Source organism: Streptomyces sp. NPDC031111 (genome assembly GCF_055570675.1).
The window spans coordinates 481216-814403 of sequence record NZ_JBVIGS010000001.1 but is presented as its reverse complement, the minus strand read 5'-3'; the positions used below and the strand labels follow the sequence as shown (position 1 = coordinate 814403).

287 protein-coding genes and 7 tRNA genes (1 of these 294 running past the window's edge) are annotated in these 333188 nt (G+C 71.4%); 121 read left to right on the top strand and 173 right to left on the bottom strand.

From position 1 onward, the window contains the following. Window positions 1-156: 156 nt before the first annotated feature. From ACZ470_RS03615 to ACZ470_RS03600, 4 genes are all read right to left on the bottom strand, one after another. Window positions 157-732 (bottom strand): TerD family protein, encoded by a 576-nt coding sequence (locus ACZ470_RS03615; protein WP_468424014.1) that lies wholly within the window; start codon window positions 730-732, stop codon window positions 157-159. A 121-nt stretch (window positions 733-853) separates the two neighbouring features. After that, window positions 854-1429, bottom strand: coding sequence for a calcium homeostasis/redox stress adaptation protein (locus tag ACZ470_RS03610; protein ID WP_030859518.1), 576 nt, complete (start codon window positions 1427-1429; stop codon window positions 854-856). A 133-nt stretch (window positions 1430-1562) separates the two neighbouring features. Then, entirely contained in the window at window positions 1563-2021 is a 459-nt protein-coding gene (locus tag ACZ470_RS03605) for a peroxiredoxin (RefSeq protein WP_468424063.1), read from the bottom strand. Window positions 2022-2130: 109 nt separating this feature from the next. After that, window positions 2131-2568 (bottom strand): DUF3052 domain-containing protein, encoded by a 438-nt coding sequence (locus ACZ470_RS03600; protein ID WP_167530103.1) that lies wholly within the window; start codon window positions 2566-2568, stop codon window positions 2131-2133. Window positions 2569-2972: 404 nt separating this feature from the next. On the opposite strand from ACZ470_RS03600, the gene aceE reads away from it, so the two are divergent. Next, a complete protein-coding gene (gene aceE, locus ACZ470_RS03595) occupies window positions 2973-5720 on the top strand; it encodes a pyruvate dehydrogenase (acetyl-transferring), homodimeric type (RefSeq protein WP_468424011.1) in 2748 nt (915 codons plus the stop codon). Window positions 5721-5791: 71 nt separating this feature from the next. After that, window positions 5792-6538 carry a potassium channel family protein gene (locus tag ACZ470_RS03590; RefSeq protein ID WP_468424009.1) on the top strand — a complete coding sequence of 249 codons (747 nt, stop codon included), beginning with the start codon at window positions 5792-5794 and terminating at the stop codon, window positions 6536-6538. A gap of 52 nt (window positions 6539-6590) precedes the next feature. Here the strand turns inward: ACZ470_RS03590 and ACZ470_RS03585 are convergent, their stop codons facing one another. Then, window positions 6591-6899 (bottom strand): small hydrophobic protein, encoded by a 309-nt coding sequence (locus ACZ470_RS03585; RefSeq protein WP_468424007.1) that lies wholly within the window; start codon window positions 6897-6899, stop codon window positions 6591-6593. A 100-nt stretch (window positions 6900-6999) separates the two neighbouring features. Continuing rightward, window positions 7000-8619 (bottom strand): MFS transporter, encoded by a 1620-nt coding sequence (locus ACZ470_RS03580; RefSeq protein ID WP_468424005.1) that lies wholly within the window; start codon window positions 8617-8619, stop codon window positions 7000-7002. A 111-nt stretch (window positions 8620-8730) separates the two neighbouring features. Here ACZ470_RS03580 and ACZ470_RS03575 point away from each other — a divergent pair, with 111 nt between their 5' ends. The 3 genes from ACZ470_RS03575 to ACZ470_RS03565 all read left to right on the top strand — a co-directional run bounded on the left by ACZ470_RS03575 (window position 8731) and on the right by ACZ470_RS03565 (window position 11607). Next, entirely contained in the window at window positions 8731-9393 is a 663-nt protein-coding gene (locus ACZ470_RS03575) for a TetR family transcriptional regulator (protein ID WP_468424003.1), read from the top strand. Window positions 9394-9474: 81 nt separating this feature from the next. Continuing rightward, the gene (locus ACZ470_RS03570) at window positions 9475-10692 is read left to right on the top strand and encodes an alpha/beta hydrolase (RefSeq protein WP_468424002.1); all 1218 of its coding nucleotides are present in this window, start codon (window positions 9475-9477) and stop codon (window positions 10690-10692) included. A gap of 66 nt (window positions 10693-10758) precedes the next feature. Next, window positions 10759-11607 carry a DUF4429 domain-containing protein gene (locus ACZ470_RS03565; protein WP_468424000.1) on the top strand — a complete coding sequence of 283 codons (849 nt, stop codon included), beginning with the start codon at window positions 10759-10761 and terminating at the stop codon, window positions 11605-11607. A gap of 82 nt (window positions 11608-11689) precedes the next feature. On the opposite strand, the gene ACZ470_RS03560 is transcribed toward ACZ470_RS03565, so the two are convergent. Beyond that, on the bottom strand, window positions 11690-12715 hold the full coding sequence (locus tag ACZ470_RS03560) for an aldo/keto reductase (protein WP_468423998.1): 1026 nt from the start codon (window positions 12713-12715) through the stop codon (window positions 11690-11692). Beyond that, window positions 12712-13176, bottom strand: a complete 465-nt coding sequence (locus tag ACZ470_RS03555) for a MerR family transcriptional regulator (protein ID WP_468424061.1) — start codon at window positions 13174-13176, stop codon at window positions 12712-12714. Before ACZ470_RS03555 ends, ACZ470_RS03560 begins: the two co-directional genes overlap by 4 nt. Window positions 13177-13277: 101 nt before the next feature. Here ACZ470_RS03555 and ACZ470_RS03550 point away from each other — a divergent pair, with 101 nt between their 5' ends. Both ACZ470_RS03550 and ACZ470_RS03545 read left to right on the top strand, forming a co-directional pair. Further along, window positions 13278-13748, top strand: coding sequence for a GNAT family N-acetyltransferase (locus tag ACZ470_RS03550; RefSeq protein WP_468423996.1), 471 nt, complete (start codon window positions 13278-13280; stop codon window positions 13746-13748). A gap of 18 nt (window positions 13749-13766) precedes the next feature. Further along, window positions 13767-14588, top strand: a complete 822-nt coding sequence (locus ACZ470_RS03545) for a serine hydrolase domain-containing protein (protein WP_468423995.1) — start codon at window positions 13767-13769, stop codon at window positions 14586-14588. Window positions 14589-14753: 165 nt separating this feature from the next. Here ACZ470_RS03545 and ACZ470_RS03540 read toward each other — a convergent pair whose 3' ends face one another. Next, window positions 14754-15413: a pirin family protein gene (locus ACZ470_RS03540; RefSeq protein WP_468424060.1), complete on the bottom strand. Its 660-nt coding sequence runs from the start codon at window positions 15411-15413 to the stop codon at window positions 14754-14756. Window positions 15414-15474: 61 nt separating this feature from the next. Here ACZ470_RS03540 and fasR point away from each other — a divergent pair, with 61 nt between their 5' ends. The 5 genes from fasR to fabF all read left to right on the top strand — a co-directional run bounded on the left by fasR (window position 15475) and on the right by fabF (window position 20419). Then, a complete protein-coding gene (gene fasR, locus ACZ470_RS03535; RefSeq protein WP_468423993.1) occupies window positions 15475-16680 on the top strand; it encodes a fatty acid biosynthesis transcriptional regulator FasR in 1206 nt (401 codons plus the stop codon). Window positions 16681-16768: 88 nt separating this feature from the next. Continuing rightward, window positions 16769-17683: an ACP S-malonyltransferase gene (locus ACZ470_RS03530; protein WP_468423992.1), complete on the top strand. Its 915-nt coding sequence runs from the start codon at window positions 16769-16771 to the stop codon at window positions 17681-17683. 22 nt (window positions 17684-17705) lie between these two features. After that, a complete protein-coding gene (locus ACZ470_RS03525; RefSeq protein WP_468423991.1) occupies window positions 17706-18707 on the top strand; it encodes a beta-ketoacyl-ACP synthase 3 in 1002 nt (333 codons plus the stop codon). A 79-nt stretch (window positions 18708-18786) separates the two neighbouring features. Then, window positions 18787-19035: an acyl carrier protein gene (locus tag ACZ470_RS03520; RefSeq protein WP_004931691.1), complete on the top strand. Its 249-nt coding sequence runs from the start codon at window positions 18787-18789 to the stop codon at window positions 19033-19035. Between the two features lie 112 nt (window positions 19036-19147). Then, window positions 19148-20419, top strand: coding sequence for a beta-ketoacyl-ACP synthase II (gene fabF / locus ACZ470_RS03515; RefSeq protein ID WP_468423990.1), 1272 nt, complete (start codon window positions 19148-19150; stop codon window positions 20417-20419). Between the two features lie 195 nt (window positions 20420-20614). On the opposite strand, the gene ACZ470_RS03510 is transcribed toward fabF, so the two are convergent. Further along, window positions 20615-21109, bottom strand: a complete 495-nt coding sequence (locus tag ACZ470_RS03510) for a DUF3145 domain-containing protein (RefSeq protein WP_468423988.1) — start codon at window positions 21107-21109, stop codon at window positions 20615-20617. Between the two features lie 322 nt (window positions 21110-21431). Here ACZ470_RS03510 and ACZ470_RS03505 point away from each other — a divergent pair, with 322 nt between their 5' ends. From ACZ470_RS03505 to ACZ470_RS03495, 3 genes are all read left to right on the top strand, one after another. Then, the gene (locus ACZ470_RS03505) at window positions 21432-22292 is read left to right on the top strand and encodes an SGNH/GDSL hydrolase family protein (protein WP_468423987.1); all 861 of its coding nucleotides are present in this window, start codon (window positions 21432-21434) and stop codon (window positions 22290-22292) included. Window positions 22293-22307: 15 nt separating this feature from the next. After that, complete coding sequence (locus tag ACZ470_RS03500) at window positions 22308-23279, top strand: aldose epimerase family protein (protein ID WP_468423986.1); 972 nt, start codon at window positions 22308-22310, stop codon at window positions 23277-23279. A 532-nt stretch (window positions 23280-23811) separates the two neighbouring features. Beyond that, the gene (locus tag ACZ470_RS03495; RefSeq protein ID WP_468423984.1) at window positions 23812-25056 is read left to right on the top strand and encodes a pyroglutamyl-peptidase I; all 1245 of its coding nucleotides are present in this window, start codon (window positions 23812-23814) and stop codon (window positions 25054-25056) included. Here the strand turns inward: ACZ470_RS03495 and ACZ470_RS03490 are convergent. Continuing rightward, window positions 25028-25642, bottom strand: coding sequence for a LysE family transporter (locus ACZ470_RS03490; protein ID WP_468423982.1), 615 nt, complete (start codon window positions 25640-25642; stop codon window positions 25028-25030). The genes ACZ470_RS03495 and ACZ470_RS03490 overlap by 29 nt on opposite strands. Beyond that, on the bottom strand, window positions 25639-26433 hold the full coding sequence (locus tag ACZ470_RS03485; protein WP_468423980.1) for an EI24 domain-containing protein: 795 nt from the start codon (window positions 26431-26433) through the stop codon (window positions 25639-25641). Before ACZ470_RS03485 ends, ACZ470_RS03490 begins: the two co-directional genes overlap by 4 nt. A 63-nt stretch (window positions 26434-26496) precedes the next feature. On the opposite strand from ACZ470_RS03485, the gene ACZ470_RS03480 reads away from it, so the two are divergent. Then, complete coding sequence (locus ACZ470_RS03480; protein WP_468423978.1) at window positions 26497-27090, top strand: hypothetical protein; 594 nt, start codon at window positions 26497-26499, stop codon at window positions 27088-27090. A 98-nt stretch (window positions 27091-27188) separates the two neighbouring features. Here ACZ470_RS03480 and ACZ470_RS03475 read toward each other — a convergent pair whose 3' ends face one another. Further along, window positions 27189-28211, bottom strand: coding sequence for an NADP-dependent oxidoreductase (locus ACZ470_RS03475; protein WP_468423976.1), 1023 nt, complete (start codon window positions 28209-28211; stop codon window positions 27189-27191). A gap of 92 nt (window positions 28212-28303) precedes the next feature. Here ACZ470_RS03475 and ACZ470_RS03470 point away from each other — a divergent pair, with 92 nt between their 5' ends. Beyond that, entirely contained in the window at window positions 28304-28747 is a 444-nt protein-coding gene (locus tag ACZ470_RS03470; RefSeq protein ID WP_468423974.1) for a MarR family winged helix-turn-helix transcriptional regulator, read from the top strand. 236 nt (window positions 28748-28983) lie between these two features. Here ACZ470_RS03470 and ACZ470_RS03465 read toward each other — a convergent pair whose 3' ends face one another. Continuing rightward, complete coding sequence (locus ACZ470_RS03465; RefSeq protein ID WP_468423973.1) at window positions 28984-29682, bottom strand: SCO2400 family protein; 699 nt, start codon at window positions 29680-29682, stop codon at window positions 28984-28986. 201 nt (window positions 29683-29883) lie between these two features. Between ACZ470_RS03465 and ACZ470_RS03460 the strand changes: the two genes are divergently transcribed. The 8 genes from ACZ470_RS03460 (at window position 29884) to ACZ470_RS03425 (ending at window position 40214) form a co-directional block, all read left to right on the top strand. Then, window positions 29884-31047 (top strand): mandelate racemase/muconate lactonizing enzyme family protein, encoded by a 1164-nt coding sequence (locus ACZ470_RS03460; protein WP_468423971.1) that lies wholly within the window; start codon window positions 29884-29886, stop codon window positions 31045-31047. Further along, window positions 31044-32051 carry a zinc-dependent alcohol dehydrogenase gene (locus ACZ470_RS03455; RefSeq protein WP_468423969.1) on the top strand — a complete coding sequence of 336 codons (1008 nt, stop codon included), beginning with the start codon at window positions 31044-31046 and terminating at the stop codon, window positions 32049-32051. Before ACZ470_RS03460 ends, ACZ470_RS03455 begins: the two co-directional genes overlap by 4 nt. 139 nt (window positions 32052-32190) lie before the next feature. Continuing rightward, window positions 32191-33159, top strand: coding sequence for a glycosyltransferase family protein (locus tag ACZ470_RS03450; RefSeq protein ID WP_468423967.1), 969 nt, complete (start codon window positions 32191-32193; stop codon window positions 33157-33159). A gap of 139 nt (window positions 33160-33298) precedes the next feature. Continuing rightward, complete coding sequence (gene chvE, locus ACZ470_RS03445) at window positions 33299-34411, top strand: multiple monosaccharide ABC transporter substrate-binding protein (RefSeq protein ID WP_468423965.1); 1113 nt, start codon at window positions 33299-33301, stop codon at window positions 34409-34411. A 32-nt stretch (window positions 34412-34443) separates the two neighbouring features. After that, on the top strand, window positions 34444-35994 hold the full coding sequence (gene mmsA, locus ACZ470_RS03440) for a multiple monosaccharide ABC transporter ATP-binding protein (protein ID WP_468423963.1): 1551 nt from the start codon (window positions 34444-34446) through the stop codon (window positions 35992-35994). Next, window positions 35991-37238, top strand: a complete 1248-nt coding sequence (gene mmsB, locus ACZ470_RS03435; protein WP_468423961.1) for a multiple monosaccharide ABC transporter permease — start codon at window positions 35991-35993, stop codon at window positions 37236-37238. Before mmsA ends, mmsB begins: the two co-directional genes overlap by 4 nt. A 55-nt stretch (window positions 37239-37293) precedes the next feature. Beyond that, window positions 37294-38448: an aldose epimerase family protein gene (locus ACZ470_RS03430; RefSeq protein ID WP_468423959.1), complete on the top strand. Its 1155-nt coding sequence runs from the start codon at window positions 37294-37296 to the stop codon at window positions 38446-38448. 158 nt (window positions 38449-38606) lie between these two features. After that, window positions 38607-40214, top strand: coding sequence for a pyridoxal phosphate-dependent aminotransferase (locus ACZ470_RS03425; protein WP_468423957.1), 1608 nt, complete (start codon window positions 38607-38609; stop codon window positions 40212-40214). Between the two features lie 12 nt (window positions 40215-40226). On the opposite strand, the gene ACZ470_RS03420 is transcribed toward ACZ470_RS03425, so the two are convergent. The 16 genes from ACZ470_RS03420 to ACZ470_RS03345 form a co-directional block, all read right to left on the bottom strand. Next, window positions 40227-41660: a family 43 glycosylhydrolase gene (locus ACZ470_RS03420; protein ID WP_468423956.1), complete on the bottom strand. Its 1434-nt coding sequence runs from the start codon at window positions 41658-41660 to the stop codon at window positions 40227-40229. After that, a complete protein-coding gene (locus tag ACZ470_RS03415; RefSeq protein ID WP_468423954.1) occupies window positions 41642-42619 on the bottom strand; it encodes an arabinan endo-1,5-alpha-L-arabinosidase in 978 nt (325 codons plus the stop codon). The genes ACZ470_RS03420 and ACZ470_RS03415 overlap by 19 nt, the downstream gene beginning before the upstream one ends. A 149-nt stretch (window positions 42620-42768) precedes the next feature. Continuing rightward, complete coding sequence (locus tag ACZ470_RS03410; RefSeq protein WP_468423952.1) at window positions 42769-44022, bottom strand: lytic transglycosylase domain-containing protein; 1254 nt, start codon at window positions 44020-44022, stop codon at window positions 42769-42771. 65 nt (window positions 44023-44087) lie between these two features. Further along, window positions 44088-44834, bottom strand: a complete 747-nt coding sequence (locus ACZ470_RS03405) for a hypothetical protein (protein ID WP_468423951.1) — start codon at window positions 44832-44834, stop codon at window positions 44088-44090. Window positions 44835-44879: 45 nt separating this feature from the next. Further along, the gene (locus ACZ470_RS03400) at window positions 44880-45419 is read right to left on the bottom strand and encodes a nuclear transport factor 2 family protein (protein WP_468423949.1); all 540 of its coding nucleotides are present in this window, start codon (window positions 45417-45419) and stop codon (window positions 44880-44882) included. 27 nt (window positions 45420-45446) lie between these two features. Beyond that, on the bottom strand, window positions 45447-46079 hold the full coding sequence (locus ACZ470_RS03395; protein ID WP_468423947.1) for a hypothetical protein: 633 nt from the start codon (window positions 46077-46079) through the stop codon (window positions 45447-45449). Continuing rightward, complete coding sequence (locus ACZ470_RS03390; protein ID WP_468423946.1) at window positions 46076-46591, bottom strand: hypothetical protein; 516 nt, start codon at window positions 46589-46591, stop codon at window positions 46076-46078. Before ACZ470_RS03390 ends, ACZ470_RS03395 begins: the two co-directional genes overlap by 4 nt. Continuing rightward, a complete protein-coding gene (locus tag ACZ470_RS03385; RefSeq protein ID WP_468423945.1) occupies window positions 46588-47865 on the bottom strand; it encodes an MCE family protein in 1278 nt (425 codons plus the stop codon). The genes ACZ470_RS03390 and ACZ470_RS03385 overlap by 4 nt, the downstream gene beginning before the upstream one ends. Further along, on the bottom strand, window positions 47862-49085 hold the full coding sequence (locus ACZ470_RS03380) for an MCE family protein (RefSeq protein ID WP_468423944.1): 1224 nt from the start codon (window positions 49083-49085) through the stop codon (window positions 47862-47864). The genes ACZ470_RS03385 and ACZ470_RS03380 overlap by 4 nt, the downstream gene beginning before the upstream one ends. Continuing rightward, on the bottom strand, window positions 49082-50101 hold the full coding sequence (locus ACZ470_RS03375; protein WP_468423942.1) for an MCE family protein: 1020 nt from the start codon (window positions 50099-50101) through the stop codon (window positions 49082-49084). Before ACZ470_RS03375 ends, ACZ470_RS03380 begins: the two co-directional genes overlap by 4 nt. Beyond that, window positions 50098-51174: an MCE family protein gene (locus ACZ470_RS03370; RefSeq protein WP_468423940.1), complete on the bottom strand. Its 1077-nt coding sequence runs from the start codon at window positions 51172-51174 to the stop codon at window positions 50098-50100. The genes ACZ470_RS03375 and ACZ470_RS03370 overlap by 4 nt, the downstream gene beginning before the upstream one ends. After that, window positions 51171-52229 (bottom strand): MCE family protein, encoded by a 1059-nt coding sequence (locus ACZ470_RS03365; protein ID WP_468423938.1) that lies wholly within the window; start codon window positions 52227-52229, stop codon window positions 51171-51173. Before ACZ470_RS03365 ends, ACZ470_RS03370 begins: the two co-directional genes overlap by 4 nt. Further along, entirely contained in the window at window positions 52226-53479 is a 1254-nt protein-coding gene (locus ACZ470_RS03360; RefSeq protein WP_468423936.1) for an MCE family protein, read from the bottom strand. Before ACZ470_RS03360 ends, ACZ470_RS03365 begins: the two co-directional genes overlap by 4 nt. Window position 53480: 1 nt before the next feature. Beyond that, window positions 53481-54287 carry an MlaE family ABC transporter permease gene (locus ACZ470_RS03355; protein WP_468423934.1) on the bottom strand — a complete coding sequence of 269 codons (807 nt, stop codon included), beginning with the start codon at window positions 54285-54287 and terminating at the stop codon, window positions 53481-53483. Window positions 54288-54293: 6 nt separating this feature from the next. After that, on the bottom strand, window positions 54294-55058 hold the full coding sequence (locus tag ACZ470_RS03350) for an MlaE family ABC transporter permease (protein ID WP_468423932.1): 765 nt from the start codon (window positions 55056-55058) through the stop codon (window positions 54294-54296). Continuing rightward, window positions 55055-56065, bottom strand: a complete 1011-nt coding sequence (locus ACZ470_RS03345; RefSeq protein ID WP_468423930.1) for an ABC transporter ATP-binding protein — start codon at window positions 56063-56065, stop codon at window positions 55055-55057. Before ACZ470_RS03345 ends, ACZ470_RS03350 begins: the two co-directional genes overlap by 4 nt. A 634-nt stretch (window positions 56066-56699) precedes the next feature. Here ACZ470_RS03345 and ACZ470_RS03340 point away from each other — a divergent pair. The 4 genes from ACZ470_RS03340 (at window position 56700) to ACZ470_RS03325 (ending at window position 61437) form a co-directional block, all read left to right on the top strand. After that, window positions 56700-57335, top strand: coding sequence for a hypothetical protein (locus tag ACZ470_RS03340; protein ID WP_468423929.1), 636 nt, complete (start codon window positions 56700-56702; stop codon window positions 57333-57335). A gap of 135 nt (window positions 57336-57470) precedes the next feature. After that, complete coding sequence (locus ACZ470_RS03335) at window positions 57471-59033, top strand: DUF6801 domain-containing protein (RefSeq protein WP_468423927.1); 1563 nt, start codon at window positions 57471-57473, stop codon at window positions 59031-59033. Window positions 59034-59069: 36 nt separating this feature from the next. Further along, window positions 59070-60011 carry a hypothetical protein gene (locus tag ACZ470_RS03330; protein WP_468423925.1) on the top strand — a complete coding sequence of 314 codons (942 nt, stop codon included), beginning with the start codon at window positions 59070-59072 and terminating at the stop codon, window positions 60009-60011. A 214-nt stretch (window positions 60012-60225) separates the two neighbouring features. Then, window positions 60226-61437, top strand: coding sequence for a PucR-like N-terminal domain-containing protein (locus tag ACZ470_RS03325; protein WP_468423924.1), 1212 nt, complete (start codon window positions 60226-60228; stop codon window positions 61435-61437). A gap of 52 nt (window positions 61438-61489) precedes the next feature. Here ACZ470_RS03325 and ACZ470_RS03320 read toward each other — a convergent pair whose 3' ends face one another. Beyond that, window positions 61490-62140: a DUF4360 domain-containing protein gene (locus ACZ470_RS03320; RefSeq protein ID WP_468423923.1), complete on the bottom strand. Its 651-nt coding sequence runs from the start codon at window positions 62138-62140 to the stop codon at window positions 61490-61492. Window positions 62141-62434: 294 nt separating this feature from the next. Here ACZ470_RS03320 and ACZ470_RS03315 point away from each other — a divergent pair, with 294 nt between their 5' ends. Next, a complete protein-coding gene (locus ACZ470_RS03315) occupies window positions 62435-65275 on the top strand; it encodes a glycoside hydrolase family 35 protein (protein WP_468423922.1) in 2841 nt (946 codons plus the stop codon). A gap of 18 nt (window positions 65276-65293) precedes the next feature. Here ACZ470_RS03315 and arfA read toward each other — a convergent pair whose 3' ends face one another. From arfA to ACZ470_RS03290, 5 genes are all read right to left on the bottom strand, one after another. Continuing rightward, complete coding sequence (gene arfA / locus ACZ470_RS03310; RefSeq protein ID WP_468423921.1) at window positions 65294-66799, bottom strand: arabinosylfuranosidase ArfA; 1506 nt, start codon at window positions 66797-66799, stop codon at window positions 65294-65296. Between the two features lie 79 nt (window positions 66800-66878). Next, window positions 66879-67847 (bottom strand): arabinan endo-1,5-alpha-L-arabinosidase, encoded by a 969-nt coding sequence (locus tag ACZ470_RS03305; protein WP_468423919.1) that lies wholly within the window; start codon window positions 67845-67847, stop codon window positions 66879-66881. Window positions 67848-67864: 17 nt separating this feature from the next. Further along, window positions 67865-68722 carry a carbohydrate ABC transporter permease gene (locus ACZ470_RS03300; RefSeq protein WP_468423918.1) on the bottom strand — a complete coding sequence of 286 codons (858 nt, stop codon included), beginning with the start codon at window positions 68720-68722 and terminating at the stop codon, window positions 67865-67867. Beyond that, window positions 68719-69657, bottom strand: coding sequence for a carbohydrate ABC transporter permease (locus tag ACZ470_RS03295; RefSeq protein ID WP_468423916.1), 939 nt, complete (start codon window positions 69655-69657; stop codon window positions 68719-68721). The genes ACZ470_RS03300 and ACZ470_RS03295 overlap by 4 nt, the downstream gene beginning before the upstream one ends. Further along, window positions 69654-71003, bottom strand: coding sequence for an extracellular solute-binding protein (locus tag ACZ470_RS03290; protein WP_468423915.1), 1350 nt, complete (start codon window positions 71001-71003; stop codon window positions 69654-69656). The genes ACZ470_RS03295 and ACZ470_RS03290 overlap by 4 nt, the downstream gene beginning before the upstream one ends. 227 nt (window positions 71004-71230) lie before the next feature. Between ACZ470_RS03290 and ACZ470_RS03285 the strand changes: the two genes are divergently transcribed. The 5 genes from ACZ470_RS03285 (at window position 71231) to ACZ470_RS03265 (ending at window position 76881) form a co-directional block, all read left to right on the top strand. Beyond that, window positions 71231-72457, top strand: a complete 1227-nt coding sequence (locus ACZ470_RS03285) for an MAB_1171c family putative transporter (RefSeq protein ID WP_468423914.1) — start codon at window positions 71231-71233, stop codon at window positions 72455-72457. Window positions 72458-72548: 91 nt separating this feature from the next. Continuing rightward, window positions 72549-73073: a toxin gene (locus ACZ470_RS03280; protein ID WP_468423912.1), complete on the top strand. Its 525-nt coding sequence runs from the start codon at window positions 72549-72551 to the stop codon at window positions 73071-73073. Continuing rightward, on the top strand, window positions 73070-74254 hold the full coding sequence (locus ACZ470_RS03275) for an MAB_1171c family putative transporter (RefSeq protein WP_468423911.1): 1185 nt from the start codon (window positions 73070-73072) through the stop codon (window positions 74252-74254). The genes ACZ470_RS03280 and ACZ470_RS03275 overlap by 4 nt, the downstream gene beginning before the upstream one ends. A gap of 31 nt (window positions 74255-74285) precedes the next feature. After that, on the top strand, window positions 74286-75491 hold the full coding sequence (locus ACZ470_RS03270; protein ID WP_468423909.1) for an MAB_1171c family putative transporter: 1206 nt from the start codon (window positions 74286-74288) through the stop codon (window positions 75489-75491). Next, window positions 75481-76881 carry an NAD(P)/FAD-dependent oxidoreductase gene (locus tag ACZ470_RS03265; RefSeq protein ID WP_468423907.1) on the top strand — a complete coding sequence of 467 codons (1401 nt, stop codon included), beginning with the start codon at window positions 75481-75483 and terminating at the stop codon, window positions 76879-76881. The genes ACZ470_RS03270 and ACZ470_RS03265 overlap by 11 nt, the downstream gene beginning before the upstream one ends. A 56-nt stretch (window positions 76882-76937) precedes the next feature. On the opposite strand, the gene ACZ470_RS03260 is transcribed toward ACZ470_RS03265, so the two are convergent. Further along, the gene (locus tag ACZ470_RS03260) at window positions 76938-77819 is read right to left on the bottom strand and encodes an NAD(P)-dependent oxidoreductase (RefSeq protein ID WP_468423905.1); all 882 of its coding nucleotides are present in this window, start codon (window positions 77817-77819) and stop codon (window positions 76938-76940) included. Between the two features lie 96 nt (window positions 77820-77915). Here ACZ470_RS03260 and ACZ470_RS03255 point away from each other — a divergent pair, with 96 nt between their 5' ends. Next, a complete protein-coding gene (locus ACZ470_RS03255; RefSeq protein WP_468423904.1) occupies window positions 77916-78278 on the top strand; it encodes a winged helix-turn-helix transcriptional regulator in 363 nt (120 codons plus the stop codon). 197 nt (window positions 78279-78475) lie between these two features. Here the strand turns inward: ACZ470_RS03255 and ACZ470_RS03250 are convergent, their stop codons facing one another. The 4 genes from ACZ470_RS03250 to ACZ470_RS03235 form a co-directional block, all read right to left on the bottom strand. Next, on the bottom strand, window positions 78476-79330 hold the full coding sequence (locus ACZ470_RS03250) for an SMP-30/gluconolactonase/LRE family protein (protein WP_468423902.1): 855 nt from the start codon (window positions 79328-79330) through the stop codon (window positions 78476-78478). Continuing rightward, window positions 79327-80100, bottom strand: a complete 774-nt coding sequence (locus tag ACZ470_RS03245; protein WP_468423900.1) for an IclR family transcriptional regulator — start codon at window positions 80098-80100, stop codon at window positions 79327-79329. Before ACZ470_RS03245 ends, ACZ470_RS03250 begins: the two co-directional genes overlap by 4 nt. Window positions 80101-80265: 165 nt before the next feature. Continuing rightward, window positions 80266-81492: a PucR-like N-terminal domain-containing protein gene (locus tag ACZ470_RS03240; RefSeq protein WP_468424059.1), complete on the bottom strand. Its 1227-nt coding sequence runs from the start codon at window positions 81490-81492 to the stop codon at window positions 80266-80268. A 24-nt stretch (window positions 81493-81516) separates the two neighbouring features. Next, entirely contained in the window at window positions 81517-81669 is a 153-nt protein-coding gene (locus ACZ470_RS03235) for a hypothetical protein (protein WP_468423898.1), read from the bottom strand. A gap of 227 nt (window positions 81670-81896) precedes the next feature. On the opposite strand from ACZ470_RS03235, the gene pgfA reads away from it, so the two are divergent. The 10 genes from pgfA (at window position 81897) to ACZ470_RS03185 (ending at window position 93920) form a co-directional block, all read left to right on the top strand. After that, window positions 81897-82883, top strand: coding sequence for a cell envelope lipid trafficking protein PgfA (pgfA, locus tag ACZ470_RS03230; RefSeq protein ID WP_468423896.1), 987 nt, complete (start codon window positions 81897-81899; stop codon window positions 82881-82883). Window positions 82884-83092: 209 nt separating this feature from the next. Then, the gene (locus ACZ470_RS03225; RefSeq protein WP_468423894.1) at window positions 83093-84232 is read left to right on the top strand and encodes a glycosyltransferase family 4 protein; all 1140 of its coding nucleotides are present in this window, start codon (window positions 83093-83095) and stop codon (window positions 84230-84232) included. 119 nt (window positions 84233-84351) lie between these two features. Next, on the top strand, window positions 84352-85062 hold the full coding sequence (locus ACZ470_RS03220) for a class I SAM-dependent methyltransferase (RefSeq protein ID WP_468424058.1): 711 nt from the start codon (window positions 84352-84354) through the stop codon (window positions 85060-85062). Continuing rightward, window positions 85059-89348: an alpha-(1->3)-arabinofuranosyltransferase domain-containing protein gene (locus tag ACZ470_RS03215; protein ID WP_468423893.1), complete on the top strand. Its 4290-nt coding sequence runs from the start codon at window positions 85059-85061 to the stop codon at window positions 89346-89348. The genes ACZ470_RS03220 and ACZ470_RS03215 overlap by 4 nt, the downstream gene beginning before the upstream one ends. After that, the gene (locus tag ACZ470_RS03210) at window positions 89345-90601 is read left to right on the top strand and encodes a condensation protein (RefSeq protein WP_468423891.1); all 1257 of its coding nucleotides are present in this window, start codon (window positions 89345-89347) and stop codon (window positions 90599-90601) included. The genes ACZ470_RS03215 and ACZ470_RS03210 overlap by 4 nt, the downstream gene beginning before the upstream one ends. Continuing rightward, on the top strand, window positions 90598-91335 hold the full coding sequence (locus ACZ470_RS03205; protein ID WP_468423889.1) for a class I SAM-dependent methyltransferase: 738 nt from the start codon (window positions 90598-90600) through the stop codon (window positions 91333-91335). Before ACZ470_RS03210 ends, ACZ470_RS03205 begins: the two co-directional genes overlap by 4 nt. A gap of 24 nt (window positions 91336-91359) precedes the next feature. Beyond that, window positions 91360-92274 (top strand): hypothetical protein, encoded by a 915-nt coding sequence (locus ACZ470_RS03200; RefSeq protein WP_468424056.1) that lies wholly within the window; start codon window positions 91360-91362, stop codon window positions 92272-92274. Further along, on the top strand, window positions 92271-92510 hold the full coding sequence (locus tag ACZ470_RS03195) for a Trm112 family protein (RefSeq protein ID WP_468423887.1): 240 nt from the start codon (window positions 92271-92273) through the stop codon (window positions 92508-92510). The genes ACZ470_RS03200 and ACZ470_RS03195 overlap by 4 nt, the downstream gene beginning before the upstream one ends. After that, window positions 92507-93343, top strand: coding sequence for an FkbM family methyltransferase (locus ACZ470_RS03190; RefSeq protein WP_468423885.1), 837 nt, complete (start codon window positions 92507-92509; stop codon window positions 93341-93343). The genes ACZ470_RS03195 and ACZ470_RS03190 overlap by 4 nt, the downstream gene beginning before the upstream one ends. Continuing rightward, window positions 93309-93920, top strand: coding sequence for a hypothetical protein (locus ACZ470_RS03185; RefSeq protein ID WP_468423883.1), 612 nt, complete (start codon window positions 93309-93311; stop codon window positions 93918-93920). The genes ACZ470_RS03190 and ACZ470_RS03185 overlap by 35 nt, the downstream gene beginning before the upstream one ends. Here the strand turns inward: ACZ470_RS03185 and ACZ470_RS03180 are convergent. Beyond that, window positions 93901-94773 carry an ATP-grasp domain-containing protein gene (locus tag ACZ470_RS03180; RefSeq protein ID WP_468423881.1) on the bottom strand — a complete coding sequence of 291 codons (873 nt, stop codon included), beginning with the start codon at window positions 94771-94773 and terminating at the stop codon, window positions 93901-93903. The genes ACZ470_RS03185 and ACZ470_RS03180 overlap by 20 nt on opposite strands. 136 nt (window positions 94774-94909) lie before the next feature. Between ACZ470_RS03180 and ACZ470_RS03175 the strand changes: the two genes are divergently transcribed. Next, window positions 94910-95983 carry a MerR family transcriptional regulator gene (locus ACZ470_RS03175; RefSeq protein ID WP_468423879.1) on the top strand — a complete coding sequence of 358 codons (1074 nt, stop codon included), beginning with the start codon at window positions 94910-94912 and terminating at the stop codon, window positions 95981-95983. Between the two features lie 119 nt (window positions 95984-96102). Here the strand turns inward: ACZ470_RS03175 and ACZ470_RS03170 are convergent, their stop codons facing one another. Next, on the bottom strand, window positions 96103-96810 hold the full coding sequence (locus tag ACZ470_RS03170) for a FadR/GntR family transcriptional regulator (protein ID WP_468423877.1): 708 nt from the start codon (window positions 96808-96810) through the stop codon (window positions 96103-96105). 189 nt (window positions 96811-96999) lie between these two features. Between ACZ470_RS03170 and ACZ470_RS03165 the strand changes: the two genes are divergently transcribed. From ACZ470_RS03165 to ACZ470_RS03150, 4 genes are all read left to right on the top strand, one after another. Further along, entirely contained in the window at window positions 97000-98358 is a 1359-nt protein-coding gene (locus tag ACZ470_RS03165; RefSeq protein WP_468423875.1) for an SLC13 family permease, read from the top strand. Between the two features lie 67 nt (window positions 98359-98425). Beyond that, on the top strand, window positions 98426-99889 hold the full coding sequence (locus ACZ470_RS03160) for an acyl-CoA synthetase (protein WP_468423873.1): 1464 nt from the start codon (window positions 98426-98428) through the stop codon (window positions 99887-99889). Further along, entirely contained in the window at window positions 99882-101240 is a 1359-nt protein-coding gene (locus ACZ470_RS03155) for a carboxyl transferase domain-containing protein (RefSeq protein ID WP_468423872.1), read from the top strand. Before ACZ470_RS03160 ends, ACZ470_RS03155 begins: the two co-directional genes overlap by 8 nt. Window positions 101241-101407: 167 nt before the next feature. Continuing rightward, entirely contained in the window at window positions 101408-102445 is a 1038-nt protein-coding gene (locus tag ACZ470_RS03150; protein WP_468423870.1) for a rod shape-determining protein, read from the top strand. Between the two features lie 24 nt (window positions 102446-102469). Here ACZ470_RS03150 and ACZ470_RS03145 read toward each other — a convergent pair whose 3' ends face one another. Together ACZ470_RS03145 and ACZ470_RS03140 are read right to left on the bottom strand one after the other, a co-directional pair. Continuing rightward, a complete protein-coding gene (locus ACZ470_RS03145) occupies window positions 102470-103423 on the bottom strand; it encodes an anti-sigma factor RsbA family regulatory protein (protein ID WP_468423869.1) in 954 nt (317 codons plus the stop codon). Continuing rightward, complete coding sequence (locus ACZ470_RS03140) at window positions 103423-103773, bottom strand: STAS domain-containing protein (RefSeq protein ID WP_468423867.1); 351 nt, start codon at window positions 103771-103773, stop codon at window positions 103423-103425. The genes ACZ470_RS03145 and ACZ470_RS03140 overlap by 1 nt, the downstream gene beginning before the upstream one ends. A gap of 189 nt (window positions 103774-103962) precedes the next feature. Here ACZ470_RS03140 and ACZ470_RS03135 point away from each other — a divergent pair, with 189 nt between their 5' ends. Further along, on the top strand, window positions 103963-104643 hold the full coding sequence (locus ACZ470_RS03135) for an ANTAR domain-containing response regulator (protein WP_468423866.1): 681 nt from the start codon (window positions 103963-103965) through the stop codon (window positions 104641-104643). A gap of 56 nt (window positions 104644-104699) precedes the next feature. Beyond that, complete coding sequence (locus ACZ470_RS03130) at window positions 104700-104852, top strand: hypothetical protein (RefSeq protein ID WP_468423864.1); 153 nt, start codon at window positions 104700-104702, stop codon at window positions 104850-104852. Window positions 104853-104893: 41 nt separating this feature from the next. On the opposite strand, the gene ACZ470_RS03125 is transcribed toward ACZ470_RS03130, so the two are convergent. The 3 genes from ACZ470_RS03125 to ACZ470_RS03115 form a co-directional block, all read right to left on the bottom strand. Beyond that, window positions 104894-104970, bottom strand: a tRNA-Ile gene (locus ACZ470_RS03125). 177 nt (window positions 104971-105147) lie between these two features. Further along, window positions 105148-105220: transfer RNA gene (locus ACZ470_RS03120), tRNA-Asn, on the bottom strand. Between the two features lie 5 nt (window positions 105221-105225). After that, window positions 105226-105298: transfer RNA gene (locus ACZ470_RS03115), tRNA-Asn, on the bottom strand. Window positions 105299-105467: 169 nt separating this feature from the next. Between ACZ470_RS03115 and ACZ470_RS03110 the strand changes: the two genes are divergently transcribed. The 7 genes from ACZ470_RS03110 to dnaG all read left to right on the top strand — a co-directional run bounded on the left by ACZ470_RS03110 (window position 105468) and on the right by dnaG (window position 116012). Further along, the gene (locus tag ACZ470_RS03110; RefSeq protein WP_468423862.1) at window positions 105468-105773 is read left to right on the top strand and encodes a YtxH domain-containing protein; all 306 of its coding nucleotides are present in this window, start codon (window positions 105468-105470) and stop codon (window positions 105771-105773) included. 176 nt (window positions 105774-105949) lie between these two features. Next, complete coding sequence (locus ACZ470_RS03105; protein ID WP_468423860.1) at window positions 105950-107407, top strand: FGGY family carbohydrate kinase; 1458 nt, start codon at window positions 105950-105952, stop codon at window positions 107405-107407. A 103-nt stretch (window positions 107408-107510) separates the two neighbouring features. Beyond that, the gene (locus ACZ470_RS03100) at window positions 107511-109244 is read left to right on the top strand and encodes an ABC transporter ATP-binding protein (RefSeq protein ID WP_468423859.1); all 1734 of its coding nucleotides are present in this window, start codon (window positions 107511-107513) and stop codon (window positions 109242-109244) included. Next, entirely contained in the window at window positions 109244-111172 is a 1929-nt protein-coding gene (locus ACZ470_RS03095) for an ABC transporter ATP-binding protein (protein ID WP_468423858.1), read from the top strand. The genes ACZ470_RS03100 and ACZ470_RS03095 overlap by 1 nt, the downstream gene beginning before the upstream one ends. A gap of 166 nt (window positions 111173-111338) precedes the next feature. Next, window positions 111339-112607, top strand: coding sequence for a deoxyguanosinetriphosphate triphosphohydrolase (locus tag ACZ470_RS03090; protein ID WP_468423856.1), 1269 nt, complete (start codon window positions 111339-111341; stop codon window positions 112605-112607). A 92-nt stretch (window positions 112608-112699) separates the two neighbouring features. After that, entirely contained in the window at window positions 112700-113965 is a 1266-nt protein-coding gene (locus tag ACZ470_RS03085) for an NAD(P)/FAD-dependent oxidoreductase (protein WP_468423854.1), read from the top strand. Window positions 113966-114089: 124 nt separating this feature from the next. Further along, window positions 114090-116012: a DNA primase gene (dnaG, locus tag ACZ470_RS03080; RefSeq protein ID WP_468423852.1), complete on the top strand. Its 1923-nt coding sequence runs from the start codon at window positions 114090-114092 to the stop codon at window positions 116010-116012. A 10-nt stretch (window positions 116013-116022) separates the two neighbouring features. Here dnaG and ACZ470_RS03075 read toward each other — a convergent pair whose 3' ends face one another. Together ACZ470_RS03075 and ACZ470_RS03070 are read right to left on the bottom strand one after the other, a co-directional pair. Next, complete coding sequence (locus tag ACZ470_RS03075; RefSeq protein WP_468423850.1) at window positions 116023-117015, bottom strand: nucleotidyl transferase AbiEii/AbiGii toxin family protein; 993 nt, start codon at window positions 117013-117015, stop codon at window positions 116023-116025. Beyond that, window positions 117012-117686: a hypothetical protein gene (locus ACZ470_RS03070; protein ID WP_468423849.1), complete on the bottom strand. Its 675-nt coding sequence runs from the start codon at window positions 117684-117686 to the stop codon at window positions 117012-117014. Before ACZ470_RS03070 ends, ACZ470_RS03075 begins: the two co-directional genes overlap by 4 nt. Window positions 117687-117798: 112 nt before the next feature. On the opposite strand from ACZ470_RS03070, the gene ACZ470_RS03065 reads away from it, so the two are divergent. After that, complete coding sequence (locus ACZ470_RS03065) at window positions 117799-119067, top strand: RNA polymerase sigma factor (RefSeq protein ID WP_468423847.1); 1269 nt, start codon at window positions 117799-117801, stop codon at window positions 119065-119067. A gap of 99 nt (window positions 119068-119166) precedes the next feature. Here ACZ470_RS03065 and ACZ470_RS03060 read toward each other — a convergent pair whose 3' ends face one another. Then, on the bottom strand, window positions 119167-119934 hold the full coding sequence (locus ACZ470_RS03060; protein ID WP_468423845.1) for a sirohydrochlorin chelatase: 768 nt from the start codon (window positions 119932-119934) through the stop codon (window positions 119167-119169). A 174-nt stretch (window positions 119935-120108) separates the two neighbouring features. Between ACZ470_RS03060 and ACZ470_RS03055 the strand changes: the two genes are divergently transcribed. Both ACZ470_RS03055 and ACZ470_RS03050 read left to right on the top strand, forming a co-directional pair. Next, window positions 120109-120810: a SanA/YdcF family protein gene (locus tag ACZ470_RS03055; RefSeq protein ID WP_468424054.1), complete on the top strand. Its 702-nt coding sequence runs from the start codon at window positions 120109-120111 to the stop codon at window positions 120808-120810. A gap of 99 nt (window positions 120811-120909) precedes the next feature. After that, the gene (locus ACZ470_RS03050; RefSeq protein WP_468423843.1) at window positions 120910-123033 is read left to right on the top strand and encodes a molybdopterin oxidoreductase family protein; all 2124 of its coding nucleotides are present in this window, start codon (window positions 120910-120912) and stop codon (window positions 123031-123033) included. Window positions 123034-123064: 31 nt separating this feature from the next. Here the strand turns inward: ACZ470_RS03050 and ACZ470_RS03045 are convergent, their stop codons facing one another. Both ACZ470_RS03045 and ACZ470_RS03040 read right to left on the bottom strand, forming a co-directional pair. Further along, the gene (locus ACZ470_RS03045) at window positions 123065-124711 is read right to left on the bottom strand and encodes a M4 family metallopeptidase (protein ID WP_468423841.1); all 1647 of its coding nucleotides are present in this window, start codon (window positions 124709-124711) and stop codon (window positions 123065-123067) included. Between the two features lie 415 nt (window positions 124712-125126). Then, window positions 125127-125507 (bottom strand): hypothetical protein, encoded by a 381-nt coding sequence (locus ACZ470_RS03040; RefSeq protein ID WP_468423840.1) that lies wholly within the window; start codon window positions 125505-125507, stop codon window positions 125127-125129. Between the two features lie 314 nt (window positions 125508-125821). Between ACZ470_RS03040 and ACZ470_RS03035 the strand changes: the two genes are divergently transcribed. Together ACZ470_RS03035 and ACZ470_RS03030 are read left to right on the top strand one after the other, a co-directional pair. Beyond that, a complete protein-coding gene (locus ACZ470_RS03035) occupies window positions 125822-126367 on the top strand; it encodes a hypothetical protein (RefSeq protein WP_468423839.1) in 546 nt (181 codons plus the stop codon). Window positions 126368-126483: 116 nt separating this feature from the next. Beyond that, window positions 126484-127134: a class F sortase gene (locus ACZ470_RS03030; protein ID WP_468424052.1), complete on the top strand. Its 651-nt coding sequence runs from the start codon at window positions 126484-126486 to the stop codon at window positions 127132-127134. Between the two features lie 17 nt (window positions 127135-127151). Here the strand turns inward: ACZ470_RS03030 and ACZ470_RS03025 are convergent, their stop codons facing one another. Continuing rightward, window positions 127152-127934, bottom strand: a complete 783-nt coding sequence (locus tag ACZ470_RS03025) for a sulfite exporter TauE/SafE family protein (protein WP_217127402.1) — start codon at window positions 127932-127934, stop codon at window positions 127152-127154. A gap of 174 nt (window positions 127935-128108) precedes the next feature. On the opposite strand from ACZ470_RS03025, the gene ACZ470_RS03020 reads away from it, so the two are divergent. The 4 genes from ACZ470_RS03020 (at window position 128109) to ACZ470_RS03005 (ending at window position 133444) form a co-directional block, all read left to right on the top strand. Beyond that, the gene (locus ACZ470_RS03020) at window positions 128109-129326 is read left to right on the top strand and encodes an NAD(P)/FAD-dependent oxidoreductase (protein WP_468423837.1); all 1218 of its coding nucleotides are present in this window, start codon (window positions 128109-128111) and stop codon (window positions 129324-129326) included. Then, entirely contained in the window at window positions 129326-131932 is a 2607-nt protein-coding gene (gene nirB, locus ACZ470_RS03015) for a nitrite reductase large subunit NirB (RefSeq protein ID WP_468423835.1), read from the top strand. The genes ACZ470_RS03020 and nirB overlap by 1 nt, the downstream gene beginning before the upstream one ends. After that, a complete protein-coding gene (gene nirD, locus ACZ470_RS03010) occupies window positions 131929-132279 on the top strand; it encodes a nitrite reductase small subunit NirD (protein WP_468423833.1) in 351 nt (116 codons plus the stop codon). The genes nirB and nirD overlap by 4 nt, the downstream gene beginning before the upstream one ends. 217 nt (window positions 132280-132496) lie before the next feature. Beyond that, complete coding sequence (locus tag ACZ470_RS03005; RefSeq protein ID WP_468423831.1) at window positions 132497-133444, top strand: SMP-30/gluconolactonase/LRE family protein; 948 nt, start codon at window positions 132497-132499, stop codon at window positions 133442-133444. On the opposite strand, the gene ACZ470_RS03000 is transcribed toward ACZ470_RS03005, so the two are convergent. Continuing rightward, window positions 133419-135125 (bottom strand): SulP family inorganic anion transporter, encoded by a 1707-nt coding sequence (locus ACZ470_RS03000; protein WP_468423829.1) that lies wholly within the window; start codon window positions 135123-135125, stop codon window positions 133419-133421. The two genes, ACZ470_RS03005 and ACZ470_RS03000, sit on opposite strands and share 26 nt — an antisense overlap. Next, complete coding sequence (locus tag ACZ470_RS02995) at window positions 135122-135727, bottom strand: carbonic anhydrase (RefSeq protein WP_468423827.1); 606 nt, start codon at window positions 135725-135727, stop codon at window positions 135122-135124. Before ACZ470_RS02995 ends, ACZ470_RS03000 begins: the two co-directional genes overlap by 4 nt. Window positions 135728-135952: 225 nt before the next feature. On the opposite strand from ACZ470_RS02995, the gene ACZ470_RS02990 reads away from it, so the two are divergent. The 4 genes from ACZ470_RS02990 (at window position 135953) to ACZ470_RS02975 (ending at window position 140055) form a co-directional block, all read left to right on the top strand. Further along, complete coding sequence (locus tag ACZ470_RS02990) at window positions 135953-136717, top strand: response regulator transcription factor (RefSeq protein WP_468423825.1); 765 nt, start codon at window positions 135953-135955, stop codon at window positions 136715-136717. Continuing rightward, window positions 136714-138192, top strand: coding sequence for a sensor histidine kinase (locus ACZ470_RS02985; protein ID WP_468423823.1), 1479 nt, complete (start codon window positions 136714-136716; stop codon window positions 138190-138192). The genes ACZ470_RS02990 and ACZ470_RS02985 overlap by 4 nt, the downstream gene beginning before the upstream one ends. 138 nt (window positions 138193-138330) lie before the next feature. Continuing rightward, window positions 138331-139488, top strand: coding sequence for an alkaline phosphatase PhoX (locus ACZ470_RS02980; RefSeq protein WP_468423821.1), 1158 nt, complete (start codon window positions 138331-138333; stop codon window positions 139486-139488). 150 nt (window positions 139489-139638) lie between these two features. Continuing rightward, entirely contained in the window at window positions 139639-140055 is a 417-nt protein-coding gene (locus tag ACZ470_RS02975) for an LAETG motif-containing sortase-dependent surface protein (RefSeq protein ID WP_468423819.1), read from the top strand. A 31-nt stretch (window positions 140056-140086) separates the two neighbouring features. Here the strand turns inward: ACZ470_RS02975 and ACZ470_RS02970 are convergent, their stop codons facing one another. Together ACZ470_RS02970 and ppdK are read right to left on the bottom strand one after the other, a co-directional pair. Continuing rightward, window positions 140087-140755 carry a hypothetical protein gene (locus ACZ470_RS02970; protein WP_468423817.1) on the bottom strand — a complete coding sequence of 223 codons (669 nt, stop codon included), beginning with the start codon at window positions 140753-140755 and terminating at the stop codon, window positions 140087-140089. Window positions 140756-140940: 185 nt separating this feature from the next. Continuing rightward, complete coding sequence (ppdK, locus tag ACZ470_RS02965) at window positions 140941-143661, bottom strand: pyruvate, phosphate dikinase (protein WP_468423816.1); 2721 nt, start codon at window positions 143659-143661, stop codon at window positions 140941-140943. A 409-nt stretch (window positions 143662-144070) separates the two neighbouring features. Here ppdK and ACZ470_RS02960 point away from each other — a divergent pair, with 409 nt between their 5' ends. Continuing rightward, the gene (locus tag ACZ470_RS02960; RefSeq protein ID WP_468423814.1) at window positions 144071-145876 is read left to right on the top strand and encodes an alkaline phosphatase family protein; all 1806 of its coding nucleotides are present in this window, start codon (window positions 144071-144073) and stop codon (window positions 145874-145876) included. A gap of 17 nt (window positions 145877-145893) precedes the next feature. On the opposite strand, the gene dusB is transcribed toward ACZ470_RS02960, so the two are convergent. Next, the gene (gene dusB, locus ACZ470_RS02955; protein WP_468423812.1) at window positions 145894-147084 is read right to left on the bottom strand and encodes a tRNA dihydrouridine synthase DusB; all 1191 of its coding nucleotides are present in this window, start codon (window positions 147082-147084) and stop codon (window positions 145894-145896) included. 107 nt (window positions 147085-147191) lie between these two features. Between dusB and ACZ470_RS02950 the strand changes: the two genes are divergently transcribed. Further along, window positions 147192-148643, top strand: coding sequence for an MFS transporter (locus tag ACZ470_RS02950; protein ID WP_468423810.1), 1452 nt, complete (start codon window positions 147192-147194; stop codon window positions 148641-148643). Window positions 148644-149010: 367 nt separating this feature from the next. Continuing rightward, on the top strand, window positions 149011-149217 hold the full coding sequence (locus ACZ470_RS02945) for a hypothetical protein (protein ID WP_468423809.1): 207 nt from the start codon (window positions 149011-149013) through the stop codon (window positions 149215-149217). A gap of 4 nt (window positions 149218-149221) precedes the next feature. Here ACZ470_RS02945 and ACZ470_RS02940 read toward each other — a convergent pair whose 3' ends face one another. From ACZ470_RS02940 to ACZ470_RS02930, 3 genes are all read right to left on the bottom strand, one after another. Next, window positions 149222-149809 carry a TetR/AcrR family transcriptional regulator gene (locus ACZ470_RS02940; RefSeq protein WP_468423808.1) on the bottom strand — a complete coding sequence of 196 codons (588 nt, stop codon included), beginning with the start codon at window positions 149807-149809 and terminating at the stop codon, window positions 149222-149224. A 25-nt stretch (window positions 149810-149834) separates the two neighbouring features. Continuing rightward, complete coding sequence (locus ACZ470_RS02935) at window positions 149835-150845, bottom strand: aldo/keto reductase (RefSeq protein ID WP_468423806.1); 1011 nt, start codon at window positions 150843-150845, stop codon at window positions 149835-149837. Between the two features lie 197 nt (window positions 150846-151042). Beyond that, the gene (locus ACZ470_RS02930; RefSeq protein ID WP_468423804.1) at window positions 151043-152425 is read right to left on the bottom strand and encodes a glycine--tRNA ligase; all 1383 of its coding nucleotides are present in this window, start codon (window positions 152423-152425) and stop codon (window positions 151043-151045) included. A 161-nt stretch (window positions 152426-152586) separates the two neighbouring features. Between ACZ470_RS02930 and ACZ470_RS02925 the strand changes: the two genes are divergently transcribed. The 4 genes from ACZ470_RS02925 (at window position 152587) to ACZ470_RS02910 (ending at window position 155753) form a co-directional block, all read left to right on the top strand. Continuing rightward, complete coding sequence (locus ACZ470_RS02925) at window positions 152587-153585, top strand: metal ABC transporter substrate-binding protein (protein ID WP_468423803.1); 999 nt, start codon at window positions 152587-152589, stop codon at window positions 153583-153585. A gap of 23 nt (window positions 153586-153608) precedes the next feature. Then, on the top strand, window positions 153609-154376 hold the full coding sequence (locus ACZ470_RS02920) for a metal ABC transporter ATP-binding protein (RefSeq protein ID WP_468424050.1): 768 nt from the start codon (window positions 153609-153611) through the stop codon (window positions 154374-154376). Continuing rightward, window positions 154376-155278: a metal ABC transporter permease gene (locus tag ACZ470_RS02915; protein ID WP_468423802.1), complete on the top strand. Its 903-nt coding sequence runs from the start codon at window positions 154376-154378 to the stop codon at window positions 155276-155278. The genes ACZ470_RS02920 and ACZ470_RS02915 overlap by 1 nt, the downstream gene beginning before the upstream one ends. Before the next feature lie 61 nt (window positions 155279-155339). Continuing rightward, window positions 155340-155753: a Fur family transcriptional regulator gene (locus tag ACZ470_RS02910; RefSeq protein ID WP_468423800.1), complete on the top strand. Its 414-nt coding sequence runs from the start codon at window positions 155340-155342 to the stop codon at window positions 155751-155753. Between the two features lie 22 nt (window positions 155754-155775). On the opposite strand, the gene ACZ470_RS02905 is transcribed toward ACZ470_RS02910, so the two are convergent. The 5 genes from ACZ470_RS02905 to ACZ470_RS02885 are packed head-to-tail and all read right to left on the bottom strand — an operon-like array spanning window position 155776 to window position 158254. Then, on the bottom strand, window positions 155776-156171 hold the full coding sequence (locus ACZ470_RS02905; protein WP_468423798.1) for a hypothetical protein: 396 nt from the start codon (window positions 156169-156171) through the stop codon (window positions 155776-155778). Window positions 156172-156203: 32 nt separating this feature from the next. Continuing rightward, on the bottom strand, window positions 156204-157043 hold the full coding sequence (locus ACZ470_RS02900; RefSeq protein ID WP_468423796.1) for an isoprenyl transferase: 840 nt from the start codon (window positions 157041-157043) through the stop codon (window positions 156204-156206). Window positions 157044-157064: 21 nt separating this feature from the next. Further along, window positions 157065-157811: a DNA repair protein RecO gene (recO, locus tag ACZ470_RS02895; RefSeq protein WP_125506598.1), complete on the bottom strand. Its 747-nt coding sequence runs from the start codon at window positions 157809-157811 to the stop codon at window positions 157065-157067. Between the two features lie 21 nt (window positions 157812-157832). After that, entirely contained in the window at window positions 157833-158048 is a 216-nt protein-coding gene (locus ACZ470_RS02890) for a hypothetical protein (RefSeq protein ID WP_468423794.1), read from the bottom strand. Further along, window positions 158045-158254 (bottom strand): hypothetical protein, encoded by a 210-nt coding sequence (locus ACZ470_RS02885; RefSeq protein WP_468423792.1) that lies wholly within the window; start codon window positions 158252-158254, stop codon window positions 158045-158047. Before ACZ470_RS02885 ends, ACZ470_RS02890 begins: the two co-directional genes overlap by 4 nt. Before the next feature lie 116 nt (window positions 158255-158370). On the opposite strand from ACZ470_RS02885, the gene ACZ470_RS02880 reads away from it, so the two are divergent. After that, window positions 158371-159204 carry a helix-turn-helix domain-containing protein gene (locus ACZ470_RS02880; RefSeq protein ID WP_468423791.1) on the top strand — a complete coding sequence of 278 codons (834 nt, stop codon included), beginning with the start codon at window positions 158371-158373 and terminating at the stop codon, window positions 159202-159204. After that, complete coding sequence (locus tag ACZ470_RS02875) at window positions 159186-159470, top strand: DUF397 domain-containing protein (RefSeq protein WP_468423789.1); 285 nt, start codon at window positions 159186-159188, stop codon at window positions 159468-159470. Before ACZ470_RS02880 ends, ACZ470_RS02875 begins: the two co-directional genes overlap by 19 nt. Here the strand turns inward: ACZ470_RS02875 and ACZ470_RS02870 are convergent. Beyond that, window positions 159439-159699 carry a hypothetical protein gene (locus tag ACZ470_RS02870; protein WP_468423787.1) on the bottom strand — a complete coding sequence of 87 codons (261 nt, stop codon included), beginning with the start codon at window positions 159697-159699 and terminating at the stop codon, window positions 159439-159441. The genes ACZ470_RS02875 and ACZ470_RS02870 overlap by 32 nt on opposite strands. Before the next feature lie 207 nt (window positions 159700-159906). On the opposite strand from ACZ470_RS02870, the gene ACZ470_RS02865 reads away from it, so the two are divergent. From ACZ470_RS02865 to ACZ470_RS02855, 3 genes are all read left to right on the top strand, one after another. Beyond that, on the top strand, window positions 159907-160383 hold the full coding sequence (locus ACZ470_RS02865) for a cupin domain-containing protein (RefSeq protein WP_468423786.1): 477 nt from the start codon (window positions 159907-159909) through the stop codon (window positions 160381-160383). A 94-nt stretch (window positions 160384-160477) separates the two neighbouring features. Beyond that, a complete protein-coding gene (locus ACZ470_RS02860; protein ID WP_468423784.1) occupies window positions 160478-161971 on the top strand; it encodes an alpha/beta hydrolase in 1494 nt (497 codons plus the stop codon). A gap of 142 nt (window positions 161972-162113) precedes the next feature. Next, the gene (locus tag ACZ470_RS02855) at window positions 162114-162434 is read left to right on the top strand and encodes a hypothetical protein (RefSeq protein ID WP_468423783.1); all 321 of its coding nucleotides are present in this window, start codon (window positions 162114-162116) and stop codon (window positions 162432-162434) included. 10 nt (window positions 162435-162444) lie between these two features. On the opposite strand, the gene ACZ470_RS02850 is transcribed toward ACZ470_RS02855, so the two are convergent. The 11 genes from ACZ470_RS02850 to ACZ470_RS02800 all read right to left on the bottom strand — a co-directional run bounded on the left by ACZ470_RS02850 (window position 162445) and on the right by ACZ470_RS02800 (window position 178791). Beyond that, complete coding sequence (locus ACZ470_RS02850) at window positions 162445-163107, bottom strand: response regulator (RefSeq protein ID WP_468423781.1); 663 nt, start codon at window positions 163105-163107, stop codon at window positions 162445-162447. Then, complete coding sequence (locus ACZ470_RS02845; protein ID WP_468423779.1) at window positions 163104-164366, bottom strand: sensor histidine kinase; 1263 nt, start codon at window positions 164364-164366, stop codon at window positions 163104-163106. The genes ACZ470_RS02850 and ACZ470_RS02845 overlap by 4 nt, the downstream gene beginning before the upstream one ends. A gap of 61 nt (window positions 164367-164427) precedes the next feature. Next, window positions 164428-166509, bottom strand: coding sequence for an MMPL family transporter (locus ACZ470_RS02840; RefSeq protein ID WP_468423777.1), 2082 nt, complete (start codon window positions 166507-166509; stop codon window positions 164428-164430). A 157-nt stretch (window positions 166510-166666) separates the two neighbouring features. After that, entirely contained in the window at window positions 166667-167875 is a 1209-nt protein-coding gene (locus ACZ470_RS02835; RefSeq protein WP_468423775.1) for a hypothetical protein, read from the bottom strand. Between the two features lie 106 nt (window positions 167876-167981). Next, a complete protein-coding gene (locus ACZ470_RS02830; protein WP_468423773.1) occupies window positions 167982-168986 on the bottom strand; it encodes an SCO2521 family protein in 1005 nt (334 codons plus the stop codon). Between the two features lies 1 nt (window position 168987). Further along, complete coding sequence (locus tag ACZ470_RS02825) at window positions 168988-169953, bottom strand: SCO2522 family protein (RefSeq protein ID WP_468423772.1); 966 nt, start codon at window positions 169951-169953, stop codon at window positions 168988-168990. After that, window positions 169950-170867, bottom strand: a complete 918-nt coding sequence (locus tag ACZ470_RS02820) for an SCO2523 family variant P-loop protein (RefSeq protein ID WP_468423770.1) — start codon at window positions 170865-170867, stop codon at window positions 169950-169952. The genes ACZ470_RS02825 and ACZ470_RS02820 overlap by 4 nt, the downstream gene beginning before the upstream one ends. Window positions 170868-170870: 3 nt before the next feature. Next, a complete protein-coding gene (locus ACZ470_RS02815; protein ID WP_468423769.1) occupies window positions 170871-172715 on the bottom strand; it encodes an SCO2524 family protein in 1845 nt (614 codons plus the stop codon). 71 nt (window positions 172716-172786) lie between these two features. Next, window positions 172787-173521 carry an SCO2525 family SAM-dependent methyltransferase gene (locus tag ACZ470_RS02810; RefSeq protein WP_468424048.1) on the bottom strand — a complete coding sequence of 245 codons (735 nt, stop codon included), beginning with the start codon at window positions 173519-173521 and terminating at the stop codon, window positions 172787-172789. Between the two features lie 130 nt (window positions 173522-173651). After that, complete coding sequence (locus ACZ470_RS02805) at window positions 173652-174515, bottom strand: lipase family protein (protein ID WP_468423767.1); 864 nt, start codon at window positions 174513-174515, stop codon at window positions 173652-173654. A 28-nt stretch (window positions 174516-174543) separates the two neighbouring features. Next, window positions 174544-178791 (bottom strand): caspase family protein, encoded by a 4248-nt coding sequence (locus tag ACZ470_RS02800; RefSeq protein ID WP_468423765.1) that lies wholly within the window; start codon window positions 178789-178791, stop codon window positions 174544-174546. A gap of 406 nt (window positions 178792-179197) precedes the next feature. On the opposite strand from ACZ470_RS02800, the gene ACZ470_RS02795 reads away from it, so the two are divergent. Further along, window positions 179198-179722, top strand: coding sequence for a GNAT family N-acetyltransferase (locus ACZ470_RS02795; protein ID WP_468423763.1), 525 nt, complete (start codon window positions 179198-179200; stop codon window positions 179720-179722). Between the two features lie 69 nt (window positions 179723-179791). On the opposite strand, the gene ACZ470_RS02790 is transcribed toward ACZ470_RS02795, so the two are convergent. After that, window positions 179792-180493: a TerB family tellurite resistance protein gene (locus ACZ470_RS02790; protein WP_468423761.1), complete on the bottom strand. Its 702-nt coding sequence runs from the start codon at window positions 180491-180493 to the stop codon at window positions 179792-179794. A gap of 185 nt (window positions 180494-180678) precedes the next feature. Beyond that, entirely contained in the window at window positions 180679-182400 is a 1722-nt protein-coding gene (gene leuA, locus ACZ470_RS02785; protein WP_468423760.1) for a 2-isopropylmalate synthase, read from the bottom strand. A gap of 332 nt (window positions 182401-182732) precedes the next feature. On the opposite strand from leuA, the gene ACZ470_RS02780 reads away from it, so the two are divergent. Genes ACZ470_RS02780 through ACZ470_RS02770 form a run of 3 tightly spaced genes read left to right on the top strand, consistent with a single transcriptional unit; the run spans window position 182733 to window position 185460 of the window. Beyond that, window positions 182733-183803 carry a M4 family metallopeptidase gene (locus ACZ470_RS02780; protein WP_468423758.1) on the top strand — a complete coding sequence of 357 codons (1071 nt, stop codon included), beginning with the start codon at window positions 182733-182735 and terminating at the stop codon, window positions 183801-183803. A 21-nt stretch (window positions 183804-183824) separates the two neighbouring features. Continuing rightward, window positions 183825-184091, top strand: coding sequence for a protealysin inhibitor emfourin (locus ACZ470_RS02775; RefSeq protein WP_468423756.1), 267 nt, complete (start codon window positions 183825-183827; stop codon window positions 184089-184091). 58 nt (window positions 184092-184149) lie between these two features. Next, the gene (locus tag ACZ470_RS02770) at window positions 184150-185460 is read left to right on the top strand and encodes a GH1 family beta-glucosidase (RefSeq protein WP_468423754.1); all 1311 of its coding nucleotides are present in this window, start codon (window positions 184150-184152) and stop codon (window positions 185458-185460) included. Here the strand turns inward: ACZ470_RS02770 and era are convergent, their stop codons facing one another. Further along, window positions 185461-186414, bottom strand: coding sequence for a GTPase Era (gene era / locus ACZ470_RS02765; RefSeq protein WP_468423752.1), 954 nt, complete (start codon window positions 186412-186414; stop codon window positions 185461-185463). Window positions 186415-186702: 288 nt separating this feature from the next. Between era and ACZ470_RS02760 the strand changes: the two genes are divergently transcribed. Further along, entirely contained in the window at window positions 186703-187740 is a 1038-nt protein-coding gene (locus ACZ470_RS02760) for a glycoside hydrolase family 11 protein (RefSeq protein WP_468423751.1), read from the top strand. A 68-nt stretch (window positions 187741-187808) separates the two neighbouring features. On the opposite strand, the gene ACZ470_RS02755 is transcribed toward ACZ470_RS02760, so the two are convergent. The 9 genes from ACZ470_RS02755 to ACZ470_RS02715 form a co-directional block, all read right to left on the bottom strand. Beyond that, complete coding sequence (locus ACZ470_RS02755; protein ID WP_468423750.1) at window positions 187809-188288, bottom strand: hypothetical protein; 480 nt, start codon at window positions 188286-188288, stop codon at window positions 187809-187811. A 124-nt stretch (window positions 188289-188412) separates the two neighbouring features. Continuing rightward, window positions 188413-188766 carry a cytidine deaminase gene (locus ACZ470_RS02750; protein WP_468423748.1) on the bottom strand — a complete coding sequence of 118 codons (354 nt, stop codon included), beginning with the start codon at window positions 188764-188766 and terminating at the stop codon, window positions 188413-188415. Between the two features lie 20 nt (window positions 188767-188786). Next, complete coding sequence (locus ACZ470_RS02745) at window positions 188787-189146, bottom strand: MmcQ/YjbR family DNA-binding protein (RefSeq protein ID WP_468423747.1); 360 nt, start codon at window positions 189144-189146, stop codon at window positions 188787-188789. Further along, a complete protein-coding gene (locus ACZ470_RS02740; RefSeq protein WP_468423746.1) occupies window positions 189143-190450 on the bottom strand; it encodes a hemolysin family protein in 1308 nt (435 codons plus the stop codon). The genes ACZ470_RS02745 and ACZ470_RS02740 overlap by 4 nt, the downstream gene beginning before the upstream one ends. Next, complete coding sequence (ybeY, locus tag ACZ470_RS02735) at window positions 190447-190944, bottom strand: rRNA maturation RNase YbeY (protein ID WP_024888363.1); 498 nt, start codon at window positions 190942-190944, stop codon at window positions 190447-190449. The genes ACZ470_RS02740 and ybeY overlap by 4 nt, the downstream gene beginning before the upstream one ends. 12 nt (window positions 190945-190956) lie before the next feature. Beyond that, the gene (locus ACZ470_RS02730) at window positions 190957-192027 is read right to left on the bottom strand and encodes a PhoH family protein (RefSeq protein WP_468423745.1); all 1071 of its coding nucleotides are present in this window, start codon (window positions 192025-192027) and stop codon (window positions 190957-190959) included. A 322-nt stretch (window positions 192028-192349) separates the two neighbouring features. Then, complete coding sequence (locus ACZ470_RS02725) at window positions 192350-193471, bottom strand: carbohydrate kinase family protein (protein WP_468423744.1); 1122 nt, start codon at window positions 193469-193471, stop codon at window positions 192350-192352. Window positions 193472-193575: 104 nt separating this feature from the next. After that, window positions 193576-194883 (bottom strand): glucarate dehydratase family protein, encoded by a 1308-nt coding sequence (locus ACZ470_RS02720; RefSeq protein ID WP_468423742.1) that lies wholly within the window; start codon window positions 194881-194883, stop codon window positions 193576-193578. Continuing rightward, on the bottom strand, window positions 194880-195842 hold the full coding sequence (locus tag ACZ470_RS02715) for a 5-dehydro-4-deoxyglucarate dehydratase (RefSeq protein WP_468423741.1): 963 nt from the start codon (window positions 195840-195842) through the stop codon (window positions 194880-194882). Before ACZ470_RS02715 ends, ACZ470_RS02720 begins: the two co-directional genes overlap by 4 nt. A 111-nt stretch (window positions 195843-195953) precedes the next feature. On the opposite strand from ACZ470_RS02715, the gene ACZ470_RS02710 reads away from it, so the two are divergent. Further along, window positions 195954-196736: an IclR family transcriptional regulator gene (locus tag ACZ470_RS02710; RefSeq protein ID WP_468423740.1), complete on the top strand. Its 783-nt coding sequence runs from the start codon at window positions 195954-195956 to the stop codon at window positions 196734-196736. A 187-nt stretch (window positions 196737-196923) separates the two neighbouring features. After that, window positions 196924-198267, top strand: coding sequence for an MFS transporter (locus tag ACZ470_RS02705; protein ID WP_468423738.1), 1344 nt, complete (start codon window positions 196924-196926; stop codon window positions 198265-198267). A gap of 373 nt (window positions 198268-198640) precedes the next feature. Here the strand turns inward: ACZ470_RS02705 and ACZ470_RS02700 are convergent, their stop codons facing one another. The 9 genes from ACZ470_RS02700 to hrcA all read right to left on the bottom strand — a co-directional run bounded on the left by ACZ470_RS02700 (window position 198641) and on the right by hrcA (window position 209242). Beyond that, the gene (locus ACZ470_RS02700) at window positions 198641-199633 is read right to left on the bottom strand and encodes an adenosine deaminase (RefSeq protein WP_468423737.1); all 993 of its coding nucleotides are present in this window, start codon (window positions 199631-199633) and stop codon (window positions 198641-198643) included. Window positions 199634-199653: 20 nt separating this feature from the next. Next, window positions 199654-200559, bottom strand: a complete 906-nt coding sequence (locus ACZ470_RS02695) for a ribonuclease Z (RefSeq protein WP_468423736.1) — start codon at window positions 200557-200559, stop codon at window positions 199654-199656. Between the two features lie 6 nt (window positions 200560-200565). Next, window positions 200566-200919: a histidine triad nucleotide-binding protein gene (locus ACZ470_RS02690; protein WP_468423735.1), complete on the bottom strand. Its 354-nt coding sequence runs from the start codon at window positions 200917-200919 to the stop codon at window positions 200566-200568. Between the two features lie 138 nt (window positions 200920-201057). Continuing rightward, window positions 201058-204264: a S41 family peptidase gene (locus ACZ470_RS02685; protein ID WP_468423734.1), complete on the bottom strand. Its 3207-nt coding sequence runs from the start codon at window positions 204262-204264 to the stop codon at window positions 201058-201060. Between the two features lie 45 nt (window positions 204265-204309). Then, window positions 204310-204816 carry a hypothetical protein gene (locus ACZ470_RS02680; RefSeq protein ID WP_468423732.1) on the bottom strand — a complete coding sequence of 169 codons (507 nt, stop codon included), beginning with the start codon at window positions 204814-204816 and terminating at the stop codon, window positions 204310-204312. Between the two features lie 257 nt (window positions 204817-205073). Then, window positions 205074-205814, bottom strand: coding sequence for a 16S rRNA (uracil(1498)-N(3))-methyltransferase (locus ACZ470_RS02675; RefSeq protein ID WP_468423730.1), 741 nt, complete (start codon window positions 205812-205814; stop codon window positions 205074-205076). Beyond that, the gene (locus ACZ470_RS02670; protein ID WP_468423728.1) at window positions 205811-206884 is read right to left on the bottom strand and encodes a nitronate monooxygenase; all 1074 of its coding nucleotides are present in this window, start codon (window positions 206882-206884) and stop codon (window positions 205811-205813) included. Before ACZ470_RS02670 ends, ACZ470_RS02675 begins: the two co-directional genes overlap by 4 nt. A gap of 202 nt (window positions 206885-207086) precedes the next feature. Continuing rightward, window positions 207087-208226: a molecular chaperone DnaJ gene (dnaJ, locus tag ACZ470_RS02665; RefSeq protein ID WP_468423726.1), complete on the bottom strand. Its 1140-nt coding sequence runs from the start codon at window positions 208224-208226 to the stop codon at window positions 207087-207089. Beyond that, a complete protein-coding gene (hrcA, locus tag ACZ470_RS02660; RefSeq protein ID WP_468423725.1) occupies window positions 208226-209242 on the bottom strand; it encodes a heat-inducible transcriptional repressor HrcA in 1017 nt (338 codons plus the stop codon). Before hrcA ends, dnaJ begins: the two co-directional genes overlap by 1 nt. A 162-nt stretch (window positions 209243-209404) precedes the next feature. On the opposite strand from hrcA, the gene ACZ470_RS02655 reads away from it, so the two are divergent. Continuing rightward, window positions 209405-210139: an MBL fold metallo-hydrolase gene (locus ACZ470_RS02655; RefSeq protein ID WP_468423724.1), complete on the top strand. Its 735-nt coding sequence runs from the start codon at window positions 209405-209407 to the stop codon at window positions 210137-210139. 34 nt (window positions 210140-210173) lie between these two features. Next, window positions 210174-210974 (top strand): DUF3097 domain-containing protein, encoded by an 801-nt coding sequence (locus ACZ470_RS02650; RefSeq protein ID WP_468423722.1) that lies wholly within the window; start codon window positions 210174-210176, stop codon window positions 210972-210974. 200 nt (window positions 210975-211174) lie between these two features. On the opposite strand, the gene hemW is transcribed toward ACZ470_RS02650, so the two are convergent. The 4 genes from hemW to lepA form a co-directional block, all read right to left on the bottom strand. Continuing rightward, a complete protein-coding gene (hemW, locus tag ACZ470_RS02645) occupies window positions 211175-212407 on the bottom strand; it encodes a radical SAM family heme chaperone HemW (protein ID WP_468423720.1) in 1233 nt (410 codons plus the stop codon). A 51-nt stretch (window positions 212408-212458) separates the two neighbouring features. Beyond that, a complete protein-coding gene (locus ACZ470_RS02640) occupies window positions 212459-214516 on the bottom strand; it encodes a SpoIIE family protein phosphatase (protein WP_468423718.1) in 2058 nt (685 codons plus the stop codon). A 262-nt stretch (window positions 214517-214778) separates the two neighbouring features. Then, window positions 214779-216653, bottom strand: a complete 1875-nt coding sequence (locus ACZ470_RS02635) for an AMP-dependent synthetase/ligase (protein ID WP_468423717.1) — start codon at window positions 216651-216653, stop codon at window positions 214779-214781. A gap of 245 nt (window positions 216654-216898) precedes the next feature. Beyond that, window positions 216899-218767, bottom strand: a complete 1869-nt coding sequence (gene lepA / locus ACZ470_RS02630) for a translation elongation factor 4 (RefSeq protein WP_468423716.1) — start codon at window positions 218765-218767, stop codon at window positions 216899-216901. Between the two features lie 244 nt (window positions 218768-219011). On the opposite strand from lepA, the gene rpsT reads away from it, so the two are divergent. Beyond that, a complete protein-coding gene (gene rpsT, locus ACZ470_RS02625; protein ID WP_030858234.1) occupies window positions 219012-219278 on the top strand; it encodes a 30S ribosomal protein S20 in 267 nt (88 codons plus the stop codon). Window positions 219279-219476: 198 nt separating this feature from the next. On the opposite strand, the gene ACZ470_RS02620 is transcribed toward rpsT, so the two are convergent. The 9 genes from ACZ470_RS02620 to leuS form a co-directional block, all read right to left on the bottom strand. Continuing rightward, window positions 219477-219872: a nuclear transport factor 2 family protein gene (locus ACZ470_RS02620; RefSeq protein ID WP_468423715.1), complete on the bottom strand. Its 396-nt coding sequence runs from the start codon at window positions 219870-219872 to the stop codon at window positions 219477-219479. 122 nt (window positions 219873-219994) lie between these two features. Next, entirely contained in the window at window positions 219995-220984 is a 990-nt protein-coding gene (holA, locus tag ACZ470_RS02615; protein ID WP_468423713.1) for a DNA polymerase III subunit delta, read from the bottom strand. A 58-nt stretch (window positions 220985-221042) separates the two neighbouring features. Next, window positions 221043-221288, bottom strand: coding sequence for a hypothetical protein (locus ACZ470_RS02610; RefSeq protein WP_468423711.1), 246 nt, complete (start codon window positions 221286-221288; stop codon window positions 221043-221045). A 54-nt stretch (window positions 221289-221342) separates the two neighbouring features. Continuing rightward, complete coding sequence (locus ACZ470_RS02605) at window positions 221343-222182, bottom strand: arylamine N-acetyltransferase family protein (RefSeq protein ID WP_468424046.1); 840 nt, start codon at window positions 222180-222182, stop codon at window positions 221343-221345. Window positions 222183-222210: 28 nt separating this feature from the next. Then, window positions 222211-224766: a ComEC/Rec2 family competence protein gene (locus tag ACZ470_RS02600; protein WP_468423710.1), complete on the bottom strand. Its 2556-nt coding sequence runs from the start codon at window positions 224764-224766 to the stop codon at window positions 222211-222213. Next, a complete protein-coding gene (locus ACZ470_RS02595) occupies window positions 224763-225764 on the bottom strand; it encodes a helix-hairpin-helix domain-containing protein (RefSeq protein ID WP_468423708.1) in 1002 nt (333 codons plus the stop codon). The genes ACZ470_RS02600 and ACZ470_RS02595 overlap by 4 nt, the downstream gene beginning before the upstream one ends. 744 nt (window positions 225765-226508) lie before the next feature. After that, window positions 226509-227354, bottom strand: coding sequence for a DegV family protein (locus ACZ470_RS02590; RefSeq protein WP_468423706.1), 846 nt, complete (start codon window positions 227352-227354; stop codon window positions 226509-226511). A gap of 83 nt (window positions 227355-227437) precedes the next feature. Beyond that, a complete protein-coding gene (locus ACZ470_RS02585) occupies window positions 227438-228184 on the bottom strand; it encodes a hypothetical protein (RefSeq protein ID WP_468423704.1) in 747 nt (248 codons plus the stop codon). Between the two features lie 142 nt (window positions 228185-228326). Beyond that, a complete protein-coding gene (gene leuS, locus ACZ470_RS02580) occupies window positions 228327-231209 on the bottom strand; it encodes a leucine--tRNA ligase (RefSeq protein WP_468423702.1) in 2883 nt (960 codons plus the stop codon). Window positions 231210-231691: 482 nt separating this feature from the next. Here leuS and ACZ470_RS02575 point away from each other — a divergent pair, with 482 nt between their 5' ends. Then, window positions 231692-232945, top strand: coding sequence for a ferric reductase-like transmembrane domain-containing protein (locus ACZ470_RS02575; RefSeq protein ID WP_468423700.1), 1254 nt, complete (start codon window positions 231692-231694; stop codon window positions 232943-232945). After that, a complete protein-coding gene (locus tag ACZ470_RS02570) occupies window positions 232942-234552 on the top strand; it encodes an NADH-ubiquinone oxidoreductase-F iron-sulfur binding region domain-containing protein (RefSeq protein ID WP_468423698.1) in 1611 nt (536 codons plus the stop codon). The genes ACZ470_RS02575 and ACZ470_RS02570 overlap by 4 nt, the downstream gene beginning before the upstream one ends. Window positions 234553-234688: 136 nt before the next feature. Here the strand turns inward: ACZ470_RS02570 and ACZ470_RS02565 are convergent. The 9 genes from ACZ470_RS02565 to ACZ470_RS02525 form a co-directional block, all read right to left on the bottom strand. Further along, window positions 234689-234761: transfer RNA gene (locus tag ACZ470_RS02565), tRNA-Ala, on the bottom strand. 113 nt (window positions 234762-234874) lie between these two features. Continuing rightward, window positions 234875-235108, bottom strand: a complete 234-nt coding sequence (locus ACZ470_RS02560; RefSeq protein WP_006136074.1) for a hypothetical protein — start codon at window positions 235106-235108, stop codon at window positions 234875-234877. Between the two features lie 3 nt (window positions 235109-235111). Beyond that, window positions 235112-235285, bottom strand: a complete 174-nt coding sequence (locus ACZ470_RS02555) for a hypothetical protein (RefSeq protein WP_468423696.1) — start codon at window positions 235283-235285, stop codon at window positions 235112-235114. 202 nt (window positions 235286-235487) lie between these two features. Further along, window positions 235488-235560: transfer RNA gene (locus ACZ470_RS02550), tRNA-Ala, on the bottom strand. A 132-nt stretch (window positions 235561-235692) separates the two neighbouring features. Then, the gene (locus ACZ470_RS02545) at window positions 235693-236361 is read right to left on the bottom strand and encodes a histidine phosphatase family protein (RefSeq protein ID WP_468423694.1); all 669 of its coding nucleotides are present in this window, start codon (window positions 236359-236361) and stop codon (window positions 235693-235695) included. Beyond that, window positions 236358-236804, bottom strand: a complete 447-nt coding sequence (gene rsfS, locus ACZ470_RS02540; protein ID WP_468423692.1) for a ribosome silencing factor — start codon at window positions 236802-236804, stop codon at window positions 236358-236360. The genes ACZ470_RS02545 and rsfS overlap by 4 nt, the downstream gene beginning before the upstream one ends. Window positions 236805-236897: 93 nt before the next feature. Then, window positions 236898-238598 (bottom strand): LytR C-terminal domain-containing protein, encoded by a 1701-nt coding sequence (locus tag ACZ470_RS02535; protein ID WP_468423690.1) that lies wholly within the window; start codon window positions 238596-238598, stop codon window positions 236898-236900. Between the two features lie 16 nt (window positions 238599-238614). Continuing rightward, window positions 238615-239253: a nicotinate-nucleotide adenylyltransferase gene (nadD, locus tag ACZ470_RS02530; RefSeq protein ID WP_468423688.1), complete on the bottom strand. Its 639-nt coding sequence runs from the start codon at window positions 239251-239253 to the stop codon at window positions 238615-238617. 61 nt (window positions 239254-239314) lie between these two features. After that, window positions 239315-239479: a hypothetical protein gene (locus ACZ470_RS02525; RefSeq protein WP_468423686.1), complete on the bottom strand. Its 165-nt coding sequence runs from the start codon at window positions 239477-239479 to the stop codon at window positions 239315-239317. A gap of 296 nt (window positions 239480-239775) precedes the next feature. On the opposite strand from ACZ470_RS02525, the gene ACZ470_RS02520 reads away from it, so the two are divergent. Then, the gene (locus tag ACZ470_RS02520) at window positions 239776-240891 is read left to right on the top strand and encodes a M48 family metallopeptidase (protein WP_468423685.1); all 1116 of its coding nucleotides are present in this window, start codon (window positions 239776-239778) and stop codon (window positions 240889-240891) included. Window positions 240892-241084: 193 nt separating this feature from the next. Here the strand turns inward: ACZ470_RS02520 and ACZ470_RS02515 are convergent, their stop codons facing one another. The 5 genes from ACZ470_RS02515 to proB all read right to left on the bottom strand — a co-directional run bounded on the left by ACZ470_RS02515 (window position 241085) and on the right by proB (window position 245970). Beyond that, window positions 241085-242158, bottom strand: a complete 1074-nt coding sequence (locus ACZ470_RS02515; RefSeq protein WP_468423683.1) for an SCO2583 family membrane protein — start codon at window positions 242156-242158, stop codon at window positions 241085-241087. Between the two features lie 88 nt (window positions 242159-242246). Beyond that, the gene (locus tag ACZ470_RS02510) at window positions 242247-242810 is read right to left on the bottom strand and encodes an SCO2584 family spore wall biosynthesis protein (protein ID WP_468423681.1); all 564 of its coding nucleotides are present in this window, start codon (window positions 242808-242810) and stop codon (window positions 242247-242249) included. 99 nt (window positions 242811-242909) lie between these two features. Continuing rightward, window positions 242910-244196 carry a glutamate-5-semialdehyde dehydrogenase gene (locus ACZ470_RS02505; RefSeq protein WP_468423679.1) on the bottom strand — a complete coding sequence of 429 codons (1287 nt, stop codon included), beginning with the start codon at window positions 244194-244196 and terminating at the stop codon, window positions 242910-242912. Window positions 244197-244259: 63 nt separating this feature from the next. Further along, window positions 244260-244730, bottom strand: coding sequence for a hypothetical protein (locus ACZ470_RS02500; protein WP_468423677.1), 471 nt, complete (start codon window positions 244728-244730; stop codon window positions 244260-244262). A gap of 133 nt (window positions 244731-244863) precedes the next feature. After that, window positions 244864-245970, bottom strand: coding sequence for a glutamate 5-kinase (gene proB, locus ACZ470_RS02495; RefSeq protein WP_468424045.1), 1107 nt, complete (start codon window positions 245968-245970; stop codon window positions 244864-244866). 215 nt (window positions 245971-246185) lie between these two features. On the opposite strand from proB, the gene ACZ470_RS02490 reads away from it, so the two are divergent. Both ACZ470_RS02490 and ACZ470_RS02485 read left to right on the top strand, forming a co-directional pair. Further along, entirely contained in the window at window positions 246186-247601 is a 1416-nt protein-coding gene (locus ACZ470_RS02490) for a polysaccharide pyruvyl transferase family protein (RefSeq protein ID WP_468423675.1), read from the top strand. Between the two features lie 119 nt (window positions 247602-247720). Next, the gene (locus ACZ470_RS02485) at window positions 247721-249841 is read left to right on the top strand and encodes a hypothetical protein (protein ID WP_468423673.1); all 2121 of its coding nucleotides are present in this window, start codon (window positions 247721-247723) and stop codon (window positions 249839-249841) included. A gap of 107 nt (window positions 249842-249948) precedes the next feature. Here ACZ470_RS02485 and ACZ470_RS02480 read toward each other — a convergent pair whose 3' ends face one another. From ACZ470_RS02480 to ACZ470_RS02405, 16 genes are all read right to left on the bottom strand, one after another. Continuing rightward, window positions 249949-251139, bottom strand: a complete 1191-nt coding sequence (locus ACZ470_RS02480; protein WP_468424043.1) for a glycosyltransferase family 2 protein — start codon at window positions 251137-251139, stop codon at window positions 249949-249951. Between the two features lie 182 nt (window positions 251140-251321). Continuing rightward, on the bottom strand, window positions 251322-253397 hold the full coding sequence (locus ACZ470_RS02475; RefSeq protein ID WP_468424042.1) for a hypothetical protein: 2076 nt from the start codon (window positions 253395-253397) through the stop codon (window positions 251322-251324). 180 nt (window positions 253398-253577) lie between these two features. Beyond that, window positions 253578-255074: a D-ribitol-5-phosphate cytidylyltransferase gene (locus ACZ470_RS02470; RefSeq protein WP_468423671.1), complete on the bottom strand. Its 1497-nt coding sequence runs from the start codon at window positions 255072-255074 to the stop codon at window positions 253578-253580. A gap of 528 nt (window positions 255075-255602) precedes the next feature. Beyond that, window positions 255603-257153, bottom strand: a complete 1551-nt coding sequence (locus ACZ470_RS02465) for an alkaline phosphatase D family protein (RefSeq protein ID WP_468423669.1) — start codon at window positions 257151-257153, stop codon at window positions 255603-255605. A 197-nt stretch (window positions 257154-257350) separates the two neighbouring features. Next, window positions 257351-258874, bottom strand: coding sequence for an FG-GAP-like repeat-containing protein (locus tag ACZ470_RS02460; RefSeq protein ID WP_468423668.1), 1524 nt, complete (start codon window positions 258872-258874; stop codon window positions 257351-257353). A gap of 97 nt (window positions 258875-258971) precedes the next feature. After that, window positions 258972-260426, bottom strand: coding sequence for a GTPase ObgE (obgE, locus tag ACZ470_RS02455; RefSeq protein WP_468423666.1), 1455 nt, complete (start codon window positions 260424-260426; stop codon window positions 258972-258974). A gap of 105 nt (window positions 260427-260531) precedes the next feature. After that, complete coding sequence (gene rpmA, locus ACZ470_RS02450) at window positions 260532-260786, bottom strand: 50S ribosomal protein L27 (protein ID WP_057615924.1); 255 nt, start codon at window positions 260784-260786, stop codon at window positions 260532-260534. Between the two features lie 14 nt (window positions 260787-260800). Then, complete coding sequence (gene rplU / locus ACZ470_RS02445) at window positions 260801-261121, bottom strand: 50S ribosomal protein L21 (RefSeq protein WP_004931419.1); 321 nt, start codon at window positions 261119-261121, stop codon at window positions 260801-260803. Window positions 261122-261321: 200 nt separating this feature from the next. Further along, window positions 261322-261915 carry a dTDP-4-dehydrorhamnose 3,5-epimerase gene (rfbC, locus tag ACZ470_RS02440; RefSeq protein ID WP_468423663.1) on the bottom strand — a complete coding sequence of 198 codons (594 nt, stop codon included), beginning with the start codon at window positions 261913-261915 and terminating at the stop codon, window positions 261322-261324. Window positions 261916-261926: 11 nt separating this feature from the next. After that, complete coding sequence (locus ACZ470_RS02435; RefSeq protein WP_468423661.1) at window positions 261927-263921, bottom strand: glycosyltransferase family 2 protein; 1995 nt, start codon at window positions 263919-263921, stop codon at window positions 261927-261929. After that, complete coding sequence (gene rfbD, locus ACZ470_RS02430; protein ID WP_468423660.1) at window positions 263918-264841, bottom strand: dTDP-4-dehydrorhamnose reductase; 924 nt, start codon at window positions 264839-264841, stop codon at window positions 263918-263920. The genes ACZ470_RS02435 and rfbD overlap by 4 nt, the downstream gene beginning before the upstream one ends. A 107-nt stretch (window positions 264842-264948) precedes the next feature. Further along, entirely contained in the window at window positions 264949-265938 is a 990-nt protein-coding gene (rfbB, locus tag ACZ470_RS02425; protein WP_468423658.1) for a dTDP-glucose 4,6-dehydratase, read from the bottom strand. Further along, window positions 265935-267002 carry a glucose-1-phosphate thymidylyltransferase gene (locus ACZ470_RS02420; protein ID WP_468423656.1) on the bottom strand — a complete coding sequence of 356 codons (1068 nt, stop codon included), beginning with the start codon at window positions 267000-267002 and terminating at the stop codon, window positions 265935-265937. Before ACZ470_RS02420 ends, rfbB begins: the two co-directional genes overlap by 4 nt. A 212-nt stretch (window positions 267003-267214) precedes the next feature. Next, entirely contained in the window at window positions 267215-271228 is a 4014-nt protein-coding gene (locus ACZ470_RS02415; RefSeq protein ID WP_468423654.1) for an Rne/Rng family ribonuclease, read from the bottom strand. Between the two features lie 261 nt (window positions 271229-271489). Further along, window positions 271490-272275: a TIGR03936 family radical SAM-associated protein gene (locus ACZ470_RS02410; RefSeq protein WP_468423652.1), complete on the bottom strand. Its 786-nt coding sequence runs from the start codon at window positions 272273-272275 to the stop codon at window positions 271490-271492. Window positions 272276-272323: 48 nt separating this feature from the next. Next, window positions 272324-273391 (bottom strand): hypothetical protein, encoded by a 1068-nt coding sequence (locus ACZ470_RS02405; protein ID WP_468423651.1) that lies wholly within the window; start codon window positions 273389-273391, stop codon window positions 272324-272326. 272 nt (window positions 273392-273663) lie between these two features. On the opposite strand from ACZ470_RS02405, the gene ACZ470_RS02400 reads away from it, so the two are divergent. Beyond that, on the top strand, window positions 273664-274380 hold the full coding sequence (locus tag ACZ470_RS02400; protein ID WP_468423649.1) for a hypothetical protein: 717 nt from the start codon (window positions 273664-273666) through the stop codon (window positions 274378-274380). A 59-nt stretch (window positions 274381-274439) separates the two neighbouring features. Here the strand turns inward: ACZ470_RS02400 and ACZ470_RS02395 are convergent, their stop codons facing one another. The 12 genes from ACZ470_RS02395 to ACZ470_RS02340 all read right to left on the bottom strand — a co-directional run bounded on the left by ACZ470_RS02395 (window position 274440) and on the right by ACZ470_RS02340 (window position 291002). Further along, complete coding sequence (locus ACZ470_RS02395; RefSeq protein WP_468423647.1) at window positions 274440-276389, bottom strand: TIGR03960 family B12-binding radical SAM protein; 1950 nt, start codon at window positions 276387-276389, stop codon at window positions 274440-274442. A 92-nt stretch (window positions 276390-276481) separates the two neighbouring features. After that, complete coding sequence (locus ACZ470_RS02390) at window positions 276482-277984, bottom strand: CYTH and CHAD domain-containing protein (protein ID WP_468423645.1); 1503 nt, start codon at window positions 277982-277984, stop codon at window positions 276482-276484. A gap of 58 nt (window positions 277985-278042) precedes the next feature. Next, on the bottom strand, window positions 278043-279245 hold the full coding sequence (gene rodA, locus ACZ470_RS02385; RefSeq protein WP_468423643.1) for a rod shape-determining protein RodA: 1203 nt from the start codon (window positions 279243-279245) through the stop codon (window positions 278043-278045). Next, a complete protein-coding gene (mrdA, locus tag ACZ470_RS02380) occupies window positions 279242-281536 on the bottom strand; it encodes a penicillin-binding protein 2 (RefSeq protein WP_468423641.1) in 2295 nt (764 codons plus the stop codon). Before mrdA ends, rodA begins: the two co-directional genes overlap by 4 nt. A 115-nt stretch (window positions 281537-281651) precedes the next feature. Beyond that, entirely contained in the window at window positions 281652-282320 is a 669-nt protein-coding gene (gene mreD, locus ACZ470_RS02375) for a rod shape-determining protein MreD (RefSeq protein ID WP_468423639.1), read from the bottom strand. A 12-nt stretch (window positions 282321-282332) separates the two neighbouring features. Continuing rightward, a complete protein-coding gene (gene mreC / locus ACZ470_RS02370) occupies window positions 282333-283274 on the bottom strand; it encodes a rod shape-determining protein MreC (RefSeq protein WP_468423637.1) in 942 nt (313 codons plus the stop codon). 174 nt (window positions 283275-283448) lie between these two features. Next, complete coding sequence (locus ACZ470_RS02365; protein ID WP_004001297.1) at window positions 283449-284468, bottom strand: rod shape-determining protein; 1020 nt, start codon at window positions 284466-284468, stop codon at window positions 283449-283451. 305 nt (window positions 284469-284773) lie between these two features. Then, complete coding sequence (ndk, locus tag ACZ470_RS02360; protein ID WP_142195371.1) at window positions 284774-285187, bottom strand: nucleoside-diphosphate kinase; 414 nt, start codon at window positions 285185-285187, stop codon at window positions 284774-284776. Between the two features lie 63 nt (window positions 285188-285250). Further along, window positions 285251-285601, bottom strand: coding sequence for a DUF4233 domain-containing protein (locus ACZ470_RS02355; RefSeq protein WP_468423634.1), 351 nt, complete (start codon window positions 285599-285601; stop codon window positions 285251-285253). 6 nt (window positions 285602-285607) lie between these two features. Continuing rightward, on the bottom strand, window positions 285608-287119 hold the full coding sequence (folC, locus tag ACZ470_RS02350) for a bifunctional tetrahydrofolate synthase/dihydrofolate synthase (RefSeq protein WP_468423632.1): 1512 nt from the start codon (window positions 287117-287119) through the stop codon (window positions 285608-285610). A 55-nt stretch (window positions 287120-287174) separates the two neighbouring features. Then, a complete protein-coding gene (locus tag ACZ470_RS02345) occupies window positions 287175-288230 on the bottom strand; it encodes an acyltransferase family protein (protein WP_468423630.1) in 1056 nt (351 codons plus the stop codon). Between the two features lie 147 nt (window positions 288231-288377). After that, window positions 288378-291002: a valine--tRNA ligase gene (locus tag ACZ470_RS02340; RefSeq protein WP_468423628.1), complete on the bottom strand. Its 2625-nt coding sequence runs from the start codon at window positions 291000-291002 to the stop codon at window positions 288378-288380. A gap of 137 nt (window positions 291003-291139) precedes the next feature. On the opposite strand from ACZ470_RS02340, the gene ACZ470_RS02335 reads away from it, so the two are divergent. Beyond that, the gene (locus ACZ470_RS02335) at window positions 291140-292114 is read left to right on the top strand and encodes a hypothetical protein (RefSeq protein ID WP_468423626.1); all 975 of its coding nucleotides are present in this window, start codon (window positions 291140-291142) and stop codon (window positions 292112-292114) included. Window positions 292115-292178: 64 nt separating this feature from the next. Here ACZ470_RS02335 and clpX read toward each other — a convergent pair whose 3' ends face one another. The 5 genes from clpX to ACZ470_RS02310 form a co-directional block, all read right to left on the bottom strand. Continuing rightward, the gene (clpX, locus tag ACZ470_RS02330) at window positions 292179-293465 is read right to left on the bottom strand and encodes an ATP-dependent Clp protease ATP-binding subunit ClpX (protein WP_381221854.1); all 1287 of its coding nucleotides are present in this window, start codon (window positions 293463-293465) and stop codon (window positions 292179-292181) included. A 181-nt stretch (window positions 293466-293646) separates the two neighbouring features. Beyond that, window positions 293647-294360 (bottom strand): ATP-dependent Clp protease proteolytic subunit, encoded by a 714-nt coding sequence (locus ACZ470_RS02325; RefSeq protein ID WP_468423624.1) that lies wholly within the window; start codon window positions 294358-294360, stop codon window positions 293647-293649. A gap of 49 nt (window positions 294361-294409) precedes the next feature. Continuing rightward, window positions 294410-295015 (bottom strand): ATP-dependent Clp protease proteolytic subunit, encoded by a 606-nt coding sequence (locus ACZ470_RS02320; RefSeq protein WP_081239159.1) that lies wholly within the window; start codon window positions 295013-295015, stop codon window positions 294410-294412. Window positions 295016-295405: 390 nt separating this feature from the next. Continuing rightward, window positions 295406-296797, bottom strand: coding sequence for a trigger factor (gene tig, locus ACZ470_RS02315; RefSeq protein ID WP_468423622.1), 1392 nt, complete (start codon window positions 296795-296797; stop codon window positions 295406-295408). 164 nt (window positions 296798-296961) lie between these two features. Beyond that, a tRNA-Pro gene (locus ACZ470_RS02310) sits at window positions 296962-297038 on the bottom strand. Between the two features lie 164 nt (window positions 297039-297202). Between ACZ470_RS02310 and ACZ470_RS02305 the strand changes: the two genes are divergently transcribed. Then, window positions 297203-297273, top strand: a tRNA-Gly gene (locus ACZ470_RS02305). 57 nt (window positions 297274-297330) lie between these two features. Here ACZ470_RS02305 and ACZ470_RS02300 read toward each other — a convergent pair. Both ACZ470_RS02300 and ACZ470_RS02295 read right to left on the bottom strand, forming a co-directional pair. Continuing rightward, window positions 297331-297762 (bottom strand): hypothetical protein, encoded by a 432-nt coding sequence (locus ACZ470_RS02300; protein ID WP_468423620.1) that lies wholly within the window; start codon window positions 297760-297762, stop codon window positions 297331-297333. A 202-nt stretch (window positions 297763-297964) separates the two neighbouring features. Beyond that, entirely contained in the window at window positions 297965-298159 is a 195-nt protein-coding gene (locus tag ACZ470_RS02295) for a hypothetical protein (RefSeq protein WP_006133597.1), read from the bottom strand. 624 nt (window positions 298160-298783) lie between these two features. On the opposite strand from ACZ470_RS02295, the gene ACZ470_RS02290 reads away from it, so the two are divergent. Next, window positions 298784-299971 (top strand): acyltransferase family protein, encoded by a 1188-nt coding sequence (locus tag ACZ470_RS02290; RefSeq protein ID WP_468423617.1) that lies wholly within the window; start codon window positions 298784-298786, stop codon window positions 299969-299971. 25 nt (window positions 299972-299996) lie between these two features. Here ACZ470_RS02290 and ACZ470_RS02285 read toward each other — a convergent pair whose 3' ends face one another. Both ACZ470_RS02285 and ACZ470_RS02280 read right to left on the bottom strand, forming a co-directional pair. Further along, window positions 299997-300431, bottom strand: a complete 435-nt coding sequence (locus ACZ470_RS02285) for an HD domain-containing protein (protein ID WP_468424041.1) — start codon at window positions 300429-300431, stop codon at window positions 299997-299999. A gap of 45 nt (window positions 300432-300476) precedes the next feature. Further along, complete coding sequence (locus ACZ470_RS02280; RefSeq protein WP_468423615.1) at window positions 300477-301655, bottom strand: SpoIIE family protein phosphatase; 1179 nt, start codon at window positions 301653-301655, stop codon at window positions 300477-300479. A gap of 162 nt (window positions 301656-301817) precedes the next feature. On the opposite strand from ACZ470_RS02280, the gene ACZ470_RS02275 reads away from it, so the two are divergent. Further along, complete coding sequence (locus ACZ470_RS02275) at window positions 301818-303068, top strand: GNAT family N-acetyltransferase (RefSeq protein ID WP_468423613.1); 1251 nt, start codon at window positions 301818-301820, stop codon at window positions 303066-303068. A gap of 3 nt (window positions 303069-303071) precedes the next feature. Here ACZ470_RS02275 and ACZ470_RS02270 read toward each other — a convergent pair whose 3' ends face one another. Further along, the gene (locus ACZ470_RS02270) at window positions 303072-303893 is read right to left on the bottom strand and encodes an Fpg/Nei family DNA glycosylase (protein ID WP_468423611.1); all 822 of its coding nucleotides are present in this window, start codon (window positions 303891-303893) and stop codon (window positions 303072-303074) included. A gap of 59 nt (window positions 303894-303952) precedes the next feature. Beyond that, window positions 303953-304438 carry a ribose-5-phosphate isomerase gene (locus tag ACZ470_RS02265; protein ID WP_468423609.1) on the bottom strand — a complete coding sequence of 162 codons (486 nt, stop codon included), beginning with the start codon at window positions 304436-304438 and terminating at the stop codon, window positions 303953-303955. Between the two features lie 203 nt (window positions 304439-304641). Between ACZ470_RS02265 and ACZ470_RS02260 the strand changes: the two genes are divergently transcribed. Continuing rightward, a complete protein-coding gene (locus tag ACZ470_RS02260; RefSeq protein ID WP_468423607.1) occupies window positions 304642-306126 on the top strand; it encodes an amino acid permease in 1485 nt (494 codons plus the stop codon). An 82-nt stretch (window positions 306127-306208) separates the two neighbouring features. Here ACZ470_RS02260 and ACZ470_RS02255 read toward each other — a convergent pair whose 3' ends face one another. Next, entirely contained in the window at window positions 306209-306793 is a 585-nt protein-coding gene (locus ACZ470_RS02255) for a biotin transporter BioY (RefSeq protein WP_468423606.1), read from the bottom strand. 301 nt (window positions 306794-307094) lie between these two features. Between ACZ470_RS02255 and ACZ470_RS02250 the strand changes: the two genes are divergently transcribed. The 9 genes from ACZ470_RS02250 to ACZ470_RS02210 all read left to right on the top strand — a co-directional run bounded on the left by ACZ470_RS02250 (window position 307095) and on the right by ACZ470_RS02210 (window position 315637). Beyond that, window positions 307095-307178 (top strand): putative leader peptide, encoded by an 84-nt coding sequence (locus ACZ470_RS02250; RefSeq protein ID WP_468424040.1) that lies wholly within the window; start codon window positions 307095-307097, stop codon window positions 307176-307178. An 81-nt stretch (window positions 307179-307259) separates the two neighbouring features. Further along, entirely contained in the window at window positions 307260-308468 is a 1209-nt protein-coding gene (locus ACZ470_RS02245; protein WP_468423605.1) for an ROK family protein, read from the top strand. A gap of 221 nt (window positions 308469-308689) precedes the next feature. After that, on the top strand, window positions 308690-309754 hold the full coding sequence (locus ACZ470_RS02240) for an ABC transporter substrate-binding protein (RefSeq protein ID WP_468423603.1): 1065 nt from the start codon (window positions 308690-308692) through the stop codon (window positions 309752-309754). Further along, window positions 309751-310599 (top strand): ABC transporter permease, encoded by an 849-nt coding sequence (locus ACZ470_RS02235; RefSeq protein WP_468423601.1) that lies wholly within the window; start codon window positions 309751-309753, stop codon window positions 310597-310599. Before ACZ470_RS02240 ends, ACZ470_RS02235 begins: the two co-directional genes overlap by 4 nt. After that, window positions 310575-311294 (top strand): ABC transporter ATP-binding protein, encoded by a 720-nt coding sequence (locus ACZ470_RS02230; RefSeq protein WP_468423599.1) that lies wholly within the window; start codon window positions 310575-310577, stop codon window positions 311292-311294. The genes ACZ470_RS02235 and ACZ470_RS02230 overlap by 25 nt, the downstream gene beginning before the upstream one ends. A 102-nt stretch (window positions 311295-311396) precedes the next feature. Beyond that, entirely contained in the window at window positions 311397-312743 is a 1347-nt protein-coding gene (locus ACZ470_RS02225; protein WP_468423597.1) for an LLM class flavin-dependent oxidoreductase, read from the top strand. Between the two features lie 23 nt (window positions 312744-312766). After that, window positions 312767-313663 carry a TauD/TfdA dioxygenase family protein gene (locus tag ACZ470_RS02220; protein ID WP_468423595.1) on the top strand — a complete coding sequence of 299 codons (897 nt, stop codon included), beginning with the start codon at window positions 312767-312769 and terminating at the stop codon, window positions 313661-313663. 120 nt (window positions 313664-313783) lie between these two features. Beyond that, a complete protein-coding gene (locus ACZ470_RS02215; protein ID WP_468423593.1) occupies window positions 313784-315163 on the top strand; it encodes an amino acid permease in 1380 nt (459 codons plus the stop codon). A gap of 231 nt (window positions 315164-315394) precedes the next feature. Next, on the top strand, window positions 315395-315637 hold the full coding sequence (locus tag ACZ470_RS02210) for a hypothetical protein (RefSeq protein WP_468423592.1): 243 nt from the start codon (window positions 315395-315397) through the stop codon (window positions 315635-315637). A gap of 3 nt (window positions 315638-315640) precedes the next feature. Here the strand turns inward: ACZ470_RS02210 and ACZ470_RS02205 are convergent, their stop codons facing one another. Beyond that, window positions 315641-316288, bottom strand: a complete 648-nt coding sequence (locus ACZ470_RS02205; RefSeq protein ID WP_468423591.1) for a mycothiol-dependent nitroreductase Rv2466c family protein — start codon at window positions 316286-316288, stop codon at window positions 315641-315643. 137 nt (window positions 316289-316425) lie between these two features. On the opposite strand from ACZ470_RS02205, the gene pepN (ACZ470_RS02200) reads away from it, so the two are divergent. Both pepN (ACZ470_RS02200) and ACZ470_RS02195 read left to right on the top strand, forming a co-directional pair. Beyond that, window positions 316426-318996: an aminopeptidase N gene (pepN, locus tag ACZ470_RS02200; RefSeq protein WP_468423590.1), complete on the top strand. Its 2571-nt coding sequence runs from the start codon at window positions 316426-316428 to the stop codon at window positions 318994-318996. A gap of 203 nt (window positions 318997-319199) precedes the next feature. Continuing rightward, window positions 319200-320249 carry a hypothetical protein gene (locus ACZ470_RS02195; protein ID WP_468423588.1) on the top strand — a complete coding sequence of 350 codons (1050 nt, stop codon included), beginning with the start codon at window positions 319200-319202 and terminating at the stop codon, window positions 320247-320249. A 37-nt stretch (window positions 320250-320286) separates the two neighbouring features. Here the strand turns inward: ACZ470_RS02195 and ACZ470_RS02190 are convergent, their stop codons facing one another. Both ACZ470_RS02190 and ACZ470_RS02185 read right to left on the bottom strand, forming a co-directional pair. Further along, on the bottom strand, window positions 320287-322050 hold the full coding sequence (locus ACZ470_RS02190; RefSeq protein WP_468423586.1) for a TIGR03767 family metallophosphoesterase: 1764 nt from the start codon (window positions 322048-322050) through the stop codon (window positions 320287-320289). 246 nt (window positions 322051-322296) lie between these two features. Continuing rightward, the gene (locus tag ACZ470_RS02185; RefSeq protein WP_468423584.1) at window positions 322297-322749 is read right to left on the bottom strand and encodes an NUDIX hydrolase; all 453 of its coding nucleotides are present in this window, start codon (window positions 322747-322749) and stop codon (window positions 322297-322299) included. A 252-nt stretch (window positions 322750-323001) separates the two neighbouring features. On the opposite strand from ACZ470_RS02185, the gene ACZ470_RS02180 reads away from it, so the two are divergent. Next, the gene (locus ACZ470_RS02180) at window positions 323002-326307 is read left to right on the top strand and encodes a S8 family serine peptidase (RefSeq protein WP_468423582.1); all 3306 of its coding nucleotides are present in this window, start codon (window positions 323002-323004) and stop codon (window positions 326305-326307) included. A gap of 71 nt (window positions 326308-326378) precedes the next feature. Here ACZ470_RS02180 and ACZ470_RS02175 read toward each other — a convergent pair whose 3' ends face one another. Next, a complete protein-coding gene (locus ACZ470_RS02175) occupies window positions 326379-327548 on the bottom strand; it encodes a hypothetical protein (RefSeq protein ID WP_468423580.1) in 1170 nt (389 codons plus the stop codon). 1 nt (window position 327549) lies between these two features. Then, window positions 327550-328089: an RNA polymerase sigma factor gene (locus ACZ470_RS02170; protein WP_468423578.1), complete on the bottom strand. Its 540-nt coding sequence runs from the start codon at window positions 328087-328089 to the stop codon at window positions 327550-327552. 334 nt (window positions 328090-328423) lie between these two features. On the opposite strand from ACZ470_RS02170, the gene ACZ470_RS02165 reads away from it, so the two are divergent. Then, window positions 328424-329440: an aspartate-semialdehyde dehydrogenase gene (locus ACZ470_RS02165; RefSeq protein WP_468423576.1), complete on the top strand. Its 1017-nt coding sequence runs from the start codon at window positions 328424-328426 to the stop codon at window positions 329438-329440. Between the two features lie 86 nt (window positions 329441-329526). On the opposite strand, the gene ACZ470_RS02160 is transcribed toward ACZ470_RS02165, so the two are convergent. Next, entirely contained in the window at window positions 329527-330018 is a 492-nt protein-coding gene (locus ACZ470_RS02160) for a DUF1203 domain-containing protein (RefSeq protein WP_468423574.1), read from the bottom strand. A gap of 174 nt (window positions 330019-330192) precedes the next feature. Between ACZ470_RS02160 and pepN (ACZ470_RS02155) the strand changes: the two genes are divergently transcribed. After that, entirely contained in the window at window positions 330193-332775 is a 2583-nt protein-coding gene (gene pepN / locus ACZ470_RS02155; RefSeq protein WP_468423572.1) for an aminopeptidase N, read from the top strand. Window positions 332776-332896: 121 nt separating this feature from the next. After that, window positions 332897-333188, top strand: partial view of a bleomycin resistance protein gene (locus ACZ470_RS02150; protein ID WP_468423570.1) — the start only. The gene runs 410 nt beyond the window's last position; only the first 292 of its 702 coding nucleotides appear in the window; the start codon lies at window positions 332897-332899; its stop codon lies beyond the right edge, outside the window.

Sequence of the window (333188 nt, the reverse complement as noted above, 5' to 3'; positions counted from 1 at the left end):
GAGAGGATCGCCACGATGCCGAAGGCGGTCCACCCCCCGAAGAGGACCGCTGCGACCAGGCCGAGCGCGGTGACCGCGAACGACCAGCCGAAGGTTTTCAGAACCACTGGCTACCCCAGGTGTGTGTACGGGTCTCCCCCGCTGCCGTAGTCGGCTTTACGAAACGTTGACTCCGAAGTCTAGAGCGATGCCGCGCAGCCCCGACGCGTACCCCTGCCCCACGGCACGGAACTTCCACTCGCCCTGGTAGCGGTAGAGCTCACCGAAGATCATCGCGGTCTCGGTGGAGGCGTCCTCGCTCAGGTCGTAGCGGGCGAGTTCCTGGCCGTCCGCCTGGTTCACCACACGGATGAAGGCGTTGCTGACCTGGCCGAACGTCTGGCCGCGCTCGTCGGCCATATGGATGGAGACCGGAAAGACGATCTTGTCGCACTGGGCCGGCACCGCGGAGAGGTCGACCAGCAGGGACTCGTCGTCGCCGTCGCCCTCGCCGGTGAGGTTGTCACCGGTGTGCTCCACCGAGCCGTCCGGGCTCTTGAGCTGGTTGTAGAAGACGAACCACTCGTCCCCCATGACCCGGCCGCCGTTGCACATCAGCGCGCTGGCGTCGAGGTCGAAGTCGGCTCCGGTCGTGGAGCGCGCGTCCCAGCCGAGCCCGACCATCACCTTGGTGAGGTTCGGTGCGGCCTTGGACAGGGAGACGTTTCCCCCTTTGGCAAGCGTGACGCCCATGATGCTGGTCCCCCTCCGGGTGATGTTTCTCAGGTGGTCCTGCGCGTCCGGCGCCGCACGTAAACCGTGCGGCGCCGGAGAGTGCGGCCGTGCGAGGCGGCCGGGCTCGGGTGTGACCGTCTCAGACGTTCACACCGAAGTCCTGCGCGATGCCGCGCAGGCCCGAGGCGTAGCCCTGGCCGATGGCGCGGAACTTCCACTCCGCGCCGTGCCGGTACAGCTCACCGAAGACCATGGCGGTCTCGGTGGAGGCGTCCTCGCTCAGGTCGTAACGGGCGATCTCGGCCTCACCGGCCTGGTTGACGACGCGGATGAACGCGTTGCGCACCTGGCCGAAGGACTGCTGGCGGTTCTCGGCGTCGTAGATGGAGACCGGGAAGACGATCTTCTCGATGTCGGCGGGGACTCCGGCGAGGTTGATCTTGATCTGCTCGTCGTCGCCCTCGCCCTCACCGGTGAGGTTGTCGCCGGTGTGCTCCACCGAGCCGTCCGGGCTCTTCAGGTTGTTGAAGAAGATGAAGTGCGCGTCACTGGCGACCTTGCCGCTGCTGTTCAGGAGCAGCGCGCTGGCGTCGAGGTCGAAGTCGGTTCCGGTCGTGGTGCGGATGTCCCACCCCAGACCGACGATGACCGCGGTCAGGCCCGGCGCCTCCTTGGTCAGCGATACGTTGCCGCCCTTGCTGAGGCTGACTCCCACGAGTCCTCCATTGGTGTCCAGGGGCGGGAAGCCCCGTAGTGCGTTGGATGTCGGATCAACGACTCGATCCTAGTGACGGGTTCCCGACGGCCGCAGGCCCCGCGGCCGAAGAATCACAGGGTGTCGGGCCGGATCACAGGGTGTCGAGCGCTTTGACGTACTCGTTCAGGTCACGGGCGTCCGGCAGACCGTTGACGACGGTCCAGCGCACGACGCCCTCCTTGTCCATGATGAACGTCCCGCGCACGGCGCACCCCTTGTCCTCGTCGAAGACGCCGTAGGCGCGCGAGACGTTGCCGTGCGGCCAGAAGTCGCTGAGCAGCGGGTACTCCAGGCCCTCCTGCTCGGCGAAGACGCGCAGGGTGTGGATGGAGTCGTTGGAGACGGCGAGGACCTGGGTGTCGCGGTCGGAGAACCGCGGCAGGTTGTCCCGGACCTCGCAGAGCTCGCCGGTGCACACTCCGGTGAAGGCGAACGGGTAGAAGAGCAGCACCACGTTCTTCCGCCCGCGGAAGTCGGACAGCTTCACGGTGGCGCCGTGGTTGTCCTTGAGTTCGAAGTCGGGGGCCTTGTCGCCGACCTGGATCGCCATCGTCGTGTTCATCCCTTCGGGGTGGATCGCTCCGACCACCCTACGCAGGGAGTACGACAGGCCGACGGACGGGCCGACGCGCTGCGCGGCCGGCCCGTCCGCGGGTGGGTCACCGCTTGGACTTCGCCGCCTTCGGGGTCGCCAGCCGGCTGCCGCTCCAGTCCTTGCCGACGCTGACGCTCTTGGACGCCGTCAGGCCGGCCGTGGTGGCGGCTTCCGAGATGTCGCTCGGCTCCACATACCCCGAACGGCCGGTCTTCGGCGTCAGCAGCAGGATCGCGCCGCCCTCTTCGATGTACGTGGTGGCATCCACCAGCGCATCCGTCAGGTCGCCGTCGTCGTCGCGGAACCACAGCACAACGGCGTCGGCCACGTCGTCGTAGTCCTCATCGACGAGGTCGCTCTCGATGACGCCCTCAATGGCCTCGCGGAGCTCCTGGTCGACGTCGTCGTCGTAGCCGATCTCCTGGACCACCTGCCCGGGCTGGAACCCCAGCCTGGCGGCAGGGTTCGTCCGCTCCTCCGCGTGGTCCGCGGTCGCGCTCACGGGTTGCCTCCTGATCATGTCTTGGGAATAACTCAGCCACGCGCGTGCGCGAAGCATTGGCCGTAGTCCACACGGGCGGGACGGATCGCGCAAGTACCCGGCCGTGGAGACCGCCGAAACGGTGACGATCCTGGCCGGGTCACCGCAACTCCAGGCACACCATCATGGCCTGAAGTGACGCACACCACACCTTTCTGCCCCGTTTGGCCCTTTGGGAACCGTCTGTATGTGCGAAGACTCGAATGGACGAGCCCCGTGCACACCGTACTGGCCGCGACCGCGGATTACCTCCCGGTAGAGATGACGCCGACGGCCCCGAGGTGGACCATGGGGATCGGCGCAATCCGGGCCGTACCGGCAGAACAGCGGCCCGTCTCACGGCCCTCTGACAGGTAAGGAACAGCGTGGCTTCCGCATCCGATCGCAATCCGATCATCATTGGCGGCCTCCCGAGTCAGGTTCCTGACTTCGACCCCGAGGAGACGCAGGAGTGGCTCGACTCCCTCGACGCCGCGGTCGACGAGCGCGGCCGGGAGCGGGCCCGCTATCTGATGCTGCGACTGATCGAACGTGCCCGCGAGAAGCGCGTGGCCGTGCCCGAGATGCGCAGCACGGACTACGTCAACACGATCCCGACCCGTGCCGAGCCGTTCTTCCCGGGCAACGAGGAGATCGAGCGCAAGATCCTCAACGCCACCCGGTGGAACGCCGCGGTGATGGTCTCCCGCGCCCAGCGCCCGGGCATCGGTGTCGGCGGCCACATCGCCACGTTCGCCTCCTCGGCGTCGCTGTACGACGTGGGCTTCAACCACTTCTTCCGCGGCAAGGACGAGGGCGACGGCGGCGACCAGGTCTTCTTCCAGGGCCACGCCTCCCCCGGCATCTACGCCCGCGCGTATCTGCTGGACCGGCTGAGCGAGCGGCACCTCGACGGCTTCCGCCAGGAGAAGTCGAAGGCGCCGTACGCGCTGTCGTCGTATCCGCACCCGCGGCTGATGCCGGACTTCTGGGAGTTCCCGACCGTGTCGATGGGGCTGGGCCCGATCGGCGCGATCTACCAGGCGCGGATGAACCGCTACATGCACGCGCGTGAGATCGCGGACACGTCGAAGTCGCACGTGTGGGCGTTCCTCGGCGACGGCGAGATGGACGAGCCGGAGTCGCTGGGCCAGCTGACGCTCGCGGCGCGCGAGGGCCTGGACAACCTGACCTTCGTCGTCAACTGCAACCTCCAGCGGCTGGACGGCCCGGTGCGCGGCAACGGCAAGATCATCCAGGAGCTGGAGTCGGTCTTCCGGGGCGCCGGCTGGAACGTGATCAAGCTGATCTGGGACCGCACCTGGGACCCGCTGCTGGCCCAGGACCGCGACGGTGTCCTGGTCAACAAGATGAACATCACACCGGACGGCCAGTTCCAGACGTACGCCACCGAGTCCGGCACGTACATCCGCGACCACTTCTTCGGCGACGACCACCGGCTGCGCGCGATGGTCGAGGGCATGACCGACGACCAGATCCTGCACCTGGGGCGCGGCGGTCACGACCACCGCAAGATCTACGCGGCGTACAAGGCGGCCCTCGAGCACAAGGGCCAGCCGACGGTGATCCTCGCGAAGACGATCAAGGGCTGGACGCTGGGCCCGAACTTCGAGGGCCGCAACGCCACGCACCAGATGAAGAAGCTGACGGTCGACGACCTCAAGCACTTCCGGGACCGGCTGCACCTGCCGATCTCCGACAAGGACCTCGAGTCCGGTCCGCCGCCCTACTACCACCCGGGGCCGGACACGGAGGAGATGCAGTACATGCACGACCGCCGCAAGTCGCTCGGCGGGTACGTGCCGACGCGGGTGGTGCGGTCGAAGCCCCTGCGGCTGCCCGACGACAAGACGTACGCGACCGTGAAGAAGGGCTCCGGGCAGCAGTCGATCGCGACGACCATGGCCTTCGTCCGGCTGCTCAAGGACCTCATGCGGGACAAGGAGATCGGCAGGCGTTTCGTGCTGATCGCGCCGGACGAGTACCGCACGTTCGGCATGGACTCGTTCTTCCCGAGCGCGAAGATCTACAACCCGCTCGGTCAGCAGTACGAGGCCGTGGACCGGGAGCTGCTGCTCGCCTACAAGGAGGCGCCGAACGGCCAGATGCTGCACGACGGCATCTCCGAGGCCGGCTGCACGGCCTCGCTGATCGCCGCCGGATCGGCCTACGCCACCCACGGCGAGCCGCTCATCCCGGTGTACGTCTTCTACTCGATGTTCGGTTTCCAGCGCACCGGTGACCAGTTCTGGCAGATGGCCGACCAGATGGCGCGCGGTTTCGTCCTGGGCGCGACGGCCGGGCGTACGACGCTGACCGGCGAGGGCCTCCAGCACGCGGACGGCCACTCACAGCTGCTGGCCTCCACGAACCCGGCGTGCGTCGCGTACGACCCGGCGTTCGGCTTCGAGATCGCGCACATCGTGCAGGACGGGCTGCGCCGGATGTACGGCGGCGACGAGGAGCACCCGCACGGCGAGGACGTCTTCTACTACCTGACCGTGTACAACGAGCCGATCCAGCACCCCGCCGAGCCGGAGAACGTCGACGCGGAGGGCATCGTCAAGGGCCTCTACCGCTTCAGCGAGGGCACGGCGGGCTCGCTCCCGGCGCAGATCCTGGCGTCCGGGGTCGCGCTGCCGTGGGCCATCGAGGCGCAGAAGATCCTCGCCGAGGAGTGGAACGTCAAGGCGGACGTCTGGTCGGCGACCTCCTGGAACGAGCTGCGGCGCGAGGCTGTGGACTGCGAGCGGCACAATCTGCTGCACCCGGAGGAGGAGCAGCGGACGCCGTACGTGACGCGGAAGCTGGCCGCGGCGCAGGGACCGGTGGTGGCGGTGTCCGACTGGATGCGGTCGGTGCCGGACCAGATCGCGCGGTGGGTGCCGGGGACGTACCAGTCGCTGGGCGCGGACGGGTTCGGGTTCGCGGACACGCGGGGGGCGGCCCGGCGGTTCTTCCACATCGACGCGCAGTCGATCGTGGTGGCGGTGCTGACGGAGCTGGCGCGCGAGGGGCACCTCGACCGGTCGGTACTGAAGCAGGCGATCGACCGGTACCAGCTGCTGGACGTGGCCGCGGCCGATCCGGGCGTGGCGGGCGGCGACGCGTAGGGATCACGCCACGGCGTGGACGCCGGACGGCGGCCCACGGGTCGTCGTCCGGCGTTCTTTACCATTCCCCCATGTCCGAACCGACTGCACGGGACCGCTGGGAGCGGCGCACCCAAGCGCCCTTGATGGCGCTGGCCGTCCTCTTCGCCATCGCCTACGCCCTCCCGATCGTGTCCCCGGACGCCCCGCGGTCCGTGCTGACCACCTGCCACGCCGTGAACTGGGGGGTGTGGGCCGCGTTCACCGTCGACTACCTGGTCCGGCTGTGGCTGAGCGAGGACCGGATGCGTTTCGTGCGCGGCAACCCGCTGGCGCTGCTCGCGGTCGTCCTGCCGCTGATCCAGCCGCTGCGGCTGCTCCGGCTGGTGTCGCTGTTGCTGCTCGCCGGGCAGCGGGCACGTCTGGCCTCGCAGATCCGGGTCACCACGTATGTCGCGGGCTGCTGTCTGGGGCTGCTGGTCTTCGGCGCGCTGGCCGTGCTGGAGGTGGAGCGGGGCAAGCCGGGGGCGTCCATCCACTCACTGGGGGACGCCGTGTGGTGGGCGTTCACGACGATGACCACCGTCGGGTACGGCGACATGGCACCGACCACCGGGCTGGGCCGGATACTGGCCATCGGGCTGATGCTCTCCGGGATCGCGCTGCTCGGTGTCGTCACCGCGAACATCGCGGCCTGGTTCATCGCGCGGTTCGAGATGGACGACGCGGAGGAGCGTCGGCAGACGGCGGCCATCGAGACGCTGACGGAGGAGGTCCGCGCCCTGCGGGCGGAGGTAGCGGCGCTGCGGGCGCCGGCGCCGGTCGAGGAGCGGCGGTGACACGGGTGAGCCCCCGGTATCGCGCCGGGGGCCCGTTCCGTGGTGCTCCGGGTCAGAACATGCCGTAACCCGAAGTGCTCGCTCCGGCCAGCCAGATGACGGCCAGGAGCGTGTCGATGGCGCCCAGGACCAGGGCGACCACGGCCGGTACCGGGCGGGGGCCCGCCCAGCGACCGCCCATGGCGAGCCAGCCGCAGACGATCGCCACCGGGCCGAGAACGATCCCCAGCACGAAGAAGCCGGCGACCGCGCAGATGACTCCGACGATTCCGAGCGTCGCGCGATCCTGCCCGGTCCGTGACCACGTCCGGCCACGTGAGCGGGGGTGCCTGCGCGTTCCGTGTCCGAAGCTCGCCATCATCAACTCCCTGATGGGTTGGTTGACATGGCGGGTACCCCAGCTTACGCGGTGAATTCACGCCGTACGGACGGCCGTGGTGGCCGTCCGTGGCGACGGTCCGTCAGATGTGGCCGACGCCCGCGCCCGCCTCCGCGTTCTCACCGCGCTTGGTGAGGAAGGCGACCAGCACCGCCACGGCGGCCACTCCGGCGGCGACCAGGGACGCCAGGCTCATGCCGGAGATGAAGGTGTCGTGGGCGACGTCGGTGATCTTCGTGGCGATGGCCTCGGGCGTGCCCTTCTCGACCGGCGCCACACCGACCTGCACGGCCTCGGAGGCCTGACCGGCCTGTTCCGGGGTGAGCGGCGGGAGTCCGGCCTTCGCCCAGTTGCCCTCGAGATCGCTGTCCACCTTGGAGGCCATCACGGCACCCAGCACGGCCGTACCGAGGCTGCCGCCGATCTGCATCGCGGCCTGCTGGAGACCACCGGCGACACCGGAGAGCTCCATCGGCGCGTTGCCGACGATGACCTCGGTGGCGCCGACCATGACCGGCGCGAGACCGAGACCGAGCAGCGCGAACCAGAGCGACATCACACCGCTGCCGGTGTCCGTCTCCAGCGTCGACATCCCGTACATGGCGAGCGCGGTGCACACCATGCCGCCGGCCAGCGGGATGCGCGGACCGACCTTGGTGATCATCGCGCCCGCGAGCGGGGAGCCGACGATCATCATGCCGGTGAGCGGGAGCAGGTGCAGACCGGCGTCGACCGGGCTCATGCCGTGCACGTTCTGAAGGTAGAAGGTGACGAAGAACAGGCCGCCCATGAAGGCGATGGCCATCAGGACCATCAGCACGACACCCGCGGACAGCGGGACGGAACGGAAGAGCCCCAGCGGGATCAGCGGCTCCTTGACCTTCGTCTCCCAGAACGCGAACAGCAGGAAGCCGATCACCGAGACGGCTATGAAGCCCCAGGTCTTGCCGTCGCCCCAGCCCCATTCCGGGGCCTTGATCAGGGCCCACACGAGGCAGAACATCGCGGCCGACAGCAGGGCGATGCCGAGCACGTCGAAGGAGCGCGGGGCGTTCTCCGCGCGGTGGTCGAGCAGGATCCACGCGCCGAGCGCGACGGCGAGGACGCCGACCGGCACGTTGATGAAGAACACCGACTGCCAGTTGACGTGCTCGACGAGGACACCGCCGAGGATCGGGCCGCCCGCGGTGGAGGCACCGATGACCATGCCCCAGATGCCGATCGCCATGTTGAGCTTCTCGGCGGGGAACGTGGCCCGCAGCAGCCCGAGCGCGGCCGGCATCAGCAGCGCGCCGAACAGGCCCTGGAACACGCGGAAGGTGATGACCAGCGCGATGCTGTCGGACAGACCGATGGCGCCCGAGGCCGCGGCGAAGCCGACGACGCCGATGAGGAAGGTCTGCCGGTGCCCGAAGCGGTCACCGAGCTTGCCCGCGGTGATCAGGGAGACCGCGAGGGCGAGGAAGTACGCGTTGGTGATCCACTGGACCTCGGCGAAGGTGGCGCCCAGGTCGCTGGCGATGGCCGGGTTCGCGATGGCCACGATGGTGCCGTCCAGGGCCACCATCATGACGCCCACGGCAACAGTGATGAGGGTGAACCAGGGGTGCCCGCGCAACCCCTTGTCCGGGGTCCCGTCCGACGGGGCGGCCGGCGTGCCGTCCCCCGGCCCCGTCTTGTCGATGGTGGTCTGACTAGTCATGCGTTCGAGGCTAGTGACAGCCACTGACAGTTGACAAACCAATTCACTAGTCGGTAACTGACACGACATACGCCTATAGCCTGAACTGGGGAAACAGTTCGAGGAGGAGCAATGGAGACGGCCGGGACCGTCGTGGGTGCGTCGCCGCGGCCGGGCCTGCGGGAGCGCAAGAAGCAGCGCACCCGGGACGCGCTGCTCCGGGCCGCGCTGGAGCTGATCGCCACGCGCGGGTACGAGGGGACGACCGTCGACGACATCGTGGCGGCCGTCGACGTCTCGCAGCGCACCTTCTTCCGCTACTTCGCCAGCAAGGAGGAGGTGGCCTTCTTCGTCCCCCGGCTCGCGGAGTCGTACGTCGTCGAGGCCGCACGGGCCCGGCCGCCGGACGAGGCACCGCTGGACGCGCTGCGCCGGGCCGTCCTGGACAGCTGGGACGAGATCAACGAGGCCGTCGAGCAGCTCGTCCCGCTGGAGCTGCACATGCGCGTTTACCGGGTGATCGAGTCGACGCCCGCCCTGCTCGCTGCCCATCTGCGCCGGGCGACGGAGCTGGAGGAGGAGCTGGCGCGGATCATCGCCGAGCGCGAGGGGCTCGACATGGACGCCGATCCCCGGCCGAGGATCCTGGTGGCCGCGTTCGGCGGGGTGATCCGCGTGGCGGAGCGGCTCTGGTCGGCCGGGGACGACCTCGGCGTCACCGCCATGCGGGACCTGATGACGACCTGCCTGGACCATGTGGGACCGGCGCTGGTGGGGAACTGGCGTACGGATTGATCCCCGAACCGACACCACGAAACGTGATCCCGGTCACTTGATTCACGCGAGACACTCCCGTTCTCCTAGTGTGTCCTTCCAGTGACTTCCTTCGACACCTCCCCGCAACTGAACGTCTGGCGCGCGCTGCTCGCGCTCGCCGTCGTCTTCGTGATGCTGGCGACCACCGGCTGGACGGCGCTGCGGCACCAGCGCCACCCCGCTCCGCTCCAGGCATCGCTCAGCGCCTGGGAGCAGGGCCGGATAGCGGGCCACCGGCTGCCTGACCCGCAGTCGGCGCCCGCGCGGCTGGCCCGGTTCTTCGCCTCCCTCACCGAGGGGCAGCGTGCGAGTCTCGCCCGCCGCTATCCGCTGGCGGTCGGCAACATGAACGGCGCGCCGGTCCAGCTGCGCTACCGCGCCAACCGCATCGCGCTGGGGCAGGCCCGTGAGGTCGAGATCAAACGCCTGCACGACAAACGGCTCACCGCCTCGGGCCAGCATCAGGCCGGCCGCCGGATGAACCGCCTCGAGGCGCTGATGCAACCCGGCCGCAAGATCCTCGCCTTCGACCCGGCGGGCTCCGGCCGGGTCGCCGAGGTCTTCGGCGATCTGCGCGGGGCCGAGCGGGTCTCGGTCGTCGTCCCCGGCGTCGACACCGATCTGCTCACCTTCCAGCGCACGCGGCGCGAGTTCTCGGCCCCCGTCGGCATGGCGAAGGCCCTGTACGCGGCCGAGCGCGAGACTGCTCCCTCGACCCGTACGGCGGTGATCGCGTGGGCCGACTACACCGCGCCCAGCGGGCTCGGCATGGACGCGGCCACGGCGATGCGCGCCGAGGAGGGTGCGCTGCGGCTGGACGCGATGCTGCGCGGGCTGCCCGGCAGGGCCCCGGTCTCGCTGTTCTGCCACAGCTACGGCTCCGTGGTGTGCGGGGTCGCCGCGCACTCGCTGCCGGACCGGGTGGCCGACATCGCGGTGGCCGGCAGCCCCGGCATGCGGGTCGAGAAGGCCGCCCATCTGCACACCACCGCCCGGGTCTGGGCGATGCGGGACGCCGACGACTGGATCCAGGACGTGCCGTACCTGGAGCTCGGCGGTCTGGGTCACGGCGCCGATCCGGTGGCGGCGGGATTCGGGGCGCGGGTGCTGTCGGCGCGGGAGGCGAAGGGGCACGCCGGATACTTCCAACCGGGTACGGACAGTCTGCGGAACTTCGCCGAGATCGGTGTTGGCGCATACCGCGCGGTCTCCTGTGCGGACGAGGACGACGTCTGCCGTGCGGGTTTGTCCGGTACGACCACTACCGGACGCGCGTAGAGGCGGAGATACTGCGGTATGCGTGGGGAGGGGACGAAGAAGCTCGTGCCGCATACGATGAGCCGCATGGGTGACGTACTGGCCGGATTTCATGCCGCCTGGGAGTTCGAGTCCGACTCCGTGCTCATCCGTTACGAACGGGGGATTCGAACACCCAAGCTGTTCCAGGCGCTCGGCGAACGGCGCGTTCCGCTGGAGGCGGTGGAGGGGATCACCCTCACGCCCGGCAAGCGCGGGACCGTGGTCCTGCGGGCCGAGCTGCGCCCCGGCGCCGATCCGCTGATGGAGGCGGCCGCCGGGCAGTTGAAGGAGAGCAGCGACCCCTACCGGCTGGTGCTGCCCGCCGAACGGGAGACGCTCGCCGAGTACTACGCCGACGAACTGCGCGCACAGCTCACCGAGTCGGGGCCCGCCGAACGCCATCTGGTCGCGCCTCCGGAGGCGCCGCTCCAGTTCAAGGCGTACGACGGGAAGGCGACCTTCGACGGTACGGCGGTGTCCTTCCGGTGGTTCTGGACGGGCGCCTCGTCGGCGAAGTGGAAGGCCGGCGACCAGCGTTTCCCGGTGGGTGAGTTGAGCGGGGTGGAGTGGCGGTCACCGGAGGTGTTCGAGGGGCATCTGCGGCTGCACCGGCGGGACGCCGGGGCGCCCGCCGGTCAGGCCGACCAGGATCCGGCGGCGGTGGTGTTCGGGCTGGGGTACGGGCCCGTGCACGAGTCGCTGCCGTTCGCTGCGGCGGTGCTGGCGGCGGTGCGGAACTGTGCGCCGGTGGCGGCGGTGTCCACGGCGCGGGCGCGCCGTGACCCCGCGGATATCGCCGAGCGGATCCGGCACTTGGGGGAGCTTCATCAGGCCGGTCTTGTGACCGATGAGGAGTTCTCCTCCAAGAAGGCGGAGTTGCTTTCGGAGCTTTAGGGGGTGCCGGGGGCGGTTGTGTTTCGGCTCAAGGCCGTCCTGGGTTGCTCGCGCAGTTCCCCGCGCCCCTTCGGGGCGCGTTTCACTCCCGGCCTGCGGACGTGAACGTCATGTCCCTGTAGCGGGGGCCCGCGACCTTTTCGGCGATGGGTTCCAGCAGGGACAGTTCGGCGTCGGTGAGGGTGATGTGCGTCGCCTTGGTGTTCTCCTCCACCCTCGTCGGCTTGCGGGTGCCGGGGATCGGGACGACCGGGAGGTTGTGGACCGCCGCCTGTTGGTGGACCCAGGCCAGGGCGATCTGGCCGAGGGAGGCGTCGTGGGCCTCGGCCACCGTGCGGACCGGCTCCAGCAGGGCCGCGTTGGCCGTCGCGTTGGTGCCCGTGAAGCGGGGCATCTGGCGGCGGAAGTCGTCGGCGGTGAGATCCTGGTCGGCGTTGGCGAAGGAGCCGGTCAGGAAGCCTCGTCCCAGCGGCGAGTACGGGACGAGGGTCACGCCCAGTTCGCGCGCGGCCGGTACGACCCTCGCCTCGATGTCCCGGCTGAACAGCGACCACTCCGACTGGACGGCGGCGATCGGGTGCACACCGTGCGCGGCCCGCAGTTCGTCGGCCGTGACCTCGCTGAGGCCCAGCTGCTTGACCTTGCCCTCGCGCACCAGCTCGGCCATGACGCCGACGGTCTCCTCGATCGGCACGTTCACATCGCGCCGGTGCATGTAGTAGAGGTCGATCACGTCGACGTCGAGGCGCTTCAGGCTCGCCTCGACGGCCTCGCGGATGTACGGCGCGTCGTTGCGGATGATCCGCCGGGTCGGGTCGTCCGGCGGGATCGACAGGGCGAACTTGGTGGCGATGACCACCTCGTCCCGGTGCGCCTTGAAGAAGGGGGCGAGGAAACGCTCGTTGTCCCCCGCGCCGTACGCGTCCGCCGTGTCGTAGAGCGTGACGCCGAGTTCCAGGGCCCGCTCCAGGGTCGCCCGGGAGGCGTCCGCGTCCACGGGGCCGTAGGCGAAGCTCATGCCCATGCAGCCGAGGCCCTGCACGCCCACCAGGGGTCCGCCCTCGCCCAGCGCCGCCGTACCGATGCGGCCGTCCTTACCGTTGGTCATCGTGTCCTCTCCGAGGCCAGGGCGCGCCCGGCGTCCGCGTAGAAACTGATCTTCCGGTCGAGCACGGCGAGCGTGCCCTGGAGTTCGGCGATCCGGGACAGTACGTCCTCGCGGGTCTGCTGGAGCAGTTCGAAACGCTCCGTGTACGTGTGGTCGCCCGCACGGACCAGCTCCGCGTACCGCACCATGTCCGCGACCGGCATCCCGGTCAGACGGAGCTTGCCGACGAGGGCGAGCCAGTCGAGGTCGCGGTTGCTGTAGCGGCGCTGGCCGGTGTGGGACCGGTCGATGTGCGGCATCAGCCCGATGCGCTCGTACCAGCGCAGGGTGTGCGCCGTCAGCCCGGTGAGGGCGACGACCTCGCTGATCGTGTACTTGTCCTCGCCGTCCGGCCGGCGGTTCCCCTGCGGCGGTCCGGCGCAGGTGTCGGCGCTGGTCCCTGTGGTCTCCGTCTCCGTCACCGTCATGGCCTCCACGCTAGAACGCTGGAGTGCACTCCAAGCAAGCGACAACGGTGAGAAATGGGTGGGACGCGCGGCCGTTGGCTCATTAGCGTGCGGTCATGACCTTCGTACGCCGTGCGACGCCCAGGGACGCGGAGGAAGTGCTGCGTCTGCGTCAGGTGATGATCGATTCGATGGCCCGGTCCGACCCGTCCACCGCGTGGCACGCCGAGTCCCTGCCCGTGCTGCGCGGCAGGCTGTCCGAGCCGGAGGGCACGTTCGCGGCGTTCGTCGTGGACCATCCGGAGCGGCCGGGCGCGCTGGCGGCGCTGGTGGCGGGCACGCTCGACTACCGCATCGGCGGTGCCCACAACCCGTACGGCGTCGACGGCTACGTCTTCAGCGTCGCCACCGACCCGGACGCGCGGCGGCGCGGGTACGCGCGTGCCTGTGTGGAGGCGCTGCTGGAGTGGTTCCGGGAGCGCGGCGCCCGGCGGGTCCGCCTCACCGCGTCCGCGCAGGCCGAACCGCTGTACGTGGCGCTGGGCTTCCGGCCGAAGCCGGACCCGTTGCTGGAGCTGAGGCTCTGAGCGCTTAGGCTCGACGGCATGTCGCTGAAGAGCCTCGCACTGATCGAGAACTGGCCGGTTCCCACCGCCGCGGCGGGTGTCGTCCGGGCGGACGGCACCGTCCTGGGCACCCACGGCCCGGCCGGCCACCGCTTCCCGCTGGCCTCGGTCACCAAGCCGCTGGCGGCGTACGCGGTGCTCGTGGCGTACGAGGAGGGCGCGATCGAGCTGGACGAGCCGGCGGGCCCGGAGGGCTCGACGGTCCGGCACCTGCTCGCCCACACCTCGGGGCTCGCCTTCGACGAGCACAGGGTGACCTCGGCACCGGGTGAGCGGCGGCTGTACTCCAACGCCGGTTTCGAGCAGCTGGGCGACCATGTCGCGAAGGCGACGGAGATCCCGTTCGGCGAGTATCTGCGCCAGGCGGTGCTGGAGCCGCTGGGCATGACCGGGACCTCCCTGGAGGGCTCCCCCGCGAAGGACGGCGTCTCCACGGTGGACGACCTCCTGCGCTTCGCCGCCGAGGTGCTGGCGCCGCGCCTGCTGGACCCGCGCACGGTCGCCGAGGCGATGACGGTCCAGTACCCGGGCACCAAGGGCGTCCTGCCGGGCTACGGCCACCAGAACCCCAACGACTGGGGTCTCGGCTTCGAGATCCGCAACTCCAAGTCCCCGCATTGGACCGGCACTTCGTCCTCCCCGCGCACCTTCGGCCACTTCGGCCAGTCGGGCACGTTCCTCTGGATGGACCCGGACGCGGGCGTAGCCTGCACATCCCTCACCGACCGCGCCTTCGGCCCCTGGGCGATCGAGGCCTGGCCCCCGTTCACGGACGCGGTCCTGACAGAACTGCGCGGCTGACCCCGACCCCGAACCACACCGTCCTGCCCCGTCCGTCGGGGCGGACGACGACACCCCACCGGTCGGTCACCGCGTCCACGATCACCAGCCCACGCCCACCTTCACCGAGCCCGTCGCTGACCGCCCGCACGGGCAACTCGGGGCAGCCGTCGGTGGCGCCGTCGGCTAGAAGCCCCGCATCTCCCACAGCAGCAGTTCCGCCGGTGTGTTCGCGGCGAGTGCCTCGATGTCCTTCGCGTCCGTGATGCGGGCCGCGTCGCCCGGTGCCAGTTCCTCGTCGTCCAGGCGGATGTGGCCCCGTACCACATGGGCGTACACGTACGCGGCGTCCGGTACGGCGGTCCGCTCCCCCGCCGCCAGGCGGCGTACGTGGAGCATCGCGCCCGCCTCCGGGAGGGCGTACGGGGTGGAGTCCGCTATGCCGCGGACGATCTCGTAGGACGGCTCGCCGCCGGGCTCCAGGGGGGCCAGCCACATCTGGAGGAAGGTCAGGGGGGCGGGGCCGGCGTTGCGCTCCACGTGGCGGACGCCGGACGCGGCGCTCAGGCGCTGTACGTCGCCGGGGCGGACCACGCTCTCGTGGCCCGCCGAGTCGCGGTGGGTCAGCTCGCCCTCGACCACCCACGTCACGATCTCGGTGTGGCTGTGCGGGTGCTCGTCGAAGCCGGCACCGGGTGCCAGCCGCTCCTCGTTGCAGGCGATCACCGCGCCGAAGCGCAGGTTGTCCGGGTCGTAGTGGGGGCCGAAGGAGAAGGCGTGCCGCGTCTCGATTCCGGCCGCCGGATCGCCGCCCTGATAGCGCTCGTGCGCGCGCCGTACGTCCATCACGTCGTCCACCGTAGACCCGCCGACACGCGCGGCCGTCCCGATAAGGCAGTCTTGTCCCGTGCCCGAACCCGAAACCAGCACCAACCAAGCCGCCGCACGCCCCGCCCATCCGCACTCCGCGACGCTGAAGCGACTGGAGAAGTCGTCCGGCAGCCTCGCCGCGCAGGCGATCGCGCGGATGGACGAGACGCTGCCCTGGTACCGGGCCATGCCCCCAGAGAATCGTTCCTGGATCGGCCTGGTCGCCCAGGCGGGCATCGCCGCCTTCACCGAGTGGTTCCGGCACCCGGACGCGCCGCAGGCCATCTCCACCGATGTCTTCGGCACCGCGCCGCGCGAGCTGACCAGGGCGATCACGCTGCGGCAGACCGTGGAGATGGTGCGCACCACCATCGAGGTCATGGAGTCCGCCATCGACGAGGTGGCGGCGCCCGGCGACGAGAGCGTGCTGCGCGAGGCGCTCCTCGTGTACGCCCGTGAGATCGCCTTCGCCACCGCCCAGGTGTACGCCCAGGCCGCCGAGGCACGGGGTGCCTGGGACGCGCGTCTGGAGTCCCTGGTGGTGAACGCGGTGCTCAGCGGAGAGGCCGACGAGGGGGCGGTGTCGCGGGCCGCCGCACTGGGATGGAACTCCCCCGAACATGTGTGCGTGGTGCTGGGCACCGCGCCCGACGGGGACTCGGAGCTGACCGTGGAGGCCATCCGGCGGGCCGCCCGGCACGCCAAGCTCCAGGTGCTGACCGGGGTGCTCGGCGACCGGCTCGTGGTGATCGCGGGCGGCAGCGACAACCCGCTCGGGGTCGCCAAGTCGCTGATCGGACCGTATGCGGCGGGCCCGGTGGTGGCGGGCCCGGTGGTGCCGGACCTGCTGGCCGCGACCCGGTCCGCGCAGGCCGCCGCGGCGGGCCTGAAGGCCTGTTCCGCCTGGCAGGACGCGCCGCGCCCGGTGCTCGCGGACGATCTGCTTCCGGAGCGGGCGATCGCCGGCGACCCCTCCGCCCGGGAGCAGTTGGTGGAGGAGATCTACAGACCGCTGGAGGAGGCCGGGGCGGCGCTGCTGGAGACGCTCAGTGTCTATCTCGAGCAGGCGAGCAGCCTCGAGGGCGCGGCGCGGATGCTGTTCGTTCACCCCAATACCGTCCGCTACCGGCTCCGACGTGTGACTGACGTCACCGGATGGTCACCTTCCGATGTACGCTCCGCTTTCACGCTGCGGATCGCGCTGATCCTGGGACGTCTGGCCGACGGCGATCTTCAGCCCTAGCGTTTGTCGGGGCCCCACAAAACCCCCTGCTGTTCTTCGTCCTTGTCCCCACGGGCGGCCGTGGCCGTCCCCAAGAGAGAGTGTGAGAGTGCTCGTACTCGTCGCTCCCGGCCAGGGCGCCCAGACGCCCGGCTTCCTGACTGAATGGCTCGACCTCCCCGGTGCCGCGGACCGCGTCGCCGCGTGGTCCGACGCCATCGGACTCGACCTCGCCCACTACGGCACCAAGGCCGACGCGGACGCGATCCGCGACACGGCCGTCGCCCAGCCGCTGCTGGTCGCGGCCGGTCTGCTGTCCGCCTCGGCACTGGGTGCCGTCACGCCGGGCGCGGTCGCCGGTCACAGCGTCGGTGAGATCACCGCCGCCGCCCTCGCGGGTGTCCTCGACGACACCGCCGCGCTCTCCCTGGTCCGCAAGCGGGGTCTGGCCATGGCCGACGCCGCCGCGATCACCGAGACCGGCATGGCGGCGCTGCTCGGCGGCGACCCCGAAGTGACGGTTCCGCACCTGGAGAAGCTGGGCCTGACCCCGGCGAACATCAACGGGGCGGGCCAGATCGTCGCAGCCGGCACCAAGGAGCAGCTCGCCGCGCTGGAGTCGGACAAGCCCGAGGGCGTGCGCCGGGTCGTGATGCTCCAGGTCGCGGGCGCCTTCCACACGCACCACATGGGCCCCGCGGTCGACACCCTGGCGAAGGCCGCCGAGGCCCTGACGCCGGGCGACCCGAAGGTCACCTATGTGTCGAACAAGGACGGCAAGGCGGTCGCGACCGGTGCCGAGGTGCTTCAGCGCCTGGTCGGCCAGGTCGCCAACCCGGTCCGCTGGGACCTGTGCATGGAGACCTTCAAGGAGCTCGGCGTCACCGCCCTCCTCGAGGTCTGCCCCGGCGGCACCCTGACCGGCCTCGCCAAGCGCGCCCTGCCCGGCGTCCCCACGCTGGCCCTGAAGACCCCCGCCGACCTCGAAGCGGCCCGCGAGCTCATCGCGGAGCACACCGCCTGATCGCCTTAAGGAGCCCACCCGCATGGCGAAGATCAAGCCCAGCAAGGGCGCCCCGTACGCGCGCATCCTAGGCGTGGGCGGTTACCGTCCCACCCGGGTCGTGCCGAACGAGGTGATCCTCGAGACGATCGACTCGTCCGACGAGTGGATCCGCTCCCGCTCCGGCATCGAGACCCGGCACTGGGCGTCGCCCGAGGAGACCGTCGCCGCGATGTCGATCGAGGCGTCCGGCAAGGCGATCGCGGACGCGGGGATCGACGCCTCGCAGATCGGTGCCGTCGTCGTCTCGACCGTCTCGCACTTCAGCCAGACCCCGGCCATCGCGACCGAGATCGCCGACCGGCTGGGCACGGACAGGGCCGCCGCCTTCGACATCTCCGCGGGCTGCGCCGGCTTCGGCTACGCCCTCACCCTCGCCAAGGGCATGGTCGTCGAGGGTTCGGCGGAGTACGTCCTGGTCATCGGCGTGGAACGGCTGAGCGACCTCACCGACCTGGAGGACCGGGCCACGGCCTTCCTGTTCGGCGACGGCGCGGGCGCGGTGGTCGTGGGCCCGTCCCAGGAGCCCGCGATCGGCCCGACCGTGTGGGGCTCGGAGGGCGACAAGTCCGAGACCATCAAGCAGACCGTGCCGTGGACGGACTACCGCGACGGAACCGTCGAGAAGTTCCCCGCGATCACGCAGGAGGGCCAGGCGGTGTTCCGCTGGGCCGTGTTCGAGATGGCGAAGGTCGCCCAGCAGGCGCTGGACGCGGCCGGGATCACCGCGGACGAACTGGACGTCTTCATCCCGCACCAGGCCAATGTGCGGATCATCGACTCGATGGTGAAGACGCTGAAACTGCCGGAGCACGTCACGGTCGCCCGTGACATCCGCACCACCGGCAACACCTCGGCCGCCTCGATTCCGCTCGCGATGGAGCGGCTTCTGGCGACCGGCGAGGCGAAGAGCGGCGACACCGCGCTCGTCATCGGCTTCGGGGCGGGTCTCGTCTACGCCGCTACGGTCGTTACCCTCCCCTAGGCACTCCGTGCCGGATCATCGGGTCCGGTACGACAGGCAAACGCCACATCCGCTGGAATCACAAAGAAGGAGCTCCATCATGGCCGCCACTCAGGAAGAGATCGTCGCCGGTCTCGCGGAGATCGTGAACGAGATCGCCGGCATCCCGGTTGAGGACGTCCAGCTGGACAAGTCCTTCACCGACGACCTGGACGTCGACTCGCTGTCCATGGTCGAGGTCGTCGTCGCCGCCGAAGAGCGCTTCGACGTCAAGATCCCGGACGACGACGTCAAGAACCTCAAGACCGTCGGCGACGCGACCGACTACATCCTCAAGCACCAGGCCTGAGCCCCCGCCGGGCCTTCCGTCAGGGAGGCCCGGAGGAGCCGGGAGCCCCGGCCCCGCCACCCGGCGGTGGCGCCGTACGAATCCTCGTAAATCCGTTGGAGAAAGAATTCCGATGAGCCCGACCAATCGCACCGTGGTCGTCACCGGTATCGGCGCAACCACACCGCTGGGTGGCGACGCGGCCTCTACCTGGGAGGGCCTGGTCGCCGGACGTTCCGGCGTCAAGCCCCTGGAGCAGGAGTGGGCCGCCGAGCAGGCGGTCCGTATCGCGGCCCCGGTGGCCGTGGAGCCCACCGAGGTCATCCCCCGGCCGCAGGCCCGCCGCCTGGACCGCTCGGCGCAGTTCGCGCTGATCGCGGCCAAGGAGGCGTGGGCCGACGCCGGGTTCGAAGCCAGGGCCGGCGAGGACCCGAAGGTCGACCCGGACCGGCTCGGCGCGGTCATCGCCTCCGGCATCGGCGGCGTGACGACCCTGCTGGACCAGTACGACGTGCTGAAGGAGAAGGGCGTACGCCGCGTCTCCCCGCACACCGTCCCCATGCTGATGCCGAACGGCCCCTCGGCGAACGTGGGCCTGGCCGTGGGCGCCCGCGCGGGCGTGCACACCCCGGTCTCGGCCTGCGCCTCGGGCGCGGAGGCCATCGGCTACGCCATCGAGATGATCCGTACGGGCCGCGCCGACGTCGTCGTCGCGGGTGGCACGGAGGCGGCGATCCACCCGCTGCCGATCGCCGCGTTCGGCAACATGATGGCGATGTCCAAGAACAACGACGACCCGCAGGGCGCCTCGCGCCCCTACGACGTGGCCCGTGACGGCTTCGTCATGGGCGAGGGCGCGGGCGTGATCGTCCTGGAGTCCGCCGAGCACGCCGCCGCGCGCGGCGCCCGCGTCTACGCGGAGGCTGTCGGCCAGGGCATCTCGGCCGACGCGCACGACATCGTGCAGCCGGAGCCGGAGGGGCGTGGCATCTCGCACGCCCTGCAGAACCTGCTGGACCGCACGGATCTGGACCCGGCGGAGATCGTGCACGTCAACGCGCACGCGACCTCGACGCCGGCGGGTGACATCGCCGAGCTGAAGGCGCTGCGGAAGGTGTTCGGTGACGACGCGGACCACATGGCGGTCTCCGCGACGAAGTCGATGACGGGTCATCTGCTCGGTGGCGCGGGTGGTGTGGAGTCCGTCGCGACGGTGCTGGCGCTGTACCACCGGCTGGCGCCGCCGACCATCAACGTGGACAACCTCGACCCCGAGGCCGAGGCGAGCGCGGATGTTGTCCGGGGTGAGGCGCGGAAGTTGCCCGTGGACGGGCGGATTGCCGCGTTGAACGACTCGTTCGGGTTTGGTGGGCACAACGTGGTGCTGGCGTTCCGGTCCGTGTGACCGCGGCCGTCGGCTGAGTGAAGGGCTTCCGCCTTCTGGGTGGGGGCCCTTTGCCGTGTGGCGCGGTCGTGGGGGGGGCGTGGTGGGTTCCGCCGGGAGTTTCTTTCGCCCCCGCCGCCCCTTCCCGTCCCGTTCCTGAGGGCTTCGCCCCCAGACCCCCATTGCGCAGTTCCCCGCGCCCCTTTCGGGGGCGGGTCAGACCACCTGGTGGAGCCAGCGGACCGGGGCGCCCTCGCCTGCGTATCTGAAGGGTTCGAGTTCGTCGTCCCAGGGCTTGCCGAGGAGTTTGGCGATTTCCGCTTCGAGGTTGGTCTCTTCGGTCCGGGAGCGGGTCAGGGCGGCGCGGAGGCGGTCCTCGGGGATGAGGATGTCGCCGTGGATGCCGGTGACGGCGTGGAAGATGCCGAGGTCGGGGGTGCAGCTGTAGCGCTCGCCCTCGGCGGTGGGGCAGGGCTCGGCGGTGACCTCGAAGCGCAGCATCTGCCAGCCGCGCAGCGCGGAGGCGAGTTTGGATGCGGTGCCGGCCTGGCCCTGCCACGAGAACTCGGAGCGCCAGGTGCCGGGGGCGGCGGGCTGGCGGATCCAGTCCAGGCTGACGCGTGTGCCGAGCACCCCGGCGACGGCCCACTCGACGTGCGGGCACAGCGCGCGCGGCGCGGAGTGCACGTACAGAACTCCACGAGTCGTCACCGGAACCTCCGGGCTGAGCGGGTCGTCTAGGAACGGGCGGAACGGCCGCGGCCCGGGCGGGCCACGTTGATGGCGAGGCTACCGTGCGACGGCGCAAGGAGTGTGACGTACCGTCGGTCCCGGTGCCGGGAAACCTGCGTCTTTCACCCGGCAGGACGCCTGTACGGGTGTGGGACGTTCCTTCCGGACGGGGGTCCAGGGCGGGCGGGAACCCTCGTGCGTTGTTAAGGGTTGGGGGACGAACACACCACGACGCGCGGGGAGGCGGCGGATGGAGCGGGCGACGCGGAGGCGGAGGCCCCGATCACGGGCGGTGCTCGCCATGGTGACGGCCGCCGCGCTGGGGATGGCCGGCTGCGACGCCGTGGGCGGTGACTCCCCCGCCCCGAAGGGCACGGAGGGGAAGAAGGCCCGGCCGGCCCCGAAACCCACGCCCGTGTGGGACACCGCCCCGGACTCGGTCGCCGCCGTGGGCGACTCCATCACGCGCGGCTTCGACGCGTGCGCAGTGCTGACGGACTGCCCCGAGGTGTCGTGGGCCACGGGCGGCAGCGAACGGGTGGACAGTCTCGCGGTACGGCTGCTGGGGCGGGCGGGGGCGGCCGAGCGGAGCTGGAACTACGCGGTGACCGGGGCCCGGATGGCGGATCTGCCGGGGCAGATGGCCCGGGCGGTGCGGCGCGGTCCTGAGCTGGTGGCGGTGATGGCGGGGGCGAACGACGCCTGCCGGGACACCACGTCGGCGATGACCCCGGTGGCGGACTTCCGGGCCGACTTCCAGGAGGCGATGGACACGCTGCGCGAGGCGCTGCCGAAGGCGCAGGTGTATGTGGCGAGCGTGCCGAATCTGAAGCGGCTGTGGTCTCAGGGGCGGACCAACGCGCTGGGCAAGCAGGTGTGGAAGCTGGGCATCTGCCCGTCGATGCTGGGCGACGCGGATGCCCTGGACGCGGCGGCGAACCTGCGGCGCGAGACGGTCCACAACCGGGTGGAGGACTACAACGAGGTGCTGGAGGAGGTGTGCGCCGAGGACCGCCGCTGCCGCTTCGACGGCGGCGCGGTGTACGAGTACCGTTTCGGCACGGACCAGCTGAGCCACTGGGACTGGTTCCACCCCAGTGTCGACGGTCAGTCCAAGCTGGCCGAGATCGCGTACCGCACGGTCACGGCGAAGAAGCCGTGACTTATTGTTTCGCACATGAACGAACTCTTCGGCACACTTTCCGACGGCACTCCGGTGCACCGTTGGACCCTGCGACGGGCGGGCGTACGGGTACGGATCCTGTCCTACGGCGGGATCGTGCAGGACGTCGAGGTGCCGGACCGGGACGGGCGGACCGGGAACGTGGTGCTGGGGTTCCCCGACCTGGACGGCTACCTCCGGCACCCGGAACCCTTCCTGGGCGCCCTGATCGGCCGGTACGCCAACCGGATCGCCGGCGCCCGCTTCTCCCTGGCCGGGCGGGACCACACGCTCGCCCCGAACAACGGTCCGAACTCGCTGCACGGCGGTGAGCGGGGCTTCGACAAGCGGGTGTGGGCCGTCGACCCGGTCGAGCACGGTCTGCGCCTCTCCCTGGTCAGCGCGGACGGCGAGGAGGGCTTCCCGGGCCGTCTGGAGGTCTCGGTGACGTACACGCTGGACGAGCGGGGCGCGCTGGGGATCGCGTACGAGGCGGTGACGGACGCGCCGACGCATGTGAACCTGACGAACCACACGTACTGGAACCTGGCCGGCTCCGGCAGCGCGGCCGGGCACGAGCTGCGGCTCGCGGCCTCCCGCTACACCCCGTCCGACGCGGACCTGATCCCGAGCGGTGAGCTCGCCGACGTCTCCGGCACCCGCTTCGACTTCCGCGAGGCACGCAAGGCGGGTACGGGGTACGACGACAACTTCGTGCTCGACAAGGGGGTGACGGCGGTGCCCGAGGAGGTCGCGGAGCTGTACGACCCGGCGTCGGGGCGGGTGCTGACGGTGGCGACCACCGAGCCGGGGATGCAGCTGTACACCGCGGATCACATCGGGGAGCCGTTCACGGCCGGTGACGGGATCGCGCTGGAGACTCAGCACTTTCCGGACTCGCCGAACCGGCCGGAGTTCCCCAGCACGGTGCTGAGGCCGGGTGAGGTGTTCCGGTCGGAGACCGTGTACGGGTTCGGGGTGCGGTAGGGAGGCGCCCGGGGGCCTGGTTGGCACACATGAGCCCCGGTCCGGGGTCAGGGTCCCGGGCCGGGGCTGCTCATGTGGGTGCTTCCCGGATCAGACGTTAATCGCTGCGGTGGAGTCACGGTCCTCGATCTGTATGCCCGCGTGAATCTCGTACGAACCCTTCACATATGACCGCGATGCGGGGTCGCTCCGCGTGGGGGTGGCCGGGGGTGGGTTGGCGCTGCCCGGCGCCGTGCAGTGTGTCCCGCGTTGGGGTGGGCCGGGGGGGGTGTTCGCGCAGCCCGGCGCTTGCGGGGTGCCGTCGCGCCCACCCTCCCCCACTCTCGGCTTCGCTCGAGCGGGAGGTGCCCCCATCGCCCTGGGGGTACCTCCCAGGCCCTTAAGGCACTGGGGGAGGCACGACTGCCCGCGGAGGGCGCGGCAGGCGGCTGGCCCCGGCACACCCACCACCCGTGGCGTGGACCGCGCAGGGCACGCGATACTGCGGCCTTCGGCATCCCGTAACCCCACGACGACGGAAGGCCCAACGCCCTTGAGATCCGTACGTGTTCGCTTCGGTGTGCTCGGTCTGGCGCTGTTGACCGGTCTCACCGCCCCCACCACAGCGACCGCCGCCGAGAAGACGACTCCCACCGTCGAGGAACGCCGTCTCGACGGCGCCGCTCCGCAGGAGATACTCCGCCGTTCCGGATTCGCCGGCACCGCACCGGACTTCGCCCGCGCTCTCGACCACGCCCGCTCCTACGCCCAGGCCCACCGCACCGTCGCACGCGAGGGCACGGCGCTGTGGCGCAGGGCCGTCGACCGCGCGCAGGGGCGCGGCCCGGCACACGGTGACCTCAGCCGGGACGACGACCGCCCGCTGTACTGGGCGCGGCTCGGCATGACCCGCGAACTGCGCACCTGGGACCCGCCCTTCCCCCTGGGCGAGGAGCAGCGGGCGCGACTGCTCGACGAGTTGGAGCGGACCTCACGCGGACAGACCGCGATCCGCTATCCCTCCACCGACAACCTGAAGCGGATCCTGGTGACCGGCTTCGACCCGTTCACCCTGGACCGGGACATCCGCATCTCCAACCCGTCCGGCGCCGTCGCGCTCGCCCTCGACGGCACGGTGATCGAGACCCCGGACGGCCCGGCGCGCATCGAGACGGCCGTCTTCCCGGTGCGCTGGCGGGACTTCACGGAGGGCACCGTGGAGCGGGCGCTGCGGCCGCAGCTGCCGAAGGTGGACCTGTTCACCACGGTGAGCCAGGGCAGGGTGGGCCGCTTCGACATCGAGCGGACCAACGGGGCCTGGCGGGGCGGCTTCCCCGACAACGAGAACATCGGCCGCACCGAGACGGTCCCGGTCACCGACCCGGCCTCGCAACCGCAGTGGACGTCCACGACACTCCCGTACGCGGAGATCGTCGCCGCGGGGACCGGGCGGTTCCCGGTGTACGACAACACGAGCGTGACGGAGATCCCGGCCGGCGGCACCGAGCCCGTGGTCCGTCCGGAGGGGCCGACCCCCGGCTCGACGGCACGTGCCGGGGGCGGCGGGGACTATCTCTCCAACGAGATCGCCTACCGGGCGACCCTGCTCCGGGACCGTCTCGGCCTGCACGGCACACTGCCGGGCGGGCATGTGCACACGCCCGTCCTTCAGTTCGGCGCCGGGAACACCACCGAGGTCACCGACCCCGACTTCGTACGCAACCGGCTGGACATCATCGCCCAGGTGCGGTCGATCGTGACCGTGGCGATCAGTGCGACGGAGCGAACGCGAGGCTGACCCCGAGGCCGGCCAGGGCGGACCCGATCACCTTGTTGAGCACCTTCTGGCCGCGCAGCATCAGCGTCCGCATCCGGTCGTGGGAGAAGAACACCGCGACGACGCCGAACCACAGCAGGTGGGCCAGCGACATGAACAGTCCGTAGCCCACCTGCTGGAGGACCGGCGTGCCGGGGCTGACGACCTGCGCGAAGGTGGAGACGACGAAGAGGGTCGTCTTCGGGTTGAGGACGTTGGTCAGGAAGCCGGTGCGCAGCGCCGCGAACGGGGTCAGCTCCGTCTTGTTCCCCAGGTCGACGGTGACCTCGCCGCGCGTGCGGAAGGTGCGGACGCCGATGTACACCAGATACGCCGCACCGACCAGCTTGATGACGGTGAACAGGAAGGCCGAGGACGCGATCAGCAGGCCCACACCCAGCATGGTGTAGGTGACGTGCACCAGGACACCCGCGGCGACGCCGAGCGCGCCGAGCAGGCCGGTGCGGCGGCCGTAGAGGTAGCTGTTGCGGACGACCATCGCGAAGTCGGCGCCGGGCGCGATCACGGCGAGGACGGTGATGACGGCGACGGCGAGCACCTCGGTCACGACGTGGCGCCCTCCTCGTCGGGCTCCTCCTCGCCGTCCCCGACGGTCTCCTCGCCGAGCAGCTCGCGGGCCATCAGCGTGGCACCGGCGACCGCGCCGGGCATGAGGAACACGGCGACGAACGGGACCAGGAAGGCCACCGCGAGGGGTGTGCCGAAGCCCCACACGAGGGTCTTGCGGGACCGCAGCAGCCCGAGCCGCTCGCGCACTTCGACCCCGCGCCGCTGGAGCGCCACGGCGGTGAGCTCCTCGGTGAGGAAGAACCCGGTGACGAAGAACCCGATCACCGGCACCACGGTCTGCCCGATCACCGGGATGAACCCGAGGGCGAACAGCAGCACGCCCCACACCAGGGCCCGCACCACGATACGGAGGCTGTCACGGCCCGAGATCCACAGCTCCCGCCACAGCGGCAGCCCGGACTCGGGGGCGGTGCCGTCGGGCGACACGTCCCGGTCGACCTTTTCCGAGAGGTTCTCGTAGAACGGCTGCCCGATGAGCAGGGTCACCGCGGTGAAGGTGAGCACGGACAGCAGCAGCCCGAGCGCGAACAGCACGCCCGTCAGGAACCCGCGGAACAGCCCGGCCCACGGACTCGACCAGTCGTCGGCGAACGGCGTCGCCCAGCCCACGAAGTCCGCGCCCCACAACGCCAGGACGACGAGCGCCGCCGCGTACAGCACGAGGGTGATCAACCCCGGCAACAGCCCGAACCCGAACTGCTTGCCGTGCCGGGCCACCCACCGCTGGCCCTTCAGGAGATATCGAAAACCCGCCCCAAGATCGCGCATGGGGGAGACTGTATCGGGACCCGGGTACAGGGCAGCGTCCCGCATCGGTCGAGGGGGAGACACATGACCACCACGCAGTTCAGGCTCGTACGTACGGACCCTGGCCGCGGCAGGCCGCTGAAGCGGACGAGGCACACCTGGACCGGGACGCTGCCCGGTTTCGGGGCGGTCGAGTTGGTGTGCCCGCTGAAGCCGAACATATTCGATGAACCGACAGCCCGGGTAACGGGCGAAACGGTGCCGGTGATGACCTTCACCGGCATCGGCTTCCGCGGGCTCCCGCGCATGGCGTCCATGACGCTCGAAGCCGACGGCCACAGGGCCAAGCTGCGCCGGCGCCACCTGGCCGTCACCCAACAGGGCCGCGCCCTGCGCATCGAGCTCGCCGGGCGCTCCTACCGTTACCGGGTGCTGGGCGGCAAGCTCCGGCACGAACTGCGCCGCGAGGGAGCCGTCGTCACGATGACACGCTCGGGATGGCGGTATCCCCAAACGCTGTCCGGCGTCTCGCAGGACACGGCCGACGCACTGGATCTCGGCCTGGCGGTCCTGCTGGAGGGCGCCTACACGCGCAACCTCTCCTTCGGCGGCGCGCTCTACTCGTGGCCCGGCCGCTTCCTGAGCCGGGTGGAAGTGCCGGACTTCCTGAGCGACTGACTGCCGCCCGGCACGGACAAGGGCCGCACCCCACGTCCAAGGGTGCGGCCCCCGCCGTACGGAACGACCGTCGCCGGTACGGCGTCACGGTCGTGTCGTCAGAGCTTGACGATCATCTTTCCGGTGTTGTCGCCGCGCAGGACCCCGAGGAACGCCTCCAGGTTGTTCTCGATGCCCTCGACGACGGTCTCCCGGTACTTCAGCTCGCCCGAGCGGACCCAGGGGCCGACCTCCTGGACGAACTGCGGCTGGAGGTCGTAGTGGTCGCCGACGAGGAAGCCCTCGATGCGGCCCCGGGTCTGGATCAGCCGGGCGAGGTTGCGCGGGCCGGGAGCGGGCTCGGTGTTGTTGTAGACGGAGATCATCCCGCAGACGGCGATGCGGCCGTCCCGGTTGAGGGAGCCGATGGCCGCCTCCAGGTGGTCGCCGCCCACGTTGTCGAAGTAGACGTCGACGCCGTCGGGGGCGGCGGCGCGGAGCTGCTCGCTCACCGGGCCGTTCTTGTAGTTGAACGCGGCGTCGAAGCCGTACTCCTCGACGAGGAGCTTCACCTTCTCGTCGGAGCCGGCGGAGCCGATCACCCGCGAGGCGCCCTTGAGCTTCGCGATCTGCCCGACCTGGCTGCCGACGGCACCCGCGGCACCGGACACGAAGACGGAGTCGCCCTCCTTGAAGGCGGCGGTGCGCAGCAGGCCGGCGTAGGCGGTGAGCCCGGTCATGCCCAGCACGCCCAGGTACGCCGAGAGGGGCGCGGCCTCCGGGTCCACCTTGACGGCGTTCTTCGCGGCGACGACGGCGTACTCGCGCCAGCCGAAGAAGTGCAGCACGTGGTCGCCGACGGCGATCCCCTCGGCGTTCGAGGCGACGACCTCGCCGACGGCACCGCCCTGCATGACCTTGCCCAGCTCGAACGGGGCGACGTAGGACTTCGCCGCACTCATCCGGCCGCGCATGTACGGGTCGACGGAGAGGTACTTGTTCCGTACGAGCACCTGGCCCTCACCCGGGGCGGGGACGTCCGTCTCGACGAGGGCGAAGTCCTCGGGCTTCGGCCAGCCGACGGGGCGGCTCAGCAGGTGCCATTCGCGGCCGGTGGTGGGGGGTGTGGGGGCGGCGGTCATGGGGCGGCACCTTTCCTCAGATAGTTCATTACCTGAAACAACCATGCGACTGAATATTTCAGCATGTCAAGCAAACGGGTACCCTGGAGAGCATGGCCACACCCGCGACCGCCCAGCACCGCCGCCCCGATGCCCTCACTCTGGAGGTCGTCGAGCTCATCGGCGCGGTGGTGGCGCGCTATCACGAGGAGTACGAGGAGGCCGCCGCCGGTCACGCGCTGACGGGCGCGCAGGCGAAGCTGCTGAGCCTGCTGTCGCTGGAGCCGCTGCCCATGCGGAGGCTGGCGCAGCGGCTGAAGTGTGAGCCGTCGAACGTCACGGGCATCGTCGACCGGCTGGAGTCACGGGGGCTGGTGGAGCGGCGACCGGATCCGGCGGACCGGCGGGTGAAGCTGGCGGCGGCGACGGGTGAGGGGAGGCGGGTGGCTCGGAGCCTTCAGGAATCCCTGCGGTTTGCGCGTGAGCCGCTTGCGGGGCTGTCCGAGGGGGAGCGGGTGGCGTTGCGGGACGCGCTGCGGCGGATGGTGGACGCGTGACGTTGCGCTTCGGCGCGTTATGTGGCCGGGGGTCGGTCACGTTGCCCGGCGCCGTGCGGGGTGCTCCGCGTTGGTGTAGGCCGGGGGTGGGTCGCGCGGCCCGGCGCTAACCGGGTGCCGTCGCGCCCACCCTCCCCCACTCTCGGCTTCGCTCGAGCGGGAGGTACCCCCATCGCCCTGGGGGTACCTCCCAGGCCCTTAAGGCACTGGGGGAGGCACGACTGCCCGCGTTGCGGTCAGGTGCACCACCACAGGAAGCGGTCGCAGGTTTCTGTGGGGGTGGGGGTTGGGTCGGGGTTCTTTGTTGTCGGGTCCGGCTTCGGGCTCTCCGGGTCGGGCGGCGGTTCCGGTGCCGCGGGCGATGTCGTCGGATCGGCCGGCGGCGGGGCCACGGGCGCGGACGACGTGTCCTCGGCCTCCTCCGTCTCCTCCGGCGACCCGGAAGCCGACTCCGACGCCGACGCCGACTCCGACGGCGACTCAGAAGCCTCCGCACTGCGCGACTTTCCGGGCGTCACCGTCGCCGACTCCGTCGGCTCCACCTCCGTCGCGCCGCCGTCCGTGGACTCCTCCCCGGCCGCCGCCGGCTTCGGCGCCGAGCCGGGCGCGTCCAGCCCGAGTTCGGCGAGGCTCAGTCCACCGGCCGCGAGGACGAAGCCGGCCGCGATCAGCAGCGTGCGGTTGCGCCGGCGACGGTGCGCCGCGGCCTTGCGGTCCCGGCGGCTCTCCCCCGTCGAACGGCCCTTGCTCGGTTCCGATTCCGGTTCCGGTTCCGTTTCCTTCACGGCAACCTCGTACGACACCTCGCCCTCGTACCCCGAAGGCGGGCCGGGCTCCTCCGGCTGCTGGGCGCGGAGCGTCTCGACGGGCGTGCCGCAGCCGGGGCAGGCGAGCGCGCCGTTGAGGTGCCGTCGGCACGGGTGGCAAAAGTCCATGACGCGGGAAGGTTAGGTTCCGTTCCGGTCCGCTTCATAGCCCTTGCTGTGAAGGTTTGGTGCGGACCAATGCTCAATGGTTTCGAAACTGTCGAAACTGTTATGCGCGTGACCCATTGACACCCCCGCCACCCCGTCCTTACTGTCACGCCAGCATTTCGAACGTGTGACGAAATATCGAACAGCGAGAGGCGAACTTCCGTGCGCATCACCGGAATCAGCACGCACGTGGTCGGGACGCCGTGGCGCAACCTGACCTACGTACAGGTGCACACCGACGAGGGGATCACCGGAGTCGGCGAGACCCGGATGCTGGGCCACACCGACGCCCTCCTGGGTTACCTGAAGGAAGCCGAGGTCAACCACATTCTCGGCTCCGACCCGTTCGCTGTCGAGGACCTGGTCCGCCGGATGAAGTACGGCGACTACGGCCGCGCCGGCGAGATCGTGATGTCCGGTATCGCCGTCGTCGAGATGGCCTGCTGGGACATCAAGGGCAAGGCCCTCGGCGTCCCCGTCTGGCAGCTGCTGGGCGGCAAGGTCACCGACAAGGTCAAGGCGTACGCCAACGGCTGGTACACCACCGAGCGCACCCCGGAGGCGTACCACAAGGCCGCGCAGCAGGTCATGGAGCGCGGCTACCGGGCCCTGAAGATCGACCCCTTCGGCACCGGCCACTTCGAGCTGGACCACCAGCAGAGCCTGTACGCCGTCTCCCTGATCGAGGCGGTCCGGGACGCCATCGGCCCCGACGCCGAGCTGATGCTGGAGATGCACGGCCGCTTCTCCCCCGCCACCGCGATCCGCATGGCCAAGGAGCTCGCGCCCTTCAAGCCGGCCTGGCTGGAGGAGCCGGTCCCGCCGGAGAACCTCAAGGCGCTGGAGAAGGTCGCCGCGAAGGTCGACATGCCGGTCGCCACCGGTGAACGCATCCACGACCGCATCGAGTTCCGCGAGCTGTTCGAGAGCCAGGCGGTCGACATCCTCCAGCCGGACGTCGGCCACATCGGCGGCATCTGGGAGACCCGCAAGCTCGCCGCGACCGCCGAGACCCACTACATGCTGGTCGCGCCGCACAACGTGGGCGGTCCGGTGCTCACCGCCGCGTCCCTCCAGGTCGGCTTCACCTCCCCGAACTTCAAGATCCTGGAGCACTTCAACGACTTCGCGGACGCGGAGATCAAGAAGGTCGTCAAGGGCGCGCCCCAGGTGAACCCGGAGGACGGCTGCTTCCACCTCTCCGACGCCCCCGGTCTCGGCGTGGAGCTGGACGTCGACGCGGCGGCCGAGTTCCCGCAGCAGCAGGCCCGGTTCGACCTGTGGGCCGAGGGCTGGGAGCAGCGCAAGCCCAAGGGCACGAAGTGACCGCCGCCCAGGTCGTCGTCGAGGCTCCCGGCGAGCACCGTCTGGTCCCGCACGAGCCGCGTGAGCCGGCTCCCGGCGAGGCCCTGGTCCGGGTGCACGCCGCCGGTATCTGCGGCAGTGACCGCGAGGTGTACCAGGGCAACCGGCCCGAGGGGTACGTGCGTTACCCGCTCACCCCGGGGCACGAGTGGTCGGGGACCGTGCAGCAGGTGGGCGCGGGGGTGCCCCGGTCGCTCGTCGGCCGCAAGGTCGTCGGTGAGGGCTTCCGCAACTGCCAGGTCTGCGACCGCTGTCACGCCGGTGAGACGACGCTCTGCTCGGCGGGGTACGAGGAGACCGGCTTCACCCAGCCGGGGGCCATGGCCCCCACGCTGACCCTCCCGGCCCGGCTGCTGCACGTCCTCCCGGACGACGCCGACCTGAGCGCCGCCGCGCTGCTCGAGCCGGCCGCCTGCATCGCCGCCGCCGCGTTGAAGGCGAACGCCGTGCCCGGCGAGCGGGTCGCGGTGGTCGGCACCGGCACGCTCGGGATGTTCGCCGTGCAGTTCCTGCGGGCGAACTCCCCTTCCGAGCTGCTGGTGGTGGGCACGCGGGGCGACCGTGAGGCGCTGTCCCGGCAGTACGGGGCCACCGACTTCCGCACCAAGGACCAGGAACTCCCGGACGACTTCGACGTGGTGATCGAGACCGCGGGGTCCGCCGACGCGGCCCGTACGGCGGCCTCGCTGCTGCGGCGCGGCGGTCGGCTCGTCCTCACCGGCATCCCGGCGCCGGGCGCCCACGGCCTCGATCCGACGGATCTGGTCGTACGGCAGCTGGAGGTGCACACCGTCTTCGGTGCGCCGCCGGACGCCTGGGCGCACACCGTGCGGGTGTTCGCCGCCGGACTGCTCGATCCGCTGCCGCTGGTGACCCACGAGCTGCCGCTCGCCGAGTTCCCGGAGGCCATCGAGTTGGTGGGGTCGGGCGATCCGAAGGTGGGCAAGGTTCTGCTGCGCCCCTAGTCGTACGCCGGTACGGGGGCGACCTGACGGCCCCCGTACCGGCGTACACCCACCCCGCTCCCTTCATCGCCCCGGACCCGCCCGACTCGTACCCCGAGTCGCGAACTTCGTCCGAAATATCGAACACAAAGGACACCTTGTGACCGACGCTTCCGCCACGGCACCCCGCAGGCCCGGTGAGCAGGCCCTCACCGCGCTCGGCTTGAGCGCCCCCGCCCTCGACCCCGCCGACGCCTCGCCGCACTCCTTCCCCGGCGGTGGCCGCTGGCGCACCGAGATCCCCTCGTGCGAGGGGCCCGAGGCGCTGGCGGTGGTACTGAAGGAGGCGTCGCGCCTCGATGTGCCGATCCACCGGATCAGCCAGGGCAGCGGCGTCTGGATGCTGACCGACGCCGAGATCACCGAGATGGTCGAGGCCACCGCGGAGCGGGACATCGAGCTCTGCCTGTTCACCGGCCCGCGCGGCACCTGGGACATCGGCGGCTCCACCCGTACCGACTCGGGCGGCGCCGGACTGCGCGCCCGGGGCCACGACGCGGTGGCCGGCTGTGTCGAGGACGCCGTGCGCGCCACGGAGTTGGGCGTCAAGTGCCTGCTCGTCGCGGACGAGGGCGTGCTGTGGACGCTGCACCGGGCGCGTACGGCCGGGCTGATCCCCGCCGACACCACGCTGAAGGTCTCGGCGCTCGTCGGACCGGTCAACCCGGCCGCGTTCACGGTCCACGAGCGGCTCGGCGCCGACTCGATCAACGTGCCGAGTGATCTGACGCTGGATCATCTCACCGAGATACGGCGGGTTTCGGCCACCCCGATGGACATGTACATCGAGGCCCCGGACGACCTCGGCGGCTATGTGCGGATGTACGAGGTCGCCGAACTCATCCGGCGCGGCGCCCCGTTGTATCTGAAGTTCGGCCTGGCCAAGGCGCCGGGGATCTACCCCTACGGGCACCACCTGCGGGAGCTGACACTGGCGACCGCGAAGGAGCGCGTGCGGCGCGGCCGGCTGGCCCTCGATCTGCTGGCCCGCCACGGCGCGGACGGCGACATGGCACCGCTCGGTACGCGGCTTCCGGGCGATCTGAGCCGGTTCGAAATCTCGTCATAACGTTCCGGAAACTCGGCTTCACAGAAGTAGACACAGCCGCGCACAATCGCACACACCTCTTTCTCGGTCTCCTGGTTCCACCCCCCGAAGCGCCTCGCTCGTCCAGACCGACCCCGCACACACATCAAGGATGATGATCATGCGTATTCGCCGAGCCTCACTCGCCGCCATGGCCGGAGCCGCGTCCCTCGCCCTCACCCTGACCGCCTGCGGCCAGAACAGCGAGGGCGGCAGCGAGGAGGACAAGGGCGGCTCCGAGGGAGCCACCATCGGCATCGCGATGCCGACCAAGTCCTCCGAGCGCTGGATCGCCGACGGCAACTACGTCAAGAAGGAGCTCGAGTCCAAGGGTTACAAGACCAAGCTGGTCTACGGCGAGGACGACCCCGACCAGCAGGTCTCGCAGATCGAGAACCTGATCACCCAGGGTGTGAAGGCGCTGATCGTCGCCGCCATCGACAACAAGTCGCTGAACAACGTGGCGCAGCAGGCCAAGGACGCCGACATCCCGGTGATCTCCTACGACCGTCTCATCCTCGGCACGGAGAACGTCGACTACTACGCCTCCTTCGACAACGAGAAGGTCGGCGAGCTCCAGGGCAACTACATCGTCGAGAAGCTCGGCCTGAAGGACGGCAGCAAGAAGGGCCCCTTCAACATCGAGCTGTTCGCCGGCTCCAACGACGACAACAACACCCGCTACTTCTTCCAGGGCGCGATGAACGTCCTGAAGCCGTACATCGACAAGAAGCAGCTCGTCGTCCGCTCCAAGCAGACCGCCCTGAACCAGGTCACCACCCTGCGCTGGGACGGCGGCACCGCCCAGAAGCGCATGGACGACATCCTGACCTCGGCCTACAAGAGCGCCCGCGTGGACGCGGTCCTCTCGCCCTACGACGGCATCTCCATCGGCATCCTGTCCGCCCTGAAGTCCGACGACTACGGCTCGGCGAACAAGCCGCTTCCGGTCGTCACCGGCCAGGACGCCGAGGTCGCCTCGGTGAAGTCGATCATCGCCGACGAGCAGTCGATGACCGTCTACAAGGACACCCGCGAACTCGCCAAGGTGGCCTCCAACATGGTCGACGCGCTCCTCAACGACAAGGAGCCCGAGACCAACGACACCAAGACCTACGACAACGGGGCGAAGGTCGTGCCGGCCTACCTGCTGGAGCCGGTCGCCGTCGACAAGGCGAACTACCAGAAGGCCGTCGTCGACTCCGGCTACATCAAGGAAAGCGACCTCAAGTAACCGCCGACCCCCACGGATTGGAAGGCACAACCATGGCGGGACCCGTCCTGGAAATGCGCTCGATCGTCAAGACCTTTCCCGGCGTCAAGGCGCTGTCGGACGTCACCCTGACCGTCCGGCAGGGCGAGGTCCACGCCATCTGCGGCGAGAACGGCGCCGGCAAGTCGACCCTGATGAAGGTCCTCTCCGGCGTCCACCCGCACGGCACCTACGAGGGGGACATCCTCTTCGAGGGGGAGGTCTGCGAGTTCAAGGACATCCGGGCCAGCGAGCAGCGCGGCATCGTCATCATCCACCAGGAGCTGGCACTGTCGCCGTTCCTCTCCCTCGCGGAGAACATCTTCCTCGGCAATGAGCACGCCAAGCGCGGGTTCGTCGACTGGCGGGAGACCCTGCGGCACGCCACCGAGCTGCTGCGCCGGGTCGGGCTCTCCGACCACCCGGACACACGCGTCGCCGACATCGGCGTGGGCAAGCAGCAGCTGGTGGAGATCGCGAAGGCGCTGTCGAAGAAGGTGAAGCTGCTCATCCTGGATGAGCCGACCGCCGCCCTGAACGACGAGGACAGCGGCAAACTCCTGGACCTGATCCTGGAGTTGAAGAAGCAGGGCATCACCTCGATCATCATCTCCCACAAGCTGAACGAGATCCGCAGGGTCGCCGACTCGGTGACGATCCTGCGGGACGGGCGGACCATCGAGACGCTCGACGTGAAGGCCCCGGAGACCAGCGAGGACCGGATCATCAGCGGCATGGTCGGCCGCGACCTGGAGCACCGCTTCCCGGAGCGCACCCCGCACCAGCCGGAGGAGGGCGCCGCGCCCGCCCTGGAGATCCGCAACTGGACCGTGCACCACCCGATCGACCAGCAGCGCAAGGTCGTCGACGACGTGTCCCTCGAGGTCCGGCGCGGCGAGATCGTCGGCATCGCGGGCCTGATGGGCGCCGGCCGCACCGAGCTCGCGATGAGCGTCTTCGGCCGCACCTACGGCCGGCACGCCGCCGGCACCGTCCTCAAGGACGGCAAGGAGATCCGTACGAAGACCGTCCCCGAGGCGGTCGGACACGGCATCGCGTACGTCACCGAGGACCGCAAGCACTACGGACTGAACCTCATCGACACCATCAACCGCAACATCTCCCTGAGCGCCCTCGGCAAGGTCGCCAAGCGCGGTGTGGTGGACGAGCACGAGGAACGTCAGGTCGCCGAGGGCTTCCGCAAGTCCATGAACATCAAGGCCCCGACGGTGTTCGAGCCGGTGGGCAAGCTGTCCGGCGGCAACCAGCAGAAGGTCGTGCTCAGCAAGTGGATCTTCGCCGGTCCCGATGTGCTGATCCTCGACGAGCCGACACGCGGCATCGACGTCGGCGCCAAGTACGAGATCTACACGGTCATCGACAAGCTGGCCGCCCAGGGCAAGGCGGTCGTCTTCATCTCCTCCGAGCTGCCCGAACTGCTCGGCATGTGCGACCGCATCTACACGATGGCCGCCGGGCGGCTGACCGGTGAGTTCTCGCGGGCCGAGGCCTCCCAGGAATCGCTGATGCGTCAGATGACGAAGGACAAAGAGGTATCCCGATGAGCAGCACGGAAGTCACCGACAAGACGCCGGCGGCCGCGCCGCCGGGCAAGGACGGGGCGGGCAGCGGTGACGGCCTGCTCCAGCTGATGCTGGACGGCATGCGGCGCAACATGCGGCAGTACGGCATGCTGATCGCGCTCGGACTGATCGTCGCGCTGTTCGCGGTGTGGACCGACGGCGACCTGCTGCTGCCGCGCAACGTCTCCAACCTGGTGCTCCAGAACAGCTACATCCTGATCCTCGCGATCGGCATGATGCTGGTCATCATCGCGGGCCACATCGACCTGTCGGTCGGCTCACTGACGGCGTTCGTCGGTTCGATGGCCGCCGTGTTCATGGTGAAGAACGATCTGCCCTGGCCGGTCGCGGTGATCCTCTGTCTGGCCGTGGGCGCCCTGGCGGGCGCGATACAGGGGTGGTTCATCGCCTACGGCGGCATACCGTCGTTCATCGTGACCCTCGCGGGCATGCTGACCTTCCGCGGTCTGACGGAGATCTTCCTGGAGGGCCAGACCCTCGGCCCGTTCCCGAAGGGCCTCCAGAAGGTCGCCAACGGCTTCATGCCCGAGGTCGGCCCGGAGACGAACTACCACAATCTCACCCTGCTCCTCGGCATCGGGCTGATCGCGCTCGTGGTCCTCCAGGAGGTCCGCGACCGCCGCCGCCAGAAGGAGTTCGCCCTCGACGTCCTGCCCGCCAAGCTGTTCCTGCTGAAGCTCGTCGCGCTCGGCGCCGCCATCCTCGTGGTGACGATGCTGCTCGCCAGCTACAAGGGCGCCCCGATCGTGCTGCTGATCCTCGGCGCGCTGCTCGTCGGCTTCGGCTATGTGATGCGCAACGCCATCATCGGCCGCCACATCTACGCCATCGGCGGCAACCTGCCGGCGGCCAAGCTGTCGGGCGTACGGGACAAGAAGGTCACCTTCCTGGTCTTCCTGAACATGGGCATGCTCGCGGCCCTGGCGGGTCTGGTCTTCGCCGCCCGCTTCAACGCGGCCTCTCCCAAGGCCGGCCTCAACTTCGAGCTGGAGGCCATCGCCGCCTCGTTCATCGGCGGCGCGTCGATGAGCGGCGGTGTCGGCACGGTCCTCGGCGCGATCATCGGCGGCCTGGTCCTGGGCGTGCTGAACAACGGTATGAACCTCGTCGGCATCGGCACCGACTGGCAGCAGGTCATCAAGGGCATGGTGCTGCTGGCCGCGGTCGGCTTCGACGTGTGGAACAAGCGCAAGGTCGGTTCGTAAGTCAGCTCGGGCCCCGCCGGACGGCGGGGCCCCTTCCTTTTCGGGAGCCGCACGGATGGAACTGAACAGACGCACGGTCATCGCGGGAGCGGCAGCGGCGGGGATCGCCGCCGGCACCGCGTTCGGCGGAACGGCACACGCCTCGGCAGGCAGGGGGAAGCCGGTGAAGTCGCTCTTCGGCAGCCTGGCGGACGGCACCAAGGTCCACAGCTGGTCGCTGGAGAACGGCGGCACCCGGATGAAGGTGCTCTCCTACGGCGGCATCGTCCAGTCCCTGGAGGTCCCCGACCGCCGCGGCCGCTACACCAACATCTCCCTCGGTTTCGACACCATCGAGGACTACGTCGCCTCCAGCCCGTACTTCGGCGCCCTGATCGGCCGCTACGGCAACCGCATCGACAAGGGCCGCTTCACCCTCGACGGCACGCAGCACCAGCTCTCCGTCAACGACGGCGAGAACAGCCTGCACGGCGGTGCCCAGGGCTTCGACAAGCGGGTCTGGGACGTCGAGCCGTTCACCCGGGGCTCGGACGTCGGCCTCTACCTGTACTACACCGCCGTCGACGGCGAGATGGGCTACCCGGGCACCCTGCGCACGAAGGTGACGTACACCCTCACCCGGGACGGCGACTGGCGCGTCGACTACGAGGCCACCACCGACAAGGCCACCGTCGTCAACCTCACCAGCCACGTCTACTGGAACCTCGCCGGCGAGGGCAGCGGTTCGATCCACGACCACGAGCTGTCCATCGCCGCCTCCCGTTACACGCCGGTCGACTCGGGGCTGATCCCCACGGGCGAACTGGCGAGGGTCGCGGGCACCCCCTTCGACTTCCGCCGGGCCAAGCCGGTCGGCCGGGACATCCGCACCGCCCACCAGCAGGTGCTGTACGGGCAGGGCTTCGACCACAACTGGGTGCTGGACAAGGGCATCACCGCCCGCCCGGAGCCGGTCGCCACCCTGCGCGACCCGTCCTCCGGCCGCACCCTGCGGATCGCGACCAACGAGCCGGGGCTCCAGTTCTACTCGGGCAACTTCCTCGACGGCACCCTCGTCGGCTCCGGCGGCCGGGTCTACCGTCAGGGCGACGGGCTGTGCCTGGAGACCCAGCACTTCCCGGACTCCCCGAACCAGCCGTCGTTCCCGTCGACCGTGCTGCGGCCGGGGCAGACGTACCGGACGACGACGGTCCATTCGTTCGGCGCATGAGCCCCGGGGAATCGCCGCCGTCACATTTTCCTCACATGGACTGAACGGCCGCGAGTCCCGCTCCGTACTCATGGGTGGCCCGTGCTCCCCCGCGCGGGCCACCCAGGCATGACGGGCCCGTTACCTCCCCGGCGGGCCCGCCGCACACGGAGGTTCCCTTGGCCGACAACGTCACCTCGCTGTTCCGCGGCACCACGGCGCACAGTCCGTCGATGGCGGCGCTGACACGGGAGAGCGACGGGGCCGGCCCGGTGGACTTCTGCATCCCCTGCAACCCGTACTTCCCCACCCCCGCCATGTTCGAGGAGATGGCGGCCCGGCTGCGCGACATCATCACGTACTACCCGAGCAGCGCCGACACCATCACGGCCGAGCTGTGCGGCCTGCTCCAACTCCCGCCGCAGTGCGTGGCGATGGGCAACGGATCGACCGAGCTGATCACCTGGATCGATCATCTGCTGGTCCGTGAGTCCCTCGCCGTCCCCGTCCCCACCTTCGGCCGCTGGACCGACCAGCCCATGGAGACCGGCAAGCGGGTCGACATGTTCCCGCTCCAGGAGTCCAGCGGCTTCGCCCTCGACCTCGCGCAGTACGCGGAGTTCATCCGTGCGCGCGGGACCCGCGTGGCGGTGATCTGCAACCCCAACAACCCCGACGGCGGCTTCCTGCACCGGCACGCCGTCGTGCAGTTCATGGACGCCATGGCCGATCTGGACCTGGTGGTGATCGACGAGTCGTTCCTGGAGTTCGCCGACGCGGAGAACGAACCGAGCGTGGTGCAGGAGGCGATGCTGCGGCCCAACGTCATCGTGCTGCGCAGCCTCGGCAAGAACTTCGGCCTGCACGGCATCCGCTTCGGCTATCTGGTCGCCAACCCGGCCCTCGCGGGCAGGGTGCGGTCCATGCTCCCCAAGTGGAACCTCAACTCCTTCGCCGAGCACGTGGTGTTCATGCTGAAGGAGCACGGCGCCGAGTACGCCCAGAGCCTCCACCAGGTCCGCCGCGACCGGATGGACATGTCCGGCCAGCTCTCCTCACTGCCCGGACTGACGGTCTACCCCTCCCAGGGCAACTTCCTCTTCGTGCGCCTCCCCGTGGGCGCCGAAGGCACCGTGGTCCGCGACCGGATGCTCACCGAGCACCGGATCCTGGTCCGGGAGTGCGGCAACAAGATCGGCTCGTCCAGCCGCTTCCTGCGTCTCGTGGTGCGTCCCCAGGTGGACGTGCGTCGCCTGGTGTCCGGCCTGGAACAGGTGCTCTACGGGACGTCCAGGAGGGGAGCCGCCGTGCCCGAGCAGGCTACAGGGACCGGCTACAGCTCGGGCACGGCGGCAGTGGACCGCCTGGTGAGCCGGACCAACGGTGCGGGCATGCCGGGCCTCGCCGCTCAAGCCGCCGGTGCCGGCGTGCCACTGCCGGCGGCGGCTTCGATGGGGGTGCAGCAGGGGGTTCCCCAGCCGATGCCCCAGCCGGAGCCGCTGCCGCAGCCCCTGGTTCCGGCGGCCGCGATGACGCCCATGGCGCCGGCGGCCCCCATGGCCCCTGTGCCCCAGGCGCCGGCGCCGATGCCCGCGGCGGCGGCCTTCGCCACGCCCGCGCAGATGCCGCCGCCCGGTGGCCCCACCCCGCCCGGTGTCCCCGCCCGCGGGGGTCTGACGGCCGCGCAGGTCAGGGGCACCGACGGTCTCTCCACGGCCCCGGCGACCGGCTGGCCGGGACCGCAGCCCGCCTGGCCCAACGCGGCGGGGATGGGTCAGGCGGGCTGAATCAGCATGCCCCTAGGCGGGGTTGAGCCGCCACTGCTGGCAGCCGTTGTTCAGCCAGGTCCACTGCCGTACGTCGGCCCCGTCCCCGGTGGAGCAGTCGGCGACGTCGGCGACCTTGCCGGTGGCCTGGTTGACGATGCGGACGTGCCCCCCGTCGGTGGCCACGAACCGGAACCGCTGGCAGGTGTTGTTCAGCCACGACCACTGGCGCAGGTCGGCACCGTCGGCGGAGGAGCAGTTCTCGGTGTCCAGCACCTTGCCGGTGGCGACGTTGACGAGCCGGTGGGTGTCGTCCCCGAGGTCCTCCAGCCGCCACCGCTGGTTGGCACCACCGTTGCAGGCGTACTGCTGCACGTTGGCACCGTCGGCGGAGGAACTCCCGGCGACGTCCAGGCACTTGCCGCTGTTGCGGTTGGTGAGGGTGTAGGTGGTGGAGGTGCTGGACGGCTCCCCGGAGGGGCCCGACTGACTCGCTCCGAGCCGTACGGGCGTGCCGAGGTTCGGTGACCCGTCGGAGTTCCAGGTGAACTTCTGCGCCCGCGCCGTACGCCCGTTGTCGCATCCGTCGGAGGCGGAGTCGTTGGCGTGGTAGACGATCCAGCTCTCCGAGCCGTCCGGCGAGGTGAAGAACCCGTTGTGACCGGGCCCGTAGACGCCGTTGCCGTCACTGCGCTGGAAGACGGGCGTGGACTTCTTGGTCCAGGAGGAGGCGGAGGCGGGGTTCGTCCCGGTGAGGGTCAGTTGGCCGAGTTTGTAGTCGGGGGTCCAGCAGCCGCTCGCGGAGTAGATGAGGAAGGTGCGCCCGTTGCGCTGGAGGATCTCGGGCCCCTCGTTGACGGTCCCGCCCTGCCGTTCCCAGTCGTGGGTGGGCGTGGAGATCGTCGAGAACGACGAACTCACCGTGTACGGATTGGACATCCGCGCGGCGACGATGTTCTGCGTCCCGTTGTGCGTGCTGCCGAAGAGGTACAGCTGCCCGTTGACGGTGGCGACCGTCGGGTCCAGCATCCAGGAGGAGTTGAGCTGTCCCTTGTAGGTGTAGGGCCCCATGGGATCGGAGCCGGCGCTCTCCAGTACGTGGCTGCGCTGGGTGGGGTTGTAGTCGGCGACGTTCTGCCCGGCGACGTAGTACAGGTACCAGCGCCCGTTGAGGAAGTGCAGTTCCGGCGCCCAGATGTTGCAGCAGCGGGAGGCCGCGTCGCCCTGCCACACCTGCACGCTGGGGGCGGTGGCGAGGCCGCCGAGGGTGGGCGACTTGCGGATGGTGATGACGTCGGTCCAGGAGGTGCTGATCAGGTAGTAGTTGCCGTTGTGGTGGACGATCCAGGGGTCGGCGCCCTTCTGGGCCTTGACGGGGTTGGCGAAGGAGGCCGCCTGCGCCGACGACTGCCCGAGCGAGAGGGCGAGCAGCAGCGCGGCAAGCAGGGTCAGTAGGCGACGGGCCATCCGCTGCTCCAGTTCAGGAGGTTGATGCCGAGCTTGGGCGTGCCGTTGTCGTTGCCGTCGTAGTAGTGGTAGACGATCAGGTCCCCGTCGACGTCGTTCATGATCGACTGCCCGCCGGGGCCGATGACGCTGCCGTGCGACTCCAGTACGGGCGTGCCGCCGTTGTTCATCATCGAGACGCCGTTCTTGTCGCGGTACGGCCCTGTGATGCTGGTGGCGCGGCCGACCTTGACCTTGTAGGTGGAGCTGGTGCCGGCGCAGCAGGTGTCGTACGAGGCGAAGAGGTAGTAGTAGCCGTTCCGCTTGACGATGAACGGCGCCTCGACGGCCTTCGTCCCGGAAGGGCGGGAGGCGAGGGAGTAGCGGGTGGTGTTGGAGGAGAGCTGCTTCCCGGTGGAGGGGTTGATCTGGATCATCTTGATGCCGGTCCACCAACTGCCGAAGGACAGCCACCACTTGCCGTCGTCGTCGACGAAGAGGTTGGGGTCGATGGCGTTGAAATCGCTGGAGGAGTTCGACGTGTAGACGGTGCCGTAGTCGGTCCAGCTGCCCGGCTGTCCGGTGGTCGATCCGGCCAGCCCGATGGCCGAGGTGTTCGAGCCGAACTTCGAGACGGAGTAGTACATCAGGTACTTGCCGCCGTGGTACGAGATGTCCGGTGCCCAGGCCTCCGGCACGGAGGAGTAGTTCCGCCACCAGCTCGGACGCGACGAGAACGCGTCGGCGCCGGCGGAGAAGGCGGTGCGGTCACCGGACGTCTTGCTGGAGATGCCTCCGCCGGTGGCGTAGAGCAGGTACTGCCCGGAGGAGGTCCGGATCATCGACGGGTCGTGCGTGACGACGGACCCGGTGACGCGGCCGGGGTTCGGGTACGCCGACGCGGTGGTCGGCATCAGGGCGAGCAGCGCGGCGGTGGGGAGCGCCAGGAGCGCGGTGCGCCTTCGGAGGGTGCGGCTCATACGGGGTTCTCCTTGCGGTGGGGGTGATGACGTAACGTTCGGAATCCCGAACAACGATCGCAAGTTCGAACGGACCGTAGAATCGAACCACTTGCGCGTCAATGGCCCGCGCAGCCCCTCTTGATTCCGACCGGGTTCCCCGTAGCTCCTTACGCGGATGACTCGGACGAAGTGGCTGTCGGGGTCGGGCAGGGCGAGGTGGTCGGGGAGGCGGTGGGGTCGGGGGACGGGGCCTCCGACTCGGGGGAGCAGTCGTCCGGGTCGGTGGGCGAGGGGCTCGGGTCGGTCGGGTCCGGCGACGGCGAGGGGGTCCCCGTGGGGGACTCGCCGGGCGGCTGCGAGGGCTCCTGGCTGGTCGGAGGCGCCGTCGGGGAGGGCTGCGGGGACGGGGAGGTGGGCGTCGGAGTGGGTGTGGGGGCGGAGGGGGACGGGGACGGCTCGGGGCTGCCCGGAGTGCTCGGGTCCGGGCCGATGACGATGCCGCCGCCGTCGTTCTCGTCCCTGCCGCTGCCCCTGTCCACGGGCTCGGTCGCCGGGGTGTCGCCGCCCGCGCCGGGGCTCCTCGGGATGACGCCCTTGCCGTCGGGGACGGTGTGGACCCCCCGGCTGTAGAAGTCCAGCCAGTACCTGACCAGCCTCAGATAGGGGCGCGAGTGGTTGTAGCTGAGGATCGCCCGGTCCAGGTCCGCGGCCCGGCTCAGGTCCCGGTGGCCCGCGCACAGGTAGTGCCCGGCCGCCAGTGCCGCGTCGAAGATGTTGTTCGGGTCGGCGCGGCCGTCGTCGTTGCCGTCCGTGCCCCAGCGGGCCCAGGTGGACGGCAGGAACTGCAACGGTCCCACCGCGCGGTCGTAGACCGTGTCACCGTCGTGCGCACCCCCGTCCGTGTCCCGGATCAGGGCGAATCCCCGGCCGTTGAGCGGAGGCCCGGTGATCCGGCCCAGTGTGGTGCCGTTCCGGTCGACGGCGCCGCCGCGCGCCTGGCCGGACTCGACCTTGCCGATCGCCGCGAGCAGCTCCCAGGGCAGCCGGCAGCCGGGATCCGTCCTGCCGACGGAGGTCTCGGCGGCGCGGTAGGCACGCAGCACGGTGACCGGGATGCCGGACTGGGAGCGGAGGTCCCGCGTGAGCGCCGGTGCGGCCGACGCGACGTCCGGGCTCGTCAGGGGCGGGAGTTCGGTGTGGTAGGAACCGTCGCCCGGCGGTACCGGATCGGCGTACGGGCCGCCCGCCGCCGTCCCGCGTGCCTCGTCGGCGGGCGGGGCGGGGTGGGGGTCCTTCGTGTCCCCGGTGAGTCCGGGTGCCCGCGAGGCGGTGAGGGCCGCCATGGCCGCCACGGTGATGGCGGTCGTCCGCAGGCCCCTGCGGGTCCGGGTGCGCGGCCGTCGTGCGCGGCGTACGGGCATGGCTGTCACTCCTGTCGGATGCGGGGGGTTGGGGCGGCCCCTGGGTTCCGTAGGTCGTACGGCCCTCAGCGGCCGAAGGTGTCGATGCCGGAGACGAGCCACCGTCCGTCGCGGCGCACGACGTCGACGGCGAGCATGGCGCCCGCGTACACGCCCTCGTCCGTCGCGTCCGCCTTGTCCGTGGCGGCCTTGTCCCCCGCGGTGCCGACGCTGCTCTGGTCGGCGTAGACGAGGACCCGGGCCCGGTGGCCGTCGATCCGTTCGACCGCGCTCTCGGTGACCGTCGTGGTGATCACCGCCTTCTGCTCGTCGGCCCGCTCGCGGACGTCGGCGAGGAGGGTGCGGTGCTGGTCGACGGCCTTGCCCGTGAGGAGGTTCCGTGCGGCTTTCTCCAGGGCGCCGGGGTCGGTGTGGTCGTAGGAGAAGAGCAGGCCGACGGCCTTGGACGTCTGTCCCTTGATCTCGCTGGTGCGGGCGAGGTCGGTCAGGGCGGTGTTGTGCCGCGCGGGGTCGTCCCGGAACGCTTCCGCCTTCGCGTGCGCCCAGCCGGCGAAGCCGCCGAGGAGCACGGTCAGCGCGCAGAGCACCGCGAGGCCCAGCGGGCGGCGCGACCGGGCACCGGATGCCTTCTCCTCCTCGGTCGTCCCGGTCGACCCGCTCGCCCTGGTCGTCCGCGCGGAGGACGAGGGGCCGGGCGGAGGCAGGACGGCCGTGCCGCCGGAGGGGGTCCGGGCCCCGGTGGAGGTGGTGGGCCGGGTCTCGCGGGCCTGACGGCGCCGCTGGCGGTTGATGTGGTGGCGGGTCGTCGACATCGTGCTGTCCTCTCGGTGCGGCGGCTTGCGCGGTACGGAGCCGGGTCAGCCGGTCGGTGCGCCGCCCACGGGGGCCTGTCCCAGGGCGCTCAACTTCCACCCGCCCTCGGTGCGGGTGAGTTCGCCGAGCATGCGGCTGTCCTTGTCCGTCTTCGCGCCGTCGGCCGCCCGGACGGTGACCCGCAGGGCGATCAGCACCCGGGCGCGTCCCGCGCGGTCGTCGAGTTCGGTGACGGCGCCCGACAGCACCCGGGCCGTGGTGACCGTCTTCGCCGCCCTCACCTGCTCGGTGAACTCCGCGCGTCCCGACGCAAGTTGCTCGTGCAGCGCACCGGTGGTCGACGACTCCCACAGGTCGAGGCCCTGGTTCAGGTCCCGGTGGTCGAGCGTGTTGAGGTTCTGTACGGCCTGCTCCCCGGCCGCGAGCGCCTCGTCCCGTTGTTCGGCGTACGCGGCCCGGTCGTCGTGGGCCGCGCGGTACCAGTCCTGCCCCGTCCACGCCGCGAAGCCGCCCGCGACGAGGGTGAGGGCGAGGGCCAGGGACGGCAGGGGCCGGGGAAGGTGTGCGGTGAGGACGCGCTTCATGCTGTGCTCCTGTCTCCCGCGCACGTTCTAGCGGGCCTTGAGGTCGACGATCCGCCACCGGCCGTTCTCCAGGCGGGCCGTGACGGTGAGTTGGGCGGCCGCTGTGGTGGCCCCGTCCTTGCCGCGGCGGGAGGTCTGGTCGAGGAAGACCAGCAACCGCGCCTGTTCGCCGTCGAGTTCGATCACCCCGGTCCGGACCGCCCGGGTGCTCAGGGTGACGCGCTGCTCGGTGAGGTCGTCGCGGACCTGGGCGAAGAGGTCGTGGTACTGGCGGGCGGCGCGACCACCGAGGACGGCGTCCGCGGAGCGCTCGGCGGCCGCGGTGCCGTCCGGGGCGTAGGAGAAGACGCGGGCGAGGGCGCCCGCCACCTCGCCGGCGACGCGGTCGGTGGCCTCGGTGTCGGTGAGCGCGCGGTTCCGGGCGGACTCGGCCGACTCGAGCTGGTGGGCGCCGTAGAGGAAGCCGCAGCCGCCGAGGACGAGCACGGCGGCGATCCCGGCGACGGCGACCCGGCGCGCACCCGCGCCCGGCGGCCGACGGGCGCGGGTGCCGTCCGCCGGGTGGTCCGGCGAGGGCTCGTCCACGGCGGAGACCTCCGCGGGTTCCGGGTCCGGCGCGGTGTCCGTCCTGCCGCCCCGCAGCAGCCGTGTCAGCGTCATCGGTTCCCGCCCTCCTGCCCCTCCGGGAGCCATACCGCGCTCAGCGCCCTCACCTTCCACTCCCCCTCGCCGGTGCGCGCCAGGACGGCCTCCAGGCGCTTGCGGTCGACGGCCGGCTTCCTCGTCCCGGCGGGTGTGACCTCGACGCGGACGGTGGTGATCAGCTTGGCGGTGCCGGCCCGTGTGTCGAGGGCGGTGACGGCCGCCTCGGTGACCGTGCCGCGCGCCGAGGCGCCCGCCTTGGCCTCGGTGCGGCCCAGTTCCTCGCGCAGCGGCCCGGTGGCGGCGTCGCGCCAGGCCCGGATGCCCTGCTCCGCCCGCTGCCGGGTGGCGGCGTCGAGCGTGGTGAGCACGGCGACGCGCTCCCGTCCGTCGGCGAGCGCCCGGTCGCGCTCCCGGCCGTACGCGAGCGCGTCGTCGGTGCGTGCCTGCGTGTACGTCCACGCGCCGGTGCCGAAGAAGCCGAGCGCCAGGGCGAGTCCCACGGCGGTGAGGGTCCGGGCCCCGTTCATCGCGTGCTCCCCGCCGACGGGGCGAGGAGGCCCGTCATGTCCCCCGGTGCCTCGCCGTCCTGGCCCGGCAGGGCGAGGGCGCCGGGGAGTGCCGCCGGTCCGCCGGGCCGTGCCCCGGTGCTGCCGGAGGGCAGGGATCCGGGCCTGGCCGGGTCGGGCACCGGGCCGCCCTTCGGGGCGTTCGCCGAACCGCGTACGTTGACCCCGGACGCGGCGGGGGCGGTGCAGGCCGCGCCGGTGTTGAGGGCGGGCGTGGTGCCGAGGTCGAGCCCGTTGCGGTAGCGCGTGGCGCCGTATCCGGCGGTGCAGGGCAGGGGCTTGAAGAAGGTGACGGCCATGCCGAGGTTCAGCTTCCCTCCGTCGACGGCGGTGGCGCCGACGGCGACGGCCGCCGGGTACTTCACGAGGAGTTCCTCCATGCCGCGCTGCCGGGTGACGGCGATCTCGGAGGTGGTGAGCAGATTGGCGAGGACGACGCCGAGGCTCGGGTCGAGGTCCCGCAGGAGGCCGCTGACCTGGGTGGCGGCCTCGGGGGTGACCGTGAGGAGGCGGCGCAGATCGGCGTCGGAGCCCTTGAGGGTGCGGGCCAGTTCCTCCGCCCCGACGGCGAAGTCGCGGATGGCCCGCTCCTCCTCGGCCTGGGTGCGCAGCACGGTCTCGCCGTCGGTGATGAGCCGGGTGGTGGACGGCAGGGCGCGGTCGGCGGCCTCCACGAAGGCGCTGCCGCTGTCGAGCAGGACCTGGAGGTCGTCGCCGTGGCCCTCGAAGGCCCTGCCGAACTCGTCCACGACCGTGCGCAGATCGTCGAGCGGGACGGAGCCGGCGAGGGCGTCGACGCTGCTGAGCACGTCGGTGACGGGCCGGGGCACCTGGGTGTCGGCCTGTTCGATGCGCGCGCCCTCGGCGAGATAGGGGCCGCCGCCGCTCTCGGGCCGCAGGTCGATGTACTGCTCGCCCACCGCGGAGAGCCCGGCGACCACGGCGCGGGTGTCGGCGGGGATGCGCGGGGCGGACTTCCTGATGCGGAGTTCGGCGACGACACCGTCGGCGGTGAGGCCGATCGGTCCTACGCGGCCCACGGAGACACCCCGGTAGGTGACGTCGGAGTGCGTGAACAGACCGCCGGTGCGCGGGAGTCGCACGTCGACCGTGTAGTAGTCGGCGACGCCGACGTACCGGCCGAGGTCGGCGTAGCGGATGCCGAGGAAGGAGAGGGCGAGGACGGCGATGAGGAGGAAGGCGAGGTTCTTCAGCCGTACGGCGAGGATGATCAACCCGGCTCACCTCCCTGTGCGTCCGCCGGATCCGCCGCCGTTGCGGTGGCGGGGACGGAGGGCAGGGGCAGGGGCGAGGAGCGCGCCGGTGACGACGCCGGGGACGGGGACGGGGCCGTGCCCTGCGGCACCAGCGGCGGGATCAACCGGGTCCCGGGCACGGCGGTCATGTCCAGGTACACGTTGAGGTAGTCGCCCTTCACTCCCCGCAGCACCTCGTCGGTGAACGGGTACGTCAGCAGCACCTCCAGTGAGTCGGGCAGGTCCGTGCCCGCGTCGGCGAGCGCCTTCAGGGTCGGCGCGATGGCCTTGAGGTCGGCGATCATGTCGTCCTTGCTCGCGTCGATGGTGGAGACGGCGACGCCGGAGAGCGTGTCGAGGGAGCGCAGCATGGTCAGCAGCGAGCCGCGCTGCTTCTCCAGCGTCTTCAGTCCGGGCGAGAGGTCGGTGAGGACGGTGCCGACGTCGTCCTTGCGGCCGGCGACGGTCGTGGAGAGCCGGTTGACGGAGTCGAGGGCGTCGGTGATGTCGCCCCGGTGGTCGTCGAGGTCGGTCACCAGGGTGTTGACCCGTTTCAGCAGGGAGCGGACCTCGGGCTCGCGCCCGCCGAGCGCCGCGTTGAGTTCCCGGGTGATGGTCTTGAGCTGGTTGACCCCGCCCCCGTTGAGGAGCAGGGACAGCGCGCCGAACACCTCCTCGACCTCGGTGTTGCGGCCGGTGCGGGAGACCGGGATGACGTCCCCGTCCTCCAGCCGTCCGGCTCCGGTCTCCCGTTCGGGCGAGACGAGCTGGATGTACTTCTCGCCCAGCAGGCTGGACTGTTCGAGGCGGGCGGTGGCGTCGGCGGGCAGCCGTACCGCTCCGTTGATCTTCATGGTGACGCGGGCCGACCAGTCGTCGCGGCCGAGTTCGACGTCGGTGACCCGGCCGACGGCGACGTCGTTGACCTTGACCGCGGACTGCGGGGCCAGGCTGAGTACGTCCCAGAGTTCCGCGGTGACGGTGTAGGGGTGGTCGCCGAGGTCGGCGCCGCCGGGCAGCGGCAGGTCCTCGATGCCGTCGAAGCGCGGCACTTCGACGGTGACCGCGCCGAGGGCCAGGGCGAAGCCGAGGCCGAGGGCGAGGAGTCCGCCGAGGGTGAGGCCGGCGGCACCGCCCGTGGTGCGGACGCCGCGCCCGACCTTCGCCGCCCGTGTGCCTGGGTTCCGGGTGCGCCTCATCGCTCCCCCTCCCCGGTGGCGGAGCCGCCCGTCGCGGGCAGCGGCAGCAGCGGTCCGCCCATGCTGATCTCGTTGAGGTTGGCGCGGCCGTCGAGGGTGCGGGTGTCGGGGTTGTAGGCGCCCACGACGTTGTCCACGGCCAGCGGCGCCACGTCCAGCGCCTCGGCGAGCGAGGCCCGCTGCTCGACGAGGGTCCGGGTGAGGGGGACGAGCCGGTCGACGTTCTCCTTCAGCTCGCCCCGGTTGTCCTTGATGAAGGTCTTGACCTGGCCGAGGGCGGTGCCGAGTTCCTCGAGCGCCCCGGCGAGGTCGTCCTTGTTGTCGGCGAAGAAGCCGACGACCTCGTCCAGGCGTTCCTGCGCGGTGCGCACGTCGGTGTCCTTCTCCTTCAGCATGGTGGTGAAGGTCTGGAGCCTGCTCAGCGTGTCGAACAGGTCGCCGCTGCTGCCGTCGAGGGTCCTGGCGGCCTTGCCGAACTCCTCGATGCCGTCGCCGATGGCCTCGCCGTTGCCGTCGAGGTTGGCGGCGCCGGTGCCGAGCAGTTCGGACAGGGCGCCGCTGGAGTTGGCGCCGTCCGGGCCGAGTGCCTCGCCGAGTTCGGTGACGGAGTCGTAGAGCTGGTCGATCTCGACGGGGGTGCGGTTGCGCGCGGCGGGCAGGACGGCGCCCTCGGCGAGGGCGGGGCCCGAGCTGTAGGCGGGGGTGAGCTGTACGTAGCGGTCGGCGACGACGCTCGGCGCGACGACGACGGCCCGCGCGCCCCGGGGGACCTTCACGCCCTCGTCCAGGAGGAGGCCGACGCGCACCGTGGTGCCCTGTGGCCGCACCGACTCCACCTCGCCGACGCGCACACCGAGGACGCGCAGGTCGGACCCGGCGTAGATGCCGACGGTGCGGTCGAAGTAGGCGGTGATGCGGGTGCCGTCGGAGTCGAGGACCCGGGCGGTGGTCAGGCCGCCGGCGACGAGCACGGCGAGGGCCAGCAGGCCGGTGAGGACTCTTCTCCGTCTGCTCATCGCTCACCGTTCCCCCGGGCCGCCGCCTGTTTCGGCGGCAGGCAGCCGGTCTCGGGCAGGGACGTCTCGGGCAGGTAGTCGCGGGGGACGACGCCGCACAGGTAGCTGTCGAACCAGCGGCCGTTGCCCAGGGTGTTGCCGACGAGGCGGTAGTACGGGCCGACCAGCGCGAGGGTCTTGCCCAGCTGGGCGTTGTTCTTCTCCAGGACGCCGGTGACCCGGCCGAGGGCCTTGAGGGTGGGGCCGAGCTGCTTCTCGTTGTCGCCGACGAGGCCGCCGATCTCGGTGCCGAGTTCCCTGCTGCCTTTCAGCAGGGCCCGGATGGCGCCGCGGCGGTCCCGGAGTTCGCCGAGCAGGGAGCCGCCGTCCTCGATGAGGGTCTCGAAGCTGGACTTCTTGTTCTTCAGCGTCCTGGTGAACCGGGCGCTGCCCTTGAGGAGTTCGGCGAGTTCCGCGTCCCGTTTGGACACGGACTTCGACAGCGCGGACAGGCCGTCTGCGGCGGTGCGCACATGGGGCGGGGAGTTCTCGAAGGTGTCGGAGATGGTCTCGAAGCTCTCCGCGAGCCGCCGGGTGTCGATGTCCTCGACGGTGGAGCCGAGGTCCTGGAACGCCTGTGTCACGTCGTAGGGGGAGGTGGTGCGGGACAGCGGGATGCGGCTGCCGGGGTCCTGCCGGCCGGAGCCGAGCGGGTCGAGCGCCAGGTACTTGTCGCCGAGGAGGGTCTTGATGGCGATGGCGGCCGTCGTCCGGTCGCCGATCCAGACGTCCTCGACCTCGAAGGTGACCTTCACCTTGGCGCCGTCGAGGGCGACGCCGGTGACCTCGCCCACCTTGACGCCGGCGACGCGCACCTCGTCGCCCTCGTCGAGGCCGGCGGACTCGGAGAAGTCGGCGCTGTACCGCGTACCGCCGCCGAACGGCAGCCGGTCCGCCTGGTGGACGAGGGCGGCGAGCAGGGCGAGGGCGAGCAGTCCGACGACGGCGACGGCGACGGGGTCGCGTTCCTTGACCGGCTTGAACCATGGGCGCCGGGGCCCGGTGGTCCGCTCACGCCGTGCGAAGGGGCTCATCCGCGGCACCTCGATTCGGTGATCGCGATGCCGGTCGGCGGTTCGGAACCGTCGGAGGTGGTCACTCCGCTCACGCGTGCCTCGCAGAGGTAGAGGTTGAACCACGATCCGTAGGAGGACAGGCGGGCCAGGGCGGTCATCTTGGCGGGGGTGCGGTCGAGGAAGTCCTCGATCTGCGGCGTGTGGTCGCCCAGGCCCGCCGAGAGCCGGCCCAGTTCGCGGATGTCCTGCTTGAGGGGGGCTCGTCCGTCCTCGACGAGATCGGCGGTGACGGTGGTCAGGTCGCCCATGGCGGCGACGGCCTCGCCGAGGGGCTTGCGGTCGTCGTTGAAGCCGGTGACGAGGTCCCGCAGGGTGACGACCAGGTCGTCGAAGCTGTCCTCCCGGTCGTTGAGCGTGTCCAGGACGGTGGTGAGGTTGTCGACGACCTGGCCGATCACCTTGTCCTTGGCGGCGACGGTCGTGCTGAGCGAGCCGATGTGGCGGAGCAGGCTGTCGACGGTGGCGCCCTCGCCCTGGAGCACCTGCACGATGGAGCCGGCGAGTTCGTTGACGTCCTTCGGGGACAGCCCTTCGAACAGCGGCTTGAACCCGTTGAAGAGCAGGGTCAGGTCGAGGGCGGGCGTGGTGCGGTCGAGCGGGATGGTGTCGCCCGCTTCGAGCGTGCCGGTGAGGTCGCCGCTGCCGCGGTCGAGGGCGACGTAGCGCCTGCCGACCATGTTGAGGTACTTCACGGCGGCGGTGGCGGACCGGGGCAGCATGCGGTCGTCGCGGACGGTGAAGGTGACCTGTGCGGTGCGCCGTTGCACGATGCGGACGTCGGTCACCTCGCCGACCTCCACGCCGGAGATCCGTACGCTGTCGCCGTCGACGAGTCCGGTGACGTCGGTGAACAGGGCCCGGTAGGTGCGGGTGCCGGTGCCGACGCCGGTGTCGGCGACGCTGAGGCCGAGCACGGTCGTGGCGATGCCGGTCACCACCACGAACGCCAGGGACTTGAGCAGTGGCCCGGTCAGCGGGCGGCGCCGGGTGTGCGCGTGGTCCGGGGACGTCATCCGAGGGTCACCTCCGTGCCGCGGTAGGCCGGGCCGACGAGCAGGCTGCTCCAGTCGGGCAGATCGGCGGGCCGCCGGCCGGCGGCGGGTGCGAGCAGTTCGTTGACGAGGTCGTTTTCCTGCGGGGAGTTGGCGGGTCCGAGGTCCTCGCCGACCGCCGCGGACGCCTGTGCGGCGGGCCGGGCGAGGGAGCCGAGGTAGGGCACGGAGGGGCAGCGGGGGCCGCCGCCGGAGTCGTACACCGGGGTGTCGCGGCCGGGGAGGTAGGGGCCGCGCGAGGGGACGGTGCTGACGTCGACGTGGATGCCGGGCCGGTCGGTGCCCTTGCCGAGCGCCTTGTCCATGGCGGGCACGAACTCGGCGAGGGTGCGCAGGGTGCAGGGGAAGGAGGGGGAGTACTCGGCGAGCAGTTCCAGGGTGGGCCTGCCGGTGGCGCTGAGCCGGATGACGTTGTCCCGGTTCTTCCGCAGGAAGGCCGTCAGGTCCTCGGCCGTCCGGGTGGTGGCGCCGAGGGTGCCGGCGTAGGCGGCCTCCTGCTCGGCGAGGGTGCCGCTGGTGGTGGTGAAGTCGGTGAGCGCCGTGATGATGCCGGGTGCGGCGTCGGCGTAGACGTGACCGACCTTCACGAGGTGCTTGAGGTCGCGGTTGAGGGTGGGCAGGTGGGGGTTGAACTCCTTGAGGTGCGCGTCCAGTTGTTCGAGCGTGTCGCCGAGCCGGTCGCCGCGTCCCTCCAGGGCCCGCGAGACGGCCGACAGGGTCGCGGAGAGCTTCTGCGGCTGGACGGCGGTGAGCAGCGGCAGGACGTCGTCGAGGACCTGCTGGAGTTCGACGGCGTTCTCGGAGCGGTCCTGGGGGATGACGGCTCCGGCGGCCAGCGGCCGGTCCGACGGGTCCTCGGGCGGTACGAGCGCCACGAACCGTTCGCCGAACAGGGTGGTCGGCAGCATCTGCGCGCGGACGTCGGACGGTACGTCGTCGAGGGCGCCGGGCTTCATGGCGAGGGTGAGCCGGGCCCCGTCGTCGGTGGCGTCGATGGCGCGGACCTCACCGACGACGACGCCGCGCAGCTTGACCTCGGCGCCCCGGTGCATCTCGTTGCCGACGCTGCCGGTCTCGACGACCACCGGGTCGGAGTCGGTGAACCTCTTGTCGTAGACGGCGACGGCCAGCCAGACCAGCAGGGCGGGCACCACCAGGAACACCACTCCGGCGGACCGGCGGCGCAGCGTGTCGCGTCGTGTTCCGCTCATCTCACCCCGCCACCTTCACGGTCGTGGTCGCGCCCCACAGGGCGAGCGACAGGAAGAAGTCGGTGACGCTGATCAGCACGATGGCGTTGCGCACGGACCGGCCGACGGCGACGCCGACACCGGCGGGGCCGCCCGTGGCGCGGTAGCCGTAGTAGCAGTGGGCGAGGATCACCATCACGCTGAAGATCAGCACTTTCAGCACGGAGAGCAGGACGTCCGTCGGGGAGAGGAAGAGGTTGAAGTAGTGGTCGTAGGTGCCCCGGGACTGGCCGTTGAACAGGACGGTGACGTAGCGGGACGCCAGGTAGGAGGAGAGCAGCCCGATCGCGTAGAGGGGGACGATGGCGACGACCCCGGCGATGATGCGCGTGGTGACCAGGTAGGGCACGGAGCGGATCCCCATCCCCTCGAGGGCGTCGACCTCCTCGTTGATGCGCATGGCGCCGAGCTGGGCGGTGAAGCCGGCGCCGACGGTCGCCGAGAGGGCGAGTCCGGCGACGAGGGGGGCGATCTCGCGGGTGTTGAAGTAGGCGGAGACGAATCCGGTGAACGCGGCCGTCCCGATCTGGTCGAGGGCGGCGTAGCCCTGGAGTCCGACGACGGTTCCGGTGAAGAGCGTCATCGCGATCATCACGCCGACGGTGCCGCCGATGACGCCGAGGCCGCCGGAGCCGAAGGCGACCTCGGCGAGGAGGCGTTGCACCTCCTTGAGGTAGCGGCGCAGGGTCCGCGGGATCCACAGCAGCGCCCGGGTGTAGAAGAGCAGGTGGTCGCCGGAGCGGTCGAGCCAGGCGAGCGGGGAGGCCATCGGGCCTCAGCCTCCCTTCGGCGGGACGATCTGGAGGTAGAGGCCCGTCATCACCATGTTCACGAAGAAGAGCAGGAGGAAGGTGATGACGACGGACTGGTTGACGGCGTCGCCGACGCCCTTGGGGCCTCCGCGCGGGTTGAGTCCCCGGTGGGCGGCCACGATGCCCGCGATGAATCCGAAGACCAGCGCCTTGAGTTCGCTGATGTACAGGTCGGCCGGCTGGGCGAGGGCGGAGAAGCTGGACAGGTAGGCGCCGGGGGTGCCGTCCTGGAGGATGACGTTGAAGAAGTAGCCGCCGAGGGTGCCGACGACGGAGACCAGGCCGTTGAGCAGGACCGCCACGCCCATGGTGGCCAGGACCCGGGGCACGACGAGGCGTTGCACGGGCGAGACGCCCATGACCTCCATGGCGTCGAGCTCCTCGCGGATCTTGCGGGAGCCGAGGTCGGCGCAGATGGCGGAGCCGCCGGCGCCGGCGATCAGCAGGGCCACGATGAGCGGGCTCGCCTGCTGGACGACGGCGAGGACGCTGGCGCCCCCGGTGAACGACTGGGCTCCCAGTTGCTGGGTCAGGGAGCCGACCTGGAGCGCGATGACGGCGCCGAAGGGGATCGAGACGAGGGCGGCGGGCAGGATGGTGACGCCCGCGACGAACCAGAACTGCTCGACGAACTCGCGGAACTGGAAGGGTCTTCGGAAGACGGCGCGGCTCACTTCGGCGGCGAGCGCGAAGAGTCTGCCCGTCTGCCGCAGCGCACCGGTGATCATGCGCCGCTCCCGGCGGCGGGTGTCGGCAGGGTGGGCGCCGAGGCGCTCTCCGCGTAGGTCCTGCGGATGGCGGAGCGCGCGACCGGCGGCAACTGGTCGATCATGCTCATGACACGCTCACGTCGCCGGGCGACGGCCCGGCGCGGCGGGAGGCCGGGGGACGGCTCCAGCTGCGGAACGATGGTCCGGGGCCGGGCCGCGGTGGCGACGGCGGCGTCCGCCTCGGCGGCGAGGGTGGCCGCGTCCTTCTCCTCGGACATCCCGATGGGTCCCTCGCGCCGGCCGCCGAGGAACTGGGCCACGACCGGTTCCTCGCTGGTGAGCAGGACCTCGCGCGGGCCGAAGGTGACGAGCTCGCGCCGGAAGAGCATCCCCATGTTGTCGGGCACGGTGGCGGCGATGTCGAGGTTGTGGGTGACGATCAGCATCGTCGCGTCGATCTGCGCGTTGAGGTCGATCAGCAGTTGGGAGAGGTAGGCGGTGCGGACCGGGTCGAGCCCGGAGTCCGGTTCGTCGCAGAGGATGATCTGGGGGTCCAGCACGAGCGCGCGGGCCAGACCGGCCCGCTTGCGCATGCCGCCGCTGATCTCTCCCGGCAGCTTGCCCTCCGCGCCCAGCAGCCCGACGACCTCGATCCGCTCCATCACGACGCGGCGGATCTCGGACTCCTTCTTGCGGGTGTGCTCGCGCAGCGGGAAGGCAATGTTGTCGAAGAGCGACATGGACCCGAAGAGGGCTCCGTCCTGGAACATGAGACCGAACAATTTCCGGGTCTCGTATATATCCCTTTCGGGACTGTTCACCATGTCGACCCCGTTGATGAGAACACGGCCCTTCTCGGGTTTGAGCAGCCCTATGAGCGACTTCAGGAATACGGTCTTCCCGGTGCCGGACGGACCCAGCATCACGCTCACCTCTCCGGCGGGAAGGGTGAGTGTCACGTCCCGCCAGATGCTCTGCTCACCGAAGGACTTGGTCAGGCCCTCGACCACCACTTCGATTCCCATATCACCTCCAGCGCCCTCGTGGACTTTGTCAGCGCGCAGACAACATGCCGCACCCGCACTTGTCTCCGGGGAGACAGGCAGGGCCTCGCGACCCCGGGGGGTGTGGGTCCGCGAGACCCTGCCGACGGACGCCCGGCCCCAGTGGAGGGCGCGGCCGGAAAGCATCCGTCACGGCTCCGGCCGACGGGGGCCACCGACCTGGAACCGAGGAGCACTCCGGCACGTTACGGCCGAGTAACCTCGGCGGGCAAGAGCGGAATACGAGTTTTCCAGGACGTCCGGTTCGGCCATCCGGAACCTGTCAGGCAGCAGATAAAAAACGGCCGCGAATTTGTCACCGAGCGAGCACCGCGGCGCGCTGCGGAGCGGCTATCAGGGAGTCCCGGCACCATCGGGCGAAGCGTTCGACATTGACAGTCGGTGACTAAGTCGGCCCATGAGCCACTCACCCCGGAAACAGATGGTTGCCCTTTTCAAAGAATCATGAACAGCGGCATTGTTCGGCTAAGTTTCCCGCAAGTAACGTCATTGCTCTCGGACAGGGACCACCGAGCCGCGGGCCGCATGGCCTCCCCTCGAAAACTCGGCCACGGCCCACTTCTGCCGGCCAATCCACAAGGAGAGTCCTGGAGTCATGAAGAAGAACACGAGAAGGTTCACCGTCGTGGCGGGTGCGGCCGCGGCCGCCTTCGGTCTCGCCGTCGCGCCCGCCTCGGCGGTGCCCTCCACGGTGTGGACCGTCACCCCGACGGGCAGCTACACGGCGACGAACAGCGGCAACATCGTGCTCACCGCCACCATCCCGATGACGTGCACGACCTCGGGCGCCTCGGGCACCATGGCGAGCGCCACGGGCAACCCGGCCACGGTGGCCACCATCAGCGCCATCAACTTCGGCACCTCCACCTCGCCGTGCACCAGCGTCCTGGGCAACGTCACCACCGTGGCGGTCACCCCCTGGACCGTCGTCGCACAGGACTACACCGCCGCGACCGGCGTCACCAAGGGTTACATCGGCAACGTCAAGGCCAACGTGACCGCCGGCGCCTGCAAGTTCACGGTCACGGGCAAGGCCTCGGCCACCTACACCAACTCCACCGGCGTCCTGGCCGTCAACAGCGTCTCCGGTGACCTGGTGGTCAGCTCCAGCCCCGCCCCCGTCAACTGCGGCTCGGTGGTCACGACCGCCACCAAGCCCATCTTCAAGGGCAACTACACCATCAAGGCGTCGAACGGCTCCATCCCGAAGATCGTCGGCTCCAACCCGTAAGGCGCCACCCGCCCGTGTCCACCCCGCCGGAGGCCCCGGCCGGGCGGACACGGGCTGCCCGGCCGAACCCTCCGGACCCCTCCGGGCGCCTCCGGACCTCCGGAACCCGCCGTCGAACGACCCGAGTGGAGCTGTATGAGAGGCCATCGTGCCGCCGCGCCGCGGCCACCCCGTGTCCGCGCCCGGAGCGCGGCGATCGGTGCGTTCGTCGTGCTCGCCGCCACGATCCCGGCCGCGGTATCCACCGCGGACACCCTGGAGGTGGACGCCGAACTCCCCTACGCCTGCGCGCTGCCGTCCGGACGGCAGCCCGTGACGGTCCGGGTCTCGGCGGTGTTCCCGGACCGGGCGGAGCCGGGCGAGGCGTTCTCACCCACCGACGTCACCACCACCGTGGTTCTCCCGGCGGAGGCGGTCGCCGACCTCACCGCGCCCGAGGCCGCGACCGTCCGGGCCGCCACCCGCCTCACCGTCGGCGTCACCCAGAACCGGGCCGCCGCCGAGGCGACCTGGCGCGGCACCGCGGAGCCGGTCCCCCTTCCCGATTCCGGACCGCTGACGCTGACCACGACGGGCGACGTCCCCTCGGTGACCGGGCAGGGCGACGGCGCTCTGACGTTCACCGCCGGGAACCTCGCCGTCGACCTGGCGCCCGGCACGGCGGACGGGACCGCCACCGGGGCCGACGCGCTGACGCTCGACTGCTCCCCCGCCGGGGACCCGCCGGAGAACGGGCCGCTGGCCACCGTGCCGGTCGGCACCGACACACCGGAGCCGAGCGGTTCGCCGTCCGCGCCCGGCTCCTCCCCCGCGACGCCGGACCCGTCCTCCGGGACGCCGGAGGACGGACAGGGGAACCGCGCGCCGAAGGTGGCGGAGACCCCGCCCGGCGGTACCGCGCGGCGCGACGCACCACCCTGCCGCTACGACGACGAGAATCCGTCCACGTCGGCGTCGCTGAACGCCTACATCACCGGCTACTCGAACGTGCGGAAGCTGCGAGGGGCCTCGCTCATCCCCGTGTCCTGCATCCTCGTCGAACAAGGACCGCTGGACATCGTCGACTTCTTCCCGGACTTCTCCGGCGCCTATCTGAGACAGCACTCGGAGGGCAGGCTCCACCATCAAGGACGCGAGCAGACGCCGCCGTTCCAGGCCACCTTCCTGACCTTCGGCTTCGTGCCGACGAAGGCCACGATGGTGCTGGAGCAGACCGGTCCCCTCACCCTGGACGTCGCCGGGGAGACCGTGTTCGCGACCGGACACACCACCTTCGAGACCCGTGCCCGGGTCCCGTTGGTGCTCCGGGTGACCGCTCTCGAGGTCAACGGCACCCCCCTGGACGTCGGGGCCGGCTGCCGGACGGAGAGCCCGCTGCGCTCCCCCGAACCGGATCCCTCGACCTACCCGGGCGACCACATGCTGCTGTTCGGGAGCAGCACGCACCAGCCACCCGAGATGCCCGTCGGCTATCTGCTCAGTTCCGGCGGCCCGCTGACCGGAGAGGTGACCATCCCCGCCTTCACCGGCTGCGGGACCGGCGGCGAGAACCTCGACCGCCTCCTCACCGCCTCCGTCTCCGGCCCCGGCAACCACGTCAAACAGATCCAGGGCCAGACCTGCGCGGTGCAGGTCTTCAACCCCGACGAGTGCACCGAGGACCTTCAGCCCCTCAAGATCCCCGTCCCCGAGCGCTGATCCGTACCTCCCCTCCTCCACGGAAGGCCATCACCCATGCCCCTGCTCACCACCCGCACCAGGGTCGCCACCGTCTCCGCCCTGACGGCGCTCGGCGCCCTCGCCTCCCTGGGCACCGCGACCGCCGCCGAGCCCGCGCTGAACGGCGAGTGGGCCCCCTTCACCCGCTGTCCCGTGGACGCCCCGGCGATGCTGGCCGCCGACGGCTACGACAGGACCCCGCAGTGCGTGGTCTCCGCCTCCGCGAGCGGCTCCATCAAACTGGGCAAGACCACCGTGGTCACGGGGAGGACCAACCTCCAGATCGGGGTGGTCCAGAACGCGGACGGCACCAGCAGCGTCGTCGCCCCGCCCTCCGGCGCGCTCGTCGCCGACTCCGCCACCGTGCCCGGCGGTCTGCTCGGCCTGATGTGCCCGAGCGACGTGCCGGTGATCACGGCCATCTGCAAGACACTCGAGAACTCCACCCTCAACCGGATCACCGCCACCATGGAGTCCGTCGGCGCGCCCTACGCCTTCGACCAGACCGCGGGCGTCCTCACGGACCTGCCGATCGTCGCCCTGCCGGTCCGCATCCACCTGGAGAACCCGCTCCTGGGCGGCAACTGCTACATCGGATCGAAGTCCGAACCGATCCTGCTGCGCCCGAAGAACCTCGACTACCCCGAGTTCGGAATGAGCTTCTTCAAGGGCGACGGCACCGCCGACGAATCCGGTGAGATGAGCCGGATCAACCTCACCGGCGCCACCCAGAACGACAGCACCTTCGCGGTCCCCGGGGCCACCGGCTGCGGACTGAACGTCGGCCTGATCAACGCCGCGGTCAACGCGAAGACCGGGCTGCCCTCCGCCGCCGGGAACAACAGCCTCACCCTCAACGACACACAGACCCACCTCACCGGCCTGAACGCGCCCGGCACCGCCGCCCCCGAGGCCGGCAGGGTGCTCGCGGAGAACTGGCACTCCGCCGTCAGGTAACGGCCACCCGGCAGCGGTTCCCGGCCGTTGCGGCGGCCGGGCCCGTGCAGCGGTGAAGAATTTCTGCTCAAATCGTGTACAGGAAAAGGGAGTTGATTTAGCTTCAGATTCTCAGACCGGCGTGCCTGGTGGAGCGGTCGGGCGTGGTACGGCACCCGGCTGGACGACGTCCCCCGGCCACCCCGCCGGACACGTCGGAGAGCAAGGGGTGACGATGCCCTCGATCACACGGCCCCCGGAGGCCGGCGAACCGCTCGAACCCTTACCCAGGAAGTTCGCGGCCTTCATCCGGCCGGAACTGCCGGGTCTGCTGAACGAGATACGCGCCGAGGTCACCCGCGCGTACCCCGTCTACGGTCGGCTGCTCAACGGCCCGAACGGGGACGCGATCCGCCAGGGCGTGGAACAGGCGCTGGTCGCCTTCGTGGACCGGGTGGCCGATCCGGGCCGGAGCTCGGAACTGCGGGACGAACTGCTGCGCAGGTTCGGCCGGGTGGAGGCGTACGAGGGCCGCGACCTGGAGACCCTCCAGAGCGCCTACCGGCTCGGGGCCCGCATCGCGCTGCGCCGCGCCAGGACGGTCGGACGGCAGTACAACCTCTCCCCCACCCTCATCCTCGCCTTCGCCGACGCCCTCTTCGCATACGTCGAGGAACTGGAGGCGATCACCCGCGAGGGGTACGCGGAGGTGCGCGAGCGGGCCGCCTCCGAAGTGTCCGCGTTACGAAGACAGCTGCTCCACCTGATCCTGGCGGCGTCGCCGCTGCCCCAGACCACCGTCTCGGAGCTGTGCGAGGCCGCCGCCTGGGAACTGCCCCGCACGTGCACCCTCGTCGCCCTCCGTCCCCCGGTGCCGGACCACATCCAGGCGGCGCTCGACGGCGACGTCCTCGCCGACCTCGACATCCCGCAGCCGCATCTGCTCGTCCCCGGGGACCTCACCCCGCAGCGCCTCGCGATGCTCGGCACGGCCCTGGCCGGCACCCGGGCCGCGGTGGGCCTGACCGTACCGCTCGCGCAGGCCGCCGACTCCGTCCGCTGGGCCCGCCGTGTGCTCCAGTTCGTCGACGACGGGGTGGTGCCCGACGCCCCGCTGGTCCGGTGCGAGGACCATCTGGTCACGCTGTGGCTGCTGTCCGACCCCGCCCTCGTCGACCATGTCGCGGCCCGCGAACTCGCGCCGCTCGACGGGCTGCCCGCCGGCCGGCGCCGGCGGCTGGTCGAGACGCTCCGCGTCCACATCTCCACCCGGGCACCCGCCGAGCAGGTCGGCGAGATGCTGGGCGTGCACGCCCAGACCGTCCGCTACCGCCTGCGGAACCTGGACGCCCACCTGGGCGACCGCCTCACCGACCCCGACCACCGCTTCGCCCTGGAGGTGGCCCTGCGCTCCCTCCACCTGCGCGGCCACGACGGCGGGGAGTGATCCCCGAGCGGGCGGACCCGAGCATCCGGGCCCGCCCGCCCTCAGTGTGCCGTCAGTCCTGCGGGCACTCCTTCCACGCGAGGTGGTACACGGTGCTGATGTCTCCGTCCGTGGAGTCCATCGTCATGAAGCTGACCTCGTCGGGCGAGGTCGTGCCGGCGCTCACCCGCAGCTCCGTGTTGATGTTGAAGTTGCGCTGGACCCCGCAGGGTGCGTAGACGAGCTGCGCCCAGTCAGTCTCGTCCGTGGCCTGCCAGTTGTCGTCGTAGGGGCCCGCGACGGGGTGCGTGCGGTACTCCGTGTTCGGGGAGCCCTGGAAGTAGTACGACGCCCGCTGCGTACCCCTCGCGCCGGGCTGGAGCGAGGCGAAGCCCCGGTAGTCCGCGCTGGCGATGGCGTAGGTGAAGCCCTGCGGAACGTGCACCAGCAGGCTGAGCTGGCAGTTCTTGCGGGAGGCCGTGGGGTCGGAGTCCCCGCCGGCCTGGGCGAGGTAGTCGCTGTACGTCACGGTGAACGCGGTGTTGTCCGCGGAGACGGCGACCGCGGCGGTGCCCTGGGGGCAACCGGAGCCGTTCACCGTGGCGACCTTGATGACGATCTTGTCCGGGGGCGGGTCGTCGAAACCGGACGACGGATTGTGCGCGGGCAACGCGGCGGTGAGGAGTGCGGCCGCCGCCGCACTCAGGAGCAGGCCACCAGCCATGGTCTCCATCCTTCTGTGGGGGGTTTGATTGAAATGTCATGCACATGCCAATAGTGCGGACACATGCGCTCCCGGCCTCGTGAAGGAGGCATGGAGGTGCGGTGAAGGCCGGGAGCGCTCGCATCGTATGGAGCCCCGCGAGCCGCGGACAGGGCGAACTCCGGCCATTCACTTTCACCACGCCAACCCGGGAGGAAACGGGCGTACCGGAACCCTCGTGTGAACGGAGGGATGCCGGTTCGTGGACAATGGCCCACCGGCACCCCGTGTGGCAGCACAACAGGAGGCGCTCCCTTGGAGCTCAGCAGGCGTACCTTCACCGCCCTCGCCGGCACGGCGGCGCTCGGTCTCGCGCTCGCCGGCAGCGGCGGGGCGGCGACCGGCACGCACGGGCCGCGCAGCGTGCCGACGGGCCCGCCGCCCCCGCCGCCGAGCGCGGACGGCAGACGGCACCGGGTCACCTACGACCGGTACTCGCTGCTCGTCGACAACCGGCGCCTGGTGCTGTGGTCCGGCGAGATGCACCCCTTCCGGCTGCCCAGCCCCTCCCTGTGGCGGGACGTGCTCCAGAAGCTGCGCGCCCACGGCCACAACGCGGTCAGCGTCCCCGTGCCCTGGAACTACCACTCCCCCGCGCCCGGCACGTACGACTTCACCGGGGTGCGGGACCTGGACCTCTTCCTGCGCACGGCCGCCGAGGAGCGGCTGTACGTCATCCTGCGTCCGGGGCCGTACCTCGGGTCCGCGGATGTCGACGCCGGCGGCTTCCCCGGGTGGCTGACGGCCGCCGAGGGCACCGCGCGGACCGCCGACCCGGAGTACCTGCGGCACGTCGACGAGTGGCTGGGCGCCGTCAACCGCATCGCCGTCCGGCATCTGTTCACCGCGGGCGGCGGCACCGTGCTGCTGTACCAGCTCGAGGACGGGTTCGAGGTCTCCGCCGACGACCCCGACGGGCGCGCCTACCTGACCCACCTGTACGACAGGGCGCGGGCCGACCGCATCGACGTACCGCTGTTCCACACGGACGGGCACTTCGGCGAGCGCGGGACCGGCCGGCCGACGCCCGGGTTCGTGTCCGCGGCGGCGGGCGGGGCTCCCGACCCGTGGGGCGGGGCCGGCTCCGGCGGCAAGGGGTACGCGGAGGTGCGGCGGACGCACGACCCGGCCTCCGAACGGCGCGCGTACCTCACCGCGCTCGCGGGCGGCACCACGGTGCACAACGTCCGGATGGCGTTCGGCGGCACCTCGTGGGGCTGGCTGCCCGCGCCGGGCGTCTACACCTCGTACGACCACGGGGCGGCGATCGACGAGGGCCGGCGGCCCACGCCCGGGTTCGCCGCGGCACAGCAGCTCGGTCATCTGCTGCGGACCGTGCCCGACCTCGCCCGGCTGGACCCGGCGAAGGAGGTGCGGGCGGAGGACGACCGGCTGAAGGTGCACCACCTGGCCAATCCCGACACCGACGCCCAGGTGTACGTCCTGCGCAACGACTCCGCGGAGCCGGTCGCCTCGCTGCTGCCGGACACCGATGTCGACGTTCCCGTCACCGTCGGCGCGGGGGACGCCAAGCTGCTCGCCACCGGGCTGGAGCTGGGCCGCCGGAAGCTGGCGTTCACCACCGCGCAGCCCATGCTGAACATGACCGTCGGACGGCAGGACATCGCCCTGTTCACGGGCCGCGCCGGCGAGACCGCGCAGATCGCCCTGGACTGCGACACCCAGCCGCTCACCAGCCGGCTCGACGACGAGCCCGCGTGGTCCTTCGACCGGGGCAGGCTGAACGTCGTGGTGCCGCTCGGGGTGGGCGGGCTGAGCCGGGTCCTGGTCGAGGGCGGGGACACCGAGACACCCATGGTGCTGCTGTTCGCCGACGACGCGACGGCGCTGCGCATGTGGCCGTACGAGACCCCGGCCGGCTCGATGCTGGTGTACGGCCCGGCGCTGCTCCGCTCGGTCACCCTGCGCGGCGCCACCGCCCATCTCGTCGGCGATCTCGTGGGCGAGACGGGCCTGGAGGTGTGGGTGCCGCGCGGGATCACCGCCGTGACCTGGAACGGACGGCCGGTGCGCACCCAGGTCGGCCGGGCCGGGAGCCTGGTGATGGAGGGGCTGCTGCCGGACGTGCCCGAGGTGCGGCTGCCCGCGCCGGCCGGCTGGCGGCGGCGGGCGGAGAACCCCGAGTCCGAGGCCGGCTTCGACGACTCGGCGTGGACGGCCGCCGACCGCACCTCCTCGCACAGCACCACGCCGGTGCCCGAGGGCGGGCCCGTCCTCTTCGCGGACGACTACGGCTTCCACCACGGCGACGTCTGGTACCGGGGCCGGTTCACGGACACGCGCGGGATCGACTCCGTGACGCTGTCCTACAGCACCGGTACGCAGGGACTGCTGATGGCCTGGCTGGACGGGCGCCCGCTGGGCACGCACCGCATGCCGGTGCCGGACGAGGACACGGCGGACAAGGGCACCTGGACGGCGAAGGCCACCTTCGAGGTGCCGAAGAAGCTGCGCGAGCGGGGCCGGCACGTGCTGTCCGTGCTGGTACGGCCGATGCAGCACGCCCGGGACGAGGAGCGTACGGGCGCCCACAAGGCCGCGCGCGGGCTTGTGTCCGCTCGGTTCGGGGGCGGCTCCCGGGACGTGGAGTGGCGGATCCAGGGCGCGGGGGCGCCGGACCGGGTGCGCGGGCCGCTGAACAACGGCGGGCTGCACGGGGAGCGGGAGGGCTGGCATCTGCCGGGGTTCGACGACCGGGAGTGGCGGACCGTGGAGTTCCCGCACGAGGAGCGGCGGCAGGGCGTGGCCTGGTACCGCACGGGGTTCCGGCTGGACGTCGATCCGGACGTGGACGCGTCGATCGGGCTCACGATCGAGGACGACCCGGAGCGCGCCTACCGGGTCCAGATCTTCCTCAATGGCTGGAACATGGGCCAGTACATCAACGATGTGGGCCCGCAGCACACCTTCGTCCTGCCGAACGGGATTCTGCGCACACGTGGGGCCAACACATTGGCCCTGGCGGTGCTGTCGGACGGAACCACCCCCTCGGGGCCGCGCGATGTGCGGCTGACGCTGCTGGGCGCGGCGCAGGGCGGGGTTCCGGTGGAGGCGGTGGACTCACCGGGAAGGTGAGCCCACCGCCGGCGGGGCTCACGCCAGCCGGATCACGTTCCAGGACAGCGGCTCCAGTACGGCCTTGAGCCGGCCGTCCTCCAGGGTCGTACCGTCGGCCGTGTGCGGGGTGACCCGCTCGGGCTCGGCGAGGGTGTTGCGGGCGTCGGGGTCCGCGTCGGAGAGGACGCTGTGCTCCACGACCGAGGTGAGGTCGAGGCCGTTGAGGGCGACCTCCAGGGGCAGGGACTCGGTGCGGCCCCGGTTGACGGCGAACACGGTCACCGTGCCGTCCTCGGCACGCACGGCGGTGGCGTGCAGCAGATCGGCCTCGCCGTACTTCTTCGTCCCGTACGTCGGTGAGTCCACGCGGACGTCGAGCACCTCGCCGCGGCCGTACTTCGAGGCCTGGGCGAACGGGAAGAAGGTGGTCTGCCGCCAGGCCGGGCCGCCGGGCTCGGTCATGATCGGGGCGATCACGTTGACGAGCTGGGCGAGGCAGGCGACGGTGACGCGGTCCGCGTGCCGCAGCAGGGCGATGAGGAGCGAGCCGAAGACGACGGCGTCGGTGACGCTGTAGTTGTCCTCGAGCAGGCGCGGGGCCTCCGGCCAGTCGAGCTTGCTGACCTGGGCGTCCGTCTGGGCCATGTACCAGACGTTCCACTCGTCGAAGGAGAGGTTGATCTTCTTCTTCGACTTGAGGCGGGCGCCGACGTGGTCGCAGGTGGCGACGACGTTCTCGATGAAGGACTCCATGTCGACGGCGGAGGCGAGGAAGGAGTCGACGTCGCCGTCGAGCGGCTCGTAGTAGGCGTGCAGGGAGATGTAGTCGACCAGGTCGTACGTCTCCTGGAGGACCGTCGCCTCCCACTCGGCGAACGTCTCCATGGCCTGGCCGGAGGAACCACAGGCGACGAGCTCCACGCCGGGGTCGATCTGGCGCATGGCACGGGCGGTCTCGGCGGCGACCCGGCCGTACTCCTCGGCGGTCTTGTGACCGGTCTGCCAGGGGCCGTCCATCTCGTTGCCGAGACACCACATGCGGATGCCGAACGGGTCCTTGTCGCCGTGCTCGACGCGCAGGTCCGAAAGGGCCGTGCCGGAGGGGTGGTTGGCGTACTCCTGGAGCTCCAGGGCCTCGGCGACGCCGCGGGTGCCGAGGTTGACGGCCATCATGGGTTCGGCCTGAGGGCCGATCTTCTTCAGGAAGGCGATGTACTCGGAGAGGCCGAAGCGGTTGGTCTCCGTGGAGCGCCAGGCCAGGTCGAGGCGGCGGGGGCGGTCCTCGACGGGGCCTACGGAGTCCTCCCACTTGTAGCCGGAGACGAAGTTGCCGCCGGGGTAGCGGATGGCGGTGACGCCGAGTTCTCTGACGAGGTCGAGGACGTCTGTGCGGAGGCCTTCCGCGTCCGCGGTGGGGTGGTCGGGTTCGAAGATGCCGGTGTACACGCAGCGGCCGAGGTGTTCTACGAACGATCCGAAGAGGCGGGGGTTTACTTCACCTACGGTGAAGGCGGGGTCCAGGGTGAAACGGGCGGTTCGCATGTGCGCCTTCCGAATAGGGGGTTTCTGTGCCATCGCGGCTGCGGGTCGTTGGGGGCTGGTCGCGCAGTTCCCCGCGCCCCTAATGGACGGTGGGCCAGCCGTTCTTCTGCCAGCTCAGCCTATTGAGCCCGAGCTTGGGGGTGCCTTCGTCCTCGGCGTCGTAATAGTGGTAGGCCAGCCAGTCGCTGCCCCTGTCCCTGAAGACGGACTGGCCGCCCGTGCCCACGTACTTGCCGTGGCCGGCCAGCAGGAGGTCGCCGCCGCCCTCCAGGAGTGGGGTGCCCTTGCTGTCGGTGTACGGGCCGGTGACGGACGTCGAGCGGCCGACCTTGATCTTGTAGGTCGAGTTCACGCCCGAGCAGCACGCGTCGTGGGACGCGAAGAGGTAGTAGTAGCGGCCGTGCTTGACGATCTCCGGGCCCTCGACGGCGTACGGCTCGTCGGGGCGGGTGGCGAGGTGGTGGACGGTCGCGTCCTCGATCGCCTTGCCGGTGTCCGGGTCCAGTTCGACCATGCGGATGCCCGTCCAGTACGAGCCGAACGTCATCCACAGGCGGTCGTCGGCGCGGACGATCGCCGGGTCGATGGCGTTCCAGTGGTCGGTGGTCTCCGAGGAGAAGACCTTGCCGTGGTCGGTCCAGCTGCCGGGGAGGCCCGTGCGGGAGGTGGCGACGCCGATCGCGGAGTGGTTGGTGCCCCAGGAGGAGACGGCGTAGTAGAGCCAGTAGCGGCCGTCGCGGTAGGAGAGGTCGGGGGCCCAGGGGTCGCCGGTGTCGTTGTACTCGTACCACCAGCTCGGCGGTTCGGCGAAGGCGTTGCCCGCGTCGTCCCAGTGGACGCGGTCCTTCGACGTGCGGGCGCCGATGACGCCGCCCGTCGAATAGGCGACGTAGCCGCCGGACTTCAGGCGCAGGACGGTCGGGTCGTGGATGATCTGCTGGCCGGTGATGGGCTGGGGGTCGGGGTACGTCACGTCGGCGCGGGCGGTCGTCGGCAGCAGGGCGACGACCGCGGCGGCCAGGAGGGTGACGATTCTGAGGCGCTTCACAGCGGGGTCTCCTCTGGTTACTGGCCGGCCAGACCGGTGTGGGCGACGCCGGCCACGATCTGGCGCTGGAAGAAGACGAAGACGATGATCAGCGGCAGGCCCGCCATGAGGCCGCCGGCCATGAGCTGGGCCCACTGGATGCCGTAGGAGTTCATGACGGTCGCGATGCCGTTCGGCATGGTCATCAGGTCGGGGTTGTTGGTGACCATGTAGGGCCACAGGAAGTTGTTCCACGAGCTGATGAAGGTGAAGATGGCGACCGCCGCGAGCGACGGGCGGGACAGCGGCACGATGATCGTGAGGAAGACGCGCCAGCGACCGGCGCCGTCGATGAAGGCGGCCTCCTCCAGTTCGCGCGGGACGCCCTGGAAGAACTTGTAGAGGATGTAGACCATCGCGGCGGGCGCGCACTGCGGAAGGATCATGCCCCAGTAGGTGTCGACCATCCCCATCTGCTGGACGGTGGTGAAGAGGGGGACACCGAGGACCGCCGGGGAGATCATCAGGCCGGCCATCACCACGCCCATCAGGACGCTCTTGCCGCGGAACTCGGTGCGGGCGAAGCCGTATCCGGCCAGCGCGCTGACGACGAGGACGATGGCGGTCACGCAGACGGACACGACCAGGGAGTTCACGAACCAGTTGGTGATGTTGCCGGTCTCCCACAGCGCCGTCCACGCCTGGGTCGTCCACACCTCGGGCAGCCAGTGCGGCGGGATCTCGGCGGCCTCCGCCTCGGACTTGAGCGAGGTGAACAGGGCCGCGGCGATCGGTGCGACGAAGACGGCGGAGACGGCGACGCCGAGCAGCGTGAGCACGATCTGGCTGGGCGTCCAGGGCTTGCGGGGCCTGACCCGGATCTGGGTGGCGCTCATCGGGTGCCCTCCTCACGGTTGCGCAGCAGCGCCATCCGCGCGAGGGCGACGGCCGCGATGATCACGAAGAAGATGATGGACATGGCGGAGGCGTAGCCCACGCGGTAGCTGGTGAAGCCCTGTTCGAGGGTGTACTGGACGAAGGAGCGGGTGCTGAGCTCCGGTCCGGGGCTGAAGTCCATCATCACGACGGCCTGGTCGAACAGCTGGAGCGAGGCGAGGACCTGGAGCGCGATCACCAGTCCGGTGATGTTGCGCAGCATCGGCAGCGTGATGTGGACGACGCGGTGCCAGGCGTTCGCGCCGTCCAGTTTGGCGGCCTCGTAGAGGTGGGCGGGGATGCCCTGGAGGGCGGCGAGGTAGAGCAGGAAGCTGAAGCCGACCGTCCACCACAGGGTCTGGATGACGATGGCGAGCATCGCGTACGACTTGTCGGTCAGCCAGGGTGTGTCGAGCCCGAAGGTCTGGTTGAACAGGCCGATGCCCTGGGTGAACAGCCACTGCCACATGTTGGCGGCGACCGTGGACGGCAGCAGGAACGGCACGAAGAAGCACAGCCGCCACAGCCACTTCCCGCGCTCGATGTGGTGCGCGAGCATCGCGAGCAGGAAGGCGAGGACGGTGATGCAGGGCACGACGAGCAGCGTGAAGTAGGCGCTGTTGCCGAGCGCGTCCCACATCGCCCGGTCGTTCAGCGCGTCGCGGTAGTTGTCGAGGCCGACGAAGCTCGCGCCCTCGCCGGAGATGTTGGCGTCGGTGAAGCTGAGGTAGAGGCCGCGCAGCAGCGGCCAGATCACGAAGAGGGCGAAGAGCGCCAGGAACGGGGCGACGAACCAGCCCCCGTGCTGGAGGCCCTGCTTGCGCCGGACGGTCGCGGCGGCGGTCGCGGTCCTGGCCCGCGCCGGTACGGCGACGGACTGAGCACTGGTCGTCATGCGACCGCACCTCCCTGCGCGGCGGTCCTGCCGTCCATCGGGTTCTTCGAGGCGAGGAGTGTGGTGAGCCGGTCCTTCAGGCGCCGGGCTACGGCGTCGGGCTTGGCGGAGCCCATCGTCGAGGAGACGACGACGGGGCCGAGGTCCTGGGCGAGGACGCCGGTGGACCCGGCGAACCACACCTTCGGCTCGGTGGCCTGGTGGTCCATGGCGGAGACGTACTCGTTCTGCGGCGCCAGTTCCTGGTACTCGGGCGTGGAGAGCGTCGGCGTGTACGCGGGGATGTGGCCGCCGGCCGCCCACTGGAGCGCGTTCTTGACGACGTAGGCGGCCAGTTCGTGCGCGGCCTCGTTGGTGGCGCCGCCGCGGCCGGCCTGGTGGGGCAGGACGAAGGCGTGCGACTCGGCGTGGGTGGCCTGCTTGCCGAAGACGGGCGGCAGCGGGGTGGCGCCGTAGTCGAGCTTCGCGCCGGAGAAGACCGGCACGGACCAGTTGCCCTCCCAGGTGAAGGGGGCGCCGTTGACGAACTGTTCACCGGTCGGCGCGCCCGGGATGACGTATCCGTCGGTGACGTGCTGCCGGAGGAACTCCAGTACCTGGGTGGCCTTGTCGGTGTCGAAGAGCACCTCGGTGTTGGTGTCGTCGAACCACTGGCCGCCGAGCTGGGTGTAGAAGGCGACGAAGAACCACCACTGGAAGTTCTGGTCGTTGGTCCACAGGCCGACCGTCTGGAGGCCCTTCTTCTGGGCCTGCTTGGCCTTCTTCAGGACGTCGAACCACTCGGTGGTGGAGCCGACCGGGATCATCCGGCCGTCGTCGCCGAGCAGGCCGGCCTTCCTCAGCACGTCCTTGCGGTAGAAGCAGAGCTGGACGTGGACGTCGAGGGGCAGGGCGTAGAGCTTGCCGTCGATGACGCCGCGGTTCCACAGTGCCGGGTTGTAGTCCTCCTTGCGCACGCCGTACTTGGCGAGCAGGCCCTCGTCCCACGGGTCGAGGAGCCGTCCGGGCGAGAAGCCCGCGACCCGGCCCACGTGCATGACGCCGAGCTCCGGTGCGCGGTTGCCCGCGGCCGCCATGGCGAGCTTGGTGTAGAAGGGGTTGCCCCACTGGAGCGTGGAGTCCTTGACCGCGATGCCGGGGTGCTCCTTCCGGAAGGCGTCCAGCATCGCGATCATGTTGGCGCCGTCGCCGCCGCTGAAGAGGTTCCAGTAGCGCACCCGGGTGTCCGCACCGGAGGCGAGTGCGTCGGCTCCGGTGCCGAGCGCCGCGAAACCGAAGCTTCCGGCGATCGTCAACCCACCCAGTCCGGTGAGAAGTTGCCTGCGACTCAGGCCAGGTCGTCCCATGCCCTGCCCCATCTGCTCGAGATAGCTCGTCGAATTGGTTCGAAATACCGAATGACGCTCGTAACTTCGAACGGGACCGTAGGTGGACAGCGCTTTCTCGTCAATGGTTCGGACACGAACTCGGGGCGGGACTTTTCGCGCACCGTGCACGCATGACGCGGACACACCGAGCCGCGTAGGCTCGAACGGCCTTACGTGCGGCAGTGGAGCGAGAGCGGGGGGACGCGATGGGGTCCGCGGACGTGGCCATGGGTCCGGCCTCGTTCCTCAGCGAGCTCTACACGACCTTCTGGTGGATCCCGGCCGGCGTCCTGGCGGCCGCGCTGGCGATCAAACTGCCCTCGATCATCCGGCTGTGGGGGGATCCGCTGCTGCGCGCGGTCGGCGGGCTGCTGCTGCTCGCCTGCGCGGTGTTCGTGTTCGTCGCGCCCTCGACCATCGTGTGGGTCAACCGGGTCACCGGCGTGCCGAACATCTCGGCGCCCTGGGTGTACTCGCTGCTCACCGCCTTCTGCGGCTCCTGTCTGGTGCTGATCATCGCCTGGCGCGACGGACCGCCCGAGCACTCCCCCTCGACCCGCCGCGCCACCCGCCGGGTCGTCGCCGCCTACGGCGGTGTGATCGTCGCGTTGTGGGTGCTGTTCGCCCTCGCGGACGTGCCCGAGGAGCGCACCCGGGACCTGGACACCTACTACGCCACCACGCCGTTCATGCGCGAGGAGATCCTGCTGTACCTCCTCGCGCACACCACCGCCGTACTGATCACCTCGAAGCTGATCTGGAACTGGATCCGCGCCGACGGACTCGACGCCTGGCTGCGCTGGGGACTGAAGTTCCTGGGCGTCGGGTACGCCCTGAACCTGGCCTTCGACGCCGCCAAACTCACGGCGGTGGGCGCGCGTTGGACCGGGAACGACCTGGACTGGCTCAGCCTGAACGTGGCCCCGGCGCTGGCGTGTCTGTCCGCGGTGTCCATCGCGGTCGGCTTCATCCTGCCGCACGCCGGCCAGTACCTGCACGAACGCTGGCGGATCCGGCTGGCCCACCGCAGGCTGCGGCCCCTCTACCGGCTGATGCGGTCGGTGCACGGCTCCGGACTGCCGATCGTGCTGCGCGCCGGACCCGAACTGCGCCTGACCCGCCGCGAGACCTTCATCCGGGACGTCCTGCTGCCGCTGGCCCGCCGCACCGACGAGCGGATGCGCGAGCGGGCGTACGCCGCCGCCCTCGGCCTGGGGTACCCGCCGCGGCGGGCGCGGGCGCTCGCCGCGGCCGTGGTGATCCTCGACGCCGTCGAGGCCGGGCCCGGTACGGACGGCGGCCAGGAGCTCGACACCACGGAACTGCTCCGCGAGATCGGGGCGGTCTCGCGCGCCCTGCGCCACCCCGACGTGATCCGGGAGGTCCGCGCCCGCGCGGTGGCACCCGGGGACAGCCTGGCGGTCACCGAGTGACCGCGTGGCACGGGGAACTGGCCGGGACGGCACCGTACTTGGCATATTGCACAGGTGACAGGGCAACACCCAGGGGAACAGGGAGACAGCGGTGCGTACCAGGAAGGAGATGCGTCGCCTCGCTGACGCCCTCATCGATCCCATCCGGGTGCCGGTCCCGGCGGATCCCGAGGTGCTGTTCGAGGCCCTGGTCGCCTCCGTCAGCGCCTGGCGGGGCCGCGAAGTGGTCGTCCACCGGGCGGCGTTCCCGCCGCACACCGCGAGCGGGCTGTGGCTGGAGCGCGACGGCCACGACGACGTGGTGGTGGACGAGCGGGCCGCCGTGTGGCACCAGATCGTGATCTTCTGCCACGAGGTGTGGCACATGAACCGCCGGCAGGCGGACGCGGAACCGCCCGCCGGTGAGTCCCGGCCGGTCGCCGCGCGCACCGACTTCAGCCTGGCCGAGGAGCAGGAGGCGGACCGCTTCGGCATGCTGATGGGCCGCCGGCTGCGCACCTGGCTGGACGCCTCCACCGACTCGGTGTACGCGGCGGAGGGCGGCGACCCGGAGGACCCGCAGGACCTCGCCGGACGCATCGGGGCCGCGCTCAACTACCGCGGGACGAAGAGATGAGCGGCCTCATCAACTACGTGAGCTGCGGGGTGCTGTGGCTCGGCCTGCTGGTCAAGGCGCCCGATCTGCTGCGGCACCGCGGCGACCCGTATCTGCGGGCCATCTGCGCCGTCCTGGGGACGGCGGGGCTGTGCTTCTTCCTGGGGGCGCCGCCCACGGTCGGCGCCGTCAACCGGATCGGCGACGTGCCGAACCTCGCGGCGCCGGTCACCTACGCGGCGATCACCGGGTACTGCGCCGCGTCCCAGGTGCTCATCGTGCACTGGCGCGGCGGGCCGCGGGTGCGCCGCGTCACCCGCCGCTGGATCCTCGCCTACGCCGTGGTCGTGCTCGGCATCGCGGTGACCTTCGTCCTCGGGGACGCGCCCGTGGAGCGCCGTACCGACTTCGACACCTACTACGCGACGACCCCGTTCATCGCCCAGATGATCGTGCTGTACCTGGTCGCGCACCTCATCGCGGCGACGGTCACCTCGGTGTCGTCGCTGCGCTGGGCGCGCCGCGTACGGGGCGGGCTGCGGGCGGGTCTCGTCCTGCTCGGGACCGGATCGCTGTGCGGCGCCGGGTACAGCGTGGCCAAGCTGGTCGCGGTGGGCGGCCGCTGGGCGGGGCGGGACTGGTCGGAGCTCGGCACCACCGTCTCCCCGGCAGCCGCGGGTCTCGGCGCGCTGCTGACCGTGGTCGGGGTGCTGGTGCCGCTGATGGCGCCCCGGGCCGCCGAGGGGCGGCGGGCACGGCGGACGTACGCCCGTCTGGAGCCCCTGGAGCGGGCGCTGGACGATCTGCTGACCCGCAGGACGCTGCGGCTGCCCCGGCCCAGGTTCGTCTCCCCCACCACCCGGCTGATGTGGCGGCAGACGAGCATCCACAACGCGCTCAGCCACCTGGACGCCTACTTCGACCAGGAGCTGTACGACCGGACCCGCGCCGGTGTGCTGGCGGCGACGGGCGACCCCGAGCGGGCCGAGGCCGCCGCGTGGGCGGCGATGATCACCGCGGCGGTGCGGGACGAGGCGGAGCCGGGACGCCGGGTCCCGCCGGCCGACGGGAGCGGCCGGTTCCTGGACCGGGTGCCGGACCCGGCCGCGCTCGCCCGCATCGCCGACGCGCTGTCCGGTACGCCCCCGGTGCCGGCGGCCGCCGCGGTGCCGAGCGGTACGACCACGGCGGGGACCGCGTGAGCCGGGCCCCGGGCGGAAGGAGCCGGCCGGTATGAGTCTCGTCGTCTACCTGGCGGCCTTCGTGTTCGGGATGACGTCCGTGCTGCTGTTCCGCCGCCCGCGCACGGCGGCCCTGCGGAACCCGCTGACGCTCTCGACCTGCGCGGCGATCATCCTGGGCGCGCTGGTCTTCGTGTGCGCGGCGCCGGCCACCCTGTCCACCGTCAACGCGCTCACCGGCATCCCCAACTTCGGGGCCCCGCTGACCTACGGGATGCTCTCCGCGTACAGCTGCGCCGTGCTCGTGCTGCTGATCAACTGGCGGGGCGGGCCCCGGGAGCGGGTGCGGCGGCTGGTGCTGCGCAGCGTGGCCGCGTACGGCCTGCTGGTGGCCGCCATCGTCGTGCTGTTCTCGCTCGCCGAGGCGGACACCGAGCGGCTGACCGACCTGGACACGTACTACGCCAACACGCCGTTCATGCGGGAGATGATCCTGCTGTACCTGCTCGGGCACACCGCGGCGATGCTGGTGATGTGCGCCGTCTGCCTCAAGTGGGGGCGCGAGGTCGGCGGTCTGCTGCGGACCGGGCTCAGGCTGATCCTGCTCGGGGCGCTGCTGGACGTGGTGGGGTTCCAGCTGGCCAAGTACACGGCGGTCGTGGCCCGTTGGACGGGTCATGACCTGGACTTCCTGTCCACCACGCTCGCCCCGCCGATGGCCTCGCTGGCCGCGCTGCTGTGTTCGGCGGGGTTCGCCCTGCCGACACTGCTGCCGTCCGCGGTCGCCCACTGGCGGGGGCTGGCCGACTACCGGCGGCTGGCTCCGCTGTGGTCCCTGGTGAAGTCGGTGTCCACCGCGCCCAAGCCGCCGGCCGCCTGGTGGCAGCTGCCGCAGGCGCGGCTCCAGTGGCGTGAGGTGTCCATCCACGACGCGCTGCTCGCGCTGGCGCCGTACTTCGACCACCGGGTCCGTGAGCGGGTGCGGGACACCGCCCTGCGCGCGGGCCGCTCCCCCCACGAGGCCCGGCTCGCGGCGGAGGCGGCCATGCTCACCGACGCGGCGCGCCGGGCCGCCACCCGGGAGGAACCGCCCGAGACCGCCGGTACGTACCGGCTGCACGCCACCGAGGTGTCCGGCACCAGCGGGCTGGTGGAGCTGGCCCAGGCGCTCCACTGCCCGCCCGCCGGGCGGGACGGGGCGGTGCCGCCGTCCGTGACCGGAACCGTGACCGAACCCGAGGAGCCCCATGTCGCGTAGAGCTGTCGTCATCGGTGCCGGTCTGGCCGGCATGCTGGCCGCGGCCGTCCTGTCCCGTGCCGGGGCGGACGAGGTGATCGTGCTGGACCGGGACGAGCTGCCCGAGGGCCCGGAACACCGCAAGGGGCTGCCGCAGGGGCGGCACGCGCACCTGCTGATGGCGGGCGGCATGGACGCCATGGAGGAGTTGCTGCCGGACGCGGAGCTGCGCAAGCGGCTGCTGGCCGCCGGGGCGCACGAGGTGCCGCTCAACTCGGGCATGCTGGCGCTCACCCCCGAGGGCTGGCTGCGGCGGTGGCGGCGCGAGGGCCCGGTGATGGTGACGTGCAGCCGGGCACTGCTGGACTGGGTGGTGCGCTCGACGGTGCGGGAGCAGGCGCCGGTGGAGATCCGCAAGGCGGCGGTGGTGGGGCTGGCGGGCTCCGCGGGGCGGGTGCGGGGGGTGCGGATCGCGGCGCCCGGCGGGGACACGGATCTGGAGGCGGACCTGGTCGTGGACGCGAGCGGACGCGGGACGCGGGTCGTCAGCTGGCTGGGCGCGCTCGGGCTGGCCGGTGTCCAGGAGCTGGCGGTGGACTCGGGGCTGGTCAACGCGTCGCGGGTGTACCGGGTGCCGGAGGGGGCGGAGCGCTTTCCGCTGACGATCGTGCAGGCCGACCCGTATGCGTCGCGGCCGGGCCGGAGCGCGATGGTCCTGCCGATCGAGGGCGGCCGCTGGCTGGTGAGCTGCGGCGGCACGCGGGGTGGTGAACCCCCGGCGGATCCGGAGGGGTTCCTGCGGTACACGCTCGACCTTCCGGACCCGATCGTGGGGCGGCTGATCTCCGGCGCGGAACCGCTGACCGATGTGCATCTGAGCCGGTCGACGAGCAATGTGCGGCGGTATCTGGAGAGGATGCCGCGATGGCCGGACGGCTTCGTGGTCCTCGGGGACGCGCTGGCCACGTTCAACCCGGCGTACGGGCACGGCATGTCGGTGGCGGCGTTCGGGGCGCGGGTCCTGGACCGGGAGCTGGTCCGGGGCGGGCTGACCGCGCCCGGTCTCGGGCGGCGGGTGGTGCGGGGCGCGGCGCGTGCGGTGGACACGGCGTGGTCCATGGCCGTCGGGCAGGACGTGCTGTATCCGGGGGTGCGGGGCGGGGCGCCGAGCGTCGCCGACCGGGTGGTGACGGCGTACACGCGGCGGATGATGAAGGCGGCGACGGGGTCCTACGCGGCGGCGTCGGCGATCTGGGACGTGACGAGTCTGCGTACGCCGCCGACGCGGATGTTCCGGCCGGGGGCGGTGCTGGCGGCTGTCGCGGGGTCTCCGCTGCCTGTGCCGGCCGAGGCCCCGCTGACCCCGAGCGAACGCGAGCTTCTGCGGGGCCTCGACCGTACGGGGGTGTGAGCCTGGGGTTCCCGACCGCGGCGCCGACGACGAGGCCAACCACCGGGCTCGGTCGGTCAGTGCACCAGCAGGTCGATCACTCCCGTCAGGTCCTCGTCGCCGCTGCCCTCGGCCAGGCGGCGCCGCATCAGCTCGAAGTAGGGGTTGAGCAGTTCCGGGCTGACACCCTGCTGCTCGGCGGTGCTCAGGAAGGTCGGTGTGCCGGCCACCTGCATGGCGAGGTTGGAGACGACGCCCTTGGTGTAGTCGCCACTGCGCAGCTGGTCGGCGGTCTGGTGAACGGCCGGGGCCATCGCGACGAGCCAGTCGGCGAGCAGCGGGGCGAGCGCGGCGGGGTCGATGTCCTCCTTGCGGATCAGGGCGAAGGCGTGCGCGGCCCCGGCGAACATCCCGTACATGGCGCTGAGCAGGGCCACGTCGTGCAGGGCCGCGAAGCCCGCGTCCTCGCCGACGTAGGTGGTGCCGGCCGGGACGGCCAGGGTCTCCCGGTGCCGCTCGAACAGCTCCGGCGAGCCGCTGTAGAAGACGTAGCCGCCGGCTTCCGGCACGCCGATCATCGGGGGGACGGCCATGATTCCGCCGTCCAGGTAGCGGGCGCCGCGCTCACGGGCCCACTCGGCGCGGGCGCGGGCCTGGGCAGGGGTGCTGGTGGTCAGGTTGACCAGGTCCCGGCCGGCCAGGTCGGCGCCGGCCAGCACGTCATCGACCGAGGTGTCGTCCAGCAGACAGACGACGACCAGGGTGTTCGCCGCGACCGCCGCAGCGGCGCTGTCCGCGACCCGTGCCCCCTCGGCGGCGAGTGCCGCCGCGCGGGCCGGGGTGCGGTTCCAGACGGTGAGCGGGTGGCCGGCGGCAAGCCAGGTACGGGCCAGCGCGGTGCCCATCGCGCCGAGGCCCAGCAGCGTGACGGGAGTCTTCTCAACAGTGTTCTGCGTCATGCCGATTAGGCTGGTCACTGGTCCGGAGGTGATCAAGTACGCACTTGGCAGTGGGTGGTTACCCCGGGGTGAGCGAGCACGTCGGAAGGGTGGGGCATGACCACGCTGAACCGGCCGGGCGCACCGGACGGACACGTCTGCGGGATCGACACCGCGATGGAGGTGATCGGCGGCAAGTGGAAGGTGCTGATCCTCTGGGCGCTCCACGAGCACCCCTGCCGTCGCTTCGGGGAGCTGCGTCGGCTGCTTCCGGGAATCACCGAGAAGGTGCTGGCCTCTCACCTGCGTGAGCTGGAAGCGGACGGCGTCGTGCACCGCGTCTCCTACGACGAGGTGCCGCCCCGCGTGGAGTACTCGCTGACCGAGGACGGCAAGCGCCTCAACGACGCACTCCAGCCGCTGGCCGCGTGGGGCCGCGAGCGGCCGACCACGCGAGGGCCGGAGGAGCGGGCGGGCTAGTGTCCTGCGCCCCCGCCGCCCCTTCCCGTCCCGTCCCGGGGGCTCCGCCCCCGGACCCCCGCTCCTCAAACGCCGGAGGGGCTGAGATTCAGCCCGTCCGGCGTTTGAGGACGAGGCCCGAAGGGCCGAAAGGGGGGTCTGGGGGCGCAGCCCCCAGGGACGGGAAGGGAAGGGGCGGCGGGGGCGACATCAGCTCGTCAGCCCGCGAACGGAGGCTGGGGCACCCCCTTGCCCGCGTCCGGTATCACCAGTAGGGAGCCCGCCAGGGGGTGGGGGGACGTCAGGCCCACTCGGGCCGTCGTGATGTACAGGTCGGTCAGGTCGGGGCCGCCGAACGCGCAGGCCGTGACGCGGGGGACGGGGAGCGGGATCACCCGGTCCAGCTCGCCGGACGGCGTGTAGCGGCGTACCGCGCCACCGTCCCACAGGGCGACCCACACGCAGCCGTCGGCGTCGACGCACAGCCCGTCGGGGAAGCCCGCACCCTCCTCGATCGTGACCAGGGACCGCCGGCCGGTGATCCGGCCGTCCGCCTCGCCGACGTCGAAGACGTCGACGCGGCGGGTCGGCGAGTCGATGTAGTACATCAGCCGCCCGTCCGGGCTCCAGCCGGTGCCGTTGCTCACCGCCACGTCGTCGAGGAGGACGTCGACCGTGCCGTCACCGGTGACCCGGGAGAGGGTGCCGCCGCAGGGCGCCTCGTCGTAGCGCATGGTGCCCGCCCAGAGGCTGCCGTCGGGGGCGACGGCGGCGTCGTTGCCGCGGCGGCCGGGGACGGCCTCGCGGTGCAGCCAGCGGAAGGTGTCGTCGGGGTCGATCAGGCCGATGCCGTCCCGCAGGTTGAGGACGAGGCCGCCGCCCGCGCGGGGCTTGACCGCGCCCACGTGCTGGTCGGTGCGGCGCAGGGTGCGCCGGCCGGTGGCGGGGTCGTAGGTGTGGACGCGGGAGCCGAGGATGTCGATCCACAGGAGGCGGCCGGTCGCGGGGTCCCAGGTGGGGCCCTCGCCCAGGGCCGCCTCCGCGCGGACGGCGACGTCGAAGGTGTTCGTCATGCCACGCTCCGGTGGCCGAGGCGCTCGGACAGTTCGGCGGCGCCCTTGGCGGCGAGCTGCTCCAGCTCGCCGAGGCGGTCGTCGCTCCACCGGATCATCGGTACGGAGATGGACAGCGCGGCGACCACCTGTCCCGTGCGGTCGCGCACCGGCGCGGCGACGCAGGACACGTCCGGATTGGACTCGCGGCTCTCCACGGCGATGCCCCGGGCGCGGATCTCCGCGAGGGTCTCGCGCAGGGCGGCCGGGTCGGTGATGCTGTTGGGGGTCATCGCGGTCAGCTCGGCGTCGTCGGGGATGCGCGCGGTGAGCTCGTGCTCGGGAAGGGAGGCCAGCAGCATCTTGCCGACGGAGGTGCAGTGGGCGGGGAGCCTGCGGCCGGCCGCCGACACCATGCGTACCGCGTGCGTGGAGTCCACCTTGGCGATGTAGATGACGTCGGTGTCCTCCAGGATCGCCACGTGCACCGTCTCGTCGCAGGTCTCGGCGACGGAGCGGGCGACCTGCTGGCCCTCGGCGGCGAGGTCGAGGTGTTCGGCGTAGCGGGCGCCGAGCTGGTACGGGCGTACGCCGAGCCGGTAACGTCCGGGCTGGCCCGCCACCGGGACGATGTACTTCCGGGCAGCGAGCGTGGTCACCAGCTCGTGGACGGTGGTGCGCGGCAGCTGGAGCCGGCGCACGATGTCGGGGGCGGAGAGCGTCCCGTCCCCGTCGAGGAAGAGCTCGAGAATGTCGAGAGCCCGGGTCACGGCTGGTACGAGGCGTCCCACGACCGGCCCCCTCCCTGTATGTCTCAGGCGCCTGCGGTGCTCGTTCGAGATTTCAACAGGCGATCGGAATGGCGAACACACAGGCTAGCCATACGGGCCGACCCCGGGCAATGGGCCCGTCCCCCCGCCCTGTCCCGTGCCGTCGTCCCGTCCCGTCCCCGGACGTCACCGGCGTACGCGGGGATCCCCCAGTTCACCTCGGAGACGCTGGGCGCGCAGGACCAGTTCCAGTTCGAAGCGGCGGTCCGGATCGTCGATCCCGTCGCCCCACAGTTCGCGGATCTGGCGGAGGCGGTAGCGGACGGTCTGCGGGTGGACGCCCAGCCGTGCCGCCACCTCGGGCGCCCCGCCGCGGGTCTCCAGCCAGGCCAGTAACGTTTCCGCGAGCCGTCGGCCGTGCGTCGGGCCGCAGTGGGTCAGCGGGGCCAGGCAGCGCAGCGCGAGGTCGTCGATCAGCTCCTCGGGCTGGAGCAGCACCAGCGCCTCGGTGTGCTCGGTGCAGTGCAGCACCTCTCCGGCGGGCAGCAGCCGCCGCTCCATCAGCTGGACGGCGGACTCCGCCCAGCGCAGCGACTTCGCCGCGTCGGCGAGCGGCACCGGCGGCCCGATCGCGCCGGACCACCCGGTGAGCGCGCGGTGCAGCAGTTCGGGGCGGCCGGCCGCGTCCGGCTCGGGCACGACCATGCGGGGCTGCTCGTACTCCATGTCGAGCAGCACCTCCTCCCCCACCGCGGGCGCCACCGACTCCCGCGCCGGGCGCAGCAGGACGCCCACGGCGACCTTCTCGGGCAGCGGCCAGCCGATCCGGGCGGCCCGTTCGGCGAGCGCGTCGGCCGGGTCGCCCCGATGGTGTCCGGCGAGCAGCAGTTCCATCAGTCGGCGTTGCAGCCGCAGCCGTTCCCCGGCCTGCCGGGCGGCGGCCTCGGCGTATCCGCGCAGCGACTGGTCGACCAGGCCGTCGAGGTACTCGTAGCCGGCGTCGACGAGTTCGTACATGGCGGGTGGCGGGAGGTCGACGCGCTGGCCGATCTCGGCGAAGCGGCGCCAGGCGAGACGGACGCCCATGCGGTAGATGGCCTGGAGCGAGTCCAGGGACCGTCCGTGCAGGCCCTCGCCGCGCCCGAAGTCCTGGAAGACGTCCGGCGGTACGGTCGGCCGGCCCACCGGGTCGTCGGCGTGCGCGAGGTGCTGGACGAAGACCTCGATGGCGCGGCGGATGCCGACCAGGGCCATGGGCTCGCCGGAGTCGTCGAGGACGACGGGCAGATGGGGGTACTCGCGCTGGATCTCGCTCATGATCTCCTCGGCGAGCGCGGGCGCCTCGGCCATGGCGATCCGGGCGAACCGGCGCACCTGGTGGCGCGGCACCTCGTTCCAGGCGGAGCGGACCATGACGGTCCGGGGGGACGTCACGGATCAACTCCCCTGACCGGCACGCTCGTAGGTGATCAGAGGGGTGTTGGGCTGGTCGGGCGTGGCTTCGAGCAGGGCCACCACGCCGAGCGCGGCACCCGCGGCGAGGACGGCGGCGAGCGCCATGGTCAGCGCGGCGGCGAGCAGTCTGGACATCGCAGGGTCAGCCTCTCTGTCGGGAGGTTCCCCACCCCCGGCACCGGACCGACCACCCTCATGTGTCGTGCGTGTGTCGTGCCCACAGTGTCGACATGACATTGACACTCCGTCAAGGGGCGTTTACGGTTCCCGGCTCATAGGGGGTGGGGAACTCCCGCACGCGCACCTTCTCTCACGGCGCCGGCCGTCCGCGCCGCGCCGTCCGAAGCCTCTGGAGTGCCCGGATGCGCCGTACAGCTTCCCCGCTTTCCCTGGTCCTGCTGGGTCTCGGCACGTTTCTGCTGGTGCTGGCGCCCCTGTTCGCGTGGTACGTGCAGCCGCGTGCCGCGGTGAATCCGATCGACATCGACACCACCGCCGTCTACACCGGCCGGGGCAGCGTCTTCGACCTCGACCGGATCGAGACGGTGCCCGACCGGAGGATCACCGTGACCCAGCGGGTGCGGGGCGACGTCGCGGACAGCGAGCGCAGCGGGAACGCCGTGTGGGACGTGACGACCTCGGTCGACACGGACACGTCGCTGCCCGCCGCGGACCCGCACGACGCGCTGGACTTCACCCCGCACCGCTGGGTGCTGGACCGCCGCACCACCAGGCCGGTGCACTGCTGCGGGGAGAAGTCGCGCATCGAGGGCGAGGCCTATCTGAAGTTCCCGTTCGACGTGCGGAAACGCTCCTACCAGTGGTGGGACAACACCCTCGGCGACACGGTCGTCCTGCGCTACCGGGGCACGGAGAAGGTCCAGGGCCACACCGGCTACCGGTTCACCGGTTCCGTGCCGGCGACGAGGACCGGCACCCGGCTGGTCCCGGGCGGCGTCGTCGGTGAGCCGGACCGTCCGCAGGTGCTGGCCGAGGAGTGGTACTCCAACCACGGCGTCGAACTGGTCGTTGACCAGCGCACCGGCCGGGTGATCCACGCGCAGACCGGCCCCCGGCAGACCCTGCGGGTGCCGGGCGGGGACGAGGACGCGGTGGTGCTGCTGGACGCGAAGAGGATCGCGTTCACGACGGAGACACAGCGGGAGGCCGTGCGTCAGGCGAAGCGCGACAGCTCCCAACTGCGGTTGGTGGGCGAGACGTTGCCGGTCGGGGCCGCCGGGGCGGGGAGCGTCCTCGCGGTGATCGGCGCGGTTCTGGTGGTACGTGGCCGGAAGGCGGAGGAAGGTCCGGAACCGTCCGGTATGCCGACTCCCGTTGACATGAAGTGACGGCTCGTCAGGCGCAACAAAGCCGGAAATTGTCACCTCCGTGAGTAGCCGCGGGGAACGTCTGGGCGAAAACTGTCCCATCCCCACCCCGTCACAGCCCGTCCACACCCCCCACCCAGGAACATCCCCGACACCCCACAAAGGGCTCCCGCCCTCCCCCCACCTCCTCTCCCTCTCCCCTTTCCCCACGTCGACGAGTTGGAGCACTGATGCCCCAGCACGTGCCGTCCTCGCTGCGCACCGCGCCCTCCGGCGCCGCGCGGCACCTTCCGGCGATCCCCCCACATCCGCGCCGGATCGTCTTCCTCGCCCACCGCGACCTGGGCAATCCGTCCGCCGGCGGCTCCGAGCTGCTGGTCGACCGGCTCGCCGACGGACTGACCCGTCTGGGCCACCAGGTCACCCTGCTGTGCGGAGGGCCCGCGGCCTTCCGTGACTACCGGGTGGTGTCGGCGGGCGGGGCGTACGGCCACTACCTGCGCGCCCGTTCCGCCTTCAGCCGTCAGGTCGGCGACTGCGACCTGCTGGTCGAGGTGTGCAACGGCATGCCCTATCTGGCGCCCCTGTGGCACCCCGGCCCCACCCTGTGCCTGGTCAACCACGTGCACACCGATCTGTGGCGGATGCGGTTCGGCGGTCCGCTGGCGCCGGCCGCGCGGCTCGGACGAAGACTCGAACACTGGGCGCTCACCCGCGCTCGGCAGGGCGGGCTGGTCGTCGCCGTGTCCCCGTCCACCGAGCAGGCCCTGCGGGACCTCGGCGTACCCCGGGAGCGGATACGGGTCGTGCACAACGGGGTGGAGGAGCCGGGACCGCGCACCGAACGGTCACCGGAGCCGCTGTTCCTGGCCGTGGGCCGGCTCGTCGAGTACAAGCGGATCGATCTGCTCCTGAGGCTGTGGGAGCGGGTGCGGCCGGTCACCGGCGGCCGGCTGGTGATCGTAGGCGACGGGCCGGAACGGGAGCGGCTGGAGCGCCTCGCCGGTCCCGGGGTCGAGTTCACCGGGCATGTGTCCGAGGCGGAGAAGCACCGGCTGCTGTGCGCGGCCTGGCTGTTGCTGCATCCCTCCGCGGTGGAGGGGTGGGGGCTGGTGGTCACCGAGGCGGCGGCGCGCGGGACTCCGGCGGTCGCGTTCGATGTGCCGGGGCTGCGGGATTCCGTGCGGGACGGGGTGACCGGTGTTCTCGCACCGGGGTCGTCTTCGTTCGCGGCGGCGTGGTGTTCTCTTGCGCTGGCGGCGCGGCGGCGGGAGTCGATGGGCAGGGCTGCGCAGGCCCATGCTGCGCGGTATCGCTGGGAGCGCACGGTGCGGGAGTTTCAGGCGGTTGCCTGCGAGGCGGTTCGGTGACGCCGGGGCGGCGGGGTGGTGGGGTTGTGTCGCGGCTGCGGGCCCGTGGGGGCTGGTCGCGCAGTTCCCCGCGCCCCTTTGGGCATGCTGCACCGCACGGAGTTGCGAAAGACCCTTCGATTCGGCGGTCGCTTGCTCTCTTCCGTGCCTTCTTACGGGAGCAAGCTGAGCCCGACGTCTGTTACTCGTTGCTCGCTCGGGATGCCGTCGATCAGGTCGAGGCGTACGGCGGGGGTGTGGCGGGGCGGGTCGTCGTGGATGTCGGGGGTGGGAGCGGGTACTTCACCCAGGAGTTCCGTGGGCGGGGGGCGTACGCCTATCTGTTCGAGCCCGATGTGCGGGAGCTGGGTGAGAAGCCGCCCGACGGGGCCGTCGTCGCCGACGGCTATCTGCTGCCGCTGGCCGACGGGACCGCCGACGTCACCTTCTCCTCCAACGTGCTGGAGCACGTGGCCGATCCGCAGACCTTTCTCAGCGAGCTGGTCCGGGTGACCCGGCCCGGCGGGCTGGTGTACGTGTCGTTCACCAACTGGCTGTCGCCGTGGGGCGGGCACGAGTGGGCCCCCTGGCACTACTTCGGCGCCGAGCGGGCCCGCGCCCGGTACCGGCGCCGTACCGGACGGCCCGCCAAGCACACGCTCGGCGAGAACCTCTTCCCCGTGCACATCGGCACCACCCTGCGGCAGGTGCGCGCCCGCGACGACGTGCGGATCGTGTCGGCCCGCTCCCGCTACTGGCCGTTCCTCACGGAGACCGTGGTGAAGGTGCCCGGTCTCCGTGAGTTCGCCACCTGGAACCTTCTCCTCATCCTCCGGCGGTGTCCCGCATGACGACCACGGTCCAGGCTCCCCCTCCGGCAGCCGTCCCCTCGCCCGCGACCGCCGCGGGCCCCCCGGAGGGCCCGCGGTCGCGCCGCTGGCTGCTCGGCTTCTGGGCCGTGGTGCTGGTGCTGTTCCTCGCGGTGCGGCCGGGACGGCAGACCTTCGACACCAAGCTCGGCGTCACCGTCGACCCGGGCCGGTTCCTCGCGGATCTGGGCCAGTTGTGGCACGACCGGGGCTCGTTCGGCGGGATCTCCGACCAGTACGTGGGCTATCTGTGGCCGATGCTGCCGTTCCACTGGCTGGCCGACGCGGTACGGCTGCCGGTGTGGCTGGCGGAGCGGCTGTGGATGTCGCTGATCGTCTCGGTGGCGTTCTGGGGCGCGCTGCGGCTGGCGGAGCGGCTGCGGGTGGGCGGCGGGGCGTCCCGGCTGCTCGCGGCGACGGCGTACGCGCTGTGGCCGGTGTTCACCGGCGTCGTCGGTTCCACGTCGGCCGCCGCGCTGCCGGGCGCGTTCCTGCCGTGGGTGCTGCTGCCGCTGACGGACGAGCGGTACGCGGCCCGGGTCGCGGCGCTGCGTTCGGCGCTGCTCGTGCCGTTCATGGGCGGCGTCAACGCGGCCTCTACGCTGGCGTCCCTGCTGTCGGTCGGGCTGTATCTGCTCTCCCGCCCGCCGGGGCCGCGACGGCGCAAGCTGATCGCCTGGTGGACGCCGGCGGTGATCGTGGCGACGGCGTGGTGGTGGATCCCGCTGCTGCTGCTCGGAATCCACGGCGAGAACTTCCTTCCGTACATCGAGTCGTCGCGCACCACGACCGACACCATGGCGGCGACGGAGGCGCTGCGCGGGGCCGGGAACTGGGTGGCGTATCTGCACTTCGGTGAGGCGTGGCTGCCTGCCGGGTGGGCGGTGGCGTCCTCGGTGGTCGTGATCGTCTGCTCGGCGCTCGCGGCGGGGCTCGGCCTGGCGGGCCTGGCCCGGCGGGACATGCCGGAGCGGCGGTGGCTGGTGCTGACCGTGCTGGTGGCGGCGCTGGTGCTGCTCGCCGGGTACGGCGGTGCGTTCGGGGCGCCGTTCCACGGCGTGGTGCAGGGCTGGCTGGACGGGTGGCTGTCGCCGTTCCGGAACATCTACAAGTTCCAGACGGGGTTGGCGCTCGCGCTCGTCCTGGGGCTGGCGCATCTGGTGGGCACGGCGACGGCACCGCGCGGCCGCCGGCGGCTCGTGCCGCTGGTCGCCGCCGTCCTGGTCCTCCCCGGTCTGCTGTGGCCGTATCTCAACGGCTCGATCCTCAGCCCGGGTTCGTTCCGGCAGATACCGGCGTACTGGCAGGCGACGGCCGACTGGCTGGAGAAGTACTCCCCCGACTCCCGGGCGCTCGTCGTCCCGGCGACCGCGCACGGCATCCACACCTGGGGATCGACCGTCGACCAGCCGCTGGACGTGGTCGCCGACTCCCGCTGGGCGCAGCGCGACTACGTGCCCTTCGGCACCCCCGGCAACCGGCGCGCCATGGACGCGGTGGAGCAGGCGCTGCTGACCGGCGGCGAAGTGCCAGGGCTCGCCGACTATTTGAGCCGGGCGGGGGTCTTCTACGTCGTCGTCCGCAACGACCTCGACCCCGATCAGGTCGGACAGGTCCCCACGGCCACGGTCAAGCGCACGCTGGAGCAGTCGGGGTACGAGCGGGTGACCGGTCTGGGGCCGGTGACGACCGGCGGGGTGATCGCGGACGACACCCCGCTCCAGGTCGAGGGCCTGTACCCGCGGCAGCGGGCGGTGGAGATCTACCGTCCGGCGGACGCCGACGTGCCGCGGCCGGGGCAGGCCGGGCTGACGCCGATCGCCGACACCGCGGTGGTGTCCGGCGGTCCCGAGGCGCTGCTGCCGCCGGCGGGCGAACTGCGCGGCCGGCCCGCCGTGCTGACCGGCGACCGTCATCCCGGGCTCGGCACGCCGCCGTTGCAGGTCGTCGGTGACGGGATGCGGCGGGCGGACACCCGGTTCGGGCTGGTCAACGCCAACACGTCGTACACGTACACGCGCGGTGAGCGCAACGCGCCGGACGCCGCGCAGAACGCGGGTGAGCGGCCGCACCAGATCCTGCCGAAGGAGGGCCTGGACCATCAGACGGTGGCCGAACTGCGCGGCGCCCGCTCGGTGACGGCGTCGTCGTACGGCAACTGGCTGTTCCATCTGCCGCAATACGACCCGGTGAACGCCTTCGACGGCAACCCGGACACGGCGTGGGCGGAGGGTTCGGCCGGCTCGCCGGACGGGCAGTGGCTGCGGATCGCCTTCGACGGCCGCTACGACATGCCGGACTCCCTCGGTCTGACCCCGCTGCCGCAGGACGGTGTGCGGGCGGCGGCGACGCGGGTGCGGGTGGAGACCGAGAACGGGTCCGTGACCGGTTTCCTCCGGGCCAACGGCACCGAGCAGCGGATCAAGGCGCCCGCGGGCCCGACGGACTGGATGCGGCTGACGATCGTCGACTCCACGGCCGAGCGCGCCGGTCTCACCGGCGCGGGCTTCTCCGAGATCGACCTGCCCGGCGTACAGGTGACGCGGCTGCTGCGGCTGCCCGCCGACGCGGCGGGTTCCACCGCCGACGCCCAGGTCGTGTCCCTGCACCGTGCCGCCGACCCGACCGGGCTGTCCCTCACGGGCGGCGAGGCGGGGCTGCACCGCCGGTTCGACACGGACACGGCGGGAACGTACGAGGTGAGGGCGAGCGCGGTGCCCGTGCCGGGCGAGGCGCTGGACCGGCTGCTGTACGAGGTGGCGCCGGAGCAGCGGAACCGGATCGTCGCCACCGCCGACTCCACGGCGCGGCTCGGGGCGGCCCTGTCCGCGCGCAATCTCACGGACGGTGATCTGACCACGGCGTGGATCGCGGGCGACCGGCCGACGATCCATCTCAGCTGGCCGGGGAAGCGGCCGGTCGGGCACGTGGTGCTGGCGCCGGCGGGTGGGCTGTCCACGCGGGCCGTCGAGGTGCGCATCGGCTCCCCGGACGGCGCGGCGATCGCCGGAGTCGACGAGCACGGCAACGTCCGCTTCCCGCCGATCACCACCGACCGCCTGGACATCACGGTCACCCGGGCCGCCCCGCTCACCCTGCACAACCCGGTCGTCGACGAGGACCTGCAATTGCCGGTGGGGCTGACCGAGGCGTACGTGCCCGCCCTCGACGAGTACCGGACCCCGCCGCCGTCCGGCACCCGGGAGGTGTCCCTGGAGTGCGGCAAGGGGCCGCTCCTGGCGGTGGACGGCGAGCTGTACGCGACGAGCGTGCGGGGAACGGTACGGGACCTGGTGGAGCGGCGCCCGGTCGAGGTGACGCCGTGCCAGGACGGTGAGGACGACCGTGAGCTGGAGCTGGCGGCGGGTGCGCACCGGGTCGAGGGCGGTGACGCGGGTCCGCTGGCGCTGACGGACGTGACCCTGACCCGCGGGACCGTGCCGGACGTCGCGGCCTCCGGGCGGGAGCTGCGGATACGGGACTGGCTGGGCGACCACCGCGAGGTGAGCGTCGGCTCGGGAGCGGCCTCGTACCTCACGACGTACGAGAACCACAACGACGGCTGGAAGGCCACGCTGAACGGCGAGGAGCTCACGCCGCTGCGGCTGGACGGCTGGCAGCAGGGCTGGCGGGTTCCGGCGGGCGCGGGCGGCACGGTGAAGCTGTCCTACGAGCCGGCGGCGACGTACGACGCCGGGCTGATCGGCAGCGGGATCGGCATCGTGGTGCTGATCGGGCTGGCGCTGTGGCGCCGGAAGGCCGGGAACCCCGACGCGCCGCAGCCGGCCGCGCCGCCCCCGGGGATGTGGCTCGGCGCGGTGGCGCTGACGCTGGTGGGCGTGGTGATCGCGGGCTGGTGGGCGCTGCTGGTCCCGGCGCTGGCGCTGCTCGCGCGGCACCGGCCGGCCGTGCTGCCGCCGCTCGCGTTCGGCGCGCTCGCGGCGGCGGGCGTCACGGCGGCGTCCGGCGCGGGCGAGCCGGTGGGCGCGGGCGAGGGGGCGTACGGGCCTGCGGCCCAACTCCTCGCGCTGACTGCCTTGTTCGCGGCACTGGTGAGCCTGCGTGAGCGCCCCGGACGGGCGGGGCCGGACGAGGAACGCGGCGGGCACCCCGACGACCCGGGTTCCACGTCGATACTGCCCCCACCCGCGGCCCCCGCCCCCGCGCCGCACCCGCCGCGCGGTCCGGAGCCGCCGTTCGCGTCCGGGCCGGGCACGCCGCTGTTGCCGCGTCCGCGGGGCGGCGCGGGACGAGGCGGGTCCGTATGAGCGCACCCCCGCGGATTCCGTTCCCCGTCGTCGACGAGGTGTCCCGGCACTGCCTCCAGGAGGCCGAACCGGAGACGGTGCACATCGAGGTGCATCTGCCGGGGCGGCTGGAGCCGGCCCGGATGCGCAAGGCGTTCGAGGAGGCGCTGCGCCGGCACCCGCGCGTCCTGGTGCGCGAGGCGCCGGGTCCCTGGTACCGGCGCCGCTACGAGTGGGCGCTGACGGACGGGCCGGATGTGGAGGTGGTGGGCTTCCCGCCGCCGGGGAAGGACGCGCTGCGGGACGCCCGCACCCGCGCCCTCACCCAGGCGCCCCCGCTCACCGCGTCCCCGCCGGTCCGCCTGGAGGTGGTGGCCGGGGAGGGAACCGCCCTGTTCCTCACGATCAACCACACCGCCCTGGACGGTCCCGCCTGCCTGCGGGTCCTGGCCACCGCCGCCGAGCTGTACGGCGGCCGGGACAACTCCCCCGCCGCCCCGCCCGTGCGTCCCCCCGGGACACCGCAGGGCCCGCCCGACACGCCCTCCCCCTGGTCCCCGCCGGCCAGGGTGGCCCCCGGTACGCCCGAGCCGTCCCCCGGCAACGGCATGCTGGTCGCCGAGCTCCCGCTCCCGCGCCGCCCCCGGGACGCCCCGTACACGGTCAACGACCAGCTCATGGTGGCGACCGCCCTGACCATCGCCCACTGGAACCGGGAGCACGGCGCCGCCCGCCGCCCCCTGCGCATCACCATGCCGGTCGACGACCGCCCCCGGGACTCCACGATGCCCATCGGCAACGGCACTCGCCTGGTCGAAGTCCCCTTCACTCCGGACGAGTTGGACACCCTCGCCACGCCGGAGCTGCTGCGCCGCACCGCCCTGCGCACCCGTGCCCTCAAGTCCCTCCCGCGCCCCCAGCTCGGACACGGCGCCGGCCTGCTCACCGCGCCCTGGGCCCCGGTCGCCTGCCGTGCCGCGCTCACCCGTGCCCTGCGCAGGGCGGCCGCGCCCTGGACGTCGACCACGCTGCTCAGCAACATCGGGCGCGTCCCGTACCCGCTGGACTTCGGCGAGGAGGCGGGCCGGGCGCACGCCGTGTGGTTCTCGGCGCCGGCCCGGATGCCCCGTGGCCTCACCGTCACCACGGCGTCCACGGCGGGCCGGCTCCATCTCGCCCTGCGCTGGTCGCGGGCCCTGCTCGGCCACGGCGACGGCGACCGTCTGCGCGACCTCTTCGCGCACCATCTGCACACCACGGAGGCGACGCCGTGACGACCACCGCACCCCCGCCCCGCGATCTGCGCGACTTCTACGAGAACCCGGCCGTCCCCGTGGCCTCGGGCGCCTCCCGCAGCCGACGCCAGGCCCGCACGCTGGCGCGGGCGCTCGGACCGGCCGGGGACGCGGGCCCGCGCACGGTCCTCGACATCGGCTGCGGCGACGGCACCGCCGCCGCCACCGCCGCCCCCTTCCTGCGCGGCCACCGGATCGTCGGCGTCGACTGGTCCCAGGACGCCCTCGCCCGCGCCCGCACCCGGCTGCCGTACGCGGTGCGCGGCGAACTCACCGACGGCGGGCTGCCGTTCACCGCCGGGTCGGCGGACGCGGTGCTTTTCAGCGAGGTGATCGAGCACCTCGTCGACCCGGACGCCGCCCTCGACGAGATCCGGCGCGTCCTGCGCCCCGGGGGTCATCTGATGCTGTCCACGCCGAACCTGGCCGCCTGGTACAACCGGATGCTGCTGCTCGCCGGGGTGCAGCCGGTGTTCTCCGAGGTCAGCCTGCGCGGGATCCACGGGCGGCCGGGCTCGGAGGTCGTGGGGCATCTGCGGCTGTACACGGCCCGCGCGCTGCGGGAGTTCGTCACCGCGTCCGGATTCACCGTCGTACGCCTCGAAGGGGCGCCCTTCCACGGCGTGCCGCGCCCGCTGCGGACGCTGGACCGGCTGGCGTGCGCCAGACCGCCGCTCGCGTCGATCCTGCTGCTGCACGCGCGCCGGACGTGAGGGGGCGGGGGGATGTGGTGGGGAGTGGCCGCGGCCCTGTTGGCGAACGTCCTGTACAGCGGCGGGTTCGTCCTGGAGAAGCGGGCGCTCGCCGGCCTGCCCGAAGTGACGATCCGGCGACCCGCGCGGCTGCTGCGCCTGGTGGTGGGCAGTCCGCTGTGGATCGGCGGCTCGCTGGCCCTCGCGGCCGGTTTCGCCGCCCAGCTCGCGGTGTACCGCACGCTGCCGATCGCCGCCGCGCAGGGCCTCTTCGTCTCCGGTCTGGTGCTGCTCGTGCTGCTGTCGGCCCGGCTGCTGGGCGAGGAGACCAGCGGCCGGGAGCGGTACGCGCTCGGCGCGATCCTGCTGGCCCTGCTGATGGTGGTGCTGTCGCTGCGGGAGAGCGGCGCGGGCGCCGACACGGTGGGCCGGGAGGCGCCGTATCCGCTGATCCTGCTGGTGTGCGTGCCGTCGCTGGCGGCGGGGGTGTGGCTGTACGGCTCCGCCGAGCGCAACGCCCGTCACCGGCACCGGCTGCCCACGACGGGCGTCGAGTACGGCGTCGCGGTCGGCCTGCTCTACGGGGTCAGCTCGCTCGCCATCAAGGGGGTGTCGAGCCGGCTGACGGCCGACGGCGTGGGCGGCGCGGTCGTCGGTCTGCTGCGCTCCCCGTATCCGTATCTGCTGCTGTTCACCGGCGTGTTCGGTCTGGTGATGTCGCAGGCCGCGCTCCAGCGCTGCCGGGCCTCGCTGATCGTGCCGGTGTGCACGACCGTGACCTGTCTGTTCACGGCGGTGCTCGGCACGCTGTCGTTCGGTGAGGAACTGCCGGACGAGCCGCTGCGGCTGGCCCTGCGCGTCACCGGCACGCTGCTCGCGGTCGCCGTCCTGCTGGCCATGCCCAAGCACGACACCGTGCCACACCCACCGCCCGCTGCCAAGGAGTTGACCTCACCGTGAAACCCGACGACCCGCTGCTGAGAATTCTGGCCTGTCCGCTCGACAAGGGCCCGCTGCACCTGCTCGCGCCGGACGACGAGGGGGACGAGGCGCTGTACAACCCGCGGCTGCGCCGCCGTTACCCGATCGTCGACGGCATCCCGCAGCTCCTGCCGTCCTCCGGGGAGCAGGTGTCGGAGGAGGAGCACGTGCGGTCGCTGGCGCGGGTGTCCGCGACCCCGGGGACGGCGCCGTGACGACGCACCGCACGGCGGCGGCCCGGGTGGCGGGCCTCCTGCCCACGCGCGTGGTGGCGGCGACGGCCCGCGCGGTCTACCCCCGCTTCGAGCCGGAGCTGGCCCGGCTGGCGGACCTGTGCCCGCCGGACTGCGACACGGCGGTGGACGTCGGCGGCTGGTACGGCCCGTGGACCCGCCGGCTGGCCCGGCGCGCCCGCCGGGTGGTGACCCTGGAACCGGTCCCCCATCTGGCCCGGCTGCTCACCGCCACCGCCCCGCCCAACGTCCGGGTGATCCGCGCGGCGGCCTCCGACCGCCCCGGTGTGGCCCGGCTGTGGCTGCCGCCGGACGACGGCGGCGACCGGGGTGTGTCGTCGCTGGTCCGCCGGGACATCCACGGCCACGGCCTGGACGTCACCTGTGTCACGCTGGACGAACTCGGCCTGCGGAACGTCGGCTTCGTCAAGATCGACGTGGACGGCAGCGAGCCGGCGGTGCTGCGCGGGGCGACCGGCGTCCTGGCCCGTGACCGGCCGGCCCTGTTCGTGGAGCTGGAGTCCCGCATCCAGCCGATCGCGCCGGTGGTGACGTATCTGTCCCTGCTGGGCTACGACGGCTGGGTGCTGCCCGCCGACACCTGGATCCCGCTGTCCCGCTTCCCGCTGGAGGACCACCAGGCCCGTACGTCATACGTCGTCACGCACGGGCTGCTGCGCCGGGTGCTGCCCTACGGTGCTCTCCGCGGACCGCGCTACGTCAACTCCGTGCTGTTCCTGCCGGACGGCCGCCGCCCCGGAGCGCCCCCGGTGCGCGACGATGGTTCCCGTGCCGACCGGACAACGCCCCCCTAGCCCGTTCACCCCGCTCGACTTCCAGCTCGTGCTGCTGCGCCGCATGGCCGATCACAACCCCGGCCTGGTGGAGGACGCACGGCACGAACTGGGCGTCTCCCTCGCGGACATGCGCGAGGCCAACAGGCGCTGGCAGGCGATGGTCCGCTCGCCGCGCCCCCGCCCGGCCCTCTCCCGCTACCGTTCCGTGCTCGGCGAGCCGGAGTCCCGCACCCCGCGCAGAATCGGGGACCTGGACTGCGCGGCGTGGCAGTGGCCGCTCCCGCTCTGGCCCGGCCTGCGCTTCGAGGTGCTGACACCGGCCGCCGGCGGGGCGGTGTGGAACGAGTGGCTGGTCCGCGCGCCGGGCTCCCCGGCGCCCGTCCTGCGCACCGTGGAGGACCTCACCCCTTGGTCCTGCACGGTGGACGAGGCCGCCCGCGCCTTCGCCCCGGCCCGCCCCCTGGAGGGCACGGCACCGACCCGCTGGGGGCTCGCCTTCACCGCCCCGGACGCGACCGGCGTACGGCGCGAGGTGGTCGCCGAGTTCACCTGGGGACTGCTGCAACGTACGGCGGTCAGCGGGTCGCGGCCTTGAGGATCTCCTCCACGACGCGCGGCACCGACTCCGGGTGCAGCCCGAGGAACAGGTTCGGTTCGACCAGCTCCAGCTCCATCACGCGGGGCCGGCCGTCCTCCCCGTCCACGAGGTCGACGCGCGCGTACAGCAGCTCGGGCCGGCCCGGCACGGAGGCCAACGCCTTTCTGGCGACGGCGGCTTCCTCCAGGGCCGGGGTCCAGTCGGTCAGCCCGGGGTGGGCCACCTTGCGCTGGTCGTACGGCGTACCGGGGGTGAGCACGGGCCCCTTGCGGCTCGCGTGCAGGAGGTTCCCCCCGAAGTACTGGAGCGCCCGCTCTCCCGTCGTCTCTATGCCGCGCAGATAGGGCTGCACCATCGCGGTGAACCCCTCGGCGTGCATCCGCCGCAGCTGCCGTACGGCCGTGTCGTGCTCGTCGGGCGTGTAGCGGGCGGCGAACCGGGCGCCGGCGCCGGAGGTCGGTTTGACGACGTACTCGTGGTCGTCGGGGAGGTCGAGCGGGTCCCCCGGGGCGAGGTACCGGGTGTCCACCACGGGCACCCCGGCTGCCGCGAGATCACCGAGGTACCGCTTGTCGGTGTTCCACCGCACCACGTCCGCCGGATTGGCCAGCCGGGTGAGCGTGCCGCACCGCTCGGCCCACGCGGTGAACTCCGCCGCCCGCCAGCTGTAGTCCCAGGTCGAACGGATCACGGCGAGGTCGAAGCCGCCCCAGTCGACGGCACCGTCGTCCCACACCTCGGCGGACGCCTCGGCCCCGGCCTCCTGAAGCGCCCGCACCAGTCCCGGCAGATCACGGTCCTCGGAGACGTCGGGGCCGGGCGTGCAGGTGACGAGCGCGATACGGGGCACGGCGGCTACTCACTCCTCGTACGAACAGCTGATCGACGAGCAGGCTAGCAACCGTCCCGGGAACCGCGACAGGCCGCTTGACCTTCACCTTCGGGGAAGCCCCAGCATCGATGGCGGAACGCGGAACGGAGAGGCGATGGACATGCTGACGATCGGCGCCTTCGCGAAGGCGTGCCGGCTGTCCCCGAAGGCGCTGCGCCTGTACGACGAGCTTGACCTGCTGCGACCCGCCCGGGTGGACCCGGACACGGGCTACCGCTACTACGCGGCGGAGCAGTTGGAGCAGGCCCGTCTGGTGGCGTGGCTGCGCCGTCTGGGCATGCCGCTGGCCGAGATCCGTAGGGTCCGCTCGCTGGACGACGGTGCCGCCGCCGTGGAGATCCGGGCCTACTGGGCCCGGGTGGAGGCGGAGACGGCCGTACGGCGGGACCTCGCCGCGTTCCTGGTCGATCACCTGACGGAAGAATCGCGAAGGGACACCGCCATGAACACACTGGAACTGCGCTACCACGCCCGCTCCGACCGGGGCCGGGTCCGTCCCGCCAACCAGGACACGGCGTACGCGGGCGCCCGGCTGCTGGCCGTGGCCGACGGCTTCGGCGCGGCGGGCGCCCCGGCGAGCAGCGCGGCGGTGGAGGCGCTGCGGTTCCTGGACACGCGGGAGATACCGGCGGGCGGGGTGCTGAACCTGCTGGAGGACGCGGTGCAGGGCGCCGCGCAGGCGGTGCGTGACGCGGCGGCCGGCGAGGAGGAGGCGGGCACCACGCTGACCGCCCTCCTGTGGACGGGCTCCCGGCTGGCCCTGGTCCACATCGGCGACTCCCGCGCGTATCTGCTCCGCGACGGCGAGCTGTTCCGCATCACCCACGACCACACGGTGGTCCAGTCGATGCTCGACGAGGGCCGCCTGACCCCGGAGGAAGCGGTCTCCCACCCCCAGCGCACCCTGCTCCTCAAGGCCCTCACCGGCACGGAGGCGACCACCTCCTCCCCCGACCTCCGCCTCCACGACGCCCACCCCGGCGACCGCTACCTCCTGTGCTCCGACGGCCTCCCCACGGTCGTCCCCGACGACACGATCAGGCAGCTCCTGAGCACGACCCCGACCCCGGACGAGGCTGTCCACACCCTGATCACGGCCGCGAACAACTCCGGCGGCCCGGACAACATCGCCTGCGTGGTGGCGGACGTACGAGAAACAGCAGCCTGACTGCCCCGCGATCCGCGGGCAGTCGTGCCGCTGGGGCGGCACGGGTGGGCGCGACGGCACCCCGCCAGCGCCGGGCAGCGCGACCCACCCCCGGCCCACCCCCACACCGGGCACCCCCGCTAGCGCTCCTCCCCCGGATCCCAGTCCAGCAGCCGAACCTTGGCCACCGTCCGAACATGGCGCCGCATGGCGGTGGCCGCCCGGCCGGGGTGACCCTCGGCGATCGCGTCAAGGATGGCCCGATGCTGCGCCAGCGAACGAGACGGCCGCCCAGGCTGCCGCAACGACTCCGTCCGACTCTCAGCGATCTGCTCGGCAATCGACCGCATGAACTCCGCCAGCAGCCCACTGTGGGCAGCCGCCGTCACCGCCGCGTGGAACAGCCGGTCCCCCTCCACCCCATGGCCACCCGCCTCGATCTCCTCGCCCATGTGCGCGAGCGCGCCCCGCATCGCGGCCAGGTCCTCGTCCGTCCGCCGCTCGGCGGCCAGTTCGGCGAGCTTCGTCTCCAGCGCCTCCCGGGCCTCCAGTACGTCGGGGAGGCGCCGGCGCCGTTCCACCATCCGGTCGACCGGCTCGACGTCGAGGCTGTCCCGCACCAGGTAGGTGCCGCCACCGTGCCGGGCCTCGACCAGGCCCTGGACCTCCAGGACCACGATCGCCTGCTTCACCGAGGCACGGCTGACGCCGAGCCGCTGGGCCAGGTCCCGTTCGGGCGGGAGACGGTCGCCGGCGCGCAGGCCGCCCTCGGTGACGTACTGGCGCAGCCGGTCCAGCACCTGTTCGTACAGGCGCTGTTTCGTCATGGGGCGCAGGGCGTCGGTCACGGGGTCCCCCTCTCGTCGGGAGATTAGCACCGGGCCCCCTCCAGTGGCCGAGTGGCTGAGCCAATTACTGCGCGACCCCTTGACGTCCCCCGCCGTCGGCCCCACGCTTTCCAGCCAAACGGACCACGCCACTCCAGCGACAACGACACGACACAAGTGGTTCAGCCACTCAGCCACTCGGGAGCCCGCATGTCCCCCGAACTCATCTCGATCCTCGTCCTGGCGGTGGTGTTCGTCATCGCCACCACCCGCTCCGTCAACATGGGCGCCCTGGCCTTCGCCGCCGCCTTCGGGGTCGGCACGCTCGTCGCCGACCTCGACGCGGACGGCGTCTTCGCCGGATTCCCCGGCGACCTGTTCGTCGTCCTGGTCGGCGTGACGTACCTGTTCGCCATCGCCCGCGCCAACGGCACCACCGACTGGCTGGTGCACGCCGCCGTCCGGATGGTGCGGGGGCGGGTGGCGCTGATCCCCTGGGTGATGTTCGCCCTCACCGGCGCGCTCACCGCGATCGGCGCGGTCAGCCCGGCCGCGGTCGCGATCGTCGCGCCGATCGCGCTGAGCTTCGCCGCCCGGTACGGGATCAGCCCGCTGCTGATGGGCGCGATGGTGGTGCACGGCGCCCAGGCCGGCGGCTTCTCGCCGATCAGCATCTACGGCTCCATCGTCAACGGCATCGTCGAGCGCGAGAAGCTCCCCGGCAGCGAGATCACCCTGTTCCTCGCCTCACTGCTGGTGAACCTGGTCATCGCCGCGGTGGTGTTCGTGGTCTGCGGCGGGCTGAGGCTGTGGAGCCAGGGGGCCGTGACCGAAGGCGGGCCGACCGGGAGCGCGGGCGCCGGAACCGGCTCCGACGCCGCGGGCACCGGGAACGGCGGCGGCACCCGCACCGCCCCAGCCCCCGCCCCCACCGCCGTGGCCACCCGCCCCGACGCCCCCACCGCCGTCCCGCTCACCGCCCCCGTCGTCGCCACCCTCGTCTCCCTGGTCGCCCTCGTCGTCGCCGTCCTCGGCTTCGACCTGGACGCCGGACTGACCGCGATCACCCTCGCCGTGGTGCTGAGCACCGCCTGGCCGGACGACAGCCGCAGGGCGGTCTCCGAGATCGCCTGGCCCACGGTCCTGCTGATCTGCGGAGTGCTCACCTACGTCGGTGTCCTGGACGAGATGGGCACCATCACCTGGGCCGGTGAGGGCGTCGGCGGCATCGGCGTCCCGCTGCTCGCCGCGGTGCTGCTCTGCTACATCGGCGCGCTCGTGTCGGCGTTCGCCTCCTCCGTCGGCATCATGGGCGCGCTCATCCCGCTGGCCGTGCCGTTCCTCGCCCAGGGCGAGATCGGGGCCGTCGGCATGGTGGCGGCGCTCGCGGTGTCGGCGACGGTCGTCGACGTGAGCCCGTTCTCCACGAACGGCGCGCTGGTCCTGGCCGCCGCCCCGGACATCGACCGGGACCGCTTCTTCCGCCAGTTGATGGCGTACGGCGGGATCGTGGTCGCGGCGGTCCCGGCGGTGGTGTGGCTGGTGATGGTCGTGCCCGGGTGGGGGTAGGTCGCAGTCGGCACGAGCACCTGACAGCCTTCGAACCACAGCCAGTTCCACAGAAGGAGTACGACGCGTGTCCTCTCTCTTCCCGGCCCTGACCGACGGCCCGGCCGACCGGCCCGCCCTGCGCTTCGGCGAGCGCGCGCTGACGTACGGGGAACTCGCCGCGGCGGCCGGCACGGTGGCCCAGGGCCTGACGAAGGTGCGCCGGGTCGCCGTGTGGGCCACGCCGACGCCGGAGACCGCGGTCGCGGTCACCGCGGCACTGTTCGCCGGGGTGGCCGTCGTGCCGCTCAACCCGAAGTCGGGCGAGAAGGAACTCGGCCACATCCTCTCCGACAGCGCCCCCGGCCTGGTGCTCACCGCGCCCGGCACCCTGCTCCCCGCCCCCCTGGCCGGTCTGCCCCGCGTCGACGTGGACGCCGACCCGGCGGCAGGAGCGAGCGCCGCCGCCCTCCCCGACGACCGCGCCCGGGACCCGGAGAGCCCCGCCCTGATCGTCTACACCTCCGGCACCACCGGCCCGCCCAAGGGCGCCGTCATCCCCCGCCGCGCGATCGCCACGACCCTGGACGCCCTCGCCGACGCCTGGCAGTGGACCGGCGACGACGTGCTGGTGCACGGGCTCCCGCTGTTCCATGTGCACGGCCTGGTCCTCGGCACGCTCGGCCCGCTGCGCCGCGGCGGCTCCGTACGGCACCTGGGCAGGTTCACCACCGAGGGCGTGGCGCGCGAGCTGAACGGCGGCGCCACCATGCTGTTCGGCGTGCCGACGATGTACCACCGGATCGTGGAGGCGCTGCCCGCCGAGCCGGAGCTGGTCAAGGCGCTGGCCGGGGCGCGGCTGCTGGTGTCGGGTTCCGCCGCGCTGCCCGTGCACGACCACGAGCGGATCGGGGCCGCGACCGGGCGTCACGTCATCGAGCGGTACGGCATGACGGAGACGCTGATGAACACCTCCGTCCGCGCGGACGGCGAGGCCCGCCCCGGCACGGTGGGCGTGCCGCTGCCGGGTGTGGAACTGCGGCTGGTGGAGGAGGACGGCTCGCCGGTGACGTCGTACGACGGTGAGACGGTCGGCGAGATCCAGGTGCGCGGGCCGAACCTGTTCACCGAGTACCTCAACCGGCCGGACGCCACAGCGGCCGCGTTCACCGCCGACGGCTGGTTCCGCACCGGGGACATGGCGGTGCGCGACCCCGACGGCTATGTCCGCATCGTCGGCCGCAAGGCCACCGACCTGATCAAGAGCGGGGGTTACAAGATCGGCGCGGGTGAGATCGAGAACGCCCTGCTGGAGCATCCGGGGGTGCGGGAGGCCGCGGTCACCGGGGAGCCAGACGCCGACCTGGGCGAGCGGATCGTGGCGTGGGTGGTGCCGGCGGATCCGCAGTCCCCGCCCGGGCTCGAGGAGTTGGCCGATCACGTCGCCGGGCGCCTCGCCCCGCACAAGCGCCCGCGCGTCGTCCACCACCTCGACGTCCTCCCCCGCAACGACATGGGCAAGATCATGAAGCGGGCGCTGCGGCATGGCTGACCGTCTCTCCGCGCGGGAGGTCGTCGCCGTCCTCGCGGACGCGGGCAGCTTCACCGAACTCCCGTACCCGTCGCGGGACTCGGCCCCGGACGGCCCGATCGGCTGGCCCGGCTACGGCAGCGCCCACGCCCGCGCCGCCGAACGCACCGGCGAGCGGGAGTCCGTGATCTGCGGCACGGCGAGCATCGGCGGCACCCGGGCCGTGCTCGTCGCGTTCGAGTTCGGCTTCCTCGGCGGCTCCCTCGGCGAACGCACCGGGGACCGCCTGGTGGCGGCGTACTCCCAGGCCCGTGTGCACCGGCTGCCGGTGGTGCCGCTGGTCGCCACCGGCGGCAGCCGGATGCAGGAGGGCATGCTCGCCCTCACCCAGCTCCAGCGGGTGGCCCGCGAGTCGGCGCTCACCCGGGAGGCCGGGCTGCCGCAGATCGCGGTGGTGCGGGACCCGACGACCGGCGGCGGCTGGGCCACGCTGGGCGCCGGCGCCGATGTCGTACTCGCCCTGCCCGGCGCGCAGGTCGGCTTCGCCGGCTCGCGGGTCCGGCCGGCGGACGCGGACCCGGCGGCGTATACCGCCGAGGCACAGGTGGCGGCGGGCGCGGCGGACGCGCTGGTGCGTCCGGAGGAGCTGCGGGAGACCCTGGGCCGCTGGCTGCGACTGCTGACCCGCCCCTCCACCGCGCCCGTCCCGCCGCCCCTCCCGCTGGGCGCGAGTGACCTCCCGGCCACCGGCTGGGACGCGGTCCTGCGCGCCCGCTCGCCGCGACGTCCGCGTGCCACCGCCTACCTGGACGCGTACTTCACCTCCCGGGTCGCGATCAGCGGCGACCGCTGCGGCGGCACGGACCCCGACGGCATGCTCTGCGGCTTCGGCGACCACGAGGGCCGTACGGTCGCCTACGCCGCGCAGACCGGGACGGCCACCCGTCCGGCCGGCTACCGCACGGCCGCCCGGCTGGTCCGGCTCGCGGACCGGCTCGGCATCCCGGTGCTGACGCTGGTGGACACCCCGGGCGCGGCCAACGACGCGGAGGCGGAACGGCAGGGCGCGGGGGCCGCGATCGCGGACCTGTTCGGCGCCGTGGCCGCCGCCCGTACGCCGGTCACCACACTGGTCGTCGGCGAGGGCGGCTCCGGCGGCGCACTGGCCCTCGCGGCTCCCGGCAACACCTGGGCCACCCCCGACAGCTACTTCTCGGTGATCGCCCCGGAACTCGCGGCGGCCATCCTCAAACGCCCCCCGGAGGAGGCGGAGAGCACGGCGGACCGGCTGCGCATCCGGCCGCAGGACCTGGTGGAGCTGGGGGTGGTCAGGGGGGTCGTGGGAGCGGAGAACCGTACGTCCCTCACGTAACCGTGCGGTCCAGGCGCGGGCCCCGAGGGAGGTGGCCCGTGAGGCCCCCCGTTCGGCGGCCCCCCACCCGGCCCCCCAGGAAAGGCGCTCGTCCCGTCCTGCGCGCACGATGCCTGAGAGGTCCGCCGCCCGGCGGGCCGCTGGGTGCGCACTCGGGAGGATCCGCCGTGACCGCCAGTCTGGAGCAGCTGCGCCGCTGTCACTTCGCCGTCGACCTGGGGGCGGCCCGCACCCGGGTGTATGTCAAGGGCGCCGGACTCGTCGTCGACCAGCCGTCCACCGCCGCCGTGAACACCCGCACCGGCGCGCTGATCGCCGTCGGTGAGTTCGCGGAGAAGATGACGGGCCGTACGCCGGCGTACATCCGCGTCGTCCGTCCCGTCTCCGGCGGCACGGTCGTCGACATCGACATGGCGCAGCGCATGCTGCGGCATCTGCTCGGCGACAAGATGCGCCGCACGCTGCGGCGCAAGCCCCGGCTGAGGGGCGCCGCCTGTGTGCCGCACGACGCCGATCCGCTCGCCCAGCGCGCCGCGATCGAGACCCTGGTCGGTCTCGGCGCCCGCCGGGTGGAGCTCGTCGACACGCTCATCGCCGCCGCCGTCGGCTGCGGACTGCCGGTGGAGCGGCCCGAGGCCGCCATGATCATGGTGTGCGGGGCGGCGGCCACCCAGGTGGCGGTGCTGTCCCTGGGGGCGATCGTGACGGCGGAGCGCATCCCGGTCGGCGGTGAGGCCGTGGACAACGCGATCGTGCAGCACCTGCGCCACCAGCACGAGCTGATGCTGCCCAGCCAGTCCGTACGGCCGCTCCAGCTCGCCCTGTCCGGCAACGGGCTCACCCCGCAGGGCCCGGAGTCGACGGAGATCCACGGCCGGGACGTCGCCACCGGTCTCGCCCGTTCCGTGAAGGTCGACACGGCCGCCGTGCGGCGGGCCATCCAGACGCCGCTCACCGCCGTCCTCGACGGCATCGGCAAGGTGCTGCGGGAGTGCCCGCCCGACCTGGTCGCCGACCTCGTCGACCGGGGGATCATGATGGTCGGCGGGAGCGCCCTGCTGCCGGGCCTGGACCACATGCTGCGTCAGGCGACGGGCATGCCCGTGCACATCGCCGAACGGCCGGAGCTGTGCGCCGTACAGGGGCTGGGCGAGATGCTGGAGGGCAGGATCGCGCCGATCGTGCTGGACCCGTTGCGCGCCTGAGCCGCGGGGCGGCCGCCGGCGTCGTCAGCGGGCGAACCAGCACCTGATCGTCGTGCCGTCGTCCCCGGTGTGCACCCGCACCAGGTCGGCGATCAGATTGACCATCAGCAGTCCGCGTCCGCCGCGCTGGTCGCGCGACGCGGGGTGACGGCCGGCGAGAGGGTCGGTCATCCGACCCCCGTCGCGCACCTCGCACACCACATGGCCGTCCTCGCCCCACACCCGCAGCACGCCCGAGCCGCCGCCGTGCACCACGCTGTTCGTGGTCAGCTCGGCCGTGGCGAGGGCCAGGTCGTCGAGGGTGACACCGGTGAGGCCGAGCCGCCGTCCCTCTTCGCAGGCGGCGTGCCGGGCCAGGGGCAGCGAGTCTGCGACGAACGGGACGGTCATCGCGTGCGCCACCGGTGGCAGCGGCTCGTTGTAGCGGGCGACGACGGCGTCCGGCGCGTAGGCGTCGCTGTCCAGCGGCGGCCGGTTCCCGGCGGGGATGACGACGGGGTGGGTGGCGTGGGCGTCGGCGAGGACGTGTCCGGGCAGGCGTACGGCGTCGTAGGGGCAGAGGATCGTCGCCGTACGGCCCGCGAAGGCGGCGTTGATCAGCGCCTCGTGCTGGACGCAGGCGGGGTACTCGGTCGCGGAGCGGCCGGCCCAGACGGGTTCGCCGATGATCCGCGCCCGCTTCCCGTCCGGCTGGGCGTCGGCGAAGGCCCGGAGCACGCCGGGGATGATCCGGCCGGGGTTGCGTCCGGCCTGCCGCATGTCGAGGAGGCGCACGCTACGCGCGTCGTCGCCGAGCGCGTCCCTGATCAGCCGCAGCCGGTCACCGGGCACGGCGACCGCCACGGGATCGCCGGCGGCGAGTCCCTCGCGCACGAAGGGGACGGTGCCGTCCAGGTACTCCTGGTCGTCGCGGTAGAAGAGGGCGGGGTGGACGAAGGGGTCGGGGGTGACTCCCCGGCGTTCGGCCGCGGCATTCATCACATCGACACCTCGATCGTCGACAGGTCGGGCCAGAACGTCTCCAGCACCCGGCACAGGGCGGGCGGCGGGCGGCGCACCACGAACCGGCGGCCGTCCCCGAGCCGTTCGGCGGCCGCCGCGAGCGCTCCGGCGCCGGCCACGTCGACGAACGTCACCTCGGACAGTTCCAGGCAGTACACGTCCTCTCCCTCGCGCACCGCCTGTTCCAGCACGCGTTCCCAGATCGTGTGCGTGGCCAGGCCGATCTCCCCGGCCGCACGCACCCCCCGGCCGTTCTCCAACGGGCGCACCGTCAGACAGGGCTCCGGTGTCCCGTACCCGTCCCGCGTCCGTTCCCGATGGCCCAAGACCCGTCTCCTCACGCTCTCCGGCCCGCTTGTACCCCGTCGGTTCCCGGTCATTCCCCGGCTCGGTGTGTAGTACGCCGCGCGGTGGGCAGGCGCATCGGCAGCGCAGCCGGGACCGCGCGCGGCCCACCGGCTCGGTGCCCGGCGGCCGGATTGCCCGACCCTCACCAGGACCGACAAGGCGGTGACATGACCTCCGCGGCATCACTACCTCTCCCGGGAAGGCTGAACACCTTGCTCATCGGCGGTCGCATGGACGCGGACCGGGCGCTGCTCACCCCGCGCGGCGAGCTGGTCCGCGGGTGTGCCCAGGCCCTGGCCGAGAAGCTGGCGCAGCTGCCGGCCGGCACGGCCCGGGTCGATCTGGACATGAGCGGCGTGTACTTCATGGACACGGCGGGACTGGAGTTCCTGGAGGTGCTGCGCGACCACGGCCGGTGGCGGTCGATTCCGGTCACGGCCACCCGCTGGAACGGCCAGCCGCGCCGCATCCTGGAACTCGCCGGCCTCGACACCTCGGACCCGCTGCGCCCGCCCGCCCCGGGCGGCGCGCCGTCGCCGGTCCCGTCGGTGGTGGCCCTGGAACGCGAGGAGCGGCTGCATCTGCTCCAGGAGGAGGTCGAACAGTTGCGGCAGGCCATCGCCTCCCGTCCGGTGATCGACCAGGCCCGCGGCATCCTGATGGCCACGTACGGCTGCACCTCGGACGAGGCGTGGCACATCCTCCGGGAGGCGTCCCAGCTGTCCAACACCAAGCTCCGCGCGGTCGCGGAGGCACTCACCGCCTCCGCGGAGGCGGAGGGAGCCCCTCCGCCCGAGGAGGTCCGCACGGCCCTGTCCCGTGCCCTCGCCCGCCGCTCGTCACGGTGACTCCGGCCCGTGCGGGGTACTCGGCGCACACGGCCCCGCGATCAGGAGGCAGCACGATGAGCGAGCACACCCCCTCCCAGGCCGAGGGCGACCGGGACGACGCCGAATGGACCACCCCCGACGTCCCCCACACCACTCCGTCCCAGGCGGAGGGCGAACGCGACCCGGCGGACGCCCCCACCGCGTCCGACGACGACGTGGGCGACTGAACTGCCGAGGGCGAGGGCGCCTGCCGCTCTCGCGTGGCGCGTGGTGGGGCGGGTGGGACTCGAACCCACGGCCGACGGATTATGAGTCCGCTGCTCTAACCGGCTGAGCTACCGCCCCATAACGGCGTGTCGCGTACATGTGTGCGCGCCGTCTGCCGCAGCATAGCCGCTCATACGATCTCCTGCTTCGGATGGTCGGCTGCGTACGGGCTTGGTGACCATGGAGACTGCGCCGAGCCCCGCACGGTTCCCCCGGACATGAAAAAGGACCCCGAAGGGGTCCTCGTTCAGCATGCTCCCCCGACTGGACTCGAACCAGTAACCTGCCGGTTAACAGCCGGCTGCTCTGCCAATTGAGCTACGGAGGACCGAGCTCCCCCGACTGGACTCGAACCAGTAACCTGCCGGTTAACAGCCGGCTGCTCTGCCAATTGAGCTACGGAGGAATGCCTCGTTGCATCGAACGCACCCGCCTGGGTATCCGCCAGGGGGCGCGCGCTCGCTGCGACACATACATTAGCGCAAGCAGGGGGGTGCTCCGCCAATCGGTACTCCCCGGCGCTGTCGCCGCACCGGAGACCTACGCAGACTGGAACAACGGGAAGGGTGGCCGCCATGCGATACCGGCTCACGTTCGTCGCCGGAGTCGTCCTGGGTTACGTGCTGGGCACGAAAGCCGGGCGGGAGCGCTACGAGCAGATGAAGAGGTCTGCGCAGCAGTTCACGCAGAACCCCGCCGTCCGCAACACCGCGGAGACCGCGGCCCACCAGGGCCGGGAGTTCGCGGACAAGGCGTACCACGTGGTGAGCGACAAGGTCGGCGACCGCATGCCGGACTCGGTCGCCCAACGAGTCCGCACCCTCCGCGAACGCACGGCCCACGGCCCGGCGGAGGACGACTGGGGCACGAGCAACACCTGACGGTCACCTGTCCAGTGCCGGTTAGGCCAACGCACCCAAGGGGCGCGGGGCTGTTTCGATGTGCGGCTCCGCCGCGTGGGCGCGAGCAACCCCAGACAACCCGCACCCGCGCCGCAACAGGACCCCCAACGGCGCCCAGCGCCCACGCAAGCGCCGCGATACGGCAAAATCGCCGTATGGGGATAGTCGCCGGACTGGACAGCGCGCCGGATTTCACTCGCATCGTCGTCTGTGACACGGACACGGGAGCCGTGCTCAGGCAGGGATACGCCCAGCATCCGGCCCAGAGCGGCGCCGACGCCGGCGCCAGGCCCTCGGACGTCGACCCGCAGGCCTGGCTGCTGTCGCTGGGCGAGGCGGCGGGCGGCGGGCTGCTCGAGGGCGTGCAGGCCATCGGCGTCTCCGCCCAGCAGAACGCGCTGGTGCCGCTGGACGCCCAGGGCAACACCGTGCGGCCGGCGATGACCGGCGGCGACAAGCGGGCGCAGGTCGCGGCGGCCGATCTGATCGACGCGCTCGGCGGGCGCGAGGCGTGGGCGCAGGCCGTGGGCTGTGTGCCGCAGGCCGCGCAGCCGGTGACCAAGCTGCGCTGGATGGCGCGGACCGAACCGGAGAACGCCGCGCGGACCGCCGTACTGCTTCAGGCGCACGACTGGCTGGTGTGGCAGCTGCTGGGCCGGCCGGTGCGGCGGACCACCGACCGGGGCGGGGCGTCCGGCACCGGTTACTGGGCGGCGGCCACCGGCGGCTACCGGCCCGATCTGGTCGAGCTGGCGCTGGGGCACCAGGCGATGCTCCCCGAGGTGATCGGCCCGGCGGACGCGGCCGGTACGACGCCGGAGGGGCTGCTGATCTCCGCCGGTACGGGCGAGACGATGGCCGCGGCGTTCGGGCTGGGGATCGGGCTGGGCGACGCGGTGGTGTCGCTGGGCGCGTCCGGGTCCGTGATGGCCGTGCACCCCGAGGCGCTGGTCGACCAGCACGGGATGATCACCTCGCTGGCGGACGCGACGGGCATGCATCTGCCCGTCGTCACCACCCTGAACGCCGTGCGCGCACTGCGCGGTACGGCCGAGCTGCTCGGCGTGCCGGATCTGGACAGCCTGTCCGACCTGGCGATGAAGTCGACGCCGGGGGCGCACGGGCTGGTACTGCTGCCGTATCTGGAGGGTGAGCGCACCCCGAATCTGCCGCACACCGCCGGGACGCTGGCGGGGCTGCGGCGCGAGTCGATGAAGCCGGAGCATCTGGCGCGGGCCGCGTTCGAGGGGATGCTGTGCGGGCTCGCGGACGCGCTGGACGTGCTGCGCGGCCGGGGCGTGGAGGTGCGGCGGGTCTTCCTGCTGGGGCCGGCCGCGGAACTGCCCGCCGTGCAGTCGGCGGCGCCCTCGCTGTTCGGGGCGCAGGTGGTGGTGCCGCAGCCGGCGGACTACGCGGCGATCGGCGCGGCCCGGCAGGCGGCCTGGGCGCTCGGTGTGTCGCAGGGCACCCTCGATCCTCGTACCCCGCCGGTCTGGCAGGGCGCGGTGGCGCAGGTGCTGGACCCGGGCGAGGAGCTGGCGGTGGGGCAGGCGGTGCGCCAGCAGTTCGTGTCGGTGCGGGAGCAGACGCATCCGGGTGCCTTCCGCCCGTAGGGGGCGCGCCGATTTAATTCGGTTGAGGTAACGCGGGTGGAGTGTTCGACGATAGGGGCCACGGGCAACCATCGCCCCCGCCGACCACTCCGAGAGATTAAGCGTGCTCATACGACTCCTGCGGACCTATCTCGGGCCGTACAAGAGACCCATCTCCCTCTTGGTGCTGCTGCAGTTCCTGCAGACCTGCGCCTCGCTCTACCTGCCCACGCTCAACGCGGACATCATCGACCAGGGTGTCGTCGAAGGGGACTCCGGCTACATCCTGGCCTACGGCGCCCTGATGATCGGCATCTCGCTGATCCAGGTCGTGTGCAACATCGGTGCCGTGTTCTACGGCGCCCGGACCGCGTCGGCACTGGGGCGGGACGTACGCGCCGCCGTGTTCGACCGGGTGCAGTCGTTCTCCGCGCGTGAGGTGGGCCACTTCGGCGCGCCCTCGCTGATCACCCGGACCACGAACGACGTCCAGCAGGTGCAGATGCTGGTGCTGATGACGTTCACGCTGATGGTGTCCGCGCCGATCATGTGTGTGGGCGGCATCGTGATGGCGCTCGGCCTGGACGTTCCGCTGTCCGGGGTGCTGGTCGCGGTGGTGCCGGTGCTCGGCATCTGCGTGACGCTGATCGTACGGCGGCTGCGGCCGCTGTTCCGGACCATGCAGGAGCGGCTCGACACGGTGAACCGGGTGCTGCGCGAGCAGATCACCGGCAACCGCGTGATCCGCGCCTTCGTCCGGGACGAGTACGAGCAGGAGCGGTTCCGGAAGTCCAACACCGAGCTGACCGATGTGTCGCTGCGCACGGGCAATCTGCTCGCGCTGATGTTCCCGGTGGTCATGACGGTGGTGAACCTGTCGTCGATCGCGGTGGTGTGGTTCGGCGCGCACCGCATCGACAGCGGCGGGATGCAGATCGGTGATCTGACCGCGTTCCTCGCCTATCTGATGCAGATCGTCATGTCCGTGATGATGGCCACCTTCATGTTCATGATGGTGCCGCGCGCCGAGGTGTGCGCCGAGCGCATCCACGAGGTGCTGGACACCTCGTCGAGCGTGGTGCCGCCGGTCGCGCCGGTCACCGAGCTGCGCCGGCACGGTCATCTGGAGGTCCGGGGCGCGGGCTTCCGCTACCCGGGTGCCGAGGAGCCGGTGCTGAAGGCGGTCGACCTGGTGGCGCGGCCCGGTGAGGTCACCGCCGTGATCGGTTCGACCGGCAGCGGCAAGTCCACGCTGCTCGGCCTCGTCCCCCGGCTGTTCGACGCGACCGACGGCGAAGTGCTGGTGGACGGCGTGCCCGTGGCGGACGTCGAGCCGCAACTGCTCGCGAAGACGGTAGGGCTGGTGCCGCAGAAGCCGTATCTCTTCGCGGGCACGGTGGCGACGAACCTGCGCTACGGCAATCCGGACGCCACGGACGAGGAGCTGTGGCACGCGCTGGAGGTGGCGCAGGGCAAGGACTTCGTCGAGCGGCTGGAGGGCGGACTCGACGCGCCGATCGCCCAGGGCGGGACGAACGTCTCCGGCGGTCAGCGCCAGCGTCTGGCGATCGCCCGGACGCTGGTGCAGCGACCGGAGATCTACCTCTTCGACGACTCCTTCTCCGCGCTCGACTACGCCACCGACGCGGCCCTGCGGACGGCGCTCGCCCGGGAGACGGCCGAGGCGACCGTGGTGATCGTCGCCCAGCGGGTGGCGACCATCCGGGACGCCGACCGGATCGTGGTCCTGGACGAGGGCCGGGTCGTCGGCACCGGCCGGCACCACGAGCTGATGGCGGACAACGAGACCTACCGGGAGATCGTGCTCTCCCAGCTGACGGAAGCGGAGGCTGCCTGATGGCGGGGCCCGGAGGACGGATGATGGCCGGCGGCGGCCCCGACCAGCGGTCGATCGACTTCAAGGGGTCGAGCAGACGGCTGATCGCCCGGTTCGGACCCGAACGCCTCACGATCTACGGGCTGCTGGCCTGTGTCGTGCTGAGCGTGGGCCTCAGTGTGATCGGGCCGAAGATCCTCGGCAGGGCGACCGACCTGGTCTTCGCCGGCATCGTCGGACGCGAGATGCCGGACGGCGCCACCAAGGAACAGGTGCTCGACTCGATGCGGGAGCGGGGCGACGACGATGTCGCCGACATGCTCCGCGGCACCGACTTCACCCCCGGCGAGGGCATCGACTTCACGGCCGTGGGCAACGTCCTGCTGTTCGCGCTGGCGGTCTTCACGGTCGCCGGGCTGCTGATGGCGGTCGCGACCCGGCTGGTGAACCGGGCGGTCAACCGCACCATGTTCCGGATGCGCGAGGACGTGCAGACGAAGCTGTCGCGGCTGCCGCTGTCGTACTTCGACAAACGGCAGCGCGGTGAGGTGCTGAGCCGCGCCACCAACGACATCGACAACATCGGGCAGACGCTCCAGCAGTCGATGGGCCAGCTGATCAACTCGCTGCTCACCATCATCGGTGTGCTCGCGATGATGTTCTACGTCTCGTGGATCCTCGCGCTGGTCGCGCTGGTGACGGTGCCGCTGTCGTTCGTCGTCGCCACGCGCGTCGGCAAGCGGTCGCAGCCGCACTTCGTGCAGCAGTGGCGCTCGACGGGCACGCTCAACGCGCACATCGAGGAGATGTACACCGGGCACACCCTGGTGAAGGTGTTCGGGCGGCAGGAGGAGTCGGCGCGGAAGTTCGCCGAGGAGAACGAGGCGCTGTACGAGGCCGGGTTCAAGGCGCAGTTCAACAGCGGCGTCATGCAGCCGCTGATGTTCTTCGTGTCGAACATCAACTATGTGCTGGTGGCGGTCGTGGGCGGGCTGCGGGTCGCGTCGGGCTCGCTGTCCATCGGTGACGTGCAGGCGTTCATCCAGTACTCGCGGCAGTTCTCCATGCCGCTGACGCAGGTCGCCTCGATGGCGAACCTGGTGCAGTCGGGTGTCGCCTCGGCCGAGCGGGTCTTCGAACTGCTGGACGCCGAGGAGCAGGAGGCCGACCCGTCTGCGGCCGAGAAGCCGGCCGACCTGCGCGGGCGGGTGGAGCTGGAGCGTGTGTCGTTCCGGTACGACCCGGAGAAGCCGCTGATCGAGGACCTGTCGCTGACGGTCGAGCCGGGCCGGACGGTGGCGATCGTCGGGCCGACGGGGGCCGGCAAGACGACTCTCGTGAACCTGCTGATGCGGTTCTACGAGGTGTCCGGCGGGCGGATCACGCTGGACGGGGTCGACATCGCGCGGATGTCCCGGGACGAACTGCGGGCCGGGATCGGGATGGTGCTCCAGGACACCTGGCTGTTCGGCGGCACGATCGCGGAGAACATCGCGTACGGGGCGTCCCGGGAGGTCACGCGGGAGGAGATCGAGGAGGCGGCGCGGGCCGCGCACGCGGACCGGTTCGTCCGTACGCTGCCCGACGGGTACGACACGGTGATCGACGACGAGGGGAGCGGGGTCAGCGCGGGTGAGAAGCAGCTGATCACGATCGCGCGGGCGTTCCTGTCGGATCCGGTGATCCTGGTGCTGGACGAGGCGACGAGTTCCGTGGACACGCGGACGGAGGTGCTGATCCAGAAGGCGATGGCGCGGCTGGCGCACGGGCGGACGTCGTTCGTGATCGCGCACCGGTTGTCGACGATTCGGGACGCGGACACGATTCTGGTCATGGAGGACGGTTCGATCGTCGAACAGGGCGCGCACGAGAAGCTGCTGGCGGCGGACGGGGCGTACGCCCGCCTGTACAAGGCGCAGTTCGCGGAGGCGGTGGCGGAGGTGGACTGAGAGTTCATCCCTGAGGGCTGCGCCCCCAGACCCCCCTTTCGGCCCTTCGGGCCTCGTCCTCAAACGCCGGACGGGCTGAAACCAGCCCCTCCGGCGTTTGAGGAGCGGGGGTCCGGGGGCAGCGCCCCCGGGGCGGTTGTCACCCCTGACCCGTACTGTCAAGGGCATGGAAGGCACCGACACCCCATACGACCCGACGTCAGTCGCCCGCTGGGCTCCCGAGCCCGACAAACGCCCCGGCCGCACCGCCTTCCAACGCGACCGTGCCCGCGTACTGCACTCCGCCGCCCTCCGCCGCCTCGCCGGAAAGACACAGGTCGTCACCCCGGGAGACCAGAGCCAGGCCTGGGACGCCAGTCCCCGCACCCGCCTCACCCACTCCCTCGAATGCGCCCAGGTCGGCCGGGAACTCGGCGCCGCCCTCGGCTGCGACCCCGACCTCGTCGAGGCCGCCTGCCTCTCCCACGACCTCGGCCACCCACCCTTCGGCCACAACGGCGAACAGGCGCTGAACGAGTTCGCCGAGGACTGCGGCGGCTTCGAGGGCAACGCCCAGTCCCTCCGCCTCCTCACCCGCATCGAACCCAAACGGTTCACCCCCGAGGGCTCCGTCGGCCTCAACCTCACCCGCGCCGCCCTCGACGCCGCCACCAAGTACCCGTGGCCCCGGGGCGCCCACCCCACCGACCCGGCCTCCCCGAAGTTCGGCGTCTACGACGACGACCGCCCCGTCTTCGACTGGGTCCGCGAGGCCGCCCCCGGCACCCGCACCTGCTTCGAGGCCCAGGTCATGGACTGGTCCGACGACGTGGCGTACTCGGTGCACGACGTGGAGGACGGTCTGCACGCGGGCCACATCGACCCCGGCTGCCTCCACGCCGAACCCGAACGCCAGGAGGTCTTCGCCGTCGCCGTCGGCCGGTACGTCGACGCCGGCACCGACCCCGCCGAACTGGCGGAGGCCCTCGACCGCCTCCTCGCCCAGGAGTGGTGGCCGCACGGCTACGACGGCACGGCAGTCGCCCAGGCCCGCCTCAAGGACGCCACCAGCCAGCTCATCGGCCGCTTCTGCCTCGCCGCCGAGAGCGCCACCCGCCGGGCCCACGGCGAGGGGCGCCTCACCCGGTACGGCGCCGAACTCGTCGTGCCGCGCGGCACGCGCATGGAGTGTGCCGTCCTCAAGGCGGTCGCCGACCTCTATGTGATGCAGCGCGCCGAGCAGGAGCGGCTCCGCGCCGACCAGCGGATCGTCGTCCTCGAACTGGCCGAGGCGCTCACCTCCCGCGCCCCCGAGGGCCTGGACCCGCAGTTCCGCACCCTGTTCGACCGGGCCGCCGACGACAGGGCCCGCAAGCGGGTGATCGTCGACCAGATCGCCTCGCTCACGGACGCCTCGGCCCGTTCGCTTCACGCCCGTCTCACGGGGCAGGCATGACCGGGATGGCCTGATCGGGTCACTTCCCCTTCCGGCAACACCCTGCGTGCGGGACGCTCGCAGGTGGCGACACCGTTACGAGGAGGCATCACGTGGTCGACGCGGATCAGACATTCGTCATCGTCGGAGGCGGCCTGGCCGGCGCGAAGGCGGCCGAAACGCTGCGAACGGAGGGCTTCACCGGCCGCGTGATACTGATCTGCGACGAACGCGACCACCCGTACGAGCGTCCGCCCCTCTCCAAGGGCTACCTCCTCGGCAAGGAGGAACGGGACAGCGTCTTCGTGCACGAGCCCGCCTGGTACGCGCGCCACGACATCGAACTCCACCTCGGCCAGACCGTCGACGCCATCGACCGCGCCGCGAAGACCGTCCGCTTCGGCGAGGACGGCACCGTCGTCCGCTACGACAAGCTGCTGCTGGCCACCGGCGCCGAGCCCCGCCGCCTCGACATCCCGGGCACCGGCCTCGCGGGCGTCCACCATCTGCGCCGCCTCGCCCACGCCGAGCGCCTCAAGGGTGTCCTGACCTCCCTCGGCCGCGACAACGGCCATCTGGTGATCGCCGGCGCCGGCTGGATCGGCCTGGAGATCGCGGCGGCTGCCCGGGAGTACGGCGCGGAGGTCACGGTCGTCCACCGGGGCCCGACCCCGCTGCACTCGGTCCTCGGCCCCGAGCTCGGCCAGCTCTTCGCGGAGCTGCACGTCGAGCACGGCGTCCGTTTCCACTTCGGTGCCACGCTCACCGAGATCACCGGCCAGGACGGCATGGTCCTCGCCGCCCGCACCGACGACGGCGAGGAGCACCCCGCGCACGCCGTCCTCGCGGCGATCGGCGCGGCCCCGCGGGTCGCTCTCGCGGAGGCGGCGGGACTGGAGCTCGCCGACCGTGCGGCGGGCGGGGGCGTCCTCGTCGACGAGCGGCTGCGGACGTCCGACCCGGACGTCTACGCGGCCGGTGACGTGGCCTCCTTCCCGCACGGCCTGTTCGACACGCGGCTGCGGGTGGAGCACTGGGCCAACGCGCTGAACGGCGGGCCGGCGGCCGCCCGCTCCATGCTGGGCCGGGACGGGATCTACGATCGCGTTCCCTACTTCTTCACCGATCAGTACGACCTGGGGATGGAGTACTCGGGGTGGGCGCCGCCGGGGTCGTACGACCAGGTGGTGATCCGGGGCGATGCGGGGAAGCGCGAATTCATCGCGTTCTGGGTGAAGGAGGGGCGTGTGCTCGCGGGGATGAATGTGAATGTGTGGGATGTCACGGATCCGATCCAGCGGTTGATTCGGTCCCAGGACCAGGTGGACACGGAGGCTTTGGCGGACCCGCATGTGCCGTTGGAGGGTCTTGTCGCCTAGGGGGCTGCCGGGTTCTGCGCGTGCGCGAGTGCTGGTGCGTTGTGGCTTGTCGCGCAGTTCCCCGCGCCCCTTCAGGGGCGCTTCAGCTCCCCGGGGTGTCAGTTCGGCCCCGTAGAATTCACGCGTGGCTGGGCGGATCAATGATGAGGACGTGAAGGCGGTTCGGGACGCGGTTCCGATCGACGCCGTGGTGTCCGAGTATCTCCAGCTGCGGAACGCGGGTGGCGGGAACCTCAAGGGTCTCTGCCCGTTCCACGACGAGAAGTCGCCGTCCTTCCAGGTCAGCCCGAGCAAGGGACTCTTCCACTGCTTCGGCTGCCAGGAGGGCGGCGACACCATCACGTTCGTGATGAAGATCGACCACCTCTCCTTCTCGGAGGCGGTCGAGCGCCTCGCCGGTCAGGCCGGCATCACCCTGCGCTACGAGGAGGGCGGGTACAACCCCACCCACCAGCGCGGTGAGCGCATCCGCCTGGTCGAGGCCCACAAGATCGCCGCCGAGTGGTACGCGGAGCAGCTCGCGACCAGTCCCGAGGCGGACACCGGCCGCGCCTTCCTCGCCGAGCGCGGCTTCGACCAGGCCGCGGCCCTCCACTTCGGCGTCGGCTACAGCCCCCAGGGCTGGGACCACCTCACCCGCTTCCTGCGCGGCAAGGGCTTCAGCGACAAGGAGCTGATCCTCTCCGGGCTCTCCCAGGAGGGCCGCCGCGGCCCCATCGACCGCTTCCGCGGCCGGCTGATGTGGCCCATCCGCGACATCGGCGGGGATGTCGTCGGCTTCGGCGCCCGCAAGCTCTACGAGGCGGACAACGGCCCGAAGTACCTCAACACCCCCGACACGGCGATCTACAGGAAGTCCCAGGTCCTGTACGGCATCGACCTGGCGAAGAAGGACATCGCGAAGGCGTCCCGCGCGGTCGTCGTCGAGGGCTACACCGACGTCATGGCCTGCCACCTCGCGGGCGTCACGACCGCCATCGCCACCTGCGGCACCGCATTCGGCGGCGACCACATCAAGATCCTGCGCCGGCTGCTCATGGACAACGGCAGCGCCCGCGTGATCTTCACCTTCGACGGCGACGCGGCCGGCCAGAAGGCGGCCCTGCGCGCCTTCGAGGACGACCAGAAGTTCGCCGCCGAGACCTACATCGCCATCGCCCCCGACGGCATGGACCCCTGCGACCTGCGCCTGGCCAAGGGCGACGAGGCCGTCGCCGACCTGGTGGAACCCCGTACCCCGCTCTTCGAGTTCGCGCTGCGCCAGGTGGTGCGCCGCTACGACCTGGACACCCCGGCCGGCCGGGCCGCCGCCCTCGACGAGGCCGCCCCGATCGTCGCCCGGATCAAGAACAGCGGCGCCCAGCACGAGGTCGCCGTCGAGCTGGCCGGCATGCTCGGCATCCTCGACACCCAGTTCGTCGTCAAACGGGTCGCCCAGCTCGCCCGCTGGGCGCGTGAGCGCGGCGGCAAGGGCCCGGCGCCGGACCGCCGTCAGCAGGGCGGCGGCGGACAGCAGTACGCCCCCGCCCCGTCGGCCCCGCGCGGCCCCGCCCTGAACCTCCGCAACCCGGTCTTCGCCACCGAGCGCGAGCTCCTCAAGCTCGCCCTCCAGCGCCCGGAACTGGTCTCCCCGGCCTTCGACGCGTACGGCGTCGACGAGTTCACCGCCCCGCCCTACGCGGCCGTACGCCAGGCGATCCTGGACGCGGGCGGAGCGGAGTACGGCGTCCAGGACCCGCAGGAGTACCTGATCCGGGTCCGCGACGCGGCCCCCGACGACACCGTCCGCGCCATGGTGACCGAACTCGCCGTCGAGGCGATCATGCTGCACCGGGGCGTCAAGGAGGTCGACGAGACCTACGCCGGCGCCCAGCTGGTCACCGTGCGCCGCCGCGCCGTCGAGCGCCGCATCCGCGACATCTCCAGCCGCCTCACCCGCCTCGGCACCCACGGCGACCCGGCCGAACTGGCCTCCGTGCAGAACGAACTGTGGGTCCTCCAGCAGTACGACCAGGCACTGCGGGAGCACGGCGCCGGGGCGCTGTAGGGGGACGGGCTCAGGCCTCCGCGAACGTGGGCGTCACCGCCCGCACCAGCCGGTCGGCGAACTCCCGCTCGGCGTGCTCGAACCGCGGGTACTCCGTGACGAAGTGGTTCCACTCGACGTACCCGACCGCCTCCACCACGTCCTTCAGCCGGATCCGCTCGTCGTTGGGAAACGGCCACTCGCCCGACAGCCGGAACACCTCGTGCAGCAGCTCGCGGCGCAGGGGGTACCGCTCGGCCAGGAGCACGGCGTCGTACAGGTCCTTGCCCTGCCCGTGCGCGTCGTTGATCAGCCACATCAGCTTCCACGCCAGGGACAGCTCCGGCGTCGCCGCCTGCACGATCGCGCCGCCCGGCAGCTCCACCGGCTCGGGGTCCTCGGGCAGCCGCTCGTTGAACACGAAGTCGAGCTGCACATGGCCGCCGGGCAGGCCCGGTGAGCCCCACGGCAGCACCATGCGCCGCCCCGGCACCCGGTCGTAGGTCCAGATGTCCTCGACGACGGCGCCCCGGGCCGAGATGCCGACGTCCCGCCCGCGTGCGTCGGCCAGCGCCTGCGCGGCCCCTGCGATCCCGGCCAGCATCCGCTCCGTCCGCCCGTCGTCGATCCGCCACGTGTGCGGTACGACGACGAAGTCCAGGTCGCCCGGCTCGCGGGCGGCGTCGCCGAACCAGGCCGACATCAGCACGCTGCCGCGCAGCACCAGTGCGTCCACCCACTCGGAGTCCGCGATCGCGGTCAGCACGAGGTCCAGCGCCCGGCGTCGCGCCGCCCGCCACGAGTCGTCCCGCGTCGGGTCGGCGAACCGGGGGTCGGTCGCGCGGTAGGCGTTCTGATGGTGCTTCAGGGCGGGGTCGAACACGGGGCGCTGCACCACGTCGTCCCCCGGCACCCACTGAAGCGTCCGCGGCAGGTCGACCGCGGCGCGGGTGTCCTCGTCCAGCGTCTCGCGCGGTATCTCCTCACTGCGCCAGCCGAAGTTCCGCCAGCTCGTGCCGCTCATTCCCCGTCCACCCCCAAAGGCTCCGTGAGCCATCCTTCGTCCACCGACACATCGCTGTCGTGCAGCACGAACTCCCGCTCCACGCTCAGCACTTCATAACCGTCCAGGTCCGCCAGCAGCCGTTCCAGGGCGCGCCCGGCACCCTCGGCGTCCACCCCGTGGCAGCGCTGGGTGACGAACCGCTCGTGCCGTGCGCCGTCCCGCACCCGCCGGGCGTTCCACGACAGATGGGCGCCGTGCGGTACGACCACGGCGGCCAGGGCGTCCAGATCCGTCCCCGCGGCCAGCAGCAGCTTGGCGTGGTGCTCGAAGTACCGCCCGTCCCCGCACGGGCCGTCCGGCACCTCCGGCGCCCAGGGAGTCGACTCGATCTTCACGCGTACGGGCTCGAACCCGTCCGTCCGCAGCCGGCGGGCGACCTCACGGGCCCGCGCGGACTCCTCGGCGTAGCCGCGGGAGCCGGACAGGGTGAGCATGGGCTGGTCGCGCATCCGGCCCCGGGACAGCACGATGTGGGTCAGCTTGAGACCGGCCGCTCCGGCCCACCGGCGCAGCGCCTCCGACTCCTCGGGGCCGGAGCAGCGGACCGTCACATGGGTTTCGTACAGGTGGGTTTCGTACAGGGAAGCGGACACCCGCGGATCGTCCCAGAACACGGGCGCGCCCGGCATCCGGATATCCGCAGGCGGTGACCGGGCGGTCACCCCTGGTTCCGGATCGGACGCAAAAAGTCATCGCACGCCCCTCGTGGGGACGATGTGTCGTACCCCACACTGGGTGGCGGTGCCTGAGTCCTCGGAGCGCGGCCGATCCGTCGTCGACGGGTCCCGGACATCCGCGGTTCCGCTCATCGCGTACGGGACGGACAGCGGCGAGGCCGTCGACTCCGCCCCCGAAGTACCGCTGCCCCACCCTCTGGCAGCGATCATCCTGGAGGTCGCCCCCGTGCAGACCCAGACCCTCACCCAGCCCGACGCCGACGTCCTCGTCGCCATGCCCCCGCAGAGCCGCGTCGCGCAGCACCCCGAGACACCGCCCGAGGCGGCCGAACCCCCGGCCGAACCTCCTGCCGAGGCCCTGGATTCCGCCGAACCCGCCGAACCCGTCGAGGCGCCCGCGCCCGTCCGGACCGAGAGCGGCGGTCCCTCGTCGGACCTGTTCCGGCAGTATCTGCGCGAGATCGGCCGTATCCCGCTGCTGACCGCCGCCGAGGAGGTCGAGCTCGCCCGCCGCGTCGAGGCGGGGCTGTTCGCCGAGGAGAAGCTGCGCCTCACCCCCGACCTGGACAGCCGCCTCGCCCTCGACCTGGACCGGCTCGTCGTCATGGGCCGGATGGCCAAGCGGCGGCTGATCGAGGCGAATCTGCGGCTCGTCGTGTCCGTCGCCAAGCGGTACGTGGGCCGGGGGCTGACCATGCTGGACCTGGTCCAGGAGGGCAACCTCGGGCTGATCCGGGCGGTGGAGAAGTTCGACTACGCGCGCGGGTACAAGTTCTCGACGTACGCCACGTGGTGGATTCGGCAGGCCATGTCGCGGGCGCTGGCCGATCAGGCGCGGACGATCCGGGTGCCGGTGCATGTCGTCGAGCTCATCAACCGGGTGGTGCGCGTGCAGCGGCGGATGCTTCAGGAGCGCGGGTACGAGCCGACGCCGGACGAGGTCGCGGCGCACCTCGATCTGCCTCCCGAGCGGGTCGGGGAGGTGCTGCGGCTGGCGCAGGAGCCGGTTTCGCTGCATGCCCCGGTGGGTGAGGAGGACGATGTCGCGCTCGGGGACCTGATCGAGGACGGGGATGCGGCGAGTCCTGTGGAGTCGGCGGCGTTTCTGCTGCTCAGAGAGCATTTGGAGGCGGTGCTGTCGACGTTGGGGGAACGGGAGCGGAAGGTTGTGCAGCTGCGGTACGGGCTGGTGGATGGGCGGCCTCGGACGCTGGAGGAGATCGGGCGGATCTTTGGGGTGACGCGGGAGCGGATTCGGCAGATCGAGTCGAAGACGCTCAACAAGTTGCGGGACCATGCCTTTGCGGATCAGTTGCGGGGGTATTTGGACTAGGGGTTTTCGCCCCGCCGCCCCTTCCCGTCCCGTCTCTGGGGGCTTCGCCCCCAGACCCCCTTTGCGCAGTTCCCCGCGCCCCTTGAATGCTGAGCCCCCTCAGGAAGCCGACGCCAGTTGCACGGGTGCGGTGGTCGGGGTTTTCAGGGTCTGGTCGTAGCGGTGGAGGAGGAGGTCGGCCATCGCGGGGTGGGTGGCCAGGGGGGCGGAGGCGATACCCGGGGCCGCTGCCGCGCATTCCGTGGCGAAGCGGCCGGGGGCCGTGAAGTAGGAGGCGACGGCGACGCGGGAGCGGCCTCGTGCGGCCAGGGCGCGGACGGCGTCGGGGACGGTGGGGGCCGCGGCGGAGGCGTAGGCGGGGACGACGGGGACGCCGAGGCGTTCGGCGAGCAGCCGCGCGGTGCGGTTGGTGTCGACCTTCGCCTCGGGGTCGCGGGAGCCGGCGGCGGCGAGCACGACCCCGCTCGCGCGGCGGGTCGCCGCGTCCTCCGGGGTGCGCCAGCCGGCCTCGGTGAGGCGGGCGTGCAGGGCGTCCACGAGCAGGGGGTGCGGACCGAGCGGGGCGGCCACGCGCGTGTGCAGCCGTGCCCCGGCGGCCATCTCGGGGATGTCCCGCTTGACGTGGTAGCCCCGGCTGAGCAGCAGCGGTACGAGGACGGCGGCCCCGGTGCCGCGCGCGTCCAGCTCGGCGAGGGTGTCGGGGAGCAGGGGCGCGTTCAGCTCGATGTGGCCCAGGTGCACGGGCAGTCCCGGCCGCAGTGCGCGGACCCGGTCCAGGAGCTGCCGTACGGTGCTCAGCGCCCGCGGGTCCCGGCTGCCGTGGGCCACGACCACGAGGGCGGGGGGTTTCATGGTGTACACCGTCATGCAGCGATCGTGACGTCGGCACGTTGCCTTCCCGTTGCGCGGGCGTGTCGGGTGTTTTCCGGTGGTTCACGATGTGGGCGGCGTCGGGTGTGAGGTGAACCGGGAGGCGCGGCGGGGCGTCTCTCATGGTCGAGGAGCGACCGGGGAGGGGCCCGTCCGATGCGCAGTTTCCGCATGCGCCGTTTCAGCATGCGCCGTCCGCGTCTGCCGCGTACCCGTAAGGGGCAGCGGCGGCTGGTGCGGTCGGTGATGGCGGTGTGCGTGCTCGCGCTGCTGCCGGCGGCCTGGCTGCGGGTGACGACGGACGACCGGCTGCGCAGTACCGCCGATGTGCCGGCGCACGAGGTCGCCGTGGTCTTCGGCGCGGGTCTGTGGGACGGGGAGCCGTCGCCGTATCTCGCGCACCGGCTGGACGCGGCGGCGGAGCTGTACCGGGCGGGGCGGATCGAGGTGGTGCTGGTCACCGGCGACAACAGCCGCGAGGACTACGACGAGCCGGACGCGATGCGCGCGTACCTCACCCGGCACGGTGTGCCCGACGCGCGGATCGTCAGCGACTACGCGGGCTTCGACACCTGGGACTCCTGCGTCCGCGCGAAGAAGATCTTCGGCGTGGACCGGGCGGTGCTGATCAGCCAGGGTTTCCACGTCCGCCGCGCGGTGGCCCTGTGCGAGACGGCCGGGGTCTCCTCGTACGGCGTCGGGGTCGACGAACCGCACGACGTCACCTGGTACTACGGGAGCGTGCGGGAGGTGCTCGCGGCGGGGAAGGCGGCGCTGGACGCCGTCTTCCGCCCCGACCCGCGCTTCCTCGGACCGAAGGAGCCGGGGGTGGAGCGGGCGCTCGAGGAGGCGTCCGCGCGGGCGGTCGGATGACGCCCTCACCGTGGCGCGCGGGCCGCGGGGAGGTCGCCGTACCCGGGGTGTAACAGCGGTCGGTGCGCCGCGTAACACCGGGGACGCAGCCTGAACCGTATGCGAAACACCGTGACGCCCACGCACTGCCCCTACTGCGCGTTGCAGTGCGGGATGAATCTGACGCCGGCCCCGGATGGGACGACCGTCGAGGTGAGTGAGCGTGCGGACTTCCCGGTGAACCGGGGGGCGCTGTGCGGGAAGGGGCGTACGGCGCCGGCGGTGCTGTCGTCGAGCGTGCGGCTGACCTCGCCGCTGGTGCGGTCCGAGGAGGGCGCGCTGGTCCCGGCCTCCTGGGAGGAGGCGCTGGGGCGGGTCGCCGCGGGGCTCTCGCGGACGAGCGCGGAGTACGGGGCGGACGCGGTCGGGGTGTTCGGCGGCGGCGGGCTGACCAATGAGAAGGCGTACAGCCTGGGGAAGTTCGCGCGGGTGGTGCTGGGCACCTCGCAGATCGACTACAACGGACGGTTCTGCATGTCGTCGGCCGCGGCGGCGGGCGGCAAGGCGTTCGGTCTCGACCGTGGGCTGCCGTTCCCGCTGGAGGACGTCCCGAGGACCGGTTGCGTGATCCTCGTCGGGTCGAACCCGGCGGAGACCATGCCGCCCTCGCTGCGGTACTTCACCGAGCTGAGGGAGAACGGCGGCACGCTGATCGTCGTCGACCCGCGCCGTACGAAGACCGCCGAGCAGGCCGATCTCCATCTGGCACCGCGCCCCGGCACCGATCTCGCGCTGGCGCTGGGCCTGCTGCACCTGATCGTCGCCGAGGGCCGCACCGACGAGGAATACATCCAGGAGCGCACCGCCGGCTGGGAGGAGACCCGGGCCGCCGCGATGGCGCACTGGCCGGAGTACGTGGAGCGCATCACCGGCGTGTCCGTGCCCGAACTGCGGGAGGCGGTACGGCTGTTCTGCGAGCCGGAGGCCGCGATGGTGCTCACCGCGCGCGGGCCCGAGCAGCAGTCCAAGGGCACCGACACGGTGGGCGCGTGGATCAACGTGTGCCTGGCGACGGGCCGGGCGGGCCGGCCGCTGTCCGGGTACGGCTGTCTGACCGGGCAGGGGAACGGCCAGGGCGGGCGCGAGCACGGCCAGAAGGCCGACCAGTTGCCCGGCTACCGCAAGCTGACCGACCCGGCGGCACGGGCGCATGTCGCCGAGGTGTGGGGCGTGGATCCCGACTCGCTGCCGGGGCCGGGGCGCAGCGCGTACGAGCTGCTCGACGCGCTGGGTACGGACATCCGCTCGCTGCTGCTGATGGGGTCCAACCCGGTGGTGTCGGCGCCGCGCGCCGCGCACATCGAGGAGCGGATCCGCTCGCTGGACTTCCTGGCGGTGTGCGATGTCGTGCTGTCGGAGACGGCGGCGCTGGCCGATGTCGTGCTGCCGGTGACGCAGTGGGCGGAGGAGACGGGGACGACGACGAACCTGGAGGGGAGGGTGCTGCTGCGGCGGCGCGCGATCACCCCTCCGGAGGGCGTCCGCAGCGATCTGGAGGTCATGCACGAGCTGGCCGCGCGGCTGGGCGGTGACCGGAACCTGGAGAAGGGCTTCCCGACCGACCCCGAGGAGGTCTTCGAGGAGCTGCGCCGGGCCAGCGCGGGCGGGCCCGCGGACTACTCCGGGATCACCTACCGCAGGCTGGCGGAGGAGAACGGCGTGTTCTGGCCGTGCCCGGCGGACGGGGAGCCCGGAGCCGGGGAGCCCGGAGCGGGCGTCCACCCCGGTACCCCCCGGCTGTTCCTCGACCGGTTCGCCACCGAGGACGGGCGGGCGCGGTTCGCGCCGGTCTCGCACCGGGCGGTCGCCGAGGAGCCCGACGACGAGTACCCGGTGCTGCTGACCACCGGGCGGGTGGTGGCGCAGTACCAGTCCGGTGCCCAGACCCGGCGGGTGGACGAGCTGAACGCCGCCGCTCCGGGCCCGTTCGTGGAGCTGCACCCCCGGCTCGCGGAGCGGCTCGGCGCCGCCGAGGGCGATCCGGTGGCCGTGGTGTCCCGGCGGGGGCGGGCGGTGGCACCGGCGCGGATCACCACCGCGATCCGCCCGGACACGGTGTTCATGCCGTTCCACTGGTCCGGTGAGGGCCGCGCCAACACCCTCACCAACCCGGCGCTCGACCCGACCTCCCGGATGCCGGAGTTCAAGGCGTGCGCGGTACGGCTGGAGGCGGTGCGCCCGTGAGCGCGCCGCCCCCGGTCCGGCGTACGGGGGTTCAGTCCACGCCGACGGCGCTCCACGCCGCCGCGACCGCCGCGTACTCCGTGCCGTCCGCGCCGTAGAGGTCCTCGGCCGCCTTCAGGGTCGCCGTGCGGGCGCCCGCGTAGTCGGTCGAGGAGGTCATGTGGACCGTCAGGGCGCGGTACCAGATCTGGCCGAGCTTGGCCCGCCCGATGCCGGTGACGGAGGAGCCGTCGCAGGTCGGGGAGTTGTGGGCGACGCCGCCCAGGGTCTTCGCGCCGCTGCCCTCGGCGAGCAGGTAGGCGAAGTGGTTGGCGACGCCGGAGGAGTAGTGGACGTCGAGGTCCTTGACCGAGGTGTCCCAGCAGTCCGCCGACTTGCCGTCCTTCGACGGCTCGTCCATGTAGCGCAGGGCGTCGCGGCCGAAGCCGTCCCGGACGATCTTCTCGCCGATCAGCCAGTCGCCGGGGTCCTCGGCGTTGGCCGCGTGGAACTCCACGAGCGTGGCGAAAATGTCGGAGGTCGCCTCGTTCAGGCCGCCGGACTCGCCCGAGTAGGTCAGGCCGGCCGTCTTCGACGTCACGCCGTGGGTCATCTCGTGCCCGGCGACGTCCAGTGAGACCAGCGGGCCCATCTGGGTGCCGTCACCGTCGCCGTACGTCATGCAGAAGCAACGGTCGTCCCAGAAGGCGTTGTTGTAGTCGCTGCCGTAGTGCACGCGGTTGTACGAGCCCTTGCCGTCGCCCGCGATGCCCCGGCGGCCGTGGACGTCCTCGTAGTAGTCCCAGGTGACGTCGGTGCCGTACTGCGCGTCGACCGCGACGGTGGCGCGGTCGGAGGTGTCGCCCGTGCCCCAGTGGTTGTCGGCGTCGGTGAGGACGGGGGCCTGGGCGCGGTTGAGGCAGACGACGAGGACGCACAGGTCGGTCCTGTTGCCCGCGTCGCCGGTGTAGGTGCCGCCGCGGGTGGGGTCCTTCAGCTCGTATCCGGACCCGGAGGGTGTCGTCTCCAGCGGGACCGTGCCGCCGTACAGGGACCTGCCATCACCGGAGGCGCTCTCCAGGCTGTCCCAGGCGTCGATACGGGTGCCGGTGTGCGCGTCGGTGAGCACGGTGTGCGCGACCGGGTTGCCGAGGGAGTCCTGGGCGACCGCGTCCGTGCGCCAGGCCAGTCGGGGGGTGCCGTGGAGGGCGTCGACCACCAGCTCGGGCTTGGCGGTGAGCCTCTTGAGGGTCTCGCCGAGGTTGGCGGCGCGCAGGGCGTTCGCCGCGAGGTCGGCGGCCTTGGGGGCGGCGAGCTTCGGGGTGACGGTGGGGAGGTCGAGGGCGGCGCGGGTGGCCCGGGTGGCGCCGCGGTAGCCGCCGTCGGGGGCGAGGTGGAGCACGAAGTCGCCGCCCAGCACCGGGAGTCGATGGTAGGTGCGGTCGTAGCGGACGTGCCGGCTGCCGTCCTCGTCGATGACGACGTCGCGGACCTTCGTGCGCTGGGCGGCGGTGATGCCGAGGGCGGTGGCGTGGTCCGCGAGGATCTGCGCGGCGTCGGATATCGCGGTGGCGCGGGTGGGGTGTGGGGCCGCTCCGGCGGTGGTGGGGGAAAGTGCGGCGGCCAGCAGGGCGGCGCTGGTGACGGTGACGCCGGCGGTGACGAGACGGGCTCCTCGGGCATGCCGTATCGGGCTCAAGCGGTCTCCTGGAACGGGCGCCCCGATACAGGTGGGGGGCGGGGCGGCGCTGATGTTGACCGCGATTCAAGTGGGGCGCTTCTGTCATGTCCATAGCGCGAATGTGGGGGTGTGTGAGGGGTGAGAATCGTTCCTGCAAGGCTCCGGTGGCACTTCGGTGCAGAGGGGCTCCGCCGGTCGTCCGGGCCGGCTGCGGGGACCACTGCGGCGCGGTGGGGGCTGATCGCGCAGTTCCCCGCGCCCCTTTGGGTACGTGCACTGGACGCCCCTGAAAGGGGCGCGGGGAACTGCGCGACCGGCCCCCACCGGCCCGCAGCCGTAATGAGGAGTGGGTGTACGTCGCCGCACCCGCCGTCGCCGCCCGGCTGCGGGCGCGGGGGAAGCCGCTCGACGGCGGGGTGTGGCGGGGTGAGGGTCAGCCGCGCCGCCGCAGCCGCCGGGTGCGGACACCCCACGGGTGGGGCGACCCGGCGTCGTACAGGCGGCGTTGGAGGGACAGGGCGCCCAGTCCGAGTGCGCCGGCGCCGAGCACCCACGACCCGGTGACGATGTCGCCGCGCCCCGCGCGCTGGTAGGCCCGCTGCTCCGCGTAGGTCCGCTCCTCGCCGCCGCGCGTGTGGCACCGGTCGCCGGGCTGCATGGGCGAGGGATGCTCCTCGCCGTCCGGCCCTATGTTGACCCAGGCGCACTCGACGTCGCTGCTCAGCCCGCCGTGCACCAATCCCCCGCCGGTCTGGAACACCCCCCAGAGCACGACAGCCCACATCGTCAGCCGCACCGCGGTGCGCACCTTCATCCCGCCCCACCTTCCGAACTCCCCGAACGCCGAGATCCTCGCAGAGGCGCCGGTCACCCGTTCACCCCCGTGCCGCGCACCCTTCGGACGCCGTACCCCGACCGGATCGGTGCGGCGCCGGTGACCTGCTGAAACGCGGCGGGCGTTGAGGGCCGTCCGGGTGTGCGCGACACCCGTTCGGCACGCCTGCTGACGCACCCTCAGGGAGCGGTACGGCGCGGGTGGCACTTACCTCGGAGGGGCAGGGACGCGTCCGACGGCGGCACATGGGGGTGCCGCGGGCCGTGCCCCTCCGCGGACTCGAGGGAGCATCGATGCGACGTACCGCCCGGCTGCTGACCGGCATGACCGGCACCGCGCTCGCCGTGGCCACCGCGGGGCTGCTCGCCGCGCCCGCGTACGCCGGGGAGCACGGCGGCGCGTCGGCCGGGAGCCTGGAGGTGTACCCGTCCTCGGTCTCGCCGGGCGCGCAGGTCACGGTGAACACCGCGGGCTGCGGCGACGGGGGACTCGCGGCGGGCGACGCCACCGCCGTGGGCGCCGGACGGTTCACGCTGGCGCCGAGCGCGCGCGAGCGGGACGTGATCGGGCAGTTCCAGGTGCCGCCGAGCGCGCAGCCGGGGACGTACGAGATCGTCGCGACGTGTGACGGGAGCGACCGGCGGGTGGCCGGTGACCTGGTGGTCACGCTGACGCCCGACGCACAGCAGGTGGCTCCCCGGGGGAGTGTGAAGACGGGGGTCGGAGGCGCGCTGGGCCCCGACCCCGTACAGACCGCGGCCGGTGTGACGGCTCTCGCCGTCGCCGCCGCGGGCGGTACCTGGCTCCTGCATCGCCGGGCGAGAGGCGACGGGATCTGACGGGCACCCTCCGCTGCCCGTCCCACCGGTACCGCATGTCCCCTCCCCTCCGGGTCCGACGCCCCTCGCGGCCCGGAGGGGGTACGGGGGCCGACTCGAGATGAGGTCAGTCCGTGATGCGCCACAGGTTCCGCCGGCCCCGGGGGCCGGGCAACGCGGCGATAGCCGCCGTCACGGTCTTCGCCCTGTGCTCGGGGATGTGGCTGCTGCGCGACGCGACCGGGACCCACGCGCCGCCGCAGCCGTCCGCCGCCCAGGCCCGCTCCGGCGGCGACCACCGCGGCGCCGGCGGTTCCGCCACACCCGCGCTGCCGCCCTCCCCGCCCGAACGCGTGCGCATCCCCGCGATCGACGTGGACGCGCCCCTGACCGGCCTCGGCCTGACCCGGACCGGCAGCCTCGACGTCCCCCCGGCCGACCGCGCGAACCTCGCCGGCTGGTACGAGGCCGGCACCACGCCCGGCGAGACGGGCACGGCGATCGTCGCGGGCCACGTCGACAACGCGGACGGCCCCGCCGTCTTCTACTCCCTCGGCGCGCTGCGCAAGGGCAGCACCATCGAGGTGGACCGGCGCGACGGCGGTGTCGCCGTGTTCACGGTGGACGCCGTCGAGGTGTACCACGCGGACGACTTCCCCGACGAGAAGGTCTACGGCGCGGCACCCCGCCCCGAACTGCGGGTCATCACCTGCGGCGGCACCTGGTCACGCACGACCGGCTACGAGGGCAACGTCGTCGTCTACGCCCACCTGACCGGCACCCGCTGATCCGAGACGGACACTCCCTAGGCCAGCCACTGCTCGTACGCCAGGTTCGCGACCAGGGCGAAGACCACCGTCAGGAGGACGACGCGGACGAAGCCGCTGCCCTTCTTGAGGGCCGTGTGCGCGCCGAGTGTGCCGCCCGCCAGGTTGAACACGGCCATCAGCGCCGCCAGTTGCCACAGCACCGCGCCCTGCCAGGCGAAGGTCGCGAGGGCGCCGGCGTTGGTGCAGCAGTTGACGATCTTGGCGGTGGCGGAGGCGGTGACCAGGTCGAGGTGGAGCAGGGCGGTGAGGGCCAGGACGAGGAACGTGCCGGTGCCGGGGCCGATGAGACCGTCGTAGAAGCCGATGCCGAGGCCGGCCAGGCCGATCGCGGCGAGGATCTGGCGGCGGGTCGCCGGGCCGGTCGCGGGGGCCGTGCCGAAGGCGGGGCGGAGGATCACGAAGGCGGCCACCGCGAGCAGCACCACCATGATCACCGGCTTGAGGACCTCGGTGCTCATTCCCGCCGCGAAGAAGGCCCCTGCCGACGATCCGGCGAGGGCCGCGAGGCCGATGCGCACGGCGGTCTTCACGTCGACCGGTGCCTTGCGGGCGTAGGTGACGGCCGCACCGGTGGTGCCTACGATCGCGACGGCCTTGTTGGTGCCCAGGGCGTGCGCGGCCGGGGTCCCGGCGGGGAGGCCGAGCAGGAGGGCCGGGAGGAGCAGCAGCCCGCCGCCGCCGACCACGGCGTCGATCCAGCCGGCGGCGAGGGCGGCCAGACAGAGCAGGACGACCGTGGTCAGGGAGATGTCGGGCATGGGCGTGAGCCTATGGACGGGATAGATGGTGCGTCCATCAAGATGAGCGTTACTTGAGGTTGCGACCGGTGCCGGTCTCCTCACATCCGCCGCGCTCCCCCGCTGAGGGCAGCGTTCCGCGCGGGAAACAGAAGGGATGCCGACGGGTAACACCCGCACCGCACGCTCAAGGGCATGACCTCGAATGAGCGTGTGGTGGTGATCGGCTCCGGCCTCGCGGGCGTACGACTCGCCCGGCGGCTCGGCGAGCTCGGCACGCCCGTGACGCTGATCGGCGAGGAGGAGCACCGCCCGTACAACAGGGTGCTGCTCGCCGAGGTGCTGGCCGGACGCTACAGCCCCGAGGTGATCGCCCTGCCGGCGCCCGCGGAGCTGACCCGCGCCCGGGTCACCGGCATCGACCGCGCCGGGCGCACCGTCGTCTGCGCGGACGGCTCGGTGATCGCATACGACAGGCTGGTGCTGGCCACCGGCTCCAACCCCGTACTGCCGCCGCTGCGCGGCCTGTTCACCGAGGACCACGAGCTGCCCGAGGGCGTGCACGCGTTCCGCACCCTGGACGACTGCCTGGGCCTGGCCAAGGCGGTACGGCCGGGGGTGCGGGCGGTGGTGATCGGCGGCGGGCTGCTCGGGGTCTCCGCGGCCCGCGCGCTCGCCGTGCGCGGCGCGCAGGTCGTCCTCGCCCAGCAGTCCGAGCGGCTCATGGAACGCCAGCTGGACCCGGCCGCGTCCCGGCTCGTCGAGCGGCATCTGTCCGACCTCGGCGTGGAGACGCACACCGAGTGCCGGGTGCGGGACGTGCGCTGTGTCGGTGGGGCGGTCCGCTCGGTGGAGATGGCCGACGGATACGCCCTCGACGCCGATCTCGTGGTCCTGGCCTGCGGGGTGCACCCGCGCACCGGTCTCGCGCAGGCGGCCGGGCTGGACGTCCGCAAGGGCATCGTCGTCGACGACGAGCTGCGCACCTCCGATCAGTACATCCACGCCGTCGGCGACTGCGTCCAGCACGCCGGCACGGTGTACGGGCTGGCCGCCCCGGCCCTGGAACAGGCCGACGCGCTCGCCGCGCTGCTCGCCGGGGACGCGGACTCCCGTTACACCGGCACCCGTTCCCTGACCCGGCTCACCCTCACCGGGCCGGACAGCCCCTTCGACCTGGCCGCGTTCGGCGAGACCGAGGCGCTGCCGGGCGACGACGTCGTGCAGCTCACCGACGCCACCCGCGGCACGTACCGCAAGGTCGTCGTCCGCGACGACCGCCTGGTCGGCGGGGTCCTGGTCGGCGAGCTCGGCACCGTCGGCGCCCTCGCGCGCGCCTGGGAGGGAGCAGAGCCGCTCCCGTCCGACGGCGGGCCCCTGCTCCACCTGCTCACCAATGATGGAGGCTCCTGATGACCGCCACCCCCGGGGCATCCCCCACGATCGTGCTCGTCGGCCACGGCATGGTCGGCCAGCGCTTCCTGGAGGCGCTCGCCGCGCGCGGCCTGACCGCCACGCACCGCGTGGTCGTGCTGTGCGAGGAGCCGCGCCCGGCGTACGACCGCGTCCAGCTCACCTCGTACTTCTCGGGGAAGACGCCCGAGGACCTGTCGATGACGGACCTGGCGTTCATCGAGGAACACGGCATCGAGCTGCACATCGGCGACCCGGCGGAGACGGTCGACCGCGAGGCGCGCCGGGTGACCGCCCGCTCGGGTCTGGTCGTCGACTACGACGTCCTGGTCCTGGCCACCGGCTCCTACCCGTTCGTGCCGCCGGTGCCGAACAAGGACGCCGAGGGCTGTTTCGTCTACCGCACGATCGAGGACCTGCTCGCGATCGAGGAGTACGCGCGGAAGTCGACGACCGGTGCGGTGGTCGGCGGCGGGCTGCTGGGCCTGGAGGCGGCGGGCGCGCTCAAGGGGCTCGGACTCAACGCGCACATCGTGGAGTTCGCGCCGCGTCTGATGCCGGTGCAGGTCGACGAGGGCGGTGGCGCGGCGCTGCTGCGCACCATCGAGGAGATGGGCCTGAGCGTCCACACGGGTGTGGGCACGCAGGAGATCGTGACCGACGACTCCGGCGCCGTCACCGGCATGAAGCTGTCCGACGGCTCCGAACTCGCCACCGACCTGGTGGTGTTCTCCGCCGGTGTCCGCCCCCGCGACCAGCTGGCCCGCGACTGCGGCCTCACCGTCGGCGAGCGCGGCGGCATCGCGGTCGACGAGCAGTGCCGCACGGTCACCGACCCGCACGTGTTCGCGATCGGGGAGTGCGCGCTGGCCGCCGACGGCCGGGTGTACGGCCTGGTGGCGCCCGGTTACGAGCAGGCCGAGACGGTCGCCGCGACCATCGCCGAGGACGAGTCCGCCTTCACCGGCGCCGACCTGTCCACCAAGCTGAAGCTGCTCGGCGTGGACGTGGCGTCCTTCGGCGACGCGCACGGCGCGGCCGAGGACTGCCTGGACGTCGTGTACTCCGACTCCCGCGCCGGCCTGTACAAGAAGCTGGTCATCGGCCGCGACGGCACCCTGCTGGGCGGCATCCTGGTCGGCGACGCGGAGGCGTACGGCACGCTGAAGGCCTTCACCGGCTCGGTCCCGCCGGTCTCGCCGGAGTCGCTGGTGCTGCCGGCCGGCGCCGGGGCGCCCGCCCAGCTCGGCCCGTCCGCGCTGCCGGACGACGCGATCATCTGCTCCTGCAACAACGTCCGCAAGGGCACGATCCGCGAGGCCGTCACCGAGCACAAGTGCACCACCGTGCCCGAGGTGAAGAAGTGCACCAAGGCCGGTACGACGTGCGGCAGTTGCGTCAAGGTGCTGGGCCAGCTGATCAACGCCGAGCTGGAGGCCAGCGGCGTCGAGGTCGACAAGGGCCTGTGCGCCTGCTTCTCGCAGACCCGCGAGGAGCTGTACGAGATCGTCCTCGCCCTGCGCATCACCTCCTACCGGGACCTGCTGGACCGGCACGGCCGTGAGTCCGCCCGGGGCGGCGACGGCTGCGAGGTCTGCAAGCCTGCGGTCGGCTCGATCATCGCCTCCCTCGCCCCGACGATCGGCGCCAGCAACTACGTCCTGGACGGCGAACAGGCGGCCCTCCAGGACACCAACGACCACTTCCTGGCCAACCTCCAGAAGAACGGCTCGTACTCGGTCGTGCCCCGCATCCCCGGCGGCGAGATCGCCCCGGAGAAGCTGATCGTGATCGGCGAGATCGCCCGCGACTTCGGCCTCTACACGAAGATCACCGGCGGCCAGCGGATCGACATGTTCGGCGCGCGGGTCGAGCAACTGCCGGTGATCTGGGCCCGGCTGGTGGACGCCGGCTTCGAGTCGGGGCACGCCTACGGCAAGTCGCTGCGCACGGTGAAGTCCTGCGTGGGGCAGACCTGGTGCCGCTACGGCGTCCAGGACTCGGTCCGCATGGCGATCGACCTGGAGCTGCGCTACCGGGGGCTGCGCTCCCCGCACAAGCTCAAGTCGGCGGTCTCCGGCTGCCAGCGCGAGTGCGCGGAGGCCCAGTCGAAGGACTTCGGCGTCATCGCCACCGCGAGCGGCTGGAACCTCTACGTCGGCGGCAACGGCGGCGCCACCCCGCGCCACGCGGACCTCCTCGCGCAGGACCTCTCGGACGCCGAGCTGATCCGGCTGATCGACCGGTTCCTGATGTTCTACATCCGCACCGCCGACCGTCTGGAGCGCACCTCGACCTGGCTGGAGCGGATCCCGGGCGGCCTGGACCACGTACGGGACGTCGTCGTCCACGACTCGCTCGGCATCTGCGACGAGCTGGAGGCCCTGATGGCCGCCCATGTCGCGCACTACCGCGACGAGTGGGCCGAGACCATCAACGACCCGGAGAAGCTGGCCCGCTTCGTGTCCTTCGTGAACGCCCCCGACACCCCCGACCCGGTGGTCGCCTTCGTCCCCGAGCGCGACCAGATGAAGCCCGACCTGCCGCTGCTGAACATCGGCCTGCGCCCTGCCGACGACATCCTGGAAGGAAGCGCCACACGATGACCCTGGCCCTCGAGACCACCGATCTGAAGGTCCGGCTGCGCCTCGCCGACGACTGGTTCACGGTCTGCGACCTGAGCACGCTGCTCCCGGGCCGGGGAGTGGCCGCGCTGCTCCCCGACGGCCGTCAGGTCGCCGTCTTCGCCGACCGCACCGGCCGGCTGTACGCCATCGACAACCGCGACCCGTTCACCGGCGCGGCGGTCCTCTCCCGCGGCCTGACCGGCACCCACCAGGGCCGCCCCTTCGTCGCCTCCCCGCTGCTGAAGCAGCGCTTCGACCTGGAGTCGGGCCAGTGCCTGGACGACGAGACGGTACGGGTGACGGCGTACGAGGTGAAGGCGGCGTGACCCGCCGGGAGCGGGCCCGGTGACGGGCGGACAGGAGTGACGGCGCCGGCCGGCGACCCCCTGCGGTCGCCGGCCGGCGTCCGCTTCTCGGACGAAGGCCTGTCGAGTTCCTGTCGAGTGCGGGTCGTTCCGGCCCGCGGGCCGGGTCCATCGGGTTACATCGGTTCTGCCCCGAACGTTTCAGGCCCCATCCCCATCCGTCACGGAGGCCCGGACCATGACCCGGAAGCACATCCATCCCTCTCGGCGCTCCCTGCTCGGCGGTGCCGCCGTCGCCGCGTTCGCGGTGGCGGCCGGCAGCGGTACGGCACAGGCCACCGGCCGCGGCCACGCCTGGCCGACCGAGTTCCCGCTGCCGGACGGCTGGCTGCCCGAGGGCATCACCATCGGCGGCGCGCCGTACGCCTACATGGGCTCCCGCGCCAACGGCGCGATCCACCGCACCGACCTGCGCACCGGACAGGGCGGAGTCCTCCACGAGGGCGCCCCCGGTCTCGTGGCCATCGGCCTCAAGCTGGGCCGGGACGGCCTGCTCTACGTCGCCGGCGGCGGGGGCGGCACCGCGCGCCTGGTGGACGCCCGCACCGGCGAGGTGGAGCGGACGTACCAGCTCACCGAGTCCACCGGCCGGTTCATCAACGACGTCGTCCTCTTCCGGGACCGCGCCTGGTTCACCGACTCCCGTGACGCGGTCCTCTACGGCGTCCCGCGCCGCCGGGGCGGCGAGGTCCGCGCCCTGCCGCTGACCGGCGACTGGGAGCAACTGCCCGACGTCATCAACGCCAACGGCATCGTGAGCACCCCCGACGGGCGCGATGTGATCGTGGTCAAGAGCACGCCGGGCGAGCTGTACCGGGTGAGCCTGAGGACCGGGCGTGCCACCCGCATCGCCCTGTCCGGCGCGGAGAACGTGGTCAACGGCGACGGCATGGTCCGTGTCGGCCGCACCCTGTACGTCGTGCAGAACCGCTCGAACGCGGTCACGGTGTTCGACCTCGACGCGCGGGCCACGACGGCGACCCTGCGCCGCACCATCACCGATCCCCGCTTCGACGTCCCCGCCACCGCCGCCCGCTTCGGCGACCGCCTCTACCTGGTCAACGCCCGCTTCACCAGCCCGCAGACCCCGGAGACGACGTTCACGGCGGTGGCGGTGCCGCTGTAGCGACGGCGGGCCCCAGGGGGCCGGCGTACTCCTCCGGAAGGGGCCGGGTGTCGAGGTAGAACCACTCGGCGTCGGGCGCGGGCTGCCGGGGTGGCACGTCCGGGGCCGGGGCGGTCCCCGCTCCGGATGTGCCGGGCATCAGCAGCTCCACCCGCAGCCCGCCGGCGCGCCGCTGGGCGGTGAACTCCTCGATCTGGTTGCGGCAGGCGTGATCCAGGTGGGTGACGCCGGTCAGGTCGAGCCGGATCCGCGGCTTCCCGGAGGAGGCGGCGGCCTCCAGCGCCTCGATGACCTTCGGCAGTCGCAGGAAGGTGGCGTTGCCGGCCATGACGACCTTGGCCGTGTCCTCCTCGATGTGCTGCCGGATCACGGTCTGCGACATGCGCAGCGCGGCGAGCAGGATCCCGGCGGCGAGGCCCACGAGCACGCCCTCCAGCAGCGCGGTCGCCACGATGACCAGCATGGTCAGGGTCATCACGGCGAACTCGCCCCGGTCCTGGCGCCACATCTTGGGGAACTCGGCGGGCGCGAGCAGTTTCCACCCGCTGTGCACCAGGACCCCGGCGAGCACCGAGATCGGGATCAGGGCGAGCAGCCCGGGCAGCAGCAGCGCGAAGGCGAGCAGCCACAGCCCGTGCAGGGTGCGCGAGAGCCGGGTCCGGGCGCCCGCCTGGACGTTGGCGGAGCTGCGGGCGACGACCGCGGTGATGGGCAGCGCGCCGACCAGGCCGGCCAGGGTGTTCCCGGCTCCCTGGGCGATCAGTTCGGTGTTGTACCGGGTGCGCGGTCCGCTGTGCATCCGGTCGACGGCGGCGGCGGTGAACAGGCTCTCGGCGGAGGCGATCACCGTGAAGGTGACGACGGAGGTGAGGACCGCCGCGTTCGCCAGCTCGGCGAACTGGGCGGGTCCGGGCACCTGTACCGAGGCGAGGAGATCGCCGACGCGGAGGGTCCGCACGTCCACGCCGGGCAGCGCGGCGACCGCGCAGCCGAGGCCGACGGCGACCAGCGCGGCCGGGACCTTCCCGACAGGGCCCGAGACCTTCTTCCAGACGAAGGCGAGCACGATGGTGACGACCCCGAGCAGGGCGGCGATCATCGCCTGCCGGTCGGTCAGGACGCGGGCGGCCAGTCCGGGGAGGCCCGCCATGTTCTCGATGGGGGTGCCGGGGGCCTTGGCGTCGGCCATCGGGTAGGCCTGACCGACCATCAGGGGCAGCCCGATGCCGGCCAGCATGCCCTGGACGACGGCGACGGAGATCGCCTGGAACATCCGGCCGAGACGGACCAGGCCGAGGACGATCTGGAGGAGTCCCGAGCCCAGGACGATCACGGCGAGCACGGCCACGCCGTGTTCCGCGACGGTCTCGGCGACGAGTGCGGCGAGTCCCGCGGCCGGCCCGCTGACCTGGAGCGTGCTGCCCCGGGCCGCGCCGACCACCAGCCCGCCGATGACTCCGGAGATGATCCCCAGCTCGGCCGGGACACCGGAGGCGACGGCGACGCCGATGCACAGGGGCAGGGCGACGAGGAAGACGACGAAGGACGCGGCGATGTCGGTGGTGAGACCGGTGGCGGGACCGCCCTTCGGGCGAGCCGTCGTCCCGGCGGCCTTCTTCCGGGGAGCGGTCCTCCTGGCGGCCGTCCCGCCGCTCCTGCCGCGTGCGTGGGCCCCGCTCATACGGCGTGCACCCGGAAGCCGCCGTCGTCGTCGAGTTCGTACACGCTCCCGGTGTCGATCTCGTAGTACCAGCCGTGCAGCCGCAGCCGGCCCTCGTCGAGCCGCTGCCGCACCACGGGGTAACTTCGCAGTGCGGCCAGCTGGTTGACGACGTTGCCCTGGGCCACTTCCGGCAGCGACGGGTCGTCGGGGGCCGTTTCGAGCACGGAGGCCAGTTCCGGGCGGGCCAGTCGGAGCCAGGCGTCGACTCCCGGCAGCGCGGAGAGGTCGTCGCCGGACTTCAGGGCGCCCATGGCTCCGCAGTGTGAGTGACCGCACACGACGACGTCCTGAACCTGGAGCACCTGGAGCGCGTACTCGATGGTGGCGGCCTCGCCGGACGGCCCGGGGCGTCCGTACGGCGGGACGATGTTTCCCGCGTTCCGCAGCTCGAATATCTCTCCGGGGCGCGCGCCGGTGATGAGCGCGGGAATGACCCGGGAATCCGAGCAGGCAATCACGAGCGCCTCGGGATATTGCCCGTCGGCCAGACTGCGATATGCGTCACTTTCGAATGCGGCCCGCCGCCCGAAGGTGCGGGCACGATTCAGCAGCGCCTTCAACTGTGCCTCCTGAGTAGGACATTCGGCCTGGTCACCTCACCGTAGAGGAGGCAGATACAGCGGAAGGCAAAGCGGCGGCCAGGGCGCGGGCAGGAATGTCACTTTCTTTTTCCTGACGGACGGAAAATGCCTTCTTCTTGTAGCGTGTCGACCACGGAGCGGTGGAATGAAAAACCTGCCGCCCGCGATTGTTTCCAGCAGGTTTCACGGGAAGAGACGGGACACATGGGCATACGAGTGCTGCTCGTCGAGGACGACGAGACGATCGCCGAACCGCTCGTCGAGGGCCTCGCGCACTTCGGGCTGACGGTGGATCACGTCGCGACGGGCGCCGACGGGCTGAGAGGACCGTACGGCGACGTCGTCCTGCTCGACCTGGGGCTGCCGGACATGGACGGCATCGACGTCTGCCGGGGCATCCGCCGGGTCTCGGAGGTGCCGATCGTCATCCTCAGCGCCCGCGGGGAGGAGGCCGACCGGGTGCTGGGGCTGGAGCTGGGCGCCGACGACTATCTGGCGAAGCCGTTCAGCGTGCGGGAGCTGGTGGCCCGGGTGCGGGCCGTGACCCGGCGGAACCTGCGCACGCGGACCGCCCCTGAGCCGCCCTCCCCAGAGCCCCCGTCCTACGAACCCGCCCCCGCGACGGCGTACGAGGCCCCGCCGGACTCCCTGCCGTCCCCCGGCCCGCTCGTCGTGGACCGCCGCACCCGGCAGGTGTGGGTCGGTGACACGGCCGTCCCCCTCACCCCCAAGGAGTTCGACCTGCTGGCGCTGCTCAGCGAGGACCCGGGGGCGGTCTACTCCCGCCAGCAGATCCTGGACCGGGTCTGGGACCCGCACTTCGACGGGCCGACCAAGACCCTGGACGTCCATGTCGCCTCCCTGCGCAAGAAGCTGGGCCACCCGGCGTGGATCCGGACGCTGCGCGGTGTCGGCTTCCGGCTGGCGGTGCGCACCCGGCCGGAGACCGCCGGGGCGGGCTCCCCGTGACCCGCCGGCTGCTGCTCAGCTACCTCAGTCTGGCCGCGCTGGTCCTGGTCTGCCTGGAGATCCCGCTGGGGTTCGTCTACTCGCGCGGGGAGCGGGAGCGGGTGGTGCACGCGGCCCGCGACGAGGCCGAGTCGGTCTCCGCGTACACCGCGCTGTCCCTGGCCACCGGGAGAGCGCGGCGGGAGCTGATGGCGCGGGTGGCGCACTGCGCGGAGCGGATCGGCGGAAAGGTGGTGGTCGTCGACGGCGCGGGCGCCCCGCTCGCCACCTCGCACCCGCTGACCGCCGGCGCCGTGCGCGCCCTGGCCTCCCGGCCGGGGATCGAGGCCGCGCTGCGGGGCACGTCGACGGTGGACGTCCGCACCTCCACCATCGGCGGGGTGGAGTACCTGTCCGTGGCCGCCCCGGTCGGCGGGGGGGAGCGGCCGGAGGCCGCCGTGTGGCTGACGGTGCCCACGCGGACGGTCCACGCGCGGGTGCGCCAGGTGTGGCTGCTGCTCGGCCTCGGCGGGCTCGGGGTGCTCACGGCGATCGCCGTGGTGGGCTTCGCCTTCGCCCGCTGGGCGGGCCGGCCCATCCGGCAACTGGAGCGCGCCACACACGCGTTGGCCGACGGCGGCCGGTTCGCGCCGGTCCCGGTCACCAAGGGTCCGCCGGAAGTGCGGAGCCTGGCCGCCGCGTTCAACCGCACCGCGGCGCGGCTCGCCCATCTGCTCGCCTCCCAGCGGGCGTTCGCGGGCGAGGCGTCGCACCAGCTGAAGACTCCCCTCGCGGCGCTGCGGCTGCGGCTGGAGAACCTGGAGCCGCATGTCTCCGCGCGCGCCGGGGGCAGCCTGGAGGCGGCGCTGACCGAGACCGACCGGCTGGCCCGGATGGTCGAGGCGCTGCTGGCGATGGCCCGTCTGGAGGAGCGCGCCGCCACCCCGGTCCCGGTGGACATCGGCGCCGTCTGCGCGGAACGGCACGCCTCGTGGCTGCCGGTGTTCGCCCGGCAGGACGTGTCCCTGGTCCTGTTCGCGGGCAGCGTCGGGCCCGTCCTCGCGGTGCCGGGGGCCGTCGAGCAGATCCTGGACAACCTGCTGTCCAACGCCCTGCGGGCCTCGCCCGCCGACAGCTCGGTCACCATCGAACTGCGGCTGCACACACCGGCCCGCCGCGCCCTGCGCGACAGCCGACCGTGCCGGGTCGACCTGCACGTCACCGACGAGGGCCCGGGGATGACCGCCGAGCAGCGGGCCCGCGCCTTCGACCGCTTCTGGCGCGCCCCGGGCGCCCCCAAGGGCGGTACGGGCCTCGGCCTCGCCCTGGTCCAGCGCCTCGCCCACGCCGGCGGCGGCGAGGCGGCCCTGCACACGGCGGCGACCGGCGGCCTGGACGCCGTGATCAGCCTTCCCTCCGCGGCCCCGCCCGGGGACGGCGGCATCCTGGACGAACCCCGCACCCCGGCCCGCGAGGTCCCGGCGCTCCCCGCCTGACGTCCCGGCCGCCCGCGGGATGGTCATCCGCCGGTACTCCCCCGGCCATGAGGCGTCCACTCCGCACCCCTAGGTTCCCTGACCGCACGCCCCCGCCGCCGACCGGTGGCGGGACGGTCACGGCCACTTGGAGTGAGAGTGGAACGTCGTACCTTCCTTCGTGCGACCGCCGTCGGCGGCAGCTCCGCCGTGCTCGGCGGGACCCTGTGGCGCGGCGCCGCGTACGCCGCCCCGGCCCAGCCCGGCACCGGCCCCTACGGGCCGCTGGGGACGGCGGACGCGAACGGGATCAGGCTGCCGTCCGGGTTCACCAGCCGGGTGATCGCGCGCTCCGGGCAGCGGGTCGCGGGCACGTCGTACACCTGGCACAACGCCCCCGACGGCGGCGCCTGTTACGCCGACGGCTCGGGCTGGATCTACGTCTCCAACTCGGAGATCAACCCGTCGGGCGGCGCGAGCGCGGTGAAGTTCTCGGCGACCGGCGCGATCACGGGCGCGTACCGCGTCCTGTCCGGCACCCGGCAGAACTGCGCGGGCGGGAAGACCCCGTGGAACACCTGGCTGTCCTGCGAGGAGGTGGACCGGGGGTACGTCTACGAGACCGACCCGTGGGGCGTGAAGGCGGCTGTCCGCCGTGACGCGATGGGCCGCTTCAAGCACGAGGCGGCGGCGGCCGACCCGGTGCGCGGGGTGATCTATCTGACCGAGGACGTCTCGGACGGCTGCTTCTACCGCTTCCGGCCCACCACGTGGGGCGATCTCTCCTCCGGCACGCTGGAGGTGCTGGTCGGGGGCAGCGGCACCAGCGGTTCGGTGAGCTGGGCCCGGGTGACGGACCCGTCCGGCGCCACCGCCACCCGCTACCAGGTCTCCGGCGCCAAGCGCTTCAACGGCGGCGAGGGCTGCTACTACGCGGACGACACCTGCTGGTTCACCACCAAGGGCGACAACCGCGTCTGGCAGTACAACGCGGCCGCCCAGACCATCGAACTCGCCTACGACGACTCGCTCGTGACCGGCGGCACGGCGCCCCTGACCGGCGTGGACAACGTGACCGGTGCCTCCTCCGGCGACCTCTTCGTCGCCGAGGACGGCGGGAACATGGAGATCTGCGTCATCACCCCCGACGACGTGGTGGCCCCGTTCCTGCGCATCGGCGGCCAGTCCTCCTCCGAGATCACCGGACCGGCGTTCTCCCCGGACGGCAGCCGCCTGTACTTCTCCAGCCAGCGCGGGACGAGCGGGAGTTCGTCCGGCGGGATCACCTACGAGGTGACGGGACCGTTCCGCTCGTAATCGGAGTGCCGTAGCGGAGAGCTACCCTCCGGTCACGTCACGTTCACATCACAGGTCCTTCATATCTCCCCCACCACAGGAGCCCCCCAGTAGCTTCGTCACCCTCGTACCAAGCACACGCAATCGCCCGATCTGGGGGGCTCCTTCACCATGAACCCGTTCCGTACCTCCGCCGCCGCCGCGGTCCTCGCCGCGCTCGCCCTGACCGCCGTACCGGCCACCGCTGTCGCCCACGGCGGCAACACCCCGTTCGAGAACTGTTCCGAGGCGTACGAGAACGGGCACGCCAACATCCCCGCGGACAGCCCTCACTACGGCAAGCACCTCGACCGCGACGGCGACGGCATCGGCTGCGACCAGCCGCCGGCGGACTTCAAGCCCTACGAGGACAAGACGGAGTCCGAGAACACCGGTTCCGACAGCGAGGAGCAGGGTGGCGGCACCGACCTCGCCGAGACCGGCGGCAGCAACGCCACCCCGTACATCGCGGCCGGCGGCGCGGCCGTCGTCCTGCTGGGCGGCGGCGTGATGATCGCGGCCCGCAGGCGCCGCGACGACGCCCGCTGACGCCGTTCCGCCCGAGGACCGGCTCCCCGGCTCACAGGGAGAGCAGCAGGGAGTCGGTCTTCCCGCGCCGGCGCCGCACATGCCCGCGCCGCCCGGCGAGGACCGCCATCAGCGTCCACGCCACGAGCCCGCCGATCAGACCGCTCAGCCGCCCCGCGGCGTCCACCTCGTCCGCCTGCTCCATGGGCGCCACACCCTCCGGGTCGCGGAGGACATCGAGCCGGTCCCCCACCTCCAGGCCGGAGTTGTCACCGTTGTAGGTGAGCCGCTCCTCCAGTTCCTCCCCGTCCGCCGTACGCAGCGTGAACCGGTGGTTGTCGCCGCCCGTCTCGTCCACGCTGTCCGCCACGATCACCACGCTCTCCCGCACCCCGCGCACCTCCAGCGCCGCCTCGGGCGCGTACTGGACGGCCCCGACGAGGACGAACAGCCCAGGCAACAAGGACAGCAGGGCGATCCACCCCGCGCGATGCAGCAGCGTCAGCAACACGGCGAACGCCAGACACAGCGGGACCCCGACGGCGATGGGCACCCACACCCAGCGCAGTGCCAGGTAGGACGCCCCCGCGGTGACGGCCGCGGCGGCCCACCCGAAGAGCACCACCCCGACCGTGCGCCGGAACGACCGCCACGGGTCGACGGCGTACCCGCCCATGGCGCTCAGCGGCCTGATGCTGCTCCTGCGTATGCCCAGTGGCACTGTGGTCCCCCGTCTTCCCCGCCGTGGCGGCTGCGTACGTTCCGGGACGGGAGATTACGCGAGAGGGCGGGCACCCCCGCACGGGTGCCCGCCTCTCTTTCGTGGTCCGGAGCCGCTGCCGATCGGTGAGGGTGGTCGGGTGACAGACAGCGGCTCCGGGGCTCAAGTGCCCCGCGGGGGGCGGCTCAGCGGTGGTCGCTGCCCGTGGAGGTGACCGCCGCGCGGCCGGCCTCCAGTCGGGCGACCGGGATCCGGAACGGTGAGCAGGAGACGTAGTCCAGGCCGACCTCGTGGAAGAAGTGGACGGACTCCGGGTCGCCGCCGTGCTCGCCGCAGACGCCGAGCTTGAGGTCGGGGCGGGTGGCGCGGCCGGCCTTGGCGGCGGCGGAGACCAGCGAGCCGACGCCGTCCTTGTCGATCGTCTCGAACGGCGACACCCCGAAGATGCCCTTCTCCAGGTACGCCGTGAAGAACGAGGCCTCCACGTCGTCCCGGGAGAAGCCCCAAACCGTCTGGGTGAGGTCGTTGGTGCCGAAGGAGAAGAACTCCGCCGCCTCCGCGATCTGACCGGCGGTCAGCGCGGCGCGCGGCAGCTCGATCATCGTGCCGATGGCGAGCTTGAGCGAGGTGCCGGTGGCCGCCTCGACCTCGGCGACGACCTGGTCGGCCTCCTCGCGGACGATCTCCAGCTCCTGGACCGTGCCGACCAGCGGGATCATGATCTCGGCGCGCGGGTCGCCCTTGGCCGACTTGCGCTCGGCCGCGGCCTCCGCGATCGCCCGTACCTGCATGGTGAACAGGCCCGGGATGACGAGGCCGAGACGGACGCCGCGCAGGCCCAGCATCGGGTTCTGCTCGTGGAGGCGGTGCACGGCCTGGAGCAGGCGCAGTTCGTTCTCGTGCGGCTCCTGCCGGGACTCGGCGAGGGCGACGCGGACCGACAGCTCGGTGATGTCGGGCAGGAACTCGTGCAGCGGCGGGTCGAGCAGCCGGATGGTGACCGGGAGGCCGTCCATCGCCTCGAAGAGCTCGACGAAGTCCCGCTTCTGGAGCGGGAGCAGGGCCTTCAGGGACTCCTCGCGCTCGGCCTCGGTGTCGGCCAGGATCAGGCGTTCGACCAGCTCGCGGCGGTCGCCGAGGAACATGTGCTCCGTACGGCACAGGCCGATGCCCTGGGCGCCGAAGCGACGGGCGCGCAGCGCGTCCTCGGCGTTGTCGGCGTTGGCGCGCACGCGCAGCCGGCGCTTGCGGTCGGCGAAGGCCATCATCCGGTGCACGGCCTCGACCAGTTCGTCGGCGTCGTCGGCGCCCGGGTGCATCCGGCCCTCGAAGTACTCCACGACCGGGGACGGGACGACCGGGACCTCGCCCAGGTAGACCTTGCCGGACGAGCCGTCGATGGAGACGACGTCGCCCTCCTCGACGACGTGCCCGCCGGGCACGGTCATCCGGCGGCGCTTGGTGTCGACCTCCAGCTCCTCCGCGCCGCAGACACAGGTCTTGCCCATGCCGCGCGCGACCACGGCCGCGTGGGAGGTCTTGCCGCCGCGCGAGGTGAGGATGCCCTCGGCCGCGATCATGCCGTCCAGGTCGTCGGGGTTGGTCTCGCGGCGGATCAGGATGACCTTCTCGCCGGAGCGGGACCACTTCACGGCGGTGTACGAGTCGAAGACCGCCTTGCCGACCGCCGCGCCCGGCGAGGCGGCGATGCCGCGCCCGACCTGCTCGACCTTCGCGTCCTCGTCGAAGCGGGGGAACATCAGCTGGGCGAGCTGGGCGCCGTTGACGCGGGTGAGGGCCTCGGCCTCGTCGATCAGGCCCTGGTCGACGAGCTGGGTGGCGATGCGGAAGGCCGCACCCGCCGTGCGCTTGCCGACACGGGTCTGGAGCATCCACAGCTGGCCGCGCTCGATGGTGAACTCGATGTCGCAGAGGTCCAGGTAGTGGTTCTCCAGCGTCTCCATGATCTGCATCAGCTGGTCGTACGACTTCTTGTCGATCTGCTCCAGCTGCGCGAGCGGCACGGTGTTGCGGATGCCCGCGACCACGTCCTCGCCCTGCGCGTTCTGGAGGTAGTCGCCGTAGACGCCCTGCTGTCCGGAGGCGGGGTCACGGGTGAAGGCGACGCCGGTGCCGGAGTCCGGGCCGAGGTTGCCGAAGACCATGGAGCAGACGTTGACGGCCGTGCCCAGGTCGTGCGGGATGCGCTCCTGGCGGCGGTAGAGCTTGGCGCGCTCGCCGTTCCAGGAGTCGAAGACGGCCTTGATGGCGAGGTCCATCTGCTCGCGCGGGTCCTGCGGGAAGTCCCGGCCGGCCTCGGTCTTGACGATCTTCTTGAACTTGGTGACGAGTTTCTTGAGGTCGGCGGCCTCCAGCTCGGTGTCGACCGTGACGTTCTTGGCCGCCTTCGCCGCCTCCAGCGCGTCCTCGAAGAGCTCGCCGTCGACGCCGAGAACGGTCTTGCCGAACATCTGGATGAGGCGCCGGTAGGAGTCCCACGCGAACCGGTCGTCGCCGGCCTGCTTGGCCAGTCCCTGCACGGACTTGTCGGAGAGGCCGATGTTGAGGACGGTGTCCATCATGCCCGGCATGGAGAACTTCGCCCCGGAGCGGACCGACACGAGGAGGGGGTTGTCGGCCTGGCCCAGCTTCTTGCCCATGGTCGTCTCGAGGGCGTCGAGGTGCGCACTCACCTCGTCACGCAGTGCCGTCGGCTCCTCGCCACTGTCGAGGTAGACCTTGCAGGCCTCGGTGGTGATGGTGAAGCCGGGCGGGACGGGAAGGCCCAGGTTGGTCATCTCGGCGAGGTTGGCACCCTTGCCGCCGAGCAGGTCCTTCAGCTCTTTGTTGCCCTCGGTGAAGTCGTAAACGAACTTCGCTACGTGGGGATCTTTGTTTTCCGACACGGGTCTCGACTCCTCGAGGACGCGGTGGCTGCCCTGACGGCGAGGAATGTACCCAGATCAAAGGCGCCTGGGTACGTCCACTTGTGCGTCATGCGCCTGTAACCACTCGTCCGCCAGCGGATCGAAAGTCAAAGCTTGGCAAGCCACGACGGCCGAGTGTTTTCACTTCTTGAACGCATCAACGCCCTCAACCGCTCCCGAGCGCTCACATGAGCGGCAATCGCCACGTCTGATTTCGCTCGATGAACGATCAAGAGATGGCACTGAGTGCCACCCTTTGAGAAGTGCAGCCGCTCAAGATCCGCTCATCTGAGCGCAACCCTTATCAAGGGTGGCGAGAATCACGCTGCCACAGCGCACCGGATTTCACCATGCGGACCCGCACCGACCGTCCTCGACCACCGGTCGGATGAACGCACCGGTCAGCCCGCCCGTACGGAACGACGGCGGATCCGGACCCCCACGCCGGATCCGCCTCCTCACCGGGCTCCGTACGGAAGGGACCTCCGGGTTGCCTGTCTTCACCCGCCTGCGCGGCGCACGCGTCCGCACCCGCCTGCGCGCCGCACGGGACGCGCACCCGGCCGCCGCCCGCACCCTCCGCCTGACGGTCCACGTCCTCGCCGCCGCCCTCGTCGTCGGCGCCCTCCTGATGCCGAACACCGCCCCGGGGCTCCGGCCCGACCGGTTCACCCGGATACCGGCCGAGGCGATCATCGGGGCCGTCCTGCTGCTCGCCCTGCCGCGCCGGCCGCGCATCGTCGTGGCCGCGCTGTACGGGGCCGGCATCGGCGTCCTGACCGTGCTCAACCTGCTGGACATGGGGTTCACCGAGTATCTGGGCCGCGGCTTCAACGTCGTGCTCGACTGGGGGCTGCTCGACGACGCGCGGGCCTATGTCGCGGACTCGATGGGCGGCACGGCCGCCACCGCCGCCGCCGTCGGCGCGGTCGCCCTGGCCCTGCTGCTCGTGGTCGTCATGGCGCTGGCCACCGTCCGGCTCGGCAACCTGCTGGCCCGGCACCGCTCCCGCTCCACCAGGGGCGCGCTGATCGCGGGCACCGTGTGGGTCACCTGCACCGCGCTCGGGGTGCAGATCTCCGGAACGCCGGTCGCCTCCGACCGCGCCGCCGGCGCCCTGAAGGGCCAGACCCGGCGGGTGGTGGACACCCTGCGCGACGAGGCGGCGTTCGCGAAGGAGGCACGGGCGGACACCTTCGGCGCCACTCCCCCCGACCGGCTCCTCACGGACCTGCGCGGCAAGGACGTCGTCATCGCCTTCATCGAGAGCTACGGCCGCACCGCCGTCGAGGACCCGCTGATCGCCCCCGGCGTCCGCCGCGTCCTCGACAGCCGCACCGCCGCGCTCGCGAAGGCCGGCTACCGCGCCCGCAGCGGCTGGCTCACCTCCGCGACCTACGGCGGCAGCAGCTGGCTCGGCCACTCCACCGCCCTGTCCGGCCTGTGGGTCGACAACCAGCAGCGCTACCGCACCGTCACGGCCGGCGACCACCTCACCCTCACCAAGGCGTTCCGGAAGACCGGCGCCTGGGACACCGTCGGCATCATGCCGGGGGTGCGGAAGAGCTGGCCGGAGGCGGAGTGGTACGGCCTCGACAAGGTCTACGACGCCTTCGAGCTCGGATACCGCGGTCCGAAGTTCAGCTGGTCGACGATGCCGGACCAGTACGCCCTGGAGGCCTTTCAGCGTCTGGAGCACGGCAGGAAGCGCGACAGGCCGCTGATGTCGGAGATCATCCTCACCTCCAGTCACCAGCCCTGGGCGCCGATTCCGGAGCTCGTCGACTGGGACGAGCTGGGCGACGGCTCGGTCTTCGACGCCATCGAGAAGGCGGGGAGGAGACCGGCCGACGTCGTCGCCGACAGCACCGAGTCCCGGCGCGAGTACGGCAGGTCCATCGAGTACTCCGTCTCCAGCCTCACCCAGTGGCTGGAGCGCTACGGCACCGACGACACGGTGCTCGTCCTCCTCGGCGACCACCAGCCCATCGCCCGGGTCAGCGGCGACCGCGCGAGCCGGGACGTGCCGGTGTCGATCGTCGCCAAGGACCCGAAGGTGCTGGAGAGGATCGACGCCTGGAACTGGACCGACGGCCTCAGGCCCGCCGACGACGCGCCCGTGTGGCGGATGAGCTCGTTCCGCGACCGCTTCCTGACGGCCTACGGCTCCACGCCGCACCCGAGCAAGGGCTGATGAGTCCGATCGGCCGATCAGCCGCCGGAGGTGTCCAGCTCCGCGTCCTCGCCGACGCCCGCGCAGTCGTACGGGTCCTTCAGCCAGCCGTCCGGCAGCACCACGCGGTTGTTGCCGGACGTACGGCCGCGGGGGCCGTCGGCGCCGGCCGGCCAGGGCTGGTCGAGGTCCAGCTCGTCGAGCCCGGCCCGCAGTTCCTCCAGCGAGGAGGTGATCGCGAGCCGCTTGCGCATCTCGGAGCCGACCGCGAAGCCCTTCAGGTACCAGGCCACGTGCTTGCGGAAGTCGATCACTCCGCGCGACTCGTCCCCGATCCACTCGCCGAGCAGCGTGGCGTGCCGGACCATGACGTCGGCGACCTCGCGCAGGGCGGGCCGGGCGATGTCGTCCGTACGTCCCTCGAAGGCGGCCACCAGGTCCGCGAACAGCCACGGCCGCCCCAGGCAGCCACGGCCCACGACCACGCCGTCACAGCCCGTCTCGCGCACCATCCGCAGCGCGTCGTCCGCCGACCAGATGTCGCCGTTGCCGAGCACCGGGACCTCCGGGACGTGCTCCTTCAGCCGGGCGATGGCGTCCCAGTCGGCGGTGCCGCCGTAGTGCTGGGCGGCCGTGCGGCCGTGCAGCGCGATGGACGTCACGCCCTCCTCGACGGCGATCCGGCCGGCGTCCAGGTAGGTCAGGTGGTCGTCGTCGATGCCCTTGCGCATCTTCATCGTCACGGGCAGGTCGCCGGCCCCGCTGACCGCCTCGCGCAGGATGGACCGCAGCAGGTTCCGCTTGTACGGGAGGGCCGAGCCGCCGCCCTTGCGGGTCACCTTCGGGACCGGGCAGCCGAAGTTGAGGTCGATGTGGTCGGCGAGGTCCTCCTCCGCGATCATGCGGACGGCCTTGCCCACCGTCACCGGGTCGACGCCGTACAGCTGGATGGAGCGCGGCTTCTCGCTCTCGTCGAACCTGATCAGCTGCATGGTCTTGTCGTTGCGCTCCACCAGCGCCCGGGTGGTGATCATCTCGCTGACGAACAGCCCCTTGCCGCCGCTGAACTCCCTGCACAGGGTGCGGAAGGGGGCGTTGGTGATCCCGGCCATGGGGGCGAGCACGACGGGCGGCCGCACGGCGTGCGGGCCGATGCGCAGGGTCGTGTCCGTGGTCGCGTCCGTGGTCGTGTTCAGGGCCGTGTCCGGGGCGGGCGTGGGCGTGGGCATTACCCCATTCTCCCGCATGGCCGGAGGTACCCGGTACGCCGCCGTACGGTGACCGTGTAACGGTCATTAGTTAGCCGCACTATCGACATGCGCGTACGATGGCGCCCATGCCCGAGCTCAGCCACGGCCGACGCATGCTGGTGCTCGCGATCTGCTGCATGAGCCTGCTGATCGTGAGCCTGGACAACACGGTCCTGAACGTCGCCCTGCCCGCCCTCCAGCGGGACCTGGGGGCGAGCACCGCGGGCCTCCAGTGGACCATCGACGCGTACACGCTCGTCCTGGCCTCCTTGCTGATGCTCGCCGGCGCCACCGCCGACCGGATCGGCCGCAGACGAGTCTTCATGGCCGGGCTGGTGGTCTTCACCATCGGCTCGGCGCTGTGCTCCCTGGCGCCCGACCTGACGTCGCTGGTCGTGTTCCGGATGGTGCAGGCGGTGGGCGGTTCCATGCTCAACCCGGTCGCCATGTCGATCATCACCAACACCTTCACCGACCCCCGCGAACGGGCCCGCGCCATCGGGGTGTGGGGTGCCGTCGTCGGTATCTCCATGGCCGCCGGTCCCCTGGTCGGGGGCCTGCTGGTGGAGTCGGTCGGCTGGCGCTCCATCTTCTGGATCAATCTGCCGGTGGGGCTGGCGGCCCTGCTGCTCACCTGGCGTTTCGTCCCGGAGTCCCGGGCTCCCAGGGCCCGCCGCGCCGACCCGGTCGGGCAGCTGCTGGTCATCGTCCTGTTCGGCTCCCTGACGTACGCGATCATCGAGGCGCCGCACGCGTCCCTGTCGGTGATCGCCCCCTTCGCCGCCGTCGCCCTGATCGCCCTGGCCGCCCTGCTCCGTTACGAGCCCCGCCGCCGAGAACCCCTCATCGATTTGCGGTTCTTCCGCTCGGCTCCGTTCAGCGGGGCCACGGTGATCGCCGTGAGCGCGTTCGCGGCGCTCGGCGGCTTCCTGTTCCTGTCCACGCTGTACCTCCAGAACGTGCGGGGTCTGAGCCCCATGGAGGCGGGCCTGTGGATGCTGCCGATGGCCGCGCCCACGTTCGTGTGCGCCCCGCTCTCCGGCCGGCTGGTGGGGAGCCGGGGCCCGCGTCTGCCGCTGCTGATCGCGGGCGGCGCGATGACGCTCAGCGGGCTGTTGTTCGCCCTCTTCGAGGCCGAGACCTCCAACGTGACGCTCTTCATCGGCTACGTCCTCTTCGGTGTCGGCTTCGGCTTCGTCAACGCCCCGATCACCAACACCGCCGTCTCCGGCATGCCGACCGCGCAGGCCGGGGTGGCGTCGGCGGTCGCGTCGACCAGCCGTCAGCTGGGGCAGGCGCTGGGGGTCGCGGTGATCGGCGCGGTGCTGGCGGCGGGGGTGGGCTCGGCGTCGTACGCGGACGCGTTCGTGTCGGCCTCGCGGCCGGGTTGGTGGATTCTCGCGGTGTGCGGGCTGGCGGTGCTGGTGGTCGGTGCGTTGACGTCGGGGCGGTGGGCGCGGGGGACCGCCGAGCGGGCGGCGGCGCTGTTGGATGCGCCGGATCTGGTTGCTCCGCGTGTGGGTGCGCCCCGGGGGTAGGTCGCGCAGCCCGGCGCTTCCGGGGTGCCGCCGCGCCCACCCTCCCCCACTCTCGGCTTCGCTCGAGCGGGAGGTACCCCCATCGCCCTGGGGGCACCTCCCAGGCCCTTAAGGCACTGGGGGAGGCACGACTGCCCGCGGCTGCGGAGGGCTCGGCCCGGCGCCCGCGGGTGCCGGGCCAACACGCCCGGCGCGTCGGCCATTCCGCCCCTCCCCCGCTCTCCCCGCAGCAGCGACGAAGACCGTGCCGCGGCGGAATTCCCCGCGGGAGGCAACCTGTTGATGTTGGTCTTGCTGCACACTCCTTGTCGTTCCCGAATGGGGGCACAAGAACGGCGACACCTACAGGCCGACCGCCGGAGGCACCATGCCGCAGATCGATACCAGCAAGGTCAGTCGCTGGGACCTGCATGGGCGGGAGCACATCGTGCGCGTCCAACGCACCGGTGTGCAGCGGACGATCAGATGTGACACCTGCGGCTGGCGCAGAGGGGCCCAGTTCCTGCCGTGGCTGAAGGCGGAGGAGCATCTGGCCGAGGCCCATCAGGCGACGGTGGACCCCTCGACGGCGTGACTGCTCAGGCCCGCAGCCCCCGCACCAGCAGGTTCAGCGCCGCCTCGAAGTCGGTCTCCGCGTCCGGGGTTTCCCATTCCGGGGCGTAGGCCGGGTCGTGGAAGCGGCCCGTCGTCTGGAACAGCGCCCGGGCGGTGGCCGCCGGGTCCGTTCGGTGAAAGGCGCCGGTGACCACGCCGGCGTCGACGATACGGGTCAGCTGCCCCGTCAGCTCGTCGACGTGCTCGGCGACCGCCGCGCCCTGTTCGGCGGCCAGAACGCGGTAGGTCGCGAACAGTTCGGGGTCGTCACCGGCCTTGCGGCGCTTGGCGGCGAACAGGGTGGCGAACCAGTCCCGCAGCCGCGACTCCGGGTCCCGGTCCTCGTCGGCGGCGATCCCGCACAGTGCCTCCGACGTACGGTCCAGCCAGCGCTTGGTGACCGCTTCCCGCAGCGCCGCCTTCGTACGGAAGTGCCGGTAGACACTGCCATGGCTGACGCCCAGTGCCCGGGCCACGTCCACCACGGTGGCCTTCGCCGGGCCGTGGCGGCGCAGCACCTCCTCGGTCGCCTCGAGGATGCGCTCGGCGGTCAGGGTCTCGGTCGCTGCCATGACTAGACCGTACCCGGCCCTGGTATCACTCCTTCGTGCCGAGGTGTGCCATCTGCGGCGCCGGGTAGCGGTCGCCCGCCGCCGAGCCCTCCGGCACGGCCTGCTCGATCGCCGCGAGGTCGGCCGCGTCCAGCGTGACGTCGAGCGCGCCCAGAGACTCCGTGAGCCGCTCCCGGGTGCGGGCGCCGACCAGCGGGACGATGTCCTCGCCCCGTGAGAGCACCCAGGCGATCGCGATCTGGGCGACCGAGACGCCCTTCTGCTCGGCGACCTTGCGCAGCGCCTCGACGAGGGTCAGGTTGTGCCGGAGGTTGTCGCCCTGGAAGCGGGGCGAGTGGGCCCGGAAGTCGTTGGCTCCGAGGTGCCGGTCCGCGGTGAAGTGGCCGGATATCAGGCCGCGGGAGAGGACGCCGTACGCGGTGATCGCTATGCCCAGCTCGCGGGTGGTCGGCAGGATCTGCTCCTCCATGGCCCGCGAGATCAGCGAGTACTCGATCTGGAGATCCGCGATGGGGGCGGTGGCGGCGGCCCGGCGGACGGTGTCGGCGCCGACCTCGCTCAGGCCGATGTGCCGTACGTAGCCCTTCTCGACCAGCTCGCTGATCGCGCCGACGGTCTCCTCGATCGGCACGTTCGGATCGGCTCGGGCGATGCGGTAGACGTCGATGTGGTCGACGCCGAGGCGCTGGAGGGAGTAGGCGACGAAGTTCTTGACCGCGGCCGGGCGGCCGTCGACGCCGCCCCAGTTGCCGTCCGGGTCGCGCAGCGCGCCGAACTTCACACTGACCAGCGCCCGTTCACGCAGGCCGGCCGGGGCGGTGCGGAGCGCCTCACCGATCAGCATCTCGTTGTGGCCCATGGCGTAGAAGTCGCCGGTGTCGAGCAGGGTCACCCCCGCGTCCAGGGCGGCGTGGATGGTGGCGACGGACTCGCTCCGGTCCGCCTCGCCGTACAGCGCGGACATGCCCATGCAGCCGAGGCCGAGGGCGGAGACCTGGGGTCCGGTGGTTCCAAGGGATCGCGTGTGCATCGTCATGCCTCCACGATGACATGACAGCTGACAGATTTCAATATCTGTCAGCTGTTATTTGTCACCCGCCCCGACAGCCGAGGCGCAGGAAGCACAAGAAGCACAAAAAGGCCCACCCCCCAACCGACCGAGTCGGTTGGGGGGTGGGCAGAGGTCAGGGGTCCGGGGGGCGGAGCCCCCTGGTACGCCAGACGAGACGTACGTCAGCAGCCGACGAGCCGAGCCGCCAGGTACCCCTCGATCTGGTCGAGAGACACCCGCTCCTGCTTCATGGAGTCGCGCTCACGCACGGTCACCGCGTTGTCGTCCAGCGTGTCGAAGTCGACGGTGACGCAGAACGGCGTACCGATCTCGTCCTGCCGGCGGTAACGGCGGCCGATCGCACCGGCGTCGTCGAACTCGACGTTCCAGTTCTGCCGCAGCGCCTGCGCCAGACCCTTCGCCTTCGGCGACAGCTCGGGGTTGCGGGACAGCGGGAGCACCGCGACCTTCACCGGCGCGAGACGGTGGTCGAGCCGCAGCACGGTCCGCTTCTCCATCTTGCCCTTGGCGTTGGGCGCCTCGTCCTCGACGTAGGCGTCGAGCAGGAAGGCGAGCATCGCCCGGCCGACACCGGCCGCCGGCTCGATGACGTACGGCGTCCAGTGCTCGCCGGCCTCCTGGTCGAAGTAGGCGAGCTCCTGGCCGGAGGCCTTGGAGTGGGCGGTGAGGTCGTAGTCGGTGCGGTTGGCGACGCCCTCGAGCTCACCCCACTCGCTGCCGCCGAAGCTGAAGCGGTACTCGATGTCGGCGGTGCGCTTGGAGTAGTGGGAGAGCTTCTCCTTCGGGTGCTCGTACCACCGCATGTTCTCCTCGCGCAGGCCGAGGCCGGTGTACCAGTTCCAGCGCTGCTCCATCCAGTACTCCTGCCACTTCTCGTCCTCGCCCGGCTTGACGAAGAACTCCATCTCCATCTGCTCGAACTCGCGGGTGCGGAAGATGAAGTTGCCGGGCGTGATCTCGTTGCGGAAGGACTTGCCCATCTGGGCGATGCCGAACGGCGGCTTCTTGCGCGAAGCGGTGTGCACCAGGGCGAAGTTGGTGAAGATGCCCTGGGCGGTCTCGGGACGCAGGTAGGCGATGGAGCCGCTGTCCTGGGTCGGGCCGAGGTGGGTGGAGAGCAGGCCCGAGAACTGCTTGGGCTCGGTGAAGGTGCCCTTGTTGCCGCAGTTGGGGCAGTTGAGGTCGGCGAGGCCGTTCTCCGGGGCGTGGCCCTTCTTCTCCTCGTACGCCTCCTCCAGGTGGTCCGCGCGGAACCGCTTGTGGCAGGAGGTGCACTCGGTCAGCGGGTCCGTGAACGTGGCGACGTGGCCGGAGGCCACCCACACCTCGGGGGCCAGGATGACGGACGAGTCGAGGCCGACCACGTCCTCGCGCGACGTCACCATGTAGCGCCACCACTGGCGCTTGAGGTTCTCCTTGAGCTCGACACCCAGCGGCCCGTAGTCCCAGGCGGCACGCTGGCCGCCGTAGATCTCACTGCAAGGGAATACGAAGCCACGGCGCTTGCTCAGGCTGACGATGGTGTCGATCTTGTCGGCGGCCACGGTGCTCTCTTCATTACGACGACGGGCGACGAAGCGAGATTGCTTCCAGCGAAGCCCTCAGGCTACCGGCGGGGCCTGCCCCGCGACCAATTCGGTGCCCCCTCCAGCGTCCTCACGTGCTTTGTTGACAACGGTTTCCATATTTGTTGAAAATGGGTGTCATGAACGTACGACGACATCACATATCCGCGGCCGCCCTCACCGCGGTCGCCGCCCTCGGGATCGGCACCCTCTCCGCCTGCTCCTCCGACAGCGCCGCCGCGGGCAACACCGACAAGTTCGATGTCGTCGCGTCGTTCTACCCGATGGCGTACATCGCCGAGCAGATCGGCGGCGAGCACGTCAACGTCACCAGTCTCACCGAGCCCGGCCAGGAGCCGCACGACCTGGAGATCAGCGCGAAGCAGACCGCGCAGCTCCAGGAGTCCGACGCGGCCCTCTACCTCAAGGGCCTCCAGCCCACCGTCGACGAGGCCATCGGCCAGTCCGAGGTCAAGACGAAGATCGACGCGGCGACCCTGACCTCCCTGGAGGAGCACGGAACCGAGGCCGGCGGCCACGAGGAGGGGCACGCGGACGAGCACGGCCACGAGGAAGAGCCGGCCCACGAGGACGAGCACGGCCATGAGCACGAGGGCGGCAAGGACCCCCACATCTGGCTCGACCCGGTCAAGTACGCCGAGGTCGCCGAGGGAGTCGGCAAGGCCTTCGAGAAGGCCGACCCCGACCACGCGGCCGACTACAAGAAGAACACCGAGACCCTGGTCGGCAAGCTGAACGACCTCGACAAGAAGTTCGAGACCGGCCTCGCGGACCGGAAGTCCGACGTCTTCATCACCACGCACGCCGCCTTCGGCTACCTCGCCGAGCGCTACGGCCTGACCGAGGAGGCCATCAGCGGCCTCGACCCCGAGTCCGAGCCCAGCGGGGCGCGCGTGAAGGAACTCCAGGAGATGGCCAAGGCGGACGGCGTCACCACCGTCTTCTACGAGACGCTCGTCAGCGACAAGACCGCCAAGACCCTCGCCGGCGACACCGGACTCAAGACGGACGTCCTCGACCCGATCGAGGGCATCACCGACAAGTCCCGCGGCGACGACTACATCCAGGTCATGGAAGCCAACCTCAAGGCGCTCCAGACGGCCCTGGGAGCCAAGTGACCGACGAACCACCGGAGGGCGGCATGACCGAGCCCGTCATTTCCCTGCGCGGCGTCCGCGCCGAGCTGGGCTCGCGCCCCGTCCTGCGCGGCATCGACCTCACCGTGGGCCACGGTGAGGTCGTCGCCCTGCTCGGCGCCAACGGCTCCGGCAAGTCGACCGCCGTGCGCAGCGTCATCGGCCAAGTGCCCGTCACCGCCGGTGAGATCGACCTGTTCGGCACCCCGCGGAACCGGTTCCGCGACTGGGCGCGCGTGGGGTACGTCCCGCAGCGCACCACCGCCGCGGGCGGCGTCCCGGCGACGGTGACCGAGGTCGTCTCCTCGGGCCGTCTCGCCCGCACCCGCTTCGGCCTCTTCCGCAAGGCCGACCGCGAGGCCGTACGCCAGGCCCTGGACCTCGTCGGCATGGCGGACCGGGCGAAGGACTCCGTCGACGCCCTCTCCGGCGGCCAGCACCAGCGGGTCCTGATCGCCCGCGCGCTCGCCGCCGCACCCGAACTGCTGATCATGGACGAGCCGATGGCGGGCGTCGACCTGGCCAGTCAGGAGATCCTCGCCGAGACCCTGAGGCATCAGGTCTCCGAGGGCGCCACGGTCCTCCTCGTCCTGCACGAACTGGGCCCCCTGGAGCCCCTCATCGACCGGGCGGTGGTGCTCCGCGACGGCTGCGTCGTGCACGACGGCCCGCCCCCGAAGGCGGTCGGCCAGCACGCGCTGCCCGGCCACGACCACGTACACCCGCACGCCCCCGCGGGCGCCGAACCGATCCGCACAGGACTGCTCAGCTGATGGAGATCCTCGACTACGCCTTCATGCAGCGGGCTCTGCTCGCCGCCGTCCTGGTCGGCGTCACCGCCCCCGCCGTCGGCATCTACCTGGTCCAGCGCCGCCAGGCCCTCATGGGCGACGGCATCGGTCACGTCGCCATGACCGGCGTCGGCCTCGGCTTCCTGCTGAGCTGGTCCCCGGTGTGGATGGCGACCCTGGTCTCCGTCCTCGGCGCCGTCTTCATGGAACTGGTCCGCTGGTACGCCAAGACCCGCGGCGACATCGCCCTCGCGATGCTCTTCTACGGCGGCATGGCCGGCGGCGTGATGTTCATCAACCTCGCCCCCGGCGGCTCCACCACGAACCTCTCCTCGTTCCTGTTCGGCTCACTGTCCACGGTCTCCGAGTCCGACGTGACCGCGATCTGCCTGCTGGCCGCGTTCGTCGTCGTGGTCACCGTCGGTCTGCGCCGGCAACTCTTCGCGGTCAGCCAGGACGAGGAGTTCGCACGGGTGACGGGCCTGCCGGTGCGGTTCCTGAACCTGCTCACGGCCGTCACGGCGGCGGTCACGGTCTCCGTCGCGATGCGCGTGGTCGGCCTGCTGCTGGTGAGCGCGCTGATGGTGGTGCCCGTCGCGGCGGCCCAGCAGCTCTCCCGCAGCTTCGCCGCCACCTTCGCCATCGCCGTCGCGATCGGCGTGAGCGTCACCCTGGGCGGCACGGCCACCTCGTACTACCAGGACGTGCCGCCCGGCGCGACGATCGTGCTGCTGACCATCGGCGCGTTCATCGCGCTGACCCTGCTGGCCACCCCGCTGAACCGCCGCCGCGCCCGGGCGCTGGCCGCCGCACAACCCGGCGGCGACCCGGCGGAGTGCGCGATTCCGGCCAGCCGCAAGGCCGGCAACGAGGTCGGCGCCTGACTGGTCACCGCCCGGGCTGGCACAATGGCCCGGGCAGAGCCCAGATGTGAGGAGGCATTCCGTGACGACCGCAGGACCGCCCGTGAAGGGCCGCTCCACCCGGCAGCGTGCCGCGGTGGCGGCTTGCCTTCAGGAGGTCGACGAGTTCCGCAGCGCGCAGGAGCTCCACGACATGCTCAAGCACAAGGGCGACTCGGTCGGGCTCACCACCGTCTACCGCACGCTCCAGTCCCTCGCCGACGCCGGCGAGGTCGACGTCCTGCGCACGGCCGACGGCGAGTCCGTCTACCGTCGCTGCTCCACCGGCGACCATCACCACCACCTGGTCTGCCGCACCTGCGGCAAGGCGGTCGAGGTCGAAGGCCCGGCGGTGGAGAAGTGGGCGGAAGCCATCGCAGCGGAACACGGCTACGTCAACGTCGCCCACACGGTAGAGATCTTCGGCACCTGCGCGGACTGCGCGAACGCCGGCTGAGGCCGCGGCGACGGCAGACCCGTCAGGGCAGCATGTCGCCGCGGTTCACGCAGGAGTAGGAGCCGTCGGCGTTCCTGCCCACACTGTCGTGGGACCAGCAGTGCAGCATCGGCGCGAGCGTCCACAGCCGTGCCGCGACCAGGAAACCGATGACCGCGACGGCCGCCCACCCCGCTCCGGACCGTCGCCCGGCCAGCGCCAGTCCGCAGGCGGCGAGCAGCACGGCGAACACCAGCAGGTACACGGCGACCGGCGCGAGGTTCTCCCGCAGCCCCGGGAAGGACTCCATCTCCACCGTGCTGCCGAAACCGAGCAGCACGGCCGGCACCGCCAGGGCGAAGACGGCCGCCGCCGCACACCCGCGCGCGGCACGGGAAGCGGTGCGGCCTCCAGTCGTGTCCCGCCCCTGGTGATCCATGAGGCGGAACCCTAACGTCAAGCGGCCCCGCGTCAGCCGCCCGGCTGTTCGCCCTCCATGGCCAGCAGCTCCTCGTTCGGGATCGCCCCACCGAACCGCCGGTCCCGGGACGCGAATTCCAGACACGCCCGCCACAGATCACGCCGGTCGAAGTCCGGCCACAGCACGTCCTGGAAGACCATCTCGGCGTACGCGCTCTGCCACAGCAGATAGTTCGACGTCCGCTGCTCACCGCTGGGCCGCAGGAACAGGTCCACATCCGGCATGTCCGGGTAGTACATGTACTTCTGGAGCGTCTTCTCGTTGACCTTCGACGGATCGAGCCGCCCGGCCTTCACATCCTCGGCCAGCGCCTGCGCGGCGTCCGCGATCTCCGCCCGCCCGCCGTAGTTCATGCAGAAGTACAGCGTCAGCCGGTCGTTGTCCTTCGTCTGCTCCTGGGCGACCTGGAGCTCCTTGGCCACCGACTTCCACAGCTTGGGCATCCGCCCGACCCACCGCACCCGCACGCCCAGCTCGTCGAGCGTGTCACGCGTCTTGCGGATGAAGTCCCGGTTGAAGTTCATCAGGAAGCGCACCTCGTCCGGCGACCGCTTCCAGTTCTCGGTGGAGAAGGCGTACAGCGAGATCGCCCCCACGCCCATCTCGATCCCGCCCTGGAGCACGTCCAGCACCCGCTCGGCACCGACCTTGTGCCCCTCGGTACGTGGCAGCCCCCGCTCCTTCGCCCAGCGCCCGTTGCCGTCCATGACGATCGCCACATGGTTCGGGACCAGCTCACCGGGGATCTTCGGAGGCCGCGCGCCCGACGGATGCGGTTCCGGCGTCCTGTACTCCCGGCGCTGACGCCCCAGGAACCCGCGTACCACCATGTGTCTCTCGTCTCCTTGTGCCTACTTCTCGACGTACCGCAGCGAGCGCAGCCCGCGCTCCAGATGCCAGTGCAGGTAGGCGGACACCAGCCCGCTCCCCTCCCGGACGTACCGGGCCTCGCACGCGTCCGCGGTCTCCCAGTCTCCCGTAAGCAGCGCTCCGAGGAGTTCCAGGGCCTGCGGCGAGGGTACGACGCTGCCGGGCACCCGGCAGTCCGGGCAGATGGAGCCGCCCGACGCGACCGAGAAGAACCGGTTGGGTCCGGGCATGCCGCACTTCGCGCAGTCGGTGAAGCTGGGCGCGTACCCGTTGACGGCGAGGGAGCGCAGCAGGAACGCGTCGAGCACGAGATGCGGCGCGTGCTCGCCCCGCGCGAGCGTCCGCAGGGCCCCGACCAGCAGCAGGTACTGCTGCACGGCCGGCTCGCCCTCGTGGTCGGTGAACCGCTCGGCCGTCTCCAGCATGGCCGTACCGGCGGTGTAGCGCGCGTAGTCCGTCACGATCCCGCCGCCGTACGGCGCGATCGTCTCGCTCTGCGTGCACAGCGGCAGGCCGCGGCCGATCAGCTCGCTGCCCTTGGAGAAGAACTGCACGTCCACGTGCGAGAACGGTTCGAGGCGCGCACCGAACTTCGACTTCGTCCGGCGCACGCCCCTCGCCACAGCGCGTACCCGCCCGTGACCGCGCGTGAGCAATGTGATGATCCGGTCCGCCTCACCCAGCTTCTGGGTGCGCAGCACGATGCCGTCGTCGCGGAACAGACTCATGGCATCCATTGTCGCTTACGTTCACGGCACCTCGCCGCGACTGCGGGCATTGGCGTAGGCCGTCGCCGCGCGCAGCCGCTCGGCAGCGGTCGCCCGCCGTACGACGTCGGGGTCGGCGTCCCACTCGCGGCCGCCGCCGTACGGTCTCAGCTGGACGTAGGGCCCCTCATGCCCCATGACGATGCCGATCCGCTCGGTCCCGGTGTCCACGACGTACTCACCGACGGGCGGCTTCATCGCAGCACCGCCGCGGCGATCCGACGCGCGGTCTCCACGGAACACCGCCCCAATTCGATGAGTGGACAGGGCGCCTCCCGCGCAAGACTCACCGGGTCCAGCCCCAGTGACGGCAGTGAAATTCCGGCCTTCGCGAGTGCCGCCCGCAATTCCTTCACCACTTCCTCCGCTTCTTCGACGCAGAGCGCCGAGTGTTGTGCCGTCACGCTGATTCCCTTCCCTTTCGGGTTTCACTCTTCGTATCCCAACAGTGACGGTAAGTGTCTAGAGTGTGAAGGGGTTCGCGCTCTACAAGCGCGGGGCTGTACAAGGGGGTTGAGCAATGGCCAACGGTTCGCGTCAGGCGGCGTGGGAGTTCTTCGGTGCGGAACTGAAACGACGGCGGGAGGACGCGGGGTTCACCCAGGTGGAGCTGGGGACGAGGGTCTTCGTCTCCGGCGGCTACATCGGCCAGTTCGAACAGGCCATTCGGAAACCGCAATTGGATGTCGCCCAGCGGATCGATGGGGTGCTGCAAACCGACGGTATTTTCGAGCGGCTGTGCAGGAAGCTGATTGACGACCGGCGGTACGCGGATTACTTCGCGAAGGCGGCGGAGCTGGAAGCTTTGGCGACGAAGATCTGCGACTTCGCACCCGCGCTCGTACCGGGCCTGTTGCAGACGCCGGAGTACGCGAGGTCAGTCACGCTGGCAATGAATCCATTCGCGTCGGACGAGTACATCGAAGACAAGGTGTCCGGCCGAATGGAGCGCCAGCGCCTCCTCAGGGACGCGGCACGCCCCATCTACTGGGTCGTCCTTCACGAGCACGTGCTGCGCATTCCGGTCGGCGGTGCCGGCGGCATGGCACGCCAATTGAAGCACGTGGCAGCGCTCGCGCGGGAGCGAACGGTGTTGGTGCAGGTGTTGCCGTACAACGTCGGCGCGTACGCGGTCATGAACGGAACGCTGCGGCTCATGGAGTTCGAGGACGCGCCGCCAACGGCCTATACAGAGGCCGTGTATTCGGGGAACTTGCTGGACGATCCGGCTGTGGTGAAGCGGGCGACCGCGACATACGATCTGATCAGGGCCGCCGCGCTTCCGCCGGAAGCGTCCTTGGCTCTGATCGAGTCGGCAGCGGAGGACTTCAGACGATGCGAGAGTACGAGCTGAGCAACGCACGCTGGCGCAGGAGCAGTTACAGCGACGGCAACGGCGGCGAGTGCGTCGAAGTCGCGTACGACTTCCCCGGCGCCGCCCGCTGGCGCAAGAGCACATACAGCGGCGGCGACGGCGCCGAGGACTGCCTCGAAGTCGCCGACGGAGTCCCCGGCGTCGTCCCCCTCCGGGACAGCAAGCTGGACGCCGGTCCAGTGATCGTCGTCGGAGCGACCGCCTGGGCGGCGTTCATATGCGACGTGGGTGCGTCGCGCGGCTGACGCCGATGACGGCGCCGGCGGCCGCGGACGCGTGGCCGACATAGGCGAGGAAGTGCCCGCTGCCGGTCGTGGCGTCGATGAGCACGCCCACGAGCGCGCCCACGACGAAGCCCGCCCAGGCACCGATCAGGGCACCCACGAGGGCGCGCGTCGACGACTTGCGGTACCAGGCGGTCGCCGCGGCGACGAGCAGGGCGATCAGCGTGACGGAGAGCGTGGGCATCAGCATGCTTCCAGCGTCCGCGCGTCCGGGCCCGCACTCATCGGGGACGTCCCCGAGCTCCCCCTGCCCGCTCCCCTAGGGGCAGCTCCCGAGGAGCTGCGGTCCCCGAGACGTACGTCGTCCGCCCAGCCCCTTTCGGGCTTCCGCACGATGCCCCGAGTGCCTTCGTGCGCGAGAGTCTCCGTACGGACACCGCGTCGGAAGGGGAACCCCATGTCGTATCCGGAGCCGCGCTACCTGGGTGAGAAGGGCGAGGTCAACGCCCTGTTCAGGGGCGCCGACACCCCGCCCGACATCGTCTCGGCGAACGGCGCCACCCACTACGTCGCCAGTCATGAGACCACGGGCGGCGAGTTCGGGCTCTACAAGGTCGACATGGGGCCGAAGGCGCCCGGCCCGACGACGCACTTCCACCGGACGATCTCCGAGTCCTTCTACGTCCTCTCGGGCGAGGTCAGCCTCTACAACGGCGAGCGCTGGATCACCGGCCGCCAGGGTGACTTCCTGTACGTGCCGGTCGGCGGGCTGCACGCCTTCAGGAACGACAGCGACGCCCCGGTGTCGATGCTGCTGCTGTTCTCGCCGGGCGCGCCGCGCGAGGAGTACTTCGAGCGGGTCGCCGAGTTCGCGCAGCGGGGTGGGGAGGAGCTGCGGGAGTTCCAGGTCCGGCACGACAGCTACTTCATCTGACGCGGGCCCCCGCCTGTCAGGGGGGCAACCCCCAGTAAAAACAGGGCTGTTGCCCGGATGTGGTTGGGGCCGCGCTGAGACCAAGCTCATCCGCATGACATCGATCACGCGCAACACCGCGCTCACCGCCGTGCCCGCCGCGCTCCTCGTCGCCCTGCTCCCACCGCTGACCGCCCATGGCGCCCCCGGGCCCGATCACACGCCCCGGCCGGCGCTCGCCTGGGGGGCCTGCGAGGGGGGTGTCGACCCTCGTCAGGAGTGCGCCACCCTTGACGTCCCCATGGACTACGCGAACCCGTACGGCCCGCAGATCTCCCTCGCCCTGTCGCGGATCCGCGCCGAGGACGACCGGGCGCGGCGCGGCGCCCTGTTCCTCATCGCCGGCGGGCCCGGCGGCTCCAGCCTCAACGACCCGTCCCGCAAGGGGCAGAAGCTGCCGCAGGACGTGCGCGACCAGTACGACCTGATCGGCTTCGCGCCGCGCGGCGTCTCCCCCTCCACCTCCGTCGACTGCGGCCTGGACCACGCCGACCTGGCCACCTCCAAGCTCCGCCCCTGGCCCGCCCCGGACGGCTCGATCGACGAGAACCTGGCCACCTCCGAGCGCATCGCGGCCACCTGCGTACGCAACGCCGGTGACCTGATCCGCCACCTCAGCACGGCGAACAACGCCCGGGACCTCGACCGCGTCCGGGCCGCGCTCGGCGAGCGGAAGATCTCGGCGTGGGCGGTGTCGTACGGGACGTACGTCGGGAGCGTCTACGGCCAGCTGTTCCCGCACCGGACGGATCGGATCGTGCTGGACAGCAACGACAACCCCGACCCGACCCTGGTGGCCCGCGGCTGGCTCGCCGCCCACGAGCAGGGGGTCGAGGACACGTTCCCGCACTTCGCCGCGTGGGCGTCGGCGCCCGGGAACCCGGACCGGGTGGCGGAGACGGCCGCCGAGGTGCGTCCGCTGTTCCTGCGGCTCGCCGCCCGGCTCGACCGCGAGCCGATCCCGTGGCCCGGGGCCAACCCCGAGGAGCTGAACGGAAACGTGCTGCGCCAGACCATGCTGGACACCTTCTACCGGCCCGCCACCTACCCGACCCTCGCGAAGCTGATGCGCGCGGCACAGGCCGGCACCGTACCGCCCGCGCCGGCCGCCCCGCCGGAGTCGGTGCTCCAGAACGTGACCGCCGTCGGTGTGGGGACGCTCTGCAACGACGTGGCCTGGCCCAAGTCGGCCGCCGTGTACGAGAAGGGTGTCGCGGAGAGCCGGGCCAAGTACCCGCTCACCGCCGGAATGCCGCGCAACGTGATGCCGTGCGCCGACTGGCCGTACCCGCCGCGCGAGGAGCCGGTGCGGATCACCGACCGGGGGCCGTCCAACATCCTGCTCGTCCAGAACGAGCGGGACGTCGCGACCCCGCTCAGCGGTGCGCTGAAGCTGCGGGAGGTGCTCGGCCGACGGGCGGTCATGGTCACGGTGAACTCCACCGGGCACGACGCCTACCTCGACAACGGCAACGCGTGCGGCGACCACACGGTCTCCCACTTCCTCGCCACCGGCGAACGCCCCGCGCAGGACACGTACTGCCGCTAGGGGCGCCTCGGGGCGTTCGTCCGACCGGACGATGAGCTGTCGATGACGCCGTTGGCGTGACGTTTCGGCGCGGTCGCAACCGGGGCTCCCGCAACCGGGCTCCTGTCCTGAAGAACCGACACCTCTTGGTGAGGAGACCGACATGACCGCGACCGCTTTCGAGTACGGCCCGAACCATGCCTTCGTCGACCCCTACGCCGTCCCGGACGGCACGGACACCGTCCGGTGGCCCCCGGCGGGCGGACAGCCGGACGGCGACTACCTGCTGGCCCCGCCCAACCCGGCCGAACGCCTCGACACCGCCCTCGACCCGCGCGACCGGCGGCGGCTGGAGCTCCACGCCGCCCTGACCGCCGCCGGTATCCCGCCGCGCCCCGAGGACCGCGAGGCCATCGAGAGCCTGAGCGCCCTGTCCGGCAGCATCAACACCACCATCCAGCGCTGGCTGCACCACACGCTGTGAGCCGCCCGGCTCAGGGGCTGCCCGGCGCCACCAGCCCCGACTCGTAGGCCACGATCACCAGTTGAGCCCGGTCCCGGGCCCCGAGCTTGCCCATGGTCCGGCTGACGTGGGTCTTCGCGGTGAGCGGGCTCAGGCCCAGCGACTCCGCGATCTCGGTGTTGTTCAGGCCGCGCGCGACCAGTGTGAGCACCTCGCGTTCGCGGTCCGACAGGCACTCGGGGCCGGCGGCGACCGGCGCGGCCGGGCTGCGCAGGAAACGTTCGATGAGCCGGGCCGTGGGGCCCGGGGAGAGCAGCGCCTCGCCGGCCGCCACCGTGCGGATGGCGTCGAGGAGTTCGGCCGGTCTGGTGTCCTTCACCAGGAAGCCGGAGGCGCCGGCGCGCAGCGCGTCCACGATGTTCTCGTCGGTGTCGTAGGTGGTGAGGACGAGGACCCTGACCCCCGCCAGGTCGTCGTCGGCGGCGATCAGACGGGTCGCCTCGATGCCGTCGAGGTCGGGCATGCGGATGTCCATCACGACGAGGTCGGCGCGTTCGCTGCGGGCCAGCTCCGCCGCCTGCCGGCCGGTGGCGGCCTGGCCGACGACCTCCATGTCGGGCGCCGACTCGACGAGCAGCGCGAACGCCTCCCGTACGAGGGTCTGGTCGTCGGCGAGCAGCACGCGGATGGTCATCCGGTGGTCCCTTCCCTGGTCGCGGTCGTCAGCGGCAGGGTCGCGACCACCTGGAAGCCGCCACCCGCGCGTGGCCCGGCGTCGAGTGTGCCACCCACGCTGCGGGCCCGTTCACGCATGCCGACGAGACCGAAACCGGGGGTGCCGCCGGGAGTGGGGCCGGTACCGTCGTCGGTGACGGACAGGTGCAGGGTGCCGCCCTCCTCGCGCAGGTCGACGCGGACCGCCGGTTCGGGGCCGGCGTGCCGCACGGCGTTGGTCAGCGCCTCCTGCACGAGACGATAGGCGGCGGCGCCGACGGCGGGCGGTACGGGACCCGCCACCCGGACGTCCGGCTCCACGCGGGCGCCGGCGAGGCGCGCCGCCTCCACCAGGTCGGGTACGCCGTCGAGGCCGGCCAGCGGCCCGCGCGCGTCCACGGGGCCGCCGTTGTCGCGCAGCACCTCCAGGGTCGTACGGAGTTCACCGCGGGCCGTCCGGCAGGTCCCGGCGATGTCGTCGAGGGCCTTGGCGAGGGTCTCCCGGTCGAGGCGTCCGGGGTCGGCGGCCAGGACGTGCGCGGCCACGGAGGTCTGCACGCCGATGAGGGTGATGCTGTGGGCGAGGAGGTCGTGCAGGTCACGGGCGATGCGCAGCCGCTCCTCGGCGACCCGGCGGCGGGCCTCCTCCTCCCGCGTGCGTTCGGCCCGCTCGGCGCGTTCCACGATGGCGGTGACGTACTGGCGGTAGAAGCGGACGTCGACGCCGAGGAAGAGCACGGCGACGACCCAGCCGGTGATGCGGACCAACTCCACGAACCCGTCGGGGTTGGTGACGGCGTTCATGGTGAGGGTCAGGCCGATGACGGCGGTGCCGATGAACAGGGTGCGGCGCGGTGGGCCGGTCGCGGCGACGGTGTAGAGGGCGATCATGGTCGCGACCACGGGCGCGCTGTGGTTGTTGTCGAAGGCGTGGTACGGGCCGACCACGGCCACCATCAGCAGCATGACGAGCAGCGGGCGCCGCCGCCGCCACGCCAGCGGCACATGGCCGGCGAGCAGCAGCGTCCAGCCGAGCGCGTCGGGCCGGCGGCCGTGGTCGACGAGCAGGGCGAGGGCGGTGGCGAGCAAGGCGGCGCACGCGGCGAGGATCGCGTCGTTGCGGACGGCGTGCGGGGCGGTCAGGGGGTCGCGGTTGATCGCCGCCATGATCCGCTCGCCGGTGCGGGGGCGTTCCGCCGCTGCCGTGGGGCTCGCTGTCGTCGTGGGCACGGGGTCCATCCTCCGGGAGGAGGGCGCCCCTCCGGGAGGGAGGGGCGCCCTTGGTCGGCAGGCGGTCGGGCTACACCGGTTCCGGCTGTCGTTCGCGCGGGGCCTGCTCCGGAGCCCGGGACAGCCTGCCGGGCCACCACATCCAGCGGCGCAGCAGCACGCTCGCCGTGGTGACCAGGTAGGTGCGGACGAGGAAGGTGTCGAGGAGGACGCCGACCGCGATGACGAAGCCGAGTTCGACCAGCCCCACCAGCGGCAGGGTGGTGAGTACGGCGAAGGTCGCGGCGAGGACGACACCGGCGGAGGCGATGACCCCGCCCGTGGTGCGCAGCGCGGTGAGGGCGGCGGCCTGGGGTTCGGCGCCGTTCAGGGACTCCTCCCGCATCCGGTGCATGAGGAAGATGCCGTAGTCGACGCCGAGGGCGACCAGGAAGACGAAGGACAACAGTCCCAGTCCGGGGTCGGTGCCGGCGAAGCCGAGCAGCGGCTCGAAGACCAGTCCCCCGATGCCGAGGGCCGCGCCCCAGACGGCGACGACCGCGGCGAGCAGCAGCAGGGGTGCGACGAGGCTGCGCAGCAGGACCACGAGGATCCCGAACACGGCGGTGAGCACCAGCGGCACGATCACCTTGCGGTCCCGGGACTCGCTGTCGGCGAGGTCGAGCCGCTGCGCGCTGGGGCCGCCGACGTAGGCGCCGTGGTCGCCGTCGAGTCCGTCGCGCAGGGCCTCGATGGTGCGGGTCTCGCCCGCCGTCTCGGGGGCGGCGGTGGCGAACACGGAGATCTCCGTCCAGCCCTCGCCGCTGCGTCCGGCGACGGCGTCGGCGACGCCCTCGGTGGAGCGGGCCTGCTCCAGGACGGCTTCCGTCCGGTCGGTGGGCGCCATCACGGTGAGGGGCTGGCTGCTGCGCTCGGGATACTCCCGCGCCAGGGTCTGCATCGCGGTGATGGACTCGGGCCGGTCGGTGAAGGAGTCCTCCTGCTTGAGGTCGCCGGTGAGGTTGAGGGTGCCGAGGGCGAGGGCGCCGAGGAGGAGACCGCCGCCCGCGAGGACGGCGGCGGGGCGGCGGGCGGCCGAGGTGCCCATGGCGGCGAACAGGGACCGCCGCGCCTTGGGCGCGCTGCCGAAGGCGGGGATCATCGGCCAGAACACGCGGCGGCCGAGCAGGACGAGGACCGCGGGCAGGAGGGTGGTCATCGCGACCAGCGCGGCGAGCACCCCGATCATGCCGACCGGGCCCATGCCGCTGCTGCTGTTGAGGTCGGCGGCGAGCAGGCACAGCAGTCCGGCGGCGACGGTGCCGGAGGAGGCGAGGATCGCCGGCCCGCAGCCGCGCAGCGCGGCCCGCATCGCGTCGTACGGGCGTTCGTGGCGGCGCAGTTCCTCGCGGTACCGGGAGACGAGCAACAGCGCGTAGTCGGTGCCCGCGCCGAGGACGAGGACGGTCATGATGCCGCCGCTCTGCCCGGTGATGGTGACGTCGAAGAGTTCGTGCATGCCGTATCCGGCGGCCATCGCGAGGGCGGCGGCGACGCCCGCGACGGCGAGCGGGACCAGCCAGAGGAACGGACTGCGGTAGATCACCACGAGCAGCACGGTGACGACGCCGAGGGTGGCGTACAGCAGGGTGCCGTCGATGGTCTCGAAGACCTTGCCCATGTCGGTGTTGAGGGCGCCGGGTCCGCCGACCTCGACGCTCAGCCCGCCGCTGTCGTCGGTGATCTCGCGCACCCCGTCGACGAACGCGTTCCGGGCCTCCTCGTCCTGGCCCGGCTGGGTGCTGGAGACCGGGTACATGAGGGTGCTGCCGTCCTCGGAGGGGATGCCCCGAGGGGTGTCCGTCAGGTCGTACGCGCCCTCGACCTCGGCGACCTGTTCGGCGGCGGCCTGCCGGTCGGCGGCGCTCAGTCCCCCGTCCCGGTGGTAGACCAGCACCAGGTCGGTGGACTCGCCGCCGGGCAACTCGTCCTGGATGCGGGCCACCTGGGTGGAGTCGGCGCTGTCCGGCAGATAGTCGACGGCCCGGTTCTGCTGGACCTCGCTGAACTTGCCGGCGAGCGGCCCGACGAGCACGAGCGCGGCCAGCCACAGGCCGACCACCGCCCAGGGCACGACGCGTCGTCGCCGTGTCGGTGTCCTTGCGTCCCCCATGAGACTTCGCTCCTCTTCCGGTGGGTGTCTGGTTCGGTCTCCAGACTCCCGGCGGAAGGGCGGCGGATCGTCGGACGTGGGATCGAGTTGGGCGGTACTGCGTGGGGCGGCACGGAGCCGGGACTACTCCCCCGGGAGTAACCGGCCCGTGCTCCGCTCAGGCCCGGTCGACCATCCAGGTCCCGTCCTCCTCGTCGTCGACCCGCACCTCCAGCTCACGGATGCTCATACCGGCCTCCCACAGCTCCCGGAAGCGCTTCATGCGGTCCTGGACGTGGTCCTGGCGGGCGATGAGCCGGGTCCTTATGTTGACGTCGCGCAGATCCTGATCGATCTCGAAGGAAACCGCCTCGTCGTAGACGATGAAGTCGTTGGTGGTGCCGCGCAGCAGGTGCGGCGGCAGTTCCGGCAGGACGGCCACGCGCACTTCGATGTGCAGGACCTCCTGCTCCTCGCACAGCCTCAGCAGCCGGTCGTCCAGCTCCCGCGCGCTCTCCAGCAGGAACAGCCGTCGCACGGGGACCCCGTGTTCGTCGATCGCCTCCTTCTGCGCGTGCAGGTAACGGCTGGCGGGCTCGCTGTTCCAGAACTCCCGGTCCACGGAGGTGCTGGTGGCACAGATGGACTCCTCCGCGGCACGGGTGAGGGTGAGCATCCAGTCATGGTTCTCACCGGGACATTCGGCGGTCAGGGTGGTCAGATCCGTCATGTGACCGATCACCCGCTGCATCTCCAGGCGGACGAAGGAGGAGAGGATCGGCAGGCCCGGTGCCAGGGCCTCGGCGAAATTGGTGGCCAGGTCGGGCACCGATTCGATGCGGACACGGGCCGGTGCCGACTGGGGCTCGGCAGGGCGGGTCGGTGGGACCAGCCGGGTCTCGACGAGTTGCTTCATGTCCTCGGTGTGCCGGGTCAGACCGCTCTGCAGATCGTCGTAGCGCCGCAGCCCGTCGCGTACGGTGGCGGCGGTCTCGGCCAGCAGGCTCTCCGCTCGCCGGGCCCGTTCCTCCGCCGTGCGGTCCGGAACGAGGAGGACGTGCTGGACAACCACTGCGGCGACGGCGCAGAGTACGGCCGCGCCGAGTTGCCGCGACAGACCGTCCTCCGGGCTCAGTAACGCGGCGACGCCCCAGGCGAGCAGGCCGACGACAAGGCCGACCAACAGGCTGCGGCGCCACGGGGCCGGATCGGTCTTCTGCCCGGCACCCTCCGCCGCGGGGGCTGCCGGTGGCCGGTCGTCCGCGTGCGGGGCGCGGGGCAGAACCGGTCGGCGGGGTGGCCTTCGGTCGCCCGGGTGACCGGGTGTGGCCACCGTGCCCGGCGGGCCGGCCGTGTCTTCGGGCTGAGGTGACTGTGCCGTGCTCATCTCGCTTCTCCCCCCGTTGGGAAACACGTCGGTTCGGGATGCGGGAATGTGCGTGAGGGTCCTGTCGAGTCCGCTCACGGCTGGTGTGCGTCTCGGTGGGATCGGCTCAGGGCGTCGGCGCCACCTCCCGGTACGCCGGGGGAATCGCGTGCAGGGTCAGCTGGTCGCGTACGCGCTGCACCAGGGCGAGCCACTGCCGGGTGAATCCCGGCTGCTCCTCCAACGCGGCCCACAGCGGAGCGAGTTCCCTGTGTACACGGGCCCGCGGCATCCACAGGTGCAGCAGATGGTCGACGGCGGGGCGCAGTGCCTTCACCACAACGGGGAGGTCCTCGACAGGGGTCTGCCGCGGCCGGGGACGTGGTACGCCGGGGCCCAGGCGGATGCCGTCGAGGATGCGGACCACGGTCGTCAGCAGCCAGTCGTGCAGGGCGAGATCGTCGCAGAGCCCGGCTATGTCCGCGCTGCGAGTGCCCTCGGGAACTCGCAGCCGCACGGTGCGCAGCTCGTCTTCCGCGAGGGTGAACCGCTCGAGGGACGGGCCGTCGCCGTCCCCCGCGGGCAGGGCCACCCAACGCAGCCGGGTGGGCCGTGACCTGAGGGGCGGCCGCTGGTCGAGCAGCGGGTGCCGCAGCAGCCGCGTCTGCAGACCGGCGGCGATCAGCCCGACGTCGAGGTCGCCGTGCCGCCCGCCGCCGAGAAGACCTTCGGCGACCGCCTCGCGGGGCAGCTTGCCGAAAGGCTCGATCACTCCGGGCCGTACCAGGTAGTGGCCCCAGGGTCGGCGGTGGTCGGGGCCGGTGGCGGGGACACGGAAGTAGGCGGAGGTCTGCAGGACGCGTCCTTCGGTGAGCGCGGCCCGGGCGGCAACCGTGCCGACCGCGCGGACCCTGGCACCGTTGGAGCTGGGGAGCGGGCAGTCGACTCCGGTGAGGGTGTCTGCGGAACGTCCGTAGAGGTTGGGGCGCTCTGAGACCAGGACCCGCTCGTCGGCGCGCAGGCGCAGCAGCTGTGCGGCGGCGCGGCTGTCGAGGGCCTGGCCGGCAGGCAACAGGCAGGTCCGGACCTCGCCGCAGGCGAGCACGGCACTCGATGCGGTCTCCGGCCTCATGTCAGGACCCCTCGTAGAAGAGGTAGGAGACACGGTCGGCAACCGAGGCGGGTACGGCCACGGCCTCGCGGGCGGACCGTTCGGCGACCTGGCGCAGCGCTTCCGGGTCCACGTCGATCTGGTCGAGAATCACCCGGACGGCGTGCTCGACGGGTAAGAAGCGGTTGGGCAGCACGGAGCAGGTCCGGTAGGCGGCGAACGGGTCCGCGCGGGGGTTGAGTCGTACCAGAGCCGGCAGTTCGTCCCAGTCGTCCGGGAATCCGGTACCCGTGTGCGGCTGCGGATCGAGGACGGCGTCGCCCTGGTGCCGCAGCAGCCCGAGGCGGGCGAGCTGCCACACGGCGGCCAGGAAGGGGCAGGACCAGACTCGCTGCCCGTCGGGGGTGTCGTTCCACAGTTCGACGTCCAGGAAGACCGAGTGACGGCGGGCCGCGGTCTCCGTGGGCGGCTGCCAGGCGGCGGCCTTCCTCATGGCCTGCGGGGCGCGCGTCGCAGGACTGCGCACTCCGTTGGCCAGCCAGCCGGTCAGTGCGGCCGGGGGCCGGTTTCCGTAGCTGCCGGGCGGCGGTTCCTCGACGATGCGGCCGGCCACCGCCTCCGCGACCGGCACCTTGCCGGTGACCGCGCAGCCGGACTCACGGGCCAGGTAGTCGACGGTCAGTCCGGCGCGGTCGGCCTCCGCCAGAAGGAGGGGGACGAGTTCGGCGGGGCTGGAGAAACGGGTGAAGTAGTCGTCGATGAGGAAGCACGTGCTGATCCGGGGACGAGTACCGCCTGCCCGGTCGGCCGCGGCGGCGCGTGCGGCGTCCACCCAGGGACGTACCCGGGCGAAGTGCCGGCGCAGATGGTCCGGGCCGGCTTCAAAATCCTCCATGTAAAAGTGGCCCAGTTCCAGGGAGAGATGAGCCAGCGGCACCGACTGGGTCCGTGGTTCGGCAGTGGTTTCGCGGAACACCGCTTCCGTCATGGCCGCCCCCAGTGGGAGTCGTCGGTCAGCCGTCGGGCGATCTCCTCGAGCGCCTCCAGCGTCTCCTTGTTGGCAATCTGCGTGGAGAGCACGTCGTCTTCGGTGATCAGTTGCTCACGCCACTGCAGGATGGGCTCCAGCGGTACGGTGCCGAGAACCACACTGTCGCCGATGCGCTGGTCGGCGGCGAGGCGGCGCAGCGCCTTGTTGCAGGACTGCATCCAGGCCTCCTGAGCGTGCGACACCTGGGACAACAAGGGCGACTCGGGGTCGGGTACGGCGGCGCGTACGAAGCGGATGTTGCCCTGCAGGGTCTCCTCGTCGTGTCCGCGGTCGACGCCGCTCCGGACGATGCCGTTCTCCTTGTGAACGAGGCCGGCGGCGGCGATGACGTGCTGGTGGGTCCAGCGGTGAAAGACGAGCCAGCGGTAGGGGACGTTGCGCATCCGGGAGTGGGCCGTCGCCGCCAGGACCAGGTCGACGGCGTAGCTGCGGCCGGCGCTCAAATCCACTACGACGAGGTCGAACTCACCGTGGAGCCGCAGGAGGAGGTCGATGCACCGTTCCAGAGCGTCCTCGCCGGTGGCGAATTCCCCGCCGCCGACGTCGCCGGGATAGAGGACCAGGCGGCCGGACTGGTTCTGCCGGGCGCGCAGCACAGGGTGTTCGGTCTGCCGCCAGATGTCGATTCCGGCCGGTTCGGTGACCTCGCCCTCGAGGTAGGAGTGCAGGCCACGTTCCTCGGTACCGCGCATCGCGCTGGGAACGTCGAAGACAGCGGCGGCGGTCGGCGATCCGAAGTCGAAGTCCACGTAAGCGACGTGGTCGCCGGTGAGGGCACGCTGGTAGGCCAGGTTGGCGCTGGTGACCGAGCGACCCGTGCCTCCCTTGTCGGAGGCGGCGAAGACGAGCACGGATCAGCCCTCCTGTGCGGCGGCGTCCCGGGCCTGGGCCAGGGTGTCGAGTTCCTGGAGCACGGGCAGGGCGAGCGCAAAGGCGGTGGCCGGCCGGTCGTCGATCAGACTGCGGGCGTGGTCCAGGCGGCTCTCAATGCTGCGCATGGCCCGTCCTCGGCTCCCGTCGGCGGCGGAGGAGGCCTCCAGCTGCTCCTTGCCGAACAGGTGCGTGGCTTCGCTGAGCAGGTCCCGGGCGAGCTCGGCGAGTTCCGGGCTGCGGATGGGCTGCTGCTCGTACATGTTGCGGGCGGCGACCAGGCACTCGGTGACGCGTTCGGTGACGCTCCAGGACAGGCGGGGGGAGATGCCGTGCGCACCCGGGTAGGCGGCCCGTACGTTGTCCCACAGGCCGGTGCCCTCGCCTTCCGTGATCCTCCGGTTCCACAGGTGTTCGAAGGTCTGCTCGGCGAGGCGCAGCAGCCTGTCCTGGGCGTCGATGCTGCGGGACAGTTCGGCGAGCTGGACGGTCCGCTTGAGCAGCTGGGCCGAGAAGTCGGTCATCCTCCACTGGAGGAGTGACCCGGAGCGTTCGGATCCGGCGAGTGGCATCAGCACGCCCGGGTCGTGCAGCCGGACCACGGGGTCGTTCCTCGTCATCCGGCTGGTGACCCGGCCGCGGTCGGCGAGGCGCTCCATGATGGCGACGGTGCGGGTGAGGTCGTCGTCGGTCGCCTTCCGGCGGACCAGGTCGTGGACGAGGATGGCCGCGACGGTCAGGGAAAAGTACTCCGACTCCAGACGCAGACCGGTGGTCTGCCACGGGAGGTCCTCCAGGGGCCAGCGTTCAGTGCCGAAGCGGGCGACGGCCGACCAGTACTGCTGGCTGAGCTCCCAGCGCAGGCGGAGCGCCTCGGCGAGTTTCTGCTGATCGGCGTCGAGCAGCCCCAGGGTGAGGGTGCGGTCGGAGAAGAGGTCCTGGATACCGTCCAGTGCCACCACGGTGAAGTACACGTAGGGCAGCCGGTCGGCGATACCGTCGGGCTGGCCGGGAACCTGGACACTCAGGTCGGTGATCTGCGGCGCGTCCTTGACCACGCCCCAGGCCCAGCCGCACTCGAAGAGCTGGGTCTCGTCCCGGATGCTCTCGTCGACCTGGATGCCACGGCTGAGGCTTTCGATGATGGTGGCCCGCAGCGGCCGGAAGCGGCGGGAGAACTGCTGGAGCACCGCCCGGTCGGAGTGTCTGTTCTGGCCGATGACCTGGATCAGCCGCCGGCCCTGTTCGGACTCGGCGTCGAAGACGTTGACGGTGAAGGACCGCAGCAGACTGATCATCGCGGCAGTCAGCCGCGTGTTGGTGGCGTCCCGCAGTTCGCTGAGCGCTTTGCGTACGTCGGGGCGGGTTGTGCTGGTCTCGTAGACCTTGAGGAAACCGAGGGTGGCGAGACAGAGCGTGACGGACATGGAGTAGGAGTCGACAACGCCTAACTTGCCTTGTTCGTAGGTGAGTTCCTGTGCGGGGTCGACGGGTTTGAAGTACGGTCCGCCGGCGAAGGTGGGACTGTCGTCGGGCCCCGTGTAAGTGCGCATGAACTGGGTCAGCGCGGTGATCAGGTTCGGGGGGATCTCCAGTCGGCTGCCGACCCGCTCCAGCGCACGCAGCACGTCCCGCTCCGTGGTGTCCGGCTGGTCCAGGCGGAACGCGGGGATCTCGGTGGCGGGGTACAGCAGACAGAGCAGCCGCTCCGCGTCCGCGACGCTGCTCAGCCCATCGGTGTCCCCCCAGACGAGTTTGCCGTCGTCGAACGAGTGGCGGGCCGCGGCCCGCCAGATGTCCAGCAGATGCTGGCGTGGCTTGATCTGCATCCCCTACCCCTCACAGAGACCGGCGAACCGGCATCTCAGGCATGATTCCCGTCGATTATCATCAGAAACAACTATCTTTTGCGCCTTCCGAGCGCCAACAGCATTCCCTCGTGCCCCTCCCGCACCGTATGTTGAAGATCATGCACAACGAGCCCCTCCGCGTACTCACTCATAATTTCTTCGACCCCCTCGGCGGCCACCCGGAATGCCGGATACCGGATCCCTTTGACGATGTATCCCTCGGACTCCTTCATGAACGCTGCAGCGAACGGCGCACCCGCCTCGAGAACATTCATAAAGGTGCGAACGCCGCGCTCGAACTCGGCAGGACACTCCGTCATGGACTCTGCGACAAAGCACATAGTCCCCATGTCCCAACGCTGCCAGCCGTCGAGATCGAACAAATTGGCACGCTCCACTCGAACGATCTCACCAAACCTTTTCCGTGGTTCGATGGACCGGTAAGCCGGGTCCTTGCTGAGAACTGCCCAGAACGGATCCCACATGGCATCAAATCCCCGATCCGACGCCTGCCGCTCCAAGTACGCAACATTGGGGAGGGCATACTCGAGCAGAGTAATCTTGTCGCACCATGGCAGCATGGCCAGCGCCGGGTAGAGGTTCGGTCCGGCCCCCACATCGACACCCCGGGCCGAGCGAGCGGACGTATCGCCGAAGCTGCGACTGAAGTGATCACGCATCAGTCGAACGATCTCCAGGTCACCCTCGCCAGAGATCCGGTAATTAATATCAATATACGCATCCGGGGCAAACGCCGACCACGGCGCATCTGCATTCCGAATCATCTCGTCAACCTTTCGCCCCAGACCAAAGGACACATACGCGATAGCAGGGCACCGTGGATACACGCCCGGCCCTACCGTAAAAATTACCTGACAGGCATGAGACTACCAGGGGTAATCCAGCCACAGCGCATCACTTGAAGGCCGTCTCGATCGCCGCTCCTGTCTCCTTCTTGGTGAGGTAATGGGCAACGTCGTGCACATGGGATCCATTGGGCACCAGGTAGCAGGCAACGTCAGGGCCGAAGCAGGGACGGAGGTCCTTCACCAGCGCCACTACATCCCGGGCATCGGCCAAATTCGTCCAAGCGGTGGAGGACGGCTTTCCTGGCCAGCGACCCATGCCTCGCCCAGGTGGCGGATCGATGCGGTCAAATATCAGGTTGGGTATACCCAAGGGTGAACCCAGCGTGACGAAAGACCTCACGTCGTGCTCAGGCAGCGAACACAACGCCTCATACGCCACAAGACTGCCCAGAGAGTGCGCGACGACCACACGAGTGTCCGCTCCGACCATCTGCCGTACGCGGTCGCGCGCAGCGACGCGCAGTTCGGGCTCGGCAAGATAGCGGACCACCTGTTTCAAATCGAAAATGAGCGCTTTCTCGGCGAGGCCTGCGAAGAACCTCGAGCCTGACAGTGCCAGCAGCGCCGCTTGCACCATCGGCCCCACACCGGCGAGGAGGTTCTGGGCATTCGGCGCCACGACTTGCGGCTCGGCCGCAGCGGCATGCTCCCACCATTGCAGCAGCAGTTCCGTCTCCGGTCCGGCCGATACGTCCCACCACTCGTAGTGTGGGTCGTCGCCGGCCAGACGCTGTCCCGGGGGCAGAAACAAATCCCCGTAAAAGCCCATCACCACGTCGGAATCCGCGAGTCTCGTTGCCGAACCGGCCCGTCGCATCCCGTCGTGGAGCGCCGGTGTCCACTGGCTCAGCAACGTCTGCTCACCGAGTTGCTGTTTGCCCACACCGTGTACGCAGACAACACGTGCCATCGCGTCCTCCGTGACAGCGTCGGAATGGCTAGCGCCGGTCGAAATCAGTGGTCGTACCCATTTCGAACACAACGATCTCGTGGCCTGTGCCGACAACGAAGTCTCCGTCGTCGCTGAGGGAAACCGCGCGCGCCGGATAGGGCGTGGCCCAGCACAACATTTCGCTCCACGTGTGCAGATTCCAAACCCGTACCGTGTAGTCGTCGCCCACCGTAACGGCGACAGGCAGACCGTCGATGCGGCCGGTTGCCACTCCATTCACCACCCCGGTGTGACCGGGCAGAACAGCCACTTCGTCAGTCGTCGACAGGTCCCACGCCCGCATCGCACCGTCGTCACCCACACTGACGGCCAGTTCCAGTTCACCGACACGCGCGCAGGCCACACCGTGAGCCGCACCGGAGTGGGCTGTCAGGGAATTGATCCGCCGACCGGTGAGCAGGTCCCAGGTGCACATGACGCCGTCGTCGCCGACAGTGACGGCCACATGGCGACCGTCGAGACGCGTGCAGGCAACCCCGTTCAACACACCTGCGTGAGCCTCCGCGGAACAAAGGTTCTCGCCGGACTTCAAATCCCACACACGCATAACCCCCGATGCGTCACCGGACACGGCCACCGCGCGCCCGTCGACATGGGTCGTGTCCAGACCCCAGATCCAGTCCTCATGTCCCCGCAGCACGCTCTCGTGCCGACAGGTCTCCAGATTCCAGACATGCAACGAGTAATTGCCACCACCACCCACGACAGCGACCGGTACTCCGTCGACATCCGCACAGGCGACCGCGTTCACCGCGCCCGTATATCCGGTGAGCACAGCCAGCTGGCCTCCTGTCCGTGCATCCCAGACACGTACCGCTCCGTCGCCGTCACCACCCACTGTCAGTGCGGCCGACGAGCCCTTGATCCTCGTGTGCGCCACCGACCACAGCCACCCGGTGTGGCCATACCCGCCCGTCGACGGCCGCTGCTCCGAAGCACCCACACCTGCGGTCTTCTCCTGCCCCGTCTCGGTGGCATCCGCGTCAACTCTCTCCTCCACACCCAGCAGAAGACGCCGTGCTCCAGCCCGCAGGTCCCAGACATGCACCGAACCGTCGGCACCGCCGGTCACAGCTACAGGAGTACCGTCCACCTCGGTCGCCGCAACAGCGTTGACAGCGCTGGCATGGCCATCGAGCACGGCAGAAGGTTCACCCAGCACCAGGTCCCATACGCGGACGGTGTAATCGCCTCCGCCCACCACCGCCAGTGGTCGTTCGTCGACGACGATGCAGGCCACCCCGTTCACCCAGCCTGTGTCACCGCTCAGGACCCGCAGAGCTTCACGCCTCTCCAGGTCCCAGACACAGAGATGCCCGTCCCCACCGCCGCCGGAGACAGCGACCGAGGTCCCGTCGACCCGTGTGGACGACACCGCCCACACCCAACTGCTGTGGCCGGCGAACGTCGCACGTTCCGTCCGCTCCTGTAGATCCCAGAGGCGCACGGAGCCGTCGGCTCCCACACTGATCGCGTGTGGTACATCCCTCACGGTGATGCAGGAAACTCCGTTGACCGCCCCCGGATGACCGACGAGAGAGGCCAACTGGTCCCCGGTGGACAGATCCCACAGCCGGACCGACGCGTCACCACCGCCCACGACGGCCACTGGCATCTCGTTCACGACCGCGCAGGCCAGCCCGTTGACGGCTCCTCCCTGAGCGCTGAGGACCGCCAAACTCTCCCCTGTCGCCAGATCCCACACCCGCACGGTGTAGTCATCGCCCCCGGACAACGCGACGGACACACCGTTCACCATGGTGCAGGCAACCGCGTTGATGGCTCCCTGGTGACCGACGAGGACGGAGCAGAGCTCACCCGTCCGCAAGTCCCAGACACGCACAAGGCCATCGGTGCTCCCACTCACGGCAACCGGGCGACCACTCACTTCTCCGCAGGCAACCGCGTTGACGGCTCCGGGCCGTTCGACCGAGGCTCGGGTCGTCTGGCTGTCGGTGGCCCAGACCGGGCGCCAGAGACTGTTGCGGCTCAAGCGACGCGAGAGGTCTCGGTCTTTGAAACGCAGCGCGTCGAGCGCCAGCAGTTCCCTCCGGATTCCTGGGCTGGCACGTCGGTGGTCGCCGGCCGAGGTCCTGTACAGGTCTGCCAGCCGAAGCGCACGCTCCGTCGTGAGCCTGTCCAGGACCGCCAGCAAAGGCCCGGGCTCGGCATGCACGAGGAACTCGGAGTCCATCACCAGTTCGTCCAACTCACCTGAGACGGCGGCATGAGTGGCGAGATGGTGCAGGGTGTAGGGATGAGCACGGGGCCAGTCGAGACGACGGAGAGGCGTACGAGGGACTAGGCGCTTCAGTACCTCGACGAATCCTCTCTGAGCCTCCCTCGCGTTCTCGTCCCGCCGGAGATGCTCAGCCAGGGCCTGGTGATAGAGGCGGTACGCCGAATGACCGAACTCGGTTGCCTCCACGACATAGCGGCCGGTGGAATGCTGGAGCCACAGAAGATCCTCGTCGTTGTAGGAGCGGCCCGACAAACGGGAGGCCAGCGCACTCCAGATGTCTTCCCAGGGCAGCCCTTGGCCCTCCGCATAGGCCAGGGGCCGCAGAAGGTCCCTCGCACGGTCGGCCTCAGCACCGAGTCGCTCGTCCAAATCCTGCGCCATTGCCGAGTCCGCGGTCTTCGGCAGCGCCTGGCGCCACTCCGGATCGCGGGGGTCGGCAACCACGTCCTGCACGGCCAGGGTCCCGGAAACGATGCGGGCGACCAGGAAGGACGGGAAGGCTGCCTCCGCGACGGCGTCGGCGACCTCACTCACCAGCGCCGGAGGGGCGTCGGCGTATGGGCTGTCGAGCCTCGAGTCCGTCAGTCCCTGGCGGGCATAGGCCGCAAGCGCGGCTCGGTCCGCGTAGGTCTCATTGTCCAGATCGACAATCTTCACCTTCACATCTCGCTGCAGATGTCTGAGCAGGTGGGGTCTGGTTCCTAGGAGCAGGCGCACTTTGCCGTTGCCGAACCGGATCATCGGCTGGATCAGCTGCGTCACCAGCGAGTTGGGGGTAGCGGCCTCGTCCAAGGCATCGATGATCGCGGTGAATGGGCGTTGCCTGTTCGCCAGCGCGTCGAGCAGAGCTCCCACCGTCGAGGCACGCACCCCGGCCGCTGCGGCCAGCCCGTTGAGCACGTCGCTGTCGGTGAGGGCTTGCGCGTAAATGACCACATCGACAGATCCGGGCAGGGGTACCGCTGACTGCGGCAGGTCGAGCAGACGGAGCGGCACACTGTGGTGGCGCTCCTCGCTGGTGAGCGCCGCGACCAGACCCAGAACAGCTGTCTTTCCCGAACCGGGCCCGCCTGTCACCACCAGCGCCGCCGATAGCGAGTCCGGCCCTTCCAGCCACTCCGTGAGCTCGGTGAGTGTGCGGCGACGGCCCCTGAACCACCAGCCGTCCTCTTCTCCGAACGACGCCTTGGCGCGCACCAGCATGCGCCTGGCCAGTTCGGTTTCCCTGCGCTCCGCCTGCGCCTGCCATTCGATCGCTTGCTGCATCGCGAGATCTGCTTCGAACGGGCGGCTGTGCCGCCGTGGATTCGGGAAGAACGCCGGCACATCACCGAGCATCTTGGCCGCGTGCCACTCGATACTCTGTGTTGGCGGCCGGTCGACGTCTGCGTTCATGTGAGCAACGAGTGAACCGAGGCTTAGGTACTCAGGCTTTTCTCCGGCGGTGGCGAGGCTGTCCACTGCGGCGGTGAGCAGATTGGGCAGGGCCTCGACCAGCGCGGACTGAGCGGGCTGAGCGGAAGCGATGAATGCGATACCCGCGCTGTCGTTGTCCGGACTCCTGCGCAAACTCTCCAGAGCGGCCGCCACGGAATCGCCCGCCCCTTGGCCTGCGTGACATGTGTCGAGGATGAAGAGCAGTTGCTTGATGTCCGTGTCGTCGAGCAGGACCGAGGCGATCTGGGACGTCGGCAGCGCTTGCTTCGGCTTCGACAGATCGCTGTCAGCGGGGAAGAACATGTGCCTGCGAGGCGTCGAGCCGAGTAACTGGCCGTGTCCGGCGAGATACACGACAACCATGTCGTCCGGGCGTCTGTCCTCCGACGTGGCGAAGCGCTCCAAATGGTCCAGGAGTGCGTTCCTGTCAGGATCGAGCCCCAGGTCGCTGACGTGTGTGTATCCAAGGCGAGTGGTGAACAGGTCGATGATCTTCTGTCGCGCCTGGACAAGCCCGGGACGGCTCCCGACCGGGGAGCGGGGCAGATGTGCCACAGCCGTGGCGATGAGAAACCGTCGCGGTCCATTCACCCCGTCGCCCCGGCTCATCAGCGGAGGCCTGTTCTCGACCGTCCACGCCCCAGGAGTCCGCAACTTCTCCCGTCCCCCATCACATCCCCCTCCTCGCACTCACCACCCCCAGGAGGGCGACGAGTACTGAGTCTCCAGAAGTGCCCCTGGTCCTCGCACTCCTTACTCAGCCAATCTCCCGGACGGTCGCACATCACTCCTCCCGGAGCATGCGGAACTCCCGGGCATGACTCTCATGCGCCCCCAAAGCCCCCTTGTCGCAGCGGAGTTGGAAGATGACGCTGACGTAGAGCCGCAGACTACACAACCCACTCGTACGGGGGACATGCCGTGCGGTCGACCAGGTTCACTCGAGGACAGTGAGGCGTAGATGACGTCCGAGCTCCGGAACGCAGAGGCTGCACGAATCCGGATATCACCTGATCAATCTCTCACCCTTCGACAGGCGCGCTCGGCGGACGTGGCCGAGCTGCACATCCTCGACGAAAGGATCTTCAAGAAGGTCGCGTACCCGTACTTCCTCATGCGCCAATTGGTCGACATCTACGGCCCGCACTTCCTGGTCCTGGATGATGACGAACACCTCCACGGATACGTACTGGCGGCGACCTCCGCTCTCAACCGTGAGAGCTGGATCCTGGGCTTGTGTGTGGCGATGGACCATCGCGGGGAGGGCCTGGGGCGCCTGTTGATGGCGGCCATCCTCGAGCAGTTGCGCGAGGACGGCATCCACGTCGTCCGGCTCACGGTGGAGCCGGGGAACAGCGTTGCGGTCACGCTCTACGAACGCCTGGGCTTTGTGCCCGAGCAACCCGGAAACGGTTTCCGCAGCGACTATTTCGGTCCGGGTGAACACCGGCTGATCATGCGTCTCAACCTTCCCGGAGCTGGCTGATCCTCCTCGCCCGACCGCCGCTGACGTTCCGGGACGACGAAGGATGCCGTCGGTTGCGACGACGCCCCGTCAGGACGGTGTCCGGGCCGCCGCCAGTAGTCGGGTCACGTCGTCGGAGCAGATGGTGAGGGCCGCGCCCACGGTGGCCAGGGCGTCGCGTTCGGCGGGGGTGTAGGGGCCGTCGGCGAGGGCGATGCGGGCGCCCTGGAGGAGGATCGACTCGCGGCCCGGGGCGGCGAGGTGGGGGGCCAGCGGATCCAGGGCCTCGTGGAGCTCGATGGCCAGACCGGCCGTGCAGGGCTCACCGGTGAAGCGGCCGGTGTCCGCCTCCAGCGCCTCGACCAGCGCGGCCAGCTGCTCCTCCGTGCAGTCGTCGAAGCCGGCGGCGCGCACCCCGACCGCGGCCGTCTCCAGCGAGGCGCGCGAGCAGGTGCCGCCGGCGGCCAGCACGGCGAGGGCGACGGTGTGGACGGCGTCGCGGAGCATCGCGGAGAAGCGGGTGGTGGTGGGGTGGTCCAGGACGTCGGTGCCGAAGTGGCGACGGCAGGCCGCGCATTCGACGACCGGCCCGGTCTCACCGCGCGGCAGCACCGGCACGCCGAACAGGGCGAAGCGGCGGTGTCCGGTGAGCCGCTGGTAGTTGCGGTCGCCGCCGCAGCCGGGGCAGAAGAACTCCCCGTCACCGACGGCCGTCCACGCGGTGCGGGTGCCCAGGAGGCGCGACAGTCTGGTGGCAGCGGCACGGCCGTTGGGTCCCCGTCCTGGCAGCACGTCGCACCTCCATAACCGCCACAGCGTCGTCGCCGCGCTTGCGTGATGTTAGCCACATCAAGGAGGTGGAGTCAGTACCCCGGACGAGACCTTTCCGTGACCCGCGCATCGAGATGGCCGGTATACGACGGGGCCCCGCCCGCCGTTTTCCGGCGAGCGGGGCCTCGGACCGCCGATTCGGCTGGTCAGCGCGCCGCGCGGTTGACGGCCGAGACGACCGCCTTCAGCGAGGCCCGCGTGGTGTTCGCGTCGATTCCGATGCCCCACAGCACCTTGTCGCCGATCGCGCACTCGATGTAGGAGGCGGCCTGCGCGGAGGCGCCCTCGCTCATCGTGTGCTCCTGGTAGTCCAGCAGCCGTACGTCGATGCCGATGCCCTGGAGCGCGTGGAAGAACGCGGAGATCGGGCCGTTGCCGGTGCCGACCAGGGTGGTCTCCGTGCCGTCGACGGTGGCCTCGACGGTGAGGGTGTCCACGCCGTCGCGGTCGGTGGTGCTCTGGCCGTTGGCGACCTGGATACGGCCCCAGGGGTTCCGCGGGTTCGGCAGGTACTCGTCCTGGAAGACCGCCCAGATGTCGGCCGGGGTGATCTCGCCGCCCTCGGCGTCCGTCTTCGCCTGGATCAGCTTCGAGAACTCGATCTGCATCCGGCGCGGCAGGTCCAGCTTGTGGTCGTTCTTCAGGACGTACGCGATGCCGCCCTTGCCGGACTGCGAGTTGACGCGGATGACGGCCTCGTAGGAGCGGCCGACGTCCTTGGGGTCGATGGGCAGGTACGGGACCGCCCACTCGATGTCGTCGACGGTGACGCCCTTCGCGGCCGCGTCGGCCTCCATGGCGTCGAAGCCCTTCTTGATGGCGTCCTGGTGGGAGCCGGAGAAGGACGTGTAGACCAGGTCGCCCACGTACGGGTGGCGCGGGTGGACGTCCATCTGGTTGCAGTACTCCCACGTACGACGGATCTCGTCGATGTCGGAGAAGTCGATCTGCGGGTCGACGCCCTGGGAGAACAGGTTCATGCCCAGGGTGACCAGGTCGACGTTGCCGGTGCGCTCGCCCTGCCCGAACAGACAGCCCTCGACGCGGTCGGCGCCGGCCATCAGCGCCAGCTCGGCGGCGGCCACCGCCGTACCGCGGTCGTTGTGCGGGTGGACGGACAGGCAGACGTGCTCGCGGCGGGAGAGGTTGCGGTGCATCCACTCGAAGCGGTCCGCGTGCGTGGACGGGGTGGAGCGCTCGACGGTGGCGGGCAGGTTGAGGATGATCTCGCGGCCCGGGCCCGGCTGGTAGACGTCCATCACCGCCTCGCAGACCTCCAGCGCGAAGTCCAGCTCGGTGTCGGTGAAGATCTCCGGGCTGTACTGGTAGCCGAACTCCGTCTCCGGGTCCAGCAGCTTCTCCGCGTACTCCATGACCAGCCGCGTGCCGTCGACCGCGATCTGCTTGATGTCGTCCTTGGAGCCCCGGAAGACGACCCGGCGGAAGACGGGGGCGGTGGCGTTGTAGAGGTGGACGGTGGCGCGCTTGGCGCCCTTCAGGGACTCCACCGTGCGCTCGATCAGGTCCTCGCGGGCCTGGGTCAGTACGGAGATGGTGACGTCGTCCGGGATGGCGTCCGGGTCCTCGATGATGGAGCGCACGAAATCGAAGTCGGTCTGGCCGGAGGCCGGGAAGCCGACCTCGATCTCCTTGTAGCCCATCTTGACCAGCAGGTCGAACATCGCGCGCTTGCGGGCGGGCGACATCGGGTCGATCAGGGCCTGGTTGCCGTCGCGCAGGTCGGTGGAGAGCCAGCGGGGGGCGGTGGTGATCCGCTTCTGCGGCCACGTGCGGTCGGGGATGTCGACCTGCTCGTAGCGGCCGTACTTGTGGATCGGCATGGGACTGGGCTGCTGGCGGTTCGCCATGATGCGTGGGCTCCTCGATGGTCCGCGGGGTGTCCTTGACGGGACGGCCGACGGCGCAGCGCCAAACTCCGCGGGGAGGGGGTCGGCCTCTACTGCAGACCCTCACCGCGGCAGCTAAGGAGAAGCAGCCCGAAACGCATGATGCTCCGCAGCTTAACCGAGCCGTGCGTCACACGAGGGTCCGTATCAGTATGCGGGACCGCGGGGAGGAACCGGGCGAAAAGTGCCGTATACCACTGAAGGACCTCCTCCCGGGCTGCCTCGGAGGAGCGTTCCATCGATTGTGGTCGCGCGTAGTGACAGCTGCGTCACACGGTGCGATGGTTTCCGGCATGACGACCAACGGGGGCTGCCAGCCCGTCTTCTGCACCATCGTCCCGCCGCACGTCCTCGACCGGCTCGCGCAGGCCGAGGACCCCCTGCTCCACGGTCCCGCGCGCCGGACCCTCCGGCGCGACGCCTATGAGCGCACCCAGCGCCGGCTGACCACGGTCGTCGGCGCGCCCGCCGTCGCCACGCTCGCCGACGCGGAGGAGGGGAAGCCGCACCGCACCGTGCACGACGCCCGGCACGGCACCGACCTGCCGGGCACGAAGGTGCGCGGCGAGGGCGACGCACCCGGCCAGGACGCCACCGTCAACCGCGCCTACGCCGGTCTCGGCGCCACGTTCGAGCTGTTCCTCAAGGCGTACGCCCGTGACTCGATCGACGGCAACGGGCTGCCGCTGGTCGCGACCGTGCACTACGACCGCGAGTACAACAACGCGTTCTGGAACGGCGAGCAGATGGTCTTCGGCGACGGGGACGGGGAGATCTTCCTCGACTTCACCATCCCCATCGACGTCATCGGCCACGAACTCGCCCACGGCGTCACGCAGTACACCGCCAACCTGGAGTACTTCGGCCAGTCCGGCGCGCTCAACGAGTCGATGTCGGACGTCTTCGGCGCGCTCATCAAGCAGTACACGCTCGGCCAGACCGCCGCCGAGGCCGACTGGCTGATCGGTGCCGGGCTGCTCGCCCCGCGCGTGACGGGGGTCGCGCTGCGCTCCATGAAGGCCCCGGGCACGGCGTACGACGACGACGTGCTCGGCAAGGACCCGCAGCCCGCGACGATGGACGACTACGTCCGCACCGGCCGCGACAACGGCGGTGTGCACATCAACTCCGGCATCCCGAACCACGCCTTCCATCTGGCCGCCACCACCCTCGGCGGGCACGCCTGGGAGCGGGCCGGGCAGGTCTGGTACGACGTGCTGACCGGCGGGGAGCTGAAGGAGGACGCCCAGTTCACGGACTTCGCGACGCTGACGGTGAAGGCGGCGCGGGCCCGGTACGGGGACGGCGAGGAACTGGACGCCGTGAGCAAGGGGTGGGAACAGGTGGGGGTGCGGACGCTGTAGTTCCGTACTAGACACGGACCCATGCGTATTCAGGTGCGGCGCACGGGCGGTTTCGCGGGCATCGAGCGGCAGGCCGAGGTGGACACCTCGGGCCGCTCCGACGCCCACGAGTGGCACGCCCTGGCCGAGCGGGTGATGGCCGCCGGCCGGGGCACGCCTCCGGCCGGGGTGCCGGACGGCTTCGGCTACCGGATCACGGTGGACGGGAAGTCGGTGTACTGCGCGGATCCCCGGCTCACGGAGGAGCAGCGGGAGCTGATCAGGAGAGTGCTGAAGGAAGGCGCCTGACTCCCCGCGCGCGCAGGGGCGTTGACTTCGCTCACCGCCGGTGCCGATGATCCGGGCCATGGCGACGACGAACCCGATCCCCCGCTTCCCGGCCGGCTTCCTGTGGGGCGTGTCGACCTCGGCGCACCAGATCGAGGGTGCGGTGGACGCGCGCGAGCCGTCCGTGTGGGACGTGTTCACGGCCGAGCCGGGGCGGGTGCGGGACGGCTCGACGGCGGCGGTGGCCTGCGACCATGTGCGCCGCCACCGGGAGGACGTGGCGCTGCTGGCCGGCCTGGGCGTGGACGCGTACCGCTTCTCCGTCTCCTGGCCGAGGGTGCGGGCGAAGGGCGGCCTGGACTTCTACGACCGGCTGGTCGACGAGCTGTGCGCGGCGGGCGTGCGGCCGGTGCCGACGCTGTTCCACTGGGACCTGCCGGCCGGGCTGGACTGGCTGGAGCGCGATACGGCCGAGCGGTTCGCCGAGTACGTGGCGGAGGTCGCCGGGCGGCTCGGCGACCGGGTGACGAAGTGGATCACCCTCAACGAGCCGGCCGAGCACACCCTGCTGGGGCATGCGCTGGGCGTGCACGCCCCCGGCCGGAAGCTGCTCTTCGACGCGCTCCCGGTGGCCCACCACCAGCTCCTCGCGCACGGCCTTGCGGTAAGGGCGCTGCGGGCCGCGGGGGCGGGTGACATCGGGATCGCGAACTCCCACGGTCCGACCTGGCCGGCCTCGCGGGACGAGGCGGATGTGGCGGCGGCCGACTTCTACGACCTGCTCCTGAACCGGCTCTTCGCCGACCCGCTGCTGCTGGGCCGCTACCCGGACGGCATCGCCGAGCTGATGCCGGGCGACGTCGAGGCGGATCTGGAGGTCGTCGCCGAGCCGCTGGACTGGTACGGGATCAACTACTACGCGCCGACGCGGGTGGGCGCTCCGCAGGGTACGGAGATCGACTTCGGCGGCGTCCGGATGCCGGCCGAACTCCCCTTCTCGGTGCGGGAGATCGAGGGGTACCCGGTGACGGACTTCGGCTGGCCGGTGGTGCCGGAGGCGCTGACGGAACTCCTCACCGGCTTCCACGCGCGGTACGGCGACCGCCTCCCACCGGTGGTGATCACCGAGAACGGCTGCGCGTACGAGGGGCTGGACGACCCGGACCGCATCGCCTACCTCGACGGGCACCTCCGCGCGCTGCACCGGGCGGTGGAGGCGGGCGTGGACGTGCGCGGCTACTTCGTGTGGTCCCTGCTGGACAACTTCGAGTGGGCGGAGGGGTACGCCCGCCGCTTCGGTCTGGTCCACGTCGACTTCGGCACGCAGCGGCGCACGCCGAAGGCGTCGTACGACTGGTTCAGGGACCTGCTGCGCGAACAGCGCCGCTGATCAGAAGCCCAGCCGCCGCAGCTGCTTCGGGTCGCGCTGCCAGTCCTTGGCGACCTTCACGTGCAGGTCGAGGAAGACGGGTGTGCCGAGCAGGGCCTCGATCTGTTTGCGGGACTTGATGCCGACGTCCTTCAGGCGCTTGCCCTTGGGGCCGATGACGATGCCCTTCTGGCTGGGGCGCTCGATGAACAGGTTGGCGTGGATGTCGAGGAGGGGCTTGTCGGCGGGGCGGTCCTCGCGCGGGAGCATCTCCTCGACGACCACGGCGATGGAGTGCGGCAGCTCGTCGCGGACGCCCTCCAGGGCGGCCTCGCGGATCAGTTCCGCGACCATGACCTGCTCGGGTTCGTCGGTGAGGTCGCCCTCGGGGTAGAGGGCGGGGCCCTCCGGCATCAGGGGGATCAGGAGGTCGGCCAGCAGGTCGACCTGCGTGTTCGCGGTCGCCGAGACCGGGATGATCTCCGCCCAGGTGATGCCGAGCTCCTGGCCGAGCTGGTCGACGGCGATCAGCTGTTCGGCCAGCGCCTTGCCGTCCACCAGGTCGGTCTTGGTGACGATCGCGACCTTCGGGGTCTTCTTGATCCCGGCCAGCTCCTTGGCGATGAAGCGGTCGCCGGGGCCGATCTTCTGGTCCGCGGGGAGGCAGAAGCCGATCACGTCGACCTCCGCCCAGGTGGTGCGGACCACGTCGTTCAGCCGCTCGCCGAGCAGGGTGCGCGGCTTGTGCAGTCCGGGGGTGTCCACGAGGATCAGCTGCGCGTCCTCGCGGTGCACGATCCCGCGCACGGTGTGCCGGGTGGTCTGCGGCCGGTTCGAGGTGATCGCCACCTTCTGCCCGACCAGAGCGTTCGTGAGGGTGGACTTGCCCGCGTTGGGGCGGCCCACGAAGCAGGCGAAGCCGGCCCTGTGGACGGCCTCGGCCGGCTGCTCGGATGACTGGGTACGAACACTCATGCCGCCCATTCTCCCTGATCCCCGGACCTCATCGAGCACGGCCGGATTCCGGCCCGTCGGCCCCGCTCCTCACGTCCGAAAGTTTCGAACCAACGAGCCCGAGGAACCCCCTCCACTCTCCCCCACGGGGCAGCCGCCGCACCCATCCCGCCCCGGCATTGCAACGTTTTCCAACGCCGAATAGTTTCGAAGACATTACGAAACCATTGACAACTCCCCTGCCTCCAAAGACTGTTGGGTCGCTCCCCGGTCATGCGTCACAGGCGATTCATGAGGAGGAACAGTCCCATGAGCGAAACCCCCCACGGCTCCGGCCCACGTCAGGTCAGTCGCAGACGGTTCGTCCTCGGCGGTGCCGGGGCGCTGGCGGCGGCGGCCGGGTCCGGACTGCTGCTGCCCGGCACGGCACGTGCCGACCAGGTCCTCACCAGCAACGCGACCGGCACGTACAACGGGTACTACTACTCCTTCTGGACCGACGACCCGGGCTCCGTCACCATGACGCTGGGCGCCGCCGGGCAGTACAGCAGCCAGTGGAACAACACCAACAACTGGGTGGGCGGCCTCGGCTGGAGCAACGGCAGCCGCCGGAACGTCACCTACTCCGGCACGTTCAACCCGGGCAGCAACGGCTATCTGGCGCTGTACGGATGGACCGCCAACCCGCTGGTGGAGTACTACATCGTCGAGAACCACGGCCCGTACAACCCGGGGTCGGCCGGCCAGCAGCGCGGCACGGTCAACGCCGACGGCGGTACGTACACGATCTACGAGTCCACGCGGGTCAACGCACCGTCGGTGGAGGGCACCAGGACCTTCCAGCAGTACTGGAGCGTCCGGAACAGCAAGCGGTCCAGCGGCACCATCAACACCGGCACCCACTTCGACGCCTGGGAAGCGGCCGGGATGCCGATGGGAGCCTTCAACTACTACATGATCATGGCCACCGAGGGCTACCAGAGCAGCGGCAGCTCCAACATCACCCTCGGCGGCGGCGGGGGCACCCCCACGGACCCGCCGCCGACGGGCGCCTGCAACGCCACGTACCGCACCACCAACGCGTGGAACAACGGCTTCACGGGTGAGGTGACCATCACCGCGGGCAGCGGAGGCGTCAGCAACTGGCGCGTGCCGGTGACGTTCGCGAGCGGCCAGACGGTCACCTCGATCTGGAACGGCACCGCGAGCTGGAGCGGGAACGTGATGACCGTGACCCCGGTCAGCTGGAACCGCACCCTGAGCGCGGGGCAGTCGGCCTCGTTCGGTTTCAACGTGAGCGGGTCCAATACCACGGCGCCGTCGGTCGGCAGCTGCGGCGCGGGCTGACGCGGGAGGCCACCACGGTAGCGGCCGGGCACCCGTGAGGTACCCGGCCGGCTGTCCGCCCGGTCTGATCAGTCGAAGACGAACGGGCCCGGCGACTGCGGCCCGGTCGCCGTGCAGGTGATGGTGATGAAGCCGAAGGCGGTCACCTTCAGCGAGCCGCCGAACGCCTCCAGGCTGTCCCCGGAGGCGACGGTCCCGGTGAGGGGGCCGACCTCGAGGGCGTCACCGGTCGCCATGGCCGGGTTCTTCGTGCCCTTGAAGACGGTGGTGCCGCCGCCCGCCTTCACCAGGGTGAGTTCCGAGACGAGTGAGTCCTGGCCGATCGCGAGCGGTGCGGTGACCGCGGAGGTGTTGAGGGTGATGGTGGCGGACGTGCCGTTCTGGGTGGCCCTGAGGGTGGCGTCGCCACCGCCGTAGCTTCCGCAGTCGGCGTTGACGGTGGCCGTCCCGGGGGCGACGGCGGCGGCGGTGGGGGCTAGGGCGAGCCCGCAGACCGCGAGGGCTCCTGCGACCAGGGACGCACCTGTTCCGATTCGCTTGCCTCTCATGGGATTCCGGTCCCTTTCCGTGGGGGGAGTACCGGCGGTTCCATTGATGCGCGGGAGGCAGGGAGCGACAAGGTTGAATTCCGGCCTACTTACCGCCGGTAACAGATGGGTGTCCCCCGCTGTCTCAGCCCGCGGTGACCGTCTCCCGGACGGTGCCGTCCGTGCCGGCAACCAGCACCGGGGTCGCGGGGCCTCCGAGGTCCCGTACGGCCGCGCGGTCCTCGGGCGACGCCGACTCCGCCTCCGTCACCACCGCCGCCGCCTCCAGTGACGTCGCCCCGGAGGCCACGGCCATCGCCACCGCCGTCTGGAGGGCGCTGAGCTTCAGGGAGTCCAGGGCGACGGTCCCGGCGACATACGTCCGTCCGGTCTCGTCGCGTACGGCCGCCCCCTCGGGCACGCCGTTGCGGGCCCGCGCGGAACGGGCCAGGGTGACGATCTTGCGGTCCTCGGGGTCGAGCGCGCTGCTGTCGGTCATGATCCGAGCATAAGGGGGCCTCAGGGACGGTCGAGGCGGAGGCGGTCGGCTCGCGGCAGACCGGCCACGACCAGGTCGTAGGAGTCCTCGACCAGTTCCCTGACCAGCCGGTCGGGGAGGGAGCCGTCCACCGTGACGGTGTTCCAGTGGCGCTTGTTCATGTGCCAGCCCGGGACGATCAGGTCCGGGTGCTCGGCGCGGAGGCGGATCGCGTCCTCCGGGTCGCACTTGAGGTTGACGGTGAGGGGCTCGGCGTCGAGGTTCGTCAGGGCGAAGAGCTTGCCCAGGACCTTGAAGACCGAGGTCTCCGGGTTGAAGGGGAACTCCTCCACGGCCGCGTTGAAGGACAGGCACAGGGCGCGCAGCTGCTGCGGGGTCACTCCGGCCCCTCCTCCCCGCCGGGCGGGCCCGCCGGCGCCACCGGCTCCACCAGCACCGTCACGATCTTGTTCCGGCGTCCGGCCGCCGCCTCCGCGGTCAGCCGCAGCTCACGGGCGTCGGGGAGCGCGACCACGGACGAGGCGCCCGCGATCGGCACCCGGCCGAGCTGCTTGGCGAGCAGCCCGCCGACAGTCTCCACGTCCTCGTCGTCGAACGCCTCCAGGCCGTACAGCTCGCCCAGGTCGCCGATGTCGAGGCGGGCGGTGACCCGGTAGCGGTCCTCGCCGAGCTCCTCCACCGGGGGCAGTTCACGGTCGTACTCGTCGGTGATCTCGCCGACGATCTCCTCGAGGATGTCCTCGATGGTGACGATGCCCGCGGTGCCGCCGTACTCGTCGACGGCGACGGCGACGTGGTTGCGCTCCTTCTGCATCTCGCGCAGCAGGTCGCCGGCGTTCTTGGTGTCGGGCACGAAGAAGGCCGGGCGCATCGCCGTCGACACCAGGTCGTTCTCGGCGTCCCGGCTGATGTGCGTCTTGCGGACCAGGTCCTTGAGGTAGACGATCCCGACGATGTCGTCCTCGCTCTCGCCGGTCACCGGGATCCGGGAGAAGCCGGAACGCAGGGCGAGGGTGAGGGCCTGGCGGATCGTCTTGTACCGCTCGATCACCACCAGGTCGGTGCGCGGCACCATCACCTCGCGCACGAGCGTGTCGCCCAGCTCGAAGACCGAGTGCACCATGCGGCGCTCCTCGTCCTCGATCAGCGACTCCGCCTCCGCGAGGTCCACCAGCGCGCGCAGCTCGGCCTCGGAGGCGAAGGGTCCGTGCCGGAAGCCCTTGCCGGGGGTGAGCGCGTTGCCGATGAGGATCAGCAGCGACGGGATCGGGCCCATGATCCTGGCCAGCGGCACCAGGACGTACGCGGCGGCCGTCGCCGTGTTCAGCGGGTGCTGGCGGCCGATGGTGCGCGGGGAGACCCCGACGGCGACGTACGACACCAGGACCATGATCGCGATGGCGATCAGCAGCGCCTCGGCCGTCCCGTCGAACTCCCTGAGACAGCCGTAGGTGATCAGCGCGGCGGCGGCCATCTCGCAGGCGACGCGGACCAGCAGCGCCACATTGAGGTAGCGGGTGGGGTCGGCGGCGATCTGCGCGAGTCTGGCGCTGCCCCGGCGGCCGGAGCGTACGGCCTCCTCGGCGCGGAAGCTGGAGACGCGCGCGATGCCGGCCTCCGCGGAGGCGGCGAGCCAGGCGACCACCACCAGCGCGATCGCGCCGAGGACGAGTTGCGGGCTCATGACACGGTCGGGGCGGGGGACGGGCCGGTCAGACCCTTCTCCGCGCGCCAGCCGTCCACGATGGCGGCCTGGAGACCGAACATCTCGGCCTTCTCGTCCGGCTCCTCGTGGTCGTAGCCCAGCAGGTGCAGCACACCGTGGACGGTGAGCAGCTGGAGCTCCTCGTCCATGGTGTGCCGCGTCGGTGCTTCCTCGCCCTGCTTGGCGGCGACCTCGGGGCAGAGCACGATGTCGCCGAGCAGCCCCTGCGGCGGCTCGTCGTCGTCCTTGGACGGGGGCCGCAGCTCGTCCATGGGGAACGACATGACGTCCGTCGGCCCGGGCAGGTCCATCCACTGGATGTGCAGCTGCTCCATGGCGCCGGCGTCCACGACGATCACCGAGAGTTCGGAGAGCGGGTGGATACGCATCCGTGCGAGCGCGTAGCGGGCGATGTCGAGGATCGCCTGCTCGTCGACCTCGGTTCCGGACTCGTTGTTGACGTCGATCGACATCTGGTGCTCGGTCTACTTCCCCTTGTGCCCGGACTTGCCGCGGCCGCCCTTGTGGGTGCCGTTCTGGGTGCCGTGCTTGCTGTCGTACTGCTCGTACGCGTCGACGATACGGCCCACCAGCTTGTGCCGGACGACATCGTGGGACGACAGCCGGGAGAAGTGGACGTCGTCCAGGCCCTCCAGGATGTCCTGCACCTGCCGCAGGCCGGACTTGGTGCCGTCCGGCAGGTCGACCTGCGTCACGTCACCCGTGATCACGATCTTCGAGTCGAAGCCGAGGCGGGTGAGGAACATCTTCATCTGTTCGGGGCTGGTGTTCTGGGCCTCGTCCAGGATGATGAAGGCGTCGTTGAGCGTGCGACCGCGCATGTACGCCAGCGGCGCGACCTCGATGGTCCCCGCCGCCATCAGCCGGGGGATCGAGTCCGGGTCGAGCATGTCGTGCAGCGCGTCGTACAGCGGGCGCAGATACGGGTCGATCTTCTCGTAGAGCGTGCCCGGCAGGAAGCCGAGCCGCTCCCCCGCCTCGACGGCAGGACGGGTCAGGATGATGCGGTTGACCTGCTTGGACTGGAGGGCCTGCACCGCCTTGGCCATGGCGAGGTACGTCTTGCCGGTGCCCGCCGGGCCGATGCCGAAGACGATGGTGTGCTTGTCGATCGCGTCCACATAGCGCTTCTGGTTGAGCGTCTTGGGGCGGATCGTGCGGCCGCGCGAGGACAGGATGTTCTGCGTGAGCACCTGGGCCGGGGTCTCCTGGCCGTCGCTCTCCCCGTTCTCGCTCGCCTTGAGCATGGCGATCGAGCGTTCCACTGCGTCCTCCGTCATCGGCTGCCCGGTGCGGAGCACCAGCATCATCTCGTCGAACACGCGCGAAATGAGGGCGACCTCGCCTGCGTCGCCGACCGCGCTGATCTCATTGCCCCGGACGTGGATGTCGGCCCCCGGGAAGGCCTTCTCGATCACGCGCAGGAGGGAGTCTCCGGACCCCAGCACGGTCACCATGGGGTGCTGGGCGGGGACGGTGAACTGCACTTTCGCCTGTCCCTGCGCGGGGGTGTGAGCTGTGGGTGTCTGAGTCATGGGCCGGCTCTGAAGGCCTGCGGTTCCTCCTCGTCACGGCCGCACGGCTGAGGGCGGCCTCGCGCTTCCCAGAGTACGCCGCGGGGGTGACAAGGCCGTAGGCCTTTTACTCGGACTCAGGACCACTGCGGCGCGGTGGGGGCTGATCGCGCAGTTCCCCGCGCCCCTTGAGGGACGTGCACTGGACGCCCCTGAAAGGGGCGCGGGGAACTGCGCGACCAGCCACACACGACCCGCGCCCGGGAGGTGGGACCAGCCGCCCCCTCGCGGGGGTATGGGGGCGGAGCCCCCGAGACAGGGGTGCGGGGCCGAGCCCCGCTCCTCACGCCGACCGGCGGAAGCCGATCGTCGGCACCGCCCGCCGCAGCGGCCACGGCCGCACCAGCTCCCCCGAGACCAGGTCCGCCAGGAACCCGTACCGCCGCAGCGCCGAGGGGTCCTGCCCCTCGACCGACTGCACCCTCCGCCACCACGCCCCGATCTCCGCCCACCCCGGCGCCGACAGCGACCCCCCGAACTCCTGGACGGACAGCGCAGCCGTGAGCCCCGCGAAGGCGAGCCGCTCCGCCAGCGACCACCCCGCCAGCGACCCCGCGACGAACCCGGCGACGAACACGTCCCCCGCCCCGGTCGGATCGAGCGCCTCGACGGCGATCGCCGGCACCGACGCGGTCTCCCCCGTGCGCCGGTCCACCGCGTACGCGCCCTCCGCGCCGAGGGTGACCACCGCGACCGGCACATGCTCGGTGAGGGCCCGCGCGGCCGCGCGGGGGCAGTCCGTGCCCGTGTACCGCATGGCCTCCTCCGCGTTCGGCAGGAACGCCTCGCAGTGGCGGAGGTCGGACAGCGCCGCCAGTTCCCACGCGCCGGTGTCGTCCCAGCCGACGTCGGCGAAGATGCGGGCGCCCTTGCGCCCGGCCTGCGCGATCCAGGGCGCACTGCGCCCCGGGGTGAGGGAGGCGACGGCGGCACGCGCGCGGGGCGGGCAGTCGGGGGCCGGTTCCTCGGGGGGAGGTTCATGGCCGTGGGAGACCATCGTGCGCTCGCCGTCGTAGGCCATGGAGACGGTGACCGGGGAGTGCCAGCCGGGCACCGTGCGCGACAGGGAGAGGTCGATGCCCTCGCCCTGTTCCAGCGCGTCCCAGCAGTACTCGCCGTAGTGGTCGTCGCCGAACGCCGCGGCGAGGGAGGTGCGCAGGCCGAGGCGGGCGAGGGCGGTGGCCATGTTGGCGACGCCGCCCGGGCTCGACCCCATCCCGCGCGCCCAGGACTCGGTCCCGCGCACCGGGGCGGAGTCGAGCCCGGTGAAGATGATGTCGAGGAAGACGGTGCCGGTGAGGTAGACGTCCCAGGGCGGGTCGTCCGGTGCGCGCAGGGCGGCGAGCGGATCGACCTGGGGCGAGCAGTTCGATCCCTTGACGTGGGCCTTCCCGGTGGACGCCATCACGGTGCGCTCCCTGACGTGGTGCGGTTCAGGCCAGTGTGCACCACACCACCGACAACGTGACCGGCGTCACGCCATCCCCACGCCCCCGTCGGCCGGGAACCTCACCAGCGCGGCACGGCCGGGGTGACCCAGTGCGGGTCGGCGACGCGCATGGCCGCCGCGTCGTCGCGGTCCCGCAGGGAGCCGTCGTCGTCGAGCCACCGCCGGTGGAGGAGGGCCAGCCGGTCGCGGTCGAGTGCGACGCCCAGTCCGGGCGCGTCCGGGACCCGCACGGCGCCGTTCTCGAAGGTGAGGCGCTCGGTGAGGACGTCCTCCGACTGCCACGGGTAGTGGGAGTCGCAGGCGTGGTGCAGGTTGGGCACGGTGGCCGCGACGTGGGTCATCGCGGCGAGGCTGATGCCCAGATGGGTGTTGGAGTGCATGGAGACGCCGACGCCGAAGGTGCGGCAGATCGCGGCGAGCTGCTGGGTGTTGCGCAGTCCGCCCCAGTAGTGGTGGTCGGAGAGGACGACCTGGACGGCGTCGCGGGTGAAGGCCTCCTTGATCTCGGCGAACGTGGTCACGCACATGTTGGTGGCGAGGGGGACGGCGGTGCCGGCGGCGACCTCGGCCATGGCGGGGGTGCCGAGCGCGGGGTCCTCCAGGTACTCGAGGAGGTCCCCGACCTCCTCGGCCACCTTCAGCGAGGTCTCGACGGACCAGGCGCCGTTGGGGTCGAGGCGCAGGGGGTGGCCGGGGAACGCGGCGGCGAGGGCGCGTACGGCGGCGATCTCCTCGTCGGGCGGGAAGACGCCGCCCTTGAGCTTGAAGGACGTGAAGCCGTACCGCTCCTTGAAGAGCCGGGCCTGCTCGACGATGCCGGCCGGGTCGACGGCGGCACCCCAGTCGTCCTTCTCCGCCGGTACGCCCTCGGGGTGGGCGGCCCACTTGTAGAAGAGGTAGGCGCTGTACTCGACGGTGTCGCGCACCTTGCCGCCGAGCAGGGCGTGCACGGGCAGGCCGAGGCTCTTGCCGAGGGCGTCGAGGCAGGCCACCTCGAGGGCGGAGAGCACGGACAGGCGCAGCTTGTCGGCGGTCTGCACGCCGCGCAGTCCGCCGACGTCGACCTGGCCGGAGACCCGGGAGGCGTCGACGGCCACCTGGTCGGCCTCGGTGAACAGCCGGTTCAGGTCGTCCACCCGGCGGCCGACGAGCCGGTCCGCGAGCGGCCCGGCCAGGTCCAGGTACTTGGCGTCGCCGTAGGTCTCACCGAGGCCCGTGGTGCCGTCGGCGGTCACGACCTCGACGATCAGACGGGGGGTGTACGGCTGGTGGACGCCCTGCGTGTTGAGCAGGGGCGGGTCGGCGACGAGGATCGGCGTCAGCCGGACCTCGGTGACGGTCAGGTCGCGGGAGGGCGGCGGGGTCACAGGGCGGCTCCTACGAGGTCGAGTCCGGCGGTGAGCAGGCTGCGCAGGTCGGCGAGGTCGCGGGGCGAGGGGTCGGTGAGGGGGGCGCGCACGGGGCCGACGGGGCGTCCGCGCAGCCGGGCCGCCGCCTTGACCAGCGACACCGCATACCCGGGGACGCGGTCGCGCAGTTCGACGAACGGCACGTAGAAGCCGCGCAGCAGTTTGTCGACCGTGCCGTGGTCGCCGTCGCGCAGGGCGGTGAAGCAGGCGCTCGCGATCTCGGGGGCGAAGGCGTGCACGGCGGAGGAGTAGGCGGGGACGCCGACGGTCGCGTAGGCGCGGGCCTGGATCTCGGCGGTGGCGGCGCCGTTGAAGAAGAGGAAGCCCTCGGGGGCGGCGAGGGTGAGGCGCTGGAGCCGGTCGAGGTCGCTGTGGCCGTCCTTGAGGCCGATGACGTTCGGCAGGGCGGCGATGCGCCGCAGCGAGTCGGCGGTGTAGGCGACCTGGCCGCGCTGGTAGGTGATGAGCGGCAGCGGGGTGCGGGCGGCGATGGCCTCCAGCTGGGCGACGAGGCCGTCCTGCGGGGCGGCGACGAGGTAGTGCGGCAGGACGAGGAGGGCGTCGGCGCCGGCGTCCTCGGCGATGCGGGCGAACCGGGTGGCCTGCGCCCAGCCGTAGCCGATGCCGGCGACGACCGGCACCCGGCCCGCGTTCTCCTGGACGGTGAGGGCGACGACCTGCCGGTACTCGTCCTCGTCCAGGGAGAAGAACTCGCCGGTGCCGCAGGCCGGGAAGACGGCGCCGGGGGCGGCGGCGAGCCGCTCGGCGACGTAGGCGCGGAAGCCGTCCGGATCGAGGGAGCCGTCCTCGTGGAAGGCGGTGAGCGGGAAGGACAGCACCCCGTTCGCCATGCCCTCCTTCAGGCGTCGCGCCACGGCGGCCGTTCCGCTCGGGTCCGTATCGGGACTCACCCTCACTCATCTCCCCATGTAGACGTCATCCATGTATAGGAATGAAGGTTAAGTAGGCGAACGGGCGCCGTCAATGGGGCCGGGGCGCGACTCCTCCCGCCGGTCTACGATCGGCGCATGTCGGAGACCGGGGGCGTGCGCGAGGTGAAGTCCGCCGCGCGGACGATGGAGGTACTGGAACTGCTCGCCGCGCGCGGTGACCGCCCGGCGCGGCTCCAGGAACTGGCGGACGCGCTGGCGGTGCCGCGCAGCTCGATGTACGCGCTGCTCCAGACCCTGATCTCACGGGGCTGGGTCCGCACCGACGTCACCGGCTCGCTGTACGGCATCGGCATCCGCGCCCTGCTCACCGGCACCAGCTACCTCGACTCGGACCCGCGCGTGCGGGCCGTGCGCCCGTATCTCGACGAGGCGTCCGACACGCTGGGCGAGACGATCCACATGGGGCGGCTGGACGGCCACGACGTGGCGTACCTGGCGACCCGAGAGTCGCACGAGTACCTGCGGACCATCAGCCGGGTCGGGCGGCGGCTGCCGGCGCATGTGGGCGCGCTGGGCAAGGCGCTGCTGGCGGAGCGGCCGGACGAGGAGCTGCCCGAGGGGCCGTACGAGGCGGCCACGCCCAACACCCACACCTCGCGGGAGTCGCTGGCCGCCGATCTGGCCGGGGTACGGGAGCGCGGCCACTCGGTGGACCGCGAGGAGGGTGTGCCCGGGATCGTCGGCTTCGGGTTCGCGCTGCGGTACGACTCCCCCGCGCGGGACGCCATCAGCTGTTCGGTGCCGGTGGCCCGGCTGACGCCGGAGCGGGAGGAGCGGATCGTCGCCGTGATGCGGGAGATCCGGTTGAAGGTGGAGACGACGATTCCCGCAGGTGGCGGGGCTGTTCACTGGCGGTAGCGCACGCTCTTACCCGTCCTCTCGGAACCCCAAACGCAAGAGTGACCTAGATCACATCTTGCGGGCTCCCGTTGCCCTCCCCTCGCTTGATACAAATTGCCCGCGCGTTCCTGTCCGTCGACGGTCGTCGCCCCCTCCCTCTCCCACGGTCTCCGCACCGTCCCTTTCGCACGCCCTGGGAACGCCCGTGTTCGCCCCTCGCACCACCCCCTGGCCCCTCGTCGCCCTTTTCACGGCCGGGTACCTCGCCCCGTATCTGCTGCCGACCACCGTCGGCCGGCTGGAACGCGGGCTCGACCTCTCCGCCACCCAGGCGGGAGCCGTCGGCAGCGCGCTGCTGCTGAGTTCGGCGACCGCCGGGTTCCTGCTGGCGTCGCGCGTCGAGCGGGTCGGGGCGCGCACCCTGGCCCGGCTGGGCCTGCTGCTGGCCGCCGTCGGCTACGGCGGGGCCGCGCTGACCACCGCCGTCCCCGCCGTCGTCGCCGGCGCGATGGTCGGCGGATTCGGCTCCGGCACGGCCACCACGGTCGCCGCCACCCGGATCGCCGCCGAACGGGACCCTCACCGGGCCTCCACCCTCGGGCTGCTCAGCGTCTCCGCGCTCGCGGGCGTGGTGTATCTGACGGTGCCGCACCTGCCGGGACACGGGATCACCCTCGCCGCCATCGCGCTCACCGCGCTGGCGGTGTGGCCGCTGACCTCACGACTGCCGGCCGGCACCGGCACGCCCGGTCCGCGCCCGGCCGCCGGGCCCGGCCCGGACTCCGCCGCCCGTCTGCCGCACCGGCGTTCGGGGCTGGTCCTGGCCGGCGCCATGCTGCTGTGGTCGCTCGCCCAGAACGCGCTGTGGGGCGTGAGCGGACGCATCGGAATCGACCAGGCGCACCTGTCCGAGGCGACCGTGGGCGTCGTCTTCGCGGTGGCGCTGGGCACCGGACTGCTCGGCGTCCTGGGCGCGGGCGCGCTCGGGGCACGGCTGGGGAGGGCGCTGCCCATCGGCGGCGGCACCGTCCTCATCGCCGGCTGCATCGCGCTCAGCGCCTCGGCGACGGGGCTGGGCAGCTTCGCCGCCGGTGAGATCGCCTGGAACACGGTCTACCCGGTCGTGCTGTCGTACCTGATCGGGCTGGCGGCCTCGCTGGACCCGCGGGGACGCTGGGCCGTGCTGGTCGGCTCGGCGTCGTCCCTGGGGACCGCGGCGGGGCCGCTGACCGGAAGCGTGCTGTCCGCGCAGGCCGGGTTCCCGGTGATGGGCGTGGTGCTCGGCGCGGGTCTGCTGCTGGTCGCGCTGCCGATGACCGCCGTTGCCCTGCACACGGGTGGGCGGCCGCTGCTGCCGGGTGCGGTCCGCCGCCGTGGTGGCCACCCGGCGGCGGTGGTCGCGGCGGCACCAGGTGCCCCGACGGGCGCGGTCCCCGAGGTCGGCGCCCCGGAACAACCGGTGGTCGAAATCCCCCTGGACGGCACCCCGACCCCGTCCCGCACCACCTACGACACAGCAGCAGCAACCCAGGCCCCGGGCGCTCCCTGAAGCGCCCTTTCCCTCCGCGTTCCCGCGGGCAGTCGTGCCGCAGGGCGGCACAGGTGGGCACGACGGCACCCCGTTGGCGCCGGGCCGCCTGCCCCTCGCTCCCGCGAGCACCAGGCGCGCGGGGAAGCCCCCGCCGCTCCCGCGGGCAGTCGTGCCGCAGGGCGGCACGGGTGGGCGCGACGGCACCCCGCTGGCGCCGGGCTGCGTCACATCCCCCGTTGAGCATCAGCACCGCGCTGGTGTCGGCCGGGGGTGGGGTTCGCTCGCCGGCGCTTGCCGGGTGCCGCTGCGCCCACCCTCCCCCACTCTCGGCTTCGCTCGAGCGGGAGGTACCCCCATCGCCCCAGCGGCACGACTGCCCGCAGCGGCGGGGTCAGTCGAAGTCGTGGGCTTCCACTTCGGCGAGGTATCGCGCGCGCAGCGGCTCGTCGTCGTCCAGGAAGGACGCCAGGAACGAGTTGCGCGCCAGCTCGCGCAGACGCTCCGGACCCAGACGCAACGTCTCCGCCACCGCGTCGAAGTTGTCACCGGCGTAGCCGCCGAAGTACGCCGGGTCGTCGGAGTTGACCGTGCACATCAGCCCCGCGTCGAGCATCGCGACCAGCGGATGATCGGCAAGCGTGTCCACCGTCCGCAACCGGACGTTCGAGAGCGGACACAGAGTCAGCGGCACGCGTTCCCGCACCAACCGCTCCACCAGCGCCGGATCCTCCACACAGCGCAGCCCGTGGTCGACCCGCTCCACCCCCAGGACGTCCAGCGCCTCGGCGATGTACTCCGGCGGCCCCTCCTCGCCCGCGTGCGCCACCCTCCGCAGCCCCAGCGCGGCGGCCGCCTCGAACACCTCCCGGAACTTCACCGGCGGATGCCCGACCTCCGCCGAGTCGAGCCCGACGCCGGTGATCCGGTCCAGATACGGCTTCGCGGCGTCGAGCGTCGCCAGCGCCGAATCGGCGGACTCGTCCCGCAGGAAGCACATGATCAGCCGGGTCGACACCCCGTGCGTCTCCTCGCTCCTGCCCAGCGCCCGCCACAGGCCCTCGACCACCGTGCCCATGCCGACCCCGCGCGCCATGTGCGCCTGCGGATCGAAGAAGATCTCCGCGTGCCGCACTCCCTGCGCCGCGGCGCGGGCGAGATAGGCCTCGGCGAGGTCCTCGAAGTCCCGCTCGGTGCGCAGCACCGCCATGAGTTCGTAGTACAGGTTCAGGAAGGACTGGAGGTCCTCGAACCGGTACGCCTCACGGAGCGCGTCGGTGTCGGCGTAGGGCAGCTCGACGCCGTTGCGCGCGGCCAGGGCGAAGGCCAGCTCGGGCTCCAGGGTGCCTTCGATATGAAGGTGCAGTTCGGCTTTCGGTACGGGCATCGAAATATCGTACGGCGGTTTCACCGACGCTTCGGAAGCGGCACCCTCAGCAGATCGTGCGCCACGGTCAGCTCGCCCTCGTACCCGGCCGCCCGCGCCTGCCGCTCGAACTCCTCCGGGTCGGTGTAGCGCTGGCTGAAGTGGGTGAGGACGAGATGGCGTACGCCCGCGTCCCGCGCCACCCGGGCCGCCTGTCCGGCGGTCAGATGGCCGAAGTCGACGGCGAGTTCCTCGTCCTCGTCGAGGAACGTCGACTCGATGACGAGCATGTCGCAGCCCTCGGCGAGCGCGTACACCCCGTCGCACAGCCGGGTGTCCATGACGAACGCGAACCGCTGCCCGCGCCGCACCTCGCTGACCTCCTCCAGCGCGACCCCGCCGAGCGCGCCCTCGCGCTGGATGCGGCCGACGTCCGGGCCCTTGATGCCGTGCGCGGCCAGCCGGTCGGGCAGCATGCGCCGGCCGTCGGGTTCGACCAGCCGGTAGCCGTACGCCTCGACGGGATGGGACAGCTTCCGCGCCTCCAGCGTGTAGCCGGGGGTGCGGTCGAGGGGGCCGTCGGCGTCGACCGGGGCCTCGGTGAGGGCGACGGACTCGCGGTAGGCCGTCGCGTACCGGAGGCGGTCGAAGAAGCGCTGACCGGAACGTGGGTAGTGGGCGGTGATCTCGTGCGGCACCTTGTCGAGGTTGATGCGCTGGATCACGCCGGCGAGGCCGAGGGAGTGGTCGCCGTGGAAGTGGGTGACGCAGATCCGGTTGAGGTCGTGGGCGGCGACCCCGGCGCGCAGCATCTGACGCTGAGTGCCCTCGCCGGGGTCGAAGAGGATGCCCTCGCCGTCCCAGCGCAGCAGATAGCCGTTGTGGTTGCGGTGCCGGGTGGGAACCTGGCTGGCGGTGCCGAGCACCACGAGTTCACGTACGGACAAGGCGGCTTACCCGGGGGGCCATTCGAAGCCGCGCCCGCCCAGGACATGGGCGTGTGCGTGCCAGACGGTCTGGCCGGCGCCGCTGCCGGTGTTGAAGATGATGCGGTAGCTCTCCAGCTTTTCCTCGTCGGCGACGGCCTGCGTCTCCCGCAGCACGTCGGCGGCGAGCTCGGGCGCGGCGGCGGCGAGCGCGGCGGCGTCCTTGTGGTGCGCCTTCGGGATCACCAGCACATGGGTGGGTGCCTGGGGGTTTATGTCACGGAACGCGACGGTGGTCTCCGTCTCCCGCACGATCGTCGCGGGAATACTTCCCGCCACGATCTTGCAGAACAAGCAGTCGTCCTGAGGCTCCCCAGCCATGAACCCTCCTCAAGCCAGCCGATCATGTACGGAGCATCGTATCCACGCCCGCGTATCCGCGGGCAATCGTGCCGCAGGGCGGCACGGGTGGGCGCGACGGCACCCCGCCAGCGCCGGGCCGCGCGACCACCTGCCGCCTCACGACAACGTCGGCGGCACCTTCGCCGGCGTCGACTCCAGCGCCGACAACGCCAGCCGCACCGCCTCGTCCAGCTGCACATCCCGCCCCGCCGCATAATCCTGCGGCCGCTGCACGACCTCCACATCGGGATCGACGCCGTGGTTCTCCACGCCCCACCCGTACCCCTCCAGCCAGAAGGCGTACTTGGGCTGGGTGACCAGCGTCCCGTCGACCAGCCGGTACCGGCTGTCGATCCCGATCACGCCGCCCCACGTCCGCGTACCGACCACCGGCCCGATCCCCAGCGCACGGATCGCCGCGTTCACGATGTCCCCGTCGGACCCGGAGAACTCGTTGGCGACGGCGACCACCGGCCCCCGGGGCGCGTCCCGGGGATAGCTCTCCGCCCGCATCCCCCGGGGCAGGTCCCACCCCACGATCCGCCGGGCCAGCTTCTCCACGACCAGCTGCGACGTGTGCCCGCCCCGGTTCTCCCGCACGTCCACGACCAGCCCCTCGCGCAGCACCTCCACCCGCAGGTCGCGATGGATCTGCGCCCACCCGGGCGCCTGCATGTCGGGGACGTGGATGTACCCCAGCCGCCCGCCGGACTTCTCCAGCACGTACGCCCGCCGGTCGGCGACCCACGCGTGGTACCGCAGCGGCTCCTCGTCGGCGAGCGGCACGACCACCGCGTGCCGCGGCTCCCCGCCCCCGGCGGGCGAGACCGTCAGCTCCACCGGCTTCCCCGCCGTCCCGACCAGCAGCGGCGCGGGTCCGGTCACCGGATCGACCGGCTGCCCGGCGACGGCGACGATCGCGTCACCGGGCCGGACGGCGACACCGGGGGCCGCGAGCGGGGACCTGGCGTCCGGGTCGGAGGTCTCGGCGGGCAGAATGCGGTCGACCCGCCAACTGCCGTCCTCGTGCCGCGAGATGTCCGCGCCCAGCAGTCCCTGCCGCGCCCCGTCGCCGTATCCGCCGCGCGGCGTGACGTACGCGTGCGAGGTACCGAGCTCGCCCTGCACCTCCCACAGCAGGTCCACCAGGTCGTCGTGGGTGGCGAGGCGGTCGAGGACGGGGCGGTACCGGTCCAGGACCCCGTCCCAGTCGACGCCGCTCATGTCGGGACGCCAGAAGTTGTCCCGCATGATGCGGCCGTTCTCGTCGAACATCTGCCGCCACTCGACGGCCGGGTCGATGAACTGCCGCACCCGGCCGAGGTCGACGGAGACGTTCGTGTCGCTGTCGTCGTCGCCTGAGGCGCGCCGGTCGCTGGGGACGACCTTCAGCCGCCCGTCGGTCCACAGCAGCACCCGCTTGCCGTCGCCGCTGACCTCGAAGTGGTCGGCGTCCACGGCCAGGTGCTCGACGCGCTGCTGGGCGAGGTCGTAGCGCTCCAGGTCGGTCTTGGGGTCCGGGTCGTCGGGGTTGGCGCGGGAGGCGCCGAGCACACCGCGCACCGGGTGCCGCAGCCACAGCACCCCGTCCTTGGCGGCGCGCAGGTTGGTGTAGCGGGCGGCCTCCACCGGGAACGGCACGATGCGGTCGGCGAGGCCGTCGAGGTCGATGCGGGTGGTGGGAGTGCCCTCGCTGTCGGGGGTCTCGTCCCGGTCCGGTGTCTCGAAGGGGCGGCCGTGGCGCTGCGGCCCGAACGGGGACGGGGTGGTCGCCGCGAGGGTGATCAGATACGGGCGTACGCCCTCGACGAAGGCCAGGTCGAAGACGTGCTCGTCGTAGACCGGGTCGAAGGAGCGGGTCGACAGGAACGCGAGGTGCTTGCCGTCGAGGGTGAAGGCGGGCGCGTAGTCCTGGAAGCGCAGCGGGGTCGCCTCGGTGACCGACAGGTCGGTGGTGTTGGCGAGTTTGAGCTGGCTCAGCGGGCGCGGGCCGGGGTGGGACCAGGCGAGCCAGGCGGAGTCGGGCGAGAAGACCAGCCCGGAGACGTCGCCGTCCTGACTGCGGTCGACCTCCCGGACCTCGCCGGTCTCGCGCTCGACGAGCAGGACCCGGCCGTCGTGGGAGGCGATGGCGGCGCGGCTGCCGTCGGGTGCCATGGCGAGCCCCACGACCCGGCCGAGCTGTCCGGCGGCGATCCGGCGCGGGGTCGCGCCGGGGGCGAGTCCGGTGGCGGGGGCGAACTCCAGGGCGTCGTCGCCCTCGGCGTCCGTCACCCACACCACCCACTCCTCACCGTCCGCGCGGAAGACGCGGGGCCGCCGGGCCCGTACGCCCGGGGTCGCGGCGAGCGCGCGGGCGGGGCCGGAGCGGTGGGTGACCCAGTGGACCGTGCCGCGGACGCAGACGGCGCTGCCGCGCGCGGTGTGGTCGGGGGACGCGGAGCCGAACCAGCGGGCGGCGTTCACCGGGAACGGCTGGAGGTCGACGCGCTGCCCGCCGAGCCGGATGTCGAGCCGGCGCGGCTCGGCCCCGTCGAGGTCGTCCAGCAGCCAGAGTTCACCGGCGCTGGAGTAGACGACCCGGGAGCCGTCGCCGGCGGCGTGCCGGGCGTAGAAGCCCCCGAGCGGGGTGTGCCTGCGCAGGTCGGAGCCGTCGGCGAGGGACGAGTACAGGGCGCCGGTGCCCTCGTGGTCGGAGAGGAACGCGATCCGGTCCCCCACCCACAGCGGGTACTCGATGTTCCCGTCCAGGTCCTCGTGCAGCCGTACGAACTCGCCGTCGCCCTCGCGGTCGATCCACAACTTGCCCGCCGTGCCGCCGCGGTAGCGCTTCCACCAGGCGGCCTCGCGGCCCATCGGCGCGGAGAGCAGCACGGTGTGCGGTCCGTGGGCGACGTCGCCGACGGGGCCGTACGGCAGGGTGGTTGCGGGTCCACCGTCGAGGGGGACGGCGCGGGCCCAGGTGCGGCGCAGGCTGGCCTGGCCGTGGGTGCTGAGCGCCAGCACCCGTCCGTCCGCCGTCCAGCCGCGCACCTGCGTCTTGAGGCTCCCCCAGTGGGTCAGGCGTCTGGCGGGGCCGCCGTCGACGGGCGCGATGTGCACCTCGGGCGCGCCGTCGCGGGTGGAGGTCCAGGCGACGGTGGTGCCGTCGGGCGAGATGCGGGGCTGGGTCACCGGCACGTTGTCGGCGCTGACCCGCCAGGCCCGGCCGCCGTCGAGCGGGGCGAGCCACACGTCGTCCTCGGCGGTGAAGGCGACCAACTCGCCGTGCAGATGCGGGAACCGGAGATATGCGGTGGATGCGACCGATGCGGGCTGTGTCACCCGATCACCCTATGCACGTGGAGGCGGCCTGGACAGAGGTTTGGATCACTTGCCCTCGACGGGGCGACAGGAGGGGTACTGCTCGCACCACACCGTCGTCGTGACGGTCACGGTGACGGTGGGGTCCGGTCCGCGCCGGGTGGGCTCGCCCACGCGCGGCGGGCTGGTGGAGTCGCAGTTGCCGAGGCCGTCGACCCGGAACCACTGCTTCCCGTCCACCTTCGCGGTGATGTCGCCGCGTACGCAGGAGCCGTTGACGGCGTGGGTGACCTTGCCGGTGACGGTGATCTCCTTGCCGTCCTCCGTCTCCCCGTCGCAGTCGACGGTGGCGACGGTGTTCTCGCCCTCGCGGTCGCCGAAGGACGCGGTGCAGGTGAGCCAGCGTACGCCGGCCTTCTGCCGGTTGAGCTCCTTGGTCACGGTCTCGTCGGTCGTGATCGCGACGGCCGCGGAGCCGAGTCCGCCGCCCTCGCATGCCGTGATGCCGCCGATGGCGGCCGCGACGAAGCCGGCGGCCGCGGCCGCGCGCGTAACCCTTTTCATCGCCCCCATGAACCGCAGCCTGCCACCGTCCCCGGCGGGGGCGGTAGACCGCATACGGTCACATACTTCCTTCGCCCCCGCCGCCCCTTCCCGTTCCCGTCCCTGGGGGCTGCGCCCCCAGACCCCCCTTCGGCCCTTCGGGCCTCGTCCTCAAACGCCGGACGGGCTAAAACTTAGCCCCTCCGGCGTTTGAGGAGCGGGGGTCCGGGGGCGGAGCCCCCGGGGTCGGGACGGGAAGGGGCGGCGGGGGCGGAAAAAACCTCGGGTCAGGACCAGCGACCGGTACGGCCCAGCAGCAGCGCCGCCGCCGCCGTACCCGCCGTGGACGTCCGCAGGACACTGCGCCCCAGCCGGTAGGCCCGCGCCCCGGCCTGCTCGAACACCGCCAACTCCTCCGGGGAGACGCCCCCTTCGGGCCCGACGACCAGCACGATGTCCCCCGAGGCGGGCAGTTCGGCGGTCGCCAGCGCCGACGTACCACTCTCGTGCAGCACCGCCGCGAAATCCGCCTCGGCGAGAAGTGACGCAACCTGCTTGGTCGTCGCCGCGTCCCCGACCCGGGGAAACCGCACCCGGCGCGACTGCTTGCCCGCCTCCCGCGCCGTCGCCCGCCACTTGGCGAGGGACTTCAGCCCCCGCTCGCCCTTCCACTGCGTGATGCAGCGCGCCGCCGACCACGGCACGATCACGTCGACGCCGACCTCGGTCATCGTCTCCACGGCCAGCTCGCCCCGGTCCCCCTTGGGCAGCGCCTGGACGACGGTGAGCCGGGGGAACTCCTCCGGTTCCTCGACGACTTGACCGATCCGTACGATCAGCCGGTCCTTGCCCTCGGTGCCGTCCACCTCGCCCTCGGCCCAGCGGCCCGCGCCGTCGGTGAGGACGACGCCCTCACCGGCCCTCAGCCGCTTCACGGAGACGGCGTGCCGTCCCTCGGGGCCGTCGAGCACATGGCGGCCGGCGCCGTCCGTGTCGAAGTGGTCGACGACGAACACGGGAGCGGTCATCGGGCGCCTCCCTCCGACAACGCTGTCCGAGCGGCGGCGAGTTCGGCGGCCAGGACCTCCACCAGCTGTCCGGCGGGCAGTTCGCGGGCCATCCGGTGGCCCTGTCCGGCCCACAGCGCCAGCCCCTGCGCGTCCCCGGCCTTGGCGGCGGCCTTGCGCAGCGGCGAGGTGAGGTGGTGGACGTCCGGGTAGGCGGCGGGCGCGTACGGGCCGTGCTCGCGCAGGAAGCGGTTGACCAGGCCGCGGGCCGGCCGACCGGAGAAGGCGCGGGTCAGCTCGGTGCGGACGTACAGGGGGTTGGTCAGCGCCTGCTTGTGCAGGGCGTTCGCGCCGGACTCGTGGGCGGCGAGGAAGGCGGTGCCGAGCTGGGCCGCGGCGGCGCCTGCGGCGAGCACGGCGGCGATCTGGCCGCCGCGCATGATGCCGCCGGCGGCGACGACCGGGATGCCGACGGCCTCCCGGACCTGGGCGACGAGGGACAGCAGTCCGAGGCCGGAGCCGTCCGCCTCGGGGACGTCTCGGTGGGTGCCCTGGTGGCCGCCGGCCTCGACGCCCTGCGCGATCACCGCGTCGGCGCCGGCCCGCTCCACGGCCCGGGCCTCCTCCGCGGTGGTGGCGGTGACCAGGGTGTAAGTGCCGACGCGGCGCAGGGAGTCCAGTACCTCGCGGGCCGGCACACCGAAGTGGAACGACACCACCGGCACCGGGTTGTCAAGCAGCACGGCGAGTTTGGCCTCGTAGCCGTCGTCGCGGCCGCTGTCCGGGTCGCCGAGCTCGGTCTCGTACCAGGAGGCCTCCCCGGCCAGCTGGTGGGCGTAGACGCCGACGGCGGCGGGGTCGGCCGTCTCCGGCTGCGGCAGGAAGAGGTTGACGCCGAAGGGCCGGGAGGTGAGTCCCCGCAACTGCTTGATCTCCTGGTACATCCCGTCCGCGGTCTTGTACCCGGCGGCGAGGAAACCGAGCCCGCCCGCCTCGGACACGGCGGCGGCGAGCTGCGGCACGGAGACACCGCCCGCCATGGGGGCCTGCACGATCGGGTGCGGGAAGAGATCGGTCAGTACGGAGGACATGACCGCATGTTGTCACGTCCTCCGACCAACACCGAATCCACCCTTCCTCTTGGCATAAGCCACTTTTCGAGGAAGGTCAGCGCCCGTTGAACGCGTCCTTCAGCCGCGAGAACAGGCCCTGCCGACCCGGCTGACCGTGCCTGCCCGGGGGCCAACCCCCGGACCCCCGGCAGCAGGCCACCCCAGCGCGGGCACCGGCCGGTCAGCGCCCGTTGAACGCGTCCTTCAGCCGCGAGAACAGGCCCTGCTGACCCGGCTGGAACTGTCCCTGCGGGCGCTCCTCGCCCCGCAGCTTGGCCAGTTCGCGCAGGAGGCGTTCCTGTTCGGGGTCGAGCTTGGAGGGGGTCTGGACCTCGACGTGGACGATGAGGTCGCCCCGGCCGCCGCCGCGCAGATGCGTGACGCCGCGGCCGTGCAGCGGGATCGACTGGCCGGACTGGGTGCCGGGCCGGATGTCGACCTCCTCCATGCCGTCCAGCGTCTCCAGCGGCACCTTCGTGCCGAGCGCCGCCGCAGTCATCGGGATGGTGACCGTGCAGTGCAGGTCGTCGCCGCGCCGCTGGAAGGTGGGGTGCGGGAGTTCGTGGATCTCCACGTACAGGTCACCGGCGGGACCGCCGCCGGGCCCGACCTCGCCCTCGCCGGCCAGCTGGATCCGGGTGCCGTTGTCCACACCGGCCGGGATCTTGACCGTCAGGGTGCGGCGGGAGCGGATGCGGCCGTCACCGGCGCACTCCGGGCACGGCGTGGGGACGACGGTGCCGAAGCCCTGGCACTGCGGGCAGGGGCGGGACGTCATGACCTGGCCCAGGAAGGACCGCGTGACCTGCGAGACCTCACCGCGGCCGCGGCACATGTCACAGGTCTGCGCGGTGGTGCCCGGAGCGGCACCCTCGCCGTTGCAGGTGGTGCAGACGACGGCCGTGTCGACCTGGATGTCCTTGGTCGTGCCGAACGCGGCCTCGTCGAGCTCGACGTCGATGCGGATCATCGCGTCCTGGCCCCGGCGGGTGCGCGAACGCGGCCCGCGCTGCGACGCCGTGCCGAAGAACGCGTCCATGATGTCGGAGAAGTTGCCGAAGCCGCCGGCCCCGAAGCCGCCCGCGGCGCCGGCGCCGCCGGCCTGGGAGAGCGGGTCGCCGCCGAGGTCGTAGACCTGCTTCTTCTGCGGGTCCGACAGCACCTCGTAGGCGGCGTTGATCTCCTTGAACCGCTCCTGCGTCTTGGGATCGGGGTTGACGTCCGGATGCAGCTCGCGGGCGAGCCGCCGGAAGGCCTTCTTGATCTCCTCCTGCGACGCGTCGCGGCGCACGCCGAGTACGGCGTAGTAGTCCGTGGCCACTACGACTCCGCCAGGATCTGTCCGACGTACCGTGCCACTGCGCGTACCGCTCCCATCGTTCCCGGGTAGTCCATGCGGGTCGGTCCGACCACGCCGAGCTTGGCAACCGCCTCGCCGCCCGAACCGTAGCCCACCGACACGACGGACGTGGAGTTGAGTCCCTCATGGGCGTTCTCGTGACCGATACGGACGGTCACGCCCGGATCCTTCGCCTCGCCGAGCAGCTTGAGGAGCACGACCTGCTCCTCCAGCGCCTCGAGAACGGGCCGGATCGTGAGGGGGAAGTCATGTCCGAAGCGGGTGAGATTGGCGGTGCCGCCGATCATCAGCCGCTCCTCGTTCTCCTCGACGAGCGTCTCCAGGAGAGTGGAGAGCACCGTCGAGACCGTACCGCGGTCGTCCGCCTCGAAGGCCTCGGGGAGGTCCTCCACCAGGCTCGGCACGTCCGCGAACCGGCGGCCCGCGACCCGGCTGTTCAGCCGCGCCCGCAGATCCGCCAGGGAGGACTCGCCGAACGGCGCCGGGCAGTCGACCATGCGCTGCTCGACCCGGCCGGTGTCCGTGATCAGCACGAGCATCAGCCGGGCGGGCGCCAGGGACAGCAGCTCCACGTGCCGGACCGTCGAGCGGGTCAGCGACGGGTACTGCACGACGGCGACCTGCCGGGTCAGCTGCGCGAGCAGCCGCACGGTCCTGGCCACCACGTCGTCGAGGTCGACGGCGCCCTCGAGGAAGTTCTGGATGGCCCGCCGCTCGGGCGGGCTCATGGGCTTGACGCCGGCGAGCTTGTCGACGAACAGCCGGTAGCCCTTGTCGGTGGGGATGCGCCCGGCGCTGGTGTGCGGCTGGGCGATGAAGCCCTCGTCCTCCAGGGCCGCCATGTCGTTGCGCACGGTGGCCGGGGAGACGCCGAGGTTGTGCCGCTCGGTGAGCGCCTTGGAGCCGACGGGCTCCTCGGTGCCGACGTAGTCCTGGACGATGGCGCGCAGCACCTGAAGTCTGCGTTCACTGAGCATCGCGCACACCTCCAGAAGCCTTCCGCGCGGTAACGTCCCTGGCACTCTTCGCACGCGAGTGCCAGACTTCCCCGGCCCAGTGTACGGCCGGGGGGTACGCCCCGGGCAAGGCCGGTCCCGCGCCGCCGCGCCGGGTGGCCCCGTCCCCGATAGCGTCCCGTCATGACCGTGACTTGGGAAGAGTCGGGATGGGAGCAAGTGGCCTCCGGTGTGGGCCGGTGCCGGCTGCCGGGGTGGGACTGCACGGCGGGGCTCGTGGTGGGGGCGAGCGGTGTGCTGCTCGTCGACGCGGGCTCCGGTCTGGGCGAGGGCGCACGGTTGCGGACGGAGGCGCGGGCGCTCGCCGGTCGCCGTGTGACACATCTCGCGCTCACCCATCCGCACTTCGACCACGTCCTCGGGGCGGGGGCGTTCGCGGGCGCGGAGGTGTTCGGCGCGGTGGGCATGGACACGGTACTGACGGCCCGCGGGCGCGAGGAACTGCGCGCGGACGCGGTGCGCCACGGGCTGGACGCGCGGGTGGCGGAGGAGGCCGTGGACGCGCTGGTCCCGCCGCGGCACATGGTGAGCGGCGAGTGGACGCTCGACCTCGTCCTGGACGGCGGCCGGCAGGTGCTGCTGGCGAACGTGGGGCCCGGTCACACCGCCCACGATCTCGCGGTGCTCGTCCCCGGCGACCCGGAGGTGGTCTTCTGCGGCGACCTGGTCGAGGAGTCGGGTGAACCGCAGGCCGGCCCCGACGCCGTACCGTCCCACTGGCCGGCCGCGCTGGACCGGCTGCTGGAGCTGGGCGGTGAGGACGCGCGGTACGTCCCCGGTCACGGCGCGGTGGTGGACGCGGCGTTCGTACGGCGCCAGCGCGACGTCCTGGCGGCCCGTTTCGGCGTGTCGGACTGATCACGGCCGGCCCGCTCCTCGTATCGTCATCAGAATGCGCCAGTACTCCGCCGATCTGACCCCTCCGTGGAAGAAGCCGCAGCCGGTACCGGAGGTCGCGGCCGAGCCCGGCCTGGTGGTGGAGGAGCCCGGCACGGGCTTCTGCGGCGCGGTGATCCGCTGCGAGGCCGGCACGGTGACCCTGGAGGACCGCTTCGGCAAGCACCGTGTGTTCCCGCTGGAGCCCCGGGGGTTCCTGCTGGAGGGGCGCGTGGTGACGCTGGTGCGGCCGGCCGCGGGTCCTCGGCGGCCCGCCCGTACGGCATCGGGGTCGGTGGCCGTTCCCGGCGCGCGGGCGCGGGTCGCTCGCGCGGGGCGCATCTATGTCGAAGGGCGGCACGACGCGGAGCTGGTCGAGAAGGTGTGGGGCGACGACCTCCGGATCGAGGGGGTGGTCGTCGAGTATCTGGAGGGTGTCGACGACCTGCCGTCGATCGTGGCCGAATTCGCGCCCGGGCCCGACGCGCGTCTCGGCGTGCTCGTGGACCATCTGGTGCCGGGCTCGAAGGAGTGGCGGATCGCCGAGTCGGTGACGAGTGAGTACGCGTTGGTGGTGGGGCACCCCTATGTCGACGTCTGGGAGGCGGTGAAGCCGTCGTCGGTGGGGATCGCCGGGTGGCCGCGGGTGCCGCGGGGGCAGGACTGGAAGACGGGGGTGTGCCGGGCGCTGGGGTGGCGTGTGGCGAACACGGGGGAGGCGTGGCAGCGGATCCTCGGCTCCGTCCACTCCTACAAGGACCTGGAGCCCCAGCTCCTGGGCCGCGTGGAGGAACTGATCGACTTCGTCACGACCTGATTTTTCTCCGCCCCCGCCGTCCCTTCCCGTCCCGACCCCGGGGGCGCTGCCCCCGGACCCCCGCTCCTCAAACGCCGGAGGGGCTGAATTCAGCCCGTCCGGCGTTTGAGGACGAGGCCCGAAGGGCCGAAAGGGGGGTCTGGGGGCGCAGCCCCCAGGGACGGGAACGGGAAGGGGCGGCGGGGGCGAAAACGCTCGGGTCAGTCGACCAGATCCCGCACCACCGCGTCCGCGAGCAGCCGCCCCCGCAGGGTGAGGGCCGCGCGGCCCTCCTCGTACGGGCCCGGGGCCAGCAGGCCGTCCTTCAGGGCGCGGCCCGCAGCCGCGAGCCCCTCCGCACGGAGGAGCGACAGCGGAACCCCCTCCACGAGCCGAAGCTCCAGCAGAATCCGCTCCACCCGCCGGTCCTCGTCCGCCAGGACCTCCCGCCCCGCCCCCGGCGACCGCCCAGCCGCCAGCGCCCCCGCATACGCCCCGGGATGCTTCACGTTCCACCACCGCACGCCACCCACGTGCGAGTGCGCGCCCGGCCCCGCGCCCCACCAGTCGGCACCGCGCCAGTACAGCTCGTTGTGCAGACAGCGCCCCGCCTCCGAGGTGGCCCAGTTCGACACCTCGTACCAGTCGAACCCCGCCGCCGACAGCGCCTCCTCGGCGATCAGATACCGGTCCGCGTGGACGTCGTCGTCCGTCATCGGCACCTCGCCCCGCCGGATCCGGCGAGCCAGCTGCGTACCCTCCTCGACGATCAGCGCGTACGCGCTGACATGGTCCGGCCCGGCCCCGATCGCCGCGTCCAGGGACGCCCGCCAGTCGTCGTCCGACTCCCCCGGCGTGCCGTAGATCAGATCCAGGTTGACGTGCTCGAAGCCCGCCGCCCGTGCCTCGGCGACGCACGCCTCCGGGCGCCCGGGGGTGTGCGTGCGGTCCAGCACCTTCAGCACATGCTGCCGGGCGCTCTGCATTCCGAACGAGACCCGGTTGAAGCCGCCCTCCCGCAGCGCCGCCAGATACGCCGGGTCGACCGACTCCGGATTCGCCTCCGTCGTCACCTCCGCGTCCGGCGCCAGCCCGAACTCCTCCCGGATCGCCCCCAGCATCCGTACGAGGTCGCCGGCCGCCAGCAGCGTCGGCGTACCCCCGCCGACGAACACCGTGCGGACCGGGCGCGGGTCGTCCCCCAGCACCTTCCGTGCCAGGCGGATCTCGTCGATCAGGGTCTCGGCGTAGTTGTCGCGGGAGGCCAGCACGCCGCCGCTGCCGCGCAGCTCGGTCGCGGTGTACGTGTTGAAGTCGCAGTAGCCGCAGCGGGTCGCGCAGTAGGGGACGTGCAGATAGAACCCGAGGGGGCGGTCGGCGGCCCCGGCGAGCGCGGACGCGGGCAGCGCGCCGTCGGCGGGGACGGGCTCGCCGTCGGGGAGTGCGGAAGGCATGTGCTCCATTGTCCCGCACCCGCCGCGTCACTCATCGCGTCACTCATCGCGTCACTCCGCCTGGAGCACCAGCAGGGCGAGATCGTCCGCCGGCGGCCGGGCCCCGAACTCGTGCACGAGCTGGGTGATCCGCTCCGCTATCAGGTCCGCGTCCATCCCCGCGCACCCCGCCAGCGCCGTGGCGAGCCCGTCCCCGTCGTCGAACTGGCGGGAGCCGGAGCGCCGCTCGGTGACCCCGTCGGTGACGCAGAGCAGGGTGTCGCCGGAGTACATCTCGAAGGTCTCACTGGTGTACGTGGCGTCCTCGACGACCCCGAGCAGGGTCTGCGGCTGGGCGACGGTGCGGACGGTGGCGTCGGGGGCGAGCAGCAGGGGCAGGGGGTGTCCGGCGGAGGCGAGGGTGCAGCGGACGCCGCCGTCGAAGGGGACGAGTTCGCCGTAGAGGAGGGAGAGGAAGCGGGTCTGGGGGCCGTCGCCGGGGGCCGTGGGGCGGGCGCCGGCCGCAACCAGGGCGCGGGCGGCGGCGTCGGCGGCCTCCGTGGCGTCGTCGAGGAGGAGCTGGTTGAGGCGGTCGAGGACGTCGGCGACGCGGTAGCCCTCGCGGGCGAGCAACCGCAGCCAGGGCCGGGCCAGCCCGATGACGACGGCGGCCTCGGGGCCCTTGCCCTGGACGTCGCCGACAGCGAAGCACCAGCGTCCGTCGCCGGCCGGGAAGACGTCGTAGAAGTCGCCGCTCGGTCCGCCCTTGTCGCAGGGTTCGTAGACGAGGGCGCTGCGCACGCCGGGGATCTCGGCGACGGCGCCGGGCAGCAGACCGCGCTGGAGCACGGCGCTGATGGTGGCCTGGCGGGAGTACTGCCGGGCGGCCCCGATGGCGAGGGCGACGCGTCGGGCGAGGTCCTCGACGAGTCCGGTGATCTCGTCGGGGAAGCGGTCGATGCCGCCCCGGCCGATCACCAGCGTGCCGAGCGGGCGCCCGCCGGCGACGAGCCGGTAGGCGAGGGCGGTACCGGCGGTGGCCGGGTTCTCGGGGGTGTCGAGCGCCTCCTCCGGCCGGGGGTGCGCCTCCTCCGGCCAGGGGTAGGGGGCCGGCCCGGGGTGTAACGGGTCCGTGGGGTGGGGCGGGTTCCGCTCCAGGGAGCGGGTCAGTTCCTCGATGCTGTTCTCGCTGGCGTGCCAGACGCGGGCGAGGCGGGGGCCGTCGCCGGGCCGGGGCGCGTCGTCCCAGCCGCCGTGGCCGGTGGTCTCGTCCTCCAGCCACACCGCGCACCAGTCGGCCAGCCGCGGCACGATCAGCTGCCCGGTGAGCGAGGCGACCAGGTCCTCGTCGAGCTGCCCGGCGAGCAGGTCGGAGGCCTCGGCGAGGAACGACAGGGCGCCACGCCCCAGCCAGGTCCCGTCCCGCCCGTGGCGGCGGGCCAGCCAGTCGTCGCCGTACGAGCCGCCGCGCCAGGCGTCCCGGGCGGGACCGGGCCCCTCCCGGTGACCGTGCGGGGTCAGGGAGCGCAGCGGATCGGGCACGCCCTGGTCCGTGCGCGGCGGCTCCGGCGCGAGGATCTCCGCCACCCTCAGGTCCCGCGCCAGCGTGCGCTCCCCCGCGTACGCCTCGATCCGGTCGCCCGCCGCGGACCCCCCGGCGGACAGCCGCGCCCACACCGTCTTCGTGCCCGGACGGTAGGTGATGCCCCAGGCGTCGGAGAGCGCCGCGACGAGGCGCAGGCCGCGCCCGTACTCGGGGGTGTCGTGCCACGGCGCCTCCGGCTCGTTGCCGCGTGGCGCGCGGGAGGGGTGCTGGTCGGCGACCTCGACGACGAGCGCGCCGGTCTCCTCCTCCAGCCCGCACGCCACGCGCACGTCGGTGCCGGCGTGCACGACGGCGTTGGTGACGAGTTCGCTGGCGATCAGCGTGGCGTCGTCGCCGACGCGGCCGGTGAGGTGTTCGGTGCCGGGCAGCGCGAGCTGCGCCCACTCGGTGAGCGCCTTGCGCAGCAGGGCGCGTGCGGACCCCGGCGCGAGGGGACTTCCGGACAGGGTCGCTTCCACCCGCGTGCGCCCCCGCACGTCGGAGGCGCACGAGGCTGTCTCCCGTTGGGTCGGAATGGCCCTCATGGGCGGCTCCCCGGGCAGTTCGTACGAATAGAACCTCGATCGCTGCCGACAGGGTGACAGACCGGACCCGTCCATAAGCACCGAGTTACCGAAGTGGGCCGCCAGGGGTGAGAACAGTGCTACGCGTGTGGTCAGGAACGAACAGAAAGTCGTCCGGTTCTGGACATCACGGAAAGCCCGGGAGGGGCGGAGAGAAGGCGAGGGGGCGGGGTGTCCGGCCCTCCGGCACGGAAACCCCGCCCCCTCCGTCACATCAGGGCGGTCACGCCTCGCGCGTGCCCGCGTACATCTCCTCGATGAGGTCCTTGTACTCCCGCTCCACCACCGGGCGCTTCAGCTTCAGGCTCGGGGTGATCTCGCCGTGCTCGACGTCGAGGTCGCGGGGCAGGAGGCGGAACTTCTTGATGGTCTGCCAGCGCTGGAGCCCCTCGTTGAGCTGCTTGACGTAGCCGTCGACCATCTCGACCGTGGCGGGCGCGGCGACGATGTCCGCGTAGGGCTTGCCCTCCATGCCGTTCTCCGCCGCCCAGGCGGTGATGGAGGCCTCGTCGAGGGCGATGAGGGCGGTGCAGTAGTTCCGGTCGGCGCCGTGGACGAGGATGTTGGAGACGTAGGGGCAGACCGCCTTGAACTGGCCCTCGACCTCGGCGGGGGCGATGTACTTGCCGCCGGAGGTCTTGATCAGGTCCTTCTTGCGGTCGGTGATGCGGAGGTAGCCGTCGGCGGAGAGTTCGCCGATGTCACCGGTGTGGAACCAGCCGTCCTCCTCCAGGACCTCGGCGGTCTTCTCGGGCAGGTTGTGATAGCCCTGCATGATGCCGGGGCCGCGCAGCAGGATCTCGCCGTCGTCGGCGATGCGCACCTCGGTGCCGGGGAGCGGCTTGCCGACGGTGCCGGTGCGGTAGGCCTCGCCGGGGTTGACGAAGGAGGCGGCGGAGGACTCGGTGAGGCCGTAGCCCTCCAGGATGTGGATGCCGGCACCGGAGAAGAAGTAGCCGATCTCGGGGGCGAGGGCCGCGGAGCCGGAGACGCAGGCGCGGAGGTTGCCGCCGAAGGCCTCGCGGATCTTGGCGTAGACGAGCTTGTCGGCGACGGCGTGCTTGCCGCGCAGGCCGAAGGGGGCGCTCGCGGTGCCGGTGCGGCGGAAGTTGTCCTGGGTGACCTTGGCGTACTCGCGGGCGACGCCGGCCGCCCACTGGAAGATCTTGTACTTGGCGCCTCCGCCGGCCTTCGCCTTGGCGGCGACACCGTTGTAGACCTTCTCGAAGATGCGGGGCACGGCCGCCATGTAGGTCGGCTGGACCACCGGAAGGTTCTCGATGATCTTGTCGACGCGGCCGTCGACGGCGGTGACGTGGCCGAGCTCGATCTGGCCGGAGGTGAGGACCTTGCCGAAGACGTGGGCGAGCGGCAGCCACAGGTACTGCACGTCGTCCTTGGTGCACAGGCCGGTCGCCGCGATCGCCTTCGCCATGTAGGCCCAGTTGTCGTGCGGCAGGCGCACGCCCTTGGGGCGGCCGGTGGTGCCGGAGGTGTAGATGAGGGTGGCGAGCTGGTCCTTGGTGATCGCGGCGACCCGCTCCTTGATCAGCTCCGATTCCTTCTGGAGCCGCGCGGCGCCGCGCTTCTCCAGTTCGGTGAGGGTGATCACGAAGTCGTCGGTGTCGGCGCCGACCGGGTCGATGACCACGACGCGGGTGAGCTCGGGCAGCTCGGCGCGCTTCTCGACCGCCTTGGCGGCCTGCTCGGCGTTCTCCGCGATGAGCACGCGGCTCTGGGAGTCGGAGAGGATGTAGGCGGACTCGTCGGCGTTGGTCTGCGGGTAGATCGTGGTGGTGGCGGCGCCCGCGCAGAGGATGCCGAGGTCGGCGAGGATCCACTCGACGCGGGTCGAGGAGGCGAGCGCGACCCGCTGCTCCGGCTCCACGCCCAGTTCGATCAGGCCGGCCGCGATGGCGTGGACCCGTTCGGCGGTGCCCGCCCAGGTGAGTGACTTCCAGTCGTCCGGGCCCTCACCGGAGGCCGGGGGGACGGGGTAGCGGTAGGCCTCGGCGTCCGGTGTGGCCGCCACACGCTCCAGGAAGAGGGCCGCCACGGACGGCGGTCGGTTCTCGATCAGTGTCTGTGTGTCGCTCACGACATCCTCCGGGGCCCGCGACGGTGCGGCTGGCTCAGTGCGGCTGGGGTTTCCTCGCGCCGTTGTTTAACTCGCGAGTAACTATCGAGCACGGACAGAGTAAAGGGCGACCGGCCACGGCGTAAGGGGTCACGGCCTGTAACTTCGCACAGAGAGCTACCTGACCGACGCGTAGGGCCCGCCGCACTCGCGTGCGACGGGCCCGGTTACGCCCGGTTTGCGGAGTGACCCGCAGTAACCTCCGGCTACTTCTTGCTCTTGGCCGATCCCGCGCTGTCGTCGCTGGAGAGGACGGCGATGAAGGCCTCCTGCGGAACCTCCACGGAACCCACCATCTTCATCCGCTTCTTGCCTTCCTTCTGCTTCTCCAGCAGCTTCCGCTTACGGGAGATGTCACCGCCGTAGCACTTGGCGAGAACGTCCTTGCGGATGGCGCGGATGGTCTCGCGGGCGATCACCCGGGAGCCGATGGCGGCCTGTACCGGCACCTCGAAGGCCTGCCGCGGGATCAGCTCCTTCAGCTTGGCGACGAGCCGCACGCCGTACGCGTACGCCTGGTCCTTGTGGGTGATCGCGGAGAACGCGTCCACCTTGTCGCCGTGCAGCAGGATGTCGACCTTGACCAGGCTGGAGGTCTGCTCGCCGGTGGGCTCGTAGTCGAGGGAGGCGTAGCCGCGCGTCTTGGACTTCAGCTGGTCGAAGAAGTCGAAGACGATCTCGGCGAGCGGGAGGGTGTAGCGGATCTCGACGCGGTCCTCGGAGAGGTAGTCCATGCCGAGCAGGACACCGCGCCGGGTCTGGCACAGCTCCATGATCGAGCCGATGAACTCGCTGGGCGCCAGGATGGTGGCGCGCACGACCGGCTCGTACACCTCGCCGATCTTCCCCTCGGGGAACTCGCTCGGGTTGGTGACGGTGTGCTCGCTGCCGTCCTCCATGACCACGCGGTAGACCACGTTGGGGGCGGTGGCGATCAGGTCGAGGCCGAACTCGCGCTCCAGGCGCTCGCGGATCACGTCGAGGTGCAGCAGGCCGAGGAAGCCGACGCGGAAACCGAAGCCGAGGGCGGCGGAGGTCTCCGGCTCGTACACCAGGGCGGCGTCGTTGAGCTGGAGCTTGTCGAGGGCCTCGCGCAGCTCCGGGTAGTCGGAGCCGTCCAGGGGGTAGAGGCCCGAGAACACCATCGGCTTGGGGTCCTTGTAGCCGCCGAGCGCCTCCTCGGCGCCCTTGTGCTGGCTGGTGACGGTGTCACCGACCTTGGACTGGCGGACGTCCTTCACACCGGTGATCAGATAGCCCACCTCGCCGACGCCGAGGCCGTCGGCGGGCAGCATCTCCGGCGAGTTGGTGCCGATCTCCAGCAGCTCGTGGGTGGCGCCGGTGGACATCATCCGGATCCGCTCGCGCTTGTTGAGCTGGCCGTCGATGACACGGACGTACGTCACGACACCGCGGTAGGAGTCGTAGACCGAGTCGAAGATCATCGCGCGGGCGGGGGCGTCCTTGACGCCGACCGGGGCGGGGATCTCGGCGACCACCTTGTCCAGCAGCGCCTCGACGCCGAGGCCGGTCTTCGCGGAGACCTTGAGCACGTCGTCGGGGTCGCAGCCGACCAGGTTCGCCAGCTCCTCGGCGAACTTCTCCGGCTGCGCGGCCGGCAGGTCGATCTTGTTCAGTACGGGGATGATCGTGAGGTCGTTCTCCATCGCCAGGTAGAGGTTGGCGAGGGTCTGCGCCTCGATGCCCTGGGCGGCGTCGACCAGCAGGATCGTGCCCTCGCAGGCGGCGAGCGAGCGGGAGACCTCGTACGTGAAGTCGACGTGCCCGGGGGTGTCGATCATGTTGAGGATGTGCGTGTTGCCCTCGTCGTGGGTCGGGGCCCACGGCAATCGCACCGCCTGGGACTTGATCGTGATGCCGCGCTCGCGCTCGATGTCCATGCGGTCGAGGTACTGAGCGCGCATCTGCCGCTGCTCGACCACCCCGGTCAGCTGGAGCATCCGGTCGGCGAGCGTGGACTTGCCGTGGTCGATGTGCGCGATGATGCAGAAATTGCGGATCAGCGCCGGGTCGGTACGGCTCGGCTCGGGCACATGGCTGGGGATCGCGGGCACGCAGGGTCCTGATTCTTGAGGCGTCCGCATACGTGTGCTTGTCCGTCTGCGGTCTCGGGTCGGATCGATACGTAGCCTCCATGGTCCCACGGGTGGCGACCCGGGACGGGTTTGGGCCACCGAATGGGCCGCTGGTAGTGTGGGGGGCTGTGTCTCATGCCCTCTCAGCGCGAGGCACACCTCAAGAAAATCACCGGCGCGGGGTCCAGTGCGGCCTCGTACCAGAACCTGAAAAGGCTCATTCGTGGCGAACATCAAGTCCCAGATCAAGCGGAACAAGACCAACGAGAAGGCCCGGCTGCGCAACAAGGCCGTCAAGTCCTCTCTGAAGACCGCGATCCGCAAGGCCCGCGAGGCCGCCGCCGCGGGTGACGTGGAGAAGGCCACCGAGTACCAGCGCGCCGCCGCGCGTCAGCTCGACAAGGCCGTCTCCAAGGGCGTCATCCACAAGAACCAGGCCGCCAACAAGAAGTCGGCGCTGGCTCAGAAGGTCGCGGCCGTCAAGGGCTGAACCACCCTGTGATCTGATCGCCGGCGGGACCCGGGCGGGCCCTCTCTCATCCGCCCCCGGCCGGCCCCCGAGCCCGTACGCGGCCTGCGTTCGCCACGCGGGTACGGGCTCACCCGCTTCAACCGAAGGCCCCGCCCTCACCCCTTCCCCGGGGTGGTGGACGGGGCCTTCGGGCGTTTCTTGGCCCAGAAATCGCTTCTAGGCCCAGAAGTCGTTCATCGCGTCGATGTCGGCGACGCACTCGTCGAGGTCCGTCATCCTGTCCCCGACGATCCGGAAGACGATGCATCCGTCCACGTCCAGGTGCCTGCCCTTGCGGTCCGCCGTGAGGTGGTGCAGGGACACGGCGTGACCCCGGGCGTCGACGAAAATCTGTCCCAGCTCGACGGCGAACGTACCGTCGGTCTCGGTACCGAGTTGCCGGTACATGTCGAGGATCTCGTCGGCGCCCTTGAAGTCTCCGGCCAGCACCCCGGTACCCGGCACGTGGTGCGTGGCGTCCGACGCCAGCATTCCACGCAGGGCTTCCATGTCCCCCCTGATGAAGGCCTCGTAGCCCTTCCGGACGAGCTGTGCGCTCGGGTGTTCAGCCATCGCGCTCGCCACCTCTCCGTACCTGAGCGGCCTGCGGCTGACACCTCCGATTCTCCTCCCGGAGAACGACGGGGCTACTCGATCAACCGCCGCTGTCCCGGTCCCGGGGGCGGTCCCGGGGGCTACGCCCGTCCCCTCGACCGGGCCGCGCGGGCGACGGTCACTACCGCCTTCTCCAGGGCGTACTCCGGGTCGTCGCCGCCGCCCTTCACGCCCGCGTCGGCCTCCGCCACGGCGCGCAGCGCGACGGCCACGCCGTCCGGGGTCCAGCCGCGCATCTGCTGCCGCACCCGGTCGATCTTCCACGGCGGCATGCCCAGCTCACGGGCCAGATCGGCCGGTCTGCCCCCGCGCGCCGACGACAGCTTGCCGATCGCCCGTACGCCCTGGGCGAGCGCGCTGGTGATCAGCACGGGGGCCACCCCGGTCGACAGCGACCAGCGCAGGGCCTCCAGGGCCTCCGCCGTACGTCCCTCGACCGCGCGGTCGGCGACGGTGAAGCTCGATGCCTCGGCCCGCCCGGTGTAGTACCGGCCGACGACCGCCTCGTCGATGGTGCCCTCGACATCCGCGGCCAGCTGGGAGACGGCCGAGGCCAGCTCGCGCAGATCGCTGCCGATGGCGTCGACCAGCGACTGGCAGGCCTCGGGGGTGGCCGACCGGCCGGCCGTCCGGAACTCGCCCCGCACGAAGGCCAGCCGGTCCGCCGGCTTGGTCATCTTCGGGCACGCGACCTCCCGCGCCCCCGCCTTGCGCGCCGCGTCGAGCAGCCCCTTGCCCTTGGCGCCGCCCGCGTGCAGCAGGACGAGCGTGATCTCCTCGGCGGGCGACCCGAGGTACGCCTTCACGTCCTTGACCGTGTCGGCCGAGAGGTCCTGCGCGTTGCGCACGACCACGACCTTGCGCTCGGCGAAGAGCGACGGGCTGGTCAGCTCGGCGAGGGTGCCCGGCTGGAGCTGGTCCGGGGTCAGGTCGCGTACGTCCGTGTCGGCGTCGGAGGCCTTCGCGGCGGCCACCACCTCCTGCACGGCACGGTCGAGCAGCAGGTCCTCCTGGCCCACGGCGAGTGTCACCGGGGCGAGAGGGTCGTCGGATGCGGTCTTCCTGGCCATCGCGCCAAGCATCCCACGCGCCACCGACAACGCCGGCCCGCCGGGGCGCCCCGCCGTCTCAGGGCTCCTCCCGCCAGCCCTCCCACTCGGCCGCGAACGCGTTCAGCTCGGCGGGGTCCAGCCGCTCCGACTCGTCCCGCAGGACGACCAGCCACTGCGCGTCCTCCGCGTCGTCCTCACCCGCCAGGGCGTCCCGCAGCAGCCTCGGTTCCTCGTCCACGCCGAACCGTTCCCCGAGCGCCTCGGCCACCTCCTCCGCGGCGTCACGGTCGGGCAGCACCAGCACATGTCGCACATCACTCACAGGGGTCATTGTCCGGCACCCGGTCCCGCCCGGTCGCCGCCGGTCCCACCCCGGTCAGCCGGTGTGCCCGGTGCCGCGCGCCGTGGGCACCGCGTCCAGGACGATGCCGAACCGGTCCCGGTAGAGCGCGAGCACCTCCTCGTCCGTGGCGATCTCACGCTCCCGCCGCGTCCCGTCCGGCGCGGTGACCGTGAAACGGCGGCCGCTGAGCGTGATCCGCCCCCCGTCCTCGGTGATCCGCGAGCACACCGGCGACTTCGTGAAGTGGGAGGCCGGTGAGGTGCTGTGCCACCACGCCCCCGCCGTGAAGTCGGCGAGCGCCCTGGGCCGGACCTCCAGGCGGTACACCAGCCGCCCGTCGCGGCTCACGTCCAGGTCCGCCGCCTCCACGGTGTCGTGCCCGCCGCGCACTCCGGCCGGGTCCGCGCCCGCCTCGACGATCCGGAACGTGCCCCCGGGGTCCTCCTGCTCGCCCCGCTCCCCGAAGGCGAGCGGCAGATGGCAGTGCGCCCCGAAGCCGATGTCCGCCAGCCAGTCGCCGCCGTCCACCGTCCGTACCCGCAGCGCGAGATGGTCGTACGGGATGCCGAGCCGGCCCCCGTCCCCGTACACCCGGGCCGCGAGCAGGGTGACGTCGTAGCCGAGGGCGGCGAGCAACGCCCCGAAGGCGCCGTTGAGTTCGTAGCAGAACCCGCCCCGCCGCTCCTCCACGACCTTGTCCAGCAGCCGCTTCTCGTCCAGCACGATCTCCTCGCCGAGATGGATGGACAGGTTCTCGAACGGCACGGTCAGCAGATGCCGCAGATGCAGCTCGCGCAGCGCGTCCACGGTGGGCCAGGCGGGCTGCTCGACGCCCAGGCGGCGCAGATAGGCGTCGATCCCCGCGGTGTTCATACCGTCCGTCATGCCGTCAGTCATGCCCTCAGTGTCGCGCCACCCGCAGCTCCTTGCTCCCGTTCCCGCCGACGGTCACCGCCAGCTCCCCGTCCCGGTCCGTCCGCAGCACCGTCGCGCCTCCGTCACGGAGGGCGGCGACCGTGCCCGGGGCGGGGTGCCCGTACGTGTTGTCCTCCCCCGTGCTGATCAGCGCCAGCCGTGGGGCCGCCAGGCGTATGAGGTCCGCGTCCTGGTACGCCGAGCCGTGATGGGCGACCTTGAGGACGTCGACGTCGGCCAGTCGCCGGGCCGCGGACGATCGGGCCAGGGCCCGCTGGGCCGGGGGTTCCAGGTCCCCGAGGAGCAGCAGGCGCAGGCCGGCCGTGCGGACCAGCATGGCCACGCTGGCGTCGTTCGGGCCCTCCGGCACGGACGGAGCCGGCGTACCCGGCGTACCCGGCGGACCCGGCGGTGGCCACACCACCTCCCAGGACAGGTCGCCCGTGCGCCGGGCCTCACCGGCTGCGGCGTGCGTCACCGGGACGTGCCGGTCCGCGGCGAGTCTCCGTACGAACGCGGCCTGGTCGGCGGGTTCTTCGAAGGCCGTCGTCCCGATGGCGCCCACCGCGCGTCCGCGCAGCACACCGGGCAGGCCCGCCACGTGGTCGGCGTGGAAGTGGGTCAGTAGGACGAGCGGGACGCGGGTGATGCCCAGCGAGCGCAGGCAGCGGTCCACGAGGGCCGGGTCGGGTCCGGCGTCCACGACCACGCCGGAGTTCCCGCCCGCCGCCAGCACCATCGCGTCGCCCTGGCCCACGTCGCACATCACCATCCGCCAGCCCGGCGGCGGCCAGCCCGTGATCACCCTGGTCAGCGGCGGGGGCTGCACCACCAGGAGCACCAGCGGCAGCGCGCAGGCGACGCACCACCAGGGGTGCCTCAACAGGCGCCGCCCCACGAGCAGTGCGGCCAGGGTGACGGCGCCGAGTGCCGCCGCCCCGGCCCAGCTGCCGGGCCAGTCCACTCCCGCGCCGGGCAGTGCCGCCCCGGTCCTGGCGACCCGCGCGATCCACTCGGCCGGCCAGCTCGCGCACCAGGCCAGCGCCTTCGCGGCCGGCATCGCCACCGGCGCCGTGGCCAGGGCCAGGAAGCCCAGCACCGTGGCCGGCGCGAGCGCGAACTCCGCGAGGAGGTTGCAGGGGATCGCCACCAGGCTCACCCGCGCCGCGAGCACGGCGACCACCGGTGCGCACAGTGCCTGCGCGGCGCCCGCGGCGGCCAGCGCCTCCGCGAGGCGGGGCGGGACCCCGCGCCGCCGCAGTCCCGCGCTCCAGCGCGGAGCGAGGGTGAGCAGCGCGCCGGTGGCCAGCACGGAGAGCAGGAAGCCGTAACTGCCGGCCAGCCAGGGATCGTACAGCACCAGGAGCAGGACGGCCGTCGCCAGGGCCGGGACCAGGGATCTGCGGCGGCCGGTGGCGAGGGCGAGCAGCGCGACGGATCCGCAGGCGGCGGCCCGCAGCACGCTGGGGTCCGGACGGCACACGACGACGAAGGCGAGGGAGAGCGCCGCGCCCAGCAGTGCGGTGGCCCGCAGGGAGATGCCGAGGCGGGGTGCGAGCCCGCGTCGTTCGGCCCGCTGTGCCAGGCCGGGAGGGCCGAGGAGCAGGGCGAGGAGGATCGTGAAGTTGGCGCCGGAGACGGCGAGCGTGTGGGTGAGGTCGGTCTCCCTGAACGCCTCGTCCAGTTCCGGGGTGATCCTCGCCGTGTCGCCCACGACCAGACCTGGCAGCAGCGCCCGCGCGTCCGCGGTCAGTCCGTCGGTCGCCTCCCGCAGTCCGGCCCGCAGCCGTCCCGCGAGGCGCTGCGGCGCCGACGGCCGGCCTGTGACCTCCGGGCCGTCGCGGCCCCTCACGCGGAGTACGGCGGCGAACCGGTCGCCGCCCGCCCTCGGCGGGGCGAGCCGCGCCTCGACGCGGAGGCGGGTGGAGGGCAGGAGGCCGAGCCAGGGGGAGCTCTCCGCCCGGCCGGGCGATGTCCGGTCGGCCCGGCGTGGGTCGACGATCAGCAGTACGGGTGCGCGGGTGGTCCGCGCGGTGCCGTCGGCGCTTTCCACCCGCCGCGCGTCGGCCTCGATCAGCACGGAGGTCGGCGCCATGTGGTTGCCGCTGACCCTGGGGCGGGTGAGCCGGGGGTCGGAGGTGATCTCGACCTCGGCGGTCACCGGCGCGTACTCCCGTGCCAGGGCGGGCACAGGGCCCCGTCGCAGGTCCGCGCCGTGCAGGCCCGCCGATCCGGCCGCCGCGGCGACGCAGAGCAGCGCGGCGGCACCGGCGTGGGCGGTGGCCCTGCCCCGTGCGGTCAGCCGGCTCCGCGCCACGAGGAGGACGCCGGCCGCCAGCAGGGAGACGATCACCGCGCCCGCCGCCCGGCCGGGCGGGGCGTGCACCATCACCGCGGCGGTGGCCCAGGCGGCCAGGGCGGGCGGGACCAGCCGGAGGTCCGTCGGCCCCTCCTGCCTCGGGTGCGCGGCTCCGAGGCGGCTCCCCGAAGCGGCGTGGACGGGCCGCCGGGTGGTGGGTTCCGTGTCCGGTGCGGTGGTCATGGGCGGACGAGGTCGCGCAGCTCCGCGAAGCGGCGGTCGCCGATGCCGTTCACCTCGCGCAGTTCGTCCACCGAGCGGAAGCCGCCGTTGCGGGTGCGGTGGTCGAGGATGTGCTGGGCCAGCACGGGACCGACTCCGGGGAGCGTGTCGAGCTGGTCGAGGGTGGCGGTGTTGAGGGACACCGGTGCCGCCGGTCCGGCTGCCGCGGCCGTACCCGTACCGCCGCCGCCCGGGGACGCCGCGGCCGGTGCCGGGGCTCCCACGACCACCTGCTCGCCGTCGACGAGGAAGCGGGCGCGGTTGAGGGTGTCGGTCCTGGTGCCGGGGCGTACTCCGCCCGCCGCCCGCAGCGCGTCCTCGACGCGTGAACCGGCGGGCAGACGGTGGATGCCCGGGTCCCGCACCTTGCCGCCGACGTCGACCACGATCTCGGGCGCCGCCGAGCCGCCGGCCTTCGCCGGGCCACCGGCCGACCGGGCTCCTTCGCCGTCCGCGCCCTGCTCCCCGTGCGGCAGCGCGGCCCTCACCACCTCCGGTGCCCGTACCGGCTGGGTCCGGCCGGCCCAGAAGTGCTGCACGGCGAAGGCCACGGCCAGCACCAGCAGTGCCGACAGCGCGATCACGCTCCGCCGTTCCAGCCCGCACCGCGCCTGCACCCACAACGGCAGACGCTCCCGCAGCGCGAGCCCCACCCGCTCCCGGCCGGAGGCCCTCTCGTGCCCTCCCGGCTCGGGGAAGTCGGCGTCGTCGTCCACCGCGCCACCGCCGTGCCGGGCCGCCGGGCGCTCCCCGCCCACCGGCCGGCTCCCGCCGCCCCCACGCTCCACAGCCACGGCACGACCCAGCCCGGCCGACCGGCCCGCGTCCCCCACGGCAACCGGCCCACCCACGGACGGCCGATCCACCCGGCGCTCCCCGACCACCGGCCGGCTCCCGGCCACCCGACGCTCCCCAGCCACGGCACGACCCGGACCGGTCGACCGCCCCGCGTCCCCCACCCGACCGACAACCCTCGCGCCACCCAAGGCCACCGGCCCACCCACGGACGGCCGATCCACCGGGTGCTCGCCCGCCACCGACCGGTTCCCGGCAACCCGACGCTCCCCAGCCACGGCACGACCCGGACCGGTCGACCGCCCCGCGTCCCCCACCCGACCGACAACCCTCGCGCCACCCACGGCAACCGGCCGACCCGCCACGGACGGCCGGTCCGCCGGCACCACCGGGTGATCCCTGGTCGCCGCGCGGCCGGCACCGCGCGTGCGATCCGCGACCGCGGGCCGATGCGCGTCGGGTGGCCGGCTCCCCGCCGCTGAGTGGTCCGCCGCCACGCGACGGGCGCCCGCGCGACCCGCGGCCACCGCCCGGTCCGCCGTGCCCGGAGGGCCGGGCCGGGCGATTCGGTGTGTGCCGGCCCGTGCCGCCCAGCCCGGGGGACGCCTGCCGCCGGTGTCCTCCTGGTCGTCGAACAGGGACTGTGCGCGGTGCCGGAGTTCCTCCGCCGCCGCTTCGCGGTTCCGGGCCCGGAAGCCGCCCGGCCGACGGTGGCGGGCGCGGCCGTCGGAGGCGGGGGCGCGGCCGGGGCCGCTGGTTGCCGTCGCCGTACGTGAGCTTGAGCGTGATCGAAGTGCCATGCGAGGAGGATCCGGCACAACGCCGCATCCGCGATGATCTTGCTCAATTCCCGTGGACTACGGCCCGGTTGTGGACAACTCCGTCACCCTCACGAGTGCGAACACAGGTCACCGGGGCGAGACCACGACCCCCAGCAGCCCGGGGCCCGTGTGCGCCCCGATCACCGCCCCCACCTCGCTCACATGCAGGTCGGCCAGTCCCGGCAGCCGGGTCCGCAGCCGGTCCGCGAGGGCGGAGGCGCGCTCCTGGGCGGCGAGGTGGTGGACGGCGATGTCCACCTCCGCCCCGCCCGCGCGTTCGGCCGCGATCTCCTCGAGGCGGGCGATCGCCTTCGACGCCGTGCGCACCTTCTCCAGCGGCTCGATGCGGCCGCCCGCCAGCTGGAGCAGCGGCTTCACCGCGAGGGCCGAGCCCAGCAGGGCCTGCGCGGCGCCGATGCGGCCGCCACGGCGCAGGTAGTCGAGGGTGTCGACGTAGAAGTACGCGGAGGTGCCCGCCGCCCGTTTCTCCGCGGCCGTGACCGCCTCGTCCACCGTGCCGCCCGCCTCCGCGGTCTCCGCCGCGGCGAGGGCGCAGAATCCGAGAGCCATCGCGATCATGCCGGTGTCCACCACCCGCACCGGCACCGGCGCCCCACGGGCCGCCACGACCGCCGCGTCGTGGGTGCCGGAGAGTTCGGCGGAGAGGTGGAGGGAGACGATGCCGGTGGCCCCCGACTCGGCGACCTTGCGGTAGGTCTCGGCGAAGACCTCGGGGCCGGGGCGTGACGTCGTCACCGGGCGCCGCTTCTGCAAAGCCTCGGCGAGGGAGCGGGTGGAGATCTCGGTGCCCTCTTCGAGCGCGCGGTCGCCGAGGACCACGGTCAGGGGTACCGCCGTGATGCGGTGCCGCTCCATCGTCCGGGCCGGAAGGTAGGCCGTTGAATCGGTGACGATCGCGACATGGCGGGACATGAGCTGGAGGTTACCTGGCGTAGTGCCCGTGCGGCAGCCCGGCCCCGCGGGCCGGGTCCGGCGGTGGCCGGATCAGGGGGTGCTCAAGTGGTGCTCTCGGGGCGGGGCTTCTTCTGCCAGGGGTAGGTGGGGCGGGGCGCGGCCGGGGTGATGGCGGGCCGCGCGGGCTCCTGTTCCGGTTCCTTCGCCGAGGCGGGCTCCGGAGTCTCCGGCCAGGTCTGACCGGCCGTCGGGGCGTCGGCGGTGGGTGCTTCGGGCCAGGGCGGGGCTGCCGGAGACGGTTCCGTGGTGGTCCAGTGCCGCAGGGCCCCGGCCTCCATGTCGATCTGCTCGCTGAGGGAGTCCAGGTCGTCGGAGGCGAAACGGCGGGCGCGGTCGCGGGCCGCCCAGCGCAGGGAGTCCGCGGAACTCGTGATGCGCTCGGTGCGCTCGCTCAGCTCGGGCAGTCGCGCGGCGAGGGTGGCGCGGTCCGGTTCGGACTCCAGGCGCCTGAGCTCGCCGTCCAGTTCGTGACCGTGGGCGCTGAGCCGCTGGAACAGGGCGAGGGACTCCTTGATGGACTCGTCCTCGGCGACGGCGGCCTCCAGCGCGTCCTGTGTGGCCCGCATGGAGGTGCGCAGCTTGAGCCGGAGCTGGGCGATCTCACCGGCCGGTCCGGGCTGGGCGAACGCCTTGGCCCGCAGGGTGTGGTCCTCGACCGTGCGGCGGGCCTGGGTGATGTGGCGGTCCGCGCTGCGCTTGGCGGCGCCGACGACCTTCACCGTGGCGTAGGCGCCGAGCACGACGAAGAGCACGAAGAGCAGGGCGACCACTGCGAACACCGCTTCCACGAAGCTCCTCCTCCGGGCCCCTGTTGCCTGTCCCGGCGCACTCCGCGCCGCTCCTCCACGGTAAACGCAACGGGCAGGCCCGGAGTTCCCGAAAAACCCCGAACCTGCCCGTAGGGGGTCACCCGGACCCCGAACGCTCACCTCACGCCGGAACGATGTTCACCAGTTTCGGTGCCCGGACGATCACCTTGCGGATGCCGGCGCCGTCCAGCGCCGCGACGACCCGCTCGTCGGCCAGCGCGACCTTCTCCAGCTCGTCCTCGGCGATGCCCGGGGACACCTCCAGCCGCGCCTTGACCTTGCCCTTGATCTGCACCACGCAGGTCACGGTCTCGTCGACCACGTAGGCGGGGTCGGCGACCGGGAAGTCCCGGTGGACGACGGAGTCGGTGTGGCCCAGCTTGCGCCACAGCTCCTCGGCGATGTGCGGGGCCAGCGGCGCGATCAGCAGCACCAGGGGCTCCGCGACGGAGCGCGGCAGCGCCCCTCCCCGCTTGGTCAGGTGGTTGTTCAGCTCGGTGACCTTGGCGATGGCGGTGTTGAAGCGCATGCCCTCCAGGTCGCCGCGGACGCCGTCGATCGCCTTGTGCAGGGCGCGCAGGGTGTCCTCGTCGACCTCGTCCGTGTCGACGACGGTCACCTCGCCGCTCGCCTCGTCGACGACGTTGCGCCACAGCCGCTGGAGCAGCCGGAACTGGCCGACCACCGCGCGGGTGTCCCACGGCCGGGACACGTCCAGCGGGCCCATGGCCATCTCGTACAGGCGCAGCGTGTCGGCACCGTACTCGGCGCAGATCTCGTCCGGAGTGACGGCGTTCTTCAGGGACTTGCCCATCTTGCCCAGCAGCCGGGAGACCCGCTCGCCCTGGTACCAGTAGGCGCCGTCGTGCTCCTCCACCTCGGCGGCCGGTACGGCGATGCCCCGGCTGTCGCGGTAGACGTAGGCCTGGATCATGCCCTGGTTGAACAGCTTGTGGAACGGCTCCGCCGACGACACGTGCCCCAGGTCGTACAGCACCTTGGACCAGAAGCGGGCGTACAGCAGGTGCAGTACGGCGTGCTCGGCGCCGCCGACGTACAGGTCGACGCCGCCGTGCGGCATGCCCTCGCGCGGGCCCATCCAGTACTGCTCGATGGCCGGGTCGACCAGCTTCTCGCTGTTGTGCGGGTCCAGGTAGCGCAGCTCGTACCAGCAGGAACCGGCCCAGTTGGGCATGGTGTTGGTCTCGCGCCGGTACCTGCGCGGGCCGCGGCCGTCGCCCAGGTCCAGGGTGACGTTCACCCAGTCCGCGTTGCGGGACAGCGGCGTCTCGGGCTGGGTGTCGGCGTCGTCCGGGTCGAAGGTGCGCGGCGAGTAGTCCTCGACCTCGGGCAGTTCCAGCGGCAGCATCGACTCGGGCAGGGCGTGGGCGATGCCGTCCTCGTCGTAGACGATCGGGAAGGGCTCGCCCCAGTAGCGCTGCCGGCTGAACAGCCAGTCGCGCAGGCGGAAGTTGACGGTGCCCTCGCCGTGGCCCGTGTGCTCCAGCCACTCCGTGATGCGGGCCTTGGCCTCGGTGACGCCCAGGCCGTCCAGCGTGACGCCGGCGCCGGACGAGTTCACGATCTTCGCGTCGTACGAGACGAACGCGTCGTCCCACGTCGACGGGTCGGTGCCGCGTCCGTCGGTCGGCTCGACCACACAGACGATGGGCAGTTCGAAGGCGCGGGCGAACGCGAAGTCACGGGTGTCGTGGCCGGGGACGGCCATGATCGCGCCGGTGCCGTAGCCCATCAGGACGTAGTCGGCGATGAAGACGGGCACCTGCTCGCCGTTGACCGGGTTGGTGGCGTACGCGCCGATGAAGACGCCGGTCTTGTCCTTGGCCTCGGCCTGCCGCTCGACGTCGGACTTGGAGGCGGCCTGCGCGCGGTAGGCGGAGACCGCCTCCGCGGGCGTGGCGTGTCCGCCGGTCCACACCTCGTGGGTGCCCTCGGGCCACTCCTGCGGGGTGAACTTCTCGACCAGCGGGTGCTCGGGCGCCAGCACCATATAGGTGGCGCCGAACAGGGTGTCGGGGCGGGTGGTGAAGACGGTGACGCGCTCGCCGTCGATCGGGAAGTCGACGCGGGCGCCCTCGGAGCGGCCGATCCAGTTGCGCTGCTGCAGCTTGATCGCCTCGGGCCAGTCCAGGGCGTCCAGGTCGTCCAGCAGACGGTCGGCGTAGGCGGTGATGCGCATGTTCCACTGGCGCAGCTTGGCCTTGAAGACGGGGAAGTTGCCGCGTTCGGAGCGGCCCTCGGCGGTGACCTCCTCGTTGGCCAGCACGGTGCCCAGTCCTGGACACCAGTTGACCGGCGCGTCGGAGGCGTAGGCCAGGCGGAACTCGCCCAGGACGTCGGCGCGCTCGGCCTCGCTCAGCTCGTTCCAGGAGCCGCCGCCGGGCAGCGCGCGCTCACCGGACTCGAACCGCTCGACCAGCTCGGAGATCGGGCGGGCCCGCCCCGCCTCCTCGTCGTACCAGGAGTTGAAGATCTGCAGGAAGATCCACTGGGTCCACTTGTAGTAATCCGGGTCGATCGTGGCGAACGACCGGCGCTTGTCGTGGCCCAGGCCCAGCCGGCGCAGCTGGCTCTGCATGTTCTTGATGTTGGCCTCGGTGGACACGCGCGGGTGCGTGCCGGTCTGCACGGCGTACTGCTCGGCGGGCAGGCCGAAGGCGTCGAAGCCCAGGGTGTGCAGGACGTTGTGCCCGGTCATGCGCTGGAAGCGGGCGAAGACGTCGGTGGCGATGTAGCCCAGGGGGTGTCCGACGTGCAGTCCCGCACCGGAGGGGTACGGGAACATGTCCATGATGAACTTCTTGGGCTTGGCGGCCGTCACCGGGTCGCCCGACAGGTCGCCGCTCGGGTTGGGCGCGGCGTAGGTGCCCTCGGCGTCCCAGAAGTCCTGCCAGCGTGCCTCGATCTCGGCCGCCAGGGCGGCCGTGTAGCGGTGCGGCGCGGCCTCCGCGGCTGCGGTGGCAGCGGGGTTCGTCTCGCTCATGGTCCTCAATGCTCCATCGATCGTCTCTGCCTGCTGCTGCGACTGTCCGGAAATGAAAAATCCCCTCGCACAGGAGGGGACGCCGCGCCGATTCCGACCTGCCGGTGATCGGCGGTCGGGACTGATCAGCGCGGCTCGCTAAGCAGAAGGCGTACGGCACGCATGGCGCCAGGGTACCGCAGTCGGTGATCCGGCCGCGACGCGCTTCCCGCCACGTTGACCCCCGTTCAAATGTTACTTCGCGTAACAACCACTAAGGGACATCACAACGACCACATTGTCTTTTGATAACAGCGCAATAACTCAAACCTCGTACTCATCGGTATGACGAGCTCTAGAGTGCGGCAGCGGGACCGCTTTACCGAACCGTTCGGAGTTGCCCCCATGAACCCTCGTCCAGACAGCAGCCCACCCCCCGCACGGGGCCGGTCGGCTGCGGCTCCGTCGTACCCGCTCCGCGTCGTGACGTCGGGAGGCAGGTCGTGAGGCCGGACGACAGCACTGCGGACGACTGGCTCGTCGAGTTCCTCAGCTTCGGCGCGGGCGTCCTGTCGCTCGTCTGCCTGAGCTGCTCGGTGATCTGGGGACTCATCGCCCAGGACCGGATCCTGCTCGGCCCGCGGCAGCGGATCCTGGCGCAGGCGGTGCACCGGACGACCGCGGTCGCCTCGATCGTCTTCCTGGTGGTGCACATCGTCGTCAAGCTGGTGCAGGAGCACACCTCGTGGATCGCCGCGGTGATCCCCTTCGGACTGCTGCTCACCGACGACGAGGCCGTCACGGGCAGGGCGTTCCTCATCGGCCTCGGCACCCTCGCCGGCCTGCTGATGATCTTCGTCGGCATCACCGGTGTGCTGCGCAACCGCTTCGCCTCCCCGGCGCCGGTGGCGGCCCGCTGGCGGGCGATGCACATGCTGGCCTACCCGGCCTGGTGCGCCGCGCTGGTGCACGGCCTCTACGCGGGTCGAGCCGCGAAGCCGATCTTCCTGATCCTCTACGGCCTGTCCGTGGTCGGTGTCACGGCGGCCCTCGTCGTGCGCGCCTCCCCGCCCCGCGTCAAGCGCAGAATCGCCGACCGGATCATCGCCCTGCTCGGCGCCCCCGACCAGCAGCGCGTCCGCGAGGAGCAGCTGGAGGAGAGCAGGTCCCGGGCGGCCGAGTCCGCGCTGCCCGGGTACGACGCGGGGCGCGGCCCCGCGCGGGGCGACGGGCGTCCGCGCGGCGAGCGCCCGCTGTACGAGACCGCCGAGCGCGCACCCGCCCCGGAGCCGGCGAACGGCTTCGCGGCCGCCTACCGCGCGGTGTCGGCGCCCGGCCGGCCCCCGGCCGGACAGGCCCCCCTCACCGACGCGACCGCCCGCATGGAACTGCCGCTCGACATGCAGCCGACGGAGGCCATGCCGCGCCTGGACGGCCCCTCCAGTACCTCGGGCAACTGGCCGATCCCGTCCCCGCCGCCGGTCGGCGAGGCCCCGCCGTCGGCGTACGACCCGCTCAACGACACCGGATACAACATCCCGGCCTATGACAATTCGGTCGGCTCCGGCTACGGCTCGAGTGATGTGTACGACACCGGTGAGACGAACACCCTCTACGGCACGTACAACCCGAGTGACACGTACAACAGCGGTCCCGCCAATGAACCACTCCCCGGTGCGTCGCCCTCGTCGTCCTACGACTTCGACGCACCGGGTTCGGGCGAACCTTGGAACACGCCCTCCGGAGGCTTTAAGTGAACGAGGCCCTGCCCGACGTACCCGAAGTCCGCGTGGTCGGGCTTCCCCAGCTCACGTCGGGCTTCGACCTTGTCGACCGGCTCGACCTGCCCATGCACCTCAAGGTGCACGGACCGCTCGAGCCCCTGGGCGGTGAGCAGCTCGCGCAGCTCGCCGAACGCATCAACCTCAGGGGCCGCGGCGGCGCGGGGTTCCCCTTCCACAAGAAGCTGCGCTCGGTCGCCGAATCGGCGATCAAGCGCGGCGTCCGGCCGGTCGTCGTCGTCAACGGCAGCGAGGACGAGCCGGCCTGCCGCAAGGACACGGTGCTGATCAACCGTGCCCCGCATCTCATCCTGGACGGCGCGCTGCTGTGCGCCGAGGCCATGGGTGCCCGCACGCTCGTGGTGGGGGTCACCCGGGAGTCCACCCAGCGCTCCATGGAGGCCGCGCTCGCCGAACGCGGCCTGAGCAACGGACGCCGTTCCGCGCTGCGCGCCCGCGTGCAGCGCAACCCGGTCCGCATGGTCACGGGCGCGGCGGCCTCCCTGATCCGCTCCATCGACGGCGGCCCGGCGATCCCGCCGGGCCGCAAGGTCAGCGCCTCGAAGAACGGCGTCGGCGGCGCGCCCACGCTGCTGTCCAACGCCGAGACGTTCGCCCAGCTCGCCATCGCCGCCCGCATCGGGCCGGAGCGCTACGGCAACACGGGCCTGTACGACGAGCCGGGCACCGTGATGCTCACGGTGTCCGGGGCGGTGGCCCGCCCCATGGTGATCGAGGTGCCGACGGGTGTGCCGCTGCGCTACGTCCTCCAGCTCGCCGGCGCCCCGCCGGTGCCGCAGGGGGTGCTGACGGGCGGCTACCACGGCAAGTGGATCGACGCGGCGACCGTCAACGAGGCGATCGTCTCCCGCAACTCCCTGGACGCGGTGGGAGGTTCGCTGGGCGCCGGGGCGATCCTGCCGATCAGTCAGGACACCTGCGCGCTGGGCGAGTCGCTGCGCGTGGCGCAGTGGCTCGCCGAGGAGAGCGCGGGTCAGTGCGGCCCCTGCTATCTGGGGCTGCCGGCCGCCGCGCGCGGCCTCGAGGACATCCTCAACGGCGGCGGGCCGGCCGCGCTGGAGGCGGTGAAACAGGTCGCCAAGAACGTGAAGCGGCGCGGCGCGTGTTCGCACCCGGACGGCTCGGCGATGTTCCTGGAGTCGACCGTCAAGGCGTTCACCGACGACCTCGCCGCCCATGTCCTCGGCAACGGCTGCGGACGGCCCGTCGCGGGCGTCCTGCCGCTCTTCGAGGGAGGCAGGGCCCCTACGGGCATCCCCGGCGGGGGAGGCGAGGAGAACGGGCCCAGCCGCCAGAAGATCTACGTCGACTGGACGCTGTGCCGGGGCCACGGCCTGTGCGCGGACATCCTCCCGGAGGTCTTCCAGCTCGGCGCGGACGGCTTCCCGACGGTGGCTCAGGCCCAGGTGCCGCGCTTCGCCGAGGCGAAGGCGCTGCGGGCGGTGCGCCGCTGCCCGGCGCTGGCGCTGCGCATCGAGGAGGAGGCGCCGCAGGCCAAGGCGCCGTCCCGCAATCTGCCGGTCCTCTCGCAGGGCCGCGGCCGGCGCGCCCTGGGCCGCTGAGACGGGTCCGCCCCCGCGGTCGGCGGGGGCGGACACCACGGGCACAGCACCGGCTCACACCGGTACGCCACCGGCTCACGCCCGCACAACCAGCGAGGGCGGACCATCCGTTCGGATGATCCGCCCTCGACTTCTGTGGAGCTAAGGAGAATTGAACTCCTGACCTCCTGCATGCCATGCAGGCGCTCTACCAACTGAGCTATAGCCCCTTGCGTAGCGCCGCCCGGTTTCCCCGGCGGCGACGCCAACTTTACACGGTCGACCCGGGCCAACACCAAATCGGTTTCGCTTCGCTCGGCGATGTCCGAAATGCCCGCCCGGGTCACGCGGTCACGAACGAATAGAAACGCTTGAGTGTGCAGTGCTCCTCCAGGAGCCGGCCGTAGATCGGCTCCCCCTCGAGTTCCCGGTACGTCTCGATGGGGTCGCCTTTTATGATCAGCGCCCGCGCGCACTCCTCGCACCAGTACTGGTAGTCGGGATTGATCGGCTCCATGTCCCGCACGATCGGCGTCCCGCTGCCGCACCAGTCGCACTTCCGCCTGTGTGCACCCATCGATCAGCTCCAGCTGTGGCCGCAGGCCGTGCACACGTACGAGATCCCGCCGTTGTCGCCGAGTACCTGGGCGACATGGGCGGAGCCGCAGGAGGGGCAGCTGAGGCGGGTCGAGGTCCGTCGCGTGGATATCGCTCCGAGGAGGTGATCGACCTCCTCGATGATGCTCGCAGGCATCACAACTCCCTCCCGTCGGGCCGCGCCCCCTTCCGGCCGTTTGATTCTGCCACGACCGGGCCAACACGGTCAGCGACGCCGTGGTACCGGTCGGGACACGGCTCGACGCCTCGCAGAGGTATACGCCCGCGCGTGCCGTCCTGTTCAACGGCGGACAACGAAAGATCCCGCCTCCCCGGAGGGAGGCGGGATCTTCGTCCTGTGGAGCTAAGGAGAATTGAACTCCTGACCTCCTGCATGCCATGCAGGCGCTCTACCAACTGAGCTATAGCCCCGGGTTGCCGCGCGATGCGGCTGCCTGGTGTTCTTTCCCGCTCGGCGGGGCGAACAAGAAGAACTTTAGCCTGTGACCTGCCGGAAAGTGAAATCCGGGTCCCGGGGCGTCCCGGGGCCGGATCGAAGCACTCTCAGTCGTCGTCGCCGAGCACCGGTTCCGGCAGCGTGCCGGCGTTGTGCTCGAGCAGGCGCCAGCCACGCGCGCCCTCGCCGAGGACGGACCAGCAGCAGTTGGTGAGGCCGCCCAGGCTCTCCCAGTTGTGCGGGTCGAGGCCGAGCAGCCGGCCGATGGTGGTGCGGATGGTGCCGCCGTGGCTGACCACGACGAGCGTGCCGTCCTCCGGGAGCTTCTCGGTGTGCCGCAGCACCACGGGGGCGGCACGGTCGGCGACCTCGGTCTCCAGTTCGCCGCCGCCCCTGCGGACCGGCTCGCCGCGCTTCCACGCGGTGTACTCGTCGCCGTACCTGGCGATGATCTCGTCGTGCGTCAGGCCCTGCCAGACGCCCGCGTAGGTCTCCCGCAGGGCCTCGTCGAGGGTGACGTCCAGGCCGGTGAGCGCCGCGAGCTCGGCGGCGGTGGCCGCGGCCCGCTTCAGGTCGGAGGCGACGATCGCGTCGGGCCTCAGCCCCGCGAGCAGCCGGGCGGCGCGGCGGGCCTGCGCGACGCCGGCCTCGGTGAGCTCCACGTCCGTGGAGCCCTGGAAACGGCGCTCCACGTTCCACGAGGTCTGGCCGTGCCGCCACAGGATGACGCGGCGGCCCCGGCGCACGGGCCCGCCCACCTCACCCGTGGCGCTCACCGCCACTCACCGCCGGTCTGCGCCGCCTCCTCCGCCTCCTGGAGCTTCGCGTGCTCGGCGGCCTTGCCCCGGGTGGCCTTGGCGTCCTCGGGGAGCTCCAGCTCGGGGCAGTCCTTCCACAGCCGCTCCAGGGCGTAGAAGACGCGCTCCTCGCTGTGCTGGACGTGGACGACGATGTCGACGTAGTCGAGCAGCACCCAGCGGGCCTCGCGGTCGCCCTCGCGGCGGACCGGCTTGGCGCCGAGCTCCTTGCTGAGCCGCTCCTCGATCTCGTCGACGATCGACTTGACCTGGCGGTCGTTGGGCGCGGAGGCCAACAGGAATGCGTCGGTGATGGACAGCACGTCACTGACGTCGTAGGCGACGATGTCGTGCGCGAGCTTGTCGGCGGCCGCCTGGGCGGCGGTGTGGACGAGCTCGAGGGAACGGTCGGTTGCGGTCACTGCGAGGCTTTCGATCGACGGGCACTTGCCCTCCAGGGTCTCACGGACCGCCGGGCGCACCCCACGTGATTACGGAGGGTGCGCCCTGGCTCGCTACGAGCCGGGTTCGTAGTCCTGGCCGAGGACCACCGAGACGCGGGCGTTCGCGGAGACCTTGCCCTTGGTGACGGCGTCGGCGGGCAGGCCCAGGGTCTTGGCGACCTCGGTGGCGTTCTCCTTCTCGGCGGCGTCGGCGTAGACGACCTTCGAGGCGGCCTCGGCGGTTCCGGCGGTTCCGGCGTCCCGGAAGGTGAAGCCGCCGTTGAGGAGCACCACGCGGGCCTTCTCCGTGTTGTCCTTCGCCCCGGTGGCGTTGCGCACGGAGACGCTGACGGCGGCGTCCTTGTCGGGGCTCTTGGCGGTGCCGCCGAGGACGTCCTTGACCACGCTGTCGCTCGCCTCGGCGGTGAGCGTGCCGTCCTCCTGCACGGGCAGCAGCGCGGTCCTGTGGTCGCCGCCCTTGGCGAGGTCGGAGAGCCGGGCGAGGAAGGATCCCAGGTCCTTGTCGGTGAGCGGGGGCTCCAGGATCTGGCCGAGGGTCTGGATGGTGGTCGTGGCGGCGTCCGGGTCGGAGGTCATCTTGCGCAGGACGCCGTGCAGGACCTGTCCGAACCGCTCCAGCTGGGCGTTCTGGTCCTCGCCGGGGGCGCGGTGGGTGGCGTAGGCGACGGCCGCCTTGCCGCTGAGGGTCTGGCCCTTCCCCTTCCTGACCAGGGGCGCCTCGCCCTTCTTGGCGTCCGGGTCGGGTACGTCGGTGTCGGTGTCGACCTCGATGTTGCCGACGAGGTCGACGAGGGTGAGCAGGAAGGGGGTGTCCAGACGCCAGCTGCCCTCGATGTCGGTGCCGAGGACGGTGTCGAGCGCGGTCCGGGTGCCCTCGGAGCCGTCGTCCTCGACGGACTTGGCGAGCGTGGTGGTGGTGCCGTCGTCGGCGGTGAGGGCGAGGGAGTTGGGCAGCAGGACGGTGGTGCCCCGCTCGGTGGTGGTGTTGTCGACGAGCAGGGCCGTGGAGGTGCCGCCGTTGGTGGTGTCGTGCAGGTGTACGACGATGACGTCCCGCTTCTGCGCGCCCGCCGCCGTGGTGGTGCCGGTGCCGGAGCCGGAGTCGGACAGGCCGGGCAGTTTCCCGGCGTACCAGAGGTAGCCGACGCCGCCCACGGCGACCAGGGCGAGGACCACGACGAGGGCGATGATCCGGCTGCGCGCGCGGCGGCGGGCCTCCTCGCGGCGCTCGGTGCGGTTCTCGGTGAACTTGAGCCAGTCGATGACGTCCTCGGAGTCGCCGTCGGGCTCCTCGACGAAGGCGAACTGCTCGGTGCGGTACTCCGGTGCGGGCTCGGCGGGGCCGTGGTCGTCGTCGGCGGGGCCGGGCTGCTGCGGGATGTGCGCGGTCTGCTCGGTGACCCGGGGCTGCTGCCCGGTGTGCGCGGTCTGCCCGTAGGGGTCGTACGGGGCGCCCTGGCCGCCCTGCTGGGTGCCGTAGGGGTCGTAGGAGCCGTAGCCGGGCGCCTGCGGCTGTTGCGGGGGCACGGGGCCGGTGCCGTACGGGTCGTACGGCTGGTGTCCGCCCGTGGCGTACGGGTCGTAGCCGTAGCCCTGCTGCTGGTAGCCGTCGTACTGCTGTGGCTGCTGTGGCTGTTGTGTCTGCTGGTCCGTGGCCTGGCGGTAGACAGGCCGGCCGTACTCGTCGTAGCCGACGAGCTCGTACGGGGCGCCCCCGTCAGCCCCGTATCCCGCGTCGTATCGGTCGTTCACCGGTGCCCCTCTCGGCTCACTCGCCGCGGTACAGCTCGCGCTTGTCGATGTAGCGCACGACTCCGTCCGGCACCAGATACCAGACGGGTTCTCCCTTGGCGACTCTCGCACGGCAGTCGGTGGAGGAGATGGCGAGGGCGGGAACCTCGACGAGCGAGACGCCGCCCTCGGGCAGGCCGGCGTCGGTCAGGTGGTGGCCGGGCCGGGTCACGCCGATGAAGTGTGCCAGGGAGAACAGTTCCTCGCTGTCGCGCCAGGTGAGGATCTGGGCGAGGGCGTCGGCGCCGGTGATGAAGAACAGGTCCGTGTCCGGGTTGAGCGCGCGCAGGTCGCGCAGGGTGTCCACGGTGTAGGTGGGGCCCCCGCGGTCGATGTCGATGCGGCTCACCGAGAACTGCGGGTTCTCGGCGGTCGCGATGACCGTCATCAGATAGCGGTCCTCGGCGGCGGAGACCGCGCGGTGGCTCTTCTGCCAGGGCTGGCCCGTGGGGACGAAGACCACCTCGTCGAGGTGGAACTGCGCGGCGACCTCGCTGGCCGCCACCAGGTGCCCGTGGTGGATCGGGTCGAAGGTGCCGCCCATGACACCGAGGCGACGCTTGCCCTGCCGTGACGGGCCGCTGCCGGGGCCGGTAGGCATGTCCTGCTCTCCCATGCGTGCAGACCCTACCGGCCCGGCCTGAGGACCACGGCGGCCAGGGCGGCCGGCGGCCGGCTCAGCGGTCGCGGTTGAAACGCGTGGTGATCCACAGCAGGAGCAGCAGGACGAACAGGGCGCCGCCGCCGGTGAGGTAGGGGCTGAGGCTCTCGTGGTTGCCGCTGTGCTCTCCGCCCTCGGCGGCAAGGGTGGCGAACTGGGCAGCGGTGCTGGGGATGCTCATCTTCGGCAGGACCTATCGCGTGTGGGCGGGATAAAGACGTCGGCTCATCGTATGCGGGCGCCTTCGCGCCGATCACTCCGACTCCGCCGTTGCGGGCGCGGGGTGGGGGCGGGGGCGGGCCGAAGGAACCTTCCCGGCGCCCCAGTCGTCCTTCCGGCTGTAGCCGCGCAGCGGGAACCACGCGGTGAGCGCACCGCCCGTCCACGGTGTCTCCGCCTAGGCTGGGCCTCGCCGCGGGGGAGCGAAGGGCCGCACAAGGGTCCGCGAAGGATCACTCAGACGCACATGGGGGACACATGTCCGACGGCCATCAGCACAACGGGCACGAGAACGTGCCGAGCAGGCAGCGCAGGCGCTTCCCCGGGATCTCCTCGCGTGCGTACGAACATCCGGCCGACCGCTCGGCGCTGGTGGCGCTGCGCAAGCTGAGCGGCTTCGACACGGTGTTCAAGGCGCTGAGCGGGCTGCTGCCCGAGCGCAGTCTGCGGCTGCTGTTCCTGTCCGACTCGGTGCGCGTCTCGGACCGGCAGTTCGCGCATCTGAACGACATGCTGCGGGACGCCTGCTACATCCTGGACCTGGAGAAGGTCCCGCCGATGTACGTCAACCAGGACCCGGTCCCGAACGCGATGTGCATCGGCCTGGACGAGCCGATCATCGTGGTGACCACGGGTCTGGTGGAGCTGCTCGACGAGGAGGAGATGCGGGCGGTCGTCGGGCACGAGGTCGGACACGCGCTGTCCGGGCACTCGGTGTACCGGACGATCCTGCTGTTCCTGACGTCCCTCGCGGTCCGGGTCGCCTGGATTCCGCTCGGCAACTTCGCGATCATGGCGATCGTGACGGCGCTGCGGGAGTGGTTCCGGAAGTCGGAGCTGTCCGCGGACCGCGCCGGGCTGCTGGTCGGGCAGGACCTCCAGGCGTCGATGCGCGGCCTGATGAAGATCGCGGGCGGCAACCATCTGCACGAGATGAACGTGGACGCGTTCCTGGAGCAGGCCGACGAGTACGAGGCCGGGGGCGATCTGCGCGACTCCGTGCTGAAGATCCTCAACGTGCTGCCCCGCTCGCACCCGTTCACCACGGTGCGGGCCGCCGAGCTGAAGAAGTGGGCGGCCACCCGGGACTACCAGCGGATCATGGACGGCCACTACCCGCGCCGCGACGAGGACAAGGACGCCTCGGTGCGGGACTCGTGGCGGGAGTCGGCGAGCAGCTACGCGGGCGAGGTGCGCACGTCCAAGGACCCGCTGATGAAGCTGGTCAACGACATCGCGGGCGGTGCGGGTGACCTGGGTGACCGGGTGCGGCGCGGTTTTGGCGGGTTCACGTCGTCGGCGCCGAGGCCCCCGAAGGCGGGGCCGGAGGATCCGGACACGGGGGACAACGCCCCGCCGCGCGACGGCGCGTAGGCCGACGAAACCACGGAGATCGCCCCCGCCGCCCCTTCCCGTCCCGTCCCTGGGGGCGCTGCCCCCGGACCCCCCGCTCCTCAAACGCCGGAGAGGCTAATTTCAGCCCCTCCGGCGTTTGAGGAGCGGGGTCTGGGGCGGAGCCCCAGGTTCGGGACGGGAAGGGGCGGCGGGGGCGAAGAAAGTAAAGTACTCACAGCCTCGGCTGGGCGCCCGGCGCCAAGGAGCCGCACAGGGCCGGGGTGCTGCCCGTGGCGTACGGGTCGGTGCCGGCGGGGGCGGCCTCCTTCGCCGTCTGGCCGGCCAGCAGGGGGCGCAGCACGGCGGCGGAGTCCTCGGCGCAGGACAGCGGACCGGCCTGGACGTAGGCGACGACAAGCTCCGCCTGATGCAGGCGCAGATCGTCGCGGTCGAAGCGGAAGTGCAACTCGCGCCGGACCGTGAACAGCGACGCCTCGTCGGCCCGGCCGGCCCCGGCGGGACGCAGCGCGTAGACGAACGTGTGGTCCGTGGTGACCTCGAGGGTGGACGAGTCCGTCTCGGCGGCCTGCATGGTGCCCTGCACGCGGATCTCCCGGTCGGCCAGCTGGACGCGGGCCGGGTCGAAGCGGACCAGCCATCCGGTGGGCGCGTGCCGGCCGTCGGAGGTGGGCCGGTCGAAGCTCTGGTCGAACTGGTCCAGCTGGCCGGAGTCGAGCAGCACCCGCACGGGGCGGGTCTCGCCGCCGGTCAGCACGCCGGGGTCGAGGGCGGACCGCACGATGTAGTCCTTCGCGGTGAGCAGGGCGTTCACCACCTGGCCGTCGGAGAAGTGCGCGGTGCGCCGGGACGCCGGGAGCGGCACCCCCTCGGCACCCGGTCGGAACTGCGCCGCCGGACTGTGCGCGTACAGCTGTTCGACATCGGGGGTGCCGGGGACCTTGCCCTGCGGGGCGAGCGGGATGACGGTCATCCGCAGCGGCTCGGCGACGCCCTCGGCGGTGGGCGTGCGGTAGGGGTGGCGTACGCCCATGTAGACGGCGGTGCCGAAGGCGATGGCGATCAGCAGGACGAGGACCAGCGCCTGCCGGGACAGACCGCTCCGGCGCAGCGGCGGGCGGCGGCGCACGGCGGGCGCGTGGTCGGTGATGCGCTCCTGGGCGGAGTACTCCTGGAGCCGGGCAGCGCGGACGAAGGACTCGTCGAAGACGACGGACCTGTACTCGTCCTCTCCACCTCCGGGGGCTCCGTCGGGCGTCCCCTCGGGTGGGTCCGAAGGCCCTCCCATATCTTCAGGGTAGGTCCGGGCGGGCCCCGGTAAACGCCGCGCCGGGGCCCAAGTTCTGACAGGTTCTCACCAAGTCGACGGCCCGGTTTCAGGGGCCGTGCGGGATCACCGGGACGGTCGGCCGGGAGTAGTCGGCGGAGGCGGAGGGCGCCGCCGCGCCGCCCTGCTCCACGCCGGTGGTGGAGGGTGGCGGCACCGGGTCCTGGCGGTTGGAGGACGCGCCCCGGTAGACGGCCGAGAAGGCGAGCGCGACCATGCCGATGCCCATCACCAGGGCGAGCATCCAGGCGACCGGGCGGTGCCAGCGCACCTGCCTGGCGTACGGGCCCGGGGCGCCGTAGTCGTCCTCCAGGGCGTCGGCGTCGGCGTCCGGGTCGTCGTGGCCGGGGTCGCCCCGGTAGCCGCCGTACCCGTCGTCGTACCGCTCACCGCGCGAACGGGCCCGGCGGGCCTCGGCCTCGGAGGCCTCGGCTCTGGCCTGCGCGGCGGCCAGGAGGCGTTCGACGGCGGTCGGCTCGTGCACCTCGGCCGCCCGTACGAAGGCCTCGTCGAAGACCACGGAGGCGAACTCTTCGTCCGACACCCCGCGGTCGTGGTCGTCGTCGGGCTCCCAGCCGTCAGGGAACGGCGTACCCCCCACGTCCTCCGGCACGGATCCAGAGTAGACCTGGGGGGTCATTTTGGGCAGACGGTATGGAAATTCATCCGTCTGCTGAGACGATCCCGCCGCCGCCCGCCCGGCGCGCCCGGGTCAGCGCCGTACGTGACCGTCGCCGGTGACGATGTACTTCGTGCTGGTCAGCTCGGGCAGGCCCATCGGCCCCCGGGCGTGCAGCTTCTGCGTCGAGATGCCGATCTCGGCGCCGAAGCCGAACTGGCCGCCGTCGGTGAACCGGGTGGAGGCGTTCACCGCGACCGTGGTGGAGTCCACGAGCTGGGTGAACCGGCGGGCCGCCTGCTGGGAGGTGGTGACGATGGCCTCGGTGTGGCCGGAGGTCCACAGCCGGATGTGCTCGACGGCCCGGTCGAGCGAGTCGACGACGGCGGCGGCGATGTCGTGGGAGAGGTACTCGGTCTCCCAGTCCTCCGTGGTGGCCTCCACGACGGTGGCGCGGGAGTCCTTGGCGTACGCCATCACGCGCTCGTCGGCGTGCACGGTGACCCCGGCGTCGGCCAGGGCGTCCAGGGCGCGGGGCAGGAACTCGGCGGCGATGTCCTGGTGGACCAGGAGGGTCTCGGCTGCGTTGCACACGCCGACCCGCTGGGCCTTGGAGTTCACCAGGATCTCGACGGCCATGTCGAGGTCGGCCGCCGCGTCGACGTAGACGTGGCAGTTGCCGGTGCCGGTCTCGATGACCGGGACGACCGACTCCTGGACCACCGTGTTGATCAGCGAGGCGCCGCCGCGCGGGATGAGCACGTCGACCAGGCCCCGGGCGCGCATCAGCTCCCGCACGCTGTCACGGCTCTCGCCGGGCACCAGCTGCACGGCGTCGGCGGGCAGCCCGGCGCCGTGCACGGCGTCGCGGAGCACCCGAACCAGCGCGGTGTTCGACCGGTACGCGGAGGAGGAACCGCGCAGCAGGACCGCGTTGCCGGACTTCAGGCAGAGGGCGGCGGCGTCGACCGTCACGTTCGGGCGGCCCTCGTAGATGATGCCGACGACGCCGAGCGGCACCCGGACCTGGCGCAGGTCGATGCCGTTGGGCAGGGTGGAGCCGCGGACGACCTCGCCGACCGGGTCGGGCAGCGCGGCCACGTCCCGCACGTCGGCGGCGATGGCGCGCACCCGCTCCGGGGTGAGCGTGAGCCGGTCGATCATGCCCTCGCTGATGCCGGCCTCGCGGGCCTTCGCCACGTCCTGGGCGTTGGCCTCGACGATCTCATTCGTGCGGACCTCCAGCGCGTCGGCGATGGCGAGCAGCGCGTCGTCCTTGGCGGCACGCGGCAGCGGCGCGAGGGTGGCGGCGGCCCCCTTGGCCCGGTAGGCGGCCTGGCTGACCGGGGACATCGAGTCGTACGGCGAGAGCGTGGTCATGGGGGAAGGGTAGTGCGGCCGGCGGACTCGTCCGCCGGTCATCCCAAACCCCGAGACACGGGTTCAAAACGGGTGTACTCCGACGGGGGTCGCGAGGACCGGTCCGTATCCCGCCGCAACGCGCTGGTGGTAGGTGGCCCGGTCGATGACCTCCAGGCCGACGATCTCCCAGGGCGGCAGGCCCGCGGTCCGGCGGTGCTCGCCCCACAGGCGCAGCGCCACGGCGGCCGCGTCGTGCAGGTCGCGGGCCTCCTCCCAGTAGCGGATCTCCGCGTGGTCGTCGGCGTAGCGGCTGGTCAGCAGGAAGGGGTGGTCGTGGGCCAGCTGCTCCAGGGCCCGCCGGACGTCCGTGACCGGGGCCGGCGCGCCGGAGACGCTGAGGGTGACGTGCCACAGGCGCGGCAGGTCCACGGGTTCGCCGCCGCCCTGGAACCGGTCGCCGGCCGCGACACCCGTCAGGGCGCGCTCCGCGCCGGCCGCGCGGGAGCCGGCACCACCGCGGGACGACGTCGTCCCCGGGCGCACTCGTCTCACGGCGGCCTCCTTCATACGCGGACATGCCTGAGGGGCGGGCGGTTGTGCCCCTGGGACAAAGTTGAGCAGGCCGCCGGGGATCGTGGGGCGGTTTTGCGCAACGTCCACCGCCGAGGGCGGACGTTTCGGCGCATTACGGATGCAGGACCACCAGATCGTCCCTGTGTACGACCTCGCGTTCGTACTCGGGACCGAGATCGCGGGCGAGTTCATGGGTGGAGCGGCCGATCAGGAGGGGGATCTCCTTGGCGTCGAAGTTGACCAGCCCCCGGGCCACCGCCCGTCCCTCGCGGTCCCGCAGCTCCACGGGGTCGCCCGCGCTGAACTCCCCCTCGACGCCGGCGATCCCGGCCGGCAGCAGCGACTTGCGGCCCTGCATCACCGCGCGCACCGCGCCGTCGTCCAGGGTGAGCGAGCCCTGCGGGGTGGAGGCGTGCTGGAGCCACAGCAGCCGGTCGGCGGAGCGGCGGCCTGTGGGGTGGAAGTAGGTGCCGGTGTCGCCGCCGGTGAGGGCGTCGGCGGCGTGGACCGCGCTGGTCAGCACCACCTGGATGCCGGCGGCGGCGGCGATCCCGGCGGCCTCCACCTTGGTGACCATGCCGCCGGTGCCGACGCCCGCCTTGCCGGCGCTGCCGATCTCGACGTGGGCGAGGTCCTCGGGTCCCCTGACCTCCGCGATGCGCGAGGTGCCCGGCCGGGCGGGGTCGCCGTCGTAGACGCCGTCCACGTCGGAGAGCAGCACCAGCAGATCGGCGCGGACCAGGTGGGCGACGAGGGCGGCGAGCCGGTCGTTGTCGCCGAAGCGGATCTCGTCCGTGGCGACGGTGTCGTTCTCGTTGACGATCGGGAAGGCGCCCATCGCCAGCAGCTTGTCGAGGGTGCGGGAGGCGTTGCGGTGGTGGGCGCGACGGCTCATGTCGTCGCTGGTCAGCAGCACCTGGCCGACCCGGACGCCGTAGCGGGCGAAGGAGGCGGTGTAGCGGGCGACCAGCAGTCCCTGGCCGACGCTGGCGGCGGCCTGCTGCCGGGCCAGGTCCTTGGGCCGGCGGCGCAGGCCCAGCGGGGCGAGACCGGCGGCGATGGCTCCGGAGGAGACGAGGACGATCTCCCGCTCTCCCCCACTGCGGTTCTTGGCCAGCACGTCGACGAGAGCGTCGACGCGGTCGGCGTCCAGACCGCCCGCCGCGGTGGTCAGCGACGAGGAGCCGACCTTGACGACGATCCTGCGCGCCTCGCCCACGGCCTGCCTTGCCCCTGCCACCTTGCCGCCCGTCCCCTCACGTAGATCGGTCGCCCCGTCAGGCAATCTACGCGAAGCGGATCGCGTGGCGCTCGGCGGTCCAGCCTCCGGACGGTCCGCTGCGAGTAACCGCGCGGACACGGCCCGCGCACACCAAAAAGGTTGCGTGGGGCGCCTATAGAAATCAAAGGTTCCGCAAACGTATTTTGAACTCTGTGTCACACAACGTTCGCCGCACGAAGCGCATCCTCCTCAGATCCGGCAAAAGTCCCTACGAGGTCCTGTCCCTGGAGGAGGCCCTTCACCGCGACGTCATCGCCACCAACTCCGGGAACCTGATCTTCAGCGACGCGGCGCACAAGATCCTGGAGACGCCGCACACCGAGGTCGTCCCGAACGGGATGCGCACCGAGGTGGCCGAGGCGGCGCGCATCAACGAGGAGTACGACGCCTTCGTCGTGCCGCTCGCCAACGCCTTCCGCCCGTCGTTCGAGGCGGCCCTGAAGCGGCTCACCCGGCTGATCGGCCGGCTGAAGATCCCCGTGGTCGTGCTCGGTGTCGGAGCGCAGACCGGGCTGAACTACAACCCGGACCGGCTGAAGCCGATCGAGCCGTCCGTGCGCGCCTTCGTCTCCGCGGTGCTCGACCACAGCGCCTCGATCGGGGTGCGGGGCGAGTTCACCGAGAAGTACCTCAAGGACATGGGCTTCCGCGACGTCGAGGTGATCGGCTGCCCGTCGCTGTTCATGTACGGCAAGGAACTCGCCGTACAGAAGCGCACGCAGGAGCTGACCGCGGACTCGCGCATAGCGATCAACGGCTCGCACAGCGCCGTACGCCGGCTGGGCATGGACCGGATCATCTCGCGCACCCACGCCCGCTACCCGAACGTGCGGTTCATAGGCCAGAACCTCAGCGACGCCAAGCAGTTGCACTGGCGCGACCTGTCCGACCCGAACGGCAAGGTCACCGGGATGCCGACCCATCCCGACCACCCGATGTACCGGGAGGACAAGGTCCGCGTCTACGTCGACCCGGTCACCTGGATCGACGACCTGCGCGACTTCGACTTCTCCTTCGGCTCCCGCATCCACGGCAACATCGCGGCCCTGCTGGCGGGTACGCCCGCGACCGTGCTGTGCGCCGACTCGCGGACCCTGGAGCTGTGCCGCTACTTCGAGATCCCGCACCGCCGGATCGACAAGCTGCCGGAGGACGTCGACCCGGCACGCCTGTACGAGGAGGCCGACCTCAGCGCGCTGACGGGCAACCACCACGAGCGGTTCGAGCGGTTCACGGCGTTCCTCGACCGCAACGGGCTCGAGAACACCTTCTCGCACGGCGACGGCGGCGCGGCCTTCGAGAAGCGGCAGCGCTCCCTGGACTTCCCGGAGGGCGTCCGGCCCTGGCTCGGCAACGACGTCGCCGACCTCGCCTCGCGCATGGGCTGGCTCAACAACCGGGTGGGCGAACTGACCGCGGAGAACACCCGGTTGAAGCGGGACCTGGCCCGCGCCAGGACCGGTGCGCGCTCCTCCGTGGCCGCCCCGGTGACCACGTCGGTGTACCGCCGGGCCCGCCGCGTCGTGGGCGCCCCCCTGCGCCGGGCACTTCAGGGAGGCCGCGGCTGAGGCGTCGCGGGCCGTAGGGCCCGCGGTCACTCCATACGACGAGGACACCCGCGTGTCGTCCGGCGGTCGCCGCGCGTTAACCCGGGCACCCGTCCTGCGTCGACCCTGGAGTGACCGCAGTGCCCGAACCCTCGTCCCCACGGCGGCGGACCGCCGCCCAGTTGCTCGTCCTCGCCGTCCTGTCGGCCGCCTTCGTGGCGCAGGCCGTCGCCGCGCTGCGCCCCCATGTTCCGCTGCTGCTGGTCTCCACGGCCGTGTCCCTGGCCGTCGAGGGCGTGCTGTACCGGTGGCAGCCGGGGATGCTCTCGCTGTTCGCGAAGTCGCACGCGGACATCACCGTCCGCCATGTGCTGCGCGACCTGCTGCTGGTGGTGGGTCTGCTGCGGCTCGGCGAGCAGCACCGGGAGACGCAGTACGCCCCGCTCGTCGCCGGGCTGCTCGCCTTCTACGCGCTGCACTGCACGGTCCAGGCGGTGTCCGTGCTGGTCCGCCGCAGCCGCACGCTGCCGGTGCTGACCCGCAACATCGACGCCTCGGCACTGCGCCTGTCCCCCGCCCCGGCGGTGCTGCTGCGCCGCCCCGGGTACCGGCTGCCGGCGTTCGGCCTGCCCGCCACGGCCGGGCTGACGGCGACGGCGGTCACCGAGGATCCCGGGTACGGGGCGGCGGGGGTCGCGCTGGCGCTGCTGCTCACGGCCGCGGGCCTGTGCGCGCTGCTGCTGCGGCTGCTGCCGGGCCGGCGTCCGGCGGGCGAGCAGGAGGTGCTCGACTGGTTCGACGCGTGGCTGGCCGAGTACCGGCCGACCGTCGGCCTGTACTTCTCCGGCGGCCCGTCCTCCGCGTATCAGGCCAACATGTGGCTGGAGCCGCTCGCCGGGCTCGGCGGCCGACCGGTGATCGTGCTGCGGGAGCGGTTCATGGTGCCGAGGATCGCGGCGACCGACATCCCGATCGTGTGCCTGCCGAAGGTGTCCACGCTGATGCGGCTGGAGCAGTCCACGCTCCAGGTGCTCATCCACCCGTCGAACTCCGGCAAGACCTCCCAGGTGCTGCGGATCCCCACGATCAAGCACACCTTCGTCAACCACGGCGAGAGCGACAAGCTGTCCTCGTGCAACCCGTACGCGAAGGCGTACGACGAGGTGTGGGTGGCCGGTCCGGCGGCGCGTGAGCGGTACGCGCTGGCCGAGGTGGGGGTCGAGGACAAGGACGTGGTGGAGATCGGCCGCCCCCAGCTGGACGCCGTACGCCCGTACGCGGGGCCGCCCACCGGGGCGTACACGACCGTGCTGTACGCGCCGACCTGGGAGGGCTGGGACGGCAACCCGGGAAATACGTCGGTGGTCGCGGCCGGTGAGAACCTCGTGCGGGCGCTGCTCGCCGACCCGGGGGTGCGGCTGCTGTACAAACCGCACCCGCTGACCGGCTCGGTGGATCCGCGGGCGGGCGCCGCCGACCGGCGGGTGCGGGAGCTGATCCGGGCGGCGAACCGGGAGCGCTCCCTGTCGCGTCCCGCGCCGTCGGCGGAACTGGCCCGGCGCACCGCGGAGCTGGACCGGCTGACCAGGGCCGCGTTCCGGGCGGGTGCCGATCAGGTGGAGCGGATGCTGGCGCAGTCGGCCCCGGAGCCGGGGCGGGCCCGGGCGGTGGCACGGGCGACGGCGGCCTGGGAGGAGGCGTACTGGGCGTCGCTGCCCGAGGGGGAGCACCGGATCATCACGGACGCCCGGCCCGAGCTGTACGCCTGCTTCAACGCGGCGGACCTGCTGATCAGCGATGTGTCGAGCGTGATCAGCGACTTCCTGGCGAGTGAGAAGCCGTACGCGGTGGCGAACACCAGTGGGCTGTCCGAGGAGGAGTTCCGGGCGGCGTTCCCGACGGTGGCGGCGGCGACGGTGCTGATGCCGGACGCGGGCGGGGTGCGGGCGCTGCTGGAGTCTGTCCGCGATCCGTCGAAGGACGGACTGGCAGGTGCTCGCGCGGAGTTGAAGCGGCGGCTGCTGGGGCCGGCGATTCCGACGTCCCAACAGCGCTTCGCCGCGGCCGTCCGGGCGCTGTGTGCGGCGGCCCAGGACCACAGGGTCCGCACGGCACAGCGGCCCGCCGCGGAACTGCCGGTCCAGCGCCGCCAGTCCGCACCGGCCGGCAGGAGTGTTCTCGCCCCCGCCGCCCCTTCCCGACCCGACCCGGGGGCGCTGCCCCCGGCCCCCCGCTCCTCAAACGCCGGAGGGGCTGAGTAGTTCAGCCCGTCCGGCGTTTGAGGACGAGGCCCGAAGGGCCGAAAGGGGGGTCTGGGGGCGCAGCCCCCAGGGACGGGAATGGGAAGGGGCGGCGGGGCGAAGAAAGCTCATGCCGGGGCGAGGAGGCGGCGGGCCTTTCGGAGCACGCGATAAAGGACGGTCGCCGGGCCGTCCTCCCGGTAGCCGGGCACCGCACGGGCCTCACGCGGCGACGCCAGGTACACCGCGTCGGGGATACCCGCCGCGCGGTCACGGAAGTGCGGATACGCCAGGTAGACGCGCCGGCCCCGTCGCTCCAGCCGGGCCGGCGGCTGTTCCTTGGAGCGGACGAACCGCAGGACGTCCAGGAGGAGTTCCAGCCGCCGCCCCGCCACCAGGTGCAGCCGCAGCCGCTCCTCGACCTTGAGCCGCCGCGCGACACCCTCGTTCCAGTGGACGTCCATCAGCGGCTGCGCCAGCTCCAGTTTGCGCCGCCGGACCTCGTCGGAGTCCTTGAGGAACCGGGGGCCGAACTGGGGCAGCAGGGTGACCGTGAACGGCCGCACCATCAGCAGGTCCCGCCGAGGGCCCTCGGGGACGAGGTCGGCGATCAGGTTCATCAGGGCGCGGGCGGAGTCGAACCGCAGGGTGTAGCCGCCGCTCTTGGTGACGTGCTTGCCGTCGTCGCGGCCCACCAGGTAGTAGCAGGTGTAGTCGGCGATCACGGAGACGCCGTCCGCCCGCAGATACGCCTCCATGGTGAACAGCGCGTCCTCGCCGGTGAACAGCGACTCGTCGAAGCGCATGCCGTGCCGGTCCAGTAACGCGCGGCGGAACAGCTTCTGCGCGCTGAGCGTGAACTTGATGTTGGAGGAGTAGATGTCGGTGCGTTCCAGCGTCCTGCCCCACATGGACTTCGGCGCACCGCGGTTGACGCCCTCGACCCGGCCCAGCACGACGTCGGTACCGGCCCGGTCCGCCATGGCGACCATCCGCTCGAGGGCCTCGGGGCCCAGCCGGTCGTCGGCGTCCAGGAAGAAGACGTAGCGGCCGGTGGCCTTGCCCAGGCCCACGTTGCGCGGGCCGCTGGGACCGCCCGAGTTCTCCTGCCGGAGGACGGTGACCGGCATGGGCGCGCGGGCCGCGAACTCCTCCAGGCACTCCCCCGTGCCATCGGTCGAGCCGTCGTCGACCGCGATGACCTCGACGCGCTCCGGGTCGATGGTCTGTGCCTCCACGGAGGCGAGGCACTCGACCAGATACGGCATCGCCTCGTACGCCCCGATGACCACGGTGACATCAGGCTGCGCCATGGTCACTTTCCCCCTCGTCACGGGATATTTCCCCCGTATCGCCTCATTCGCTACTTGTTAGACGGGTGTTCGAGGGAGTGGGTTGCTCCGCGCACCTGTTTTCGTGGCTGACGTCACAACGCGAAAGGGCTCGGTCCCCGAGGATCAACTCCTCGGGGACCGAGCCCTGTTGAGACCGTGGAGGCGAGTCAGACCGCGTCCACGCCGTCCGCCTCACCCGTCGCCGACGCCCGCGGGACGGGCACCGCGTCCGCCAGCTCGACGTCGGGGCCGCCGGTCACGATCCGGGACTCCTGGCCGAGATTGCGTGTCTCGGCCTTCCGCGCCAGCTGCGCGACGGCGGTGTTGAACTGGTCGATCGACTTCGGCTCGTCCGGGCCGAGCAGATAGCGCTTGAGCTCCTTGCGGTCCTCGGCCAGCGGGTCGCCGGCCGGGTCGCGGACCGCGTCGAGCAGCCCGCCCAGCTCGGCCGCGCTGTTGGAGAGGATCACCGCGGCCCGCACCGCCGTGTTCTGCCGCTTGAACTCCTCCACGCCGAGTTCGGCGGAGTCCGTGACGGCGTACGGCTTGCCGCTGGCGATGAAGTCGGAGACCACGCTGGAGATGTCCGAGACCATCGCGTCGGAGACGTTGAAGCAGTCGTACAGACGCGGCTCGGCGCCCGTGATGACCCGGTGCTCCCAGTCGGGGAAGGAGCGCCAGTACGCGGCGTTCCACTCGGCGCGCAGCCGGGCGGTCTCCTCGTGCCGGGCCACGTCGATCAGCCCGTCGCGGCTGGCCTCGGCCTCGTCGCCCTTGTCGGTGCCGCCGGTCAGCTCGGCCAGCCGGGCCTCGATGCGGGCCAGCTCGGCCTTGGCCTCCGCCTGGGCGGCGGTGTCACCGGTGAACCGCGGGTCGGCGGCGCGCTCGGCGGCGGCCTTCGCGATCAGCGCGGTGATCCGCTGGTGGGCGGCCTTCGCCCGCGCGCTGCGGGTGCCGGTGAACGGGTGCGGCTTGTACAGGACGCGCACCGCCGGGTCGGCCTTGACCAGCTTCTTCACGATGTTCTCGCCGGCCAGCAGGATCGAGGTGTTGCCGGGGTTGTCGTCCCAGCCCTCCCACGTGGGGGCGTACAGGACGGTCGGCATGCGGTCGCCGGGCACGCCCTGCCAGGTCTGGATCGGGGCCAGCTGCGGGCGGCCGACCTCCACGATGTCGTCGTCGCGGACACCGACGTCGGCGATGGCGTAGCGGTCGCGGCCCGCGCGGCCGGCCGTCCACACCTCGTCGTAGACCTTGCTGTACGGGTTGACGCTGGCGAGCTTGTCGCTGTCGCCGTGGCCGATGAAGACGTGCTTCATGGTGGGCACGCGCAGCAGGTGGATGTTCTTGCCGACGTTCGCCGCGTACAGCGCGACCCGCACGGTGGACAGGTCCAGGTTCATCAGGTGCACCCCTCCGGGCACGCAGATGACGGGGACCGTGGTGGGCGCCAGGTTCTGGAGTATGACCCGCTCACGCAGGATGACCAGCGGACGGGTGTCCAGCTGCTCCATGGTCTCCAGCCACATGTTGACCTGGTAGGCCGAGTCCTTGGAGCCGGAGAAGTACAGCACGGTCTCCGGGCGGTACTCGCGCAGCCAGCCGTCGACGGCGGCCAGCACCTTGTCGTCGCTCGGCGGGGTCTTCCGGCCGCGTACGTACGGCATCAGGGCGAGGACGTTCAGGATGCCCAGGACCAGTGTGATGCCGATGCCGGTGTAGCCGATCGCGGCCGAATCCAGGGAGGCGCCGACGAGTATGCCGACGACCGCCGCGAGGTCGAGGTGGAGCATCTTCTCCGCGGCGCGGTTCAGCAGCCCCCGCGGCGGGGCGTCCGGGATGCGGATGCGGGAGGCGAGGTCGACGTTGCGGGTGGCGACCGGCATCCGGCGGCGGTTGCGGATCAGCGTGGTGAGCGCGCCGTGCGGGGCCTGAAGACCGTAGAAGGCGATGAAGCAGGCGATCGCCCCGTAGTAGATCAGGTTGTCCGCGAGGGACAGGCGGGCCAGCAGCAGGATCAGCAGGAGCTGTCGGATCAGGAAGCGGATCGACAGGCCGGCCCGCACCTTGCTGAGGCGGTTGACCAGGTAGCTGCCCTTGCGGTGCAGATAGTGGTCCGCCAGGTACGTCACGGCGGCGGCGGCCGCGAACGCGGGGATGCTCGGGACGAGCGCGGCCAGCATGAGGCAGGGGAAGCCCAGCATCATGAGGACCGCCGCGGCCAGCTCGGCCGCGCTGCCCACCCGGGCGACGCGAATGGCTGTGGATATCACGGAGAACCTGCTCTTGGAGGGGGGAGTGCCGGTTTTGTGCCTGGTAATTCGGGAGGTACGGATTCAGGCCCCCGCGAAACCCCGTTCCTGAACTGCGTTAACGGGAGATCGCAGAGGCCTGAATTACCGGAGTCTATTTGACCTTGATTATTACACGCCGTCCTGACGGTCCAGCACCGAGGCCAGCGCCTGCTCGAACCCGGAGGCCCGCGCCGCACCCGCCGTCGGGTCCTGCTGCCGTACGTCGATGACATGGCCGGTGAGCTCGGACAACAGCACGTCCAGCGAGGTCCGGGCCACCGCCTCGGAGGACAGCAGGCTGCCCGCCGGCTCCTGTCCGAAAGCCTTGGTGCGCATCGGCGTGGCGGTGCGCTCCGGGTTGATGCAGTTCACCCGGACGCCGTCGCCGGCCCACTCGTCGGACAGTGCCTGGGTGAGGTTCACCATGGCGGCCTTGGTCGAGGAGTACAGGCTGTACTCGGCGCGCCCGCGGGTGTAGCTGCTGGACGTGTAGAGCAGCAGCTGCCCGTTGGTCTCGGCGAGGTACTTGTAGGCCGAGCGGGCGATCTGCACGGGGGCCAGGTAGTTGACCTTCAGCGCCTCCTCGATGGTGGCGTTGTCGGTCTCGGCGAGCTTGCCGATGCGCAGCACGCCCGCGGTGTTCACGACGTAGTCGATGCGACCGGTCTCGGCGTACGCCTTGGACAGCGCGTCGTCGACCTCCTCCGGGTTCTCCACGTGGGTGCCGGTGGTGGAGCGGCCCAGCGCGTAGACGGTGGCCCCGTAGGACTCGGCGAGCTGGGCGATGTCCTGGCCGATGCCGTACGAACCGCCGAAGACGACCATGGTCTTGCCGGTGAGCAGCTGGCGGTACGCCTCCTCGCTCACCTGCTCGGGCGCGGCGGTGGAGGCGAGCTGGAAGAGCTTGTCGGCGATGAAGACGTCGACGGGCTGGGTGACCTTCATGTTGTACTCGTCACCCGCGACGACGTGGATCGGCACGTCCGGCAGGTACTTGAGCACGACCGAGCAGTCGTCCGTGGCCTGGAAGTTGGGGTCGCCGGCGGCGACCTCGTAGGCGCGGCGGATGGTCGACAGCTTGAAGGCCTGCGGGGTCTGGCCGCGGCGCAGCCGGGAGCGGTCCGGGATCTCGGTGATGAACTCGCCGTCCTCGCCGTGCGTGCGCGTGACGATGATGGTGTCCGCGGACGGGATGGCCACGTCGACGGCCTGGTAACGCTCCAGCGCGGCCACGCAGTCGTCGATGACGCGCTGCGACAGCAGGGGGCGCACGGCGTCGTGGAAGAGGACGTTGCGGTCCTCGCCCTCGGCCAGGCCCTCGCCGAGCGCGGCGATGGCCCGCTCCGTGGTCTCGTTCCGGGTGGTGCCACCCTCGATGACCTTGGCGACCTTCGAGAACCCGGCCTTGGCGACGATCTTCTCGATGTCGGGCACGTATCCCGGCGCCATCAGCACGATGATGTCATCGATCGAGTCGGCCTTCTCGAAGGTGGCCAGGGTGTGCTCGATGACTGCCTTGCCGGCGATCTTCAGCAGCTGCTTGGGGATCGACAGACCCACCCGCTGGCCGGTACCACCGGCCAGGATCACTGCGGTGGTACGGGGCTTGGCTATGTGCTGGGACACAGGTGACCTACCTTGGGGCGACAGGGAACTTCGAAATGGTCCCACTTGTGGTTACCGCAGTGCAAGGTGAGCGTCCTCCGCCGCATATGTGCGCGCAACCTGTCATTCACCTAGGACTCCTGGTGCCCCGTGAGGGTTCCCGGAACATCCGGTGAATTGCTGTGAGTAACTCCACAGGAGTTATGCGATTGCGGTGCGTGACGGACGTGACACGGCGACACCTTCAGCGCAGCGCCCGCATGGCTCATCCGCCGGCCCCCCGGGCCGGCGGATCTTCACGTCCTGGAACGTGGGACTGCACACGTTCTTCAAATACGGCTCACCCAGAAGCCCATTGCCACGAAATTCCCTGTCAAGATTCCGCAGCATTCCGGTCTCAACAAGACCGAGGTAACGATTCACCACCTCACCGCTCTCCGCGAGCAGCCGACTGCCGCGTCAGCCGCGGGCAGTCGTGCCGCAGGGCGGCACGGGTGGGCGCGACGGCACCCCGCGAGCGCCGGGCCGCGCGACCCACCCCCGGCCCACTCAGACCAAGTGCACCCCCGGCCGCCCGGCCTCGACCCGCAGACTGGCCAGCGTGCTAGGCGTGGCCTGCGGCTTCACCACCGTGTCCACCACCCGCACCCGCGCGTCAATACCGTCCCGACGAATGTCGAACAGGTGGTACCCCCGATGCGCGTCGAGCAGCTTCCAGTGCGGATTGTCGCCCCGTCGCGGATCCCACTGCGCACGGAAGGCGGCCTGGTCCTGGTCACCGTTGCTGGAGATCGACGTGCCCACGAACTCGGCGCCCACCACCGCCGACTTCGGATCGGCGAAGTCCGCCTTGAGGTCGCTGATCATCGTCAGATGGCGGTCGCCGGTGAGGACGACCGGGTTGCTGACCCGGCGGAACTCCTGGAGCAGCGCGTTGCGTTCGGCCTGGTAGCCGTCCCAGGCGTCGTAGAACCAGAGCTTGCCCTCGCCGACCTGGAGGTCGGTCTCGGCCATCATGATCTGGGAGGCGATCAGGTTCCAGCGGGCCGGCGAGTGCCGCAGCCCGTCGACCAGCCAGCGCCGCTGCGCGGACCCGAGCATGGTCAGCGCGGGGTCCTGGGCGCCTTCCTGGCTGGTGGCCTGGTCACTGCGGTACTGCCGGGTGTCCAGCACGTTGAGCCGGGCGAGCCGGCCGAACTCCAGCCGGCGGTACATGCGGATGTGCGGGCCGTTGGGGACGGCGGTGGCGCGCACCGGCATGTGCTCGTAGTACGCCTGGTAGGCCGCCGTGAGCCGGGCGACGAACGCGTCGTGCGCCTGCTTGTCGGGGTCCTGCGGGATGTCACCGGCGAAGTCGTTGTCGACCTCGTGGTCGTCGAAGGTGACCACGAAGGGGGCGTTCGCGTGCATCTCCGCGAGATCGGGGTCGGAGCGGTACTGGGCGTACCGGTTGCGGTACTGGGTGAGGCTGTACGGCTCACCGGTGCCCTCGTGGCGTCGTACGCCGGTCGCCGAGGGCGTGGACTCGTAGATGTAGTCGCCCACGAACACCACGACGTCCGGGTCCTGCTCCAGCATGTCGGCGTACGGGGTGAAGTAGCCGTGCTGCCAGTTCTGGCAGGAGGCGAGCGCGACCCGCAGGTTCCCGCCGGAGCTGTGCGGGGCGGGCGCGGTGCGGGTGCGGCCGACGCGGGAGAGCTGCCCGCCGGTCCGGAAGCGGAACCAGTACGTGGTGTCCGGGCGCAGCCCGCGTACGTCGACGTGGACGCTGTGCCCGTACGCGGGCCGGGCCTGGACGGTGCCCTGGCGTACGACCTTCCTGAAGCGGGCGTCCTGGGCGATCTGCCACTGCACGGGCACGGTGCGGTCGGGCATCCCGCCGCCGTTCAGCGGGTCCGGGGCGAGCCGGGTCCACAGGACGACGCCGTCCGGGAGCGGGTCGCCGGAGGCGACGCCCAGGCTGAACACGCCGTCGGGCAACGGGCTCTCGGCCGCGTGCGCGGAGGCCGGCACCCACAGCTGGGCGGAGGCCGCGGCACCGAGCACGGCGGCACCGGCGGTCAGGACACGGCGGCGGTCGGGCTGAACTGCTCCGGACATCGGCGAACTCCCCTGCCTCAGGTGCCTCTTGGACACTGGGAAGCTCGCCCTCCGGGCGGTCCGTCCGCTGAACACCGTGGTTCGCGTGCATGACAACCAGGGGGACAACGGGAAACCCGTCGCGGCACGGGAACGTCCCGTTGCCGCGAAGGGTCCGTCAGGTGAGTGGCGGGCGACGGGAGTTGCCGCCCGTGCCGTCAGTCGGCGAAGGCGGTGCCCAGCCTCGCCCCGGTCGCCACCGTGCCGAGGGTGCCCGCGCCGAAGGTCCCGGCGCCGCCCGCGACGCTCGTCGGGGTGGAGCGGAAGTACCACACCGACCCGGCGCCGGAGTTCTCCCCCGGCGCGCCGACGGCGAGGTCGGCGAGACCGTCGCCGTTGGTGTCGCCGAGGTAGGTGGCCCCGCCGAACCTGTCGTTCCGCTCGGCGGTGCCCGGCACGTTCGCGGTGTTCTGGGTGACCGTCACGGAACCGGTGCCGGTGAGACCGTTCGCGGTGCCGCGCAGCACGACGACGGCACCGGCGGCGGAGACGCTGCCGAGGTCCTCGCCGGGCACTCCGGTGACGACGTCCTGGTAGCCGTCGCCGTCGACGTCGCCGATGTGGACGTCGGTGCCGAAGGCGTCGTCGTCCTCGGCGGTGCCGGGCACGCCGGGGCGGTCCTGGTTGAGGAAGACGGCCTTGACCCCGTCGGGGCCCTTGGGGGTGCCGGGGATCCAGGCGACCCGACCGCCCTTGACGTACGGGTTGTCGAGGTCGCTGTCGTAGCCGTCCACGGCCCGGCCGACCACGATGTCGTCGTACCCGTCGGCGTTCACGTCGCCGACGTCGAGGTTCTCGCCGCCCTGGAGCCCCGCGCCGTCGATGTCGTAGACCAGGGTGAAGGGGTTCAGCGCGGTGCGGTTGCCCAGCCAGTACACGACCCGGCGGGCGTCGAACTCGTCGCCGTCGTTCTCGGTGGCGACGACGTCGGTGAGGCCGTCGCCGTTGATGTCACCGGCGGCGAGGTCGAGGACGCGGCTGTCGTACACGTCCTTCACCACCTGCTCGCCGCCCGAGGCGACGCCGTCCCGGCCGAAGGGCCCCTCGAGGATCCGCAGGTCGTGGTAGTTCTCGACGGTCACCACGTCCTGGCTGCCGTCGCCGTTGACGTCCCCGACGGTCAGATGACCGGCGGCGCCCAGCGCTTCGTGGGCGTTCCGTCCCGCCGCGAGCTTGGCGCCGCCGGACAGCCCCCGGGGGCCGCCCCACACCACCTCGACCAGCCCGGAGTCGACCCCGCCGTCCTCGGTGTCCTCGTGGCCGACGCCGACGACGAGATCCGCGTAGCCGTCCCGGTCGAGGTCGGCGGTGGTCAGGGCGCTGCCGAACTCGTCGCCGGTCTCGACGCTGCCGGGAACGCCGGCGGTGTTCTGGTGGAACACCTGCTTGGTCGCGGTGCGCAGCCCGTTCGCCGACCCGTACAGCACGGCGACGTACCCGGCGCCCTTCTTGCCGCCCACGGTCGCGGTGGGCGCGGCGACGGCGAGGTCGGCGTAGCCGTCGCCGTTGAAGTCGTCGCGCGGCTGCGTGGTGCCGGTGGCCGGTCCCTGCCCGGGGGCGGCGTACGCGCCGGGCACCGCGAGGGTTCCGGCGACCACGAGAGCCACACCGGTCGCGAGCGCGATCCGTGCGGGGCGGGTGAGGTTCCTGGGGTTCCTGGGGCGGGACGGAGACACAGCCATGAGGGGTCCTGTCGTGGGAACGATCGGGTTGCCGCTCCGTACGACTCGCCGGAACACCCGTTGGTTGCCCGGGTGTTCACCAGGACCCCACCCGGCGTTACTCCGACTGGAACGGCTCGAAGCCGTCGTACTCCCGCTCGAACTCGTCCCGTTCGGCCTGCTTGTCGCGTCGCCGCTGGGCGGCCGGGCGGGGTGCCTCGAAACGGTGGTCCTCGCCGCGCCGGCCGAGCATCTCCGCGCCGGCCGTGACGGTCGGCTCCCAGTCGAAGACGACGGCGTTCTCCTCGGGGCCGATGGCGACACCGTCGCCGGAGCGGGCGCCGGCCTTCATCAACTGCTCCTCGACACCGAGGCGGTTGAGCCGGTCGGCGAGGTAGCCGACGGCCTCGTCGTTGTTGAAGTCGGTCTGGCGCACCCAGCGTTCGGGCTTCTCGCCGCGTACGCGGAACAGCAGCTCCCCGTCGACGTCCTCGCGGGTGACGGTGAACCCGGCGTCGTCCACGGCCTTGGGCCGGATGACGATCCGCGTCGCCTCCTCCTTGGGCTTGGCGGCCCGCGCCTGGGCGACGAGGTCGGCGAGCGCGTACGACAGCTCCTTCAGCCCCATGTGCGCGACGGCCGACACCTCGAAGACGCGGTAACCGCGCTCCTCCAGGTCGGGGCGCACCATCTCGGCGAGGTCCTTGCCGTCCGGTACGTCGATCTTGTTGAGGACGACGATGCGCGGGCGGTTGTCGAGGCCGCCGTACTGCCGCAGCTCCTCCTCGATGATGCCGAGGTCGGAGACGGGGTCGCGGTCGGACTCCAGCGTGGCGGTGTCCAGCACGTGCACGAGCACGCTGCACCGCTCGACGTGCCGCAGGAACTCGAGGCCGAGCCCCTTGCCCTGGCTGGCGCCCGGGATCAGGCCCGGGACGTCGGCGATGGTGTACACGGTCGACCCGGCGGTGACGACGCCGAGGTTCGGGACCAGGGTGGTGAAGGGGTAGTCGGCGATCTTCGGCTTGGCGGCGCTGAGCACGGAGATCAGCGACGACTTGCCGGCGCTCGGGTAGCCGACCAGCGCCACGTCGGCGACGGTCTTGAGCTCCAGGACGACGTCCTGGAGGTCTCCCGGCTCGCCGAGCAGCGCGAATCCGGGCGCCTTGCGGCGCGCGGAGGCGAGGGCCGCGTTGCCGAGGCCGCCGCGTCCGCCCTGGGCGGCGACGTACGAGGTCCCGTGCCCCACGAGGTCGGCGAGGACGTTGCCCGCCTTGTCGAGGACGACGGTCCCGTCCGGCACGGGGAGGACCAGGTCCTGCCCGTCCTTGCCGCTGCGGTTGCCGCCCTCGCCGGGCTTGCCGTTGGTGGCCTTGCGGTGCGGGGAGTGGTGGTAGTCGAGGAGGGTGGTGACGGACTGGTCGACGGTGAGGATCACATCGCCGCCGCGTCCGCCGTTCCCGCCGTCGGGCCCGCCGAGCGGCTTGAACTTCTCACGGTGGACGGAGGCACAGCCGTGGCCTCCGTTACCCGCGGCGACATGCAGTTCGACGCGGTCCACGAAGGTGGTCATGGTGGGGTGCCTCCAGTTACTACGCGGATGTCTCTTGAGTAACACGCGAAAGGCGGACCCGCCTTCCCGTCCGGGAAGTGAGGTCCGCCTCGCGAAAGCTTCCGATCAGGCGACCGGAACGATGTTCACGACCTTGCGGCCACGGCTGGTGCCGAACTGCACCGAACCGGCCTCCAGAGCGAACAGCGTGTCGTCGCCGCCACGGCCGACGCCGGCGCCCGGGTGGAAGTGGGTGCCACGCTGGCGGACCAGGATCTCACCGGCGTTGACGACCTGACCGCCGAAGCGCTTCACGCCGAGGCGCTGAGCGTTGGAGTCACGACCGTTCCGGGTGGACGATGCGCCCTTCTTGTGTGCCATCTCTCCTCAGTCCCTTACTTCGCAGCCGCGGGGATCTCAGTGACCTTGATCGCCGTGTACTGCTGGCGGTGGCCCTGACGACGGCGGTAGCCGGTCTTGTTCTTGTAGCGCAGAATGTCGATCTTCTGGCCCTTGTGGTGGTCCACGACCTCGGCCTGGACCTTGATGCCGGCCAGCACCCACGGGTCGCTGGTCACAGCGTCGCCGTCGACGACGAGCAGGGTCGAGAGCTCGACCGTGTCGCCCACCTTGGCAGTGGAAATCTTGTCAACCTCAACGATGTCGCCGACAGCAACCTTGTGCTGGCGACCACCGCTGCGCACGATGGCGTACACGCGGATCTCACTCTCACTCGAAGAACGGCACCCCCGCAGTCCAGCCGCTCACGGAACAGCCTCTCCGGAACACCGTGTGCCCGGAGGAAGAGGTTTACGGGGATGTGGCATGTCACCCGACATGCCGACGGTCAAGGTTACGGGGCGGTGGCCGAACGGGTCAAACCGGCCCCCGGAGGGACCGGTCCGGCCCGGACGGTTCAGTGGCCGAGGCTCTGCCGGTAGGCCACGCACTCCTCGTAGGAGGGGAGCAGGCCCTGGTCGCGGGCCTCGGCCAGGGTGGGGGCCTGCTCGTCCTTGGCGGAGAGCAGCGGGGCGAGGCCGGCCGGCCAGTCGATGCCGAGCGCCGGGTCGAGCGGGTGGATGCCGTGCTCGCGCTCGGGGGCGTACCCCTCGGAGCAGAGGTAGACCACGGTGGCGTCGTCGGTGAGCGCCATGAAGCCGTGGCCGAGGCCCTCGGAGAGGTAGACGGCGTGGTGGTCCCGGTCGTCCAGGCGGACCGCCTCCCACTGGCCGAAGGTGGGCGAGCCGGTCCGGATGTCCACGATGACGTCGAGGACCTCGCCGCGCACGCACTTGACGTACTTGGCCTGGCCGGGCGGCACGTCGGCGAAGTGGATGCCGCGCAGGGTCCCCCGGCTGGAGACGGACATGTTCGCCTGGGCCAGTGTGAGCGGATGGCCCGCCGCCTCGGTGAAGACCGGGGCCTTGAACCACTCGTGGAAGCTGCCCCGGCCGTCGGGGAAGATCTTCGGCTCGTGCACCCAGGCACCGGAGAGGGAAAGGGGTCGCATCGAAGGGGTCCTCAGCTCTTCTTCTGCTCGTTCGTCAGTGCGCGCTTGATCCGCCCGGCGGCCCGGCGCCACAGCGGGCGGGGCCCCACGGGCCGCTTCGGCGTCTGCCCGGCGGGCCCGGCCGGCGGGGTGTGCCGGTCGATCACCCGGGCGGTGCCGTCCTCGGCCACCACCACGTCGACCGGAAGCCGGGTCCATTTTGCCTCGCCGCGGCCGGCCGAGGGCACCCCGATCCGGACGGCCCAGCGCTTCCCGGTGAGCTCGTCCAGCGGCAGCGCGGCGGTCACGGTACGGCCGTCCGTCACGGCGTCGGCCGGGTACTTGCCCACGTTCTTGCGCTCGAAGCGGAGCCGTACCGGGTCCCCGGCGGCGGCCGTGCCGTGCAGCGGCAGCGGAAGCCGTACGGTGGCCCCGTCGACCACGGCCCCGGCCGGGTCCATCAGGGCCACCGCCTCGCGCTCCAGCTTGTTCGTGTGCTGGTCGACGTCGAGGGAGAGGTTGCCCGGCCCGTCGGTCCAGTACGGCAGGACCAGCCGTCTCGGCTCACCGGTGAGCGCGGCCAGCCGTCCGGCGTCCACGTCCTCGCCGCGCACCGCGCCGAGCCGGGTCTCCTTGCTCCAGCCGCACGACTTGATGCGCATGTGCAGGTCCCAGATGCCCTTGTCCAGGGGCCTGCCCGCGGCCGCGGTCTCCGGGTCGAGGACGGCGCGCGCGGTGATCCGCTGCCGGAAGGAGCCGTCGCCCGCGTCCAGGCGGTGCGCTTCGGACTCCACCGGGAGGTAGTACTGCGTGGCGGTCTCGCGGTGGCGGACCACCAGGTCCACGTCGCTCCTGTCGACCGGGGCGTCCAGGGGGATGCCCTGGCCGGCCAGGGCCTCGAGTGCCTTGTCGGACAGCGGCAGGCCGAGCAGATCGCGTCCGCCGTCCCGGCGGAAGGTCATCGGCTCGCCGTCGACCTGGTACTCGGAGGTGAAACCGACCTTCAGGACGCCGTCCTCCCAGGTCAGGGAGTCCAGGGTGCCGGTGGGCCGGATCCCGGCCTCCCAGTGGGCGAGGGCGCGGACGTCCTCGTAGAGGTCGGCGGCGATCAGTCCGGCCACGATCCGCTGGGTGGGGGCGACCTTCGCGAACACGCCCGGACCGAAACGCTCGGTGATCACAGCGCGGATCTCGCGGTACAGCTCCGCGGCGTAGTCCTCGGGGAGCCTGAGCAGCCGGCTGCCGCGCAGCCGCTCGACCATCTCGTTGCGCAGCCAGCGGCTGAACAGCTTGTCGCGCAGCGGGCCGGGTTCGGTGAGCTCCTCGACCACGTCGAGGGCCTCACGGAGGTTGTTGAAGTAGCCGACCGGGTCGAAGCGCTGGAAGCCGGCGTTGGAGCCGTCGTCGCGGGTGATGTGGTAGTAGCACAGGTAGTCGCCGAGGACGGCGACGCTCTTCGCCCGCAGGTAGGCCTCGACGACGAAGACGTGGTCCTCCAGCCGGCGACGGCCCTCCTTGAACCGCATGTCGTGCTGTTCGAGGAACGCCCGCCGGAACATCTTGTGCGGGGTGAGGCTGTCGATCAGCGGAGCGTTCTCCACCGTCGCGCGCGGCCGGTTGACCCGGAACAGCTCCTGCGGGACCGGGCGGCCGATGCCCGCCATCTTTCCCACGACCACGTCGGCGTCGTTCGCCTTGCCGTAGTCGTACATCCGCTCGAGGGCCTCGTCGCCGAGCCAGTCGTCGTGGTCGACGAACATGACGTACTCGCCCCGGGCTGCGTCGATGCCCGTGTTGCGCGGCTTGCCGGACCAGCCGGAGGACTCCTGGTGGATGACGTGGAAGTGGGGGTGCTCGGCCGCCAGTCGGTCCAGCCGGGCGGGGGTCTCGTCGGTGGAGCCGTCGTCGACGAAGAAGACCTCGAACTCGTCGGGAGTGAGGCTCTGGCGCAGCAGGCCGTTGACGCAGTCCTCGACGTACTTGCCCGGGTTGTAGACCGCGATGACGACGCTGACCTTGACTGTCACGCCGGGTTCTCCTTCTCGTGGACCCGGTGGATCTCCGGGAACGCCTCGGTGAGGGCCGCGCGCCAGTCGCGCAGCGGCTCGATGCCGGCCGCGGCGAAGCGCTCGTGGCCGAGCACGCTGTAGGCCGGGCGGGGGGCGGGGCGGACGAACGCCTCGCTGGTGGTGGGGCGGACCCGGTCCGGGTCGGTGCCGAGCAGGTGGAAGATCTCGCGGGTGAGGCCGTACCAGGTGGTCTCGCCGGAGTTGGTCCCGTGGTAGACGCCCGCCGGGGCGGTGCCGGCCAGCGCCCCGCGCCCCAGCTCGACCAGCAGTCCGGCCAGGTCGGCGCTCCAGGTGGGCTGGCCGCGCTGGTCGTCCACGACGTCCAGGTGCTCGCGCTGCCCCTCCAGACGGATCATGGTCCGGACGAAGTTGGGGCCGCCGGTGCCGTACAGCCAGGCGGTGCGGACGACGTAGCCGGTGTCCGGCAGGGTGTTCAGAACGGCCTGCTCGCCGGCGAGTTTGGTGCGGCCGTAGGCACTGCGCGGGGCGGTGGGGGCGTCCTCGGCGTACGGCGTGGTGGCGTCGCCGGCGAAGACGTAGTCGGTGGAGATGTGCAGCAGGACGGCGCCGGTGCGGGCGCAGGCGGCCGCGAGGTGGGCGGGGCCGTCACCGTTGACGGCGAGCGCCTCGGCCTCGTGGGTCTCGGCGTCGTCCACGGCGGTCCAGGCCGCGCAGTTGACGACCACGGCGGGCCGGTGCCGCTCCAGCGCCCGCGTCACCGCACCGGCGTCGCCGAGGTCCAGCGCCGCCCGGTCCAGGGCCGTGGCCCGCTCCCCCGCCGCCGCCAGCCGGGCCAGTACGTCCTGGCCGAGCATGCCGCCCGCCCCGGTGACCAGCCAGCCTGCCGGGGCGTTCACCTGTTCCATCGTCGAGTTCATCCCTCTTCCTCTGTGCCGGACGGCGCCGGACCCGGCCGGGGTCCGGGGCGCGCGGGAAATGCCTGAACGGGCCCGGGACGTCCCGGGCCCGCGAGAGACGGGTGGCGTCAGCCGAGCGCCGCGCGCTCCTTCAGCGGCTCCCACCAGGCTCGGTTGTCGCGGTACCACTGGACCGTCTCGGCGAGGCCCTCGCGGAAGTCCTTGCGGGGCTCGTAGCCGAGCTCCTCGCGGATCTTCGTGCAGTCGACGGAGTAGCGGCGGTCGTGGCCCTTGCGGTCCTCGACGTACTCGACGCTGGTCTCCCAGTCGGCGCCGCACGCCTCCAGGAGCAGGCCGGTGAGCTCCTTGTTGGAGAGTTCGGTGCCGCCGCCGATGTTGTAGATCTCGCCCGCGCGGCCCTTGGTGCGGACCAGTTCGATGCCCTGGACGTGGTCGTCGATGTGCAGCCAGTCGCGGACGTTGCCGCCGTCGCCGTACAGCGGGACCTTCTTGCCGTCGAGGAGGTTGGTGACGAAGAGGGGGATGACCTTCTCGGGGAAGTGGTGGTGCCCGTAGTTGTTGGAGCAGCGGGTGACGCGGACGTCCAGGCCGTGGGTGCGGTGGTAGGACAGCGCGATCAGGTCGCTGGACGCCTTCGCCGAGGAGTAGGGCGAGTTGGGCTCCAGCGGGTGGGTCTCCGGCCAGGAGCCCTCGTCGATGGAGCCGTAGACCTCGTCGGTGGAGATGTGCACGAAGGTCGCGATGCCGGCCCGGTGCGCGGCGTCGACGAGCGTGTGGGTGCCCACCACGTTCGTACGGACGAACTCCGCGCCGCCGTCGATGGACCGGTCGACGTGGGACTCGGCGGCGAAGTGCACGACCTGGTCGTGCTCGGCCATCAGCTTGCCGACCAGCTCCGGGTCGCAGATGTCGCCCTGCACGAAGGCGAACCCGGGGTGCTCGCGCACCTCGTCGAGGTTGGCCGGGTTGCCCGCGTACGTCAGCTTGTCCAGGACGGTGACCGCGACGTCACCGGGGCCCTGGGGGCCGAGCAGCGTACGGACGTAGTGCGAGCCGATGAAACCGGCGCCGCCGGTCACCAGGATCCTGGTAGTCATGAGGAGATCTGCACCTTGCTGTGATCACCGAGCACGAGCCGGTGGGCCTTCGGGTTACGGGGGGCGGGCGTGACCTCGACGTCGCGCCCGATGAGCGAGGCCTCCACCCGGCGCACGCCGGTCACGGACGAGCCCCGCAGGACGATGGAGTACTCGATTTCGCTGTCCTCGATCCGGCAGCCCTCGGACACCGAGGTGAAGGGCCCGATGTAGGCGTCGTTGATCACCGTGCCGGCGCCGATGACCGCGGGCCCGACGATCCGGCTGCCGCTGACGCGGGCGCCCTCCTCGATGCGCACCCGGCCGATGATCTCGCTGGTCTCGTCCACCGCGCCCGCGTTGTGGGGCTCCAGGGTCTCCAGGACGGACCGGTTGACCTCCAGCATGTCGGTGACGTTGCCGGTGTCCTTCCAGTACCCGGAGATCGTGGTGGAGCGGACGTCGCGCTTGTCGTCGATCAGCCACTGGATGGCGTGCGTGATCTCCAACTCGCCCCGCCAGGACGGCTCGATGGAGCGGACGGCCTCGTGTATGGCCGGGGTGAACAGGTAGACGCCGACGAGGGCCAGATCGCTCTTCGGCTGCTTCGGCTTCTCCTCCAGGCCCACCACCCTGCCGTCGGCGTCGAGTTCGGCGACACCGAAGGAGGTGGGGTTGGGGACCTTGGTCAGCAGGATCTGCGCGTCGGGCCGGTCGGTCCGGAACTCCTCCACCAGGCCGGTGATGCCACCGACGATGAAGTTGTCGCCGAGGTACATGACGAAGTCGTCGTCACCGAGGAAGTCCTGTGCGATGAGCACGGCGTGCGCGAGGCCCAGGGGCGCGTCCTGCGGGATGTAGGTGACCTCGATCCCGAACCGGGAGCCGTCCCCCACCGCCTCACGGATCTCGTCCGCGGTGTCGCCGACGACGATCCCGACCTCGGTGATCCCGGCGTCGGCGATCGCCTCCAGCCCGTAGAAGAGCACGGGCTTGTTGGCGACCGGCACGAGCTGTTTGGCCGAGGTGTGGGTGATCGGACGGAGGCGGGTCCCCGCTCCCCCGGAAAGCACGAGAGCCTTCACGTGTGGCGCCCCAATACTGTACCTAGATAGGGATCAAAAAATCCCTGTTTGTCTGACTTTAGAGACGATCTTTGGGCACATCATAACCACGGTCGGGAACACGGATTCACCCGCCATTCACATAATCGACCCCCCGGTGTCCGCCGGAGGTAAAAAAGATCCGCCCCCGGCCGAAACCGGGGGCGGATCACGTGTGCCGGACGACTCGGCGGTCAGTCCTCCGTGGAGGCCGTCACCGACGACGACGGCTGCTCGGCCGCCGCGGCGGTCTTCTTGGCCGTCGTCTTCTTCGTGGCGGCCTTCTTCGCCGTGGTCTTCTTGGCAGCCGTCTTCTTGGCGGCGGTCTTCTTGGCCGTCGTCTTCTTCGTGGCGGCCTTCTTCGCCGTGGCCTTCTTGGCCGCCTTGCGGGCGGTCTTCTTGGCCGGAGCGGCTTCCTCGGCGGGAGCCTCCGCGGCGGCCTCCTCCGCGGCGGCCTCCGTCGTGGTCGACGGCACCACCACGACGGCCGTGTCCTCGGACGCGGTCGACGTGCTCGGCTTGCGCACCGCGCGACGGCGCGGACGGGCCGGGGCCTCGACCTCGGCGGGTGCCTCGGCCACGGTCTCCTCGGGCTTCGGCTCGGGCGCCTCGACGACCGGAGCCGCGGGCTCCGCGACCGTCACCACCGCGGCCTCCGCCCCCGCCGGGGAACCGGCAGGCGCGGACACCTTGCGGGTGGCCCGGCGACGCGTACGGCCCTTGGGCGCGGCCTCCTCGACGGCCGGCTCGGCCGCCGGTACCACCGCGTCCTCGACGGCCGCGGGCTCGGCCAGCGCCTCGGTGGCGGGCTCCGGCTGCACCGGACGCGCGACCTCCTCGGCGGCCGTCACGTCCTGCGCCGTCGGGACCTCGGCCTCGGCCTCGGCCTTCTCGCCCTCCTCGGCCCTCCGCCGTTCGGCCCTGGCCTCCCGCTTCGGCGCGCCCGCCGGGGCCGACACCCGTCGGCCGGTGCGGCGTCGGGTACGCCCACGGGTCGCCGCGGCCTCCGCCTCGGCGGCGCTGCTGTACAGCTCCTCGTCCGGCGTGAACTCGGGCGCCGGAAGCGCGACCGGCTCGGCGGCCTCGGCGGCGACCTCGGCCACCGTCTCCGCCTCCGCCTCCTGCTCGGCCGTCTCGACGACCGCGACCGCCTCGTGCTCGTGCTCGTGCGGCTGCTCCGCCGCACCGGCCCGCGCCCGCTTACGGCGCTTGCCGCCACCGGCGGCGGCCGCCGGCTGGTCCAGGTGCACGATGACACCGCGCCCGTTGCAGTGGACGCAGGTCTCCGAGAACGACTCCAGCAGGCCTTGGCCGACCCTCTTGCGGGTCATCTGGACCAGACCCAGCGAGGTCACCTCGGCGACCTGGTGCTTCGTACGGTCCCGGCCCAGGCACTCGAGGAGGCGCCGCAGCACCAGGTCCCGGTTGGACTCCAGCACCATGTCGATGAAGTCGATGACGATGATGCCGCCGAGGTCGCGCAGCCGCAGCTGACGCACGATCTCCTCGGCCGCCTCCAGGTTGTTCCTGGTGACCGTCTCCTCGAGGTTGCCGCCCTGACCGGTGAACTTGCCGGTGTTGACGTCGACGACGACCATCGCCTCGGTCCGGTCGATCACCAGCGAACCGCCGCTGGGCAGCCACACCTTGCGGTCCAGCGCCTTGGCGAGCTGCTCGTCGATCCGGTACGTGGCGAAAACGTCGACCTCGCTGGTCCACCGCTGCAACCGTCCCGCGAGGTCCGGCGCGACATGCGCGACGTACCCGTGGACGGTCTCCCAGGCGTCGTCACCGCTGACGACGACCTTGGTGAAGTCCTCGTTGAAGATGTCCCGCACGACCCGGACGGTCATGTCCGGCTCGCCGTACAGCAGCGTCGGCGCGCTGCCGCCGTTCTTGGACTTCTTCTTGATCTCCTCCCACTGCGCCTGGAGCCGCTCGACGTCGCGGCGCAGCTCGTCCTCGCTCGCGCCCTCGGCGGCGGTGCGCACGATGACGCCCGCGTCCTCGGGGACGATCTTCTTGAGGATGGTCTTCAGCCGGGCCCGCTCGGTGTCGGGCAGCTTGCGGCTGATGCCGGTCATCGAGCCCTCGGGGACGTACACGAGGTAGCGGCCCGGGAGGGAGACCTGGCTGGTCAGGCGGGCGCCCTTGTGGCCGATCGGGTCCTTGGTGACCTGCACCAGGACCGACTGGCCGGACTTCAGCGCGGACTCGATCCGGCGCGGACCGCCCGACATGCCGAGCGCCTCGAAGTTGACCTCACCGGCGTAGAGCACGGCGTTGCGGCCCTTGCCGATGTCGATGAAGGCGGCCTCCATCGACGGCAGCACGTTCTGCACCTTGCCGAGGTAGACGTTCCCGACGTACGAGGTCGCCTGCTCCTTGTTGACGTAGTGCTCGACGAGCACGCCGTCCTCCAGGACGCCGATCTGCGTACGGTCGCCGTGCTGGCGCACCACCATGACGCGCTCGACGGCCTCGCGGCGGGCCAGGAACTCGGCCTCGGTGATGATCGGCACCCGGCGGCGGCCCTGCTCACGGCCCTCGCGGCGGCGCTGCTTCTTCGCCTCCAGGCGCGTGGAGCCCTTGATGGACTGCACCTCGTCCGACGGCTCGGCCTTCGGCCGGGGCTCGCGGACCTTGACGACGGTGCGCTCGGGGTCGTCGGTGGACGGCTCGGGCTCACCACCGCTGTCACCGGCGCGGCGGCGACGGCGACGGCGGCGACGACTGCTGCTGGACCCGTCGCGGTCCTCGGCGTGCTCGGCGGACTCCTCGGCGTCCTCCTCGACCTGCTCGGCGGTGTCCTCCGCGTCCTGGGCGGCCTGCTCGGCCGCGGCCCGCTCGGAACCGGCGTCCGCGGGCTCGCCGCCCTCGGCGTCGGTCTCGGCGGAGTCACCACGCCGACGGCGGCGACCGCCACGGCGGCGGCGACGGCGCGAACCGGCGCCCTCGCTCTCGTCCTCGCCCTCGGCGTGGTCCTCGGCCGGCTCCTCGGCCTCCTCGGCCTCGGCTTCGGTCTCGTCCTCGGCCCGGGGCGCGGGAGCGGCCTCGGTCCCGTCGTCCGCGCCCCGGCGCCGGCGACGGCGGCGGGAGGCGGCGGGCTGCTCCTCGGGGAACTCCTCGGTCTCCTCCGGCTCCGCCGGTTCGGCGACCTCGGCGGCCGCCTCGGCGGCGGCACGCTCCGGGGTCTGGAAGCGGGGCTCGGTGAACACCGGCGCCTGGAACACGGCGACGGCCGGACGCGCGGGGCGCCGCGACGTGGTCTCCGCCTCCTCGGGCTCGGCCGACGCGGCGGGCTCGGCCTGCCGTGCGGTCCGTGCCGCCCGTGCGGGGCGCTCGGGCTCGGCGAAGCCGGCGGCGGCCTTGCGGACCACCCGGCGACGGCGCCGCGGGGCGGCCTCGTCCGCGGCCTCCACGGCCTCCTCGGCCACCGGGGCCTCTGCCGCGGCCGGTGCGGCCTGCTCGGGCTCGGCCGTTTCGGCGGTCACCGGCGCCTCGGCGGGCGCGGAGGCGGCCCGCGACGCACGACGCCGGGTACGGCGCGGAGCCGCTTCCTCGGACGTCTCGGCGGCCTGGGGTGCCTCAGTGGTGGTCTCGGCGGCCTCGGCGGTCTCGGTGGACGGCTCCGGCGCGGTCACCGTGCGCGTGGCACGGCGCCGGGTGCGGCGCGGAGCGGCCTCCTCGGCGGCGGGCTCCGCCGGAGCCTCGTCCGTGGTCTCGGGGGTCTCGCCGGCCTCGGTCGCCTCGGGCGACGTCACGCTGCGGGTCGCACGGCGCCTGGTACGGCGCGGGGCGGCGTCCTCGGGGGTCTCGGCGGCGACGGCGGGCTGCTCGGCCGCCGGAGCGGGCTCGGGCGCGGCGGGCGTCGCCGGTACGACGGTCTCGGCGGCCTCCGCCGACTCCGGTGCCCCGGCCGGGGCGGCCGCGCGGCGCACCACACGGCGACGCCGGGGCGCGGCGGCCGGAGCGGGCTCGGGCTCCTTCTCGGCCTCGGGCTCGGGGCTCTCCTGCGCCACGAGCTCGTCGGGGTCGTCCGGCTCCGCGGTCGGTATGGCCGGCGCGACGGTCTCCACCGTCGTGTCGGCGGCCCCGGTGGGCGGGCCCGCCGGGCGGGACGCGGCACGGCGCCGCCGCCTGGGCGGCAGGGTGTCGCTGGGGGTGTTCGGTTCGGAGCCCTCGGTGGGCTCGATCGGTTCGAGCATGCGGGCGTTTCTCCCGTCAGGCTCCCGGGCGCCGCACCTGGTCCGGCGATGCCGGTGACGTCCGCGGCGCGCGCGATGCGCGATCGCCGCCGTCCGGGGCGCGGGCGCCGCACGGGAGCACTCTGTGTCCTGTCTCGCCGGTTCCGTACGCCGAATGCGTACGGCCTGGCGAAAGTCTTCTGGTCGGTGCGCTGCCCGACCCAGGTGGCTCCCGAGTTCGAGGGCGGCGCTTACGACATCCGTCCCTTCGCGGGACCTTCCTTACGCCGGCGCCGTCGCGGCGGCAGTGGCGCCGGCCGGTTGCGGCTCGGTCGCTGCTGCCTCGCGGTCGGGCGCGAGCGGGTCGGTCACCGTGCCGGTCTCTTCATCGAGCAGCCCCTGCGCCAGCCTGGTCACCGCTGCGGGGACCGGCGGCGCCAGGTCGGCCACGGCGCGGAGACCGGACAGGACGTCGTCGGGTCGTACGGCAGGCGTCACGTGCCGAACAACCAGCCGCAGTATCGCACAGGGCTGGTCGGTCGGCCTATCAGCCTGCGAAGAGAGCGTTTCCGAGCTCTCCAGGCACTCCAGGCCCCTGACCGCGGAGCGGGCGTCGAAGGTGCGGACGCCGTTCTTGGTCAGGCGCTGCACCTCGACGGTACCGGCCGCGTTGAAGGCGTCCACCGCGCGGCGGGCGTCCTCGGGGGCCACGCCGTCCAGCCGCAGCTCCCACACGGAAGCCGTCAGCCGGTCGGCGAGACCCGATGTGCGGGCCTCGACCGCCTCGACGATGTCGAGCCCGGCGGGCAGCGACTCGTCGAGGAGCGCACGGAGCCGTTCCGGGTCACGCGACTCGGTGAGCGCGATCTCCAGGTATTCCGCCTCACTGCCCGTGCCGGTGGGTGCGGCATTGGCGTACGACACCTTCGGGTGCGGTGTGAACCCCGCCGAGTACGCCATCGGCACCTCGGCGCGGCGCAGCGCACGCTCGAAGGCGCGCTGGAAGTCACGGTGGCTGGTGAACCGGAGGCGGCCGCGCTTGGTGTAGCGCAGTCGGATGCGCTGCACCGCGGGTGCGGGCGGCGGGCCTTCGGGCTGTCGCTTGCCCAGTGTTATTCAGTCCTTCGTGAGAGCGGACGTACTGCTACCAAGAGTACGTGCCTCTCGCCCCGTAGGTTCCCCCCGGTGCGTGAGCTGCGGTTTCGTCGGTTCCGTGGCCGGTTGGCCGAGCAGCGTCCGCCACACGTCGGCGCGGGCCCGCCGCACCGAGGCGCGGGCGGCGGCGAGGGCCTGCCGGGTGGCCCGGCCGGCCCGGCGCGCGGCCTCGGCGGCGGGCCTCAGCACGGTGTCGCGCACCACGTGTCCCACCGGGGTCAGCACGCTCCGGTACACCCATCGCACCGGTTCCACGAACACCCACCGCAGGACCGTCCCGAGGAACCGTCCGACGGCGAGCGAGATGTGCCCCGCGACCCGCCAGGCGTGGACGAGGGCGTCCCCGACCTCCCGCGCGACGACGGCCAGCACCCGCCCGACGGGCGCCAGAACCCACCGCCACACCGCGAGCGCGGGCAGTACCAGCAGGATCCGGGTGATCCAGTACAGGCACAGGCCGATCCCGGAGACGATCGTGGTCACCAGCCACACAAGGCCGTTGACGCACCAGACGACCGCCCGACCCACAGGAGTGAGGACCCACCGGTACAGCCACGCCGACGGCACGACGACGAGATACCGCCCCAGCCACACCACACCCGTCCAGAACCCGGCCCCGATCGCGGCCAGCACATGCCCTACGGGCGTCAGCACACGCGCGTACAGCCACCCGGCCGCATGACCGAGCGGAGTCAGCACATGGCGGTAGAACGCCATGGCCGGAAGGACCACCAGCACCCGCCCGAGCCAGGCCAGCCCCGTGCCCAGCGGCACCAGCACATAGCGCCACAGGCCCACGAACGGCCAAACGAACACCGCCCGCCCCACCCACAGCAGCGCCCTCCCGAGGGGCCGGAACACCGTGTCGTTCAGGAACCGCCCGGCGACGACCAGCGCGTCCCACACCATCCGCACCGGCACGACCAGTACCAGCACCACGATCCGCACCGGGATGCGGATCGCCACGACGAGGCACCCCTCCCCCGCGGGCGCGGCGACCGGCGCGGCGGCCGGCTTCTCGAGATCCATGCCTGTGTAGACGCAGGCGCGGCCCGCCCGGATCCCATGCTCATGATGTTGTTTACCTCATATGCTGAACGCCGATCGGAAATAGGAATTCCACGCCTTATATAAAACAATTTTCCCTACGGGCGTTCACTCATTCGCCACGCATCCAAGTGAAAGAGCCACCGTTAGTCGCTATATGACGAAGGCAAGCATGTCCGGGCCGATCAGGCCCGACGGGGGGAATTCGCGGGCATCCGACCTCGCCGGAGAGTGGATCGGCGAGGCCGGCTGACATGAATGACGAACGCTACGACCCTCTCGTCTACGCAGAGCACATGGAATCAACCGTTCCCCCCTGGGACCCGGCCGAGGAACTCGCCTATCTGCTCCAGGAGGCCCGCAGTGAGGAGTACGCCAGGGCCACCATGCCGCCGCCCCGCGAGGAGGCGCCGGTCACCGCACCTCCGGTCGGCAGCCCCATGGGCAACCTCCAAGAGATCACGGCGGAACTGCCACCCCTGCGCGCGGCACCGCGCAACCATCGCAAGCCCCCGCGCAAACGCCCCGACGCCCTCCGCCTCGCCAGCTATGTCATCGCCGCCCTGGCGGCGGTCACCGTGTCGATGGTCAGCGTCTTCAGCGGCGTCGTCACCTACGAACCCCTGCTGCTCGTCACCACGGCCCACAGCAGCGGCAGTTCCTCCGCCTGGTGGCCCATGCTGGTCTACGGCCCCTGGCTGGCCGGGTCCCTCTCCATCCTCCGCGCGGCACTGCACCAACGACGCGCCCTGCACTCGTGGTTCGTCGTGCTGCTCTTCTCGTCCCTCGCGGTACTGCTCTGCGTCGCCCAGGCTCCCCGCACGATCATCGACACGGCCGCCGCGGCCCTCCCGGGAGTCGCCGCACTGGCCTGCTTCCAGCAACTCGTCCGCCAGATCACCCTGACCCGCCCGCCCCGCCGCCCCTCGGCCCGCCACCGAGTCCCCCAGTACCGACGCGACCTCCCCTAGCCCCCCGCCGAACGCGAAAGCCCCCCTTCATCACGAAGGGGGGCTTTCCGTGTTCATCGTCAGGAAGCGGGCGCCGCGTTCTTGACCGTCAGCGGCAGCAACTTCCTGCCGGTGGGGCCGATCTGAATCGAGGTGTCCATCTGCGGACACACCCCGCAGTCGAAGCACGGGGTCCAGCGGCAGTCCTCGACCTCCGTCTCGTCGAGGGCGTCCTGCCAGTCCTCCCAGAGCCAGTCCTTGTCGAGGCCCGAGTCGAGGTGGTCCCAGGGGAGGACCTCCTCGTAGGTGCGCTCGCGGGTGGTGTACCAGTCGACGTCCACGCCGAACTGCGCGAGCGCCTTGTCCGCGCAGGCCATCCAGCGGTCGTACGAGAAGTGCTCGCGCCAGCCGTCGAAGCGGCCGCCGTCCTCGTAGACCGCGCGGATGACCGCGCCGATGCGGCGGTCGCCCCGGGAGAGCAGGCCCTCGACGATGCCGGGCTTGCCGTCGTGGTAGCGGAAGCCGATGGAGCGGCCGTACTTCTTGTCGCCGCGGATCTTGTCCCGGAGCTTGGTCAGCCGGGCGTCCGTCTCCTCGGCGGAGAGCTGCGGGGCCCACTGGAAGGGGGTGTGCGGCTTGGGGACGAAGCCGCCGATGGAGACCGTGCAGCGGATGTCGTTGGAGCCGGAGACCTCGCGGCCCTTGGCGATCACGCGGGTGGCCATGTCGGCGATCTGGAGGACGTCGTCGTCGGTCTCGGTGGGCAGGCCGCACATGAAGTACAGCTTCACCTGGCGCCAGCCGTTGCCGTAGGCCGTGGCGACGGTCCGGATGAGGTCGTCCTCGGAGACCATCTTGTTGATGACCTTGCGGATCCGCTCCGAGCCGCCCTCCGGGGCGAAGGTCAGGCCCGAGCGGCGGCCGTTTCGGGTCAGCTCGTTGGCCAGGTCGATGTTGAAGGCGTCGACGCGGGTGGAGGGCAGGGAGAGGCCGATCTTGTCGTCCTCGTAGCGGTCGGCGAGACCCTTGGCGATGTCGCCGATCTCCGAGTGGTCCGCGGAGGAGAGGGAGAGCAGGCCCACCTCCTCGAAGCCCGTGGCCTTCAGACCCTTGTCGACCATCTCGCCGATGCCGGTGATCGAGCGCTCGCGGACCGGGCGGGTGATCATGCCGGCCTGGCAGAAGCGGCAGCCGCGGGTGCAGCCGCGGAAGATCTCCACCGACATGCGCTCGTGCACCGTCTCGGCGAGGGGGACGAGGGGCTGCTTGGGGTAGGGCCACTCGTCGAGGTCCATCACCGTGTGCTTGGAGACGCGCCACGGGACGCCCGACTTGTTCGGTACGACGCGGGCGATGCGGCCGTCGGGGAGGTACTCGACGTCGTAGAAGCCGGGGACGTACACCCCGCCCGTCCTCGCCAGGCGGAAGAGGAGCTCCTCGCGGCCGCCGGGGCGGCCCTCCTCCTTCCAGGCGCGGATGATCCGCGTCACCTCGAGGACGGCCTGCTCGCCGTCGCCGATGACCGCGCAGTCGATGAAGTCGGCGATCGGCTCGGGGTTGAAGGCCGCGTGCCCGCCGGCCATGACGATCGGGTCGTCCAGCGTGCGGTCCTTGGCCTCCAGCGGGATGCCGGCCAGGTCCAGGGCGGTGAGCATGTTCGTGTAGCCGAGCTCGGTGGAGAAGCTCAGGCCGAACACGTCGAAGGCCTTCACCGGGCGGTGGCTGTCGACGGTGAACTGCGGGACACTGTGTTCCCGCATCAGCGCCTCGAGGTCGGGCCAGACGCTGTAGGTGCGCTCGGCGAGGACACCGTCCTGCTCGTTGAGGACCTCGTAGAGGATCATGACGCCCTGGTTGGGGAGTCCGACCTCGTACGCGTCGGGGTACATGAGCGCCCAGCGGACGTCGCAGCTGTCCCACGGCTTGACCGTGGAGTTGAGCTCTCCGCCGACGTACTGGATCGGCTTCTGCACATGCGGGAGCAGAGCTTCGAGCTGCGGGAAGACAGACTCGGCGGCTTCGGCAGGCATCTCGCGAACCTTCGTGTGCTGACTGGGGGTCCCCCCGGCCGGAGGCTGGGGGCGGGTGACCATCCAGACTAACGCGGCCGCAGGGGTACTCCCTACGTCGTCCAGTGCCGGAGGTCCTTGGTGATCGACGTCCAGGCCTCGGGGAGGGCGGCCTCGGCGAGCTCGGCGCGGCGTTCCTCGTGGGCGTGGAGGACTCCGTAGGTGAAGGCGCTCTCACCGGCCGCGTGGGCGACGACGGCGAGCTCACGCAGGGTCTGGCGGGCCATGACGCTGTCCTGGTGGTCGCCGAGCAGGCCCTGGAGCGACTTCATGGCCCTGGCCAGGTCCTTCGCCGGGGCGCCGAGTGCGGGGGTGACGGCCTCTGCCGCGTACCGGGTGCGTTTGGTCTTCTTGCGGGCGTCGTGCAGGGCGAGGTCGCGGTCGGTGCCGGGCGGGAGGTCCAGGGCCCGGGTGACGAGGCCGGTGAGCTTGTCGAGGTCCTTGCGTACGGCCTTGGTGAGGACCTTGTCGGGTGTGGCGCCGGCCTTCGGGCGCAGGGGCGGGTCGGCCAGGAGGGCGTCGAGGGTGTCGAGGAGGGTGAGGTGGCGGCGGGAGTCGAGGATGCCGGTGAGGCGGCCGTGGGCTCCGCTGTGGCCGAGCTCGGACCAGGTGGCGAGCCGGTCGCCGATGGGCCCGTCGACGAGGGTGTCGGGCAGGTCGGCGAGGGCGGCTTCGAGGCGGGCGGCGAGCACTTCCTGGTCGCGGTCCAGGCCGAGCTCGGCGGCCAGCCATTTCAGGTCGGCGGCGATCGGGTCGGTCACCTCGCGGTCGAGGACGGTGCCGAAGGTGCGGAAGGTGCTGCGCAGGCGGCGGGTGGCGACCCGCATGCGGTGCACGGAGTCGGGCAGGTCACGGCGTACGGCGGGGTCGAGCTCGACGAGGGCGTCACGCTGGGCCCGGACGTAGGCGAGGACGTGGTCTCCGGCGGTGACGGGTTTCCCGGCCGGGCGTTCCCGCGGGGGTGCCGTCTCGGCGAGGGCGCGGGCCAGTTTCGAGGCCGAGGACGAGGGGCGTACGCCGGCCTTGCGCAGGCGTTTGTCGACCTTGTCGAGGAAGGCGGGGTCGCCGTCGTCGGCGAGTTCGACCTCGATCTCCGTCCACTGGGCGGTGCCGCCGGGGCCGGTGAGGCGTTCGGCGTGGACGCTGTCGACGCTGACCTCGGCGAGCAGCCGGCCGTCGGCGTCGACCAGGTGGCGTACGTCGCGGTCGGAGCGGAGCCGGACGAGCGGCAGCAGTTCGCCGTGGCGGACGCGGGAACGGACGAGGGCGGCGAGTTCGTCGGGGAGGGTGTCGGAGAGCGGGGCGCGGATCTCGTCGCGCACCCCGGGGGCGACGGGGAACTTCAGGTGCCAGCCGGCGTCGGAGCCGCCGGTGCGGTGGCGCAGGGTGACGGAGGACGCGACGAGGCGTTCGTCGGCGGTGTCGTGGTAGGTGGCGTCGAGGTGGGCGACGCCCTTGTCCAGGACGGCTGCCACGCCGGGGACGCGGGTCAGGTCGGGCAGTCCGCTCTCGTCGGACTCGTACTTTCGCTCGATCTCGCGCTTGGTGTCCGCCATGAACCGAATCTAGTCGCCACGGGCGCGCGACGGCAGTGGGCCGCCGCGCGCCCTGCTGTCACGCGGACAGTGGGCGTTGTATGCGGATCGACTGGAGCAGGCCCACGGCGAGCCAGACGGCGAACATCGAGGAGCCGCCGTAGGAGACGAACGGCAGGGGCAGGCCGGTCACGGGCATGATGCCGAGGGTCATGCCGATGTTCTCGAAGGACTGGAAGGCGAACCAGGCGACGATGCCGGCGGCGACGACGGTGCCGTAGAGGTCGGTGGTGTCGCGGGCGATGCGGCAGGCGCGCCAGAGGATGATGCCGAGCAGGCCGATGATGAGTGCGCCGCCGACGAATCCGAGTTCCTCGCCGGCGACCGTGAAGACGAAGTCGGTCTGCTGCTCGGGCACGAACTGGCCGGTGGTCTGGGAGCCTTGGAAGAGGCCGGAGCCGGTCAGTCCGCCGGAGCCGATGGCGATGCGGGCCTGGTTGGTGTTGTAGCCGACGCCGGCGGGGTCGAGCTCCGGGTTGGCGAAGGCGGCGAAGCGGTTGATCTGGTACTCGTCGAGGATGCCGAGTTGCCAGACGGTGACCGCGCCGATCGCGCCGGCGCTCATCAGGCCGAAGATCCATCGGTTGGAGGCCCCGGAGGCGAGCAGTACGCCGAGCACGATGATGACCATGACCATGACTGACCCGAGGTCGGGCATGAGCATCACGATCAGCATGGGGACGACGGCCAGCCCGAGTGCCTGGAGGACGGTGCGGTGATCGGGGTGGGGCTTGTCACCGGCGTCGACGCGGGCGGCGAGCAGCATCGCCATGCCCAGGATGATCGTGATCTTCACGAACTCGGAGGGCTGGAGGGAGAAGCCGCCGGGGAGCTTGATCCAGGAGTGGGCGCCGTTGATGGTGGAGCCCAGGGGCGTGAGTACGAGCAGGATCAGGAAGACCGAGGCGCCGTACAGCAGCGGCACGGCCGTGCGCAGGGCGCGGTGGCCGAGCCAGAGGGCGCCGATCATCAGGGCCAGTCCGATGCCGGTGTTGAGCCAGTGCCGGACCAGGAAGTAGTAGGGGTCGCCCTGGTTGAGTTCGGTGCGGTTGCGGGTGGCGGAGTAGACCAGGAGCGAGCCGAGCAGCGACAGGGCGAGCGCCGAGAGCAGTATCGGCCAGTCGAGCCGGCGGGCCAGGGAGTCACGGGCGAAGACCCGTGTCCAGCCGGCCCGCTCCGGTCCGTATCCGGAGACCTGGAAGCTGTTGACGCCGCCGGTCATGCCGCTGCCCTCCGCGTGGCGCCGCGCGTTCCCCTGCCGGCGCCGCGTCGTCGCCGGTGGTGGCGGCGGGTCTGGCGGTTGCCGATCTCCGGTGAGGGGGCCGTGCCCGCCTGCTGCGGATCGGCGGGGTCGTCCTGCGGGGTGGTACTGGCCCCGGCGTCGGGGGACGGGGTGGCCCGGTCCTTGGCGGGGTCCTTGGAGACCTTCGGGGAGGTGATGGTGCCGTCCGTGCGGACCTTCGGGAGGGTCTTCTGCGGTGTGGGCAGCAGCGCCTTCTTCTTGTCGATCTCGCCGTCCTCGGAGACGCCGTACAGGGCGTTGTAGATGTTGCGCACGGCGGGGCCCGAGGCGCCGGAGCCCGTACCACCCTGGGAGATCGTCATGACGATCGAGTAGTCCTCGGTGTACGTCGCGAACCACGAGGTGGTCTGCTTGCCGTAGACCTCGGCGGTACCGGTCTTGGCGTGCATCGGGATCTCGTCCTGTGGCCAGCCCCCGAATCGCCACGCGGCCGTACCGCGGGTGGCGACTCCCTCGAGGGCTTCGTCTATCTGGGCGAGCGTCTTCTTCGACGTCGGGAGCTTGCCGTGCGGCTTGGGCTCGATCTCCGTGACCGTCTTGCCGTCGGGGCTGATGACGGCCTTGCCGACGGTGGGGTCGTAGAGGGTGCCGCCGTTGGAGATGGCCGAGTAGATGGTGGCCATCTGGATGGGGGTGACGAGGGTGTCGCCCTGGCCGATGGAGTAGTTGACGGAGTCACCGGCGCGCAGCCGGTTGCCTTCGAGGCAGTTCTCGTAGGCGATGCGCTCGGCGTAGCTGCCGTCCTTCTTCCCGGTCTTGCACCAGACGTCCTTGTTGGCCTTCCAGTAGTCGAGCTTCCACTGGCGGTCGGGGACGCGGCCGGTGACCTCGTTGGGCAGGTCGATGCCGGTTTCCTCACCGAGGCCGAACTGGTGGGCGGTCTTGTAGAACCAGTCGTTGGCGTTCTTCTTCGGCTTGTTGCCGCCGTCGCGCTTCCACTCCTCGTGGGAGAGCGCGTAGAACACGGTGTCGCAGGAGACCTCGAGGGCGCGGCCGAGACTGATCGGGCCGTGGTTCTGGGACTCGAAGTTCTTGAAGACCTGCCCGCCGATGGAGTACGAGCTGGAGCAGTTGTAGGGGCCTTCGAAGGAGTAGCCGGCCTGTATGGCGGCGGCCGTCGGGATGACCTTGAAGATGGAGCCCGGCGCCGACTGGCCCTGGATGGCGCGGTTGAGCAGCGGGTAGTTGGACTTCTTGCCGGTGAGGTTGGCGTAGTCCTTGGCGGAGATGCCGCCGACCCAGGCGTTGGGGTCGTAGGTGGGGTTGGAGGCCATGGCGACGACGCGGCCGGTCTTGGCCTCCATGACGACGACGGCGCCGGAGTCGGCCTCGTAGTTGCGGTTGGTGTTGCGGTCGTGCTCCTTGCGGGCGGCCTTCATCGCCTCGTTCAGCTCGTACTCGGCGATGCGCTGGACGCGGGAGTCGATGCTGGTGACGAGGTTGGCGCCGGCCTGGGCGGGGTCGGCCTCGGCCTCTCCGATGACGCGGCCGAGGTTGTCGACCTCGTAGCGGGTGACGCCGGCCTTGCCGCGCAGCTCCTTGTCGTACTGGCGCTCCAGGCCGGACCGGCCGACCATGTCGGAGCGCAGGTAGGGGGAGCTGGTGTCCTCGGCCTGCTGGATCTCCTCGTCGGTGACGGGCGAGAGGTAGCCGAGGACCTGGGCGGTGTTGGCCTTGCCCGGGCTCGGGTAGCGGCGCAGGGCCTGTGGCTCGGCGGTGATGCCGGGGAAGTCCTCGGCGCGCTCGCGGATCTGGAGGGCCTGCTTGGCGGTGGCCTCGTCGGTGATGGGGATGGGCTGGTACGGCGAGCCGTTCCAGCAGGGCTGGGGGGTCTCGGCGTCGCAGAGGCGGACCTTCCGCATGACCTCCGCGGGGTCCATGCCGAGGACACCGGCGAGTTTGGTGAGGACCGCCTTGCCGTCGTCCTTCATCTTCAGGAGGTCGGTGCGGGAGGCGGAGACGACCAGCCGGGTCTCGTTGTCGGCGAGGGCCACTCCGCGCGCGTCCAGGATGGAGCCGCGGACGGCGGGCTGGACGACCTGCTGGACGTGGTTGCCGGAGGCCTCCTTGGCGTACTGGTCGCCCTCGCGGATCTGGAGGTACCACAGGCGACCGCCGAGGGTGCCGAGGAGGGAGATGACGAGGACCTGGATGACGACGAGCCGGATCTGGACCCGCGGGCTGCGGCCGGTCTCGGGAATGTTGGTCACGCGGTTTCCTCCTCTCTCGGAGCGCGTACGAGTGTGCGGGTACGAGTGGTGAACGGCTGGGCCGGGTGTCGGCGTTCCGGCGCCCTGTCACTCGTTCCGGTGAAGTTCCGTGAGGTCACAGGCGCTTGACCCCCTTGATGCGTCCGGCGCGGGCCACGCGCGCCCGGGCCGCCTTGACGCGCAGTCCGTTGCGCTGGCCGCCGATGCGCAGCCCGGTGCCGCCGGAGAGCCAGCCGGAGGCGATGTCACCGGATTTGGCGGGGTTGGTCTCGGCGAGCGGATCGTTCTCGGCGCGCCGGGCCAGGGCCATCACTCCGGGCACGACGAACGGCGCGAGCAGCAGGTCGTACAGGGCGGCGGTGAACAGCAGCCCGCCCAGGCCGACATGGCGGGCGGCGGTGTCGCCGACGAGGGCGCCGACCCCGGCGTAGAGGAGGGTGGAGCCGACCGCGGCGGCGACCACCACGACCATGGGGCCGGTGGCGGACTTGACCTGGCCGCTCTCGGGTTTGACGAGTCCGGCGAGGTAGCCGATGACGCACAGCACCAGGGCGTAGCGGCCGGCGGCGTGGTCGGCGGGCGGGGCGAGGTCGGCGAGGAGACCGGCGGCGAAGCCGACGAGGGCGCCGCCGACATGGCCGTAGACCAGGGCGAGGCCGAGGACGGTGAGCAGCAGCAGGTCGGGGACGGCGCCCGGGAGGTGGAGGCGGGCGAGGACGCTCACCTGGAGCACCAGGGCGACGACGATCAGCGAGCTGGAGAGCAGGATCCGGTTGAGGCGCATGGGTGACAGCTCCTACTGCTCTTGCTGGTACTGGCCGTCGGCGGGGGCCGAGGGGGTGACGGTCACCGTCACGGTCGGCGTGGGCGTCGGCTTCGGCTTCTTCGGCAGGACCGTGTCGCGCGGGTCCTTCTCGGGCGCCTGGACGACGACACCGACGACGTCGAGCTTGCTGAAGCTGACGAACGGCGTGACGTAGAGGGTGCGGGTGAGGTCGCCGCCGGAGGGGTCGACGCGGGAGACGACGCCGACCGGGACGCCGGGCACGAACGGCTTGTCGGCCTGTGAGCCGAAGGTGACCAGGCGGTCGCCCTTCTTGATCTCGGCCTTGCTGTTGAGGAGTTCGACGCGCAGCGGCCGGTCGCCCTGCCCGGAGGCGAAGCCGAGTTCGTCGCCGGCCTCCATGCGGGTGCCGACGGTGAAGTCGGGGTCGCTGGCGAGCAGCACGGTGGCGGTGTTCGGGCCGACGGTGGTGACGCGGCCGACGAGTCCGTCGCCGTTGAGGACGGTCATGTCGCGTTCGATGCCGTCGTTGGCGCCGGCGTCGATGGTGATGGTCCAGGAGAAGCCCTGCGCGGCTCCTATGGCGATGACTTGGGCGCCCTTGATGCCGTACTGCCCCCGGCCGGAGATCTTCAGCAGTTTGTCGAGCTGCTTGAGGCGGCTGCGGCCGCGGTCGTCGCTGCCGAGTTCGGCCTTGAGCGCGGCGTTCTCCCGCTCCAGCTCGGCGAGCCGGTCGTGCCGGTCGCCGGACTCACGGACGGCGGAGACGGCGTTGCCGATCGGGTCGACCACGCCGGACACGCCGTTCTCGATCGGGCCGAAGACGGTCGCCGCGGCCCGCCGGGCACCGTCGACCGGTGAATCCTCCCCGCCGCGGATGTCCACCGTGATCAGTGCGAACGCGATGGCGATCAGCAGCACCAGGAGCAGCCGGCTCTCTCGTGTGTCCCTCACGTGCGGCGGCCGTGCCTTCCTCGTCGAGAACGGGTATGAGGTGGGGGGTCTGTTCAGGTGTGGTGGTGAAACGCTTCGAGTGCTTCGAGGCGTCAGGGGGGAGTCAACGCCTCCATATCAACGATCCGCCGTACGGAAGGAGATCGTCCCGTACGGCGGAATCGAAGAGTTGTGTCATCTGCGCGGCTGGGCGTCCAGCACCTGCTGGAGCGCCTCGAACTCCTCGACGCACTTTCCGGAGCCGAGCGCCACGCTGTCCAGCGGGTCCTCGGCGATGTGGATCGGCATGCCCGTCTCCCGGCGCAGCCGCTCGTCGAGGCCGCGCAGCAGGGCCCCGCCGCCGGTCAGAACGATTCCTCGGTCCATGATGTCGCCGGACAGCTCCGGCGGGCACTTGTCGAGGGTCGTCTTGACGGCGTCCACGATGGCGTTGACGGGTTCCTCGATCGCCTTGCGGACTTCGGCGGCGGAGATCACCACGGTCTTCGGCAGTCCGGACACGAGGTCCCGGCCGCGGATTTCGGTGTGCTCGTCGGAATCGAGGTCGTACGCCGAACCGATCGTGATCTTGATCTGTTCGGCCGTCCGCTCACCCAGCAGGAGGGAGTACTCCTTCTTGATGTGCTGGATGATCGCGTTGTCCAGCTCGTCGCCCGCGACCCGGATGGACTGGGCGGTGACGATGCCGCCGAGGGAGATGACCGCGACCTCCGTGGTGCCGCCGCCGATGTCCACCACCATGTTGCCCGTGGCCTCGTGGACCGGCAGTCCGGAGCCGATGGCGGCGGCCATGGGCTCCTCGATGATGTGCACCTGGCGGGCGCCGGCCTGGGACGACGCCTCGATGACGGCGCGGCGCTCGACTCCGGTGATGCCCGAGGGCACACAGACGACGACCCGCGGACGAGCCAGATACCGCCGCTTGTGGATCTTCAGGATGAAGTAGCGGAGCATCCGCTCGGTGATCTCGAAGTCGGCGATCACGCCGTCCTTCAGCGGACGCACGGCAACGATGTTGCCGGGCGTGCGCCCGATCATCTTCTTCGCTTCGGCACCGACCGCGAGGATGCCACCGGTGTTGGTGTTGATCGCGACGACGGACGGCTCGTTGAGTACGATCCCACGACCCCTGACGTACACCAGCGTGTTGGCGGTCCCGAGGTCGACAGCCATGTCACGGCCGATGAACGACATTGAGTTCCCCATCAGGATTCGACTGGCCTTCCCACGAGCTTTTGAGGGCTTTTCAGGTTGGCGAGGTGGGTGCGGTGACGTGAAGGCTTCCATCGTAGACGCGCCTTCGCGAACACCGTGCGAGGGTCTTCGCCATTGTCATCAGATGGCGCGCCCCGCTGCTTCTGGAGACGGGCCAACGGGGGCATCCGTTCCCCCGAACGCCGCGCATATGCCAAAAAAGGTCCGGGGGCAAAGCCCCCAGACCGTCCGACAGGCGGCCAAAGGCGCCGGCCGCCGCCGCGATGTGATCGTTATGCGCGAGGTTACGCGCGGCCCGGGAAGAAGATCTTCACCTCGCGCTCGGCGGACTCCTCGGAGTCGGAGGCGTGGATCAGGTTCTCCCGGACGATCACCCCGAAGTCGCCGCGGATCGAACCCGGGGCGGCGGCGATCGGGTCGGTGGGACCGGCCAGTTGGCGCAGCCCCTCGATGACCCGCTCACCCTCGACGATCATCGCCACGACCGGCCCGGACGCCATGAACTCCACCAGCGGCTCGTAGAACGGCTTGCCCTTGTGCTCGCCGTAGTGCTGCTCCAGCGTGTCCTGGTCCAGGGTGCGCAGCTCCAGCGCGGTGATCTGCCAGCCGGCCTTGCGCTCGATGCGGCTGATGATCTCGCCGGTCAGGCCGCGACGGACCGCGTCGGGCTTGAGGAGGACGAGGGTGCGCTGGGTCACGACGGAGCTCCTTGCGTGAAGTTGTGCGGGGGCACGAGGTTACCGGGCGTGTCGGGACGGCTGTCACGCAGCGTCAGGCTGCTCGGCCTGCGCGGCGAAACGGGCCTTCGCTTCGTCCACCTTTCGCCCGAAGTGCACCGACGCCCACCACAGCAGCGCGAAGATCGCTCCCATGAAGAACATCATCGGCACGAAGACACCGGAGGCGATCAGGGCGAGCTGAAGCGCCCAGCCGAGAGCCACCCCGCCGGGCCGCGTGATCACCCCGCACAGGGCGACGGACAGGAACATCGCAATGCCGCAGACCGTCCACACCGTCCCGGTGGACAGGTCCGGTTCCTTCATCGCGACCAGCCCGGCGAAACCGATGATGAAGAACTCGCCGATCAGGGTCGAAGCGCAGAGCGTACGCACGGGATCTCAGCCCCTCCCCAGGAGCAGTCGGGCCTCGCCGACGGTGATGACGGAACCGGTGACGAGCACACCGCCGCCGGCGAACTCGCCCTCCTCCTCGGCCAGCGTGATCGCGGCCTCCAGCGCGTCGGGCAGCCGCGGTTCGACCTGCACGCGGTCCTCGCCGAACACCTCGACGGCGATCGCCGCCAGCTCGTCGGCGTCCATCGCGCGATGGCTGGAGTTCTGCGTGACGACGACCTCGGCGAACACCGGCTCGAACGCCTCCAGCAGCCCGCGCACGTTCTTGTCACCGCTCGCGCCCACCACACCGATGAGCCGGCTGAACTGGAACGCCTCCCCGATCGCCGCGGCCGCCGCCCGCCCGCCCGCGGGATTGTGGGCGGCGTCCAGGACGACGGTCGGCGAACGCCGTACGACCTCCAGCCGGCCCGGGGAGGCGACGGCGGCGAAGGCCTTGCGCACGGTGTCGATGTCCAGCTGCTCGGGGCGCTGCGCGCCGACGCCGAAGAACGCCTCCACGGCGGCGAGCGCCACCGCCGCGTTGTGCGCCTGGTGCTCACCGTGCAGCGGCAGATACACCTCGGGGTACTCCCCGCCGAGTCCGCGCAGCGTCACCAGCTGACCGCCGACCGCGACCTGCCGGGCGACGACACCGAACTCGAGCCCCTCGCGGGCCACCGTCGCGTCGACCTCCACGGCCTTCTTCAGCAGCACCTGGGCGGCGTCCACCGGCTGCTGCGCCATGATCACCGTCGCGTCCCGCTTGACGATGCCGGCCTTCTCGACGGCGATCTCGGCGGGCGTGGCGCCGAGCCGGTCGGTGTGGTCGAGATCGATGGGCGTCACCACGGCGACACCGGCGTCGATCACATTGGTGGCGTCCCAGCTGCCGCCCATCCCGACCTCGACGACGGCCACGTCCACGGGCGCATCGGCGAAGGCGGCGTACGCCATGCCGGTGAGCACCTCGAAGAAGGACAGCCGGTACTCCTGCTGGGAGTCGACCATCTCGACGTACGGCGCGATGTCCCGGTACGTCTCGATGAACCGCTCGGCGGAGACCGGGGCCCCGTCCAGACTGATCCGCTCGGTGATCGACTGGACGTGCGGCGAGGTGTAGCGACCGGTGCGCAGCTCGAAGGCGCCCAGCAGGGCCTCGATCATGCGCGCGGTGGAGGTCTTGCCGTTGGTACCGGTGATGTGGATCGACGGGTACGAGCGCTGCGGCTCGCCCAGCACGTCCATCAGCGCGGCGATGCGGGCGACCGAGGGCTCCAGCTTGGTCTCGCCCCAGCGGGTGGCGAGCTCCGCCTCCACCTCGCGCAGGGCCTGGTCGACCTCCGGGTCCTCGGGGCGCGCGGGCACGTCCGCCTGCGGCGCGCCGCCCTGGGTGCGCAGGGTGCGGCTGCCGGCCTCGATCACCGCGAGGTCGGGGTCGCGGTCGGTCTCGGCGGCGATGATCTCGTCGAAGCCGTCGTCCGGGTCGGGACCTGCTGAATCTGGGCGCTCGCTCACGGTACCCAGTCTACGGAGCGCACAGGACCGCTCCGGGCAGGCCCCGACTCCCGCCTCAGCCGAGCCATCGGCGCAGCCCCGGACGGCCCCACAGAACGCTCGCGGCGAAGGACAGCACGGCGGCGGCCACCGCCGTCACGGCGAGCGCCACGGGCGCCGGGAACCCGTCCGGCAGCCCCTGCGCGACCGGCCTGACCAGCAGCATCACAAACAGCAGATGCACCAGGTACGTCCCGAACGACGCGTCCGACAGCCGTCCCAGCAACGCCCGCGCCCCCTCCGGCACCCGCACCCGGCCCACCGCGCCGAGCACGGCGAAGGTCAGCGCGGCCACCGCCGCGCTCCCGTACGCGGCGGGGTGCCGCACCGTGAGCTGGTACAGGGTGAGCGCGACCAGCGCGACCGCCGCACCCGCGAACCACAGCGGGCGCGGGCCGAGCCGCCGGGCGCCGAGCAGGGCGGCGCCCGCCACCGCGTAGCCCAGCGTGGACAGCGACACGCTCCAGCTCCAGTCGGGCAGCGGCAGCCCGGTGAGGGTCCGCCCGTCCCCGACGACCGTCGGCGCCACGGCGAACACGGCGAGCAGCAGCAGCGACCAGCGGGGCATCGCGCGCTGCCGCAGCACGAGCACGGCGACACCGAGGAGCAGCAGGAGCGGCACGTAGGTGTAGAGGTACCAGAGGTGGAAGGCCGCCTCCACGGACCCGAAGAGGGCCCGGAACGCCTCCGCCCCGACTCCGCCGTCCAGGGGCGGCCCGGACACGTACTGCCAGAGGAGGTAGACCGCCGTCCACACGGCCATGGGACGCAGGATCCGTCCGAGCCGGGTGAGCAGCTGGGCCTCGCCGCGCACCGGCGAGCCGACGAGCGCCGCCCAGCCGGCCATCGCGAAGAAGACGGGCACGGCGAACCGGCCGGCCGAGTCACCGAGGACGCCGGTCGTACGGTGTCCGGCGTCGAGGAACTCGGCGGAGGCGTGCACCAGCACGACGGCGGCGGTGCAGACGACGCGCAGCAGGTCGATGTCGTACCGCCGGTCCGGGCGGCCGGGTCTGTCCCGCGCGGTGGGTTCGGCGGGCAGCGCGGCGGTGGGGGTCGCGGTTCGGGGCATCGTGGGGGTGCTCCTGACGGCGGCGGCCTGTTCGGCCTGGCGGCGGGCGAAGCCGCAGAGTCCCCCGGGCGGGTTACGCGACACCCACGACGACGTGAACGGCCCCCGACCGGAGCGGTCGGGGGCCGTGACTGTCCGGGCCGGCCGTCAGGCGCCGGGCAGGCGGTCCAGCTGGGACTTGATACGGGTGATGTCCTCGTCCGCCTTCGCCAGCCGCGTACGGATCTTGTCCACCACGTGGTCCGGGGCCTTCGCCAGGAACGCCTCGTTGCCGAGCTTCGCCGTCGCCTGCGCCTTCTCCTTCTCGGCGGCGGCGAGGTCCTTGGCGAGCCGCTTGCGCTCGGCGGCGACGTCGATCACACCGGAGAGGTCCAGCGCGACCTCGACACCCGCGACCGGCAGGGTCGCCGTCGCGGTGAAGGAGTCGCCCTCCGGCTGGAGGCGCAGCAGCTGGCGGATGGCCGGCTCGTGCGGGGCCAGCGCCGAGCCGTCGAGGGTCAGCCGGGCCGGGACGCGCTGGCCGGGCTGGAGACCCTGGTCGGCGCGGAAGCGGCGGACCTCGGTGATCACCGACTGAAGCGTCTCGATCTCCCGCTCGGCGTCCGCGTCCCGGAAGCCGCTGTCGGACGGCCACTGCGCGACGACGACCGACTCGCCGCCCGTCAGCGTCGTCCACAGCGTCTCCGTGACGAACGGGACGACCGGGTGGAGGAGCCTGAGCGTGACGTCGAGGACCTCACCGAGGACGCGCTTGCTGACCTCGGCCGGCTCCCCGCCCGCCTGGAACGTCGTCTTGGACAGCTCGACGTACCAGTCGAAGACCTCGTCCCAGGCGAAGTGGAACAGCGCGTCCGACAGCTTCGCGAACTGGAAGTCGTCGTAGTACGCGTCGACTTCGGCGACCACCGAGTTCAGCCGGGACAGGATCCAGCGGTCGGTCGGCGACATCCTCGACGCGTCCGGCAGCGGACCCTCGACCGTCGCGCCGTTCATCAGCGCGAAGCGGGTCGCGTTCCAGATCTTGTTGGCGAAGTTGCGCGAGCCCTGGACCCAGTCCTCGCCGATCGGCACGTCGACACCGGGGTTGGCGCCACGGGCGAGCGTGAACCTCAGCGCGTCGCTGCCGTACTTGTCCATCCAGTCCAGCGGGTTGACCGCGTTGCCGAAGGACTTCGACATCTTCTTGCCGAACTGGTCGCGGACCATGCCGTGCAGGGCGATGGTGTGGAACGGCGGGGTGCCGTCCATCGCGTACAGGCCGAACATCATCATCCGGGCGACCCAGAAGAAGAGGATGTCGTAGCCGGTGACCAGGACGGAGTTCGGGTAGAACTTCGCCAGCGACTCCGTCCGCTCGGGCCAGCCGAGCGTGGAGAACGGCCACAGGCCGGAGGAGAACCAGGTGTCGAGGACGTCGGTGTCCTGGTGCCAGCCCTCGCCGCTCGGCGCCTCGTCGTCCGGACCGACGCAGACGACCTCGCCGTTCGGCCCGTACCAGACCGGGATGCGGTGGCCCCACCACAACTGCCGCGAGATGCACCAGTCGTGGAGGTTGTCGACCCAGTCGAAGTAGCGCTTCTCCATCTCCTGCGGGTGGATCTTGACCCGGCCGTCCCGGACCGCGTCACCGGCCGCCTTCGCCAGCGGACCGACCTTGACCCACCACTGCATGGACAGCCGCGGCTCGATGGTGGTCTTGCAGCGCGAGCAGTGGCCGACGCTGTGGACGTACGGCCGCTTCTCGGCGACGATCCGGCCCTCGGCGCGCAGCGCGGCGACGATGGCGGAGCGTGCCTCGAGCCGGTCCAGGCCCTGGAACGGGCCGTGCGCGGTGATGACGGCGTGCTCGTCCATCACGGCGATGGACGGCAGGTCGTGACGCTGGCCGATCTCGAAGTCGTTCGGGTCGTGCGCGGGCGTCACCTTGACGGCGCCGGTGCCGAACTCGGGGTCGACGTGCTCGTCCGCGACGACCGGGATGGAACGGTCGGTCAGCGGCAGCTTGACCAGCTTGCCGATGAGGTGCCGGTAGCGCTCGTCCTCGGGGTGAACGGCGACGGCCGTGTCACCGAGCATGGTCTCCGCGCGGGTGGTGGCGACGACGATGGTGTCGTCCCCGTCGCCATACTTCATGGAGACGAGCTCGCCGTCGTCGTCCTGGTACTCGACCTCGATGTCGGAGATCGCGGTCAGGCAGCGGGGGCACCAGTTGATGATGCGCTCGGCGCGGTAGATCAGCTCGTCGTCGTAGAGCCGCTTGAAGATGGTCTGGACGGCCTGGGACAGGCCCTCGTCCATGGTGAAGCGCTCGCGCGTCCAGGCGACGCCGTCGCCGAGGCGGCGCATCTGCCCGGAGATCTGCCCGCCGGACTCGCCCTTCCACCGCCAGACCCGCTCGACGAACGCCTCACGGCCCAGGTCGTGGCGGGACTTGCCCTCCTTGGCGAGCTCCCGCTCGACGACGTTCTGCGTGGCGATGCCGGCGTGGTCCATGCCGGGCTGCCAGAGCGTCTCGAAGCCCTGCATGCGCTTGCGGCGGGTCAGGGCGTCGATGAGCGTGTGCTCGAAGGCGTGCCCGAGGTGCAGGCTGCCGGTGACGTTCGGCGGCGGGATGACGATGGTGTAGGGCGGCTTCTCGCTCTTCTCGTCCGCCTCGAAGTAACCGCGCTCTACCCAGCGCTCGTACAGCGGCCCCTCTACATCGGCCGGCGCGTACTGGGTCGGCAGTTCGGTGATGGGCGCTGGTGGCTGCTGCTGAGCGTTCTCGGTCACGGGGCTCAGTTTAGAGGCGTCACGGGCCTGTCCCGAAACTCGTTTCGTTTGTAACGGTGCGACCCCCGCTGGCCTGAACGTGTCCCTCCTGGGTCAGGATGTGAGCGGCACATAAGCATCTGGAGGGGAACCCAGTCATGAGTTACAACCAGCCGGGCCCGTACGGCGGGCAGCCTCAGCAGCCCGGGCCGTACGGCCAGCCGGGTCCTTACGGCCAGCAGCCGCAGGCTCCGCAGCCCGGCTACGGCTACCCCCAGCAGGCTCCGCCGCCCGGTCAGCCCGGCTACGGCTACCCGCAGCAGCCCGGCCAGCCCGGCGTCCCGCCGCAGCAGCCCCCGTACGGCCAGCAGCCCCCCTACGGCCAGCCGCAGTACGGCATGCCGCCCCAGCCCCCCGCCTCGGGCGGCGGCGGCAAGAAGGCCGGCATCATCATCGGCGCGGTGGCGGTCGTCGCGGCCATCGGCGTGGGCGCGTACTTCGTCATCGGCGGGGGCGGCGGCGCGGGCGGCGGCCTGGAGGACGACGGGGCGCACAAGCTGTCGACGCCGGAGACGGTGGTCGGCGAGTACAAGCGGGTCGGCGACGGCAACCAGAACAGCGACGCCGACACCGCGAAGGACATGGAGAAGAGCGGCGTCAAGAACGGTACGGCCGTCGTCGGACAGTGGTCGACCGCGGACTTCAGCAACTACGACCCCCAGGATCCGACCTCGATCCCGGACCAGTCCGAGCTGCTGACCGCCAAGGGCATGACGATGGTGGGCGGTTACGGCGAGGTCGCCGACCCCCAGGCAACGCTGGACAAGTTCTTCGCCAACATCCAGAAGGAAGTCAAGGAGAGCTCGACCAGCGACACCGGCGGCATGCAGAACGCCGAACTGATCGGTGAGCCCGAGGAGGTCGAGATCGACGGCGCGGTCGCCAAGTGCCAGTCGACCAAGAGCACCAACGCGCTGACCAAGAAGGAGTCGACCGACTGGTTCTGCGCCTGGGCCGACTACAGCACGGTCGCCATGGTCTCGCCCGGCGACAACAACGGCACGGGCGTCGGCAAGGACACCGCGGTGGACCTCACCACCAAGCTCCGCGAGGAGATCCGCGTCAAGGCCTGATCGGTACGAACGCCGAAGGGGCCCCGGTCGACCGGGGCCCCTTCGGCGTTGTCACACGCGGCGGTCACGCCGTCTTCTGCTCCCCGGAGCCGCGGCCGCGGGCGTCGCGGGGGATCAGGGTGGGGTTGACGTTGGAGAGGACCACGTCGGCCGTGATGACCACGCGGGCCACGTCCTTGCGGGACGGGACCTCGTACATCACGCCCTGGAGGACTTCCTCCATGATGGCGCGCAGGCCGCGGGCGCCGGTCTGGCGGAGGATGGCCTGGTCGGCGATGGCCTCCAGGGCCTCGCGCTCGAAGTCCAGCTCCACACCGTCGAGTTCGAAGAGGCGCTGGTACTGCTTCACCAGCGCGTTACGGGGCTCGACCAGGATCTGGAGGAGGGCCTCGCGGTCCAGGTTGTGGACGCTGGTGATGACCGGGAGGCGGCCGATGAACTCGGGGATCATGCCGAACTTGACCAGGTCCTCCGGCATGACCTCCTCGAACTGGTCCTTGGACTCCATCTCCCGCTTGGAGCGGATCGTCGCGCCGAAGCCGATGCCCTTGGCGCCGGCCCGGCCCTCGATGATCTTCTCCAGTCCGGCGAAGGCGCCGCCCACGATGAACAGCACGTTCGTCGTGTCGATCTGGATGAACTCCTGGTGCGGGTGTTTGCGGCCGCCCTGCGGCGGGACGGAGGCCGTGGTGCCCTCCAGGATCTTCAGCAGGGCCTGCTGTACGCCCTCGCCGCTGACATCGCGGGTGATCGACGGGTTTTCACTCTTGCGGGCGACCTTGTCGATCTCGTCGATGTAGATGATCCCGGTCTCGGCCTTCTTGACGTCGTAGTCGGCCGCCTGGATCAGCTTCAGCAGGATGTTCTCGACGTCCTCGCCGACGTATCCCGCCTCCGTGAGCGCCGTGGCGTCGGCGATCGCGAAGGGGACGTTCAGCATGCGGGCGAGGGTCTGCGCCAGCAGGGTCTTGCCGGAGCCCGTGGGGCCCAGCAGGAGGATGTTGGACTTCGCCAGCTCGATGGCGTCGTCACGGCCCTGGGCGCCGCCGTTCTCGCCGGCCTGGACGCGCTTGTAGTGGTTGTACACGGCGACGGAGAGGGCCTTCTTGGCCGCCTCCTGCCCCACCACGTACCCCTCGAGGAACTCGTAGATCTCGCGGGGCTTGGGCAGCTCCTCCCAGCGGACCTCACTGGTCTCGGCGAGCTCTTCCTCGATGATCTCGTTGCAGAGATCGATGCACTCGTCGCAGATGTACACACCGGGCCCTGCGATGAGCTTCTTGACCTGCTTCTGGCTCTTGCCGCAGAACGAGCACTTGAGCAGATCGCCGCCGTCACCGATGCGTGCCACGGTGTGCTTCCCCTTCGCCTGGGAGACGCGGACGTCAACGTCCGGCGGCTCCTGGTGCTGCCTTATGTCCGACGGTACCTTGCCGAGCCCCCCGTTCGGGCCCCCCTTGGCACGGTTCACTTTGACGTGGACCGTGCCAAACCGTGCCAAGGGGCGGCAGACGTTACACCCCCGCCCCGCGTCAGCGCAGGCTGGAGTTGTCCATCTTCCGGGTGGTGATGATCTGGTCGATCAGGCCGTACTCCAGCGCGTCCTCGGCCGTGAGGATCTTGTCGCGCTCGATGTCCTCGCGGATCTTGTCGAGCGGCCGGGTGGAGTGCTTGGCCAGCATCTCCTCCAGCTGCGTACGCATCCGGAGGATCTCGTTGGCGGCGATCTCCAGGTCGGAGACCTGACCGCGGCCGGTCTCGCTGTACGGCTGGTGGATCAGCACGCGCGCGTTCGGCAGCGCCATGCGCTTGCCGGGGGTGCCGGCGGCCAGCAGGACGGCGGCGGCGGAGGCCGCCTGGCCCATGCACACCGTCTGGATGTCCGGCTTGACGTACTGCATCGTGTCGTAGATCGCCGTGAGCGCGGTGAAGGAGCCACCGGGGCTGTTGATGTAGACCGAGATGTCCCGGTCGGGGTCCATCGACTCCAGGCACAGCAGCTGCGCCATGACGTCGTTGGCGGAGGCGTCGTCGATCTGGACGCCGAGGAAGATCACGCGCTCCTCGAAGAGCTTCGCGTACGGGTCGTACTCGCGGATGCCCTGGGAGGTGCGCTCGACGAAGCGCGGGATGACGTAGCGGGACTCGGCCGAGGGACCGGTGTAGCGGCCCTCGGAGGCGGCGGCGCGCATGTCCTGCGTGGCCTGCATGCGGTCGTACAGGCCGCTGCCGGGGAAGGTGTTCACGGTGTCTCCTGAAAGGGGCTGAGGCGGTCGGCTGGGGCTGCTGGGGCGGTCAGGCCCCGGTGCCGCCGCCGCCCGGCATGCCGGCGGCCGTGGCGATCACGTCGTCGATGAGGCCGTACTCCTTGGCCTCGAAGGCGTCGAACCAGCGGTCACGGTCGGAGTCGCGGGTGATCTGCTCGACCGTCTGGCCGGTGTGCTGGGACGTCAGCTCGGCCATGCGCTTCTTGGTGTGCAGCAGCCGCTCGGCGTGGATCTTGATGTCCGAGGCCGAGCCGGCGAGACCGGCGGACGGCTGGTGGATCAGGATCTCGGCGTTGGGCAGCGCGAAGCGCTTGCCGGGGGTGCCGGCGCTCAGCAGGAACTGGCCCATGGAGGCCGCCAGGCCCATGGCGATCGTCACCACGTCGTTCTTGATGTACTGCATGGTGTCGTAGATCGCCATGCCGGCCGTGATGGAGCCGCCGGGGCTGTTGATGTACAGGTAGATGTCCTTGTCCGGGTCGGAGGCAAGGAGCAGCAGCTGCGCGGTGATCTTGTTCGCGATGTCGTCGTCGACCGGCTGGCCGAGGAAGATGATCCGCTCGTTGAGCAGCCGGTTGTAGACCTGGTCGCCGAGGCCACCACCGATGGAAGGCTCGCCGGCGGCGGAGGGCATCAGATTCGTCACGTATCCACCTGCTCGTCTTACGACGGCGCCGGGCCGTCTCACGTTTCCCTGCGGGGGCCTCCGGCGGTTTGCCGGGTGGTTCTCCGGCCCCGTATTCATGGACCCTAACGCGGTGGCTCCGCCGGGGAATCCCGGTAACGGGGGTGTTCGCCGGGGGCGTAGAGGGGTGTACTTCGCGGTGTGCTCCGCGGGGAGCGCCGTTCGCCTTCCCGGCGGGGGCCGCGAGCCCGCGGGCGACGGCGGCCCGGTGGAGGGCTGGTCGCGCCCCGCGGCGGAGCCGCATATGGACACTGCCCCGCGCCCCGGAGGGTGGACGACGGGCCCCGGGTCACAAAGTACCCGGGGCCCGTTTCACGCTCGTCAGAGGTGACGCGAGGGTCAGCCCTCGGTCTTCTCCTCGGCGGCCGGCTCGGCCGACTCGGTGGCGGCCTCGGCCGACTCGGCGGCCTCGTCCTCCTCCTCGTCCTCGAGGTCGACGATCTCGCCGTTGGTGTCCTTGACCGTGGCCTTCTCGACCACGACGGCCAGGGCCTTGCCGCGGGCGACCTCGCCGACGAGGAGCGGGACCTGGCCCTGCTCGACGACGGCCTGGGCGAACTGGTCGGGGGACATGCCGGAGGAGGCCGCGCGCCGCATGAGGTGCTCGGTGAGCTCCTCCTGGTTGACGTTGAGCTTCTCCTGCTTGACGAGCTCGTCGAGCACGAACTGGGTCTTGATGCCCTTGACCGCGGCCTCGCGGGTCTCGGTCTCGAACTCCTCCTCGGTCTTGCCCTGGATCTCCAGGTACTTCGCGAGGTCCAGGCCCATCTGGCCGAGCTGGTGGTGCTCGAGGTTGTGCTTGCGGGTGTTGATCTCGTCCTCGAGCAGCTTCTCGGGGACCGGGACCTCGACCAGCTCGAGCAGCTTCTCCAGGACGCGCTCCTGGGCCTGCGTGGCCTGGTCGTACTGCTTCATGTTCTCCAGGCGCTTGCGGCTGTCCGCCTTCAGCTCCTCGAGGGTGTCGAACTCGGACGCGAGCTGGGCGAACTCGTCGTCGAGCTCCGGCAGCTCACGGGCGGCGACCTGGGAGACCTTGACGGTGACCTCGGCCTCCTTGCCGGCCGCCGAGCCGCCCTTGAGCTCGGAGGTGAAGGTGGCCTCGCCACCGGCCTCCAGGCCCTTCACGGCGTCGTCGATGCCGTCGAGCAGCTCGCCGGAGCCGATGGTGTACGAGACGCCGTCGGCGACGCCGTCCTCGAGGACCTCGCCGTCGACCTTGGCCTGGAGGTCGATGGTGACGACGTCGCCGTCCTCGGCGGCGCGCTCTACCGGGGAGGTGGAGGCGAAGCGCTCACGGAGCTGCTCGACCGACTTCTCGACGTCCTCGTCGGTGACCTCGACCGCGTCGACCTCGACCTCGATGCCGGAGTAGTCCGGGATCTCGATGGCGGGGCGGATGTCGACCTCGGCGGTGAAGTTCAGCGTCTCGCCGTCCTTCAGCTCGGTGATGTCGACCTCGGGCTGGCCGAGGGGGCTCAGCTCCGCCTCGTTGACGGCGTCGGTGTAGAACTTCGGGAGGGCGTCGTTGACCGCCTCCTCCAGGACCGCACCGCGGCCGAACCGCTGGTCGATGACCCGGGCCGGGACCTTGCCCTTGCGGAAGCCCTTCACCGTGACCTGCTGGTTGATCTTCTTGTACGCCGCGTCGAGGCTGTCCTTGAGCTCCTCGAAGGGCACCTCGACAGTGAGCCGAACCCGGGTCGGGTTCAGGGTCTCCACGGCGCTCTTCACGGTTCGGTCTCCTTGTGGCTGACTTCTCGGGTTCTGCCGGGACCAGAACGGTCCGGCCGATTCGCCGCCCGGAGGACTTCAGAGACACACGGGCGTGCAGCTTGCATAGTAACGGCAGCGGCTACGGCACCCAAAAGGCGATCACCGGTGCGTGATCAGGTGGCTGGTCGGGGTGGCGGGATTTGAACCCACGGCCTTCCGCTCCCAAAGCGGACGCGCTACCAAGCTGCGCCACACCCCGTCTGGTGCGAGACGTAGGGTACATGCACCCACGCGGAACGGCCTCCGCATTTCCCGGGCGCGGTGCGGCGCCGGCGACGGCCCGGAAACGGGTGTGCGGCGAGGGCGTGCGACCCGCTACGATGCCTGTCAGTGCCGCGGTCACCGACTCGCGGCGCGCGCTGTGCGGGCGTAGCTCAATGGTAGAGCCCTAGTCTTCCAAACTAGCTACGCGGGTTCGATTCCCGTCGCCCGCTCTGTGACGGCTCAGGGCCGGGTCGGAGGATCTCTCCTCCGACCCGGCCCTGATCGCTTCACCGGGGCGCGGACCCGTCGGCCGAAGAAGGTGCCTCCCTCTTCTTTCCCGCGAGGAAGGAGGCCGCCCCGACTCCGGCGGTGAGCAGCCCCGCGACCGCGGTGATGGTGCCGGGGACGTCGAGCCCCGACCCTCCGCCGCCGCCCCCGGACAGGACCGTCTGTGTCGCCGTGACCGTGACGGTCGCCGCCGCGGGAGCGGACGGTGGTTGTGGCGGCGCCGAGTCGGTCTCGTGGCCGGTGGTGTCGGGAGAGGAAGCGGCGGGAGGCGAGTCCTCCGTCGCCTCACCGGTCGGCGCGGGAGTCGGCGGCGGGGGTTCCTCGCCGGTGGTCGGCGGAGGAGTCGGCGGCGGGGGTTCCTCGCTGGTGGGCGGCGTGGGAGACGGCCGCGTCGAATCGTTCGACGATGTCAGACCGCTGATGAGAACCACAGCCAGCAGAGTCACACCCACAGCCATCAGGGCGGCGCCGGCCCACACCAGGCGTGATCGTCTCGTACGGACTCGCCCGGCCCTGCGATCGGTCACGCCTTCAGGCTCCGGCACGATCACGGGGCACGCGACGCGACCACGTCCGTTCGGGTTGTGGCCCTGGCCGTTCTCATGGACGAGTGCCGCGCGGGGCGGGGCGGGGTCAGAAGCTGATTGAGTTGATCATCTCGGCTATCGAGTCCAGGAAGCGCTGGATGTCGTCGGCCATGCCGGTGGAGGCGAGGAAGAAGCCGAAGAGGACGGCGACGATCGCCGGGCCGGCCTTGATGGAGCCACCTCTCAGCAGCACCACCAGGATGATCGCCAACAGCAGCACCACGGACAGTGAAATGGCCACAACTGATCACACCCTCGGTCGGTTCCGCTTCCCCGGCCCGGGCGACGCGACCCCGCGCACCCCGCCAGAACCATCGTGCCACCAACACGGCTCCCCTATGCGGCGGCTGACGCATCGTCCGTCACACGCCGGCCGGACCCGCCCGCGCTCGGCCGCCCGCAGGGGCCAACGGGACTGTGTCGCACGGCAATTCGAAGGGGTACCCGCACAGGGAATTCAAAGGGATCGCTTCCGTATCCACACAATGCGTTCGCAGCTAATTCGAATTGTCGCCGCAGATGCTCCAACAGTCGCGCGGGCGACCGGGAGAAGTCGAACGAAGCTGGACATATCACCGGAGTCGCCTGCTGGTCTTATGCGTTACTTCGTCCGGAATAATCATGACAAGGACGGCCTGTACGACGACCAAGCCCCATATGCGCACAGTGTGTTGACCATCACGCCGAACGCATGACACGCATTCCCCAATCCGGGGTATCCGAGGCGAATACCAGGATCGACGTCGGGCGTTTTACGAAATCCCGCGGACAACGCTAGGGTGCCTCAGATGTTCCACGCTGCCTCGTCCCCCGCAAGCGCAGCGAGCTCACCGTTCGACTCCCCGAGTTACGGCCGGGAGGGTCAGTGACGGACTCGCAGCGACCGTACGGCAACCACAGGACGCCGCTCCCCCCGGCACAGTCGCCGGCGCCCGGAGTGCCGAGTCCGCGTACGAAGAGCCCGCGGAACGACCGGCCGGCGCCGTCCGGCAAGCAGCGCGACGCCTTCTTCGACAACGCCAAGTACCTGGCGATCGTGCTGGTCGCGGTCGGCCACGCCTGGGAGCCCCTGAAGGGGGACAGCCGGGTCCTGGAGGCGGCGTACTCGGTCGTGTACTCCTTCCACATGCCGGCCTTCATCATCATCTCCGGCTTCTTCTCGCGCAGTTTCGACATGCGGCCCGACCGGCTGCGGCGGCTGATCACCGGCGTCGCCGTGCCGTACATCGTGTTCGAGACCGCTTACCCGCTCTTCAAGCGGGTCGTCGACAACGACCCGCAGCAGGAGATCAGCCTTCTCGACCCCTGGTACCTGACCTGGTTCCTGGTGGCGCTGTTCGTCTGGCGGCTGACCACGCCGATCTGGAAGGCGGTACGGCACCCGCTGCCGCTGGCCCTCGGCATCGCCGTGCTGGCGAGCGTCACCCCCGAGATCGGCGACGACCTCGATCTTCAGCGCGTGCTCCAGTTCCTGCCGTACTTCGTGCTCGGGCTGTGCATGAAGCCGGAGCACTTCCACATGGTGCGCCGCCGGTCGGTGCGGATCCTGGCGGTGCCGGTGTTCGCGGTGGCGCTGGCCTTCGGCTGGTGGGCGGTGCCGCGGATGAACACCGCCTGGTTCTACCACCGTGACGCCGCGCAGGAGCTGGGCGCGCCCTGGTGGGCCGGTCCGGTCATGGTGCTCGCCATGTTCGGCTGCTCGCTGCTGCTGACCGCCTGCTTCTTCGCCTGGGTGCCGGGCCGCCACATGTGGTTCACGGCGCTCGGCGCGGGCACGCTGTACGGCTATCTGCTGCACGGGTTCGTGGTGAAGGCCGGCGACTACCGGGGCTGGTTCGAGCACGACGTGCTGCACCAGCCGCTCGGTGAGATCGCGGTGAGTGTCCTCGCGGCGGTCCTGGTGACGGTGCTGTGCGGCAGGCCGGTGCAGCGGGTCTTCCGGTTCGTGATGGAGCCGCGGATGGAGTGGGCGTTCAAGCGGGACGCCGCCGAACTGGCCCGCGAACGCGAGCGGGCGGAGAAGCGGGAGACCCGCGAGAAGGTCTCCGCCTAGCCGGCGGTCCGGCCCGCATCCCCACTTAAACGAGACCGAGGAGTGCGCGCATCCGCGCGTACTTCTCGGTCAGTCGTGTGCGGGTCGGCCCGTCCAGTACGGCGAGACGGGCCGGGTCGGCGTTGTGCGCCAGGTCCGCCTCCTTCACCAGCAGCGCGCCGGGGGTGGCGAGGATGCGGGCCGCGTACTCCTCCGGCGGTTCCCCGGACCGCTTGGTGACCGCGCGGACGATGTCCTTGGTCCGCCGGGTCAGCGCCGCCCCGTCGAGCCACTCCTCCGTGAGCCTGTCGTCCTCGACGGCGTCGTGCAGCCAGGCAGCCGCGATCTGCTCCTCGTCGCCGCCGCGTGCCCGTACGCCCTCGGCGACGGCCCGGAGGTGTTCGGCGTAGGGCCGGCCCGCCTTGTCGGTCTGGCCGGTGTGCGCGGCGCGGGCGGTGGCCTCGACCTGGGCCATGGTCATCGGGGTGCGCGGTGTCGTCTCGGTCACCCGTCCAGTGTGCCGGGGTCAGCGGGGAGCGGTGGCCGTCGGGCCCTCGCGGCAGATGAGCAGCAGCGCGCGGTCGTCGTTGACGTCCTTGGCGACCGCCTCGATGAGATGCCAGGCGGCGCCGTGGAAGCCGCCGGCGACATAGCGGTCCGCCTCGCCGGTGAGGCGGTCGATGCCCTCGACGATGTCCCGGTCGGAGGTCTCCACCAGGCCGTCCGTGAACAGCATCAGCACGTCGCCGGGGCGCAGTGAGCCCTTCACGGAGTCGAACTGGGCGCCGTCGTACACGCCGAGCAGCGGGCCGTCGGCCGCCTTCTCCTCCCAGCGGCCGCTGCCCGCGCTGAGCTGGAGGCCCGGCGGGTGCCCGGCGGAGTAGAGCTCGTAGTCGCCGGAGTCGAGGTCGAGCACCAGGTGGATGGAGGTGGCGAAGCCCTCGTCCCAGTCCTGGCGGAGCAGATAGCCGTTGGCGGCGGGGAGGAAGGCGTGCGGGGGGAGGCTGCCGAGGAGGCCTCCGAAGGCGCCCGACAGCAGCAGGGCGCGCGAACCGGCGTCCATGCCCTTGCCGGAGACGTCGGTGAGCACGACCTCCAGGGTGCGCCCGCCGTTGGTGCGGGCCGCGACGACGAAGTCGCCCGAGAAGGACTGCCCGCCCGCCGGGCGCAGGGCCATCTCCCGGTGCCAGCCGTCCGGCAGCTTGGGCAGCTTGCTCTGCACCCGGATGCGTTCGCGCAGGTCGAACAGCATGGTGCCGCCGCGCCGCCAGGGCACGCCCACCCGGCTGCGGAACTGGGCGACGAGCAGCCCGAAGAAGCCGCAGGCGGCGACGACGAGGACCACACCGGGGGTGACCCGGGCGGCACCCTCGGTGTAGGGGCCGAGCTGCACGGACTCCACGATCAGCGCGGTCGCCGCGGCCGCGTACAGGCCGAGCAGGCTCGCCGGGCGCAGCAGCAGTCCGCCGGCGACGATCGGGATGGCCAGGGCGGAGGGGGCACACCACACGGAGTTGGCGAGCGTCCCGGCCGCGATCAGCGGGACGCTGAGGAGCAGTCCGGCCAGGGCGACCCAGTCGGAACCGTCCCCGCGGAAGTAGTCGACGGCGGCCCGGCGCATGCCGACGCGGGCCCGGTGCCACTGCTTCCTCAACCGGGCCGTGAACGTGTCGGCTTCCGCGCGCCGCTCTCGTCCTGCTGCCATTAGTTCGGGACCCTATCCATCGGACCGGCCACTTGGCACGGGAGGTCCTGGTTGTCCCTCTGTCGGGGACGGACTTCACAGTGAACTTCACCGGACGCCGTCGTGGGGCCGCACGGGAGAAATTCTCTCGCTCGTCCCGCATCGCCCTGGTAGGCATGGCTCATGGCGAACGAGCAGAGGGGCCCCGCGCCCGAGATCCGGGAACTGCGGCCGGACGAATGGGACAAGTCGTACGCGAACCTCATCCGTGCCTTCGGCGGGACCCCGGAGGCGGAGGAGGAGCGGGAACTCTGGAACTCGCTCACCGAGTTCGGCCGCTTCCTGTGCGCCTGGGACGGCGACGAGGCCGTGGGCACGGCGGGCGCCTTCACCTTCCGGCTGACCGTGCCCGGCGGCGCGTCCGTGCCGGCCGCGGGCGTCACGATGGTCAGCGTCGCCGCCACGCACCGGCGGCGGGGTGTGCTGACGTCGATGATGCGACGACAGCTGGACGACGTCCGCTCCTGGGGCGAGCCGCTGGCGGTGCTCACGGCGTCCGAGCCGGCGATCTACGGCCGGTTCGGGTACGGAGCGGCGACCTTCCAGACGGACGCGGAGATCGACACCGGGCGCGCGGGGCTGTCGGTGCCGGCCGGTACGGATGACGTACGGCTGCGATACGTGGCGCCCGCCGACGCGCTGGAGGCGTGCGAGGCGGTCTACGCGCGGCTGGTGCCGGGCCGGCCGGGAATGCTGGCGCGCCGGCCCGGTTGGGAGCGGCTCGGGGTGCTCGACCCGGAGAGCGAGCGGGGCGGCGCGTCACCGCTTCAGTGCGTGGTCGCCGAGCGGGACGGCGAGACGGTCGGGTACGCCCGGTTCCGTGTGAAGCCGTCCTGGGGACCGGGCGGGCCCGACGGCCAGGTGGTCCTCAGCGGTCTGGACGCACTGGATCCGGCGGCGGGCGCGGCGCTGTGGCGGTTCCTGTTCGACATCGACCTGACGTCGACGCTGGTGGCACGGGGGCGGCCGGTCGACGACAGCTGGCAGTACCTGGTGTCGGACATACGCCGGTGCCGTCCGGCCCTGCGGGACGCGTTGTACGTGCGGCTCGTCGATGTGGGGGCGGCGCTCCAGCAGCGGACGTACCAGGCTCCGGTGGACGTCGTGCTGGAGGTGGAGGACGCCTTCTGCGCCTGGAACGCCGGACGTTGGCGGCTGACCGGGGACGCGAAGGGCGCGTCCTGCGAGCGTACGGAGGACGCGGCCGATCTCGCCCTGTCGGTACGGGAGTTGGGCGCGGCCTATCTGGGCGGGGTGAGTCTCGGGTCGCTCGCGGCGGCAGGGCGGGTGCGTGAACTGCGGCGCGGTGCGCTGGCGGAGGCGTCCCTGGCGTTCGGGAGCGACGCGGCGCCGTGGCTGCCGCACGGCTTCTGAGGTTCAGCGGCGCTGGCAGGCGGGGCACCAGAAGAGGTTGCGGGCGGCGAGGTCGGCGGTGCGGATCTCGCCGCCACAGATGTGGCAGGCCTGGTCGGCCCTGCGGTAGACGTACACCTCGCCGCCGTGGTCGTCGACGCGCGGCGGGCGGCCCATCGCCTCCGGGGTGTGCTCGGGCCGGACGGTGTCGATGCGGTTGAGGCGCACGCCCTCGCGCATCAGCGCGACGAGGTCGGTCCACACGGCGTCCCACTCGGCCGGGGTGACGTCCCGGCCCGCGCGGTACGGGTCGATCCCGTGCCGGAAGAGGACCTCGGCGCGGTAGACGTTGCCCACGCCCGCGATGACCTTCTGGTCCATGAGGAGCGCGGCGATCGTCGTACGGCTGCGGCTGATCCTGCGGTACGCGAGGGCCGGATCGGCGTCGGGGCGCAGCGGGTCGGGTCCGAGCCGGTCGTGGACCGCCTGCTTCTCGGGGTCCGTGATCAGGGCGCAGGTGGTGGGGCCGCGCAGATCGACGTACGCCCGGTCGTCGGCCACGCGGAGGCGGACGGTGTCCGTGGGCGGTGGCACCGGGGCCGGGCCGAAGGTGACCTTGCCGAAGAGGCCGAGGTGGATGTGGACCCACTCGGCCGGTTCGGGGCCGCCGAAGCCGAGGAAGAGGTGCTTGCCGTGGGCGTCGGTGGTGTGCAGCGGTGTGCCGTCGAGGAGGGCGGCGGCGTCGCTGAACTTGCCCTGGGGGCTGGTGACACGCAGGGGGATCCCGGCCGGGAAGGCCGCGGCGTAGTCCTCGGCCAGCCGATGGATCGTGTGACCCTCGGGCACGGGTGGGTCCCCCCTCGCTCGTTCCTCGTCCGCTCCGTCCGCTTCGCCCCGCTCGCCGGCTACTGCTGCGGGTGGTGGGCCGGGATCGGGGGCAGGTCGCCCGTCGTCTCGTAGTCCGCGAGCATCTCGATGCGGCGGATGTGACGCTCGTCACCGGAGAACGGGGTGCTCAGGAAGGTCTCGACGAACTTCGTCGCCTCGTCCTGGGAGTGCATGCGCGCGCCCACCGCGACCACGTTGGCGTTGTTGTGCTGGCGGCCCAGGGCCGCCGTCTCCTCGCTCCACGCCAGGGCCGCCCGTACGCCCTTGACCTTGTTCGCGGCGATCTGCTCGCCGTTGCCGGAGCCGCCGATCACGATGCCGAGGGCGTCGGGGTCCGCGGCGGTCCGCTCGGCGGCGCGGAGACAGAAGGGCGGGTAGTCGTCCTGGGCGTCGTAGATGTGCGGGCCGCAGTCGACGGGCTCATGGCCCGCTTCCCGGAGCCACTCGACGAGGTGGTTCTTGAGTTCGTAGCCCGCATGGTCCGAGCCGAGATACACGCGCATGGTCCGAGTGTGACACGGGGCCTGCCGGGGGAGCGCGCCGGGTGGCGCCGCTGAAAACGTGAGGAGAATTACAGAACCTCAGGAAAAGCTCAAGTAACGATATGGATTCGAAGGTTCCCGAATCCGTTCACCTCCGTTTCACTGGTCCGGCCCGTAGTCCCCTACGGCGCGCAGCTCCCCCCGGCGCAAAGGAAATCTGTTCCATGACCTCGCAGCCGACGCTCAACAAGGCCGGAAGCGGCCCCGGAGGCCCCGCAGAACCCGAAGGATCCGCCGGCAGTCCCGGAGGGCACGGTTCCGGCCTCCAGGCCGGACTCAAGAACCGCCATCTGTCGATGATCGCGATCGGCGGTGTCATCGGCGCCGGCCTGTTCGTCGGCTCCAGCACCGGCATCGCCACCGCCGGCCCCGGCATCCTCCTGTCGTACGCGCTCGTCGGCACGCTCGTGGTGCTGGTGATGCGGATGCTCGGTGAGATGTCCGCGGCGAACCCGACCTCCGGGTCCTTCTCCGCGCACGCCGACCGGGCGCTCGGCCCCTGGGCCGGGTTCACGATCGGCTGGCTCTACTGGTTCTTCTGGGTCGTCGTCCTCGCGGTCGAGGCGACCGCCGGTGCCGCGATCCTCGAAGGGTGGATACCGGCCGTCCCCCAGTGGGGCTGGGCCCTGATCGTGATGGTCGTGCTGACCGCCACCAACCTCGTGTCCGTCGGCTCCTACGGCGAGTTCGAGTTCTGGTTCGCCGGGATCAAGGTCGTCGCCATCGGCGCGTTCATCGTCATCGGCGGGCTGGCCGTCTTCGGTGTGCTGCCCGGTGTCGACAGCGACCAGGCGGGCCTCGCCAACCTCACCGACCACGGCGGCTTCCTGCCCAACGGCGCCGGCGCCATCCTCACCGGCATCCTGCTCGTCGTGTTCTCCTTCATGGGCAGCGAGATCGCCACCCTGGCCGCCGGTGAGTCGGAGGACCCGCAGCGGGCCGTCACCAAGGCGACCAACAGCATCATCTGGCGGATCGGCGTCTTCTACCTCGGCTCGATCTTCGTCGTGGTCTGTCTGCTGCCGTGGGACAGCGCGTCCATCGCCGAGGACGGCTCCTACGTCGCCGCCCTGGACTCCCTCGGCATCGCGCACGCCGGTCAGATCATGAACTTCATCGTGCTGACGTCCGTGCTGTCCTGCCTCAACTCCGGGCTGTACACGGCCTCCCGGATGGCCTTCTCGCTCGGTCAGCGCGGGGACGCGCCGAAGGCGTTCGCCCGGACCACGGGCCGCGGTGTGCCGCGGACGGCGATCCTCGTCTCCGTGGTGTTCGGCTTCGTCGCCGTCTTCTTCAACTACAAGTTCCCGGACTCCGTCTTCCTCTTCCTCGTCAACTCCTCCGGCGCGGTCGCGCTGTTCGTGTGGCTGGTGATCTGCTTCTCGCAGCTGCGCATGCGCAAGATCATCCAGGCCGAGGCGCCGGAGAAGCTGGTCGTGCGGATGTGGCTGTACCCGTACCTGACGTGGGCCAGCGCCGCGCTGATCGTGTTCGTGCTCGGTTACATGCTGACCGACACCGAACACGACGGACGGACGACGATGCTGCTGTCGCTGATGGTCGCCTGCATCGTGCTCGCCATCGCCTTCGTCAAGCAGCGGGTGGCCGGACGCCGTACCGAGGCCCGGGACGAGATCCCGGCCGGCTGAGGCACTCCGTACCAACAGCGAGAGGCTCGGCGGGGCGCCGTACAGCGCGCCCCGCCGAGCCTCTTGCCGTGGAACCCGGGCGTTACCGCTTGTTGATGAACTTCCAGGCGGTGGGCAGCACGCCCATCGCCAGGGCCGCCTTCAGGGCGTCGCCGAGGAGGAACGGGGTGAGGCCGGCCGCGATCGCGGCGGAGGCGGACATGCCGGTGGCGAGGGCCAGGTACGGCACGCCGACGGCGTAGATGATCGCCGAGCCGATCACCATCGTGCCCGCCGTCCGCCAGACGGAGCGGTCGGCGCCGCGGCGGGCCAGCGCGCCCACGACGACGGCCGCCAGCAGCATGCCGAGGACGTAGCCGAAGGACGGCATGCCCATCCCGGACTTGCCCTCCGCGAACCACGGCACCCCGGCCATGCCCACCAGCGCGTACACCGCGAGGGAGGCGAAGCCGCGGCGGGCGCCGAGGGCGGTGCCGACCAGGAGCGCCGCGAAGGTCTGGCCGGTCACCGGCACCGGGGAGCCGGGCACGGGCACCGCGATCTGGGCGGCGAGGCCGGTGAGCGCGGCGCCGCCGAACACGAGCGCGGCGTCCCGGACACGGGAGGCGGGGATGAGGTCCGCGAGGACCTGTCCGGATCGGGCGGACGTGACGGTGGCGGTGCTCATGGGGTCTCCGCGGGGTGAGGGCAGTTGGGGACACCGCGACGCTATACCGGCGCCCGCGCGTCGATCACCGTCAGCGCTCGACAAAGGCGGCGACGCGGACTTGGTGGGCTCCGCACAAAGGTCGGGGGTGACCAGGGGTGAGAGGTGACGCCGGTCACTGAGGTGACGTGGTGTCGCCAACAGGCGGCCCGGGAACGGCGGCTGTAGGGATCCACCAAACATGCCGTGCCGCGTCCCGGGGGCCGTCTCGCCCGTCGGTCGCCGTCTGGGCAGCGCGGAGCCCGTTTGCTAGCTTCGAGCCATGGTCGCCCAGTCCCGGAACCTCACCTCGCGTCGCCACGTCGACCTGCGACGCGTGGGCGCCTCCGCCTGTCGCCTCTTCTAGCGAGGCGGGCGGAGCGGATCCGGCGCGCCTCGACTCCCGTACGACGGCGCAGTGTCGGACCCGTTCCCGAGGAAGTTCCCCATGCTTCGTACCGCGGCACCCCCTTCCCCGTCCCCCTCTCCCGTACCACGCGTCGCCGACCCCGACCGGCGGCGGACCAGTGCCAGTGTGGTGCTGCGGTCCGTGCTGGAGCACGGGCCGGTGGCGCGCAGCACCATCGCCCGGCTCACCGGGCTGTCCCCCGCCTCGGTGACCGACCACTGCGCCCGGCTGGCGCGGCTCGGACTCATCCGGGAGGCCGCGGCGCCCCGCCGGTCGGGCGGGGTCGGGCGGCCGCACCTGCCGGTGGACGTGGACCGTTCACGGCTGGTGGTGGGCGGTGTGCACGTGGCGGTGCCGCACACCACGGTGGCGGTGCTCGATCTGCGCGGCCGGGTGCTGGCCGAGCGGCGGCTGCGGCACGAGGGGACCGAGCCGTCGCGGGTGCTGGCGCGGGCAGCCGACGGTCTGACGGCCCTCCTGGACCGGGTGCCGGACGCCCGGCCGCTGGGTGTCGGCTTCGCGGCCGGCGGCTGGGTGGACCGGCAGGCCGGCACCGTAGTCGAACATCCGCTGCTGGGCTGGCGCGAGGTCGCGGTGCGGGAGACGCTCGGCGCGCACACCGGGCTGCCGGTCCATGTGGACGGGCACGCACGGGCGTTGGCCGACGCGGAGCGGCTGTTCGGGCGGGCGGCGCGGGGCAGCCGCAGCGCGCTGCACCTGTTCGCCGGGAACATGGTCGACGCCGCGTTCGCCACCCATGACGAGGTGCACCACGGTCCCCGCTCGCAGGCGGGGGCGATCGCCCATCTGCCGCTCACGGGCGGCAGCGAGCCCTGCGCGTGCGGCCGGATCGGCTGCCTCCAGGCGGAGTTGAGCGAACGCACCCTGTGCCGGCGGGCCCGGGAGGCCGGTGTCACCGACGGGACCGACCCGGCGGCGGTGGTCGACGCGGCGGCGGCCGGGCACCCGGTGGCCGCACGGCTGCTGCTGGACCGGGCCCGCATGGTGGGGCGCGCGGTGGGACTGCTGACCGATGTGCTCAATCCGGAGAGCGTCGTCGTCACCGAGATCGGCGTCATCCACCGGCCCGACTGCCTGGCCGCGCTGCGCGCCGAACTCGACGAGGAGCGGGCGGCCACGGTCGTCCCGACGAGTTTCCCCGATTCCGTGCTGGCGGTGGCCGGCGGATCGGTGGCTCTCGACGTCCTCTACCGGGATCCGCTGGGCGTTTCACCCGCGCCGAATTAATTCAGAAACTCCGAATATTGACAGACCTCCTCCGAGGACAGGAAACTCCTGGTCATGAGCTGTCGCACCCTCTGTTGCTGACACGTTGACGCGCGAGCACCCGCAGCGTCCATCCTTTTCTGCGTGAATTCCCTTCCCTGGCTTTTCCCTGCCCGGAATTCATCGCCCATTCCTGCCCTGCGTTCGCCCTGTGCCCTTTTCATGAACTCCGGGAGTTCCCCATGCCCGCACCCCCAGCGTCCGGCATCGACCGGCGGCTCTTCCTCACCTCCCTGCTCGGCGTCACCGCCGCCGCGGCCGGGCTGAGCGGCTGCGCCGAAGCCGGCGCCGCGGCCGACGAGGCGTCCCTGAAGGACCCGTTGGCCACGAAGGTCCCCGCCGGTACGAGCCTGAAGATCTCCTCGTTCCAGAACCTCCAGGAGCTCCAGCTGAAGCTCGCCGGCCTGGACGACCTGCCCTTCGAGGTGAGCGACTGGCTGAACATCGGCGCCGGTCCCGATGTCATCAACGCCTTCCGCGCCCGGTCCCTGGACCTCGCCAACAACGCCGGCATCCCGCCGATCCAGGCGTACTACCAGGGATTCGACGCGAAGATCGTCGCGATCAACATCACCCGCAAGCCCAACTACCTCTTCGCCACCAAACCCGGCAGCGACATCCGCACGGTCGAGGACTTCCGCGGCAAGCGGCTCGCCTTCTCCCAGGGCCAGGCCCAGGGCGTGGTCCTGCTGCGCGCCCTGAAGGAGGCCGGGCTGCGGTACGAGGACGCCGAGCTGGTCCCGCTGACCAGCACCCAGTTCCTCACCGCCCTCCAGTCCGGCCAGGTGGACATCGCACCGCTCGGCATCAGTCAGGCGCCGTCCTATCTGAAGCAGTACGGCTCCAAGGGCGCCCGGACGATCCCCACCGAGGTGGTGGACCTGCTCAACCTGCTGTGGGCGCCGGCCACGGTGCTGGCCGACCGGGCGAAGGCCGCGGCGATCGCCGCGTACATCCCGTACTGGGCCAAGGGCGCGGTGTGGCAGTACGAGCACCCGGACGAATGGAACCGGGAGTACTACGTCAAGACGCAGAACCTGACCCTCGCGCAGGCCGAGTCGATCACGAAGCTGGCCAACAAGCCGCTGTTCCCGCCCAGTTGGGACGAGGCGGTCGCCTGGGAGCAGGAGACGGCCGATCTGCTGGCGGAGGGCGGCTTCGTAAAGAAGTTCGATGTCGGCGAGCTCTTCGACCGGCGCTTCGAGTCCCTCGCCGCGAAGGCCGTACCCGAGGAGTACCGGAGGTGACCGCCGTGACCACGACCGCCGCCGCACCGCCCGCCGCCGTCGAGGAGGAGGAACACCAGGTACGCCGCCGACGGCGCCTCTCCCCCGGCAGACGACTGCCCGCGACCCGGCTGCTCGGCCCCGCACTCGTCCTCGTCCTGTGGGCCGCCGCCTCCGCCGCCGGACAGCTGGACCCCGGGGCGATCCCCGCGCCCTGGACGGTGGTGGAGACCGGGGCCCGGCTGTGGACCGAGGGCACCCTGCCGGACGACATCCTCACCTCGCTCCAGCGGGCCGGTTCCGGCTTCGCGATCGGCCTGACCGCGGGCATCGTCCTCGCGCTGGCCTCCGGGCTCAGCCGGACCGGCGAGGCGCTGATCGACGGGAGCGTGCAGCTCAACCGGGCGGTTCCGACGCTCGGTCTGATCCCGCTGTTCATCCTGTGGCTGGGCATCGGCGAGACGTTCAAGATCGCGATCATCGCCATCGTCGTCTACATCCCGATCTATCTGAACACGCACTCCGCGCTGTCCGGGATCGACCACCGGTTCGTGGAACTGGCGGAGGTGCAGGGGCTGTCCCGGCTCGCCTTCGTCCGGCAGGTCGTCGTGCCGGGCGCGCTGCCCGGCTTCTTCGTCGGGCTGCGGCTCGGCGTGACCGGCTCCTGGCTGGGCCTGGTCGTCCTCGAACAGATCAACGCCACCAGCGGACTCGGCTACATGATGTTCCAGGCGCAGAACTACGGCCAGACCGACGTGATCCTCGTCGGCCTCGTCGTCTACGGCATCTTCGGCCTCGTCTCGGACACCCTCGTCCGCCTGATCGAACGGAGGGTGCTGTCATGGCGCCGCACACTGAGCAGCTGACCCGGCCGGCGGTACGCCTGCGCGGGCTGACCCGCTCCTTCGAGGGGCGTACCGTCCTCGACGGCATCGACCTCGATCTGCCCGCCGGACAGTTCACGGCCCTGCTCGGGCACAGCGGCTCCGGCAAGAGCACCCTGCTGCGCGCCGTCGCGGGGATCGACCACGGGGTCGCGGGCAGCGGAACGCTCACCGCGCCGGAGCGGGTGTCGGTGGTCTTCCAGGACTCCCGGCTGCTGCCCTGGCGCCGGGTCCTGCCCAACGTCCTGCTGGGGCTGGACGGCGCCGACGCGGAGGAGCGCGGCAGGGCCGCCCTCTCCGAGGTCGGTCTCGGTGGCCGGGAGCGGGCCTGGCCCAGTGAGCTGTCCGGGGGTGAGGCGCAGCGGGCCGCTCTGGCCCGTTCGCTGGTACGGGAGCCGGAGCTGCTGCTCGCCGACGAGCCGTTCGGGGCGTTGGACGCGCTGACGCGCATCAAGATGCACGCGCTGTTGCGGCAGTTGTGGGAGCGGCACCGGCCGTCCGTGCTGCTCGTCACCCATGACGTGGACGAGGCGATTGTCCTCGCGGACCGCGTGCTTGTGCTCGAGCAGGGGCGTATCGGGCTTGACCTGGTGGTCGACCGGGAGGGCTCCCACTCTCACGGTGAGTACCGGACGCGGTTGCTGAAGGCGCTCGGTGTCACCGAGGAGGTGTCGTGAGCGTCGGCTGTTGCTCCCCGGTTCGGCCCTGAACGGGCCTCGTCCTCAATCGCCGGACGGGCTGAATCGCAGCCCCGCCTCCTGCCAAGTCAAGGAACTTCCATGCCCAGAACGCTTCACCTCAACGCCTTCCTCATGAACACAGGCCACCATGAGGCCTCCTGGCGGCTCCCGGAGAGCGATCCGTACGCGCTCGACCTCGCCCACTACGTACGGCTGGCGCGGACCGCCGAGCGGGGCACCTTCGACTCGTTGTTCCTCGCCGACGGACCGCAGCTGTGGAACACCGTGGCCCAGCGTCCCGCCGGGGCGCTGGAGCCGCTGACGCTGCTCACCGCCCTGGCGACGGCCACCGAGCACATCGGGCTGATCGCCACGGCGTCGACGTCGTACAACTCGCCCTACAACCTGGCCCGCAAATTCGCCTCGCTGGACATCATCAGCGGCGGCCGGGCCGGCTGGAACATCGTCACCACGGCCGGCGCCGAGGCCGCCCGCAACTTCGGTCTGGACGCCGAGCCCGCGCACGCCGAGCGGTACGCCCGCGCCGCCGAGTTCCTCGATGTCTCCCTCAAGCTGTGGGACAGCTGGGAGGACGACACGATCGTCGCCGACAAGGCGGCCGGGATCTGGGGCGACGACGCCAGGATCCATCCGCCCCGGCACAAGGGGACGTACTTCAGCGTCGAGGGCGCCCTCAACGTCCCGCGCACCCCGCAGGGCTATCCGCTCCTCGTGCAGGCCGGCTCCTCCGAGGACGGGAAGCGGTTCGCGGCCCGGTACGCGGAGGCGGTGTTCACCGCGCAGCAGACGCTCGCCGACGCGCAGGCCTTCTACGCCGACCTCAAGGCCCGTACGGCGGCGGCCGGGCGCGACCCCGGCCACATCAAGGTGCTGCCCGGCATCGTGCCCGTCGTCGGCTCCACCGAGGCGGAGGCGCGGCGCCAGGAGCAGGTGCTGGAGGACCACATCGTGCACGAGCACGGGGTGCGCCGGCTGGAGGAGCTGCTGCGTCTGGGCCCCGGCTCGCTCGACCTCGACGCCGAGCTGCCCGACGGGCTGCCGCCGGAGGACGCCATCGAGGGCGCCAAGAGCCGCTACACGCTCATCGTGGAGCTGGCCCGGCGGGAGAGGCTCACCGTGCGGCAGCTGATCGGCCGGCTCGGCGGGGGACGCGGGCACCTGACCTTCGCGGGCACGCCCGAGCAGGTCGCCGACACCATCGAGCGGTGGTTCTCCCTCGGCGCCGCCGACGGTTTCAACATCATGCCGGCCGTCCTGCCGTCCGGCCTCGACACCTTCGTCGACCACGTCGTGCCGATCCTGCGCGCCCGCGGCCTGCTCCGCACCGAGTACGGCGCGCGGCAGACCCTGCGGGAGCGCTACGGCCTCCCGCGCCCCGCCAACCAGCACGTCGCCGACGTGCCCACCGCGACCGCCCTGGTCTGACCCACCCACGGAAGGAACCCACCATGACCGACCTCCGGATCACCAAGGTCACCGCGAACATCGGCGCCCGGGTCTCCGGCGTCGACATCTCCCGGCCGCTGGACGACGGAACCGTCGCCGCCCTCCGGGACGCCCTGAACGAGCACAAGACCCTGCTCATCGACGACGTGAACCTCGACGACGAGGGCCAGCAGGCCTTCGCCCGGCACTTCGGCGAGATCACCGGCGCCCATCCGACGGTGCCCGCCGTCGACGGCGTCCCCAACGTCCTGCCGGTGGACAGCGAGGGCGGCCGCGCCGCCAACAACTGGCACACGGACGTCACCTTCGTGCTCAACCCGCCGCAGGTCACCACGCTGCGCAGCATCACGATCCCGCCCTACGGCGGAGAGACGCTGATCGCGAACTCGGCCGCCGCCTACCGGAGCCTCCCCGAGCCGCTGCGCGGGCTCGCCGACACCCTGTGGGCCGAGCACACCAACGACTACGACTACGCCGTCCCGGAGGAGGCCGTGGACGAGGCGGAGGCGGCCCGGCGCGCCCGGTTCACCTCCATCAAGTACCGCACCGTCCACCCCGTGGTGCGGGTCCACCCGCTGACCGGGGAGCGCGGGCTGTTCATCGGCGGGTTCGCGCAGCGCGTCGTGGGACTGTCGGCGGGCGAGTCCCGCAAGGTCCTCGACCTGCTCCAGGCGTATGTGACCCGGCCGGAGAACGTGGTGCGCTGGCGCTGGTCGCCCAACCAGCTGGTGCTGTTCGACAACCGGATCACCCAGCACTACGCCATCGACAACTACGACGGTCTGCCGCGCCGGCTGAACCGGGTGACGGTCGCCGGTGACATCCCGGTGGGCATCGAGGGGAAGGAGTCGTACTCGATCGAGGGCGACGCCTCGCACTACACGACCGTCGCCGCGTAAGCGGACTGTCACCCTCCGCATGACACGTGTCCATATGCTGGGCGGCCTCCTCGTGAACGCGGGGAGGCCGCCCAGACTGGGCGACGTTTTGTCGTCTCCCGCATTGGACGAGCCGCGCCCATGCCCAGCACCACAGTCGAGACGCCCCCGAAAACGGACGGTGCCTCCCTCTCGCACGGCCTGAAGCAGCGCCATCTGTCGATGATCGCCCTCGGCGGGGTGATCGGCGCCGGGCTGTTCGTCGGTTCCGGGGCGGGCATCGCCGCGGCCGGCCCGTCCATCGTCGTCGCCTACGCCCTCTCCGGCCTCCTGGTGATGCTGGTCATGCGGATGCTGGGCGAGATGTCCGCCGCGTATCCGTCGTCGGGCTCCTTCTCGGCGCACGCCGAGCGGGCGATCGGTCCCTGGGCGGGGTTCACCGCCGGCTGGTCGTTCTGGGTGCTGCTGTGCACGGCGGTCGGCCTGGAGGGCATCGGCGCCGCGAAGATCGTCAGCGGCTGGCTGCCCGGCACGCCCGAGTGGGCGTGGGTGGCGCTGTTCATGGTGGTGTTCTGCGGGACGAACCTGGCGGCGGTGAAGAACTTCGGCGAGTTCGAGTTCTGGTTCGCGGCCCTCAAGGTCGGCGCGATCTCCCTCTTCCTGGTGCTGGGCGTGCTGGCCGTCGCCGGCGTGCTGCCGGGCACGGACTCCCCGGGCGCCTCCCACCTCACCGACTTCCTTCCCAACGGCGCCGAGGGCCTGGTGATCGGCCTGCTGGCCTCGGTCTTCGCGTACGGCGGCCTGGAGACGGTGACCATCGCGGCGGCCGAGTCGGAGAACCCGGTCAAGGGCGTGGCGAGCGCGGTCCGCACGGCGATGTGGCGGATCGCCCTGTTCTACATCGGCTCGATGGCGGTCATCGTCACCCTGGTCCCGTGGGACTCCCCCGCGGTCGTCGAGTCCGGCCCCTACGTCGCCGCCCTGGACCGCCTCGGCATCCCCGGCGCCGGTCAGCTGATGAACGTCGTGGTGCTGGTGGCGCTGCTGTCCGCGATGAACGCCAACATCTACGGCGCCTCGCGCATCGGCTACTCGCTGGTGCAGCGCGGCCAGGGACCGAAGGCGCTCGGCCGGGTGTCGGGCGGGGTGCCCCGGGTCGCCGTCCTGGCCTCCTCGGTCTTCGGGTTCCTGTGCGTGCTGCTGAGCTACTGGCGGCCGGACGACGTCTTCTCCTGGCTGCTGAACATGATCGGCGCGGTGATCCTCGCCGTCTGGATCTTCATCGCCGTCTCCCAGCTGCGGCTGCGCCGCCGGCTGGAGCGGGAGGCGCCGGAGCGGCTGGTCGTGCGGATGTGGGCGTTCCCGTGGCTGACGTGGGTGGCGCTAGCCGGGATGGCGGCGATCTTCGTCCTCATGGCCCGGGAGCCGGACACGCGCGTGCAGCTGTACTCGACGGGCGGGATGACGCTGGTCCTGGCGCTGGTGGGCTACGCCTGGCAGCGGGCGCGCGCCCGCGCCTGACACCCACCCCGGACGGCCCTCGCGTGGACACGCGGGGGCCGTTCTCGCGCGCGGGGGCTCACGGACAGCCCTTGCTGCTGTTAGCGTGCAGTTGCGAGTAAGTGGCAATAACCGTCCTGCCCCGTGATCGCCTTCTCACCGTTCACCCGGCAGGCGGAAAAAGGGGAGCCCCCGCGAGGACGTGACTCGCGGGGGCTTCCGGCATGCGGCAATCCGGGTCATGGTTACGCGATGGCGACACAAAGGACGATGACGGACTACTGCCTGACCTGCGACGGCGACCAGCTGCACCGCCAACTGAACAAGAAGGAGGAGGACTGGCTCAAGGAACGGCTGGGCCGGTCCTCGGTCGGCGAGTTCTGGCTCTGTGTGAACGTGCTCGACACCGACACCGGGAAGCAGTGCCGCAACCTGCGCACCGGCTTCAACAAGAAGCCGTTCGCCGCGCCGATCAAGGTACCCGTGCTGGACTGACCGTCACAGGTTGCTGAAGTCCGGCCCCTTCGTCCGCGTGCGCTTGATCTCGTAGAAGCCGGGGACGGAGGCCACCGCGAGGGTGCCGTCCCACAGCCGGGCGGCCGCCTCGCCCTTGGGGGCCGGGGTGACGACCGGGCCGAAGAAGGCGATCTCCTCGCCGTCGGGACCGGGGACCGCGATGACCGGGGTGCCAACCTCCTGGCCCACCTTGTCGATGCCCTCCTTGTGGGAGGCGCGCAGCTGGGGCTCGTACGGGGTCGCGTCCCAGTGCTCCATGAGGGAGTCGGGCAGGCCGACCTCCTTCAGCGCGGCGGCGACCGCCTCCTTCTCCGGACCCTCGCCCTGGTTGTGGATACGGGTGCCGAGCGCGGTGTAGAGGTCGCCGAGCACCTCGGCGCCGTGCTCCTCCTGCGCCGCGATGACCACCCGGACCGGGCCCCACGCCTTGACCTCGAGCATCTCGCGGTACTCCGGGGGGAGTTCGTCGAGCTTGTCCTCGTTGAGGACGGCCAGGCTCATCAGGTGCCAGCGGACCTCGATGTCTCGCACCTTCTCCACCTCCAGCACCCAGCGGGAGGTCATCCAGGCCCACGGGCACAGCGGGTCGAACCAGAAGTCGACGGGAGTGGCGGGAGAATTGTCCGACATGTCGCTCCTCGAGAGAGAAAACCTTGTGCTCGTGAACAACGTGATCGGTCCCCGCCATTCCCGCCCCACCCGCGTCAGGGGCACATGGCAGGATCGGTCCTGTTCATCCCTGTCGACGACGCATGAGGAGTCCGCCCGTGCCCGGTGAGAATCTGACCCGCGACGAGGCCCGGGAGCGGGCAGCCCTGCTGTCCGTCGACGGGTACGAGGTGTCCCTCGACCTGCGTTCCGCGGTCGGCGAGCACAGCGGCGCGGGTCCGCGCACCTTCCGGTCCGTCACCACCGTCCGCTTCCGCTGCGCCGAGCCGGGCGCGAGCAGCTTCGCGGACCTCATCGCGCCGGGCGTCACGGCCCTCTCCCTCAACGGGCGCGACCTGGACCCCGGCCAGGTCTTCGACGGCTCCCGGATCCTGCTGGAGGACCTGGCCGCCGACAACGAGCTCGTGGTCGACGCGCAGTGCGCCTACTCCCGCACCGGCGAGGGCCTGCACCGCTTCGTCGACCCCGAGGACGGCGAGGTGTACCTGTACACCCAGTACGAGCCGGCCGACGCCCGTCGGGTCTTCGCCAATTTCGAGCAGCCCGACCTCAAGGCCCCGTACCGCTTCGAGGTGCGGGCGCCGGAGGGCTGGACCGTGTGGAGCAACGGCGCCGGTGAACTCGCCGACGGGGTGTGGCGGTTCGCGGAGACCAAGCCGATCTCGACGTACATCACGTGCGTGGTGGCCGGCCCGTACCACTATGTGACGGACTCCTACGAGCGGGTCTTCGAGGACGGCACCCGCCTGGAGATCCCGCTCGGCGCGATGTGCCGCAAGGGTCTCGCCCCGCACTTCGACGCCGACGACGTCTTCCTGGTGACCAAGCAAGGCCTGGACTTCTTCCACGACCACTTCGACTACCCGTACCCGTTCGGGAAGTACGACCAGGCCTTCGTGCCCGAGTACAACCTGGGCGCGATGGAGAACCCGGGGATGGTGACCTTCCGGGAGGAGTTCATCTTCCGGGGGAAGGTGACGCGGGCGTCGTACGAGGGCCGGGCCAACGTCATCCTGCACGAGATGGCGCACATGTGGTTCGGCGACCTGGTCACCATGGAGTGGTGGGACGACCTGTGGCTGAAGGAGTCCTTCGCGGACTTCATGGGCGCGTTCTCGCTGGTCGGCGCGACCCGCTTCACCGACGGCTGGATCACCTTCGCCAACCGCCGCAAGGCGTGGGCGTACCGCGCGGACCAGCTGCCCTCCACGCACCCCATCACCGCGGACATCCGCGACCTCCAGGACGCCAAGCTCAACTTCGACGGCATCACCTACGCCAAGGGCGCCTCCGTGCTGAAGCAGCTGGTGGCGTACGTCGGTCAGGACGCGTTCCTGGAGGGCGCCCGGCGCTACTTCAAGCGGCACGCGTACGGCAACACGCGGCTCGGTGACCTGCTGTCGGTCCTCGAGGAGACCAGTGGGCGGGACATGGCCGCCTGGTCGCGGTCCTGGCTCCAGACGGCCGGGGTCAACTCCCTGACACCCCAGGTGCTGTTGGGCGAGGACGGCACGGTCGACGAGCTGGCGATCGTGCAGGAGGCCGCGGAGTCGCACCCCGAACTGCGCCCGCACCGGGTGGCGGTGGGCCTGTACCGGCGCACCGGCGACGGCACCCTGGAGCGCTACGCGCAGGCCGAGACGGACGTCGAGGGGGCGCGTACGGTCGTGGCCGAGCTGGCGGACGCGGAGGCGCCTGAGCTGGTGCTGGTCAACGACGACGACCTGACGTACTGCAAGACCCGCTTCGACGAGACGTCGCTGGCGACGCTGCGCGAGCACCTGGGCTCGCTGACCGACCCGCTCGCCCGCGCCCTGTGCTGGTCGGCGCTGTGGAACATGACCCGGGACGCGCTGCTGCCCGCGCGGGACTTCGTGGACCTGGTGCTGCGGTTCGCCGGACGCGAGTCCGACATCGGGGTGCTCCAGATGCTGCACGCCTGGGCCGAGTCGGCTCTGGTGCACTACGCGGCGCCGCACCGCCGTGAGCGGCTCGGCGCGCTGCTCGCCCAGGGCGCCGAGCGCGAGCTGTACGACGCCGAGCCGGGCAGCGAGCACCAGCTGGCGTGGGCGCGGTTCTTCGCCCGCACGGCCGCCGGACCGGCGGGCCTCGACCTGCTGGCGGGTCTGCTGAACGGCACGTCGGCCGTCGACGGCCTGGAGGTCGACCAGGAGCTGCGCTGGGCGTTCCTGGAGCCGCTGGCCGCACACGGGGTGGCGGACGAGAAGGCGCTGGACGCGGAGCTGGCCCGGGACGACACCGCCTCCGGCAAGCGCCACCACGTGCGCTGTCTCGCCGCCCGCCCGTCGGCGGCGGTCAAGGCGCAGTGCTGGGCGCAGGTCGTGGAGTCGGACGCGCTGTCCAACGCGCTGGTGGAGGCGACGATCTCGGGCTTCGCGCAGTCCTCCCAGCGGGAGCTGCTCGCGCCGTACACGGAGAAGTACTTCGCGGCGATCGAGCGGGTGTGGACCGAGCGGTCGATCCAGATCGGCATGGACGTGGTCCGGGGCCTGTTCCCCACCTACCAGGACTCGCAGGCCACGCTGGACGCGACGGACGCGTGGCTGACGTCCCACGAGGACGCGGCCCCGGCGCTGCGCCGCCTGGTCCTGGAGGCCCGTGACGACCTGGCCCGGGCCCTGCGCGGGCAGGAGTGCGACGCCGCATAGCTCTGGTAGCTATGGCCCATGATTGGCGTTCCGTCGTCGTTACGGAATTCGGTCAATCACAGCCGTAACCCCTGGCCCACGTACGAACGGACCAGGGGTTTTCGGTATCCGAACAAGCGTCCTTTAGGGCAGGCTTGTCCCTTTTTGTCGACGAGCGTGTAACAGGGGTTCGAGGGCGGGCCGGAGGCGGGAAATTGCCGGGCATGAACCACAACACCCCGCTCTCCCCCCGCCCCCTGCACCACCTCGCCGACGGCGCCCGCCGCGTGCTGACCCACGCACAGCTGCGGGCCCACGGCGTCTCCGCCGCGAAGGCCGCCGAGCAGTGCCGCCCCGGCGGGCCCTGGCAACGGCTGCTCCCCGGCGTCGTCCTGCTCCACCCCGGCCCGCCGACCAGCGAGGAGCGGCTGCACGCGGTGCTGCTGTACGCGGCACGGGAGCGGGCCGTGGGCGTCCCCGTCCAGCCCGGTACGGAGGGACCGCCCGCCCCCGCCCCCGGGGAGGCGATGATCACCGGACCGGCCGCGCTGACCCTGCACGGCTTCTCCTCCACTCCCCCGTTGCCGTCCCTGGAGGTCGTCGACGTCCTGGTCCCGCGGCTGCGCCGGCTGCGCTCGACGGGCTGCGCCCGCATCGTCCGCACCGCCTCCCCGCCCGTCCCTGAGCTGGTCACCGGCCTTCCGGTGGCCCCGGTCCCCCGCGCGCTGGCCGACACCGTGGCGGGCCTGGCGGACGCGGGCACGGTACGCCGGCTGCTGACGGAGGCGGTGCGCGGCGGCTTCTGCGAACCCGCGGCGGTGGTGCGCGAGCTGACCGCGGCCAAGCTGCTGAACCGGCCGCACGTGGTGGACGCGGTGGACTCGCTGCTGGCCGAGGGGCGGGCGCTGGCGGAGTCCCGGCTGTACCGGATGGTGCGCGAACACGGCCTGCCGGACCCCTGCTGGAACGTCGACCTGCGGCTGCCGGGCGGTCCGCGTCTCGGCGGACTGGACGCGTACTGGCCGGAGCATTCGGTGGGGGTGGAGCTGGACACCCGCGCGCCGCGGCCCGGCGGGCGGCCGGACGACGAGGACGAGTGGTCCGAGTACAGCCGCAAACGCGAGCACCTCGAACGCCTCGGGATCACCGTTGTCCACGTCACCCCGCGCCGGCTCCGGGACGCGATGGAGCAGCAGGCGGCGGTGGTCCGTACGGCCCTGATGGCGTCGGCCGACCGCGACCCGGCGGCGTATGTCGTGGTGCTGCCCCGGTAGGTGGGGAGGGGCCGTCGGGCGGCCCCTCCGTGCGCGGTCAGCGTGTGCCGAGCACCAGCTCGGTGTTGCGGTCCCCCGGGTCGCCGGCCAGGTCCGTGCGGGCACCGGGCGCGTTGAAGGAGAGCTCGCGGTAGAGCGCGGCGAGGCCGGTCTGGGAGAGGTCGGCGAAGTCCGTGCGGTGCGGGGCCGAGGACTCGACGAGGGTGGTGAAGAGCGAGAGCGTGCCGTCCCTGTTGTCCACCAGCTCGATGACCCGGGCCAGTTGGGGGAAGTCGACGTGGGAGGCCGTGGAGATCTCCCAGAAGCCGCCGCCGGATCCGGTGTGCGGGGTGATCGCGTTGCGGTGGATGTGCCCGTTGACCCACGCGACCACGTTCCGGTGCCGGCCGAGCAGTGCGGCGACCTCCGCACCGGTGTGGCGCCGCTCCTCGGGGCGGGCCGGGTCCCGGTGGGTGTTGCTCATCGACGTACTCGTGTGATGGCTGAAGACGAGGACGTGGGAGTCCTCGTTCTCCTCGAGCGTCCGCTCCAGCCAGCGCAGTTGGGCCGTGCCGAGGGAGCCGTTGTAGTGGCCGCCCGGGTCGGTGGTGTCGAGGCTGACGCCGAGGACGTCGTCGGAGATCCGGAAGGCGTAGTACTGGGTGCCCGCGTCGAGGTTCTCGGCGGAGTAGCCGTGACCGACCGGGCCGGGGCCCCGGTACGCCGGGTCCAGATGGGCGCGCAGGTACTCGTCGCGGGTGAAGGGGGCGCGCCTCTCGTCGGGGGTGACGGACCGCATGGCGCGCGCGTGCGCCTCCAGGAACTCGCCGTACCGCACGCCCCTGGGGTCCGTGGCCTTCTTGATGGACTGCTGGAGCCGGAGTGCCTCCGCCGCCGGCAGGTCCATCAGCTTCCGCCCGCCGACCGCGAGTTCGGTGAGGCGGGAGTCACCGTGGGAGGCGTAGCAGCCGAGCGGCATCGAGTCGTGGTTGCCGACGGTGGAGTACCAGGGCAGGTTGAGGCCGGGGCTGTTCACCTCGCGGACGGCCGCCGCGAGGAAGCCGTCGAGGTGCGGGAAGCCGAGCTGCTTGTCGGCGTCGCGGACGTCGGTGTCCGGCTGCCAGTACCGGGCGAGTCCGCTGTTCTGGACGCCCTCGTAGTGGCGCGGGTCCCCGGTGTTGGGGGTGACGCGGCCCCCGCTCATGACGGTCAGGAACCATTCCAGTTCGGAGCGGGCGTTGTTGTCCGTGTTGTCGCCGGTGGTCATCGCGAAGTGCAGCGGCGATCCGGTGACGGGCGCGCCCCGCAGCGCGTTGACCCGCTCCACCAGGGCGACCGCGCCCTGGACGGTCAGGGCCTCCTGGGGCCGCCACGCGTGCACGTCGGCGGAGCGCAGGTACTCCAGGCGCAGCGGATGCTGGGTGTCGATGATGTGCAGGTCGGTGAGCTGCACGAACGCGGCGAGCGCGGTCCGGCGGCCGGCCCGTCCGGAGCGCGGTCCGGCCAGCTCGCCGCGCACGACCCGCCCCCAGCCGGGTCCTTCACCGAGCCGCCGGTAGCCCGGTCCGCCGCGCGGGGCCGCCGACGCGGCGACGGTGGTGCCGCGGGTGTACGGGGCGAGGGGGGCGGCCGGTGCCTTCCGGGAGGAGGCGAGCACGGCCTCCTCCGCGGCGGAGCCGGTGTCCGCGGCGGCCGCGGCCCGGCCCTCGCCGGGCCACAGGGCGTAGCCGGCGCCGGCGGAGAGGGCCACCGCTCCGGTGGCGGCGAGGAGTGAACGGCGGTGGAGTCCAGTGGAGCCGGCGACTGAGCGTATGCGCGACATGGCGCTTGTCTCCCCGGGTGCGAACGCGTCGGCAGTGGTCGCGGGGCGCCCGACGGGCGGGCGTCCCACTCGTACTGGATGCTTGGCACCGGGGATGACCTGTGCATGAACGAGACGGCAACGCGCAACGCCGATCGCCGTACGTCGATCTCGGACCGCTCCCGGAGCGTCGCAGGCGTCGCCGACCGCTCCCGCACCGGCCGGGGAACGGTCACTTTGCGTTCATCTCACGGGGCAGCGCCGGCTCTACGCCGTCTCCACCCGCCCGGCCGCCGGGCGTTCCCGCCACAGCCGCAGGCCGATGTCGACCATGCGCACACGGACCAGGTCCGGCACCGCGTCCAGGGGCTGCCAGGCGGCGAGTTCGGTCGAGCCGCCGATCTCGTTCCGCAGTTCGCCGCCGGTGATCCGGCCCTCGTAGACCAGCCGTACGCCGTGGTGGTCCACGGAGCGTCCGAAGCGGGCGGGGAAGGTCCGGCGGGTGGAGTGCACGCCGAGGAGTCCGGTGACCTCGATGTGGTAGCCGGTCTCCTCCTCGACCTCCCGTCGCACGGTGTCGTAGGGATCCTCGCCGTGCTCCATGCCGCCGCCGGGCAGCACCCACTCGGGAACTCCGCCGGGGCCCGGTGACCGGGCGAGCAGGAACTGTCCGTCGCGCACCACCACGGCGTAGGCCGCCACCCTCAGGTTCCGTCGCATCCGGGGACGTTAACCCGGTGTCCGGCACCGCGGGGGCCGCATGGGCGACTTGTCGTCTTCGCGGGGTCATCTCCCCATAAGCGCATCGGGGGTTTTCCCCATACATCCATTTCGATTCGGCCAACCCTCGCCAAACATCCACCCCTTGCGTAAGGCTCAACGATCGTCCGGGTTCGCATTCCGGACCGTCGCGGCCAGGGTCGTTCGGCTCCGGTCGCTCCACGATCGTTCCTTTACTTACAAGGGATGCCGATGACCCACTCCCCGCAGCGCGAACCGATACCGGGCGCGAGACGCGTGGCCCGCATCGCCGTGGCCGCCGGTCTCGTCGCCGCGCTCTCCGCGGCCGGGCCGATCCCCCTGGCCATGGCCGCCGACACACCGCCCGCCGCGCCCGCCGACGCGGACGTCAAGTCCGCGCACGACAAGCTCGGCGCGGACGACGCGGACCTCCTCGCCGAGGCCAAGGCCGACGGCGCCAAGAACGTCACGATGATGATCGCCACCGCTCCCGGAAAGACCGAACAGGTCGCCGAGCAACTGGACGCGGTCAAGGGCGGTTCGGTCGGCCGGACCCACGACGAGCTCGGCTACGTCCGCGCCACCGTCCCCACCGGCAGGGCGGACGCGGCGATCGCGGCCGCCACCAAGCTCTCCTCCGTGCACGGCGTCGACCTGCGCGAGGAGATCCCGCTGGACGACCCGACGCCCGCCGCGGACACCGCCGGGAAGGCGGGCGGCAAGGGAACCGCGAGCTACCCGGCCCCCGGGAAGCGGACCCCCGCGGAGAACCCGTACAACCCGTCCTTCGAGACCGGCGCCGTCGAGTTCGTCGAGGACAACCCGAAGGCGGACGGCCGCGGCGTCACCATCGGCATCCTCGACTCCGGCGTGGACCTCGGCCACCCGGCGCTCCAGAAGACCACCACCGGCGAGCGCAAGATCGTCGACTGGGTGACGGCGACCGACCCGATCGTGGACGGCGACGCGACCTGGCGTCCCCAGGTGACCCCCGTCTCCGGGCCCGAGTTCACCTACAGCGGCCGGACATGGACGGCGCCCGCGGGCTCGTACCAGGTCAGCCTGTTCCGCGAGTCGTCCACCGCGGGCGGCGACGCGGCGGGCGACGCGAACCGGGACGGCGACACCACCGACGTGTGGGGTCTGCTGTACGACCCGGCGGCCGGCACGGTCCGGGTCGACCTGAACAACAACCAGGACTTCGGCGACGACACCCCGATGAAGCCGTACAAGGACGGCTTCCAGATCGGGTACTTCGGCACCGACGACCCGGACACCGATGTCGCCGAGCGCCAGCCGTTCGTCGTGGAGATCCGCAAGGACGTCCCGATGGACCCCTACGGCGGTGACTGGATCGGCCAGAAGCGCGACTTCGTCAACATCGGTGTCATCGAGGGTTCGCACGGCTCGCACGTCGCCGGCATCACCGCCGCCAACGGCCTGTTCGGCGGGCGGATGGACGGCGCCGCCCCCGGCGCGAAGCTCGTCTCCTCGCGTGCCTGCACCTGGTCCGGTGGCTGCACCAACGTGGCGCTCACCGAGGGCATGATCGACCTCGTCACCGAGCGGGGCGTCGACATCGTCAACATGTCCATCGGCGGTCTGCCGGCGCTGAACGACGGCAACAACGCCCGCGCCGAGCTGTACACCCGCCTGATCGACACCTACGGCGTCCAGCTGGTGATCTCCGCGGGCAACTCCGGCCCCGGCGCCAACACCATCGGCGACCCGTCGCTCGCCGACAAGGTCATCTCGGTCGGCGCGTCCGTCTCCCGCGAGACCTGGGCCGCCAACTACGGCTCCGTGGTGGAGAAGAAGTACGCCATGATGCCGTTCTCCTCGCGCGGTCCGCGTGAGGACGGCGGCTTCACGCCGACGCTGGTCGCTCCCGGCGCGGCGATCAACACCATCCAGACCTGGATGCCGGGCGCCCCGGTCGCCGAGGCGGGCTACGACCTGCCGGCCGGCTACGGCATGCTCCAGGGCACCTCGATGGCCTCCCCGCAGGCCGCCGGCGCGTCCGCGCTGCTGCTGTCCGCCGCGAAGCAGAAGCGCATCGACCTCACGCCCGCGAAGCTGCGCACCGCCCTCACCTCCACCGCCGAGCACATCAACGGTGTGCAGGCCTACGAGGAGGGCGCCGGCCTCATCGACATCGAGGACGCCTGGGACGCCATCCGCGACGGCGCCACCGCGCACGACTACACGGTGAAGGCCCCGGTCGACACCGCGATCGACCAGTTCCTGAAGACCCCGGGCTTCGGCACCGGTCTCTACGACCGCGAGGGCGGCCTGAAGGCCGGTCAGAAGAAGACGTACGACGTCACGATCACCCGTACGTCCGGTCCCGACCGCGCGATCCGGCACGAGCTCGACATCGAGAACAACGCCGGCCGTACGTTCCGCGTCCTCGGCGACGACGACATCTCGCTGCCGCTGAACGAGCCGGTCACCGTCAAGGTCCAGGCCGCGCCCGGCTCGGCCGGTCTGAAGAGCGCGATCCTGGAGGTCGACGACCCGCGCACCGAGGGCGTCGACCAGCAGATCCTGACCACCGTCGTGGTCTCCGCGCCGCTCAACCACACCCACTCCGTGTCGGGTTCGGTGCAGCGCAACAGCACCACCTCCTACTTCGTCACCGTGCCCGAGGGCGCGAAGACGCTGGAGGTCGCGATGAGCGGGCTGAAGGACAAGAGCCAGACCCGGTTCATCTCCATCCACCCGTACGGCGTCCCGTCCGACAGCACGTCCACGCCGAACTGCTACAACAACTACAACGACGGCAACGGCTGCCGCCCCGACCTGCGTTCGTACGCGAACCCGCAGCCGGGCGTGTGGGAGATCGAGGTCGAGGCCCGGCGCACCTCGCCGCTGCTCGACAACCCGTACAAGGTGGACGTCGCCGTCCTCGGCGCGGCCTTCGACCCGGAGACCGTGACCGTGCCCGAGGCGAAGGTCGGTACGCCGACCGCCGCCTCGTGGAAGGTGACGAACGAGTACGCCGCGCTGGACGGCAAGCTGGTGGGCGGCCCGCTCGGCTCGTCGAAGACGGAGCGCCCGGCCATCGCGACGGGTGACACGCGCACCACGACGGTCGAGGTGCCCGAGGGTGCCACGTCGCTCGACGTGGCCATCGGCAACGTCTCGGACGCCTCCGCCGACCTGGACCTGACGGTCTACGACAAGGACGGCAACCAGGTCGGCCAGTCCGCGGACGGCGACTCGGAGGAGTCGGTGTCCATCGCCTCCCCGGCGGCCGGTACGTACACCGTGGAGGTCGTGGGCTACTCCGTCCCGGCCGGTTCCACGGACTACGACTACCGGGACGTGTTCTTCTCCGCCTCGCTCGGGTCCGTCACCGTCGACGGCTCCGCGGTGAAGCTCGGCACGGGCGACTCGGCCACCGTCTCCGGCGACGTCACCGTCGCCGCGGCGGCTCCCGAGGGACGCGCGTTCTTCGGGCGCGTCCAGCTGGTGAACGCGCGCGGCACGGTCGCGGGCGTCGGCAACGTGGCGATCGAGAAGGTCGTTCCGTAGGCACCGGTGGTACCGAGGGGGCGGGCGTCCGTACGGGCGCCCGCCCCTTCGTCGTGCCCGGCCCGTCGTGCTCAGCCGCAGGTCAGGGTGCGTGACTCGGGGAGCGCGGCGGTGATCCGGGCCCGCTCGGGGGCGATGTCCGCCTCCCCGACGACCACCGTGTCCGGGTGGGCGCCGGCGACGGGCAGGCCGATCAGCACCTGGTCGCCCTCGTGCAGCGGGGTATCGCCGGCGGGGTCACGGAGGAAGGTGACCTCGTCCCCTCCTTCGCCCTTGTAGAAGCGGCTCACGTCCAGCGTGACGCGTTCCGCCCCGTCCCCCGGCACCGGGTCGACCGCCAGCACCGTGCCCTCGGCGACGACAGCGGCGCAGGCGAGGTAGCGGGGGCTGCCGAAGGCGACCCCGCCCGCGTCATCGCCGCCCGCCTCCTTGGAGTCGGCCTGAGCGGCGCCGCTGTCCGCCGAGCCGGACACCCCGCCGGGCTGTGTCACCAGCCAGCCCATGCCGACGACGACGGTGGCGGCGGCAGCGGCGACGAGGGCACCGAGGGCGACCTTCAGGGGGCGGCGGCGCCGACGGTGCGGACCACGGGAGCCCCCGGCCGTCCCGGGCCGCCCCCCGCCCGGGTACCGCCCGGCCGTCGGCTCCCCGGCCCCGGGCCGGCTGTCCCCCGGCTGCCTCACGGCCGCCCGGACGACGGGCGCCTCCCCGGCCTCCGCCCCGCTCCCGGGCGTCGGCCCGCTCCGGGCCCCCGGCGCGCCGCTCGGCCGCACGCCCCCCATGCGCCCCGCCGACGCGCCCGCGCCTTCCCGGTCCGCCGACTCCGCCCCCGGGGCCCCCGCAGCGGACCCGGCTTCGGAGCCGGGCTCCACGGCCCCGCCCCGCCCCGCCGGGCCGCCGGCCTCTCCGGCGGCCGTCGGCTCCGTCGCGGGTGTCTGCGTGCCGGTGGAGTTCCCGGCGAGGGTGACCTCCTCGGCCGCGAGGACGGCTCCGAGGAGGGTCAGCTGGTCCCTCAGGACGGCGATGTCGGCGACGGCCGACCGGTGCGCGGCCGTGAACGCCGGGTCCTGGCGGGCCCCCGCGGGCAGTGGTTCGTCGAGCAGGGCGGCCATCAGCGGGTCCGTACCGCCGTACGCGCCGCCGCCGGTCCCGTCACCGTGCTCGGGGCCGTCCCCGTGCTCGGGGCCGTTCCCGGCCGTGCCGTCGCCGGACGGGTCCCGGTGCTCGTCATGGGCGGTCATGTCACACCACCTCGTCCTCGTGCAGGCGGGTGCGCAGGGCGCGTACCGCCGTGTGCAGCCTGCTCTTGACCGTGCCCTCCGGGACGCCGAGCTGCTCGGCGATGGAGCGGACCGGCAGGTCGGCGTAGAAGCGCAGCACGACGACCTGGCGCTGCGCGTCGGGCAGCTCGTCCAGGCCGCGGGCCACGGCGAGGGAGAGCAGGCTGGTCTCCTCGCCCGAAGGCGCTTCCGCCGGCCGGAGCGCGGCGAGGCGCTCGCCCAGCCGCTCCTGGCGGCGCTTGGCCCGGTGCCAGTCCATGGCGAGGTTGGAGGCGACGACCGCCGCCCACGCCGAGACGTCCCGCGGCGCCTCCCGCCCGCTCGCGGCGCGTTCCAGCAGCCGCAGGCGGACCTGCTGCACCCCGTCCGGCAGGTCCGCCTGCGGTACCCCGCCCAGCGCGAGCACCGCCCGCACCCGGCGTTCCTGCGCCGCGTCCAGCGGATCGTCGTCCGTGACGACGTGCGACGACCCCCGGCCGCGCCGGGTCCTTCCGCGCAGCACCGGCCACCCCCCTCACCCTGTTTCCTCTACGACGCCGCTCCCGCCCGGAACGTTCGACCGGGTTCTCCGGAGCCGGCCGAGGCGTACGTCACACCTCCGTGTGGTCCGGGCCGGACCGGGCAGGGGACCTTGCGGTCCACGGCCCCCGGCGGCTGAATTTCTGCAGCTCAGGGACGTGACAGCCGAAGGTCCGCAACCGGTGGTCGCCACCGGGCCGTCCCACTTGGCGGGCAGGATCCGCAAAGAATTGGACAGGCGGGCCGTGGTCGGCCGCATGATGGAAGAGCCTCGGCCAGGCATTCAGGAACAAACCAGGACGCAGTAGGGAGTCGCCGTGAGGGTCGGAATCGTCGGAGCCACCGGTCAGGTGGGCACGGTCATGCGCAGGATCCTCAAGGAGCGGAACTTCCCGGTCACGGAGCTGCGCCTGTTCGCCTCGGCCCGCTCGGCCGGCTCCGAGCTGGACGGCGTGACGGTGGAGGACGCGTCCACCGCCGACTACACCGGCCTGGACATCGTGCTGTTCTCGGCGGGCGGCGCGACCTCGAAGGCGCTGGCCGAGAAGGTCGCCTCGCAGGGCGCGGTCGTGATCGACAACTCCTCCGCCTGGCGCAAGGACCCCGAGGTCCCCCTCGTGGTCTCCGAGGTGAACCCGCACGCGATCGCCGACCGCCCCAAGGGCATCATCGCCAACCCGAACTGCACCACGATGGCCGCGATGCCGGTCCTGCGTCCGCTGCACGCGGAGGCGGGCCTGGAGGCGCTGGTCGTCGCGACGTACCAGGCCGTGTCCGGTTCCGGTCTCGCGGGCGTCGCCGAGCTGCACGGCCAGGCGCAGAAGGTGATCGACGAGGCCGACAAGCTCACCCACGACGGCGCGGCGGTCGACTTCCCCGAGCCCGGCGTCTACAAGCGCCCCATCGCCTTCAACGTGCTGCCCCTCGCCGGCAACCTCGTCGACGACGGCCTGAACGAGACCGACGAGGAGCAGAAGCTGCGCAACGAGTCCCGCAAGATCCTGGAGATCCCCGAGCTCAAGGTCTCCGGCACCTGCGTGCGCGTCCCGGTGTTCTCCGGCCACTCGCTCCAGATCAACGCCCGTTTCGCCCGCCCGATCAGCGTGGAGCGCGCGACCGAGCTGCTGGCGGACGCCCCCGGTGTCGTGCTCAGCGACATCCCCACCCCGCTCCAGGCCGCCGGCCAGGACCCGTCGTACGTCGGCCGCATCCGCCCCGACGAGACGGTGGACAACGGCCTCGCGCTGTTCGTCTCCAGCGACAACCTCCGCAAGGGCGCGGCGCTGAACGCCGTCCAGATCGCGGAGCTGGTGGCGCGGGAACTGCGCGGCTGACCACCACGACGTGAGAGTGAGGCGGGCACCCCGGGACCGGGTGTGCCCGCCTCCTCGCCGTTCCCGGGGCACCAGCGGCCACCGCGCTAGCCGGCCCGCCGGTCGCCCCGCCGCACCTCGTACAGGAAGCAGCCGTACTCGACGGCCCGTACGTGCACCAGCGCCACCTCGGGGTCGGTGAAGGCCTCGGTGAGGGCGGGTCCGAAGTCCTCCGGTGCCTCGACCAGGCGGCCGCCCAGGATGCGGCCCTCGGCGGAGTAGCGGCGGAGGGCGCGGTGGGCGTTGGTGAAGGGGAGGTCCGCGCCCTGTGGCCCCGGGCACTCCTCGGCGTGGACGAAGACGGGGCCCTGTTCGTCGTAGGCGCCGGGGTCCGCGCCCGTCTCGGCCGCCCACCGGCGCAGGGGCGCGTAGGTGACGAGCGCGACGCGCTCGCCCGGGGTGCTGCGGCGCAGGCAGCAGCGGAGCGGGGCGCCGCCCTCGTCGTCGGTGCGGGGGACGGCGGGGCGGCCGGCGTCGTCGGCCGCCAGCAGCTCCTTCAGTACCGGTGGAGGGACGGGGCGTGCGATGTGGGTCGTCATGTTCTCCAGACTCGCCCCCGGCGGTCTGGACCGCCGGCGGGTTCCGGACGTCGCGCTGCCCCCCTTCGGCCCCGGCCGATACAGGGGAATCCCCATGGTCCGGCTCGGTCATCGCCTCAGCCCGATGCCGCGTGGAAGGATGGCGCAACCCACACATATCGAGGAGATGACCGCGTGCCTGGCACAAACCTGACTCGCGAAGAGGCGCGGCAGCGGGCGCAGCTGCTGACCGTTGACTCGTACGAGATCGATCTCGACCTCTCCGGCGCGCAGGAGGGCGGCACCTACCGGTCCGTGACCACGGTGCGCTTCGACGTCGCCGAGGACGGCGACGGCGCGGAGTCCTTCATCGACCTGGTGGCCCCCACCGTGCACGAGGTGACCCTCAACGGGGACTCCCTCGACCCGGCCGAGGTCTTCGCGGACTCCCGCATCGCCCTGCCCGGCCTGCTGAGGGGCCGCAACATCCTCCGGGTGAGCGCCGACTGCGCGTACACCAACACCGGTGAGGGTCTGCACCGGTTCGTCGACCCGGTCGACGACCAGGCGTACCTGTACACCCAGTTCGAGGTGCCCGACGCCCGCCGCGTGTTCGCGAGCTTCGAACAGCCCGACCTGAAGGCGACCTTCCAGTTCACCGTGAGGGCGCCGGAGGGCTGGACCGTCATCTCCAACTCGCCCACGCCGGAGCCGCAGGAGAACGTCTGGACGTTCGAGCCGACCCCGCGCATCTCGTCGTACATCACGGCGCTGATCGTCGGCCCGTACCACAGCGTGCACAGCGTCTACGAGAAGGACGGGCAGTCCGTCCCGCTCGGCATCTACTGCCGGCCGTCGCTCGCCGAGTACCTCGACTCGGACGCGATCTTCGAGGTCACCCGGCAGGGCTTCGACTGGTTCCAGGAGAAGTTCGACTACGCGTACCCGTTCGCGAAGTACGACCAGCTGTTCGTGCCGGAGTTCAACGCGGGCGCGATGGAGAACGCGGGCGCGGTGACCATCCGCGACCAGTACGTCTTCCGCTCGAAGGTGACGGACGCGGCGTACGAGGTGCGCGCGGAGACCATCCTGCACGAGCTGGCCCACATGTGGTTCGGCGACCTGGTCACCATGGAGTGGTGGAACGACCTGTGGCTGAACGAGTCGTTCGCCACCTACACCTCCATCGCCTGCCAGGCCGCGGCGCCCGGCTCGCGCTGGCCGCACTCGTGGACGACGTTCGCGAACTCCATGAAGACCTGGGCCTACCGCCAGGACCAACTGCCGTCCACGCACCCGATCATGGCGGACATCCGCGACCTGGACGACGTGCTCGTCAACTTCGACGGCATCACGTACGCCAAGGGCGCCTCCGTGCTGAAGCAGCTCGTCGCGTACGTCGGTGAGGACGAGTTCTTCCGGGGCGTGCAGGCGTACTTCAAGCGCCACGCCTACGGCAACACGCGCCTGTCCGACCTGCTGGGCGCGCTGGAGGAGACCTCCGGCCGCGATCTGACGACCTGGTCGAAGCAGTGGCTGGAGACGGCCGGCATCAACGTCCTGCGCCCGGAGATCGAGACGGACGGCGACGGTGTCATCACCTCCTTCGGCATCCGCCAGGAGGCTCCCGCACTGCCCGCCGGCGCCAAGGGTGAGCCGACGCTCCGCCCGCACCGCATCGCGGTCGGCCTGTACGACCTCGACGAGGCGACGGGCAAGCTGGTGCGCGGGGAGCGCGTCGAGCTGGACGTCGACGGCGAGCTGACGGCCGTACCGCAGCTGACCGGCAAGCGCCGTCCGGCGGTCGTCCTCCTCAACGACGACGACCTGTCCTACGCCAAGGTGCGCCTGGACGAGCAGTCGCTGGCGTTCGTCACCGAGCACCTCGGCGACTTCGCCGAGTCCCTCCCGCGAGCCCTGTGCTGGGCCTCCGCCTGGGACATGACCCGGGACGCGGAGCTCGCCGCACGCGACTACCTGTCGCTGGTGCTGTCGGGCATCGGCAAGGAGTCCGACATCGGTGTCGTGCAGTCGCTGCACCGCCAGGTGAAGCTGGCGATCGACCTGTACGCCGACCCTGCCGCCCGTGAGGCGCTGCTGGCCCGCTGGACCGACGCCACGCTGGCCCACCTGCGGTCCGCCGAGCCGGCGAGCGACCATCAGCTGGCGTGGGCGCGGGCGTTCGCGGCGACGGCCCGTACGCCGGAGCAGCTGGACCTGCTCGAAGGGCTGCTGGCCGGCACGCAGACGGTCGAGGGGCTGGCCGTCGACACCGAGCTGCGCTGGTCGTTCGTGCAGCGGCTGGCGGCGGTGGGCCGGTTCGACGAGACGGAGATCGCGGGCGAGTACGAGCGGGACAGGACGGCCGCCGGCGAGCGTCACGCGGCTACCGCCCGTGCGGCCCGCCCGACCGAGGAGGCCAAGGCGGAGGCGTGGGCCTCGGTCGTGGAGTCCGACAAGCTGCCGAACGCCGTCCAGGAGGCGGTCATCGCCGGCTTCGTCCAGACCGACCAGCGCGAGCTGCTGGCGCCGTACACGGACCGGTACTTCGAGGTGCTGGCGGACGTCTGGGCGTCCCGCTCGCACGAGATCGCCCAGCAGATCGCGGTCGGGCTGTACCCGTCGATCCAGGTCTCCGGGGAGACCCTGGACAAGACGGACGCCTGGTTGACCTCCGCCGAGCCGAACGCGGCCCTGCGCCGCCTGGTCTCGGAATCCCGCGCGGGCGTGGAACGCGCCCTGCGCGCCCAGGCGGCGGACGCGGCGGCGGCGTCCTAGGCGGTTACGGGGATCGAGGGCGCCCGGTGTTCGTGCCGGGCGCCCTCGGTGTTTCCGTTTCGAAGGCATCGTTCTCGCATCTAACGGCATCATACTATTCAAGTTTGACTAGTATGCCGGCATGAGCGAGAAGACGATTCCGATACTGCCGTGCCGGACCCTCCCGCCCGTGCTCGACTTCTACGCCGCCCTCGGGTTCGAGGTGACGTTCCAGCAGAGGAGCCCCAATCCGTACGCGGTGGTGGAGCGCGGCGGCATTCAGCTCCACTTCTTCGGGATGAAGCGGTACGAGCCGGCCGAGTCGTTCAGCACGTGCTGCGTCCTGACCGACGACGTCGACGGGCTCTACGCGGCCTTCCGCGCCGGGCTCAAGGAGGCGTACGGGAGGGTTCCGAACCGGGGGCTGCCCCGCA

Bases quoted from the DNA above. Each gene is read 5' to 3' on its own strand.
- ACZ470_RS03615 (WP_468424014.1), bottom strand. From the start codon at position 732: ATGGGCGTCACGCTTGCCAAAGGGGGAAACGTCTCCCTGTCCAAGGCC.
- ACZ470_RS03605 (WP_468424063.1), bottom strand. From the start codon at position 2,021: ATGGCGATCCAGGTCGGCGACAAGGCCCCCGACTTCGAACTCAAGGAC.
- ACZ470_RS03590 (WP_468424009.1), top strand. From the start codon at position 5,792: ATGTCCGAACCGACTGCACGGGACCGCTGGGAGCGGCGCACCCAAGCG.
- ACZ470_RS03585 (WP_468424007.1), bottom strand. From the start codon at position 6,899: ATGATGGCGAGCTTCGGACACGGAACGCGCAGGCACCCCCGCTCACGT.
- ACZ470_RS03580 (WP_468424005.1), bottom strand. From the start codon at position 8,619: ATGACTAGTCAGACCACCATCGACAAGACGGGGCCGGGGGACGGCACG.
- ACZ470_RS03575 (WP_468424003.1), top strand. From the start codon at position 8,731: ATGGAGACGGCCGGGACCGTCGTGGGTGCGTCGCCGCGGCCGGGCCTG.
- ACZ470_RS03565 (WP_468424000.1), top strand. From the start codon at position 10,759: ATGGGTGACGTACTGGCCGGATTTCATGCCGCCTGGGAGTTCGAGTCC.
- ACZ470_RS03560 (WP_468423998.1), bottom strand. From the start codon at position 12,715: ATGACCAACGGTAAGGACGGCCGCATCGGTACGGCGGCGCTGGGCGAG.
- ACZ470_RS03550 (WP_468423996.1), top strand. From the start codon at position 13,278: ATGACCTTCGTACGCCGTGCGACGCCCAGGGACGCGGAGGAAGTGCTG.
- ACZ470_RS03545 (WP_468423995.1), top strand. From the start codon at position 13,767: ATGTCGCTGAAGAGCCTCGCACTGATCGAGAACTGGCCGGTTCCCACC.
- ACZ470_RS03540 (WP_468424060.1), bottom strand. From the start codon at position 15,413: ATGGACGTACGGCGCGCGCACGAGCGCTATCAGGGCGGCGATCCGGCG.
- ACZ470_RS03525 (WP_468423991.1), top strand. From the start codon at position 17,706: ATGGCGAAGATCAAGCCCAGCAAGGGCGCCCCGTACGCGCGCATCCTA.
- ACZ470_RS03520 (WP_004931691.1), top strand. From the start codon at position 18,787: ATGGCCGCCACTCAGGAAGAGATCGTCGCCGGTCTCGCGGAGATCGTG.
- fabF (WP_468423990.1), top strand. From the start codon at position 19,148: ATGAGCCCGACCAATCGCACCGTGGTCGTCACCGGTATCGGCGCAACC.
- ACZ470_RS03505 (WP_468423987.1), top strand. From the start codon at position 21,432: ATGGTGACGGCCGCCGCGCTGGGGATGGCCGGCTGCGACGCCGTGGGC.
- ACZ470_RS03500 (WP_468423986.1), top strand. From the start codon at position 22,308: ATGAACGAACTCTTCGGCACACTTTCCGACGGCACTCCGGTGCACCGT.
- ACZ470_RS03485 (WP_468423980.1), bottom strand. From the start codon at position 26,433: ATGCGCGATCTTGGGGCGGGTTTTCGATATCTCCTGAAGGGCCAGCGG.
- ACZ470_RS03480 (WP_468423978.1), top strand. From the start codon at position 26,497: ATGACCACCACGCAGTTCAGGCTCGTACGTACGGACCCTGGCCGCGGC.
- ACZ470_RS03475 (WP_468423976.1), bottom strand. From the start codon at position 28,211: ATGACCGCCGCCCCCACACCCCCCACCACCGGCCGCGAATGGCACCTG.
- ACZ470_RS03470 (WP_468423974.1), top strand. From the start codon at position 28,304: ATGGCCACACCCGCGACCGCCCAGCACCGCCGCCCCGATGCCCTCACT.
- ACZ470_RS03465 (WP_468423973.1), bottom strand. From the start codon at position 29,682: ATGGACTTTTGCCACCCGTGCCGACGGCACCTCAACGGCGCGCTCGCC.
- chvE (WP_468423965.1), top strand. From the start codon at position 33,299: ATGCGTATTCGCCGAGCCTCACTCGCCGCCATGGCCGGAGCCGCGTCC.
- mmsA (WP_468423963.1), top strand. From the start codon at position 34,444: ATGGCGGGACCCGTCCTGGAAATGCGCTCGATCGTCAAGACCTTTCCC.
- mmsB (WP_468423961.1), top strand. From the start codon at position 35,991: ATGAGCAGCACGGAAGTCACCGACAAGACGCCGGCGGCCGCGCCGCCG.
- ACZ470_RS03430 (WP_468423959.1), top strand. From the start codon at position 37,294: ATGGAACTGAACAGACGCACGGTCATCGCGGGAGCGGCAGCGGCGGGG.
- ACZ470_RS03420 (WP_468423956.1), bottom strand. From the start codon at position 41,660: ATGGCCCGTCGCCTACTGACCCTGCTTGCCGCGCTGCTGCTCGCCCTC.
- ACZ470_RS03415 (WP_468423954.1), bottom strand. From the start codon at position 42,619: ATGAGCCGCACCCTCCGAAGGCGCACCGCGCTCCTGGCGCTCCCCACC.
- ACZ470_RS03410 (WP_468423952.1), bottom strand. From the start codon at position 44,022: ATGCCCGTACGCCGCGCACGACGGCCGCGCACCCGGACCCGCAGGGGC.
- ACZ470_RS03405 (WP_468423951.1), bottom strand. From the start codon at position 44,834: ATGTCGACGACCCGCCACCACATCAACCGCCAGCGGCGCCGTCAGGCC.
- ACZ470_RS03400 (WP_468423949.1), bottom strand. From the start codon at position 45,419: ATGAAGCGCGTCCTCACCGCACACCTTCCCCGGCCCCTGCCGTCCCTG.
- ACZ470_RS03395 (WP_468423947.1), bottom strand. From the start codon at position 46,079: ATGACGCTGACACGGCTGCTGCGGGGCGGCAGGACGGACACCGCGCCG.
- ACZ470_RS03390 (WP_468423946.1), bottom strand. From the start codon at position 46,591: ATGAACGGGGCCCGGACCCTCACCGCCGTGGGACTCGCCCTGGCGCTC.
- ACZ470_RS03380 (WP_468423944.1), bottom strand. From the start codon at position 49,085: ATGAGGCGCACCCGGAACCCAGGCACACGGGCGGCGAAGGTCGGGCGC.
- ACZ470_RS03375 (WP_468423942.1), bottom strand. From the start codon at position 50,101: ATGAGCAGACGGAGAAGAGTCCTCACCGGCCTGCTGGCCCTCGCCGTG.
- ACZ470_RS03370 (WP_468423940.1), bottom strand. From the start codon at position 51,174: ATGAGCCCCTTCGCACGGCGTGAGCGGACCACCGGGCCCCGGCGCCCA.
- ACZ470_RS03365 (WP_468423938.1), bottom strand. From the start codon at position 52,229: ATGACGTCCCCGGACCACGCGCACACCCGGCGCCGCCCGCTGACCGGG.
- ACZ470_RS03360 (WP_468423936.1), bottom strand. From the start codon at position 53,479: ATGAGCGGAACACGACGCGACACGCTGCGCCGCCGGTCCGCCGGAGTG.
- ACZ470_RS03355 (WP_468423934.1), bottom strand. From the start codon at position 54,287: ATGGCCTCCCCGCTCGCCTGGCTCGACCGCTCCGGCGACCACCTGCTC.
- ACZ470_RS03350 (WP_468423932.1), bottom strand. From the start codon at position 55,058: ATGATCACCGGTGCGCTGCGGCAGACGGGCAGACTCTTCGCGCTCGCC.
- ACZ470_RS03345 (WP_468423930.1), bottom strand. From the start codon at position 56,065: ATGGGAATCGAAGTGGTGGTCGAGGGCCTGACCAAGTCCTTCGGTGAG.
- ACZ470_RS03340 (WP_468423929.1), top strand. From the start codon at position 56,700: ATGAAGAAGAACACGAGAAGGTTCACCGTCGTGGCGGGTGCGGCCGCG.
- ACZ470_RS03335 (WP_468423927.1), top strand. From the start codon at position 57,471: ATGAGAGGCCATCGTGCCGCCGCGCCGCGGCCACCCCGTGTCCGCGCC.
- ACZ470_RS03330 (WP_468423925.1), top strand. From the start codon at position 59,070: ATGCCCCTGCTCACCACCCGCACCAGGGTCGCCACCGTCTCCGCCCTG.
- ACZ470_RS03325 (WP_468423924.1), top strand. From the start codon at position 60,226: ATGCCCTCGATCACACGGCCCCCGGAGGCCGGCGAACCGCTCGAACCC.
- ACZ470_RS03320 (WP_468423923.1), bottom strand. From the start codon at position 62,140: ATGGCTGGTGGCCTGCTCCTGAGTGCGGCGGCGGCCGCACTCCTCACC.
- arfA (WP_468423921.1), bottom strand. From the start codon at position 66,799: ATGCGAACCGCCCGTTTCACCCTGGACCCCGCCTTCACCGTAGGTGAA.
- ACZ470_RS03300 (WP_468423918.1), bottom strand. From the start codon at position 68,722: ATGAGCGCCACCCAGATCCGGGTCAGGCCCCGCAAGCCCTGGACGCCC.
- ACZ470_RS03295 (WP_468423916.1), bottom strand. From the start codon at position 69,657: ATGACGACCAGTGCTCAGTCCGTCGCCGTACCGGCGCGGGCCAGGACC.
- ACZ470_RS03290 (WP_468423915.1), bottom strand. From the start codon at position 71,003: ATGGGACGACCTGGCCTGAGTCGCAGGCAACTTCTCACCGGACTGGGT.
- ACZ470_RS03285 (WP_468423914.1), top strand. From the start codon at position 71,231: ATGGGGTCCGCGGACGTGGCCATGGGTCCGGCCTCGTTCCTCAGCGAG.
- ACZ470_RS03275 (WP_468423911.1), top strand. From the start codon at position 73,070: ATGAGCGGCCTCATCAACTACGTGAGCTGCGGGGTGCTGTGGCTCGGC.
- ACZ470_RS03270 (WP_468423909.1), top strand. From the start codon at position 74,286: ATGAGTCTCGTCGTCTACCTGGCGGCCTTCGTGTTCGGGATGACGTCC.
- ACZ470_RS03265 (WP_468423907.1), top strand. From the start codon at position 75,481: ATGTCGCGTAGAGCTGTCGTCATCGGTGCCGGTCTGGCCGGCATGCTG.
- ACZ470_RS03260 (WP_468423905.1), bottom strand. From the start codon at position 77,819: ATGACGCAGAACACTGTTGAGAAGACTCCCGTCACGCTGCTGGGCCTC.
- ACZ470_RS03255 (WP_468423904.1), top strand. From the start codon at position 77,916: ATGACCACGCTGAACCGGCCGGGCGCACCGGACGGACACGTCTGCGGG.
- ACZ470_RS03250 (WP_468423902.1), bottom strand. From the start codon at position 79,330: ATGACGAACACCTTCGACGTCGCCGTCCGCGCGGAGGCGGCCCTGGGC.
- ACZ470_RS03240 (WP_468424059.1), bottom strand. From the start codon at position 81,492: ATGGTCCGCTCCGCCTGGAACGAGGTGCCGCGCCACCAGGTGCGCCGG.
- ACZ470_RS03235 (WP_468423898.1), bottom strand. From the start codon at position 81,669: ATGTCCAGACTGCTCGCCGCCGCGCTGACCATGGCGCTCGCCGCCGTC.
- pgfA (WP_468423896.1), top strand. From the start codon at position 81,897: ATGCGCCGTACAGCTTCCCCGCTTTCCCTGGTCCTGCTGGGTCTCGGC.
- ACZ470_RS03225 (WP_468423894.1), top strand. From the start codon at position 83,093: ATGCCCCAGCACGTGCCGTCCTCGCTGCGCACCGCGCCCTCCGGCGCC.
- ACZ470_RS03215 (WP_468423893.1), top strand. From the start codon at position 85,059: ATGACGACCACGGTCCAGGCTCCCCCTCCGGCAGCCGTCCCCTCGCCC.
- ACZ470_RS03210 (WP_468423891.1), top strand. From the start codon at position 89,345: ATGAGCGCACCCCCGCGGATTCCGTTCCCCGTCGTCGACGAGGTGTCC.
- ACZ470_RS03185 (WP_468423883.1), top strand. From the start codon at position 93,309: ATGGTTCCCGTGCCGACCGGACAACGCCCCCCTAGCCCGTTCACCCCG.
- ACZ470_RS03175 (WP_468423879.1), top strand. From the start codon at position 94,910: ATGGACATGCTGACGATCGGCGCCTTCGCGAAGGCGTGCCGGCTGTCC.
- ACZ470_RS03165 (WP_468423875.1), top strand. From the start codon at position 97,000: ATGTCCCCCGAACTCATCTCGATCCTCGTCCTGGCGGTGGTGTTCGTC.
- ACZ470_RS03155 (WP_468423872.1), top strand. From the start codon at position 99,882: ATGGCTGACCGTCTCTCCGCGCGGGAGGTCGTCGCCGTCCTCGCGGAC.
- ACZ470_RS03145 (WP_468423869.1), bottom strand. From the start codon at position 103,423: ATGAATGCCGCGGCCGAACGCCGGGGAGTCACCCCCGACCCCTTCGTC.
- ACZ470_RS03135 (WP_468423866.1), top strand. From the start codon at position 103,963: ATGACCTCCGCGGCATCACTACCTCTCCCGGGAAGGCTGAACACCTTG.
- ACZ470_RS03130 (WP_468423864.1), top strand. From the start codon at position 104,700: ATGAGCGAGCACACCCCCTCCCAGGCCGAGGGCGACCGGGACGACGCC.
- ACZ470_RS03110 (WP_468423862.1), top strand. From the start codon at position 105,468: ATGCGATACCGGCTCACGTTCGTCGCCGGAGTCGTCCTGGGTTACGTG.
- ACZ470_RS03105 (WP_468423860.1), top strand. From the start codon at position 105,950: ATGGGGATAGTCGCCGGACTGGACAGCGCGCCGGATTTCACTCGCATC.
- ACZ470_RS03095 (WP_468423858.1), top strand. From the start codon at position 109,244: ATGGCGGGGCCCGGAGGACGGATGATGGCCGGCGGCGGCCCCGACCAG.
- ACZ470_RS03090 (WP_468423856.1), top strand. From the start codon at position 111,339: ATGGAAGGCACCGACACCCCATACGACCCGACGTCAGTCGCCCGCTGG.
- ACZ470_RS03075 (WP_468423850.1), bottom strand. From the start codon at position 117,015: ATGAGCGGCACGAGCTGGCGGAACTTCGGCTGGCGCAGTGAGGAGATA.
- ACZ470_RS03070 (WP_468423849.1), bottom strand. From the start codon at position 117,686: ATGCCGGGCGCGCCCGTGTTCTGGGACGATCCGCGGGTGTCCGCTTCC.
- ACZ470_RS03060 (WP_468423845.1), bottom strand. From the start codon at position 119,934: ATGACGGTGTACACCATGAAACCCCCCGCCCTCGTGGTCGTGGCCCAC.
- ACZ470_RS03055 (WP_468424054.1), top strand. From the start codon at position 120,109: ATGCGCCGTTTCAGCATGCGCCGTCCGCGTCTGCCGCGTACCCGTAAG.
- ACZ470_RS03050 (WP_468423843.1), top strand. From the start codon at position 120,910: ATGCGAAACACCGTGACGCCCACGCACTGCCCCTACTGCGCGTTGCAG.
- ACZ470_RS03040 (WP_468423840.1), bottom strand. From the start codon at position 125,507: ATGAAGGTGCGCACCGCGGTGCGGCTGACGATGTGGGCTGTCGTGCTC.
- ACZ470_RS03035 (WP_468423839.1), top strand. From the start codon at position 125,822: ATGCGACGTACCGCCCGGCTGCTGACCGGCATGACCGGCACCGCGCTC.
- ACZ470_RS03030 (WP_468424052.1), top strand. From the start codon at position 126,484: ATGCGCCACAGGTTCCGCCGGCCCCGGGGGCCGGGCAACGCGGCGATA.
- ACZ470_RS03025 (WP_217127402.1), bottom strand. From the start codon at position 127,934: ATGCCCGACATCTCCCTGACCACGGTCGTCCTGCTCTGTCTGGCCGCC.
- ACZ470_RS03020 (WP_468423837.1), top strand. From the start codon at position 128,109: ATGACCTCGAATGAGCGTGTGGTGGTGATCGGCTCCGGCCTCGCGGGC.
- nirB (WP_468423835.1), top strand. From the start codon at position 129,326: ATGACCGCCACCCCCGGGGCATCCCCCACGATCGTGCTCGTCGGCCAC.
- nirD (WP_468423833.1), top strand. From the start codon at position 131,929: ATGACCCTGGCCCTCGAGACCACCGATCTGAAGGTCCGGCTGCGCCTC.
- ACZ470_RS03005 (WP_468423831.1), top strand. From the start codon at position 132,497: ATGACCCGGAAGCACATCCATCCCTCTCGGCGCTCCCTGCTCGGCGGT.
- ACZ470_RS03000 (WP_468423829.1), bottom strand. From the start codon at position 135,125: ATGAGCGGGGCCCACGCACGCGGCAGGAGCGGCGGGACGGCCGCCAGG.
- ACZ470_RS02990 (WP_468423825.1), top strand. From the start codon at position 135,953: ATGGGCATACGAGTGCTGCTCGTCGAGGACGACGAGACGATCGCCGAA.
- ACZ470_RS02975 (WP_468423819.1), top strand. From the start codon at position 139,639: ATGAACCCGTTCCGTACCTCCGCCGCCGCCGCGGTCCTCGCCGCGCTC.
- ACZ470_RS02960 (WP_468423814.1), top strand. From the start codon at position 144,071: ATGAACGCACCGGTCAGCCCGCCCGTACGGAACGACGGCGGATCCGGA.
- dusB (WP_468423812.1), bottom strand. From the start codon at position 147,084: ATGCCCACGCCCACGCCCGCCCCGGACACGGCCCTGAACACGACCACG.
- ACZ470_RS02950 (WP_468423810.1), top strand. From the start codon at position 147,192: ATGCCCGAGCTCAGCCACGGCCGACGCATGCTGGTGCTCGCGATCTGC.
- ACZ470_RS02945 (WP_468423809.1), top strand. From the start codon at position 149,011: ATGCCGCAGATCGATACCAGCAAGGTCAGTCGCTGGGACCTGCATGGG.
- ACZ470_RS02940 (WP_468423808.1), bottom strand. From the start codon at position 149,809: ATGGCAGCGACCGAGACCCTGACCGCCGAGCGCATCCTCGAGGCGACC.
- ACZ470_RS02935 (WP_468423806.1), bottom strand. From the start codon at position 150,845: ATGACGATGCACACGCGATCCCTTGGAACCACCGGACCCCAGGTCTCC.
- ACZ470_RS02925 (WP_468423803.1), top strand. From the start codon at position 152,587: ATGAACGTACGACGACATCACATATCCGCGGCCGCCCTCACCGCGGTC.
- ACZ470_RS02920 (WP_468424050.1), top strand. From the start codon at position 153,609: ATGACCGAGCCCGTCATTTCCCTGCGCGGCGTCCGCGCCGAGCTGGGC.
- ACZ470_RS02915 (WP_468423802.1), top strand. From the start codon at position 154,376: ATGGAGATCCTCGACTACGCCTTCATGCAGCGGGCTCTGCTCGCCGCC.
- ACZ470_RS02905 (WP_468423798.1), bottom strand. From the start codon at position 156,171: ATGGATCACCAGGGGCGGGACACGACTGGAGGCCGCACCGCTTCCCGT.
- ACZ470_RS02900 (WP_468423796.1), bottom strand. From the start codon at position 157,043: ATGGTGGTACGCGGGTTCCTGGGGCGTCAGCGCCGGGAGTACAGGACG.
- recO (WP_125506598.1), bottom strand. From the start codon at position 157,811: ATGAGTCTGTTCCGCGACGACGGCATCGTGCTGCGCACCCAGAAGCTG.
- ACZ470_RS02890 (WP_468423794.1), bottom strand. From the start codon at position 158,048: ATGAAGCCGCCCGTCGGTGAGTACGTCGTGGACACCGGGACCGAGCGG.
- ACZ470_RS02880 (WP_468423791.1), top strand. From the start codon at position 158,371: ATGGCCAACGGTTCGCGTCAGGCGGCGTGGGAGTTCTTCGGTGCGGAA.
- ACZ470_RS02875 (WP_468423789.1), top strand. From the start codon at position 159,186: ATGCGAGAGTACGAGCTGAGCAACGCACGCTGGCGCAGGAGCAGTTAC.
- ACZ470_RS02870 (WP_468423787.1), bottom strand. From the start codon at position 159,699: ATGCTGATGCCCACGCTCTCCGTCACGCTGATCGCCCTGCTCGTCGCC.
- ACZ470_RS02865 (WP_468423786.1), top strand. From the start codon at position 159,907: ATGTCGTATCCGGAGCCGCGCTACCTGGGTGAGAAGGGCGAGGTCAAC.
- ACZ470_RS02860 (WP_468423784.1), top strand. From the start codon at position 160,478: ATGACATCGATCACGCGCAACACCGCGCTCACCGCCGTGCCCGCCGCG.
- ACZ470_RS02855 (WP_468423783.1), top strand. From the start codon at position 162,114: ATGACCGCGACCGCTTTCGAGTACGGCCCGAACCATGCCTTCGTCGAC.
- ACZ470_RS02850 (WP_468423781.1), bottom strand. From the start codon at position 163,107: ATGACCATCCGCGTGCTGCTCGCCGACGACCAGACCCTCGTACGGGAG.
- ACZ470_RS02845 (WP_468423779.1), bottom strand. From the start codon at position 164,366: ATGGACCCCGTGCCCACGACGACAGCGAGCCCCACGGCAGCGGCGGAA.
- ACZ470_RS02840 (WP_468423777.1), bottom strand. From the start codon at position 166,509: ATGGGGGACGCAAGGACACCGACACGGCGACGACGCGTCGTGCCCTGG.
- ACZ470_RS02835 (WP_468423775.1), bottom strand. From the start codon at position 167,875: ATGAGCACGGCACAGTCACCTCAGCCCGAAGACACGGCCGGCCCGCCG.
- ACZ470_RS02830 (WP_468423773.1), bottom strand. From the start codon at position 168,986: ATGAGGCCGGAGACCGCATCGAGTGCCGTGCTCGCCTGCGGCGAGGTC.
- ACZ470_RS02825 (WP_468423772.1), bottom strand. From the start codon at position 169,953: ATGACGGAAGCGGTGTTCCGCGAAACCACTGCCGAACCACGGACCCAG.
- ACZ470_RS02815 (WP_468423769.1), bottom strand. From the start codon at position 172,715: ATGCAGATCAAGCCACGCCAGCATCTGCTGGACATCTGGCGGGCCGCG.
- ACZ470_RS02810 (WP_468424048.1), bottom strand. From the start codon at position 173,521: ATGATTCGGAATGCAGATGCGCCGTGGTCGGCGTTTGCCCCGGATGCG.
- ACZ470_RS02805 (WP_468423767.1), bottom strand. From the start codon at position 174,515: ATGGCACGTGTTGTCTGCGTACACGGTGTGGGCAAACAGCAACTCGGT.
- ACZ470_RS02795 (WP_468423763.1), top strand. From the start codon at position 179,198: ATGACGTCCGAGCTCCGGAACGCAGAGGCTGCACGAATCCGGATATCA.
- leuA (WP_468423760.1), bottom strand. From the start codon at position 182,400: ATGGCGAACCGCCAGCAGCCCAGTCCCATGCCGATCCACAAGTACGGC.
- ACZ470_RS02780 (WP_468423758.1), top strand. From the start codon at position 182,733: ATGACGACCAACGGGGGCTGCCAGCCCGTCTTCTGCACCATCGTCCCG.
- ACZ470_RS02775 (WP_468423756.1), top strand. From the start codon at position 183,825: ATGCGTATTCAGGTGCGGCGCACGGGCGGTTTCGCGGGCATCGAGCGG.
- ACZ470_RS02770 (WP_468423754.1), top strand. From the start codon at position 184,150: ATGGCGACGACGAACCCGATCCCCCGCTTCCCGGCCGGCTTCCTGTGG.
- era (WP_468423752.1), bottom strand. From the start codon at position 186,414: ATGAGTGTTCGTACCCAGTCATCCGAGCAGCCGGCCGAGGCCGTCCAC.
- ACZ470_RS02760 (WP_468423751.1), top strand. From the start codon at position 186,703: ATGAGCGAAACCCCCCACGGCTCCGGCCCACGTCAGGTCAGTCGCAGA.
- ACZ470_RS02755 (WP_468423750.1), bottom strand. From the start codon at position 188,288: ATGAGAGGCAAGCGAATCGGAACAGGTGCGTCCCTGGTCGCAGGAGCC.
- ACZ470_RS02750 (WP_468423748.1), bottom strand. From the start codon at position 188,766: ATGACCGACAGCAGCGCGCTCGACCCCGAGGACCGCAAGATCGTCACC.
- ACZ470_RS02740 (WP_468423746.1), bottom strand. From the start codon at position 190,450: ATGAGCCCGCAACTCGTCCTCGGCGCGATCGCGCTGGTGGTGGTCGCC.
- ybeY (WP_024888363.1), bottom strand. From the start codon at position 190,944: ATGTCGATCGACGTCAACAACGAGTCCGGAACCGAGGTCGACGAGCAG.
- ACZ470_RS02730 (WP_468423745.1), bottom strand. From the start codon at position 192,027: ATGACTCAGACACCCACAGCTCACACCCCCGCGCAGGGACAGGCGAAA.
- ACZ470_RS02725 (WP_468423744.1), bottom strand. From the start codon at position 193,471: ATGGCGTCCACCGGGAAGGCCCACGTCAAGGGATCGAACTGCTCGCCC.
- ACZ470_RS02710 (WP_468423740.1), top strand. From the start codon at position 195,954: ATGTCGGAGACCGGGGGCGTGCGCGAGGTGAAGTCCGCCGCGCGGACG.
- ACZ470_RS02700 (WP_468423737.1), bottom strand. From the start codon at position 199,633: ATGCCCGTACCGAAAGCCGAACTGCACCTTCATATCGAAGGCACCCTG.
- ACZ470_RS02690 (WP_468423735.1), bottom strand. From the start codon at position 200,919: ATGGCTGGGGAGCCTCAGGACGACTGCTTGTTCTGCAAGATCGTGGCG.
- ACZ470_RS02680 (WP_468423732.1), bottom strand. From the start codon at position 204,816: ATGGGGGCGATGAAAAGGGTTACGCGCGCGGCCGCGGCCGCCGGCTTC.
- ACZ470_RS02675 (WP_468423730.1), bottom strand. From the start codon at position 205,814: ATGACCGCTCCCGTGTTCGTCGTCGACCACTTCGACACGGACGGCGCC.
- ACZ470_RS02670 (WP_468423728.1), bottom strand. From the start codon at position 206,884: ATGTCCTCCGTACTGACCGATCTCTTCCCGCACCCGATCGTGCAGGCC.
- hrcA (WP_468423725.1), bottom strand. From the start codon at position 209,242: ATGCTCAGTGAACGCAGACTTCAGGTGCTGCGCGCCATCGTCCAGGAC.
- ACZ470_RS02655 (WP_468423724.1), top strand. From the start codon at position 209,405: ATGACCGTGACTTGGGAAGAGTCGGGATGGGAGCAAGTGGCCTCCGGT.
- ACZ470_RS02650 (WP_468423722.1), top strand. From the start codon at position 210,174: ATGCGCCAGTACTCCGCCGATCTGACCCCTCCGTGGAAGAAGCCGCAG.
- hemW (WP_468423720.1), bottom strand. From the start codon at position 212,407: ATGCCTTCCGCACTCCCCGACGGCGAGCCCGTCCCCGCCGACGGCGCG.
- ACZ470_RS02640 (WP_468423718.1), bottom strand. From the start codon at position 214,516: ATGAGGGCCATTCCGACCCAACGGGAGACAGCCTCGTGCGCCTCCGAC.
- ACZ470_RS02620 (WP_468423715.1), bottom strand. From the start codon at position 219,872: ATGGCTGAACACCCGAGCGCACAGCTCGTCCGGAAGGGCTACGAGGCC.
- holA (WP_468423713.1), bottom strand. From the start codon at position 220,984: ATGGCCAGGAAGACCGCATCCGACGACCCTCTCGCCCCGGTGACACTC.
- ACZ470_RS02605 (WP_468424046.1), bottom strand. From the start codon at position 222,182: ATGAACACCGCGGGGATCGACGCCTATCTGCGCCGCCTGGGCGTCGAG.
- ACZ470_RS02600 (WP_468423710.1), bottom strand. From the start codon at position 224,766: ATGACCACCGCACCGGACACGGAACCCACCACCCGGCGGCCCGTCCAC.
- ACZ470_RS02590 (WP_468423706.1), bottom strand. From the start codon at position 227,354: ATGTCCCGCCATGTCGCGATCGTCACCGATTCAACGGCCTACCTTCCG.
- leuS (WP_468423702.1), bottom strand. From the start codon at position 231,209: ATGAGCGAGACGAACCCCGCTGCCACCGCAGCCGCGGAGGCCGCGCCG.
- ACZ470_RS02560 (WP_006136074.1), bottom strand. From the start codon at position 235,108: ATGGGTGCACACAGGCGGAAGTGCGACTGGTGCGGCAGCGGGACGCCG.
- ACZ470_RS02555 (WP_468423696.1), bottom strand. From the start codon at position 235,285: ATGCCTGCGAGCATCATCGAGGAGGTCGATCACCTCCTCGGAGCGATA.
- nadD (WP_468423688.1), bottom strand. From the start codon at position 239,253: ATGGGAGAGCAGGACATGCCTACCGGCCCCGGCAGCGGCCCGTCACGG.
- ACZ470_RS02525 (WP_468423686.1), bottom strand. From the start codon at position 239,479: ATGAGCATCCCCAGCACCGCTGCCCAGTTCGCCACCCTTGCCGCCGAG.
- ACZ470_RS02520 (WP_468423685.1), top strand. From the start codon at position 239,776: ATGTCCGACGGCCATCAGCACAACGGGCACGAGAACGTGCCGAGCAGG.
- ACZ470_RS02515 (WP_468423683.1), bottom strand. From the start codon at position 242,158: ATGGGAGGGCCTTCGGACCCACCCGAGGGGACGCCCGACGGAGCCCCC.
- ACZ470_RS02505 (WP_468423679.1), bottom strand. From the start codon at position 244,196: ATGACCACGCTCTCGCCGTACGACTCGATGTCCCCGGTCAGCCAGGCC.
- ACZ470_RS02465 (WP_468423669.1), bottom strand. From the start codon at position 257,153: ATGTCCGGAGCAGTTCAGCCCGACCGCCGCCGTGTCCTGACCGCCGGT.
- ACZ470_RS02460 (WP_468423668.1), bottom strand. From the start codon at position 258,874: ATGGCTGTGTCTCCGTCCCGCCCCAGGAACCCCAGGAACCTCACCCGC.
- obgE (WP_468423666.1), bottom strand. From the start codon at position 260,426: ATGACCACCTTCGTGGACCGCGTCGAACTGCATGTCGCCGCGGGTAAC.
- rpmA (WP_057615924.1), bottom strand. From the start codon at position 260,786: ATGGCACACAAGAAGGGCGCATCGTCCACCCGGAACGGTCGTGACTCC.
- rfbC (WP_468423663.1), bottom strand. From the start codon at position 261,915: ATGCGACCCCTTTCCCTCTCCGGTGCCTGGGTGCACGAGCCGAAGATC.
- rfbD (WP_468423660.1), bottom strand. From the start codon at position 264,841: ATGAACTCGACGATGGAACAGGTGAACGCCCCGGCAGGCTGGCTGGTC.
- rfbB (WP_468423658.1), bottom strand. From the start codon at position 265,938: ATGACTACCAGGATCCTGGTGACCGGCGGCGCCGGTTTCATCGGCTCG.
- ACZ470_RS02415 (WP_468423654.1), bottom strand. From the start codon at position 271,228: ATGCTCGAACCGATCGAGCCCACCGAGGGCTCCGAACCGAACACCCCC.
- ACZ470_RS02405 (WP_468423651.1), bottom strand. From the start codon at position 273,391: ATGGATCTCGAGAAGCCGGCCGCCGCGCCGGTCGCCGCGCCCGCGGGG.
- ACZ470_RS02400 (WP_468423649.1), top strand. From the start codon at position 273,664: ATGAATGACGAACGCTACGACCCTCTCGTCTACGCAGAGCACATGGAA.
- ACZ470_RS02395 (WP_468423647.1), bottom strand. From the start codon at position 276,389: ATGCCTGCCGAAGCCGCCGAGTCTGTCTTCCCGCAGCTCGAAGCTCTG.
- ACZ470_RS02390 (WP_468423645.1), bottom strand. From the start codon at position 277,984: ATGGCGGACACCAAGCGCGAGATCGAGCGAAAGTACGAGTCCGACGAG.
- rodA (WP_468423643.1), bottom strand. From the start codon at position 279,245: ATGACCGGCGGCGTCAACAGCTTCCAGGTCTCCGGATACGGACCGGAG.
- mreD (WP_468423639.1), bottom strand. From the start codon at position 282,320: ATGCGCCTCAACCGGATCCTGCTCTCCAGCTCGCTGATCGTCGTCGCC.
- ACZ470_RS02365 (WP_004001297.1), bottom strand. From the start codon at position 284,468: ATGTCGTTCATCGGCCGTGACATGGCTGTCGACCTCGGGACCGCCAAC.
- ACZ470_RS02345 (WP_468423630.1), bottom strand. From the start codon at position 288,230: ATGCCCCGAACCGCGACCCCCACCGCCGCGCTGCCCGCCGAACCCACC.
- ACZ470_RS02335 (WP_468423626.1), top strand. From the start codon at position 291,140: ATGAGTTACAACCAGCCGGGCCCGTACGGCGGGCAGCCTCAGCAGCCC.
- ACZ470_RS02320 (WP_081239159.1), bottom strand. From the start codon at position 295,015: ATGCCCTCCGCCGCCGGCGAGCCTTCCATCGGTGGTGGCCTCGGCGAC.
- ACZ470_RS02285 (WP_468424041.1), bottom strand. From the start codon at position 300,431: ATGACCATGGCCCAGGTCGAGGCCACCGCCCGCGCCGCGCACACCGGC.
- ACZ470_RS02280 (WP_468423615.1), bottom strand. From the start codon at position 301,655: ATGGCAGCAGGACGAGAGCGGCGCGCGGAAGCCGACACGTTCACGGCC.
- ACZ470_RS02275 (WP_468423613.1), top strand. From the start codon at position 301,818: ATGGCGAACGAGCAGAGGGGCCCCGCGCCCGAGATCCGGGAACTGCGG.
- ACZ470_RS02265 (WP_468423609.1), bottom strand. From the start codon at position 304,438: ATGCGCGTGTATCTCGGCTCGGACCATGCGGGCTACGAACTCAAGAAC.
- ACZ470_RS02260 (WP_468423607.1), top strand. From the start codon at position 304,642: ATGACCTCGCAGCCGACGCTCAACAAGGCCGGAAGCGGCCCCGGAGGC.
- ACZ470_RS02255 (WP_468423606.1), bottom strand. From the start codon at position 306,793: ATGAGCACCGCCACCGTCACGTCCGCCCGATCCGGACAGGTCCTCGCG.
- ACZ470_RS02250 (WP_468424040.1), top strand. From the start codon at position 307,095: ATGGTCGCCCAGTCCCGGAACCTCACCTCGCGTCGCCACGTCGACCTG.
- ACZ470_RS02245 (WP_468423605.1), top strand. From the start codon at position 307,260: ATGCTTCGTACCGCGGCACCCCCTTCCCCGTCCCCCTCTCCCGTACCA.
- ACZ470_RS02240 (WP_468423603.1), top strand. From the start codon at position 308,690: ATGCCCGCACCCCCAGCGTCCGGCATCGACCGGCGGCTCTTCCTCACC.
- ACZ470_RS02230 (WP_468423599.1), top strand. From the start codon at position 310,575: ATGGCGCCGCACACTGAGCAGCTGACCCGGCCGGCGGTACGCCTGCGC.
- ACZ470_RS02225 (WP_468423597.1), top strand. From the start codon at position 311,397: ATGCCCAGAACGCTTCACCTCAACGCCTTCCTCATGAACACAGGCCAC.
- ACZ470_RS02220 (WP_468423595.1), top strand. From the start codon at position 312,767: ATGACCGACCTCCGGATCACCAAGGTCACCGCGAACATCGGCGCCCGG.
- ACZ470_RS02215 (WP_468423593.1), top strand. From the start codon at position 313,784: ATGCCCAGCACCACAGTCGAGACGCCCCCGAAAACGGACGGTGCCTCC.
- ACZ470_RS02210 (WP_468423592.1), top strand. From the start codon at position 315,395: ATGGCGACACAAAGGACGATGACGGACTACTGCCTGACCTGCGACGGC.
- ACZ470_RS02205 (WP_468423591.1), bottom strand. From the start codon at position 316,288: ATGTCGGACAATTCTCCCGCCACTCCCGTCGACTTCTGGTTCGACCCG.
- ACZ470_RS02195 (WP_468423588.1), top strand. From the start codon at position 319,200: ATGAACCACAACACCCCGCTCTCCCCCCGCCCCCTGCACCACCTCGCC.
- ACZ470_RS02190 (WP_468423586.1), bottom strand. From the start codon at position 322,050: ATGTCGCGCATACGCTCAGTCGCCGGCTCCACTGGACTCCACCGCCGT.
- ACZ470_RS02185 (WP_468423584.1), bottom strand. From the start codon at position 322,749: ATGCGACGGAACCTGAGGGTGGCGGCCTACGCCGTGGTGGTGCGCGAC.
- ACZ470_RS02180 (WP_468423582.1), top strand. From the start codon at position 323,002: ATGACCCACTCCCCGCAGCGCGAACCGATACCGGGCGCGAGACGCGTG.
- ACZ470_RS02175 (WP_468423580.1), bottom strand. From the start codon at position 327,548: ATGACCGCCCATGACGAGCACCGGGACCCGTCCGGCGACGGCACGGCC.
- ACZ470_RS02160 (WP_468423574.1), bottom strand. From the start codon at position 330,018: ATGACGACCCACATCGCACGCCCCGTCCCTCCACCGGTACTGAAGGAG.